Origin of the sequence: Rhodococcus wratislaviensis (assembly GCF_041228765.1) — a bacterium.
Lineage (GTDB): Bacteria > Actinomycetota > Actinomycetes > Mycobacteriales > Mycobacteriaceae > Rhodococcus_F > Rhodococcus_F wratislaviensis.
In genome coordinates this window covers 2,882,643-3,342,321 of the sequence record NZ_CP150488.1, presented here as the reverse complement: position 1 = coordinate 3,342,321, position 459,679 = coordinate 2,882,643, and the positions used below count along the sequence as shown (strand labels likewise).

The 459,679-nt window shown below is 68.0% G+C and carries 425 protein-coding genes, 7 pseudogenes and 1 riboswitch (2 of these 433 only partly in view); of the genes and pseudogenes, 203 read left to right on the top strand and 229 right to left on the bottom strand.

The genetic code is table 11. From position 1 onward, the window contains the following. A protein-coding gene (locus tag WKC72_RS15275; RefSeq protein ID WP_370183194.1) for a multidrug effflux MFS transporter crosses the window boundary here: on the top strand, positions 1-664 show its 3' portion. Its footprint begins 587 nt before the window's first position; only the last 664 of its 1,251 coding nucleotides appear in the window; its start codon lies off the left edge, out of view; it ends in the stop codon at positions 662-664. A gap of 54 nt (positions 665-718) precedes the next feature. After that, positions 719-1,252: a MarR family winged helix-turn-helix transcriptional regulator gene (locus tag WKC72_RS15270; protein ID WP_005252880.1), complete on the top strand. Its 534-nt coding sequence runs from the start codon at positions 719-721 to the stop codon at positions 1,250-1,252. A 57-nt stretch (positions 1,253-1,309) separates the two neighbouring features. Here the strand turns inward: WKC72_RS15270 and WKC72_RS15265 are convergent, their stop codons facing one another. The 5 genes from WKC72_RS15265 to WKC72_RS15245 are packed head-to-tail and all read right to left on the bottom strand — an operon-like array spanning position 1,310 to position 6,758. Further along, positions 1,310-2,086 (bottom strand): enoyl-CoA hydratase, encoded by a 777-nt coding sequence (locus WKC72_RS15265; RefSeq protein ID WP_005252879.1) that lies wholly within the window; start codon positions 2,084-2,086, stop codon positions 1,310-1,312. Beyond that, entirely contained in the window at positions 2,083-3,018 is a 936-nt protein-coding gene (gene mmsB, locus WKC72_RS15260) for a 3-hydroxyisobutyrate dehydrogenase (protein WP_128970134.1), read from the bottom strand. Before mmsB ends, WKC72_RS15265 begins: the two co-directional genes overlap by 4 nt. After that, on the bottom strand, positions 3,015-4,085 hold the full coding sequence (locus WKC72_RS15255; RefSeq protein WP_370183193.1) for an enoyl-CoA hydratase/isomerase family protein: 1,071 nt from the start codon (positions 4,083-4,085) through the stop codon (positions 3,015-3,017). The genes mmsB and WKC72_RS15255 overlap by 4 nt, the downstream gene beginning before the upstream one ends. Beyond that, positions 4,082-5,245, bottom strand: a complete 1,164-nt coding sequence (locus WKC72_RS15250; protein ID WP_370179939.1) for an isobutyryl-CoA dehydrogenase — start codon at positions 5,243-5,245, stop codon at positions 4,082-4,084. Before WKC72_RS15250 ends, WKC72_RS15255 begins: the two co-directional genes overlap by 4 nt. Before the next feature lie 10 nt (positions 5,246-5,255). Beyond that, complete coding sequence (locus tag WKC72_RS15245) at positions 5,256-6,758, bottom strand: CoA-acylating methylmalonate-semialdehyde dehydrogenase (protein WP_128641799.1); 1,503 nt, start codon at positions 6,756-6,758, stop codon at positions 5,256-5,258. Positions 6,759-6,883: 125 nt separating this feature from the next. On the opposite strand from WKC72_RS15245, the gene WKC72_RS15240 reads away from it, so the two are divergent. Then, positions 6,884-7,471, top strand: coding sequence for a nucleotidyltransferase family protein (locus tag WKC72_RS15240; RefSeq protein ID WP_037240028.1), 588 nt, complete (start codon positions 6,884-6,886; stop codon positions 7,469-7,471). A gap of 4 nt (positions 7,472-7,475) precedes the next feature. Here the strand turns inward: WKC72_RS15240 and WKC72_RS15235 are convergent, their stop codons facing one another. From WKC72_RS15235 to WKC72_RS15200, 8 genes and pseudogenes are all read right to left on the bottom strand, one after another. Further along, on the bottom strand, positions 7,476-7,967 hold the full coding sequence (locus WKC72_RS15235) for a pyridoxamine 5'-phosphate oxidase family protein (protein ID WP_037240032.1): 492 nt from the start codon (positions 7,965-7,967) through the stop codon (positions 7,476-7,478). Positions 7,968-8,003: 36 nt separating this feature from the next. After that, positions 8,004-9,321: pseudogene (locus WKC72_RS15230) on the bottom strand (DUF222 domain-containing protein). A 79-nt stretch (positions 9,322-9,400) separates the two neighbouring features. Next, on the bottom strand, positions 9,401-10,114 hold the full coding sequence (locus WKC72_RS15225) for a copper homeostasis protein CutC (protein ID WP_268789959.1): 714 nt from the start codon (positions 10,112-10,114) through the stop codon (positions 9,401-9,403). Beyond that, the gene (gene nagB / locus WKC72_RS15220) at positions 10,115-10,894 is read right to left on the bottom strand and encodes a glucosamine-6-phosphate deaminase (RefSeq protein WP_268789958.1); all 780 of its coding nucleotides are present in this window, start codon (positions 10,892-10,894) and stop codon (positions 10,115-10,117) included. Continuing rightward, positions 10,882-12,063, bottom strand: a complete 1,182-nt coding sequence (locus WKC72_RS15215; protein WP_370183189.1) for an N-acetylglucosamine-6-phosphate deacetylase — start codon at positions 12,061-12,063, stop codon at positions 10,882-10,884. Before WKC72_RS15215 ends, nagB begins: the two co-directional genes overlap by 13 nt. After that, entirely contained in the window at positions 12,060-13,739 is a 1,680-nt protein-coding gene (ptsP, locus tag WKC72_RS15210) for a phosphoenolpyruvate--protein phosphotransferase (protein WP_370183188.1), read from the bottom strand. Before ptsP ends, WKC72_RS15215 begins: the two co-directional genes overlap by 4 nt. Next, positions 13,739-14,014 carry an HPr family phosphocarrier protein gene (locus WKC72_RS15205; protein WP_005563035.1) on the bottom strand — a complete coding sequence of 92 codons (276 nt, stop codon included), beginning with the start codon at positions 14,012-14,014 and terminating at the stop codon, positions 13,739-13,741. The genes ptsP and WKC72_RS15205 overlap by 1 nt, the downstream gene beginning before the upstream one ends. After that, positions 14,011-15,252 carry a PTS transporter subunit EIIC gene (locus WKC72_RS15200; protein ID WP_370183186.1) on the bottom strand — a complete coding sequence of 414 codons (1,242 nt, stop codon included), beginning with the start codon at positions 15,250-15,252 and terminating at the stop codon, positions 14,011-14,013. Before WKC72_RS15200 ends, WKC72_RS15205 begins: the two co-directional genes overlap by 4 nt. A 247-nt stretch (positions 15,253-15,499) precedes the next feature. On the opposite strand from WKC72_RS15200, the gene WKC72_RS15195 reads away from it, so the two are divergent. Next, positions 15,500-15,730, top strand: coding sequence for a glucose PTS transporter subunit EIIB (locus WKC72_RS15195; RefSeq protein WP_005563039.1), 231 nt, complete (start codon positions 15,500-15,502; stop codon positions 15,728-15,730). Continuing rightward, complete coding sequence (locus WKC72_RS15190; RefSeq protein WP_268789955.1) at positions 15,727-16,191, top strand: PTS glucose transporter subunit IIA; 465 nt, start codon at positions 15,727-15,729, stop codon at positions 16,189-16,191. The genes WKC72_RS15195 and WKC72_RS15190 overlap by 4 nt, the downstream gene beginning before the upstream one ends. On the opposite strand, the pseudogene WKC72_RS15185 reads toward WKC72_RS15190, so the two are convergent. The 8 genes and pseudogenes from WKC72_RS15185 to WKC72_RS15150 form a co-directional block, all read right to left on the bottom strand. After that, positions 16,100-16,501: pseudogene (locus WKC72_RS15185) on the bottom strand (DUF3224 domain-containing protein); the annotation flags it as partial. The gene WKC72_RS15190 and the pseudogene WKC72_RS15185 sit on opposite strands and share 92 nt — an antisense overlap. An 83-nt stretch (positions 16,502-16,584) precedes the next feature. Then, positions 16,585-17,328, bottom strand: coding sequence for a GntR family transcriptional regulator (locus tag WKC72_RS15180; RefSeq protein ID WP_370183185.1), 744 nt, complete (start codon positions 17,326-17,328; stop codon positions 16,585-16,587). 113 nt (positions 17,329-17,441) lie between these two features. Continuing rightward, complete coding sequence (locus WKC72_RS15175) at positions 17,442-17,921, bottom strand: DUF1990 family protein (RefSeq protein ID WP_037240059.1); 480 nt, start codon at positions 17,919-17,921, stop codon at positions 17,442-17,444. Between the two features lie 69 nt (positions 17,922-17,990). Then, positions 17,991-18,422, bottom strand: coding sequence for a YkvA family protein (locus WKC72_RS15170; protein WP_370183182.1), 432 nt, complete (start codon positions 18,420-18,422; stop codon positions 17,991-17,993). 10 nt (positions 18,423-18,432) lie between these two features. Next, positions 18,433-19,866 carry an FAD-binding oxidoreductase gene (locus WKC72_RS15165; RefSeq protein WP_370183181.1) on the bottom strand — a complete coding sequence of 478 codons (1,434 nt, stop codon included), beginning with the start codon at positions 19,864-19,866 and terminating at the stop codon, positions 18,433-18,435. A 48-nt stretch (positions 19,867-19,914) separates the two neighbouring features. Beyond that, on the bottom strand, positions 19,915-22,929 hold the full coding sequence (locus WKC72_RS15160) for an AAA family ATPase (protein WP_370183180.1): 3,015 nt from the start codon (positions 22,927-22,929) through the stop codon (positions 19,915-19,917). Positions 22,930-22,988: 59 nt separating this feature from the next. Next, positions 22,989-23,762, bottom strand: coding sequence for an SWIM zinc finger family protein (locus WKC72_RS15155; RefSeq protein ID WP_037240066.1), 774 nt, complete (start codon positions 23,760-23,762; stop codon positions 22,989-22,991). Then, positions 23,759-26,590 (bottom strand): DEAD/DEAH box helicase, encoded by a 2,832-nt coding sequence (locus tag WKC72_RS15150; protein WP_370183178.1) that lies wholly within the window; start codon positions 26,588-26,590, stop codon positions 23,759-23,761. Before WKC72_RS15150 ends, WKC72_RS15155 begins: the two co-directional genes overlap by 4 nt. Positions 26,591-26,963: 373 nt before the next feature. Here WKC72_RS15150 and WKC72_RS15145 point away from each other — a divergent pair, with 373 nt between their 5' ends. The 3 genes from WKC72_RS15145 to WKC72_RS15135 all read left to right on the top strand — a co-directional run bounded on the left by WKC72_RS15145 (position 26,964) and on the right by WKC72_RS15135 (position 29,022). Beyond that, positions 26,964-27,866 (top strand): NADP-dependent oxidoreductase, encoded by a 903-nt coding sequence (locus tag WKC72_RS15145; protein WP_112298689.1) that lies wholly within the window; start codon positions 26,964-26,966, stop codon positions 27,864-27,866. A gap of 71 nt (positions 27,867-27,937) precedes the next feature. Next, positions 27,938-28,255: a hypothetical protein gene (locus WKC72_RS15140; RefSeq protein ID WP_037240073.1), complete on the top strand. Its 318-nt coding sequence runs from the start codon at positions 27,938-27,940 to the stop codon at positions 28,253-28,255. Between the two features lie 65 nt (positions 28,256-28,320). Then, positions 28,321-29,022, top strand: coding sequence for an HNH endonuclease family protein (locus WKC72_RS15135; RefSeq protein WP_112298690.1), 702 nt, complete (start codon positions 28,321-28,323; stop codon positions 29,020-29,022). Between the two features lie 5 nt (positions 29,023-29,027). Here the strand turns inward: WKC72_RS15135 and WKC72_RS15130 are convergent, their stop codons facing one another. After that, complete coding sequence (locus tag WKC72_RS15130) at positions 29,028-30,602, bottom strand: molybdopterin-dependent oxidoreductase (protein ID WP_370183176.1); 1,575 nt, start codon at positions 30,600-30,602, stop codon at positions 29,028-29,030. Between the two features lie 85 nt (positions 30,603-30,687). Between WKC72_RS15130 and WKC72_RS15125 the strand changes: the two genes are divergently transcribed. The 5 genes from WKC72_RS15125 to WKC72_RS15105 all read left to right on the top strand — a co-directional run bounded on the left by WKC72_RS15125 (position 30,688) and on the right by WKC72_RS15105 (position 34,914). Continuing rightward, entirely contained in the window at positions 30,688-31,503 is an 816-nt protein-coding gene (locus WKC72_RS15125) for a shikimate 5-dehydrogenase (protein WP_268789945.1), read from the top strand. Positions 31,504-31,723: 220 nt separating this feature from the next. Continuing rightward, positions 31,724-32,233 carry a 2-oxo-4-hydroxy-4-carboxy-5-ureidoimidazoline decarboxylase gene (gene uraD / locus WKC72_RS15120; protein WP_128641784.1) on the top strand — a complete coding sequence of 170 codons (510 nt, stop codon included), beginning with the start codon at positions 31,724-31,726 and terminating at the stop codon, positions 32,231-32,233. Continuing rightward, positions 32,230-32,574 (top strand): hydroxyisourate hydrolase, encoded by a 345-nt coding sequence (gene uraH / locus WKC72_RS15115; RefSeq protein ID WP_037240118.1) that lies wholly within the window; start codon positions 32,230-32,232, stop codon positions 32,572-32,574. The genes uraD and uraH overlap by 4 nt, the downstream gene beginning before the upstream one ends. A gap of 2 nt (positions 32,575-32,576) precedes the next feature. Continuing rightward, on the top strand, positions 32,577-33,470 hold the full coding sequence (gene pucL / locus WKC72_RS15110) for a factor-independent urate hydroxylase (RefSeq protein ID WP_370183174.1): 894 nt from the start codon (positions 32,577-32,579) through the stop codon (positions 33,468-33,470). A gap of 10 nt (positions 33,471-33,480) precedes the next feature. Further along, the gene (locus WKC72_RS15105; RefSeq protein WP_037240089.1) at positions 33,481-34,914 is read left to right on the top strand and encodes a nucleobase:cation symporter-2 family protein; all 1,434 of its coding nucleotides are present in this window, start codon (positions 33,481-33,483) and stop codon (positions 34,912-34,914) included. Positions 34,915-34,970: 56 nt separating this feature from the next. On the opposite strand, the gene WKC72_RS15100 is transcribed toward WKC72_RS15105, so the two are convergent. From WKC72_RS15100 to WKC72_RS15090, 3 genes are read right to left on the bottom strand one after another with little or no spacing between them, the layout of a single operon-like run. Beyond that, positions 34,971-36,239 (bottom strand): cation:proton antiporter, encoded by a 1,269-nt coding sequence (locus WKC72_RS15100; RefSeq protein WP_370184373.1) that lies wholly within the window; start codon positions 36,237-36,239, stop codon positions 34,971-34,973. Further along, complete coding sequence (locus WKC72_RS15095) at positions 36,236-36,754, bottom strand: O-acetyl-ADP-ribose deacetylase (RefSeq protein ID WP_112298696.1); 519 nt, start codon at positions 36,752-36,754, stop codon at positions 36,236-36,238. Before WKC72_RS15095 ends, WKC72_RS15100 begins: the two co-directional genes overlap by 4 nt. Positions 36,755-36,761: 7 nt before the next feature. Continuing rightward, a complete protein-coding gene (locus WKC72_RS15090) occupies positions 36,762-37,952 on the bottom strand; it encodes a benzoate/H(+) symporter BenE family transporter (RefSeq protein ID WP_370183172.1) in 1,191 nt (396 codons plus the stop codon). Between the two features lie 58 nt (positions 37,953-38,010). On the opposite strand from WKC72_RS15090, the gene WKC72_RS15085 reads away from it, so the two are divergent. Further along, positions 38,011-38,472 carry an acyl-CoA thioesterase gene (locus tag WKC72_RS15085; protein WP_370183170.1) on the top strand — a complete coding sequence of 154 codons (462 nt, stop codon included), beginning with the start codon at positions 38,011-38,013 and terminating at the stop codon, positions 38,470-38,472. A 22-nt stretch (positions 38,473-38,494) separates the two neighbouring features. Here the strand turns inward: WKC72_RS15085 and WKC72_RS15080 are convergent, their stop codons facing one another. After that, on the bottom strand, positions 38,495-39,523 hold the full coding sequence (locus WKC72_RS15080) for a phosphotransferase family protein (protein WP_037240101.1): 1,029 nt from the start codon (positions 39,521-39,523) through the stop codon (positions 38,495-38,497). A gap of 115 nt (positions 39,524-39,638) precedes the next feature. Here WKC72_RS15080 and WKC72_RS15075 point away from each other — a divergent pair, with 115 nt between their 5' ends. From WKC72_RS15075 to WKC72_RS15050, 6 genes are all read left to right on the top strand, one after another. Then, on the top strand, positions 39,639-40,007 hold the full coding sequence (locus WKC72_RS15075; protein ID WP_370183169.1) for a DoxX family protein: 369 nt from the start codon (positions 39,639-39,641) through the stop codon (positions 40,005-40,007). Between the two features lie 243 nt (positions 40,008-40,250). Further along, entirely contained in the window at positions 40,251-41,348 is a 1,098-nt protein-coding gene (pdhA, locus tag WKC72_RS15070; RefSeq protein ID WP_037240127.1) for a pyruvate dehydrogenase (acetyl-transferring) E1 component subunit alpha, read from the top strand. After that, positions 41,345-42,328, top strand: a complete 984-nt coding sequence (locus WKC72_RS15065; RefSeq protein ID WP_370183167.1) for an alpha-ketoacid dehydrogenase subunit beta — start codon at positions 41,345-41,347, stop codon at positions 42,326-42,328. The genes pdhA and WKC72_RS15065 overlap by 4 nt, the downstream gene beginning before the upstream one ends. Positions 42,329-42,358: 30 nt before the next feature. Continuing rightward, complete coding sequence (locus WKC72_RS15060; protein ID WP_370183165.1) at positions 42,359-43,600, top strand: dihydrolipoamide acetyltransferase family protein; 1,242 nt, start codon at positions 42,359-42,361, stop codon at positions 43,598-43,600. Positions 43,601-43,661: 61 nt separating this feature from the next. Beyond that, positions 43,662-44,810, top strand: coding sequence for an MFS transporter (locus WKC72_RS15055; RefSeq protein WP_112298701.1), 1,149 nt, complete (start codon positions 43,662-43,664; stop codon positions 44,808-44,810). 114 nt (positions 44,811-44,924) lie between these two features. Continuing rightward, positions 44,925-45,557, top strand: coding sequence for a hypothetical protein (locus WKC72_RS15050; protein ID WP_112298702.1), 633 nt, complete (start codon positions 44,925-44,927; stop codon positions 45,555-45,557). A 69-nt stretch (positions 45,558-45,626) separates the two neighbouring features. Here the strand turns inward: WKC72_RS15050 and WKC72_RS15045 are convergent, their stop codons facing one another. The 3 genes from WKC72_RS15045 to WKC72_RS15035 are packed head-to-tail and all read right to left on the bottom strand — an operon-like array spanning position 45,627 to position 48,496. Further along, positions 45,627-47,051: an NAD(P)(+) transhydrogenase (Re/Si-specific) subunit beta gene (locus tag WKC72_RS15045; protein ID WP_037228604.1), complete on the bottom strand. Its 1,425-nt coding sequence runs from the start codon at positions 47,049-47,051 to the stop codon at positions 45,627-45,629. Beyond that, positions 47,051-47,383, bottom strand: a complete 333-nt coding sequence (locus tag WKC72_RS15040; protein WP_370183164.1) for an NAD(P) transhydrogenase subunit alpha — start codon at positions 47,381-47,383, stop codon at positions 47,051-47,053. The genes WKC72_RS15045 and WKC72_RS15040 overlap by 1 nt, the downstream gene beginning before the upstream one ends. Further along, positions 47,384-48,496, bottom strand: a complete 1,113-nt coding sequence (locus WKC72_RS15035) for a Re/Si-specific NAD(P)(+) transhydrogenase subunit alpha (RefSeq protein ID WP_370183162.1) — start codon at positions 48,494-48,496, stop codon at positions 47,384-47,386. It lies immediately after the preceding gene. Positions 48,497-48,765: 269 nt separating this feature from the next. On the opposite strand from WKC72_RS15035, the gene WKC72_RS15030 reads away from it, so the two are divergent. Continuing rightward, positions 48,766-49,167, top strand: a complete 402-nt coding sequence (locus WKC72_RS15030) for a DUF488 domain-containing protein (protein WP_370183161.1) — start codon at positions 48,766-48,768, stop codon at positions 49,165-49,167. Next, positions 49,164-49,328: a hypothetical protein gene (locus WKC72_RS15025; RefSeq protein WP_174233740.1), complete on the top strand. Its 165-nt coding sequence runs from the start codon at positions 49,164-49,166 to the stop codon at positions 49,326-49,328. Before WKC72_RS15030 ends, WKC72_RS15025 begins: the two co-directional genes overlap by 4 nt. 11 nt (positions 49,329-49,339) lie before the next feature. On the opposite strand, the gene WKC72_RS15020 is transcribed toward WKC72_RS15025, so the two are convergent. Then, positions 49,340-50,881: an AMP-binding protein gene (locus WKC72_RS15020; protein WP_370183160.1), complete on the bottom strand. Its 1,542-nt coding sequence runs from the start codon at positions 50,879-50,881 to the stop codon at positions 49,340-49,342. 167 nt (positions 50,882-51,048) lie between these two features. Between WKC72_RS15020 and WKC72_RS15015 the strand changes: the two genes are divergently transcribed. Both WKC72_RS15015 and WKC72_RS15010 read left to right on the top strand, forming a co-directional pair. Beyond that, entirely contained in the window at positions 51,049-51,867 is an 819-nt protein-coding gene (locus WKC72_RS15015; protein WP_037227029.1) for a maleylpyruvate isomerase family mycothiol-dependent enzyme, read from the top strand. 5 nt (positions 51,868-51,872) lie between these two features. After that, on the top strand, positions 51,873-52,556 hold the full coding sequence (locus WKC72_RS15010) for a Type 1 glutamine amidotransferase-like domain-containing protein (RefSeq protein WP_370183158.1): 684 nt from the start codon (positions 51,873-51,875) through the stop codon (positions 52,554-52,556). A gap of 29 nt (positions 52,557-52,585) precedes the next feature. Here the strand turns inward: WKC72_RS15010 and WKC72_RS15005 are convergent, their stop codons facing one another. Then, entirely contained in the window at positions 52,586-52,915 is a 330-nt protein-coding gene (locus WKC72_RS15005) for a hypothetical protein (RefSeq protein ID WP_005254150.1), read from the bottom strand. Positions 52,916-53,428: 513 nt separating this feature from the next. On the opposite strand from WKC72_RS15005, the gene WKC72_RS15000 reads away from it, so the two are divergent. The 6 genes from WKC72_RS15000 to WKC72_RS14975 all read left to right on the top strand — a co-directional run bounded on the left by WKC72_RS15000 (position 53,429) and on the right by WKC72_RS14975 (position 58,814). Beyond that, positions 53,429-54,802: an FAD-binding oxidoreductase gene (locus WKC72_RS15000; RefSeq protein WP_370183156.1), complete on the top strand. Its 1,374-nt coding sequence runs from the start codon at positions 53,429-53,431 to the stop codon at positions 54,800-54,802. Positions 54,803-54,912: 110 nt separating this feature from the next. Further along, complete coding sequence (locus tag WKC72_RS14995; protein ID WP_112298711.1) at positions 54,913-56,100, top strand: DUF4185 domain-containing protein; 1,188 nt, start codon at positions 54,913-54,915, stop codon at positions 56,098-56,100. A 63-nt stretch (positions 56,101-56,163) separates the two neighbouring features. Beyond that, positions 56,164-56,439 carry a GNAT family N-acetyltransferase gene (locus WKC72_RS14990; RefSeq protein ID WP_112298712.1) on the top strand — a complete coding sequence of 92 codons (276 nt, stop codon included), beginning with the start codon at positions 56,164-56,166 and terminating at the stop codon, positions 56,437-56,439. Further along, a complete protein-coding gene (locus tag WKC72_RS14985; RefSeq protein WP_037227020.1) occupies positions 56,423-56,962 on the top strand; it encodes a DUF3558 domain-containing protein in 540 nt (179 codons plus the stop codon). The genes WKC72_RS14990 and WKC72_RS14985 overlap by 17 nt, the downstream gene beginning before the upstream one ends. Next, complete coding sequence (locus WKC72_RS14980; protein WP_370183154.1) at positions 56,959-57,489, top strand: DUF3558 domain-containing protein; 531 nt, start codon at positions 56,959-56,961, stop codon at positions 57,487-57,489. Before WKC72_RS14985 ends, WKC72_RS14980 begins: the two co-directional genes overlap by 4 nt. Positions 57,490-57,572: 83 nt before the next feature. Further along, on the top strand, positions 57,573-58,814 hold the full coding sequence (locus WKC72_RS14975) for an MFS transporter (RefSeq protein WP_112298715.1): 1,242 nt from the start codon (positions 57,573-57,575) through the stop codon (positions 58,812-58,814). On the opposite strand, the gene WKC72_RS14970 is transcribed toward WKC72_RS14975, so the two are convergent. Beyond that, a complete protein-coding gene (locus WKC72_RS14970; RefSeq protein WP_370183152.1) occupies positions 58,807-60,360 on the bottom strand; it encodes a carboxylesterase/lipase family protein in 1,554 nt (517 codons plus the stop codon). The genes WKC72_RS14975 and WKC72_RS14970 overlap by 8 nt on opposite strands. Before the next feature lie 111 nt (positions 60,361-60,471). Here WKC72_RS14970 and WKC72_RS14965 point away from each other — a divergent pair, with 111 nt between their 5' ends. From WKC72_RS14965 to WKC72_RS14945, 5 genes are all read left to right on the top strand, one after another. Continuing rightward, entirely contained in the window at positions 60,472-61,149 is a 678-nt protein-coding gene (locus WKC72_RS14965; RefSeq protein ID WP_370183150.1) for an NUDIX domain-containing protein, read from the top strand. Between the two features lie 58 nt (positions 61,150-61,207). Beyond that, positions 61,208-61,303, top strand: a riboswitch (TPP riboswitch). Then, a complete protein-coding gene (locus tag WKC72_RS14960) occupies positions 61,297-62,019 on the top strand; it encodes a TenA family protein (RefSeq protein WP_037227009.1) in 723 nt (240 codons plus the stop codon). It overlaps the preceding riboswitch by 7 nt. Beyond that, complete coding sequence (locus WKC72_RS14955) at positions 62,004-63,044, top strand: ABC transporter substrate-binding protein (RefSeq protein WP_268789927.1); 1,041 nt, start codon at positions 62,004-62,006, stop codon at positions 63,042-63,044. Before WKC72_RS14960 ends, WKC72_RS14955 begins: the two co-directional genes overlap by 16 nt. Beyond that, positions 63,022-63,843 (top strand): ABC transporter permease, encoded by an 822-nt coding sequence (locus WKC72_RS14950; RefSeq protein WP_061044482.1) that lies wholly within the window; start codon positions 63,022-63,024, stop codon positions 63,841-63,843. Before WKC72_RS14955 ends, WKC72_RS14950 begins: the two co-directional genes overlap by 23 nt. Further along, the gene (locus WKC72_RS14945) at positions 63,836-64,648 is read left to right on the top strand and encodes an ABC transporter ATP-binding protein (RefSeq protein WP_370183149.1); all 813 of its coding nucleotides are present in this window, start codon (positions 63,836-63,838) and stop codon (positions 64,646-64,648) included. The genes WKC72_RS14950 and WKC72_RS14945 overlap by 8 nt, the downstream gene beginning before the upstream one ends. Before the next feature lie 13 nt (positions 64,649-64,661). Here the strand turns inward: WKC72_RS14945 and WKC72_RS14940 are convergent, their stop codons facing one another. Then, positions 64,662-66,023 (bottom strand): wax ester/triacylglycerol synthase family O-acyltransferase, encoded by a 1,362-nt coding sequence (locus WKC72_RS14940; RefSeq protein ID WP_037227103.1) that lies wholly within the window; start codon positions 66,021-66,023, stop codon positions 64,662-64,664. Between the two features lie 178 nt (positions 66,024-66,201). Between WKC72_RS14940 and WKC72_RS14935 the strand changes: the two genes are divergently transcribed. Continuing rightward, a complete protein-coding gene (locus tag WKC72_RS14935; RefSeq protein ID WP_037227005.1) occupies positions 66,202-67,191 on the top strand; it encodes an alpha/beta hydrolase in 990 nt (329 codons plus the stop codon). 21 nt (positions 67,192-67,212) lie between these two features. On the opposite strand, the gene WKC72_RS14930 is transcribed toward WKC72_RS14935, so the two are convergent. Beyond that, on the bottom strand, positions 67,213-67,545 hold the full coding sequence (locus WKC72_RS14930; protein WP_370183148.1) for a ferredoxin family protein: 333 nt from the start codon (positions 67,543-67,545) through the stop codon (positions 67,213-67,215). Continuing rightward, the gene (locus WKC72_RS14925; RefSeq protein ID WP_370183147.1) at positions 67,542-69,119 is read right to left on the bottom strand and encodes an FAD-binding protein; all 1,578 of its coding nucleotides are present in this window, start codon (positions 69,117-69,119) and stop codon (positions 67,542-67,544) included. Before WKC72_RS14925 ends, WKC72_RS14930 begins: the two co-directional genes overlap by 4 nt. A gap of 289 nt (positions 69,120-69,408) precedes the next feature. Here WKC72_RS14925 and WKC72_RS14920 point away from each other — a divergent pair, with 289 nt between their 5' ends. The 5 genes from WKC72_RS14920 (at position 69,409) to WKC72_RS14900 (ending at position 73,335) form a co-directional block, all read left to right on the top strand. Continuing rightward, the gene (locus WKC72_RS14920) at positions 69,409-69,963 is read left to right on the top strand and encodes a hypothetical protein (protein ID WP_370183145.1); all 555 of its coding nucleotides are present in this window, start codon (positions 69,409-69,411) and stop codon (positions 69,961-69,963) included. 106 nt (positions 69,964-70,069) lie between these two features. Next, the gene (locus tag WKC72_RS14915) at positions 70,070-70,987 is read left to right on the top strand and encodes a hypothetical protein (RefSeq protein WP_370183144.1); all 918 of its coding nucleotides are present in this window, start codon (positions 70,070-70,072) and stop codon (positions 70,985-70,987) included. A gap of 14 nt (positions 70,988-71,001) precedes the next feature. Further along, entirely contained in the window at positions 71,002-71,670 is a 669-nt protein-coding gene (locus tag WKC72_RS14910) for an ESX secretion-associated protein EspG (RefSeq protein WP_370184370.1), read from the top strand. Positions 71,671-71,740: 70 nt separating this feature from the next. Beyond that, the gene (locus WKC72_RS14905; protein ID WP_052032846.1) at positions 71,741-73,105 is read left to right on the top strand and encodes a hypothetical protein; all 1,365 of its coding nucleotides are present in this window, start codon (positions 71,741-71,743) and stop codon (positions 73,103-73,105) included. 95 nt (positions 73,106-73,200) lie between these two features. Then, the gene (locus WKC72_RS14900; RefSeq protein WP_255221341.1) at positions 73,201-73,335 is read left to right on the top strand and encodes a hypothetical protein; all 135 of its coding nucleotides are present in this window, start codon (positions 73,201-73,203) and stop codon (positions 73,333-73,335) included. 51 nt (positions 73,336-73,386) lie between these two features. Here WKC72_RS14900 and WKC72_RS14895 read toward each other — a convergent pair whose 3' ends face one another. Genes WKC72_RS14895 through prpD form a run of 3 tightly spaced genes read right to left on the bottom strand, consistent with a single transcriptional unit; the run spans position 73,387 to position 76,924 of the window. Continuing rightward, the gene (locus WKC72_RS14895) at positions 73,387-74,508 is read right to left on the bottom strand and encodes a bifunctional 2-methylcitrate synthase/citrate synthase (protein WP_128641768.1); all 1,122 of its coding nucleotides are present in this window, start codon (positions 74,506-74,508) and stop codon (positions 73,387-73,389) included. Beyond that, the gene (prpB, locus tag WKC72_RS14890) at positions 74,505-75,422 is read right to left on the bottom strand and encodes a methylisocitrate lyase (protein ID WP_370183141.1); all 918 of its coding nucleotides are present in this window, start codon (positions 75,420-75,422) and stop codon (positions 74,505-74,507) included. Before prpB ends, WKC72_RS14895 begins: the two co-directional genes overlap by 4 nt. Further along, positions 75,422-76,924, bottom strand: coding sequence for a 2-methylcitrate dehydratase PrpD (gene prpD / locus WKC72_RS14885; protein ID WP_370183140.1), 1,503 nt, complete (start codon positions 76,922-76,924; stop codon positions 75,422-75,424). Before prpD ends, prpB begins: the two co-directional genes overlap by 1 nt. A gap of 169 nt (positions 76,925-77,093) precedes the next feature. Between prpD and WKC72_RS14880 the strand changes: the two genes are divergently transcribed. From WKC72_RS14880 to WKC72_RS14870, 3 genes are all read left to right on the top strand, one after another. Then, positions 77,094-78,518: a short-chain fatty acyl-CoA regulator family protein gene (locus WKC72_RS14880; RefSeq protein WP_370183139.1), complete on the top strand. Its 1,425-nt coding sequence runs from the start codon at positions 77,094-77,096 to the stop codon at positions 78,516-78,518. A gap of 141 nt (positions 78,519-78,659) precedes the next feature. Continuing rightward, positions 78,660-80,000 (top strand): hypothetical protein, encoded by a 1,341-nt coding sequence (locus WKC72_RS14875; RefSeq protein ID WP_370183138.1) that lies wholly within the window; start codon positions 78,660-78,662, stop codon positions 79,998-80,000. 5 nt (positions 80,001-80,005) lie between these two features. After that, the gene (locus WKC72_RS14870) at positions 80,006-81,454 is read left to right on the top strand and encodes a PQQ-binding-like beta-propeller repeat protein (RefSeq protein WP_370183137.1); all 1,449 of its coding nucleotides are present in this window, start codon (positions 80,006-80,008) and stop codon (positions 81,452-81,454) included. A 119-nt stretch (positions 81,455-81,573) separates the two neighbouring features. Here the strand turns inward: WKC72_RS14870 and WKC72_RS14865 are convergent, their stop codons facing one another. The 5 genes from WKC72_RS14865 to WKC72_RS14845 form a co-directional block, all read right to left on the bottom strand. Further along, a complete protein-coding gene (locus WKC72_RS14865; protein WP_370183136.1) occupies positions 81,574-82,263 on the bottom strand; it encodes a glycosyltransferase family 39 protein in 690 nt (229 codons plus the stop codon). A 66-nt stretch (positions 82,264-82,329) separates the two neighbouring features. Then, positions 82,330-83,466, bottom strand: coding sequence for a methyltransferase (locus WKC72_RS14860; RefSeq protein WP_370183135.1), 1,137 nt, complete (start codon positions 83,464-83,466; stop codon positions 82,330-82,332). An 81-nt stretch (positions 83,467-83,547) separates the two neighbouring features. Continuing rightward, complete coding sequence (locus WKC72_RS14855) at positions 83,548-84,522, bottom strand: NADPH:quinone oxidoreductase family protein (RefSeq protein ID WP_370183133.1); 975 nt, start codon at positions 84,520-84,522, stop codon at positions 83,548-83,550. Next, complete coding sequence (locus WKC72_RS14850; protein ID WP_370183131.1) at positions 84,510-86,177, bottom strand: AMP-binding protein; 1,668 nt, start codon at positions 86,175-86,177, stop codon at positions 84,510-84,512. Before WKC72_RS14850 ends, WKC72_RS14855 begins: the two co-directional genes overlap by 13 nt. After that, the gene (locus tag WKC72_RS14845) at positions 86,177-87,466 is read right to left on the bottom strand and encodes an MFS transporter (protein WP_037226973.1); all 1,290 of its coding nucleotides are present in this window, start codon (positions 87,464-87,466) and stop codon (positions 86,177-86,179) included. The genes WKC72_RS14850 and WKC72_RS14845 overlap by 1 nt, the downstream gene beginning before the upstream one ends. Positions 87,467-87,768: 302 nt before the next feature. On the opposite strand from WKC72_RS14845, the gene WKC72_RS14840 reads away from it, so the two are divergent. From WKC72_RS14840 to WKC72_RS14810, 7 genes are all read left to right on the top strand, one after another. Beyond that, positions 87,769-88,512 carry an SDR family NAD(P)-dependent oxidoreductase gene (locus tag WKC72_RS14840; protein ID WP_037226970.1) on the top strand — a complete coding sequence of 248 codons (744 nt, stop codon included), beginning with the start codon at positions 87,769-87,771 and terminating at the stop codon, positions 88,510-88,512. A 43-nt stretch (positions 88,513-88,555) separates the two neighbouring features. Beyond that, a complete protein-coding gene (locus WKC72_RS14835) occupies positions 88,556-89,743 on the top strand; it encodes an acyl-CoA dehydrogenase family protein (protein WP_128641758.1) in 1,188 nt (395 codons plus the stop codon). Between the two features lie 64 nt (positions 89,744-89,807). Next, on the top strand, positions 89,808-91,001 hold the full coding sequence (locus WKC72_RS14830; RefSeq protein ID WP_370183130.1) for an acetyl-CoA C-acetyltransferase: 1,194 nt from the start codon (positions 89,808-89,810) through the stop codon (positions 90,999-91,001). Between the two features lie 4 nt (positions 91,002-91,005). After that, positions 91,006-91,590 carry a TetR/AcrR family transcriptional regulator gene (locus WKC72_RS14825; protein WP_128641756.1) on the top strand — a complete coding sequence of 195 codons (585 nt, stop codon included), beginning with the start codon at positions 91,006-91,008 and terminating at the stop codon, positions 91,588-91,590. 54 nt (positions 91,591-91,644) lie between these two features. Continuing rightward, complete coding sequence (locus WKC72_RS14820; RefSeq protein ID WP_037226962.1) at positions 91,645-92,220, top strand: TetR/AcrR family transcriptional regulator; 576 nt, start codon at positions 91,645-91,647, stop codon at positions 92,218-92,220. Positions 92,221-92,330: 110 nt separating this feature from the next. Then, entirely contained in the window at positions 92,331-92,798 is a 468-nt protein-coding gene (locus tag WKC72_RS14815; RefSeq protein ID WP_037226959.1) for a helix-turn-helix domain-containing protein, read from the top strand. 96 nt (positions 92,799-92,894) lie between these two features. Then, complete coding sequence (locus WKC72_RS14810) at positions 92,895-93,308, top strand: ester cyclase (RefSeq protein ID WP_037226956.1); 414 nt, start codon at positions 92,895-92,897, stop codon at positions 93,306-93,308. A gap of 68 nt (positions 93,309-93,376) precedes the next feature. On the opposite strand, the gene WKC72_RS14805 is transcribed toward WKC72_RS14810, so the two are convergent. Beyond that, on the bottom strand, positions 93,377-94,471 hold the full coding sequence (locus tag WKC72_RS14805; RefSeq protein WP_370183128.1) for a Glu/Leu/Phe/Val dehydrogenase: 1,095 nt from the start codon (positions 94,469-94,471) through the stop codon (positions 93,377-93,379). A gap of 6 nt (positions 94,472-94,477) precedes the next feature. Next, the gene (locus WKC72_RS14800; protein ID WP_370183126.1) at positions 94,478-97,990 is read right to left on the bottom strand and encodes an indolepyruvate ferredoxin oxidoreductase family protein; all 3,513 of its coding nucleotides are present in this window, start codon (positions 97,988-97,990) and stop codon (positions 94,478-94,480) included. 138 nt (positions 97,991-98,128) lie between these two features. Here WKC72_RS14800 and WKC72_RS14795 point away from each other — a divergent pair, with 138 nt between their 5' ends. Both WKC72_RS14795 and WKC72_RS14790 read left to right on the top strand, forming a co-directional pair. Beyond that, positions 98,129-98,641, top strand: coding sequence for an Lrp/AsnC family transcriptional regulator (locus WKC72_RS14795; RefSeq protein WP_005252722.1), 513 nt, complete (start codon positions 98,129-98,131; stop codon positions 98,639-98,641). A 23-nt stretch (positions 98,642-98,664) separates the two neighbouring features. Next, positions 98,665-99,126 carry a 6,7-dimethyl-8-ribityllumazine synthase gene (locus WKC72_RS14790; protein WP_005252720.1) on the top strand — a complete coding sequence of 154 codons (462 nt, stop codon included), beginning with the start codon at positions 98,665-98,667 and terminating at the stop codon, positions 99,124-99,126. Positions 99,127-99,209: 83 nt separating this feature from the next. Here WKC72_RS14790 and WKC72_RS14785 read toward each other — a convergent pair whose 3' ends face one another. Next, positions 99,210-99,620, bottom strand: coding sequence for a PH domain-containing protein (locus WKC72_RS14785; RefSeq protein ID WP_370184367.1), 411 nt, complete (start codon positions 99,618-99,620; stop codon positions 99,210-99,212). Between the two features lie 46 nt (positions 99,621-99,666). Beyond that, positions 99,667-100,308, bottom strand: a complete 642-nt coding sequence (locus WKC72_RS14780) for a restriction endonuclease (RefSeq protein WP_037226948.1) — start codon at positions 100,306-100,308, stop codon at positions 99,667-99,669. 191 nt (positions 100,309-100,499) lie between these two features. Between WKC72_RS14780 and WKC72_RS14775 the strand changes: the two genes are divergently transcribed. Beyond that, positions 100,500-101,555, top strand: coding sequence for a 2,3-butanediol dehydrogenase (locus WKC72_RS14775; protein WP_268789910.1), 1,056 nt, complete (start codon positions 100,500-100,502; stop codon positions 101,553-101,555). A 3-nt stretch (positions 101,556-101,558) separates the two neighbouring features. Here WKC72_RS14775 and WKC72_RS14770 read toward each other — a convergent pair whose 3' ends face one another. Further along, positions 101,559-103,070: a PucR family transcriptional regulator gene (locus WKC72_RS14770; protein WP_037226944.1), complete on the bottom strand. Its 1,512-nt coding sequence runs from the start codon at positions 103,068-103,070 to the stop codon at positions 101,559-101,561. Positions 103,071-103,191: 121 nt separating this feature from the next. On the opposite strand from WKC72_RS14770, the gene WKC72_RS14765 reads away from it, so the two are divergent. The 3 genes from WKC72_RS14765 (at position 103,192) to WKC72_RS14755 (ending at position 105,324) form a co-directional block, all read left to right on the top strand. Further along, positions 103,192-104,646 (top strand): cytosine permease, encoded by a 1,455-nt coding sequence (locus WKC72_RS14765; protein ID WP_370183122.1) that lies wholly within the window; start codon positions 103,192-103,194, stop codon positions 104,644-104,646. Next, complete coding sequence (locus WKC72_RS14760) at positions 104,639-105,046, top strand: nuclear transport factor 2 family protein (RefSeq protein WP_370183121.1); 408 nt, start codon at positions 104,639-104,641, stop codon at positions 105,044-105,046. Before WKC72_RS14765 ends, WKC72_RS14760 begins: the two co-directional genes overlap by 8 nt. Before the next feature lie 125 nt (positions 105,047-105,171). Further along, positions 105,172-105,324: a hypothetical protein gene (locus WKC72_RS14755; protein ID WP_167344011.1), complete on the top strand. Its 153-nt coding sequence runs from the start codon at positions 105,172-105,174 to the stop codon at positions 105,322-105,324. Positions 105,325-105,331: 7 nt separating this feature from the next. Here WKC72_RS14755 and WKC72_RS14750 read toward each other — a convergent pair whose 3' ends face one another. From WKC72_RS14750 to WKC72_RS14730, 5 genes are all read right to left on the bottom strand, one after another. Next, the gene (locus WKC72_RS14750) at positions 105,332-106,693 is read right to left on the bottom strand and encodes a bifunctional lysylphosphatidylglycerol flippase/synthetase MprF (RefSeq protein WP_370183118.1); all 1,362 of its coding nucleotides are present in this window, start codon (positions 106,691-106,693) and stop codon (positions 105,332-105,334) included. A 97-nt stretch (positions 106,694-106,790) separates the two neighbouring features. Continuing rightward, positions 106,791-107,129, bottom strand: coding sequence for a 4Fe-4S dicluster domain-containing protein (locus WKC72_RS14745; RefSeq protein WP_370183117.1), 339 nt, complete (start codon positions 107,127-107,129; stop codon positions 106,791-106,793). Then, the gene (locus WKC72_RS14740) at positions 107,126-108,721 is read right to left on the bottom strand and encodes an FAD-dependent oxidoreductase (RefSeq protein ID WP_370183116.1); all 1,596 of its coding nucleotides are present in this window, start codon (positions 108,719-108,721) and stop codon (positions 107,126-107,128) included. The genes WKC72_RS14745 and WKC72_RS14740 overlap by 4 nt, the downstream gene beginning before the upstream one ends. 142 nt (positions 108,722-108,863) lie before the next feature. Continuing rightward, positions 108,864-109,292: a pyridoxamine 5'-phosphate oxidase family protein gene (locus WKC72_RS14735; RefSeq protein ID WP_370183115.1), complete on the bottom strand. Its 429-nt coding sequence runs from the start codon at positions 109,290-109,292 to the stop codon at positions 108,864-108,866. A gap of 1 nt (position 109,293) precedes the next feature. Then, positions 109,294-112,203: an FAD-binding and (Fe-S)-binding domain-containing protein gene (locus tag WKC72_RS14730; RefSeq protein ID WP_370183114.1), complete on the bottom strand. Its 2,910-nt coding sequence runs from the start codon at positions 112,201-112,203 to the stop codon at positions 109,294-109,296. Between the two features lie 57 nt (positions 112,204-112,260). Here WKC72_RS14730 and WKC72_RS14725 point away from each other — a divergent pair, with 57 nt between their 5' ends. Both WKC72_RS14725 and WKC72_RS14720 read left to right on the top strand, forming a co-directional pair. Next, positions 112,261-113,010, top strand: coding sequence for a DUF998 domain-containing protein (locus WKC72_RS14725; protein ID WP_370183112.1), 750 nt, complete (start codon positions 112,261-112,263; stop codon positions 113,008-113,010). Between the two features lie 35 nt (positions 113,011-113,045). Beyond that, entirely contained in the window at positions 113,046-113,828 is a 783-nt protein-coding gene (locus tag WKC72_RS14720) for a DUF427 domain-containing protein (RefSeq protein WP_370183110.1), read from the top strand. A gap of 2 nt (positions 113,829-113,830) precedes the next feature. On the opposite strand, the gene WKC72_RS14715 is transcribed toward WKC72_RS14720, so the two are convergent. After that, a complete protein-coding gene (locus WKC72_RS14715; protein ID WP_370183109.1) occupies positions 113,831-115,129 on the bottom strand; it encodes an NtaA/DmoA family FMN-dependent monooxygenase in 1,299 nt (432 codons plus the stop codon). A 91-nt stretch (positions 115,130-115,220) separates the two neighbouring features. Between WKC72_RS14715 and WKC72_RS14710 the strand changes: the two genes are divergently transcribed. Together WKC72_RS14710 and WKC72_RS14705 are read left to right on the top strand one after the other, a co-directional pair. After that, the gene (locus WKC72_RS14710; RefSeq protein ID WP_128642393.1) at positions 115,221-116,732 is read left to right on the top strand and encodes an ATP-dependent DNA ligase; all 1,512 of its coding nucleotides are present in this window, start codon (positions 115,221-115,223) and stop codon (positions 116,730-116,732) included. An 86-nt stretch (positions 116,733-116,818) separates the two neighbouring features. Further along, complete coding sequence (locus WKC72_RS14705; RefSeq protein WP_370183108.1) at positions 116,819-117,313, top strand: hypothetical protein; 495 nt, start codon at positions 116,819-116,821, stop codon at positions 117,311-117,313. A gap of 6 nt (positions 117,314-117,319) precedes the next feature. On the opposite strand, the gene WKC72_RS14700 is transcribed toward WKC72_RS14705, so the two are convergent. Further along, the gene (locus WKC72_RS14700; RefSeq protein WP_370183107.1) at positions 117,320-117,802 is read right to left on the bottom strand and encodes a VOC family protein; all 483 of its coding nucleotides are present in this window, start codon (positions 117,800-117,802) and stop codon (positions 117,320-117,322) included. 95 nt (positions 117,803-117,897) lie between these two features. Here WKC72_RS14700 and WKC72_RS14695 point away from each other — a divergent pair, with 95 nt between their 5' ends. Next, on the top strand, positions 117,898-118,617 hold the full coding sequence (locus tag WKC72_RS14695; protein ID WP_370183105.1) for an SDR family NAD(P)-dependent oxidoreductase: 720 nt from the start codon (positions 117,898-117,900) through the stop codon (positions 118,615-118,617). Here the strand turns inward: WKC72_RS14695 and mddA are convergent, their stop codons facing one another. Then, positions 118,618-119,400 carry a methanethiol S-methyltransferase gene (gene mddA, locus WKC72_RS14690; protein ID WP_370183103.1) on the bottom strand — a complete coding sequence of 261 codons (783 nt, stop codon included), beginning with the start codon at positions 119,398-119,400 and terminating at the stop codon, positions 118,618-118,620. It lies immediately after the preceding gene. A gap of 134 nt (positions 119,401-119,534) precedes the next feature. Here mddA and WKC72_RS14685 point away from each other — a divergent pair, with 134 nt between their 5' ends. From WKC72_RS14685 to WKC72_RS14670, 4 genes are all read left to right on the top strand, one after another. Then, positions 119,535-122,747 carry an SNF2-related protein gene (locus tag WKC72_RS14685; RefSeq protein ID WP_370183102.1) on the top strand — a complete coding sequence of 1,071 codons (3,213 nt, stop codon included), beginning with the start codon at positions 119,535-119,537 and terminating at the stop codon, positions 122,745-122,747. Positions 122,748-122,793: 46 nt separating this feature from the next. Further along, a complete protein-coding gene (locus WKC72_RS14680; RefSeq protein ID WP_370183100.1) occupies positions 122,794-123,210 on the top strand; it encodes an acyl-CoA thioesterase in 417 nt (138 codons plus the stop codon). 44 nt (positions 123,211-123,254) lie between these two features. Further along, positions 123,255-123,686 carry a hypothetical protein gene (locus WKC72_RS14675; RefSeq protein WP_037226914.1) on the top strand — a complete coding sequence of 144 codons (432 nt, stop codon included), beginning with the start codon at positions 123,255-123,257 and terminating at the stop codon, positions 123,684-123,686. Positions 123,687-123,852: 166 nt separating this feature from the next. Further along, the gene (locus tag WKC72_RS14670; protein ID WP_174484652.1) at positions 123,853-125,349 is read left to right on the top strand and encodes a stealth family protein; all 1,497 of its coding nucleotides are present in this window, start codon (positions 123,853-123,855) and stop codon (positions 125,347-125,349) included. Here WKC72_RS14670 and ppk2 read toward each other — a convergent pair whose 3' ends face one another. After that, a complete protein-coding gene (gene ppk2, locus WKC72_RS14665) occupies positions 125,350-126,294 on the bottom strand; it encodes a polyphosphate kinase 2 (RefSeq protein ID WP_009474342.1) in 945 nt (314 codons plus the stop codon). A 56-nt stretch (positions 126,295-126,350) separates the two neighbouring features. On the opposite strand from ppk2, the gene WKC72_RS14660 reads away from it, so the two are divergent. Continuing rightward, on the top strand, positions 126,351-126,704 hold the full coding sequence (locus WKC72_RS14660; RefSeq protein ID WP_370183098.1) for a helix-turn-helix domain-containing protein: 354 nt from the start codon (positions 126,351-126,353) through the stop codon (positions 126,702-126,704). On the opposite strand, the gene WKC72_RS14655 is transcribed toward WKC72_RS14660, so the two are convergent. The 3 genes from WKC72_RS14655 to WKC72_RS14645 all read right to left on the bottom strand — a co-directional run bounded on the left by WKC72_RS14655 (position 126,705) and on the right by WKC72_RS14645 (position 129,107). Next, positions 126,705-127,634 (bottom strand): phosphodiesterase, encoded by a 930-nt coding sequence (locus WKC72_RS14655; RefSeq protein WP_037226911.1) that lies wholly within the window; start codon positions 127,632-127,634, stop codon positions 126,705-126,707. A gap of 136 nt (positions 127,635-127,770) precedes the next feature. Next, a complete protein-coding gene (locus tag WKC72_RS14650; protein WP_065491879.1) occupies positions 127,771-128,643 on the bottom strand; it encodes a slipin family protein in 873 nt (290 codons plus the stop codon). Continuing rightward, entirely contained in the window at positions 128,640-129,107 is a 468-nt protein-coding gene (locus WKC72_RS14645; RefSeq protein WP_242322779.1) for an NfeD family protein, read from the bottom strand. Before WKC72_RS14645 ends, WKC72_RS14650 begins: the two co-directional genes overlap by 4 nt. 139 nt (positions 129,108-129,246) lie before the next feature. Here WKC72_RS14645 and WKC72_RS14640 point away from each other — a divergent pair, with 139 nt between their 5' ends. After that, on the top strand, positions 129,247-130,056 hold the full coding sequence (locus tag WKC72_RS14640) for a HugZ family protein (protein ID WP_370183096.1): 810 nt from the start codon (positions 129,247-129,249) through the stop codon (positions 130,054-130,056). 675 nt (positions 130,057-130,731) lie between these two features. Here WKC72_RS14640 and WKC72_RS14635 read toward each other — a convergent pair. Further along, a complete protein-coding gene (locus WKC72_RS14635) occupies positions 130,732-131,133 on the bottom strand; it encodes a TM2 domain-containing protein (RefSeq protein ID WP_370183094.1) in 402 nt (133 codons plus the stop codon). A 336-nt stretch (positions 131,134-131,469) separates the two neighbouring features. Here WKC72_RS14635 and WKC72_RS14630 point away from each other — a divergent pair, with 336 nt between their 5' ends. The 5 genes from WKC72_RS14630 to WKC72_RS14610 all read left to right on the top strand — a co-directional run bounded on the left by WKC72_RS14630 (position 131,470) and on the right by WKC72_RS14610 (position 136,067). Continuing rightward, on the top strand, positions 131,470-132,333 hold the full coding sequence (locus WKC72_RS14630) for a GIY-YIG nuclease family protein (protein ID WP_370183093.1): 864 nt from the start codon (positions 131,470-131,472) through the stop codon (positions 132,331-132,333). Beyond that, the gene (locus WKC72_RS14625) at positions 132,297-133,073 is read left to right on the top strand and encodes a hypothetical protein (RefSeq protein WP_370183092.1); all 777 of its coding nucleotides are present in this window, start codon (positions 132,297-132,299) and stop codon (positions 133,071-133,073) included. The genes WKC72_RS14630 and WKC72_RS14625 overlap by 37 nt, the downstream gene beginning before the upstream one ends. A gap of 83 nt (positions 133,074-133,156) precedes the next feature. Beyond that, on the top strand, positions 133,157-133,795 hold the full coding sequence (locus WKC72_RS14620) for a hypothetical protein (protein WP_370183091.1): 639 nt from the start codon (positions 133,157-133,159) through the stop codon (positions 133,793-133,795). 204 nt (positions 133,796-133,999) lie between these two features. Further along, complete coding sequence (locus tag WKC72_RS14615; RefSeq protein ID WP_370183090.1) at positions 134,000-135,196, top strand: acyl-CoA dehydrogenase family protein; 1,197 nt, start codon at positions 134,000-134,002, stop codon at positions 135,194-135,196. Positions 135,197-135,230: 34 nt separating this feature from the next. Next, positions 135,231-136,067 (top strand): mycofactocin-coupled SDR family oxidoreductase, encoded by an 837-nt coding sequence (locus tag WKC72_RS14610; protein ID WP_370183089.1) that lies wholly within the window; start codon positions 135,231-135,233, stop codon positions 136,065-136,067. Between the two features lie 34 nt (positions 136,068-136,101). Here WKC72_RS14610 and WKC72_RS14605 read toward each other — a convergent pair whose 3' ends face one another. Further along, positions 136,102-138,771, bottom strand: a complete 2,670-nt coding sequence (locus tag WKC72_RS14605) for a LuxR C-terminal-related transcriptional regulator (protein ID WP_370183088.1) — start codon at positions 138,769-138,771, stop codon at positions 136,102-136,104. Between the two features lie 324 nt (positions 138,772-139,095). Here WKC72_RS14605 and WKC72_RS14600 point away from each other — a divergent pair, with 324 nt between their 5' ends. The 4 genes and pseudogenes from WKC72_RS14600 to WKC72_RS14585 all read left to right on the top strand — a co-directional run. Next, positions 139,096-139,491, top strand: coding sequence for a nuclear transport factor 2 family protein (locus tag WKC72_RS14600; RefSeq protein WP_370183087.1), 396 nt, complete (start codon positions 139,096-139,098; stop codon positions 139,489-139,491). Between the two features lie 108 nt (positions 139,492-139,599). Continuing rightward, positions 139,600-140,130: a flavin reductase family protein gene (locus WKC72_RS14595; RefSeq protein WP_370183085.1), complete on the top strand. Its 531-nt coding sequence runs from the start codon at positions 139,600-139,602 to the stop codon at positions 140,128-140,130. Then, a pseudogene (gene ribB, locus WKC72_RS14590) lies at positions 140,127-140,705 on the top strand (3,4-dihydroxy-2-butanone-4-phosphate synthase); the annotation flags it as partial. The gene WKC72_RS14595 and the pseudogene ribB, both read left to right, overlap by 4 nt. A gap of 3 nt (positions 140,706-140,708) precedes the next feature. Further along, positions 140,709-141,284: pseudogene (locus tag WKC72_RS14585) on the top strand (3'-5' exonuclease); the annotation flags it as partial. A 66-nt stretch (positions 141,285-141,350) separates the two neighbouring features. On the opposite strand, the gene WKC72_RS14580 reads toward WKC72_RS14585, so the two are convergent. Next, complete coding sequence (locus WKC72_RS14580; RefSeq protein ID WP_370183084.1) at positions 141,351-142,319, bottom strand: hypothetical protein; 969 nt, start codon at positions 142,317-142,319, stop codon at positions 141,351-141,353. A 279-nt stretch (positions 142,320-142,598) separates the two neighbouring features. On the opposite strand from WKC72_RS14580, the gene WKC72_RS14575 reads away from it, so the two are divergent. From WKC72_RS14575 to WKC72_RS14565, 3 genes are all read left to right on the top strand, one after another. Continuing rightward, entirely contained in the window at positions 142,599-143,018 is a 420-nt protein-coding gene (locus WKC72_RS14575; protein ID WP_370183083.1) for a CoA-binding protein, read from the top strand. Positions 143,019-143,130: 112 nt separating this feature from the next. Then, positions 143,131-143,820: a tellurium resistance protein gene (locus WKC72_RS14570; RefSeq protein WP_370183082.1), complete on the top strand. Its 690-nt coding sequence runs from the start codon at positions 143,131-143,133 to the stop codon at positions 143,818-143,820. A gap of 392 nt (positions 143,821-144,212) precedes the next feature. Further along, a complete protein-coding gene (locus WKC72_RS14565) occupies positions 144,213-144,623 on the top strand; it encodes a secondary thiamine-phosphate synthase enzyme YjbQ (RefSeq protein ID WP_009474393.1) in 411 nt (136 codons plus the stop codon). 25 nt (positions 144,624-144,648) lie between these two features. On the opposite strand, the gene WKC72_RS14560 is transcribed toward WKC72_RS14565, so the two are convergent. Then, a complete protein-coding gene (locus WKC72_RS14560; RefSeq protein WP_370183081.1) occupies positions 144,649-145,284 on the bottom strand; it encodes a TetR family transcriptional regulator in 636 nt (211 codons plus the stop codon). Between the two features lie 109 nt (positions 145,285-145,393). On the opposite strand from WKC72_RS14560, the gene WKC72_RS14555 reads away from it, so the two are divergent. Then, entirely contained in the window at positions 145,394-145,909 is a 516-nt protein-coding gene (locus WKC72_RS14555) for a CarD family transcriptional regulator (RefSeq protein ID WP_112298761.1), read from the top strand. A 69-nt stretch (positions 145,910-145,978) separates the two neighbouring features. Here WKC72_RS14555 and WKC72_RS14550 read toward each other — a convergent pair whose 3' ends face one another. Beyond that, positions 145,979-146,860 (bottom strand): glycine-rich protein, encoded by an 882-nt coding sequence (locus WKC72_RS14550; RefSeq protein WP_370183080.1) that lies wholly within the window; start codon positions 146,858-146,860, stop codon positions 145,979-145,981. Between the two features lie 232 nt (positions 146,861-147,092). Here WKC72_RS14550 and WKC72_RS14545 point away from each other — a divergent pair, with 232 nt between their 5' ends. Further along, positions 147,093-148,091 (top strand): MBL fold metallo-hydrolase, encoded by a 999-nt coding sequence (locus tag WKC72_RS14545; RefSeq protein ID WP_370183079.1) that lies wholly within the window; start codon positions 147,093-147,095, stop codon positions 148,089-148,091. Positions 148,092-148,130: 39 nt separating this feature from the next. Here the strand turns inward: WKC72_RS14545 and WKC72_RS14540 are convergent, their stop codons facing one another. From WKC72_RS14540 to WKC72_RS14525, 4 genes are all read right to left on the bottom strand, one after another. Then, positions 148,131-149,174: a DNA polymerase IV gene (locus WKC72_RS14540; protein WP_370183078.1), complete on the bottom strand. Its 1,044-nt coding sequence runs from the start codon at positions 149,172-149,174 to the stop codon at positions 148,131-148,133. 65 nt (positions 149,175-149,239) lie between these two features. After that, a complete protein-coding gene (locus WKC72_RS14535) occupies positions 149,240-149,692 on the bottom strand; it encodes a hypothetical protein (protein WP_370183076.1) in 453 nt (150 codons plus the stop codon). A gap of 152 nt (positions 149,693-149,844) precedes the next feature. Beyond that, the gene (locus WKC72_RS14530) at positions 149,845-150,219 is read right to left on the bottom strand and encodes a hypothetical protein (RefSeq protein ID WP_052032843.1); all 375 of its coding nucleotides are present in this window, start codon (positions 150,217-150,219) and stop codon (positions 149,845-149,847) included. Between the two features lie 67 nt (positions 150,220-150,286). Then, positions 150,287-151,684, bottom strand: a complete 1,398-nt coding sequence (locus WKC72_RS14525) for a plasmid pRiA4b ORF-3 family protein (RefSeq protein WP_370183075.1) — start codon at positions 151,682-151,684, stop codon at positions 150,287-150,289. Positions 151,685-151,745: 61 nt separating this feature from the next. Between WKC72_RS14525 and WKC72_RS14520 the strand changes: the two genes are divergently transcribed. Further along, complete coding sequence (locus WKC72_RS14520; RefSeq protein WP_370183073.1) at positions 151,746-152,924, top strand: serine/threonine-protein kinase; 1,179 nt, start codon at positions 151,746-151,748, stop codon at positions 152,922-152,924. 1 nt (position 152,925) lies between these two features. Here WKC72_RS14520 and WKC72_RS14515 read toward each other — a convergent pair whose 3' ends face one another. Together WKC72_RS14515 and WKC72_RS14510 are read right to left on the bottom strand one after the other, a co-directional pair. Continuing rightward, complete coding sequence (locus WKC72_RS14515; protein WP_128641725.1) at positions 152,926-153,279, bottom strand: hypothetical protein; 354 nt, start codon at positions 153,277-153,279, stop codon at positions 152,926-152,928. Then, entirely contained in the window at positions 153,276-154,184 is a 909-nt protein-coding gene (locus tag WKC72_RS14510) for an LLM class flavin-dependent oxidoreductase (RefSeq protein WP_370183072.1), read from the bottom strand. The genes WKC72_RS14515 and WKC72_RS14510 overlap by 4 nt, the downstream gene beginning before the upstream one ends. Before the next feature lie 110 nt (positions 154,185-154,294). Between WKC72_RS14510 and WKC72_RS14505 the strand changes: the two genes are divergently transcribed. After that, positions 154,295-154,642, top strand: a complete 348-nt coding sequence (locus tag WKC72_RS14505; protein WP_370183071.1) for a GNAT family N-acetyltransferase — start codon at positions 154,295-154,297, stop codon at positions 154,640-154,642. On the opposite strand, the gene nhaA is transcribed toward WKC72_RS14505, so the two are convergent. From nhaA to WKC72_RS14480, 5 genes are all read right to left on the bottom strand, one after another. Next, positions 154,643-156,511 (bottom strand): Na+/H+ antiporter NhaA, encoded by a 1,869-nt coding sequence (gene nhaA, locus WKC72_RS14500; RefSeq protein ID WP_370183069.1) that lies wholly within the window; start codon positions 156,509-156,511, stop codon positions 154,643-154,645. 10 nt (positions 156,512-156,521) lie between these two features. Continuing rightward, positions 156,522-156,962, bottom strand: coding sequence for an SRPBCC family protein (locus WKC72_RS14495; RefSeq protein ID WP_009474406.1), 441 nt, complete (start codon positions 156,960-156,962; stop codon positions 156,522-156,524). A gap of 33 nt (positions 156,963-156,995) precedes the next feature. Next, positions 156,996-157,697 carry an alpha/beta fold hydrolase gene (locus WKC72_RS14490; protein ID WP_128641722.1) on the bottom strand — a complete coding sequence of 234 codons (702 nt, stop codon included), beginning with the start codon at positions 157,695-157,697 and terminating at the stop codon, positions 156,996-156,998. Positions 157,698-157,869: 172 nt separating this feature from the next. Further along, on the bottom strand, positions 157,870-158,028 hold the full coding sequence (locus WKC72_RS14485; protein ID WP_245973459.1) for a hypothetical protein: 159 nt from the start codon (positions 158,026-158,028) through the stop codon (positions 157,870-157,872). A 23-nt stretch (positions 158,029-158,051) separates the two neighbouring features. Then, the gene (locus WKC72_RS14480) at positions 158,052-159,008 is read right to left on the bottom strand and encodes an ADP-ribosylglycohydrolase family protein (protein WP_268789874.1); all 957 of its coding nucleotides are present in this window, start codon (positions 159,006-159,008) and stop codon (positions 158,052-158,054) included. Between the two features lie 120 nt (positions 159,009-159,128). Here WKC72_RS14480 and WKC72_RS14475 point away from each other — a divergent pair, with 120 nt between their 5' ends. Then, positions 159,129-159,491 carry a VOC family protein gene (locus WKC72_RS14475; RefSeq protein ID WP_112298897.1) on the top strand — a complete coding sequence of 121 codons (363 nt, stop codon included), beginning with the start codon at positions 159,129-159,131 and terminating at the stop codon, positions 159,489-159,491. 54 nt (positions 159,492-159,545) lie between these two features. On the opposite strand, the gene WKC72_RS14470 is transcribed toward WKC72_RS14475, so the two are convergent. The 6 genes from WKC72_RS14470 to WKC72_RS14445 form a co-directional block, all read right to left on the bottom strand. After that, positions 159,546-159,878, bottom strand: coding sequence for a hypothetical protein (locus tag WKC72_RS14470; RefSeq protein WP_037226877.1), 333 nt, complete (start codon positions 159,876-159,878; stop codon positions 159,546-159,548). A 167-nt stretch (positions 159,879-160,045) separates the two neighbouring features. After that, positions 160,046-160,366: a hypothetical protein gene (locus tag WKC72_RS14465; protein WP_370183066.1), complete on the bottom strand. Its 321-nt coding sequence runs from the start codon at positions 160,364-160,366 to the stop codon at positions 160,046-160,048. 95 nt (positions 160,367-160,461) lie between these two features. Continuing rightward, on the bottom strand, positions 160,462-160,941 hold the full coding sequence (locus WKC72_RS14460) for a MaoC/PaaZ C-terminal domain-containing protein (RefSeq protein ID WP_370183065.1): 480 nt from the start codon (positions 160,939-160,941) through the stop codon (positions 160,462-160,464). A 100-nt stretch (positions 160,942-161,041) separates the two neighbouring features. Continuing rightward, positions 161,042-161,797, bottom strand: coding sequence for a hypothetical protein (locus WKC72_RS14455; RefSeq protein WP_370183064.1), 756 nt, complete (start codon positions 161,795-161,797; stop codon positions 161,042-161,044). After that, positions 161,794-164,145, bottom strand: a complete 2,352-nt coding sequence (locus tag WKC72_RS14450) for a WXG100 family type VII secretion target (RefSeq protein WP_370183063.1) — start codon at positions 164,143-164,145, stop codon at positions 161,794-161,796. The genes WKC72_RS14455 and WKC72_RS14450 overlap by 4 nt, the downstream gene beginning before the upstream one ends. Further along, on the bottom strand, positions 164,142-164,567 hold the full coding sequence (locus WKC72_RS14445; RefSeq protein ID WP_327205301.1) for a hypothetical protein: 426 nt from the start codon (positions 164,565-164,567) through the stop codon (positions 164,142-164,144). The genes WKC72_RS14450 and WKC72_RS14445 overlap by 4 nt, the downstream gene beginning before the upstream one ends. A 173-nt stretch (positions 164,568-164,740) precedes the next feature. Between WKC72_RS14445 and WKC72_RS14440 the strand changes: the two genes are divergently transcribed. Beyond that, positions 164,741-165,961 (top strand): fatty acid desaturase, encoded by a 1,221-nt coding sequence (locus WKC72_RS14440; RefSeq protein WP_037226872.1) that lies wholly within the window; start codon positions 164,741-164,743, stop codon positions 165,959-165,961. On the opposite strand, the gene WKC72_RS14435 is transcribed toward WKC72_RS14440, so the two are convergent. The 3 genes from WKC72_RS14435 to WKC72_RS14425 form a co-directional block, all read right to left on the bottom strand. Then, positions 165,962-167,263, bottom strand: coding sequence for a glutamine synthetase (locus WKC72_RS14435; protein ID WP_370183061.1), 1,302 nt, complete (start codon positions 167,261-167,263; stop codon positions 165,962-165,964). Then, positions 167,263-169,206: an acyl-CoA thioesterase/bile acid-CoA:amino acid N-acyltransferase family protein gene (locus tag WKC72_RS14430; RefSeq protein WP_370183059.1), complete on the bottom strand. Its 1,944-nt coding sequence runs from the start codon at positions 169,204-169,206 to the stop codon at positions 167,263-167,265. The genes WKC72_RS14435 and WKC72_RS14430 overlap by 1 nt, the downstream gene beginning before the upstream one ends. Positions 169,207-169,321: 115 nt before the next feature. Next, complete coding sequence (locus tag WKC72_RS14425; protein WP_112298777.1) at positions 169,322-170,503, bottom strand: CdaR family transcriptional regulator; 1,182 nt, start codon at positions 170,501-170,503, stop codon at positions 169,322-169,324. 198 nt (positions 170,504-170,701) lie between these two features. On the opposite strand from WKC72_RS14425, the gene WKC72_RS14420 reads away from it, so the two are divergent. Together WKC72_RS14420 and WKC72_RS14415 are read left to right on the top strand one after the other, a co-directional pair. Then, positions 170,702-172,447 carry an aldehyde dehydrogenase family protein gene (locus WKC72_RS14420; RefSeq protein WP_370183058.1) on the top strand — a complete coding sequence of 582 codons (1,746 nt, stop codon included), beginning with the start codon at positions 170,702-170,704 and terminating at the stop codon, positions 172,445-172,447. Positions 172,448-172,495: 48 nt separating this feature from the next. Beyond that, the gene (locus WKC72_RS14415) at positions 172,496-174,085 is read left to right on the top strand and encodes a GMC family oxidoreductase (protein WP_037226866.1); all 1,590 of its coding nucleotides are present in this window, start codon (positions 172,496-172,498) and stop codon (positions 174,083-174,085) included. Between the two features lie 70 nt (positions 174,086-174,155). Here WKC72_RS14415 and WKC72_RS14410 read toward each other — a convergent pair whose 3' ends face one another. Next, on the bottom strand, positions 174,156-174,746 hold the full coding sequence (locus tag WKC72_RS14410; protein WP_370183057.1) for a C40 family peptidase: 591 nt from the start codon (positions 174,744-174,746) through the stop codon (positions 174,156-174,158). 245 nt (positions 174,747-174,991) lie between these two features. Here WKC72_RS14410 and WKC72_RS14405 point away from each other — a divergent pair, with 245 nt between their 5' ends. Next, positions 174,992-175,819 (top strand): alpha/beta fold hydrolase, encoded by an 828-nt coding sequence (locus WKC72_RS14405; protein WP_370183055.1) that lies wholly within the window; start codon positions 174,992-174,994, stop codon positions 175,817-175,819. A 63-nt stretch (positions 175,820-175,882) separates the two neighbouring features. Here the strand turns inward: WKC72_RS14405 and WKC72_RS14400 are convergent, their stop codons facing one another. The 10 genes from WKC72_RS14400 to WKC72_RS14355 form a co-directional block, all read right to left on the bottom strand. After that, on the bottom strand, positions 175,883-176,101 hold the full coding sequence (locus tag WKC72_RS14400; protein WP_370183054.1) for a TauD/TfdA dioxygenase family protein: 219 nt from the start codon (positions 176,099-176,101) through the stop codon (positions 175,883-175,885). A 74-nt stretch (positions 176,102-176,175) separates the two neighbouring features. After that, positions 176,176-177,132, bottom strand: coding sequence for a TauD/TfdA family dioxygenase (locus WKC72_RS14395; RefSeq protein ID WP_112298783.1), 957 nt, complete (start codon positions 177,130-177,132; stop codon positions 176,176-176,178). A gap of 113 nt (positions 177,133-177,245) precedes the next feature. Continuing rightward, positions 177,246-177,974 (bottom strand): IclR family transcriptional regulator, encoded by a 729-nt coding sequence (locus WKC72_RS14390; RefSeq protein WP_370183053.1) that lies wholly within the window; start codon positions 177,972-177,974, stop codon positions 177,246-177,248. A 27-nt stretch (positions 177,975-178,001) separates the two neighbouring features. Beyond that, positions 178,002-179,297 (bottom strand): LLM class flavin-dependent oxidoreductase, encoded by a 1,296-nt coding sequence (locus WKC72_RS14385; protein WP_370183051.1) that lies wholly within the window; start codon positions 179,295-179,297, stop codon positions 178,002-178,004. Between the two features lie 16 nt (positions 179,298-179,313). After that, positions 179,314-180,543: an acyl-CoA dehydrogenase family protein gene (locus tag WKC72_RS14380; RefSeq protein WP_370183050.1), complete on the bottom strand. Its 1,230-nt coding sequence runs from the start codon at positions 180,541-180,543 to the stop codon at positions 179,314-179,316. A gap of 28 nt (positions 180,544-180,571) precedes the next feature. Beyond that, positions 180,572-181,471 (bottom strand): LLM class flavin-dependent oxidoreductase, encoded by a 900-nt coding sequence (locus tag WKC72_RS14375; RefSeq protein WP_370183049.1) that lies wholly within the window; start codon positions 181,469-181,471, stop codon positions 180,572-180,574. Positions 181,472-181,576: 105 nt separating this feature from the next. Next, positions 181,577-183,202: an ABC transporter substrate-binding protein gene (locus WKC72_RS14370; RefSeq protein ID WP_268789864.1), complete on the bottom strand. Its 1,626-nt coding sequence runs from the start codon at positions 183,200-183,202 to the stop codon at positions 181,577-181,579. A gap of 56 nt (positions 183,203-183,258) precedes the next feature. Next, positions 183,259-184,941 (bottom strand): ABC transporter ATP-binding protein, encoded by a 1,683-nt coding sequence (locus WKC72_RS14365; RefSeq protein ID WP_245973454.1) that lies wholly within the window; start codon positions 184,939-184,941, stop codon positions 183,259-183,261. Next, the gene (locus WKC72_RS14360; RefSeq protein ID WP_174233744.1) at positions 184,941-185,804 is read right to left on the bottom strand and encodes an ABC transporter permease; all 864 of its coding nucleotides are present in this window, start codon (positions 185,802-185,804) and stop codon (positions 184,941-184,943) included. Before WKC72_RS14360 ends, WKC72_RS14365 begins: the two co-directional genes overlap by 1 nt. Continuing rightward, on the bottom strand, positions 185,801-186,766 hold the full coding sequence (locus tag WKC72_RS14355; RefSeq protein ID WP_370183047.1) for an ABC transporter permease: 966 nt from the start codon (positions 186,764-186,766) through the stop codon (positions 185,801-185,803). The genes WKC72_RS14360 and WKC72_RS14355 overlap by 4 nt, the downstream gene beginning before the upstream one ends. A gap of 248 nt (positions 186,767-187,014) precedes the next feature. Here WKC72_RS14355 and WKC72_RS14350 point away from each other — a divergent pair, with 248 nt between their 5' ends. The 6 genes from WKC72_RS14350 to WKC72_RS14325 all read left to right on the top strand — a co-directional run bounded on the left by WKC72_RS14350 (position 187,015) and on the right by WKC72_RS14325 (position 192,469). Beyond that, positions 187,015-187,407 carry a DUF3592 domain-containing protein gene (locus WKC72_RS14350; protein ID WP_112298789.1) on the top strand — a complete coding sequence of 131 codons (393 nt, stop codon included), beginning with the start codon at positions 187,015-187,017 and terminating at the stop codon, positions 187,405-187,407. 43 nt (positions 187,408-187,450) lie between these two features. Continuing rightward, on the top strand, positions 187,451-188,377 hold the full coding sequence (locus WKC72_RS14345; RefSeq protein ID WP_370183046.1) for an LLM class flavin-dependent oxidoreductase: 927 nt from the start codon (positions 187,451-187,453) through the stop codon (positions 188,375-188,377). A 146-nt stretch (positions 188,378-188,523) separates the two neighbouring features. Then, entirely contained in the window at positions 188,524-189,540 is a 1,017-nt protein-coding gene (locus tag WKC72_RS14340; RefSeq protein ID WP_128641702.1) for a methionine ABC transporter ATP-binding protein, read from the top strand. Then, positions 189,537-190,229: a methionine ABC transporter permease gene (locus WKC72_RS14335; RefSeq protein ID WP_037226844.1), complete on the top strand. Its 693-nt coding sequence runs from the start codon at positions 189,537-189,539 to the stop codon at positions 190,227-190,229. The genes WKC72_RS14340 and WKC72_RS14335 overlap by 4 nt, the downstream gene beginning before the upstream one ends. 39 nt (positions 190,230-190,268) lie before the next feature. After that, complete coding sequence (locus WKC72_RS14330) at positions 190,269-191,195, top strand: MetQ/NlpA family ABC transporter substrate-binding protein (protein WP_370183044.1); 927 nt, start codon at positions 190,269-190,271, stop codon at positions 191,193-191,195. After that, positions 191,195-192,469, top strand: coding sequence for an NtaA/DmoA family FMN-dependent monooxygenase (locus WKC72_RS14325; RefSeq protein WP_370183042.1), 1,275 nt, complete (start codon positions 191,195-191,197; stop codon positions 192,467-192,469). The genes WKC72_RS14330 and WKC72_RS14325 overlap by 1 nt, the downstream gene beginning before the upstream one ends. 445 nt (positions 192,470-192,914) lie before the next feature. Here WKC72_RS14325 and WKC72_RS14320 read toward each other — a convergent pair whose 3' ends face one another. Together WKC72_RS14320 and WKC72_RS14315 are read right to left on the bottom strand one after the other, a co-directional pair. Beyond that, entirely contained in the window at positions 192,915-193,415 is a 501-nt protein-coding gene (locus WKC72_RS14320; RefSeq protein WP_128641699.1) for a flavin reductase family protein, read from the bottom strand. Beyond that, positions 193,412-193,921, bottom strand: a complete 510-nt coding sequence (locus WKC72_RS14315) for an NADPH-dependent FMN reductase (RefSeq protein WP_370183040.1) — start codon at positions 193,919-193,921, stop codon at positions 193,412-193,414. The genes WKC72_RS14320 and WKC72_RS14315 overlap by 4 nt, the downstream gene beginning before the upstream one ends. Positions 193,922-194,120: 199 nt before the next feature. Here WKC72_RS14315 and WKC72_RS14310 point away from each other — a divergent pair, with 199 nt between their 5' ends. From WKC72_RS14310 to WKC72_RS14300, 3 genes are read left to right on the top strand one after another with little or no spacing between them, the layout of a single operon-like run. Further along, positions 194,121-194,993 carry a MetQ/NlpA family ABC transporter substrate-binding protein gene (locus WKC72_RS14310; RefSeq protein ID WP_112298795.1) on the top strand — a complete coding sequence of 291 codons (873 nt, stop codon included), beginning with the start codon at positions 194,121-194,123 and terminating at the stop codon, positions 194,991-194,993. Continuing rightward, on the top strand, positions 194,994-196,016 hold the full coding sequence (locus WKC72_RS14305) for a methionine ABC transporter ATP-binding protein (protein ID WP_128641698.1): 1,023 nt from the start codon (positions 194,994-194,996) through the stop codon (positions 196,014-196,016). Then, positions 196,013-196,675: a methionine ABC transporter permease gene (locus WKC72_RS14300; RefSeq protein WP_005252476.1), complete on the top strand. Its 663-nt coding sequence runs from the start codon at positions 196,013-196,015 to the stop codon at positions 196,673-196,675. Before WKC72_RS14305 ends, WKC72_RS14300 begins: the two co-directional genes overlap by 4 nt. Positions 196,676-196,714: 39 nt before the next feature. On the opposite strand, the gene WKC72_RS14295 is transcribed toward WKC72_RS14300, so the two are convergent. The 8 genes from WKC72_RS14295 to WKC72_RS14260 all read right to left on the bottom strand — a co-directional run bounded on the left by WKC72_RS14295 (position 196,715) and on the right by WKC72_RS14260 (position 205,495). Continuing rightward, on the bottom strand, positions 196,715-197,542 hold the full coding sequence (locus WKC72_RS14295; protein ID WP_370183038.1) for an ABC transporter ATP-binding protein: 828 nt from the start codon (positions 197,540-197,542) through the stop codon (positions 196,715-196,717). Beyond that, positions 197,535-198,401 carry an ABC transporter ATP-binding protein gene (locus WKC72_RS14290; RefSeq protein WP_128641696.1) on the bottom strand — a complete coding sequence of 289 codons (867 nt, stop codon included), beginning with the start codon at positions 198,399-198,401 and terminating at the stop codon, positions 197,535-197,537. Before WKC72_RS14290 ends, WKC72_RS14295 begins: the two co-directional genes overlap by 8 nt. Next, positions 198,391-199,248 (bottom strand): ABC transporter permease, encoded by an 858-nt coding sequence (locus WKC72_RS14285; RefSeq protein WP_370183037.1) that lies wholly within the window; start codon positions 199,246-199,248, stop codon positions 198,391-198,393. The genes WKC72_RS14290 and WKC72_RS14285 overlap by 11 nt, the downstream gene beginning before the upstream one ends. 7 nt (positions 199,249-199,255) lie before the next feature. Next, a complete protein-coding gene (locus WKC72_RS14280; RefSeq protein WP_370183036.1) occupies positions 199,256-200,281 on the bottom strand; it encodes an ABC transporter permease in 1,026 nt (341 codons plus the stop codon). Then, positions 200,278-201,801 carry an ABC transporter substrate-binding protein gene (locus WKC72_RS14275; protein ID WP_037226827.1) on the bottom strand — a complete coding sequence of 508 codons (1,524 nt, stop codon included), beginning with the start codon at positions 201,799-201,801 and terminating at the stop codon, positions 200,278-200,280. Before WKC72_RS14275 ends, WKC72_RS14280 begins: the two co-directional genes overlap by 4 nt. Before the next feature lie 35 nt (positions 201,802-201,836). Next, complete coding sequence (locus WKC72_RS14270) at positions 201,837-203,228, bottom strand: LLM class flavin-dependent oxidoreductase (RefSeq protein WP_370183035.1); 1,392 nt, start codon at positions 203,226-203,228, stop codon at positions 201,837-201,839. Between the two features lie 150 nt (positions 203,229-203,378). Further along, a complete protein-coding gene (locus WKC72_RS14265; protein WP_370183033.1) occupies positions 203,379-204,743 on the bottom strand; it encodes an aminotransferase class I/II-fold pyridoxal phosphate-dependent enzyme in 1,365 nt (454 codons plus the stop codon). A gap of 53 nt (positions 204,744-204,796) precedes the next feature. Continuing rightward, positions 204,797-205,495, bottom strand: a complete 699-nt coding sequence (locus tag WKC72_RS14260) for an alpha/beta hydrolase (protein ID WP_112298802.1) — start codon at positions 205,493-205,495, stop codon at positions 204,797-204,799. A gap of 219 nt (positions 205,496-205,714) precedes the next feature. On the opposite strand from WKC72_RS14260, the gene WKC72_RS14255 reads away from it, so the two are divergent. The 3 genes from WKC72_RS14255 to WKC72_RS14245 all read left to right on the top strand — a co-directional run bounded on the left by WKC72_RS14255 (position 205,715) and on the right by WKC72_RS14245 (position 209,615). Further along, entirely contained in the window at positions 205,715-207,013 is a 1,299-nt protein-coding gene (locus WKC72_RS14255; RefSeq protein WP_370183032.1) for an O-acetylhomoserine aminocarboxypropyltransferase/cysteine synthase family protein, read from the top strand. 1 nt (position 207,014) lies between these two features. Next, the gene (locus WKC72_RS14250) at positions 207,015-208,085 is read left to right on the top strand and encodes an LLM class flavin-dependent oxidoreductase (RefSeq protein ID WP_370183030.1); all 1,071 of its coding nucleotides are present in this window, start codon (positions 207,015-207,017) and stop codon (positions 208,083-208,085) included. A gap of 177 nt (positions 208,086-208,262) precedes the next feature. Continuing rightward, the gene (locus tag WKC72_RS14245) at positions 208,263-209,615 is read left to right on the top strand and encodes a flavin monoamine oxidase family protein (protein WP_370183029.1); all 1,353 of its coding nucleotides are present in this window, start codon (positions 208,263-208,265) and stop codon (positions 209,613-209,615) included. Here the strand turns inward: WKC72_RS14245 and WKC72_RS14240 are convergent. Together WKC72_RS14240 and WKC72_RS14235 are read right to left on the bottom strand one after the other, a co-directional pair. Next, the gene (locus WKC72_RS14240) at positions 209,609-210,406 is read right to left on the bottom strand and encodes an SDR family NAD(P)-dependent oxidoreductase (RefSeq protein WP_037227066.1); all 798 of its coding nucleotides are present in this window, start codon (positions 210,404-210,406) and stop codon (positions 209,609-209,611) included. The genes WKC72_RS14245 and WKC72_RS14240 overlap by 7 nt on opposite strands. A 105-nt stretch (positions 210,407-210,511) precedes the next feature. After that, a complete protein-coding gene (locus WKC72_RS14235) occupies positions 210,512-211,936 on the bottom strand; it encodes an aldehyde dehydrogenase family protein (protein ID WP_370183027.1) in 1,425 nt (474 codons plus the stop codon). Between the two features lie 164 nt (positions 211,937-212,100). Between WKC72_RS14235 and WKC72_RS14230 the strand changes: the two genes are divergently transcribed. Both WKC72_RS14230 and WKC72_RS14225 read left to right on the top strand, forming a co-directional pair. Then, positions 212,101-212,679, top strand: coding sequence for a DUF4232 domain-containing protein (locus WKC72_RS14230; protein WP_037226813.1), 579 nt, complete (start codon positions 212,101-212,103; stop codon positions 212,677-212,679). Between the two features lie 321 nt (positions 212,680-213,000). Next, positions 213,001-216,282 (top strand): arabinosyltransferase domain-containing protein, encoded by a 3,282-nt coding sequence (locus tag WKC72_RS14225; protein WP_370184365.1) that lies wholly within the window; start codon positions 213,001-213,003, stop codon positions 216,280-216,282. 42 nt (positions 216,283-216,324) lie between these two features. On the opposite strand, the gene WKC72_RS14220 is transcribed toward WKC72_RS14225, so the two are convergent. Both WKC72_RS14220 and WKC72_RS14215 read right to left on the bottom strand, forming a co-directional pair. Then, positions 216,325-216,780 (bottom strand): tellurite resistance TerB family protein, encoded by a 456-nt coding sequence (locus tag WKC72_RS14220; RefSeq protein ID WP_037226807.1) that lies wholly within the window; start codon positions 216,778-216,780, stop codon positions 216,325-216,327. Between the two features lie 112 nt (positions 216,781-216,892). Further along, on the bottom strand, positions 216,893-217,636 hold the full coding sequence (locus WKC72_RS14215; protein WP_112298808.1) for a DUF429 domain-containing protein: 744 nt from the start codon (positions 217,634-217,636) through the stop codon (positions 216,893-216,895). Between the two features lie 146 nt (positions 217,637-217,782). On the opposite strand from WKC72_RS14215, the gene WKC72_RS14210 reads away from it, so the two are divergent. Then, positions 217,783-219,195, top strand: a complete 1,413-nt coding sequence (locus tag WKC72_RS14210; RefSeq protein WP_370183025.1) for a cytosine permease — start codon at positions 217,783-217,785, stop codon at positions 219,193-219,195. Positions 219,196-219,367: 172 nt separating this feature from the next. Then, positions 219,368-219,775: a VOC family protein gene (locus WKC72_RS14205; protein WP_370183024.1), complete on the top strand. Its 408-nt coding sequence runs from the start codon at positions 219,368-219,370 to the stop codon at positions 219,773-219,775. Here WKC72_RS14205 and WKC72_RS14200 read toward each other — a convergent pair. From WKC72_RS14200 to WKC72_RS14180, 5 genes are read right to left on the bottom strand one after another with little or no spacing between them, the layout of a single operon-like run. Next, the gene (locus tag WKC72_RS14200; protein WP_370183022.1) at positions 219,772-220,926 is read right to left on the bottom strand and encodes a M20 family metallopeptidase; all 1,155 of its coding nucleotides are present in this window, start codon (positions 220,924-220,926) and stop codon (positions 219,772-219,774) included. The genes WKC72_RS14205 and WKC72_RS14200 overlap by 4 nt on opposite strands. Then, complete coding sequence (locus tag WKC72_RS14195) at positions 220,923-221,594, bottom strand: DUF1028 domain-containing protein (protein WP_370183020.1); 672 nt, start codon at positions 221,592-221,594, stop codon at positions 220,923-220,925. The genes WKC72_RS14200 and WKC72_RS14195 overlap by 4 nt, the downstream gene beginning before the upstream one ends. Beyond that, positions 221,591-222,004: a RidA family protein gene (locus WKC72_RS14190; RefSeq protein ID WP_112298812.1), complete on the bottom strand. Its 414-nt coding sequence runs from the start codon at positions 222,002-222,004 to the stop codon at positions 221,591-221,593. Before WKC72_RS14190 ends, WKC72_RS14195 begins: the two co-directional genes overlap by 4 nt. Next, positions 222,001-223,461: a 4-hydroxyphenylacetate 3-hydroxylase family protein gene (locus WKC72_RS14185; protein WP_037226795.1), complete on the bottom strand. Its 1,461-nt coding sequence runs from the start codon at positions 223,459-223,461 to the stop codon at positions 222,001-222,003. The genes WKC72_RS14190 and WKC72_RS14185 overlap by 4 nt, the downstream gene beginning before the upstream one ends. After that, positions 223,458-224,078 carry a flavin reductase family protein gene (locus tag WKC72_RS14180; RefSeq protein WP_370183019.1) on the bottom strand — a complete coding sequence of 207 codons (621 nt, stop codon included), beginning with the start codon at positions 224,076-224,078 and terminating at the stop codon, positions 223,458-223,460. The genes WKC72_RS14185 and WKC72_RS14180 overlap by 4 nt, the downstream gene beginning before the upstream one ends. A 193-nt stretch (positions 224,079-224,271) precedes the next feature. On the opposite strand from WKC72_RS14180, the gene WKC72_RS14175 reads away from it, so the two are divergent. After that, positions 224,272-225,177 (top strand): dienelactone hydrolase family protein, encoded by a 906-nt coding sequence (locus WKC72_RS14175; RefSeq protein WP_128641681.1) that lies wholly within the window; start codon positions 224,272-224,274, stop codon positions 225,175-225,177. Here the strand turns inward: WKC72_RS14175 and WKC72_RS14170 are convergent. Then, positions 225,135-225,812, bottom strand: a complete 678-nt coding sequence (locus WKC72_RS14170; RefSeq protein ID WP_370183018.1) for a hypothetical protein — start codon at positions 225,810-225,812, stop codon at positions 225,135-225,137. The genes WKC72_RS14175 and WKC72_RS14170 overlap by 43 nt on opposite strands. Before the next feature lie 119 nt (positions 225,813-225,931). On the opposite strand from WKC72_RS14170, the gene WKC72_RS14165 reads away from it, so the two are divergent. Continuing rightward, complete coding sequence (locus WKC72_RS14165; protein ID WP_128641679.1) at positions 225,932-227,140, top strand: enhanced intracellular survival protein Eis; 1,209 nt, start codon at positions 225,932-225,934, stop codon at positions 227,138-227,140. On the opposite strand, the gene WKC72_RS14160 is transcribed toward WKC72_RS14165, so the two are convergent. Together WKC72_RS14160 and WKC72_RS14155 are read right to left on the bottom strand one after the other, a co-directional pair. Then, on the bottom strand, positions 227,137-228,063 hold the full coding sequence (locus tag WKC72_RS14160) for a LysR family transcriptional regulator (protein WP_370183016.1): 927 nt from the start codon (positions 228,061-228,063) through the stop codon (positions 227,137-227,139). The two genes, WKC72_RS14165 and WKC72_RS14160, sit on opposite strands and share 4 nt — an antisense overlap. An 86-nt stretch (positions 228,064-228,149) precedes the next feature. Beyond that, on the bottom strand, positions 228,150-229,691 hold the full coding sequence (locus WKC72_RS14155; protein WP_370183014.1) for an APC family permease: 1,542 nt from the start codon (positions 229,689-229,691) through the stop codon (positions 228,150-228,152). Positions 229,692-229,920: 229 nt separating this feature from the next. Between WKC72_RS14155 and WKC72_RS14150 the strand changes: the two genes are divergently transcribed. The 10 genes from WKC72_RS14150 to WKC72_RS14105 all read left to right on the top strand — a co-directional run bounded on the left by WKC72_RS14150 (position 229,921) and on the right by WKC72_RS14105 (position 245,791). Beyond that, a complete protein-coding gene (locus WKC72_RS14150) occupies positions 229,921-232,038 on the top strand; it encodes an FAD-dependent oxidoreductase (RefSeq protein ID WP_370183012.1) in 2,118 nt (705 codons plus the stop codon). A gap of 8 nt (positions 232,039-232,046) precedes the next feature. After that, the gene (locus WKC72_RS14145) at positions 232,047-232,412 is read left to right on the top strand and encodes a cupin domain-containing protein (RefSeq protein ID WP_037226788.1); all 366 of its coding nucleotides are present in this window, start codon (positions 232,047-232,049) and stop codon (positions 232,410-232,412) included. A gap of 35 nt (positions 232,413-232,447) precedes the next feature. Further along, on the top strand, positions 232,448-233,944 hold the full coding sequence (locus WKC72_RS14140) for an aldehyde dehydrogenase (RefSeq protein WP_370183011.1): 1,497 nt from the start codon (positions 232,448-232,450) through the stop codon (positions 233,942-233,944). A gap of 209 nt (positions 233,945-234,153) precedes the next feature. Then, a complete protein-coding gene (locus WKC72_RS14135; RefSeq protein ID WP_370183009.1) occupies positions 234,154-234,642 on the top strand; it encodes an N-acetyltransferase family protein in 489 nt (162 codons plus the stop codon). A gap of 31 nt (positions 234,643-234,673) precedes the next feature. Next, the gene (locus WKC72_RS14130; protein WP_370183008.1) at positions 234,674-235,660 is read left to right on the top strand and encodes an isopenicillin N synthase family dioxygenase; all 987 of its coding nucleotides are present in this window, start codon (positions 234,674-234,676) and stop codon (positions 235,658-235,660) included. 190 nt (positions 235,661-235,850) lie between these two features. Further along, positions 235,851-237,230 carry a dicarboxylate/amino acid:cation symporter gene (locus WKC72_RS14125; RefSeq protein ID WP_370183007.1) on the top strand — a complete coding sequence of 460 codons (1,380 nt, stop codon included), beginning with the start codon at positions 235,851-235,853 and terminating at the stop codon, positions 237,228-237,230. A 44-nt stretch (positions 237,231-237,274) separates the two neighbouring features. Continuing rightward, positions 237,275-237,670, top strand: coding sequence for a nitroreductase/quinone reductase family protein (locus WKC72_RS14120; RefSeq protein ID WP_037226781.1), 396 nt, complete (start codon positions 237,275-237,277; stop codon positions 237,668-237,670). A gap of 378 nt (positions 237,671-238,048) precedes the next feature. After that, positions 238,049-243,541 carry a glutamate synthase-related protein gene (locus tag WKC72_RS14115; protein WP_370183004.1) on the top strand — a complete coding sequence of 1,831 codons (5,493 nt, stop codon included), beginning with the start codon at positions 238,049-238,051 and terminating at the stop codon, positions 243,539-243,541. Further along, positions 243,538-245,307: a sulfite reductase subunit alpha gene (locus WKC72_RS14110; protein WP_370183002.1), complete on the top strand. Its 1,770-nt coding sequence runs from the start codon at positions 243,538-243,540 to the stop codon at positions 245,305-245,307. The genes WKC72_RS14115 and WKC72_RS14110 overlap by 4 nt, the downstream gene beginning before the upstream one ends. Positions 245,308-245,341: 34 nt before the next feature. Next, positions 245,342-245,791, top strand: coding sequence for a flavodoxin domain-containing protein (locus tag WKC72_RS14105; RefSeq protein ID WP_005253993.1), 450 nt, complete (start codon positions 245,342-245,344; stop codon positions 245,789-245,791). Between the two features lie 4 nt (positions 245,792-245,795). On the opposite strand, the gene WKC72_RS14100 is transcribed toward WKC72_RS14105, so the two are convergent. From WKC72_RS14100 to WKC72_RS14055, 10 genes and pseudogenes are all read right to left on the bottom strand, one after another. Beyond that, positions 245,796-246,659 (bottom strand): PaaX family transcriptional regulator C-terminal domain-containing protein, encoded by an 864-nt coding sequence (locus WKC72_RS14100; RefSeq protein ID WP_370183000.1) that lies wholly within the window; start codon positions 246,657-246,659, stop codon positions 245,796-245,798. Then, positions 246,643-247,878: a kynureninase gene (locus WKC72_RS14095; protein WP_370182999.1), complete on the bottom strand. Its 1,236-nt coding sequence runs from the start codon at positions 247,876-247,878 to the stop codon at positions 246,643-246,645. Before WKC72_RS14095 ends, WKC72_RS14100 begins: the two co-directional genes overlap by 17 nt. Next, complete coding sequence (locus tag WKC72_RS14090) at positions 247,875-248,729, bottom strand: tryptophan 2,3-dioxygenase (RefSeq protein WP_037226776.1); 855 nt, start codon at positions 248,727-248,729, stop codon at positions 247,875-247,877. The genes WKC72_RS14095 and WKC72_RS14090 overlap by 4 nt, the downstream gene beginning before the upstream one ends. A 118-nt stretch (positions 248,730-248,847) precedes the next feature. Then, entirely contained in the window at positions 248,848-250,356 is a 1,509-nt protein-coding gene (locus WKC72_RS14085) for a cation:dicarboxylate symporter family transporter (protein ID WP_370182997.1), read from the bottom strand. 503 nt (positions 250,357-250,859) lie between these two features. Then, entirely contained in the window at positions 250,860-251,216 is a 357-nt protein-coding gene (trxA, locus tag WKC72_RS14080; RefSeq protein WP_037226774.1) for a thioredoxin, read from the bottom strand. Between the two features lie 2 nt (positions 251,217-251,218). Next, positions 251,219-252,226, bottom strand: coding sequence for a thioredoxin-disulfide reductase (gene trxB, locus WKC72_RS14075; RefSeq protein ID WP_128641668.1), 1,008 nt, complete (start codon positions 252,224-252,226; stop codon positions 251,219-251,221). 19 nt (positions 252,227-252,245) lie between these two features. Continuing rightward, a pseudogene (locus WKC72_RS14070) lies at positions 252,246-252,398 on the bottom strand (acyl-CoA dehydrogenase family protein); the annotation flags it as partial. 248 nt (positions 252,399-252,646) lie between these two features. After that, positions 252,647-252,901, bottom strand: coding sequence for a NifU family protein (locus WKC72_RS14065; protein WP_128641666.1), 255 nt, complete (start codon positions 252,899-252,901; stop codon positions 252,647-252,649). Continuing rightward, complete coding sequence (locus WKC72_RS14060; RefSeq protein WP_370182994.1) at positions 252,898-253,518, bottom strand: hypothetical protein; 621 nt, start codon at positions 253,516-253,518, stop codon at positions 252,898-252,900. The genes WKC72_RS14065 and WKC72_RS14060 overlap by 4 nt, the downstream gene beginning before the upstream one ends. After that, positions 253,515-254,582 carry a hypothetical protein gene (locus WKC72_RS14055; RefSeq protein ID WP_370182993.1) on the bottom strand — a complete coding sequence of 356 codons (1,068 nt, stop codon included), beginning with the start codon at positions 254,580-254,582 and terminating at the stop codon, positions 253,515-253,517. Before WKC72_RS14055 ends, WKC72_RS14060 begins: the two co-directional genes overlap by 4 nt. Before the next feature lie 227 nt (positions 254,583-254,809). On the opposite strand from WKC72_RS14055, the gene WKC72_RS14050 reads away from it, so the two are divergent. The 4 genes from WKC72_RS14050 to WKC72_RS14035 all read left to right on the top strand — a co-directional run bounded on the left by WKC72_RS14050 (position 254,810) and on the right by WKC72_RS14035 (position 258,501). Then, positions 254,810-255,796, top strand: a complete 987-nt coding sequence (locus WKC72_RS14050; protein WP_370182991.1) for a LysR family transcriptional regulator — start codon at positions 254,810-254,812, stop codon at positions 255,794-255,796. Next, complete coding sequence (locus WKC72_RS14045) at positions 255,789-256,577, top strand: CoA transferase subunit A (protein ID WP_037226769.1); 789 nt, start codon at positions 255,789-255,791, stop codon at positions 256,575-256,577. The genes WKC72_RS14050 and WKC72_RS14045 overlap by 8 nt, the downstream gene beginning before the upstream one ends. After that, a complete protein-coding gene (locus WKC72_RS14040; RefSeq protein ID WP_128641664.1) occupies positions 256,574-257,197 on the top strand; it encodes a 3-oxoacid CoA-transferase subunit B in 624 nt (207 codons plus the stop codon). Before WKC72_RS14045 ends, WKC72_RS14040 begins: the two co-directional genes overlap by 4 nt. Before the next feature lie 128 nt (positions 257,198-257,325). Continuing rightward, positions 257,326-258,501 (top strand): alpha/beta hydrolase family protein, encoded by a 1,176-nt coding sequence (locus WKC72_RS14035; protein ID WP_370182989.1) that lies wholly within the window; start codon positions 257,326-257,328, stop codon positions 258,499-258,501. On the opposite strand, the gene WKC72_RS14030 is transcribed toward WKC72_RS14035, so the two are convergent. From WKC72_RS14030 to WKC72_RS14005, 6 genes are all read right to left on the bottom strand, one after another. After that, the gene (locus tag WKC72_RS14030; RefSeq protein WP_370182988.1) at positions 258,410-260,032 is read right to left on the bottom strand and encodes a GMC family oxidoreductase; all 1,623 of its coding nucleotides are present in this window, start codon (positions 260,030-260,032) and stop codon (positions 258,410-258,412) included. The two genes, WKC72_RS14035 and WKC72_RS14030, sit on opposite strands and share 92 nt — an antisense overlap. Next, the gene (locus WKC72_RS14025) at positions 260,029-261,597 is read right to left on the bottom strand and encodes an APC family permease (RefSeq protein ID WP_370182986.1); all 1,569 of its coding nucleotides are present in this window, start codon (positions 261,595-261,597) and stop codon (positions 260,029-260,031) included. Before WKC72_RS14025 ends, WKC72_RS14030 begins: the two co-directional genes overlap by 4 nt. 33 nt (positions 261,598-261,630) lie before the next feature. Then, positions 261,631-263,151, bottom strand: coding sequence for an aldehyde dehydrogenase family protein (locus WKC72_RS14020; protein WP_128641662.1), 1,521 nt, complete (start codon positions 263,149-263,151; stop codon positions 261,631-261,633). Further along, entirely contained in the window at positions 263,148-264,800 is a 1,653-nt protein-coding gene (locus tag WKC72_RS14015) for a BCCT family transporter (protein ID WP_112301896.1), read from the bottom strand. Before WKC72_RS14015 ends, WKC72_RS14020 begins: the two co-directional genes overlap by 4 nt. Further along, complete coding sequence (locus WKC72_RS14010; protein ID WP_112301895.1) at positions 264,797-265,969, bottom strand: aromatic ring-hydroxylating dioxygenase subunit alpha; 1,173 nt, start codon at positions 265,967-265,969, stop codon at positions 264,797-264,799. The genes WKC72_RS14015 and WKC72_RS14010 overlap by 4 nt, the downstream gene beginning before the upstream one ends. 382 nt (positions 265,970-266,351) lie before the next feature. Next, positions 266,352-267,164, bottom strand: a complete 813-nt coding sequence (locus tag WKC72_RS14005) for an IclR family transcriptional regulator (protein ID WP_037226762.1) — start codon at positions 267,162-267,164, stop codon at positions 266,352-266,354. Between the two features lie 198 nt (positions 267,165-267,362). On the opposite strand from WKC72_RS14005, the gene WKC72_RS14000 reads away from it, so the two are divergent. Both WKC72_RS14000 and WKC72_RS13995 read left to right on the top strand, forming a co-directional pair. After that, a complete protein-coding gene (locus WKC72_RS14000; protein ID WP_112301893.1) occupies positions 267,363-267,707 on the top strand; it encodes a bifunctional 3-phenylpropionate/cinnamic acid dioxygenase ferredoxin subunit in 345 nt (114 codons plus the stop codon). Continuing rightward, complete coding sequence (locus WKC72_RS13995) at positions 267,704-268,882, top strand: NAD(P)/FAD-dependent oxidoreductase (protein ID WP_370182983.1); 1,179 nt, start codon at positions 267,704-267,706, stop codon at positions 268,880-268,882. The genes WKC72_RS14000 and WKC72_RS13995 overlap by 4 nt, the downstream gene beginning before the upstream one ends. Before the next feature lie 8 nt (positions 268,883-268,890). Here the strand turns inward: WKC72_RS13995 and WKC72_RS13990 are convergent, their stop codons facing one another. Next, positions 268,891-269,691 carry an IclR family transcriptional regulator gene (locus WKC72_RS13990; protein ID WP_037226757.1) on the bottom strand — a complete coding sequence of 267 codons (801 nt, stop codon included), beginning with the start codon at positions 269,689-269,691 and terminating at the stop codon, positions 268,891-268,893. A 339-nt stretch (positions 269,692-270,030) separates the two neighbouring features. Here WKC72_RS13990 and WKC72_RS13985 point away from each other — a divergent pair, with 339 nt between their 5' ends. From WKC72_RS13985 to purU, 4 genes are all read left to right on the top strand, one after another. Next, positions 270,031-272,493: an FAD-dependent oxidoreductase gene (locus tag WKC72_RS13985; protein WP_370182981.1), complete on the top strand. Its 2,463-nt coding sequence runs from the start codon at positions 270,031-270,033 to the stop codon at positions 272,491-272,493. After that, positions 272,490-273,116, top strand: a complete 627-nt coding sequence (locus tag WKC72_RS13980; protein ID WP_370182980.1) for a cyclodeaminase/cyclohydrolase family protein — start codon at positions 272,490-272,492, stop codon at positions 273,114-273,116. Before WKC72_RS13985 ends, WKC72_RS13980 begins: the two co-directional genes overlap by 4 nt. Continuing rightward, entirely contained in the window at positions 273,113-274,006 is an 894-nt protein-coding gene (locus WKC72_RS13975) for a bifunctional 5,10-methylenetetrahydrofolate dehydrogenase/5,10-methenyltetrahydrofolate cyclohydrolase (protein ID WP_370182979.1), read from the top strand. Before WKC72_RS13980 ends, WKC72_RS13975 begins: the two co-directional genes overlap by 4 nt. A gap of 113 nt (positions 274,007-274,119) precedes the next feature. Continuing rightward, positions 274,120-274,968 (top strand): formyltetrahydrofolate deformylase, encoded by an 849-nt coding sequence (gene purU / locus WKC72_RS13970; protein ID WP_037226750.1) that lies wholly within the window; start codon positions 274,120-274,122, stop codon positions 274,966-274,968. Positions 274,969-275,037: 69 nt separating this feature from the next. On the opposite strand, the gene WKC72_RS13965 is transcribed toward purU, so the two are convergent. After that, positions 275,038-275,709 (bottom strand): GntR family transcriptional regulator, encoded by a 672-nt coding sequence (locus WKC72_RS13965; protein ID WP_370182977.1) that lies wholly within the window; start codon positions 275,707-275,709, stop codon positions 275,038-275,040. Positions 275,710-275,822: 113 nt separating this feature from the next. Here WKC72_RS13965 and glyA point away from each other — a divergent pair, with 113 nt between their 5' ends. The 10 genes from glyA (at position 275,823) to WKC72_RS13915 (ending at position 286,481) form a co-directional block, all read left to right on the top strand. Then, complete coding sequence (gene glyA, locus WKC72_RS13960; protein WP_052032837.1) at positions 275,823-277,148, top strand: serine hydroxymethyltransferase; 1,326 nt, start codon at positions 275,823-275,825, stop codon at positions 277,146-277,148. After that, positions 277,148-278,383 (top strand): sarcosine oxidase subunit beta family protein, encoded by a 1,236-nt coding sequence (locus WKC72_RS13955; RefSeq protein WP_370182976.1) that lies wholly within the window; start codon positions 277,148-277,150, stop codon positions 278,381-278,383. The genes glyA and WKC72_RS13955 overlap by 1 nt, the downstream gene beginning before the upstream one ends. A gap of 15 nt (positions 278,384-278,398) precedes the next feature. Then, positions 278,399-278,677: a sarcosine oxidase subunit delta gene (locus WKC72_RS13950; RefSeq protein ID WP_005252386.1), complete on the top strand. Its 279-nt coding sequence runs from the start codon at positions 278,399-278,401 to the stop codon at positions 278,675-278,677. After that, the gene (locus tag WKC72_RS13945) at positions 278,674-281,538 is read left to right on the top strand and encodes a 2Fe-2S iron-sulfur cluster-binding protein (protein ID WP_370182974.1); all 2,865 of its coding nucleotides are present in this window, start codon (positions 278,674-278,676) and stop codon (positions 281,536-281,538) included. The genes WKC72_RS13950 and WKC72_RS13945 overlap by 4 nt, the downstream gene beginning before the upstream one ends. Beyond that, positions 281,531-282,124, top strand: a complete 594-nt coding sequence (locus WKC72_RS13940; RefSeq protein ID WP_370182973.1) for a sarcosine oxidase subunit gamma — start codon at positions 281,531-281,533, stop codon at positions 282,122-282,124. The genes WKC72_RS13945 and WKC72_RS13940 overlap by 8 nt, the downstream gene beginning before the upstream one ends. A 77-nt stretch (positions 282,125-282,201) precedes the next feature. Then, positions 282,202-283,101, top strand: coding sequence for a dihydropteroate synthase (folP, locus tag WKC72_RS13935; protein WP_370182972.1), 900 nt, complete (start codon positions 282,202-282,204; stop codon positions 283,099-283,101). Then, the gene (locus tag WKC72_RS13930; RefSeq protein ID WP_370182971.1) at positions 283,098-283,799 is read left to right on the top strand and encodes an aminotransferase class IV; all 702 of its coding nucleotides are present in this window, start codon (positions 283,098-283,100) and stop codon (positions 283,797-283,799) included. Before folP ends, WKC72_RS13930 begins: the two co-directional genes overlap by 4 nt. Before the next feature lie 151 nt (positions 283,800-283,950). Beyond that, positions 283,951-284,364 carry a glycine cleavage system protein H gene (locus tag WKC72_RS13925; protein ID WP_037226738.1) on the top strand — a complete coding sequence of 138 codons (414 nt, stop codon included), beginning with the start codon at positions 283,951-283,953 and terminating at the stop codon, positions 284,362-284,364. A gap of 4 nt (positions 284,365-284,368) precedes the next feature. Next, the gene (locus tag WKC72_RS13920) at positions 284,369-285,751 is read left to right on the top strand and encodes an L-serine ammonia-lyase (protein ID WP_370182970.1); all 1,383 of its coding nucleotides are present in this window, start codon (positions 284,369-284,371) and stop codon (positions 285,749-285,751) included. 1 nt (position 285,752) lies between these two features. Continuing rightward, positions 285,753-286,481 (top strand): hypothetical protein, encoded by a 729-nt coding sequence (locus WKC72_RS13915; protein WP_037226736.1) that lies wholly within the window; start codon positions 285,753-285,755, stop codon positions 286,479-286,481. Here the strand turns inward: WKC72_RS13915 and WKC72_RS13910 are convergent. The 5 genes from WKC72_RS13910 to WKC72_RS13890 all read right to left on the bottom strand — a co-directional run bounded on the left by WKC72_RS13910 (position 286,427) and on the right by WKC72_RS13890 (position 295,261). Next, positions 286,427-289,855, bottom strand: a complete 3,429-nt coding sequence (locus WKC72_RS13910) for a serine/threonine-protein kinase (RefSeq protein WP_268789818.1) — start codon at positions 289,853-289,855, stop codon at positions 286,427-286,429. The genes WKC72_RS13915 and WKC72_RS13910 overlap by 55 nt on opposite strands. Before the next feature lie 74 nt (positions 289,856-289,929). Then, the gene (locus WKC72_RS13905) at positions 289,930-290,757 is read right to left on the bottom strand and encodes an IclR family transcriptional regulator (protein ID WP_037226733.1); all 828 of its coding nucleotides are present in this window, start codon (positions 290,755-290,757) and stop codon (positions 289,930-289,932) included. Positions 290,758-290,832: 75 nt separating this feature from the next. Beyond that, entirely contained in the window at positions 290,833-292,053 is a 1,221-nt protein-coding gene (locus tag WKC72_RS13900; RefSeq protein WP_052032836.1) for a M24 family metallopeptidase, read from the bottom strand. 64 nt (positions 292,054-292,117) lie between these two features. Continuing rightward, a complete protein-coding gene (locus tag WKC72_RS13895) occupies positions 292,118-293,452 on the bottom strand; it encodes an MFS transporter (RefSeq protein WP_037226730.1) in 1,335 nt (444 codons plus the stop codon). A gap of 297 nt (positions 293,453-293,749) precedes the next feature. Continuing rightward, positions 293,750-295,261: a PucR family transcriptional regulator gene (locus WKC72_RS13890; protein WP_370182967.1), complete on the bottom strand. Its 1,512-nt coding sequence runs from the start codon at positions 295,259-295,261 to the stop codon at positions 293,750-293,752. 91 nt (positions 295,262-295,352) lie between these two features. Between WKC72_RS13890 and WKC72_RS13885 the strand changes: the two genes are divergently transcribed. Both WKC72_RS13885 and WKC72_RS13880 read left to right on the top strand, forming a co-directional pair. Beyond that, positions 295,353-296,867 (top strand): cytosine permease, encoded by a 1,515-nt coding sequence (locus tag WKC72_RS13885; protein WP_268789816.1) that lies wholly within the window; start codon positions 295,353-295,355, stop codon positions 296,865-296,867. Between the two features lie 28 nt (positions 296,868-296,895). Beyond that, complete coding sequence (locus WKC72_RS13880; protein ID WP_370182965.1) at positions 296,896-297,822, top strand: polysaccharide deacetylase; 927 nt, start codon at positions 296,896-296,898, stop codon at positions 297,820-297,822. Positions 297,823-297,829: 7 nt separating this feature from the next. On the opposite strand, the gene WKC72_RS13875 is transcribed toward WKC72_RS13880, so the two are convergent. After that, positions 297,830-299,605 carry a TerD family protein gene (locus WKC72_RS13875; protein WP_370184364.1) on the bottom strand — a complete coding sequence of 592 codons (1,776 nt, stop codon included), beginning with the start codon at positions 299,603-299,605 and terminating at the stop codon, positions 297,830-297,832. Positions 299,606-299,895: 290 nt separating this feature from the next. Between WKC72_RS13875 and WKC72_RS13870 the strand changes: the two genes are divergently transcribed. From WKC72_RS13870 to WKC72_RS13855, 4 genes are all read left to right on the top strand, one after another. Then, positions 299,896-300,285: an excalibur calcium-binding domain-containing protein gene (locus WKC72_RS13870; RefSeq protein WP_370182964.1), complete on the top strand. Its 390-nt coding sequence runs from the start codon at positions 299,896-299,898 to the stop codon at positions 300,283-300,285. A 322-nt stretch (positions 300,286-300,607) separates the two neighbouring features. Next, positions 300,608-301,114, top strand: coding sequence for a pentapeptide repeat-containing protein (locus WKC72_RS13865; protein WP_268789814.1), 507 nt, complete (start codon positions 300,608-300,610; stop codon positions 301,112-301,114). Positions 301,115-301,245: 131 nt separating this feature from the next. Beyond that, positions 301,246-301,737, top strand: a complete 492-nt coding sequence (locus WKC72_RS13860) for a DUF4188 domain-containing protein (RefSeq protein ID WP_370182962.1) — start codon at positions 301,246-301,248, stop codon at positions 301,735-301,737. A gap of 19 nt (positions 301,738-301,756) precedes the next feature. Next, positions 301,757-302,287, top strand: coding sequence for a DoxX family membrane protein (locus WKC72_RS13855; protein ID WP_370182959.1), 531 nt, complete (start codon positions 301,757-301,759; stop codon positions 302,285-302,287). On the opposite strand, the gene recD is transcribed toward WKC72_RS13855, so the two are convergent. From recD to WKC72_RS13835, 4 genes are all read right to left on the bottom strand, one after another. Then, entirely contained in the window at positions 302,205-304,073 is a 1,869-nt protein-coding gene (recD, locus tag WKC72_RS13850; protein WP_370182957.1) for an exodeoxyribonuclease V subunit alpha, read from the bottom strand. The two genes, WKC72_RS13855 and recD, sit on opposite strands and share 83 nt — an antisense overlap. Beyond that, positions 304,070-307,420: a UvrD-helicase domain-containing protein gene (locus WKC72_RS13845; protein ID WP_370182956.1), complete on the bottom strand. Its 3,351-nt coding sequence runs from the start codon at positions 307,418-307,420 to the stop codon at positions 304,070-304,072. Before WKC72_RS13845 ends, recD begins: the two co-directional genes overlap by 4 nt. Continuing rightward, positions 307,378-310,638, bottom strand: a complete 3,261-nt coding sequence (gene recC / locus WKC72_RS13840) for an exodeoxyribonuclease V subunit gamma (protein WP_370182954.1) — start codon at positions 310,636-310,638, stop codon at positions 307,378-307,380. Before recC ends, WKC72_RS13845 begins: the two co-directional genes overlap by 43 nt. A 118-nt stretch (positions 310,639-310,756) precedes the next feature. Further along, the gene (locus tag WKC72_RS13835) at positions 310,757-311,854 is read right to left on the bottom strand and encodes a GIY-YIG nuclease family protein (RefSeq protein ID WP_370182952.1); all 1,098 of its coding nucleotides are present in this window, start codon (positions 311,852-311,854) and stop codon (positions 310,757-310,759) included. Between the two features lie 135 nt (positions 311,855-311,989). Between WKC72_RS13835 and WKC72_RS13830 the strand changes: the two genes are divergently transcribed. After that, positions 311,990-312,259 carry an ANTAR domain-containing protein gene (locus WKC72_RS13830; RefSeq protein ID WP_037226714.1) on the top strand — a complete coding sequence of 90 codons (270 nt, stop codon included), beginning with the start codon at positions 311,990-311,992 and terminating at the stop codon, positions 312,257-312,259. A 113-nt stretch (positions 312,260-312,372) separates the two neighbouring features. Next, on the top strand, positions 312,373-312,879 hold the full coding sequence (locus WKC72_RS13825; protein WP_112301867.1) for a hypothetical protein: 507 nt from the start codon (positions 312,373-312,375) through the stop codon (positions 312,877-312,879). A 14-nt stretch (positions 312,880-312,893) separates the two neighbouring features. Here the strand turns inward: WKC72_RS13825 and WKC72_RS13820 are convergent, their stop codons facing one another. Then, complete coding sequence (locus WKC72_RS13820; RefSeq protein WP_037226710.1) at positions 312,894-313,166, bottom strand: hypothetical protein; 273 nt, start codon at positions 313,164-313,166, stop codon at positions 312,894-312,896. Positions 313,167-313,220: 54 nt separating this feature from the next. Between WKC72_RS13820 and WKC72_RS13815 the strand changes: the two genes are divergently transcribed. Further along, the gene (locus WKC72_RS13815; protein ID WP_370184361.1) at positions 313,221-313,379 is read left to right on the top strand and encodes an Rv1535 domain-containing protein; all 159 of its coding nucleotides are present in this window, start codon (positions 313,221-313,223) and stop codon (positions 313,377-313,379) included. Between the two features lie 101 nt (positions 313,380-313,480). Here the strand turns inward: WKC72_RS13815 and WKC72_RS13810 are convergent. From WKC72_RS13810 to WKC72_RS13740, 15 genes and pseudogenes are all read right to left on the bottom strand, one after another. Further along, positions 313,481-315,712: pseudogene (locus tag WKC72_RS13810) on the bottom strand (cation-translocating P-type ATPase); the annotation flags it as partial. Positions 315,713-317,712: 2,000 nt separating this feature from the next. Continuing rightward, positions 317,713-318,000 (bottom strand): hypothetical protein, encoded by a 288-nt coding sequence (locus WKC72_RS13805; protein WP_037238719.1) that lies wholly within the window; start codon positions 317,998-318,000, stop codon positions 317,713-317,715. A 119-nt stretch (positions 318,001-318,119) separates the two neighbouring features. Then, positions 318,120-318,917, bottom strand: coding sequence for a hypothetical protein (locus tag WKC72_RS13800; RefSeq protein WP_370182950.1), 798 nt, complete (start codon positions 318,915-318,917; stop codon positions 318,120-318,122). Positions 318,918-319,042: 125 nt separating this feature from the next. Then, positions 319,043-320,776 carry a dihydroxyacetone kinase family protein gene (locus WKC72_RS13795; RefSeq protein ID WP_128641640.1) on the bottom strand — a complete coding sequence of 578 codons (1,734 nt, stop codon included), beginning with the start codon at positions 320,774-320,776 and terminating at the stop codon, positions 319,043-319,045. A 9-nt stretch (positions 320,777-320,785) separates the two neighbouring features. Further along, the gene (locus WKC72_RS13790; RefSeq protein ID WP_370182949.1) at positions 320,786-322,732 is read right to left on the bottom strand and encodes an FAD-dependent monooxygenase; all 1,947 of its coding nucleotides are present in this window, start codon (positions 322,730-322,732) and stop codon (positions 320,786-320,788) included. A 1-nt stretch (position 322,733) separates the two neighbouring features. Next, complete coding sequence (locus WKC72_RS13785) at positions 322,734-324,047, bottom strand: MFS transporter (protein WP_037238702.1); 1,314 nt, start codon at positions 324,045-324,047, stop codon at positions 322,734-322,736. Between the two features lie 136 nt (positions 324,048-324,183). Beyond that, entirely contained in the window at positions 324,184-325,095 is a 912-nt protein-coding gene (locus WKC72_RS13780; RefSeq protein WP_268789806.1) for a LysR substrate-binding domain-containing protein, read from the bottom strand. Positions 325,096-325,118: 23 nt separating this feature from the next. Further along, positions 325,119-325,946 carry a sugar phosphate isomerase/epimerase family protein gene (locus tag WKC72_RS13775; protein WP_370182948.1) on the bottom strand — a complete coding sequence of 276 codons (828 nt, stop codon included), beginning with the start codon at positions 325,944-325,946 and terminating at the stop codon, positions 325,119-325,121. Next, entirely contained in the window at positions 325,943-327,667 is a 1,725-nt protein-coding gene (locus WKC72_RS13770) for an FAD-dependent oxidoreductase (RefSeq protein ID WP_370182946.1), read from the bottom strand. The genes WKC72_RS13775 and WKC72_RS13770 overlap by 4 nt, the downstream gene beginning before the upstream one ends. Next, a complete protein-coding gene (locus tag WKC72_RS13765) occupies positions 327,664-328,761 on the bottom strand; it encodes a Gfo/Idh/MocA family protein (protein WP_370182945.1) in 1,098 nt (365 codons plus the stop codon). Before WKC72_RS13765 ends, WKC72_RS13770 begins: the two co-directional genes overlap by 4 nt. Continuing rightward, positions 328,761-329,558, bottom strand: a complete 798-nt coding sequence (locus WKC72_RS13760; RefSeq protein ID WP_370182944.1) for an aldo/keto reductase — start codon at positions 329,556-329,558, stop codon at positions 328,761-328,763. The genes WKC72_RS13765 and WKC72_RS13760 overlap by 1 nt, the downstream gene beginning before the upstream one ends. Continuing rightward, on the bottom strand, positions 329,555-331,504 hold the full coding sequence (locus WKC72_RS13755; RefSeq protein ID WP_370182943.1) for an FAD-dependent oxidoreductase: 1,950 nt from the start codon (positions 331,502-331,504) through the stop codon (positions 329,555-329,557). The genes WKC72_RS13760 and WKC72_RS13755 overlap by 4 nt, the downstream gene beginning before the upstream one ends. After that, the gene (locus WKC72_RS13750; protein ID WP_037238682.1) at positions 331,501-332,403 is read right to left on the bottom strand and encodes a shikimate dehydrogenase; all 903 of its coding nucleotides are present in this window, start codon (positions 332,401-332,403) and stop codon (positions 331,501-331,503) included. The genes WKC72_RS13755 and WKC72_RS13750 overlap by 4 nt, the downstream gene beginning before the upstream one ends. Positions 332,404-332,437: 34 nt before the next feature. After that, complete coding sequence (locus WKC72_RS13745) at positions 332,438-333,802, bottom strand: MFS transporter (protein ID WP_037238679.1); 1,365 nt, start codon at positions 333,800-333,802, stop codon at positions 332,438-332,440. 151 nt (positions 333,803-333,953) lie between these two features. After that, positions 333,954-334,847 (bottom strand): LysR family transcriptional regulator, encoded by an 894-nt coding sequence (locus WKC72_RS13740; protein WP_005252314.1) that lies wholly within the window; start codon positions 334,845-334,847, stop codon positions 333,954-333,956. Between the two features lie 134 nt (positions 334,848-334,981). On the opposite strand from WKC72_RS13740, the gene WKC72_RS13735 reads away from it, so the two are divergent. The 8 genes and pseudogenes from WKC72_RS13735 to WKC72_RS13700 all read left to right on the top strand — a co-directional run bounded on the left by WKC72_RS13735 (position 334,982) and on the right by WKC72_RS13700 (position 341,340). Beyond that, positions 334,982-335,674: an SDR family NAD(P)-dependent oxidoreductase gene (locus WKC72_RS13735; RefSeq protein ID WP_112301856.1), complete on the top strand. Its 693-nt coding sequence runs from the start codon at positions 334,982-334,984 to the stop codon at positions 335,672-335,674. Positions 335,675-335,706: 32 nt separating this feature from the next. After that, positions 335,707-335,925: pseudogene (locus WKC72_RS13730) on the top strand (aldehyde dehydrogenase family protein); the annotation flags it as partial. After that, on the top strand, positions 335,913-336,215 hold the full coding sequence (locus WKC72_RS13725) for a tautomerase family protein (RefSeq protein WP_370184359.1): 303 nt from the start codon (positions 335,913-335,915) through the stop codon (positions 336,213-336,215). The pseudogene WKC72_RS13730 and the gene WKC72_RS13725, both read left to right, overlap by 13 nt. Before the next feature lie 321 nt (positions 336,216-336,536). Beyond that, positions 336,537-337,898 carry an NAD(P)-binding domain-containing protein gene (locus tag WKC72_RS13720; RefSeq protein WP_370182941.1) on the top strand — a complete coding sequence of 454 codons (1,362 nt, stop codon included), beginning with the start codon at positions 336,537-336,539 and terminating at the stop codon, positions 337,896-337,898. Next, a complete protein-coding gene (locus WKC72_RS13715; RefSeq protein WP_005250744.1) occupies positions 337,895-339,232 on the top strand; it encodes a TRAP transporter large permease subunit in 1,338 nt (445 codons plus the stop codon). Before WKC72_RS13720 ends, WKC72_RS13715 begins: the two co-directional genes overlap by 4 nt. 19 nt (positions 339,233-339,251) lie before the next feature. Continuing rightward, complete coding sequence (locus WKC72_RS13710) at positions 339,252-339,527, top strand: hypothetical protein (protein WP_005560578.1); 276 nt, start codon at positions 339,252-339,254, stop codon at positions 339,525-339,527. An 8-nt stretch (positions 339,528-339,535) separates the two neighbouring features. After that, positions 339,536-340,519 (top strand): cyclase family protein, encoded by a 984-nt coding sequence (locus WKC72_RS13705; RefSeq protein ID WP_370182939.1) that lies wholly within the window; start codon positions 339,536-339,538, stop codon positions 340,517-340,519. A gap of 56 nt (positions 340,520-340,575) precedes the next feature. Continuing rightward, positions 340,576-341,340, top strand: a complete 765-nt coding sequence (locus tag WKC72_RS13700; RefSeq protein ID WP_370182938.1) for an IclR family transcriptional regulator — start codon at positions 340,576-340,578, stop codon at positions 341,338-341,340. A 93-nt stretch (positions 341,341-341,433) separates the two neighbouring features. Here the strand turns inward: WKC72_RS13700 and WKC72_RS13695 are convergent, their stop codons facing one another. Both WKC72_RS13695 and WKC72_RS13690 read right to left on the bottom strand, forming a co-directional pair. Then, on the bottom strand, positions 341,434-341,856 hold the full coding sequence (locus WKC72_RS13695; RefSeq protein WP_370182936.1) for a WhiB family transcriptional regulator: 423 nt from the start codon (positions 341,854-341,856) through the stop codon (positions 341,434-341,436). 29 nt (positions 341,857-341,885) lie between these two features. Then, entirely contained in the window at positions 341,886-342,533 is a 648-nt protein-coding gene (locus WKC72_RS13690; protein WP_370182935.1) for a 4-carboxy-4-hydroxy-2-oxoadipate aldolase/oxaloacetate decarboxylase, read from the bottom strand. Positions 342,534-342,885: 352 nt separating this feature from the next. Here WKC72_RS13690 and WKC72_RS13685 point away from each other — a divergent pair, with 352 nt between their 5' ends. From WKC72_RS13685 to WKC72_RS13675, 3 genes are all read left to right on the top strand, one after another. Then, positions 342,886-343,767 (top strand): DUF1932 domain-containing protein, encoded by an 882-nt coding sequence (locus WKC72_RS13685; protein WP_370182933.1) that lies wholly within the window; start codon positions 342,886-342,888, stop codon positions 343,765-343,767. A 285-nt stretch (positions 343,768-344,052) separates the two neighbouring features. Further along, positions 344,053-345,435 carry an MFS transporter gene (locus WKC72_RS13680; protein WP_370182932.1) on the top strand — a complete coding sequence of 461 codons (1,383 nt, stop codon included), beginning with the start codon at positions 344,053-344,055 and terminating at the stop codon, positions 345,433-345,435. A 192-nt stretch (positions 345,436-345,627) separates the two neighbouring features. Then, positions 345,628-346,290 carry a GntR family transcriptional regulator gene (locus WKC72_RS13675; protein WP_370182931.1) on the top strand — a complete coding sequence of 221 codons (663 nt, stop codon included), beginning with the start codon at positions 345,628-345,630 and terminating at the stop codon, positions 346,288-346,290. Between the two features lie 14 nt (positions 346,291-346,304). Here WKC72_RS13675 and WKC72_RS13670 read toward each other — a convergent pair whose 3' ends face one another. The 4 genes from WKC72_RS13670 to WKC72_RS13655 all read right to left on the bottom strand — a co-directional run bounded on the left by WKC72_RS13670 (position 346,305) and on the right by WKC72_RS13655 (position 349,820). Continuing rightward, positions 346,305-347,024 (bottom strand): maleylpyruvate isomerase family mycothiol-dependent enzyme, encoded by a 720-nt coding sequence (locus tag WKC72_RS13670; protein WP_370182930.1) that lies wholly within the window; start codon positions 347,022-347,024, stop codon positions 346,305-346,307. Between the two features lie 11 nt (positions 347,025-347,035). Beyond that, a complete protein-coding gene (locus WKC72_RS13665) occupies positions 347,036-347,863 on the bottom strand; it encodes a fumarylacetoacetate hydrolase family protein (protein ID WP_370182929.1) in 828 nt (275 codons plus the stop codon). A 7-nt stretch (positions 347,864-347,870) separates the two neighbouring features. After that, positions 347,871-348,950 carry a cupin domain-containing protein gene (locus WKC72_RS13660; protein ID WP_370182927.1) on the bottom strand — a complete coding sequence of 360 codons (1,080 nt, stop codon included), beginning with the start codon at positions 348,948-348,950 and terminating at the stop codon, positions 347,871-347,873. Between the two features lie 63 nt (positions 348,951-349,013). After that, positions 349,014-349,820: an IclR family transcriptional regulator gene (locus WKC72_RS13655; RefSeq protein ID WP_037238653.1), complete on the bottom strand. Its 807-nt coding sequence runs from the start codon at positions 349,818-349,820 to the stop codon at positions 349,014-349,016. Between the two features lie 48 nt (positions 349,821-349,868). On the opposite strand from WKC72_RS13655, the gene WKC72_RS13650 reads away from it, so the two are divergent. From WKC72_RS13650 to WKC72_RS13640, 3 genes are all read left to right on the top strand, one after another. Next, positions 349,869-351,098 carry an MFS transporter gene (locus WKC72_RS13650; RefSeq protein WP_370182926.1) on the top strand — a complete coding sequence of 410 codons (1,230 nt, stop codon included), beginning with the start codon at positions 349,869-349,871 and terminating at the stop codon, positions 351,096-351,098. Positions 351,099-351,166: 68 nt separating this feature from the next. Beyond that, positions 351,167-352,366 carry an FAD-dependent monooxygenase gene (locus WKC72_RS13645; RefSeq protein ID WP_128641626.1) on the top strand — a complete coding sequence of 400 codons (1,200 nt, stop codon included), beginning with the start codon at positions 351,167-351,169 and terminating at the stop codon, positions 352,364-352,366. Positions 352,367-352,403: 37 nt separating this feature from the next. Then, positions 352,404-353,426, top strand: coding sequence for a magnesium transporter CorA family protein (locus WKC72_RS13640; RefSeq protein WP_112301848.1), 1,023 nt, complete (start codon positions 352,404-352,406; stop codon positions 353,424-353,426). Positions 353,427-353,431: 5 nt separating this feature from the next. Here WKC72_RS13640 and WKC72_RS13635 read toward each other — a convergent pair whose 3' ends face one another. Beyond that, positions 353,432-354,037 carry a TetR/AcrR family transcriptional regulator gene (locus WKC72_RS13635; protein ID WP_370182925.1) on the bottom strand — a complete coding sequence of 202 codons (606 nt, stop codon included), beginning with the start codon at positions 354,035-354,037 and terminating at the stop codon, positions 353,432-353,434. 82 nt (positions 354,038-354,119) lie between these two features. Between WKC72_RS13635 and WKC72_RS13630 the strand changes: the two genes are divergently transcribed. Beyond that, the gene (locus tag WKC72_RS13630; protein ID WP_370182924.1) at positions 354,120-355,055 is read left to right on the top strand and encodes a patatin-like phospholipase family protein; all 936 of its coding nucleotides are present in this window, start codon (positions 354,120-354,122) and stop codon (positions 355,053-355,055) included. Then, positions 355,052-356,533 carry a flavin-containing monooxygenase gene (locus WKC72_RS13625; RefSeq protein WP_370182922.1) on the top strand — a complete coding sequence of 494 codons (1,482 nt, stop codon included), beginning with the start codon at positions 355,052-355,054 and terminating at the stop codon, positions 356,531-356,533. Before WKC72_RS13630 ends, WKC72_RS13625 begins: the two co-directional genes overlap by 4 nt. Here WKC72_RS13625 and WKC72_RS13620 read toward each other — a convergent pair. From WKC72_RS13620 to WKC72_RS13595, 6 genes are all read right to left on the bottom strand, one after another. Then, a complete protein-coding gene (locus WKC72_RS13620) occupies positions 356,514-357,659 on the bottom strand; it encodes an acyl-CoA dehydrogenase family protein (RefSeq protein ID WP_037238631.1) in 1,146 nt (381 codons plus the stop codon). The genes WKC72_RS13625 and WKC72_RS13620 overlap by 20 nt on opposite strands. A 14-nt stretch (positions 357,660-357,673) precedes the next feature. Continuing rightward, a complete protein-coding gene (locus WKC72_RS13615) occupies positions 357,674-358,855 on the bottom strand; it encodes a thiolase family protein (protein ID WP_037238628.1) in 1,182 nt (393 codons plus the stop codon). A gap of 63 nt (positions 358,856-358,918) precedes the next feature. Next, positions 358,919-359,275, bottom strand: a complete 357-nt coding sequence (locus tag WKC72_RS13610) for a WhiB family transcriptional regulator (protein WP_370184357.1) — start codon at positions 359,273-359,275, stop codon at positions 358,919-358,921. Positions 359,276-359,584: 309 nt separating this feature from the next. After that, entirely contained in the window at positions 359,585-361,141 is a 1,557-nt protein-coding gene (locus WKC72_RS13605) for a GMC family oxidoreductase (RefSeq protein ID WP_370182921.1), read from the bottom strand. Further along, a complete protein-coding gene (locus WKC72_RS13600; protein ID WP_128641623.1) occupies positions 361,138-362,697 on the bottom strand; it encodes an APC family permease in 1,560 nt (519 codons plus the stop codon). The genes WKC72_RS13605 and WKC72_RS13600 overlap by 4 nt, the downstream gene beginning before the upstream one ends. Before the next feature lie 27 nt (positions 362,698-362,724). Continuing rightward, on the bottom strand, positions 362,725-364,227 hold the full coding sequence (locus tag WKC72_RS13595; RefSeq protein ID WP_370182919.1) for an aldehyde dehydrogenase family protein: 1,503 nt from the start codon (positions 364,225-364,227) through the stop codon (positions 362,725-362,727). 225 nt (positions 364,228-364,452) lie between these two features. Between WKC72_RS13595 and WKC72_RS13590 the strand changes: the two genes are divergently transcribed. Next, entirely contained in the window at positions 364,453-365,400 is a 948-nt protein-coding gene (locus tag WKC72_RS13590; RefSeq protein WP_370182917.1) for an aldo/keto reductase, read from the top strand. A gap of 2 nt (positions 365,401-365,402) precedes the next feature. On the opposite strand, the gene WKC72_RS13585 is transcribed toward WKC72_RS13590, so the two are convergent. Further along, on the bottom strand, positions 365,403-366,320 hold the full coding sequence (locus tag WKC72_RS13585; RefSeq protein WP_370182915.1) for a tyrosine-protein phosphatase: 918 nt from the start codon (positions 366,318-366,320) through the stop codon (positions 365,403-365,405). A 226-nt stretch (positions 366,321-366,546) separates the two neighbouring features. Between WKC72_RS13585 and WKC72_RS13580 the strand changes: the two genes are divergently transcribed. From WKC72_RS13580 to WKC72_RS13565, 4 genes are read left to right on the top strand one after another with little or no spacing between them, the layout of a single operon-like run. Next, positions 366,547-367,323, top strand: a complete 777-nt coding sequence (locus WKC72_RS13580) for an SDR family oxidoreductase (RefSeq protein WP_370182914.1) — start codon at positions 366,547-366,549, stop codon at positions 367,321-367,323. 34 nt (positions 367,324-367,357) lie between these two features. Further along, entirely contained in the window at positions 367,358-368,149 is a 792-nt protein-coding gene (locus WKC72_RS13575) for an SDR family NAD(P)-dependent oxidoreductase (RefSeq protein WP_268789785.1), read from the top strand. A 44-nt stretch (positions 368,150-368,193) separates the two neighbouring features. Beyond that, a complete protein-coding gene (locus tag WKC72_RS13570; RefSeq protein ID WP_370182912.1) occupies positions 368,194-369,006 on the top strand; it encodes an SDR family NAD(P)-dependent oxidoreductase in 813 nt (270 codons plus the stop codon). 34 nt (positions 369,007-369,040) lie between these two features. Next, positions 369,041-369,451: a hypothetical protein gene (locus tag WKC72_RS13565; RefSeq protein WP_268789783.1), complete on the top strand. Its 411-nt coding sequence runs from the start codon at positions 369,041-369,043 to the stop codon at positions 369,449-369,451. A 6-nt stretch (positions 369,452-369,457) separates the two neighbouring features. On the opposite strand, the gene WKC72_RS13560 is transcribed toward WKC72_RS13565, so the two are convergent. Then, positions 369,458-370,069 carry a maleylpyruvate isomerase family mycothiol-dependent enzyme gene (locus tag WKC72_RS13560; RefSeq protein ID WP_268789782.1) on the bottom strand — a complete coding sequence of 204 codons (612 nt, stop codon included), beginning with the start codon at positions 370,067-370,069 and terminating at the stop codon, positions 369,458-369,460. Between the two features lie 112 nt (positions 370,070-370,181). Here WKC72_RS13560 and WKC72_RS13555 point away from each other — a divergent pair, with 112 nt between their 5' ends. Further along, positions 370,182-371,492: a DUF222 domain-containing protein gene (locus tag WKC72_RS13555; protein ID WP_370182911.1), complete on the top strand. Its 1,311-nt coding sequence runs from the start codon at positions 370,182-370,184 to the stop codon at positions 371,490-371,492. On the opposite strand, the gene WKC72_RS13550 is transcribed toward WKC72_RS13555, so the two are convergent. Continuing rightward, complete coding sequence (locus WKC72_RS13550; protein ID WP_112301836.1) at positions 371,487-371,900, bottom strand: PPOX class F420-dependent oxidoreductase; 414 nt, start codon at positions 371,898-371,900, stop codon at positions 371,487-371,489. The genes WKC72_RS13555 and WKC72_RS13550 overlap by 6 nt on opposite strands. Continuing rightward, on the bottom strand, positions 371,897-373,072 hold the full coding sequence (locus tag WKC72_RS13545; RefSeq protein ID WP_268789780.1) for a hypothetical protein: 1,176 nt from the start codon (positions 373,070-373,072) through the stop codon (positions 371,897-371,899). The genes WKC72_RS13550 and WKC72_RS13545 overlap by 4 nt, the downstream gene beginning before the upstream one ends. A gap of 96 nt (positions 373,073-373,168) precedes the next feature. On the opposite strand from WKC72_RS13545, the gene WKC72_RS13540 reads away from it, so the two are divergent. Beyond that, entirely contained in the window at positions 373,169-373,804 is a 636-nt protein-coding gene (locus tag WKC72_RS13540; protein ID WP_268789779.1) for a hypothetical protein, read from the top strand. 6 nt (positions 373,805-373,810) lie between these two features. On the opposite strand, the gene WKC72_RS13535 is transcribed toward WKC72_RS13540, so the two are convergent. Both WKC72_RS13535 and WKC72_RS13530 read right to left on the bottom strand, forming a co-directional pair. Beyond that, complete coding sequence (locus tag WKC72_RS13535; protein WP_037238591.1) at positions 373,811-375,046, bottom strand: type II toxin-antitoxin system HipA family toxin; 1,236 nt, start codon at positions 375,044-375,046, stop codon at positions 373,811-373,813. Next, positions 375,046-375,294 carry a helix-turn-helix transcriptional regulator gene (locus tag WKC72_RS13530; RefSeq protein ID WP_037238588.1) on the bottom strand — a complete coding sequence of 83 codons (249 nt, stop codon included), beginning with the start codon at positions 375,292-375,294 and terminating at the stop codon, positions 375,046-375,048. Before WKC72_RS13530 ends, WKC72_RS13535 begins: the two co-directional genes overlap by 1 nt. Before the next feature lie 200 nt (positions 375,295-375,494). On the opposite strand from WKC72_RS13530, the gene WKC72_RS13525 reads away from it, so the two are divergent. Continuing rightward, positions 375,495-376,265 carry a deoxyribonuclease IV gene (locus WKC72_RS13525; RefSeq protein ID WP_037238585.1) on the top strand — a complete coding sequence of 257 codons (771 nt, stop codon included), beginning with the start codon at positions 375,495-375,497 and terminating at the stop codon, positions 376,263-376,265. On the opposite strand, the gene WKC72_RS13520 is transcribed toward WKC72_RS13525, so the two are convergent. Further along, positions 376,262-377,725 (bottom strand): SulP family inorganic anion transporter, encoded by a 1,464-nt coding sequence (locus WKC72_RS13520; protein ID WP_037204221.1) that lies wholly within the window; start codon positions 377,723-377,725, stop codon positions 376,262-376,264. The genes WKC72_RS13525 and WKC72_RS13520 overlap by 4 nt on opposite strands. A gap of 98 nt (positions 377,726-377,823) precedes the next feature. Here WKC72_RS13520 and WKC72_RS13515 point away from each other — a divergent pair, with 98 nt between their 5' ends. Genes WKC72_RS13515 through WKC72_RS13505 form a run of 3 tightly spaced genes read left to right on the top strand, consistent with a single transcriptional unit; the run spans position 377,824 to position 380,049 of the window. Then, positions 377,824-378,612, top strand: coding sequence for an amino acid ABC transporter substrate-binding protein (locus tag WKC72_RS13515; RefSeq protein WP_011594807.1), 789 nt, complete (start codon positions 377,824-377,826; stop codon positions 378,610-378,612). A 10-nt stretch (positions 378,613-378,622) separates the two neighbouring features. Next, the gene (locus tag WKC72_RS13510) at positions 378,623-379,291 is read left to right on the top strand and encodes an amino acid ABC transporter permease (RefSeq protein WP_370182909.1); all 669 of its coding nucleotides are present in this window, start codon (positions 378,623-378,625) and stop codon (positions 379,289-379,291) included. After that, positions 379,288-380,049 carry an amino acid ABC transporter ATP-binding protein gene (locus WKC72_RS13505; protein ID WP_370182907.1) on the top strand — a complete coding sequence of 254 codons (762 nt, stop codon included), beginning with the start codon at positions 379,288-379,290 and terminating at the stop codon, positions 380,047-380,049. The genes WKC72_RS13510 and WKC72_RS13505 overlap by 4 nt, the downstream gene beginning before the upstream one ends. Before the next feature lie 4 nt (positions 380,050-380,053). Here the strand turns inward: WKC72_RS13505 and WKC72_RS13500 are convergent, their stop codons facing one another. Continuing rightward, positions 380,054-380,548: an N-acetyltransferase gene (locus WKC72_RS13500; protein ID WP_037238573.1), complete on the bottom strand. Its 495-nt coding sequence runs from the start codon at positions 380,546-380,548 to the stop codon at positions 380,054-380,056. A gap of 119 nt (positions 380,549-380,667) precedes the next feature. On the opposite strand from WKC72_RS13500, the gene WKC72_RS13495 reads away from it, so the two are divergent. Then, a complete protein-coding gene (locus WKC72_RS13495; protein ID WP_370182905.1) occupies positions 380,668-381,915 on the top strand; it encodes a lipase family protein in 1,248 nt (415 codons plus the stop codon). A gap of 3 nt (positions 381,916-381,918) precedes the next feature. Here the strand turns inward: WKC72_RS13495 and WKC72_RS13490 are convergent, their stop codons facing one another. From WKC72_RS13490 to WKC72_RS13480, 3 genes are read right to left on the bottom strand one after another with little or no spacing between them, the layout of a single operon-like run. Then, positions 381,919-382,770 carry a patatin-like phospholipase family protein gene (locus WKC72_RS13490; RefSeq protein ID WP_112301834.1) on the bottom strand — a complete coding sequence of 284 codons (852 nt, stop codon included), beginning with the start codon at positions 382,768-382,770 and terminating at the stop codon, positions 381,919-381,921. A gap of 17 nt (positions 382,771-382,787) precedes the next feature. Next, a complete protein-coding gene (locus WKC72_RS13485; protein WP_370182903.1) occupies positions 382,788-384,587 on the bottom strand; it encodes a long-chain fatty acid--CoA ligase in 1,800 nt (599 codons plus the stop codon). Beyond that, positions 384,580-385,104 carry a MarR family winged helix-turn-helix transcriptional regulator gene (locus WKC72_RS13480; protein WP_268789773.1) on the bottom strand — a complete coding sequence of 175 codons (525 nt, stop codon included), beginning with the start codon at positions 385,102-385,104 and terminating at the stop codon, positions 384,580-384,582. Before WKC72_RS13480 ends, WKC72_RS13485 begins: the two co-directional genes overlap by 8 nt. Before the next feature lie 190 nt (positions 385,105-385,294). Between WKC72_RS13480 and WKC72_RS13475 the strand changes: the two genes are divergently transcribed. Both WKC72_RS13475 and WKC72_RS13470 read left to right on the top strand, forming a co-directional pair. Then, complete coding sequence (locus WKC72_RS13475; RefSeq protein ID WP_268789772.1) at positions 385,295-385,798, top strand: GNAT family N-acetyltransferase; 504 nt, start codon at positions 385,295-385,297, stop codon at positions 385,796-385,798. Between the two features lie 67 nt (positions 385,799-385,865). Continuing rightward, entirely contained in the window at positions 385,866-386,294 is a 429-nt protein-coding gene (locus WKC72_RS13470; protein WP_005252244.1) for an antibiotic biosynthesis monooxygenase, read from the top strand. Here the strand turns inward: WKC72_RS13470 and WKC72_RS13465 are convergent. Next, positions 386,240-386,755 (bottom strand): SRPBCC family protein, encoded by a 516-nt coding sequence (locus tag WKC72_RS13465; RefSeq protein ID WP_370182902.1) that lies wholly within the window; start codon positions 386,753-386,755, stop codon positions 386,240-386,242. The two genes, WKC72_RS13470 and WKC72_RS13465, sit on opposite strands and share 55 nt — an antisense overlap. Before the next feature lie 128 nt (positions 386,756-386,883). Between WKC72_RS13465 and WKC72_RS13460 the strand changes: the two genes are divergently transcribed. From WKC72_RS13460 to WKC72_RS13440, 5 genes are read left to right on the top strand one after another with little or no spacing between them, the layout of a single operon-like run. Further along, positions 386,884-388,212: an SWIM zinc finger family protein gene (locus WKC72_RS13460; RefSeq protein WP_370182900.1), complete on the top strand. Its 1,329-nt coding sequence runs from the start codon at positions 386,884-386,886 to the stop codon at positions 388,210-388,212. Continuing rightward, on the top strand, positions 388,209-389,684 hold the full coding sequence (locus tag WKC72_RS13455) for a DUF5691 domain-containing protein (RefSeq protein ID WP_128641608.1): 1,476 nt from the start codon (positions 388,209-388,211) through the stop codon (positions 389,682-389,684). Before WKC72_RS13460 ends, WKC72_RS13455 begins: the two co-directional genes overlap by 4 nt. Further along, complete coding sequence (locus tag WKC72_RS13450) at positions 389,681-390,784, top strand: AAA family ATPase (protein WP_037238549.1); 1,104 nt, start codon at positions 389,681-389,683, stop codon at positions 390,782-390,784. Before WKC72_RS13455 ends, WKC72_RS13450 begins: the two co-directional genes overlap by 4 nt. Beyond that, on the top strand, positions 390,781-392,949 hold the full coding sequence (locus tag WKC72_RS13445) for a DUF5682 family protein (RefSeq protein WP_174484710.1): 2,169 nt from the start codon (positions 390,781-390,783) through the stop codon (positions 392,947-392,949). Before WKC72_RS13450 ends, WKC72_RS13445 begins: the two co-directional genes overlap by 4 nt. Then, positions 392,946-394,106, top strand: a complete 1,161-nt coding sequence (locus tag WKC72_RS13440; RefSeq protein WP_370182898.1) for a VWA domain-containing protein — start codon at positions 392,946-392,948, stop codon at positions 394,104-394,106. The genes WKC72_RS13445 and WKC72_RS13440 overlap by 4 nt, the downstream gene beginning before the upstream one ends. A gap of 7 nt (positions 394,107-394,113) precedes the next feature. On the opposite strand, the gene WKC72_RS13435 is transcribed toward WKC72_RS13440, so the two are convergent. The 3 genes from WKC72_RS13435 to WKC72_RS13425 form a co-directional block, all read right to left on the bottom strand. Then, entirely contained in the window at positions 394,114-394,317 is a 204-nt protein-coding gene (locus tag WKC72_RS13435) for a hypothetical protein (RefSeq protein ID WP_005252231.1), read from the bottom strand. Positions 394,318-394,503: 186 nt separating this feature from the next. Next, positions 394,504-395,631 carry an acyl-CoA dehydrogenase family protein gene (locus WKC72_RS13430; protein WP_370182896.1) on the bottom strand — a complete coding sequence of 376 codons (1,128 nt, stop codon included), beginning with the start codon at positions 395,629-395,631 and terminating at the stop codon, positions 394,504-394,506. Between the two features lie 9 nt (positions 395,632-395,640). Further along, positions 395,641-396,816, bottom strand: coding sequence for an acyl-CoA dehydrogenase family protein (locus tag WKC72_RS13425; protein ID WP_370182895.1), 1,176 nt, complete (start codon positions 396,814-396,816; stop codon positions 395,641-395,643). Between the two features lie 203 nt (positions 396,817-397,019). Between WKC72_RS13425 and WKC72_RS13420 the strand changes: the two genes are divergently transcribed. Together WKC72_RS13420 and WKC72_RS13415 are read left to right on the top strand one after the other, a co-directional pair. Continuing rightward, positions 397,020-397,271 carry a hypothetical protein gene (locus WKC72_RS13420; RefSeq protein ID WP_370180731.1) on the top strand — a complete coding sequence of 84 codons (252 nt, stop codon included), beginning with the start codon at positions 397,020-397,022 and terminating at the stop codon, positions 397,269-397,271. Then, on the top strand, positions 397,187-398,218 hold the full coding sequence (locus tag WKC72_RS13415; RefSeq protein ID WP_370180730.1) for a DDE-type integrase/transposase/recombinase: 1,032 nt from the start codon (positions 397,187-397,189) through the stop codon (positions 398,216-398,218). Before WKC72_RS13420 ends, WKC72_RS13415 begins: the two co-directional genes overlap by 85 nt. An 85-nt stretch (positions 398,219-398,303) precedes the next feature. Here WKC72_RS13415 and WKC72_RS13410 read toward each other — a convergent pair whose 3' ends face one another. From WKC72_RS13410 to WKC72_RS13400, 3 genes are read right to left on the bottom strand one after another with little or no spacing between them, the layout of a single operon-like run. After that, positions 398,304-398,747 (bottom strand): hypothetical protein, encoded by a 444-nt coding sequence (locus WKC72_RS13410; RefSeq protein WP_200887788.1) that lies wholly within the window; start codon positions 398,745-398,747, stop codon positions 398,304-398,306. An 11-nt stretch (positions 398,748-398,758) separates the two neighbouring features. Beyond that, the gene (locus WKC72_RS13405) at positions 398,759-399,274 is read right to left on the bottom strand and encodes a twin-arginine translocation pathway signal (protein ID WP_112301825.1); all 516 of its coding nucleotides are present in this window, start codon (positions 399,272-399,274) and stop codon (positions 398,759-398,761) included. Continuing rightward, entirely contained in the window at positions 399,271-399,798 is a 528-nt protein-coding gene (locus WKC72_RS13400; RefSeq protein WP_370182894.1) for a hypothetical protein, read from the bottom strand. The genes WKC72_RS13405 and WKC72_RS13400 overlap by 4 nt, the downstream gene beginning before the upstream one ends. A 189-nt stretch (positions 399,799-399,987) precedes the next feature. On the opposite strand from WKC72_RS13400, the gene WKC72_RS13395 reads away from it, so the two are divergent. The 6 genes from WKC72_RS13395 to WKC72_RS13370 are packed head-to-tail and all read left to right on the top strand — an operon-like array spanning position 399,988 to position 402,789. Beyond that, positions 399,988-400,449, top strand: a complete 462-nt coding sequence (locus tag WKC72_RS13395) for an Asp23/Gls24 family envelope stress response protein (protein ID WP_005252221.1) — start codon at positions 399,988-399,990, stop codon at positions 400,447-400,449. Beyond that, on the top strand, positions 400,446-400,760 hold the full coding sequence (locus WKC72_RS13390; RefSeq protein WP_005252220.1) for an Asp23/Gls24 family envelope stress response protein: 315 nt from the start codon (positions 400,446-400,448) through the stop codon (positions 400,758-400,760). The genes WKC72_RS13395 and WKC72_RS13390 overlap by 4 nt, the downstream gene beginning before the upstream one ends. After that, the gene (locus WKC72_RS13385; protein ID WP_005252219.1) at positions 400,757-400,936 is read left to right on the top strand and encodes a hypothetical protein; all 180 of its coding nucleotides are present in this window, start codon (positions 400,757-400,759) and stop codon (positions 400,934-400,936) included. Before WKC72_RS13390 ends, WKC72_RS13385 begins: the two co-directional genes overlap by 4 nt. Then, positions 400,929-401,909, top strand: coding sequence for a DUF6286 domain-containing Asp23/Gls24 family envelope stress response protein (locus WKC72_RS13380; protein ID WP_112301823.1), 981 nt, complete (start codon positions 400,929-400,931; stop codon positions 401,907-401,909). Before WKC72_RS13385 ends, WKC72_RS13380 begins: the two co-directional genes overlap by 8 nt. Then, positions 401,906-402,481, top strand: a complete 576-nt coding sequence (locus tag WKC72_RS13375) for a hypothetical protein (RefSeq protein ID WP_370182892.1) — start codon at positions 401,906-401,908, stop codon at positions 402,479-402,481. The genes WKC72_RS13380 and WKC72_RS13375 overlap by 4 nt, the downstream gene beginning before the upstream one ends. Before the next feature lie 35 nt (positions 402,482-402,516). Further along, the gene (locus WKC72_RS13370) at positions 402,517-402,789 is read left to right on the top strand and encodes a YciI family protein (protein ID WP_009474622.1); all 273 of its coding nucleotides are present in this window, start codon (positions 402,517-402,519) and stop codon (positions 402,787-402,789) included. A gap of 69 nt (positions 402,790-402,858) precedes the next feature. Here the strand turns inward: WKC72_RS13370 and tuf are convergent, their stop codons facing one another. The 14 genes from tuf to WKC72_RS13300 all read right to left on the bottom strand — a co-directional run bounded on the left by tuf (position 402,859) and on the right by WKC72_RS13300 (position 418,634). Next, the gene (gene tuf / locus WKC72_RS13365; protein WP_005252203.1) at positions 402,859-404,049 is read right to left on the bottom strand and encodes an elongation factor Tu; all 1,191 of its coding nucleotides are present in this window, start codon (positions 404,047-404,049) and stop codon (positions 402,859-402,861) included. 89 nt (positions 404,050-404,138) lie between these two features. Beyond that, a complete protein-coding gene (fusA, locus tag WKC72_RS13360; protein ID WP_005258137.1) occupies positions 404,139-406,241 on the bottom strand; it encodes an elongation factor G in 2,103 nt (700 codons plus the stop codon). 161 nt (positions 406,242-406,402) lie between these two features. Beyond that, a complete protein-coding gene (gene rpsG, locus WKC72_RS13355) occupies positions 406,403-406,873 on the bottom strand; it encodes a 30S ribosomal protein S7 (protein WP_005252199.1) in 471 nt (156 codons plus the stop codon). Beyond that, positions 406,873-407,247: a 30S ribosomal protein S12 gene (gene rpsL / locus WKC72_RS13350; protein ID WP_005252198.1), complete on the bottom strand. Its 375-nt coding sequence runs from the start codon at positions 407,245-407,247 to the stop codon at positions 406,873-406,875. Before rpsL ends, rpsG begins: the two co-directional genes overlap by 1 nt. Before the next feature lie 362 nt (positions 407,248-407,609). After that, positions 407,610-408,149 carry a DUF3558 domain-containing protein gene (locus tag WKC72_RS13345; protein WP_128641600.1) on the bottom strand — a complete coding sequence of 180 codons (540 nt, stop codon included), beginning with the start codon at positions 408,147-408,149 and terminating at the stop codon, positions 407,610-407,612. Positions 408,150-408,160: 11 nt separating this feature from the next. Further along, positions 408,161-408,685, bottom strand: a complete 525-nt coding sequence (locus WKC72_RS13340) for a DUF3558 domain-containing protein (protein ID WP_037233592.1) — start codon at positions 408,683-408,685, stop codon at positions 408,161-408,163. 38 nt (positions 408,686-408,723) lie between these two features. Then, positions 408,724-409,365 carry a TetR/AcrR family transcriptional regulator gene (locus WKC72_RS13335; RefSeq protein ID WP_128641599.1) on the bottom strand — a complete coding sequence of 214 codons (642 nt, stop codon included), beginning with the start codon at positions 409,363-409,365 and terminating at the stop codon, positions 408,724-408,726. A gap of 59 nt (positions 409,366-409,424) precedes the next feature. Next, positions 409,425-410,225 carry an enoyl-CoA hydratase family protein gene (locus tag WKC72_RS13330; protein ID WP_268789765.1) on the bottom strand — a complete coding sequence of 267 codons (801 nt, stop codon included), beginning with the start codon at positions 410,223-410,225 and terminating at the stop codon, positions 409,425-409,427. Next, complete coding sequence (locus WKC72_RS13325) at positions 410,225-411,385, bottom strand: acyl-CoA dehydrogenase family protein (protein WP_037233587.1); 1,161 nt, start codon at positions 411,383-411,385, stop codon at positions 410,225-410,227. Before WKC72_RS13325 ends, WKC72_RS13330 begins: the two co-directional genes overlap by 1 nt. Continuing rightward, on the bottom strand, positions 411,382-413,391 hold the full coding sequence (locus tag WKC72_RS13320) for a biotin carboxylase N-terminal domain-containing protein (protein ID WP_370182888.1): 2,010 nt from the start codon (positions 413,389-413,391) through the stop codon (positions 411,382-411,384). Before WKC72_RS13320 ends, WKC72_RS13325 begins: the two co-directional genes overlap by 4 nt. 8 nt (positions 413,392-413,399) lie before the next feature. Then, a complete protein-coding gene (locus tag WKC72_RS13315) occupies positions 413,400-414,998 on the bottom strand; it encodes an acyl-CoA carboxylase subunit beta (protein WP_370182886.1) in 1,599 nt (532 codons plus the stop codon). Further along, positions 414,995-416,143, bottom strand: a complete 1,149-nt coding sequence (locus tag WKC72_RS13310; protein ID WP_370182885.1) for an acyl-CoA dehydrogenase family protein — start codon at positions 416,141-416,143, stop codon at positions 414,995-414,997. The genes WKC72_RS13315 and WKC72_RS13310 overlap by 4 nt, the downstream gene beginning before the upstream one ends. Further along, positions 416,140-417,846 (bottom strand): acyclic terpene utilization AtuA family protein, encoded by a 1,707-nt coding sequence (locus tag WKC72_RS13305; RefSeq protein ID WP_370182884.1) that lies wholly within the window; start codon positions 417,844-417,846, stop codon positions 416,140-416,142. Before WKC72_RS13305 ends, WKC72_RS13310 begins: the two co-directional genes overlap by 4 nt. Further along, the gene (locus WKC72_RS13300; protein WP_370182883.1) at positions 417,843-418,634 is read right to left on the bottom strand and encodes a TIGR03084 family metal-binding protein; all 792 of its coding nucleotides are present in this window, start codon (positions 418,632-418,634) and stop codon (positions 417,843-417,845) included. The genes WKC72_RS13305 and WKC72_RS13300 overlap by 4 nt, the downstream gene beginning before the upstream one ends. Between WKC72_RS13300 and WKC72_RS13295 the strand changes: the two genes are divergently transcribed. The 4 genes from WKC72_RS13295 to pepN are packed head-to-tail and all read left to right on the top strand — an operon-like array spanning position 418,612 to position 423,860. Then, a complete protein-coding gene (locus WKC72_RS13295) occupies positions 418,612-419,580 on the top strand; it encodes an SDR family oxidoreductase (protein ID WP_370182881.1) in 969 nt (322 codons plus the stop codon). The two genes, WKC72_RS13300 and WKC72_RS13295, sit on opposite strands and share 23 nt — an antisense overlap. Before the next feature lie 57 nt (positions 419,581-419,637). Further along, positions 419,638-420,438, top strand: coding sequence for a crotonase/enoyl-CoA hydratase family protein (locus WKC72_RS13290; protein WP_037233572.1), 801 nt, complete (start codon positions 419,638-419,640; stop codon positions 420,436-420,438). A 19-nt stretch (positions 420,439-420,457) separates the two neighbouring features. Next, positions 420,458-421,312 (top strand): DMT family transporter, encoded by an 855-nt coding sequence (locus WKC72_RS13285; protein ID WP_370182879.1) that lies wholly within the window; start codon positions 420,458-420,460, stop codon positions 421,310-421,312. A 37-nt stretch (positions 421,313-421,349) separates the two neighbouring features. Continuing rightward, positions 421,350-423,860 (top strand): aminopeptidase N, encoded by a 2,511-nt coding sequence (pepN, locus tag WKC72_RS13280; protein WP_370182877.1) that lies wholly within the window; start codon positions 421,350-421,352, stop codon positions 423,858-423,860. Here the strand turns inward: pepN and WKC72_RS13275 are convergent. Further along, on the bottom strand, positions 423,850-425,292 hold the full coding sequence (locus tag WKC72_RS13275) for an FAD-dependent oxidoreductase (RefSeq protein ID WP_370182876.1): 1,443 nt from the start codon (positions 425,290-425,292) through the stop codon (positions 423,850-423,852). The two genes, pepN and WKC72_RS13275, sit on opposite strands and share 11 nt — an antisense overlap. Before the next feature lie 106 nt (positions 425,293-425,398). Here WKC72_RS13275 and WKC72_RS13270 point away from each other — a divergent pair, with 106 nt between their 5' ends. After that, a complete protein-coding gene (locus WKC72_RS13270) occupies positions 425,399-425,959 on the top strand; it encodes a TetR family transcriptional regulator (protein WP_370182875.1) in 561 nt (186 codons plus the stop codon). A gap of 2 nt (positions 425,960-425,961) precedes the next feature. Here the strand turns inward: WKC72_RS13270 and WKC72_RS13265 are convergent, their stop codons facing one another. Together WKC72_RS13265 and WKC72_RS13260 are read right to left on the bottom strand one after the other, a co-directional pair. Continuing rightward, entirely contained in the window at positions 425,962-426,267 is a 306-nt protein-coding gene (locus WKC72_RS13265; protein WP_005258203.1) for a hypothetical protein, read from the bottom strand. A gap of 82 nt (positions 426,268-426,349) precedes the next feature. Further along, a complete protein-coding gene (locus tag WKC72_RS13260) occupies positions 426,350-427,552 on the bottom strand; it encodes an adenylate/guanylate cyclase domain-containing protein (RefSeq protein WP_128641594.1) in 1,203 nt (400 codons plus the stop codon). Between the two features lie 90 nt (positions 427,553-427,642). Between WKC72_RS13260 and WKC72_RS13255 the strand changes: the two genes are divergently transcribed. Genes WKC72_RS13255 through WKC72_RS13245 form a run of 3 tightly spaced genes read left to right on the top strand, consistent with a single transcriptional unit; the run spans position 427,643 to position 429,614 of the window. Beyond that, positions 427,643-428,206, top strand: coding sequence for a TetR/AcrR family transcriptional regulator (locus WKC72_RS13255; protein WP_037233560.1), 564 nt, complete (start codon positions 427,643-427,645; stop codon positions 428,204-428,206). Between the two features lie 3 nt (positions 428,207-428,209). Beyond that, a complete protein-coding gene (locus WKC72_RS13250) occupies positions 428,210-428,638 on the top strand; it encodes a PaaI family thioesterase (RefSeq protein ID WP_037233558.1) in 429 nt (142 codons plus the stop codon). A gap of 31 nt (positions 428,639-428,669) precedes the next feature. Beyond that, positions 428,670-429,614: a serine/threonine dehydratase gene (locus tag WKC72_RS13245; protein WP_370182872.1), complete on the top strand. Its 945-nt coding sequence runs from the start codon at positions 428,670-428,672 to the stop codon at positions 429,612-429,614. 9 nt (positions 429,615-429,623) lie between these two features. Here the strand turns inward: WKC72_RS13245 and WKC72_RS13240 are convergent, their stop codons facing one another. The 7 genes from WKC72_RS13240 to WKC72_RS13210 all read right to left on the bottom strand — a co-directional run bounded on the left by WKC72_RS13240 (position 429,624) and on the right by WKC72_RS13210 (position 437,057). Further along, entirely contained in the window at positions 429,624-430,601 is a 978-nt protein-coding gene (locus tag WKC72_RS13240) for a pirin family protein (RefSeq protein WP_037233554.1), read from the bottom strand. A gap of 19 nt (positions 430,602-430,620) precedes the next feature. After that, positions 430,621-431,067 carry a MarR family winged helix-turn-helix transcriptional regulator gene (locus tag WKC72_RS13235; protein ID WP_370182871.1) on the bottom strand — a complete coding sequence of 149 codons (447 nt, stop codon included), beginning with the start codon at positions 431,065-431,067 and terminating at the stop codon, positions 430,621-430,623. Then, positions 431,051-432,148, bottom strand: a complete 1,098-nt coding sequence (locus WKC72_RS13230) for an LLM class flavin-dependent oxidoreductase (protein WP_007298060.1) — start codon at positions 432,146-432,148, stop codon at positions 431,051-431,053. Before WKC72_RS13230 ends, WKC72_RS13235 begins: the two co-directional genes overlap by 17 nt. Positions 432,149-432,288: 140 nt before the next feature. Further along, complete coding sequence (locus tag WKC72_RS13225; protein WP_037233551.1) at positions 432,289-433,818, bottom strand: DHA2 family efflux MFS transporter permease subunit; 1,530 nt, start codon at positions 433,816-433,818, stop codon at positions 432,289-432,291. After that, complete coding sequence (locus tag WKC72_RS13220; RefSeq protein WP_037233548.1) at positions 433,815-434,285, bottom strand: MarR family winged helix-turn-helix transcriptional regulator; 471 nt, start codon at positions 434,283-434,285, stop codon at positions 433,815-433,817. The genes WKC72_RS13225 and WKC72_RS13220 overlap by 4 nt, the downstream gene beginning before the upstream one ends. 107 nt (positions 434,286-434,392) lie before the next feature. Further along, entirely contained in the window at positions 434,393-435,358 is a 966-nt protein-coding gene (locus WKC72_RS13215; RefSeq protein WP_370182868.1) for an NADPH:quinone oxidoreductase family protein, read from the bottom strand. Between the two features lie 37 nt (positions 435,359-435,395). Then, positions 435,396-437,057 carry an FAD-dependent oxidoreductase gene (locus tag WKC72_RS13210; RefSeq protein ID WP_370182866.1) on the bottom strand — a complete coding sequence of 554 codons (1,662 nt, stop codon included), beginning with the start codon at positions 437,055-437,057 and terminating at the stop codon, positions 435,396-435,398. A 152-nt stretch (positions 437,058-437,209) separates the two neighbouring features. Here WKC72_RS13210 and WKC72_RS13205 point away from each other — a divergent pair, with 152 nt between their 5' ends. Continuing rightward, positions 437,210-437,989, top strand: a complete 780-nt coding sequence (locus WKC72_RS13205) for an acyl-[acyl-carrier-protein] thioesterase (protein ID WP_037233540.1) — start codon at positions 437,210-437,212, stop codon at positions 437,987-437,989. Here WKC72_RS13205 and WKC72_RS13200 read toward each other — a convergent pair whose 3' ends face one another. Next, on the bottom strand, positions 437,990-438,826 hold the full coding sequence (locus tag WKC72_RS13200) for a helix-turn-helix transcriptional regulator (RefSeq protein WP_037233537.1): 837 nt from the start codon (positions 438,824-438,826) through the stop codon (positions 437,990-437,992). It abuts the gene before it with no gap. 134 nt (positions 438,827-438,960) lie between these two features. Here WKC72_RS13200 and WKC72_RS13195 point away from each other — a divergent pair, with 134 nt between their 5' ends. Both WKC72_RS13195 and WKC72_RS13190 read left to right on the top strand, forming a co-directional pair. Continuing rightward, positions 438,961-439,974 (top strand): aldo/keto reductase, encoded by a 1,014-nt coding sequence (locus tag WKC72_RS13195; RefSeq protein ID WP_370182862.1) that lies wholly within the window; start codon positions 438,961-438,963, stop codon positions 439,972-439,974. A gap of 9 nt (positions 439,975-439,983) precedes the next feature. Continuing rightward, entirely contained in the window at positions 439,984-440,496 is a 513-nt protein-coding gene (locus tag WKC72_RS13190; RefSeq protein WP_370182861.1) for a histidine phosphatase family protein, read from the top strand. A 5-nt stretch (positions 440,497-440,501) separates the two neighbouring features. Here the strand turns inward: WKC72_RS13190 and WKC72_RS13185 are convergent, their stop codons facing one another. Next, positions 440,502-440,702 carry a hypothetical protein gene (locus WKC72_RS13185; protein ID WP_005258232.1) on the bottom strand — a complete coding sequence of 67 codons (201 nt, stop codon included), beginning with the start codon at positions 440,700-440,702 and terminating at the stop codon, positions 440,502-440,504. 117 nt (positions 440,703-440,819) lie between these two features. On the opposite strand from WKC72_RS13185, the gene WKC72_RS13180 reads away from it, so the two are divergent. Then, a complete protein-coding gene (locus WKC72_RS13180; protein ID WP_370182859.1) occupies positions 440,820-441,380 on the top strand; it encodes a TetR/AcrR family transcriptional regulator in 561 nt (186 codons plus the stop codon). Here WKC72_RS13180 and WKC72_RS13175 read toward each other — a convergent pair. From WKC72_RS13175 to WKC72_RS13165, 3 genes are all read right to left on the bottom strand, one after another. Then, entirely contained in the window at positions 441,377-442,609 is a 1,233-nt protein-coding gene (locus WKC72_RS13175; RefSeq protein WP_370182857.1) for a M23 family metallopeptidase, read from the bottom strand. The genes WKC72_RS13180 and WKC72_RS13175 overlap by 4 nt on opposite strands. A gap of 163 nt (positions 442,610-442,772) precedes the next feature. After that, positions 442,773-446,729, bottom strand: a complete 3,957-nt coding sequence (locus WKC72_RS13170; RefSeq protein ID WP_005252128.1) for a DNA-directed RNA polymerase subunit beta' — start codon at positions 446,727-446,729, stop codon at positions 442,773-442,775. A gap of 118 nt (positions 446,730-446,847) precedes the next feature. Continuing rightward, positions 446,848-450,354 (bottom strand): DNA-directed RNA polymerase subunit beta, encoded by a 3,507-nt coding sequence (locus WKC72_RS13165; protein WP_037233631.1) that lies wholly within the window; start codon positions 450,352-450,354, stop codon positions 446,848-446,850. Between the two features lie 410 nt (positions 450,355-450,764). On the opposite strand from WKC72_RS13165, the gene WKC72_RS13160 reads away from it, so the two are divergent. Further along, positions 450,765-452,927 carry an MMPL family transporter gene (locus WKC72_RS13160; protein WP_370182856.1) on the top strand — a complete coding sequence of 721 codons (2,163 nt, stop codon included), beginning with the start codon at positions 450,765-450,767 and terminating at the stop codon, positions 452,925-452,927. A 108-nt stretch (positions 452,928-453,035) separates the two neighbouring features. On the opposite strand, the gene WKC72_RS13155 is transcribed toward WKC72_RS13160, so the two are convergent. Further along, a complete protein-coding gene (locus WKC72_RS13155; protein WP_370182854.1) occupies positions 453,036-453,668 on the bottom strand; it encodes a hypothetical protein in 633 nt (210 codons plus the stop codon). 10 nt (positions 453,669-453,678) lie between these two features. On the opposite strand from WKC72_RS13155, the gene WKC72_RS13150 reads away from it, so the two are divergent. Continuing rightward, positions 453,679-453,852 carry a hypothetical protein gene (locus tag WKC72_RS13150; RefSeq protein ID WP_245973449.1) on the top strand — a complete coding sequence of 58 codons (174 nt, stop codon included), beginning with the start codon at positions 453,679-453,681 and terminating at the stop codon, positions 453,850-453,852. Between the two features lie 153 nt (positions 453,853-454,005). Here the strand turns inward: WKC72_RS13150 and WKC72_RS13145 are convergent, their stop codons facing one another. The 6 genes from WKC72_RS13145 to WKC72_RS13120 all read right to left on the bottom strand — a co-directional run. Further along, the gene (locus WKC72_RS13145) at positions 454,006-454,602 is read right to left on the bottom strand and encodes a hypothetical protein (protein WP_037233525.1); all 597 of its coding nucleotides are present in this window, start codon (positions 454,600-454,602) and stop codon (positions 454,006-454,008) included. A gap of 134 nt (positions 454,603-454,736) precedes the next feature. Next, a complete protein-coding gene (locus tag WKC72_RS13140) occupies positions 454,737-455,984 on the bottom strand; it encodes an MCE family protein (RefSeq protein WP_037233524.1) in 1,248 nt (415 codons plus the stop codon). Beyond that, entirely contained in the window at positions 455,981-457,282 is a 1,302-nt protein-coding gene (locus tag WKC72_RS13135) for an MCE family protein (RefSeq protein ID WP_037233520.1), read from the bottom strand. Before WKC72_RS13135 ends, WKC72_RS13140 begins: the two co-directional genes overlap by 4 nt. Further along, positions 457,279-458,535, bottom strand: coding sequence for an MCE family protein (locus WKC72_RS13130; protein ID WP_112301799.1), 1,257 nt, complete (start codon positions 458,533-458,535; stop codon positions 457,279-457,281). Before WKC72_RS13130 ends, WKC72_RS13135 begins: the two co-directional genes overlap by 4 nt. Beyond that, the gene (locus tag WKC72_RS13125; RefSeq protein WP_005564073.1) at positions 458,535-459,530 is read right to left on the bottom strand and encodes an MCE family protein; all 996 of its coding nucleotides are present in this window, start codon (positions 459,528-459,530) and stop codon (positions 458,535-458,537) included. Before WKC72_RS13125 ends, WKC72_RS13130 begins: the two co-directional genes overlap by 1 nt. Then, on the bottom strand, positions 459,527-459,679 hold the 3' portion of the coding sequence (locus WKC72_RS13120) for an MCE family protein (protein ID WP_037233517.1). 927 nt of this gene lie beyond the right edge of the window; 153 of the gene's 1,080 nt are visible here — the last part of the coding sequence; its start codon lies beyond the right edge, outside the window; its stop codon occupies positions 459,527-459,529. The genes WKC72_RS13125 and WKC72_RS13120 overlap by 4 nt, the downstream gene beginning before the upstream one ends.

Below are 459,679 nucleotides of genomic sequence, written 5' to 3'. Positions count from 1 at the left end.
GACGGCGTTGATCGGCGTGTGGGGTCTGACGGAGACGCTGCCGCCGGAGCGGCGGCGCAAGAGCAATCTGCGCGCCGTGCTGGGCACCTACAAGAGCCTGCTGGGCGACCGCGCGTTCATGGTGCTCGCCCTCGTGTCGAGTGTGGCGATGGGATCGTTGTTCTCGTACGTCTCCGGAGCGTCGTTCGTGTTCCAGGACCAGTACGGCCTGGACGAGCAGCAGTTCGCGCTGCTGTTCAGCTCCGGCGCGATCGCGCTGATCGGCGCCTCGCAACTCAACGTCCGCGCCCTCGCACGCTGGTCACCGCTGCAGATCACGGTGTCGGCCCTCGCCTTCGCGACGGTGGCCGGCCTGGCACTGATCACCACCGCCCACTTCGAGTTCGGCGGGCTCGTCGGGTTCGTCGTTCCGCTGTGGTTCCTCCTCGCCGGCGTGGGCTTCGTCCTGCCCAACGCCCCGGCGCTGGCGCTCGGACGGCACGGGGAGGCGGCAGGCACGGCTGCCGCGCTGCTCGGCGCTCTGCAGTTCGGTGTCGGCGCACTGATCGCTCCCCTGGTCGGCGTGCTCGGCAACACCGCCGTCGCACTCGCGGTCACGATGACGGCATGCGCGGGACTCGGGTTGGTGGCGTTGGCGGCCGCCGCGAAGGCGGAAGCGCACTGACGACACGCTCGGCAGACTTTCGCGGCCCATCACCCGTCATGGGATGATCGACGCATGCCACCACCGTCACCACTTCATCTCGACCCCATCGAAGAGGCCCACCGGCAGTGGACGAAGCACGGCTGGGGTGATGTCGCCGACGGCATGGCCGCGGTGACCTCGGTGATGCGGGCACAGCAGATCATGATGGCCCGGGTGGAAGAGGTGCTCAAGCCGTCAGGTCTCACGTTCGCCCGATACGAATTGCTGACGTTGCTGACGTTCACGCGCACGGGCGCGCTCCCGATGGCGAAGGCCAGCGCGCGCCTTCAGGTTCACCCGACGAGCGTCACCAACGCCGTCGACCGGCTCGAGACGGCGAATCTCGTGCGGCGCGTACCGCATCCGAGCGATCGCCGCGCGACACTGATCGAAATCACCGATGCGGGAAGGAAACTGGCTGTCGAGTCCACCGAGCGACTCAACGCCCAGGTGTTCTCGAGCCCCGGGGTGTCCGGCGACAAGCTGGAACAACTGGTCACGATCCTCGCCGAACTGCGCCGCGAGGCAGGCGATTTCGACACCGGAGACGCCCCCACCAAGTGGTGAGACGGCTGTCGCCCCGCACCGGATCCCGGTGCGGGGCGACAGCCGTTTTCAGTATCTCTAGCGGTGCTTGAAGACGGGCGCACGCTTCTCGACGAACGCCGCCATCCCTTCCTTCTGATCCTCGGTGGCGAACGTCGAATGGAAGACCCGACGCTCGAACCGGACACCCTCGGTGAGCGTGGTCTCGAACGAACGGTTCACGGCTTCCTTCGCCATCATCGCGACGGGAAGGGACATCTCGGCGATGGTGGTCGCCGTCTGCAGCGCCTCGTCCAGGAGATCCGCGGCAGGCACGATCCGCGACACCAGCCCGGCACGCTCGGCCTCCTCGGCGTCCATGTTCCGGCCGGTCAGGCACAGTTCCATGGCCTTGGCCTTGCCCACTGCGCGCGTCAGCCGCTGCGAACCGCCGATGCCGGGGATGACACCGAGCTTGATCTCCGGCTGCCCGAACTTCGCGGTGTCGGCGGCGATGAGGATGTCGCAGAGCATCGCCAGCTCGCATCCGCCGCCGAGTGCGTACCCGGCGACGGCAGCGATTGTCGGCTTGCGGGCCGCGGCGAGCCGGTCCCATGCGGCGAAGAAGTCGTCGAGGTAGACGTCCATGTACGACTTGGGCTGCATCTCCTTGATGTCGGCGCCCGCCGCGAATGCCCGGTCGGAACCGGTGATCAGAATGGCGCCGATCTCCGAATCCTTCTCCAACTCCTCCACCGCCGACACGACCTCGCGCATCAGTTCGGAGTTCAGTGCGTTGAGCGCTTTCGGACGGTTGAGGGTGATGATCCCCACCCGGCCCTTGCGCTCGAGCAGGATGGTCTCGAAGTCGGTCACTGGTCTCCCTCGGTAGAACGTTCGCGGATGTCGTTGATGATGGCCGAGAAGTCCTGGCCACCACCACCGGCGGCGTGGAACCGGCTGTACAGTTCGGCAGCGCGCAAACCGAGGTCCGCCTCGACGCCGTTTGTCTTCAGCGCGTTCGCGGCGAGACCGAGATCCTTGTCCATCAGCGCGGCCGCGAAGCCCGGCTGGTAGTCGTTGTTGGCCGGGCTCGTCGGAACCGGTCCGGGCACAGGACAGTTGGTGGTGAGCGCCCAGCACTGACCCGACGCGTTGGACGCGACGTCGAACAGTGCCTGGTTGCTCAGGCCCAGCTTCTCGCCGAGGACGAACGCCTCGCTGATGGCGATCATCGACACGCCCAGAATCATGTTGTTGCAGATCTTCGCGGCCTGACCGTTGCCCGGGTCGCCGCAGTGGACGACCTTCTTGCCCATCACGTCGAGCAGCGGCTTCGCCGACTCGAAGTCGTCCGCCGTGCCGCCGACCATGAACGCGAGCGTTCCCGCGGTCGCGCCGACGACGCCCCCGGAAACGGGTGCGTCCACCGAACGGTGACCCGCCTCGACGGCCTCGTCGTGCGCCGCCCGGGCGTCCGCGACGTCGATGGTGGATGAATCGATGAACAGGGTTCCCGGCTTCGCGGCGGGCAGGATCTCCGCGTAGAGCCCGAGAACGTGCTTGCCGCTCGGCAGCATCGTGATCACGACGTCCACCTCGCGCACGGCCTCGACGGCCGAATCAGCGACGGTGACACCGTCTTTCACTGCCTGTTCGAGTGCGGCGGGCGCGAGGTCGAAGCCGACCACCGTGTGCCCCGCTTTGACGAGGTTGGCCGCCATGGGGCCACCCATGTGGCCGAGTCCCAGAAATCCGACGGTAGTGCTCATAGCAGTCCCTCCTGGACGCTTGTGGCTGGTGGTCAGTGCTGCTTCTGCGGGGCGGTGAGGCCGAGTTCGAGGTCTCCGAGTGGTGCGAAGAATGCGTCGACCTGCGCGTCGTCGACCTCCTCGATCGTGGCGGGCGACCACTGCGGGTTGCGGTCCTTGTCGACGACCTGCGCCCGAATGCCTTCGACGAGGTCGGGCGAGCTCAGGCAGGCGACGGACACCCGGAACTCGTCGCCCAGGACTTCTTCGAGGCTGCCGGCGTGCCGGGCGCGGCGCAGCGATTTCAGGGTGACCGCGCACGCGGTCGGCGACTTCGAGCGCACCTGCTCGGCCGCCTTCTCCGCCTCGGGGATCCCGCTGCCGCGCAGGTGGGCGACGATGTCGGTGACACGGTCGGCCGAGTACGCGGCGTCGATCCACCCCTGCTGCGCCAGCAACTCCGATGCCGGTGCCGGTTCGGTGAACTGTGCGAGCGCATCCTGAACGGTCGTGGTCGACAGCGTCTCGAGGAACTGCCCGATCCTCTCCGACGGGATGAAGTGGTCGGCGAACCCGCAGGCGATCGCGTCGCCGGCGCTCAGCCGTGCCGTCGTCAGGGCGATGTGGGTGCCCAGCTCGCCCGGGGTGCGGGCGAGCAGGTAGGTGCCCCCGACGTCGGGGACGAACCCGATCCCGGTCTCGGGCATCCCGATCATCGACCGTTCGGTGACGATCCGCACGCTGCCGTGCGCCGACACCCCGACCCCGCCGCCCATCACGATGCCGTCCATGATCGCCACGTACGGCTTGCCGTAGTTCGCGATGGCCGCGTTGAGGATGTACTCCTCGCGCCAGAACTCCCGCGACCCGGTGCCGCCGTCCTTGGCGTCGTGGTAGATCGACACGATGTCGCCGCCGGCGCACAGGCCCCGCTCCCCGGCCCCGGTGATCACCACCGCCCGGACCTCGTCGTCGCCGGACCACACCGCCAGGGCCGCCGCGATCTGCCGGACCATCGCATGGTTGAGGGCGTTGATCGCCTTGGGCCGATTGAGCACGATGCGGCCCAGACCGCCGCTCTTGTCGATCAGAACTTCCGGTTCGGTGGATACCGCGTCAGTCATGCCGCTCCTTGCTTTCCCTGCCGGGCTCCCCCGACGACGCTGCGGGCGATGACCAGGCGCATGATCTCGTTGCTGCCTTCGAGGATCTGGTGCACCCGCAGGTCCCGGACGATCTTCTCTATTCCGTACTCGGCAAGATAGCCGTAACCCCCGTGCAGTTGCAGCGCCCGGTTGGCAACCTCGAAACCGGTGTCGGTGGCGAACCGCTTCGCCATCGCACACAGCTCGACGACGTCGGGGGCGCCCTCCTCCAGCGCGGCCGCCGCCCGCCACAGCAACGTGCGTGCCGCTTCCAGTTCGGTGCGCATGTCGGCGAGCTGGAACTGCAGCGCCTGCGATTCGATCAGCGGCGACCCGAACGCCGTGCGGTCGGCCAGGTACGCGACGGCCTTGTCCAGCGCGGTCTGCGCGCCGCCCACCGAGCACGCCGCGATGTTGAGCCGGCCACCGTTCAGCCCGGCCATCGCGATCCGGAAGCCACCACCCTCGGAGCCGAGCAGGTTCGCCGCCGGCACCCGCACGTCCTCGAAGATCACCTGACGGGTGGGCTGGGCGTTCCACCCCATCTTCACCTCGTTCGGCCCGAACGACAGACCCGGCGAACCCTTCGGGACGATGAACGCCGAGATCCCCCGCGGACCGCTCTCCCCGGTGCGGGCCATCACCACATACACATCGGACGTGCCGGCACCGGAGATGAACTGCTTGACCCCGCTCAGGACGTAGTCGTCGCCGTCGCGGACCGCCCTGGTGCTCAGCGCCGCCGCATCCGAACCGGCGCCCGGCTCGGTGAGGCAGTAGCTGCCGAGCTGATCCATCGAGCACAGCCCCGGCACCCACGCGTGACGCTGCTCGTCGTCGCCGAACCGGTCGATCATCCACGTGACCATGTTGTGGATGGAGATGTAGGCGGCGATCGACGGGCAGCCCTTGGCGAGCTGCTCGAAGATGCGGGCGGCGTCGACGCGAGTCAGCTCGGATCCACCCACGTCCTCGCGGATGTAGATCCCGCCCATCCCCAGCGACGCCGCCTTGCGGAGGACGTCCACGGGGAAATGCTTGGTCTGATCCCATTCCACGGCGTGCGGTGCGAGATGCTCGGCCGCGAAGTCGCGGGCAGTGTCGCTGATCGCCCGCTCGTCATCGGTCAAGGTGAACATGGAGGTCCGTTCAGTTCATGGTGGGGATGACGAAGTGGTTGGTCTCTTCCTTCTTGCCCGAGGGCCAACGCTGCGTCACGGTCTTGGTCTTGGTGTAGAAGCGGAAGGAGTCGGGACCGTGCTGGTTCAGGTCGCCGAAGCCGGAGCGCTTCCAGCCGCCGAACGTGTGATACGCGATCGGCACGGGGATCGGCACGTTGACGCCGACCATGCCGACGTTCACGCGGTTCGTGAAGTCGCGGGCGGTGTCGCCGTCGCGGGTGAAGATCGCGACGCCGTTGCCGTACTCGTGCTCGGTCGGCAGGCGGAGCGCCTCCTCGTAGTCCGCGGCGCGGGCGACCAGCAGGACGGGTCCGAAGATCTCTTCCTTGTAGACGCGCATGTCGGTGGTGACCTTGTCGAACAGGGTCGCGCCGGCGAAGAAGCCGTTCTCGTGGCCTTCGAGGGTGAAGCCGCGGCCGTCGATCACGGCCTCCGCACCCTCGTCGATGCCGATCTGGATGTAGTTGTTCACCCGTTCGAGGGCATCCTTGCTGACCAGCGGACCGAAGTCGGCGGACTCGTCGTCGCTGCGGCCGATGGTGAGCTTGCCGACCCGTTCGGTCAGCTTGGCGATGAGCGCATCCGCCGTCTCCGCGCCCACCGGGACCGCGACGGAGATCGCCATGCAGCGCTCACCCGCGGAGCCGTAACCTGCGCCGATGAGGGCGTCGGCCACCTCGTCGAGGTCGGCGTCGGGCATGATGATCGCGTGGTTCTTCGCGCCACCGAAGCACTGCGCACGCTTGCCGTGGGCCGCGGCGGTCTCGTAGATGTACTGCGCGATGGGCGTGGAACCGACGAACCCGACAGCCTTGACGCGGTCGTCGGTGAGCAGGACGTCCACCACTTCCTTGTCACCGTTGACCACGTTGAACACGCCTGCAGGCAGACCGGCCTCGAGGAACAGCTCGGCCAGCCGCAGCGGCACGGACGGGTCGCGCTCGGACGGCTTGAGGATGAACGCGTTTCCGGCGGCCAGCGCGGGACCGGCCTTCCACAGCGGGATCATGGCCGGGAAGTTGAAGGGCGTGATGCCGGCGACGACGCCGAGCGGCTGACGCATCGAGTACACGTCGATGCCGGTTCCGGCGGATTCCGTGTACTCGCCCTTGAGCAGGTGCGGGGCGCCGAGGGCGAACTCGATGACCTCGAGGCCGCGCTGGATGTCACCCTTCGCGTCGGGGATCGTCTTGCCGTGCTCGGACGACAGGAGGCGTGCCAGCGAATCCATCTCCTCCTGCACGAGCTGGAGGAACTTCATCAGGACGCGGGCCCGCTTCTGCGGGTTGAACAGCGCCCATTCCCGCTGAGCATCCACCGCGTTCGCGATGATCGCCTCGGTCTCGGCCTTGTCGGCGAGAGGCACACGCGCCTGCACCTCACCGGTGTTGGGGTCGTAGACGTCGCCGAACTTGTTGGAGGCACCGGGGACGCGCTTGCCGCCGACGAAGTGGGATAGCTCTTGAACCATTGTGCGAACCCGTTTCTTGCTCGATGATGAGGGAGTTCCGAATATGTAGCCCATCCTATAGTTGGATGTCCATGTATGTCCAGACGCAGACGATCCGGTCATGCTCACGAACCTACGATCGGGTCATGCAGATCCACTCTCCCGAGGAGCTGAACTTCCTCCGCATCCTCCGGACCAACCCATGCATCACCACGATCCTGGACCGTGCACCCCAGCTCGGCCTCTCGGACTGGTACCTCACCGCAGGAGCCGTGTTCCAGACCGTCTGGAACCACCTCGACGGCCGCGACCCGCAGTCGGGAATCAACGACTACGACCTCTTCTACTTCGACGACAGCGACATCGGTTACGAGGCCGAAGACGCCGTCATCCGGAAAGCCGGCACCCTGTTCGACGACCTCGACGTGCGCGTCGAGGTCAGAAACGAAGCACGTGTGCATCTTTGGTACGAAGACCACTTCGGCGTGCCCGCGACACCCTTCACCGACTGCAAGGACGCGATCGACCACTTCGCCTCCACCACCTGCTGCTACGGCATCCGCAGACACACCACCGGAGACGACGAGATCTACGCTCCCCACGGATTCACCGATCTCTTCGACATGATCCTGCGCCCCAACCCCGTCCTCGCCCCGCGCGAAGTGTACGAATCCAAAGCCGCCCGGTGGCAGAAGGAATGGCCCCGATTGACCGTGGTGCCGTGGCCGGAGTGAGCGTTCAGTGCTTCCGCACGACGTGCTCCGGCTCCCCCGGCTTCCAGATCGTGATGTCCATGTGGCCATCGCCGACCTCCACTGCCGAGCCGCCGGTAAGGTCGGCTCGGTAGCAGTGATCGAACTCCTGCCCCCGGATGTCGAACCCGGTCTCGTCGAACAGCGCCTGCGCGAAACGCTGATGCAGGGCCTTGTCCTGGACGTCGTCGACGACACCCCACAGCTTCGCGTCGCCCTCCTTCACATCGGTGTCGACGGTCGCCGTGTGCAGGCAGAAACGCGGATCGCGCGCCAGGTCCCGGAACTTCGTGGTGTTCGGCATTCCGGCGATCCACAACTGATCCTCGAAGAATCTCGGCTCGACCGGGCTGATCCGCGGAAATCCGTCGGAGCGAAGCGTGCCGAGCATGCACAGGTTTCCGGTCGCCGCGTGCCTGCGGGAGAAGATAGCGGCAATCCGCGGAGCAGCTTCGGCGAACTCATTCCAGCTGGCCATGCACACGACCCTACGACGATTCCCATGGCCACCGGGTCAAGACGCACGCAATTGTGCGATCAGTACCGCCTCGACTTCCGACTGTCGTGCGGCCGCCGGGAGCGGCGGCGCCGCCGATCGGTAGTGGTGCCCGGTCGGAGTGCCGACGTCGAGCAGATGGGTGCGGCCGGGTCTGCTCACCGGGCGGGCGGTCCACCCGTCGCCTTCCTTCGCGTAATTGCAGGCCTCACACAGCCCGGACCCGTTGTGCACGCTTGTGGAACCACGCTTTCGGCGAGAGCGGATGTGGTCGTGATGGCGGATCGGCGCATCACACCACGGCGTGCGGCACGTCTGATCGCGGACGTCGATCAGCTTCCGCAGACTCTTCGGAAACGTGCGCGACTGCGATTCCATCGCAGTCAAGGCCCCCGACTGCGGGCACGAATACACCCGCTGCAACGACGTCTCGGTTTCTGAACCGACCGCATCCGCCACCAGGCGCCGGGCGATCCCCGCCGGCACCGGCCCGAACCCCTGCAGCTGCGCGGCCTCGTGCCCGCCGGCAAGCAAGGTCTCGTCGGAGAGCACGAGGTTCACCGCCACCGGAACACCCGATGCCACTGATACTCCGGTGCCGCGCTCGAACAACAGGTCCACCATCAACTGATTGCGGGTGCGGCCGCCGCTGTTGCCGGTCGCAATCAGGCTGTCCGCATCCCGGCCGAGCGTGGCCTGCAAACACACCGCCTGCTCGACCGGCATCAGCACGCTCAGGTAGGCCATGGAATCCGGCGCCGAACGCGTCGTCACCCGACGCTCGGACACTGCCTTCCGATGCCGACGCATCACGGACGCGGCGTCGAGCTCGACCGCCAACGCTTTCGCCTGCGCGATCAGCCCGCGGTCCCCGACGCCGTCGAGAGTGGCCGGGTCCGAGCACAACCGGCGGTCCACGATTGCCCGATCCGCGGCCGACAGGCACGCCGTTTCCCGCACCAACAGGGTGGCGCGCCATTCGTTCAGCCGACCGCAACAGGGCCAGGGTGTGGGGCATCTCGTGCACCAGGGCCTGCGCGAAACCGAGGTGTCGGCCGCCGCGGTTCGGGGATTCTCTGCGCGCCAATGCAATCTGCGAGGCAATCCCGCGGCCCCACTCGGATCGCGGAAGTCTCCGGGCCTCACGATCCTTTCGGATACTGGTCGCGACGTCGTCGGTGATCACCGCCTGCGCCGCGCACCCGACCGACTTCAACGACTCGATCGCATCGAGCCACTCGATCCCCAACCCCGCATCCCCGTCGGCGGACACCACACGCAGCCGTGCCGTGAACGCACGCAACTCGGCCAGATCCGGTGCCATCACTTCCCCCACAACCAACCTCCCCCAAGGCAGTTCGAATGCATGTTCGACTCTAGCAGCCTATCTGCACCACCGGCAATAGCCGATGAAATCAGACCCCCAGCGCCGCCGCCGCGGCCCGGGCGAGGGATTCATCGACGGCGTCGTAGCCGCCGGACCCACCGCCGGGACCACCGCTGTCGGTGACGGTGCGGCGAGCGGAGAGGTGCACGGCGTCGACACCGGTGCCCGCGACCGCGGCGATGTCCTCGACGCGGATCCCGCCACCTGCCATCACTTGGATCCGCCCGTGCGCGTGGGCGACCATGCCGGACAGGGCGTCGAGGCCGTCGATGCACCGCGGCGCTCCTCCCGAGGTGAGGACCCGGATGATCCCCGACCGCGCGAGCGTGTCGATGGCGGTCGCCCTGTCGGCGACGACGTCCATCGCACGATGGAACGTCACCTCGACCGCGTACGGGTCGATGCCGTCGAGTAGGCGACCCAGAGCGTCCCGGTCGACGGACATGTCGGGCGTGAGTGCACCGAGCACGACCCCGGCCGCTCCGGCGCTCGCCGCAGCCCGGACGTCGCGGGCCATGACCGCGATCTCGTCGGCGTCGTAGACGAATCCGCCGGGTCGGCAACGGATCAGCGGGTGCACCGCGATCCCCTGGGCCGCGACCGCTTCGATCATGCCGAGGCTCGGCGTCAACCCGCCGGTCGCGCCGAGCGCGGTGCACAATTCGACGCGCACCGCGCCGGCACGCCGCGCGATCCGGGCACCCGCGACGTCCTGGACCGCCAATTCGAGTACGGGTGTCATCTAGAACGACTGCCAGGAAGGCTTGTGTTCCAGCGCATACCGGTAGTAGTCGGCGAGCTGCAACTTGCTCGCCGCGGCTTCGTCGATCACGACGGTCACGTGCCGGTGCAGCTGCATCACCGACGCCGGGCAGAACGCGGCGAGCGGTCCCTCCGCGGCGGCGGCGATCGCCTCGGCCTTGCCCTTGCCGAACGCGATCATCACCAGGTGCCGGGCTTCGCTGATGGTGCCCAGCCCCTGGGTGAGGACGTGGTGCGGGACGTCGTCGACGCTGTCGAAGAACCGCGCGTTGTCGAGGCGGGTCTGCTCGGTGAGGGTCTTGACGCGGGTGCGGGAGGTCAGCGCGGAGCCCGGCTCGTTGAATCCGATGTGGCCGTCGGTCCCGATGCCGAGAAGCTGCACGTCGACGCCACCCGCCTCGGCGATGGCCGCGTCGTACCGCGCACCTTCCTCGGCGACGTCGGGCGATTCGCCGTTCGGGCTGAGCACACGATCCGGGTCGAGGTTCACGTGGTCGACGAACTCCGAGCGGATCACCGAGAAGTACGACTGATCATGGCTTTTCGGAATTCCGACGTACTCGTCCAGCAGAAATGCCCGAGCTTCCGAGAAGTCCAGTCCGGACTCACGGTGCCTGCGGGCGAGTTCCCGGTAGCTCCCGAGCGGGGACGAGCCGGTCGCGAGGCCCAGCGTCGTCGGACCGCGGCGCACGTACCCCTCGACGATGTCCGCGACGGTCGAGCCGACCTCCGACGGCGTCTGCCGGATTACGATTTCCATGCGAGTCCTTCCGTTTCGGCGGGTATTCCGCCGACGAACACGCCGCGAGGGCGCAGTTGGTGATCGGTCACGACGATATCGGCGCGGCGGCCCGGGGCGAGGCTGCCGCGTTCGGACTCCAGGCCGAGCAGCCGGGCGGGAGTCCTGGTGGCGGAAGCGACGGCGTCGGCGAGTCCGACGCCGCTGTCGACGGCGGTGCGGACCACGTCCAGCAGTCGTGCGGTGCCGCCCGCGATGGCCCCCTCGGACCCGTCGGTGGTCGCGAGCCGGGCCACACCGCGCGAGACGCGCACGTCCAGGGGCCCGAGCTGGTAGTCGCCGTCCGTGACGCCGGCGGCGGCCATGGCGTCACTGACGAGGACGATCTGGTCGGGTCCGACGGTGTCGAACACCATCGACACGGTCTCGGGCGCGAGATGCACTCCGTCCGCGATCAATTCGACGACGATGTCTCCTCGACCGGCCGCGGCCAGGAATGCGGCCACCGGCCCCGGCGCGCGGTGGTGCAGTGGTGGCATCGCGTTGAACAGGTGTGTGGCGGTCAGCGGGCCGCCGGAGGCGTCGGCGATCCTCGCGGACGTGGTCGCCGCGTCGGTGTCGGTATGGCCGAGGCTCGGTAGCACGTCACGCCGGCGCATCGCGGCGAGAAGTTCGCCGAAGTGCGCGGTCTCCGGCGCCAGGGTCATCGACCGGACGGTGCCGCGCGCCGCGTCGCAGATCCGCTCGAACAGGCCGGGATCGCCGGGGATCACGGACGCGGGATCCTGCGCACCGCACCGGGCACCGGAAATGAACGGGCCCTCCAGGTGGATCCCGAGGAGCTCACCGCGTTCCACCAGATCGGCGAGAACCCCGGCCTGCCGGAGCAGGTCCTGCTCCCCCGCCGAGACCAGGCTGCCGAGCAGTCCGGTGGTGCCGTGCTCGCGGTGATGATCCGCGGCCCGTCTGGCGCCGTCGGCGTCGGTATTGGGGAACCCCGCGCCGGCGCCGCCGTGGCAGTGCAGGTCGATCAGGCCCGGCAACAGTATCGACGAACTCGGTTCCGGCAGCGGCACCTGTCCGCGGTACTGCACCGCGGAGCCGACCCAGGAGATGCGGTCGTCGTCGGTGACCACCACACCGTCAGCGATCACGCCGTCCTCCACGACGACCTTGCCACGCAGGATCATCGAAGCGCTCCGGGCGCGAGAGCTGCCACAGCCGATCGTCCGGCCTGCGGGGACCGTGCGCCGCGTGCGGCGGCGGCCATCTCCCGGCACAGGCCGAGGTCGGTGGCGGCCAGACGGGCACGCACAGCGCCCAGCGACGGGGCCACCATGGACAGGCTGGTGACGCCCAACCCGACCAGCACCGGCGCCAGCGCGGGATCGGACGCGGCTTCCCCGCAGACACCGACGGGTGCGCCTGCCTCTGTCCCTGCCGCGCCGACCAGGCCGATCAGGTCCAGGACGGCGGGCTGCCACGGGTCGAGCAGTGGGGCGAGGCTGCCTGCCATCCGGTCCACGGCGCACGTGTACTGGCTCAGGTCGTTGGTCCCGATACTGACGAAATCGAGGTGTTCGAGCAGATCGCGGGCACGCAGCGCCGCCGAGGGGATCTCGATCATCGCCCCGACCTTGGCGATACCCCGCGCGCGGGCGAGCGCGGCGAACCCCTCCGCCTCCTCGGCCGTCGCGACCATCGGCGCCATCACCCACACGTCCGCGCCGGTAGCGGCCGCGGCAGCGCCGAGCGCCTCCAACTGGGTGGCCAGGACGTCCGGGTAGACGGTGCCGACCCGCAGCCCCCGCACGCCGAGAGCCGGGTTCTCCTCCGCGCCGAGGTCCAGGAACGGCAGTGGTTTGTCGGAACCGCTGTCGAGTGTCCGGACCACCACCTTGCGTCCCGCGAACTGCTCGAGCACCGAGGTGTAGGTGGCGATCTGCTCGTCGAGGGCGGGCGCGATCTGCCTACCGAGGTACAGGAATTCGGTCCGGAACAGCCCGACACCCTCCGAATCCGCGGTAGCGGCACGCGCGGCGTCGTCGACCGTCCCGATGTTGACGAGCAACCCGACGGGTGCCCCGTCCCGGGTGCGCCCCGGTCCCCGCGAACCCTCCACCCGCGCTCGCGCCTCCGTGATCTGTTCCGCCACCTCGGCCTGCCGGAGGTCGCTGGGGTCGACGACGATCTCGCCGGTCGTCCCGTCGAGCACCACAGGCCTTCCCTCGACCAACCGGTCGAGTTCGGCGCAGTTCACGATCGCGGGCAGGCCGAGCGATTTCGCCAGGATCGCAGTGTGAGAAGTCGGTCCGCCCTCTGCGGTGAGCAGCCCGACCACGTCGCTGCCGCCGAGCATCGCGGTGTCCGCGGGCGAGAGATCCCGAGCGACGAGAACGAACGGATGCCCGGGATCGGGGATGCCGGGCATCGGCACCCCCAGCAGTACCGCGACCGCACGGTTCCCGAGGTCACGCAGGTCCGCGACACGCTCGGCCAGATACCCACCGAGGGCCTCGAGCTTGGCGCAGTAGCCGGCGAACGCGACGCTCACGGCGTGTGCCGTCGGCATGCCTGCGCGGAGGTTCTCCTCGGCGGCGGACACGATTCCCGGGTCGCGGGCCATGGAAGCCGACACGAGCAGGATCTCGGACGCGACGCCGTCCACCTGCGCGGCGCGGGCTTCGAGATCGCCGGACACGGTCGCGAGGGCGTCCCGCACACGGGCGAGTTCGGCCGTGACCGATTCGCCGACAGGGTCTTCGGCCGACGTCGCGACCGGTGTCCCGAACGCGAGCCAGGGTGCGCTGACCAGCCCCGGACTCACCCCGAGGCCGTGCACGAGAACTTCGGTAGCCGTCGACATCAGGCGGCGTCGAGGTCGGAGGCGAGCAGGTCGGCGAGGCGGTCGAGGGCCTCCTCGCTGCCCTCCCCTTCCGCGGTGATCGTCACCTCGGTGCCGAACTCGGCGCCGAGAGTCATCACCGCGAGCATGCTGCCTGCGTCCACCGGCGCGGACTCGCCGACCGCGATCTGCACTGCGACCGGTACCGCCGCGGCGGCCTGGGTGAACTTCGCAGCGGGACGGGCGTGCAGTCCGACCTTCGAACCGATGAGGACCGTTCGTGTAGCCATGCTCACTGACCTGCCTTTTCCGTGTCGGCGCTCGTTTCCGCGTCGTCCTCCCGACCGGGAGTGCGCAGGTTCCATTTCTTGATGACGAAGCTGAACAGGACGTAATAGATCACCGCGTACCCGAGCCCGATGGGGATCAGCATCCACGCGTTGGTGGCCTTGCCGAAGTTGAGCACGTAGTCGAAGAAGCCCGCGGAGAACGTGAAACCGTCGTGAATGCCGAGCGCGTTGACGAGCGCCATCGACGTGCCGGTGAGGAACGCGTGGATCAGGTACAGCGGCCAGGCGACGAACATGAACGCGAATTCGAGGGGCTCGGTGATCCCGGTGAGGAACGCCGTCAGCGCGGTGGAGAGCATGATGCCACCCACGACCTTCTTCTGCGACGGCCGCGCGTTGCGCCAGATCGCCAGTGCGGCAGCGGGAAGGGCGAACATCATGATCGTGAAGAAGCCGGTCATGAAGATGCCTGCACTGGGGTCGCCGGCGAAGAACCGGTTGAGGTCGCCGCGGACGAGTTCGCCGCTCGCGTTCTGGTAGTCGCCGACGAGGAACCACACGGTGGAGTTCAGGATGTGATGCAGTCCGGTCGGGATGAGCAGGCGGTTGGCCATGCCGTAGACGCCGCCACCGACGACGGAGTTCTCGGCGACGGTCTCGCCCACCCACGTCAGTGCGGAGTTGAACGCCGGGTACAGGAACGCCATGAGGACGCCGACGACGAGACCGGTGAGGGCGGTGAGGATGGGAACGAGCCTGCGCCCGTTGAAGAATCCGAGGTAGTCGGGCAGTTTGGTGCGGTAGAACCGCTGCCACAGAATTGCGGACAGCAGTCCCATCACGATGCCCGCGAGCACACCGTAGTTGATCAGCGCCTGGTCCCCGTTCGGATCGGTCTTGCCTTCGAGGACGACCGGCGACATGGCCTCGAACACACCGTTGATGACCATGTATCCGACCACTGCGGCCAGGGCGGTGGACCCGTCGGCCTTCTTGGCCCATCCGATGGCGATGCCCACCGCGAAGATGAGGGGCAGCCAGGTGAACACTGCCTGGCCGGCTGCGGAGATGACGGACGCGGCGGTGTGCATCGAGTCGAATCGGCCGAGGAGGTCGTCCTGGCCGAGCCGCAGCAAGATGCCGGCCGCGGGAAGTACCGCGATCGGCAGCATGAGGCTGCGCCCGAGGCGCTGTAACCCGGCAAACACCGCTGATTCCTTTTTCGGGCTGTCTACGACAGTCATATCGGCCTTCTCTGTGCGCTTCGGTCGCCGAATCGGCGTCTGGTGAGTCCCGAAACCGCCGGCGGCGAGCGCGTCGTACGGCTTCGGGAAAACTATTGTGGACCAGCACCCCCAACGGGTACTGTCCGGTCATAACCAGTTGCTAGTTTGACCAGGTGAGCACAGGATGTCAACAGGCAAATGTGATCCAGCTAACCCATCCAGCACCATCACCTGCAGCTCGAACGCGAACTACGAGGGAGAACCGATGTCCAAAGCGGACGCAATCATCAGCGGCCTCGGCGGTGCCGACAACATCGTCGAGATCGAGGCCTGCATCACCCGCCTGCGCACCGAGGTCAAGGACGGCGCCAAGGTCGACGAGGCCGCGCTCAAGGCCGCAGGCGCCCACGGCGTGTTGAAGGCGGGCAGCGTCGTCCAGGTCATCGTCGGCCCCGAGGCGGACACGCTGGCCGAGGACATCGAGGACATCCTGTGAGCCTGTCCGTTCAGGCTCCGCTGCCCGGCCGAGTGCTCGCCCTCGCCGACGTGCCCGACCCCGTGTTCGCCGGACAGATGGTGGGTGCCGGAGTCGCGATCGAACCAGCGCGCGACCGTGGCGCTCTCGACGTGCTCGCACCGATCTCGGGCAAGATCCTCAAACTGCACCCGCACGCGTTCGTCATCCTGGGCTCGGCGGGCGGCGGTGTGCTGGTGCACCTGGGAATCGACACCGTGAAGCTGAAGGGCGAGGGGTTCACCCTGCTGGCGGCGGAAGGTGACGAGGTCGACGCGGGTGATCCCGTGGTGCGGTTCGATCCGACCGAGATCGACGGCACGGGATACTCCGCCATCTGCCCGATCGTCGTCATGGATTCCACGCCGGATTCGGTGTCCACCGACACCGTGGGATCCGACGTGAGCACGGGCGACGCCCTGTTCGACTGGACGGCGCCGTAGGGACAGAGGGAACCTGCGTTCGGACACATCGACGTGGTGCGGGTCGGCGAGGGTACGCCGGTCCGCACCATTGTCCGGGTGCCGGCGCAACGCCATGTTGAATGACGAACGTTCCGTGCCGGCCGTCCAGCGTCGCTTGGATGCGTTCCGAAGCTACGTAACCGGCACCTTCGGGACCCTGCGCGGTCGGAACCTCCGCGACCCCGGTTCCCGCCAGAGCGCCTCGGTAGGTCTTGCGGATCACGACCCTGGTCAATTTCAGGCCTTCGGCTGGCTCGTCGTAGGGAACCTCATCCCAGCTGTCGATGTCGAACTCGGCCTTGACTGTTCGTTGCGTTGTGTGTCAGCCATGAGCAGAGAATGCCCGACCGGCCGACAACTTGTAAGCCTGGCTCAGACGCTGCGCTGAGCCCGCTCCCCCTGAACTTCCATCTGCAGTTGATAGCGATCGGACCGGTACCAGCTGCGGGTGTGCTCGACCGGTGTGGGGCCGCTGAAGGACACCCGGTCGAAGTACATCACCGGGGCGCCCTTCTTGATGCCGAGCAGGGTCGCGATCTCCTGGCTCGCCCCGTCGGCGCTCACGGTCTGCTCCGCCCGGTCGATCGGCATGCCGTACTTGTCGGCGGTGGCCCGGTAGATCGAGCCCGTGAGGTCGAGGTCCAGCAGGCCGGGAAGCAGCGCGGCGTTGAACCACCCGTCGTCCACGCTGACCGGTTCGCCGTCCGCCAGCCGCAGCCGTTTGACGTGATAGGCGCGGGTGTCCGGCGCGATGCGCAGCGCCTTCGCGGTGGCCTCCGGCGCCGCGTCCTCCTCGCTCTCGAGCACCACCGTCGTCGGCTTGTGCCCCTGCGCCCGCATCTCCTCCGTGAACGAGGCCAGGTGGAGTTTCGACTGCACCGGACGATGCGCCACGAACGTGCCCTTGCCACGCACCCGCACCAGGTGGCCCTCGTTGACGAGCTGCCCGATCGCCTCACGAACCGTGATCCGACTGACGCCGTAGTCCTGCATCAGTTTTCGTTCACTCGTCATCAGGTCGCCGGGCTGAAGTTCCTTGGTGCACTTGTGCAGCAGGATGGCACGGAGTTGCTCGTGCTTCGGAATCACGCTGTCGCGTAGATGTACGGGCATCATTCCGGCGGCTCCAGCTCTGTCAGGGGTCGGACACATCGGATCAGACAGTGGGACTGCAAAGGTCCCGTCCGGTCCGGTCCAACCACGAGAATACGTGATCCGGACGCTCCGGCCTACCGTGCGGCCTCGGCCAACACCTCCAGATACTTGCGTGTCATCACCCGCTGCACGACCCGGCCCGCGGGTCCGCCGAGCCGGGTGAACCACCGACCCGGTTTCGAGAACGCCGAGATGGTCGCGAGCACGGTGCCGTCCGGCCGCTGTTCGACGACGAAGCTCTCCTCTCCGCTCTCGGGGTGACCCGGCAGCGTCCCGTAGGCGAATCCCCTGCGATGCGGTTCGTCGACCACGTAGACGACCCGGCAGGAGAACGTCAGCCGAAGCGGACCGATGCCCCATCGCAGTTCCACCGATGTGCCGGGTGCGGCCGTCGGAGCGTCGGCCCGCACGTCCAGCCCGGCGCCGCGGTGCATACCCCAGGCACAGAGGTGGGTGGCGGCCGCGTCGAATGCGTCTGCCCCGTAACCGATCACCTTCTGCTCGGTCAGATGGTGATATCCCGCGGGGAAGGGAACGTCGCGGCTCGCACCCACCTCCGGGTACGTGAACGCGGGCAGATCGTCTCGGGAGCTACTGATGGCGGGATCCTCTCGGTCCGGACGTCACGAGCAGGTGGAAAGGCACGTTACCCGGCGCACGGCCTCGAGGCCTTCCGGGGTGCCCGGCCAGTGCCGGGCCACGACCTGCGGGCCTGCGCGGCGAACCACCGAACGAAGCGTGAGACCGATGATGATCACGTCGTCGGCGTATCCGATGACGGGGACGAAATCGGGTATCAGATCGATCGGAACCGCGAGGTAGACCAGCAGCAGGACGAGCCGGACGCGCACACCGCGGGGCAGGTCCGGATCGGCTGCGAGTCGGCGCAGGAGACGGAGCAGATCCGGCAGCAGCCGGATCGCCTCCCCGATCCCGGTGCTGTCGGGTCTCGATCGCCACAGCACCAGCGCCAACACCACCCAGACGACCAGCAGGCCCACTGCCGCGCCGATCAGGACGGGCCATGCCGCCGCCCACACCTGCCCCGGATCCATACGGCTGCGCCTATTGCTCCGACCGGACCGCGGGACGGATGTTCTGGTTCACATGGAAGAGGTTGTCCGGATCGCACTTCGCCTTCACCTGCGCGAGCCGATCGTAGTTGCCGAGATAGGAGGCACGCACGCGGTCCTCGCCCTCGGACATCATGAAATTGACGTACGCCCCGCCCGCCGTCGTCGGGTGGAGGGCCTCCCAGTACCGCTTGGCCCAGTCCGTGATGACCTCGGCGTTGGCCGGATCCGGGTCGACACCGACGATCACCCCGGCCCAGCCGCCGTCCCGGTACGCGAACGCGGTGGCATCCTCGGCGACCCGCGTCGCCGCGCCGTCGATGGGATACATGTGCATGGTCGAATGACCGGTGGGCAGCTGACGGCCGAAGTCCAGATGGATGTCGATGGCGTCGTCGGAGATCTCCCGGACGAAGTCCGCGCGCCAGTACCACTGCAACCCCGCCGGGTACAGTCCGTCGAAGGCGGATTGCAATGCGGTGAAGGGCATTTCGTGGAGTCCGACCAGCAGCGGGTTTCCGAAGGCGCGGATCGGTTCGAGTACCGCGTCGGCCTTGTCCGGGTCGCCGGTGTAGCACCAGACGATGCCGCACGCCTTGCGTCCCCACAGTTCCTCGGGGAACGGGGGCGCCGGCGGAATGGTCAGCAGGCCGATCCAGCCGTTGAGTTCCTCGGGCAGCGACGGCAGGAGTTCGCGGTACCACCGCATCACGTCGGGGGTGTCTTCCAGGTCGTACAGCACCGGCCCGCCGACGACGGTGCCGTGGTCGCCGATGTCGTGACACGCGAACTGGAACGACGTGACCACACCGAAGTTTCCGCCGCCTCCCTTCAGCGCCCAGAACAGGTCCGGGTGGGACCGTTCGCTCGCCGTCACCAGAGTGCCGTCGGCGAGGACGACATCGGCGCTGAGCAGGTTGTCCACGGTGAGACCGAAACGGCGCGTCAGGTAGCCGATTCCGCCGCCGAGCGTCAGCCCGCCGACACCGGTGGAGGCGATGAACCCGGACGGGGTGGCCATGCCGAACGGCACGGTGGCATGGTCGACGTCGCTCCAGGTGCACCCGCCGTCCACCCGGACGGTCCGGTCGGCCGGCGACACCGTGGTTGCGCGCATCCCCGACAGATCGATCACGAGGGCGTCGTCCCACACGCCGAGACCTCCCGCGTTGTGGCCCCCGCCGCGAACCGCGAGTTCGACGTGATGCTCCCGCGCGAACCGCACGCACGCGACGACATCCGCGGCGTTGGCGCACCGTGCGATGGCCGCGGGTCGACGGTCGATCATCGCGTTGTACACCGCACGCGCGTCGTCGTAGCCGTCGTCGTCGGGGGTGATCAACTCTCCGCGCAACGATGCGGCCAGTTCTGCGTAGGGGGGCGGCGTCGTCGTCGACGGTGTCGAATTCGTGGTGGTGGTGCTCATGACCTTCTCCTCGGATCGGCGGGCCCCGGAAGGGCCTTACCTGGTAATTCACACCGTAGGAATCCGGCGTTCGCGCACCGTTCGCGCCGACGTCCCGCCCGCGAACGGCCCGGCGCCCGCACGCAGACGCAGCACCTGCGGCAACCACCAGCGGTCGTCGTACTGCTCGGCGGCGATCAGGGCGGCATCGAGCGTGGCGCGGGCCGCGCGGGTGTGACCGACGTCGATCTGGACCTCCGCCAGCAGCGAGAGCCAGTAGGCCATGCGCGCGAACGCCCGCTGCCGCCGCAACTCGGCGAGCCCCTGGCGGATCTTCGCGATACCGGGTTCGCCGCCGACGAGCCTGCCTTCGAGGATCTGCGACCACTGGCTGTAGTAGGCGAAGTGGTAGCGCTCGCACAGCTCCCGCAACTCGGTGAGTGAGGCGAGGAGCGCGGTGTCGTCGCCTCGCATCTGATTCAGCACCGACGCGTATCCCAACGCCACCGCAAGACTGTAGGGGTGGCCGCAGGTCCTGCCCAATGCGAGGGCATTCGCGCACGACCGCGCCGCCTTCTGCTCGTCACCGATCATCCAGTACGCGTGCGACTCCCAGGCGTGGGCATGCACTTCGAGCCTGGTCCCGAGGATGAAGGAATAGTCGTCGGAGAACGATCCCAGCGCGACGTCGAAATGTTCGATCGCATCCCTCGGCCGGCCGAGAGCCAGGGCAGCCCCCGCCACGGAGAACTGCGCCTGACCCTCGAATTCGGGATCGGCCGCGGACAGTTCGAGGGCACGCGCGCCGATGCCGTGGGCCTGCGCGGTGTGCCCCTGCACGAAATGTGCCGCGAACAATCCGATCAGGGCGCCGAGCACGATTTTCGGCCGCCGGAGACGCTGCCCCAGCTCCACGGTGCGGTCCAGCGTCTGCTCGAGCTCGGCAGAGGAGTACCCGTACAGGGTGGTCAGCGGCGCCGACATGCCCTGCCGCACGTCCACCTCGTGAGCGTCCCGGTTGCGGCCCACCGGCATCGCCTCGAGAAGGTCGAGGCAGTCCCGGAAGTGCCGCAGAGCCTCCGCGTTCGCGAACATGCTGGCTGCCACCTCGGCGGCGCGCTGCAGGTAGTGGAGGGCGCGGTCGGGGCGGCCGCCGCGCCGATACTGCTCGGCGAGCTGCGCTGCCACGTCGTCGGTGCTGCCCGCGTGGAGAAGTTCGAGTCCCTGCGCGAGGCGCCGATGCAGGAGCCAGCGGCGCGGCGGGCTGACCGAGCGGTACGCGGCCTCCCGGACCAGGTCGTGCACGAAATCGTAGCCGGTGCCCGCCGGCCGGACGATCCTCCGCCGCCACAGTTCGTCCACCGCCTGGACGAGAGAATCCGTGTCCAGGTCGCTCGCCTCGCTGAGCAGGTCCAGATCGAAATCCGTGCCGAGCGCAGCGGCAAGGCCGGCGACGTCCCGCGCGGGTTCCGAGCACTGTTCGAGCCGCCGCTGCAGCACCTCCCCCAGGTCGTCGGCGCCCCCGGTCGCATCCGTGCCGGGCACCATCCTGGCGGCCTCGACGACGTACAGCGGGTAGCCCCCGGTCGCGGCGTACAGGACCGCCTCCTCCGCGGGGTCCAGCGCCCGGCCGCCGAGGGACCGCGCCAGTTCCGCGGTCCCCTCCGAGGTCAACGGGTCCACCTCGACGTCCGTGACCAGCCGTGCCGACCGGAGGGCTCGCAGCGCTTCCCGCACATCGTGGCGGGACCGCGCCTCGTCCGTGCGGGCGGTCGCCGCCACCAGGACGCACATGTGGGTGTCGAGTGAGAGCAGGAACGCCAGCCAGGCCGCCGTCTCCGCGTCGCACCACTGCAGATCGTCGAGGACGAGCAGGACCGGCCGGCCGGACGACAGCACCGCCCGCGTCGTGCCCTCGAAGAACCGGTGACGCTGCCATGCGTCCACCATCGCCCGGGACGTCGACGGTCGCGGCCCGGCCTCGGCGCTCGGGACCAGCCGTTCGACCTCGGCCCGCCACATCGGGTTCAGCGACCCGATCGCGGACCGAAATCCCGGGCTGCGCAGCCACTCGGCGACGGGCGCCAGCGCGACGCGGCCCGGCAGTCCGAAACACCGCGTCGTCGCCACCACCGCCCCGTCGGCGCGGGCGATCTCCGCGAGTTCGGTGGTCAACCGGGTCTTGCCGACACCCGCGTCCCCCGAGACGAGCAGCAGTCCCTGCCTGCCGTCGAGCGACTGCCGCCAGCGCCGTTGTAGCTCCCCGCGTTCACGCTCCCGTCCGATCAGAGCGGGCACCGCGGCCCGGACGCGTTCGGGCCTGCGAGATGCGGCGGCACCGGCCCTCGGGTACTCCCCCAGCAGGTTGTCGAACAGTCTGCTGGTCGCCGCGCTCGGTGCGACCGCGAGTTCGGTTTCCAGAACGGCCGCGCACCGGTGGTAGGTGGTCATCGCCGCCGCCCGGTCGCCCGACGCGGCCTGCAGTTCCATGAGCGTCCGGTACCCGACCTCCTCCAGTGGGTCGAGCTGGATACGCCGGCGTGCGCACGCCGTGGCCGTCTCCACGTCACCCGACTCCCGCAACACCCGCACCGTCGCCTCACAGAGTTCGACGCACTGCCTGCGCAGCACCTCGCGGTGCTCGAGGACCCAGTCTTCGTACGTGCCGGGCATGAGCTCGCCGCGATAGGTGTCGATCGCGCGGTCCGCGTGATCGAGAAATGCCCGCGCGTCGGAATCGGCGAGGGCGGCGACGGCGGACGACCGCTCGTTGCGGAAAGTGTCGACGTCCACCCGGCACGACGGCGAGTCCGTCCAGGTGAGCGTCGGCCCGTCCGCCGCGAGCGCACCGTCCGATCCGAGGAGACCGCGAAGGTTGTGCAGTTCCCGCCGGAGGTTGGTGCGGGCCTGCTGCTCGCTCGACTCCGGCCAGAACAGCCCTGCGAGACGGTTCCTCGACTGGGCGAGACCGGCGTGCAGCACCAGATAGGCCAGCAGCGCGATCGCCCGTGACGAGATGGGGCCGACCCGGGCATCCTCCGGGTTCGATACACGCTGTTCGCCGAGCAGGTAGACCGTCAACATGACTGACCAGCTCCCGGTCGCGGAACGAGGCGAGCTTCCGCGTCCTCATCATCGCACGGTCAGCGGAAGTGCTGGTACAGCGCTTTCAGCTCCCGGATCGCGGCGTCCACCGCACGCTCGTCCTCACTGACCGATCGGACCGCTTTCCGCAGCAGCAGGGGGTCGAGGTCGTCGATCGCCGCCCGGAAGTCGGCGTCGGGCAGGGCGGGCAGCGAGGAGTCGTCGCCGAACCAGTCGTCGACGTCCGCGTCGGAGGAGTCGCCGCCGACACCGTCGATCAGCATGTCCAGATCGACGCCGCGCAGCGTCAGGATCTCGAGCGGGTTCTCGTCGATGCGTTCGGTGGTGAGGTACGCGACCGCGGCCGCATGCTTGCACGGCCAGCCGTCGTCCGGGCAGGTGCAGTCGTAGTTCAGCGCCGACGCCCCGGCGGGCAGCAGCAGGGGCCCCAGAACCTCCGGAACTCCGCCGCCCGCCAGCATCGCGAGACTGCCGGGTTGCCGACGCACCAGCGCGACGAGTTCCGCGACTTCCGCCTCGTCGAGGCGGTCGATCGAGACGGTCGCGACGAACGGCTGGAGCTGACTGCCCTGGACCTCCCCCGTGACCATCCCACCGGCGATCTCGAGCGAGATCACCTGACCGCTGCGCGCGTAGTTCCGTCCGCGGCTCATCCGGCCCTTGTCGGCGACGAACTCGATGATGTCCACGAACTCGCGGCCCCACCACGTGCGCCCGAACGATCCCCGCCGGGACCGTGCCTCCAGCCCGCCCGTCACCGGTCGTCGCTTGCCGTACTGGCCGAAGTACGGCCCGGGTCGCCGGTTCGTCATTCGCCCACCGCCTCGTCACCGAGTCGCAGCAGTTCACCCAGTTGCTCGGTGCTCATCTCCGTCACCCAGTTCTCACCCGTCCCGACGGCGAGATCGGCCAGCTCCTGCTTGGTGGCGATCATCGCATCGATCCGTTCCTCCAGGGTTCCGACGCACACGAGCTTGCGCACCTGCACGTCCCGCCGCTGGCCGATCCGGAACGCCCGGTCGGTGGCCTGGTTCTCGACCGCCGGGTTCCACCACCGGTCGAGGTGGACGACGTGATTGGCCGCGGTGAGGTTCAGGCCCGTCCCGCCCGCCTTCAGCGAGAGCATCATGATCGGCGGCCCGTCGTCGCCCTGGAACGAGGCCACCATGTCGTCGCGCTTCTGCTTGGAGACACCCCCGTGCAAAAAAGGCACGGTAGTACCGAAACGCTCCGCGAGGTACGGGGTGACGAGGTCACCGAATTCCCGGAACTGGGTGAACAGCAACGCCTTCTCGCCGTCCGCGACCACGGAGTCCAGAATGTCCTCGACGAGCCCCAGCTTGCCGGAGCGGTGCTGTCCGCGCCGCATCACCGCCGACCCGTCGCGCAGGAAATGCGCCGGGTGGTTGCACACCTGCTTGAGTTTCGTCAGGGCAGCGAGGACGGCGCCCTTGCGCTTCATCCCCTTCTTGTCCTTGATCTGCGCCATCATGTCGTCGACCACCGCCCGGTACAGCGCGGCCTGCTCCGCGGTGAGGTTGGCGCGGACCGTCATCTCGAACTTGTCGGGGAGGTCGGCGATGACCGCGGGATCGGTCTTGACGCGGCGCAGCACGAACGGGGACGTGACCGCGCGGAGCCGGGCGACGGCCGTCTCGTCCTGCTCCCGCTCGATCGGCACCACGAACCGCTTGCGGAACATCGCCTCCGAACCCAGAATGCCCGAATTCGCGAAGTCCAGGATCGAGCGCAATTCGTCCAGTCGGTTCTCGACCGGAGTGCCCGTCAGCGCGACGCGGTGCGCCGCCGGAATGCTCCGCGCCGCCCGCGCCTGCGACGTCTTCGCATTCTTGATGTGCTGCGCCTCGTCCAGCACGACGCGCCGCCAGTCCTGCTCCTTCAGCTCTGCGACGTCGCGGGCCAGCAGCGCATACGTGGTGATCACCAGATCGCTCTGCGTCACGGCGGCCGTGAAGTCGTCACCGCTCAGCCGCTGCGGACCGTGGTGGACGAGCACCCGCAGCGAGGGAACGAAGCGTGCCGCCTCGCGCTGCCAGTTGCCGACCACCGACATCGGGCACACCAGCAGGGTGGGGGTGGGCGCGTTTTCATGGGCCAGGAGCGCGAGCAACTGCAGCGTCTTGCCGAGACCCATGTCGTCGGCGAGGACGGCGCCGAGACCGAGGCGGCTCATGAACACCAGCCAGTCGAGCCCCCGCTTCTGGTACGGGCGCAGCGTGGCGTCCAACCCGTCCGGCGTCGGCACGTCCTGCGGCTTCGTGTCGCCGTCCAGCAACGCGGCCGCCCAGCCGGTGGCCGTGACCTCCTCGACGGGAAGGTCGGAGAGATCGTCCGCGATCAGGTCTTTCAGCAGGTCCACGATGGCCCGGTCGCCGCTGGCGTGCCGCTCCGCCACGTAACGCGCGGCGCGGGAGAGCACCTCCTGGTCCGCCCGGACCCACTCGCCGCGCAGTCGCACGAGATCACTCTTCGAGTTGACCAGTCGATTCATTTCCGCGGCGGTGAGAACCGTGTCGCCGAGTGCCAGTTCCCAGTTGTACTGCACCAGCTGGTCTTTGCCGACCGCCCGGTTCTCCGCGCTCGCCGGGGCGCTCGGCGAGCTCACCCTCAGCCGCATCGACGGCGACGCCACACTCCACGCCCGCGGCAGCAGCAGGCTGATGCCCTTCTCCTTCAACGCCACCGCCCCGTGCCCGACGAGGTCGATGACCACGGCGGTGGGCAACATCAGGTCCAGGCTGTCGGGGTCACTGGGGACGTCCTGCAGTCGCGGGTAGGCGGAGACGGCCTCCGTCAGTTTGCGCACCCCGATCTGCAGGCGACTCGCCTCCGTGCGGTGCAGCGGGATCGGCACCGGCGCTTCGCCTTCCGGACGAAGACAGACCTCCAGTCGCCACAACACCGTGTCCGGATCCCAGTCCCCCTCCACGTCCACGTCTTCCGGCTCGAGGAGCCGCAGCACCAGTTCGGGCTCGTCCACCTTGAGGCTGTCGCGCCACCCGTCCAGCGAACCCGACAGCTGGGCGGTGCCCTCGGCGAACTGGTCGCCGCGCACGAGCGCCGCGATCAGCGGGTGATCCGCATCGGTGCCGGAATCGTCCGGGTGCCGTCGTTCGAGGACCCGGCGGGCGACGGGATCGGTCAGCTCGGTGACCATGTCGTCGAGCACGGCTCGGGGGGTCGTGCCGTGACGCTGGACCGGCGGCATCGCGACGGCCAGCTCCGTGAGCCACGCACGCTGGCGCTCACCGCCGAGCAGCCGCCAGCGCGGCCACCAGCCGCCCTCCGCCCGGTGTGCCTCGGGCACCACCCGGCCGGCCCGTGCCCACCGCTCGACACCGCGGGCGACGTGGGCGAGGTAGCGCAGATCCCCGGAGATCCGGGGGTCGCGGGCAGACACCGACAGCAGGAACTCCGTCGCATCCGGCGGTGCCAGCGCGACCGCGGCCCACTCGAGCATCTCCGGCCCCGACGGCGTCGGCATCGGCACCTTCACGTGGTGCCGGAACTTCCGTGCCAGCACCCGTCCGACCGCATCCGTCGGCTCCTCGGCGGCCGGATTCCGGTCCTCGACCCACAGCATGAGGCCCGAACCGGGTGTCCAGAGGCCGTGCAGCATGCACCCATCCAATCAGGCGCGACCGACAGCGGGAGAAGTCCCTGCTCGAGACATGTAACCCTCGACGATATTCCACCGATGAACGAGTTGGCGGCTGTCCACGCCGGTAACTCACCGGGATCGCTGCCGAACGTGATCGCAGTGATCGGAGGAAGACAAAATGGACATGGAACAGATCTTGGAAGTTCTCGTTCAACTCATCCAGGTCCTCGGACCCTTGATGGGTGGCGGTGGCGGAGGCGGAGGCACAGGCTCCCTAGGCAGCCTGTTCGGCTCCTGAGTTCTCATGAGAAGGCTCGCCGACTCCAATTCGGCGGGCCTTCTTCGTGCCCGAATTCTGGCCCCGGTTCGTGATAGGACTGTGGGCGTGAGCATGGCATACGGCTTCAGCGAGTACGGCGGCCCCGAGACACAGCAGTTCTTCGACGTCCCCGTTCCCTCCCCCGGTCCCGGACAGCTGCTGGTCGCCGTCCATGCGGCCGGCGTGAATCCCGCCGATTGGAAGGTGCGGGCGGGAACGCGCAAGGACACCGTCCCCGTCACTCTTCCCGCCGTTCTCGGCCGGGAGGTCGCCGGTGTGGTCGCCGAGACCGGTCCCCGGGTGACCGGCTTCGCGGTCGGCGATCCCGTGTTCGGCGCGACCGCCACCGGGTTCGGCGGATACACCGAGTACACGCTGGTCAACACGGCCTCGGCAGCACACAAGCCCGACTCGGTCTCGTTCACCGACGCGGCCACGCTTCCCGTCGCAGCGGGAACCGCGTACGACGCGCTGGCCACCCTGGACCTGGCGCCCGGCAGTCGGTTGCTCGTCGTCGGCGCGGGCGGTGGCGTGGGGGTGGCGGCGCTGCAGTTGGCCGCGGCGCGGGACGTCAGCGTGATCGGAGTCGCGAGCGAGAGCAAGCGGGAGGTCGTCGAATCGCTCGGCGCCAGCTGGGTGGCGTCCGGAGAGAGACTGGCCGCACGCGTGCCCGGCCCGGTGGACGCCATCTTCGACCTCGTCGGCGGTGACGCGCTCGCCGAGGCGGCGCGGGTGGTCGCGGATCCGGCGGCGATCATCAGCACCGGCGACCCGCTCGCCGCGCGGGACCTCGGCGGCTCGGGAGTGGAACGGCGCCGAACGTCCGCGGTGTTCGCGGAGCTGGCCGCGCTGGTGGCCGACGGAACCCTCGACCCGCGGGTCGCGCACCGATTCCCGTTCGCACACGCCGGTGACGCTCTCGCGATGGTGGAGTCCGGTCACACGAGCGGCAAGGTCGTGATCGAGTTCGGTTAGCAGGTCTGGATTTCACCCGTTCCGAGGTAGATGCTGGAGAGACGTAACTGCCGGACACTCGGGAGTCGGTCATGAGCATCCTGATCCAGGTTCTCGAACAGGGGTACGCGCTCACCACTCCGTGGGAGCAACGGAAGTACGCCTTCGTCGATGCCACGCACATCGTCACGATTCGACTGGACGGGCAGTCGGGCGTGTGGCTCGACGGGATGAAACACGGTGAAGCACACAGGCTTGCGGTCACCCCCACCCCCAGCGAAGCGATCTTCTTCCTCCTCCGCACCCTCGATCTGCTCGCGGAATGCCGGCAGAGCGGCGGTTCCTGGGTGATCGGCCACGACGGCATGCACCTGTCGTCGATCGCCGCGGTACGCCTCCCCTTCACTTGACCTGTCGGGGGCCCGGTGCATACTCCGGGCGGTAGGGGGAAAGTCGTCGAGCGCCGGGGGGACGCATGAGACTTCTGTGGGCGGCCGCGTGGATGGCCACGATCCTGTCGGTCTCCGGTTGCGGGGTGTCGCTTCTCGACCTGGGCGACGAGCCCGCGCCGGGCAGTCCGCCCCGCGCGCACATCGAGGAGTTGCTCGGCCGGGTCGCGACGGTCGTATCCCGTCCGCACCCCGGCGGATACCAGCGCGGGTGTTCGGGCAAGGAGTTGTGCGTCTTCGGCCCGGCCTGGACCGACGACCAGGACGCCGCCGGCGGCCACGACGGGTGCGACACCCGCAACAACGTTCTCGCGATCGACCTCCGCTCGGTGGCGTTCCGCGACGGCACCCGCGACTGTGTGGTGCTGAGCGGGGTCCTGGCCGATCCGTACTCCGGCGACGTGCTTCCGTTCGACCGAGCCGACGCGAAAGCCGTTCAGATCGACCACGTCTACCCGCTGGCGGCGGCGTGGGACATGGGCGCGTCGACGTGGTCGCCCGAGCGTCGGCTCCGGTTCGCCAACGACGTCATGTTCAATCTGCTGGCCGTCAACGGAGCGGACAATCAGGACAAGGGCGACCAGACCCCGCAGGATTGGCTACCGCCGAACCCGGCGTACCACTGCTTCTACGCGGGCAAGTACCTCTCCGTGGCGGTGGAGTACGGGCTTCCCGTGACGCTGGCGGACCGCGACGCGCTCGCCGAGGTGGCGCAGCGGTGCCCGTGAGCGCCTCAACTCACCGTGAAGGAACGCGTGTGCCAGCCGGTGGCGCCACCCGGGATCGGCGGGGTCCGCTCCTCCACCTGAACGTTGCCGTCCAGATCGGTGGCACGCACCTGGAGGGTGTGCAGCCCGGACGTGGCCTGCCACTCCCAGGTCCACTGCCGCCAGGTGTCGATGGTGTACTGCGGGGCGAGAGTCGCGGTCTGCCACTCGCCGTTGTCGACCCGCACCTCCACTTTCTCGATGCCGCGGTGCTGCGCCCAAGCGGTTCCGGCGACGAGCACCGGCCCGGGCGCGGTGGGCGCGAACGGGGCGGGCACGTCGATCCGGGACGCGGTCTTGATCGGACCTTCCGCGGACCAGCCGCGCTTCGTCCAGTAGGCCTCCGCCTTGTCGAATCGCGTGAGTTCCCAGTCCACCACCCATTTGGTGGCCGACACGTAGCCGTAGAGACCGGGGACCACCTGCCGCACCGGGTAACCGTGTTCGAACGGCAACGGCTGGCCGTTCATCGCCACCGCGAGGATCGCGTCGCGTCCGTCCCGCAGGGCCTCGACCGGGGTGCCCACCGTGAAGTCGTCGCTACTCGTGGACAACAGCATGTCGGCGTCGGGGTGCACACCGGCGTCGTCGAGGATGTCCTTGATCGGGTAGCCGATCCACGTGGCATTGCCCGCGAGATTTCCGCCGACCTCGTTGGACACGCACGTCAACGTGACCACCCGTTCCACGGGCGTCCTCGAGACCAGGTCGTCCCACGTCAGCGTGAGCTCGCGGTCGACCATGCCGTGGATGCGCAGTTGCCAGTCGTCCGTCGTCAACCGCGGGACCCGCAGTGCGGTGTCGATCCGGTAGAACTCGTCGTTCGACGTGACGAACGGGGTGGCGCCCGGCACGTCGATGTCGGTGCCCGGAGCGATCGGGGCGGCCCGGTCCGTCACCTCGGGAACGGCGAAGGCACGGCGGTTGTCCACGGCGCCCGCGACCTGCTGCCCGAGGTACCGGCCGGCGGCTCCCGCGGCCGCGGCAGTCGCTGCGGCGGCCGCGGCCAACAGAAGAAATGTCCGGCGCGGCAACCACGAATCCTCGACGTCGGAGTCCTCGGGCGCCCGCGCGGCGGTCGTCAGCACCCGCAGAACCGCGATGCCGGCAACGACCCCCACCAAGGTAGGCAGCGCAAACATCCACGTGGCGCTGGAGCGCTGGGTCGAGGCATAGATTCCCACCAGCCCGAGAACCGCCAGGATCGCGCTGCCGAACGGGGCCCGAGGGCGCTCGACGATGCCCGCGGTCGCGGCGAGGAGCACGATGAGGATCGTCATGCCGACGAAGAGTGCGGGTTTGTCGTTGGTGCCGAACGTGTCGATCGCGAACTCGCGAGCCCAGGCGGGACTGCGGTCCACCGTCGTCGACCCGACCGCATAGAACGGTGACGAGTTCGGGTCGATCAGCGCCGACAGCAGTTCGCCCACCCCGAGCACCATGCCGGCGGCGATCACTCCGGCGAGCGCGCGGGAGACCAGGTGCCGCCGCCTCCGGGGCGTCCGCGCCGCCTCGTGCCGGTCACCGATCGTCGTTGTCATCGCAGCCCTGCTCCTTTGCCGTCGTCACCGTGTATTCGGAGCTGAGAACGCGCACGGATGGGAGCCCACTACTAGTATTTACCGGATGAACCAGCTCGACAAAGACACTCTTCTCTGCATCTCGCTCTCCGGCCGACCGAGCAACATCGGCACCCGGTTTCACAATTATCTGTACGGCGAGCTGGGCCTCAATTTCGTCTACAAAGCGTTCACCACCAACGACCTCCAGGCCGCGGTCGGCGGCATCCGCGCGCTGGGCATTCGCGGCGCCGGCGTCTCCATGCCGTTCAAGGAGCAGATCATCGAGTACGTCGACGTGATGCACGAATCGGCGTCGGTCATCGAGTCCGTCAACACGGTGGTCAACGAGGACGGGGTGTTGCACGCCCACAACACCGACTATCAGGCCATCGCGAACCTGTTGCGCGACAACGCGTTGCCCCACTCGCTGTCCGTGGCGGTGGCCGGCAGCGGCGGAATGGCCAAAGCTGTGGTCGCCGCCGTGCGCGACTACGGCTTCACGGACGTGACCGTGGTCGCCCGCAACGAGACGACGGGCGGCGCCGTCGCGAAGCTGTACGGATTCGAGTGGCGACCCGAACTCGGCGCGGCACGGCCAGGGCTCCTGATCAATGCCACCCCCGTCGGCATGGCGGGCGGTCCCGAAGCCGACGATCTGGCGTTCGAACTCGACGCGATCGACGCGGCGGAGGCCGTGTTCGACGTGGTCGCCATGCCTGCCGCGACACCGCTGATCCGGGCCGCCGCCGAACGCCACAAGACCGTCATCACCGGCGCCGAGGTGATCGCGCTGCAGGCGGCGGAGCAGTTCGTCCTCTACACCGGTGTGCGTCCGTCCCCCGAAGAGATCCGCAGGGCATCCGAGTATTCACGGTCGTGAGGTGAGCACAGCGCCGCCCGACCAGGGCCCCGCGATTCAGCGCACCCTTTTGTGAACTGTTGTTCCACAACAGCTTTCATTCTTCGTGATTCCAGCACGCCACGGATCGCACTCGCGTCCGAATCTGGATCAATTCAATTTTGGGTCTTGACATGAATTGTGACCCCTGTCACGCTTCTCTATACGGAATCATTATTTCGCATTGTGGAAGAAGGGTCGCATGGATCTCGATGCAGGACTCCAACGATTCAACGAGGCTTCACAGTCCGAGGCAACGGAACTGGTGCGGATCTGCCTGGATATTCCCCGGTGGGCAGACGAACTCGTGTCCGCCCGGCCGTACCCCGATCGCGCCTCACTTCTCACCGCGGCCAGAACGGGCGCCGGCCCACTCTCCGCGGACGAGATCGAACAAGCCCTCGCGCACCATCCCCGAATCGGTGAACCCCCGGGAGGCGACGACGCCGAGGCGCACCTGGCACGCTCGGAGCAGTCGAACGTCGATTCGTCCGACGCGGCAGCGCACAAACGGCTCACCGACGGCAACCGTGCCTACGAGGACAAGTTCGGACGGGTCTTCCTCGTCCGCGCCGCCGGCCGCAGCACGTCCGACATCCTCACCGCACTCGACCGCCGGCTGCTCAACGACGAGGCCAGCGAATTAGCCGTTGTCGCAGAGGAACTACGCGACATCGCCGCACGTCGACTCGCCGGAATGCTGGACGCATGAGCGACGTCAGCCAGGTCACCACCCATGTGCTGGATGCGGCCGAAGGCATACCCGCGCGGGAGGTGCCTGTCACGCTGACGGTCCAGCGGCAGTCCGACTGGATCACCGTGGCCGACGCCGTCACCGACGACGACGGACGCGTCACAACCCTGGGCCCCGCCCGACTCGAGCCGGGCATCTACCGGATCGTCTTCGACACCGGACGCTACTTCGCAGCGAAGGGTCGTCCGGCGTTCTACCCCGACGTCACCATCACGTTCACCCTGACCGACAGCGAACAGCACTACCACGTACCTGTCCTTCTCAGCCCGTTCGCATACTCGACCTACCGAGGGAGCTAATCATGAGCAAGATCGTGCTCGGCCAGAACCAGTACGGCAAGGCAGAAGTCCGGTTGGTCAAGATCACCCGGGACACGAAGCGACACGAGATCGAAGACGTCACCGTGACTTCGCAATTGCGCGGCGACCTCGACGCGGTGCACACCGAAGGCGACAACGCGCACGTCGTGGCCACGGACACCCAGAAGAACACGGTGTACGCGTTCGCCCGCGACGGCGTCGGCTCGATCGAGACGTTCGCCATGCGACTCGGACGGCACTTCACGTCGGGATTCGAGTGGATCACCGGCGGCCGATGGGAGATCGAGCAGTACTCGTGGGCGCGGATCCCGGTCGACGGCGAAGGCCACGACCATTCCTTCGTCCGATCGAGCGACGAACGGCGGAACACCGTGGTCACCATCGACGGCGACCGGACGTGGATCGTGTCCGGCCTGAGCAACATGGTGGTGCTGAAGTCGACGGGCTCGGAGTTCCGGGGCTACCCGAAGGACAAGTACACCACCCTGCAGGAGACGTCCGACCGGATCCTCGCGACGTCGGTGAGCGCCCGGTGGCGGTACCTCACCACCGACGTCGACTTCGACAAGACCTTCGAGAACGTGCGGGCAGTCATGCTGGAGGCGTTCGCCACGACGCATTCGCTCGCGCTGCAGCAGTCCCTGTTCCAGATGGGTTCGGCGGTACTCGAGGCGCATCCCGAGATCGCGGAGGTGAAGTTCTCGATGCCGAACAAACACCACTTCCTCGTCGACCTGGAACCGTTCGGACTCGACAACCCCGGCGAGGTGTTCTTCGCGGCCGACCGCCCCTACGGGCTGATCGAGGCGACCGTCGAGCGCGAGGACGCTCCCGACGCCGGCCGCGCCTGGGATTCCGTTCCCGGATTCTGCTAGGAACGCGGCGATGAAGCGGATCGGACACCGGGTTGCCGGAACAACCGGACCCGAGGACGAGCGTTTGCCGCTCGGAAAGTCGTACGTCTACGGGTTGCAGCACATCCTGACGATGTACGGCGGCGTGATCGCGCCTCCCCTGATCGTCGGCGGCGCCGCCGGCTTGACCGGCGTCGAGATCGGACTGCTCGTGTCGGCGGCATTGTTCGTCAGCGGTGCGGCCACACTGCTGCAGACCCTCGGCGTTCCCTACTTCGGGGCAAAACTTCCCCTGGTGCAGGGCATTTCCTTTGCCTCGGTGTCCACCATGGTGGCGGTGGCCAGTGGTCCGGGCGGACTGCGATCGGTCTTCGGGGCCATCATGGTCGCCGGCGCGATCGGACTGTTGATCAGCCCGTTCTTCTGCAGGATCGTGCGCTACTTCCCGCCCGTCGTCACCGGGTCGATCATCACGGTCATCGGCATCTCCCTCCTGCCGGTCGCGGTGCGCTGGGCGATGGGTGGCAACGCCAAGGCCCCGGACTGGGGGTCGATGTCCAACATCGGGCTCGCCGGGTTCAGCCTGTTCATCGTGTTGCTGGTGAGCAGGCTGGTCCAGGGAACCCTGTCGCGGTTGTCGATCCTGATCGGCATCGTCGTGGGAACCCTGTTCGCCGCGCTGATTGGCAAGGCCGACTTCGGCGCCGTCGGGAAGGGCGCGATCTTCGAACTGCCGCAGGTGTTCTCGTTCGGAACTCCCCTGTTCCAGATCGGTGCGATCATCTCGATGACCGTGGTGATCCTCGTGATCATGACCGAGACGACGGCGGACATCCTCGCGGTCGGCGAGATCGTGGGAACGAAGGTCGATGCTCGCCGGGTAGGCGACGGTCTCCGCGCCGACATGCTCGCCACCACCGTGGCACCGGTGTTCGGCACGTTCCCGGCCAGCGCGTTCGCTCAGAACGTCGGGCTCGTCGCGATCACGGGGATCAAGAGCAGGTACGTCGTCGCGGCCGGAGGTTCGGTCCTGTTCGCTCTCGGGCTGTTCCCCATCCTGGGGCGGCTGGTCGCCTCCGTGCCGCTGCCCGTCCTCGGCGGTGCGGGGATCGTCCTCTTCGGTTCCGTGGCGGCGAGCGGAATCCGGACCCTGTCCAAGGTGTCGTACGACGGCAATCTCAACCTGGTGATCGTCGCGGTGGCACTCGGTTTCGGTGTCATACCGATCGCGGTGCCCGAGTTCTACGCAGCCTTCCCGGAATGGGTGCACATCGTCTTCGACTCGGGAATCAGCGCGGCGAGCATCGTCGCGGTGCTGCTGAACATCCTGTTCAACGAGATCAAGGCCGGCAACCGGCCCACTCCCTCGGTGGTCTCGGCGGCGCCGCCCGTCCTCGTCCACCGAGCCGAGGACTCGGAGCACCCGGCAGGCACGGCGCGCACCTCCGCCGTGCGCAAGGAGTGAAGACCCGCTCCACGCCACCCCGCGCAACTCGCTGGTCGAGCGGTGCAGTCGCGACATTATCGGTCCGTGACTGCACCGCCTTCCCGACGAAGATCGAGCAGGCGCATCACCCGCGTCGCACTCACCCCGTGAACGAGGACGGAGAGGACGACGGTGAAGGCCACCGTCGACCACAACCATTTCTCGTCGTCCACGCCGGCTTCCGCAGCGGCGTACGCGAGATAGTAGATCGACCCGATTCCGCGAACCCCGAAGAACGCGGTGACCCGGCGCTCGGGGCCGGACATCTCCTGGCAGCCCAGCAGCGAAACCCATCCGACCAGCGGCCGGATGACGAACACGAGGGCTGCCGCGACGAGAACCCCACCCCACGTCAGTCCGGTCAGCAGACCGGAGGTGAGTGCCACCCCCAGCAGGAGCAGGACGGCGAGGGTGAGCACGTGTTCGAGTTGCTCGATCAGGCTGTGCATCTCGGCGTGGTAGTCGTGGGCCCGCTCCGTCCGGCGGATGGCGACCGCGCAGGCGAAGACGGCAAGGAAGCCGTATCCCCCGGCGAGTTCGGTGAGTCCGTAGACGGCGAACGTGGCGGCGAGCGCGAAGATGGGTTCGCTGCGTTCGGCGAGGCGCATGTGTGTGATCGGGAAGCGGAAGACCGCGCGGCCGAACAGATCACCGGCAATCCATCCCAAGGCCGCGCCGATGACCACCTTGCCGATCAGCTCCCAGGCCACCCACTGCACGATCCACTGCTCGATCGGCCCCTTGCCGATCATGAACAGCGCCAGATACACGAACGGGAAGGCGAGAGCGTCGTTGAGCCCGGCCTCCGAGGTGAGCGCGAACCGTACCTCGTCGTCCTCCCGATGGGACTCGCCGCCCGACGTGGGACCTTCCACCTGTACGTCGGACGCCAGCACCGGGTCGGTGGGTGCGAGGACGGCCCCGAGCAGGATCGCGACGGCGGGGGTCAGTGCCGCCACCCACCAGCCGAGTAACGCGACCGCGGCGATACCGAACGGCATCGCGATCAGCAGCAGACGCCACGTCGAATTCCACGTCCGCCAGCCCAGAGGCCGGTCGATCGCCAGTCCCACACCCATCAGGGCGACGATGACGCACGTTTCACTCAGGTGTTCCGTCACGGCCGGATGCAGCGCCGGCGACAGGGTGTCGGTGCCCGACTCGCCGAGAAACAGGCCGCCCCCCGCCCCGACCGCCAGGACGATCAGCGGCGCCGAGACGGCACGGTCCTGGAACAGGCGCGGAACGGTGGCGGCGAGCAGAAGTGCCAGTCCTGCGGTCAGGAAGGCGAGATCGGTGTTCAGTGCGATTCACCCACCTCGCCACGCAGCAGGGTCGCCATCCGTGCGTCGAACGCCACGAACAGAACCCGGGGAATTCCCGCGTCCGACTCACGGACGGCACCGACCGCCTGCCGGACGGCGTCGTCCGCCGGCCAGCCGTACACCCCGGACGAGATCAGCGGGAACGCAACGGACTGCGCGCCGAGATCCGAGGCCACCGCCAGGCTGCTGGTGTAGGCGCTGCGCAGGGTGGCCGACCGATCGTCCGAAGCGGAATACACGGGGCCGACCGTATGGATCACCCATCGAGCCGGCAACCGGCCCGCCGTCGTCGCGACCGCCTGTCCCGCCGGGAGCCCGTCCGGCAGCGTGGTGGCCCGCAATTGCCTGCATTCGGCGAGGATCTCCGGACCACCGGCCCGGTGGATGGCGCCGTCCACGCCCCCACCCCCGAGCAGTCCGGAGTTGGCGGCGTTGACGATCGCATCGACCTCGACCGTCGTGATGTCACCCTGAACTACCTCGATGGTGGTCATCACCCCATTATCGTCGCGAGGTCACCGCGACCCGCACGATCAGCCCGGCGACCAGCGCCCAGAACGCGGACCCGATGCCGAGGATGCTCACGCCGGACGCGGCGATCAGGAAGGTGACGACGGCGCCCTCCCGTTCGCGGACGTCGTCGAGGGCGGAGGCCAGTGCCCCGCCGAGAGTCCCGAGGAGCGCGAGACCGGCCACCGCCTCCACGACGCCCTCGGGGGCTGCGGCGATGAGGGTGGCCACGGCAGCCGAGCACGCCGCGAGGACCAGGTACGCCCAGCCTGCCGTGAAGGCCGCGACCCACCGCCTCCTGGGGTCGGGATGCGCGGACGGCGCGGCGGCGAGGGCGGCGCTGATGGCGGCGAGGTTGATGGCGTGTCCACCCGCGGGCGCGCCCACCAGGGTCCCGACACCGGTCACGAGCATGGCCGGCCGCCACGGCACCCGGTAGCCGAAGGAGTTCATCACGGCGGTTCCGGGGATGTTCTGGGACGCCATCGTCACGATGTACAGCGGGATCGCGATCCCGATCATCGCCTGCCACGTCCACGCCGGCGCGGTGACATCGAGTCTCGGCAGGAGCGCGCTGGTGTCCAGTCCGTCGCTGCCGGAGGCGAGACCGACCGCGATCACCACTGCGGCGGCCGCGAACGCGGCCGGCACCGCCCACCGGGGCGAGTACCGCTGCAGAACCAGCCACACGAGAACGACGGGCGCGACGGCCAGCGGAGCGTCACGCAGCGCCAGCACCGGCGCCAGGCACAGCGGCAGCAGCACCCCTGCGAGCATCGCCTGCGCCAACGCCGGGGGGATGGCCGCGATGAGCCGTCCCAGCCGCGGCCACAGTCCCGTGAGGGTCACCGCCGCCCCCACGACGACGAATGCCCCGACCGCGGCGGGCCAGCCCCCGCTGACCGTCCCCGCACCGGCGAGGAGAGCGGCGCCCGGCGTCGACCACGCCAGCGTGATCGGCATGCGATAGTGCCGCGACATCCACAGCATGCCCAGCGCCTGAGTGACACACAGCGCCAGCAGTCCCGACGCGGCCTGGGCGGAATTCGCGCCCACCGCGGTCAATCCGGTGAGTACGACCGCGAACGAACTGGTGAAGCCCACCAGGGCGGTGACGATTCCGGCGCTGATCGGCTGGGCGGCGGAATCGGGTGTACGCACATCACTGTCGGGCACAGACATAGGACGCGATTCTGCCCGACGCGTGGTCCGGGTGATCCGTGGCATTAGGGTCGGCACGGTGAAACACGACGACGCCCCCGCCCTGCCGACCGCCGCCGACTTCCCCGCCCTGTGGCCGGTGCCGACCCGCTGGGCGGACAACGACCACTACGGGCACGTCAACAACGTCACGTACTACTCGTACTTCGACACGGCCGTCAACGGCTGGCTGATCGCGACGACGGGCACCGACATCCGTGATCTGCCCGCCATCGGCGTGGTCGCCGAGACGTCCTGCAAGTACGTCAGCGAATTGACGTTCCCGGACCGCCTGCAGGTGGGGTTGTCCGTCGAGAAGCTGGGCACCCGGAGCATCGTGTATGCGCTCGCGATCTTCCGCGAGAACGACGACACGCTCGAACTCGCGGCTCTCGGCCGGTTCGTTCACGTGTACGTGGACGCGAAGACCCGGAAGCCGGTGCCGATCCCGTCCGAAATCCGGAGCGCTGCAACCCTTCTGGTGGTGCCGGACGCCGTCTGAACATCCGGCGCCACCAGGGGGTTCAGCGCAGGCCCTCGGCCTCCGCCGTTGCCACCGCCCGGGCGACGATGCCGTCGATCAGCGCGACCGTGGGCGCACCGGTCTCGGCCTTGTTGCGGGGGTCGTCGATCACCCGGCGCAGGACGCCTTCGGCGATGATCGCCAGCTTCCACAACGCCAGAACGTGCCAGTACCCCACATGCGTGACATCGCGTTTCGTGTGGTGGACGTAGGCCTCCACGAGTTCGGCCCGGGTGGGGAACCCCTCGAGCGTGGAGGCGGGGAACGGTCCCGCGTCCTCGTCGCCCGCCTCGGGCCAGTAGGCCAGCAACGCGCCGACGTCGGCGAGGGGGTCGCCCAGCGTGCACAGTTCCCAGTCGACCACCGCGACCACCTCACCCTCCTCGGGCGAGGTGATGACGTTGCTCAGGTGAAAATCACCGTGCACCAACGACAGTTCGGCCTGCTCCGGCATGTTGCGCTCGAGGATGCCCGCCAGGTCCTCGATCGCCGGTACGTCGCGGGTACGGGACTTCTCCCACTGATCCGTCCACCGCTTCAACTGCCTTGCCGCGTAAGGCTTGTGACTGGCCAGGTCCTCCAGCCCGGCGTCCCCGAGATCGACCGCATGGATCTTCGCGAGAGCCTTCGGCATCGCCAGACCGACGGCATTCCTCTGTTCGGGTGTCAGCTTCTTCGCCACGCCGATGCTGTCGATCACCACCCCCGCGACGTAACTCATCAGCACGAGCGGCGCGTCCGTGACCTCCGGATCATCGGTGAGCCCGAGGATCTTCGGCACCGGAACGTCGGATCCCTGCAGCGAGGACAGAATCCGATGTTCGCGGACCACGTCGTGCGCCGACGCGAGCAGATGTCCGAGCGGTGGCCGCCGCAGCACCCACCGTCCACCACCCGCGTCGCTGACCGCGTACGTGAGATTCGACTGACCGTTCCCGATCCTCTCGAAGCTCAGCGGCGCGATCGCTCCCACACCGAGTCCGGCAATCCACGCAGAAACGGCATCTTCGTTCAGCCCCACAGCATTCACGCGCTCGATGCTAACCGCTCCGAAGCCCGATGCGGAGGGAACCGGTCCGCACCGCAGGTCGCGGCCCTAGGGTGGCAACAGTGAGGCCGATTCGGCCGGAACTGGAGGGACCGACGTGGAAGTTTTCCTCATCGTGTGCGGCGTGCTCCTCGCCGTGAGTGCCGTCGCCGTGAGCATTCCCAAGCTGAGACTGAAGGGAACCGCGTGGACGGGGTTGCAATCCCGGGGCCTGAGCAGGCAACAGGTCCGGCTGATCGGCGTGGCGGAACTCGCCGGCGGTGTCGGCGTTCTCGTCGGCCTCTACTGGACTCCGCTGGGAGTGATCGCGACGGTGGCGCTGCTGATTCTCCTCTTGTGCGCAATCGCCTTCCATGTCCGGCGCGGCGACTACGGCAATCCCGACACCAGGGCCGTCGCGATGCCCGCGGTCTACCTCGCGTTGCTGGCCGTCCTCGCCTCGATCGGGTTCGTGTTCGCGGGGTGATCCGGGGTTCTCCGGCAATTGCAGCAACAACCTGGTGTCGGTTGTGTCCGAATTGGTCATTAGACGCAGCATGACACCCTTGCAACCCCCAAAACTGGGCATTCTGCTCGAAGCCGGCGGTGCCACTTGCGCACTTCGCGTTCTCGTGGATGCTGTGAAGTAGGACACACACCTGCCCTACCGCAGTACCCGTCTCCAACGAACCCACAAGGTTCACGGACTCGACAACGCGAGGTGACCCCGATGGTCGACAAGATTGCCTATCCGGTCCAGCTCATCCAGCCGGACGGCCGACGGGTCTTCAGACCCGACTACACCAGCCTGGTCCGCGACATCGGACCCGACCAACTGCGCGGCCTCTACGAGGACCTCGTGGTCGCGCGTCGGATGGATGTCGAAGCGGTCGCGCTGCAACGCCAGGGCGAACTCGGACTCTGGGCTCCGATGCTCGGGCAGGAAGCCGCACAGGTCGGCTCCGCCCGCGCCCTCCGTCCCGACGACTACGCGTTCATCAGCTACCGCGAACACGCCGTCGCCTACTGCCGGGGCGTGGACCCGGGGGTGATGACCCGCATGTGGCGCGGATGCGCCCATTGCGCGTGGGATCCGAGTTCCGTGAACGTGACGAATCCCGCGATCGTCGTCGGCTCCCAGGGATTGCACGCCACCGGATACGCCATGGGCGCCCATCTGGACGGTGCTGAGATCGCGACGATCGCCTACTTCGGCGACGGCGCCACCAGTCAGGGCGACCTCGCCGAGGCCCTCGGCTTCTCGATGAGCTTCAACGCGCCGGTCGTATTCTTCTGCCAGAACAACCAGTTCGCGATCAGCGAACCGGTCCGCCTGCAGAGTCCCGTCCCCATCGCCCAGCGTGCCGCCGGGTACGGCATGCCCGCCCTCCGGGTGGACGGCAACGACGTTCTCGCGGTCCTCGCGGTCACCCGTCAGGCCACCCAACGGGCCCGCGAAGGCAGTGGGCCGACATTCATCGAGGCCATCACGTACCGGATGGGCCCCCACACCACGTCGGACGATCCCACCCGGTATCGGGCGGCAGCCGAGACCGAGATCTGGAAAGCCCGCGACCCGATCGACCGGATGAGGCGCCTCCTCGACCGGGAGGGCCTGCTCGACGACACGTTCCTCGCCGGAGTGCAGGCCACCGCCGACGACGTCGCGGCGCGACTGCGGTCCGGGACCATCGGTGCGCCCGATCCCGAGCCGCTCGACCTGTTCGAGCACGTGTATTCCACCGACCACCCACTCATCGACGAGGAACGCGAACAGTACGCCGCGTACCTCGCGGGCTTCGCAGGCATCGAGGAGGCACTGTCATGACCACCACCACGCTGTCGCTCGGCGCCGCACTCAACGCAGGCCTCCGGCGCGCTCTCGAACACGACCGCAAGGTCGTGATCATGGGTGAGGACGTCGGACGCCTCGGCGGGGTCTTCCGCGTCACCGACACCCTGCAGAAGGATTTCGGCGACAACCGGGTCATCGACACTCCGCTCGCCGAGTCCGGAATCATCGGCGCCGCGTTCGGCATGGCCCTGCGCGGTTACCGGCCGGTCTGCGAGATCCAGTTCGACGGGTTCGTCTATCCCGCGTTCGACCAGATCGTGTCGCAGGTGGCCAAGATTCACTACCGCACCCAGGGCAGGGTCACCGCGCCCCTCACGATCCGGATCCCGTACGGCGGCGGCATCGGTGCGGTCGAGCACCATTCGGAGTCGCCGGAGGCGTACTTCGCGCACACCGCCGGACTGCGCGTCGTCACACCCAGCAACCCGGCGGACGCGTTTCACATGATCCAGCAGTCCGTCGCGGCGGACGACCCGGTCGTGTTCTTCGAACCGAAGCGGCGGTACTGGGACAGGGCCGAGTTCGACGTGGACGCCGAACCGGACCTGCCGCTGCATCGCGCCCGGGTGGCCCGGGCGGGCACGGACGCCACCATCGTCGCGTACGGCTCCGTCGTGCCGACGGCACTGTCGGCCGCGGCCATCGCCGCCGACGAGGGGCACTCCCTCGAGGTGATCGACCTGCGCTCCCTGTCGCCGATCGACTTCGACACCATCGAGGAGTCGGTTCGCAAGACCGGAAGGCTCGTCGTCGCACACGAGGCGTCGACGTTCCTCGGCCTCGGTGCGGAGATCGCCGCCCGCATCTCCGAGCGGTGCTTCTACCAGCTGGACGCGCCCGTCCTGAGGGTCGGCGGATTCGACGTCCCGTATCCCCCGGCGAAGCTGGAACTGCACCACCTGCCGGACGCCGACCGCCTGCTCGACGCGGTCGATCGCAGCCTCGCGGCCTGATCGCACTCGTCGGAGGAGAGGAGCCGTCCGTTGGCGCAGGAATTCCGCCTACCCGATCTCGGTGAGGGGCTGACGGAGGCCGAGCTGGTCTCCTGGGCCGTCGAGGTGGGCCAGACGATCGAACTCAATCAGGTGATCGGAGAAGTCGAGACAGCGAAGGCGCTCGTCGAGTTGCCTTCGCCGTACGCGGGTGTCGTGGAGGAATTGCTGGTTCCGGCGGGCGCGACGGTGCCGGTCGGGACGCCGATCATCCGGATCGCGACGGATGCGGCCACCGAGGAACCACCCGCGCGCACGCCCGTTCTGGTGGGGTACGGGCCGGAGGCCGCCGCCGAGAGCAAACGCGCTCGGCGGAAGCTGGTGACCGCTCCGGAGACCGGCACGTCCGGCCCGGACCGTCGGTGCCCCGACGCGTCGCCTGCAGCCCGGGCGGCTGCACGGGAACTCGGGGTGGACCTCGCGGTCATCGCGGGGACGGGGCCGTCCGGTGCCGTCACCCGGAGCGACGTGGAATCCCATGCGGATTCGGCCCGGCAGGCCCTGCCGTCGGCATCCGGCCCGGCGCCGTCGGAGCGCGAGACCCGCACCCCGATCCGCAGCGTCCGGAAGCAGACTGCGGCGGCGATGGTCCGCAGCGCGTTCACCGCCCCGCACGTCACCGAATTCCTGACCGTCGACGTCACCCGGTCGGTCGAACTGCTCGAACGCCTGCGGGAGAACCCCGCCTTCGAGGGACTGTCGGTGACACCGCTGAGCCTGGTGGCGAAGGCGATGATCGTCGCGCTGCGCGAGAACCCGAGCCTCAACGCCTCATGGGACGAGGAGAACCAGGAGATCGTCACCAAGCACTACGTCAATCTCGGCATCGCCGCCGCCACGCCCCGCGGTCTGGTCGTCCCCAACATCAAGGAGGCGCAGTCGCTGAGCCTGCTCGAACTGTGCCGCGCGATCACCGAGCTGACCGCGACTGCGCGCACCGGCAGAGCCGAGCCCGCGCAGCTGACCGGCGGCACGGTGTCGATCACCAACGTCGGGGTGTTCGGTGTCGACGCGGGCACACCCATCCTCAACCCCGGCGAATCGGCCATCCTGTGCCTGGGCAGCGTCACCAGGAGACCGTGGGTCCACGAGGATGAACTCGCGGTGCGGTGGGTCACCACCCTGAGCGTGTCGTTCGATCACCGGGTGGTCGACGGCGAGCAGGGGTCGAGGTTCGTGTCGTCCGTCGCGGCGATGCTGCACGATCCCGCCTCACTGCTCGCGCACCTCTGATCCTCGGTACGTTTGGTCGGTGAGCACTTCCCGAGCGTCCGCGGTCGACACGCGGACACGAGTGGCCGAGCCGCTCCGCCGGGCCCGTGCGGGAACGTTCGGGATCTTCGGGATCAACGGGTTCCTCCTCGGCATGTGGGTCGTGCACATTCCGGCGATCGAGGACCGGACCGGCATCAGCCACTCCACACTGGGTTCGCTGCTGCTCCTGCTGGCGGTCGGCGCGATCGGCGGCATGCAGGTCAGCGGTCCGCTGGCCGACCGATTCGGCAGCAGGCGGATGGTGATCATCGCCGGACTCGTGTTGTCGGCCGCCACCGTGGGTCCGGGGCTGGCCTCCGCGGCCTGGCAGCTCGGTCTCGCCCTGCTCGTGTTCGGCTTCGCGAACGGCGCACTGGACGTGTCGATGAACTCGCAGGCCGTCGAAGTCGAGCAGCGGTACGGACGGCCGATAATGTCGGCGTTCCACGCCCTGTTCTCTGTGGGCGGGGTGGCGGGATCGCTGCTCGGAGCGGCGACGCTCGCCGCCGGATGGGCACCGCTGACCGCGCTACTGACCGCAGCCGTCGTCGGGGTCGTCGCCGTCGCCGCGGGCTCGCGGTGGCTGATGGCGGACCGTCCCCGCTCTCGGCACGAGATCGCTCCCGCCGAGAAGGCACAGGGCAGGCTGTCCACGCGGGTCCTCGCACTCGGTGGCATCGCCTTCATGCTCATGCTGTCGGAGGGTGTCGCGAACGACTGGAGCACCCTGCAGGTCAAGGAACACCTCGGAACGTCGGATTCCGTCGCCGCCCTCGCGTTCGGAGCGTTCTCGGTGATGATGACGGTGGGCCGGTTCACCGCGGACCGAGTGAGCGGCGCGCTCGGTCCCGTCGCCGTCGTCCGCTACGGCACCCTGATCGCCGCCCTCGGAATGCTGCTCGTCGTCGTCTCGGGGCTTCTCCCGCTCACCGTCCTGGGCTGGGCGCTGTTCGGCCTCGGGTTGTCGGGCTGTGTCCCGCAGATCTTCACCGCCGCGGGCAACCTCGGCGCCGGTTCCGCGGGCACCAACATGTCCCGGGTGGTCGGGCTGGGATACGTGGGATTCCTCGCCGGCCCGGCCACCATCGGCTGGATCACCCAGGTGGTTCCGCTCACCGTCGCGATGGTGGTGCCCCTGGTCTGCGTGCTGGTGGCCGCCACGTTCGCGGGGGCCGTCCGGCGCACCTGACACTCGGCACCCGACCGATATCGGGACACACGCTCGCCGCACGAACAGGACCGTTCACCGACCTCACAGCGGCCTCTCATCGATCGTTCAGCGTCGGTTGGCACACTGTGTGTCGTGACCGAATCGACTAGCAGGCTGCGTCGCAGTGTTCGTCGCCTCGCCTTCGCCGCGGCGGGTGTGGTGGCACTGTGCGCGCTGTACCTCATCCGCCCACAATCGTCGGGTCTCGTCCTCCCGGAGGCACTCCGACCCGTCGCCGATCCCGTGATCCAGGCGATCGACGTCACCACGGTGCTCGCAGCGACCGTGGTCCTCGCCATCGTCGCGGCGATGCGAAAACTTTCGTACGGCATGGGTGCGGTACTGCTGCTGTGTATCGGCGCGAATCTCACCAGCGCCGCTGTCCGGGCGTGGGAATCGGATGCACCGTCGGTGCTCCTGCCGAGCGGGCACGTCGTCGCCGTCACCGCGCTGTACGGTTCGGCTCTGCTGGTGTCGGCGCCGCGGTTCCGGCCCGTCATCGCGGGCCTCGGTTTCGCCGTCGTCCTCGGTGTCGCAGGGGCCGCTGCGCTGGTCGAGCCAATCGGCATCTTCGGCCTCGCGGCCAGCGTCGTCATCTTGGCGATCTGGTGGGCGCTGGCGTCCACCCTGATGCTGTACTCCCCCGTCGCCGCCGAGCGTGAAGAGCGCAGGCCCGACACCGCGGCCATCGCCTTCTCCCGGCACCGCGGCAGTCTGCGCCTCTGAGGCGCTTCGCGCCCGTGCGTGGTTGACGAGTCTCTGGACTCGTCAACCACGCACGGGCGGCGGAGCCGCCTACAGGGCCTTGAGTTCCTCGGTGACCTCGGCGACCGACTTCTTCGCGTCCCCGAACAGCATGGAGGTGGTGTCGGCGAAGAACAGCGGGTTGTCGATGCCGGCGAACCCGGAGTTCATCGACCGCTTGAGCACGATCACCGACTTCGACTGATCCACGTTCAGGATCGGCATCCCGTGGATCGGCGACGACGGGTCGTTGCGGGCGGCGGGGTTGGTGACATCGTTCGCACCGATCACCAGGGTGACGTCGGTGCGGGCGAACTCGTCGTTGATGTCGTCCATTTCCTTCATCGCGTCGTACTCGACGTCGGCCTCGGCCAGCAGCACGTTCATGTGCCCGGGCATCCGGCCGGCGACCGGGTGGATGGCGTACTTGACCTCCACCCCCTTCGACTCGAGCAGCTTGGCCATGTCCTTGACCGCGTGCTGGGCCTGCGCGACGGCCAACCCGTACCCGGGGACCACGATCACCTGGTTGGCGTACGCCATCTGGATCGCCGCGTCCGCCGCCGAGGTGGACTTCGCCGTCTTGGCGGCGCCGTCCCCGACCGCCGCCGCGACGCCGCCGCCACCGAACCCGCCGGCCACGATCGCCGGGATGGACCGGTTCATCGCCTTCGCCATCAGGTTGGTCAGGATCGAACCCGACGCACCGACGATCATGCCGGCCACGATCATCGCCTGATTGTTCAAAGCCAGACCGGCGGCCGCCGCGGACAGACCGGTGAGCGCGTTGAGCAGGGAGATCACCACGGGCATGTCGGCGCCGCCGATCGGCAGCACCACCATCAACCCGAGCACCGCCGCCAGCACCAGCACCCCCACGATCCACCACTGGCTGGTGGGTCCGGTCGGGTCGATCGCCTTGATCCCGATGATCACCGCGAGCGCGACGGCCCCGATCAGCAGCACCGCATTGAGCGGCTGCTGCAACCGGCCGATGCCGATCGGCCGGCCGGGCAGGGTTTCCTGCAGCTTCAAGAACGCGATCACCGAACCCCAGAACGAGATCGACCCGATGATCGCCGCGAACAGCGACGCGATGACGATGTGCACCGTCGGCGACTCACCGTGCGCGAAGGCGGTGAACCCGTCCGAGTCGAGGAACTCGGCGTACGCGATCAGGGCGACGGTGCCGCCACCGACCCCGTTGAACAGGGCCACCAGCTGCGGCATCGCGGTCATCTTCGTCCGCAACGCCGGCGGCACCCCCAGCACCACACCGATCACCAGACCGGCGACGATCAGCACCCAGTTGGAGGTGTCCCGGATCGCGATCAAAGTCGCGACCACCGCGACACCCATCCCGACCGCGGCGATCTGGTTGCCGCGGACCGCGGTCTTCGGGCCGGTCAGGCCCATCAGACCGTAGATGAACATCGCGAACGCCACGATGTACAAAACGTTGACCAAATACTCCATTACTTGTCCCCACCCTTCTCAACAGCAACAGCGGCGGGGGCGGCGGGCTTGGACTTGAACATCGCCAGCATCCGGTCGGTGACCACGAAACCACCGACCACGTTGATCGTTCCGAACACCAGGGCCACGAACAGGATCACCTGCAGACCCCACGGCGGGTTCTCGACCTTGCCGAGCACCACCAGCGCGCCGAGCACGACGATGCCGTGGATGGCGTTCGTGCCCGACATCAGCGGGGTGTGCAACGTGTTCGGGACCTTGGAGATCACCGCGAACCCCACGAACCCGGACAACACCAGGATCGCGATGTTCGCCAACAATTCGGTATACATCTAGGACACACCCTCCTCACGGGTGACGCAGGACGCGGCGAGGACCTCGTCCGAGAAATCGGGGGCCAGCGCCCCGTCGACGAGCATCAGCTCGAGCAGCGCGGAGATGTTCTTCGAGTACAGCTCCGAGGCGTGCTCGGGCATGCTCGCGGGCAGGTTCAGCGGCGAGCAGATCGTCACCCCGTGCTTGACCACGGTCCGGCCGGGCTCGGTGAGCTCACAGTTACCGCCGGTCTCCCCGGCCAGGTCGACCACCACCGATCCCGGCTTCATACCCTCCACCGCGGCCGCGGTCACCAACCGCGGTGCCGGACGGCCCGGCACCAGGGCGGTGGTAATGACCACGTCGAAGCCCTTGATCGCATCCTCGAGCGCCTGCTGCTGCTGCGCGCGTTCGGCCTCGGTCAGTTCGCGGGCGTAGCCGCCCTCACCGGCGGCGTCGATCCCCAGATCGAGCCACTGCGCACCGACCGAGCGGACCTGGTCGGCGACCTCCGGGCGCACGTCGTAGCCGGTGGCCCGGCCGCCGAGACGCTTCGCCGTCGCCAGGGCCTGCAGGCCGGCGACACCGACCCCGAGCACCAGCACCGTCGCCGGCTTGACGGTGCCCGCGGCGGTAGTGAGCATCGGGAAGAACCGGGTCGACTCCGACGCCGCCAATAGCACCGACTTGTACCCGGACACGTTCGCCTGCGACGACAACGCGTCCATCACCTGGGCGCGGGAGATCCGCGGGATCGCCTCCACCGCGAACGCCGCCACGCCGGCCGCCTTCAGCGCGGCGACCTGATTGTCCTGATTGCGGGGGGCGAGGAACCCGATCAGGGTCTGCCCGGCATGCAACCGGCCCACTTCCTCGTCCGACGGCGGCGCGACCTTGACGATCACGTCCGCCGACCACGGGTCGGCGATCTTCGCCCCCGCCTCGGTGTACAACTCGTCCGGGATCAGCGCGCCCAACCCGGCACCCGACTCGACCACCACGTCGACGCCCTTGGCGATCAACAACGCCACGATCTTCGGCACCAACGCCACCCGACGCTCACCGTCGTTCGACTCCCGAACGACGCCGACCGTCGGGCGCGCAGTGGACGCGCTCTGCGATGTATCCATGTATCGACTTCCTGCGGTAGATGGTGTGTGTGCCGCGACGAGCGGCGATCAACCGATGATGAGCGGAAATATTTCCCCCGACTCGACTGAGTTAGCTGATAGTAGCCAGAGAACGCGTGACGTAGGGAACAGAGAAGTCCGTGGGTAGGCGTCTGAATCGAGTCCGAACAGTCGTTCTCACAGATGTTTCTGCTCGTTTGTGAACCCGGTCACAGGGTGTTTGGTCGTAGTCTGACGGTAGACAGCCGCAAGGAAGCGGAGGTTCGGCCATGAGCACACCGAAGGAACGGAGCGCGGAGGACGTCACCGCGGATCCGCCGGTCGTCGTCGAGCGGGTCTACGACCATCCGACCGAGGGCGACGGGCTGCGCCTGTTCGTGGACCGGCTCTGGCCGCGGGGGCTCCGCAAGGACGCGTTCCATTTCGACGACTGGGCCAAGGACCTCGCTCCGTCGACGGAGTTGCGTCACTGGTACTCGCACGACGTCGCCGCGTTCAGCGAGTTCCGCGAGCGGTACGTTCACGAGCTCGATTCGCCGACCGGCCGCAAGGCGGTCGCGCGGGTGCAGGAACTCGCGCGGGGGCGGCCGATCGTTCTCCTCACCGCGACGAAGGATGTCAGTCACAGTCACGCCGAGGTGCTTGCCGAGTACATGCTGGATCGGTTGTGACCACCCACCGCGACGACGCCGCGCCCCTCACCGGACCGGGCGACGACCTCGGCGGCGACCCCGTGTGCTGGCTCGACCGCGTGTGCCCCGACTGCGGGTCGTTCCTCACCGACCGCACCGCGGGCACCTGCCCGCGCTGCGGGGCGGCGCGGGACAGGTGACGTGCGGGAATTCAGCCGGCGTTCAGGTACCGGGCACGGAGTTTGTGCTTGACGAGTTTGCCCGTGGGTGTGCGCGGCAGGTCGTCGGAGAAGTCGATGCTGCGCGGCGCCTTGAAGTGACTGACCCGGTCGCGCACGTAGTCGAGTAGTTCGCGGGCGACGGCATCGGACGGCTCCACGCCGTCGACGAGTTGCACGACGGCTTTGACCTGTTCACCCATCTCCTCGTCGGGCACGCCGATCACCGCGACGTCGAACACCTTGGGATGCATGGTGAGAACGTTCTCCGACTCCTGCGGGTAGATGTTCACCCCACCCGAGATGATCATGAACGCGGCGCGGTCGGTGAGGTAGAGGAAGCGGTCGGCGTCGATGTATCCGATGTCGCCGCTCGTGGTCCACGTCGGATGGTCGGGGTGCGTCGCGGATTCGGTCTTGGCCGGGTCGTTGTGATATTCGAACGGCCGTTCCTCCCTCTCCCAGTAGACGGTTCCGATGTCACCGGTGGGTACGTCCACACCGTCGTCGTCGCAGATGTGCACGATGCCCATGACCCCGTCGTGACCGACCGATCCCGGCTTCGCGAGCGCCTGGGCGCTGTCGATGAACGTGGCGCCGGCGCCCTCCGTGGACGCGTAGTACTCGTGGATCACCGGGCCCCACCATTCGATCATCGAACGCTTCACGTCGGGCGGGCACGGCGCCGCCGCGTGGATGGCCACCTTCAGACTCGACACGTCGAACTTGTCGCGAACGTCCTTCGGCAGCTTGAGCATCCGGACGAACATCGTCGGAACCCACTGGCTGTGGGTCACCCGGTACTCCTCGATGAGCCGCAGCGATTCCTCGGCGTCGAAGCGGTCCATCAGGACGATCGTGCCGCCGACGGAGGTGATGGTGCCGCAGAAGCGCAGCGGCGCTGCGTGATACAGGGGTGCGGGGCACAGATAGACGGTGTCGGAATCGAATCCGTACATCGGGGCGAACACGGCGGTGTACGGATCCATCGTGGTGTCCACCTCGCCCTCGGGAAGCGAGGGTTTGATCCCCTTGGGTCTGCCGGTGGTGCCCGACGAGTACAGCATGTCCTGCCCGCGGGGCTGCGAATCGAGCGGTTCGGCGGACTGCGCCGCCACGGCGTCCTCGTAGCTGTCGAATCCGTCGAGTTCGCCGCCGTACACCAGACGGTGGCGGACGTGGGGAAGCTGATTCGGGTCGCGCGGCACGGCGCCGCCGGCGTCGGCGGACACGATCAGCACCTCGGCCCCGCAGTCGTCCACGACGTAGCCGGCTTCCTCCGGGGTGAGGTGCCAGTTCACCACGGTGATGTACAGCCCGGATCGCAGGGCCGCCCAGTACACCTCGAGGACCCGGAGGTCGTTGCTCGACACGAGCGCCAGGTGGTCGCCGACGGTCAGGCCGAGCGAGCGCAGGTGCCGTGCGAGGCGGGTGGACCGCTCGTCCAGCTCCCGGTAGGTCAGCCGCTCCCCCGTCGCGGGACGAATGACAGCGGGCTTGTCCGGGGTGGTCGCCACGAAGTTTCCAGGGAACATCCGCACTCCTTTTGTTAATGGAGATTCTCACCATCGGTCTACCACACCGAACCCGGGACGGGGAGGCCTTCGACGCCGTCACCGGCGCATTCGTCCGCCCGCGGCGAAAACGCTCGGACGCCCCGGCGGGAGGTCCTAGAGTTGAGGCAAAAGGAGGCGTACGACCGGTGAATGCCCTGCAGAAGGAACCGATCCTCGACGCACTGTTCGAGGAATGGGACGTACTCGACGAGGTGCTGTCCTCGTTGTCCGGCGACACATGGTTCACACCCACCGCACTGCCCGGGTGGACCGTCCACGACGTGACCGCGCATCTCATCGGCACCGAGTCACTCCTTGCCGGAATCTCCGCACCACACACCAGCATCGACGTCCGCGGCCTCGCACACGTGCGCAACGAGATCGGTGCATTCAACGAGGAGTGGGTCGAGGGACTGCGCGGGTGCTCCGGCCCCGAGATGCTCGAACGTTTCCGGGCGATCGTCGCCCGGAGGCGGTCGGAGCTGACCGAGATGACCGACGAGGCATTCGAGGCCGAGACCACCACGCCGGTCGGGCCGGCGCCCTATCTTCGGTTCATGCGCATCCGCGTGTTCGACTGCTGGATGCACGAGCTCGACCTGCGCGACGCACTCGCATTGCCCGGCGACGAGGGCGGCCTGCGTGGGGAGACGGCGTTCGAGGAGATCGCGGGCGCTGTCGCGTTCCTCGTCGGCAAGCGCGGCAAGGCCCCGGACGGGTCCAGGATCACCCTGGCGCTGACGGGTCCGCTCGCGCGGAACATTCACATCGCCGTCGACGGCAGGGCCGCGGTGGTCGACGAACTGCCGTCCGAGGCCACCACGACCGTGACTCTCGACTCCCGGCTGTTCACCCGGTTGGCGGGCGGCCGGACGACGGCGGCGGATCACCGCGACGAGATCTCGCTGAGCGGGGACGCCGCCGTGGGCAAGAGGATCGTCGACAACCTCGCGTTCACGATCTGACCGCGGTGCGCCTGTTCCTGTCCTCGTATCGGTTCGGTGCGGATCCCGCGCGGCTGCTGTCACTCGTCGGCAGGCCGGGGCGCGTCGGGGTGATCGCCGCGGCCGCGGACGCGTGGCCGCGGACGGCGCGGACATCCGCGGTCGTGAGTGACGTGATGCCGCTGACGCGGCTGGGCTTCACCCCGGAGGAGGTGGATCTGCGCGACTACATCGGCAGCGACGGGCACGCGCGGTCCGCCGCGCTGAAGGAGCGGCTGGACGGCTTCGGCATGCTGTGGGTGCGCGGCGGGAACACGTTCGTGTTGCGCGCGCAGATGGCCCGGAGTGGGGCGGACCGGGTGATCCCGGAACTACTGCGGAGCGATTCGCTGGTGTACGCCGGTTACAGCGCGGGCGCGTGTGTGATGACTCCGACGCTGCACGGTCTCGACTCCTCCGATGACCCGGCGGAGGTGGTCGCAACCTGCGGCATGGAGCCGCTCTGGGACGGCCTGGGCGTGGTGGGCTTCGCGATCGTGCCGCATCACCCGCCTGCGGAGCTTCCAGGGGCCGAAGACGCCGCGCCCTTGGAGGACGCGGCCGCCGTTCGGCGCACTGTCAACGCTTTGAGGCTCGCCGGCGTCGAGTACCGCACCTTGACGGACGATCAGGCGATCGTCGTGAACGGAGATCGAACCGAACTCGTGTGACGACGGCGAGCCCTGCGGCGGGAAGGCCTTCAGCCGAAGACGGCGACCGGCACGGACGGAGCGAACGGGGCGACGCGGTCGAGTGCGGCCCAGGTGACCTCGCAGCGCTTGGCGGTGACTTCGTCCGCGTCGGCGAGGAGCGTGTTCAGGAGGGTCTTCGGGTTCAGGCGCCATTCCTGCACCATGGACCGAACTTCCTCGTTGGTGAACAACCCCGAACCGGCCAGTGCGAAGATCCATTCGTCGAACTCGCCACGGTGGATCTGTTCGATGGAATCGTAGTCGATGCCACCGTCGAGGAACTCGTACGAGAACATCGCGGAGATGTAGCTGCTGGGATCTCGGTGGAGTGCATTCATCGGTGCGGGTCCTTCCAGGGTCGGTGCGGCAAAACCCGGCCCCAACCGTGTTCTAGCTCACTTTTCGTGAGAATCTCCGTTTGGGTGTAACGCCTCGCCGGTGTTTGACGATGCAAGACGCTAACCCGTAGAAGTGAGTTTTTGCATTGCCTGGTCGATACGATCCGGTAACGGAGTGACGAATGTGACCTGTGTTACACCCGATTCGTCCGGTTCCATGCGGTCAACGGGACGCCCCTACCTGCATTTTCTCCTCCGGACCCGGTTGCATACCCCATCGCCGGGACCCCGGAAAAAATTCACCCCCCTGATCCCACATCGTGAGACTCCTACGCGTAAGTAACTAACAGATGGACTATTGGGGTGTCACTTCCAGGCCGAACGTCCAGGTTGGAGCGATATCCGAGCAATCGGGTCGGAATCGGTTCAGTTGGACGTATGACCAATTCGAGGACACCCGCGGCCCGCTGGGTTACCGTCGGGGCCTCCGACACCCGCATTTCAGGAGTCACGATGACGGTCACCGACGACGCACTCGCGACGCTCGCCGCCGCGCTCCCCCAGGGATGCCTCGTCACCGATCCGGACATCCTGGCCTCCTACCGCCAGGACTGGGCGCGCGATCCCGACGCCGTCCTCCCCCTCGCCGTCGCCCGCCCCACGACCACCGAGGAAGTCCAGGTGGTGATGCGCTGGGCGACCGAGCACCGCGTCCCGGTGATCCCGCGCGGTGCGGGATCCGGGCTCAGCGGCGGCGCCACCGCCGTGGCGGGCTGCGTGGTGGTCAGCACCGAGCGAATGCGCCGGATCGAGGTGGACCCGGTGACGCGGATCGCCGTCGTCGAACCTGGACTGCTCAACGCCGAGGTCAAGGCCGCGGCCGCCGAGCACGGGCTCTGGTATCCACCGGATCCGTCGTCGTTCGAGATGTGCTCGATCGGCGGCAACGTCGCGACCAACGCCGGTGGCCTGTGCTGCGTCAAGTACGGCGTCACCACCGACTACGTCCTCGCACTGCGCGTCGTCCTCGCGGACGGGACGGACGTCCGCCTGGGCGGGCCGCGCCTGAAGGACGTGGCAGGCCTGTCGCTGACCAAGTTGTTCGTCGGGAGCGAGGGAACCCTCGGCATCGTCACCGAGGCGACGCTGAGACTGATCCCGGCCCAGCCGCCGTCGAGCACCCTCGTCGCGTCGTTCGCCTCCGTCCAGGCCGCCGCCGACACCGTCCTGGCCATCACCCGCACGCTGCGGCCGTCGATGCTCGAATTCATGGACCGCGCCTCGATCGGCGCCGTCGAGGACGCGCTGAAGATGGGCCTGGACCGGACGGCGGAGGCGATGCTCATCGCCCGCTCGGACGCGCCCGGTGCGATTGCGGCCGAAGAGATTTCCGTGATGGCGGACGCCTGCACGGCGAACGGCGCGTCCGACGTCTTCACCACCGACGACCCCGAGGAGGGCGAAGCCTTCGCCGCGGCAAGACGATTCGCGATCCCCGCCGTCGAGCGGCTCGGGAGCCTGCTCCTCGAGGACGTCGGGGTCCCGCTCCCGAAACTGCCTGCGCTGGTGGAGGGAATCGCGGCCATCTCCCGCGAGCGTGACGTGATGGTCGCGGTGATCGCGCACGCCGGCGACGGAAACACGCACCCGCTCATCGTGTTCGACCCCGAGGACGCCGCGATGGCCGAGCGCGCCCACGTTGCCTTCGGCGAGATCATGGACCTCGCAATCTCTCTCGGCGGCACGATCACCGGCGAGCACGGCGTGGGCCGGCTGAAGAAGGCCTGGCTGCCCGACCAGTTGGGCGAGGACGTCATGGAATTGACGCAGCGGATCAAGAACGCCCTGGACCCGCTGGGGATCCTCAACCCCGGAGCGATTCTGTAGCTACGCGGTTCGGGTGCGAGACCCAATGGTTACCCTAGGGGCTGGTGTGACAGGTGAGGTATTGCTAGCGTGACCGGACCCGACTCGATTCGTCGCAGAGAGGTGCGCTCGTGACCAGACTCCGCCGTGTCGCCTCCCTGGCGATGCCCGCCTTACTCGCTTCTACCTGCACGTTGTTCACGATGACGCCACCTGTTGCGACGGCGGCGCCGTGCCTCGGGACCGGCAGCCTCGGGTCGAGCGGATCGAATCAGGGCATCAACCCCATTCCCTGGCTGAACGGAAGCGACGGTCGCCTTCCCGAGCTCCGTGGCAAAACTCAGGCTATCGCGCACATCACCGGGCCGCGCAGCTCCAACGACACGATCGGCAGGTTCCGGGTGCTCGGCACCGACCTCGGCATCATGTGGGACAACGGCGGAGGTGAGATCCTCACCGCGTTCGGTGACACCGTCGGACTGAGCGACAACCCGCTGTGTGGTCTGGTCGGCGACTGGCGCAGCAACATCCTGTTGCGCAGCTCCGACAAGGACCTCACCGACGGGATGGGCATCGACAATTCCCCGATCGATGCCCCGAACCATTCCAAGGAGATCATCCAGAGCCAGAAGGTCCCGGGTGTGGAGCAGACCGTCATCCCCACCACCGGCATCTCGGTCGGCGAGGGTCCCGGCGCGACGCAGTACATCAACTACATGTCCGTGCGGAGCTGGGGCGCCCCCGGCGAGTGGGACACCAATGCGTCCGGCATCGCGTACTCCGTGGACAACGGCGAGAACTGGGTCACCGACCCCCTGACGCTGCGGCCCAACGTGCCGGGCACGGGCGCCGAGAACTTCCAGATGGGCTCGTACGTCAAGCACGACGGATTCGTCTACGCGTTCGGCACGCCGTCGGGTCGCTCCGGCGACGCCCGGTTGTCGCGGGTGAAGGAAGCGGACATCCGGAACCTCACTCTGTACGAGTACTGGGACGGCAAGGCGTGGGTGAAGGCCAACGCGACCGTCGCCGCACCGGTCATCCCCGGACCGGTCAGCGAGTTGTCGGTGCAGTTCAACCAGTACCTCGGTCAGTTCGTGGCGATGTACACCGATGCCGGCAATTCGGTGGTCATGCGCCGGTCCGACCACCTCGAATCCGGCTGGAGCGAACCCGAGGTGCTGGTGAGCAGCCGGGACGTGCCCGAGCTGTACGGCGCGTACATGCACCCGTGGTCGCAGGGATCCGATCTGTATTTCCTGGCCACCACCTGGTCGGACTACAACGTCATGCTGCTGCGCACCGACCTCGCGGACTGACGGTAATCTGCGAGTGACAGCGTGCGCGGGTCAGCGCACGCCACACGAGCAGAGGAGCGGTCTGTGGCGGCCACGGTGGAGCACGACGTGTCGGAATCCCGGTTCGAGATCTACCTCGACGGCCAGCTGGCCGGATACGCCGACTACTTCGAGCGGAACGGTGCCCGCGACTTCCACCACACCGTGACGTACCCGCAGTTCCGCGGGCAGGGTCTGGCCGCGGAGGTGGTGAAGGCCGCCCTCGACGACACGAAGTCCCGCGGGCTCACCGTGATTCCGTCGTGCTCGTACGTCGAGAAGTACATCGCCGAGAATCCGAGCTATGCGGAGCTCGTCTGATCCGGTCCGCCTGACCGTTCGCGCGACGTGCCTGGTCGCCGCGGCGGTCGTGCTGGCCGGCTGCGGTTCCGGCGACGGTTCCGAGACCGGTCCGGCGTCCGCGCCGACCACGTCGGTGTCCGCTCAGCCCGGCGCGTTCGTGGGTGAATGCGGCTCGCTGACCGACGCCGAGGTGTACGAGCGGGCCGGGATCACCGGGCTCACCCCGGTGTCGCGCAACGGGATCAAGTGCCGGTGGGAAGCGGACGGCGGCGAACGGTACGTGATGTTCACCTGGTACCGGGGCAGCCCCATCGACCGGGAACGGTCGGTGGCCAAGGGCATCGGTCACGAGGTCCACGACCTCGAGATCGCCGGGCATCGCGGATTCTCCTCGCAGAACGTCGGGTTCTGCGAGGTCGCGCTCGGCACGGGTGCCGACTTCGTGCACTGGCTGGTCCGCTACGGCACGGGCACCGCACCCTCCGACCCGTGCGCGGCCCCGACCGCGCTCGGCCGGCTGACGTTGGAGAAGGTCAAATGAGCGGCGGCCGCCGGCTCGCCGCGGCGGTGGCGGCGGCGGCGATGATGCTGGCCGGGTGCGGCACCTCCGTCACCGGCCACCCCCTACCCGAAGGCGCGGCCGCCGCCGAAGAAGGCGGCTCGCCGCAGTTCGACAAGCTCCTCCGCGAGTGCGACGCGGTCCCGAACGACAAGATCGCGGAGACCCTCCACGGCGCCGGCATCGACCAGTACTTCTTCGGCGCGGTGTGCATGTGGACGGTGTCGTCCGCCGCCGGATCGATCGACGTGACGTTCGGCTGGTTCGAGAACAACTCGCTGCAACGGGAGCGGAGTGTGGCGGACCAGCTGGGCTACCAGGTGGAAACCACGTCGATCGCGGGCACGTCGGCGTTCAGCGCCCGGCGCCCGGGTGATTCGGCGACGTGCGGGATCACCGCCGCCTATTCCGGCGTCATCACCTGGTGGGTGCAGCAGCGCTCGGGCACCGGCGACCCGTGCGACGGAGCGCGCACTCTCGCCGAACTGACCCTGCAACGCAACCAGTAGCGGCCGAAATTCGGTCGCGGTTGCCTCGACCTCGCTGTTAGCGTCGAAGGACCACCGATCGAGCCGACCAGAGGACCCTTGCCGTGACCGCCACCGAGACGGCTGTGACTCGCCGGTTCGGGCCCCTGATCCTCCTGAACCTCGCGACGCTGTTCTCGTCCACGGGCAACGGCATCGCGATCGTCGTGCTGCCCTGGCTCGTGCTCGAGAGGACCGGTCGCGCGTCCGACGCCGCGATCGTCGCGGGCGCGGCCACGCTGCCGCTGCTGTTGTCGAGCCTGTTCGCGGGCACGTTCGTCGACCTGTTCGGGCGTCGCCGTACGTCGATGATCTCCGACTGCCTGTCCGCCCTGTCGGTGGCGGCCATCCCGGTGATCGCGAACACCACCGGCCTCACCGTCACGGTGATCGCCGTCCTCGCCGCGATCGGCGCGGCGTTCGATCCGGCCGGGATCGCGGCGCGGGAGTCGATGCTGCCCGCCGCCACCAAGTCCGCCGGATGGTCCCTCGACCGGATGAACAGCCTCTACGAGGCCAACTACAACGTGGCGTATCTCGTCGGACCGGGCATCGGCGGCGTCCTCATCGCCACAGTGGGTGCGGTGAACACGTTGTGGGTCACCGCCGTCGGCTTCGTGCTGTCCGTGGTGACCATCGCGTTCCTGCGACTCGAGAACGCAGGCAGACCCGACACGGCCACGCGCCCGACGTCCATCTGGCACGGCACGCTCGAGGGCCTGAAGTTCGTGTGGCACAACCGGCTCCTGCGGACGATCGCTCTCGTGGACATGGCGGTGGTCGCGCTGTACATGCCCGTCGAATCGGTGGTGTTCCCGGTGTACTTCACCGAACTCGACAAGCCCGCGCAACTGGGTTCGGTCCTGATGGCGCTCAGCATCGGCGGCGTGGTGGGCGCCCTCGCGTACGGACCGCTCGCGCCGTTCGTGTCGCGCAGGATGCTGATGGTGGTGGCGGTGACGGTGCTGGGCGCGGCCATGGTCGCGATGGCGTTCCTGCCGCCGCTGTGGGCGATTCTGGCGCTGGCCCTCCTGCAGGGTCTCGTGTTCGGTCCGGTCGGCCCGATCGCCAACTACGCCATGCAGACTCGTAGTCCGGAGCACATGCGCGGACGGGTCACCGGAGTCATGACGTCCACCGCGTACGCCGCGGGCCCGTTGGGCTACCTGCTGGCCGGCCCCCTCCTCGACAAGTGGGGCATCCAGCCGACGTTCTTCGTGCTCGCGATCCCGGTCCTGATCATCGGGCTGGCGTGCTTCGCGCTGCCCGTGCTGAAGGAACTGGACGACAAGGTGCCCGTCAGTTGAAGCCCATGACGTCGTTTCCCCAGGCGATCCGCATCTCGTGGTCGGGATCCTTCACGAGACTGTCCGCGCCGTCGATCAGTAGCGTCGAGCGGTTCTCCTCGTCGTAGGGCGCCCAGTGCTTGGACCCGTCCAGCGCGGCGGGGACACCGTGCCGCGCGAACGCGAGCCACCGGCGCTGGATCCGGCCCGACACCTCGAGCGCCGTCTTCCGGCCGCCGAGCCAGAACGTCGGGTCGATGTTGAGGGTGTCGAAATTGCCGAAGACGTACGGGAGTTCGGTGGCATGCCCCGCTCCGATGCGCGCGGCCTTGAGCATCGGCGTTGCCTGATCGAACCGGTACATCCACGTCGGTGAGTGCCTGCTGTGGGCGTCGGCCACCCACAGCGCGGGCATCCGGAACGCGGCGTCCCGCGACATCGCGAGCGCGCCCTTCGGCTTGCCGCGGTCCGGGTACGCCGACAGGATGTCCGCGAGGCGGGCGGCGGGCAGTTCGGGGTGATCGGCCGCGATCGCCCTCAGCATCTCCTGCACCGAATCCGACGTAACCGGTAGCAGAGGCGATTTCATGAACTTGAAGATCGACGACTCGTCCTTGTTGGAACCGATGATGAGGGGGATGCGGTGCGAGTAGCCCTTCTGGAACGCGGCCACCGGGTAGCGGGGCAGGAAGTCGCGGTCCACTACGGGCGCCATCGCGAGGGTGCCCGGAATCCTGGTCGGCACCTCGTTGACGAGGGTGTCGCTGGCCTCGATGACCGTGCGATACGGAAGGTGCAGCAGCGTGTCGATCTGCGCGGGTTCCACCTCGAGGATGTCGAGGAACTGCTTCGCGACGGTGGCCGCCCGCTCGCTCCCGTAGACCGACGTGGCGGGTGGGCTCTGGGCGATCGCGCGGTGGAACAGTCCCTCCGCGCTCGGACACGTCATCAGCGTGGTGATCGACCCGGCGCCGGACGACTCCCCGAACACCGTCACCTCGTCCGGGTCACCGCCGAACGACGCGATGTTGTCGCGCACCCATTCGAGGGCCGCGACCTGGTCACGCAGCCCGCAGTTGGTCTCGAACACCCGCCCGGCCGTCGAGAACGACGACAGGTCGAGGAAGCCGAGCGCCCCCACCCGGTAGTTGAACGAGACCAGCACGACGTCGCCGAGGGTGGACAGGATGCGCCCGTTGTAGATGCCCTGAGCTGCGGTTCCCAGGCAGTACGCACCGCCGTGGATCCACACCATCACCGGCCGGGGGTTGCCGTCGGGTCTCGGGGCCCAGACGTTGACGGACAGGCAGTCCTCGTCCATCTCGAGTCCCGCGTCGATCGGGACGGCGGTGCCGTGTCCCTGCGGCGCCATCGGGCCGAAGTCGACGCAGTCGCGCACACCGTCCCACGGCGCGGGCGGGACCGGCGCGCGAAACCGCAGATCGCCGATGGGGGCCGCGGCGAACGGGATGCCCTTCCACGCGTAGACGTCACCCTCGGGGTAGCCACGCACCTCGCCGTCCCGGGCACGGACGACGAGCGTGTCGCCGGACTTGTCGACCTCCACGGACGGACCTCCTCACGCAGCTCGTGCCGGGAATCTCTCGTCAAACTACCAACGATGAGCAGGCAGGACCGATCGAACAGATATAGATCAACCGTGCGCTAACATTCCTGCGTGGCCGCATGGACCGATTCCGAGGGCAAGAGCCTCCTCGACTATCCGCGCCCGTCGGTGGCGGTCGACGTCGCCGTCCTCACCGTCGACGGCACGGAATTGAAAGTCCTTGTGGTTCCGCGCCGTACGGGCGAGCTCGCACTCCCCGGCACCTTCCTCCACGAGGGTGAACGACTGCAGGACGCCGCCGAGCGGTGCCTGCGCATCAAGGCCGGCCTGAGTGGCACCGAATTCCATCAGCTGGCGATGCTCGACGATCCCGGCCGCGACGACCGCGGGTGGGTGCTGTCGATGACGCACGGGGCCGCGCTGCCCCGCACGGCGCTCCCCCGCGACACCCTGTTGATCACCGTCGACGACGACCGGGTGACGCAGGAGCTGGCGTTCGACCACGCGGACGTCGTCGCCCTCGCCGTCGCCGACCTGCGAGAGCGGTACGCGCGGTCCGTCGACCCGTCCGGCCTGGCCGGCGACACGTTCACGGTGCTCGAACTCCGCCGGGTCTACGAGGTGGTGTTCGGACGTCCCCTGCCGAAGGACTCGTTCCGGCGGCACATGATGCCTGCCCTCGACAACACCGGCGACATGGCCGTCGTCGGGACCGGCCGGCCCGCGGAGATCTACACGCGCGGCCCTGCACCTCTCCCGCCGAGCGCGGCCGCTTTTCTCGCCGGCTGAGCCCGTCCACCGACCCGGGGCCTTTCCGCCCGCGGCACGGCCGGTGCTAGGGTCGGCTTGTTCTGACACGGGGTGCTCCGCACGGGCGGGGCTGAGAACACACCCGGGAACCTGCTCAGGTAATGCTGACGAAGGGATGTCAACGTTGTGAATAGCTCTGTCCAAGACGCTGCCGGCGCAGGCCAGCACGCCCGATTCACGGACCACTTGTGGGACCGGACCAAGGTGCTGCGCGAGGCGATCGACGAACTCGAGTTCCTGCGCCGCCTCGGCGACGGAACCCTGCCGCTGGACGTGTTCCGCACGTACATCGAGCAGGATTTCCTGTACCTGACCGGGTACGCGAAGGCGCTCTCCCTGGTGGCCGCGCACGCGCCGGGCCCCGTGGAGGCCGGCTTCTGGGCGGGCTCGGCGGCCGAGGCCGCCACGGTCGAGGCGACGCTGCACCAGAATCTGCTGACGAGCGGGCGACTTCCCGCGTCGGACGTGGAGCCGCTGCATTCGCCTGCCTGCCTCGGGTACATCTCCTACCTGACGGCCGTCGCCGCCACCGAGCCGTACGCGGTGGCCGCGGCCGCGGTGCTGCCCTGCTTCTGGATCTACGCCGACGTCGGGCACCGGCTCGCGGCGAGCGCCCGTGAGGTGCTCTCCGCCGACCCGTCGCACCCCTACGCGCAGTGGGTGACCACCTACGACGCGGAGGAATTCCACGCTGCCGTCGCGACGGCCCGCGAACTCGTGGACGCCGCGGCCGAGGCCTCGACCGACGCCCAGCGCGAGGCGATGGCGGAGGCGTTCGTGATCGCCAGCCGCTACGAACTCATGTTCTGGGACACCGCCCTCAACAAGCAGGAATGGCCGGCGTCGTGACACTCTTCTCTCGTACCAAACGCGCCGCCACCGCAGCCGTCGTCCTGGTCTCCGCTCTCTCGCTGCTCACCGGTTGCGCCGGTGACTCGCAGTCCGGCGACACCATCCGGTTCGCACTCGACTGGACACCGAACACCAACCACACCGGTCTGTTCGTCGCCCAGCAGGAAGGGTGGTTCGCGGACGCCGGACTCGACGTGCAGGTGCTGCCCTACAACGACACCTCGCCCGACACCCTGGTCGACGCCGGTAACGCGGAGTTCGGGGTGAGCTTCCAGAGTTCCGCGACGTTCTCGAAGGCCGCGGGCGCACAGACCACGTCGGTGATGGCTCCGCTGCAGCACTGGGCGACGGGCATCGCGGTGAAGGCCGATCGCGCCGACATCACCCGCCCCCGGGATCTGGACGGCAAGATCTACGCAGGCTTCGCGGACCCGGACGGCGAGGAGACGCTGAAGCAGATCATCCGGAACGACGGCGGCAAGGGCGAATTCACCACGGTCACGCTCGGCACCTCGGCCTACGAGGCCGTGTACTCCGGCACCGCCGACTTCACCGTGTCGTTCTTCGGCTGGGAGGGCATCGAGGCCGAGCACCAGGGCACCCCGATGCGCTACTTCCACTACACCGACTACGGCTTCCCGGATGCGTACGCGCTCGTCATCGAGGGCAACGAGCAGTGGATGGCCGACCATCCCGAGCAGGCCCGCAAGTTCGTCCAGGCGCTGCAGCGTGGATACCAGTTCGCCGCCGACCGGCCGGACGAGGCCGCGCAGATACTGATCGACGCCAACCCCGGCGCCTTCACGGACGAGTCCCTCGTGCGGGAGAGCCAGCAGATGCTGTCCTCCGAGTACATGAAGGACGGTTCCGGCAAGGTCGGGACACAGACGGCCGAGCAGTGGGCGGGGTACTCCGGTTTCCTGTTCAAGCACGGCCTGCTCACCGGCCCCGACGGGGCACCGCTGACCACGGAACCCGACTGGTCGACGTATTTCACCAATGAGTACCTCGCTCAGCCCTGACCCCAGTCTCCGTACCACGGCCCCGGGCACGTCCCCGCTGCTGCGGCGGGTGCTGCCCGCGGTCGTGGTCGTGGCACTGCTGGTCGTCGCATGGCAGGTGTACGTGACGGTCAGCGGTATCCGGCCGCAGGTGCTGCCGTCGCCGCTGCGGGTGGTCCAGCAGGGCTGGCGGGCGCGGGACGCCATCTCCGGTCACGCCTCCGCGACACTGCAGGTGACGCTGATCGGGTTCGCTGTGTCCCTGCTCTTCGCGTGGGCCCTCGCGGTGCTCGTGGACTTCTCGCCGTGGCTGCGCCGCGCGTTCGTTCCGCTGTTCGTCGTGTCGCAGACACTGCCGATCATCGCGATCGCGCCGCTGATGATCATCTGGTTCGGATTCGGTCTGCTGCCGAAGATTCTCGTGATCGCCCTCGCCACGTTCTTCCCGATGACGATCGGTCTGATCGAGGGTTTCGCCGCGGCCGACCGGGAGGCGGGCGCGTTGTTGCGCAGCATGGGCGCCTCACGGTGGCAGGAATTCCGCTACGTGCGGCTTCCGTCGGCGATCCCCCGGTTCTTCACCGCCCTGCGCATCGGCATCACGTACGCCGTGGTGGGTGCCGTGTTCGCCGAATACGTCGGGGCCACGTCCGGTCTCGGCATCTACATGGCGACGCAGAAGAACTCCTTCCGCACCGACCTCGTGCTGGCGGCGGTGCTCGTGACCGCCGTGATCAGCGTCAGCCTCTACCTGCTCACCTTCGCGGTCGAGCGCGTCGTCGCCCCGTGGATCAAGAACGAAAGGGCTCGGCATGAGTGACACCGCGCGCGTCGCACTGTCCGGTCTGAGCAAGGGATTCCCGGTCCGCGGCGGCATCCGGCCGGTCCTCGACGACGTCTCGTTCACCGTCGAACCGGGTGAGTTCGTGTCGGTGATCGGCCCCAGCGGGTGTGGGAAGAGCACCGCGTTCTCCATGCTCGCCGGTCTCGACCGACCCGACTCCGGCACCGTCACGATCGGCGGCGAACCGGTGCGTCCCGCGGGGAGTGGCGCGGCGAAGTGCGCGTACATGCCGCAGAAGGACCTGCTGTTCCCGTGGCGCACCGTCCTCGACAACACCACCCTCGGACTCGAGGTGCAGGGTGTGCCCCGGAAGCAGGCGCGGGACAAGGCCCGGGAATTGTTCTCCGTGTTCGGTCTCGGCGGGTTCGAGGACGCCCGCCCGAGCCAGCTGTCCGGCGGGATGCGACAGCGTGCGGCGATGCTGCGGACCGTCGTCCAGGACCGTCCGGTGCTGCTGCTCGACGAGCCGTTCGGCGCCCTGGATTCGTTGACCCGCACCGAGATGCAGACCTGGTTGCAGGACGTGTGGCAGCGCTACCGCTGGACCGTCCTGATGATCACCCACGACATCCGGGAGGCCGTCTACCTGTCGGATCGGGTGGTCGTGCTGTCTGCGCGGCCCGCCACCGTGCGGCGCGAGGTGACGGTGGGCCTGCCGCGTCCCCGCGAATTGTCGATGATGACGTCGCCCGAGTTCGCGGACGTCGAACACGAATTGCTCGGGGTGCTCCACGAGGAGTCGCGGCGGGCACTCGTCGAGCAGGAGTCGGCCCGGCGCTGAAACAGGCGGCGTCTCAGAGCAGTGCCGCCTCGAGTTCACCCAGAGCCGTCTCGAGATAGAAGAGGATGCGCTGCAGGCTCGGCACCGAGCGGCGGCACCCGATGACTCCGAAATCGAGGTTGCCGCCGTTGGTGGTGAGTGTGATGTTGAGCGCCTGCCCGTCCAGCACCACGGACGTCGGGTAGATGCCGTCCAGCCGGGACCCGTTCCAGTACATGGTCTTCCGCGGTCCCGGGACGTTGGAGATGATCACGTTGAACGGTGGCGGTGTGAAGCGGACGAACCCCGGCACCGGTGTCAGCGCGATCGGCGACATGTTGACCGCCGACCACGCCAGCGCCTGCATCGAGGTGAGGCTGCCGAACAGTTCCTTCCCCTGGGACATGGAGGCGGAGATCGCCGTCAGGCGTTCGGCCGGGTCGTCGACGTCCGTCGCCAGGTTGCACAGCGTGACCCCCACCGCGTTGCCGCCGGCGTCGGCCTTCTGCTCGTCGCGCAGCGACACCGGAACCATCGCGATCAGCGGCTCGTCCGGCAGCGCGTTCTGTTCCTCGAGGTACCCCCGCAACGCCCCGGCGCACATGGCCATCACGACGTCGTTGACACTGACCCCGGCCGCCTTCCGCACGGCGTGGACGCGTTCGAGCGGCCACGACTGCGCGGCGAACCGGCGCGCGCCACCGATCGGGACGTTCAGCATGGTGCGGGGCGCCTCGTACGGAAACCTCATGTCGTGCTGCCCCATCGCGGTCCGGGCGATGCGCAGCGACGCAGGCGCGAGACCGGCCACCTCACCGACCGTGCGACGGACCCCGTTCACCACCGACCAGAGGTCGGGGGCGGGGGCGGCACCGTTGGCCGACGCCCTGCGCGGCAGGTTCCACGGTGGCGGCGCGTCGCGCACGTCCGGGTCGGTCGACAGCGTCCGCATCAGCAGCCGCAGCCCGGAGACCCCGTCCATCAGCGAGTGGTGCAGCTTGGTGTAGATCGCGAACCGGCCGTCGCTGAGACCCTCGATCAGATACATCTCCCACAGAGGGCGATGACGGTCCAGGAGCGTGCCGTGCAACCGGGACGTGAGCGTCAGCAGTTCCCGGACCCGGTACGGGGCAGGCAGGGCCGAATGACGCACGTGGTATTCGAGATCGACGTCCGCCTCGTCGGCCCACCACAGGTTCCCGAGACTGCCGACGGGGCCCGCCGGTTTCTTCCGGAAGGTGGGGTCGACGTCCGTGTGTTTCAGCAGCGTCTCGTGCATCGACTTCACGTAGTCGGGGCCGGCATCCTCCGGCGGTGTGAACAATTCGAGCGATCCCACATGCATCGGATGCTCTCGCGATTCGCCGAGAAGGAATATCGAATCGGTAACCGGCATGATCCCCACCTGGACGTTCACCCCCGCTCGGTCACTATCCCATTACGACTTCCGCCTGGATGCTACGTCGGGCGTAGCGTCCGTGCGACCAACTTCGATGTAGACCGTACGGCGCAAAGAGGTGGAAAACCTAAAGGCAGCAAGTCGACGGGCACCGAGGCCGGAACGGAGGCAGGCAATGAGCACTGCGACTTACGAATTCTGCCCGTCACCCCTCCCGGTGACGCGGCGGGAGTTCGCCGGAACCAGCCTCCAGTCGACGGCCCTCGCCCACACACTCCGTCGCACGGTCCGGCCGTTCCTCGACGGGTGGGCGCGCTACCCCGAACTGCCGTGGCCCACGGGAGTCGTCGACCTGTTCGGGTACTCGCTCGGCCCCATCCGCGGAACCGTGCGCCGGCCCATCCGGCTGCCGCACTGCCGCGCCGAATGGATCAGGCCTCCGGGTGCGCTCGGCGACCGGGCCATCCTCTACCTCCACGGCGGGGCGTTTCTGTGCTGCGGGATCAACTCCCACCGCCAGATGGTGTCCCGGATCTCGGCGGAGTCGCAGGCGTCGACGCTGAACGTCGCGTACCGGATGATCCCGCGGAACCCCATCCGGGCGGCCGTCGAGGACGGTGTCGACGGGTACCGGTGGCTGCTCTCGCACGGGTACACCGCCGACCGCATCGTCATCGCCGGCGACTCGGCAGGCGGATTCCTGACGTTCATGGTGACGCTCGAAGCCCTGCGCCAGGGGCTGCCGCGGCCCGCCGCCGACGTCGCGCTGTCGCCGCTGACCGACCTCGACCCGGTGAACAAGCTGGCCCATCCCAACGCCGACCTCTGCGCTGTCTTCCCCAAACGCGCAGTCGGCGCCCTGTCCAGGCTGATCGAAAGACTGGACACCAGGGGCGGGCACGAGCCGTCCACGTCACCCGTGGACGGCTCCCTCGCCTCCATGCCGCCGGCGCTGATCCAGACCGGCTCGCAGGAAATGGTGTACGTCGACGCGGAACTGATGTCCGAGCGACTGTCCCAGGCGGGTGTGCCGTGCGAACTGCAGGTGTGGGAACGGCAGGTGCACGTCTTCCAGGCCGCGGCCGGACTGCTCCCCGAGGGCACCCGCGCCATCCGCGAGATCGGCCGGTTCATCCGCAAGGCCACACCCGTGAGTACTTCTTGACCGCCCGCGGTTGACAAGTACTCACGGGGTGAAGAGGTGATTCCGGTCGAGCGTGGACCCCGGTGTGCGACGGCCACCCCAGCCGATCGCGGCCCGGTAGGCGCCGAGGGCCCCCGACTCCGCCAAACCCTCGGCGTCGGTGTGCGTCGAGTCCTCGGGAACCGGGGTGTCGAACGGCGCGACGTACAGCGCGTCGGTGGGACAGTTCGCCTCACACATGAAGCACGTCTGACAGTCCTCCTGATGCGCGACGACGGGAACCCCGTCCGTGCCGCGGCGGAAGACGTCCGTCGGGCAGACCTTGATGCAGATGTCGCACTGCACGCAGCGGTCGGCGACGACGACCTCGATCACGACGCGACCGTCCGGGCCTCGGCGGTGCCGTGTTCCGGTCGCACCCACACCTCGCCGAGTCCGCCCGACAGCAGCCGGCGGGTCTGCGCCGGGTCGGTGTCGGGCAGGTCGGTGCGCACGTGCATCCCCCGGGTCTCGGTCCGCGCCAGCGCGGAGTGCGTCGCCCACCGCGCGACGGCGAGCATCGCGGCGGCCGAACGTGCCTGCAGCAGTTCCCGTTCGGTGCCGCCGAGCAGATCGGCGGCACCCGACCAGGCCTCGTCGAGGGCGGTCACGCTGTCCTGCAGGCTCGTCGCGCTGCGCCGGTAGCTGCGTCGCAGCGGCAGGGTGTGCTCCTGCACCAGTCCCACGATCGAGCGCGACGCCTGCCTGCGGGCGGACGGTCCGCGCAGTCCCGCCGCGCCCGCGCCGCGCACACCATCGGGGACGGGACGCCCCCGTGCGAACCGGGCCGCACCCGCGCCGGCCCACGTCCCGGAGGAGATGGCCCACGCCCCGTTGTGGCTGCCGCCGCCGCTGCGACCGCCGGTGATGAGTTCCCGGGTGGCCGCATCACCCGCCACGAACAGGCCGGGAACGTCACTGGCGCAGTCGGTGCCGTCGACCCGGATGCCACCGGTTCCGCGCACCGTTCCCTCCAGCACTGCCCGCACGGGATACTTCTGCGTGAACGGGTCGATGCCCGCCTTGTCCAGCGGCAGAAAATAATTCGGTTGCGACGTGCGCATGGCCGCGCGGATGTCGGGTCTGGCCCGGTCCAGTCGCGCGTACACGGGGCGGCCGGCGGCGAGGTGCGCCATCGCGGCCCCGCGTGCGGAGAACCCGCCGTCCCCGAGAGTCCGGCCGTCCGCGTCGTAGTAGGTGGCGAACTGCATCATCAAACCCTTGGTGTGGCCACTCCACGCCGGTGCCAGCGCGTAGGCCGTCGAGAATTCCATGCCCGAGAACGACGCCCCGACCTCGGCGGCCATCAGCAGTCCGTCGCCGGTGTCGACGTTCGTTCCGAAGCTTCCGGACAGGAATGCGCAGCCGCCGGTCGCCACGACCACTGCCCCGGCGCGCACCGACCACGGCGAGTATCCGTTCTGCCGTTGCAGACCCGCGGCACCGGACACGATGCCGTCCCCGGTGGTGAGCAGTTCCAGGGCGGGGCTGTGGTCGAGGATGGTGACCCCGGCGCGGTGCACGCGCCTGCGCATCCGGCGCATGTACTCCGGCCCCTGCAGGCTGGTGCGCACCTCCCGGCCGTCGTCGCCGGACGGAAACCGGTAGCCGGCGCCCGCCAGTTCGTCCACCCGGCGGTGGGTCTCCTCGAGCACCCGGTACATCCAGGCCGGCTCGGACAGCCTGCCGCCGTCCTCGAAGCGGGCCTGGACCGACCCTTCGCGTGCAGGACCGGGCGGGACGTTCCACAGGTTGTTGCCGCCCGACGCGGTGGGGCCGCTGGTGCCGCAGTACCCCTTGTCGGCGAGGACGACCCGCGCGCCCTCCCGGGCCGCCGCCAGTGCCGCCCACGTTCCGGCGGGTCCGCCGCCGAGGACGAGGACGTCGGCGGCGATCTCGAGGTGGCTCACGAAGCGAGCAGCATCGCCGACGCAGCGACGGCCGCCCGGGTTCGTTCGGACAGCGGGCGGCGGAACAACCAGTCGAGCAGAGACATCGTTACCCCCGGTCGGAGCGGTATGGACACCGCTCGATCGTCGACGGACCGGCTCGCCCGAACAAGGGTTCTCGTCAGCGTGCGCCGAACCCGGGCAACCATCGAGCGAACCAGCCCGGACGACTCACCTTCCGGACACATGCGGCAGCAGGCGGCAGCGCCCTCTATGGTGGACGCATTTGCACGCCGACGACGGGTAGCGCATGGACGACAGGACTGTAGCGATCGGGGCACTCGCGATTGCCACCGTGTCGGCGGTCTCCGGCCTGATGATCGGTGCCGCGGGCGGCGCGTTCGGCAACCGCGGGCCGGCAGTGGTGCCGCCACCACTGACGTCGGAGGGCCTGCAGGCCGCCGGACCCTACAGCGCCGCGCCGGCCACCTTCCAGGTGTTCGTCCCGCCGACCCCGACCTGGCAGATGGCCGACCTCACCACCCCGCGGGCCGTCACGCTCACCACCGAACCGGCGCCGGTGACCACGGCGCCGCCGCCCGCGCCCTCGACGACCCCCGCCCCGCCTCCGCCGCCACCGGTCCGGACCACGGTCGCGCCGCCGCCCCCGACGATCAGCCTCGCCCCGGTCACCACACCCGTCACCCGGCCTCCCGTCGTCACGACGCCCGAGCAGACCGTGCCCCGGATCGCGGCCCCGCCGACGGCGGCACCCGCGGAGCCGACGCTACCGCCGGTCACCACCACCACGACGACGCGTCCGGTGATCACCATCCCGCCCCTCACCACCAGACCGCGGGGCTGACGCTCGGGAGCGCCGACAAGCCCCGTGCAGGAGTCGGTAAGGTGGCTTCCCGCCGGATTGGGGGGTCCACTCCGGGACCGTGAGTGTCCAGCATCGGAGGTCGGGGATGAATGGCGGGGAGAATTTTCGGTCGGGCGAGTGGGATCACCGCGCCATTCGGAGCGCGGTCGACGCGCTGAGGCCCGCCGAGTCCGGTGCGGTCGCCGCGGCCTGGGACGACCTCGGACGGCGATTCCAGGAGTCGGTCACGGCATTCCACGACACGACCCGCGCCGCCGTCGACACCGGCTGGCGTGGGCCGACCGCGACCGCGGTGGCGTCGGCGCTCGACGACTACGCCGCCTGCGCCGGGCAGGTCGGGAGCCGGTTCACCGATGTGGGTGATGCGTTGCGGCACGCGACCGCCGGCGCCGAAGCGGTGCGCGGCGCGGTGGCCCTTCCCGGCGACCACCCGACCGACTGGACCCGGGTGCTGCCGGGCAACTGGACCGCGGAAGCCGACGCCGATGCCGCGGAACAGGACGCGAAGGCCGCCATGGACACCCTTTACGCGTCGGCGTATCGCGATCCGGACGAACACCTCCCCACTGCCGGCCTCGCCGCGACCCACGCCGCGGCAACGGCCCACGGTCAGCCGGTGGGCTTCGACATCGGACCGAACGGAGTGCACGGCATACCCAGCGATCAGCAGGTGGCCGAGCCCGAGTCCGAATCCGTCCCGCGCAATGAGCACCGCAGGAGCGGCCAGGTGCTGCTCGAGGACCCGCCGGCGACCGCACCGGTTGCGCCGGGTTCGATCGCGGGTGCGGCGCTGGCCGGGGCCGTCGGCGGCGAGGTGGCGCAGTACGCGCGCAGCATCGTGTCCTCTCACCGGACGCCCGGCCCCGGGCGGTCCAGCGGTCCGGCCGTGCCCGCCGCGCGGAAAGTCGAGGAGGAACCCCCGACGTACCTCGAGAGCATCGACGAGGGAAGCGAACTCGTCGGGAAACTGCCCCTCGTCACACCCGCGGTGATCGGCGAATAGTCGTGGCGCACTGGGTGTTGCGCGGTCCGCAGTTCTCGGCGCTGTGGGCGCGGACCGGCCAGGACCGCATTCCGTATCCGTTCGAGGTCACGAGCACGCTGGCCACCGCCGACGAGTACGAGGCGGAGCAGCGCCGGATCCGCGCCGACTTCTCCGGACCCGAACACGACCCGCTCGATTCGGCGCTGCTGGTGCTCGCCGAACCCGACCTCCGGATCGAGATCTCGGGTTCGGCGGATGCGGACGACGGTAGTACCCCGATCCGCATGACGGGAGCACTCGCTCGGGGACACGGGGTCGCGGCGGTGCAGCATCCGGGCGCCGACGTGGTGATCCGGAACTGCGAACCATACGACGTCGGCAGGCAGCTGATCGCTCAGCTCCCCGACGCCGACGCGGGCACGGCGGCGGGCGTCGTGATCCCGTCGACACCGGCCGGGAGCGCCCGGGCGGCCCGGATCCTCGACCGGCCGTCGACGAGCCAGGGGGTCGTCACCGTCATCCGCGGCCCGCGGCACTCACCACGCCCCGTCGGCGGTCTGGCGTGGCGGGACATCGAGGGCGACGGCCGGTACCTCGTGTGGGGCGACAGCTCCGTGGCGGTGGAACCCGGGACGTCGTGGGACCTTCTCGACGCCGTCACCCGGCTGACCGGACGGATCGCGGCCGGTCACCCCGTCTGAGCCCACCGCACCCTCCCGCGCTGCGGTGTCGGCGATCGCCGCTACCGTATAGAGCGGAAGTAGGTGATTCGTGGCCGACCCGGACGGAGCAGACATGCAGGACTTCGATCTGGATTCGAGCGTGAACCGCGACTGGGCCGAGTTCCAGCGGCGCCTCGCGGACTATCTGGCAGCGATGCAGGACGAGGACCTTCTGGTCCTCGAATCGGGATTCGAGGAGCTCGACGAATCCCAGGGGCTGATGCCGTGCATCCAGTTCGTCGTGTGGGACGGTGACACGGTGCGCTGCGAGGTGCCGTCGAACCATTACCTGCACCCCGACCGCGCGCTGACCGAGGCCGAGCAGACGTACCTCACCGAGCTGGGCTGGAACCGGCCGACCCGCGGTCCGGACGACGAACCCGACGACGGCTCTCCCGCGTTCTACGTCGACAAGAAACTGTCGTGGTCGGATCAGCTGGCCGCGATGGCCGTGGCCGCGTTCCGCGACGTCTGGGGAATCACGCATCCCGCGTTCCTGAGCACCGAGACGTCGAGCACGGATCCCGAGGCCACGTTCGACCCGGTTGCGGTGCGGCCGCCGCTGGTCGCGCAGCTCGACCCCGCGGCCGCCGTGGTCCCGCGCGACGTCGAGCATCTGCACGAACTGATCACGCTCGCGCTGGTACCGATGCTCGGGTTGCTGCCCGAACGCGACCCGGACGGGGACGTCCCGATCCGGATGGGCAACACCATCCTGTTCGTCGGCCCGCTCGCCGACACCGTCGACGTGCAACTGTTCGCGCCGCTGGTGCACGACATCAGCGACCGCACCCGGGCCGCCGAGGTCACCGCCGACCTCAACCGCACGTGGTCGCGGATCAAGTTCGTACTGGTCGACGACCGGTTGTCGGCATTCCTGGAAGTGTCGGGCAACCCGTTCGTCCCGCAGCACCTCACGGACAGCTGCAAGGCGTTCTCCGATTTCCTGCGCACAGTCGACAACGAGTTCGCGTCCCGGTTCGGTGGCGAACTGTTCTTCAACCGGGACTCCGGCCCCGACGAGGAACCCGAACCGGAAGTGGACGCGGCACCCCGCGCCGAGAGCCGGATGTCGTCGACCGACCTGCCGAAGGAACTCCAGACACTGTTCCATCTCGATTCCGGGCCCGGGGAGGACGCCGATCCGGCTGTCGTCGCCGACGTCTGCGGTCACGACCGCGACCGGATCCTCGTGCTCCTGGACACCGGCACCGCCTGGGTATCCCGGTTGCGTGAGACCGACGACGCGTCGGCGGACCACTGGGAGCGCATCGTCGGCGCCCTGCGCCACGCCCTCCGGACCGTCGTGCTGCCACCGACGACGAGTGCTCCCGACAGCAAGCCGCGGCCCGAGCAGATGGGACTGTTCACCAACCCCGAGGAGCAGACCCTGTTCGACGATCCGTCGTCCTAGGAGCCGCCCTTTCGACGATCGGTCCGGGTTTCCCGGGATGTGGCGTACTGTCAGCACTATCGGAGCCGTCCAGGTTCCGCATTCAGGGATGGTCCATGGCTGACAAATCGCCCCGCAATTCCATGTCGAAGAAATCCGGTAAGTCGCTGAAGGAGAAGCGCGCCGAGAAGAAGATGAAGACGACCGGACAGAGCGATCCGGAAATCGTCTCGCACGTCAAGAAGCGCTAGCGCCCGTGCGCCTTTCTGGTAGCAGCAGCAACCACAAAGGCGCACAAGCCGTCAGGCGACGACGGACCGCTGGGGGACGCCCGAATACTCGCTGAGCGGGCGGATCAGACTGTTCGACGCGCCCTGCTCGATGATGTGGGCGGTCCACCCGGTGATCCGGCTCATCACGAACATCGGCGTGAACATTTCCACGTCGAATCCCATCAGGTAGTACGCCGGACCGGTCGGGAAGTCGAGATTCGGCGCGATCCCGGTGGCGCCGGCCATCGTCTTCTCCAGGATGTCGTACATCCGCACCCACTTCTCGCCGCCGGTGGCGGCGGCGACGTCGTGCAGCGCCGCCTTCATGGTCGGCACCCGCGAGTCACCGTTCTTGTAGACCCGGTGACCGAAACCCATCACCTTGTCCTTGGCGGCGAGTTTGCCCAGCAGCCACTCCTCGGCGCGGTCCGGATCGCCGATCTCGAGCATGTCGTGCATGACGGCCTCGTTGGCGCCGCCGTGCAGCGGACCCTTCAACGCCCCGATCGCCGCGGTGACCGCACTGTAGATGTCGGACAGTGTCGACGTCACCACGCGGGCCGCGAACGTGGACGCGTTGAAACTGTGCTCCGCATACAGGATCAGCGACACCTCGAATGCCGTGACGACGGCCGGATCGGGCACTTCCCCGAAGCACATGTTCAGGAAGTTCTCCGCGAACCCCAGGTGCGAGTGCGGTGCGATCGGGTCCTGTCCGCGCCTGCGCCGGAAGTCGGCGGCCACGATCGTGGGCAGCACCGCCGTCATGCGCAGCGCCTTCGCGAGGTTCTCGGACGGTGAATTGTCGTCCTCCGCCGGGTCTTCCGCACCGAGGTAACTGATCGCCGTGCGCACCACGTCCATGGGGTGGCAGTTGTCGGGCATCTTCGCCAGCAGCGACAGCAGGGAGCGGTCCGCGCGGCGTGCCGCCCGCTCACGCTGGCAGAGCAGTTCCAGTTGCGCGGGGGTCGGGAGTTCGCCGTACCAGAGCAGATACGCCACCTCCTCGAAGCTGCAGTGCGCCGCCAGGTCCTGCACCGCGTAACCGCGGTAGGTCAGCGAATTGGTCTCCGGCACCACCTTGGAGATGGCGGTGGTGTCGACGACGACACCGGCCAGCCCCTTGTAGATGGTGGGAATTGCTTCGGTCATGACCCACTCCCCTCGATCCGGAAATTGAAGATGCCGCAGTCGAATTCGTTGTAACGCTCGTAGTCGAGCAGTTCGTAGAGCCGGCTGCGGTGCTGCATCCGATCGAGCAGACCGGCCTGCGTTCCCTCCTCGGCGATCTGCCACAGTCCGGCCTCGGCCGCGTACATCGCGAGCCGCAGCGTGGTCACCGGGTAGATCACCGCGTTGTACCCGATGTCCTGCAGCGTCGTCGCCGAAATCAGCTCGGATTTACCGAATTCCGTCATGTTCGCGAGCAACGGGACGGCGATGCCCGCGCGGAACTTCTCGAACTCCGACTCTTCGGCGAGGGCCTCGGTGAACACGAGGTCCGCGCCGGCGTCGACGTACGCCTTGGCCCGGTCGATCGCCGCGTCGAGCCCCTCGATTCCGCGGGCGTCGGTGCGGGCGCAGATCACGAAGTTCGGATCGCGGCGCGCCGAGGCCGCCGCCCGAATCCGCCGCACCATCTCGTCCGTCGGCACCACCGCCTTGCCGTCGAGATGGCCGCAGCGTTTCGGGTTCACCTGGTCCTCGAGGTGGCAGCCGGCGATCCCGGCGTCCTCGAGGACCGTGACAGTGCGCGCCGCGCTCATCGGTTCCCCGAACCCGGTGTCGGCGTCGATCAGGACCGGCAGGTCGGTGACGCGGGCGATCTGCTGCCCCCGTCCCGCGACCTCGGTCAGGGTGGTCAGTCCGATGTCGGGCAGGGCGAGGTCCGCGGAGACGACGGCGCCCGAGACGTAGACGCCCTCGAAGCCGATCTCCTGGATCAGCTTGGCCACCAACGGGTTGAAGGCTCCGGGCAGGCGCTGCAGCGTGCCCGAGCCGAGCCCGGCCCGGAACGCCTTCCGCTTGTCGGCCGCCGACGTGGCCGCGGCGATCAGCCCGGTCATCAGAACAGTCCCTTCGGCAGCTTCGGTGCGCGGGCGAGCACGTCCTCCGTCACGGTGAACGTCAACTGGTCCAGCTCACCGGGCAACAGGTCGGCAGCGCGGTACGCGGCGTCGAGGAAGCGGTCCTGCTCGGCAGGCGCGACCACACCGTCGGCGAGGGTGCGGAACTTGGCGACGTACTGGTCGCGGGCGAACGGCCGGGCACCGAGCGGATGCGCGTCCGCGACGGCGAGTTCGTCGACGAGAACCTCCCCGCTCTTCAGCGTGATCTCGGCACGGGCGCCGAACGCCTTCTCGTCCGGGTCGGTCGAGTGGTAGCGGCGCGTCCACTCCGGGTCCTCTGCGGTGGAGATCTTGCGCCACAACTCCACCGTGTCGGGGCGCTGCGCCCGCTCGGGGGCGTAGGAGCGCTCGTGGTGCCACGTTCCGTCCTGCAACGCGACGGCGAAGATGTACATCACCGAGTGGTCGAGCGTCTCGCGGGAGGCGGTGGGGTCGAACTTCTGCGGGTCGTTCGAACCGGTGCCGATCACGACGTGCGTGTGGTGGCTGGTGTGCAGCACGATCGACGCGATCTGCGACAGATCCCCGATCCGCTCCCGCATCCGGCGCGCGAGGTCGATGGGCGCCTGACTCTGGTACTCGGCCGAGTGTTCCTTGGTGTAGCTGTCGAGGATCGCACGCTTGTCCTCACCCGGGCCGGGCAACGCAACGTGGTACTCCTTGTCCGGTCCGCCGAGCAGCCACGCGATGACACCGTCCTCCCCCTCCCAGATCGGCGACGGAGACCCCTCGCCCCGCATCGCCCGATCCACGGACTCGACGGCCACCTTGCCGGCGAGCGCCGGGGCGTACGCCTTCCAACTGGAGATCTCGCCCTTGCGCGACTGCCGCGTCGCCGTCGTCAGGTGCAGGGCCTGACCGATCGCCTGGTACACCGTGTCCGTGTCGAGGCCAAGTGCGGTGCCGATCCCGGCCGCCGCCGACGGGCCGAGATGCGCGACGTGGTCGATCTTGTGCTCGTGCAGGGAGATTGCTCGCACCAGGTCGATCTGAACCTCGTAGCCGGTGGCGAGGCCGCGGATCAGGTCGCGTCCGCCGAGGCCGGCGTGCTGGGCGACCGCGAGGATCGGCGGAATGTTGTCACCGGGGTGCGAGTACTCGGCGGCGAGGAACGTGTCGTGGAAGTCCAACTCCCGCACCGCCACACCGTTGGCCCAGGCCGCCCATTCGGGCGAGTAGGTTCCGCCGACACCGAACACAGTCGACCCTGGGCTGTAGGGATGCGACTGCGCCTGCGCCCGGGCATTCGACACGGGGCGGCGGGTCAGTGAGGCCGCGGCGACGGCGGCGTTGTCGATGATCCGGTTGACGATCATCTCCGCCGTCGCTCCGGACACCTCGACGGGGTCGGTGACCACTTCCGCGATCTTCCAGGCCAGGTGTTCGTTTCTGGGGAACTCCTCCGCCGAGCGTCGCGTGCGTACGAGATGTGTCTTCATCGTTTCCTCCCGTGGTCCTCGTCCTTCCTTTCGCACGCTACGCAGAGGTCTCGGGGGCAAGAAAGACCTCGCAAAGGCCTATTCGTGCGTATCGAACCCGGCAAACTTGCGAATGCTGCGAATTCTCGTTGGGTACTGTCTGTGGCGCGGGGAGCAAGGAGTGGGACGCATGAAGAAGATGTACGCCGGACCCCGGCTGCGGCGGCTCCGGGAGGAACGCCGGCTGTCGCAACTGGCTCTCGCGAAGAGCCTCGGGCTGTCGCCGAGCTACGTCAATCAGCTCGAGAACGACCAGCGGCCGCTCACGGTGCCGGTACTGCTCAAGCTGAACGAGGTGTTCGATCTCGACGTCCAGTTCTTCGCCTCCGACACCGATGCCCGGCTGGTCGCGGACGTGCACGAGGCGCTGGTGGACACGTCCGAGTCCGGCGAGGTGTCGCTGGCGGAGATCGACGAACTCGTCGCCCGGATGCCCGCCGTGGGGCGAACACTCGTGATGCTGCACCGCCGGTTGCGGGCGACCACCGACCAACTCGACCAGTTCTCCGCCCAGATATCCGGGGACGCGGCGCCGGATCCGGCGCACGTGCCGATGCCCTACGAGGAGGTGCGGGACTTCTTCTACGATCGGCGCAACCACATCGGTCGCCTCGACGACGCCGCCGAGGAGATGTTCAGGGGCAACGGACTGACGATCGGCGCGCTCGACCTCCAGTTGGCCCGCATCCTCCGCGACCGGCACGGGGTGACCGTGCGCATCCGCACCGACGAACCGGATCAGCTGGGCCCCAAGCGACTGTACGACGCCGAGGCAGGCACGCTGACGCTGGCCCGACGGCTCACCGCCGGTCAGCGCGCGTTCCAGATCGCGATGCAGGTGGCGTTCTTCACGCAGTCGGAGACGATCGACGCGATCGTCGCGGAGGACGAGTCGTTGACCGCCGAATCCGCGGCGCTCGCGCGAATCGGGCTGGCTCACTACTTCGCCGGGGCACTGATCCTTCCGTACACGCTGTTCCTGGGCGCCGCCGAGTCGCTCCGCTACGACATCGACCTGCTGAGCCTGAAGTTCGAGGTGGGGTTCGAGACGATCTGTCACCGGCTGTCCACGCTGCAACGACCGGGTCAGCGCGGCGTGCCGTTCTTCTTCGTCCGCACCGACCGCGCCGGGAACATCTCGAAGCGTCAGTCCGCCACCGCGTTTCACTTCTCCCGGGTGGGCGGCAGCTGCCCGCTGTGGGTGGTCCACGAGGCGTTCGCGAATCCGGGGAGGATCCTCACGCAGGTGTCGAAGATGCCGGACGGGCGCGCCTACCTGTGGATCGCGCGGACCACCCACAGCGGCGGTCTCGGTTACCTCGCTCCGGAACGGAATTTCGCGATCGGTCTCGGCTGCGACCTCGGGTACGCCGATCGGCTGGTCTATTCGCGTGGAATCCAGACGGACGACCCGAGCACGGTCGTCCCGATCGGCGCGGGCTGCAAGGTGTGCGACCGGCCCGCGTGCGCGCAACGCGCCTTCCCGCAACTGGGCCGGGCCGTACTCGTCAACGAGGACAGCAGCGCCCATCTCCCCTATCCGCAGGGGCGGTAGGCGCTCCGCGCCCGTGCGTGGTTAAGGAGTCCGGAGTCTCGTCAACCGCTCACGGGCGGTAACGCTGTTCGCAATCGTGACGAATAGGACTTCGGATGCTCCTTCGTTCGGGGTGAGCGCCTGCGACACGGGTGGGGGCACATGAGCGACGGGGCGGACAGGCGCAAAGACCGCTGGACGACGGCACTCGTCGTAGTGTCGATCATGGCGTGCGGGGTGATCGTCGCGGGATTGCTCGATTCCGGATCCGGCACGGCCACTGTCGAGGACGCAGCTGGGCTTCCGTCGTACGTCACCCCGACGGTCGAGTATCCCGTCGACATCCCCGGTTGCGCGACGGTGGAACCGCCGTCGGAAGGGGAAGCCTTCGCCATGTGGGTCGGAGGCGAGCAGAGTTACGACAACCCGCGTTACCCGTGGTTCTCGGCACTCAAGGCCTCGGCCATGACTGCCGCCGTCCAGGGCGCCCTGCCGGAGGCGGTGGAGATCCCCCTCGTCAGCCCCACGGAGTCGTTGCTGTTCGAGCCGATTCCGGAGTACGAGCAGCCACCGGACGTCGAGGACGACTTCGGCGGCGTCACCAGCGCTCGGGGACCACTGCTCCGGGACTCTTCCCCCGGGTCGCTGTGGTTGTCGGTCAGCAAGGCGGACAGGCCGATTCCGCCGTGTGTGGCCGGGGAACTCGACCGTCGCACGACGCTGCCCGACGGCACGGTGCTGGATGCGGACGACACGTGGTCCGAGTACGAGGGCCACCGCACACTGTCCCGGAGTGTCGCCGGCTACTTCCCGGACGGCACCTGGATCCACGCCAACGCCACCGACGAGAACTTCGCCGAGGCCGACCCGGGCAACAAGTACAGCGGCACCATCCCACTGACCCTCGACGAACTCACCGCCATCGTGCTGCGCCCCGAACTGCGGGTGAGCACACCCGTTCCATCGGGTACTCCACCTCCCCCGACATCATGCGGGTCCGGGATCGGCTCCGAGGACGACGGGCCGGCGCTGACCCACGCCGATCTGGACAGGCTGAATGCCGTGCTCGACGACGCCTGGCGCGACCGGAATATCGCGCTGTCGAAACCGCTCGGATCGCTGCAATTGGCCGAGTACAGCGACAACGCGGTGTGTGAGAGTGTCGACGTCACCACACCCGGATCCGAGGGGACCCTGCGGATCTCGATCGAGGGCGGCTACACCGTTCCGCCCGAGCCGGACAGGTACGACCCGTCCTACGACCCGCAGGCCGCGAAGGCCACCCGACTGCCGGACGGCTCCGTACTGGAGCGACGGGAGGGGTACACCTCCGCGGCGTCCGACCCCGGTGGACCCGCCGTCGACGAGGCCGGCCGTTACGTGACGCTGACACGGCCGTCGGGCATCCGGGTGTCGGTCAGCTCGACCTCCACGCTGCCGGCCAGCCCGCTCCCCTACGAGCTTCTCGAATCCCTGGCCACGACCCCCGGACTGGAGTTGTAGCCGACATGGGCCTCGACACGAGTACCCGAAATCTTTGGGCCGCAGCGCTCGTGGCGGCCGTGACCGTCGCCGGCGCCGTCGCCACCGTGATCGTGCACGAACCGGAATATCAGGAGGTGCACATCCCCGTGGTCACCGGCTTTGTGGGTCCCGACGCCCCGGAGGCGTCGCCCGGGGCACCGGGCCCCGAGTGGTCGCTGGATGCGGCAGCCACCTTCGATCGACAGTTCGCCGTCTTCCGCAACCCTGTGTACGGCAGCGGATTCGACTCGGGCGAGCCGGGATTCGTCGACGCCGGACAGGTGCTGGTCACCATGATCGGGTTGGTGAACCAGCAGACGTCCGGGCTGGACGAGACGCGGTTGGCCGGGGTGGACGCCGACACCGGATCGGTGCGCTGGGAGACGCCGGTCGAGTCGCTGGGCGGGTGCGCCGACACCCTCGCTGCCGGGCGGATGGTCTGTTACACGACTCCCTTCGAGGACGCACCCGTCATCCTGGCGGTCGACACCGAGAACGGCTCCGTGACCCGCACTCCCACCGATTGGACGATCCTCGCGATGACGGCTGCCGACGACTGGCTGTACGTGATGGAAGGCGACCCGGAATCCGACGATATCCGGGTCCACAGCGGTGTGCCCACCGACCCCGATGCCCGCTGGTCGCAGCGGTTCGACCTCGGCTCGGCGTGGGAGGACGCGTTCGGCAACCTCATGAGCACCGAGCACGGTCAGGGTGTGCTCGAACTCGGCGGGGAGGTGGCGGGGTTCGACCTCGCGACCGGGACACCGACGTTCACCCGCACTCTGCCCGACTGCACGCAGTCCGCCCGGGCCACCGAGGGCGGGGTGGTTGTCCGCGTCCACAGCGACTGCACCCTGAGCACGGTGCTGGGCTCCGAGGCCGTCGATCGCACCGGTCGCGTCCTCGCGGCATCGGACGTGGAGGCGGTGCACACCCTCGCAGCCGATCGCCCCGCCGACACCACGATTCCGGTGCTGCTCGGTGACGGCGCCTACGACCGGGCGACGGGCGAACTGCTGTGGACGAGCTCGGATCTCGTGTCGACGCCGCGAGTCAACACTCCGGAGTCGTACGGCCCGAACACCACGCAGGGCACCGCCGTCGCCGTCCTGGGGGATGTCGCGTTGCTGCGCGACTACGAGGGCAAGACGGAAGCCGCACTCGACCTGAGGTCCGGGAAACGGCTGTGGCAACGAAACTCCGACTCGTACGGCACCGTCGTCGCCGCAGAGGGCGACACCGCAGTGTTGCTCGAATCCGATGTCCTGCGGGCCGAGAACGTCCGGTCCGGCGAGGAACTGTGGGTACTCCCCCTGCGGACCGTGATCGACGACGACTCGTGGGGCAGCACACCCGTCGTCGCGGCGTCGGACACCCGCCTGGTCTACCTGACGTCGGGGACGATGGTCGGGTTGGGCGCGGCGAAGTGAGTCGCTACGCGGCGGGCCGGACGAAGTGGACGACCTGGCTGACGTTGAGCTGCCACCGCTCCTGAACGGCGAAACCGTAGGACCGCACGACGCGGAAGTTGGCGCCGAGCGCCACCGGATCACGGGAATCGACGGCGGACCCGGTGTGGCTGTCGACACCCGCGGAGCGGTCGGTCAGCAGCCAGATCGCCGGACAGCTCCTGATCTGGTCCGCGATGCGATCGGGCGCCAGCGTCTCGTCCCACAATCCGCCCAGTTCCGCGGCCGTCGATCCCCGCGAGATGTCGCGGAGGGCCGCGACGCACGGCCACGCCGAACACGACGGTCACCCACACCGCCAGCGCCGCGGACAGCGCATACGAGCGCGCCTCGATGCCGGCGGACGTCACCCGCGGCAGGATCGCGAACACGAGCGCCGCGACCAGCGCCACCCGTCGCGTCGACACCAGCTTTCCGAGCACGACGAGCCCGGCGGCGCCGATCCCCACGGCCACCACGCTGGGCAGTCGCACCCAGAACTCGGTCAGGGGGACGAGGCGCAGCCACGCATGCATTCCCAGGTAGTACGCGCCGTGGACGGCGTCGACGTCGAACAGCAACCGCACCATGTCGGGGATGTCGCGCCCCGCGACCGAGACGGTGGCCGCCTCGTCGTGCCAGAACGACGGCGACCAGGACCGGAAGCCCGAGATCGCGACCGCCACGAGTCCGAGGAGGAGCGGGTCGCACCATCTCGTGAACGCCCGAGTTCCCCGCTCCGCACCGGTGGGCCGCGACTCACTGGCCAGCACGGGCGGGGGCGACGTCATCTCGCGGTTCCTCGAGGTAGGTGAAATCAATGACCTACATGGAGACCGTTCCGGAGTGCGTCCCCGTTACCACCCGGCGGGCGAGTCCTGCGCACCGAGCCGCCACAGCGACGTCACTTCCCGCCTGCGCGCGGCGTGCAGCGCATCCGAACGGTCGGCGACCTTGCCATGCCGGGGCGCCACGTCGCGGCGCCCGAGGACGGTCAGTCCGGCGTCGGCGATCAGGGTCAGCAATTCCTCGCGGGTCCGCAGTCCGAGGTGCTCGGCGATGTCGGACAGGATGAGCCAGCCCTCTCCCCCGGGCTCGAGGTGCTCGGCCAAGCCGCCCAGGAAACCGCGGAGCATCCGGCTGTCCGGGTCGTAGATCGCGTACTCGATCGGCGACGTGGGGCGGGCGGGAATCCACGGCGGGTTGCACACGACCAGCGGTGCCCGGCCCGCGGGGAACAGATCCGTTTCCACCACCTGCACCTGACCGGCGTAGCCGAGCCGGTCCAGATTCGCCCGGGCGCAGGCGAGCGCGTTCGCGTCGAGTTCGGTCGCGATCACCTTCTCGACGCCGCGGTGCGCGAGGACGGCGGCCAGCACACCGGTGCCGGTGCCGATGTCGAACGCCGTTACGAGGGACGGGAGCGGGGTGTCGGCGACGAGGTCGACGTATTCGCCGCGAATCGGTGAGAACACGCCGTAACCGGGGTGGATGCGAGCCCCGAGGGCGGGGATCTCGACGCCCTTCTTCTGCCACTCGTGAGCGCCGATCGCCCCGAGCAGGTCGCGCAGTGTGGTGACCGTCGGCTGGTCTGTGGGTCCGTACGCCTCGAGCACCGCCTGCCGGACGTCGGGGGCGCGTCGCAGCGGGACGGTCTGGTCGGCGTCGAACGGCACCAGCAGCATCCCCAGGATCCCCGCCCGCCGCGACTGCGTCTGCCGGTGCAGATGGAACGCGGTAGCGGGGTCGGTGGACGTTTTGCGGGTCTTGCGGTCGGTGCGGGCGGCGACGGCGGTGCCGAGTTGGCGGGCGTTGTGGAAGTCGCCGCGCCACAGCAGCGCCGTCCCCTCACACGCCAGGCGGTAGGCCTCGTCGGCGGTCATCGAGTCGTCGGCCACCCGGATCTTCTTCGGGGGCGTCGCCCCGCTGGTGGACCGCCACACCGCCGAATGCTCGGTGCCGTCCTCGGTCCAGCGGACGAACTCGGTTTCCATGAGGGAGAGCCTAGGCCTACGGCCCGTGAGTGGTTAACGAGTGCAGGCACTCGTTAACCACTCACGGGCGGCGGAGCCGCCTCACCGGAGGGTGAGAACACTTTTCCCGACGGTTCGGCGGTGTTCGAGATCGAGCAGGGCCTCGGCTGCCGCATCGAACGGGTACCGCGTCGGCTCCGGAATCATCAACGCGCCCGACGACAGAAGTGGGAACAATTCGCTCCACTGCGCGGACAATCGTCCGGGGTCCTCGGCCCACCACGAGCCCCACGCGACTCCCACTGCGGACGCGTTCTTCAGGAGCAGTCGGTTCACCTTCACCGTGGGGATGCCCCGGCCGGTGAAACCCATCACGAGAATCCTCCCGCTCGTCGCCAGGGATCGGACGCTGTCGGTGAAGCGATCGCCCCCGACCGGGTCGACCACGACATCCACACCGCGGCCGTCGGTGATCGCGAGGACCTCGTCCCGCCAATTCCCGGTGGCCACGACATCGGAGGCGCCGAGACCCCGCACGTATTCCGCCTTCTCCTCACTACTGACGACCGCGATGGTCCGCGACGCACCGAGGTGAGGTGCCAGTGTGATCGCGGCGGTGCCGATGCCTCCCGCCGCGCCCTGGACGAGTACCGACTCACCCTCCTCGAGGCGTCCACGACGAACCAGCGCGAAATGCACGGTGAGGTAGTTGAACAGCAGTGCGGCGCCCGCGGACATCGAAATCAAGTCGGGAAGTGGAAAAGTCGTCTCCGGCGGCAGTGCGACGACGTCGGCCATCGCGCCCCCCACACCGGTCAATCCGACGACCCGGTCCCCGGGGGAATATCCGCTGCCGTCCGGCGCTGACCGCACGATCCCGGCGACCTCGCCGCCGGGGACGAAGGGAAGTTCCGGCTTGTACTGGTACAGGCCCTGGGTGAGGAGAAGATCCGGGAACGACACCCCTACCGCGTGAACCTCGACCAGGATCGCGAATTCGTCCGCGACGGGCTCGTCGACCTCGACCGGGGCGAGCGCCCGGGGACCGTCGAGCGCGGTGACCCTCATTGCGCGCATGCGGTTGCCCCTGTTGATGTGGTCGGGAGTTCGCGGACGGCCGCCCGGCGCAACTTGCCGACTTCGGTACGCGGGAGTTCGGGACGGAAGTCGACGACTTTGGGTGCCGCATAGGGTCCGACCCGCTGCGCGACAAGGTGTTTCAGTTGCGTGACGAGGTCGCTGTCGTCGGCCCGGGTGTCCGCGCGGACGACGACAACCCGGACCACTCCGCCGCGGATCGGATCGTCGTACGCGACTGCCGCGGCGTCGGCGACCGCCGGGTGCTGCAACAGCGCGTTCTCGACCTCGACCGGACTGATGTTGTGGCCCGACGCGATGATCATGTCGTCGTCCCGGCCGAGTATCTGCCACCGTCCGTCAGGGTCCGTGACAGCCCGGTCCTCGGTGAGGAACACGTCGCCGCGCCAGCGGTCGGCCCACAGATCGGGGGCGTTCTCGTACCCGCTGGACATCTGGTGCCGGGGCCGCCGTACCGCGATCAGGCCCGGTTGGCCCTCGGCCACCGGTTGACCGTCTCGGTCCGCGAGGAAGGTGTCGAAACCCGGAATCGTGGCGGACATCCAGCCCGGACCGGACCGCGTTTCGGTGCCCTGGGTGTCGCCCAGCAGCATGCCGACCTCGGACAGTCCGTACCCGTTGCGCACGGCGGGCGCACCGGTGCCGGCCCAGGCCGCCGCGACCGCGGCGGTCAGTGGTTCGCCGGCAGCGGCAACGGTCCGGAGCGTCGGCGGCACCCCGTCCTGCGCGAAGGTCGCCGTGAGTCGCCGCAACGCGGCCGGCGCGGTGGTGAGGATCGTGGCCTTCTCTTCCCGGATGACGCGATGCCAGGCCTCGGGGACGAACTTCCCGGAGTACATGACGCGCGGCACGCCCAGTGCCATGACGGCGGCACCGGTGCTGTACAGCCCGAATGCCCACGCCGGATCCGACGTCGAGAAGACGACGCTGTCGCGGGTCGCCCCGAGAACACTCTTCGCGTAGGGCAGGACGGAGACGAAAGTGGCGTGGGTCATGGTGCACGCCTTCGGTGTTCCGGATGTTCCGCTGGTGAACAGCAGGGTGGCGGTGTCCCCGAGTGCCGTGGTCGCGAGCGGGCCGTCGGCGTCGGCCCGCTCGACCTCCGTCCAGAAGGACCGGTCGCCCGTGCCGGCCGCGACGTCGCCGACGACGAACACGGCCGGATCGAGTCCGTGGGTCGCCTGCGCCTCCGCGAGCGACGGTCGGTACCGCTGATCGACCACGATCGCGCGGACTCCCGCCGCGTCGAGGCGCAGGCCGATCGCGTCCGGGGCGAACCCGCCGAACAAGGGCACGTACACCAGCCCGGAGCGCCACACCGCCAGTGCGGTGATCCAACTCTCGACCTGCCGCGAGAGCAGTCCGCCGACGCGATCTCCCCGCTTCAGCCCCGCGCAGGCGAACACCCGTGCCGCCTTGGCCGCGAGCCTGTCGAGTTCGCGGTACGTCCAGCGGTCGGCCGAGCCGTCCTCGTGCCGGACGGTGAGCGCCACCCGGTTCGGGTCGGTCGCATAGCGGGTGCAGATTTCGTGGGCGGTGTTGAAGTCGCCACCGAACGGGTCTCGGTCCAGCAGGGATTCGATGTCCTGCCAGGCGCCGGCGAGTGCGGACGTGGCGAGTCTGTCGAGAGGCATCAGTGATTCACCTTTGCAGTTTTCGTCAGGGTCAGGACCAGCACGGTGATGGCGCACGCCGCGGCGATGTACGCGGCCAGGGCCCACGACCCGTCCGTCTCGGCAGCGATCGCCACCGCGATGAACGGTGCGGGAGCGCTGAAGACGACACCACCGAACTGATAGGCGACGGACGCGCCGGTGTACCGGACTTCGGCCGGGAACAGACCGGTGACGTATCCGGCCACCGCGGAATAGGTGACGGCGTGACCGATGGTGATGATCAGAATCATCGCCAGCAGGACGGCGACACCCGCGCCGGTCGACAGCAACCAGAAGAACGGGTACGCGATCGCCGCCATGTAGAGGGACCCGTAGATCAACATCTTCCGTGCTCCGATCCGGTCCGCGATCATCGACGCGTAGGGCACGGACAGGATGTCGAGGACACACGCGACGAGGATGCTCAACAGAATCGTCTGCCGCGAGATTCCGAGTTCCTTCGGACCGTACGACAGGACGAAGACGGTGACAAGGTAGAACGGCACGAGGGAGGCGGCCTGGGTGAGAATCCCGACGCCCAGCGCGCGCTTCTCGCCCCGCAGGACCGCGAGGATCGGGAAGTCGGCAATCTTCTTGTTGCGCTTGACGTTCTCGAACTCCGGCGATTCGACGACCTTCAGTCGCACGTACATTCCGACCGCGACCAGCCCGGCGCTGGCCAGGAACGGCAGCCGCCATCCCCATGCCTGCACCTGATCCTCCGGAAGCTGCTCGACCAGGAGGAACGCGAGCGTCGCGAGTACGAGTCCGGCAGGAACGCCGGCCTGCGGCCAGCTGCCGTAGAACGCCCGCTTCTCGCGCGGTGCGTGTTCGACGGCCATCAGTACCGCGCCGCCCCATTCTCCGCCGACCGCGAAGCCCTGTGCCAGGCGCGCGAGGACGAGCAGCACGGGCGCCGCGAGACCGATCGCTCCGTAGGTGGGGATGAGTCCGATCGCGACCGTCGACGAACCCATCAGCACCAGGGAGAACACCAGCATCTTCTTGCGGCCGATCCGGTCTCCGAAGTGCCCGAAGACGATCGCGCCTGCGGGACGCGACACGAACGCGACACCGAATGTCGCGAACGCTGCCAGCGTTCCCGACAGCGGACTCAACGACGGGAAGAACGCCTTGCCGAATACCAGGGCGGCCGCGGTCCCGAAGATGAAGAAGTCGTACCACTCGATCGCCGTTCCGACGAAGGACGCGAAGGCAACCTTCCGGGGTTTGACCCGCGTGACCTCCAGGTCGTCGATGACTCTCATATCGAATCTCCCATCGCTGCTGATGTGGGGCGGTGCGGTTGCCGTGTGTCGATCCGGTGCCACCGCGGTTGTGAGCGGGCCGTCGGGCCTCGTCCGGGATTCGCCGATCGGACATCGTCCGCGCCGTCACCCCGTGTGGCCACGGTCACAGGTCTAGCACATCCCGGACGTCGAACGCAAGACGTCTTGTACCGATCGATCCATGTTCGGACCTCGCTTAATAAACGAGCATATTCACAGTTCAACGAGATATTCGCGAAGATCCTGGACTATTATTGGATCGATCAGTACATTTTCCGTTCATGAACGAGAACGATCACGACGACACCCGCGTCGCGCTGGTCTCCGGCGGCTCCCGCGGCATCGGGGCCGCCGTCACCACAGCCCTGACGCAGCGCGGCTGCCGAGTGGGATGCACGTACCGAACCGGACGTGACGACGCCGAGAAACTCGCCGCAGACGCCCCCGAACAGGTGCTCCCGATCCGCTTCGACCTGCACGACGACACCACGGCGCCCACCGCGGTGGAACGCGTCGTCACCCACTGGGGACACCTCGATTCGCTCGTCCTGAACGCGGGCCAGTGGTCGGGCGGGCGGCTCGTCGAGACGGATCCGGACGCCTGGTGGAGCGTGATAGAGACGAACCTCCGAGGCACCGTCGCCCTCGCCCGGGCCGCCCTGCCCCACCTCGCGCACGGCAGGTCACCCAGCATCGTGCTGGTGTCGTCGGTCGTCGGCCTGATCGGTCACCCCGGCGACACCGCGTACGCGGGTGCGAAGTCCGCGATGATCGGCTTCGGTCGGTCGCTCGCCAAGGAGGTCGCGCGTGACGGCATCCGGGTCAACGTGCTGGCCCCCGGCTTCGTCACCACCGACATGACCGACGCGGTGCCCGACTCCGCACGCAGGCGCATCGAACGAGAAACCGTCCTCGGCCGATTCGGCACCGTCGACGAAATCGCGAAGGCCGCAGTCTTTCTCAGCGAAGACGCCACATTCTGCACAGGCTCCGTCCTCACTGTCGACGGTGGCTGGGCGCTGTGACACACCACGACCGCAACGACCAACAACGAAGGGAATCAACACCATGACCGCGACACTCACGCATTCGGTCGGACTTCCGGAGTCGGAGTACCTGACGCTCCGGGACCGCATTTTCGAGGCGATCTGGTCCGAACTCGATCCGCTCGAACAACGGATCGAGGACGACGAGCAGGTTCCACACGACATCGTCATGCCCATCCTCGAGCGGATCGGCGCACTCGGTCTGCTCGTCCCCCGCGAGTACGGCGGCAGCGGCCTCTCGATCGCCCAGTACCTACCGATCATCGCCGAGTTCGCGAAGGTCCAGGGCGGGCTCCGGGTCATCGTCCACGTGCACAACTCCTTCGCCCACGCGCTCTCCGAGATCGGCAGCGACCGGCAGAAGGCGGACGTGCTGCCGGGCACGGCCACGGGCCGGAACTCGGTCGCGTTCGCGTTGACGGAGCCGGGTTTCGGGACGGGCGCGGACCTCGGGTCGACCGCCGTGCGCGACGGCGACGACTACGTTCTGAACGGCGAGAAGTGGTTGATCACCAACTCGGACATCGCCTCTCACTTCATCGTCTTCGCGAAGACGACCGCCACGGACGTCTCCGCGTTCCTCGTCCCCCGCGAGACCGCGGGTCTCTCGATCGCAGCGCTTCCCGAGACGATGGGGTGCAAGGGCACCGAGCACGGACGCGTCACCCTCGATTCCGTCCGCGTTCCCGCCACCGCCCTCGTCGGCGCCGAAGGACAGGGAAACGAGCACCTCGAACGCGCACTGGAGATCAGCCGCGTGTTCATCGCCGCGAGTTCGCTCGGCACGTCCGAGCGCGCCCTCGAACTGTCGATCGCCCACGCGAAGAGCCGTGTCACGTTCGGCAAGCCGATCGGCACACGGCAGGCCATCCAGCGCTACCTGGCAGAGATGGCTACCGACGTCTATGCCCTGCGCGGGATCCTGGCCGACGCTGCACAGAAGTGGGATGCGGGCGAACGGATTCCAGCCGAGGCCAGCATGTGCAAGCTGTTCGGTCTCGAGGCCGTCGGCCGGGTGACCGACCGGGCACTGCTCATTCACGGCGGAATCGGATACACGCGCGCGCACCCGATCGAGCGCCTCTACCGCGACGCCCGCCTCAATTGGCTCGAGGAGGGGACACCGACGATCCAGTACCTGGTCACCGCGGGACGTCTGCTCGACGGGTACGCGTTCTCCGACGCCTTCGAGACGTCGCGCAACAACTGACATCAGCCGCCCTGCGGCCGGGAACGGGCGCAGGGCGGCACCACGCTCTCGAAGGAGACGAACAATGACGGACCACGACCCCACCGTCCTCGTCGCGGGGGCACGAACCCCGTTCGGACGCTTCATGGGATCGCTGTCGAGCCTGAGCGCCCAGGAACTGGGTAGCCACGCGATCGGTGGTGCGCTGCAATCCGCCGGCGTCGACGCACACGCCGTCGACCACGTCGTCATGGGCCAGGTGCTCACGGCAGGCAGCGGCCAACTGCCGGCGCGTGTCGCGGCGGCGGCCGCCGGAATCCCCATGACGACACCGGCACTGAACATCAACCGGATGTGCCTCTCCGGAATCGACGCGATAACGCTGGCGCACCAGATGATCGTCGCCGGCGACGCCGACATCGTGGTCGCCGGCGGTCAGGAATCGATGAGCGCTGCGCCGCACCTCCTGAGGAACAGTCGTCGCGGGCACAAGTACGGCGACACGGTTCTGATCGACCACCTCGCGTTCGACGGGCTCCAGGACGCGTTCACCGGGTCGTCGATGGGGGCGCTGACCGAGTCGAGGAATCCCGAGTACGGGATCACCCGGCAGGCCCAGGACGAGTGGGCCGCACGCTCGCACCGTGCGGCCGCACGCGCGCGCAAGGACGGTGTCTTCGCGGCCGAGATCGTTCCCGTTCCGGTCACGTCCGGTCGGGGTGAGTCGACCGACGTGAGCCACGACGAGGGCATCCGGGCCGACACCTCGGCAGTGGACCTCGCCGGTCTGCCTCCGGCTTTCGCCGCCGGCGGCTCGCTGACGGCGGGCAACTCGTCACCGATCTCCGACGGGGCCTGTGCCGTCGTGGTCACGCGGAAGTCGACGGCCGTCCGGCTCGGACTGTCGTGGCTGGCCGAGATCGGATCGCCCGCCGTGGTCGCGGGGCCCGATTCGGGTCTGCACGAGCAGCCGTCGAACGCCATCCAGGCCGCGTGCCGACGCGAGGGGATCGCGCCGCGCGACCTCGATCTCGTCGAGATCAACGAGGCGTTCGCCGCGGTCACACTCGTCTCGTCCGAACGCCTCGGTCTCGACGCTGACCGGGTGAACGTCAACGGCGGCGCGATCGCGCTCGGCCACCCGATCGGCGTCTCGGGGGCACGGATCGTCCTGCACCTCGCGCTCGAACTGCGACGCCGCGGCGGTGGCGTCGGCGCAGCGGCGCTGTGCGGTGGCGGCGGCCAGGGGCAGGCCCTGATCGTGCACGTCGAACGGTGATTCGATGAGCACCAAATACGAGCTCAACCGCGCCGAAATTCTGCGCGTGTCCGCCGAGCTGTTCGCGCGGTCGGGCTACCACGGCACCGGGATCGCCGACCTGGGCACGGCGGTGGGGCTCGGCCGCGGGGCGCTCTACCACTACATCGGCAGCAAGGAGGAGGTCCTGTTCGCGATCAGCAGCCGGCAACTCGCGCAGATGAACGACGTGGCCGACGAGCTCGCCCTCACCGAACCGGATCCGGAGCGCCGCCTCCGCGGTCTCGCTCGGGCCCTGCTCCGCAACGTCGCCGAACACCGCGCGGAGTGGACGGTGTTCTTCCGCGAGTACCACGCCCTGACCGGCGATCGGCGTGCGAGGGTCGTCGCGGCACGCGAACGGTACGAATCGCATTGGCGGCACGCGTTCGACCAGGGTGTCCGGGAGGGGGTGTTCACACTGTTGCCGCCGTTGATGATCAAGGGTGTGCTGGGCATGTTCAACTACAGCTACCTCTGGCTCACCGCCGACGGGTCCCGCACCCCCGAGGAGATCGCCGACGGGTTTCTCGACGCCCTGATCACCGGGCTGGCCGCGCCGAACCCGTGATCCCGGCCGTCTAGACTCACATCTTCGACCGCCGGGAGACAAAGGGGCCCTTCGATGAGCGACAAGTACGACGCCAACCGGGACCGAGTCCTGCAGGTGGCCGCCGAATTGTTCGCGAAGTCGGGCTACCACGGCACCGGGGTCGCCGAGATCGGTGAGGCCACCGGGCTGGGCCGGGGCGCGCTGTACCACTACATCGGCAGCAAGGAGGCGATTCTCTACGAGATCAGCAGCCGGCAACTCGCGCAGATGAACACGGTCGCCGACGAACTCGCGCTGTCCGAGGCGGATCCGGAGAAGCGGCTGCGCGGCCTCGCACGGGCGCTCATGCGGAACATCGCCGAACACCGTGCGGAGTGGACGGTCTTCTTCCGCGAGTACCACGCCCTGACGGACGAGCGTCGGGATCGCATCATCGCCGAACGTGAACGCTACGAGTCCCATTGGCGGAACGCGCTGGAGCAGGGCATCCGCGACGGACAGTTCCGTACCCTCCCGCGGCTGATGGTCAAGGGCCTGCTGGGCATGTTCAACTACAGCTACCTTTGGATCACCCCCGCGGGCGCCGAGACACCCGAGGAGATCGCGGACGAGTTCCTCGACGCGGTCGTCACGGGGATGCGGGCGTGAGGCGCTTCGCGCCCGTGCGCGGTTAGCGAGTCTCTGCACTCGTTCGCCGCGCACGGGCGGCGGAGCCGCTGGCTTGGACGCACCAAGCCAGTGAGGACTATCCTCGTCGCATGAGCCCGTTGCCGGCAACCCCTGCCCGTTGCTCCATCGCGCGCACCCTCGAACTCCTGGGCGACAAGTGGACGCTGCTCATCATCCGCGACGCCTTCTGGGGCCACAGCCGATTCTCCGAGTTCACCCGCAGTCTCGGGGTGGCGTCCGACGTGCTCACCGCACGGTTGGCGATGCTCGTCGACGAAGGAATCCTCGAACGCCGCGCCTACCGCCAGGAAGGGTCGCGGGAACGTCTGGAGTATGTGCTGACCGAGAAGGGCAAGCAGCTGCATGTCGTGATCGGTGCACTGGGCCAGTTCGGTCGCGACCATCTGCCGCGTCCAGGTAGCACCTCCCCCGAGTACACCGACGAGACCACCGGCGAGGCCGTGTCCCTCGCTTTCGTCACCGACGACGGTCGACGTGTTCCGGCATCGGCCGTGCATGTGCAACGGGGAACGCCGGCGGGCGAGTCGCAGGGTTAGCCGCACCGCCCACCGCACACTCATGAAAACGAGCGCGCGACCTCGCCATATCCGTGCTAACTTGGAAATACCAAGTTAGCGAGAGGCAAGGAAACCATGTCTGTACAACACGGAGTTCACGCAGTCGAGAATTTCTGGGCCCGGGTGTGGCAGTCACCCCAGGAGCCTCACGCGATCGACGAACTCGTCGTCGACGATTTCGTCATCGTCACCGGTGGAGAGGCGATCCGCGGCCGTGACGCCTTCAGGGAATGGGTGCTGAAGTTTCAGTCGACCGTAGAGGATCTGGAGTTCATCCCCGTCGAAACGTTCCAGAACGAGGACGGTTCCCGCGTCGCGTCGCTGTGGGAAATGACCGGCCGCAATCGCGGATTCATGGGCACCGAACCCGACGGGCAACCCATTCATCTGACGGGCACCGCGGTGTGGAACGTCCGGGCCGACGGGATGCTCGAATCCAACCGCGTCGAGCGCAACGCCTGGGAGCTGCACCGGCGGCTGACGGCCTAGGCGCTTCGCGCCCGTGAGTGGTTAACGAGTGCAGAGACTCGTCAACCACTCACGGGCGGCGGAGCCGCCTACCTGGCTGCTGCGATGCGGGCCTCGGCGACAGCGTCGGCCGCGGCGCCGGCGAGGATGCCGTCCCGCTTCGCGACGTCGAGGATCTGCACGACGGTGGCGAAGATCTTCTCGACCTGCGCGCGGACGTCGTCGGCGGACGTGCCGAGCCGCTCACCGGCGACCTGGATGAGTCCGCCGCCGTTGGCGACGTAGTCGGGAACCCAGGTGATGCCGCGTTCGCCGAGGTCGTGCTCGACCGCGGGGTGGGCGAGCTGGTTGTTCGCGGCCCCGCAGATCACCTGGGCGGTGATCGCGGCGACGGACTCGTCGGTGAGCGTGGCGCCCATCGCGCAGGGTGCGTAGACGTCGAGTTCCTGGTCGATGACGCTGGACGCGATCTTGACCTCGGGGAAGTCGCGGGCCACCCGGTCGAGTGCGGCGGCGTTGACGTCGGTGGCGACCACCGATGCGCCGTCGGCGAGCAGCAGCTTGATCAGCTGGTACCCGACCTTGCCTGTGCCCTCGACGCCGACGGTGCGGCCGGCGAGGCTCGCGGTGCCCCAGTTGGCCTGGGCGGCGGCGCGCATGCCCTGGAATACGCCGAGCGCGGTCATCGGGGCGCTGTCGCCGGACCCGCCGGCGGACGTGTTGCGTCCGACGACGAAGTCGGTGGCGCGGCCCATCACGTCGAGGTCGTCGGAGTTGGTGCCCACGTCACCGGCGGTGATGTACCGGCCGCCGAGCGTCTGGACGAACCGGGCGTACGCCTCGAGCAGCGCCTCCGACTTTCCGGTGGCCGGGTCGCCGATGATGACGGCCTTGCCGCCGCCGAGGTCGACTCCGGCGATCGCCGACTTGTAGGTCATGCCCCGCGACAGGCGCAGCACGTCCTTGAGGGCGGCGGCCTCGTCGGCGTACGGGTAGAAGCGGGTGCCGCCGAGGGCCGGTCCGAGGGTCGTGTCGTGGATCGCGACGATCGCCTTGAGTCCGGTGGCGGGGTCCTGGAAGAACGTCACCTGCTCGTGGGCGGTGTCGGTGGGGAAATCGGTGCGCTCGAACACTCCAGCGTTGTCGGGCAGTGCGGTGTCGTGACGTTCCGCGGTGAGAGTCATGTCTTCTCAGGACCTTTCCGGAGTGGTGGCAATCGTGATGGTGGAGGTGTCGACGCCGAGTTCGGCGAGACGCTGGAGGTAGACGGTGACGTTGCGCAGCTTCACGTCCTCGTAGCCCCGGACGAGGTCGGGAGTCGCGGCGATCAGCGTTGCGGTGTCGTAGGTGTCGGCGGAGAGGTCCGCGAGGAGCCCGGCCACCGTGGTCTCGTAGTGCGCGAGCAGCTGACGCTCGAGACGCCGGACCTTGGCGTAGCCGAACGGGTCGAACGCGGTGCCGCGCAGGAACTTCGCCTTGGCGAGAGTCTTGAGCGCCACGTGCGAGCGGGGTCCGAATCCGATCTTGGTCTTGCGGCCCATGGCCTTGAGGACGGGCGGGTGCAGCTTGTAGGTGAGCTTGCCCGCGCCGGGGACCTCGCCGGCGGCGGCGTCGAGGAACGCCTGGTCGGTGAGCATCCGGGCCACTTCGTACTCGTCCTTGTAGGCGGTGAGCTTGTGCAGGCCGGCGGCGACGGCCTCGCTGAACTCGGTCCGGCTGCCCAGCTCACGCTCCGCGTCCCATGCCTGCTGCACCAGGGCGATGTAGCGGGCGGCGACGCGGTCGCCCTGGAAGGCAACGAGGTTCGCGGCGCGGCGTTCGGTGAGCTCGAGCGTCGTACCGTCCAGGGTGGATCCGGCGAACAGGTGCGCCGGGACGACGGTGTCGCTGCGCTGCGGCACGGCGGCCGAGCTGGTGGCGGCGAGGAAGGCCGCCCGGTCGGCGACGGCGACGCGTCCCCAGTGGAACGCGGCCTTGTTGGACTCGACGGCCACGCCGTTGATCTCGAGGGCTTCCTCGATGAACCGGGCGGGGACGGGCAGTCCACCGGCCTGGTAGGCGGCGCCGACCAGCAGGAAGTTGGCGGCGGCGGTGCTGCCGAACAGTGCGGTGGCGGCGGCGAGCCCGTCGATCGCGGTCAGTTCGCGGGCCGAGACGTCGAGACGCTCGAGCAGCTTGTCCTCGTCCGGGTAGCGGACGGCGGGGTCGTAGACCATGTCGCCCGTCGGGGTCTGGCTGGTCGACGCGACGGTGATGGTGCGCTCGGAGCTGCCGAAGCCGGCGTACTTGGCGTCGGCCGCCGTCAGCAGGTCGAATGCGAGGACGCAGTCGGCGGTCGCGGGGCTGATCCGGTTGGACGGCGCCGAGCTCCCCGAACGCGTCTTCTGATCGCTGAGCCGCAGGTGCGACGTGACGGGTCCGGCCTTCTGACTGAGACCGGTCTGGTCGAGTCCCTCGACGTGCAGCCCGGCGCGCAGGGCGGCCATGCCGAGCACCTGGTTGACGGTGACGATGCCGGTACCACCGACACCGGCCATGAACAGGTTGTGCGTTCCCGTCCACACGGCCGGATCGGGGTCGCCGACCTCCGGCGGAGCCGGGATCTCGCGCAACGTCTTCGGTGCGCCTTCCTCGGGCAGCTCGACCGTCACGAACGACGGGCAGTCGCCCTCGAGGCAGGAGTAGTCGGTGTTGCAGCTGGTCTGGTCGATCTTGGTCTTGCGGCCGAATTCGGTGTCGACGGGCTGCACGGACAGGCAGTTGGACTTGACGCCGCAGTCGCCGCAGCCTTCGCAGACGGCCTCGTTGATGACGACGCGGGTGCGGCGAGCGGGCAGCTTGCCGCGCTTGCGCTTGCGGCGGGCCTCGGCGGCGCACTGCTGGTCGAAGATCAGCACGGTGACGCCCTCGATGTCGCGGAGGACGCGCTGCGCCTCGTCGAGCCGGGTCCGGTCCCACAGCAGCGTGTTGGCGGCGAAGTGGGCGCCCTTGTGCCGCTTGGGGTCCTCGGCGCAGACGATGATCTGCTTGACGCCCTCGGACGCCAGCTTGTGGGTCAGCTGCGGCACGGTCAGCCCGGCCTCGGCGTCCTGCGCGCCGGTCATCGCGACGGCGGAGTTGTAGAGCACCTTGTACGTGATGTTGACGCCGGCGGCGACGCACGCCTGGACGGCGAGCTGGCCGGAGTGGAAGTAGGTGCCGTCTCCGACGTTCTGGAACATGTGCTTGACGTCGCTGAACGGGGCCTGCCCGATCCACTGCGCGCCCTCGCCGCCCATCTGGGTGAGCATGGTGACGGCGCTGTCGGTGCGGCCGGACATCGTGACCAGGGTGTGGCAGCCGATGCCGCCGCCCGCGATCGATCCCTCGGGCACCGCAGTGGAGCGGTTGTGCGGGCAGCCGGAGCAGAAGTACGGGGTGCGCGACGTCGGGAGGACGGTCAGCTCGAGGCGCGGCGGCGGGGCCGGCGTCAGCGCGACCCGGTCCTTGAGGACGCGGCGCAGCGGTCCGGTGAGCCGGGCGGCGGTCAGTTCACCGTCGACGGGGATCAGGTTCTTGCCCTGCGCGTTCTTCTTCCCCAGCACGGCGGGTGCGCTGGCGCCGCCGTAGAGGATGTCCTTGAGCTGCGACTCGACGAACGGCATCTTCTCCTCGACGACGAGGACCTGTTCGACGCCGTCGGCGAGTTCGCGAACCTTGTCGGCGCCCAGCGGGTAGGGCATACCGACGCGGAGGATGCGGATGCCGGCGTCCTCGAGCTGGGAGTCGCCGAGCCCGAGGTCGAGCAGGGCCTGGCGCAGCGAGTCGTAGGCGGTGCCGACGGCGGCGATGCCCAGCCACGCGCTGCGCGGGTTCACCTCGATCTTGTCGATCTCGTTGGCGGCGTTGAACGCCTCGACCATCGCCCAGCGCGGCCCGTACAGGTCGGCCTCGGCGTAGACGCTGTCGGGCGGGGACGCGAGCACACGCTGCCGGTACGACCACGGCTTGCCGTTCCACTCGATCTCGGGGAGCACGATGTCGAGGTCCGCGAAGTCGCGGTCGAGGGTCCAGAGGCCGTCGGCCACGTCGGCGACGATCTTCATGCCCGACCAGCATCCGGAGATCCGCGACAGCGCCACACCGTAGAGGCCGAACGTGATGACCTCCTCGGCGTTGCGCGGGAAGAACACGGGCATGCCCATCGCGGCCATGGACCGCTCACTGGCGCAGGGGATGGTGGAGGACTTGGCGTTGGGGTCGTCGCCCACGAGGACGAGGACGCCGCCGCGGGCATTGGCGCCGTACATGGCGGCGTGCCGGATGGAGTCGCTGGCGCGGTCGAGACCGGGGCCCTTGCCGTACCAGACGCCGACGACGCCGTCGTGGGTGCGCTCGCCCTGCGGGAGGTCGACCTGGCTGCCCCAGACGGACGTCGCGGCGAGTTCCTCGTTCATGCCGGGCACGAACTTCACGTCGTGGTCGGTGCTCAACGTGGGGATGGCGGCGATGGTGCGGTCGAGGCCGGCGAGGGGGCTGCCCTGGTAGCCGGAGACGAACGTCGCGACGTTCAGCCCCGCGCGGCGGTCGCGTTCGTGCTGCTCCACCAGCTGGCGGGCGATGGCCTGGACACCGGTCATCAACACCGGGCCCGAGTCGGCCCGGTATCGGTCGGCGAGATCAAAGGATGCTGCACTGGTGCGAGCGTCGTCTAGCTGAGTCATCTGCGATTCCCGATCCGTCGCGTTGAGCATTTCGTGAGCTTGATCCTGTATCTGGTCTAAGATTTGGTCAACGCAAATCGCATCAACTGATCAGTTCACGCAACAGGTGACGGTCGTCACTTCCCGGAGGTACCCAAAGTGCTCAGCATCGACAAGCTCGACGTGCAGTTGCTCGGACTGCTCGGCAAGGACTCACGCATGAGCGTGGCCGAACTCGCCAACTCGCTGGGCGTCGCCCGCAACACCGTCCAGTCCCGGATGAAGCGCATGGAGACCAGCGGACTGCTCACCGGTTTCCGCCCCAACCTCGACCTCGCCGAGGTCGGGATTCCCATCCAGGCGTTCGTCGGGCTCGAACTCGAACAGGGCAAGCTCACCGCCGTCGGCAATCGCCTCGTCGACCTGCCGGAGGTCATCGAGATCCACGCGACCACCGGCCGCGAAGATCTGCTGGTGCGGGTGGCCACGTCCACGCACGCGGAGCTGCAGAAGTTGCTCGAGAAGATCGCGAACCTGCCCGGAATCACGCACTCGACCACCACCATCGCGCTGACCAGCCCGCTGCCGTACCGGATTCAGCCGCTGCTCGAGCACCTCACCGACGACTCCGGGTGGGGCCGGTCCACGGCACTGCCCCGTTCACAGCGGTAGCACCGGTGCAGTAGTTTCAGACCATGAGTGAGAGTCAGGGACGGATCGCGTTCATCCAGGCCACGTGGCACCGCAACATCGTCGACCGCGCACGCGAGGGTTTCACCGACGAGGTGAACACGCTGGGGTATTCGAAGGACGAACTGGACTTCTTCGAGGTGCCGGGCGCGTTCGAGATCCCGCTGCACGCACGCCGCCTCGCCCTCACCGGGCGTTACGACGCCGTCGTCGCCGCCGCACTCGTCGTGGACGGTGGCATCTACCGGCACGAGTTCGTCGCGACCGCGGTGATCGACGGCCTCATGCGCGTGCAACTCGACACGGACGTGCCGGTGTTCTCGGTTGTGCTGACGCCGCACCACTTCCACGAGCACGACGAGCACCTGAACTACTTCCACGACCACTTCGTGAAGAAGGGCGCCGAGGCCGCTCGCGCCTGCGTCGCCACCGTCACGTCGCTGAAGTCGCTGCCGACTGCGAACTGAGATTCGCCCACTCCGAACCGCAACGAGGAAACCACCGTCAGTACGTACCGACGGTGGTTTCTCGTATCGGAGGCTTGCTGCCGCTACACGGCGACGAAATGCGACAAGATCGCCTGCACCTCATAAATGTCCACGGACTTCGAGAACTGCTTCTGCAGCGGCACCGGATTGCTGGAGATCCAGATCTTCAATTCGGCGTCGAGATCGAAGTTTCCGGCGGTCTCCACCGCGAAATGGGTGATCGATTTGTAGAGCACGCTGTGGTATTCGATCTTCTTGCCGGTGAATCCCTGCTTGTCGACGAGGATGAGTCGTCGGTTGGTGAACAGGAAAGCGTCGCGAACCAGCAGATACGCAGCGTGGATCTGCTCACCGTTTCCGAGGAGTCGCGAGTACTCCGCGTGCGCAGCCGCCGGGTCGATCTTTCCCGCATTCCCATGAGGCCGTTCATCAAGCCCATTTTCATCTCCGCGATTCCACTCGAATGTCGACAGTCACGCTGGCTGTCGTCGGGACGAGCGAGATCGTTACGGGGCCGAACTATCGGTCCTTCGCGTGCCGGTGCTGGACGTAGAGGAGCCAGAACACCGGCGCGCCGACGACGGCGAGGATCGTCGCGAACACGCGCAGCCCGACGTTCCCTTCGCCGAAGGGGGCGATCATGAGGACAATCGTGCAGACGACGGCGCCGAGGAGTCGCCAGTGGGCGCCGAAGAAGCCTGCGACCATCGCCCATGCGTTGCGGGCGACGATGCGCGCCGGCGATTCGGGCTCGGGTGGCGGCGGCGGGGACGGGGCCACCGCAACCGTCGAGTTACGCGCGGCGGCCACCAGTTTCGGGGCATGGGCGCCGACCGGCGGGGTTTCGCCGTCGGGCTCGCACCGGAACAGGGCGATACCCACCGCGTCCGCGTAGTCGACGGCCTCGTCGGTGTATCCGGGGCCGGAGAAATACAGGAGTTTCCGGGCGTGGCTGGTTCCGCGGGTGCCGTATAGGTTCGCGAGGTCCGACTTGCCTGCACTGCCGCCACGCCACTTCACCTGCGCGTACGCGCGTGACGAGTAGACGTCGATGCCGCCGTCCGCGCCCCCGAGCAGCGCTGTGGCGTCGCCGTAACCGAGCTTCTGCATCTGCTCGGCGGCATTGATTTCAGCTTCAGCCGCCGTGCGTATGCGTGCCATGCCTCACTCCCCCAGATCGAACCAGTCTTTCCCTTCGAAGGTACCCGCAGATCCGGCCAAACCAGCTATCCGCCGGTGAACGTCACACCGGCGCCATCGAATTGCAACACACTGCAACTCTTCCCGCCCCCGGCCGCGCGACCGTACCGTTCCCCGAATCAGCACGTTCACAACGTAGTGAGGGCGGATTCATGAGGGCAGCACGCTTCCACGGCCGACGCGACATCCGGATCGACGACATCCCGGAGCCGGAATTGCGGCCGGGCGCGGTGAAACTCCGGGTCGCGTGGTGCGGCATCTGCGGCACCGATCTGCACGAGTACCTGGAAGGCCCGATTTTCATCTCCCCGCCGGGACATCCGCATCCGCTGTCGCACGAGAACGCGCCGGTGACGATGGGCCACGAGTTCTCCGGCACGGTGGAGGAGGTCGGCGAGGGCGTCACCGATGTCGCCGTCGGCGACAACGTGGTGGTGGAGCCGTACTTCGTGTGCAACGAGTGCGCGTCCTGCAAGGCAGGCAACTATCACCTGTGTACGAAGATGGGTTTCATCGGATTGGCCGGTGGCGGAGGCGGACTCAGCGAGAAGGTGGTGGTCGACCGCCGCTGGGTGCACAAGATCGGCGACATCCCGCTCGACGAGGCGGCCCTGATCGAACCGCTCAGCGTCGCGCATCATGCGGTCGTCCGCAGCGGGGCGAAGGCCGGCGACGTCGCGCTGGTCGGCGGTGCGGGGCCGATCGGACTCCTGGTGGCCGCGGTCCTGAAGGGTCTGGGTGTCACCACGATCGTCACGGAACTCAGTGACGCCCGCAAGCAGAAGGCGCTGTCCAGTGGGGTCGCGCATCACGTCATCGACCCGTCGTCGGAAGACGTGAAGGCCCGGGTGCTCGAGCTGACCGGCGGTGTCGGCGCCGATCTCGGGTTCGAGTGCGCCGGGGTCGACGCCGTCCTGGACACGATCCTCGACGCCGTCCGTCCCGCAGCCGTGGTGGTGAACGTGTCGATCTGGGGCAAGCCCGCGACGGTGGACATGCAGAAGCTCGTCCTCAAGGAGATCGACCTGCGCGGCACCATCGCTTACGTCCGTGATCACGAGGCGGTGATCGAGATGGTGCGCACCGGCGTGATCGACCTGGCCCCGTTCATCACCGGCCGGATCGAACTCGACAACCTGGTGTCCGAGGGCCTCACGACATTGATCGAGCACAACGACACGGCGGTGAAGATCCTGGTCCGGGCGTGACCGTCAGTCGGGTTCGTCCGTCGACGGTGTCACTGCCCTGGCCTTGAGCGCCAGCCACAACTCCATGCGGTCGTCGGCCTGGTCGAGGTTCCGCCCGGTCAGTGCCGCGATCTTGTCGATCCGGTTCCGGACGGTGTTGCGGTGCACGGAGAGGGCGGCCGCCGCGGGGTCCCATGCCCCGTTGGCTCGCAGCCATTCCTCGAGCGTTCGCTGGAGTTCGACGCGTTCGCGCGGCTCGAGCTGATCGAGGGGTGCGAGGACGGCGGTCGAGAAGCCGCTGAGCACGTCGGCCGAGCCGAGGCGCAGCAGCAACTGGACCGTCTCCCCTTCCTTGGCGTCGACGGCGCGGCCGAGTCGGGCACTGACGGCGACGAGGGATCGCGCCTGCATCGCCGACACGGCCAGCGCGTCCACGGGAACCAGCGCGCCGATCCCGATCGCGCATCCCTCCGCGACACCCGACAGCAGGTCGGCGAGCCCGGCGGATTCGGGGTGCGCGATCTCGATGTCCGAGTTGCGCTGTCTCAGGACGGAATCCGGAAGGGCCGACCCGATCCGGGCGGTCAGGTCGGCCACCGAATCGGGGGTGGAGCGCACCACGGCGATCTGCAGGGGGTCGCGGGGCAGCCCGATGCCGGCGGCGATCTGATGGGCGCGCTCCCTCCGAAGTCCGGGCCTGAGCAGCTGTGCCAGCGCCGCCGCCCGCCGCTGCCGCTCGGGTTCGCCTGCCACGTGACGGCGTTCGAGTTCGAGCGACAGCAGCGAGACGAGCACATTGGACGCATGCCGCAGCGCGCTGTCCGCCGACCGCTCGAGCACGACGAACGCGAGCGGGTTCTCGATTCGGACGGGGTGCAGTTCGAGTTCCCGCCGACCGGCGCCGCCGAACGCCGTCCAGCCCTTCGCGCGGGTGGTGTAGCGACCCACCTGGTCCTGGGCGTCCTGCAGGAACGCTTCATCGACGCCGTCGGAGAGCTGGACGACCCCACCCGACGCGTCCAGCACCGCGCACAGTGAGCCGCTGACGGAACGCCACGTGTCGAGCAGTCCGCTCAGCGGCGACGGTCCGGCCGCGACCGCGGTGAGCTGATAGCTGAGCTCGATCGCGTCCTCGAGGGCACGCTTCTCCTCCTCGGCTATCCGGGAGAAGATCCACTTGGTGATGGCGATGAACGGCACCGAGTCGGGGGCGATGAGCAGCGGGACGCCGAATTCACGCGCGGCCGCGACGAGCGGCTCCGGGGGTGCCTGGTAGGGCAGCCCGTGCCCCAGACCGAGGCACAGTGCGGCGACCCCGCCCGCGACACAGTCCCGCACGTAGTCGCGGCACCCGGCTTCGGTGGTGGGAAGCATGAGGCCGACGGTCATCAGCAACTCCCCGCCCTGGAGCCAGTCCCGCGGACGCGTCAGTTCGGACACGTGCGCTGCGGTGATGGGGTTGTCCACCCCCGCCGTCCCGCTCATCGATGTGAGCCGCAGCGTGGGGGCGGACAGGACGTCCTGAACGGTGATCACCGGTGACCTCTTGTACTAATTGCCCAACCGTAATAGACGAACTGTACATCTCGCCTCTGGTGCCGGAGCGGCGCAGTGCGCAGAGTAGTGATCAGAGCCACAGCACCTTCTAGGAGTTTCAGTGACAGATCACTCCGGCGACACCGCCGCGACCCTCGGTGGCACCATCGAGACCCGGTCGATCGACTACGTCCCCGAGGACGAACGTCACGGGAAGGTCCGCGACCAGGGCCCCTTCTGGTTCGTCGGAAACTTCCAGCCCTTCACGGTGGCCATCGGTTTCGTCGGCCCCGCCCTCGGCCTGTCGTTGGGCTGGACAGTCGTGGCGGGCATTCTCGGCATCTTCTTCGGAACGTTGTTCATGGCGTTCCACGCGTCGCAGGGACCGGTGCTCGGACTCCCGCAGATGGTGCAGTCCCGTGCGCAGTTCGGCTATCGCGGTGTCGTCCTCGCACTCATCGGGACGTTGTTCACGTACGTCGGGTTCAACGTCGTGGACGTCGTCATCATCAAGGCGGGTCTGCACAGCATCTTCGGGTGGAACGCGGCAATCATCGCCGTCGTCATCACCGCGGTCGCGACGCTGCTCGCGATCTACGGCCACGATCTGCTGCACCTGTCGTTCCGTGTGCTGTTCTGGCTGTCGCTGCCGCTGTGGGCGATCCTCACGTGGGGTGTCGTGTTCGGGCACGCCGGCGGCAGCGACGCGGGCGCCGCGACGGGCGGGTTCACCCTGCTGGCGTTCATCGCCCAGTTCAGTGTCGCGGCCTCCTACAACATCACCTACGCGCCGTACGTGTCGGACTACTCGCGGTACCTGCCGCGCAACACGCGGACGTCGGCCATCGTGTCGGCCGTGTTCCTCGGCGCCTCCGCGTCGCCGGTGTGGCTGATCCCGGTGGGCGCGTGGATGGCCACCCGGCTGGGAGCCACGGATGCGCTCGCCGGCATCCACGACGCCGGGAACTCGGTGGTCCCGTTCCTCGGCAGCGTGCTCGCACTCGTCGCGACGCTCGTGCTGGTGGCGACCATGGGCCTGAACGCGTACAGCGGCATGCTGACCGTGATCACCGGCATCGACTCCTTCCGGAAGGTCACCCCGTCCCGCCGGATCCGGGTGGTGACCGTGCTCGCGCTGGCCGCGGTCTGGCTGGTGCTGAGTCTGCTGTTCACCGATTCGACGACCGTCCTGAACACGACACTGCTGATCATGCTGTACCTCCTCGTGCCCTGGACCGCCGTCAATCTCACCGACTTCTACTTCGTGCGGCGCGGGCACTACGCCATCACCGACCTGTTCACACCGGACGGGCTGTACGGAATGTGGTCGTGGCGGGGTATGACGGCCTTCTTCGCCGGCATCGTCGCGTCCGTGCCGTTCATGGTGCTGCCGTTCTACGTCGGACCGATCGCCGCGGCCCTCGGTGAGGTCGACGTCGCGTTCGCGGTCGGACTCGCCGTGTCCGGGATCGTGTACTGGGTGCTGTCCCGGTCGCTGGACCTGGACACCGAGGAACGGTTCATCGAGGACAGCGAAGCCGCCCTGGCAGGCGAGGAGACCCCCGCTCATGGCTGACGCGACGACGGCTGACGTCCAGCACGCGATCGACGCGCTGATCCGGGCATTCGGCGAGCACGACACGGCCGCCTACTTCGAGGCGTTCAGCCCGGACGCGACGTTCGTCTTCTACACCCACCCGGTGCCGCTGCCGAGCCGCGAGGCCTACCGCGACCTGTGGACCGAGTGGGAGTCGGACGGGTTCCGCGTCCTGGCGTGCCGTTCCAGCGAGCAGTGCGTCACGTTCCCGGCCCCGGATGTCGCGGTGCTGACGCACCGGGTCGGCACCACTGTGCGGGATTCGACGGGGACCGTCGAGCTCGACGAGCGGGAGACGATCCTGTTCCGGCGTCGCGACGATTCGGGCTGGATCGCCGTCCACGAGCACCTGTCGCCGCAGTCCGGTCCAGCGGTGTAACTGACAGATAGCTGGCTCGACGTGGACCGCGTCACATCAGGACCCCGTCGAGTTGCGGAGGCAGACGCCCGACGGTGTACTGGTCAGTAAACCTGCCCGGCTCGGCATATCGCGAAGGTGCACAGATGACGGACGAACGGCCCGGCAAGAAGCAGACCCCACCGGAGAAGGCGACGCGACCGACGCCGAAGGAGGCGACCCCGGACGTCTCCAAGACCGATCTCGCGGCCGTCGTCGACGCGCTCACCGCGACGAACGAGAAGAATTTCGACTTCTGACCTCGCCTCAGCCCCGCTCCCGGTGCGGCACGAACTCGAACGTCAGGCACGCGAACGCGGCGGGCAGCAGGTAGCGGAAACGCAGGAGCACGAATCGCCGGTTCCCCGTGGAATGGAACTTACCGAGGTAGCGGTACAGCGACTCGAGCGAGATCAGGACGTCGCCGAGGTGGAGGACACGGCGGAAGAGCCGGGCGCCCGCACCGGGTGCGCCGGGGTCGAGGAGTTCGGGGAACGCCGCGAACGACAGCGAGACGTATCGCGCACCGGTCTGCTCGGCGTGGCGGATGACGTCGACGGTCATGCGTTCGTCGGTGCCGTTCGGTGCATCCTCGGCGCGCCACGGAACGTCGAGGCTCAGTTCGCGGGCGGCATCGGCGGTGCCGTAACGCTGAAAGGCCACGGCGCGTCCGGCGGAGTCGCGGGCGACGACGAGGAGAACACCGGGGAGCGTGCCGTCCAGCAGGTGGTCGAGGATCATCGCGAATCCGCGGCGCTGATGCCCCGCGCGGGCGTCGTCGACGATGTCCGTCAGTTCCCGCCGCGTCGGTTCGTCGAGCGCGGCTTCGGGGACGATCTCGGTAATGATCCCGGCATTGTGGGTGCGCTGCACGGCCTGTCGGAGGTTGCGGAATTTCCTGCCGTGCAGGGTGAAGTGTCCGACGTCGATCACCACGTCGCGGCCGATGGGGACCGCCTTCAACGGCTTTCGGGTGTCGCCGCCGATCTCCCACAGCCGGGCGACGCGTTCCCCTGCGCCGAGCACGGCGACGCGCCAACCGCGTTCGGCCGCGAACTCGGAGAACTCGTCGAGGAGCGCGCCGAATTCGAATGAGTTGCCGATGGGATCGCCGGAGACGACCGCTATTCCGGACCGCGCCCGGTAGGCGATCGCCGCGGTGCCCGACGCGGTGAAGTAGTACGACTTCGCCGAATTGAGGGCGAACGGCGACAACGGGTCGTCCGTGGTCTGCTGGATCAGGGCGGACACGCGGGCACGGTCCTCGGGCTGCGGCGCACTGCGCACCGGCAGCATCAGGACGGGTCCGGTGGCCACCAGCAGGAGGAACCCCGGAGTCGAATGTGCGCTCGTGTACGCGACATCCGCGGCCGCCACGATCAGTACCGCCGCCACCGAATGCGTCACGGTGACGGGCCGCCGCAGGTGCAGTCCACGGGCCACCAGCAGGACGGCGATTCCGATCGCCACCATCCACGTGCGGACGGGACCCGACCGCCCGGCCATCCATATGAGCACGAGACCGACCACGACAGTCGCGCCGACGAGCGCCATCCGCGCGGCGGGCGATTCGGGCCGGTACACCCGCAGCCCGGGCACGGTCATCGGTGTCGACTTCGAGTTCTGCATCCGCACCCCTGCACCAGGTGACGACTGTTCCGGTACCTCCAATCTAGCGGCTCCGCCGCCCGTGAGTGCTTGACGAGTCCCTGGACTCGCTACGCACTCACGGGCGGAGCCTGGGCGGCGGCGCACCGTGCGGCAGGGACGGCCCGACAGCCGTGAGTGAGCCTGCGGCACGCCCCTTCCCCCAGCCGAGCTTCTCGCGGTACCGGCCGATGTGGTCCGCCGGGATGTCCTGCCCGTCGGCGAGCGGCGTGGACTGCGGGTCCACGTAGAGCGCGTCGACCGGGCAGTACGCCTCGCACATAAAGCACGTCTGGCAGTCCGATTGCCGGGCGATCACGGGGATCCCGGTGTCGGTGCGGTCGAAGACGTTGGTGGGGCACGCGTCGACGCACTTGTCGCAGCCGATGCACGCCTCGGCCAGCAGCACCTCGATCACGAGGCCACCCGCAACAGCCCGCTGTGCGTCGCAGCGGTCGCAGTCCACACGTCGTCCAGCCCACCGGTGAGCACATGGTGGTGCTGCGCGGGGTCGAGGTCGGGGTAGTCGGCGCGCTTGCTCATTCCGCGGGTTTCCGTCCGCGCTAGCGTCGAGTGGTACATCCACCGGCCCACCGCGGTGATCGCCGCGGCCTGACGGGCACGGACCCGCTCGTCGCCGGAGTCGCCGCCGAGGCCCAGCGACAACGCCGTCCACAACGACTCCAACTCGTCGAGCGCACCCTGCACCCGCACACCGTCGCGCAGGTAGTTCTTCTCGTACGGGATGAGTTCCGCCTGCGCGGCCGCGACGACAGCGGACGCCTCCAGCCCCGACCGTTGCGCCGGACGCAGCCCGGCCCGCCCGGCGGGACGCAGTTCGCCCGCCCGCACCCGACGTTCGGCTCGCGCGAACCGCGCGGCCCCGGTGCCGGCCCAGGTGCCGGACGACATCGCCCACGCCGAGTTGTGGCTGCCGCCGCCGGTGAAGCCGCCGCAGATGCGTTCGCGGGTGGCGGCGTCGCCGGCGGCGAACAGGCCGGGGACGGACGTGGCGCAGGTGTCGTCGACCACCTCGATGCCGCCGGTCCCGCGCACCGTCCCCTCGGCGAGCATGCTGACCTCGAAGCGGTCGGTGAACGGGTTGATGCCGCGACGGTCGAACTGCAGGAAGAAGTTGGGCTGACCGAGCCGCATCTGGCGCTGCACGTCGTCGTCGGCGCGATCCAGTTGGGCGAACACCGGCTCGGACAGCAACGTTTTCGCGATCACCGAACGCCCCTTGGTGGAGCCGGCGCCCTCGAGGACGCGTCCGTCGGCGTGGAAGAACGTGGCGTAGCCGTAGTAGGCGGTCTTGGTGATGGTGGAGTTGGCGGGGACGATCGCGTACGCGTTGGAGAATTCCATGCCGGAGAACGTGGCGCCCACCTCGGCGGCCATCAGCGCGCCGTCGCCGGTGTCGACGTTGGTGCCCAGTGCGCGGGACAGGAACGCGCAACCGCCGCTCGCGATCACGACGGCGCCCGCGGTGATCCGGTAGTCGCGGTCGTCCTGGCGCTGGTAGCCCGCCGCACCGCGCACCTGGCCGTCGGTGTCGACGAGCAGTTCGAGGGCCGGCGAGTGGTCGAGAATCCGGACACCCGCCTTCTTGACCCACGCCCGCATCCGTCGCATGTATTCGGGCCCTTGGAGTCCGGAGCGGATCTGCCTGCCGGTGTCGGGGTCGACGGGGAACGGGTACCGGCCCTCCTCGGCGAGGAGATCCATGTTCGCGTACGTCTGGTCGAGGACGCGGTCCATCCAGTGGTGGTCGGCGAGATGGCCGCCGAGCGTTTCGCGGCTGGCCTTGGCCTTCGCCCGCGCGGACGGGTCGGGGTCGACGTACCAGACGCCGGTGCCCGAAGGCGCGGTGGCGCCGCTGGTTCCGCAGTACCCCTTGTCGACGAGGACGACGTCCGCCCCGGATTGCCGTGCGCGCAGCGCGGCCCACGTTCCGGCGGGGCCGCCGCCGATGACGAGGACGTCGGTGCTCAGGTCGAGAAGTTCGGTCATGAAGGGCGCTCCTGTCGAGGCGGAACAACTGCCCTTCAACGCTTCCGCACATCGGCCCACGCCGCCATCGTCAGAATCAGCGTGAACCGAATCGCCCGTGCGCGGTTAACGAGTCCAGGGACTCGCTAACCGCGCACGGGCGCTACGCGCCTTTGCCGTAGTCGACGCTCAGCCAGTGCTCCGGCCGCATGCGGATGACGATCGCGCTCTCGTCGTACGCCTCCTCCACGAAACTGTCGACCTCCTCGGCGGGGAGGTAGCGGGCGGCGAGTCCGCGGACGACGTCGGCGGTGGGTGATTCGTCGAACTCCGCCGGACCTTCGACGCTGACATACCGGTACGGCGGCTTCTCGTCCTGGGCGACGAGGCTGAAGCGGCCGGCGGCGCGGATCAGCCGCTCTTTCATCGACCCGCGACCGGTCCAGACGTACACGTGGCCGCCGGGTTCGTAGCCGTACCAGATGGGCACGGCGAGCGGTGCCCGCCCGTCGCGGTCGACGGCGATCACCCCCACGTGCACGTCGGCGAGGAACTTCTCGCGCTGTTCACTGGTCATCGACAACTGCGACATGTCAGTCTCCGCTCTGGTGTTCGGGTTTCGACGGTGGTGCGGGGTCGAGCAGCTGGGCGAGGTGTTGCGACGATCGGGACGGGTCGAGCTGCCGCACCTGCATGTGGCAGCTGAATCCGTCGGTCAGCACGACTGCGTCTTCGGGACTGTCGCGCAGTGCGGGGGCGAGTGCCTGTTCCGCCACCTGCATGCTGAGGTCGTAGTGGTCGGCCTCGAACCCGAAGTTTCCTGCGACGCCGCAGCATCCGGTGGCCTCGCGGACGCGTTCGACGCCGACCGCCTGCAGGGCCTTCCGCTGACCGGCCGCGCCGAACACGGCGTATTCGTGGCAGTGGGTTTGCACGGTGACGTCCTCGGGCAGCGCCACGCTCGGGGTCCAGCCTGCCTGGGTCCGTTCGAGGACGGCGCCCGCGAAGCTCTGGACGCGGGCGGCGACGCGTCGTGCGGCGTCGGTGTGGACGAGTTCGGGCAGGTCCTTGCGGAACGCAGCGGCGCAGCTCGGTTCGAGGACGACGATGGGGCGGTCGGTGCCGTCGTCGAGGAGTTCGGCCGCCCTGGCGAGGGTCTTCTTGGCCTGCTTCAGCTGTCCGGTGGAGATCCAGGTGAGCCCGCAGCAGACGTCGCTGCGGCACTGGGAGCTCAGGCCCGCCTCGGCGAGTACCCGCGACGCGGCGCCGACCACCTCGGGGCGGAACCCGCGGGTGAACGTGTCGGCGAGCATCACGACATCCGCCGTGCCGTTCTGCGACGTCTCCCCGACCTCGCGGCGGATCTGCTTGCGGGACGCGAACTCCGGCATCGACCGGTGCGGGGTGAGACCACCCAGTTTGGCCGCGACCTTCGCCAGCCGGCCTGCGGTCAGCCGATTCACCACGGGGGCGGACCGTTCGGCGATCTTCAGCCACACCGGCAGCCAGCCGAGGGAGTAGTGCGACAGCGGACGCACCCGGCCGCGGTAGTGGTGGTCGAGGAATTCGGACTTGTACGTGGCCATGTCGACGCCCACCGGGCAGTCGGTGGAGCACGCCTTGCAGGACAGGCAGAGGTCGAGGGATTCCTTGACGTCCTCGGAGCGCCATCCGTCGGCGACGGTCGGCGAATTCCGGACCATCTCCTGCAGGGCGCGGGCCCGGCCGCGGGTGGAGTCCTTCTCGTCGCCGGTCGCGCGGAAGCTGGGGCACATCACCCCTCCCGTCGACGCGCGGCAGCGGCCCACCCCGATGCACCCCTGGACGGCGTGGACGAACGGCGCGACGGGGACGTCGCTGGTGGGGGTGAGATCGAATGTGGTCTGCCACGCCCGCGGGTTCACGCCGTCGAGGGCGAGGCTGCCCAGCAGCGGTTCGGGGGCGACGATGCTGCCCGGGTTCAGCACGGCCGCCGGATCCCAGAGTCGTTTGAACGTCGCGAATGCCGCCATCATGGTGGGGGTGTACATGATCGGCAGCAGCGCCGACCGCGCGCGACCGTCGCCGTGCTCCCCCGACATCGATCCCCCGAATCGCACGCACAGTTCGGCGGCGCGGTGGATGAACCGCGACATCACGTCCCGGCCCGCCTCGGTGCGCTGGTCGAAGTTGATGCGGATGTGCATGCAGCCGGCGCCGAAGTGTCCGTACATGACGCCGGTGAGGCCGAATTCGGCGAGCAGGGCCTTGATGTCGACGAGGTAGTCGGCGAGCTGGTCGGGTGCGACGGCGGAATCCTCCCAGCCCGTCCAGGATTCGCCGCCCTCGACGAGTCGGGCGGACAGTCCGGCGCCGTCCTCGCGGACCCGCCACAGCGACGCGCGTTCCGCCGGGTCCCCGACCACCCGCGAGTCGACGAGCCGTCCGGCGGCCCGCAGTTTCGAGACCAGTTCTGCCCCGCGCAGTTTCACTTCGGCGAGATCCTCGCCGTCGAGGTCGACGTACAGCCAGGCCTCGCCGTCGGGCAGGCCGACCACGGAGTCGGCGCCGCGCAGGTGCCGCATGGTGTCGACGATCGCCGAGTCGATGCCCTCGATCGCGGCGGGCGAGTACTCGAGGATCAGTGCGTTGTCGCGGGCCGCGTCCACCAGGTCGCGGTATCCGAGGCACAGCAGCATCGCGGCGGGCGGCACCGGCACCAGCGCGACGGTCGCGGCCACGATCACCGCGCACGTCCCCTCACTTCCCACCAGGGCGCGGGCAACGTCGAAGCCGTTCTCGGGCAACAGGTTCGCCAGGTGGAAGCCGGACACCTGCCGCGGGATCCGGCCGAGCTCGAGACGGAAGTCGCCGAGATGGTCCTGCGTCAGCGCGTCGAGTCCGGCGGCGATCCGCTCGGCCTCGCTCACCGCAGAGGAGTCTTCCGGATCGGTGGCCCGCAGCGCGTCGCGGGTCGCGGTCAGCCGGTGCCCGTCCGCCGTCACCAGATCGAGCGCGACGACGTGATCGGACGTGCGGCCGTACCGGACGGAGTGGTTGCCGCAGGCGTCGTTGCCGATCGCACCGCCGACGGTCGCGCGGGACTTGCTGGACGGGTCGGGCGCGAACGTGAACGCGCCGTCCGTCGCCAGTTGCACGTCTTTCTGCAGGTCCGTGAGGACGATCCCGGGTTCGACGACGGCGGTTCGAGCGGACGCGTCCACGGCCCGCACCTGATTCATGTGCCGGGAGAAGTCGAGTACCACTCCCCTGCCGATCGCGTTGCCGGCGAGTGACGTGCCGCCGCCGCGGCTGGTGATGGGGATGCCGCGGTCGGTGCAGGCCCGGACGATCGCCACCACGTCGCCGGCGCTGCGGGGAAACGCGACGGCCAGCGGCGGCACCCGATAATTGGAGGCGTCGAAGGAGTATTCGGCGCGCCGTCGCGATCCGGTGTCGAGGTCGATGCCCAGCTCGGCGAGCTCGGCGTGCAGGTCGGCCGCGGGGTGTGTCAGCTCAGCCACGCGTCGATCTGTCCCGTCTCGTCGGAGTCAGCTACCGGAATTCTCGTCAGCGGGGCCATGGCTACATGGTCGAGCCGCTCCCGAAGATTGTCAACAATCCTCTCGGTGAGCCGGGTACGGTTCGGAGGGGTGAGCGTCGTGCGAACGCCGTCACCCGCGCAGCGACTGTTGGCTGTGCGGGTCGGAGCCACGGCCTGGGTGCTCATCGCCCTGTATTTCCTCGCGGAGGTCGTGACCGCGCGCGCCTGGCCGCGGCCGTACGAGGTGCGGACCAATTCGGTCAGCAATCTGGGTGTCACGGGCTGCGGCGGCTCCGCTGCCCAGATCGCGGCCGCCCGGCTCTGCTCACCGCTGCATGCGGTGATCAACAGCGCATTCGTGATGACCGGGGTGCTCATTCTCGCCGGAGCGGTGGGCCTGCGCGAGTTCCTGCCACCGGGCCGCCTGCGCCGGGCCGCGTTGACGCTGCTCTGTCTGGCGGCCGTGAGTGCGGCGCTGACAGGCGTCGTTCCGATCAACGTGGACGCACACCTGCACCAGCTGGTCGCGGCCCCGACGTTCGTCGCCCGCAACGCCGCCATGATCGTCATCGCGATCGGGCTTTACGAACGATGGCGCATCTTCGCGCTCTGGACCGGTCTGTGCTGCCTCGTCGGGGTCGTCGGAATGGCGGCGATCCTCCTCCCCGGCGAACCGTTCGGCGTCACCGAACGCCTGGCCCTGTACCCGTTCACGGTGTGGGTCGTGGCCGCCGGTGTCGCGGCGCTCCGCACCCGTGCGTGGTTAACGAGTCCAGAGCCTCCTTAACCCCGCACGGGCCGCCGAAGGCGCACCATGGAGTGATGTCCACAGCTCTCACGCATGCCGCCGCTTCCCAGCAGTTCGCGGAGAACGGCCGCATCTCGATCGAACCCAACCACAAGCGCATCCGGGTGGTCTTCGGCGGTCAGGTGGTCGCCGACACCACCCGTTCGGTGTACCTGTTCGAAAAGGGGCACCTGCCCGTCTACTACCTTCCCCGCGACGACGTGAACTTCGACCTCCTCGAGCCCGTCGACGCCACCACGACGTGCCCGTGGAAGGGCAAGGCGCGGTACTGGGATCTCGTCGTCGGCGACCGTCGCGCCGAGCAGTCCGTGTGGGGCTACGACGCCAGGCTGGAGGACTCCCTCGACCTCAGCCCGTACGTCGCGTTCTACTGGCACAGAATGGACGCCTGGTACGAGGAGGACCAGCAGGTGTTCGTCCACGCCCGCGACCCGTATGTGCGCGTCGACGTGCTGCCGTCGTCCCGGCACGTCGAGGTGTTCATCGGTGACACGCTCGTCGCCGACACCGTCCGCCCGCGACTGCTGTTCGAGACGTCACTGCCGGTGCGCTACTACGTTCCCCGCATCGACGTGCGGTCCGAGTTCTTCACCGCCTCCGACACACGGACGTCCTGCCCGTACAAGGGGACGGCGTCGTATCTGTCGTTCACCGGGGCGGACGGATCCGAGCCCGTCGACGACGCCGCCTGGTTCTACCCGTTCACCACCGCGGAGGCGTCGGGCATCGACGACCACGTGTCGTTCTACCCCGACCGCGTGCGGATCGTGGTGGACGGCACGACGGTGGAGAACTGAGGTCAGTCCCGAGGGGGCAGCGGGGGTAGTTCCAGATTGTCGCGGAACGTGCCGCCCACGTAGTCGTCGCCGACGATCCCGCGACGCCGCAGTTCGGGGAGCAACCCGTTGACGACGAAGTCCCGGGTCCGCGCCTCGGCGAGCCCGCCGAGGGAGATGACGTCGAGGACACCCGCGTCGTAGCGTTCCTGGACGGCGTCGGCGAGTTGTTCGGGTGTTCCCGCGACCGCCCAGTGGCCGGTGTCCTTGGACGCGATGATCAGCTCCCGCAGGGTCCGCCCGGACGCGGCGAGCCGGCTGAAGATTTCGACCCGGCCGCGACGGCGGTTCACCGACCGGACGTCGGGCAGGACGTCGGCCGGGATCGGCTTGTCGAGCGTCAGCCCGGACAGGTCGATGCCGCCACCGAGCATGTCTTCCAACCTGATCCGGCCGGCGTCGAGGTCCGTCGCCTCCTCCTGTTCCCGCACCAGCCGTCGCACTTCGTCCTCGGACGCACCGTAGGTGGCGTGGAACGAACTCATGATCAGCGGCAGCCCGTCGGCGCGGCCCAGTTCGGCGGCCCGCGCCCGGATGCTCTTGGTGTAGGTGACGGCGTCTTCGAGGGTGGGCAGTGATGTGAACACGACCTCCGCGAAGCGGGCGCCGAGTTCGACGCCGGCCGCGGATTGGCCGGCCTGGAACTGCACGGGACGACGCTGAGGCAGCGGCGGGATGTTCAACGGTCCCTTCACCGTGAAGTAGGTGCCCGCGTGGTCGATCGGCCGCACTCGATCGGCGTCGAGCGTGGTCCCTCCGGCCCCGTCGGACGTCAGTGCGCCGGGCTGCCAGCTGTCGAACAGCGCATTGATCACTTCGAGCGATTCGGTGGCGCGGGCGTAGCGTTCCTCGGGGCTCGGCAGGTCCCGGTCACTGTAGTTCTCCTCGCCGAGTGACGACGTGACGGCGTTCCAGGCGGCGCGACCGTTGCTGACGTGGTCGAGGGTGCCGAACAGCCGCGCGAGGTTGTACGGATGGTGGAATGTGGTGGTCACCGTCGCGATCAGCCCGACATGCGAGGTCACGGCGCTGAGTGCCGACAGGAAGATCAGCGGTTCCTGCGCGCCGATCGCGCCCTGCGCCCCGAAACTGAGCAGGTCGGCGGCGAACAGCGCGTCGAACTTGTTCGCCTCGGCGATCTTCGCGATCTCGATCGACGATTCGACGGTCGACTGCTGCGGATCGATGGCGGCGGCATAGGTGCTCACGGCGCCGCTGACTCCCGTGACCGTCTTCAGCGGCCGGCGACGTGGGGTGCTCATCGTCGAAGCCTAGGAACGACGGCGCGGTCGGCCCACGGTTTCGATCAGGCGGATTCTGACCGCCCACGGGATGTTCCGGTTACCGTCGGGTGTGCTGTTCTCGCAGATCGTCGCGACGTCCCGGGACGTGGGGGCCACGCGGTCGCGCAAGGTGAAGGTCGGGGCGCTGCGTGAGGTGCTCACCCAGCTGGAGCCGGCCGAGGTGGAACCGGTGGTGGCGTGGCTGTCCGGGGAGCTTCGGCAGGGCCGGATCGGGATCGGCTGGCGGACGATCGCCGACATCCCTGCCACCCCGGCCGATGTCCCGTCCGTGACGGTGTCGGAACTCGACGGGACCGTCACCGCCGTCGCCGGGATCTCCGGCTCCGGATCCGCCGCCCGCCGCCGTGAACTGCTCGCCGACCTCTTCGCCCGCACCACCGCCGACGAGCGGGACTTCCTGCTGCGACTGCTCACCGGCGACCTGCGCCAGGGTGCGCTCGAGGGGGTGATGACGGACGCGATCGCGGCGGCCGCCGACCTTCCCGTCGAACCGGTGCGCCGGGCGTTCATGCTGTCGGGACGCCTGCCCGCGACCGCGGTCGCCGCGTTCGACGGCGGGGTCGATGCCCTCACCGCGTTCCGGCTGGAGGTGGGTCGTCCGGTCCGGCCCATGCTGGCCTCTCCCGCCGAATCACTCACCGACGCGTGGACCGAACTGGGCGGCGACGTCAGCGTCGAATACAAACTCGACGGCGCGCGGATCCAGGTGCACCGCAACGGCGACGAGGTGCGCATCTTCACCCGCACCCTGCGTGAGATCACCGGCAGCGTGCCGGAACTCGTCGAACTCGTCGCCGGCCTGCCCTGCACGTCGGCGGTGTTCGACGGGGAGACGCTGGCGCTCACCGACAGCGGCCGGCCCCGGCCCTTCCAGGAGACGATGAGCCGCTTCGGCGCCGAGTCCGCCCGCGACCTGCTGCTGCACCCCTACTTCTTCGACTGCCTGCACCTCGACGGCGTCGACCTTCTCGACGCGCCGCTGGAGCAGCGGCTGGAGGCTCTGGAACGCGTTGCCCCGCAACACCGCATCCCCGGACTCATCCGACCCGACAGCGACGGTGCCGCAACCCATTTCGACGACGCCCTAGCCGCCGGCCACGAAGGGGTGATGGTCAAGTCGCTCACCGCGCCGTATGCGGCGGGACGACGCGGCCGCGCCTGGCAGAAGGTGAAACCGGAGCACACCCTCGACCTGGTGGTGCTCGGCGCCGAATGGGGTTACGGGCGGCGCACCGGCTACCTGTCCAACCTGCACCTCGGCGCGCGCGACCCGGACGGCGGCGAACCGATCATGGTGGGCAAGACGTTCAAGGGCCTCACCGACGCGCTACTGCAGTGGCAGACGGACGAATTCCCGCGCCACGAACGCAGCCGCGACGATCACACCGTGTACCTGCACCCCGACCTGGTCGTGGAGATCGAACTCGACGGCGTCCAGGTCAGCACGCGTTACCCCGGCGGCCTCGCGCTGCGGTTCGCGCGGGTCCTGCGCTACCGCCCCGACAAGACGGCCGCCGACGCCGACACCATCGACGCCGTGCGGGCGCTGCTGCCGGGCTGACGACGCCTGCTCGACCTGCGGGGCGAACGTGTGCACGGTAACCTCCCCGGCACAAGTAGGACGCCGCGCTGTGAGGGGGTCGGCTGATGACGTTCGTTTCCCGCTTCGTGCCCTCGTGCGCCGCCCCGGCGGTGACGTTCGTCGAGGGCACGTTCAGCACGGTTGCCTCGGCCGTCGAGGGACCGGTCCGCGTCGCGGTGTGCGCCGTGACCGTGCCGATCGAGGTCGCGAAGACGTCGTTCCACATCCTGCGGCTCACCGAGGAACTGCTCGAGGAGGTCGTCTTCCTGCTGCGGACGATGCACCCGGTGGTCGAGGCGGTGAGCACCACCCAGCAGTCGGATAATTTCGACACGGTCTTCCGGACCCTCGAACAGATCCAGCAGTCGGCCGACGCGATTGCCCGCACCCCGATCGGTGTCGTCCGGAGCGTGTTCGCGCCGGCCCGTCCGTCGCCCGAGCAGGTCGACCATCACCCCACCATCATCGACGCCGAGCCGCCGCCCTCGGGTCTGGTGGTCCGGATCGCGTCCGTCACGGTGACGGCGCCGAGCATCACGTTCGGCAGGCCGAATCGCTGACAGCGCTCAACGTCCGGGGAAGAAGTCCGCGCTCTGCACGTAGTCCATTGCGGCGGTGAAGGCCGGGTCGCTCAGGCGCCTGGTCATCTCGGCCTCGTCGACGTCCTCGATGTGGGTCTGGACCCACCAGAGATTGCCGAAGGGGTCGCGGACGCGGCCCACGACGTCGCCCCAGAACAGGTGCGTCGCCTGTGTGACCAGGGTGCCGCCGGCGGCGACGGCCTGCGCGAGCACGGCCTCCGCGTCCTCGACGTACAGGCGGAGGAACCCGGGCGTCGGCGGCCAGTCGCGTCGCGCGTCGAACATCATCACCACGGCGTTCCCGATCCTCACCTCCGCGTGCCCGATGGTGCCGTCCTCGCCCACCATCCGGCCGAGTTCCTCGCCGTCGAACGCCGCCTTCACGTAGTCGATCAGCGCGGCGGTGTCGCGGGAGATGATCCACGGCGTGACGGTGGTGTAGCCCTCGGGAATCGGATCGACGGTCATGCGGTCCTCCTGCATCGGCGAATCGGATGCACTCACCGTAAAACCGATAGCGGTCAGCTTTGGTCCGCATTTGATTACCCGGATACGCTCGTATCGTGTCCGAACACATCCTCGTCACCGGCGGATCCCGCGGCATCGGCGCCGCGGTGGTGCGACTCGCCGTCCATCGCGGCTATGAGGTGACGTTCACCTTCCAGAACGGCGACGAGGCCGCCGAGCAACTCGTCCACCACTGCGGCGTCCGCGCCACCGCGGTGCGGGCAGACGTGCGCGACGCGGATGAGGCCGTCGCCGTCGTCGATGCGGCCGACCAACGCGGTCAGCTGGTCGCCTTGGTCAACAACGCGGGGACCACCGGCCCGCTCGGCACGTTCCTCACCACCCCGGACGCCACGGTGCGGGAGGTGTTCGACGTCAACGTCTTCGGGGCGATGGCCTACGCCCGCGCGGCGGCCGAGCACTGGATCCGGCAGGGACGCCCCGGCGTCATCGTCAATCTCAGCTCGATCGCGGCCCGCACCGGCGCCCCGGGCGAATACGTCGGGTACGCGGCCTCCAAGGCGGCCGTGGACAGTTTCACGACGGGACTCGGACGGGAACTGGCGGGCTCGCACATCCGCGTCGTCGGCGTCGCGCCCGGTACGACGGACACCGACATCCACGCCGCTGCCGGCGATCCCGGACGAGTGGCCGGGAAGGTGCCACTCGGCCGGGTCGCGGAACCCGAGGAGATCGCCGAAGCGGTGCTGTGGGCCCTGTCGCACCAGGCGTCCTACGTCACCGCCACGACCATCGACGTCGCCGGGGGTCTGTGACTACCGCGGCTTTACGCCGCACCTCGGGACGAGCATCGGCACCCGCCTGCGGTAGCTGCGGTAGTCGTCGCCGAACGTGTCGATCAGGTCGTGCTCCTCGAAACGCACCGCGACCAGGATGAACCCGGTGGTCCCGACGGCGAACAACAGTCGACCCCAGGTCATCGTCGGCGCCACCCAGAACGCGATGATGAAACCGGCGTACAGCGGGTGACGGATCACCCGGTACAGCACAGGGGTCCGAAAGTGACTGGGCAGAGCCGACTTCCCACTCTGATTGCGCAGCACCTGGCGCACCCCGAACAGATCGAAGTGGTCGATGGCGAACGTCGCTGCCAGCACGAGGGCCCATCCGCCGAGCGACACGGCGTAGATCACGACGCGGACCCAGTCGGTCTCCACGTCCCAGATCTGCTCGGGTAACGGACGCCATTGCCACATCAGCAGCGCCAGCGCGGCCGTCGCGAACAAGACGTACGTCGAGCGCTCCATCGGCTGGGGGACGATCCTGGTCCAGCGTTTCTTGAACCAGGGCCTGGCCATCACGGAGTGCTGCATGGCGAAGACCGTCAGCAGCGCCACGTCGATGATCACGGCGACCGCCACGGGGGCGTCGGGTCCGTCGTTGATCGTGTGGGGCACCACGAGGCCCTCGACCCATCCGATCGCGTACAGGAACACGATCAGGAACGTGACGTACACGAGCGTTCCGTACACGGTGATCAGTGTTCGGGCGACACCACCTGTGCGGTGCGCCTGCGGTGATTCGACCATCTCGGCCATGCTGTTCTCTCCGATCGCTGGGATTCCCCCGCTGCACCGAAGTCTCCGATCGGGTGGGCAGCGCAACAAGGAACCCTGGGGTGGGACTCGCGGCACCCCGCGACTGTGTCGGATCGGTTGACTAACCTGTGGGCATGCTGCCTGGGGAGTTCCGCCATCTCGACGTGACGTCGATCAAGGCGGTCCTCGGCACCACCACGTACAGCCGCGGCGAGCAGTACGCCCGCGACAACGCGGTCATCCAGATGTCGTGGGATCCGGCGGCCAAGGAGCTGTGGGGCGAGGTGGCGGGAACGGCGAGGGAGCCGTACTCCGCGTCTGCGTTCGTCGTCTCCAGCATTGGCCGCACCGTGTACCGGTACGGGATCTGCACGTGTCCGGTCGGCATGAACTGCAAGCACGTCGCCGCCCTGCTGATCACCGCGATGAAACAGGCGCGGACCGAGGCCCAGGCGCCGGTCGCGCCCACCTGGGAGCGCTCGCTCGGTTCCTTGCTCACCGCCGAACCCTTCGGCGACTCCGGCGGGCGTTCGCCGCTCGCCATCCAGTTCCGGGTCCAGGCGTCGGCCGCCGACGCGGCACCTCAACTGCTGGTGCGGCCCGTCCAGCCGGGCAGCAAGGGCTGGATCGTCGGCGGGCTGGCGTGGAACAAGCTGGGCAGCCAGTTCCAGCATCCCGCCGAGCAGATCCGGGTACTGCACGAGATCCACCTGCTGTCCGTCGGGGGTCTGACCTACCGCCGCCAGAACCACACCGATCTCGACCTCGGCGTCTTTCCCAGCCGCCAGCTGTGGTCGCTACTCGACGAGGCGGCCCGGGTGGGTGTGGAGCTCATCCACTCCTCCAAGCGTCTGGGCGCACTCGCCCCCTACCGCTCGGCCGAGGTCTGCCTCGACGCCACCCGCGACGACACCACCGGCGCACTCGTCATGCGGCCGGTGGTCCGCGTCGACGGCGAGCCCGTGGACGCAGTGACCGTCGGTTTCATCGGCGTCCGCGCTCACGGCCTGTTCTACGTCGACGCGGACGAGCGCATTCACCTCGCGCGCCTCGACTCCGTCGTGCCCGGCCCGTTGCAGGATCTGGTGCGCCGCCGCACGCCCATCGAGGTTCCCGCCGCCGAGGAGTCCCGTTTCCTGACGGACTTCCTGCCGAAGCTGCGCAACCTGGCCACGGTGATCTCCTCGGACGGCTCGTTCGTCCCACCCGAGATCTCGGCTCCGACCCTGGTGATGCGGGCGTCGTATCTCCCCGATCACGAGGTCACCGTCGACTGGGAATGGTTGTACACCGTCGGCGACGACGAGCACCGTGCGCCGCTGACGGCCCGGACCCGCGGCGACGAGTACCGGGACGACGCCCGCGAACGCGCACTGCTCTACGAACTCGACATCGCCTGGGACAGATATGGGTTGGGGTCGGCCGGTCCGGAGGCGTCGGCGTTGCGCGGACTCGACACGATGCGGTTCACCACCGAGGTCCTGCCGCTGCTCCACGGCAAGTCGGACGTGTCGGTCGACGTCCTGGGCGAGCCGGCCGACTATCGGGAGGCCGGCGATTCCCTGGCCATCGGGGTGTCGGTCACCGCATCCGAGGGCGGCACCGACTGGTTCGATCTCGGTGTCACCCTCACCGTGGAGGGCCGGGACGTTCCGTTCGACCAGGTCTTTTCGGCGCTGGCCGCGGGGAAGACCGAGTTGCTGCTGCCCGACGGCGCCTACTTCTCCCTCGACAAACCCGAACTCCACACGCTGCGCAAGCTCATCGACGAGGCGCGGGCCCTCCGCGACCGCGCCGACGGGACGTTGCGCCTGAGCCGTTTCCAGGCGAGCCTGTGGGAGGAGTTCGCCGCGCTCGGCACCGTCGAACGTCAGGCGACGCAGTGGCGGCAGCAGGTGGACGGCCTGATGTCGCCGACCACCGTCGGGCCCGTGGACGTCCCCAGCACGCTCGACGCCCGGCTGCGCCCGTACCAGCTGGAGGGGTTCCGCTGGCTGGCCTTCCTGTGGGAGCACGGGCTCGGCGGCATCCTCGCCGACGACATGGGGCTCGGCAAGACGCTGCAGGCGCTGGCACTGATCTGTCATGCGCGGCAGTCGAATCCGGACGCGCCGCCGTTCCTCATCATCGCCCCCACCAGTGTCGTATCGAACTGGGAGTCCGAATCTGCCCGCTTCGCCCCGGGCGCGAACGTCGTCGCGATCTCCGACACCCGCTCGCGCAGGCGCGTCCCCCTGGGCGAACTGGTCGAGGGCGCCGACATCGTCGTCACGTCGTACACCCTGTTCCGCCTGGAGTTCGAGGCCTATGCGGAGGCCGCGTGGTCGGGGTTGATCCTCGACGAGGCGCAGTTCACCAAGAATCATCAGTCCAAGATCTACCAGTGCGTCCGCCGGCTCGAGACGCCGTTCAAGCTGGCGATCACCGGCACGCCGATGGAGAACAACCTGATGGAGCTGTGGTCGCTGCTGTCGATCACCGCCCCCGGACTGTTCCCGAACCCGGCCCGGTTCACCGACTACTACCGCAAGCCGATCGAGAAGCAGGGCGACACCGAGCTTCTGGCGCAGCTGCGCCGCCGGGTGAAACCGCTGATGCTGCGGCGCACCAAAGAACAAGTGGTGAAGGATCTTCCGGCCAAGCAGGAGCAGGTACTCGACGTCGAACTGCACCCGCGGCACCGCAAGGTCTACGACACCCATCTGCAGCGTGAGCGGCAGAAGATCCTCGGCCTGCTCGCCGACGTCGACAAGAACCGCTTCACGATCCTGCAGTCGCTGACCCTGCTGCGGCAGCTGAGCCTCGACGCCGGTCTGGTGGACGCCGAGTACCACGACGTCCCGTCCGCGAAGGTGGATGCCCTGCTCGAGCAGCTCGCCGACGTCGTCGCGGGCGGTCACCGGGCGCTGGTGTTCAGCCAGTTCACCGGGTTCCTCGGCAAGATCCGCGACCGGCTCGCGGACGCCGGCATCGCGCACAGCTATCTCGACGGCAGCACCCGTCGTCGCGGCGACGTGCTCCGCGAGTTCAAGGAGGGCGCCGCCCCGGTGTTCCTGATCAGCCTCAAGGCGGGCGGCTTCGGGCTGAACCTCACGGAGGCCGACTACTGTTTCATCCTCGACCCGTGGTGGAACCCGGCGACGGAGGCTCAGGCCGTGGACCGGGCGCATCGCATCGGGCAGACGCGGAACGTGATGGTGTATCGGCTGATCGCAAAGGACACGATCGAAGACAAGGTGATGGCGCTGAAGGTGAAGAAGTCGGCGCTGTTCGCGAGCGTGATGGACGCCGACTCCCTGCTCAGCTCCAGCCTCGACGCCGACGACCTCCGCGGGTTGTTCGAGTAGTCCCCTGAGAATGCCGGCCCACCGGCGTCTGGGTAATGTCCGAGCCATGCCTCGTTACACGATTGCCCTGCGGAACAACGCCACGCCGGACGCGCCGGCGTCCGTGAGCCGCCATGTGCCGTTCTACTGCGCGCACGAGGCGGCGGGTGCGGCGTGGAAGCGGGCGCTCGACGAGGCGTGCGGCGACCTGCTCGACCCGGTCACGCAGACCGCCGTGGTGAATGTCGTCAGCAACTTCGGACGCGAACTGTTCACCGGCGACGCGGACGTCGTCGTTACCCTGGACCGGATCGGCAGCACCTCGCTGACCTTCCTGATCACCCTCCACCAGGACGGTGTGCAGGCCGCGGAGCTGACCGTCGTACTCGTGCATCTCGATTCGAGCCGGGTGAACTCGGCGCCGTGGTCGCCGGGGCAGATCGCGGCGCTCGAGGCGTTGCGGAGCGCTCCGGCCGTCGCCTGACCTCGATCGATCGAAGTTTCAACGACGCCTGATCTGGGCATTTGATGGACATGAGTATCGAAGACGGGCCCGGTGACACGCTGAGCCCCAGCGAGAGCCTGGACTCCGACGACGTGCGCAACAACGACGGCGACGACGTCGTCGATCCGCCCGACGGGTGGAGTGAGGCCGACAAGTTCGGCACCACGGCGCGCGAGGAGCGGGAGGGTGAATCCCTGGACGAGAAGTTGTCCGAGGAAGAGCCCGACGTGATGCTCGAGGAGCAGAGCGAGGTGTCGTTGGCGGACCTCCCCGACGACCAGCTGACCGAGGACGTCGACCGTGTCATCGACGACGAGGACATCGACATTCCGGTGTTCGGGAACAAGCACGCCGACGTGGTCGAGGGCGTCATCGTGCAGGACTCGCGCACCGACCGGGGGCAGATCGACGGGTCCGCGGAGGACGGCGACTCGTTCTTCACCGTCCTGGACTGACAGGGCCCCCGAAACGGGGCCTACACTGGCACTGATCGCACTCGCGACAGCCACCGAAAGGCCCGACATTACGCAATCCTCCGCTCCGCATGACGTCTACTTCGTACCCCCGGAGCAGGAGACCGCGGACGCCGTCGCCCACGCCTCCGCCGCCGCGGCGTCGAGACTGCGCGACCGCGCCGACGTGGTCCGGTTCAAGGGCCGCTTCGCGCTGCCCATCACGCACACCACCCCGCACGAGGCGATGGTCGAGGACCTGCTGTTCGTCCGCGACGTCCTCGACGGCGCCGGGATCGAGTACCTGCTGGTGCGGGGCAACGACGAACGCCCGGTCATCGCGGTCAACTGGGCGCAGCGGAAGGCGTTGCGGGCGGCCCTGGTCGCCGCGTGTGAGGACCGTCCGTTCTACTCCAAGACCGTCGACGCCAAGGGTCCCGCGGTCCTGGTCTCCGACGGCAGCCTGTCCGCGACGTCGAAGGCCCGCATCTTCCGGCTGTTCCGTCCGCGCGTGCACCTGGCGAGCGGCCTGAATTACGGGGCGTCGACGGGGGTGCAGATCGAGTTGTGGTCGATCAGCGACGACGAGATCGTGCTGCCGATGGAGAACTCCCTGACCCGGCGCGTGGTGCGCTCGGAGGAGGCTGTCCGCGGCACCGTCGAGCGGTTCGGGCGGGTGTGGCCGACCATCGAGAACATGTTCGCAGACCATGCGTCGGACATCAATTTCGACGTCGACCTGGTGTTCTCCTGGGTGGACGGCTCGTCGGCGGAGTTCCAGGCGCAGCGCGCCAAGCGGATGCAGAACTACGTGGTCGGTGAGGGCGACGATTCCGCCGCCCGGTTCCGGCAGATCGACGAGCTCAAGTACGCGCTGCGCTCGGTCCACATGTACGCCCCGTGGATTCGCCGCATCTTCGTCGCCACCGACTCCGACCGTCCCGCGTGGCTCGCCGACGACCCGCGCGTCACGTTCATGCCGAGCGAGGAGTTCTTCGCCGACCCGTCGGTGCTGCCCACCCACAACTCGCAGGCCGTCGAGAGCCAGCTGCACCACATCCCCGGCCTCGCCGAGCATTTCCTGTACTCCAACGACGACATGTTCTTCGGCCGCTCGGTGGGTCCGCAGATGTTCTTCTCCCCCGGCGGCATCACGATGTTCATCGAGGCGACCACCCGAATCGGGCTGGGCCACAACGACGACGAGCGCAGCGGCTTCGAGAACGCGGCCCGCGTGAATCGCCGGCTGCTGCAGGACCGCTTCGGTCTGATGACCACCCGGCACCTCGAACATGCCGCCACCCCGCTCCGCAAGAGCGTGATGGAGGAGATGGAGAAGGAGTTCCCCGACGAGTTCGCCGCTACGGCCGCAAGCACTTTCCGCGCCAGCACCAACATTTCGGTGACGAACTCGCTGTATCACTACTACGCGTTGATGAGTGGTCGCGCGGTGGTGCAGACGGCGGCTCGGGTGAAGTACGTCGACACCACGATGAAGTCGGGGCTCCGCGACATGGACTCGCTGCTCGCGAAGCGGTCGATGGACTTCTTCTGTCTCAACGACGGCAGCGCACCCGAGATCGACCTGGAGTTGCGCACCAAAAAGGTGACGCAGTTCCTGGAGAACTACTTCCCCATCCCGGCACCGTGGGAGACCGGGATCTGATCAGACGGCGGGAAACGCGTCTTCCGGGCGCTCGCCCTCGTCGTAGACCGTTGCGGGAGAACCGATGAGGAGCGGGTCGGGGGTGCCGACCACCCGCGGGTCCTTGCCGGTGTAGTCGAATTTGTGGAGCACCCAGCGGATCGCCTCGATCCGGGCCCGCTTCTTGTCGTTCGATTTCACGACCGTCCACGGCGCCTGCGGGGTGTCGGTGTAGAAGAGCATCGCCTCTTTGGCCTCGGTGTAGGCGTCCCACTTGTCGAGGCTCGCGAGGTCGGTGGGCGACAGCTTCCACTGCTTGACGGGGTCGGTGCTGCGGGACACGAACCGGGCGTGCTGTTCCTCCCGGCCCACCGAGAACCAGAACTTGATGATGTGGATGCCCGACTGCACGAGCATCCGCTCGAACTCCGGCGCAGACCGGGTGAACTCCAGGTACTCGTTGGGGGTGCAGTAGCCCATGACGCGTTCGACGCCGGCCCGGTTGTACCAGGAGCGGTCCATCATCACGATCTCCCCGCCCGCGGGCAGGTGCTGCACGTACCGCTGGAAGTACCACTGGGTGCGTTCGCGTTCGGTGGGCTTCTCCAGCGCCACCACCCGCGCACCACGAGGGTTGAGGTGTTCGGTGAACCGCTTGATCGCGCCACCCTTGCCGGCCGCGTCCCGGCCCTCGAAGATGATGACGACCTTCTCGCCGTTCTCCTTCACCCACGCCTGGAACTTCAGCAACTCGATCTGCAGTTTGCGCTTGCGGTTCTCGTACTGCCGTCGCGTCATCTTCTCGTCGTACGGGTACCCGTGCCGCCACGGCTCGTCCGTGTCGTCGATGGCGTGTTTGCGGCCCGACTTGCGCAGCAACTCCCCGATCTCGTCTATCTCCGGTGTCACGTCGATCTGACCGGCACGTGCGAGTTCGAAGGCGTCGGGATCGTGCAATTCGTCCACACAGCAAGACTACCGCCGCGGGGCCTCGCCGTCCGGGCTCATGAGATCGTAAACCCATGAGCATCGACCACATCGTTTCCGCGCTCGACCCGACCGTCGCGGCCGAGCTCCGGACCGCCCTCGACGCGTCGCCGATCGTCACCCTCGACGGAATGGTGCTGCCCGACCCCGCGCGCGACGCGGTCCTCGAACTGCTCACCCTGCTCGCCGACGGGCAGAGTGTGGCACTCGGCGCGGTCGCGGACCTGCTCACCACGTCCCAGGCCGCGGAGATCCTCGGCGTCTCCGACACCTACGTGCGCCGGCTCGCCGACTCCGGCGCCCTGCCCATCGAGATGCGCGGCACCCACCGCCGGTTCCGGCTCTCCGACGTCATGGCGTACCGGGAGAAGTTCCCGCGCAGGGGCTGACTACACCCGCACCCGCGTGACGGCCTGCTCCCCGATGTCCGGGATCCGCACGCCCTCGGCCGCGAGCCGCTGCTCGGTTTCCTCGGCGGTGACGTATTCGCCGACGGTGTCGTAGCTGCCCATCGGGACCACCGAATGCACGATCGTCTCCGGGTACACGTGTACGAGGTTGTAGCCCTGGGCGCCGTCGCGTCCGCGCAGCGCCCCGGCCGGGACGTTGAGGTCCTGGGTGTAGCAGGTGGCCGACGCGACGGAGACGGGGATGCCCGCGAACGTCGCCGTCGTCGAGTAGTGCAGATGTCCCGCGAGGATCGACCGGACGTCGCTGCCGCGCAGCACGTCGGCGAGGCGGGGCTGGTCTCGCAGTTCCACCAGCACCGCCAGGTCGAGCACGCACGGCACCGGCGGGTGGTGCAACGCCAGGATGGTCCCGTGCGGCGCCGGAACCGCGAGCTGCTGTGCCAGCCAGAGCAATTGGCTCTCGGAGATCTCCCCGTGGTGATGTCCGGGCACCGTCGTGTCGAGGGTGACGATGCGCAGTCCGTCGACGTCGTAGACGTGGTCGATCGGCTCGTACGACGGTTCCTGCCCGAGCAGTTCCGTCCGGAAGTGGCCGCGGTCGTCGTGGTTGCCCATCGCCCAGATCACCTGCGCACCGAGCGACGCCGCGACCGGTTCGACGATCGCCCGCAGCTTCTCGTAGGCGCCCGGCTGGCCGCGGTCGGTGAGGTCGCCGGTGAACACCAGGGCGTCCGGGCGGGCGTGCGACGACTCGATCTCGGTGAAGATCTGCCGCAGGGTGGCCTCGCTGTCGACGGCCCCGTACAGCAGGTCGTCGTCGACGAGATGGGTGTCGCTGAGGTGCAGCACGAAATGTGACGGTCGCGGATACTCGGCCGTCCGTATGTCGGCTGCCTCGGTGCCGCTCATCGGTCTCTCGCTTCCGCTCGCCCCGACGGGGCAGGTGCCCGGGTGGACGCCACTGTGTGTCCACCCTAGCCAAGCGCACTCCGGTCACCTCCCGGGGCACGCGCGGTGGCCGGAGGGTGAACGGTAGGGCACGACGTCAGTTTCGTGCGTGGTGCGGTGCGCGCGCCTCCGGGCCGGCGGGCGGGATCATCGCGGCGAGGTTGGCCTGGGCCTCGAACCGGGCGCGCTCGTCGCCGTCGTCCGCCGCTGCCGCGTCCTTGGCCGCGGTGAGGAACGGTCGGACCAGGTCGAGGGGCATCGGGAAGACGACGGTCGAGTTGTTCTCGCCGCCCATCGCGCTCAGGGTCTGCAGGTAGCGCAGTTGCAGGGTGGTCGGGTTGCGGCTGATGACGTCGGCGGCCTCGACGAGTTTCGCGGAGGCTTGGAACTCGGCTTCGGCGTTGATGATCTTGGCGCGGCGTTCGCGTTCCGCCTCGGCCTGCCGGGCGATGGCCCGTTGCATGTTGGCGGGGATCTCGACGTCCTTGATCTCGACGGTGGTGACCTTCACACCCCACGGCTCGGTCTGCTGATCGATGACCTTCTGCAGGTCTTCGTTGAGGCGCTCCCGCTCGCCCAGCAGCGCGTCGAGGTCGGCCTTGCCGAGGATCGAGCGCAGGGTGGTCTGGGCGATCTGCAGGGTGGCGGCCAGGAAGTCCTCGACCTCGACGATCGCGCGGTCGGCGTCGACCACCCGGAAGTAGGCGACGGCGGTGACCTTGGCAGGCACGTTGTCGTGGGTGATCACTTCCTGGACGGGGATCTTCAGGGTCACGGTCCGCAGGCTGACCCGTTCCATCCGGTCGATCGCCGGGATCAGCAGCACGAGGCCCGGGCCCTTCAGGTCGACCAGCCGGCCCAGCCGGAACACGACTGCCCGCTCGTACTCGCGGAGCACCCGGATCGAGCTGCTCGCGAGGACCGCGAGGAGGGTGATGACGACGCACAGGATGACGATGATGGTGGTCATAGCGGCAGCTCCCAAGGTTCGCGGCGGCGCACGGTGAGGGTGAGTCCGCGGATCTGCTCGACGATGACGGAGTCGCCGGCGGTCGGTGTCTCGTCGTCCCCGAACAGTGTTTGCGCCTTCCACAGGCTTCCGGCGGCCTCGACCTGACCTTGCCGTCCCTTCCAGTTGCGGACGGTGGCGTCGGATCCGATGAGGGATTGCATTCCGGTGCGCACGGGCGCGTGTCCGGCGGCGAGCGCCTTCCGGCCGCCGACCACGGCGAGCCCCACACCGACCACCGCGACTCCGGCGGCCGCCGGGATGGCGATCATCTGCGCGGTGTCGCTGGACGTGAACAGCAGCCACACCCCGGCGCCGACGAACAGTGCCCCGAGCCCGCCGAGCACACCCGCGGTCGGTGCGTGTGCCTCGACGACGATCAACAGCACACCCAGCACCAGCGCCAGCACGCCCAACGCGGTCATCTCGCATCACCCACGATCACGCTTCACGAGGACCCGGTCGCACTCGCATAGCCACTCGGCGATCGAGCCCTCAGTTCAACGGTAAGCGCAGGTCGACGGCAATGCCACCGGCAATTTGCGGCGGGGTACCGTTCAACGAATGACCAACCTTGATCACGGAGATCCCGGCGACGCCCCGACCGTGCCACCGCCGTTGGAGGAGGTCGCCAACCCGGCCCGCCCGTCCGCTGCCGAGGAGGCCCGGACGGTCGCGGCCACGACGAACGTGGGCACCCTCGCGAGCCTGACCAGGGACGGCGACCCATGGGCGTCGTTCGTCACCTACGGTCTGCTCGACGGCTCGCCCGTGCTGTGTGTGTCGCAGATGGCCGAGCACGGACGCAACCTCGCGCACGATCCCCGCGCCAGCATCGCGATCGTCGCGCCGAACCCGCCCGCCGATCCGCTGGCCAGCACCCGCATCACCCTCGCCGGGTACGTCTATCGCCCGGAAGGCGACGAGCTCGCCGCCGCCCGGGAGGCGCACCTGGCGGCTGTCCCGGCAGCGCACGTCTACATCGACTTCAGCGACTTCTCGCTCTGGGTGCTGCGCGTTCAGCGTGTGCGGTGGGTCGGCGGCTACGGGCGGATGGATTCGGCGACCGAAGAGTCCTACGCCGCCGCGACAGCAGACCCCGTCACCCCGCATTCCGGCCGGGCGATCGAGCACCTCAACGCCGACCACGCGGACGCCCTGCGCGCGATGGCCCAGGCGCTCGGCGGCTTCCCCGATGCGAAGTCGGCCATCTGTGAGGGCGCCGACCGCTACGGACTGGACCTGCGCGTCACCACCCCCCGCGGCGTGGCCGTGACCCGCGTCGGATACGCGGAACCACTCGACTCCGCCGACCAGTTGCGCGCGGCGACAGTCGCTTTGACAGAACAGGCCCGGGCGCTCACCGGTCGGTAAGCTCGTGACGCCTGGGGTAACTCCCTCCCCGACCGACCAGCCCGAGTGAGAGCGGCGAGCTTCGTGCTCGCCGCTCTCGCGGACCGAAAATGTGCGTGGTCGGTCCCTAGAATCCCCAATAGGCGCAACCATCTCCACTGACCAGACCGTCGCGGCACGCGCGATATGCCTCGAGGCAGCCTCCGGTCGCACAGCCACTCGCCTCGGCATCCGCTCGGCTTCGCTCTTCCACGTCCGAGGCAATTGCTGCCGGGTCAGGGTATGAACCGCCGGTGTACGGATTGCGGCAAGTGACGCCGTCACATTCGAACGCGTTCGCCTGGCGTTCACTTTCGAGGTAACGCTCGCCGCCGAGTTGATCGAAACACCACTGCGAGTAGGACGTCGTCCCGTCGCTCCACAGAGCCGGCCCAGGCGTGCCCTCGTAGCACTCGACGACGAAGGGCTCCGCCTCCACCGGTTCCGGGGTCGCAACTACCTCGCTCGCTTCTGTGACGACGGGGGCCCGCCGCACGACATCCGTCGTGCTTGGCGGAAGCACTGCTGCAGTCGTCGTTGCCACAGGGGCCGCTGACGTTGCCGTAACCGCGGGCGGTGGCTCGGACGCGCCGTCACCGCAGGCGGTCAGTACGACCGCGAGCGCGGCGATTGCGAGGCAGTGTCTCAGCATGATTGCTACCTCAGTGGGAGTCCGTTCTTGTCCTTCGGTTCGCCCGCGAGAAGCACGATGCCGTCGATGAGGGGCCAGATCCACGCGACGAAGAGCCACATTCCGAGGGACACGACGGTAAGCACAATGTTCACGATCAGCATCGCGAATCCGAGTCCGGTGTGGCCGGCGTAGAAGCGTCCCGCGCCGAAGTACCCGAAGAAGAGACTGAGCAGGCCGGCGGCGAGCTTCGTCTTGTGCGAGTAGGGCAATCCCGTCACCGGGTGGTAGCCGTACGCCGCGGGCTGTTGCATTCCCGATCCCTGGCCGGAGTTCTGGGCTGGATGCGCGAAGTGCTGCTGCCCGTATGGCTGCACTCCAGACAGCTGTTGCGGTTGTTCACCGTAGGGAGGCTGGGGATGGGTCATCGGCAAAGTCCTTCGGAAGACGTGTGGAGAAGCATGAACATGACTACGGACGGCGTCGACCAGGCCGATCCGCGCCGCTGGCGTATACATCACTACTACTGCGGCGCTTTGCAATCCACTCAACGCTCACTTCATAACACGGACCCGACGTCGTCCGGTATCAGTCGCATGACTGTATCTGTCGCACACAGACACGCACACGGATCCCGCGCTCCTCGCGGGCGGTCAATTGTCATCGCGAAACACAGTGCCGGCGCGGCCAACCCCTGGCGCTTACCGGGAAATTGGATCGGGCGACCGACAGAAGACGTCCGCCGTTGGCTCTAATGTGTTCGCATGAGCAACACGGATGCGGCAGCGGCCTGGGCAGACAAGCGCGGGTTCCTTCCCGAGGTTCCCTTCGGCGATGTCCGGTCGACGGCATTACCTGCGAACGGTCCCCGTCAGAGCGGCTACTACCTCCTCCGATTCGACAACGACACGTACTACGTCGGCGAGTCCGTCGACCTTCGCTCACGCATGGGAGGCCATGCAGCAAAGTGGGGGTCGGAGATCACCTCGGTACGCATCCTTCCGGAGACGGCGTCCAAGCAGGAGCTCAAGAAGTACGAGCGATTCCTCACGCACGAACTCGAGAGCAAGGAGGTCCGGCTGCGCAACGTTCTCAACGCCAGCATCACAGCGGGACGCGATGCGCTCGATGAGTTGCTGTCCGACGAGGAACAAGCCCGCTGGATTCTGAACCCCCGTGAGTACAACGGTGGGGATCAGACGCCGTTGAAGGCAATCCCCGATCAAGAGGTTTGTTACTCGACTGCTGCTCGGCGCTACACGGACGCACCACATTCGACGGCGGTTACCAAGGTATTGCGAACCTACCTGGAGTCGTGCGTGCCGGTGCCTCGCGCAACCGAATTCCAGTATTGGGGTGTCAGCGCGGGAACGTTCTCGGGCACGCACTCGCCTCGTCGGTTCTGCGTCAATGTCGGGAAAATGGAAACCTTCGTCGTCCATGAAGACAGGCGGGTTCCCGGCGAACTCTTCGGGTTCGTCAATGTTCGTGAAAGCGTGCTGTTCCCGAACACGCGAGCCAAGTGGGGGCTCCGGCGGCGTCACCCCAAAGTACGCATCAGAACGGTCCACTTGACGATGCGGGAAGCGACATGGTGCGACTGCAGGTCCGCGGACTCACGGAACTAGAACGACTCCTCGCGGATCCACAGGTCACTGCCGCCGCGGCGAGGTTGGTGTTGGACGTGATGCGCAAGCACTTCTGCGTGTATACCAGGTATCACTGCCCGCAGGTCGTACAACTCGTCTATCCCGAGTACCCCCGCCCTGCCACTCCCGCAGCGTCCGCCGCGGCGTCAGCTGACAACTCACCCAAACCGTCCACCAATGACGAGGCCGAAATCAACGGAAAGATCATGCCGCACACGGAATCCGACGACGTTGCCCAGCTCGACGAAGACGAGTGCTACTGGATCGTCGGATGCGGCACCAAGCGATCAGGCCGCAACCAGGTGGAGGACTTCCAGGCGTCCGGCGAGTGGCGAATGGATCCCGATCCCAGTTACGAGCCCAAGGTACTCGACATGCGGGTGGGCGAGCAGATCGTCGTACGAACACGGAAGAACGTGACGGACGACGTGCCGTTCGACCGGCGAGACAACTCGGTGTCCGTGATGGAGTTCCATCTTCGCGGTGCCATCACCGACAACCCCGGCGATGGTTGCTCGGTCAAGGTGGAGTGGGAGAAGGCCGCCCCCACGCCGAGACGGTACTACCTGTACACCAGCCAGGACACGGTGTGGCCGGTCGGCCGCAACATGCGCCCTGAGTGGGACGACCTCATCGCTTTCGCGTTCGACGATCAAGACCAGGACATCGACTACTTCCGCAACCTGCGATTCTGGGCGCCGCGCTTCGGGGACAGGTGACGCCCTCGCGTCCGTTGTGGGGACAGGTGATGCGGTACAAGATCGCATACTCCCCGGGCGAATGCTGCGAGACCGACGGATGGATGCAGGTCGGGGCGACACACATCGAACGGCACCGGGAACGGCGGCTGGTGTGTGAGCTGTACCCGGGCGTCCTCGTCGTCGAAGGGGGCCGCGTCCAGACGATGCTGTCATTCGGCGACGAGGTCGAGACGCTACCGGATGACCTGCGTGAGGCATTCACCATTCCCGGCAGACAGGCTCAGACTGCCGCCGACCGATTCGGCGACCTGGTCGATTTCGCTGCCCTCAGCCGCTACTTCGACGGGCCGCACAGGATCCGAACCGCACTGCCTCCCGGTGCCTGGGCACGGCCGGCCTGGACCGCACGTGCTGTCGCGGGACTGCCCATGCTCGAGGTGAGGGTCACACACTTCACCACCATTCCCGGTTCGCGGACCTTGGTCTGCGAACCGGGAATTCTGGTCGTCGCAAAGTACGGTCTGTACGGTACTGACCTACGGAAATGCGGTCGAGCTGCTACCGCCACGCAGCGACGAGCGCCTGGCAATGACCATTGGACAAGCCGTTTTCGCCGCCGTGCAGCTCGGCAGGCAGATGTCGAGTCAAACGAGGAAGTGGCCACCACCGCAGTGGGTGCGCGGGCGAGACCTGAGAAACAGATGACCCGTCGTCCACAGGGCGCTTCTCACGCGGAGTGACCGCGGCAATTAACGACAGTTGAGCGGGCGAGCTTCACACTCACCGCATTACCCGACTGGGTGACCACGTAGTGGACCACGTGGTCACCCGCCTGTGTGCAACGCGCGAACCGACCATTGTGATTCAGGTCATACCGCGATCTCGTCCCCGCCGACACGTGCGGTGGACGACGAGCCGAGTTGCATACCAGGAAGGTCATTTCCATGACGCAAACCGTTGATCGATCAGTGTCCGCCCTCGCCGATCGGGAGCCTGTCGACTATCTCGCCCGGGCGAAGGCGGTCGCTCGCATCGTCGAGCAGGAGGCGGATGCGATCGAGCGTGACGCGACGATCACCAGGCCGGTGTACGAGGCCCTCGCCGAGGCGGAGCTGTTCTGGACCCTCGTCCCGACGGAGTTCGGTGGCGGCGGGCTGGGCATCGTGCAGGCACTCGAAGTGATCGAGGAGATTTCGCGGGCCGACGCGTCGACGGGTTGGGCGCTGATGGCCAACTCCTTCAGCACCGGCATCGCCGCCGGATTCATGAACGACGAGGGCGCCCGCGAGATGTTCGGCGGTCCGGACCGCGGCATCACTGCGGGCATGATCATGCCGACCGGCAAGGCCGTCCGCGTCGACGGCGGTTACCGCGTCACCGGCCGTTACCAGTTCGCGAGCGGATCGGCGCACGCCACGTGGATCGGCGCGGGATTCGTCGTCCACGACGACAACGGGAACCCCATCGTGGACGAGGCCGGCACCCCCGACTGCCGCGTCGGTTTCCTCCCGCGGGCCGACGTCGAGTTCCTCGGCAACTGGAACGTGATGGGTCTGGTCGGCACGGGCAGCTACGACTACGCCGTCCACGACCGCTTCATTCCCGACAAGTTCACGATGGAGACGTTCTCGACCACCCCCGTCCGCTCCGAGCCCGTATACCAACTGGGACTGCTCGGCATCGGCGTCGGCGGGCACGCCCCCGTGGCACTCGGACTGGCGAAGAGGGCGCTCGAGGAGATCGTCCGGATCGTCGCGAACAAGGCACGTCCCGGCTACGCCACGGTGGTCGGCGAGTCGGAACTGTTCCGCCGCGAGTTCAGCAAGTACGAGGCTCTCTACCAGGCGACTCGCCTGTACGTGTACGCCGCCCACGAGGACGCCGAGGCCAGTGCGCGCGCCGGTGTGGAGATCACCGAGGAGCAGCGCGCCCGGTTGCGTCAGGTCATCACCTGGTCGCAGGAAGTGGCCGGTGAGATCGTCGGCTTCGCGCACCGCTGGGCCGGCAGCCAGTCGATCCGCAACCCCAGTGCCCTCGGCCGGTGCGTGCGCGACGCCGCCGTCGCGACGCAGCACATGCTGGTCGATCAGATCACCCTCGTCGACGCCGCAACACCGATCATGCGCGCATACGCCGTCTGAAGACCCCAGTTCATTCACAACGGAAGGACCCCTGATGGGAAAGCTTGAAGGCAAGGTCGCGCTGGTAACGGGAGCTGCACGCGGGCAGGGGCGCTCGCATGCGATCCGGCTCGCGGAAGAAGGTGCCGACGTCATCATCGTCGACATCTGCGCCAAGCCGGCAACGACGAAGTACCGCGGCGCGACGGAGGACGAACTCCAGGAAACAGCCCGGCACATCGAGAAGTTCGGGCAGCGGGCCCACGTCGCAGTCGCCGACGTACGGTCGCTGAGTCAGCTCCAGGACGTGGTCGCAGAGGGTGTCGCGAAGCTCGGACGGCTCGACACCGTGGTGGCGAACGCCGGCATCTTCTCGTCCGCCCCGCTGCACGAGCTCACAGAAGAGCAGTGGGACGAAATGGTGGACATCAACCTGTCGGGCGTATGGAAGACGATGCGGGCCACCGTCCCCCACCTGATCGAGCAGGGCGAGGGCGGGTCGATCGTCCTGATCAGCTCCACCGGCGGTTTGCAGGGTTTCCCCAACTTCGCGCACTACGTCGCCGCGAAGCACGGGGTCACCGGACTCGCCCGCACCGCCGCCAATGAGCTGGGCGCCCATCGGATTCGGTGCAACTCCGTCCATCCCACGTCGGTGCTGACGGACATGATCGACAACGAGGACATGTACCGCTTGTTCCGTCCCGATCTGGAGACGCCCACACACGAGGATTTCCGTGAGGCGTGCGAAACGGCGATGAACGTGCTGCCGACTCCGTGGATCGAGCCGGTGGATGTCAGCAACGCCGTGGTGTGGCTGGCGTCGGATGCGGCACGCTATGTCACCGGCATCGCGATGCCCGTCGACGCGGGTGCCCTCAACAAGGTCTGACCAGCACCTCCCTGCGGGTGCGGGGCACGCGGAACTACCTCGGCGTGCCCCGCTCCGCGTGCGCGAACGCTGCGGCGATCTCGTGACGTCTGCTCACTCCCAGCTTTTCCAGAATGTGTTCGACGTGCCCTTCCACCGTGCGCGGCGACAGAACGAGCTTGACGGCGATCTCCTTGTTGGTCATGCCGACGGCGACATGCGTCGCCACCTCCTGCTCCCTCGGGGAGAGAACGTCTTCCGGGCGCGTGCCACCCGCGGGAGCCGGATCCCCGGACGGCACCGACTCCCCCAGGACGAATCCGGTGATCTCGGAGACCGACATCGCGGCTCCGCTGGCGTGACACTTCTCGAACTGATCTTCCCCCAGTGCCTTTCGTGCCTGCTTCTCGAAGCGTGCGCGCTGCTCGACCCAGTGACTCGAGCCGTACAGCTGCATGCCGAACGACTCCCACATCGAGGACGCGGCGCCGAGGAGCACGGCCGACCGTTCCGCCGAACCCGCCTCGGCTTCGGCCCATCCCAGAAGGTCGGTGACCAGGGTGGTTCCGACGACGTCGTCGAAGTCGCGCCTCAGGCGCAGGCTTTCGGAGCCGAGTCGGAGTGCGTCCTCGAATTCCTCGTTCATCAACGCCACCAGCCCGAGCCCGTAGACGGCGTAGGAACGCAGCCACGACTCCCCGACCGCGAGGGCACGCTCGTTCACCGTCTCGAAGAGTTCCGTGGCACGAGCCGTCTCGTCGGTGAAGCAGTAGAGCATCCCGAGGTGGACGCGGAGCGTGTGGGCGAGATCCTCCCGGTCCGGGATCTCCTCGTACATCTTCAGCGCGGCCGTGAGCCGACGTTCCGCCTCGTCGAAATCGCCGGCGAAGAAGGCCTTCAACCCCATGACGTCCGCCGTGAACGCGCCGGTGGTGGCGTCATCCGCCGTCAGGTTGACGGCGCCGGCCTCGGTCAGTGCCGAGTCGGCGGACTCGCGGTCACCCTGCAGGGTCTGGACGAGGCCCAGATTGACGAGCATCCGCCCCCTGGTGGCCGTCGGCGCCGTCGCCCGTTGGAGGATGCGGTTCAGCCACATCCGGTGCTCGCGCACCGAGAACCCGCACGACCAGAGGAACCAGGCGCGCGAGACCATGTCCGCGGCCATCCGCACTTCGTCGTCGTCGGACGAATCCAGCAGTGCCGCGTGCAGCGCCGAACGAATATTGGCATGGTTGCGACGCAGCTTCTCGCTTCCGGCGCGTTGATCGGCACTGAACCAGTTGTCCGCCGTCGTGGTCACCAGCCGCGCACACCACCGCAGGTGCCGCAGCGTCAGGGTGTCCATCTCCGAGGCGGTCAGCCTGCTGTTCCCGTACTCGCGGATCGACTCGAGCATCCTGAAGCGCACGTGAGTGCCTCCCTCTTCGCGGTGCAGGATCGATTTGCCGACCAGAGCCGAGATGCCGTCGAGCACGGTGTCCGCCGGGACGTCGTCGTCGCTGCACACCTCTTCGGCCATGCCGAGGTCGAATCCGCCCGCGAACACCGAGGCGCGCGACCAGAGGAGTTGCTGTTCGCGAGTGCAGAGTTCGTAGCTCCAGTCCATCGTCGCCTGGAGGCTGCGATGCCGCTGCGGTCCGGTGCGGTTGCCGGTGGTGAGGAGATTGAGCCGGTGATCGAGCCGATCCGCCAGTTCATACACCGACAGCACCGGCAATCGCGCGCAGGCCAATTCGATGGCGAGAGGGAGGCCGTCGAGGCGATCGCAAACGCGCATCACCGCGTCGCGGTTGTCCTCTGTCAGCTCGAATTTCGACAGCACGGCGGCGGCCCGGTTCACGAACAGCTCCACCGCGCTTCCCGTTCCACGACTTGGGGAGGCCGACTCCGTTCCGTTGACCGTGGGCAGCGGGGAGAGCGGGAAGACGAATTCGTCCGGAACCGAGAGTATCTCGCGACTGGTGGTGATGATGCGCAGTTCCGTCGTGGAGCGCAGCAGCACCGACACCAGTTGCGCGCATTCGTCGAGGAGGTGCTCGCAATTGTCGAGGATCAGGAGCATCCGCCGAGTCCGGAGATACTCGATGATGGTGTTCTCCGTCGGGCTGGCATGCATGTCGCGGTTGGCGAGGGCGAGCCCGTCCGCAATGGTCTGGGTCAGGAGGTCGGGGCTGCGCAGCGCGGCGAGTTCGATCACGCGCACACCGTCCGGAAACGCGCGGCGGTACTCGCCGGCTGCATGGATCGCGAAGCGTGTCTTGCCCATTCCGCCCGGGCCGGTGATCGTCACGAGCCGGTGGTCACCGAGCAGTCTCCGCAGTTCGAGCAGTTCGGTTCGACGGCCCACGAAACTCGATCCGTAGACCGGAACCGACGGAGCCGCGGACACCGTGTCGGCGGGGCTGTCGTGGGGTTCGCCGGTCGACCGTTCTTCACGGATGCTCGTAACCCTGCGGGCCAGCGTGGTCCGCGACTTGGTCCATTGGATCCTGCGCGCGATCTCCGCGATCGCGATGTCGGGGTCGTCGGCGATCAGCTCTCGGATCGCCGAATCGACGGGGTCGGCGACGGAGCCGCGTCGGCTTCGGTGGTCGGTGGGAGGCTGGTCGAGAGTGAGCGCCCGGCGCACCGTGTTGCGCGACATTCCGAGCTGCACCGCGATGTGCTTGATGGGAGATCCTTGCCGGTGGAGTCGGCGAATCTCATCCCACTCGTCAGCGTTCACAAGGCCCCTTCTGGACTCGAGACCGGTCGGTCGACCTCCCGGTAATTGAGATCTGGATCACTTTGGTCGCCGGTCGCACCTCCTGTCAACTTGCGGGGGTCAAGATGTGTCATCGCAACCGTGCGCCTCAAGCACTCGCACCCGGACCCGGGCCGAGAAAGTGGCGTTTACCTGCGCAGATTCTGAGCACCGGGTTCGGATTGGTGTGACCGTAGCGAACCACGTAGCTGGACGGTTCCGCCGCGCTCCCCACACGGGCAGGGTGATGCACACCACAGGAACGACTCGTGGTGCCGACATATCCGAAGCGACGATGGAGTCCGCATGACCAACAGCAATGCCGCCGCCCTGAAGGCAGCTTTCGCCGCCGCCGACGAGGGGAACCCGGTTCCGCTCGTGGAGCTGTACTCGGACGAGATGACGTGGGCCGGTTTCACCCTCGAGGGGACCCTGCGCCTCTACAGCAAGGCCGAGTTCCTCGAGGCGTTCGGCGTCCTGGCGAAGCTCGACGAGTCCCGCAACGAGGTGGTCTCCGTCGACGTGGTCGGTAACGACCTGGTGACCGCCAACGTCCGGGCGTACCGCCGACTCGGGGAGCTCGAACTCGACACCACGATCGTGATGACGCACCGCTTCGAGGACGGCAAGGTCACCCGCGGCACCGACATGTGCTCGGCGACTTTCGAGGAGTTCTGGGCCAAGACGGGGCTGTCTGTGTAGCTCTTGCGTTCCAGCCGCCGCGGCAGCGCGGCGGCTGGCAGCTCGGCCCGCCGCCCCATTCAGCACGACCGCCCGCCGGGCGTATCTCCACCCTCAAAGAAGGTACCGATGCGAACCACCACCGAACCGCACATCACCGCCACCACCCCCGAAGACATCGCGGACGCCTATCGCACCGTCCTCGGAAAGTTCTGCACCGGCGTCGTCGCCGTCACCGCACTCGACGACACCGGAAACCCCATCGGACTGACCGTCGGCTCCTTCAGCTCCGTCTCCCTCGACCCCGCCCTCGTCGCCTTCTTCGTCGCCCACACCTCCACCACCTTCCCCAAGGTCTCCGCCTCCGGCCGCTTCTGCGCCAACATCCTCGCCGCCGACCAACACGAACTCGGCCGCACCTTCGCCCGCAGCGGCAGCGACAAGTTCCACGGAATCGACTGGACCCCCGCCACCACCGGATCACCCCGCCTCAGCGGCGCCCACGCCTGGATCGACTGCCACATCGACCTCGTCCAACCCGTCGGCGACCACGACCTCGTCGTCGGCCGCGTCGTCGAACTCGGCGCCACCGACACCCCCGACCCGCTGCTGTTCTACACCTCCACGTTCCACCAGCTCACCCCCGCGAGCCCGGCATGAACGCCGTCGACCAGTGCCTCGAACAGCTGCGCGCCGGGAAACCGATCCTCGTCCTCGACGACGAAAACCGGCAGAACGAAGCCGATCTCGTGATGGCCGCACAATTCGTCACAACCCAGGACGCCGCCTACTTCCTCCGGCACACCTCCGGCTTCTTCGGCGTCGCGATGCCCGCCGAACGAACGCGCGCTCTCGGTCTCCCTCTGATGGTCGGGGATCCCACGAACCCGCTGGGCACCGCGTTCACCATCAGCGTCGACGCCGCCACCGGCACCTCCACTGGCATCAGCGCCGCCGACCGGGCCCGTACCATCCGCCTCCTCGCCGGCCGCGAGACCGTCGACACCGACCTCACCAGGCCCGGGCACGTCCTACCGCTTCGAGCCCGCGACGGCGGAGTCCTCACTCGGCCCGGCCACACCGAAGCAGCCGTCGACCTGTGCACCCTCGCCGGCCTGTCCCCCGTCGGGCTGATCTGCGCGGTCACCACCGCAGACAAACGCGACATGCTCCGCGGCGACAACGTACGGGCCTTCGCCGCACAGCAGAACCTGCCCGTCGTCACCATCGAAGAACTGGTGAACTATCGGCGCCGCACCACGGCGCAGAACCTGCATTTCGCGGTGAGCATTCTGTCCGGGGCCGAGTATAAGGACCTCGAGCAAGGCGAGGAATCGACCTCCGAGGACCGATCCGCACGGTTGGGTCCCAATCCGACACTGCTCGAATGCGATGACGCTGCAGATGAACTCGACAAGGTGGCCGACAAGGTCCGAGAATGGCTCAGCGCGAAGGTTGACCCCGCCACGATTGCCGTGCTGACCCGCGGACAAACCGACCGCACGCAGTTCGTCCGTGCACTCGGCGAACGCGGGGTCGATGCACGCGCTCTCGACAACAATCCGGCTACCGCCGGACACGTCCAGGTGCTCACCATGCACCGATCCAAGGGAATGGAATTCTCACGCGTCATCCTCGCCGGCATCGACGACACGCACGTACCACCCGCAGCGACGTTGCGGGCCGTGCCCGAAGAGGAACGGGCAGAGGCGCTTCTGCGCGAACGGTCGCTGCTCTACGTCGCAGCGAGCCGTGCGCGAGATGAACTGGTCGTAACGTGGAGCGGGAAGCGGTCGGGATTGTTGGGGGCCTGAGCCGCGATTTTGAGCCGCCTCGCTTCAGATCCGCACGATCCGGCTCGACAGCTCAGCGATATCGGACTATACGGTGCCGGGTCGCGACGTCGGGGTGCTCGGGCGACTAATCTCTACCCAAGTCATCATGCCGCACGGAAACTTAGAATCTTCAGGAACTTCGGGCGTCATCGAATCGGCGATATCCGCATACTTCTTCGATAACCCTTCAAAACGCGCCGCGGATCGCTCGAAGAACCACCCCAATAGCGCCAACCCAAGCAGGGCGACCGGGAGCATCACGACAAACGGCGGTCGATCTTCACGAACCACCCAGATGAATGCTGTCAATGAAATCGGGCCGAACAGCCACGCGAGTACCCGCCCTGTGAAGTACAAGGTTTGCGACCGCGAGAGTGCCGCCTTCGCGAACTTGCGGGCGGCGTCGGGATCGACGAGAAGCGGCGGGTACACCCACTCACTCCCGAAGTCAGCCCGAAATCTGATCGCCTCCTCGCTCTCTACGTATCCTCCCGGCTGCAGAAAGAGGGGCGTCGTTGCATTAAGACGTGCGACACGTCGAACCTCGCGGTCAGCCGAGCGCGCGAACCGGGACGCGACTATTAGGGCGACAGCCAGTGCAACAAGCACGACGCCCTGGCCGAGAAGACCACCGTCGAGGTATCTCGCGCAGAGGATCGCAACGAATGCACTCCCGTAGTACACGGTTGTCGAGGTTGTCCAGCGGGCCCGAATAAGGAGCTTCCACGTCGCGCTAACCGAGCAGTCCTCCATGTCGATGATGTGCGGAAAGAAGGCAATAATTATGCCGATCGTCGTCCAAGACAACGTTAGGAACACAACGGCGAGGAGATAGGACCATCCGAGGACATGGCCGGCGATCGATGCCCCCAAGCCCGCGAACTCTGCGATTGCAAATACAAGGAAGACACCCACACCAACAACGGTGAGCCAATTCAAAATTGAAGCCACCACTAGCCACCCGAAAAAAGCCCGTGGAGCGGCGAGAGTTAGACCCGTCCGAGTCTTGTACATGCAATCCCCCTCTGTCGAGTACGAGTCAGACGCAGATCCTGACCGTCCATACTGTGACACCACCCACTGACAACCCCATTTTCGAGCGTGTCCTTGACCACAACGGCACCCCTTTGTCGAGGCGGCCTCGGACTGAACCTAGTTCTTGAATCCACAAGGTCCGACGAAGGCTAATGCCGGCCTACTACTCACGCGCGCCTGAATTGCGCCATAGCGACCACTTCGATAGACGCCCGTCTTGCACTCCCCTTGGAACACCGAAGGCGGTACTTTGCGATTGTGGACACTTCTTGGCAGGACCCCCAAGCCGTGTCGTCGATGCTCGACGACTGGGAGACGTGGGCGATCGTCGGGCTCTCCGGCAATCCCGACCGAACGGCGTTTCGGATCGCGGAGCTGTTGCAGCGCCGAGGAAAGCGCATCGTCCCGATTCATCCTGACGCCCCGACGGTGCTCGGCGAGCAGGGTTACCCCACTCTCGCGGATGTGCCGTTCCCGATCGACGTCGTCGACGTCTTCCGCCAGTCGGAGGCTGCCGGAGAGTTCGCGGACCAGGCCCTCGAGGTGGGGGCGAAAGGCGTCTGGTTCCAACTGGGAGTCATCGACGAGGCCGCCTTCCAGCGAACGACCGCGAAGGGCGTCGCCATGGTGATGGACACGTGCCCGGCGATCGAGTGGAGTGCACGGGATTCAGCGTGAGCATGGTCGGGCCGACTGCGTCCCGGACGACTACCGCTACCCTGGACCGAAATCGTGCAAATCGGACAACGGTCTGACGCGCGCCGCTCAGTCAATCGGAAGGTTCCCACCTGTGGCCATCGACTACACCCGACGCCCCTCCACTCCTGCCGCACCGCAGGGCGGAGTCAATCTGAGCAAAGTGACCTTGTCGAAGGCCGCGCCTTCCGTCAGCCTCACGAAGTCGGGTGAGCGGCAGGGCGCGATGCGGGTCAACCTCAACTGGTCGACGGGTGCGACGCCGCAGCAGAAGAAGACCGGCTTCTTCGCGAAGCTCGCGGCCGCCGCGGGCGGCAACAACGGCATCGACCTGGACCTCGGCTGCCTCTACGAACTGGCCGACGGGTCGAAGGGTGTGGTCCAGGCACTTGGCAACAGTTTCGGATCGCTGCAGGCCCCGCCGTTCATCAAACTCGACGCCGACGACCGCACCGGCACCGTGACCGGTGGCGAGAACATGCATATCAATCTCGACCGACCGGAGATGTTCAAGCGGATCCTCATCTTCGCGATGATCTACGACGGCGCACCTAACTGGGCGGCCGTGGACGGTGTCGTCACCCTCTACCCCACCAGCGGACCCGAGGTGGAGGTGCGACTGGACTCGTCGAACAGCTCCGCTCGCATCTGCGCCATCGCGATGCTGCAGAACACCGGACAGGGCATCACCGTCACCCGCGAGGTGAAGTACGTCGAGGGCAGCCAGGCCGATCTCGACAAGACCTACAGCTGGGGCATGAAGTGGGCGGCCGGCCGCAAGTAGTAGAGACGGCGGTCGCGGAACCACATCCGCGACAGTGACGGCGGCGGAGCGGTCTCCGGTATACCCGGTCCCCCTCCGCCAAGGGAATACTGGGACCGGGCATTGCACCGAAAGGAACCTCCATGCGCACACAGAATAACCTGTTGCCCCACGCATGATTTCCATCCCGAGGGCGCAAGCGCTGCGCGGTAGGGTCCGCCGCTCGAGCCGCCCGCAAATCCGTCAACTGATTCGAGTACCTGAGCATGGTCGCTTAACTAGTTGGGCTCGTCATCAAGATTGCATCCTTGGTTGTCGACGCCGCTCGATGCGTTGTTGACGATTCCGATCGTGGCAGGGCTTGGTCACATAGCGCGTGCGCTGTCACGCACCCGCGGGCTAACGTCAGAACTATGTTCAGTACCGAGATCGAGGTCCGCACCGGCGCCGAGCCGGTGGTGCACGACCTGACCCGTGAGATCGAGAAGTTCCTCGCCTCAGCCGGCGCCGGTGACGGTCTGTTGCATGTGTGGGTGCCGCACGCCACTGCGGGACTCGTCGTCATCGAGACCGGTGCGGGAAGCGACGACGACCTTCTGCGGGCGATCGACGAAGTGCTTCCGCGCGACGACCGGTGGATCCATCGCCACGGCAGCCATGGGCACGGCCGCGACCACGTGCTGCCGGCGTTCCTGCCGCCCTACGCGTCCGTGCCCGTCTTCGACGGCGCACTCGCGACGGGTACTTGGCAATCCGTGTGCCTCGTCGACACCAATGTCGACAACCCGGTGCGGCACGTCCGGTTCAGCTTCCTGGAGGGCTGAGCCGACGCCTGCGGACCGTCTCCGATCACGCCTGCGCGAGTCCCCTTGCCAAGGAATAGATTTCGGGCAGGCTCGCCGTCTCGTCGGTGGACGATTGGTCCACCCACGTTTCCAACGCCGCACGGAGCACGGCAATCGACACATCGACTGCCAGTCGAACCTGCAAGTCGGCGCAGTCGAACCTCGTCGACACCACATCGACAAGCGCCGCGGTTCGCCGCACACTCTCGCGCGCCAGCTCCGCCCGCAGGGCCGGCTCCTTCTTGATGAGTCGGTTCACCCGCAGCAATCGTCGGCAGGCGATCGACGAACTGTCCGAGTACATCGTCAGAGCAGCAGCGAAGGCCGTTTCCAGCGCGAGCCTCGGTGAAACTTCCGAGTCGAGCTGGTCGAGCCCTCCGGCCAAGACCGCCTCGAAGGCCCAGTGATCGCGGAGCGCGGCCTCTTCCTTGGTAGCGAAATATCGGAAGAAGGTTCGCTGCGACACTCCCGCAGTCTGCGCGATCTCGCCGACGGTCGTGCCCTCGACACCCTTGTGCTCGAACAGTGTGAGTGCGGTCTCACTGATCTCGACATTCGTCTGCTCGCGTCGCCGCTCCCGCAGCCCCAGCGGGCCTGCGGGCAGGTCAGGCGACACGGAGAACGCTTCGAGTCTGGTCATCAACGGCCTTCGCAATCGGTAGGAGCACCCACCAGAGATCGTTCATATCTGGTCAGCAGTTGTCAAGATGGCAGCGTGTGCCATAATGTATGTGAAGGGTAGGTAATCTATGAATCTCAATATCGGTGATATCTTTCTGTACCCGCACCATGGGTCCGTGACAGTCACAAAGCTCACGACCCGGATGTTCAACGATTTGCCCACCGAATACGTACAGTTCGAAGTCGCCCAGAACGGGCTGTCCATCGAGATCCCGGTAGCGAAAGCCGAATCCATCGGCGTCCGGAATGCGATCAACAACGACGAAGTCGGTCGCGTCTTCGACATCCTGCGTGGTCCGACGGTCGACGACCCGTCGAACTGGTCCAGGCGGTTCAAGGCCAACCAGGAAAAGCTGACCGTGGGCGGAATCTTCACGGTGAGTGAGGTCATCCGCGATCTGATGACGCGTGCGCAGGTCAAGCCGCTGTCGGCCGGCGAGAAGCGGCAGCTCGAGCACGCAATGCAGCTCGTCATTTCCGAACTCGTCCTCGCGATGAAGTCCGACCCTGACGAGACTCGGCGCCGCATCGAGGCGATCTACGAACCCGCGTCCGCCTCTACGGCGGCGGTTGTCGCAGTCTGAAAACACAATCGGCAGCGGCCCCGAACCAAAGTTCGGGGCCGCTGCCGATTTCGTGCGCGGGAGTCGAGATCAGCTGCTGCCGAAGAGGTTTCCGAGTGACCCTGTTCCGGATCCGGCACCGTACGTGATGACTACCGACGAAACAGCATCCGCCCCAGCTGCGCTGAAGGTTCCGCCGGGCGCGTAGGACGATCCCCCACCGCCTCCGCCACCACCGTAGTTCTCGGCGCCACCTCCGCCGCCGAACCAGCCTCCGCCGCCACCGCCGCCCGTGCCTGCACCGGCACCACCGACACCGGCCTCACCCGGCGAACCATGCGGGTCGGTGCCACCGTTGCCTCCGAGGCCACCAGCGACGTCCGTGGCGCCGCCTCCGCCGCCTCCCCCGCCGCCGGCTTGGCCGGCGGGTCCGGTCGGGGCCAGATTGCCTGCGCCGCCGATGTAGGTGTCACCGGCACCGCCTCCGCCCGCGGCGACGATCTGACGATCCGCCAGCTCACCCGTCCCGGTGCGAACGTCGGAGGCACCGCCACCGCCACTTGCGCCGGTGCCGCCGGCCCCGCCGCCGTTGTATCCGGCTTGGCCGTCGCCGTCGCCACCGTTGCCGCCGACCTGGATGTACAGCGCGTCACCCGCGGCGACCGTCAGCTGTCCGGTTGCGACGGCCGCGGCGCCGCCGAGGACAGTTTCACTGTTTCCACCACGTCCGCCCGTTGCCGTCACGGCCAAGCTGGTGATGCCCTCGGGAACCGTGAACGACTGCGCACTGCCGGTGAACGTGAACGTGCAGGCCACCTGGGTGCCGACGCCTTGCACACAGCCGGCAGGCAACGCCGCCGGCGCTGCAACCGCCACGCTGGGGGCAAGCAGTCCCGAGGCACCCACTACGGCGAGGCCACACATTCCGGTCGTGTACCACCGGCGGCGTGATCGAACGAGGTTCGTGGTCAAAGCAGTCTCCTGTCGCAACGCGAGCATGTTGAAAGCTGGTCCGAGTGGAGCATTCCATAGCGCCGGGCATCCAGTAGGTCTTCCGGTCTCCCGGTCGGATTTCGCACGAAAGCACCTGGTCACGGGCCATGTCGTTCCGCTAATCGGGACCCGCGGTATCGCAAACCGCGGCGAAAGGTCAGTATGAAGGTAAGTAGAACTAATTTGTTCATCTAGGCAACGAGGTAGGCACATGAGCGACGCAGCGCCCATCGGTGACGGGATCTTCCAGATTCCGGTCCCGATCACCGACAATCCCCTCGGTCACACGCTGGTGTACGCGATGGAATCCCCCGGCGGTCTGATCCTCGTCGACGCCGGCTGGGACGACGACAACGCCTGGAACGGCCTCACCTCCGGTCTCGAGGCCATCGGGCACTCGGTCAAGGATGTGGAAGGCGTCGTACTCACCCACTTCCATCCCGACCACACCGGTCTGTGCGGTCGCGTCCGGGAGGCCTCCGGAGCGTGGATCGCGATGCACGAATCCGATCACGGAATGTTCGAGCACATGTCGACCGGTCACGGCCCCGAGTGGTTGGACTTCCAGAAGGAGAACATGACGCGGGCCGGCGCCGCACCGGCAGACCTGGAGGCATTCGAGAAGTCCGCGTCCGGGAAGCCGCCTGCGGGTCCCGACTCGGCCCCCGACCGCGTACTCGTCGACGACGAGCTCATTGCGCTCGCCGGTCGCAACCTGCGCGCCGTCTACACCCCGGGCCACACCCCCGGCCACGTCTGCTTCTACCTGGAAGACGCCGACGTGATGTTCACCGGCGACCACGTCCTGCAGAAGACGACGCCGCACGTCGGCAACTTCGTCTACCCGCTCGAGGAACGCGACGCCCTGGCGGAGTTCATGGACTCGCTGCGCCGCGTCCAGACCATGAACATCACCCGGGGCCTCGGTGCCCACGGCATCCCCATCGACGACGTCGCGGGCCGCGCCGGCGAACTCATCGAGCACCACGAAGAGCGACTCGACCACCTCTACAAGGCTTTCGGCGACGACCAGATCACCGTATGGCAGGTGGCCGAGCGCATGAAGTGGTACAAGCCGTGGGCCGACATCTCCCCCATGGGCAAGGGCATGGCCCTGTCCGAGGCGGCGGCTCACCTTCGACACCTCGTCGCCCGCGACCTCGTCGCCCAGGTCCCCGACAGCGAACCCGCCGTCTTCGCCCGCCGCTGACACGTGAGTGGCAAAGCGTGCCCGAGCACACTTTGCCGCTCACGTGGGCGGGGTCATCTCCAACCGCACGCCGAGGAGTCGCACTTCCCGCGCGTGGTCGAGCCTGTCGACCAATGCTGCTGCCGCATCGGAGATCACGTCCGGATCGAACGTCGGTTCCGGGAGCGGCTTGCTCGTCGTGTGGGTGTCGAACGGGGCGTAGCGCACTTTCAACGCCACTCGCACCGCCATGCGGTTCTCCGCGAGGATGTCCTCCCTGACCCGGTCGGCGAGACGTCGGATCTCCTCGGTGACGGCCTCCTTGCCGGCGAGGTTCTGCTGGAAGGTCGTCTCCCGGCTGTGCGAGCGCGCCACCCAGGGTTCGGCGGAGACCGGAGAAAGATCGATGCCGCGGCCGATCCGCGCGTACCACGGACCCATGTTCGGACCGAGGGTCGCGGCCAACTCCTGATCCGACGCGTCGGCCAACTCTCGCACGGTGCTGATGCCCAGTGCGGCAAGCTTCTTCGCTGTCTTCTTGCCGATCCCCCACAGCGCGTCGGTAGGACGCTCTCCCATTACGGCGAACCAGTTCTCCTCCGTCAGCCGGTAGATGCCCTGCGGTTTGCCGAAGTCCGTCGCGATCTTCGCTCGTAACTTGTTGTCGCCGATGCCGACTGAGCAGTGCAGCCCGGTCGCGTCGAGGACGGCATCGTGGATGGTTCGCGCGAAGGCCTCCGGGTCGTCGGTCTCGACACCGAGAAACGCCTCGTCCCAGCCCATCACCTCGACCACGACGTCCAATTTGCGCAAGGTGTCCATCACGACCGCCGACACCTCGGTGTAGGCCTCGGCGTCGACGGGCAGGAACACCGCGTCGGGAATCTTCCGTGCGGCGATCCGCATCGGCATCCCGGAGCCGACACCGAACTCCCGCGCCTCGTACGACGCCGTCGACACCACCGCACGCTCGGTGGGATCGCCGCGACCGCCCACGACGACGGGACGTCCCCGCAGCTCAGGGTGCCGCAGCACCTCGACGGCGGCGATGAACTGGTCGAGATCGACATGCAGCACCCACCGGCGACGCGAAGGAGTGCTCATGCAACCAGTGTGCCGGAATCGTCGTACCGGGACCGTCGAATCCTCGAGTTCCGCCGCGGGACAAATCAGAACATATCGTCGGCGTTTTCAGTCGGTATCAACTCGTCGGGGAACCGATACGAGCATCCGAGTTCACTGGTGGACCGCGTGCCCCAATTGTCCCGGAACCAGGCCACGCAGGTGTTCGCGATGAGGTTCACATCTCGGCTGAAGAGATAGCCGTCCGTGCAGTCTTCGAAATGGCCGTCGAAATGCCACCTGTCGAGGGTCAGGTGCTCGGCGGAATAGTCGGCGAGCAGCAGGTGCCCGAGCTCGACGCGTGATCGACGGAGCATCAACACACCGTCGGCCAGTACCTGAATCTGCGCGCAGACGACTTCCTCGTCGTCGTCCTCGCTGACATAGTTGTTCGGACCGATCTCGACGATGAGCGCGACCGGTTGCTCGACCAGCGAACCCGTCAACCACTCGACCATTCCCGCCCACGAAACCTCGGGCAACTCGGTGGAATCGACCATCATCATCACCTTCCCTTGCTCGCGACCGACCATGCCTGGGGAGCGGCGGGCAACTCCCCGTGAGTCGTATCAAAGCAGAAGGATCCGACCTATGTGGGCCGAAATCGTTCTACGCCGATAGGTGTCGTTCACACGAATGACGTCAATGAAGCCTATTGCGTTGCCTTCTCCCACCACCACGTGACATAGACCGGATACGTCTGCAGCGGATAGAGGAACGGCACGGCGTCGGCGAGGCTCCCGACCGGGTGGACTACGCCGTCCGGCCCCGCCTGGAGGCATCCGAAGGTGTGCCCGTGAAACGAACTGCACGTGATCGGCTCGGCGGTCCCCCACGGGCTCAGGAGCAGCGCGTGATTGTCGTTCGGGTCGAATGCGCCTGCGTCCGTGGGAGTTCGGAAGTAGTCGGTGACATCCCCCGTCGTTACGGGGCTCGGCGACGGCTCGGCCGACGCTCCCGGTGCGACGATGACCATCCCCGCCACAGCCACCGCCGCCGCACCCAATGCTGTCTTCCACCAACTCATACGCCCCTCCTCGCCACACGTTCGATGTGTGGTGAGCATCGGGCGCCGGGTCGGCGACGTTACCGGCCTACATCGACAGCACCATCTGCGCGAAGAGTCGACCCCATTCGGGATCCATGGGCTGGTCGCGCTGCACCCAGCCCTCGACCATTGCGCCGATCAGTTCGAGGAACGTGATCGTGGGACGGCCCATCCAGAAGACTTCTTCCCGGCCGACGATCGTCCCGTCGCTGGTCTGCCAGCCGAGGGCGGCGAGTCCCTCGGCGATCACGTCCCTGCGTTCGTCCGACGACGTGCCTGCGGCGAGCGTGAGAAGCACGAGGTATCCGGCCTCCCGCTCGATCTGCTCGGTGCCCAGCGGCAGGCGATCGAGCAGATGACGCCACATCTGTGTCGCGTTGTCCGCCATCGCCGTTCCGAGATTGGTTCGGACGAGTTTTCCCTTGTACTTGCGCACCAGTCCGAGTGTCTTGGCGTATTCCCGGAGCAGGTGGACCGGCCGTTGGTCCGTCTCGCGGTTGCTGGTGGCGGGCCAGTCGTCGAAGCCCGGTAGCTCCTGCCGCATCTCCGCCACCACCGCCGGGGGCAGGTAGCCCGCCTGGGTCAGCGTGATGCCGTCGGATCCGATGCGCTGCAGAAACCATCGCAGATGCAGCGTCGCCAGTTCCTGGGCCGCGGGTATGTCACCCCTCCGCTCGGTGAGCCGGGCGTGCTCGAGCAGCGAAAAGACGTGCGGGGCAGCCTGATGGGGGATCCGGCGCAGCAGTTCGGCGAGCTTCGAATCCGTCACCGGCCCGTGGTCACGGATCACGATCTCGATCCGCAGGTTACGGTTCACGGCGTCGACGCCGAACGATTCGGGCGCGAACCCCGGCCCGACCCACGCCCCGGCGTCGTGATGACCGGGGTGCGACGGCGTGGCCAGGACCGTCAGCAGGTCGGCGTATCCGCCCGGTCCGCCGCAATCCTCGGGTGGGCAGGCGCGAGCGCCGGCGAGGCAGGACACCGTCGGTGCCGGCTCGTCGGAGTCGATCCGTTCGAGGACGATCGTATGGTCCCAGCCGTCGCCGAAGTCGTATTGATACGACAGCAGCTCGCCGGGTTCGGCCAGAACCTGATCGAGCCGGACCGCGTCCTCGCACAGCTCGTCGTCCTCGTCGGCGAAGCCCTCGTCGATGCTCTCGCGCATCTCGTACCGCTCCGAGGCGGGCGGCTCGCCGCCGACCCACGAATGCAGGTGGCTGTCCTGCCAGCCCATGACCGTCTGCACGATCGGGTGCAGCTCGTGCAGCCGAAGGTTCGACGGCACGACGAACTGCCGCCAGATGGCCGGCGACACGTCGTCGAGCTCGATCCGCAGGTGGTAGCTCGCGACGTCACGGCGACGCGGCCGTTCCGACGGCCGGACGATCACCGGCACGTCGGGGACGACGGACAGATGTCGGCGTTTACCCGAAGCGGTCATGGCGTCATGGTAGGTGGGAGGCAGCGGTGTCCGGCACAAGTGCTGACGATAGCGTGAGCGCATGTCGGTGTCCGCAGTTCTCGCAGGTCGGTACGAGTTGCGGGGAGTGCTGGGGCGCGGCGGAATGGCCGATGTGCACGACGGATGGGACCTGCGCCTGCAGCGACCGGTCGCGATCAAGGTGCTGCGCCCGGAACTGGCGTCCGTCCCCGACACGCGCCGGCGGTTCGAGGCGGAGGCCCGGCTGGCCGCCACGTTGAATCACCCGAACGTGGTCGCGGTGCACGACTGCGGCGAGGACGCCGGAGTGGCGTTCATCGTGATGGAGCGCCTGCCCGGGCGCACCCTCGCCGACGAGATCGCCACCGGTCCGCTACCCGACGCGCGGGTGCGGTCGGTCCTCGCCGACGTGCTCGCCGCTGTCGCCGCAGCTCACGGGGCCGGGATCCTGCACCGCGACATCAAACCGGGAAACGTGTTGTTCACCGCCGAGGGCACGGTGAAGGTCACCGACTTCGGCATTGCGAAGAGCGCCGCCTCCGACCACACCGCGACCGGACAGGTGCTGGGCACCGTCGCCTACCTCAGTCCGGATCGCATCCTGGGTACCCCCGCCACGACCGCTGACGACCTCTACGCCGTCGGCATCGTCGGCTACGAAGCCGTCGCCGGGCACCGGCCGTTCACCGGCGACAACATCCTGTCGCTCGCCCGGGCCATCACCGACGGGGCGCCCCGGCCGCTGCGCGAAACGCGTCCGGACGCCGATCCGCACCTCGTGTACACGATCGAGCGGGCGATGGCTCGCGACCCGCAGCAGCGGTACGCCGACGCCCGGGTCATGCGGGACGCCGTCCTCGGAGCACCCGGCGCGCATCCGCCGCCGACGAGAACATTCACACCGACGACGGTCCATGAGCTGCCGCCCGAGTCCCCGCAACCACGGCGGATCGGCCTGATCGTTGCTCTCGTCGCCGCGGTGCTGGTGGCGCTGGTCGTGGCAGCGCTGGCCATCGTTTCGCAGGACCAGGACGGCACGGTCGGTCCCGGTGCGAGCACCACCGCCGTCGTTCCCGCCCCGGCGCCCGTCTCCGCCCCGAGCAGTGCCGTCGAGGTCAACCCGGTTGCGCCTCCCCCACCGACCGGCGCCCCGGCACCGAAGACCGGACCTGGAAACAACAACGGCAACAACGGCAACGGAAACAACAAGCCCAAGGACAAGGAGAAGGACGGCAACTGACCTAGTCGGACTGCGCGTCTTCGTCGCCTGCCGCTGCGTGAACCTTGAACAGCACGATCTGTTCGTTGGCGAACGGGATGACCGACGCCGGGCTCGCTCCGGCCGTGCGGGGCAGCAGGTGCACGGGGACGTCCGGCTGGACGCCGAGCACGAAGTCCCGCATGGCATCCCGGGCGGGATCGTCGAGGCCGCCGCCGATCACGACGAGGTCGACGTTTCCGTCCAGGAGTGCCCGCCGGATCAGTTCGCGGTCGTTGGATGCCACGACGTCCCGCCCGAACCGGGTCAGTTCTTCCTTCAACACGTCCAGCGTGGACTGGCGCCTGCCGATGAGGAGGAGCCGGGGTTCGCTCATGCCCGCGCACCCGTTCCGCGGTGCTGATCCACGGCGGCCCGAACGGCGGGCGCGACGTCGGCCGCGAACCTGCGGATCTGGGTGAGGTCGTCGCCGTCGGTGCCGAACACGAACGTGTCCATGCCCGTCTCCACCGCGAGTTCCGTCAGCTGGCTCACCCACTGCTCGGTGGTTCCGTTAAACAATTTGTCCGACGGTGTGTCGCTCACCTGACCGAACACGTTGTAGGCGCGGACGATCGAGCTCGGGTCCCGGCCCGCATCCGCCGCACCCGCGTCGATCCTCGCGTGCATGCCGGGCAGGACCTCGGGCGGAAAGTACGAGCTCGACGGGACCCACCCGTCCGCAGACCGTCCCAGCGCACGCAGCAACCGGGGGCCGCCGACGCCCAGCCAGATCCCGATCCGGTGCGCCGGGACCGGTCCGGGATGCACGCCCGCGAGGCGATAGTGCTCACCCTCGGAATACACGGCACGCTCACCGGACCACATCAGGCGGAGCACCTCGACCGCCTCCTCCAATGCCGTCGCGGCCTGCCCGGGCGTGCGCACGTCACCGCCCATCGCCCCGATCGCCTCCCAGAACGCACCCGCACCCAACGCCAGTTCGAATCGCCCTCCCGACATCACATCGAGGCTGGCCGCAGCCTTCGCCATCACGGCCGGCGGGCGAAGCGGCAGGCACGCGACGTCGGGAAACACGCGCACCCGCTCGGTCCTGGCCAGCAACGTACCCATCAGCGACCAGCAGTCGAGGAATTTCGCCTGGTAGGGGTGGTCTTGGACGCCGATCAGGTCGAGGCCCGTCTCGTCGGCGAGCGCGGCGACTTCGAACGTGTTGGCCAGCAACTCCACCGACGGAGTGACGAACACCCCGAACTGCAGGACCCTGCCGTAGTCGGTCATGGCGGTCGCGTCCCCTCTCGGATCGCGGAACTCCTTCGATCATCCACCACCTCGACGTCCGGGAACACCCGGCGCGCACTCGGAACGGAGCCGGGCGGCATAGTGGGTTCATGACAGACGACACGAAGAACGGTCCCGCACCCGAGGTCCGGAACGCCCCCGAACTCCACCGATTCGAGGTCCACGTCGACGGTGAACTGGCCGGGTTCACCGAGTACCTCGACGACGAGAATCAACGGATCTTCTTCCACACCGAGATCGGCGAGCAGTTCGGGGGGCGTGGCCTCGCCACCACCCTGATCCGGAGCGCGCTCACCGAGACCGTCGGGGGCGGCAAGCGGATCGTGCCGATCTGCCCGTTCGTCGCCGGTTACCTGAAGAAGCACGACGACTTCGCCGACGACACCGACCCGGTCACCCCGGCCGCGATCCAGGCGGTGCAGCGCTCGCAGGGCTGATCAGGGCGCGCCGTCGACGCCGCGCGCCTCCTCGAGCTGCCGGATGAGGGTGGCGGCGTCGTAGGGGCCGCTGTGCCGGGCGAGGTCCGTGCCCGTCGCGCCGAGGTAGAACGTGGGGGTCACCCGGAAATCGCTCGACTCGGCGTCGAGTTCGTCGTCGTCGATGCGGTGAACGTAGGTGCCCCGGCGGATGTCTTCCTCGAACCGGTCCATGTCGAGCCCCAACTCGGCGGCGTAACCGAAGATCTCGTCCTCGGCGAGGGCGTCGCTGTTGGCGAACAGGTGGTCGTGCATCTCCCAGAACCGGCCCTGCGCGGCGGCCGCTTCGCTCGCCTGGGCGGCGAAACGCGCGTGCGGATGCACGGCGTCGAGTGGGAGATGCCGGAAGACGTAGCGGAGCTCGTCCCCGAAATGCGCCCGCACGTCCCGGATGCTGCCGGTGGCCTTGCTGCAGAACGGGCACTCGAAGTCGCCGTACTCGACGAGGGTGAGCGGCGCATCCACCGGTCCGCGCAGGTGATCGCGGCCGAGGTGGACGGGCCGGAGCAGGGTGAGTCCGGCGACCTCGGTCGGAGGGTGCACCCAGTCCGACAGCCGGAACAGTGCCCACCCGAGGACGGTGGCGATGACGGCCGCTGTCAGGACGCCCACCCGAGCGTCGTTGGCCAGCTCGGGTGAGTCGATGGCCAGGTCCACGATGAACAGCGAGATCGTGAAGCCGATGCCGGCCAGCGCGCTGCCACCGGCGATCTGCGACAGTGTCAGCCCGGGTGGCAGGCTACCGGGCCGCAGTTTCGAGAACAGGGCCGTGGCCGCGGTGATGCCGACGAGCTTGCCGACTACCAGGCCGAGCACGATGCCCCACGCCAGCGGAGACCGTGCCGCGTCCGCGAGCGTCTGCCCGGTGATGACGACGCCGGCGTTGGCGAGCGCGAAGATCGGGACGACGAGGAACGCCGTGTACGGCTGGTAGAAGCGCAGGAGCCGCTCGTTGACGGACACCGCGCGCAGCACACCGAGCTGGGCGGCGCGGGCGTAGTCGGAGTTCGGTGACTGCCGGAATGCGCGCGTGAGTTCACCGGCCCGCTCCACCTCGCTGCGCCGCGGCGGATACACGGGCAGGATCAGCGCAATCAGCACGCCGACGAGGGTGGGGTGGACGCCGGACTCGTAGAACGCGACCCACGTGCCCGCCGCGACGATGAAGTACGCGACGCCACGCCACACCTCGAGCTTGCGCAACTGGATGATCAGAAGCAGTCCGACACACCCGAGGAGCAGCGGTCCGAGCCGGAGGTTGTCGGTGTAGAAGAAGGCGATGATGGCCAGGGCGCCGATGTCGTCGGCGACGGCCAGGGTCAGGATGAACACGCGCAACCGGGCGGGGCATCGGGGTCCGACGAGCGCGAGTGCGCCCAGCACGAACGCCGTGTCCGTGGAGACGACGACGCCCCACGCAGTGGCCTCGTCCCCGGTGGGATTGAGGATCAGGAACAGCACGGCGGGCAGGGCCAGACCCGCGATCGCGGCGAGGAGGGGGACGGCGGCGCGGGCGCGGTCGGTGAGTTCGCCGATCGTCAGCTCACGCTTCACCTCGAGCCCCACGACGAAGAAGAACAGCGTCATCAACCCGTCGTTGACCCAGTGCTTCAGGTCGAGGCTGATGCTGTAGTCGCTGATCTGGATCGTCACCGGGGTGTGCCAGAACGACTCGTACGAATCACCGATGTTGGCCCACACCAACGCCAGGATCGTGGCGACGAGGAGGAAACCGGCCGACAGCTTGTCGTCGTCGGTGTCGTCGCGGATCAGGGCCAACCGCGCCGACAGTCGCCGAAGTGTGGTGGGGCTGCTCTGCTCGACCGTCATCTGGTCCTCGTCAGACGTAGTTCTCGAGTACGAACTTGGTGAATCCCTTGCGGATCAGGCGCACGGCCTGCTTCTGCCCCTGACGCAGCACGGACTTCGGCACCCACACCTTCGGCTCGACCGACATCGTGAGGTGCACCGACGTCCCGCGCGCAGTGGGGGTCAGCCGGTACTCCCCCTCCTGGCACTTCTGTTTCTCGCTCTCGAGGAGCGTCCACGACATCTGCTCGTCCCCGAGCCACTTGTGCTCGGCCAGCTGCGTGTCCGCGACGCCGAGGACGGCGAGCGTCATCCGCACGGTGCGGGGGCGTCCGTCGTCGAATCGGGACTCGACGACCACCTTCTTGTGCACCGCCGACCACTCCGGGATCCGTTCGACGTCCGCCAGCGCCGCCATCACCTGGTCCTGGGGCGCCTCGATCTCGAACTCGCCCGATACCGACAACGCCATCGATTGCTCTCCTTCTCGTCGGATCTACATGCCCTACAGTTCGGACGCGTAGCGCTCCAGCATGGCAGCAAGTTCGCCGGGGCGCGCGAGTGCCGCCAGATGGCCCGTGTCGATGACCTCCGGTGCGATGCCCAGCCGCTCCCGGACGATCCGCTGCATGAAGTCGAGCGGGAAGAGCCGATCGCGCCTCCCGGCGACGACCCGCGTCTTCACGTGCGGCCACGCGTCCGCCTGCCACACCGTCTCGAACGGGGTGTTCGACACGACGGGCTCCTCCTGGCTGAACGCCTCTTCGGTGACGTCGTCGGGCACGTCGTGGAAGAACAACGCCCGCAGGTCGTCGGGCGCGTCGGGGTCGCGGCCCTCCAGCACGGCGAACGCCCGTTTCGCCTCCGGCTGTCCGGTGGTCTCCCACCACTGCCCGGGCGTCTCCCCCGGCGCGGGCAGCATGGGTGCCAGGAGAACCAGCAGGTCGACGTCGACCTCGCCGCGCTGACAGACGATCGCCGCGGTGAACGCGGACATGGACTGCGCGACCAGCACGATCGACCCCTCGACGTCCTCGACCGCGTCCACGACGACGTCGGCGAACTCGTACTGCCCCGCCGCGTCGTCGCCGTACGGAAGGTCGACGGCGATCACCGAGTGCCCGCTGCCCTCCAGGATCGGTGCGACGCGGTGCCAGTACCACGAGTCCGAGCCGGCGCCGGGCAGCAGAACGAAGGTTGCGGGCATCTCGACTCATCTCCTGTTTCCGGGACACGAACGGTCGAGTCGAGCCTAAGCGCTACGTGTGCGGCAATGCGCGCCCGAACACTTTGCCACTCACCTGCGGGTCCTGAAACGGAACAGCTCCGGCCGCCGATACACCCAGTAGATCGGACAAGAAAGTCCGACCGTGCCGGGATCAATCACAATTTTCGAGAACTGAGCTGACATGTTCACCAACCATCTCTTCGGCGGAATGACCGAACAGGAAATCGACATCGAGATCGCCGACGAGTTGGCGGCCTGACGCAGCTCCCCGCACGTGAGTGGCGATGTGCACCCCGGCACGCTGCGCCACTCACGTACGAATGACCTTCATGCTCAGCACCGGTCGGCCGGTGCACCCTTCCGGACAGCGCCCACCGCCAGCCGCTCCAGGTCCTCGGCGGAATATCCGGGCCAGCCGTGCAACATCCGCCGCCACCGGTCCGGGACCGCCGAGGCACCCCATCGGGCACCGAGCAGTCCACCCGCGATCGCCGCAGTGGTGTCGGTGTCATTGCCCGCGCGGACGGCTCGTTCGAGGGCGAACCGAAGCTGCTGCGGTCCCGAATCGTCGGCACCCGTGATCGCCCACCACGCCGTCTGCAGGGCGTGGACCACCCAGCCGTTCTTCGGGAACTCGGCGGGTGTGCCGCGCTCCGCCTGGTCGAGCAAGGGTCCCCAGTATTCGCCGACACCGGCCGGCGCGACCTGCAGGTATTCCCGCACCCCGTCGAACGTCCCGAACAGCACCGCGTGCCGGATCGCGTAGGACCACAGCTGACACGCCTCGCCGGCGCGCCGGTCGTCGTGGGTGAGGGCGCCGATCTGGTACGCGGCCTCGACGCACGCCTCGGCGTCGTCGAGATATGCCAGCGCGACGGGTGCCGTGCGCATCAGCGAACCGTTGCCACCCTTTCTCCCCGTGATACTTCGTGCCCGCCCCTGCATGGCCGCCGCCGAGCCGTCGCGGACCGACAGCACGGCGCGCGTCTGGTTGCCGACATCCGGCGGATTCGAATCGATCCACCGAACGAACTGTGCAGCAACGGCATCCAGTCCGGCGCCCTGACCGATGTCGACACCGGTCGCGGCCACCTCCGCGATGGCGACGGCCATCGACGTGTCGTCGGTCCACTCCCCCGGCGCCCAGTCGAACATCCCACCCCCGACCATGTCGATCACCGTTTCGGCAGCCGGGGTGGTGAATTCGTACCCTGCCCCGAGAGCATCGCCCGCAGCGGCGGCGATCAATACTCCTGCGGCCCGGTCGGTCTGGCGTTCGGTCAATTCCACAAAGCCCCCTTGGATCGAATTTGCTCAAAGGTTAGAGCATGATTGATCTAACGCGCAAGCCTTATGTGTGACAGCATCTCGGCGTAGCGTCACGGGGACACTGTCGACGGAGGAGTGCTCATGTCGGGCGAACTGTCGTTCTTCGAATTGGGTGTGGCCAACACGGAGCAGGGCCGAAAGTTCTACTCGGCGTTGTTCGGCTGGGAATTCGAGTCCGGACCCGGCGGCTCGGGTTACTCGATCACCACGCCGAACGTCCCGGGCGGGATCCATGGCGGCGACGAGGGCGCCGGCCCCTACATCTTCTTCCGGGTACCGGACCTCGACACCGCCGTCGAGCACGTACTGGCACTGGGGGGCACCGTCGACGCCGTCGACCTTGGCGACGACACGGAGTCGGTGGCGAAATTCGGGCGATTCAAGCTGTGCCACGACGACCAGGGTTCCGCCTTCGGACTGCACGAACCGCCCGCCGGCAACTGAATCAGCGCGCCCCGGAACGGAGACTCCCGGGGCGCGCTGATTCGGATCGGTCGGTTACGGCTCGTTCGGCGAGTCGCCTCCGCCCTCGTCACCGCTGTACGTGGCCGGTTGCGGCAGACCGTCCTCGGGTCCGTCGCACCAATTGTCGTACTGGTTGTACGGTTCAGCGCCCCACGCCGGGACGTTGTTCTCGTACGGTTCCGCCCAGTCGTCGCAGCCGGCCGGACCGGTCGGCGGAACACCAGGAGGCAGTGGTGCAACCGTGTCCGGTGCGCGCACCGGTACGACTGCCGAGTCGAGCGCGTCACCCCAGGCGACACCGGATGTTCCCAAACCGATCGAGGCCGCGAACACAGCGACCGCAGCCAATCTCAAGCCGACCTTCATCGTTGCCTCCCATAGGTGAATAACGCTGCCTAAGGGCAATACCCAAAGACAACGTAAACAATCCTCGACGGACGAATTTCGTGAATGAAATTTGACGGGCGGTCGGTTTCAGCTCACGACCGGGCTACACGACGGCCCCGTGCCTCGTGCAGACACTCACCGTCGAATCAGGGATTGACCGTCCGGCCCTGCTGGTCATTGACCGGCGGCTGCGTTTGAATGCCGTCCTCGGGACCGTCGCACCAGTTGTCGAACTGGTTGTACGGATCGGTGCCCCACTGCGGCACATTGTTCTCGTAGGGTTCCGCCCAGTCGTCGCATCCGATCGGACCGTTCTGCGGGAACCCGGGTGGCATCGGTTGAATGACGTCCGGCCGACGCACCGGCACCGCCGAGTCGAGACTGCCGCCCCAGGCGACACCGGATGCTCCCAAACCGATCGAAGCCGCGAATACTGGCACCGCGGCCACTCTCCTGCCCATTCTCATGACTGCCTCCGTTGGTTACATGGCCTCTCGGGGCGGTACCCGGAAACCCGGAAAACAATCCTCGAAGAGAGTTTTTCGTCCAAGAATTTCGACGATCAGTCGGTTTCCGGGCGGCAGCGCATGTACATCTCCGTCACCGAGGTGAGGACCTGCCGACCCGACCCGTTGCGAATCTCCGCCGCGACGGTCACCAAAGCCCGGCCACGATCGTCCGGCACCACATCCTCGACAACCAGCTTTCCGGTGAGCACGTCACCCGGCTTCACCGGCCGGAGGAAGTTGACGTCGCGCATCCGAGCCCCGGCAATGACGCTCCACCCTGCATAAAGAGTCGTCGCCGACAGCCGCTGACATATCGCGATCGTGTGCACACCACTCGCGATGAGCCCACCGAAATAGCCACTATCTGCAGATTCACGGTCGATGTGGAACGACTGCGGATCCCACTGCCCCGCGAACTCGACCAGCTCCTCCTCGGTCACCGTGTACGAGCCCAGCTCGAACTTCTCGCCCACCCGGAGGTCGTCCGCATAAACGACGTCACATTTGCTGTCCATACCAAACCGTCCGATCATTCGCTCGAGCCTCCACCGAACACGGAGGCTGCAGTCGAGGATATGACCGCGCGAGGGCGGCGGTGACAGCGCCCTTCCGCCGACGGTGGGAAGGTGCTCCTCAGTTCTCGTCGTAGCGCGGCCAGCCCGGATACGGAGCAAGCGTCGGGTAGGGGGTCTCGTGTGGGAGGTCGCGTTTCCTCGGGCGATTCTCCGGAGGATCGGGCACCCGCGAACGACACTGAAGGAACGCATCCTGACTGCGAGCCGACTTCACGTGGTCGATGAGTTTCCAACCCCTGAACACATCTACCTCTGGAGCCCGCTCGGGCCCCTCCGCGGGAAGTGAGGCGTCCGCACTCGAACCTGTGAAGTCGGGAGCCATCATCTCGACCGTTTCTGCATGCACGTTGGTCGAGCCAACGTTGTAATACTTTCCGTCCTCATCGATTCTCATTACGGAGTAGTCGCCCGTACATACCGTCGCAAGCCAACCACGCTCCGTTGGACTCATCCACAACAAATGCTGAAATTGCGTCCCAACGAACTCGCTCTTCTTCAGCTGATCGGGATAGCCATAGTCCACTCGAAGACGCTCGTCGACGGCTTCCGTGAATCCTGGATAGCCCGCCGACGTCGCGAGTGCCCTGACTGTCAAGTAATACGACTCCACATAGGCCCTGACAGCTGTTGCCTCTGGCGTGAGCAAGTTGATGCCTGGATCCGCCGACCAACGGTAGTTGTAATCGGTGTTGCCGGGGACCGCGTACTGCATGCCGACCGTTGTCGACGGCCCCGGCGGTTCGCTTGGATGCTCCGGTCCGCAGGCCGATACAGCCAGCACAACGGCGACCCACAGCCCGAGCAGCCCCTTCACTGCCCGTACCTCATGTCCTTCACCTGATCGCGCCCGGCATTCAATGCATCGATGAAATTGCCGAGGCCGCGCACACCGGTGTCGGTCATGTAACCCGCCAATCCTGATTGCAGCTGGGGGAGGCTTTGATGCGGGTTATCGTCTGCGAGCTGTTCGTATGAAAGCAGTGGTCCGTCCGATCCGTCGCGGAAGTCATCAAGTGCTGAGTACGGATCCAGTGCTCCGCCATTTGCGGCCTGAAGGCCTAATCCAATCTGGTAATACTGATTCGCCAACAACGCACTGTCTGCGAGATCATCGTTCGCCTGCAGTGTGCTGTCAGGTATGGATCCCATGACCGCGCTCTTGAACGACGGGTCGGCGAGATCGATACCACTCGAAATCAGAGGGCCGGCTACGGGAATGAACTCGACGCCTTTGCTGATCACTGTTCTGATGGTGTCGTATGCAACGCCCTTGCTCTCGAAACCAGCAGCGTTCTGGGATGTTTCGTCGCCGAGCCGGTCGGCGAACTCGAGGTCGAGCCCCTTGTCCACTACGCCTTGAAGATTGCCCGCCCACGTCCCGTACTGGTAGTGGGGATCCTGCGGCGTCTGGCCGTCGACCGCCCAAGCCTGCTCCAACTGGGCTGACAACCCCAAGGCTTGCGCATTGAAATACGAGGCGCCTTCGGCATTGGAGTCGATCACCGAGAATATCCTCGGCGCATCCTCCAGTCGGAGGTACTCATGGCCTGTTTGGCCGGTGAACGCATTGGTTCCGGTGAACTCGCCGGGCACCCCCACCATGTTGCCGATGTAGGGTGCGAGCGTTGTGCCCAACGCCTGCGTGATTTCGGGGTTCACCTCACCAATTGCCTGGCCGTTCATCCCGGGGATGTCGAGTAGCTCGGCGTCTTTCGCGGCGAGGATTTGTGCGAGTCCGAATGCGGATTCGCCGGCTTGTGTCGACCGGAATACTTCTCCGGGATCGGACGGGTCGGAGGGCTTGGCGTCGTCGGCGATCCAGTCGAACATCCCGGCGACGTTCTGTTCGCCGCCGTCGGCCCAATCACGTTGGAGCAGGGGCATGATGACGTCGTCGCGGTTGTAGTCGGCCGGCATGCCCTCACCGGACAGGATGTTGTGGACGGCGACGTGGTCGCGGCCACCGACCCCGACCATGTCCTGCAGGAGGGTGTCGACACCGTCGCGGCCCAGAGCGTTGTGGTCGAACGAGTCCCCGATCAGGAGACTCTTGTCGTTGGTGGCCGAGGCGATCTCGCCGGCACGGGTGAGGAGGCTCTCGCTCAGCTCACTGCCCTGCTGGACGCCCGGGTCCGCGAGACCGAACGCCTTGGTGAAGCGTGCCAGGTCGTCGCCGTTGTTGACGACCAATGACGGTTGCGGGGCGTCGTGTGCGCCCTTCGTGAGGTTGCCGGTGGACGTCACCGGTCCCTCGAACAGTCCCCGAATGCTTTCCGGGATGTGGCTCTGGCCGCCGACGTCACCGCTGGCACTGCCGACGTTGTAGTTCGACACCGCGGCGAGGCCGTTGGACAGTGCGCTCGCAGCCTCGGTGCGTCCGTTCTCGCTGTACTGCTCGGACAGTGCGAGGAAGCCGTCCTTGCCGGCCGCCGTATAGAACTGCTGCAGGAAGTCGATCGTTCCCTGTGGCAGATCGGTGACCTTGCCGCCGTCGGCCAGTGTCTTCACCTGTTCGGGGGTGAGGCCCGCGGCCGCGATCTCCCGGGCAACACGGTCACGCACGTCCTGCGGAATGTCGGAACCGCCGCGCGCGACCTGCTCGCCCAGCGCGGTGCCCTCGTGTCCGGACAGGCCCGCGGAGGCCGGGGCACTCGCCGCCACGGCCCCGAGCGCGTCCCGAATCGTCGTCGCCATGTCCCGATCGGCATTGTCGAGTTCCGTCAGCGCTCCACCGAGTTGGCTGCGCCAGTACTCCATCAGCTCGGCATGCTCAGCGGCTTCGGCCTCGCTCATCGTCGTGGGCGGGCTGACGATCTGCCAGTCGTCGGACACGGTGAATCCGTCGGTTGCCGCCTTGTCGATCACGGTGGCGACGTAGTCCCGCGCATGGCCGAGGCGATCGGCCCCACTCACGAGCGCGTTCGACAGATCCTCCAGATCATCTGCGAGCCGGCGGATTTCCGCCCTCTCACTGTTCGCTCGGTGCTCGGCGGCGGCCTGCGCCGGACCGCGCCAGTCGTCGTGCCGACCCAGATCCGCGACAGCACGCTGGACGTCGTCCGCCCGGGTCCGCGTGTCCTCTGCGGTCCGTCCGATTTCCTCGCCCGCCAGTGTCAGGTCCCGCGGGTTCCAGACATGCAGTTGCGACCTCCGCGGAATCACAGCTCCCCCATCGCCGACAGCTGAGACGCGAACGACGTGTCGGTGACCTCGTAGTTCTCGGCCCCGTCACCCGCGATGAACGCCATCTCGTCGATGCGACTGGCAACGACGCCGAGCGCGGACGCGAGGATGTCGCCGGCGTCCTGGCAGGCCGCCGCGGTGTCGGACCCCTCGACGGCCCGGACCGCATGCTCGAAGCTTCGCCGGCCACCCAACGCCTCGACCTCACGCGCGATGGCGCCGAGCGCGCTGGACATTGCACGCAGCATGTCGGGGTTCACCTTGACGACCGCGACGTCCGTTCCACCGAGCACCGGCGGCAGCCCGGGGACGGCAGCCAGCTGCGGCTGCGTCGCAGCGGTCCCGTCCAGCGACGCAATGGCACTTTCCGGCCACGTCATATTGCCCTCTGACATCGACATCTCCCCCTGATATCCGCATCGAGATCCACCCCCGGACCCGGGTCACCGACACGCTCGGCGGCCGTGGAGAGAATAGCGGACGCCCTCACACGGACGTGTGACCACAACACGGTTGCGCAACGGTTGGGTGGATTCGCAGATTGAGAATCGGGTGAACCGGGTATCGAGACCAGATGGCCATCACCGATATCAAGGAATACAGCCACCTCACCGAGGCGGATGTGGAGGCGCTGGGCGCGGAACTCGATGCGATCCGGGCCGACATCGAGGAGTCCCGCGGCGCCCGCGACGCCCGGTACATCGACCGGACGATCAAACTGCAGCGGTCGCTGGCGATCGCGGGCAGGGTCGTCCTGTTCGGCAGCCGGAAGAGACCGGCGTGGATCCTGGGTACCGCCTTGATGGGTGCGGCGAAGATCATCGAGAACATGGAACTCGGCCACAATGTCATTCACGGCCAATGGGATTGGATGAATGATCCCGAGATCCACTCGTCGAACTGGGAGTGGGACAACACGTGCCCGTCCTCGGGGTGGAAGCACTCGCACAACTACGTCCACCACAAGTTCACCAACATCGTGGGTCTCGACAGCGACGTCGGGTACGGGATCCTGCGCATGACCCGCGACCAGAAGTGGTCGCCGGTGTACCTGGCGCAGCCGTTCTACAACGTGCTGCTGGCGTTGCTGTTCGAATGGGGTGTCGCGCTGCACCACCTGGACGTGGAGAGCATCCGGCGCGGCGATTACGACCGCGCGGAAACCCTCCGCAACGCGAAGGAGGTGGGACGCAAGATCGCACGGCAGGTCGGCAAGGACTACGTGGTGTTCCCGGCACTGACAGGTCCCGCATGGAAGAGCACGCTGACGGCGAACATCACCGCCAACGTGATCCGCAACCTGTGGGCCTACGGCGTGATCTTCTGCGGCCACTTCCCGGACGGCGCGGAGAAGTTCACGAAGGAGGAGTTCGAGAAGGAGACCAAGGCCGAGTGGTATCTGCGGCAGATGCTGGGCTCTGCCAACTTCAACGCCGGCCCGGTGCTGGCGTTCATGAGCGGCAACCTCTGCTACCAGATCGAGCACCATGCGTTCCCGGACCTGCCCAGTAACCGTTACGCCGAGATCGGTGTGAAGATGCGGGAACTGTGCGACAAGTACGACCTCCCGTATACGACGGGTTCGCTCCCCCACCAGTACGGACTCACCCTGCGCACCATCTTCAAGCTCGCGCTGCCCAACCGCTTCCTGTCGGCGTCCGCGGACGACGCACCGGAGACGGCGTCGGAACTGCGATTCCGCATCCGCGGCGGGATGAAGGAAGTGTTCGGGGTCGACCCCGCGACCGGGAAGCGGCGCGGGCTGCGCACGGCGCTGGCGATGATCCGTAACTGACTAGGACGTCCACGCGTACCGGAAGCGTTGCGCGACCTCGTCGACGGGTTTGTCCCGGTATTCGGCGTGCTCGTACCCTTTGACCGCCGCCAGGGCTTCCATGATCAGCGGACCGAACAGGTCCCGCGCGAGCGCCGACGATCGGAACGCTCCGAGCACGTCGGACGGCAGGGTCGGGAGGAGATCGACGGCGTGGCCTTCGGTCAGTTCGGCGGGGTCGACCGACACCTCGTCCGGGAGGGGAAGCGCGGCGGCGATGCCGTCGTGGGCGGCGCCGAGAATGGCGGCGCTGCTCAGATACGGGTTCGCGGACGGGTCGATGGGTTTGATCTCGAGGTTCGCGCCGTGCGGGTTCCCGGCGGTGGCCGCGCAGAGGCGGACGGCTGCCTCGCGGTTTTCCAGGCCCCAGCAGCGGAACACCCCCGCCCACATTCCCGGGCGCAACCGCAGGTGCGACAGCGCCGACCCGGCGAGTACGGCGGTGAACTCGGGCAGGGCCCGCAGAATCCCGGCGACCGCGGCGCCACCGGCGGGAGTCAGCCCGTGCGGGCCCGGGCCTCCCGACAGCATCGGCAGGTCACCCTCGAACATCGACACGTGCTGATGGGCACCGTTTCCCGCTCCGCCCGCGACGGGCATGGGTGAGAACGACGCCCGCAGCCCCTGGGCGCGCGCGACCCGGCTGATCAGGGCGCGGGCCAGCACCGAGTTGTCGGCCGCCGTGACGGGATCCGCGGGGGCGAGCGACACCTCGAACTGGTCGAGCCCGGCCTCGGCGTGGACCTGTTCGATAGGCAGTTCCGCCGTCGACGCCGCCGCGAGCAGTCGCTCGAGGAATTCTTCTTGTGTGAGAACGGCATTCAGGCCGTACGCGGACCATTCTTCGACTGTCGCCGCATCGAAGAGGGTGAACTCGATCTCGTGGCCGATTCGTGCGGTCAGCCCGGATTCCGCCAACCGCGTCGCCGCCCGCCGCAGCGCACCCCGGGCGCAGGCGAGCGACGGCGTCCCGTCCTGCTCGGTCAGGCACGCCGGCGCCCAGTACGTGCCGTTGCCCAGGTCTCGCACGTCGTCGCCGTCGATACGCAGGCGGAGGTCGCCCACGACGGAGAAGGACGGTGTGAACGCGAGGTGGCCGTCGACGCAGAACACAGTCCAGCTCGGCGATGCGCCGGCACCGGAGTCGACGAAGGTGGACAGTCTCGAGATCGGCAGCACCTTCGCCCGCGAGACTCCGGCCATGTCGACGATCGAGCCGACGATGCGGTCCGAGTGGCCGAAGCCGTCCTCTGCGCCGCGCATCAGGCCCTCGCCACTGCGGCGGTCCGCGCGAGGAAGCCGAGCACGCTGTGCACCGCTTCGCGCTGGGCCCGGCCCTGACCTGCGCCCCCGCCACCGAATGCAATGCCGCCGGTCCACTGCGCGTCGGCGGGGAACATTCCGAGACGAAGGAGGTGGCCGGCGCCGTCGAACGTCCGGTGTTCGTCGCGCTCGTCGGACCGGAGACCGAGAAGTGCCGTGGCCATCTCGCCCGACGGCCACAATTGGTCGTCGGCGCCGGTCAGACACAGCACCGACGCGGTCGCCTGTTCGGACCGCAGCGTCGCGTCGACCGGTGCCGCCGCGAGCCCGGACCGGTAGGCGGCGGCAAGACGCAGCAGGCTCGGCCGGTGCGCGGCGAGGTCGTGGTGCGCCCGCCACGCGTTGCGGATCAGCTGCGGCATCAGCACCCCACCCGGCAGCGGCGCCCACGGCACGGGCCCGCCGTTGCACGTCCACGACGCGGTGCCGGCGATCTCGCCGTCGGGGCCGATCGCCTGCCACGACACCGAACTCGGACTGATCAGGATCAGCCCGGCAACGGGAAGTTCGCCGACGCAGGCGGACGCCAGCAGGCCCTCCGCACCGCGCGAGATGGCCATCCCGGTCAGGCGGTTCGCGTCCACCGTCGGCTGCGCACCCAGCGCCCCGACCGCGGACGCGAACCGCTCGAGCGGAACGTTGACCAGCGTCGCGTCGGTGTCCGATTCGTCCACCCACGAATAGGCCAGTGCGGCATACCCGTTGGCGGCGAGCATCCCGATGGTGGGACGTTGGGAGTCGACGCCGCCCTCGGAGCCGCCGAAGCAGGCGACGCCCGGCCACCCGCCGCTGGGGGCGTCGCCGGCGGGCAGTGCGAGCAGGGCGGGCCGACCGCCGACATCCAATGGGCGAACGGACACTCCAGGGGCGCTCACGTGACGCGTCACCGTCCGCCGCGACGTTCCGTCCGGAGTGCTCGCCTCGACGGTGACCAGCCAGGCGTCGGGTGGCGGTACGAAGAGGTCGGGGACCCGGTCTTCGGACACGAAACGCATGGCCCACAGCGGGGCGTCGGCGTCCACGACATTCCAGTCACCGTGGTCCGGAACCTGTTCGGCGACGTCGACGATCCCGTCGGCGGGAACGGTGAACGTGGCCTCCGATAGCCACTGCCCACCGAACAGGTCGGTCCCGGTGGTGCGGACGGTCACGGACGATCCGGGCCGGACGCCGCGGACGATCAGGGAGAATGCCTCGTCGTGACGCGACGACGCCGGAACGTCGAGTTCGAGGGACCCCGCCGACACGTCCGCGGCCGGCGCGGGCTGCTCGGTGACCGCGGGCTCCGCCGAAGATTGCGTCTCCAGAAGCTGCGACCGCTTCTCGAACCATCCGGGGAACACCGCGGACACCAGGCCCGCGACGCCCATGAGGGTGAACGGCAGCACCCAGTAACAGACGGCGGACAGGGTGTCGCCGGCGTCGCGCATGGTGGCGTCGCCGTCGACGATCGGCGGGATCAGCGAGAACACGGTCATCAGCCCGAACGCGGCCACCCACATCCACGTCATCGCCGTGGTGATGTACCGGAATCCGCCGCTCGCCGCCGTCCGGGCGTCCACGGTGGCCGCCGCGTACTCGCGCACGAACGGCCTCCCGATCAGGACGCCCACCGCGGCGATCGCGAACAACCCGAAGTTGCCGACCGGCTGCAGCCAGCGTTCGAGGACGGCGTCGTCCAGGGTGAGTGCCGCGATCAGCAGTAGCGCGAAGACGGCGACAGTGCCGACCTCGAGGGTCCGCCAGGGCTCGCCCCGTAACCGTTGCAGCACCTGACCCGCCGCCGCGATGCCGAATGCGATCGCGACGGCAGCGACGAATCCGGTGTTGCCCACCAGAATCCAGTAGACGATCCACGGTGCGAATCCGATGATGAATCCCATTGCACTGCCCCACTGCTCGGCACACCCGAGCGGACGACGGCCGACCCACACATATTGTCGGCCCTCGGGCGGGCGCGGGGGCCGGATTCACCGAGCCGAGGGTGCGCCGCTCAGGTCACGCACCGAGCAGCTGATGCGCCCGCAGACCGACGTACAGTTCGGCGGCGTCGATGGGGTCGGAGAAATCGCGTCCCGTGAGGGTGTGGATTCTGCGCAACCGGTACAGGACGGTGTTGCGGTGGTAGTGCAGTTGGGTAGCCGCCGCGGTGGTGGAGCCACGACAGGAGAACCAGGCGTCGAGCGTGGCCAGCAGGCTCTCCTGCTCCTCCGCGGGCAGGGCCAGCACCGGTCCGAGGATCTGGCTCGACGCGAGCTTGCCGGCGTCGGGAACGCTGACGAGTAGCAGCGACACCGGCACCGACTCGTAGCGGGTGAGGGTGCATCCACCGTGTCCCGCGCAGCGACGGGCGATCCGCGCCTGCTCGACGGCCCGGCTCGTCCCACCGGGACGCCCGAACACCGAGCTGACCCCGATCCGTCCGTGACCGGTGCGGCCGAGGAGGTCCAGTGCGGAATCGAGTACCTCGGCGGTGGCGGCCCACAGCAGTCCGATCCGGCCGTCGACCTCCGTGTCCCACACCGAGTCGACACCCACACCGCGAAGGTCCGACTGCACGACGTCCGCGGCGGACGGGGAGGCCGCCGCTTCGACGGACACGACGAGGAAGGTGCTGTTCTCCGGAATCCGGAACGTGCGGAGCGCGTCGGCGGCGCCGGCCGGGTTGGCGGCGTGGTCACCGAACAGGGTTCTGATCAGCCGGCCCCGCGACTCGGCGTCCTCGCGGGCCCGCAGGTCGGCGGTTTCCCGGTATGCCTCCGCGGCGCTGTCCGAGTAGACGTCCACGAGCGCCCAGACCTGGGCGGCCATGTCGAGCAGGGCGTTGGTGGCCCGGCCCTCCGAGCGGTCCATCAGTTCGTCCCAGATCAGGCGGCCGCCGAGCCGGAACGCGTGGAGCAGCGCCGCGAGCGGCACACCCTGTTCGGCCTTCAACTGTCCGGCTGCCCGCGCCGCCTCGAGCCGGATCGGCGCACTGCCCGCGAGGTTGCCCAGCATCGCCGTCAGGTTGTCGACGCATGCCGCGTACAACTGTTCGGGAGTGAGGAGGGTCGCCTCCACGTAGCCGTGCTCGGCCGACAGGATGCGCGAGACGAGTTGCTCGGACAACTGATCCACGGACTCCAGCATCGATCCCAGAACTTCGGTGGGCGACGGCGCGACATCCGAGCTGACAGTCATCCGGCAAGACTATCCACCGGACGTGGTCCGCGCCATCCCCTTTTTGTGCGACGGCATAGCCCGTATGTTCACATTGACAGCCGCTGCCTATGGCGCGGCGCCCGGAACTGGGACGAGAATCAGTGTTCTACGCCACAGTAGTGTTTCGTTTCTGCGGCGCGGTCCTTCATGTACTCGACCCGAGCGGAGCTGTCCACAGTGAGCACTTCAGAACCCGAGGCCACCTCCAACACCCCCGACGCGGCCTCCCCGCATCCGGAGGTCGATGCCGCCCTCGCCGACCTCGCCGAGGGCGAGAAGACCTGGGCCGACCTCACCCTCGCCGATCGCCGGACACTCCTCGACAAGGTGCACGACCTCACCGTGCAGTACGCCGCCGACTGGGTGGACGCCGCGGTCGCGATCAAGGGGCTCGACCCGAAGTCGCCGCTGGTCGGCGAGGAATGGATGTCCGGGCCGTACCCGCTGGCCACCGGCACCGCGGCGCTGTCCGCGAGCCTGGCGAAACTCGAAGCCGGGACCAGCCCGCTCGATGGCGCCACGTTCGGCACCGCCCCCGGCGGCCGCACCACCGTCAAGGTGCTGCCCCTGAACATCTTCGACAAGCTGCTGCTCAGCGGATTCAGCGCCGACGTGTGGCTGCAGCCGGGAATCGATCGTGCGACGGCACAGCGCGACGCCGGCCTCGCCCAGCGCGACCCGTCGCGGACGCAGGGCATCGGCGTGGTCCTGGGCGCCGGCAACATCACCTCGATCGCCCCGCTCGACACCCTGTACGAACTGATCGCACACAATCGCGTCGTCGCACTCAAGCTCAACCCCATCACCGACCGCCTGCTGCCCGTGCTGACGCGTGTCCTGGAACCGCTCATCTCCATCGGCGCGGTCCGATTGCTGACCGGCGGCGCGGAGGTCGGGACGTATCTGGTGCACCACGACCTCGTCGACCACGTGCACATGACGGGCAGCGCGCTCACCCACGACGCGATCGTGTTCGGGACCGGCGAGGAGGGCGCGCGGCGCAAGGCTGCGAACGAGCCCATGCTCGGCAAGGCCATCTCCAGTGAGCTCGGCGGCGTGTCGCCCACCATCGTGCTGCCCGGCGAGTGGAGCCGCGCCGACATCAAGTTCCAGGCCGAACACATTGCGACGCAACGACTCCACAACGGCGGCTACAACTGCGTCGCGGCGCAGGCGGTGGTCGTGTCGTCCGAGTGGAAGCAGCGCGACGAGTTCGTGGCAGCCCTCAAGGATGCCCTCGACACGGCACCGGACCGCCCCGCGTACTACCCCGGCAGCGACTCCCGGGTCGCCGGCGCCACCGCGTCGTTCCCCACCGCCGCGCGTCTGGGCGAGAACGGCGGACGCGTCCTGGTCACCGATCTCGAGCCCGGCGCCTACGCCCCGCTCCTGCAGACCGAGTACTTCGCTCCGGTACTCGGCGTGATCGACCTCCCCCACGCGGGCGCCGCGTTCGCGCAACGGGCCGCCGACCTCGTGAACGAGGACTTCATCGGAACGCTGGGGGTCAACATCGTCGCTGCCCCGCAGACCATCCGCGAGATGGGCGCGGAGTTCGACTCGCTGCTCGAGAGCCTGCAGTACGGGACCATCGCCGTGAACGCGTGGACCGGCGTCGGGTACCTCACCGCCACCGCGACCTGGGGGGCCTTCCCCGGCCACACGTTGAACGACGTTCAGAGCGGCATCGGCGTGGTGCACAACGCCCTCCTCATCGACCGTCCGGAGCGCACCGTCGTCCGGGGCCCGTTCCGTCCGTCGCCGCGGTCGATCCTGAACCGTGAGATGTCCATCTCGCCCAAGCCCCCGTGGTTCGTCACCAACCGAACCGCCGCCACGACGGGCCGATTGCTGACAGGATTTGCCGGTGCACCCTCATGGACCCGGCTGCCGGCGATCTTCGCGTCCGCGCTGCGTGGATGAGGGTTGCGTGTCCTCGATCCCGCACCCCCGTCGAACTGGAGATGAACGATGAATCAGGAACTGTCTGTGGCCGACTACGTGATCGTGGGGTCGGGTTCGGCAGGTGCCGTGCTGGCCGACCGGCTCAGCGCCGACTCCGGCAGCGCGGTCGTGGTCCTCGAGGCCGGTGGTGAGGACAAGGACAAGTTCGCGCACATCCCCGCCGCGTTCTCGAAACTGTTTCGCAGTGAGATGGATTGGGACTACCTGACCGAGCCGCAACCCGGGCTCGGCGGGAGGACGATCTACTGGCCGCGTGGCAAGATGCTCGGCGGCTCGTCCTCGATGAACGCGATGATGTGGGTGCGTGGATTCGCCGCCGACTACGACGAGTGGGCCGAACTCACCGACGACTCCTGGTCGTTCAAGGAAGTGGTCAAGTACTTCCGCCGCATCGAGGACGTGCAGGACGCGTCGGACGCCGACAGCGGAACCGGCGGACCGATCGTCGTCGCGCACCAGCGGAGCCCCCGCGCGCTCACCGGGTCGTTCCTCGCGGCGGCCGAGGAGACCGGCTACCCCGTCGAGCGGGCGAACACCACTCGCCCCGAGGGCTTCTCACAGACCATGGTCACCCAGAAGCGGGGCGCGCGGTGGAGCACCGCCGACGCCTACCTCCGGCCGGCGCTGAAACGGAAGAATCTGACCGTCCTCACCGGCGCCCACGCCACCCGGGTTCTGTTCGAGGGTTCCGCGGCCGTCGGCGTCGAGTACGAGAAGGACGGGGTGCGACGCACCATCCGCGCCGCGAAGGAAGTGATCCTCGCCGGCGGGGCGATCAACTCCCCGCAACTCCTCATGCTGTCGGGGATCGGCGACGAGACACAACTGCGTGAGCACGGAATCGCAGTGCAGCAGCACCTGCCGGAGGTCGGGAAGAATCTGCTCGATCACCTGGTGTCGTTCCTCGGCTACAGCGTCGACTCGGATTCGCTGTTCGCCGCGGAGAAGGTCCCCGAGCTGCTCAACTACCTGACCCGTCGCCGGGGCATGCTCACGTCGAATGTCGCCGAGGCGTACGGTTTCACGCGCAGTCGCGACGATCTGGCACTGCCCGACCTCGAGATGATCTTCGGGCCGGCGCCGTTCTTCGACGAGGGCCTCATCCCGGCGACCGGTCACGCCGCGGTCATCGGCACCATCCTCCTGAAACCCGAGAGTCGAGGCGAGATCTCACTGCAGTCGGCGGACCCCCTCGCCAAGCCGATCATCGATCCCCGCTACCTCAGCGACAGCGGCGGAGTCGACCGGCGGGCGATGCTCGAAGGACTGCGCCTGTGCGACGCCCTCGCATCGGCGCCGGCGCTGAAGTCGCGGCTCGGCAACATGATTCGCCCGGCGGTCACGCCGAGCACGCCACTCGACGAGATCCTCGACCGGGCGCTGCAGGAGAACGCCCACACGCTCTACCACCCGGTCGGGACGTGCCGGATGGGCAACGACGACGCGAGTGTCGTCACGCCCGACCTGCGGGTCCGAGGGGTCGACAAACTGCGCGTCGCCGACGCGTCGATCATGCCCGCCATCATCCGCGGGCACACCCACGCACCCTCCGTCCTCATCGGTGAGCGGGCGTCGGATCTGATCCGCAACTCGTAGGGCGCTTCGCGCCCCGTGCGTGGTTTGCGAGTGCAGAGACTCGTTAACCACGCACGGGCGGCGGAGCCGCCTAGTACCGGCGCGCCGCGTAGAACGGCATCGAATCGAGGGGCGCCTGCTTCACGGGCTGCCCGGAGGTGGGCGCGTGGACGACCGTGCCGTTCCCGGCGTAGAGCCCGACGTGCTGCGCCCCGTTGAACAGGACGAGGTCACCCGGCTGCAGGCTGCCCTTGTCGACGGGTGTTCCCCCGTTCACCTGGTCGTAGGTGGTGCGGGGCACCGAGATGCCCGCCTGCTTGTACGCCCACTGGACCAGACCCGAGCAATCGAAGGCGTTCGGCCCGGTGGCACCCCAGACGTACGGCGATCCGATCTTCGATTCGGCGGCCGCGAGAGCCTGCGTGCCGTGCGTGGACGGCAACGCCGGCGGGGCAGGCAGGGGTCCCGGGAGGGGCCCTGGGTTCGGAGCCGGAGCCGGAGCCGGAGGCACTGGTGGTATGCCTGGTACCTCGAACGTCCCAATACCTGGGATCGTGATCGGCTCCGCTGCAGCGGGAGCAACGGGAAGCAGAAACGCTCCCACTCCCACACCGGCGGCGATCAGAAGACCGCCGGTCGAAAACTGCAGACGATTGCCCCGACGCAATCTATGCTTGGCCATTGAGCTGAGTCCTTCGATTCATGAGAATCCGGCGACATCGGTGCCGCTCGGACGAGACGTTAGATAACATCCCGGTCACGGACTCAGCGGACAACGGCCGAATGGCCCATACACATACCTGTTTTCGCAATCCAGGTATATAACAATCCGATCTCGAACCGACCGGTCCGTCACGAAACGTCAAAAACAGGTATGCCTTCAGGCAATTCGGCCCGTTACCGGAGGCATGCGCGTCGTCCACGCTGTTGTGCGTGTCACTGACCCAGAACTCAGAACCCGAGATCTTCGGGGAACCCGCAGGTGCGGACGCCGCGACCCTCACAGTCGTGCGGCGTGGCTCGCCCGTCGTCTTCCTGCACGGCTGGGGGCTCACCCCGCGGGTGTACGGCCGCAGCCTGTCGATGCTCGCCCAGCAGGGGCATCGCGTCGTCACTCCGACGCTGCCCGGATTCGGCGGAACTCCTGACCATCCGCCCGAGGCCCGGACCTTCGCCGGTTACGCGGCCTGGCTGGGACGGTTCCTCGACGACGCGGGAATCAGCGAGCCGGTGACACTGGTCGGCCACTCCTTCGGTGGGGGCGTCGCCATTCAGACCGCCCACGACCTCCCGGAGCGGGTCGCGCGCCTGGTGCTCGTCAACTCGGTCGGCGGTGGCGCCTGGTCGTCCGACGGCTGGGGAATCCGGCCCATCGGCGAGCGGCCACTGTGGGACTGGGGCGCGTCGGCGCTGGGTGAGGCGCTGTCGATCCGGACCATCGCGCACACGACGGCGTCGCTCGTCAACGGTTTCCTGCCCAACACGCTGCGGGATCCGGGGGCGGTGTGGCGTACGGCACACCTGGCGAGACGGGCGGACCTGCGCCACGAACTGGGCGTCCTCGCCGACCGGGGCCTACCGGTGTCCCTCGTCTGGGGTCGCGGGGACCGGACGATTCCTCTCGCCAGTTTCGAGTCGATGCGGAAGGCACTCCGCAATCCGCCCGTCCTCACCGTGACGGGCGGTCACGGCTGGCTGATCCACGACCCGACGTCCTTCGCCGACGCCGTCCGCCGGTCACTCCGCAGCCCGTGAGTGGTTGACGAGTCCAGAGACTCACAAACCACGCACGGGCGGCGGAGCCGCCTCCCACCGCTTCTAGTGACGGGAGAACCGGATCTGGGCCGCATGGTCGAGAGGCTGGTCGCGGAGGAACAGCACCTTGTGGTCGAGCAACGCCTGCCGCAGTCGTGCGGCGGTGGCCTCGTCCAGGTCACCCGCGAGATCCACACCGCTGACCTCCGCGCCGATGTAGCCGGCGATGGGGGCGATGCGGAGCTCGGTGGCGACACCGGGACGGTCGTCGATAACTGTCATTTCTGTTGTCTCCTTGGTTCTGTGCGCGGCCGACGAGTCCAGAGACTCGCCAACCGCGCACGGGCGCGTAGCGCCTACTTCTCGCCGCGGAAGGCCGCACCGGCGATGGAGGTGGACTCCTTGCCGTCGGGGCCGACGGGAACGTCGCCCTCGAGGGTGGTGCGGTAGAGGACGCGGGTGACGTCGAGGTGGTCGAGGTCGGTGGGCGCGAGGTGGGCGGTGGCACGGTTGTCCCAGAACGCGAGGCTGCCCGGCGCCCAGCGGAACCGCACCGTGTACGCGGGATTCGTCACCTCGGCGAACAGCAGGTCCAGCAGGCGGTCGCTCTGCGACGGCGAGACCCCGACAATGCGGCTGGTGAAACCGGGCGTCACGAACAGTGCCCGCTCCCCCGTCACCGGGTGCACGCGGACCACCGGGTGTTCGGTGACGAGCGGGTTCTCCCGCGTCTTCTGGGCGTAGCTGCTGTCCTCGGCCCACTGCGGGTGCCGTCCACCGAACCGGTGCTCGGCACGGAGCCCGTCGACGAGGCCCTTCAGCGAGTCCGGCAGACCCTCGTATGCGGCGACGAGGTTCGTCCACTGGGTGTCGCCGCCCTGTTCCGGGACGATGTGTGCGCGCAGGATCGTGCCGGCAGGCGGGTTGATCAGCGCGGTGACATCGGTGTGCCACTTGTTGTCGTAGCTGTACTTCTTGCGCCCGAAGCGCTTCTCGTACTTGCGGCTGTCGACGGCGAGGATCTGCGGGAAACCTTCGGGGGCTTCGTCGTCGTACGGATGCGACGGCGTCACGTCACCGAACTTCCGCGAGAACGCGATCTGTTCGGCGTGCCCGATCTCCTGGTCGCGGAAGAACACGACCTTGTAGCGGTGCAGGGCGTCGCGTACCTGCGCTACCTCGTTGTCGGCCAGTTCTTTCCGGAGGTCGATTCCGGAGATCTCGGCGCCGATGTGCCCGGCGACGGGACGGACCTCGAGCGCGGTGTCGGCGGTCTGATCCGAGTTCGCGGGCGCGGCGGTGGTGAGTGTCATGAGTACTCCTGGTTTCGGGCTGAATCGATACGTCGCGATCATCATCGAATCCCGAACCACGGTGCTACAACGGTATTTTCACAATGCGAAAAAGGTTCACCCTGAGTTTTTCCCTACCGGAACGCGGGAAACGCAGATCCGGCGCCCGCACCGATCCGCGCCGCGACGCCGCGCATCGGCGGCACGATCTCCCGCACCAGATCGTCGGTGAGTCGCCGGCGCAGCGCCTGCACCCCCAACGCGCCACGGGGCCGACCCTCGGCGTCGAGAACGGGAACCGCGACGGCGAGCACGTCCCGGTTCTCCGAGGAGAAGGCCGCGGCGTAACCCAGCCGCCGGACCCGTTCGAGATCCGAGGACGCCGCCACCGAACTGCTTCGCCGTGCCGACGGCGTTCCGAACGCCAGAATCGCCATCCCCATCGCGCTGCTCTGCAGCGGTTGACGTGCCCCGGGCAGCTGATGCGTGCAGAACCGTTCGGGTGGGCGCGCCGAGAAGACGGTGACCGCGACATCGTCCTTCGCGACCCCGAGGCTGGCCGTCAGCTTCACATGCGCGGCGAGCGAATACAGGTGCGGGGCGAACGATTCGGCGTCGAGACGCCCCAGCGACGGTACGGCGAGGGAGATCAGGCTGGGCCCCACCCGGTAGCAGTCGGTCCGCTCGTCGCGCTCGAGCAGTCCGCCGCGGACGAGGGCCTGCACGATGCGATACGCGGTGCTGACGGCCAACCCGGTGCGGGCGGCGAGAGCACTGACGGTCAGGTCGGTGGCCCCCTCGAAGCAGGCGAGTACCGCGATCGCCCGTTCCACCGCCTGCGAGCCCGAACGCGGTGACGTCACGAGCCCCTCCTTACCGTCTGAACGAACTCAGGCCGACCGCGCGGTGCCGTACTCGGGAAGCGGCACCGCGAAGCGCTCACGCAGGGTCTTCTCCGCGTATTCGTGGCGGAAGAGCCCCCGCTTGCGGAGCAGGGGCACCACTTCGTCGACGAAGGTGTCGAGTCCGGACGGGAACGCGTCGGGCATCAGGTTGAATCCGTCGGCAGCCTCGGCGCGGAACCACGCCTCGATGGTGTCGGCCACCTGTCCCGGTGTGCCGATCACGGCGCGGTGCCCGCCACCGCCGTCCAACTCGCGGAGAAGCTGGGCCACGGTCAGATTCCGCTCACGCGCCAGCCCGACCACTGATTCGCGGAACCCGAGGGAACCCGCGAACGTCGCCGGGTCGGGTGGCCCGGCCAGCAGCGACGCCGGGATCGGCTTGTGGAGGTCGAGTTCCGCGAGCGGGACGCCGAGGGTCAGGCTCAGCCGGTCCCAGCCGAACTGCGCGGGGACGTGGGCACGGAGTTGCTCGTGTCGAGCGACAGCCTCCGCTTCGGTCGAGCCGATCACCGTGATCAGCCCGGGCAGGATCTTCACGTCGTCGGGATTGCGGCCGGCCGCACGCGCCACGTCCTTGACGTGCTTGTAGTGCCTGCGCCCGGCGTCGAGCGTCAGCTCCGCGGAGAAGACGCCGTGTGCGGTACGTCCGGCGAGGTCACGCCCGGCCGGTGACCCGCCCGCCTGGATGAGGGGCGGCTGCCCCTGCCCCGACGGCGGCACCCGCAGCACTCCGTCGACGTCGAAGAACTCGCTGTGGTGCGACACCGGGACACCGCTCCGGGCGCTCTCCCACAGCGCGGTCACCACGCCGACGAACGCCTCGGCACGGCGATAGCGGTAGTCGCGGTCCGGGATCTGGTCGAATCCGAAATTGGCTGCCGCCGTCGGCGAATACGTGGTGACCACGTTCCACGCCACCCGGCCGCCGCTGAGGTAGTCGAGGGAGAGGAAGCGTTCGGCGAGATCACGCGGGTCGTTGAACGTGGTGGAGGCGGTCCCGATCAGGCCCAGGTTCTCGGTGGCCGTCGCCACGGCCGCCAGGATCACCGACGGTTCCAGCGCCCGGGTCGGCTTCACCCGGGGGTTCTCCCAGAACCCGGGACCGTCGGCGAGGAAGAACGCGTCGAGGGTGCCACGCTCGGCGGTCTGGGCGACCCTGGTGAAGTGGTCGAGATCGACGAAGGAGTGCGCGTGCACGTCGTCGAGCGTCCACGCTCCGGGGGCGATCCCCACGTCGAGCACGTTCACATTGAGCACCAGTTGGCGTCGGGAGCTACTCACGGCAGTGCCTTCCGAATCAGAAGTAACCGGTGTCGGGCAGCGGTGTCTCGTTGACCACGAGGTCGCCGATCACCCGCGCCTTGTACACCGTCGGGTTGTGGGAGAACAGGGTTCGCAGGTTGCGCCAGTGCCGGTCCAGGTGCGCCGACTCCCGGGTGGCGGAGGCGCCGCCGACCTCGAACAACCGGGTGGCTGCCCGGAGCGCGATGTCCTCGATGGACACCTTCACCTTGGCAGCCAGTACCGCGGCGTCCTGCTCGAGCCTCGTGTCGACGCCGGACGTGCGCGCGACGTCCGCGGCCACATCCTGTGCTGCCGCGGCGGCCCGGACAACGGACTCCGCCGCGAAGGCCGCCGCGGAGAGCGTGCCGACGATCTCGAGCAACTGTGGGTCGTGCCGTGGTTCCTCGGCGACAGCGAACACGAAGCTGCGCCGCCGGCCGCGGATCAGCTCGGCGGACTCGGTCGTGACGGTGCGGAGGATGCCCGCGGCGATCGCGTGCAGGTACAACTGGGGAAGGGCCTGCCGCGGCCGGGCCTCCTCGTCGCCGCCTCGGAACGGCAGCGTCTCGGACTTGTCGACGGCGACGTTCTCGAACACCGTCGTCCCGCTGCCGGTGTGGCGCTGGCCGATCCCGTCCCAGTCGTCCTTGTGGGCGATCCCCGCCCGGTCGGCGGGAACGATGGCGCTGAGCGCCTTGCCGTCCGGGAGGTTGGCGGAGACCCGGATGAAATCGGAGTACAGCGAACCCGTGCTGTAGAACTTGACCCCGTCGAGGCGATACCCGCCGGGATGCGGTGTCAGTGTGGATTCGAAGCTGTAGGAGCCGACGGCGCGGGTGCTCAGCTCCGAGGATGCGCCACCGAACAGTTTGCCCGACAGGATCTCCGGCAACCATGCGTCCTTGCGTTCGGTGCGCGGGACCCGCAGCACTTCCTCGACGAAGGCATAGTGGACCCGGATGACGTGTGGCACATCGGGATCGGCCTCGGCGAGGTCGATCACCAGATCGAAGAGATCCTGCAACGTATAGCCACCGCCGCCGTGTTCCCGTGGCACACGCACGGCCCCGAGCCGGTGTTCGCGGATCAACTCGACGGCCCGCCGCGGTCCTTCGGTCCCGCCACGGGCCCGCCGCCGCGCGGCGTCCTCGGCAATCTCGGCGATCACGGCCGCCAGTTCGGCGGAGCCGCGGGCAGGTGGACGCACCGCCTCCGGTGCGGGGGCCTCGGATACCGCTGTCATGGTGAATCTCCTGTCTTCGGTGGAATGCTCAGCTGACCGGGAACGCGCTGCGGCCGCCGGACAGTACGGTCTCCGCCGTCTGCAGGCCCAGACGGTCACGCAGGGTGCGCCGCGGGTCCCGGAGGATCGGCTCCCGCCGTACCGCGTCGAGCAGGGCGGGCACGGTGGTCGTGGTGGCTCCCCGGAAGACCACCCCGTCGGCTTCCGTCGCCAGAGAGGAAACGCCGCCGGGCGTCCATTGCCGGTCGACCAGCAACACCTGGTCACGGGCGGCATCGGGGTCGAAGTGCGCCCGATAGCGTCGCGCCGCATCCTCGTCCGCGAGGATCACGGCGTCGGCCGTGCGCCGCGCCGCCACCAATTCGGCCGCGGTCGAGGGGCGCCAGAAGACGGGCGGCTTGCGTTGCGGTGGTTCGGGGACGTTGAGCGGGCCCGACACGGAGAACGTACCCGCGTGATCGATGTAGACGATCCGGTCGGATTCCGCGAAGATGCCGCGCTCGGCATCGTCGACGATGCTGTCGGCCGGCCAGCTCTCCCACAACTTCCGGACGACCGACACGGCGTCGACCGCGGCGTCCACCGGGCCTGACCCGATGAGCCATCCGACCCTGCCGTGGGATCCGTGGTCGAGCGACCCGAGCCGTCGCGCGAGATTGAAGGGATGATCGCGGACGGGAGCACCGGCGACCACCAGTCCGACCGACGTCGTGTGACGAGCCAGGACGGTGGCGGCCACGGTCGCATCGATCGTCGCGTCACTCGATTCCCCCGCGTCCAGGCGGTCACCGCCGAGAACGACGAAGTCGATTCCCGACTCGTCGATGCTGCGCCCGAACTCCTCTCGTCGCGCCGGCCACCTCGGGTCGAGAAGTTCGGTGACGACGGCGGCGTCGACGTGCAGTCCGACGACGGAATGACGGCTCATGACGGTTCCCCTTTCCGCGATAGTCGTAACCCTCCCAGAGCATCGCTCACGGGACGAGCGTTGCGCTCACTCTGATTCTGGACGCATGTTGTCCCACAACAGCACTCACTTGAGTTCCGTCCACGTGTCGTAGAACCAGGGCACGGAGTTGGCCGCATTGCGGAAGTCGTGGATGTGCGGGGCGACGGCGAAGATCTGGGTATCCAGCAGCAGGGGGATCGTGTAGGCGTTGTCGATCACGTGATCCTGGATCTGTTCGATCAACGCGATCCGCTTGGTCCGGTCGGTCTCGGTGACCTGCGAACGGAGCAGGCCGTCGAGATACGGGTCGTTGCCTTCGAGCTGGAACAGATCACCCTGGTCGCTGTCGTAGTTCTGGGTCAGCCGGAAGGTGTCGGCCGTGGGCCACCCGTTCCGGCGCAGGCTCAGTTTCGGATCCGCGGTCGCTTTCGGATAGTTCGCGAAGTCGGTCTGCCTCAGCTGCAGCGAGATTCCGACCGCACGGAGCTGACGCTGCACGAGTTCGTACAACGGTTTCGACGTGTGGTCGTAGACGTCGATGTACAGGCTGAGTTCGAGTTGCCTTCCGTCCTTCTCCCGGATCCCGTCCGCGTTCCGCGTGGTCCACCCCGACGCGTCGAGCCGGCGATTCGCCTCGTCCGGGTCGAATCGCACCTCGTCGGAACGGTCCTTCCACCCCAGCGCGCCCTCGGTGATGATGCTGTTCGCGGGCTTCCAGTTGTCCGAGTACAGCGTGGACACGATCTGGTCCCGGTCGATCCCGTACATCACGGCCTTGCGAACGTTGACGTCGTCGACGAAATCGGCGGTCTGACGCACGTCCAGGACGTTGGCCAGACCCGGAGTGCGCAGGCCTAGAACGGTGAAACCCTCCTTCTGCAACAGGGCTTCGTCCGGCGGCTGGGTGTAGCGGAGGGCGTCGCCCTCCCCGGAGCGCAACGCGCCCACGCGGATGCTGTCCTCCTCGATGGGCACCACCGTGACCGAATCGAGGTACGCCTCACCCTGGTGATTCGCGGTGGCGGGCGCCCAGTCGTATCCGCGGCGTTTGACGAGTCGGATCTCCTTGTTCGGAATCTCCGACTCCGCGACGAAGGGGCCGCTGCCGATCAGATTGGTCACCACCGATTGATCTTCCTTGCTCGCGTCGATCGTTGCGTCCGCGACGAGGCCTGCCGTGTTCATCGACAACGCTGCCAGGAACGGGGCGTTCGGTTCCGCGAGGTGCACGGTGACGGTGCGGGCGGCCGCATCGGTGTCGACCGCCGTCACCTTCGGGAACCAGGCGTTGCGGGGAATCCCCTTCGGCTTGTCGCCCTCGGCCAGCCATTCGATGTTGCGTTTCACGCTGGCCGCGTCGAGCGGAGTGCCGTCGCTGTAGGTGACGCCGTCCCGGATGACGAACTGGTAGGTGGTTCCGGGTTCGTCGACGGTCCAGCTCCGCGCGATCCACGGCACGAACTCGAAGGTCTCCGGATCCTGGTACACCAGCCTGTCGAGAAGCTGATCCTTGACCAGGCTGTTCTGCCAGTACGACACCTGGATCTGCATCGACGCCGTCACCTCGGCGTCGAGATACACCAGGTCTCCCCCCTGCTTGACCTGCGATCCCGTTTCGGTGGCGCCGTGCGCCTGACTGCAGGACGCCACCACCACCGCCGTCGCCGCGATGCACGCCGCGAGGCGGAAGCGTCCGAACCTGCGTGCCATGAGCCGTGAACCTCCGGGTTGTGTGAAGTGGCATCGAATTCTCTGGGCGGCAGCAGTCACACCGTGAGCGGAATCCTGCCGGGGACCGCGTCGATCAGTCGCGCCGTGTACGGGTCGGCCGGGTTGCCGAAAACCTCGGTGATCGAACCGGACTCGACGAGGCGGCCGTGTTCGAGCACGGTCACCGTGTCGGAGATCTGGCGGACCAGGCTGAGGTCGTGCGAGATGAACAGGTACGTCAAACCGAGTTGCGTCTGCAGGTCCACCAGAAGGTCGACGATCTGCGCCTGTACCGTGACGTCCAGCGCGGACGTCGGCTCGTCGAGCACCAGGATCTGCGGTGCCAGGACGAGTGCGCGCGCCAGCACCACCCGTTGACGTTGACCTCCCGAGATCTCCAGCGGCCTCCGCCCGAGCACGTCGGACGGCAGCGCGACCCGATCGAGGACGTCACGCACCGCGGAGTGCCGGCTCGCCCGATCACCCGATCCGACGATGCGCAGGGGCTCCTCGATCACGTCGGCAATGGTGTAGCGGGGGTCCATCGCGGCCAGAGGATTCTGTTGCACCGTCTGCAGCAGTCGGGCGTTCTGGCGGTACGACCGCGGGTCGGTCTTCAGGGGCCGCCCGTCGACGAACACCTCACCGGAGTCGAACGTGCTGAGTCCTGCGATGATTCGCGCGGTCGTGGTCTTCCCGGAGCCCGACTCACCGACCAGCGCGTGCGTGCTGCCGCGGGCGACGGAGAACGACACCGAGTCGAGTGCGGCCACCGTGGACGCCTGCCCCTTGCCCCGTCTGCCTGTCGCGAACGTCTTCGTCAGATTCCGCACTTCGAGCAACGGTGTCGCGGACAGGTCCGCAACGGCGCGCCGGTGGGCGTACTTGCCGGGTGAGAGCGCGGGCGCATCACTCATCAGTGTGACGGTGTAGGGGTCCGTCGGGTGGTCGAGGACCTCACTCGCGGGTCCGGCCTCACGGACGCGGCCCTCGTTGAGGACCAGAACCGAATCACTGTGCTCACGCACCAGCGCCAGGTCGTGGGTGATGAACAGGATGCCGAGGCCCAGTTCGTCCTGCAGGTCGGCCAGGAGATCGAGAATGCGTTTCTGCACGGTGACGTCGAGCGCCGACGTCGGTTCGTCCGCGACCAGGACCGCGGGCTCGACGGCGATCGCGATCGCGATGAGGACGCGTTGCAGCTGGCCGCCGGACAGTTGGTGGGGGTAGGACCGCGCGCGTTCGGCGGGATTGCGGATACCCACGCGGTCGAGCAGGCGGGTCACCTTCGACCGCACGTCCCGGCGGGTGGCCCGCCCGTGCACGAGGAGCGTCTCCGCCACCTGGTCGCCGACGCGTTGCAGTGGGTCGAGCGAACCGAGCGGATCCTGCGGCACGTATCCGATGGTGCCGCCGCGCAGGTCGCGCCACTGCTTCTGTTCGTACCGGGTCACGTCCCGTCCGAGGATGTGCACGCTCCCGGACGAGATCCGGCCGTGTGACGGGAGGAGTCCGATGGCCGCCCGCGCGATGGTGGTCTTCCCCGAACCCGACTGGCCGACGACGGCGAGCGTCTGCCCGCGCTCGAGTTGGAAGCTCACGTCGTCCACCACCTGTACGGCGGGGAGGTGCGACGCTTCGGACGCGTATTCGATGTGCAGCGACCTCGCAACGATCAAGGGACCGTTGCCGCGCCGCCCGGCAGAACTCGTGGCCGCTGCTTCCGCGACCGCTGTCATCAACCCACCTGCTTCCGGACGATGTGACTCAATTTGCCGACACTGAGCACGGTCAGAATGATGACCACGCTCGGGAACGCCACCAACCACGGCGCGGTGGCGATGTAATTGCGGCCTTCCGCGATGAGAAGGCCCCATTCCGGATTCGGCGGCTGCGCGCCGTATCCGAGGAAACTCAGTGCCGCGATGGAGAGGATCGCGGAGCCGAACTGCAGCGCCGCCAGGGACAGCACCGAGGAGTAGGCGTTGGGGAGAATGTGGCGTCCCAGCAGCCAGATCTTGTTGGCGCCGAGATGCTCACTTGCCTCGACGAATGGCTGGTGTTTGATCGTGAGGACCTCCGAGCGCATCAATCGGCAGAAGATCGCGACGGAGGAGACGCCGACGGCGATGGCGGCGTTGACCGTTCCGAAGCCCAGCGCGACGATGATGGTGATCGCCAGCAGCAGAGCCGGAATGGACAGCAGGACGTCGACGACACGGCTGACGGCTGTGTCGTAGGCACGGCCGAAGTACGCCGAGGTCAGGCCGAGCACACTCCCGACGACCAGTCCGAGGATCACCGCGATGACGGAACCGCTGATCGTGGTGGCCGACCCGTGGATGACCCGGCTGAGCACGTCGCGGCCGATGTAGTCGGTTCCGAACGGATGTCCGAGACTCGGCGCCTCCAGCGGATGCTCCGGGGACTCCGCCAGCGGATCGAAGGGTGCCAGCACTCCCGGCAGGAGAATGCATGCCAGCACCAGGAGCAGGAACGCCACGGACAGGACGTCGCCGACGGTCAATCCGTGCCGACGTACCCACGCCGGCCGCGGCGCAGGAACGACCGGTGCGCTCGGGACCGTCGCCTGAACACTCATGCTGTGACCACCTTCTTGTCCGGTGTGAGGGAGATCCGGGGGTCGATCAGCGGGTACGCGAGATCAGCGAGCAGGTTCGCGACCACGAAGATGACCGACACCAGGATCACCACCGCCTGAATGACAGGGGTGTCCTGATTGCGGACCGCCTGCTCGGTGAGGTACCCGATTCCGATGCGGGAGAACACCGTTTCGGTGATGACCGACCCTGCGAGGAGTTCCCCGACCGTGATGGCGACGATCGTGATCGTCGGGATCGAGCCGTTCCCGAGGACGTGCCGGAAGATGATCCGGTTCTCCGTCAGCCCCTTCGACCGCAGTACGTCGACATACGGTTGACCGGACGCATTCTGCAGTCCCTGGATGAGCACCTGCGCGATGGGCGCGGACACGGGGATGGCCAGCGCGATTGCCGGCAGAATCACCGAGCGCACGCCCTCGTCCCTGATGGCGGAGACCAGGCCGAGCTCGAACGCGAAGAACTGGAGCAGCAGCAGCCCGACGATGAACGACGGTGTCGACAGAAACGCCGCCGGTATGGCGCGGGCGGCCTCACGGATGCGCGCCGCCTTGGCGAACACCGCGGTCAGTGCGATGCCGAACGCGAACACGATGGCGAGCAGCAACGCCGTGGACGCCAGCTTCAGAGTCGAGGGAAGGGCGGAGAACAGCAGGTGTTCCACAGATTTGCCGGAGGTCAGCGAGTAACCGAGGTCACCGTGCACGACCAGGCGCTGCACGGACAGCGCGAACTGTTCGAACGCCGATTTGTCGAGGTTGTAATAGGCGATGAGCACTTCGGCGTCCTCCGCCGAGATCGGGTTCTCGGGACTGTTGATCTGCGATTCGATCGGATTGCCCGGAAGAACGTTGAGTACGAAGAACACGAGCGTGTAGGCCAGCGCGATCACGACGAACGCCTGCCCCACCCGTCGCGCCAGGTACCAGTAATTCGGTCTCATTGCGCGCACCTTCGGAAAATGCTGCCGGATGTGGAGGTTCTGCGAAGTTTTCCTGCCCGGCAACCGTAGGCCGTCGACCCTCCGTTATCCGAGTCTTCCGCTCGTCCTGATTTCAACGAACTTCCTAACCGGCTGCCGGCCAATGCCATTCGAGCCCCTGCGGCCTGCCAGGAACACGCAGGTTCGCGTTCCGCTCACGCTGCGGAGAAGGCTGTACGACACACCGACCGGGCCGTAACGTCGCCCGTGTGATCACCGTCTGGGTCATCGCGGGTGCGTTCCTCCTGTTCCGTGGGGTTCCGGGCGTCCTCGCGCTGTGGAGGTCCCGGTCGTGGACCGGATCCGAGTGCTCGATCGTCGGCATACGGCCGTCGATCACCTACTCGTATCGGGTCGGAAGCGACGAGTTCGTCGGTCAGCGCAGGACATTCGATCCCGGTCCGGCACTCGGCGCCTCGCTGTCCGACGCGGGTAGGGGCGAATTCGTTGTCGGACAGTCCCTCTGGCTGTGGTACGACCCGCGGAATCCGCAGTCCAGTGTCCTCCGGCGCAGTGCGTTCGTATCGATGTTGCTGGTCGTCCTGGGGCTGACTTCCCTCGCCCTCGCGACATCCACCCTCTTCTCAGGAGATGCCCCTTGACATCACGACAGCAGACCCTCGAACCGACAACGGGAGACCTCCGATGAGTGTGATCCAGCGCAGCAGGACCTTCTACGGGCTCGCACTCGGTGAGCATCTGCTCGTCGACGCCATTCGCCGCGGCCGGGTCGACGAACTCGCCGCATTCATCACCCGCACCGGCGCGGACTTCGTCCTGCTCGGCGTCGAGCGGGTGTCGCGGACCGCTCCCCGGCCCACCGCCGCCCTGTCCCCCAGCGTGTCCGCCGCAGCCCTGATCGCTGCCACCGACGACGTCGGTGTGTTCGTCACTGCGGTCCCCCACCTCGACCATCCGTACAACCTGGCTCGCCGGCTCGCATCGCTCGATCACACCAGCCGCGGCCGGGTCGGCTGGCTCACCGGTGGGGAAGACCGATCGGCGCCGGGCAACCTGGCTTCGGCGGGGGTCTGGATCGATGCCGGGCCGAGTCCCGCAGCCACGACCGATGCGATCCGCGCCTCCCGGACTCTGTGGGAGAGCTGGCCTGCCGACACGATCCGTGGACGTCCGGACGACGTGCGTTTCGCGGACTCCGACCGGATCGTCTACGCCGACCACCGCGGGGTCTTCGACATCGCCGGCCCCCTCAACGTCCCCACCCCGCCGCAGCAGAAGATTCCCGTCGCGTGGTGGGCGCAGGAGGGTGACGACATCGTTTCTGCTGCCGAGGTTTCCGACATCGTCGTGCTGGAAGGCAGTCAGGTCGACCGTCACGGGCCGGCGGTGCGTGAGCGCGCATTGCTGTTCGTCGTCGACGATCCCGACGCCACCGGGGTGGATGGTCACATCGCCACCGTCACCGACCTCGACGCCGGCTTCGCCGCGTGGACGAGGCCGAGTCGGCCCCGCGGGTACCGGCAGCGATCGCTCCGGGCGACGCTGCGGCTGCCCGATCCGGCGCCGGCACCGGCGCACCGCCGTCCGGTCTATCCGGGCGCGCAGAACTAGCAGTCCTTCTGATCAAGTCGATTCTTAGGCATGACTTTCCGTTTACTCACGCCTAACGTTTCGGGAATCCACCGGCCCTTCCGCGGGCCGGCATTCCGCCCCGACGGCCGACCCGAGGCGCCGTCATCCGACACAGGTGGTACAGCATGATCGAAGTCCGTTCCGTCACGAAGCGATTCGGGAAGAGGTCCCGTTCCGTAGAAGTTCTCCACGACATCGACTTCTCCGTCGGCACCGGCCAGATCGCGGCCGTGATCGGCCAGAGCGGTGCGGGCAAGACCACGCTGTCGCGCATCATCAGCCTGCTGGAGCGCCCGTCCGAGGGTCGCATACTGCTCGACGGCACGGACGTCTCGGGGCTGTCCGAACGCCGGCTCCGGGATCAGCGTCGCGCGATCGGCACGATCTTCCAGGCGTCGAGCCTCCTCGCCCGTCGCACGGCGGCCGAGAATGTGTCGCTGCCGCTCGAATTCGCCGGTGTGGGCCGCTCCGAGCGGCGGGCACGGGTGGAGGAACTGCTCGAGCGGGTGGGCCTGTCCGACAAGGCCGACCTCTACCCCCGGCAACTGTCCGGCGGGCAGCGGCAACGGGTGGGGATTGCCCGCTCGCTGGCACTCGCTCCGAAGGTCCTGGTGTCGGACGAGGCAACGTCGGGGCTCGATCCCAATACCACGCGCTCCATCCTCGCGTTGCTGCGCGAACTGCGCGACGACCTGGGGCTGACGATCGTGCTGATCACCCACGAAATGGATGTCGTCCGGCAGGTCGCGGACGTGGTCACCGTCCTCGACGCGGGGCGGGTGGTGGAATCGGGCCCGGTGATCGAACTCCTCCGGGATCCGCACTCCGAACTCGGCGTCGGCCTCCTCCCCGACCGTTCGCACATCACTGCGGAGAACCGGGACGTGCTCTGGCACGTCACCTACGGCTCCGACACCGTTCCCACCAACTGGATCGAGCTTCTCGGCAAGGCCACCGGCCGGTCGATCGGTGTGCTGTCCGGGACCGTGGAGTCGGTCGGCGGACGCCCGGCGGGGCGGGTCACCATCTCGGTGGCCGGTGAGCATCCATCCGTCGGCGAGCTGCTGTCGTCGTGGGGTCTGCACGGAACCCGGGTCGACGACGCCGCATCCGCCCGGGCCACGGAGGAGGCCGCGGCATGAGCGCCCCGGGCAGTGTCGTCCTGGCCATCTCGACTCCGGTCGAGGAACTTCCCGAGCTGTTCCTCCCCGCCCTGCAGCAGACCGTGCAGATGGTCGGGATCACGGTGATCCTGGCCATCCTGCTGGGCACCCCGCTGGCGGTCGTCCTGCACAACACCGCTCCCCGCGGGCTGTTCCCCAACCCGGCGGTCAACGCGGTGGCGGGCTGGGTGGTCAACCTCGGTCGATCACTCCCCTTCCTGGTGCTGATGGCCGCCATCATTCCGTTCACCCGGTTCGTCGTCGGCACCTCGCTCGGGGTGCAGGCCGCGGCGGTTCCGATGACCCTGGCCGCGACACCGTACGTCGCGCGGTTGATCGAGAATTCGCTGCGGGACGTTCCCCCCGAAGTGGTCGAAGTGGGCCGGGCCTCGGCCGGGTCGAACTTTCAGATCATCCGCAAAGTGCAACTCCACGAAGCGGTCCCGACGATCATCGGCGCCCTGACCATCGCACTGATCGGCATCCTCGACATGTCGGCGATCGCGGGAGCGGTGGGCGCAGGCGGCATCGGCAACCTCGCCATCGCCTACGGCTACAACCGTTTCGACAACACCGTGATGATCACGACGGTCATCGCGCTCGTGGTACTGGTCCAGGTCATCCAACTCGTCGGTGATCTGGCCGCCCGCCTCACCAACCGGCGCTGAGCCTTCCTTCACATTCACCCAGATCAGAGGACAACACCCATGACGACTCGACCCCGCTCGGTGACGCGCGCCCGTACTGTGGCGGCAGGCGGACTGACGGCCACACTGCTTCTCCTCCTCACCGCATGCGGCGCGGGCGGGGGCAACGACCGAACCGAGGGCGACGGCCCGCAGACCACGTTCAAGATCGGCTACACCGCCGGATCGATCCTGGACGAGAAGCTCGCCAAGGAAGTCGCGAAACTCGCCCCCGACCACGGCATCACCGTCGAACCGGTCCAGATCGAGGATTCGAAGCTCAAGAACCTGGCGGTTTCCCAGGGCGACATCGATGCCAACCACAGCCAGCATCAGGAATGGATGCGCGTGCAGAACGAGGACGGCAACCTCGGACTGTATGCGGCCGGAGACTGGTACGTCCTCAAGTTCTCGGGCTATTCCGAGAAGTACGGCAAGCTCGAGGACCTCCCGAAGGGCGCGAAGGTCGCCATCCCCGACGATCCGTCGAATCAGGCGCAGGCACTGCAGACCCTGCAGGACCTCGGCCAGCTGACCCTGAAGGACGGTGTCGACCCGTCGCGGGTGACCATCCGCGACGTGAAGGACAACCCGAAGTCGTTCGAGTTCACCGAGGCCGCGCTGGCGCAGTTGCCGCGCACGCTCCCCGACGTCGACCTGGCGCTGGGCTGGCGGTCCAACTTCGACCTCGCCGACGTCCCCGACGACAAGATCGTCTTCAACGCCCCCGCCTACGAGTTGTACTGGATCGAGGTCGTCATCAACGAGAAGAACAAGGACAACCCCGACTTCGCGCCGCTGCTCGACACCTACCACGACCCGCGGATCGGCCAGCTCATCGACAGCGACCCGTTCTTCTCCCGGGTGGCGCAGAGCATCGAATCGGCGCGGGCCACCGACCGCAGCCAGACCAACGTCGACGGCGCGGCCGCGAAGCCTGCCGGCTGATGCCCGCGCAACGAGAGGTCATCCTCAACGTCAACGTGCTGGACGTGGGATTTCACCCGTCCGCGTGGCGGGCGCCCGACCTGCACCCGACGTCGTTCATCGACCCGGACTACTACTCCGAGGTCGCGAAGATCGCCGAGCGCGGCACCCTCGACGCGCTGTTCCTCGCGGACGGACCTGCGCTCCGCGAGGATCCCGCCGTCAAGCCGACGCGGGCCCTCGAACCCACCACCGTGCTCGGTGTGGTCGCGAGCGCGACGGACCATCTCGGGCTGATCGGCACGGCGTCGACGACGTTCAACGACCCGTTCGACCTGGCGGAGCGGTTCCTCTCCCTCGACGTCGTGTCCGGCGGACGCGTGGCGTGGAATGTGGTGACCACGTTCCACGCCGGGACCGCCCACAACTTCGGGCTCTCCCGGATTCCCGACCGTGAGTCGCGGTATCGCCGGGCGACGGAGTTCGTGGACGTCGTCACGGCGCTGTGGGAATCGGCGACCACCAGGGTCCCGATTCAGCACGACGGGGAGTACTTCCACGTTCACGGCGTACTGCCCGTGCCGCCGTCACCGCAGGGCCATCCGCTGCTCGTGCAGGCCGGCGGTTCCCCGCAGGGACGCGCACTGGCCGGACGCAGCGCCGACGCGGTGTTCTCGGCGGAGCTCACGCTCGACGCCGGGCGGCAGCACTACCGGGAAGTGAAGGACGTCGCCCGCGCAGCCGGTCGCGATCCCCGGGCGGTGAAGATCCTTCCCGGTCTCGTCACGGTGGTGGGCAGCACGGAGGCCGAGGCGATCGCCCGGTACGAAGACTGGGAATCCAAAGCTGCCGACGGCTTCTCGGCCGAACGGCTCGGCGGCATGCTCGGCGTCGACCTGAGCTCGCTCGACCCGGACCGGCCGATCCCGGAGGAGTTGCTCCTCGCTCCCGTCGATCCGTCGTTCTCCGGTTCACTGGGGTTCCGGGAAGCCGTCGTGCGACTGGCACTCGAAAGCCGGTACTCGGTGTCCGAACTGCTCCGCAAGGCCGGCGGCTTCGGCCACCGGCTCGTCGTCGGCTCACCCGAACAGATCGCCGACACCATCGAGGAATGGTTCCTAGCGGATGCGGCGGACGGCTTCAACCTGATGCCGGACGGATTCCCCTCCGGGCTCACCGATTTCGTCGATCACGTCGTGCCGCTGCTGCGCAAGAAGGGGATCTTCCGGTACGAGTACGCCGAATCCACCCTCCGCGAACGCTTCGAGGGCGCCCCGCTCCCCGTGAGTGGTTGACGAGTGCAGATACTCGTCAACCACTCACGGGCGGCGGAGCCGCCTCCAGTTCGCCGTCGACCCGAAACCCGAGATACGTCCCCATCTCGATGGTGCGCGGAAGATACCTCGGCATCCGGGTCCGGTGCGACGTCCAGCGCGGTGCCGTCCATCTGCATCAGACCGAAGCAGTCCACGACCTCCCAGCCCGGCGGCGGGGTGTGGCCGAATCCGCGCAGCGCTGCCGTCGCCGGCGGCCCGAGCAGCGTCGCGAGATCCGCCCAATCCCCGTCCCCCAGCGTCGCCGGGTGGCCCACGTGCGGCGCGACGTCCGGGTGGTACCGCGCAACCCGGCCCGACCACCTGGCGAAATGCGCGTGCGCACCGCGCAGGGATTCCCGGATGGCGTCGTCCAGAGGATGAACACCCGTCCTCGACGGCGTCGTCAGTTCAGTCGCCACCGGGTTTACGACGCGACGGTGCGCAACCAGCGGAACCGGCTGCGGTGGAACACGATCGGCTCGATCTCGGACTGCACCCTGAGCTCGTTGATCCGCAGGACCACGATCGCGTGATCCCCCGCGGGCACCTGCTGGGTGACGGTGGTGTCCAACCACACCGACGCCCCGTCGATGAACAATGCGCCGCCGTCGGTGGTTTCGGTGTCCAGGCCCGCGAACCGGTCGCCGGTCTTCGCGGCCAGCACACGGGCGGCGGCGTCGTGCGCCTCCCCGAGCACGCTGATCCCGACGTGGGCGAGGTCCTCGAGTTTCGGCCACGTCGTGGATGTGTTCTGCACGCAGAACGCGACCAGCGGCGGCTCCAGCGACACGGGCACGAACGTGCTCGCCGCCATCCCGACGCGCTCACCGTCGACTTCGGCGCAGACGGCGACGACGCCGCTCGGGAAATGTCCGAACGCCTCCCGGAGCGAAGTCGTGTCCAGTGTGCCGTCTGCCTGCGTCATGAGAGTTCCGTCCGGGTCCGGGCCGCCGCGGTGAGGATCGGACCCCACCGCTCGGCGTAGTCGGCGATGCGTGCGTCGGTCGTGTACGTGGTGTCGATGAGGTAGAGGCCGGGAGCGGGGGACGTCGCGCCGAGTTCGACGAGCACCGGCTTGAGCAGCAGGTCCGGCGCCATGGCGTGTGCGGGCCCGGCCCCGAGCATCAGCGGCACCACCACGACGTCCTTCAGGCCGTCTCCGGTCGCGAACTGGTCGAGGAACAGCTTCAGCACGCCCGTATACGACGCCTTGAACGTCGGGCTGGCGAACACGACGAGGTCCGACGACGCCACCGTCTCCACGGCCGCCGCGACCTTCTCGTCACCCCACCCGAGCAGTCCCGCACCGAGCTCGATCACATCGACCGTCGAATCCGCGGCGGCACCCGTCACCGCGGCGGCCACCAGACCGGCCGCGTCCAGCGTCCGTGAACCGGGCTTGGGATTGCCCGCAACTACCGTTACCTTCATTGCTTCATCACCTCTCGCATGCCTACCCCGCCACCCTAGAGCACTCGCGGGTTCCGGTCGAATAGTCCAGTGCAGGAAGGGAAGTCGCGACACATTCCTTCGAATCACGGCGATCCAAACCATTCCGCGCGGCGCCCGGACGCGCTACCGTGCCAGCGGCCACACTCCGTGGTCATCCGATCGATCGTGGGGATTTTCCGTGAAGTTCAGCCGTTCTCTCGCCCTTGCCGCCGTTCCACTCCTGGCGGCACTGACAGCGTGCTCCGGTGGATCCGGCGGCGCCGACGGCGACACGGTCCGGATCGGAACCACCGAGGCCAGTGACCGCTCGTGGGAGATCTTCGAGGACAAGGCGAAGGACGCGGGCATCACGCTCGACGTCGTGAACTTCTCCGACTACTCGCAGCCGAACATCGCCCTGTCGCAGGGGCAGATCGACGCCAATCTCTTCCAGCACCTGCAGTTCCTCGGTGAGTACAACACCGGCGCGGACGACGATCTCACCCCGATCGGTGCCACCCAGATCGTGCCGCTCGGCCTGTACTCGCAGAAGCACCAGAGCCTGGCCGCCATTCCGCAGGGCGGCGAGATCGCGATCCCCAACGACCCCAGCAACCAGGCTCGTGCCCTGTTCGTGCTGAAGGGCGCCGGCCTGCTCACGCTGACCGGTGACAACCCGTCCCCGACACCCGCCGACATCGACACGGCTGCGTCCAAGGTGAAGGTGACCCCGGTCGACGCCGCCCAGACGGCGCTGTCGCTCGCATCCGTCGACGGTGCGATCGTCAACAACACGTTCCTGGAGCGTTCGGGCATAGACCCCCAATCGGCTCTCTACAAGGACGACCCGTCCAGCCCTGCCGCCGAGCCGTACATCAACACGTTCGTCACCCGCGCGGAGGACAAGGACAACGCCACCTACCTCGAACTCGTGAAGATCTGGCACGACCCCGAGATCCAGGCCGCCGTGCGCGAGGAGTCGAAGGGAACGTCGGTCGAGGTCGAACGCGACGGTGCCCAACTGCAGCAGATCCTGTCGCGGGTCGAAGAGGGAATTCGTTCGGCCAAGTAGATGACACCGATCGTCCGATTCGAATCCGTCACGAAAACCTTCCAGTCGGGAAGGAAGACTCTCACCGCCGTCGACGCCGTCGATCTCACCATCGAGAGGGGTGAGATCTTCGGGGTCATCGGGTACTCCGGGGCCGGGAAGAGCACGCTGGTTCGGCTGATCAACGGTCTGGAACGCCCGACCAGTGGGCGCGTCGTCGTCGACGACGTCGACATCACCGCGCTGTCGGAATCGAGACTCCGGCACGTGCGCGCGAAGATCGGGATGATCTTCCAGCAGTTCAACCTGTTCCGCTCCCGGACCGTCGCCGGGAACGTGGCCTACCCCCTCGTCGTGGCGGGGTGGCCGCGGCAGAAGCGCCGCGAACGCGTCGCCGAACTCCTCGAGTTCGTGGGTCTCTCCGACAAGGCGCGGGCTTACCCCGACCAGCTGTCCGGCGGGCAGAAGCAGCGCGTCGGGATCGCCCGCGCGCTGGCGACGTCGCCGGACCTGCTGCTCGCCGACGAGTCCACCAGTGCCCTGGACCCGGAGACCACGCAGGACGTACTCCGCCTGCTCCGCAAGGTGAACCGGGAGCTCGGGGTCACGATCGTGGTGATCACGCACGAGATGGACGTCGTCCGGGCCGTCGCGGATCGTGTCGCCGTGCTGGCGGAGGGTCGTGTCGTGGAACTCGGCACGGTGTTCGACGTCTTCTCCGAACCCCAGGCGCCGGCGTCGAAGAGCTTCGTGAGCACGATCCTGCGCAACCGCCCGGAGCCCGCCGACCTGGAACGGCTGCGGTCGCGATTCGGTGGCCGGATCGTCACCGCCGACGTGCGGGACGGCAGCCGGATCGGCGACGTCCTCTCCGACGCGGGCGGGCACGGCGTCCGGTTCGAGATCGTCTACGGCGGCATCACCACCCTGCAGGACCGCTCGTTCGGCAGTCTCACGCTCGAACTCGTCGGTCCCGACGACGGCGTCGACGACGTGATCCGCCGGTTGCGGACCGTCACCGACGTCGAGGAAGTACAGGCATGACCACGAACTGGGACAAGCTGCGCCCCGTACTGTTCGAATCCATCGGCACCACCATCTACATGGTGGTGATCACCCTGGTGGTCGGTGGACTGATCGGGCTCGTTGTGGGCACGCTGTTGTACGCCACGAGGAAGGGCGGGATTCTCCAGAACACGGCCGCCTACACGGTGCTGAACATTCTGGTGAACATCGTCCGGCCGATTCCGTTCATCATTCTGCTCGCCGCGCTGGGGCCCGTGACCCTTGCCGTGGTGGGCCGAACCATCGGAACCGAGGCCGCGATCTTCGTGATGATCATCGCGTCGTCGTTCGCCATCGCACGCATCGTGGAACAGAATCTGGTGACCGTCGACCCCGGCGTGATCGAGGCTGCCCGCGCGATGGGTGCGGGACCCCTGCGGATCATCGTCACCCTGCTCATCCCGGAAGCCCTGGGCCCGTTGATCCTCGGCTACACGTTCGTCCTCATCGGCATCGTCGACATGTCCGCGATGGCGGGGACGATCGGCGGCGGCGGGCTCGGCGACTTCGCCATCGTCTACGGCTACCAGCGATTCAACTGGCAGGTGACCCTCGTCGCCACCCTCGTCATCATCCTGCTCGTCCAGGCCTCCCAGTTCTTCGGCAACTGGCTGGCACGAAAGGCACTGCGCCGCTGACCCGTGAGTACTTGTTAACCGCCCGCGGTTAACAAGTACTCACGGGAGGCGGAGCCTCAGTTCGCGGCGACGTTCCCGCGTCACCGCGCCGCCGCTCAACGTGGGAGCCGAACCGACAAGGAGCGCGGTGTACGGGTGCTGGGGATCGGAGATCACCTGACGGGTCGGTCCGTCCTCGACGATGTTGCCGCGGTACAGCACGACGATCCGGTCGACGAGCGCCGCGACCGCCCCCAGGTCGTGTGAGATGAACAGCTGAGCGAGTTGCCGCGAGTGCCCGAGTTCGGTGAGCAGTTTCAGGATCTGGATGCGGTTGACCGAGTCGAGGGCGCTGACCGGTTCGTCGAGCAGCAGCAGCGCCGGGTCGAGGACGAGGGCCCTCGCGATCGCGATCCGCTGACGCTGCCCACCCGACAGGTCGGCGGGAATCCGCGCCGCGATGCCGGCGTCGAGTCCGACACTGCTCAGTACCGCTGCCACCCGCGACCGCACGACGCCGCGGTCGAGTCCGCCCCGCACGAGCAGTCCCTCGGCGATCGACTCGCCCACCGGAATGTCCGGATCGAGGCTCAGCAGCGGATCCTGGAACACGTATTGGACGGTCCCCGTGCGGCGGTGCGCCCTGCGGTGCGCCGTGGACAGGTCGTCGACGCGCTGCCCGCGGATCTCGATCGACCCGGACGTCGGAGTGATCAGACCGAGAATCGTGCGGGCCAGTGTCGTTTTCCCGGAGCCGCTTTCACCGATGAGTCCCACCTTCTCACCGGCATCGATGGTCAGGTCGACGCCGTGCAGGATCTGCTTGCGGGCCCCCCGGGGCCCACGCTCCACCCGGACGCCGGTCATGCGCAGCAACGACTCAGACACGAGCCGCCTCCTTCCCGGTGAACGACTCGAGCCCGTACTCCCGATGGTTCTCGACGAGTTGGCGGGTGTACTCGTGTCGGGGCGCGGTGAGCAGGTCCTCCGCACGCCCCGACTCGACGACGGCGCCGTCCCGCATCACGATCACGCTGTCGCAGACCTGAGCGACCACGGCGAGGTCGTGCGAGACGAGGACGAGGGCGAGGCCCAGTTCGTCGCGCAGGTCCTCGAGGAGGTCGAGCACCTCGGCCTGAACGGTGACGTCCAGGGCTGTGGTCGCCTCGTCCGCGATCAGGAGTTCCGGTTCCGCGGACACCGCGATCGCGATGAGCACGCGCTGAAGCATTCCCCCGGACAGTTCGTGCGGGTACTGGCGGTACACGGTGTCGGCGTCGTTCAGCCCCATCTTCCGGAACAGTTCGACGCCGCGCCGCCGGGCGTCCGCGCGGGACAGGCCGAGGGTCGACCGGAGCGCCTCGGCCAGTTGTTCACCGACCCGGATGGACGGGTTCAGATAGGACGCCGGGTCCTGGAACACCGCGGAGATGCGGGTTCCGCGCAGTGGCCGCCAGTCTTTGCGACCGAGGTCGGTGAGTTCGATGCCGTCGAAGTCGATCGAGCCTGCGGTGACGTCGATTCCGCCGGGCAGGATTCCGAGGATGGCGCGGCAGGTCAGCGACTTGCCGCTGCCCGATTCGCCGACGATCCCGAGGGCTTCGCCGCGCGCGAGGGAGAAGTCGACGCCGTGGACCAGTTCGGTTCCGTCGTCGAGTGCGATGCGCAGATCGCTCACGGTGAGCACCCGCCTGTCGGGGCGCGTAATTGCGGGTGCCGACGTGGCATCCAATGTGTCAGTGGACATCCGAGGTGACCTCCTGTTTCCCGCGGGCGCGGCGTTGGGGTTGCCCCGTTACATCCCGCAGCGCGTCGGCGATGGCGTTGAGCGCCCACACGGTCGCCACGATCAACAGGGCGGGGACGACGGGGCCGAACGGAACCTGGTAGAGGTACTGCAATCCGCTGGCGAGGAGTCCGCCCCACGTCGGGTCCGGCGGAACGACGCCGATCCCGAGGAACGTCAGCGAAGACACGATGACGAGGCTGGCTCCGGTCATCGCCGCGAACGTCACCCCCACCGCAGGCAGCACCTTGCGCACCGCGTGACGACGGATGATCCAGGACGTGTCGGCGCCCATCAGTTCGGCGGCCTCGACGTACTGGGAGTTGGCCACGGTCAGTGCCGCGGCACGCGTGACCCGGTAGAACGCGGGTGCGATGAGGATGCCGACCGCGAACATCGCCTGCGCGAGCCCGTTTCCGAGCAGCGCGGTCATCGCGACGGCGAACACGAGGAACGGCAGCGTGATGAGCGCATCCATCAACCGGAGGGTGAACCATTCCACGCCGCGCCCGAGGTACACCGACAGGAAGCCCGGGATCACGCCGAGGAGGAATCCGACCACGACGCATTGCAGTGCGGACAGCACCGACACGGTCGAACCCGCCAGAAGCCGGCTGGACACGTCCCGTCCGACGTTGTCCGTCCCGAGCCAGTGAGTTCCACTCGGGCCCTGCAGGATCGCCGACGTGTCCTGCTCGAGCGGGTCGAACGGCGCGAGGGCGGGCCCGAACACCGCGAGGACCACGATCAGCCCGAGGACGACCACCGCGGCGCGAGCGGAGTGGTAGCGCAGGATTGCTGTGAGCATGGGATTTTCAGTCTCTCCGCTTGGTTGCCGGCTGCAAGACGCTCTGGGCGACGTTGACGACGATGTTGCAGAACAGCACGAACACGATCGCCACGACGAGCGTTCCCTGGACGATGGGAACGTCTCCGCGCAGCGCGGAGTCGGCGGCGAGGCGACCGAAGCCAGGCATGGAGAACATGGTCTCCATCACGACGGCGCCGCCGATGAGCGTGGGGATCTTCATACCCAGGATGGACAGCGCGGGACCGCTGCCGTTGCGCAGTGTGTGCACGAACAGGATCCGGGACGGACCGATACCCCGGACCACCGCGCCGGTGACGTAGTTCTGGTCCAGCTCCGCGACCAATCCGGTGCGGAGTTGTCGCGCGATGTCGGCGACGACGTCCATGCTCAACGCGATCGCGGGCATGATGATCAGCGACAGCCAGCGGCCGAAGTCCTCGTCCGGCGGGACGTACCCGGCCGACGGCAGCCAGTGCAACCCGACGCTGAGGACGAGGATCAGTCCGATCGAGATGACGAACGGCGGCAGCGTCGAGGCCACCGACGTGTAGGCGGTGATCAGCCGGTCGATCAGGCTGCCCTTGTAGACGGCGGCGAGCACACCGAGTCCGACACCGAGGACGAGTCCGATGACCAGAGCCACACCCGCAATCGAGGCGCTGACGGCCAGCCGCTCGCCGATCAACTCGCTGACCGGGATCTTGCTGAACCACGAGACCCCGAGGTCGCCGCTCAGCATGCTCGACATCCAGTCGACGTACTGCTGCCAGACCAGCTTGTCCAGCCCGAATTCGGCGTTGATGCGGGCGATCGTCTCCGGCGTCGCGGCGTCGCCGGCGATCCCGGCGGCCGGATTCAGCCCGCTGGCCGCGCCGAGCAGGAAGGTGATCAGGGTGGAGAACAGGAAGACCGGGACCACGATCAGCACGGTACTCAGCACGACCCGCAGCGCCGTGCCGAGCGCGCCCGCAGGCACCGGGAGAGCGAATGTCCTCCCGGTGCCTGCGGCCTGGACGTCGGCGGTGGTCACGAGACCGTGACGCCTTCCCACCGCACCTGGGACGGCAGGATGTTCAGGTTCTTCAGGTCCGGGTTGGACACGATGATCCACGGATTGCTGAAGATGTAATTCGTCGGCGACTGCTCGACACCGACCTTGACGGCCTGCCACAGCCGCGGCTTGTACTCCGGGTCCTCGAGGGGCGTGCGACGCACGGCGTCGAGCGCGGCAGTGAACTCCGGCGACGCGTGCGGGCCGCTGAGGTTCATGATGCCTTCCGGACCGTAGACGGCGAGCAGATTCTGCACCGGGGATTCACGCCCGATGGTGCCGTCCGTCGCCAGCTGCGGGTTCTTCGCGATGTAGACCTCGCTCTGCCACGTCGACGATCCCGGCGGCACCACCTTGATGGTGGACTCGACGCCGATCTTCTTCAGCTGCGACTGCACCAGCTCCGCCCGGTTGGTGGCCGCCGACTGCGCGGTGATCTCGATCGACAACTGTCCGGGACCGAAGCCCGCCTCGGTGAGGAGACGAGATGCCTTGTCGGGATCGTAGTTCCAGAGCTTCTCGATCTCCGGGTTGAACGCGAGGTATCCCTCCGGGAACGGCTGGCTCGTCGTGCTGCCCAACCCGTTCGTGATGACGTCGACGAACGCCTGGCGGTCGAATGCGTAACGGAACGCCTCGACGACCTTCGGATTGTCGAACGGGGCCTTGTTCAGGTTGATGGACACGTCGTTCGCGGCCAGCGACGGCTTCACGGTGACATCGAGACCCGCGGCCTCGGCTTCCTTGGACTGCAGGGCCGGCAGCGTCGCGAAATCGATGGAGCCGGACTGGACCCCGGCGACGAGTGTGGCCGGGTCCGGGGCGACGCTGAGTTCGAAGTGGTCGATGTGGATGTTCTCGGCGTCCCAGTAGTTCGGGTTCTTCTCGAAGTACGCGTGATCCTCGGCGACGAAATCGGTGATCCGGAAGGGACCGGCGCCGACCGGCCACACACTGAGCTTCTGCGGGTCGGCGGCCGCGGTCGGGCTGGCGATCGCACCGGTGCGCCCGGCGACCAGGTACGGGATCTGGTAGTCGGCGTCGGCCAGGTGCAGTGTGACGTCGGTGGCGCTGTCGGCCGTGGTCTCGGTGACACCGGCGAGTTGATCGCGCAGGAACGAGTCGTCCTGGGTCTTGCCGCGGTCGAAGAACGCCTTGACCGCCGGGGCGTCGAGGGTGGTCCCGTCGGAGAAGGTGAGACCGTCACGCAGGGTGAACGTCACGGCGGTGCCGTCGGCGTTGTACTTCCAGCTCTCGGCGAGTGACGGTTCGACGTTGCCCTCGGCGTCGAGCCGGGTCAGCGACGCGTACGCGAGGCTGATCGTGTTGATGTCGTTTCCTGTCCGGCTCGTCACCGGATCCCAGGAGGTGGGGAGGTTGAACGCCCACTTGACCTCGGCGCCGTCCGAGCTGCTGCCGCCACCGCACGCGGTGGCAACGAGCCCGACGATCACTCCGAGTACTACGGCGCCGACGATCCGCCGGCTCTTCTTGCTCACTGGGTGCTCCTGACCATGCAGAGGGGGGTGGTGATTCAGACGCTCGCGGGCAGCGATGCGGCGGTGCCGGGCAGCGGGGCGGGGTCGATTCCCGCACGCCGCGCCCGGGTGTAGCGGTTCTCCGCGAACGGCAGGCCGAGGTTGCCGCGCAACGTGTTCTGCTCGTAGTCCTCCCGGACGACCCCGCGCTCACGCAGGATCGGCAGCACCTCGTCGACGAAGCGCTGAAACTGTGCCGGGTGGCCGATGTGGATGTTGATGCCGTCGAGGGCGTGGCCGTCCAGCCAGCGCTGCAGTTCGTTCGCGACGGTCTCGGCGCTGCCCGTGAACGGTGACGTCTTCGGCGCGCTGAGCGCCTCGACCGTCTGCCGCAGCGTCAGCCCGCGGTCGGCGGCGAGGTCGGCGATCTTCTTCGCCTGCGTGTAGAAGCTGCGCTCGGCGTGCTGCAGTGCCTCGGCGGGGAACGGCGCGTCGAGGTCGTACTGCCGGAAGTCGTGCCAGCCGAAGGGCCGGCCGAGTTCCCGGAGGGACTTTCCGAAGTCGTTGTCCGCCAGCTGGGTTGCGCGTTCGATCTCGCGTGCGTCGGTGTCGGTGTCGCCCACGGTGACGCTGACTCCCGGCAGGATCACGATGTCCTCGGGAGCGCGCCCGTAGGCCGCGGCGCGGGTCTTGATGTCGGCGTAGAACGCGGCGCCCGCCTCGAAACTCGGCGCGTGCGTGAAGATCCCGTCGGCGATGCGCGCTCCGAGGTCGCGGCCCTGGTCGGAGTCGCCGGCCTGGAAGATCACCGGCTGCCCCTGCCGCGAGCGTTCGATGTTGAGCGGGCCCACCACCGAGAAGTGCTCACCCCGGTGATCGAGGGTGTGCAGCTTGTCCGGGTCGAGGAAGCGGCGGGCCTCCCGGTCGCGCGGAAACGCGTCGTCCTCGTAGGAGTCCCACAGAGCCTTGACGACCTCGACGTGTTCGAGGGCCCGGCCGTAGCGGGTGGCGTAGTCGTAATGCTCCTCGAGGCCGTAGTTTCCGGCGGTACCCGAGTCGCCACTGGTGACCACGTTCCAGCCGGCACGGCCGCGGCTGATCAGGTCGAGGGACGCGAACCGTCGCGCGAGGTTGAACGGTTGGTTGAACGACGTGGTCAGTGTTCCGACGAGCCCGATGTGTTCGGTGGCCACCGCGAGCGCGGACAGCAGCGTCAGCGGCTCGAGCCGGTTCAGGTAGTGCGGGGGCGAGTCCGGGGTGATGAACTGGCTGTCGACGATGAACACGAGGTCGAACCGCGCCTGCTCGGCCAGCCGCGCGTACCGGATGTACCAGTCGATGTCGACGCTCGCGTCGGCGGGAATCTCCGGGTCCAGCCAGGTGTACGGGTGCCCGGGCCCACCCGTGGGGGTGAGGACAGCGCCCAATTTCAGTTGCCGTCTCGTCATGTTCTCGCTCCTTCGTCGTCCGCCGTCAGGCACCTGCCTCGGCACGCCGCGTTGAAGTGTATGGAGCAAACAGACGCGTGCAGAGTATTAAATTCTCGATGTTTCAAAACATACTTCGTATGTCCCGCAGGGCTGTCGAACAAAGTCCGATCAGTCGAAGAACTCGCGTGACGACTCCGCGACGGCCACCGCGACGACGTCGGCGAGTTGCCCGATCAGGTCCGGGTCGTCGGGCAGTTGGGTGGCCGACAGGCGCAGGAGTTGACGCGCGGGCGCCTGCACGAACGAGCGGGAGCCGCCCCCCACGGAGATGCCCTGCCGCGCCAACGCGACGAGGGCGGCGGTCTCGTCCGACACCGTGACCCACACGACCAGACTGTGCGGGCCCGCGAAAGCCTCGATACCACGGTCGATCAGCGCCTCCAGCAGCGACGTGCGTCTGGACGCGTAGCGCTCGTGCGCCGCCGTGACCGCGTGCTCGGCGTCGGCGCTGCCGATCAGATGGGCGAGGGTGTTCTGCAGGATCCGGCTGTTCGAGCCGACTCCGTGACTGCGCACCTTCATCGCCTTCTCGATCAGTTCGCGGGACCCGCCGAGAACGGAGGTCCGCACATCGATCCCATATGCCTTGCAGTAGCTGCGGATCCGGACGACACGCTGCGGCAGTACCGATCCCAGAGAGGGAGGTTGCTGCGGTTCGAGCGGTCCGATCGAGTCGTCCTCCACGACCCACACCGCCGGATGCCGCCGCAGCACCTCGGCGAGTTCACTCGTGCGCCTCGCACTGACCGCATGATCGACGGCGAACGGCGCACCGGGTTGGAACACGAACGCCACCGCGCCGGCGGTCAGGGCCGCGTCGAGAGCGTCCGGCCGGGGGCCGTCGCGGTCCGCGCCGACACCGACCGCATCCAGGCCCAGGTCGCGGAGGGTGTCGAGAACACCCGGGCCCAGGGGCTCGTCGACGGCCACCATCGAACCGGGTGGCGCTGCCGCCTCCACGGCCAGCAACAGGGCCTCGGTGCCACCGCCCGCCGTGGCCCAGGCCTCGGGTTCGAACGGCCAACCCGGGGCGACGGCATTCCTCAACCGCTCGGTCATCAGTTCGCGGCCGAAAACATTCAGCGTCTCGGCGTCCAGACTGGACAACAAAGCGTCGGACAGGGACGGCTGCAGAGCCAGGTCGGGCGCATTCTGCGCCAGGTCGACGCCACGCCAGTCGGGTATGCCGCGCTCGGGCACGCTGTCGAGCGGCGGAAGAACGACGGTGCCGCCGCGGCGGCGGGTCTGCACGAACCCCTGTTCCTGCAGCCGGCCCCAGGCGCTGATAATCGCGCCGACACTGAGATCGGTCGACTTCGCGAGTGCGCGGACGGTCGGCAGGCGATCGCCGGGGCTGAGCTCACCCGACCTGATGAGGTCGGCGACGGCATCGGCCAGTTCCGTGGTGCGGCCGTCGATCCGCTCGAGCAACCACTCCGGAGCAATCGTCTCCGACTCCAGCACCGCTGACATCCACACCCCTTCGATCGACAACCACTACCGGCCCCGCGCCCCGCGAGTCCGGGTCACTGCGCGAGTGCCCCGGCCGGTTCGCGGAGGATGATGTCGGGAATGCCGGGCAGGCGCAGGCGCTCGAGGAACTGCACGATCTCCGCGGCGACCGACCGGTGGGACACGTCGTTGAGGATGTCGTGCCGCCCCTCGTGGACGACGACGACCCGGGCGTCGGGCAACGCGGACGTGACGGCGAGAACATCCGCCGACGGGCTCAGGGCGTCGGCGCCTCCGTGCACGACGAGGACGGGAACCTGCACGTGGTTCAGCGAATCCGCCGTGGCCACCGGCGCCTCCGCACCGAGCGTTCCCCGCTCGAGAGCGTCGGCCGAGGACAGGACCCCCCGATGCACGGGACACGCGGAACGGATCTCGAGTTCGCCGTCCCACTCTCCGGTGAAGGCGTCGGCGCTCGCCACGAGAAGACCGGCTGCCACCACCCCGGACACGGCCGGATGCGTCGCGGCGAGGTCGAGGGCGGTCAGGGCGCCACTGTCCGACCCGACGACGGTGAGCGGGAGATCGGTGGCGGCATCGTCGATCACCCGGGCAGTCGCAGCGGGATCGTTCTCCACTACCGCGACACGGTAACCATCGAAGGCGATCCGGCGGGCGAACCGGCGGTACACGTGAGCATGCTCACCGCGGCCGGCGACGACGATCACCGAGCCACGCACAGTCGCTTCGGGTTCCAGCCAGTCGATGTCCACTGATTACCTCATTCGGGGGGTTGTTCGCAGGATTGACTGCGTCACCCTGACCCACACGCGCGAGGTCGAACAAGACTAAAGCTCGAGCAGAACAAAACGCGTGCCTTCTCGCCGCGCTTCGTGTTTTGTTCCGAACATATTCGTTTTGCTCTGCCACTCCCCCGCTTTCTCATTCACTCAGACCCCATCAGACGTATCGACGAAGGGACAGGCACACCGATGCCCGAGACCACAGGGTTCGCGACCCGGCAGGTCCGCACCGGCTATCAACCCGGAACGCCGCAGAACACCGCGATCCCCCCGATCTACCAATCGGTTGCCTACGACTTCGGCAGCTTCGAACAGGCCCGGGACATCTTCTCTCTCCGCCGGAGAGGGAACCTGTACAGCCGCACCGGGAATCCCACCCAGGCCGTGTTCGAGCAGCGCCTCGCCGATCTCGACGGTGGCGTCGCCGCCCTGGCCACGGGATCCGGGCAGTCCGCCGTCGCGGTCGCACTTCTCACGCTCGCCAAGTCCGGGCAGCACATCGTCGCGGCTCGGCAGTTGTACGGGGGAACCGTCGATCTCCTCACCGACACGTTCGCGGACTTCGGGATCGAGGTCACGCTCGTCGATCAGGACGACCTCGACGCCTGGCGTGCGGCCGCGCGTCCCGAGACCAGGGCCTTCTTCGCCGAGACGATCGGCAACCCCGTCGCCTCCGTGCTCGACGTCCGGGCCGTGGCCGACATCGCGCACCAGGCGGGGGTCCCGCTGATCGTCGACAACACGATCGCCACCCCGTACCTGCTGCGCCCGAAGGATTTCGGAGCCGACATCACCGTCTACTCGGCCACCAAGTTCATCGGTGGGCACGGCAGTTCGCTGGGCGGTGTGATCGTGGACCTCGGCACGTTCGACTTCGGCGCGGAACCGCAGCGGTGGACCCAGTTCACCGAGCCCTACCCCCGCATCGGCGACCTCGTGCTGTGGGAGGAGTTCGGCCGCGAGCGAAGCGCCTACCTGGTCTACGCGAAGACGAAGATCGTCCACGATCTCGGTCCCGCACTGTCCCCGTTCAATTCGTTCCAGCTGCTGCAGGGGCTGGAGACGCTGGACCTGCGGCTGGAACGGCAGGTCGGTTCGGCGCTGGCGATCGCCCACTTTCTCGACGGTCATCCCGCGGTCGCGAAGGTGAACTACCCCGGACTGCCGGACAACCGGTGGCACGACGCCGCCCAGCGGTACCTGCCGCGCGGCGCCGGCTCGGTCTTCTCCTTCGATCTCGCCGTCGACGACTCGAAGGTGGCGAAGTTCATCGACTCGCTGCAACTGTTCGCCATCGTCGCCAACATCGGCGACGCCCGTTCGCTGGTAGTGCACCCCGCCACCACCACGCACAGCCACCTCGGCGACACACAACTCCGGGACGCCGGATTCGGCTACCGCACCGTCCGATTGTCGATCGGACTGGAAAACCTGGAAGACCTCGTCGACGATCTGCGTGCTTCGCTCGACGCCATCACGGAGGAATGACATGCACTTCGGCTACTGGACGCCCATCTACGGCGGCTTCCTGCGCAACCTCGGCGACGAAGGGATGCCCGCCACCTGGGACTACGTCAAGAAGCTCTCCCAGCTCGCCGACCGGCTCGGATACCACACCACCCTCGTGCCCGAGCTCTATCTCAACGACCGCAAGGGCGTCGACGCGCCCAGCCTCGAGGCGTGGTCGCTGTCGTCGGCGATCCTCGCGGTCACCGAACAGCTCCGGGTGATGACCGCAGTGCGACCCGGATTCCACCTGCCTGCGGTCACCGCGAAGGAATCGGCGACGATCACCGACATCGCCGGAACAACCGAGGCCGGTGCGGCACGGTTCGCGCTCAACGTCGTCGCCGCCTGGTGGGAGGAGGAAGCCCGGCAATACGGCGGCGCCTTCACCCGGCACGACGACCGATACCGGCAAGCCACCGAATTCGTCGACGTTCTCCGTGGGCTCTGGGAGCACACCCCGTTCACCTACCAGGGCGAGCATTTCAGCGTGCGCGACGCGATCCTGTCTCCGAAACCCGGCATCCATCCCCCGGTCTTCGCCGGCGGGGAGAGCGAGAGCGGCCGCGAATCGATCGCGACGTTCGCCGACTCGTACGTGCTGCACGGCGGCACCGTCGACGAGGTGCGGACGAAGATCGCGGACATGAACGCCCGGTCGCAGCGAATCCACCAGCGGGACATGGCCGAATTCGGCATGTCCACGTACATCATCGTGCGCGACACCGAAGCCGAAGCCCGCGCCGAACTCGAACGCATCACCACCGTCGACCCGCACTCGCCCGGATACGCCTCGTTCGAAGAGTTCGTGAAGAACTCCGAACTCGACGTCGAGTTGTCGAAGCGCGAGTACTCCGTCGGCACGCGCGGACTGCGCCCCGATCTCGTCGGCACACCGGAACAGGTCGCCGAGAAGATCCGCGCCTACCAGGGCGCCGGTCTCACCCTGCTGCTCATCCAGTGCTCCCCCGCACACGAGGAACTCGAGCGCATCGCCGAGCAGGTGTTCCCGCTCGTCCCCGCCCGTGAGTACTTGTTAACCACGGGCGGTTAACAAGTACTCACGAGCGCAGCACTTGACCGCACGACTCGCCGCGAGTAAGGATGAAGATGTTCTGTGCGCGGCGATTTCATTCCCGGAGAGAGGAATTCACACCCCCAGGACCAATGGCGGCGCACCCATTACATACGGCCGCACGAGGGCCGCGCGCGGAGCGCGAGGGGATTTGCCATGGCAGACATCGAGGTCGACTATTGCGTCGTCGGCGCCGGATTCGCCGGATTGACGGCGGCACTGCGCCTGAAACAGGCCGGACGATCGGTCGCGCTCCTGGAGGCGCGTGACCGGATCGGCGGGCGAACCTTCACCGAAGTCCGCGAGGACGGTTCGTGGATCGATCGGGGCGGTGCGTGGATCGGGCCGGGACAGGACCGGATCTACGCCCTGATGGACGAATTCGGCGTCAAGAGTTACAAGCAGTACACCGACGGCGAGGCGATGATGGTCGTCGACGGCAAGCAGTACCGGTACAAGGGCACGATTCCCCTGACGATGAGCCCCTGGGCCGCCGCCAATCTCGGCGCCGTGTTCGTCGAACTCGGTGAGATGTGCAAGTCGATCCCGCTGGACGCGCCGTGGGAGGCGAAGAAGGCGGCCAAGTGGGACGCGATCAGCCTCGCCAAGTGGCTCGGCGACAACACGCTGTCCAGGCCCGCCCACGACCTTCTCGAGACCGCCATCGCCGGTTGCTACACGTCCGCGGCGTCCGAGGTGTCGATGCTGTTCGTCCTGTACCAGATGGCGTCCGGCGGCGGTCCGAGTTTCGTTCTCGGTGTGAAGGACGCTGCCGAGGATGCGCGGCCGGTCGGCGGGATGGGTGCCGTCTACCGTCCGATGGCAGCGGAGATCGGTGACGCCCTCCATCTGTCGCAACCCGTGCGGGACATCGCGCAGGACGGCGACGGCGTGACCGTCCGATCCGCGGACATGGCCGTGCGGGCACAGCGGGCGATCGTCGCGGTGCCCCTCGCGATCGCGAGCCAGATCCTCTACGAGCCGCTGCTTCCGATGGATCGGGCCTTCCTCCATCAGAGAATGCCGAGTGGCGCGGTCATGAAGATCGCCGTCCTCTACGACGAACCCTTCTGGCGCGCCGACGGTTTGTCCGGGCAGTCGGCGGCACCCGACTCCCCCGCGACGATCACCATCGACGCCAGCACGGACACGGGACGTCCCGGTGTTCTGTGCGTCATCGTCGAGGGACCGATCGCCCGCAAGCTGGGGACGCTGCCGCAATCGGAACGCAAGAACCAGGTGCTCGGCGAGTTGACCTCGAGGTTCGGAAAAAAGGCAGCCTCCCCCGTCGACTACATCGAGCAGAACTGGAGCGTCGAGCGCTACTCCGGCGGCGGCATGCTCAGTCATGCGCCGACGGGTGTGCTCACCCAATTCGGGCACGCCCTCCGCAAGCCCTGCGGTCGCATTCACTGGGCAGGCACGGAGAGTTCGTCCGTGATGTGCGGCTGGGTCGACGGGGCCGTCCGATCCGGGGAGCGCGCCGCCCGGGAGGTCACCGCTCAGTAATAGACAGCGCCCGGAGCGCCCCCGCCGACGGCCACCGCGTCGCCGGTGATCCCGACACTGCGCGGTGACGCCAGGAACGTGACGACGTCCGCGACCTCGCTCGCGTCGATCAGCCGGTGGATCGAGTTGGTGGCCAGCCGCGACTCCAACTCGGCGACCGGCACCCCTTCTTCCTCGGACTGTGCCGCGAGCCGGTCGACGAGGCGTTCCGTCCGCGTCAGTCCCGGATGGACCACGGTGACGTTGACGCCGTGGGGCCCGAGTTCGTCGGCGAGATTCTTCGTCAGCGCCGACACACCGACGTTCCGCACGGTCTGCGCGATGGAGTTGGCCTGGCGGGCACCGAGCCCGCTGATATTGATGATCCGTCCCCACCCCTGCTCCACGAGGTGCGGTGCCACGGCACGGGCGGTCCGCAGGTAGCCGAGCACCTTGATCTCGAGTTCGGCGCGCACCACGTCGTCGGTGGTGGAGGCGAAATCGCTCGGCTTGCCGGCGCTCCACGGTGTGGCCGCGGCGTTCACCAGAATGTCGACGCCGCCGAGTTCGTCCACCGTCCGCTGCACGAGGGCGCGCACCGAATTCTCGTCGCCGGTGTCGGTGGGTACCCCGATCACCCGCCGCCCGGTCTCCTGCGACAGCGTCTTCGCCGCCAATTCCAGCGCCTCGACACCCCTGGCCGCGAGCACGACGTCGACCCCCTCCGACGCGAGGCTGCGGGCGATCGCGAGACCGATTCCGCGGCTGCCGCCGGTGACGACGGCCCGCTTGCCGCCCAGACCGAGATCCATGTAGTTCTCCTCTATTCCGCTGTCCACCCCTCGGTTCGAGGGTAGGGCGGCGACGGTCGGGAGTCACGGATTCGGTTCAGCGTGAGGCCAATTGCGCTCCGCCGCCTACCGTTGAATCGACTTGATCTCGAGGAACTCCTCGAAGCCGAGGACGCCGGCCTCGCGGCCGATGCCCGACTGCTTGTACCCGCCGAACGGGGCGTTGGTGTTGAACGCCCCGCCGTTCACCTCGACCTGACCGGCACGTAGCTGACGTGCGACGCGGTCGGCACGATCCTGGTCATCGGACCAGACGCCGGCGGCGAGTCCGTACTCCGTCGCGTTGGCGATACGCACCGCGTCGTCCTCGTCCCGGTACCCGATGATCGACAGGACGGGGCCGAAGATCTCCTCCTTGGCGATGGTCATGTCCTCGGTGACACCGGCGAACACGGTGGGTCCGACGAAGTAGCCGGATTCCTGGCCGGTCTCCCGGCCGTCGACGACGGCGCGGGCGCCTTCCGCGATGCCCTGTTCGATGTAGCCGCGCACCCGCTTCAGCTGGTTCGAGTTCACCAGCGGCCCCAGCACCGACGTGGCGGCCGTGGGATCGCCGACGGAGTAGTTCTGCGCGACCTGCGCCGCGATGGCGGCGGCCTCGTCCACCTTGTCCGCGGGGACCAGCATCCGAGTCAGTGCCGAGCAGGTCTGACCGGAGTTGAGGAAACACTTGGCGACGCCGTCGGTGACTGCCTTCGTCAGGTCGGCGTCGTCGAGGATGACGTTGGCCGACTTACCGCCCAGCTCGAGTGCCACCTTCTTCACCGTCTCGGCCGCAACCACCGCGACCCTCTTGCCCGCGCGGGTGGAGCCGGTGAACGAGACCATGTCCACCTCGGGGTGGCCGGCAATCGCCTCGCCCACGACCGGCCCGAATCCGCTGACGAGGTTGAACACGCCTGCCGGCAGACCGATTTCGTCGAAGACGTCTGCGAGCGCGTAGGTGGCGAGCGGCGCCACCTCGGTCGGCTTGAGCACCACGGTGCATCCCGCGGCCAGAGCACCGCCGACCTTGAGCACCACCTGGTGGAGCGGGAAGTTCCACGGGGTGATCGCACCGACGACACCGATCGGCTCGCGCACGATCAGGGAGTTGCCCACCTCATGAGCGTCGAAGTCGTAGGTGGCGGCGAGTTCGGCGAAGGCGGCGAGGTTCGCGAGCGGCATTCCGATCTGGATGGGCTTCGCGAATCCCAGCGGCATGCCCATGTCCTCGGATACGAGGGCGGTGAAGTCGTCGAGGCGCTCCTGGATCAGGGCAGCAGCCTTCCGGAGGTACTCGCCACGTTCCTTGCCGCTGAGCGCGGACCATGCGGGAAAGGCCGCTCGCGCAGCTGTCGCGGCGCGATCGACGTCGTCGGCAGTGCCCTCGGCGACCACCGCGATGACCTCCTCGGTAGCCGGATTCACCACGTCGATCCGGCCCGTTCCCTGCGAATCGACCCAGGACCCGTCGATGTAGATCTTGGTCCGATCCAGAACTTCGCTCATCGGTCAACCTCCAGTGAAAGTGTCGCGGATCCCCTGCGCCCCGCAGCCTACGACCGGAACCCTCCGGCAAGGGGCGAATGCGATCTCCCCGAACCACCCACCGGGACGGCACCGATCGCGGACCATCGACGTACCGCAGCACATCAGCGAAGAGGAGCGATCGGATGCGCACGCAGTCACCGGCACGCACCCTTCTCGGCGTGGTCGGAATCGCCGCCGTGCTCACCGCCTCGGCGTGCGGCTCGACGGACGAGACCGGGACCGCCGAACCCTCACGTGACATCACCTCCACGAGATCCGCGCCCACCGAGACGACCGCACCGCACCCCGACCGCTGCCTGATCGGCGAACTGCAGGTGACGCTCGGACAGGCGAGTGGGGCCGCCGGATCTCAGGAGATCCCGCTCGTCTTCACCAACACCGGCACCCGCGACTGCGTCCTCCACGGTTACCCGGGGGTGTCCTACGTCGCGGCCCCGGACGGTCCGCAGGTGGGTGCCGCAGCCGATCGAGACGGGGGAGCCGAGACTCCGGTGACGGTTGCTCCGGGCGCACGGGCCACCGCAGCGGTGCGTGCCACGGTGGTGCAGAACTATCCGGCCGAGACGTGTGGACCCACCCCCGTGGCCGGGTTCAGGGTGTACCCACCGAACGACACGGGGTCGGTGTTCCTTCCCTACCCCACCACCGGATGTGCGCAGACCGGGGTGAAACAGCTGTCGGTGCAGCCCGTGACCGGGTGACCTGGTTCACCCGCGTCGGGTGAATCGGCTCACCCCGGCCCCGACCTACCGTCGGGCTACCGACTCGCGTAGCAGGAAGGCGGAGGCATGTTCGAGATCATCCGCGAAGTGCATTCCGAAGTTCAGCACCGCCGTGGTCCGCGGCACCACCACCATCTCCTCACTCGAGCGGAGCGCCGATCGCGGATCCTGAAACACTTTCACATGTGATCGGCCGGGACCGCGGGCCGCCGACCAGGTCCGTTCCTTGCCTTCGCTAACCATTGGCGCGGATGGGTACTATCCGACGTCGTGACTGACAGCAGGCTGGAATCGGCGAATGTGTCCAGAGACGACTCGGACGAGTCGCCGATCGGGACCCCGCCCCAGTCCTCTCCCCTCGGTCAGTCGGTCCGCTCCGCCCGCCTTCTCGCGATCATCGCCTCCGTCTTCGGAGTGCTGCTCACGCTGTCGCTCCCGTTCCTTCCGGTCGAGCAGGACAGCGCGACCCTCACCTGGCCGCAGAACGGCAGCACCGGAAGCGTCGAGGCGCCGCTCGTCTCCTACGCGCCGCTGAGCCTCGACGTGCAGATCCCCTGTTCGGCGGTCGGTGCACTCGCCGACCGCGGCGGGGTCCTGACGTCCACCGCGCCCGCGGGCGCCGCCGACGCCGGGAAGTACGGACTCGTCGCCAGAGTGAATCCCGCGACCCCGGACGGTCCCGCCGGCGTCGAGGTGCAGTTGCGGAACAAGGTGCTGCTGTCGTCGCCGCTGGACCAGCTGCCCGCCGACTGCGCGCTCGTGGTGTCGTCGGATTCCACACGGACCACCGCCGGTTTCGTCGGGGTGGGCGAGGACGCGCCGACCGTCGTCGACGGCGACCTCCGACCGCAGATGGTGGGCATCTTCAGCGACCTCGACGGTGCGGTGCCCGACGGCTTGCGGGTGACGGCCCAGATCGACAGCCGATTCTCGTCGACGCCGTCGACGATCAAGTTCGTGGCCATGGTGGTGGGTGCGCTCGCGACGATTCTGGCGCTGGTGGCGCTGCACCGTCTCGACAACGTGGACGGGCGCCGGGCACGACGATTCCTGCCCACCCGCTGGTGGTCGTTCGGGGCGGTCGACGCCGTCGTCCTCGGCACGCTGGTGCTGTGGCATTTCATCGGCGCCTCCACCTCCGACGACGGCTATCAGTTCAACATGGCCCGCACCTCCGAGGCCGCGGGCTATATGGCCAACTACTTCCGCTGGTACGGCGTCCCGGAGGCGCCGTTCGGTTCTCCGTACTACGACGTCCTCGCGGTGCTGGCGAACATCACCCCGGCGAGCCCGTTCGTGCGACTGCCCGCGCTGCTCGCCGGCATCGTCGCGTGGCTGGTGATCAGCCGTGAAGTCGCACCGCGACTCGGCGCCGCGGTCCGGGGCAACCGGCTCGCGCTGTGGACCGGCGGCCTGGTGTTCCTCGCGTTCTGGCTCCCGTACAACAACGGTCTGCGGCCCGAGCCGATCGTCGCGGTGGGCGTGCTGCTCACGTGGTGCTCGGTGGAACGTGCCGTCGCGACCCGGCGACTGCTGCCCGCCGCGGTGGCGATCCTGGTCGGTGCGGCGACCCTGACCGCGGGCCCGTCCGGGTTGATCTGCTTCGGCGCCCTGGTCGCGGGCGCCCGGCCGATCTTGCAGATCGTGATCGCGCGGGCCAAGACCGTGGGATACGTCGCATTACTCGCGCCGCTCGTCGCGTCGGGGACCGTGATCCTGGTGGCAGTGTTCGCCGATCAGACCCTCGCCGCCGTCATGGAGATGCAGCACGTTCATGCGATCGGTCCCAACGTTCCCTGGTTCGACGAGTACCTCCGCTACCAGTACCTGCTGAACATCTCCGTCGACGGTTCCCTGTCCCGCCGGTTCGGCGTGTTCGCGATGGTGCTGAGCATCGCCGTGACGGTCCTCGTGATGTTGCGCAAGGGCGGCCGGATTCCCGGGACCGCGGCCGGCCCGTCGCGACGGCTCATCGGTATCACGCTCGCCGCGATGGGGCTGATGATGTTCACGCCCACCAAGTGGACGCACCACTTCGGCATCTACGCGGGCCTCGCGGGGTCGCTCGCCGTCCTGGCGTCCGTGGCGGTGAGCACCGCCGTGGTGCGCTCGCCGCGCAACCGCGCCCTGTTCGCGGCCGCCGTGCTGTTCCTGCTCGCGATGTGTTTCACCAGCACCAACGGGTGGTGGTACGTGTCCAGCTACAGCGTCCCGTGGTGGGACAAGCCGGTGTCGATCGCCGGCCTGGGCGCCGGCACGATTCTGCTCGGCGCCACGCTGGTGATGCTGCTGATCGCGGCGTGGTGCTACTTCCGCGAGCCCTACACCCGGGCCGACTCCGTGCGGCGACGCCGGTTGTGGGCGATCCCGCCGTTGACGGTGGCGGCCGCCGCGATGGTGCTGTTCGAGGTGCTGTCGATGGCGAAGGGCGCGGTCGCGCAATACCCCGCCTTCTCCCTCGCCCGTTCCAACGTCGACGCCGTCACCGGTGCACCGTGCGGTCTCGCCAACGACGTCCTGCTCGAAACCGATCCGAACGCGTCGCTGCTGCAACCACTGTCCGGTGACGCCGCCACCGCCCTCGCGGGCACCGGCACCGTGGGCTTCACACCGAACGGCGTCGCCGGCGACCTCAGTGCCGACGAGGAATCGTCGGATGCGGGCGTCGCCAACTCCGTCAAGACCGACAACACCGATCAGACGGCGTCGAGCAACGCCGCGGGCACCGGCGGCGGCGCAGGCGCGGTGGGTGTCAACGGCAGCGCGGTGGCCCTGCCGTTCGGCCTCGACCCCGACCGCACGCCCGTCCTCGGCAGCGACGGCAGCGACGGCAGCGACGGCGACGCGTCACTGACCACCGGCTGGTACCGGTTGCCGAACCCCGACGCGGACGCCGGGGCGGGCGACATCGTCTCCATCGCCGCGGCGGGCCGCATCCACTCCGTCGACGCGGACGGCGTCGTCACCTACGGCCAGAACCTCGAGGTGGAGTACGGCACCACGCAACCGGACGGCGCGGTCGGGGTGTCGGGACGCGTGACGCCGATCGACATCGGCCCGGCACCGTCGTGGCGCAATCTGCGCGTTCCGCTGGACTCCCTGCCGGACGATACGGATGTCATCCGTCTGGTGGCGTCGGATTCGGACAGCGACCCGCAGCAGTGGCTGGCGGTGACGCCGCCGCGTGTTCCGCGGACGCAGACACTGAACGATGTGATCGGATCCGATGCGCCCGTCATGATCGACTGGGCTGTGGGACTTGCCTTTCCGTGCCAGCGACCGTTCGACCACCGCGCGGGTGTCGCGGAGGCGCCCGAATACCGGATCCTCCCCGACCGTCCCGGCGCGATCATGACCAGCCTGTGGCAGGACCGGTACGGCGGAGGACCGCTGGGCTGGATCGAGATGACCCGGGCCAGCCGCACCATACCGTCGTATCTGCGCGACGACTGGGACCGCGACTGGGGCGGAGTGGAGCAGTACTCGCCGCTCGACCCCGGCGCGAAGACCGCGGAGATCGACACCACCCGGATTCAGCGTTCGGGCTTGTGGAACCCGGCGCCGATCATCACGGCCTACTGAGCGTCGGTGACGCGCCCGCCGCCGGGCGCGTCACCGATCACGTCAGAGTTCGAATTCCGCCGGGGCGATGCCGACGGCGAAACACGCGTCGCGCACCACGTTTCGCTCGTGCTGGTCGAAGTTTCCGTCGGCGCCACCGATGACGATGCCGATCTGGATGACGGCACGTGCCTGATCCTGCTTGGACTTCAGCTTCGCGACGGTGGCGGTGGCCTCGATCTTGCCGAACTCGAAATCCGACTGCAGCTTGCTGCAGTACCAGTCGAACTTCTGACTCAGCTCGTCCGACGGGAACACACTCAGCGCCTCGTTGCTGGTGATCAGCGCCGCGGTCTTCTGCCGCTCGGACGGGTCGATGGTCCCGTCCGCCGCGGCGATGAGGGCGCACATGGCCATGCTGGCGTTGGCGAACTCCTTGTTCTGGAACTGTGCCGTCTTGGTCTTGAGCTGGCCGTTCATCTCGAACGCCTTTGCCTTCAGCTGATCCCAGAAAGCCATTGGACTCCTTCTTCGTGTGCCCACGCACGGTGCGTGTGGTGTCCAATTTGCCAGGTTTCACCCGAGGGCGTCACCGCGGTCGGTCTACCAGCACAGTCGCAGAAATCCGCCGCTACGGCCGCAACGACTGCAGGTCTCCCGTCGGCACGTGAATCCAGCCTTCCCGTTCGGCGACGGCGCGGTCGTCGCCCTCGGGTAGTGCCGTGCAGCCGACGGCCGCGGCCCGCGCGATGACGGCGGCCAGCACGGCGTCGAGGGCGTCGTCCGACTCGCGGCAGATCGTCTGAAATGCACCGAGATCCAACCAGTCCGCGGCCGCCAGGAGCGCGTCGACCAACTCCCCCAGCGTCACCCGGTTCTGGGCGCTCTTGTATCCGCGCGACACCAGGCCCCAGGTGCGCAGCGCGGCCGCCGGATACGCCTCCACCACGCGGCCGTCGACGCGGCCGACGTCGACGCCGAGCCGGCCCAGGTCGGCGAGGATTCCGGCGCAACGCAACGCGACGTGCGCGATGAGATCCGCCGACACACTGAGCGGGGATATCCCCGTCGCCGCCTGCACCACGAGGTCGGTGCGCCGCTTGGTCAGCGGACGACGCCCCTCTCGGTTCGCGAGACCGCTGGTCGCGGACAGTCGGCCGGCGTGGTGCTCGGACACCATGCGGACGAACGCGTCGGGCCAGCCGAAAGGTGCATCGATACCGGCCCTGTCGCACGCGAGCACGGCCTCGGTGACGGCGTCGTTCCCGGCTCCCAGCCGGACGGACTCGACGCGGGCCACACCGCCGGACCAGTCGACGATCGCCAGGGCCGTCTTCTTCGGTTCGGCCGCCAGGTCGACTCCCACGGTGCGCATCGACCCAGGCTAGCCCGACCTGCTGAATCAGGAGAAGTGATGCAACGCATCAGTTAGTTGTTCTGTACAGATTCACTGCCTCCGACCATTGTGGTCTGCACTACTCGACCTAGAAGTGGCGCACTTGCGCGCCGTTCGGAGGATTGATGCCCGACACCCACGTCGCCCCGATGCTGGAGAAGCACACGATCGGGTTCGTCCCGGAATCCGATCGCCACGGCAAGGTTCGCGATCTGTTCACGCTGTGGTTCGGCGGCAACCTCGCCCCGCTACCGATCGTGACCGGCGCCCTCGGCCCCAGCCTGTTCGGACTCTCGCTGTGGTGGAGCCTCGTCGCGTTCGTCGTCGGACATCTCGCCGGCGGAGCTCTGATGGCGTTGCATTCGGCGCAGGGACCGCAGATGGGGATCCCCCAGATGATCCAGAGCCGCGGACAGTTCGGCACGTTCGGGGCGCTCATCATCGTGGTGATCGCCGCCGTCATGTATCTCGGGTTCTTCTCGTCGAACATCGTCCTGGCCGGTCAGTCGATGCACGGGATCGTGAACGGCATACCCGTGGACGTGGGGATCGTGGTCGGTGCCCTCGGCTCCGCCGTCATCTGCATCATCGGCTACCGGTTGATCCACATCCTCAACCGCATCGGAACCTGGGTTCTCGGAATCGGAATCCTCGTGGGCTTCTTCGCCATCCTCACCGGCGACCTGCCGTTGGACTTCCTCACCCGGGGCGACTTCAACTTCGCCGGCTGGCTGGCCACCGTGTCACTCGGCGCACTCTGGCAGATCGCGTTCGCGCCCTACGTCTCCGACTACTCGCGGTACCTCCCCAAGGACGTGGGTGTGCCGTCGACGTTCTGGGCGACCTACCTCGGCTGCACCCTCGGCTCGTTCCTCGCCTTCGCGTTCGGCGCGGTCGTCACGCTCGCCGCACCGGTCGGCATGGGCACCATGGACGGCGTCAAGGCGACGACGGGAAGCCTCGGCAGCATCATGCTGGTGCTGTTCCTGCTCAGCGTCATCAGCCACAATGCGCTGAACCTCTACGGCGCCGTCCTCGCAATCATCACGTCGGTCCAGACCTTCCGTGCCCGCTGGATTCCGACCGCCCGCGCCCGGGTGATCCTCTCGACGATCATCCTCGTCGCGGCGTCCGTCGTCGCCATCGCGCTGTCGGCCGACTTCGTCTCGCACTTCGTCGATCTGGTAGTCGTGCTGCTCGTGGTCCTGGTGCCGTGGACGGCGATCAACCTGATCGACTTCTACATCATCCACAAGGGCGTGTACGACCTCGACTCGATCTTCCGCTTCGACGGCGGCATCTACGGCCGCTTCAACTGGACGGCCATCACCGCCTACCTGTTCGGCATCGTCGTCCAGATTCCGTTCATGGCCACGTCGCTCTACACGGGCCCGGTGTCCGCGTTCCTCGGCGGCGCCGACCTGTCCTGGGTGGCCGGACTGGTGGTGACCGGACCCATCTACCTGCTCCTGGCGCGGCGCGGCTCGACCGGGGCGAAGACCACCTCCGGTGCCACGCGTGAGCCCGCGCGGCTCTAGACCCCGAACAGCGCACCGCCCGAGCCTGTTACAGGTTCGGGCGGTGCGCTCTGTGCGTAATGCCCCACCCCTGTCCGCTCGGGCAGGGTTTCGCCGTTGCCACCACGCGGCGGGGTCTGCTCGCTAGGGTCGAAAGAAGAGACCGATTCACCGGAGAAGAGAGTTGTCGCAGATGTCCAGTTTCCCGGGCCTCACCCACGTCGCGATCACCGTGTCGGACCTACCGGCCAGCACCGCCTGGTACACCGCATTGTTCGGATCAGCCCCCGTGCTCGACGAGGACGAGGAATCGGGAACCTTCCATCACACGGTGTTTGCGCTCGACGGCGGCATGCTCTTCGGCCTGCACACGCACCCCGGCAGCGGCGCTCCCGCACGGTTCGACGAACGGCGGGTCGGACTCGACCACATCGCGTTCCAGTGTTCTCCCGACGCACTGCCCGGGTGGGTGGAGCGGCTCGATGCCCTCGGCATCGAGCACGGGGGCATCAAGAATGCGCACTACGGATCCGGCATCTCGTTCCGCGACCCGGACAACATCGCGCTCGAATTCTTTGCTCCGCCCGTGAGTACTTCCTAACGTCGGGCGGTTAACAAGTACTCACGGGTGGCGGAGCCGCAGGCGTCGAGCAGGGTGAGGGCGAGGGCCAGCGCGCCGTCGACGGCCGCCCGGTCTGCAGCGGGCGCGGCGCTGGCCGCGGCGAACTCGGCCTGATGGTTGACGGCGGGCGCGGAGTCGATTCCGATGTAGGGGTGGATCGCGGGAATCACCTGCGAGACGTTGCCCATGTCGGTGGACGCCCGGTTCATCAGCGAGTCCGCGCCGGTGCGGAACACGCGGCCCAGCCCCTCGGCGTGCCGGACGTACGACGCGAGCAGCACTTCGTCGGTGCGGAACTCCGAGTACGGTTCGCTTTCCGGGGCGATGGTCAGTTCACAGCCGGTTGCGACGGCGCCGGCCTCGAAGCAACGGGCCACCCGGGGCTCGATGCGGGCCAGTTCCTCCAGCGTCTCCGCGCGTACGTACCAGCGACCTTCGGTGCGCTGGGGAATGGCGTTGGGCGCCTCTCCCCCACGGGTCATCATCCCGTGTACTCGCGTGCTCGACGGAAGCTGTTGGCGGAGCAGCCCGATGGCGACCTGCGCCACGGTGAACGCGTCAGCCGCGTTGACGCCACGTTCCGGGTACGCGGCGGCGTGTGCCGCCTTGCCGTCGTACCGGATGTGGCTGTGAGACACCGCGTACGGTTCGGCCCGGGCGACGTCGACCGGGCCGGGGTGGGTCATGACGGCGGCGTGGACGCCCTCGAACGCTCCACGTTTCAGCATGTCGATCTTGCCGCCCCCGCCTTCCTCGGCGGGGGTGCCGAGCACCGACAGCGTGATGCCGAGTTCGTCCACGAGTGGGGCGAGGGCCAGCGCCGTCCCCACCGAGATGGCGGAGATGACGTTGTGCCCGCACGCGTGCCCGAGGCCGGGGAGCGCGTCGTATTCCGCGCAGACCGCGAGGTGCAGCGGTCCGGAGCCGACGTGCGCGCGGAATGCGGTGGGCAGTCCCACGTACTGCTGCTCCACCGTGAAACCGGCGTCCGACAGCACCCCGGCCACCCGGACGCACGAGCGTTCCTCCTCCCACGCGACCTCGGGGTGGGCGTGAAGGTCGTGCGACAGAGCCAGGATCCGGCCTTCCGCCCTCCTGGCTCCGTCGCGAACCGCGGCGTCGGCGCTCACAGGTCCCCCGGCACGCCGTAGGACGGGGCGGCCGTCGGGTCGACACCCCGCACCCGGTAGTCCCGTTTCTGCGGTTCCCACACCGTCCACAGCCGGCGCAGTTCGCCGACCGGGTCGTCGTGCCAGTCGATGCGCAGATCGGTGACGGGCCAGGGCACGTCCTCGACCACCTGGATTCCCGCCGAGTGCACGGGCCCCGCCTCGCCGCCGGCGGTGACGGCCGCGGTGAGTCCGTCGAGCAGTCTGCCCTCGAACGTCGGGGCCGTGCTGGACACGTAGCCGAACAGCAGCGACCGGATGACGCCTTCGTCGCGGAGCATGTTGCCGGCGACGGCGGCGCCGCTGCCCTGCGCACTGCTGTGGACGCCCAGCGTCTGCGCGCCCGAGTGCACCGCGGTGCCGCCGTCCGCATCGACGACGACGACCTGGCGGTACTCCGGGAACTTCTCGTGCGCGAGTGCGGTTTTCAGTGCGGTCTCGGCATTCGCACCCGACGCGAGCGCGTCGAGTCCGATTGGGCCCAGCTGCGGATTGGTCACGTTCTGGGAGGCGACGACACCGACCCCGGACCGCACGTGCAGGCAGCGTGCGGCCACGGCGGGGCTGGAGGAGCAGACGACCATCCCGAACGCGCCCCCGGAATCACGGGCGACGAGTGAGAACGTCATGAGCTGATCACTGCCGTCGCGTCGATCTCGACGAGCCATTCGGGCCGGGCGAGGGCGTCGACGACGATGCCGGTGGACACCGGGTGCACACCCTTCAGCCAGCGTCCGACCACCCGGTAGACGGTCTCCCGGTATCGGACGTCCACCAGGTAGACGGTGACCTTGACGACGTCCTCGAGGCGACTGCCCGATTCCTTCAGCAGCATCGCGATGTTCGCCATCGCCTTCTCGGCCTGGGCCTCGACGTCGCCGATTCCCACCGACTCCCGGGTGTCGAGGTCCTGCCCGATCTGTCCGCGGAGATACACGACTCCGCCGGCGACGACGGCCTGCGCGAGGTCGTTGTCGAGGTTCTGTTCCGGGTACGTGTCGCGGGTGTTGAACGGGCGGATGCGGGTGTGGGTGGTCATGCCGCACCTCCGTCGACGTTGTCCGACAGCCCCGCTGCGGCCTTGACCAGCCCGAGCGGACCGTCGAAGTCGAAGTTGCGGTACACGGCGGCGAGCTGCGCGAAGGGCGGCGACTGGGCGAAGAGCTGAAACGTCAGGCGATGTCCCGCGTAGTCGCTGTTGAGGAGGTCGCGGGCGAACGCGAGGAGCTTGCGACGGTCGTCGGCCACCCAGTTGTCGTTGATGGAGTAGAACTTCTCCAGCCACGGTGCGACGTCGGGGTCGGCGAACGTGGCGGCGTCCGGGGTGATGCAGATCTGGCCGCCGCACAGCTCGCGGGCGATGTGCATCATCGCGGGCAGCTGGCTGAGCGCCATCACCCGGCCGGTGTAGAGCAGGGACTGGTTGGGCATGAGCAGGCCGCCGGGGCTGGGTTCGGCGAGCGAGATGGCCGCGGTGAGGTGGGCGTTGATCGTCTCCCGGTAGCAGGCGAGCTGGGCGAGCTTCTCCTGCACCGCCTGCTGCTTCTCGAGGCCGCTCTGCTTGACGTTCCACAGTGCGGATCCGATCATCAGATCGGCGAGGTGCAGCGTGCGCTGCACGAACGGGAACGCGCTGTAGCGGTGCAGGGTGGAGCGGATGAACGTGGCGGCCCGGGTGTGCCGGTAGAACAGGACGTCTTCCCAGGGAATCTCGACGTTGTCGAACACGACGAGGGACTCGACCTCGTCGACGCGGTTGGCGAGCGGGTAGTCGGCGGACGGCGCGCGGCCGGCGAACCCGTTGCGGGAGATGTACTTCAGGCCCGGCGCACCCATGTCGAGCACGAATCCGACGGCGTAGTCGGACAGTTCACTGTTGCCCCAGTTGGCGATGGTGGGTTTGGTGAACGCCTGGTTGGAGTAGGCGGCGGCGGTCTCGTATTTCGCGCCGCGCACGACGATGCCGTTGTCGGTCTCCTTCACGACGTGCAGGAGCATGTCGGGGTCCTGATCCTGCGGCGCCTTGGACCGGTCGCCCTTGGGGTCGGTGTTCGCCGACACGTGGAACGGGTCCTCCCGGACAGAACGCTCCAGGTGGCGGCGGATGTTCTCCGAGAAGCGCGGGTCCACCTCGTTGAGGACGTCCTGACCGTCGAACAGCGACCACATCTCGCCGATGGTCTCGTCACCGACACGGGTGACCACTCCGCGGGTGTCCTCGAGCACCAGGTCGACGGCGGCACGCTTGTCGAGCCAGTCCTGCTGCGTGCGGGGAAGCTTGTTGGCGATGGCGTTGCGTTCGCCGGATTCGGGATCTACGTAGGTCATCGCGTCCTGGGTGGCCTCGTCGTGCGCGAGGTCGTAGATGCGGGCCCGCACGTCGACGATCGGCTTGAACATGGGGTGGTCGGCCACGTCCTTGACGCGTTCCCCGTCGACCCAGACCTCACGGCCGTCCCTGATGGACTCCCTGTATTCGTCTCCGGTGCGGATCATTTCGTGCTCCTGGTCCTCGGCGCGGGGTGTGCGTCCGGGTAGTCGGGAAAGGTGGAAGGTTCGAATGCTGCGGGCTTGCTGTAGGTGTGGGAGGCGTACACGAGCGGTTCGCCGGGGTGTGCCTCCACGGCGGCGACGCGCCCGATGTAGACGCGGTGGGTGCCGGCCTCGATGACGTCGTGGACGGTGCAGTCGAACGACGCGATCGCGTCGTGGACGCGGGGCGAGCCGGATTCGCCCACGGTCCAGTGCCCGCAGGTGAAGTCCCACCGCTGCTTGCCGGGCCAAGGGCGGCCGGCGAAGGTGTCTGCGACGTGATCATGCTGGGTGGCAAGCACACTGACGCAGAAGACGCCGTTCTCGGAGATCGCGTCGTTGACCGGGCTTCGTCCGTGCAGGCAGACCAGCACCAGCGCCGGGTCGGCCGAGACGGAGCACATCGCGCTCACGGTCTGTGCGGCGCGCCCGCCGGGGCCGTCGGTCGCGACGACGGTGACTCCGGTTGCGACGGTGCCCATGGCCGCGATGAAGTTCACGGTCGAGCTGTCCGGAATCGGTGGGGCCACCGATGTTCGGGCCGTCGTTTCGACGGCTGCGTGACGGTCAGCGATCGGCATGACGGGCTCCTTTCTATGTGCGGTGAGCGAGGAGTTCGTGCCGTTGCACCAATCTTGAGGTCCCCGGCGAAATCTGTACAACACAGATAAGTGGCGCACTGCATAAGGAAAAGTGATGAATCGGGAACCGATGCCGACCACGGCTTCGACCAGGGATAATTCCCTACATCAGCCGATGCGGACGGGGACGATCATGACGCCACTGCAACGCTATATCGCCGAAGAGATCGCGATCGACCATGCTGACGGGCTGCTGTCCCGCCGCGAGGCGTTGCGAAGACTCGGCCTCATCGGTCTCGGCGTGGCGGCGGCGTCCTCGTTGCTCGCCGCATGTTCCACCGACAGCGACGAGTCGCCGACCTCGGCGCCGGTGACACCCGGCGGAGCGACGCCCCCGCCACCGGGAGCGGCCGACGCCGTCGGGACCGAAGCCGTGACGTTCCCCGGCCCGGACGGCCGGGTCCTGCAGGGTGCGTGGGCCGCCGCGGCCTCGCCCCGCGGATCGGTCCTCGTCATCCACGAGAACAAGGGCCTGACCGACCACATCCGTTCGGTGGCGGGCCGATTCGCGGGTGCCGGCTACTCCGCGCTCGCCCTCGACCTCCTCTCGGAAGAGGGCGGGACCGCGACGTTCACCGATCAGGCGCAGGCGACCGCCGCGCTGGCCACCGTGCCGCCTGCGCGCTTCGTCGCCGACATGAAGGCCGGTATCGACGAACTCGGGCGTCGGGTGCCGGACGAGAAGATCGCGGCGGTCGGGTTCTGTTTCGGCGGCGGGATGGTGTGGCAACTCCTCGCGTCCGGCGAGCCGCGGCTGGCGGCGGCGGTCCCCTTCTACGGTCCCCTCCCCGAGGGCGCCGACTTCTCCGGGTCGAAGGCCGCGGTCCTCGCCATCTACGCGGAATTGGACGCCCGGGTGAACGCGTCCCGCGACGCCGCGGCCGCCGCACTCGCGAAGGCGGGGCTACCGCACGAGATCGTGACGGTTCCGGGTGCCGATCACGCGTTCTTCAACGACACCGGGCCCCGCTACAACGCGACCGCGGCAGCCGAGGCCTACGAACGTGTCCTCGCCTGGTTCGGCGAATACCTGGGGTGAGGCGGGCGCATCAGCAGTGCGGCTACGAGGAAGCAGACCGCGCCCACGAACGTGCCCAGATCGGCGATCGTCGGGTTCTTCAGCGCGTCGGTGCCGGGCACGATGTACGCGCCGACCGCGGACACCCCGAACGCCACCGACCCGATCATGTTCAGCCAGGTGCTGCGCCAGTTGCGGGCATGCGGATCCCACAGCTTGTCGGTTTCGGTGGTGGCCACCACCGCCAGGCCACTGGCGACGAGGAACGCCGTCGACCCGAAGAGGTCGGGACGCCACCCCCACACCCGGTCCTGTTCGACGGTAAGGCTCTGGATCAGCACGACCCCGGTACTCACGTTGAACAGCAGGGTGCCGACGAACTGGATCAGCGCCGCCCACCAGTCGTAGCGTTCGACCGTCGCGGATTCCTCCCCGGGCACCGGCCTCCCACTGAGCCGCAATTGGATGAATCCGGCGGTGGTGAAGAACAGCGACCCGACGAAGTAGGTGATGTTGTCGACCTCGGGGCCCACCGCCTGCCCGTACACCCGCGTGGCCGCCAGCCCGAACAGGAAGGAGCCGATCACGAATCCCCAGGACTCGCGGCGCAGCCGGAGCGTTCGGCGCGGCGCGGACGAGGTGTGGTCGCTCGACACCGTGACGTCACCCCCTCACGGGTCGGCAAGGTTTCAGACTCTCCGAAAGCGCGCACCGGGTCAAGGTCGGACGCCGAAATTCGGCTGCGAGTCGACGTGGGGTGTGCCAGTGTCGGGGAATGACGACGACCACCGCCGGCATCACGATCAGAACGGCGACCGAACAGGACTGGCCGAAGATCACCCTGCTCAACGAGATCTGCTTCGTGACACCGCAGAACGAGGAGTTCACCGCCCACTGGCGGCAGCTCGTCAGCGGCGCGCCGCCGATCATCGCGGTCGACGAGGACGCGGTGGTCGGCGCCACCATGGACATCCCCATGACCGTCACCGTTCCCGGTGGCGAGGGCGTTCCCGCGGCGGGCGTCACCGCGGTGACGGTCGCCCCCACCCATCGACGCCGTGGCCTCCTGCGCGCGCTCTACACCGAACATCACGCCCGCATCCGGACGTCGGGTGTCCCGCTGTCGCTGCTCACGGCCAGTGAGGGCGGGATCTACGGGCGCTTCGGGTACGGACCCGCGACCGTCGAGACCACGTCGAGCATCGACCGCCGGTTCGCCGTGCCGCACCCGAGGGCACCGGACCCGGGTGGTGTGCGGATGGTCCATCCCGCGGAGGCCCGGGTCGCGTTCACCGACGTCTACGACCGCTGGCAGCGGGTGACCCCGGGGGCGCAGGTCCGGCCCGGGATCGTGTGGAATCGGATCTTCGCCGACCGTGAGAGCGAACGTGGCGGCGGCACAAGCCTGTTCGGGCTGGTGCACGACGACGGCTACGTGCTCTACCGTCGCGTGTCCGGCGACAACGGAACCGTCGCCCGGGTGGAGGAGATCCGCACGGTCACGCGCGACGCGCATGCCGCGCTGTGGCGGGCGCTGCTCGGCCTGGACCTCGTGCGCCGCATCGAAGCGCACCTCACCCCCGAGGACCCACTGCCGTATCTGCTGACCGACGGCCGGCTGGTGCGGACCACCTCGCGCCACGACGAGCTGTGGGTCCGGATCATGGACGTGCCCGCCGCACTCGAGGCCCGCAGGTACCGAACAGACCTCGACGTCGTGATCCAGGTCGACGACGGGTTCCTGGACGCCGGCGGGCGGTTCGCGCTGACCGTGCGGGACGGCACCGCGATGTGCATCCCGACCGACTCGACCCCTCAGGTGGTGCTCGACCTGGACGTGCTGGGCAGCCTGTACCTCGGCGCCCACCGGGCACGCACGTTCGCGGCCGCGAACCGGCTGCAGGCTGCGGACCCCGACGTCCTCGACCGTGTCGACCACGCCTTCGGCGCCGACCGCGACGCCCAGATGGGGTGGCCGTTCTAGCGGCCCGAACCCGCCTGTTTCGCGAACACGGCGCGCGCCCGTTCGGCGACGGCCCGGGCCCGCGCCGTGCTCCGCACACCCTTCAGCCGGGCGAGCACCACGGGCAGGCCGGGAACGTCGTCGGCGATGGGCAGCGTCGCGACCCGTCCGCCGTCATACGTCCGGCCCTCGGCGGGCCGCTGATTGAGGATCGAGAAGCCGTGGCCCCGGGCGACGAGTCCGCGCACCGTTTCGTAGCTCGCCGACCGGTACCGGACCACCGGCGTGACCCCCGCCGCCGTCAGCATCGCCAGGAAGTAGTCGCGGCTGCTCGGCAGGTCCAGCAACACCATGGGTTCGCCCTCGAGGTCGGCGAGGGTGATCGCAACGTGGCCGGCCAGCCGGTGGTCCGGCGGAAGGATGACGTGCGGTCGGGCCACCCCGAGCGTCTCCGTCTCCATGTCTTCGCCCAGCGCGAGGTCGTAGGTGAGGGCCAGTTCCGCGGTGCCGTTCCGCAGCGCCGCCCGCACCGCCTCCGCCTGCGTCTCGACGACCTCGACCTCCAGATCGGGATGCTGATCGCGCAGGTCCGATATCAGTGTCGGGAGGATGAACGGGGTGAGGGTGACGAAGCAGGCCAGGCGCACCGTTCCCCGGACGTTGTCCTCGTGGCCGCGCGCCGCGTCGAGAACCTCACCGAGGTGGGCGAGGACGCTGCGGGTGTCGCGGAGCATTTCCTCCCCCGCCGCGGTGAGGACCAGCCCGCGGGATCGTTGCCGGATGAACAGCTGGGTGCCGATCTGGTGCTCGAGCTGGGAGATCGCGGACGAGACCGCCGACTGCGCGACCATCAGTTCGTCGGCGGCCTTCGTCATGCTGGAGAAGTTCGCGGCCTCGACGAAGTACCTGAGTTGGGTGAACGTCACGTCGGGTCGTCGTTGCATGCGCTCTCCTCGGGATCTGAGGCCACCAGGATTGCAGGTCTCCGACCGGGGAGCCACCCACGACACACGCGGTGGCCGCGGCACCATCAGCGGGCGTCGGCCTTCATGAGGCCGGGGTCCGGCTCCGAGCCGGGGCCGTCCTCCCGCGCGATGCTGGGGCCACTCGCGGACCGCACGGACCTGCCGCGCACGTATCCGACGGCGCCGAGGAGCGCGAGCACGGCCAGCGTCCCGAGGGTGAACAGTTCGAACGTCCCCTGGCTCACTCCCCAGATCTCGTCGAAGTCGTACTCCAGGCCGAACACCGACTCCAGAGTTCCGGGGAAGACCGCCACCCAGGAACCGAGCAGCACCCACGCGAAGCAGAGGATGCCGAGGACGCGGAAGCCCGCGTTTCCGGTGGGAACCCGGAAGGGCCGCACGACGTCCGGGAAACGCGTGCGCAGGCGAATCGCCGACGGGATGACGATCAGGTAGCTGAGCAGGAACGTCGAGATCGAGATGGTGAGCACGACCGCGAAGATGGAACCGCCGGAGCCGGTGATCTGCATGGCCGCGATCATGAAGACGGTGGCGACGAGCCCCGACAGGAAGTTGACGCGCACCGGCGTGCCGAGGCGGGGATGGAATCGGCCGAAGAATCCGCCGAAGAACGCGCCGTCGGCGGCCGCCATCGCCTGCATGCGGTCGCTGATGATCATCCACGCCGCACCCTGGGTCATGAGGATGACCGCGAAGATCACGCCGGTCACCGTCAGCATGGCGGGTGCGGCGGGACCGTAGACGCTGTAGACGGTCGCGACCGCCTCGAGAAGTCCGCCGACACCGGTGATGTCGTCCGCGGGCACGACGAGCAGGATGGCGAAGATCGGCAGCAGGTAGGACGCGGCGGCGATGGCGCAGGCGCGGGCGATCGAGATCGGGACGTCGCGGGCCGGGTTCTTCATCTCCCCGGCGGCGCTGTTTCCGGATTCGAACCCGAGGTAGGAGAACAGCAGCAGCGGCGTCACGCCGAGTAGCCCGGTCAGGGTGGGGCTGAAGTCGCCCGCCGAGATGCCGGCAAAACCGTTCTTCGCGGCGTAGATGCCGGTGGTGACGAGGAAGAACAGCAGGAAGACGATCTTGAGGAACGCGCCGACCGTCGGAATCCATTTGCCGCGAGCCAGACTCACGACGGCCGCGAGCACCGTGAGCCAGATGAAGACCAGTTTGAACAGGTAGTCCGTCACCGACCCCTCCTCGAATGCAGAGACGTAGTGGTTCCAGGTCTCCGCGGCGATGAACGCCATGGACCCACCGACCCACACGGGCTGCGTCACCCACGTCAGCAGCGACGCGAGGGCGGCGAGGGGCCGGCCGAACGCTCTCCGGACCCACACGTACACACCGCCTTCGCCGGTGAACGTGCTGCCGATCTCGGCGAAGATCAGGCCGTACGGCAGCAGGAAGAACACCGCGAGAACCAGTGCCCAGGTGAACGTCTCCGCGCCGAAGGTGGAGACCTGACCGAGAACCTCGACCGACACCACCGCCGCGACGATGAGGAAGACGATGTCGAAACGGCCGAGTGACTTCTTCAGGTGTTGTGTCTGTTCGTCCGCCAGGGCGGTGGGGGTGTTGTCGCTCATCGATCATGCCTCTCACGTCGCAGTGATGCCGGTCACTACTCTCGTCCGCACTCGGCAAATCTGTACAGCACAAAGATCAGGGGTACTGCATCAGTTCTCCAGATGGGAAGGCCGCCGAATTGGCATCTGAATAACTGATGCAGTGGCACGAAAAGATCCTGTTGACTGTTGTGGCCGCGCGGACCGACGATTCTGGCACTGCACGAACCGACAGCGTGAGGAACCCACCGTGCGTGATCCGCGATACGACATCCTTTTCGAACCGGTCAAGATCGGACCGGTCACCGCCCGCAACAGATTCTTCCAAGTCCCGCACTGCAACGGCATGGGCTACCGCGACCCGTCCGGGGAGGCCTACATGCGACGCGTCAAGGCCGAGGGCGGCTGGGCCGTCGTCTGCACCGAGCAGGTCGAGATCCACCCCACCTCCGACATCGGCCCGTTCATCGAACTGCGCCTGTGGGACGACCAGGACCTGCCCGCCCTGACCAGGATCTCCGAGAAGATTCACGAGGGCGGCTCCCTCGCCGGCATCGAACTCGCCCACAACGGCCTGAACAGTCCCAACCTGATCAGCCGCGAGACCCCGCTCGGCCCGCAGAATCTGCCCGTCGTCTCCTGGAACTACGACCCCGTCCAGGCCAGGGCGATGACCAAGTCGGACATCACCGACCTCCGGCACTGGCACAAGGAGGCGGTGCGCCGGTCGCTGAAGGCCGAATACGACATCGTCTACGTGTACGCCGGGCACGCGATCGGCGGCCTGCACCACTTCCTGTCCCGCCGCTACAACAACCGGACGGACGAGTACGGCGGCAGCCTGACCAACCGGGTTCGTCTGCTCCGCGAGATCCTCGAGGATTCGCGTGAGGTCGCCGACGGGAAGGCCGCTGTCGCGTGCCGCATCTCGGTCGACGAACTCCTCGGCGACGAGGGGATCACCCGCAGCGAGATCGAGGACGTGATCGGCCTGCTCGGCGAGACGCCCGATCTGTGGGACTTCGTGCTCGGCAGCTGGGAGGACGACTCCGTCACCTCACGGTTCGGCCCGGAGGCGGAGCAGGAACCGTACGTCCGCGGACTGAAGCAGCTCACCACGAAACCCGTCGTCGGTGTCGGCCGCTTCACCTCACCCGACACGATGCTGCATCAGGTCAAGAGCGGCATCCTCGACTTCATCGGGGCCGCCCGCCCCTCGATCGCCGACCCGTACCTTCCGCGCAAGATCGAGGAGGGGAACCTCGAGGACATCCGGGAGTGCATCGGCTGCAACATCTGCGTGTCCGGTGACTTCACGATGTCCCCGATCCGCTGCACCCAGAACCCGACGATGGGCGAGGAGTTCCGGCGCGGGTGGCACCCGGAGCGAATCAAGGTCCGCTCGACCGATTCGAATGTCCTCGTGGTCGGTGCCGGCCCCGCCGGACTCGAGGCGGCGCGTGCGCTCGGGCAACGCGGCTACAACGTCAGCCTCGCCGAGGCGAGCAGGCAACTCGGTGGTCGCGTGACCCGCGAGTCCAGACTGCCCGGCCTGTCCGCGTGGATCCGCGTGGTCGACTACCGCGAACAGCAACTTCGCAAGCTCGCCAACGTGGACGTGTTCATGGAGAGCGAGATGACCGCCGACGACGTCATCGAGAACGACTTCCACCACGTGGTCGTCGCCACGGGCTCGCACTGGCGCCGCGACGGCGTCGGCCGCTGGCACACCCACGCCGTCCCCGTCGACGAGCACGCCGACGTCCTGACCCCCGACGACGTGATGGCCGGGCTCCGCCCCCAGGGAAACAAGGTCGTGCTCTTCGACGACGACCACTACTACCTCGGTGCGGTCGTCGCCGAACTCCTCGCCGAGGAGGGATTCGACGTCACCCTGATCACGCCGGCCGCGCACGTGTCGCAGTGGACGACGAACACCATGGAAGTGGTCCGCATCCGCAAGCGAATCATCAAGGCCGGTGTGCACGTTCAGGTGAACCGTGCCGTCACCGCGGTCACCCCGCAGGGCGTGCGCACCGTGTGCGCGTTCACCGGCGACGAGCAGTTCGTCGACGCGGACAGCGTCGTCCTCGTCACCGCGCGGCTTCCGAAGGACGGGCTGTTCCACGAACTGCGGTCGCGCGAATCCGAATGGGCCGACGCCGACCTGCGCAGTGTCCGCGGCATCGGTGACGCCTGGGCCCCGTCCACGATCGCGGCAGCGGTCTGGTCCGGCCACCGGTACGCCGAGGAACTGGACGAACCACCCGCCCCGGGCCCGGTCGCCTTCCGACGAGAAGTCACCGGACTGTCCATCGAACCCGTCGAAACATCCTCCGTCCCCCCACTCGCCAACGCACAGAACTGAGGAACACCATGACCGCAGTGCACCCGATCCCGACCGACGCCCGGAACATCGCGGCGATGACACCCAGTGCGTACGTCACCGCGGACACGCTCCAGGCGGGCGATCCGAAGGAACACGAGATGGTCCACCTGAGCAGCGGGGACGAGAAGTTCACCATCGGCTCGTGGCGCGCGGAGCCGTATCGCGAGTACATCGAGTGCTACCCGGGCGACGAATACACCCGGGTGCTGGAGGGTTCGGTGACGTTGACAGCGGACGACGGCACCTCACACACCTTCGGTCCCGGCGACGCGTTCACCCTGACCAAGGGGTGGCGCGGCGAGTACCGCGTCGACGAGCCCCTGCTCAAACAGTTCGCCATCTATGTTCCCTGATCGCACACCACCACTTTCGAGCCCGAGGGATGACGATGCCTGACCCGACCACACTCGACGACTGGACCCGGCTCGCCGCGGCGATCACGCCGCGCCGGGAGCTCTTCATCGACGGCGCGTTCCGTCCCGCCAAGTCGGACGAGACGTTCGACTCGATCAACCCGGCCACCGGTGAGCTGCTGGCACGGGTCGCGGCCGCGGACGCCCCGGACGTCGACGCCGCGGTGCGGTCTGCGCGGGAGGCGTTCGACTCGGGCGTCTGGTCGCGGAGCCCGGCGTCCCACCGCAAGCGGGTCCTGCTCCGGCTCGCCGAGCTGATCCTCGAGCACCGTCACGAGCTCGCCCTGCTCGACTCCCTCGACATGGGCAAGCTCGTGGTGGAGGCGCTGACCGTCGACGTCCCCTCGGCCGCTGAGCTTTTCAGGTTCTACGGCGAGGCCCTCGACAAGATCGGCGGGGAGATCGCGCCCACCGAACCCGGGAGTCTCGCCCTCGTCTCCCGCGAACCTCTCGGGGTCGTCGGGGTGGTGGTCCCGTGGAACTTCCCACTCGACCTCGCCGTGTGGAAGCTGGCGCCTGCCCTCGCAGCGGGCAACAGCGTCGTCCTCAAACCCGCCGAGCAGGCCCCGCTGTCGGTGCTGCGACTGGCCGAACTCGCCACCGAGGCGGGGCTGCCCGACGGCGTACTGAGCGTCGTCCCGGGGCTCGGCGCCACCGCCGGGGCGGCGCTGGGCCTGCATCCGGACGTCGACGTCGTCGCCTTCACCGGCTCGACCGCGACCGGGAAGCGGTTCCTCCGGTACGCGGCGGACTCGAATCTGAAGCAGGTCTGGCTCGAATGCGGAGGCAAGAGCCCCAACCTGGTCTTCGCGGACGCCGATCTCGGCGAAGCGGTGGAGAAGGCGGTCTTCGGCGCGTTCTACAACCAGGGCGCGGTGTGCTCGGCCAACTCCCGGTTGCTGGTCGAGGCGTCGGTGGCCGAACAGGTGACCGAGGCCCTCGTCCGCAGGGCGTCGTCGATCCGCCCCGGCAATCCGCTCGATCCCGCGTCGACGCTGGGCGCGATCGTCGACGAGAACCACGCTCGCACCGTCGCGGGGTTCATCGACCGGGCCCGGCCCGACGGCCGTGTGCTGCTGGGCGGCAACAGGACCACCGTCGACGGCCGGGGATCCTTCGTCGAACCGACGATCTTCGCGGACGTCGCACCGACGGCCGAGGTGGTGACCCAGGAGGTGTTCGGACCGGTCCTCACCGTCCAGACGTTCACCGACGAGGCCGAGGCCGTCCGGGTGGGCAACGACAGCATCTACGGTCTGGCCGCCTCGGTGTGGACCGAGAACCTGAACCGGGCCCACCGCGTCTCGTCGGCGCTGCGAGCGGGAACCGTCTCCGTCAACACCGTCGACGCCATCAGCGCGCAGACCCCGTTCGGCGGATTCAAACAGTCCGGGTTCGGCCGCGACCTCTCCCTGCACGCGATGGACAAGTACACCGGGCTCAAGACAACCTGGATCCGGCTGCGGCAGTGAGGGTCACGACACCGAGCTCAGCCCCCGACCTCGGTGGGCGAATGTACCCCTCGGCGCTGCCGAGGCGCCCGCGGGTACATTCGCCCCGAAACGTGGCACCCCACGTCAGCCCGTCGAGACGTTAAGCTGGCGCCATGTTTGCCCTCGTCCCCTCGGAACCCGATCCTCGATTGCGTTGTCTCCCAGCACTTCACGGCCACACGTCCACGATGCCCTCGATCACCGTACGCAGGCTCGACACGAGTGACTGGGGGTCGGTGCTCCGGATCTATGCGGAGGGCATCGCGACACGACGGGCGACGTTCGACACGCAGACCCCGACGCGGCCGGAACTGGACGCACGCTGGCTGGACGAACACCGGTGGGTGGCCGAGGTGGACGGGACGATCGCCGGATGGGCGGCCCTGTCCCCCGTGTCCTCCCGGCGCTGCTTCCGCGGGGTGGCCGAGAACTCCGTGTACACGGCCAGAGAGTTCCGCGGGGCGGGCGTCGGGACCGCGCTGATGCAGCGGCTCATCGACGAGGCCGACTTCTCGGGCATCTGGACACTCCAGGCGTCGGTGCTGGCGGTGAACACCGGGTCCATCGCCCTGCACCACGCAGTCGGCTACCGGACCGTCGGGGTGCGGGAGCGGCTCGCACAGATCGACGGCGTCTGGCACGACAGCGTCCTGCTCGAGCGGCGCCGGGAGACCTGACACCGCGACCACCCGGGGATACCGTGGAGGAATGCTCCCCGTGATCGATCTCGCCGAACTGGACACCCCGGCCGGTCGGGAACGACTGCGGGAGATCACCCATCACGTCGGGTTCTTCTACCTCGACGGTCACGGCGTGGACCGGGAGCTGCTCGATCGGGTGTTCACCGTCGCGCGGGAGTTCTTCGCCCTGTCCGACGACGCCAAACAGTCGATCGCGATGCTGAACAGCCCCCATTTCCGTGGCTACAACCGGGTGGGCGGCGAACTGACCAACGGCGAGACCGACTGGCGGGAACAGATCGACATCGGCCCCGAACGGCAGCCGATCCCCGGCGCCGCCGACTACCTGCGACTGCAGGGTCCCAATCAATGGCCCGCCGATCTCCCCGACCTCGAGAAGACGATCGAGGCCCTCGACGCCGCACTCGCCGACGTCGGGATGCGACTGCTGCGGCACTGGGCCGCGTCACTCGACGCCGATCCGGCGATCTTCGACGACGCATTCGCGCACGCCCCCGCCACGCTGATCAAGGTCGTCCGCTATCCGGAACGGCCGAGCGCCGACCACACCGGAGAGCAGGGCGTCGGCGCCCACAAGGATTCCGGCGTGCTGACGATGCTGCTCCTCGAACCCGGGTCGTCGGGACTCCAGGTGGAAACCGAGACCGGCGACTGGATCGACGCGCCCGCCCGCGCCGGCTCGTTCGTCGTCAACATCGGCGAACTGCTCGAGGTCGCGACCGGCGGGTACCTGAGGGCCACCCGGCACCGCGTGCTCACCCCGGCCGGTGCGCCCGAGCGACTGTCCGTGCCGTACTTCCTCAATCCTGCCCTCGACGCCACCGTCCCGACCATCGGGCTGCCGCCGCACCTGGCCGAACGTGCCCGCGGCATCGAACTCGATCCGGCGAATCCGCTCTATCGCACGTACGGCGAGAACGCGTGGAAGAGCCGCACCCGCGCGCACCCCGACGTCTACGCCCGCTGGTATCCGGGCGAGGCCGAACCGGAGTAAACGCGCGCCGCCACCGGGAGTATTGTTCCCGCAGTGTTGTTCCTGACCTCTCGGCGCTACGTCGACCTCCGCCTGCAGGCGAGCGCAATCTGTCCGCGCTCGCGCTGACGCACCTCTCCACTCAGGACTCTCTCTCGCCGTATCCGCCCCACCGGGCGACGTTCCACGGCCCCATGCGAAAGGCACACCCATGCCCAGTCCCGCGCTGTCCACGCGCGCCGAGACCACCTCTCGACGCCGTCTACCCCAGTGGGCCACATCCTTCGGCCCCCAGATCGTCACCGGGCTCGTCGTCGGCGTCATCCTCGGACTCGTCGCCCGCGCCATGCCCGTCGCCGCCGACGGCAACGAGAACTGGCTCGTCGGAACCGTCCACACCATCGGCTCCAGTTACGTGAAACTCCTTACCGTCGCGGTGATCCCGCTGGTGTTCACGGCCATCGTCAGTTCGATCGCCAACCTGCGCGAGGTGGCGAACGCCGCGCGCCTCGCGGTCCAGACACTGCTGTGGTTCGCGATCACCGCGTTCATCGCCGTCGTCATCGGGATCGTCATCGGACTCGTCACCCAGCCCGGATCCCACACGACCGTCACCGGCGCCGGCAAGGAACCGGCCACCACCGGCTCGTGGTGGGCGTTCGTCACGGGCCTCGTGCCCAGCAACTTCCTCGGCCTGAACGCGAAGACCACCCTCACCGAGGGCGCCGCCAGCACGTCGCTGAGTTTCAACGTGCTGCAGTTGCTCGTCGTCGCGGCCGCGATCGGCATCGCCGCACTGAAGGTCGGCGCCAAGGCCGAACCGTTCCTGCAGTTCAACGCGTCACTCCTCGCGATCGTGCAGAAGGTGCTGTGGTGGATCATCCGCCTCGCACCGATCGGGACCGCCGCGCTGATCGCGAACGCCGTCGCCACCTACGGCTGGGACGCCATCGGCTCGCTCGGCTGGTTCACCGCCGCCGTCTACATCGGCCTGGCCATCGTGTTCCTCGTCGTCTACCCCGTCCTGATCCGCGCGCACGGACTGTCGGTGCGCGCCTTCTACTCCGGCGTCTGGCCTGCCACGCAGCTCGGCTTCGTCTCCCGTTCGTCGATCGGCACCCTGCCCCTCACCGAGCGGGTCACCGAACGCAATCTCGGTGTCCCCCGCGAGTACGCGTCGTTCGCGGTGCCGCTCGGGTCGACCACCAAGATGGACGGCTGCGCTGCCATCTATCCCGCGATCGCCGCGATCTTCGTCGCCGAGTTCTACGGTGTGCCTTTGTCGTTCACCGACTACCTGCTGATCATCGTGGTCTCCGTGATCGGATCCGCGGCCACCGCGGGCACCACCGGCGCCACCGTCATGCTGACGCTCACGTTGTCGACGCTGGGACTGCCCCTCGCCGGTGTGGGCCTGCTACTCGCCGTCGAACCGATCGTCGACATGGGCCGCACCGCGGTCAACGTCACCGGCCAGGCCCTCGTCCCGACGATCGTCGCGAAGCGGGAAGGCATCCTCGACGAGTCCCGCTACAACGCCGAGCGGACCGGCGACCCGTTCGAGGACGACGAGGCGGTCGCAGCGGCGTAGCGAAATGCTCGACGAGAGCCTTCCCCGCGTGGAAGGCTCTCGTCATGGCCGACATCGACGCGATCAAACGACGGATCGTCATGCAATTCCAGCGGCACGTCGCCAACCCGCTCTCCCGGCGACTGTCGAGCCAGACGCTCCTCGAGACCACCGGCCGCGTGAGCGGACAGCCCCGCGTCACACCCATCGGGGGCCGGCGAACGGGCACCGAGTTCTGGCTGGTGTCCGAGTTCGGTGAGCGGTCGAACTACATCCGCAACATCCGTGCGAACAACGCCGTTCGCCTGCGGATCCACGGCAGGTGGCACGCGGGAACCGCCACGCTGCTCCCCGACGACGACGCCCGCGCCCGGCTGGCGGAGCTTCCCCGGATGAACAGCCTCGCCGTCCGGGCCGTCGGCACCGACCTGCTGACCGTCCGCATCGATCTCACCGACTGAGATCCGCCCCGCAGACGCCCACCGAAAAGTCGTCCGCACCCCGCATCAGCGTCGGCATCTGACCAATGCCCGTGCATCTGCATACCCGCACCAGCGGCCTGGCCAGGTGTGATGTTCGCAACTCGGCGTTCGCCTGCACGCCCGGCGCGGATTTGCTACCGCTCGTCGGCTGCGAATCGAGCAGCTTGCAGTAAAGACTTAGCCTCGGCTAATCTGCGATTTCGCGCGGACCTGCGAAGGTTCCGCACCTCAGACAACGACGTCTGCCTCACCGGCGTATCGGTTCGGGGCCGGTTCTCTGCCGTGATCCTCTCGCCGACGCCACCCGTGCGCCCAGCACGGCCCCACATTCGGCGAGTATCGCGAGGAGACAGTCGGTTGAACACGAGTGCCACCGAGTCCGGCCTGTACGACAGGACGCTCGACAAGAGCAGCTGCGGCGTGGGCTTCATCACCCGCAAGGACGGCATTCAGACCCATGACGTCCTCACCCGGGGCCATGAGGCCCTGTGTGCTGTTCCTCACCGCGGTGGCATGTCGGCCGAGGGTGTCGGCGACGGCGCCGGTGTCTGCGTCGACCTGTCGGTGCCGTTCTTCCGTGCCCTGACCGGTCAGGACGATCTCGAGGCCGGCCGCTTCGGTGTCGGCAACTTCTTCCTCCCCACCGACGTGGCGTTCCACGGCGACGCGGAGGCCGTCATCGAGCGGGCTCTCGCCGACCAGGGTTTCCGGGTGCTGCTCGAACGTGACGTGCCCGTCGACGCGACCGTGCTCCGGCCCGCCGCCATCCGGCACCAGCTGCCGATCCGGCAGTGGGTGTTCACCGCGCCCGACGCGTGCGCCGACGCGACCGAGTTCGACCGTCGCATCCACGAGGCCCTGCTCGCGATCGAGGCCGTCGCGTACACCCGGCCCGATCTGGCCGGGCTGTACCCGCTGTCGCTCAGCGCCCGCACCCAGGTGCTCAAGGGCCGCCTCAACTCGAACGAGGTGATGCCCTACTTCCGCGACCTGGTGGACCCGGCCCACGCCGTCCACACCCTGTATTTCCACACCCGGTTCTCGACGAACACCGATCCGCATCCGACGATGGCGCAGCCGTTCCGTCTGATGGCGCACAACGGTGAGCTCAACACGGACAAGAAGAACCGCCTGTCCGAGACGGCGCTCGCCCGTGCCCGTAACCGGGAGATCGTCCGCCCGCACGGCCAGTCCGACAGTTGCCGCCTCGACCAGACGCTGCAGAGCCGGGTCGTGGAGGACGGTCTCGACCTGGTGACCGCGGTGGTGTCGATGATGCCGCCGGCGTGGGAGAACGACTCCGCCCTGTCGCCCGAGGTCCGGGCGATGCTCGAGTACTTCTCGCTGTACGAGGAGAAGAACGACGGCCCGGCCGCGCTGATCTTCGGCGACGGCACCGTCGTCGGCGCCCGCCTCGACCGGCTCGGACTGCGTCCGCTGCGCTCGGTGGAGACGGACGAGTACCTGTGCGTCACGTCGGAGGCCGGGCAGATCGACTTCGACCCCGCGACCGTCCTGCACCGCGGACGCATCGAGGCCGGCGGCATGCTGTACTTCGACCACCGCGAGGGCCGCTCGTACTCCACCGACGAGGCACTCGAGCTGCTCGCCTCCCGGAACGACTACCCGACGCTCGTCGCGGAGGCCCGGCGGACCATCGAGGCGCTACCCGAGGTCGAGGCCGAGCCGGGACCGTTGCGGTACAACGGCGACCTCGAGCGCACCCAGCGCTACGTCGCGTACTCGCACAACCAGGAAAGCTTCAAGTTCATGATGGACCCGATGCTCGCGTCGGGTCAGGAGAAGATCTCCGCGATGGGCTACGGCAACGCCATCAACGCGCTCTCCGATCAGGAAGGCGGGGTGGCCAAGTACTTCTCGCAGCGTTTCGCCCAGGTCACCAACCCGTCGCTCGACAGCATCCGTGAGGCCGACGGCATGACGCTGCGCGTCGCGCTGGGCGCCAAGCCGAACAGTGGGGCGCAGTCGGCGCCGCAGATCGTGGTGCCGTCGCCGATCCTCACCCACATGGACATGCTGCGGATCCGCAAGCAGTCCGAGACGCCGGTGCAGCGTTTCCCGATGCTGTACACCCCCGTCCACGGTGACTCCGCCGCCAACGCGGCCGCGCTCGAGGCAGCGGTGGACGGGCTGTGCGACGAGGTGGAGGCGTTCGCCCGCGAACAGGGCGGCATCGCGATCCTCACCGACCGTCACGTGGCCACCGACCGCGCCGCGCTGCCGATGATCGTGGCGATCTCCGCTGTCAACCAGCGGCTGATCGAGGAGGGCCTGCGCCTGCGGGTGTCCGTCGTCGCCGAGAGCGGTCAGATCTCGTCGTCGCACCACGTGGCTGCCGCCCTCGGTTTCGGCGCCGCCGCGATCTACCCGCTCGCCGTCCGTCTGCGCGCCGAGGAGAAGTTCGCCGACGAGGCGGATGTGGCGTTCAAGCGGTTCGCGAAGGCCGCCGAGAAGTCGCTGATGAAGACGATGGGCCGGGTCGGCCTGTGTACCGCCGAGAGCTACATCGGCGGCGAGTTCTTCGAACCCAACTACCTCGACACCGACGACCGGGTTCTGCGCCGCTACTTCGCGAACGTGAAGACGCCGGTGGGTGGTGTCGGGTTCGCCGTCATCGCGCAGGCCGTCGCCGACTGGCATCAGCGCGCCCTGACCGTCACCGGGGAGAAGGACGTTCCGCTGCTCGGCCTGTTCAAGGAGCGCGCGGAGGGCGCCGGTCACTCGTACGGCACGGCGGCCGTGCGCGGCTTCGTCGACCTCACCGAGGAGCCCATCTCGTTCGACACTGCGGGCACGCAGGACCACACGGAGTCGCTGCGACTGCTGCCGCTGAACCGGCTCGAGGACGCGTTCGGTCTCGACGACGACGCCTACCGCAACGCCGGCTTCCAGAAGCTGACACCCGAGGCGATCGACCGCTTCGAGATCACCCCCGGCTACCGCGCGTTCGCGCGGACGATGGCCGAGGAGCGCACCCGTCGCCCCGCAGCGCTGCGCGACGTGCTGGATCTGCCTGCCGACGTCACGTTCCTCACCACGGCAGCCGAGTTCCGCAAGCAGATGGGCCGCTTCTCCCGCAAGGGCAACAACAGCTTCGCCGTGCGCGGACTCGAATCCGAGGCCATCGGCGAGGACCGGTTCCGGCTCCGGCTCACCGGTCCCCACGCGGGCGAGGCCCGGGTGCTGGCAGCGCTCGGCGAATCGCTGGCGATGCGGTTCGGCGACGACCTCCGCGAGCACGGCGTGGACGGCGACGCTCTTGTCGTGCGCACGTCCGGTGAGGCACTGCGATGTCTGTCGCTGCTGCGCACCGCTCCGGCGAGCCTGCCGATCGAGCAGGTGCAGAAGGCCAGCGACATCACCCCGTTCCTCACGTCCGGGGCGATGAGCCACGGTGCGTTGAACTCCAACGCGCACGAGGCCGTCGCGCACGGCACCAACATGGCCGGCGGCATGTCGAACAGCGGTGAGGGCGGCGAGCACATCTCCCGCTACGGCACCATCCGCGGTTCCAAGATCAAGCAGTTCGCGTCCGGCCGCTTCGGTGTGTGGGCCGGCTACCTCGCCGACCCGATGCTCGAGGAACTCGAGATCAAGATCGCGCAGGGCGCCAAGCCCGGCGAGGGCGGGCAGCTGCCCGCACCCAAGGTGACCGTCGAGATCGCGGCCGCTCGCGGCGGCACCCCCGGCGTCGAACTCGTCTCTCCCCCACCGCATCACGACACGTATTCCATCGAGGACCTCGCGCAGCTGATCCACGACTGCAAGGCGGCGCGGGTCCGCGTCATCGTCAAGCTCGTGTCCTCGGAGGGCATCGGCACCATCGCGGTCGGTGTCGCGAAGGCCGGCGCCGACGTCATCAACGTCGCGGGCAACACCGGCGGCACCGGTGCCGCCGCGGTGACGAGCCTCAAGTACGCCGGACGTTCGGCGGAGATCGGCGTCGCCGAGGTCCATCAGGCGTTGTGCGCCAACGGGTTGCGGCAGAAGGTGCTGCTCCGGTGTTCCGGCGCGCACCAGACGGCGAGCGACGTGGTGAAGTCGGCGCTGCTCGGCGCCGACAGTTTCGAGTTCGGCACCACCGCGCTGATGATGCTCAAGTGCGTCATGGCCAAGAACTGCAACATCAAGTGCCCCGCCGGTCTGACCACCAATCCCGAACTGTTCGACGGTGATCCGCGGGCGATGGCGCAGTACCTGCTGAACATCGCGCACGAGACCCGCGAGGTGCTGGCCGAGCTGGGGATGTCCTCGCTGCGCGAGGCCCGGGGCCGGTCGGATCTGCTGCAGCTCCTCGACCACCCGTCGAGCGTCGGCCAGCTCGACCTGCGCGCGATGCTCGCCGTGGTCGAGGAAGTGACCATCGGCGATCCGGTGTACCTGGAGAAGGACTACACCCTCGACGACGGCTGGCTCGTGCAGCTGCGTGCCGCGCTGGTCGAGCAGGGCGAGACCACGGTCCAGCTCGGCGACGGGGTACACCTGAGCAACCGCAACAAGAGCGTCGGCGCCCAGCTGGCGGTCGACATCGAGCGGATGCTGAACCACGAGCTCACCGATGTCGAGCTGCCCGCCGTGCTCCGCGACGAGCGCGGCCGCGGCTACCTGCGCGAGGGCAGCGTCCGGATCGCCACGTCCGGGTCCGCGGGCCTGTCGTACGGTGCGTTCTGCAACGACGGCATGACCCTCGTCCACACCGGCACCGCGAACGACGGCGTCGGCAAGGGCGCCAACGGCGGCAGCATCGTCGTGCGCTCGCCCGGTGGCGGCTCCGACCTTCACGGCGGCAACGTGCTGATCGGCAACTTCGCGCTGTTCGGCGCCACCGGTGGGCGCACGTTCGTCGAAGGCCAGGCCGGTGACCGCTTCGCCGTGCGCAATTCGGGTGCCACCGCGGTGGTCGAGGGTGTCGGCGACTTCGCCTGCGAGTACATGACCAACGGTGCCGTCCTCAACCTCGGCGGCTTCGGCAAGGGCGTCGGCAACGGCATGAGCGGCGGCTTCGTCTACCAGTACGACCCCGAGGGCAAGCTGCCCGGCAAGGCCAGCGCCGACTCGATCCTGCTCGGCGCCATCACCGGCGACGACGAGCACGCGGCTCTGCACCGTCAGGCCGTGCACGTGCTGCTCGGGTGGCACCTCGAGGCCACCGGCTCCGCCAAGGCGGCATGGTTGCTCGAGAACTGGGAGACCGAACAGCACCACTTCGTGTACGGCATGCCGCGTGCGCTGCTGCAGTACCAGGACAGCGACGAGATCCTGAAGGCCAAGCCCCGCAAGGACCTGGCCGACGAACTCGCCGCCGCGCTGGTCGCGCACCAGGTGCGCAAGTTCAAGCTGGACTACCGGGACGGGAACGCGGTGCTCGACGGCGCCGTGCCCGGCTACGGCGAGGCCGACACCGAGGCCATGTTCGCCCTGCTGAACAACTACACCGTGCTCAACGCGGCGCAGGAGATGGCGCTGTCCAAGCTGCCGGGTGTCGCGGATCCGTCCGATCCGGCGGTCGACAAGGCCGTCCGCAACCTGCTGCTCACCGAGGACTTCTTCCTCATGCAGCGGTTGCAGCGGTACGCGCGGGAAGCGTTGAAGGACTACAGCGACGAGGACCTGGCCGTGATGGTGGCGGCCAAGCGTCTCGCCGACTACAAGGATGCGCTGCGCCGCCGCAACGTGCGGTCCATCGACGCCCCCGGCACGTACGGCTGGATCCTGCACCAGGACGCCAAGAACGTCGACAAGATCGGCCGGCTGCCCGGTTTCGAGGAGCTGTTCGCGCAGCACGCTCTCCCCGATCTGATCCCCACGAGAGACGTGGTCCCCTCATGAAACTGCCCTACATCCCCCAGGACGCCCCGTTCAGCGAGGACCAGCGCGTGTGGCTCACCGGCTTCCTCGCCGGTATGAGCTCGCGTCTGGTCGTCGGTGGCGCCGACGCGCCCACCGCGGCGGGCGGTGGGCAGTTGCCCGCCATGCACGTGCTGTACGGAAGCCAGACCGGGAACGCCGAGGGTGTCGCGGAAGACGCTGCGGCCGCGGCACGTTCGCAGGGCTTCGCGCCGGTGGTGAGCGCCCTCGACGACGTCGACACGGACGCCCTCGCCGCCATGCAACGCGTCCTCGTCGTCACCTCCACCTACGGTGAGGGTGAGATGCCGGACAACGCCGAACTGTTCTGGCAGGCGCTGTCCGCGGAGACCGCGCCACGGCTGGAGAACACCGACTTCGCCGTGCTCGCGCTCGGCGACACCGGGTACGACGGGTACTGCCAGGCCGGCAAGATGATCGACACCAGGCTCGAACAGCTCGGTGCCCGCCGCGTCACTCCGCGCGTCGACTGCGACGTCGACTACGAGGACACCGCGGCCGCGTGGGTCGCCGACACCCTCCCGCTGTTCGCGGCCGTCGAGGGCATTCGCGGCGAGTCCCCCGTCGCCGATGTCGCCGAGCCCGAGACGAAGCCGGCCCGCAAGCGGTCGCAGTGGAACCGCAAGAACCCCTACGGGTCCACGCTGTCCGTGAACCGGCGGCTGTCGAGCGACACGTCCGCGAAGGAGATCCGGCACTACGAGTTCGCGCTCGCCGACAGTGGTCTCGAGTACGAGGCCGGTGACGCGCTCGGGGTGATGCCGATCAACGATCCCGCCCTCGTCGACGCCCTGGTGTCCCGGCTGGGCATCCCGGCGGATGCCGCCGTCACCGGACAGGAGCGGCCGTTCAGCGACCTCCTCCTGCACGCGTACGAGATCTCCACGCCGAGCCACGAATTCATCGACGAGATCGAGAAGCGGGCGGGCGACGAGGAACTGAGTCACGTGCTGCGGCACGGCGACAAGGAAGCCCTCGACGCCTGGCTGTGGGGCAAGGACGTGCTCGACCTGCTGCTCCTCGAGCCGTCGGTGACCCTGACCGCGGACGAGTTCGTCGGGCTGCTGAAGCCGTTGCAGCACAGGGCGTATTCCATCTCGTCCAGCCCGCTCGCCAACCCCGGCAGCGTGCACCTGACCGTCGCCAGCGTCCGGCACAGCTCGGCCGGACGCGACCGCGGCGGCGTGTGCTCCACGTTCCTCGCCGATCGGATCGCCGACGGCGGCAGCGGCGGGATCTTCGTGTCGAAGAACAAGTCGTTCCGCGTCCCCGCGAACGACGACGCACCGATGATCATGGTCGGCCCCGGCACCGGCATCGCACCGTTCCGCGCGTTCCTGCAGGAACGGCAGGCGCGGGGCGCGTCCGGACGCAACTGGCTGTTCTTCGGCGACCAGCACCGCGCGTCGGACTACATCTACGAGGACGAGATCGGCGCGATGAGCGACAGCGGTCTCCTCACCCGCCTCGACCTCGCCTTCTCCCGCGACCAGGCGGAGAAGATCTACGTACAGAACCGGATGGTCGAGAACGGCGCGGAGTTGTTCGCCTGGCTCGAGGACGGCGGCCACTTCTACGTCTGCGGTGACGCCACCCGCATGGCGAAGGACGTCGACCGGGCCCTGCACCAAGTCATCGCCACTCATGGCACCCTTTCCACCGAGCAGGCCGCCGACTACGTGACCAAGCTCAAGAAGGAAAAGCGCTACCTGCGCGACGTGTACTGATCACGTCGGCAGCAACTCACGAGGAGCAAGAACAATGGCAGTGGTGATTCTGTACGGCAGCGAGGGCGGAACCTCCGAACTGGTGGCCGACAACATCGCCGACGTGCTCGGCGACTACGGCGACACGTCCCTGTACGACATGATGGAATTCGACGCGGGCGATCTCGACCCCGAGAACTTCCACGTCATCGTGTGCTCCACCTACGGTGAGGGCGAGCTGCCCACCGGCGCGGAACCCTTCTTCGAGGGCCTCGAGGAGGACGAACCCGACCTCACCGGGATGCAGTTCGCGCTGTTCGGCCTCGGCGACAAGGTGTACGAGGAAACCTACAACCGCGGCGGCGAGATCATCGCCGAGAAGCTCGTCTCCCTCGGCGCGGTCCAGGTCGGCGAACACGGCAGGCACGACGGGTCCAGCTCGATCCGCCCCAAGGATCAGGCCGAGGAGTGGGCCAAGAACATCGGCGAGGAATTCCTCGGATAGCACCTCACACCGGGAGCCGCGACTGCACGCTCCGCACCCAGTCGCGGCTCCCGGTCAGGTAGCGGTCCCGCGCCGACGCGAACAGCCGGACGCTGTCGGCGCCCGGCCACTCCGCCGGCAGCATGCCTTCCGGCAGGCCTGGGTCGATGTACGGGATGATCCGCCATTCGTCGAGCAGCGGGACGAAACGGACGAACGCTTCTCGTGGCGAGACCTCCTCTGCAGCAGACAGAGCGACCCGGTGGCGGTCGAGGAAGTCGCGGTGCCGCGCGGCGATGCCATCGAGGTCCCACCACCGCGTCGCCGCGTCCCCCATCGAATCGGGCACGAACACCGCCGTGGACACAAAGGTCGTCACGTACTCGGACAGCCCCAGCGCGTCGACGATGTCGTCGACCTCGCGGGCGAGATACTCGGGGGCGATCCACAAGCCGGGCGACACGGTTCCACAGCCGATCCAGCCGAGCCGTCGGCGCAACTGGTGCCGCACCGCCCGTTGCGATTCGGGGATGGTGAACGAGATCAACCGCCAGGGATCGGTGTCCGCCATCTGACGGAAGCCGAAGATCCGCGGATCGCCGCGCGTGAACATCGCCTCGGCCTGCTCGGTCACCTCGTACCCGCTCCGACCGTCGCGGGTCAGCGGCCGCAGCACCCCCTTCTTCTTGAGGCGGGCCACGGCGATGCGCGTCGATTCTGGCGGGATGCCGACGGCGTGCATCAATTCCACGAAGTCGGCGATCGCCACCCACCCGCCGACGTCGCGCACGTACGCACCGAGGACGGTCCGGATCAGCGACGTCGCGCTGCCGGGCCTCGAATCGAAGTCGTCGAGGATCGCGCTCGCCGGCTCAGTCGGTGAGTTCATCACGGATCGCGAGTATCCCGGCGCACACCTCACCGAAGCTCGTACTCAGCGGGCTCAGGCCGAGCCGCAGTCCCTGCGGCGCCCGGAAGTCGGGGATGACGCCCTTCGTCCACAGTCGCTCGACGACGGTCTCGAACCGCGGGTGGTCGATGATGACGTGACCACCCCGCTCGGCCGAATCCTCCGGCGATCCGATCTCCACACCTAAGGGAATCAGCACCTCGCGCACGAGGTCGAGCGCGTACTCGGTGAGCGCGATCGACTTGGCCCGCACCGCATCCATGCCGACCTCGTCGAGGAGTTCGAGGGTGTCCTGCAGCGCGATCATGCCGAGGACCGACGGCGTTCCGCTGATCACGCGCCGGATGCCGGGCGCCGGTTGGTAGCCCTGTGCCATCGCGAACGGGTTGTCGCGGCCCATCCAGCCCCAGATCGGCTGCACGAAATGCTGCTGATGATCGGCCCGAACGTAGGCGAACGCCGGTGAGCCCGGACCGCCGTTCAGATACTTGTACGTGCACCCGACCGCCAGATCGACACCCCACGCGTCGAGTTCGAGGGGAACCGAGCCGACGGAGTGACACAGGTCGAGCAGCAGGAGCGCACCGGCGTCGTGCGTCACGCGGGCGGCGCCGGCGGCGTCCACCAGGTAGCCCGAGCGGTAGGCGACGTGGCTGAGCACGACGAGCGCGGTGTGTTCGGAGACCACGGACTTCAGGTCGTCGACGGTGACCCCGCCCCGGGTGTCCGAATCGATCCATCGAAGCGTGAGCCCGAGTTCCCCGGCGATACCCTCGAGCACGTACCGGTCCGTCGGAAAGTTGTCGCGATCCACCACGATCTCGGTACGGTTCGGGCGCAATGCGAGCGCACCGCGTGCCAGCTTGTACAGCAGGACCGTCGTCGAGTCACCGATGGTGGCCTGCCCGGCGGCCGCGCCGAGCACGACCCTCGCGAGGGTGTCGCCGATCGTGATCGGCAGGTCGTACCACTCCTCGTCCCACCCGCGGATGAGCCGCCCGCCCCACGACTCGGTGACGAACGCGCTGATCCGCTCGGCGCTCGCTTTGGTGGGCCGTCCGAGTGAGTTTCCGTCGAGGTAGGCGGGCACCGACGGGTCGTCGGAGCCGATGAACAGGTCGCGATACGCGCGCAGCGGGTCCGCGGCGTCGAGTTGGGCGGCGCGGGCGGCCGGCACATCGGTCGACGTGGTCATCATCGTCCGATCTCGGTGCGCACGGCCAGCAGTTCCGGGAAGAACGTCAGGTCAAGCGCCTTCTGCAGGAATCCGACCCCACTGGATCCGCCCGTACCGGACTTCATGCCGATGGTCCGCAGCACCGTGCGCATGTGGCGGAAGCGCCACAGCTGAAAGTTCTCCTCGAGGTCGACGAACTCCTCGAAGGCTTCGTAGACCGCCCAGTGCTCGTCGTGGTTCTCGTAGACGAACTTGATCAGGGGCAGCAGGTCCTCGTTCAGCGTGTAGGCGGTGGTCACGTCGCGGTCGAGCGCGGAGGCAGGCACGTCGTACCCGAGCCGCGACAGGCACCGCCAGAACGCGTCGTACAGACTCGGCTCGGCGAGGAGCCGCTCGAGCAGATCATGGGCGGCGGGATCGGATTCGAACACCGTCAGCATTCCGGCGTTCTTGTTGCCGAGCACGAACTCGACGGCGCGGTACTGGTAGGACTGGAACCCGGACGAATTACCGAGGAACTGGCGGAACTCCGAGTACTCGGTGGGGGTCAGGGTGGCCAGGACCGACCACTGTTCGGTCAGCGTCTTCTGGATGTGCTTCACGCGCGCCACGCACTTGAGCGCCCGGCCGATCTCGTCCTCGTCGAAAGCGGCCCGGGCCGCGAGTGTTTCGTGCAGGACGAGCTTCAGCCAGAGTTCGGTGGTCTGGTGCTGGATGATGAACAGCAGTTCGTCGTGATGCTCCGGCCGGCTCACCGGTTTCTGCGCACTCAGCAGCGTGTCGAGGTCCAGGTACGAGCCATAGCTCATCCGCTCGCTGAAGTCGGTGACGATGTCCTTCTCGATGGCTCTGGTGTTGGCATGCACGCCCATGACCGTCCTCACTGCTGGTGTTCGAGTACCGGGCTCCGAACTCCATATTACATAATCGTGGCGGCCGCTAGAGTTTTCGAATACGCGCCGGCATCGTGAGTCCTCTCATGACCGGACGTCAAGCCCGCGGCTCCATCGTGGACGTGCTCGCCGGCGCATACTCACACGTCGGCGACTCGTCGTCACCTCGGGCTGCCATCCGACCGTGGGGCCGGACCGCCTCGGGCATTTCGTATGTACTGGCCGGGAGTGGGACCGTATCCGGCTCCTGCTCGATCTGGTCTCGCACGAGTTCGGGGTCTTTGAGCGCCGCACGGAAGCGTGTCTCGTCACGCTCGCCCAGCCAGCGCGCAATGACCATCACCGCGACCGCATTGCCTATCGCATTGGTCAACGAGCGCCCCTCACTCATGATCCGATCGATGCCGACGAGCAGAGCGAGGCCGATGGTGAGTACTGACGGAGGAAAGAAGTCCGGACCGAATGCCTGGAGGGACGCGGCGAGCGTGACAAGGCCTGCGCCGGTCACCCCGGCCGCGCCCTTCGACGTGAGGATCATCAGCGCCACAAGGGCGAGTTGCGCTCCGATGGGAAGATCCACACCGCCGGCCTGCGCGATGAAGAGCGCTCCCATCGTCAAGTAGATGCAGCTGCCGTCCAGATTGAACGCGTAACCTGTCGGCAGAACCATGCTGACAACCGACCGACTTGCACCCGCCGCCTCGAGCTTCCCCAAGAGGCGCGGCAGGACAGTCTCGGATGTCGATGTTCCGACGATAATGAGCAGCTCATCCTTGATCATGCGAAGAAACTTGAAGATGCTGAATCCACTCCACGCGCAGACCGCACCAAGTACGACAAAGACGAAAAAGAAGCATGTCAGCCAGAAGGCGACCATCAGCAGACCTAGGTTGGCCAGCGTCTTACCCCCGAATTGAGACACGGTATAGGCCATCCCGCCGAATGCCGCAATCGGCGCCAGCAGCATCAGTATTCGGATAACTCCGAAAACAACCTTCGACATCAGTTCGACTGCGGCTACGACCCGCATGCGTAGCGGAGTAGCAAGCATCGATGCGGCGAGGGCGAACAAGATTGCCAACACGATCACACGAAGCATGTCATTTTCTACGAATGGACCGAAAAGACTCTTCGGCAGTAGCTCGTCCTGAATGAAGCCGAGAATTCCGGTCTTCCCGGTCGCTTCGGTGACATCCATGTGGGCAGTCTGGAGTGCGCTGGGATCAGCTACCTGCGTGGGGAAGTCGGCGCCGGGACGAATGACGTTGACCACGACAAGCCCCAGCGAGAGCGCGACGATCGTCATGGCCAGGAAGTAGCCGAGAGCGGTTGCAGCGAGCCTTCCAGCCTTGAGCATGTTGCCGATCGAGGCCACTCCAATCACGATGGTGCAAAATACGATAGGCGGCGCGACCACCTTGATGAGCTGGATGAAGCTGTCCGCCAGAAAGCGGAGATTCTCCCCGAATCCCGGAGCGACGAGTCCGACGATGATACCGGCGACCAAGGCGACCAGAACCCAGAACCACAGCTGGGCGTAGTACCGACGTCGACGGACAGTAGTGGGCGGCGCCAAGGCCGCCGGTGGAGGCGTGGAGGTGGACATCGATGCCCTTTCTTTCGTTGCTCTGCAAGAACTCGCAGGCAAAGCTGGACTCGGGTTCAGCTGCGACGCGCGGGTCCACATGGGAATTCGCGTTGAAGGAAAACCAGGTATTGTGGGCGTCCTGCCAATTGCGACTTCGGAAATAGACCCGGCGGTTCACAATTGGGTGGTAACTTCCGGAACGGGAGCACCACCTGCTGCAGTGACAGGGACCACATTACCTCTGGCGGGCTTCGAAAATAACCCTTGAACAGGTATTCGAAATTGAATGTCGGCATTCATGAATAAATGGCTCGAGCGTGCGGAGAAGCAACCGTCCGATACATCGGGCAGAATTGATCCACCAGCGGCATCGCGCGTCAGAGTGTTGATGCGAAGGGGCGGAACAGGGCTGCGGTCCCTTTTCGGGAACACTCTGTGCGGGAATGCTATTCACCACTCGGACGCAGGTACTCCTGGGACCGGGCGGTTCGGGGAGACACGGCGAGGTCGAGAAGGCACCCTCACATCGAGTTGGCGGTGTCTTCGTTCACGGAAAGGGCGGCGCCGATGTCTTTCAGCAATGTGGCCTTGTCCTTGGCGCCCGTAATTCTGCCGACGACTTCGCCGTCGCGGAAGACGACCATGGTCGGAAGGGACATGACGCGGTAGCTTTTGGCGGAGTTCGGGTTTGCGTCGACGTCCAGCTTCGCGATTGCGATTGTGCCGCTGCTCTCTGCCGCGATTTCGTCGAGGATCGGCGACAGTTTCTTGCACGGCCCGCACCATGGTGCCCAGAAGTCGACGAGGATCGGCCGGGCGCTCTTCAGAACGAGTTCGTCGAAGGAATCATCGGTGACAGTGAGTGCGTGATCGGACATGTTCAGTTCCCTTGCCTGTGTGGTCGGACCGGAATCGGTTGATTCGGGTTTGGTGGGCGCTGCTGGTCAGCGACGGCGCCACCTGCGGCAGTGTCGGCGAGGTAGCGTTCGACGTCGAGTGCGGCGGTACAGCCGCTGCCGGCGGCGGTGATGGCTTGCCGGTATGTGTGGTCGACGAGGTCGCCGCATGCGAACACTCCGCTCACCGTGGTGCGTGAGGAGCGGCCTTCGGTCAAGACGTAGCCTTCGTCGTCGAGTGGGATCTGACCGTGCACGAGTTCGTGTCGTGGGTCGTGACCGATCGCGATGAACACACCCGTGACCGGTACCGTCGACTGTTCGCCGGTACCGGTGTCGCGCACGAGCAGGCCGGTCACTTCTTGATCGCCGACAACGTCTTCGGGGACGCTGTTCCAGAGGAACCGGATCTTGGGGTTCGCGAACGCGCGTTCCTGCATGATCTTCGATGCCCTCAGTGTGTCGCGCCGGTGCACCACGGTGACACTGGAAGCGAAGCGGGTCAGGAACATCGCTTCCTCGAGGGCGGAGTCGCCGCCGCCGACAATCGCGATGTGCTGGTCGCGGAAGAAGAACCCGTCACAGGTCGCACACCAGGAGACGCCGTGTCCGGACAGGCGTTGTTCGTTGGGCAGGCCTAGGTTGCGGTAGGCCGACCCCATTGCCAGGATCACCGTCCGTGCTTCGAAGGTGTTGTCGCCGATGGTGACTGTCTTGATGTCACCGGTCAGGTCGACAGCGGAGACGTCGGTGGTGAGTAGGTCCGCTCCGTAGCGTGCGGCCTGTTTGCGCAGGGTGTCCATGAGTTCGGGGCCCTGGATTCCTTCGACGAATCCGGGAAAGTTCTCGACCTCGGTGGTCTGCATGAGTGCGCCGCCGTACTGGGTGCCCTCGACGACCAGGGGGTTCAGGTCGGCGCGGCCGGTGTAGATGGCGGCGGTGTACCCGGCCGGGCCGCCGCCGATGATGATGACGTTGCGTGGGGAATCCATGGATGCTCCGATGTCGGTGAAACGCGGGCAGACCGGTAATGGCCTGACCGACGATGAGGGTGTGGATCTCGCCGGTGCCTTCGTAGGTGAGGACGGATTCGAGAGTGGTCATGTGCCGCATCACCGGACACTCGAGGGTGATGCCATTGGCGCCGAGGATGGTGCGGGCGCTGGAATCCGCGAACCCGTCAGTGGACTTCGCCCACCCCACGGCGACGGCCGCCATGCTCGAGGACCCATCGGCCGTCTGCGACATCGCCAACGAGCGGTCGGTGTCATCGGTTTCCCGGTCGGGTCGTTTCGATGCAGGGGTGAGGGTCAGGGCGTCGGTGGCCGGGTGAGATGCCTGCGCGACGGGTCGCGGGGGGCGGACCCGTGCTTGCTCGGACAGGCTCTCGCGGAATCCCGGCCACCGATCGCTCATTGGTCGCTGCGTGGGTCGATCACCTCGACCGAGGGTTGCGAGCCGATGCTGTCGTGCAGCACCGAACCCACCACGTCACGCAGCTGGGCGGGGGCCACGATGCATTCCCAGCAGGTCTCGTCGCTGCCCACCAGCCGCAGCGTCACCTGGGACTCCGTCGCCTCTTCGACGGTCAGGTCCGCACCGTCGGCCTGGAAACCCTGCCGCAGCCCACCGAGGGCATTTTCAACGTCTTCGCGAATGCTGCTCATGCCTTGCGCCCAATCAGAATCGTCGCGACATCGTCCACCAGCGCGATGGCGCGCCGCTCGAGCTCGGCGTCGCTGACCGCGGCGATGGGGTGCTCAACCGGCACGAACTGCAGGTCGGGACGACCGAACGCACCACGGTGGGCGATCGCAGAATTCATGAAGACCGTCGTGTGGATCGCGACGGTCGGAATGCCGCGGGCCTCGAGGTCGACAGCGTCGCGCACACAGCCGGAGGTGCACGAGCCGCACGCACCGACACCGGTCACGACGAACTCGTAGTCACGGGCGAGCTCGTCGAGCTGTGCTGGGTCGGCCGGGCGGGAATAGACGATCTTGCGCTCCATCGTCAGCGGCCGGACACCGTACTTCGTTTCGAGCAGATCGCCCACGTGGCGCAGTAGCGGTCCGGCGTTGCCCTTGGTGTTGTCCAACAGCACGCCGCGAGCGCCGGTCAGCGCGGCCAGGCGCGGTGCGGCAGCACCGTTGGGCTTGGACCTGGCAGCGTCGGCGGCGTTCACCGTCGGATCGACCAGGCCGAGCTTCTCGACCAAATACTTTGTTGCCCAGTCTTTTTTGTTGTCATCGATCGTAATAGACATGTGCTGCTGACCTTTCATGCTTCGATCTTGCGGGTAACCGACCGGGTGCCCCAGCCGGGCAGGTATGCCGAGTGTCGGCCGGGGCCGCCGGTGACGATGATGGTGATGTCATCGACGCGGCGGGTGACCGGAACGCGGGCGTCGAGATCGTCGGCATCGACGAAGCGCGGCCAGGTCGGGTAGTTGCGCACCTTGCGGCCGTGGATACCGCCGGCGCCGATCTCGCGAACGCTGCGTGTGGCGTTCTGGAATAGGAAGTGCTTGATGTCGGCCTTCGTCCAACCGGCGTCGGCAATGATCTGGGCGTGCTCGGGGCACAGCACCACGAAGCTCTCACCCTGGATGAAGAGGTGATTCGACCCGAGGTTCGTCATCATGCCCGCGACAGTGGTGAGGATGTCGAATGGGTTGTCGGCGGCCTGGTTGTTGATGTTCTGCGGGCCCTCGGCACCGTAGAGAGTGACCGCGCTGTCGGTCTTGGACAACCCCCGGTCGACGTGCAGCGCCGGCCAGGGCGAGTCCTCCTCGTTCTCGCCGATGCAGAACGTGAACTTGCCGGGCTGGCCCAGGGTGGCCTTGTCCGCCTCGCCGGGGTGCGATCCGCCGATATTGACCAGCGCGAGTTTCAGGGCGCGCCCCAGGGTCGCGTTGGCCCGCACACCCTGCCCGAAGCTGTTGGCACCGGAGTTGATACCCAGCTCGTCGCGAATCGGCCCGTGCACGATCAGCAACGGCGATGCCATGTGCGTCGAGCACTGCATGCCGCCGATGTTCATCGCCGGATCGGTGGCGGCCTGCAGGGCGGCAATCAACACCGGCATGTGGTCCGGCGCGCACCCTGCCATGATGGCGTTGGCAGCAATCTTTTCGGTCGTCGCCGCGCCGCCGAGAGGAGCGACCTCGGCGACGACCTCATCGGCGCCGCGCCCGGCGCGTTCGACGAATTCCGCGACCCGGCGTGCGGTCGGCGGAATGACGGGCAGACCGTCGGTCCACCCCGCGCTGACAAATGTCTCGAACATATCCAGCGCGTCGGCGGCTATTTCTTCGGTTATCATCCCTTTTCCCTTCGCATGAACCATCAATTCTTGGAATTGAATGGCCTCCGGCAAGCCGCATTCGGCTGCCTCTGTTGATTATTCGAAATCGGAGCCCGTCGGATGCGGGTCGGCAGTAATTGCTCGGCGAGGAGGTATTGCCCTGTCGCACGTCGGTGCTCTAAATTCGACGTTAGCAGGTGTTCGAAACAGGGGTCAACGATGATTCGACACTTGGAGAAAAGTCAATTTTGAATTGAGGATATACGGAAATGAATGAGCCGAATAAATCATTTTCGCATGACGTTCTGAATACGTTGTGTCCGATGTTGGTGCAATTTGCCGCGGTCGCCCAGGAAGGGCAGATAACCAAGGCCGCTACGGCACTGGGTGTGCCGCAGCCAACGCTTACCCGGCACCTGGCCCGGTTCGAAAATGTCCTCGAGACCCGGTTGTGCGCCCGCGTGCCCAGCGGCATCACACTCACGACGGAGGGCGAGAAGCTGGTGGAACCCGTGCGGCAGGCACTGGCGATCTTGGTGGCCGCCATCGACGAGTTGCAGGTCGGCGCGGCTCGTCGACAGGTCACACTGGGCTTTCTGCACACTCTGGGAGAGCAAGCCGTACCTTCATTGTTGCGCCGGTTCAACGAGCAATCGCCAGACATCAATTTCTCGCTGATGCAAGACAGTGCCGATCAACTGTTGCGCCTGTTGCAGGAAGGCCAGGTCGAGCTGTGCGTGACATCGCCGCTGCCGACACGGCCCGATATCGGGGTCGCCCGGCTCGGCGTGCAGCGACTGGTGCTGGCGGTCCCGGGGCAGCACTACCTCGCCAGTGAAGCCGACACGCCGTTGGCCGCGGCGGCCAGCGACGACTTCGTGACCCTGAAGTCGGGCAACTACATGCGTCACATGGCCGACGAACTTTGCCACGCAGCCGGATTCGAACCGCGAGTCGCGTTCGAGGCAGCCGGCGTCAGCACCCTGCGGGGATTGGTCGCAGCCGGACTCGGGGTCGCCATCGTTCCCGCCGCCCCGGCACCGGTTGCAGGCCTGATCGAGGTGCCGCTCACCGACACCGGCGCCTACCGAGAGATCGGGTTGGCCTGGCGCGCGGGTGTCGATCTGGCCGAGCCTGCACAGACATTCCGGCAGTTCGCCATCGACCAGTTCAGCACCGTCGTCGAGGACGAGGACCACGGCACCAACCCCGGCATATGGAACATCATCACCACCAGAGGAGATCAGGATGAATAAGGTTCTCGACACACCCGAAACCGCGGTGGCCGCGGTCACCGACGGGCAAACCATCGCTGTCGGCGGGTTCGGATTGTGCGGCATGCCTGCAGCACTGCTCGAGGCGCTGCTCGACTCGGGGGCTACCGATCTGCACATCATCACCAACAACTGCGGTCCTGCCAATTCCGCCGTCACCGCGTTGCTGCGCGCCAGGCGTGTCGCCCGAGTGACCGCATCGTATATCGGGGACAACCCGGTGTTCCTGACGCAGTACCTGCAGGGATCGTTGCGCGTGGACCTTGTCCCCCAGGGCACCCTCGCCGAGAAGCTACGTGCCGGCGGGGCGGGGATTCCCGCGTTCTACACCCCAACCGGGGTCGGCACCGCGGTAGCCAACGGTGGGATTCCGGTGCGATACACCCGCGAGGGGGACGTGGCCGAGTATTCGGCTGCACGTCAGGTCGCCACCGTCGACGGGCGCCCGTGCCTGCTCGAGCACAGTCTCACCGCCGACATCGCGCTGATCCGCGCCGAGATCGCGGACACGTTGGGCAATCTCCGGTTTCACGCCTCGGCGCGCAACTTCAACCCGCTGTGCGCCATGGCAGCTCGCGTCGCCGTCGCCGAGGTCGTGCACGTCGTGGACGCGGGCCTGATCGCCGCCGACGATATTCACTTGCCGGGGGTGTTCGTCTCCGGTGTCGTGGAACTGAAAGGCGAGATGCACAAGCCGATCGAACGTCTGCGCACAGTGTGCCCACCGGTTTCCCGGGCGGTCGTGAAGAGCGGTGTGGCGTGAGTTGGTCGCGAGAGCAGATCGCCGCCCGAGCAGCTGCAGAACTGCGTGACGGGGAGCATGTCAATCTGGGCATTGGCATCCCCACTCTGATTGCCAATCATCTGCGTGATCGACCGATCATGCTGCATTCGGAGAACGGGATCATGGGATTGGGCGGCTACCCGGCCCCCGGACAGGTGGATCCCGACCTCATCAATGCGGGTAAGGAGACAGTGACGACCATCGCCGGCTCGTCGTTCTTCGACTCCGCGGACTCCTTCGGGATGATCCGCGGCGGCCATATCGATGTCGCCGTGCTGGGCGCGATGCAGGTCTCGGTCACCGGCGATCTGGCCAACTGGTCCGACGGCGGATCGGTTGTCAAAGGCATTGGGGGGGCGATGGATTTGGCCAACGGTGCCAGGAAGGTCATCGTAGTAATGACCCACCGCGCCCGCGACGGCAGCCTGAAACTGGTCCGCCGCTGCAGTCTCCCCCTCACCGCAGAAGGCTGCATCAGCACCGTCATCACCGACATCGGCGTGCTGGACGTCCGCGGCGACCACTTCAGCGTGCGCGAGTGGGCGCCGGGCGTGTCGATCGACCACGGACAACTGGCAAGCCTGCTGCATCCAGCCTGACGTTCTGCCGCTCGGGGGGATCGGAAACGGCGCGCGTCTTACCTCAGACAATCGCTACCCGTCGGCGGTCCTCGCACAGATCTCGCGTGCCCTCGCCAGATGTCATCACGGGTACGTACGGTGACCCGGTGAGCGAACCAACGTGCAGAGTCGACATCGTCTTCGCCCCCGGCGTGGTGGCACACCGCGGAACCGCGGAGGAACTCGTGGGCCGGGCACTGGATGCGCGCGGTCTGACCGGTGATGTGAGGTTCGCCGCGGACACCGCCGGGCTCGAGCGGGCCGTGCAGTCGGCGGCCGGGCGAGGCGAGGTCATCGTCGTGCCCGGCACCGGGGCCTCCTTCACCGCCCCGGCCGGCGGGGCGATTCGCGTCGATTTCGGGGAGTGCGAGGCCGACCGCTCGCCGGGCACCCGGGTCCACATCCGGGGGCGCGGGCTCGACGGGCTGCGCTACGCCGTCGACAGTTGGTTCCACCACCGCTTCCACCCCGGACGGATCGTCCGCTACGGCGACCACCCCGATCAGCGAGTGGAAGTGCGGATCCCGGGCGGTGACGGCCCCTTCCCCGTCGCCGTGTTGGTCCACGGCGGGTTCTGGCGTCCGCGTTGGGAGTCCGACTTGATGGACGCGACGGCGGTCGACCTGACGGCCCGCGGGTACGTCACCTGGAATGTCGAGTACCGGCGGGGCACGGAGAACCGATGGGCAGCAATGGCGTCCGATGTCGCCGACGCCGTGCAGGCTGTCGCGACGGTGCCGGAGGCGGACCCGGAGCGGGTCGTGATTCTCGGCCACTCGGCCGGTGCTCAGCTCGCGCTCCGCGCCGCCGCCGACGCCGCGACCGAGGACGCAGCGGTTCATCCGGCACTGGCCGTCAGCCTCGCTGGGGTGCTGAATCTGCGACTCGCCGGCGAACGCCACCTCGGCGAGGGCGCGGTGGCGGACGCCGTCGGCGGCGACCGGGCCGGCGACCGTGCGACGTACGAACGGTCGTCGCCGATCGAGCGACTGCCGCTGGGCACCGCTCAGCTGGTGGTGTGCGCCGTCGACGACGAGCCGGACATGCTCGAGATGAGCAGGCAGTACCACGACGCCGCCGCGGCGACCCCCGACGACGTCGTCCGGATCGAGGGCCCCGGCGATCACTTCACCGTCATCGATCCGGGGAGCGAGATCTGGCGAAGGATCGCCGAGGCGATCGACGCCCGGATCAGACCTCGGACAACGTCGACTCCGCCGCCCGCAACCCGGCCCCTGCCCGGCCCCGGAGCAGATCCGCGCACCTCTCGGCCATCGTCATGACCGTGATGTTCGGGTTGACGTGCGGCAGCTTCGGCATCGCCGACGCGTCGACCACCCTCAGTCCTCGTACCCCCTTGACCCGCAGTTCCGGGTCGAGCACGGCCATCGGATCGTCGACACCGCCCATGCGGGCCGTGCCCGCGGGGTGATACACCGTGTTGTGGGTCTTGTGGATGTAGTCGAGGATCTCGGCGTCCGTCACCGCATCGGGTCCCGGCGCCAGTTCGCGGGCGATCCACCCGCGGAGCGCCTTCTGCTCGGCGATCTTGCGGGCCAGCTTCACCCCGGACAGCATCACCCGGTCGTCGTGGCCCTCGCTGTCGGTGAAATAGCGAGGGTCGACCTTCGCGCGGTCACGGAAGTCCCGCGACCGCAACCGGACCGTTCCGCGGGAGCGGCCCTGAGTGACGTTGGGTGTCAAGCAGAATCCGTTGTCGGTGGTCGGGTAACCCCACCGCAGTGTGTTCATGTCGAACGGGACGCTGCCGTAGTGCATCATCAGGTCGGGATGGTTCAGGCCGTCACGGGTGGTCGCGAAGAGGCCGATCTCCCACCACTGCGTCGATTCGGTGACCATCGGCTGGGACGCCTCCCAGAACACGAGTCCCTCGACGTGATCGTCGAGGTTCGATCCGACACCGGGCGAGTCGACGCGGACGGGGATCCCGAACTCCGCGAGATGCTCCGCCGGGCCGATACCCGACAGCATCAGCAACTTCGGGGTGTCGATGGCCCCGGCCGTCACCACCACCTCGCGTCGCGCCGACACCGTGTCGTAGCCGGTGAGGTCGGGGCGCTGGTACCGGACGCCCGTCGCCGTCTGCTGTTCGTCGAACAGGATTTCGCTCACCCAGCAGCCGGTCCGGACCTCCAGGTTGGGCCGGGTCCCGAGGATCGGGTGCAGGTAGGCGTGCGACGACGACATGCGGGTGCCGTCCTCGGACGCGTTGATCTGGAACCATCCGGCGCCGTTGAGCACCGTTCCGCCGCGGTTGAATGCGACGGTCGGCAGCCCCACCGCGGCGGCGGCGTCGAGAACCGCGTGGCCGCACGGGTCGTTCGGCGGGACGTCCCGCAACCGCACGGGCCCGCTGCGGCCGTGGCCGTCGCCGGGGGCGTCGTTGCTCTCCAGCCGGCTGACGTACGGGAGGATGTCCCGCGCACCCCATCCCGACGCCCCCATCGCCTCCCAGTCGTCGAGTGCCTCGGCCGGCGGCCAGAAGGCGATACACGAGTTGTGGGACGAGCAGCCGCCGAGGACCTTGGCCCGGGCGTGCCGCATGAAGCTGTTGCCCTTCTCCTGCGGCTCCACCGGGTAGTCCCAGTCGTACCCGGAGTCCAGCAGATGCATCCACTGGGACAGTTCGAGGATCGCCCGGTCCCCGACGTCGGACGGGCCCGCCTCGAGCAGGCACACCGTCACCGACGGGTCTTCGCTCAGGCGCGCCGCGAGTGCGCATCCCGCGCTTCCACCGCCCGCGATCACGTAGTCGAATTCCCCTGCAGTGCTCTGCGATTCGCCATCGGTCATCGGGCGAGCTCCTTGTCGTTCGGTTCGGATTCCGGCGCGGGCGTTACCACCGCCGCGCAGTGTGACGTCAACGTTCCGATGTGGTGCCGGCCGGTGGTGAGGTACCACAACAGTCCGAACCCGAGGATGACGCCGATGTAGACGAAGGCGCCCCAGGTGTTGTACCACGGTTCGCCGTACACGGCCTCCCGTGGCCAGGCGAGGTTGAGGGCCATGCCGATTCCCCACACGAGTGCGACGATGTTGACGGGCAGTCCCCACTTGCCCATCGTGAAGTAGCCGCCCTCCTTCAGGTCCCGCGGCGGCCACTCACCGCGCAACCTCTTCTTCAGCATCGGGCCGGTGACCATCAGGTAGGCCAGGTAGATCATGATGATCGCGATCGACGTCAGCACGGTGAAGATGTGCGGTTGGCCGATGTTGACCACCAGGATCAGCGCGGCCACCACTCCGATCGTCACGGCGGGCACGACGGGTGTCCGCGTTCTCGGGTGGACGCGGGCCAGCCGCTCACCGAACGGGAGTGCGTTGTCGCGGGCCATGGCGAAGGTCAGCCGGATGGCGGCGGTGTGCACCGCCAGCGAGCAGACGGTCACCGCGATCACGATGCACACCAGGAAGATCGTGCCCAGCGGGCCCCACATCACCTGCTCCACGATGTACTGCAGGCTGCCGTCCGACGCGCCGATCTTCGGATCGTCGAGGTCGGGTGCCGCCATCACGGCGAACACGAGGATCGCGCCGCCGATCACGAACGAAGCGAGGATCGCACGGAAGATCGCCTTGGGCGCGGTCCGACGGGGTTCCACCGTCTCCTCGCCCAGCGAACTCGCGGTGTCGAAGCCGTACATCACGTAGCCCGACGCGAGCGTGGCCACCAGGAACGCGCCGAGGTATCCACCGCTTTCGCCTGCGCCGTACCCGTGGGTGGAGAAGAACACCTGCGGGCCGCGGGTCATGTTGGCGGCGAGGATGATCGCGATCAGCACCGCCGCGATGATCTCGATGAACACCCCGGCGCTGTTGATCATCGCCATGAGACGGACACCGAGCGCGTTGACGACGGTGGTGAAGCCGATCATCACCGTCCCGAGAATGACGGCGTTGGTGGCGAAGTCGTGTTCTCCGGTGCCGTCACCGACGAGCTGGAAGCCGCTCCACAGCCGCGGCAGGTTGAGCTGCAGCGCCAGCACAACGGCCGACAGGGTGACGATCGACGCGGTGAGCATCAGCCAGCCCGCGGACCACCCCACTATTCTGCTGCCGAGCGTCTTCGCCCAGTTGTACACGGAGCCGGCGATCGGATACTTGGCGGCCAGCTCCATGAAGCACAGTGCCACGGCGAGCTGGCCGACGAACACCAGCGGCCACGACCACAGGTAGGCGGGGCCTGCGGTGCCGAATCCGAAGTAGAACAACTGGAAAGTGCCGGTTAGAATGGAAATGTAGCTGACGCCCGCGGCGAAGCTCGCGAACTTGCCGATACTGCGATCGAGGGACTCCTTGTAGCCGAAATCCTCGAGTCCACTGTCGTGATCGCCGGTCGTATTGTCGGTACTGGTCATTCGATCACTTCCTGAGAAGTTGAGGTAGGCCTGTCAGGTGGCGGTGAACCAACCCGCGAGAGGCGAGGTCGTGTTGTTCCAGATGTGTTTGACTTCCTGGTATTCCGAGAGTCCCGCGGGTCCGAGTTCGCGCCCGTTGCCGGACTTCTTGAATCCGCCCCATTCCGCCGCCGCGGTGTAGTAGCCGAAGTCGTTGAGCCACACGGTCCCGTGGCGCAGGCGGCGTACCACCCGTTCACCGCGGGCGGCATCCGACGTCCGGACGCCGGCGGCGAGGCCGTACTCGGTGTCGTTGCCGAGCCGGACCGCGTCTTCCTCGGTGGTGAATCTCTCGACCGTGAGGATGGGCCCGAACGTCTCCTCCTGCACGATCCGCATGGAGCGGTCGCAGTGGTCGAAGATGGTGGGCAGGTAGTAGCTGCCGCCGTCGAGTGCGGGATCGGCGGGCCGGGAGCCACCCGTCCGGAGCGTCGCTCCTTCGGAGACACCCAGTGTCACATAGGCTTCGATCTTGTCGCGCTGCGCCGCCGACACGAGCGGCCCGGTCTCGCTGCCGGGATCGAGCCCCGGGCCGACGCGGATGGCCTCGGCGCGCGAGACGAGGGCGGCAACGAAGTCGTCGGCGATCGACTCCTCGACGATCAGCCGCGTCCCGGCCGAGCACACCTGCCCCGAATGCAGGAAAACACCGGTGAGTACCTGGTCGACCGACGACTCCCAGTCGGCGTCGGCGAACACGAGGTGCGGGTTCTTCCCGCCCAGTTCCACGGCGACCTTCGTGACGTGTTTCGCGGCCGTCGCCAGGATGGTGGTGCCGGTCGCGAATCCACCGGTGAACGAGATGAAGTCGACGTCGCCGGTGTCGGTCAGCGCAGGGCCGAGGTCGGCGCCGCTGCCCTGCACCAGGTTGACGACTCCGGCGGGCACACCCGCCTCCTCGATCAGCCGGGCGAACGCGATCGTGCTCAGCGGCGTGACCTCACTGGGCTTGAGCACCATCGTGCAACCGGCGGCCAGCGCGGGTGCCACCTTCCAGGAGATCTGGAGCAGCGGGTAGTTCCAGGGTGCGATGAGGACGCACACCCCGATCGGTTCGCGAACGACCCGGGAGACGACCGCGGGGTCACCCACGTCGACCACTCGGTCGCTGGAGACGAGGGCGAGCCGGGCGTAGTACCGGAATACCGACACGACGTCGTCGATGTCGATTCGACTCTCCACCAGAGTTTTACCGGTGTCCAGCGTCTCGATACGCGCCAGTTCCTCCTTGTCGCGCTCGAGGAGATCCGCGATGCGCGACAGGAGCGACGATCGCACGGCGACCGCCGTCTCCGGCCAGTCCCCGGCATCGAAAGTCGCCCGGGCCGCCAGCACGGCTCGTCTCGCGTCTTCGGGCGACGCCTCGTCGACCGTGGCGATCACGTTCCCGGTTGCCGGGTCGATGCAGTCGCGGGTGCGCCCCGACGTCGCCGCGACCCACTCCCCCGCGATGAAATTCACCTTCCCGAACAACCTCTGGACGTCGAGATCCGCGGATAGTGCCGACATCTTCATACTGTGTCCGAAACCCTCTCGTGTGCAGACTTTTTCGATGAACCGACGATGAGCGGATCGCGGGAGACGTCCCGATACAGCGAGAAGCACAACCCGATCATCACCAGAAGGAACGGCGCGGCCGCGATGATCGTCATCGTCTGCAGCCCCTGAAGGGCGTCCGAGCCGCCGGTCCAGAGGATGAGTGCCGCGGTGCCACCGGTGAGGGTTCCCCAGAAGATGACGACCCACGTGCTCGGTTCTCGTGCACCCCGCTGCGACAGCGTGCCCATCACCAGCGACGCGGCGTCCGCGCCGGACACGAAGAAGATCGCGACCAGCACCATGACCAGCACGGTGGCGAATCCGGTCAACGGCAGATGGTCGAGCATCCCGAACAACTGGCCTTCGGTCGACGAGCGGGCCGCCAGGTCGACTCCGTCCTGCTGCTGTCCGATGCCGGCGCCGCCGAACACCGCGAACCACACCAGGCTGACCGAGGTGGGAATGACGATCACGCCGACCACGAACTGCCGGATCGTGCGGCCGCGGCTGATCCGGGCGAGGAACATTCCGACGAACGGAGTCCACGACACCCACCATGCCCAGTAGAAGATCGTCCACGACGACAGCCAGGACGCCGTGCCGTCGCCGGAACTCGCGGCCGTCCGTCCCGACATGGTGGCGAGCTGCGCCGCATAGTCCGCGATCGCGGTGGGGAGCAGATTGAGGATGAGGACGGTCGGACCGAGCACGAACACGAACAGCGCGAGAATCACCGCCAGCACCATGTTGATGTTGGACAGCCAGTGGATGCCCCGGGCGACTCCCGACACCGCCGAACCGACGAACGCGAACGTCAGCAGCCCGACGAGGGCAACGAGCGCGAACGTGCCGACGTTGTCCATCCAGCCGATGATCTCGAGCCCGGAACCGATCTGCAGTGCACCGAGCCCGAGCGACGCGGCGGTGCCGAACATCGTCGCGATGATCGCGAGGATGTCGATGACCTTCCCCACGGCGCCTTCCGAGCGGCGGCCGAGGAGAGGGAAGAAGGCGGCGCTGATGAGCTGCTTGCGGCCGCGCCGGTAGGAGCCGTATGCGATCGACAGCCCGACGACCGCGTAGATCGCCCACGGATGCAGCCCCCAGTGGAACATAGTCGTGGCCATCGCCGACCCGACGGAGCCGTCCGTTCCCGGCGGCGGGCTCACCAGATGGGCGAGCGGTTCGGCGACGCCGTAGAACATCAATCCGATTCCCATGCCGGCGCTGAACATCATCGCGATCCAGCTCACCGTGCGGAACTCCGGTTTCTCGCCGTCGCGGCCGAGCGGAATCCGGCCGTACCGGGAGAACGCGAGGAAGAGCGAGAAGACGACGAACGCCGACGACGCCGCGATGAACAGCCAACCGAGGTCGGCCACCAGCCAGTCCAGCGCCGCGGTCGACACGACCGACAGGTTTTCCGGCGCCAGCAGTCCCCACAGGATGAGTCCCACACCGAGCGCCGCGGCCGTGCCGAACACCACCTTGTCGACGCTCCGCCGACCCTCGCCGCCGGACGGCGCGGCCGGCTCCTGCTCCTGCGCCTGGTGTCGAGGTTGCGGATCGACACCGTTCACCCTGGGAGGGTCGGTCACCCTCGGTTGTTCGCCGGCGTAGGTCATCGGGGATCCCCGCTCAGCCTTTCCAGTAGCCATTCGTGGAATTCGCCGATGTGGTGTTCCGCGGGCACCAGCACACCCCCGTTCCGGTACGCCTTCGACGCCATCGTGGGCTGGGTCCGCTCACAGGCGTCGAAATCCTGCTGGTTGACTCGGTGGAACAGCTCCACCGAACGGGAGACGTCGCGACCCGATGCGGTGACCTCCGGGGAGTACAGCCAGTCGCATTCGACGATGGTGCGATCCGCGGACACGGGGAACATGCGGTGGAAGATGACGTGGTCGGGCACGAGGTTGACGAAGACCTGCGGCCGGATCGTGATGGCGTAGTACTTGCGGTCCTGGTCGGGACTGATGCCGGACAGCGACTCGAATCCGCCGCTTCCGTCGATGGTGAATCCCTCGACCTCGTCACCGAAAGCGGCACCGTGCCCCACGAAGTACTGTGCGGCAAGACCGTCCGCGAACTCGGGAAGTACCTCGGTGAGCTCGGGGTGGATGGTCGCGCAGTGGTAGCACTCCATGAAGTTCTCGATGATCAGCTTCCAGTTGGCCGCGACGTCGTAGACGATCCGGCGGCCGAGTTCCAGGGTCCCGATCTGGTACCGATCGATGGCGGCCGGATCACCGAGTCGTTCGGTGACGGCGCCGACGACCTCGTCCTCGAACGACGGCGGCTCGTCGGCCAGGCACACCCATGCGTAGCCGAGCCATTCACGAAGCGCGACCGGCACCAGTCCGTACCGCACCCGGTCGATGTCGGCTCCGGTCTCGTCCCGCAGGGCGGCCATGTTGGGGGCGGCCACCAGTTTGCCGTCGAGTCCGTACGTCCACGCGTGGTAGGGGCACTGAAGGTTTCTGCGGATCTGTCCTTCGTCCTCGGTACACAGCATGGCGCCGCGGTGACGGCAGATGTTGAGGAAGGCGCGCAGTTCCCCGTCGCGGCCGCGGACGAGGAGCACGCTCTCCCTGCCCACCGTGATCTTCCGGAAGGCTCCGGGGTCGGCGAGATCGGCGGCGCGGACGGCGCAGAACCACATCGCCTCGAACAGGTTCTCCTGTTCGTCCGTGAAGATGTCGGCGTCGGTGTAGTACCGGCCACCCAGGGTGGGGATCAGTGCCGGTGCGGGCGCGGAGGCGGGGGCGGGGGCTTGGACGTCCGGAGCGGACATAGATGTCACCGTTTCTTTCGTTGCCGGGAAAGATGCGTGTCGGTCGAGCTGTGACCTGATGTCTGTGTGTGTAGGGAGCGCAGATCGCAAGGGGCGTCGTTGCCGAGAGTGACGACATGCGTGCCCGATCCGCGGCGACCGTTCGAACAGCGGACAGCTGTTCCCGCCGAGTCATCGCGGCGTCAGCATTGTTGCGTCATCGGCAACGCTATGCGATTTACACAACTTAGACTGCGGCCGCCGGACGTGTCAAACATCACATTCGACACTTCTTTCGCGGACGCGACACGACCGAAACACCGCGTTAACCGCGGACGGCCGAAACCCGGGCAAACGGGACTATCCGTTCGTCCCGCCTTGAGGGAGAAGCACTTCCGGGCGTTCAGTCACCCGCGCCGACGGATTGCTGCGCTTCGATCCGCACAACCGCGTCGGCGAGTTCGAGCGCCACCGCCTCGAACCGTTCGGGCGCCAGCCGGTACTCCGGACCGGACACACAGATCGACGCGACGATCCGGTTGGTGACCTTGCTTCGCACCGGCACGGCGATGGAATTGAGCCCCGCTTCGAGCTCCTCGGCCGTGGACGCCCACCCGCGCGACCGCACGTGCTCGAGTTCGACGTCGAACGCCCGGAAGTCGGTAATCGTGTTGGGCGTGAGCGCGCTCAACTGCGGCCCCAACCGGCTTCGGAGCTGGCCGGACGTCAGTTCCGAGACCAGAACCTTGCCGGTCGCGGTCGCGTGCGCAGGCGTCACCTGACCCACCCACGTACGCAGCGCGACGTGGCGATCGCTGCGGGCTTCCAGCACGTTGAGGGTCGCCGCTCCGTCCAGCACGGCGAGATTGACCGTCTCCCCGAAGGCATCGGCCAGGCGATCGCACTCCGGCTGCGCAACCTCGACGAGCCCGCTCTGCGCGACCGTGGCCTCGGCCAAGCGCACGACCGCGAATCCGAGCTGATACTTGCCGCGGACGCCCGCTTCCTCTACGAATCCGCGTTGCTGCAGCGATGCGATCAGGCGTGACACGGTCGATTTGTGCACGCCGAGACGCACGGCGATCTCCGAGGCGCCGACACGGCCTTCTGCCGCGACTATCTCGAGCACGTCGATGGCACGTTCCACCGCGTGCACTGTCTTCGCCTTTCCTTCTGCGCCCTGGGCCGCGGGCGCCGTCGCCTCGGATTCACTCATGCCCCGAGGTTATGCCCACCGACTTGCGGAACGCAGTTTTTACACGCGAATACTTGACACCGCGGGGCAGCACCGGAGAGCATTGTGTTGCACAGCTTGCAAGTCGTCGCGCATAGCGCAACAAATGCTCCACAACTTGTCCCTCCACCCCGACGCTTTCGGAGGTATCGAGTGATTCTCGATAACGATTCCCCAGTTGTGACCCACCCCGGCGCCACGGCCTTCCCCGTGTGCGAACTCGCGACACTGCCCGTCGGCGAGGTCGTCACGGTGACCCCGCCGGGCATGGCTCCCGTCTCCGTCTTCCACACCTCCGACGGTCTGTATGCCATCGACGACACCTGCACCCACCAGGACGCCTCCCTCGCCGACGGCTGGGTCGAAGGCTGCACCGTCGAGTGCCCGCTCCACGAGGCGTGCTTCGACCTCCGCACCGGAGTTCCTTCGGGCCCGCCGGCCAAGATCGCTGTCCGCACACACGACGTGTCGATCGTCGACGGCACCGTGCTGCTTCATCTCGACCAGAAGGGCGACGCCCGATGAACACTGTCCCGAATTCCATTGTGGTACTGGGCGCTTCCCTCGCCGGACTGTCGGCGGTCCGCGCACTGCGGGAGAAGGGATACACCGGCCGCCTCGTCGTGGCCGGCAGCGAGCAGTCCCTGCCCTACGACCGGCCGCCCCTGTCCAAGGAATTCCTCACCGGCCACCTGACCGACGAGGATCTGCTGTTGATGAACAGCGACGACGACACACTCGACGTCGAATGGCACATGAACAGAACGGCCACCGGCCTGGTTCGCTCCCCGGACGGGCTCCACCGCGTCACGTTCGACGACGGGTCCCACTTCGACGCCGATGCCGTCGTCGTCGCGACGGGCGCGCGCGCCCGGACCCTCCCCGGACACTCCGGTCTCGCCGGAGTTCACACACTCAGGTCGGTCGACGACGCACGCGCACTGCGTGATTCGCTGTCACGGGCGCAGAACCTCGTGATCGTGGGAGCCGGTTTCATCGGCGCGGAGGTGGCGTCCAGCGCGGCCGGCATGAGCCTGCACGTCACCGTCGTCGAGGCGTCACCGACACCCCTGGCAGGCCCGCTCGGCATCGAACTCGGGGCGATCTGTGCAGGACAGCACGCCGCGCACGGTGTCCGGCTGCTCACCGGGGCAGTCGTCGCCGCACTACTCGGCGACGACGCGGTCGAAGCTGTCCAGCTCAGCGACGGAACGATCCTCCCCGCGGACGCCGTGGTGGTCGGAATCGGGGCCGTCCCCAATGTCGAATGGGCAAGCGATTCGGAACTGATGGTCGAAGACGGTTTCCTCACCGACTCGTCGTGCCGCACGAATGTGCCCGGCGTGTACGCGATCGGCGACTGCGCACGGACTTTCGACGACACCCACCAGGTGCACCACAGAAGCGAGCACTGGAGCAACGCCGTCGCCCAGGCCGCCACCGTCGCCGACACGATCATGGCCACACCGTCCGGACCCGTCGCGATCCCGTACTTCTGGTCCCACCAGTACGGCAAGATGCTGCAGTTCGCCGGGACGAGACACAGCACCGACGAGGTCCGGTTCGTCGACGGCGATCCCGGAACCGGCACGTTCGTGGCCACCTACGACCGGGACGGCGACACCGTGGGCGTCTTCGCGATGAACAGTCCCCGGCTGTTCACCCGGTACAAGAAGCAACTCGCCAGGTCGCGGGCCTGATGCCGGCGCTACGTGACGGCATAGCCCAATCGGCTGCTGATCTGCTGGGACGTGTCGAGTGCGGCGCGGGCGACGTCCTCGAACCGTTCCGGCAGCAGCCGGTAGGCGGGGCCGGACACGCTCAGAGCGGCAATCATTTTCGACGTGTAGTCGCGGATCGGGACGGACACCGCGTTCAACCCGAGTTCGAGTTCCTCCTCGGACTCCGCCCAGCCGCGCTCGCGAATGGTCTTCAGCGATTCCACGAGCGCAGGCACATCGGTGATTGTTTTCTCCGTGAGAGCAATCGGAGTTTCTCCCACGCGCTCCGCGAGTTCGCTGTCGGACAATTCCGTCAGCAACAATTTTCCACTCGCCGTCGCATGCGCCGGGCTGCTTTGACCCACCCAGGTATTGGTACCGACGCCGGACGGACCGTCCGCTTTGACGATGCTCACCGATCGATTGCCGTCGAGTATCGACACATTGACGCTCTCACCGACAGTTTCCGCCAGTTCGGCGCACAATTCCTGACTCTGCCGCACCAGATCGCCGTCCGGCGACGCGGTGCGGGCCAGCCGGACGATGGAATTGCCGAGCTGGAATTTTCCCCGGTTCTTCAATTGCGCGACGTAGCCTCGCGAATCCAGAACGGCAACGAGGCGCGACGCGGTCGACTTGTGGACACCCAACTCCTCGGCGATTTCCGTGACGCCGGCGGTACCGAGCCTCGCCAGGATTTCGAGTACCGCCAGAGCGCGGTCCACTGACTGCACAGCGCCGGACGGCCGGCTCCGATCTCCATTCGAATTATCGTCCAATTCAGTCATCGCGACTTCAGGATAGGCGACATCACCGTGCGACGGTTACCTCCATCCACACCCGGTTCCGCGTCATCACCGTCGCGCACGGTGCACATTTCCACGGTCGATCGCGGAATTGGTGCTTTTTCCGGAGCCAATCGTCATGGAATTACGCGCAATTCGGGGTTGACCCCCTCACTCTTCCGGACCTAATGTGTTGATATATCAGTTGTCGACATTGGTTCGGATCAGTCCGATCCGTTTCGCAATTCACAGTCTTTTCCGGCGCCGTTCGAGCCCACACCGAACACCGAATCTCCCGCAACTTCGCCACACACAGGCACCCACCCAACCAGGAGGACCATCATGGGGTCACCGCGCGTAGTGATCATCGGAGCCGGCATCGTCGGCGCGAATCTGGCCGACGAGCTCACCGCTCGCGGCTGGGATCGGATCACGGTGCTCGACCAGGGACCGTTGCCGCTCACCGGAGGCTCCACGTCACACGCACCGGGCCTGGTGTTCCAGACCAACGCGTCCAAGACGATGACCGAGTTCGCCCGGTACACGGTCGAGAAGTTCGTCGGACTCGACGTGGACGGCGAATGGTGCTTCAACCAGCTCGGCGGGCTCGAGGTGGCCACCACCCCCGAGCGACTCGCCGATCTGCACCGCAAGCAGGGCTGGGCCACGTCCTGGGGCATCGAGGGCGCAGTCCTCGACCCGGCCGAGTGCGCGAAGCTGCACCCGTTGCTGGACGAGAAGCGGGTTCTCGGCGGGCTGTACGTGGAGACGGACGGCCTCGCGAAGGCGTCCCGCGTCGTCGTCGCGCTGGCCCGGCGCGCCGAAGCCCGCGGTGCCGTGTTCCAGGGTTCGACGAAGGTGATCGGGATCGAGCAGAGCGGCGGCAAGGTGACCGGCGTCGCCACCCCGGACGGTGTGATCCCCGCCGACATCGTGGTGTCCTGCGCAGGCTTCTGGGGTCCCGACATCGGCGCGATGGTGGGCATGGACGTTCCGCTGCTCCCCCTGGCGCACCAGTACGCGAAGACCGAGCAGATTCCCGAACTCGTCGGGCGGAACACCGAACTCGCCGAGGCCGGCTTCCCGATCCTGCGCCACCAGGACCAGGATCTGTACTTCCGTGAGCACGTCGACCGTCTCGGCATCGGCACGTACGCCCACCGCCCGATGCCGGTGAACCTCCGCGACCTGGACGAGAGCGACGACGTCTCCGCCTCCGACATGCCGTCGATGCTGCCGTTCACGGAAGAGGACTTCGCGCCGTCGTGGGAGCAGAGCAAGTTGCTGCTGCCGTGCCTCGAATCCGCCAAACTGGACGCCGGTTTCAACGGGGTCTTCTCGTTCACCCCGGACGGTGGACCGCTCATCGGCGAGTCCCCGGACGTCGCCGGGTTCTGGATCGCCGAGGCAGTGTGGGTGACGCACTCCGCCGGTGTCGGCCGGGCCGTCGCGCAACTGCTCGTCGACGGCCGCTCCGAGGTCGAACTGCACGGCTGCGACGTGCACCGCTTCGAGGAGATCCAGCTCGCACCCGACTACGTCAGCGAGACGTCGCAGCAGAACTTCGTCGAAATCTACGACGTGCTGCACCCGCTGCAGCCCAAGGAGTCTCCCCGCGACCTGCGGGTCAGCCCCTTCCACGCTCGCCAGAAGGAACTCGGCGCCGTGTTCCTGGAGAGCTCCGGCTGGGAACGCCCGCACTGGTTCGAGTCCAACGCCCATCTGGTGCAGGACCTTCCGGCCGAATGGCAGCCGCCGGCCCGGGAACCGTGGGCGGCGATGTTCCACTCCCCCATCGCCGCGGCGGAGGCCTGGCGCACCCGCACGTCCGTGGCGATGTACGACATGACACCGCTGAAGCGCCTCGAGATCAGCGGCCCCGGCGCGCTGGCCCTGCTCGACCGGCTGACGACCGGCAAGATGGACAAGTCCGTCGGGTCGGTCACCTACACGCTCGCGCTCGACGACGCCGGTGGCGTCCGCAGCGACCTCACCGTCACGCGACTGTCCGACACCGTCTTCCAAGTCGGTGCCAACGGCAACCTCGACCTCGACTACTTCCGCCGGCAGTCCCCCGACGACGGCAGTGTGCAGATCCGGGACATCACCGGCGGCACGTGCGGGATCGGGCTGTGGGGTCCGCGCGCCCGGGATCTGGTGCAGGCACTGAGCTCCGACGACTTCACGAACGAGAACTTCAAGTACTTCCGTGCGAAGCAGGTCCGCATCGGCAGGGTGCCCGTCACGGCGATGCGCCTGTCGTACGTCGGCGAACTCGGCTGGGAGCTGTACACGTCCGCCGACAACGGTCTGCGCCTGTGGGATCTGCTGTGGGCGGAGGGGCAGAAGTACGACGTCATCGCCGCCGGCCGCGCCGCGTTCAACAGCCTGCGGATGGAGAAGGGCTACCGCTCGTGGGGCAGCGACATGACCACCGAGCACAACCCCTACGAGGCCGGTCTCGGGTTCGCGGTGCGACTGCAGAAGGGCGACTTCCGTGGGCGCGACGCGCTCGACGGCGTCTCCGACGAGACGGTGGAGCGGCGCCTGGCGTGCCTCATGATCGACGACCGCACGTCGGTGGTCCTCGGCCACGAGCCGGTGTTCGTCGACGGACAGCCCGCCGGATACGTCACGAGCGCCGCGTTCGGTCACACGGTCGGGGCGCCCATCGCCTACGCCTGGCTTCCCGCGAACGCAACCGTCGACACCCCGGTGGAGATCGAGTACTTCGGACGCCGCATCCCGGCCACCGTCGTGGCCGAGCCGCTCGTCGACCCCGAGATGAAGAAGATCCGGTCATGACCCTCCGAGACGACACGATCGCCGGATTCCTGGATTCGCTCGCCGATCGGACTCCCGCACCCGGCGGCGGCGCGACCGGCGCGCTCCACCTCGGCCAGGCCGCCGCGCTGGTCTCGATGGTCGCCCGCTACACCACCGGCAAGAGGTACGCCGACCACGGGATGCTCGTCGAACGCATCTGCGCGGCCGCGGATGCGTTCCGCGAGAAGGCACTGCAGTTCGCCGAGGACGACATGGCAGCATTCACGGCCGTCATCGACGCCTACCGGCTCCCCCAGGACACGGACGACGAATCCGGAACGCGCACGTCGGCGATCGCGACCGCCCTCGCCGGCGCGGCCGCGGTCCCCGCCGAGGTGGTGGTCGCGGCAGGCGACGTCGTCGCGCTCGCCGACGTCCTGCTGCCGGTGGCGAACCGCACCGTCGTCAGCGACGTCGCGGCCGCCGCCGAGGCCGCCCGCGCAGCCGCCACCACCGCCCGGGTCAACATCGAGGTGAACCTGCCGGGTATCACCGATGCGGACACCCGCCGGGCCCTCACCGAGTGCCTGTCCGGCGTCGACGCGATCGTCGAGCGTGCCGACGCCGTCACGACACGAGTACGAAAGCAGCTGACTTCATGACCAGAAGCCTCGGTGGCGCCGAACTCGCCACCTCCATCCGCAACGACGCATCCGTCGCCGCCGCGGCCCTCGCCGAAATCGGTGTCCGGCCCAAGCTGGCGGTCGTGCAGGCCACCGACGACGAATCGACCGCCTGGTACGTGCGTTCCATCGCGTCGGCCGCCAAGCGCACCGGAATCCTCTGCGACATCGTCGATCTCGGCGCCGTGGCGTCGACCGAGCAGATCCGCAGCACGCTCGTCGAACTCGGCCACGACCCGGACGTCCACGGAATCATCCTGCAGACACCCCTGCCGGACGGCACCGACCTCGACGCACTGCGGGAGGCGATCAACCCCGCGAAGGACGTCGACGGCGCGAATCCGGTCAGCCTCGGCCGTCTCGTCGCGCGTCTGCCCGCGTTCGCGCCCGCCACCGCACAGGCCGTCATCGCGCTCCTCGATCACCACGGAATCTCCCCGCACGGCAGGACGGCCGCGGTGGTCGGCAGATCGACTGTCGTCGGAAGTCCCGTCGCGCATCTGCTCGTGCAACGCAACGCGACGGTGACCGTCTGCCACCGGCACACCACCGACCTGGCCGCGGGCACCCGTGACGCCGACATCCTTGTCGTCGCGGTCGGCATTCCCGGACTGATCACGGCCGACCACGTCGCCGACGGCGCCGTCGTCATCGATGTCGGGACCACGGCGACCGCGGACGGGCAACTGCTCGGTGACGTCGACGCCGCAGCCGTCGACGGTCGGGCCGGCGCGCTGACCCCGGTCCCCGGAGGGGTGGGACCGGTGACCACGGCGTTGCTGCTCAACCACACGGTCGACGCCGCCGCGACCCAGTACGCCCAGACTCGATCGGACTCCCTGCTCGCCGGAGCCCGAAGCGGCGCCTGACTCCGTCTCCACCCCTTGACCCGCTCGTCCCGCCTGAAATAGCATGGGCCCATTCTGATATATCAGTTCGCTCGGACTGACACCTCAATTGGTCCGGCATCGAGGAGACCCACATGACCCAGACCTTCACCCTGACGCTCAGCTGCGCTCAGCGTCCCGGGATCGTTCACGCAGTCAGCTCCTTTCTCTTCGAGCAGAACTGCGATATCGCCGAGCACCAGCAGTTCGACGACACCCGGAGCGACGCGTTCTTCCTCCGCACGTCGTTCGTGTCGGCAGAAGACGTCGACATCGAGCGCCTCACAGCCGAATTCGGGAGCGTCGCCGCGAAATTCGGCATGACGTTCAACTTCAACGGCAGCGACCTGCCCCGGGTGATCGTCATGGTCTCCAAGATGGGCCACTGCCTCAACGACCTCATCTTCCGCTGGCGCGCAGGCAACCTCGGCGCCGAACTCGTCGCCGTCGTCTCCAATCACGAGGTGCTGCGCCCGATGGCCGAAGCCGCCGGGCTGCCGTTCGTCCACGTCCCGGTCACGCCGGCCACCAAGCCGCAGGCGGAGGCCAGGCTCCTCGAACTCGTCGACGAGTTCGATGCGGATCTCGTGGTCCTCGCCCGGTACATGCAGGTCCTGTCGGACGACGCGTGCCGGGCACTGCGCGGACGGGCCATCAACATCCACCACTCGTTCCTGCCCGGTTTCAAGGGCGCCAAGCCCTACCACCAGGCATTCGATCGCGGCGTCAAGCAGGTCGGGGCAACCGCCCACTACGTGACACCCGATCTGGACGAGGGTCCCATCATCGAGCAGGAAGTCATCCGCATCGACCACTCCTTCGACCCGGCGCGACTCGCCACGGTCGGGCAGGACGCCGAGGCCCTCGCGCTGTCGCGGGCCGTGCGCTGGCACTGCGAGAACCGCGTCCTGCTGCACGGTCATCGGACGGTGGTGTTCAGCTGAGGCGGCTCCGCCGCCCGTGAGTGGTTAACGAGTCCCTGGACTCGTTAACCACTCACGGGCGCGAAGCGCCTACAGCAGGTCGCGGATGGCCTTCTCGAAGCCGGCGACGTGGGCGAGGGTCAGCGACGAGGCGGTGTCCTCGTCGCCGTCGACGATGGCCCGCAGCAGGGCCACGTGCTCGCGGACGTGGCTCGCGACGTCGGGCAGCCGGTCGAGGAAGAGGCACCAGATGCGGGTGGCGTGCGCGTCGAGGCTGACGAGGATGTCCTCGAGGTGAGGGTTCCCGGACGCGCGGTAGATCTCGCGGTGCACGCGCACGTCCTTGCGCAGGACGTCGCGCGGGTCTTCACTGTCGGCGATCTCGGCGATCTCGTCGGCCAGCGCGGTCAGCCGGGCCCGCGCGTCCTGGGACGCCGTCCGCGCCGCCCTGGCCGCCGCGGTCGGTTCGAGTTGCTTGCGGATCTCGGAGATGTCGGCGAGGTCGGTCATGTCGACGGCTGTGGCGAACGTGCCGCGACGTGGGTAGGCGACGACGAGACGTTCCCGCTCGAGGCGCTTGAGCGCTTCCCGCACGGGTGTCCGGCCGAATCCGAGTTCCTCGGCGAGACGGTCGTCGTTGATCGGCTCGCCGGGCCGGATGTCCAGCATGACCAGGCGTTCGCGCACGATCTCGTACGCGCGGTCGGCGTTGGTGCCGCCGTTCGATGCCGTGTCCGCGACCGAAGAATGCGCCAGGCTCATGTTCCGTCTCCCTGATTTGCCGGAGCTATTGACCTTTGTCCGGTGCTGACCTTACTCTACTTTCCAGTTGATATATCAGTTCCAAGTCAACTGACCTTCCAGAAAGGCGAACCATGACCGTGGACACCGCACACCTCACCGAGGTGGCAGCAGCGAACCCGACGCTGACTCATTCGCTCGCCGATCTCGACCCCGCCGTGCACCGGGCGATCGCGGCCGAGCTCGAGCGACAGCAGGGCACCCTGGAAATGATTGCCAGCGAGAACTTCGCCCCGCTCGCGGTGATGCAGGCGCAGGGGTCGGTGCTGACGAACAAGTACGCCGAGGGCTACCCCGGACGCCGCTACTACGGCGGGTGCGAGCACGTCGACGTCATCGAGCAGCTCGCCATCGACCGCCTCACCGAGCTGTTCGGCGCGAAGTTCGCCAACGTGCAACCGCACTCCGGGGCGCAGGCCAACGCCGCCGCGATGTCGGCACTGCTGAAGCCCGGCGACGGCATCCTCGGCCTGGACCTCGCGCACGGCGGTCACCTCACCCACGGGATGAAGCTGAACTTCTCCGGCAAGCTCTACGACGTCGCCGCGTACCACGTCCGCGAGGACGATCATCTCGTGGACATGGACGAGGTGGAGCGTCTCGCGCGTGAGCACCGCCCGAAGCTGATCCTGGCCGGCTGGTCCGCCTATCCCCGGCAGCTCGACTTCGCCGCGTTCCGGCGCATCGCCGACGAGGTCGGCGCGTACCTCATGGTCGACATGGCGCATTTCGCCGGACTCGTCGCCGCCGGACTGCACCCCTCCCCCGTCCCGCACGCCCACGTGGTCACGTCGACGACGCACAAGACGCTCGGCGGTCCGCGCGGCGGCGTCATCCTCACCAACGACGAGGCACTGGCCAAGAAGTTCAACTCCTCGGTGTTCCCCGGACAGCAGGGCGGCCCGCTCGAGCACGTCATCGCCGGCAAGGCCGTGTCATTCAAGCTCGCCGCCGAGCCCGAGTTCCGGGAGCGCCAGGAACGCACGCTCGCCGGCGCGAAGATTCTCGCCGACCGGCTGCTGCAGCCCGACTCCCGCGCGGCGGGGATCAGCGTCGTGTCCGGCGGCACCGACGTGCACCTGGTGCTGGTGGATCTGCGCGAATCCGAGCTCGACGGCAAGCAGGCCGAGGACCGGTTGCACCGCGTGGGTATCACGGTGAACCGCAACGCCGTACCGTTCGACCCGCGTCCGCCGATGGTCAGCTCCGGGGTGCGGATCGGCACCCCCGCGCTCGCCACCCGCGGTTTCGACCTGGACGCGTTCACCGAGGTCGCCGACATCATCAGCTACGCGCTGCGACCGGCCACCGACGAGGCCGGACTCGACGAACTCCGCGGCCGCGTCGACGCCCTCGCGCTGCGCTTCCCGCTGTACCCCGACCTCACGGAGGCAAACTGATGAGTGCCACCCAGCCACCCGGCGCCCACCTGCCCGACCACCCCGACTTCCTGTGGCGCAAACCGGAACCGAAGAAGTCGTACGACGTCGTGATCGTCGGCGGCGGCGGGCACGGCCTCGCCACCGCGCACTATCTCGCCAAGAACCACGGCATCACCAACGTCGCGGTTCTGGAGAAGGGCTGGCTCGCGGGGGGCAACATGGCCCGCAACACCACGCTGATCCGGTCGAACTACCTGTGGGACGAGAGCGCCAAGATCTACGAGCACGCCCTGAAGCTGTGGGAGGGTCTCGAGGACGACCTCGACTACCCGATCCTGTTCAGCCAGCGCGGCGTCCTCAACCTCGCGCACAGCCTGCAGGACGTCCGCGACAGCGTCCGCCGTGTCGAGGCCAACAAGCTCAACGGCATCGACGCCGAGTGGGTCGGACCCGACGAGGTCAAGAAGCTGTGCCCGCTGGTGAACATCTCGAGCGACATCCGCTACCCGGTGATGGGCGCGACGTATCAGCCGCGCGCCGGCATCGCCAAGCACGACTACGTGGCCTGGGGATTCGCGCGCCGCGCCGACGAGGCGGGCATCGACATCATCCAGAACTGTGAGGTCACCGGGTTCGTCACCGACGGCAACAAGGTCACCGGGGTGCGCACCACCCGCGGCGACATCGCGACCGGTCAGGTCGCGCTGTGCGCGGCCGGGCACACCTCGACGCTCACCGACATGCTCGGCATCCGCACCCCCGTGCAGAGCCACCCGCTGCAGGCGCTGGTCTCGGAACTGCTCGAGCCCGTGCACCCGACCATCGTGATGTCCAACGCCATCCACGTGTACGTCTCGCAGGCGCACAAGGGTGAACTGGTGATGGGCGCCGGTGTCGACTCCTACAACGGGTACGGCCAGCGCGGCGCGTTCCACATCATCGAGCGCCAGATGGCGGCCGCGGTGGAGTTGTTCCCCGTCTTCGCCCGCGCGCATCTGCTGCGCACCTGGGGCGGCATCGTCGACGTGTGCCCCGACGCCTCCCCGATCGTCGGACGCACCCCCTACGACAACGTGTACCTCAACTGTGGTTGGGGCACCGGCGGATTCAAGGCCACCCCCGGGTTGGGCTGGTGTCTGGCGGACACCATCGCGAACGACGAACCGCACGAGTTCATCGCGCCGTTCAGCCTCGACCGGTTCGTCACCGGCGCCCTCGTCGACGAGCACGGCGCCGCCGCCGTCGCGCACTGAAGGTCAGGAGCCACAATGCAACTCATCGAATGCCCGTGGTGCGGATCCCGTGAGGAAACCGAGTTCCACTACGGCGGCGAAGCCCACGTCGTCTATCCGGAAGACCCCGAATCGCTGACCGACGAGCAGTGGGCGCACTTCGTGTTCTTCCGCGCGAACCCGAAAGGTCTCTTCGCGGAACGGTGGAACCACAGCGCCGGCTGCCGGCGCTGGTTCAACGCCGTACGCGACACCGCCACCTACCGATTCCACAGCGTCTACCGCTTGGACGAGCAGAAGCCGACGATATCGTGAACGCACCCTTCCGCACCCGCCAGGGCGGTCGCCTCGACCGCGACACCTCCTACACCTTCACGTTCGACGGCCGGGAACTGACCGGTCACCCCGGTGACACGCTGGGCTCGGCCCTGCTCGCGAACGGCGTCCACCAGATCACCACCAGCATCAAACTCGGCCGGGCCCGCGGCATCACCGCGGCGTGGGCGGAGGACACCGGCGGTCTCGTGCAGATCGAGGAGCCGTTCCCCGAGCCGATGCTGCTCGCCACCACCATCGAGTTGTTCGACGGCCTCGTCGCCCGCGGCATCCCCGGTCAGGGACGGCTCGCCGAGATCCCCGATTCGGCGAAGTACGACGCCAAGCACGTCCACACCGACCTCCTCGTCGCCGGCGCCGGACCGGCCGGTCTCGCCGCCGCGCTCACGGCGGCCCGGGCGGGTGCGCGGGTGGTGCTCGTCGACGAGCAGAGCGAAGCCGGCGGCGACCTCCTCGGCAGCACCGACCTCATCGACGGCGCACCCGCCCTCGAGTGGGTCGCGGCCGCGGTCGCCGAACTGGACACGTACCCGGACGTGCTGCATCTGCAGCGCACCACCGCATTCGGCAACTACGACGACGGCTTCGTCCTCGCCCTGCAGCGCCGCACCGACCATCTCGGTGTCGAGGCCCCCGCGGCGCTGAGCCGCCAGCGCGTCTGGCGTATCCGCGCCCGGCACATCCTCGTCGCCGCCGGAGCGCACGAGCGGCCCGTCGTCTTCACCGACAACGACCGACCAGGCATCATGCTCGCGCACGGCGCCCGCACCTTCCTGCACCGCTACGGCGTCAAGGTGGGTGAGCAGGCCGTCGTGTTCACCACCAACGACAGTGCCTACGAAGCCGCGATCGACCTGCACGACGCCGGCGTCCGCATCAACGCGATCGTCGAGGCCCGCGACGAGGCACCCGCCCGCTGGCAGCGTGAATGCGACACGCGCGGCATCACCATCCGTACCGGCTCGGTGGTATCCGGCACCCGCGGCAACGGCCGGATCAGCCACGCCGTCGTGTCGCACCGCACGGACACCGATCACCGGTTCCGCGTCCCCCTCGCCTGCGACGTCCTGCTCGTCAGCGGCGGCTGGAATCCGGCCGTGCACCTGTTCTCCCAGGCCCGCGGCAAGCTCCGCTACGACGAGAACCTCGGTGCCTTCGTGCCCGGCGAGGACCTCGACGGAGTCTCCGTCGCCGGGTCCGCGAACGGTGTGTTCGACCTGGACGGGTGCCTGCGCGACGGCCAGACCGCCGGTCAGTCGATCATGCGCGACCTCGGCTTCACCGTTCCCGAGCGCACGATCGACCCCGAACCTGCACCCGCGATCGAACAGTCCACTCCGCTGGTCCTCTGGCGGGTGCGGGACGTCGCCGGCGAGGACACCCAGTTCGTCGACGTGCAGCGCGACGCGACGGTCGCCGACCTCGCCCGCGCCGTCGGTGCCGGGATGACGTCGATGGAGCACATCAAGCGTTACACCACCATCGGCACCGCACACGACCAGGGCAAGACGTCCGGGGTGATCTCCTCCGGCATCACGGCCGAACTGCTGGGCAGGCCGATCGAGACGCTGGGCACCACCACGTTCCGGCCGCCCTACACCCCGGTCGCGTTCGCCGCCCTCGCCGGCCGCAGCCGCGGCGCCCTCTTCGACCCCGAACGGGTGACGGCGCTGCACGATTGGCACGTCGGCCGCGGCGCGGTGTTCGAGGACGTCGGCCAGTGGAAGCGTCCCCGCTACTACCCCCTGCCCGGGGAGGACATGGACGCCGCGGTGCTGCGCGAATGCGCTGCCGTGCGCCGCAGCATCGGCATCCTCGACGGCTCCACTCTCGGCAAGATCGACGTCCAGGGTCCCGACGCCGGTGTGCTGCTCGACATGATCTACACGAACATGATGAGCACCCTGAAGGTCGGCATGGTCCGCTACGGCGTCATGTGCGGCGTCGACGGCATGGTCATCGACGACGGCACCGTGATGCGCCTGGCCGACGACCGCTTCCAGGTCTTCACGACCACCGGTGGCGCCGCGAAGATCCTCGACTGGATGGAGGAGTGGCTGCAGACCGAATGGCCGCACCTGTCGGTACGGCTCACCTCGGTCACCGAACAGTGGGCCACGTTCCCCGTCGTCGGACCGCGCTCGCGCGACGTCATCGGTGAGGTCTTCCCCGACCTCGACGTCACCAACGACGCGTTCCCGTTCATGGCGTGGCGCGATACCACCCTCGGCGGCGTCCACGTCCGGGTCGCCCGGATCAGCTTCTCCGGCGAACTCGCGTTCGAGGTCAACGTCGACGGCTGGCACGCACCCGCGGTCTGGGCGCGCCTGATCGCCGCGGGCGAGAAGTTCGACATCACCCCGTACGGCACCGAGACCATGCACGTCCTGCGCGCCGAGAAGGGTTACCCGATCATCGGTCAGGACACCGACGGCACGGTCACCCCGCAGGACCTCGGGATGAGCTGGGCCGTGTCGAAGAAGAAGCGCGACTTCATCGGGAAACGCTCCTTCACCCGGGAGGAGAACCAGAACCCGCTGCGCAAGCAGTTCGTCGGACTGCTCCCGCTCGACAAGCAGACCGTGCTGCCCGAGGGCGCGCAGATCATCGAAGAGATCGCCGACGGGATCCTGCCGCCTCCGCCGGTGCCGATGCTCGGGCACGTCACCTCGAGCTACCTCAGCGCCGAACTGGGCCGCCCGTTCGGGCTCGCCCTCGTCAAGGGCGGCCGCGCCCGGCTCGGCGACACCCTGCACGTCCCGGTGGACGGAAACCTGGTCGCCGTCGAGGTCACCAGTTCCGTCCTCGTCGATCCCGAAGGAGCACGTCGCGATGGCTGACACCCTCGTCCCCCTCAGCCCCCTGCACGGCTGGGACCAGAAATTCTCTGCACTCCCCGAGTCGGTGAGCGTCGCCGAGGAACCGTTCGTCGCGATGGTCGACCTGTGGGTCGACCCGGCCGGACCGGGAGCCGGCGCCGCCGCGACGGTCCTCGGGTTCGATCTCCCCACCGCGGCGTCGACGTCGGCGGGCACCGACGCGATGACCGCCGTCTGGCTCGGTCCCGAGGAGTGGCTGATCACCACTAGGGCACAGTCGGCGCCCGCTCTCGAGTCGGACCTGCGGGCGGCGGTGACACCCCACGGCGGAGCCGCGATCGACGTCTCCGGACAGCGAACCACCCTGCGGCTGCGCGGCACTCACGCCCGCGACGTCCTCGAGAAGGGTTGCTCACTGGATCTGCATCCGAGGGTGTTCGTCCGCGGCACTGCGGTGCAGACCATGCTCGGCCTCGCGGGCGTGATCCTGATCGCGCTCGACGACGAGGGAACCGATTACCGGATCCTCGTGCGGTCGTCGTTCGCCCGGTACCTCGCGGAGTGGCTGATCGACGCCGCCGAGGAGTTCGGCGTCGACCCCGTGTAAAGCGACAGCGTCGGTCCGGGTGGACGGCATGGTGCCGTCCTCCGGACCGACTCCCCTTCCGAAAGGAGGTGCGCCGGATGGTTCCCTTCCCGACGCTCATCGCGACCGGCCACGGCCGACTGCTCGACGCTCTGTCACGCGACGTTCCCCTAATCTGCGGAATCGTCAACGTGACCCCGGATTCGTTCTCCGACGGTGGTCGATACCTCGACACCGCCGCCGCGGTCGAGCACGCCCTGTCCCTGGTCGCGGAGGGCGCCGACCTCCTCGATGTCGGAGGCGAATCGACCCGTCCCGGATCCCGACCGCCCTCCGTAACGGACGAGATCGCGCGCGTGATTCCTGTCGTCCAGCAACTCGCCGAGCTCACCTCGGTCCCGATCTCGGTCGACACCTCGAGACCGGACGTCATGCGCGCGGCGGTCGCCGCCGGCGCGTCGATGATCAACGACGTTCGTGCCCTCCGGCTTCCGGGTGCGCTGCGCGCCGCCGCCGACCTGAACGTGCCCGTGTGCCTGATGCACATGCGCGGCGAGCCCGAGACGATGCAGAAATCGCCGGAGTACGGCGACGTCGTGTCCGAGGTGCGCGGGTTCCTCGTCGACCGTGTCGGTGCCTGCCGGGGCGCGGGAATTCCCCTCGAGCACATCATGGTCGACCCGGGCTTCGGATTCGGCAAGACCCTCGCCCACAACCTCACCCTGTTGTCCGAGCTCCGGCAGATCACGGATCTCGGTGTTCCCGTGATGGCCGGACTGTCCCGGAAGGGCATGCTCGGCACGATCACCGGCCGCGGCGTCGACCACCGTCAGGCCGCCTCGGTGGCCGCAGCCCTGATTGCCGCGCAGAACGGGGCCGCCCTCCTCCGGGTGCACGACGTGTCCGCGACCGTGGACGCGGTGTCCGTGCTCCGTTCACTCGTATATCGTGGTGCCGCCAGCCCCAGCCACGCGTCGAATCGAGCCTCCGCCCCGTGAACGCCTCCGTGTCCGCCGCCGGTGTCGCGACGATCGATGCCGCTGGGGTCCAGCCGATCGATACAGCTGAGGCGCAGCTGCTCGGTACGGTTGCTCAGCTGATGGAGACGATGTATCACGATCCGCGGACCGGTCTGCGGCACGCGGAGCGTCATCTCCGACGCCTGGCCCGTTCCGCAGCCGTGCTCGGGTACGAGTTCCGGGAACGGGACCTCCGGCGCCACCTCGCGCAGCGGCTGGCGGGTGTCGGCGAGGCCCGGGTCCGCGTGCGCCTGCACCGTGCCGGCGGTGTGGACGTCGATGTCTTCGGGCCGCCGGTCGCGCCGGCCTCGGTGTCTCTCGTGCTCGACGACGAGCCCGTCGACTCCCGGGACGTCCTCCTCGGACACAAGACGACGTTGCGCGAGCGGTACGACCGCAGGCGACACCGCCATCCCGGGGCCGACGACGTCGTGCTGGTCAACGAACTCGGGCACGTCACCGAGACCACGATCGCGAATCTCGCCGCCCGGATCGACGGCGTCTGGTGGACGCCACCGTTGTCGTCGGGGTGCCTGCCGGGTGTCGAGCGGTCCTGGCAGCTCGACCGTGGGCTGATGCGCGAACGCATTCTCACGCCGGCCGATCTCCTGGCCGCCGAGGCGCTCGCCGTGACGAGCTCACTCAAAGGTGTGCTGCCCGCGACCCTCCGGCCGTAGCCCCCTAGTTTCCGGACGTTTCCAGACCACCTCTTGACCCACCCCCGCACCTGACCTACTGTTATGACTCATACTGATATATCAATGTCAGACCTGTTGGATCACACGCGCGACTCCGCGACCACAACGCCCGACTGTCAAAGGACAAGGCATGAGAGCTGGAAAGATTCCCTCGGATCGACGGTTCACGGCCACGCACAGCTGGCTGGCCCTCGCACCGGGACAGAGCTTCTCCGACTACCCGCTCCGGGCCGGGGTCACGGACTCGGCACTCGACGAAATCGAGGTGGTCGGGCTGGAACTTCCGGCAGTGCGCAGCACGATCGAGGCCGGCGCCCCCTGCGCGCTCGTGTGGACTTCCGCGCGGACCGTCGTCACCGTGTACGCGCCGATCAGCGGACTCGTCACGATGACGAATACCGACGCCCTCGCGGATCCGCGACTCGTCGCCGACGACCCGTTCCACCGCGGCTGGCTGTTCGCCGTCCTCCCGTCGCCGACGTCGTCCGCCTACGGACTCCTCACCCCCGCGCAATACGCCAACGAACTCAGTGAGGCGGTGTAATCCCATGACCATCAGCGTGTTCGACCTGTTCTCCGTCGGCGTCGGCCCCTCGAGTTCGCACACCGTCGGACCGATGCGCGCCGCCGCGCGGTTCGTCTCCGACCTCCGCGCCCTCGACGCCCTGCCCGAGGTAGCGGACATCCGTGTCGACCTGTACGGCTCGCTCGCCGCCACGGGGGCGGGCCACGGAACGATGTCCGCGGTGCTGCTCGGACTCGAGGGGTACTTTCCCGAGAAGATCGAGACCGAGGAGATGGAACGACGCCTCGAGGAGATGCGCAGTACCCGGCACATCAGGGTCGGCGGATCGCACGAGGTCGCGCTCGCCGAAGACGAGTTCGTCCTCCATCCGCTGACCATCCTGCCGCTGCACCCGAACGGGATGAGGATCACCGCATCCACGGCCGCCGGCGTCGAGATCCACAGCGAAACCTACTTTTCCATCGGCGGCGGCTTCGTCGTCACCGAAGCGGAGAGTGCACAGCCGCCGCGCACCGCCACCGGCGGACTGTCGTTCGGGTCCGCCAAGGAACTCCTCGACGTCGCGGCCCGCCACGGCTACACCATCAGTGACGTGATGCTCCAGTTCGAACGCGAAACGCGGTCGACCGTGGAAATCTACGAACGGCTCCTCCATATCCGCGACGTCATGGTGGAATGCGAGAAGCGCGGGATCGCGCGCGACGGGATCCTTCCCGGCGCTCTGCGCGTGCGCCGCCGCGCACGGGACTGGTACCTCCGCCTGGATCAGGAAGACCCGCACCGTGATCCCGCATTCGCCGAGGACTGGGTCAACCTCGTCGCGCTGGCCGTCAACGAAGAGAACGCATCCGGCGGCCGGATCGTCACCGCCCCGACCAACGGGGCCGCGGGCATCATCCCCGCGGTGCTGCACTACGCCGTTCACTACACCCCGGCCGGGAAGTCGGATCCCGACGACACCGCGATCCGCTTCCTCCTCGCCGCCGGCGCCGTCGGCTCGCTGTACAAGGAACGCGCGTCGATCTCCGGAGCCGAGGTCGGCTGCCAAGGTGAGGTGGGTTCCGCGGCGTCCATGGCCGCTGCCGGGCTCGCCGAGATCCTCGGCGGCACAACGGAACAGGTGGAGAATGCCGGGGAGATCGCGATGGAGCACAGCCTCGGCCTCACGTGCGATCCCATCGAAGGGCTGGTGCAGATTCCGTGCATCGAACGGAACGCGATCTCGGCGGGCAAGGCCATCAACGCTGCTCGCATGGCCCTGCGCGGCGACGGCACCCACCGCGTCAGCCTCGACCAGGTGATCGAGACGATGCGCTCGACCGGCGCCGACATGCTGTCGAAGTACAAGGAAACGTCGACCGGCGGTCTGGCCGTCAACGTCCCGGTCAACTACGTCGAGTGCTGACATGATCACCGACGAACTCCGCCTTCTCCCCGCCCGCGCCGCGCACTTCATCCGCCGGCACCCGGTGCGGAAGCGCGACGACTACGCGCCCGAGACCCGGCTGTCGGTGCTCGACGTGCTCGTGCACTGTGCACCGGTCCGCGGCGACGCGTTCGTGGCCTTCCAGTTGCTGAGCCGACGCGAGCTGCCGGGCTCGTACCTTCTCCACGCCGACGTCGTGGACGACGCGCTGTCCGTCCTCGACAGGTTCGCCGTCACGGAGTACGAATGCGAGCAGAGCTTCGGCCCGAACTGGCAGGACGTGGTGCGACACGCCGTGGAAGCGGCGGCCCTCCTGCACGGGCACTTCGGAGCACTGACGCGGACGACAAGCGTCGTCGACAGCCGCCGGCGGCTCGGCGCCTGGGCCTGCGCACGTGATGCGGCCTGGGAAGCGGGCCGGATCAAATCCTGGTACCGCGCCCAGGACGCCGCGTGGGAACGGCACTTCATGGACGAGGCGACAGTGCGCGAGGACGAGCAACTGTGCGCGGACATCGCGACCGCGGTGCGCGACGCGGCGGCAGCGCACGCCGTGTCGGATCTCGTCGGGCGGCACGATTTCACCAGCGCGCACTTCGAGACCCTGCTCGCCCCGTGGCGGACGGCCGCCGCGCACCTGCTCCCGCGAGGCGATTACTGCGCGGCATCGAGCACGGTGTCGACGAACGTCCGCGGCAGGTCGGGGTGACCGTTCTCCCGCAGCGCCGACAGCGCCGCGACGACGTTCGAGCCGCCGTCGGGTAGGAACCGGATCAGCCCGTGCCGGGCGCACTCCACCGCCGCCGGCAGCAGCATCGCCTGCGCCTCGTCGCGACGTCCGGCAGCCCACAGGCACGACACGAGCAACCGGCCCGCCTGCAGGCGGGCCCGGTGCCGCCCGGTCCCGTCGAGTTGCCGAACCCAGTCGTTCGCCCATTCGCACGCGAGATCCGCGGCCGCCGGATCGCCCTGCGCCGCGAGCAACGTGATGGCCGCCTCTTCCTCGAGTTGCGCCGTCGCCTGGTCGAGCCCGTTCGCCGGGGTGCGCCGGGTCTCGCGTGTGACGGCCACGAACCCGGGTGCCGGGGGCAGCCCGATCCGCACCCGCTCGTTGTCGACGGCGGCCCGCAGCCGGGGCAGCGAGAACGTCTCGGCGGTCCGCACCCCCTCGTCGAGTTGTCGTGCCGCGGCGTCGCGATCGCCGCGCACCGCCATGATCCGCGCCCTGAGGCAGTAGTGCCGGATCATGAAATCCGGTGCGCCACCGAGCGCGGCGGCGTCGAACGTCTCGTTGAGCAGCTCGTCCGCTTCGTCGACCCGGCCCTGCTCGTAGTGGACCTCGGCGAGAAGCGTACGGGTGAGCCGCGCATGCTGCGACTGCGTGTTCTCCGCCTCCCGGACCAGCTGGAACGCCTTGCGGTACAGCTCCATCGCACCGCCGACGTCGAGCTGCTCGAACTTCGCGAGTCCGGCGAAACAGTACCCGTACGCGACGGAGTACGGTCCGGTGTTCTGCCGGTGATACGGGGCCGCCCAGCTCTGCCTGCGGTAGGCGTCCTCGAACCGGAATTCGCACGTGTCCACGAACGTTTCGATGAGAGCGGCCATCGACACCACGAAGGGGTGGTACTCCGTGGGATGGTCGAGGCATTCGGTGACGAGCTCCCGCACACCCTCGATGCGGTCGGCGGTCGCCTCGATGTCGCCCTGCAGGACATCCGCTTCCACCCGGAGCTGGGCGGCGCGACGCTCGGGCATCTCGCCGCTGTCGATCTGCTCGAGCGCGCGGGTTCGGGCGGCTTGCGCGAGTTCGAGTCGCTGGAGTTCGCAGTTCGCCCATCCGATGGTGAGCTGCAGCCGTGGGCTGGCGGCCACCAGGTCGGCGGGCAGTTTCCCGATCAGGCAGAGCAGCGTCGACATCTGCGACCGATCGAGGAGGTAGAGGTCGTCCTCCTCGAGCAGTTCCACCGCTTTCTGCGGTTCACCGGCAGCGAGGATGTGGTCGACGGCCTCGCCCAGCAGGTGCCGCTCCCGGAACCAGTCGTACGCCCGGCGGTGCAGGTCGGTGATGCGCCCGGGGTGGTCCCGTTCGAGACGCTGATGGAGGATCTGCGCGAACAGGTGGTGATAGCGATACCACTGTCGGTCGTCCCCCGTCCTCCCGAGGAACAGGTCGCGGGCGGCGACCTGTTCGAGTTTCGCTTGCCCGTCCTGCACGCCGCCCAGCGCCGACGCCAGGTCGCCGCACACCTTGTCGGGCACCGACGTGGCGAGCATGAAGTCGAGCATGTCGGGTTCGAGGGCGTCGAGCACGTTCTCGGCGAGGTACTCGCCGATCGCGTCGGTCCCCGTCCGGAGCTGTTCGATCAGGTTCTCCGGACTTCCCGCTTCGCGCAACGACAACGAGGCCAGCTGCAGTGCAGCGATCCACCCGTCGGTCGATTCCCGGAGTTGTTCGATCTCGGTGTCCTTCAACGGAACCTGCACCCGGTCCGACAGGAAGTTCTGCGATTCGCCGAAATCGAAACACAGGTCTTCGGACGCTATTTCGTTGAGTTCGTCGAGCACCCGCATCCGGCTCAGCGGCAACCCGGACCGGCTCCTGCTCGCCACGACGATCTTCAGGTGGTGGCAGCCGTTGTCCAGCAGGAACTTCATGGCGTCGATCGGCCCGGAGCCGGTGATGCGATGCCAGTCGTCGATCACGACGACGAGGGCGTCCTCGCTGTCGTGAAGCCGGTTGATCAGCGACGTCAGGACGAACCGTTCGACCGCGTCCCCGTGCTCCTCCAGGGACTGCCCCAGATCGGTGACGACCTCCGGGCGTACCCGCCTGATCGCCTCGACGAGGTGGGCGAGGAACCACACCACGTTGTTGTCGTCGCGGTCCACGGTCAACCACGCGACCGCGGTCCCGGCGTCGACCAGGTCGTCGCGCCACTGGGCGACCAGACTGCTCTTGCCGAACCCGGCCGGCGCGTGGACGAGCGTCAGCCTGCGGTCCCGGCCCGCGCGCAGTACGGCGAGGAGCCGGCGTCGCGGCACGAGCTGCCGGGTGGTGGTGGGTGGGCGGAACTTCGTCACCGGCGCGGGCGGGGTCGGCGGCGTCCGCACGTTGTACGGGAGCCCGGGGCCGCGGGACCGGGGGGACTCGCCGGCATGATCGTGCGGCTGCTCGGGTGCCCGCTGAATCGGGATGTACATGTCGTCGACGGCCACACCGTTGCGTCGCTCGACCGCCCGGAGCTCGTTGCCGAAGTCGGCGGCGCCGCCCGGCCTGTCCTCGACCGCGCGGGCCATGGCATGTTCGACGGCACTGCACACGTCGTCGGGGATTCCGGCGTCCCGCAGGTCGGGGACCGCCTGTGTGGAGATCCGCAGGAACTGACCGACCACCTGTTCACCGCTCCGGCGCTCGTACGCGGCATGACCGGTCAACGCGCAGAACAGGGTGGACCCGAGACTGTAGACGTCCGACTCGACCGTCGGTGGCCGGCCTTCGAGCACCTCGGGCGCGGTGAACGCCGGGGAGCCGGTGATCGAGCCGGCCGTCGTCTCGAATCCGCCGGAGACGCGGGCGATGCCGAAGTCGGTCAATTGCGGTTCGTCGTATTCGGTGAGCAGGATGTTCGCGGGTTTGACGTCACGGTGGAGCATCCCACCGCGATGCGCGGTCTCGAGGGCCCCGGAGATCTTGATCCCGAGCCGCAACACCTCCTGCCACCCGAGAGGACCCGACCGACGGATCTGCGCCTCGAGGGAACCGAACGAGTGGTACGGCATGACGAGGAACGGCCGCCTGCTCCGGGTGACACCGACCTGGTAGACGGCCACGATGTTCGGGTGCCCGGACGTCCGGCCCATCGCCCGTTGCTCCCGCACGAACCTCGTCACGTTGTCGGGATCGAGGTTCGACGTCAGGACTTTGACGGCCACCGTGCGGTCGAGGTCTTCCTGCAGGCAGCGGTACACGACCCCGAACCCGCCGCGGCCGATCTCCACGGCATCGTCGAACCCCGCCGCGGCCAGCTCGGTCGTGATCTCCGGCTGGCGCTGGGTTGCCCACGGATCGTCGTTCGCCATCGGCCTGCACCACCTCTGACACGCTCAACCCAGAATAGTCCGCGGGGTCCACCCGACGAGCGGATGCGCTGCGGTCAGTCGCGGGTCGCGGCGGGTGCCCCCAGCCGTGCCGACACCCGCCTGCCGGATTCGGCGACCGTCCGCCCGAGCGACTCGAGCATGGACTCCGGGACCCGGAACCGTGGCGCGGACAGCATCACGGCCGCGACGAGGACGCCGCGGTGATCGCGGACCGGCGCCGAGATGCCGACCTCCTCGATCGACGTCCGGCCGTCGTTGACGGCGTATCCGCGGTCGTGGGTGTCGCTCAACTCGTCGAAGTACTCACCCCGCGAGTCCTGCTCCTCGGGTCCGACGAGCAGGCGGCGGTCGAAGAGCCGCTCGATCTCCGCCCGCGGCATCTCGGACAGGAACACCTGGACGGACGAACTCGCATACGTGTCGTAGCGGGTGCCCACAGCGGCGGTGTGCTTGACCTGTTTGGGACTGGGAATCTGTTCGACGACGACGGATTCGTGTCCGTTCCACACCATGAGCGCGCTGGTCTCGCCGGTGCGGCGGGTGAGTTCCTCCAGTTCCGGCTGCGCGACGCGGCGCACGTCGAGGTTGGCCAGCAGCGGCCCGGCGAGCGCGATGAGACCGAGACCGAGCCGGTAGCGTCCGGTGCCCTCGTCACGCTCGACGTAGCCGGCCTTCTCGAGGGTGGCGAGCATCCGGGAAACGCTGCTCTTGTGCAGGTCGACCTTGCGCGCGATCTCGGTGACACCGAGCACCGGTTCGGCGATCGAGAAGGATTCGAGCACCCGCAGTCCGTTGAGGAGGACCGACGGGGACGGCTTCGCGTCACCGTCGTGCTCGCCCGGTCCGTTGTCCGCGAGTCGATCGACGTCGTCCACACTCATGATCGTTGCGCTCCTTCGGTTTCTGCCTACACCACCGCCGACCCTGCCACACCCGAGGCAGGGTCGGCGTACCGGTCAGACGCCGAGGATGTTGTGCTCGGGTCCGAACGGGAACCGGGTGATGTTCTCCGCGCTGTCGTCGCCGACGACCAGGATGTCGTGTTCGCGGTAGCCACCGGCGCCCGGCATTCCCTCGGGAACCATGATCATCGGCTCCATCGACACCACCATGCCGGGTTCGAGGACCGTGTCGATGTCTTCGCGCAGTTCGAGGCCCGCCTCGCGTCCGTAGTAGTGCGAGAGCACGCCGAAGGAATGTCCGTACCCGAATGTGCGGTTCGGCAGCAGCCCCTCGGCCTCGTAGATCTCGTTCAGCTCGGCCGCGATGTCCTTGCAGACCGCGCCCGGCTTGATCAGCTCGAGCCCGCGGCGATGCACCGTGACGTTGATCTCCCACAGCCGCAGGTGCTCGGCCGACGGCTCGCCGTAGAACAGGGTGCGTTCGAGGGCCGTGTAGTAGCCGGCGATCATCGGGAAACAGTTCAGCGACAGGATGTCTCCGCGTTCGACGCGGCGGCTGGTGGCCCAGTTGTGGGCACCGTCGGTGTTGATGCCCGATTGGAACCACACCCACGTGTCGCGCAGTTCGGCGTGCGGGAAGGTGGCCGCGATCTCCCGGATCATCGCGTTCGAGCCGGCGATCGCCACCTCGAATTCGGGGACGCCCTCGGTGATCGCCGCACGGATGGCCTCGCCGCCGAGGTCACCGATCCGCGCGCCGTGCTTGATCAGTTCGATCTCCTCGGGAGACTTGATCATGCGCTGGCGCATCGTGGCCTTCGCGACGTCGGTGAACGTCATCCCGGGCAGGACCGCGGCGATCCGGGCCCGCACGTCGGGGGTCAGGTGGTCGTCCTCGACACCGAGGGTGCCGCGTGAGATGCCCTGCTTCGCCAGGACCTGCTGCACGGCGAACTCGAAGTTGTCGCGGCGCCAGTCCGTGTAGACGACGTTCTCGCCGAACGACCGCCGCCAGGGCATCCCGGCATCGATGTTGGCGGACACGGTGGTCGAGCCGTCCTGGGTGACGACCAGTGCGTACGGCCGCCCGAACGCCGTGTACAGGAAGTCGGAGTAGTAGTTGATGTTGTGGTAGCTGGTGAAGAGCACGGCATCGAACCCGTTGTCCGCCATGTGCTTACGCAGGGCGACGAGCCTGCGGTCCATTTCCACCGGGGAGAACGTGGGAACGACCTTCTCGCCGTTCGGGATGCTCTTGATGCGCTCCAAGTTCATGATGTTCCTTTCGAGTTGCCGGCGGCATCGTGTGATGCCGCATTTCTGTGGGAGGTACGGGTGGTCAGGTATCGGCCAGCGGGCGACGGGAGGTTTCCCGGGCCATGAGCATCGCGCCCATTGCGACGAGGGCCGCGGCGACGAGATACCAGGCGGGCGCGAGCTTGCTGCCGGTGAGCTCGATCAAGAGCGTGGCGACGAACGGTGCGGTGCCGCCGAACAGTGCATTGGCGGTGTTGAAGCTGAACGCGAAGCCGCTGTAGCGGACCTGGGTCGGGAAGATCTCGGCCAGGAAGGTCGGGAGCGTGCCGTCGTTCATGGTGAGGAACGCGCACAGCACGATCTGGATGAGGACGATACCGACGATTCCGACGGCGCCGAGCACGCTGAACAGCGGGACGGTGAACACCGCGAAGCAGATGGACGCGGCGATGAGAACTCGTTTGCGGCCGAAGCGGTCCGAGAGCGCACCCATCCCGAAGATGAACACGATGTAGCAGGCGAGAGCGATCGACGCGGCGATGAACGAGGCCGTGTGGCCGACGTTCAACACCTCCGACAGGTACGTCGGCATGTAGCTGAGGATCAGGTAGAAGCCGACCGCGTTGAGGCAGGTGACCCCGAACGCGATGACGATCGCACGCCGATGGTGGGTGAACAGGATGGACAGCGGCGCGTTGGACTCCACCTTCCGTTCCATTTCCTGGAACTTCGGGGTGTCCTCGAGCTTCAGCCGAATGTAGCGGCCGATCAAACCCATCGGCGCCGCGAGCAGGAACGGCAACCGCCATCCCCAGCCCTCGAGCTGGTCCGTCGACAGCACCGCGGTCAGCAGTGCCGCGATCAACGATCCGAACAGCAGTCCGGCGGCCGTGGATGCGGGCACGACGCTCGTGAACAGTCCGCGCCTGCGGTCCGGGGCGTACTCGGCGAGGAACGCCGAGGCGCCCGCGTACTCGCCGGCGGCGGAGAATCCCTGCACCATGCGGACGAGCAGCAGCAGGACCGGTGCGAGGTATCCGATCTGATCGAAGCCGGGGATCAGTCCGATGCAGAACGTCGACGCCGACATGATGAGGATCGACAGTGACAACGCCGTGCGACGTCCGATCTTGTCGCCGAAGTGCCCCCAGACGAGTCCGCCGATCGGGCGGATGACGAACGAGATGGCGAAGACGGCGAACGTGGCCAGCAGGCCCGTCGTCGGCTCGGTCTCGGGGAAGAAGACCACCGCGATAACCGTTGCGAGATAACCGTATACGGCGTAGTCGAACCATTCGACGAAGTTGCCGACGAAGCTCGCCGTGATGACCCGCCGGAGAACTCGGGGCGAGGGGTTCACCGCGCCGTCCTCGTCCGATTGCGGCGGGGCTGAGGGGGAATTGAGGTTTTGGGCCATGCCCACTCCTTCTCGGGGCGTCGACTCTTGCCGACTGCGACGAATAGCGTGCGTTGCGTTCATTGCAACTGCGATTCGTTCAACGACCATATTGTGCCCGGCGTCACATGTCAACGGTCGTCGGGGTCTTGCGCGTGAACCGCGGTTGCAACGAATGAACCAGAACTGAGACCGCAGTAAACACGGACAGCCGCAGGTCGCGCTACCCCGATCTACCATTCCCGACGATGTTCACGGGAATGCAACACCGTTGCAACAGTCGAGGCCCGAAGTGGATTGCGTTATCACCCGCGCACGTCAGAGCGCGGTCGTGTCGACCACACCGCCGAGGTAGAGGCGGGTCGCGAGGTGCACGGCAGCGAGCCGCGGCGAACCCGTCGGATCCTCGCCGAGCAGCGCGAAGATCTGATCGAGCCGCTGATACAGCGTCTGGCGCTGCACGTGCAGTCGGGCCGCCGCCTCGGTCTTGCTGCACCCGCACTGCAGGTAGACGTCCAGCGTGTCGATCAGACGGCGAGCACGTTCCGGACCGACCGCGAGAAGCGGTCCGAGAAGTTCCCGGACGAACGACGTCAGCAGGGCCGGATCGCCGATCCGCCGGCCGAGACGCTCGAGAGCCAGTTCCGCCGCGTCCACCACGGTGCCGGCGATGCCCAGATCGGCCGCGAGATCGAGCGCGAACCGCGCCTCCGCCAGCGTGCCGGGGAGTCCGAGCAGACCGATGACAACCGGCCCCACCGCCACCCGGGCCAACTCCGCCCGAGCGGTCGCGCGCAGCGACTCGACCAGGGCCGCGCAGGAACCGACCCGGTCGTCGGACCGGAGCACGACGATCGCGTGCAACTCGTCGCCGGCGACAGACGACACCGTTCCGGCCGCGTACCGGTGCAGTGCCGCATCGATGGCGGCGAGCGAAACGGGACCGTCGACCGCACGCCCGACGACCCCGACGTACGACGCCCCGCCGACCATCCCCGCCGCACGCGCAGCCGCCACGAGACGCTCCGGGGCAGGATTCGGCTGGCAGACGATCCGCAGCAAGGCCTGCGCCGCCCGGACCGCGGCCGAGGGAGGAAAGGATCGCAGAAGCGAGATCGCGAGCGCTGCCGGCGCCCGCTCGACGATCGCCTCCGCGGTGACGTGATCCGCCGGGTCGTCCGGAGACACCAGGAGCGTCGCCACACCGACACCCTGGACGGACACCGGCACGGCGAACACGCCCGAACCGGCGGCAGGGGCGGTCATCTCGTCCCCGAGGGCCGCGATCACGTCGCCGGTCGCGTCGAGCAGGGTCACGTCGCCGGGCAGGAGTCGCGCGAGCACCTCGAGCAACTCGTCGGGACCGCCACCGCGGGCCAACTCCTCGGACAACGCGTGAGCGACCGCGTCACCACGACGCAGTCGCTGCACCGATTCGTTGACCAGCAGGCCGTTGATCGCCTCGGCGACCTCGACGAACGGAACGACACCACGCAGTTCGACGACCGGCAGACCTACCTCCGTCGCCTCCTCGACCAGTTCCGCCGGAATCTGCGGCAATTGCGGACCGGTCTCGACGGCCACTCCGGCGACACGGCGGGCCGACAATTCCCGCACGTACCGTCGCAGTCCGGCCGGGTCGGCAGGCGCGAGCGCGAAACCTCCGGTCAGCAGCAACTCGCCGCCGCGAAGGAGATGCGCGATGTCGATGACCTCACTCGAATGCACCCAGCGCACCGGCTGGGTCAGCAGGTCGGCTCCGGCTCGAACGACCGGGCGTCCGGCGGCGAAGCTCGGGTGGGCGAGAACGTCGGCTAACGACAGCGACATGACATTCCGTTCGTTGACGGCCCGAATTTATTGGCAAAGTGTAAATGGTGTGATGCGGGTCACGCACCGCATGATGGGAACTCCACCTGACATGGCCTCACAAAGGAGTCCGATGGTCACCGACACTCCCACAGACAGTCCCCACGTCCACGACTTCGAAGAAGTACTGCAACCCATCCCCGAGGAAGCACGCACGACGCGCGTGTCCGGCCAGTTCTGGATCTGGGCGGGCGCCAATATCGCTCCCATCAACTGGGTTCTCGGCGCCCTCGGCATCGGCCTCGGGCTCGGCCTCCGCGACACCCTCATCGTTCTGGTCGCCGGAAACGTCGTCGGCATGGCACTTTTCGGCGTATTCGTTCTCATCGGCCAGCGCACCGGGGTCACCGGCATGGTGTTGTCGCGGGCCGCGTTCGGCCGGCGCGGCGCCTACCTCCCGGCCGCGATCCAGGCCTGCCTCGCGGTCGGGTGGTGCGCGGTGAACACCTGGATCGTCCTGGACCTGGTCATGGCGCTGCTCGGCAAACTCGACCTCGTCGACCCGCACGAACGGAACCTGGCAGCGAAGATTCTCGTCGGAGCAGTCATCATGACGATCCAGGTCACCATTGCATGGTTCGGCTACCGCGTCATCGCCGCGTTCGAGCGCTGGACGGTTCCGCCGACGCTGGCGGTGCTCGTGCTGATGTCCGTCGTCGCCTGGTTCCACCTCGACATCGACTGGTCCTACGCCGGGCCCCCCGGTGAAGTCCTGCACGGCGGCGCCCGGATCGCGGCGATGTCCACGGTGATGACCGTGATCGGAATCGGCTGGGGAATCACGTGGTTCACCTACGCCTGCGACTACTCACGGTTCGTGAGCACAACCGTGCCCCGGCGCAAACTGTACCTGGCGAGCACTCTCGGTCAATTCGTCCCGGTGGTGTGGCTCGGCGTGCTCGGCGCCAGCCTCGCCACGACCAACGGTGCCGTGGACCCTGGCGAGTTGATCGTGTCGAACTTCGGCGCACTGGCCCTGCCGGTGCTCTTCCTGGTGATTCACGGGCCGATCGCCACCAACATCCTCAACATCTACACGTTCTCGGTCGCCGCACAGGCCCTCGACATCAAGGTGCACCGTCGGAGGCTCAACCTGCTGGTCGGCATGTTCGCCCTGGTCGTGGTCATCTTCTTCATCTTCCAATCGAGTCTGGCCACCGTGCTCGAGACCTGGCTGGCGGCAATCGTGGCCTGGATCGCGAGCTGGGCAGGCATCATGCTCGTCCACTACTTCCGGGTCGAGAAACGACACATCGACGCTCGACGACTGTTCGAGCCGATCGGATCTCGCCGACTGCCCGACGTCAACTGGACCACGATGGGATGCTTCGTCGCCGGAATCGCGGCGACGTGGCTGTTCATGTACGGCGCCACCAGCCTCACTCAGGGTTTCGCGGCACGAGCGCTCGGCGGGCTCGACCTGTCCTGGCTGGCCGGCGGCGGAGTTGCCGCCGCCCTCTACGCAGTCCTCGGACCCCGCGCGCACCGCCCGTACCGGATCACCGGCCAACCGCCGACACCATCTGCCGCGACCACCGACTCCCCCGACGTCCTCACCGGCAACTGATCCCTCCCGACACCCCCAGGAGCACACCGTGAACAACGACTTCACCTGGCCGCAGGGCCGCACCGCAGCCGCCGCCTTCACCTTCGATGTCGACGCCGAATCCTGCGTCCTCGCCCACGATCCCACGTCGGTGAACCGTATGTCGCTGATGAGCCACCAGTCGTACGGGCCCCGGGTCGGCGTCCCCCGCATTCTGCGACTACTCGAACGCCAGGGCGTCCGCGCGACATTCTTCGTGCCCGGATTCACTGCCGAGTGCTACCCCGACACCGTCCGCGCCATCATCGACGGCGGGCACGAGGTGGGGCACCACGGCTATCTGCACGAACCCATGAAAGGCCTCGACGCAGCGACCGAGGCCCGCTACCTCGACCGGGGGCTCGACGCGCTCGAGGAGGTCGCGGGAATCCGCCCCGTCGGATATCGCGCACCCTGGTGGGAAATGAACTGGCACACACCCGAGCTGCTCGCCGAACGCGGGTTCGTCTACGACTCGAGCCTGCTCGACGGCGACAAGCCCTACCTGATGGCGACGAGCCCGGAGGCGGAACGCACGCTGATCGAGATCCCCGTCGACTGGGCACTCGACGACTGGGAGCAATACGCGTTCTACCCCGGTGTCACCGGCAGCGGCGTCATCGAAAGCCCCGCCAAGGTGCTGGAGATGTGGACCCTCGAAGCGGAGGCCCACCACGCCGAAGGCGGGTGCTTCGTCCTCACCAACCACCCTTTCATCTCCGGAAGACCCTCCAAGGCAGCCGCATTGGAACGACTCATCGAAAACGTCAAGGCAATGGACGGGATGTGGGTGACCACCCTCGGCGACATCGCGGCACACGCCCAGCGCGTCTGCACCGAGCCCTTCGTGCACACCCGATTCGAGATCCCCACCTTCCCCGACGTGCAGATCCGGCGGACTGCGCCCGCCCCTGCCACGGTCGGTTCCGAACGGTGAGGGATCCTCAGTCGTCGACCGTCACCCCGTACTCGGTGGCGAGCGTCGCGAGATCGTATTCGTACCCCTGACCCACCGCCCGGAGACGCCACCGCCCGGCGCGTCGATAGATCTCGGCGAAATGCATCGTCCGTTCCGTCGTGCCGGCGTCCAGTACGAACGATGCGATTGTGTGGTCCGGAGCGTCCACGGTCACCGAGATCGGACCGAGTTCACCGAAGGTCCGATCGCCGCCGATCGCCGCCGATACGGACACGCACTGGTAGTCGGAGTGCAGGGCAGCCAATTCGATCCGCACTCCCTGCTCGCTGCTGCCGTCGCAGGACAATTCCACGGTGCCGTCCGAACTCGTCGGCGAGTTGTAGAAGAGAAAGTCCTCGTCGCAGCCGACCCGGCCGTCTTCGCCGAGAAGAAGAGCAACCACATCCACGTCGAACGCATCGTCCGCGGTGTGGGCGCGCCAAGACGCGTTGACCGTCAGCGATGCCGTCTGTGGTGGCAGGTCGATCACCTCTCCGCGAGCGAGCAACGGCGCAACCCATTGGGACGGCGGCCGGATCGGCTCGAGGGGCGCCCCCCGCTCGGGTGGTGCCGCCGGTTCGAGTGCGGAGTTCACATCGGCGGCGGTGAGCAGCGGCAGCTGTCGAGCCGACACTCGGTCCATGCGGGGATCGAGTTCGCCACCGTCGAGAACGAGGACATCGGTGACTCCCGCGGAGAGGTTGACCGACGGCTTGGCGCCCAGTTGCACGATGCGGGAGCGCATCAGAACGGAGTCCGAATGCGAGCCACCGACGATCAGCACTCTTCTGCCGTGCCAAGGCTTCGTGGGAGCGATCGTTGTCGCAGGTCGAGGCTGCTGAACTTCGGAGGGTGCCGCGGCCGCCTTCGGCTCACCCGGTGTCACGTGCAGCAACAACTTGCCGAGCTGCCGCTCGGTCAGGACAGGAATTCCGTCAGCCACCGCGCGGCGCACCTTCGCACTCGACGAGTGCGGGTCGTTGCAGACGACGACACTCGTCTGACGGCTGACCGAATTCATGACGTCCAGGCCGGCGTCGGTCAGACGTTCGGCGAGTGCAAGACGGGGAACATCCGTGCTGCCGCTGATGACCAGTTTCATGCCCTGGACCAGTCCTACCCCCGGATCCAGCCGCCCCGGATTCCGCCACGGAGACTCCACGCGCGGAACCCGATCGGGGTACACCGCTCGCCGATCGGCGCAGCCGACGACCGGCAGAGGAAGTCTGAGTGACTCGGCCAGCGAGGCGCTGTGCGCGAAGACCTCCGTCAGCACGAGGGCGTCGTCGTAGGCGTCGTGAGCCCGGTTCTGACGAACCTTCCAGTGAGCGGCCAGAGTGGACAACTTGTGGTTGGGGACGTCGATCTCGAGGCGGCGGGACAGGGCAAGGGTGCAGAGCCTCTGCCGTGTCGGCATCGTCATCCCTGCCCGTCGCACCTCGGCGTCGAGGAAGCCGTAATCGAATGACGCGTTGTGCGCGACCAGGGTCCGACCGTCGAGAAGCTCGAGCAGATCTTTCGCAACCTCTTCGAAACGAGGAGCCCCCGCCAGACGCTGCGCCGTGAGATTGTGGATATGGACCGGTCCCGGGTCGCAGCCCGGGTTGAGTAGCGTCACCAATTCGCGCTCCACCGAACCGTCTTCACGCAACGCCAACGCCGCGACGCTGAGCACTCTGTGCGTGGACGAACGCAGACCGGAGGTCTCGACGTCCACGACTACCCAGCGGTGTCCCGTCGGCAATCGCACCGGCCGGGTCATGGTCGAGGAGGCAGATGACAGCACAGAGCGACTATAGAGCCCGTTTCTCGTCGTTCTGATCGACGACACGGAAATCTTCGGCACATATCGTGCCCGATCTGAATTCCTCGGTAGTTTTTTGTTCAAGTACAGGTCGAGGGTTGTGTCATTCGAGTGAATGACACAGAGGATCATTGCGCCTCAACAGCTTTCGAATTGGCTACTATTCTCGTCACACCGAATGGATCACCCGTCGTGGCATTTCCCGACCATTCCGTGGAAGCCCTACCCCACCCCTGAACGAGGTAAGCATGAACGCTCGACGGTTAATTCTCGGCGTCCTCGGATGTGCCGCCATTTCTATGGCGGCCGCGCCCTCCGCGCAGGCGGCGACGATCTTCGATTTCCTTCCCCCGGAGATTGCGTCCCTGATTCCCAGCGGTTCGGCCGACGCCGTGAACCCCCTCCTGCCGCCCGCGCCCGCCGCCCCGGCAGCACCGGCACCCGCACCGCAGGCGGCTCCGGCACCCCAGGCAGCCCCCGCACCGCAGGCGGCTCCGGCACCCCCGGCACCCGCACCGCGGGCGGGGTACAAGAACTGCACCGAGGCCCGCAATGCCGGCGTGACGCCGATCTACCGCGGCCAGGACGGTTACGCCCCGCACCTCGACCGCGACAACGACGGCATCGCCTGCGAGTAATCGGTCACCGGCGCGCCGCGCCCGCACACGCACCCCTTCTGCGCCCACGCACCCCGTTTCGGGCCCGAGAACGGGTGCGTCCGCGGAGAAGGGGTGCGACCGTGTTTCTGCCCGCGCCCGCCGCGCCCGCACACGCACCCCTTCTGCGCCCACGCACCCCATTTCGGGCCCGAGAACGGGTGCGCCTGCCGAGAAGGGGTGCGTGTGCGTCCCGCGACGCCTCACCTGACGTGCAGGTGTCGCCATTTCCCGCGCGGCGCAGGGCGCTCGGCACTAAGTTCGGCGATGACGGTTGAGGTTCTACGCGAGGGGGCAGTCCCGCATGAGCAGGACACATTTCAGGGCTCTGACACTGGGCGCGGTCGCGCTGGCCGGGGGTGCCGCGCTCACCGCGGGCGCCGGAACAGCCGCGGCGGACGTCCTCACCGAGATCAACGGCTGCAGAATTGTGGCGAATCCGAATCCCGACGATCGCACGACCTGCCCCGGCGCCGATCTGAGTGCCGCGAATCTGGCCGGCCTGAACCTGAGCTTCGCCGACCTGTCGGGGGCGAACATGAAACGGGCGAATCTCACCGGCACCAACTTCGCTGCCGCGAATCTGTCGTACGCCGATCTGAGCGACGCGAACATCACCGGCACGAACTTCACGGATTCGCAGCGCAACGCGGTGATCTTGTACAGCACGGACATCGACATCTTCGGCACGATCGTCGGGGACATGAACATCACGACCGAGCCCGAATGGTCCACCGAGGCCCACGAGCGCGCACTCGCGTCGGTCGTCCCGGTGACACCGACACCGGCACCGCCCGCTCCGGCGCCGTAGCCCACTCCTGACCCATTCACCCGGGCCGCGCACTGCGCGGCCCGGGTTTTTCATGCCCACACCCCTTGACATTGGATACCGATACTATCCATTATTAGATAGTATCGGTATCCAACATTGGGAGGCATCCGATGACGACGATCGAACCCGCCCGTTCGACGCACCACTACGACGGAGAACTGGTGGTCTTCCTGATCGGGATGACCATCAACCGACCCTGGCGACCGGACCTCTGGCTGCCCACCTTCCTCGACGTGCCGAGGATGCTGCGCGAACTGTCCGAGGACCCGGATTCAGGTCTGATGGGCTACCGCCTGACGTTCGAGGGGCGCGGCCCGACAGTGATCCAGTACTGGAACTCCGTCGACAAGCTGTACGCCTACGCCAGTGACAGCCGAGCGACGCATCGTCCGGCCTGGGCCGCATTCAACCGGCGGGCCCGCAAGGCACCCGGCGCGGTCGGCGTCTGGCACGAGACCTATCCGGTGGACCGCGCCGAGTCGATCTACGTCGGCACGCCGGCGATGGGCCTGGCTCGTGCCACCGCACGTGTGCCCGTCGCGCAAAAGTTCAACCGCGCCCGAGACCGGCTGTCCCGCAGCACCACCACCCACGATCAGTGATCGATTCAGGAGAAGGACCATGGAACCCTTGATCGCCCTCGTTGCCGTCACTCTGGCACTCCTCGTCGCGGGCGCGGCGGGTGTGCGCCGGCTGCGGCCGTGGCCCGTCGCCCTGCGGGGCGGCCTCGCGGCCATGTTCACCCTGACCGGCATGGCCCACTTCGTCGGGATGCGTGCGGAACTCGTCGACATGGTCCCGCCGTCGCTGCCGAATCCCGAGCTGCTGGTGACCGTGACCGGTCTACTCGAACTGGCCGGCGCCGCGGGGCTGCTGATACGGCGCACTGCGCCGTGGGCGGCGGGCTGCCTCACCGCCCTGCTCATCGTGATGTTCCCGGCGAACGTGTACGCCGCCGTGGAGGGACTCTCGACGGGACCGTTCGAAGCCCTGATCCCCCGGACACTCCTGCAGGTCGTCTTCGTGTCGGCAACGCTGGCGGTCGTGATCGCTTACCGGCGGAGCCGGGCTACGGAATCGCCCTCCGGAGCCCACTCGCCCGCAACACCCGGCGTTGCACTCCCGCCCGCACTGCATCCTCGGACCCGATGATCCGCACGTGCTGCCGTGCCCGGGTGATCGCGGTGTACAGCAATTCGCGAGTCAGCAGCGACGACGCCTCGCCGGGAAGTACCACGGACACCGTGTCGTACTGGCTGCCCTGACTGCGGTGAATCGTCATCGCGTACACCGTCTGCACCGCGGACAGATGCGTCGGGTGCAACAGGAACGGTTCGCTGCCGCGCACGAAGGCGGCGACGAGTTCGTCGTCGTCGCGGCGCACGATCACCCCGGTGTCGCCGTTGTAGATCTTCGTTTCGTGATCATTGGCAGTCACCATCAGCGGCTGGCCCGGATACCAGCGATCCGGGTTCAGCCGCTGCCCCGTCGCCTCCCCTATCCACTCCATCGCCTGCCGCGCCCACCGCTGCACGCCGTACGGACCTTCCCGGTGCGCGCACAACAGCCGGTGCTCCTCCGAATGCCGAAGGGCAGCAAAGGCATCGCCGGATTCCGCGGACCCGGTGACCGCGGCAGCCGTCCCCACCACGTCCGCCCGCAGTGCGTCCAGGTCTTCCGGACCGTGGAACGACACCTCGGGGGCACCGCTCGACAGGATCTTCAGGACCTCGTCCGGCTCGCCGTTCCGCACCGCGACGGCCAGCTGAGCGATGCCGCCGCCGAACCGACGCCCGCGGCTGAGCCGGACCACACCGCCACGCACTCTGTCCCGTTCTCCCGCACTCAAGGCGGCCTCGAGCGGGTCGTCGGCGGCCTCGAGGTCGTCGCCGACGATCCTGGTGAGCACCGGATTCTCGGTTCCCGTCACCGGCCGGGCCACGAGATCGGCCAGGACCGCGCCCGCGTCGACGGACGTCAGCTGATCGGGGTCGCCGACGAGCACCAGCCGAGTGTCCGGGCGGACCGCTTCGAGGAGCCGGCACATCATCGTCAGCGACACCATCGACGTCTCGTCGACCACGATCGCGTCGTAGGGCAGGTGATTGTTCGCGTTGTAGCGGAACCGGCTGCCGCGTCCGCGCTGCCAGCCCAGCAGCCGATGCAGCGTCATCGCAGTCAGGTCGGACGGCAACCCGAGTGCGTCGGACTGCTCGCGCACCGACTCCTGCAACCGCGCCGCGGCCTTCCCGGTGGGTGCGGCGAGCGCGATACGCAGCCCCGGCCCGGGCTGTCTGATCAGCAGCGCCAGCACCCGGGCGACGGTGTGCGTCTTACCTGTTCCGGGTCCGCCGACCACCACCGACGTCCACTGTGTGGCGGCGACCGCGGCGGCGATCCGCTGCCGATCCGGCGACGGAGAGGGTGCCCCGTGGTCGTGCTGGTCGCGGAACAACACGTCCAGCCCCTCCCGCAGCGACTGCTCGTCGACGAGGGGATACCCGACGGCGCGCTGGTCGAGTACCCGCCGGATCGTCGCTTCCTGCCGGAAGTACCGGTCGAGGTAGAGCAGCCCGCCCTCGGCGGTGTCGACGAGCCGCAGCGGTCGCAGCGGTCCGGCCGAACCGCCCGTGACCAGCGGACTCCGCCGCAGTGCCTCGACGACGGTGCCGTCGTCCGGCCAGGGCAGCGCGTCGAGATCGACTTCGGACTCCTCGTCGACGGTCACTTCGCGGATCCGCGTGAGGTCGAGGCACACCGAACCGGACCGCACCGCGCGCACCGCCAGCGCGGTCGCCAGGACGACGTCTTCCGAGGATTCGCCGCCGAGCGCCGACAACCGCAACGCGACGTGCACGTCCGCGGCGGCCAACACACCGGCCTCGTTGAAGACCCGCAGCATCCCCTTGCCGCGCTGCGCCACCTGCACCTCGGTCATCGGGTCCCCCCGTGCTCGGAGGCCGACCCGGACAGCAGATCGGACAGCTCGGCGATCAATGCGGCGGGCGGGGCCCAGTCGAAGATTCCACAGCCCGGTGGGGTGTCGGGGCCGACCATTCCGCGAACGAACAGATACTGGACACCACCGAGGTGCACCGCGGGATCGTAGTCCGACTGCCGCCAGCGCAGGTAGCGGTGCAACGCAACGGAATACAGCAACGCCTGCAGCGGATAGTGCGCCCGCAGCATTTCGGCGGCCATCCTCTCGCGGGTGTAGTGCGCGGTGGTCAGGTCGCCCTGCGCGAGGCGATTGGTCTTGTAGTCGACCACGACGTACCGCGGTCCGGGCAGTCGCAGCACGGCGTCGATGCTGCCGGTGAGGTATCCGCGCAGCGGGGTCGGTTCGAGTGTCTGCACGGCATCGGCGTACGACCGCAACGAATCGTCGACGGGAAGGTGAGTGCGCAGCAGCCTGCCGATTCCGTCGAGCATCACGGTGAGCGACGGTGTGTCGCCGCCGGCGAGCGGCAGTTCGAAGTCGAGTTCCGCCAGCAGGTCTGCGGGTGCGATGTCGGCGAGCGTCGTTTCGGCTCCCGCGCCGAGGGGAGTCCGCAGCACGGGCAGCAGCGCCGTCGCCAGCTGGGCGGAGTCGATGTCCGACAGGGTCGACGCGATCACGTCGCGGCAGCACCGCAGGACTTCTGCGTCCAGGTCGGGTGCCGCGGTGTCGACGATTTCGAAGACGGCGTGCACGAGCGTGCCGAACGTCGCGCCGCCAGGCAGCTCGTTCATCGTCGACGGCACCCCCGCAGTGAGGTCGGCCGGCGCCTGCAATGGAGGTTCGGCCGGTTCGTCCGTCTTCTCCTCGACCTCGGCCTCGCTGCCCACCGCGGGCGCGTCGTGCGCGGACGCGGTCAACGCCGAATACGACGTGCGACGCCAGCGCGTGTCGAGCAGCCGCCGGAAGCGAGCGGCTTCGAGGTCTCCGCTGGGCTCACGCTGCGGTGTCCATCCGACCCGAACGATCGGGTCGGAACCCACCGCCTCGACGGTCACCGTCTCGGGCGCCGCCGTACCCCACGCGGACAACCGTTCCGCGACAACCGGATCCTCGGGAACGGTGACCTTCTGCGGGACCTCCCGCTGCCCGGGCTGCCGCCCCAGGATCATCCGGTGCAGCGGTGCGCCCGCCGTCGTGAACGCCGGCGCCCACCACACCACGAGCCCGCACATCGCCCGGGTCAGCGCGACGTACAGCAGCCGCAACTCCTCCCCCGCCTCTTCGGCGTCGTGCCGGTTCCGGCGGTCCGCGTAGCCGGGGCTGCCGGGACCACCGACGTCGAGGATGCGTCGCCCGTCGTCGTCGTGCAGCAGCAGTTTGCTCGGTTTCGAGATCTTGGCGGCGTCCCAGGCGTACGGCAGGTAGACGAGCGGGAATTCGAGGCCCTTGCTGGCGTGAACGGTCGCGATCTGCACCGCCGCGGCGTCACTGTCGAGGCGTCGACTGCGATCCACCCCACCCGAGGACGGATCCTTCATCCGCTCTGTGAGCCAGCGGGTGACGGCCGTCAGACCGAGCGACTGCTCGACGGCGGCACTGTTGAGCAACTGCGCCACGTGCCGGAGATCGGTCAGCGCCCGCTCGCCCGCCGCCACCCGAAGCAGTCGCGCCTCCAGCGCGCCGACCGCGGACAGTCGTTCGAACAGCGCCGCGAAACCGGACTGCGCGAACACCGCGCCGAGTTCCCGGAGTTGCCCGCCCACCTCGGCGACGATGTCGTCACCTCGGGCGTCGAGTTCCTCGGCCGTATGTCCGAGCAGCGGGGTGAGCGCGGCCAGCCGCACCCGGTCGGAACGGTGCGGTTGCTCGATGGCCTGCAGGATCCACAGCCAGTGCTGCGCCGCCGGAGTCGTGAAGACGCTGGCGCCGCCGGCGAGCACGGACGGCACACCCGTCCGGTCGAGGGCGTCGTGGACCAGCGTGATCTGCGCGTTGGTGCGGACCAGGACGGCGATGTCGCCGGGTTCGACGAGTCGGACGCTTCCCCCGACGTCGAGTGTCGCGCCGCCGTCGAGGAGGGCGACGATGTCGGCGGCGAGATCTGCCGCGATCCGCTTCCGGAGCGGCCCCACCGCGGGGTATCCCGACTTGTTGATCGGCCCGGCGCCGGTCCTCGGCAGATACCGCAGCCGCAGCGGCGCGGCCCCCGTCAGACGCGACTTCGGTCTCGCACCGTCGACGCGGTGCACCACGATCTCGGGATGCCCGAGCGCCGCGCCGCCGTGCAGATATTCGAGGCCGTCGAGGAGTTCCTGATCGCTGCGCCAGTTGGTGGTCAACTCCTGGTGACGGTCGGCGGACCGCACCGCGTCCAGATAGCTGAGCACCTCCGCGCCGCGGAACGCGTAGATGGCCTGCTTCGGATCGCCGACGAGCACCAGCGTTCCGCTGCCGTGGAACGTTCGGCGCAGAATGTCCCATTGCAGCGGGTCGGTGTCCTGGAACTCGTCGACGAGCACGACGCCGTAGCGGTCGCGGACCCGCCGGCAGGCCGCCGCACCGTGCGCGGGATCGCTGAGGACACGATGGAGGAGCATCGGGAGATCGTCGAAGTCACGCAGACCCACCGCGCGTTTGCGCCGCTCGACTTCGGCGCGCACCGCCTCGGCGAACGCCACCCGATCCCCGGCAGGGGTGCCCCGCGCATCTTCCGGGGCGAGCACGGCCTGCGGGTCGAAGATGGCGGCCCGGGCGGCCGCGGTGGCCTCCGCCGGAGTGAACGGCGCGACCTCGACGCGACTGTAGGCCCGCAGGTACAGGTCGGCGATCACCTCCGTCGTGAGGTCGTCGGCGGCCTCGACCAGCACCGCGTCGGGGTCGCGCTCGCCCGCGATGCCGAGCCCGTCGAGCATGCGCTGACAGAAGCTGTGGGTGGTCACGATGGTGGCGGCGTCGAAGTCCGACAGGGCTTGCAGCAGGCGCCGGCGCCGCAACGTCACCTCCTCGGGGTCGGCCTCCGCGAGATGCCGGATCACGTGATCCGCGCTCAGTCGCGCCGCCGCGGGGTCGGCCAATGCGGCTGCGGCGGAACCGAATCGCTCACGGGTGCGCTCACGCAGCTCCTGCGTCGCCGCCCGGCTGAACGTCACCAGCAACAGCTGCGACAGGTCCACGCCCCCCTCGGCGACGAATCGGGCGGCAAGGCCGACGATCGCGTACGTCTTGCCGGTACCGGCGCTCGCCTCGAGCACCGTCGTACCCTCCGGCAGCGGACCGAGGAGGTCGAAGCCGCGTGCGCCGGTCACGGCTGCGCCAACGTCTCGGCGGCGAGCAGCGGCGCCCACAGTTGCCGGGCGTAATTCTCGATGGTCACCGTGTCGCCGAGTACGTCGATGCCCGGTGAGGACCCGTACACGTACGTGATGTGCCGGTCGCGTGAGTCACCGAAATCACTGCTCCATTCCTTCCGGGCCGCCTCGATCGCGTCCTCCATGCTGCTGCCGCCGTGGCGTCGTTCGGCATACGCCGCCGACGCGCCCGTGGCGATCGGCAACGGCGCGTGCAACCCCAGATCGCGCAGTTCGACGAGCCGCACCAACTCCTCCGCTGCGTTCTCGGGTGCGGTGAGGGTCGAGCGCCACGCCGGACGGCTGTACGCGCCGCGGCCGGTCGTGACGGCAGTCCACTCGGTCTCGTTGTCGGACGCCGCGACGGCCAGCAACTGCACCCAGGCGGTGAGGCGGTGTTTCGGCCCCAACTTCGAATACGTGGTGCTCGCGATCACCGATCCGTGCACACCGCCGACGGTCCCGGTGAGGCGCCGTCCGGAGCCGAGATCGACATCGACGTCCACGGTCTCCGCCCGGCCGACGTGCACGGACCCGCTGACGGCGACGAGCGACTCGACCGCGTGCTCGATTCCACCGAGCACCGACTCCCCCAACTTGAACGGCGGCAACGTCCCTCGGCGCCACTCCGCGGCGCGGAAGTCGGCCAGTTCGACTCCCGCCAGCCTCGCGACGAGCATCCTCTGGCCGAGATCCCACCGGGCCAGCGGATCGGGCGACACCTCCAGTGCGTCGGCGAGGTCCTCGTCCACGTCGGGGACCCGCAACCCGAGCCGTTGCCGCAGAAACGCCTGCGTCGGGTGCACCAGGAACGCGATGAGGTCGGCGAGATCGACGTCCTCGCGCTTCGGCGGCACCAACGGCGCCGGCAGGAATGCGGGCTCGGGTTCGGGCGGGTGCTGCGCCGCGCGGGCACCGGCCAGCGCCGCCCGGTCGAAACTGAACGGGTGCTCGGGCCGGAAGTTGCGTGCATCGAACGGCTGCAACGGATGCCGGGTCACGATGCCGGGGAGGGCATCGCTCCCGACGGTGGCCGCCACCGCGTCGAGCAGCTCGGACAGCGGGATCGCCGGCGGTCGCGCCATACCGGTGACGGGGTCGGCGCCCGTGTAGAACAGCAGGAGTTTCTCACTCGCCGACATCACGGCGTCGAGCAGCAACTGCCGATCCTCGCTGCGCGGATCACGTTCACCGAGAAGGGGATTACGGGCCAGAACATCGTCGCCGTCCACGCTCACCCCGCGTGGGAACACCTCGTCGTCGAGACCGAGGAGAACGACAACGCGGTGCGGCACCGACCGCATCGGCACCATGGTGCACACCGTCAGCTCGCCCGTGCGGAAGTTCGCGCGGGTGGGACGGCCCGCGAGCCGGGTGGCCAGCATGGCGCGCACGTCCGACAGTCGCAGGAGCGCGTCGCCGCCGTGTTCCATCGCCGCCCCGAGTTCTCTTCGCGCCTGCGCGAGTTGCCACGTGTCGGCGGCGCTGACGTCGACGAGGAGGTCGAGCGCCCGGGTCAGCGCGCTCGACCACTCTGCGACCGACTGCGGCCCGCCGAGCCCGCGCAGCGCGACGTCGAGCCGGTCGACGAATTCGGCCAGCCGCCCGGTGAGGTCGATGTCGTTGCTGTCGACGTCGTCGAGCGGAAGCGCCAAGGCGAGCCATTCGCCCTCCGACTCGTCGGCCGCGGCGCCGAGCAGGATGCGGTCGAGCGCGGTGGTGAACGTGTTCTGCGGGAAGTCGCCGAGACCGAACGACGCGCGCTGCCGCGGCCCGATTCCCCAGCGGGCGCCCGTCGCGGTCGCCCACTCCCGGATCCGTTCGAGGTCGTCGTCGCCGAACCGGAACCGCCTGCGCACCGGCGCGGCCGCCGACAGGTCCAGGACCTGACTCGCCGTCACCCTCGCGTCGGCGAGTTCGAGGAGAGTCGACACCACGGCGAGAACCGGATTGGTCTGGTGCAGGGCACGATCGGCGAGCCGGACCCGCAGACGATGGCCGGGATGCCCGAGCACGTCCTGCCCGAACGCGGCCCGGATCAGCGGGGCGTACGACTCGACGTCGGGGCACATGACGAGCACGTCGCGCGGCTCGAGAGTCGGATCGTCCTCGAAGAGATGCAGGAGGCATTCGCGCAGCACCTCCACCTGGCGGGCCGGTCCGTGGCACGCGTGGACCTGGACGGACGCGTCGGCAGTGCACTCGGCGAGCGCGGGCGCCCGGTCGTCCCGGACATCCGCCTGCAGGCACCCCAGCAGCGAGTCGCGGGGTGCGGGTCCCTCGTGGTGGATGTCGTCGACGTCGAGACGGGTCAGCCTCGACTCGAGTTCGCGAACGTCCCGCGCCAGGCTCGACAGCAGCGGGTGCGCGACGGACAGTGCGGTGTGGTCGTCCGCCCGTGCGAGGACGCCCTCCGTCGTCGACAGCGACGACCACATGGCGGGACTCGGATGCGGAAGCCACAGGTGCACATCACGATTGACGGCGAGGGCGGCGAGGACGGCGATCTGATCGGTCGCGAGGCGCGTCGGGCCGAACAGCGACAGTCGGGCGGGGAGTTCGACGAGGTGAGGTTCTGCGCGCAGCCGGGCGCAGGCGGAGTCGAGGCGCTCGGCGGGAGCGGGACTGCCGACCCGCTCCCGCAGCCGTCGCCACAGTTCGGCCTGCCAGAGAAGGTCGTCGTCGAGGGGACCGCCCGCACCGTCGGTGTCGCGACCGCCGGCCCAGTCGACCAGCATCGCCGGCCGCTGTGCGGCGTAACTCCGGAACAGATCGGTGAGGTGTGACGCGGTGGCGTAGCGCCGGCCCGGCCGGTGATCGTCCGGGTCGCGGTCCGGGAGGCCGTGCCCGAGATGTTTCGCGAGGACGGCACACCAGGGCTCACCGAGGCAGTCGTCGACGACGCCGAGCAACGCCCACAGCACCCGGGACGGATTCCACGGGTCGTCGTCGGCGGACACTCCGGTGGCGGCGGCGAGGCACTCGTCGACGAGCCGGGCCGGTGACGGGAAGTCGATGTTCGCGGCGACGCCGTCGCCGACGCCGGGCCGGGAACCGAGCGCGGTCGAGAGTCGCTGCGTGAGCCAGCGCTCCACCCCCTTCGCCGGGACAGCCACGACCTCCCGGCCGAACGGATCGGACAGCGGGGTCGCGAGCACGTCGCCGAGAGCCGACGCGAGAGTGGTGGAACGCTCGGCGCGATGCAGTACGAGCACGTGGCCTCCCTTCGCTCCCCAACTCCGGTCGGCTCAGACTTACCACAACCCACCGACTCGGGACGCCCACTCCGCAGGTGAGTGGCAAAGTGTGCCGGGGCACGCTTTGCCACTCACGTCAGCGGCCGGGGCGCGCCTGGGTGAGATGCGGGACCCAGCCGTGGGTGGGCCACTTCTTCAGACCGACCTTGGCGGGGACGATCCGCTTGTTCACGAACCGGCTCTCCAGTTCGGTGTCGGGCTCGCCCGTGAACCGCCACAGCGCCGCGTCGCCCGGTCGTGCGACCGACGACCAGGACTTGGCACGGTAGGCGGCACGAACGATGTTGTCCGCGAACACGATCACCGGGATGTCGTCGGTATTGCGGACGGCCGCGCCTGCCGCCCACGCGCCACGGGACAGTTCGTACACCTCATCCGGCGTCACGCCGCGCCGGGACGCGGCGGGCACCTCGAGGACGACGCAGGGGGTCGGCAGGTTCGGGACGGGTTCTGCTGCGTACTGCAACACGAGGTCGTCGACGGGCACCGCACGATGCTCGCTCGCGCCGCCGGCGAGATTGCTGAGCACCGCACCCTCGTTCAGCCCCAGTGCTCCCACGACTCCACTGCGCACCGCGTCGGCGACGCCGCCGCTGTCGGCGATCCGATGCGCGACGACGTAGTGCTCGACCTCGTGCCCGGAGTCGTAGATCTCGCGGATGCGCGCAATCGTCGCGGCCTTCACCTCCGCGCTGTCGGTCTCCGGATCCTCGAGCGTCTTCCGGTGCTCGTTTTCCGCCAACGCCTCCCACACGTAGCCGTACACCCGGGTGCCGCGTCCGGCTCCGACGTAGAACACCGACCGGTTGCGGGGGTCGAGAAGGGCATAGACGTAGGTGCCGAGTTCCTCGCCCACCCGCTTCGGGAACGGCTGCGGCGCGTGGCGGGTCTGATACACCTCTTTCAGAATCAGGCGCAGCGCCGCCAATTTCAGCGCGACGGGGACACCGCCGTCGATGCCGTCGAAGAGTGCGGTGGCCGCGCCCTGCACCGAGGAGAAGGTATGCCCGATGTGCCGTTCCAGCGACTTCGTGACGTCCGCGAACTGCGCGAACCGCACCCGGGGGTCGGGTGCGGCGTTGTCCAGGTCGTTGGACGCGAGGAAAGTCTGGACCTCGGAATTGTCGAGCCAGCGAGAAGTGATGTCGATCGGGATCGTCCAGACGGTAGCCATGCCCCTACCGTAAGGGAAAACCTCGGTGAAGAACTCGCACGACGAAGGCTCGAGGAGATTCGAACCCTTTCGACGTCCTACCGAGTGCGGGAGGATGGAGTGGTACCCATTCCGACGCAGGTTGGGAGAACATTCATGACAGCGCCCAGCTACTCCACCCGCACGGCCGTCGACATCGCTGTCGGCATCCTCATCGCCTACCGCGGATGCTCCGAGAACGACGCGTTCACCGAACTCGCGGAGACGTCCCGGCGACACAAGGTCGCCCTCGCGCGCACCGCCCGCGCACTGATCGCGTTCATCCAGACCCATCACCACGACCTTCCCGCGTCCGACGTCACCGCTGCCGCACTGGAGTGGAGCCATGCCACTCCGTACCGTGGCGCGTTCGGTACGGCGGCCTGAATTCGGTCGAAGTCTGAGAATTCTCTGGCTTCGACGGCGCGACGCTGCCCAAACCTTCAGACTCGATGTGAGACCGAACGACCAGCGCACCGAGATACGAAGAGGTAACTGAGTTGACGATCCGCAAAATCACGGTTGCTGCGGTAGCGATCGCCGCAGCCCTCACGATGTCCGCTTGTGGTTCCGACGAGCCGTCCGGGCCGAGCGCGACCACCACGTCCACGACCACCGCGGCGGCCGAGACCACCGCCGAACTCGAATTGCCGACCGCGGCCGACCTCAACGCCCTGCTGGCGAAGGGCCTCGACCCGGCCACTCCTCTCGAGGAGAAGATCGCCATGGTGGAGGGTTCGGAGCAGGATCCGAACCTGTTCAATCAGGTCGCTGCCGCCGCCCAGCAGGCGGGTGCGCAGGTTCAGGTGCTGGACCCGGTGATCGACAACGGCGACGGCAGCGCCAGCGCGCAGCTGCAGCTGACGATCAACGGCCAGGTGCAGCAGAACACCCTGCCCGCCATCTTCGTGCCCGGCGAGAACGGGACATGGAAATTGTCGAAGGCCACGGCGTGTTCCATCGTGGCGATCGCGCAGCTGACGTCACCGGCCTGCCCGCCCGCCTGATCCGGGCTTCCGCGTCACGCGCCTTCCAGGGCCTCCCCGATCTCCTGGACGGCGCGGTTGTGCTGATCGGTGATAAGGATGTGTCCTGCCGCAATGGTCAGGGCGACCGGCCATTCGATGATCTCGACGGCGGCGAGCAAGCCGATCGCCGCGAAGAAAGCCAGTTGCTCGGGACGCGGCAGCGGCACCCTGCCGAGGACAGGTAGCTGCACCGCGAAGCTGCGGGCCTCCCGCACCCGCTGGACGGCGTCGCTCTGCGACTCCGCCTCCGACGTTCGTTGGGCCATCGTTCGTCTCCCTTGTCCGTGCCGTTTCCCGGTCAGCCACCTTGACCGGGGACCGTGTCAGGCGTGCTGAGTTCCGTCGCCCAGACCGCTGCCGGTGTCTTCTCCGCCGCCGGGGACCCGGTGACCGGGGTGGTCACCCGCGTACTCACCCCACCGCTGCGGGAGGTGTACGCGGTGCTGCTGAGGGCGGGCGTCATCGAGATCGTCGACTGATCGCCCGCAATCTTTTCGAGCAGCCCCGGTGCGAATGCCGCCGCCGCGGTCGCCGCACCCGCGCAGCCCAGCGCCTGGGCCCACCCGACCGGTCCGAGCGGGGTGCAGCCGAGGAGCTGACTGACACCGGGAGTACTGACCATCACGGTGAGTGCGGCCAGTGAACCGCCCGCGGTGAGCACCACGAGCGGGCTCCGCGAATCGATCAGTGTCTGACCCAGCTGGGTGCCGACCAGCGCCACCAGCCCCACCGTCGACGCCCGGCGTTGCCGACCCGTCACGCTGGCCAGCGCCCACGCCGTCGTCGCGCCTGCCGCGGTGGCGGCGCCGCGGATCGCGACGGTCCGCCACAGCGCAGCACTGTCCGGGCCGCGGCCCTCTCCCCGGGCCTGTTCGTTGGGCGGACTCACCGCGAGCGCGGCCGCGGGCAGGGCGTCGGTGAGCACGTTCACCAGCAGCAGCTGACGCGCCGTGAGCGGCGACCGTCCGGCGATCGCGCTGCCGATCAGGGCGAACGCCACCTCCCCGGCGTTCCCGCCGAGCAGCACCGACACTCCCGCCTGTACCCGCCGCCACAACTGACGGCCCTCGTCGAGGGCGTCGAGCAACGCGTCGACGCGGCCGTCGAGGAGCACCACGTCCGCGGCGCTGCGGGCGGGGTCGCTGCCACGCGAGCTGACACCGATCCCCACGCTGGCCGCCCGGATCGCGGCGGCATCGTTGGCGCCGTCGCCGACCATCGCGCAGACGTGACCGACCCGTTCGAGGGTCTGCACGATCTGCACCTTGTTCTCGGGCGACATCCGGGCGAAGACGACGCACTTCTCGACGGCGTTCTCCTGCCCCCGATGCGAGAGGGTGTCCCAGTCGGTCCCGCTGATCACCTGCTCGGACGACACGGCCAGTCCCAGCTCGCGCGTGATGGCGGTGGCCGTGACGGGATGGTCGCCGGTGATCAGCCGGACCCCGACCTGTCGCCGTTCCAGCTCCGGCAGCAGCCCGGCCGCTTCGGGGCGCGGGGTGTCGGCCAGCCCGAGGAGTCCGACGAGGTGCAGCCCGCTGCCGCACAGATCGTCGAGTACCGCGGTGTCGTCGGCTGCGCGCCGCGCCTGGAATGACGTGACGGTCCGGCGGGCGACGGCGATGACGCGCAACCCGTCGGCAGCCATACCGAGAACGGTGTCGTGCACGGCGTTCGCGTCGATTCCGGTGCACGCCGAAACCACGACTTCCGGTGCACCCTTCAACGACAGGTGCGTCCCCGACAGCGCGGCCGAGTAGGGCCGGCCGGAGCGGAACGGAAGAAAGCTGCTCCGGTCGTCCTCCTGCGGAAGCAGGTCCACTGCCGCGTCGGCGATCGCGACGTCGGTGGCGTGCGCGGCCGGGCTGCCGTCGGGGGTCACGGCACTCCGGCCGGCGCACGCGAGGACGTCCTCGCGTGCGAACCCCGGTTCGGGGACGGTGGTGACGACCCGCAGGCGGTTCTCGCTCAGGGTGCCCGTCTTGTCGAAGCACACCACGTCGACGCGGCCGAGCGCCTCGACGGAGCGGGGCGCTCGCACCAGCGCATCGGACCTCGTCAGTCTGCGTGCGGCGGCCTGCTGCGCGAGTGTCGCGACGAGCGGCAGACCCTCGGGAACGGCCGCCACCGCGACCGCGACACCGCTCGTGACCGCCTGCCGCAGTCCGGTGCCGCGCAGGAACCCCACGGCAGTGACCAGGGCGCCACCACCCACGCTGACGGGCAGCACCCGGTCGGTGAGGCTTCTGAGCTGCGCCTGCAGACCCACGTGCGACGCAGTCGCGGGAGTGAGCGCGCCCGCGCGTCCCGCTTCCGTTGCGTCGCCCACCGCGGTGACGATCGCCGCGGCCGTGCCGGTGAGGATCGTGGTCCCCGCGAACACCATGCAGGCGCGTTCGCCGAGCGGTGCGCCCGGCGTCGGCGACGTCTGCTTGCTCACCGGCAGCGATTCCCCGGTGAGCGAGGACTCGTCGACCTCGACGCCCGATGCGTCGACCAGCCGACCGTCGGCGGGCACCACCTCGCCGGGGCCGATCTCGATCACGTCGCCCGGCCGCAACCGCGACGCCTCCACCCGTTCGGTCACCCGGCGCTCCGGGGGCCCGGCGACGCGGTGCGCGGGCGGGTCGCCCGCCGCCAGCAACCGGTTCAGCAGACGTTCCGCGTGCAGGCGCTGCACGGCCGACAGCGCGGCGTTGCCCGCCAGCACCGACCCCACGAGCACCGCGTCGATCGGCGACCCCAGCAGGGCGCTCGCCGCCGATCCGGTGGCGAGGACGGGGGTCAGCGGATCCGACAGTTCCGTGCGCATCGCCCGGCCGAAATCCCAGGCCAGCCCGACCGGCCACGCGGTGAGCCGCCCGATCGCCTCGACCGGGGTCAGCACCAGATTCACCGCGCGACGACGGGACACCGCGGCATCGTCGTCGCGCGCGGGCAGCAGACGGCGCACGTCCGTCACCGGCATCTCGTGCCAGGCGTGAACCGGGGCGGCGGGTGGAACCTCGGCCCGCAGCACACCGCGGGCGAGGGAATGCCCCGCCCACAATCCTGCCGCCGCGCCGACCGTGACGGGTCCGGGTCCGCGGCCACGCACTCCCGGCAGCATGACGAGCGCACCCAGCATCGACGCCGCCGTCGCGATCTCGACGCCGCGCCGGCTCGCCGTCCGCGCGTCCGGTAAGGACCGCAGCACCCGCCAGACTCCGACGAGGTCGTCGACCAGCAGGTCCGCACACCACGGCGGCGGGGCGTCGTCGACGAGGACACCGATACCGACGTCGGCGGACGACAGGGCGTGCGGCGCGCGGCCGGCGATCACCGCGACCGTCGCGCCGTTCGCCTGCAACTGCGCGACGGCGTCGCGAAGGTCCGCATCCAGCGATCCGCTCGAGGGGAGCAGATCGTCGAAAGCCGAGCGGAGTCCGCCGAGCGTGTCCACGTTCACCGACACCACCGGGACGCCCGACGCGCGCGCCTGCGCGAGCACGGCCACCGCGCTCGGATGGTGGGCAGGCGTCACGAGGACGGCGGAATCTTCGTCCACGGTCGCCGCGGCGACATCGCCGGGAAGGTCGGCGAGCTCGTGCCAGCCCACCCCGAGAGCGCCGGCCTCCACGGCAGATCGAGCGGCCTCCCACACTCTCGTCCGGTCGGTGTCCCGCACCGCACGGATACCGCTCACCCGGAGCTCGGTCGTGTGCAGCACCGACGGGTCCACGACTACCGCGTCGACCCGGTCCAGGTAGCGGAGGGCGCCGGGACGCAGGGCCAGCACGGCGTGCCGATCGGCCAGTCCACGGCCGAGCGTCGCGGCGAAGGCCTCGCGTGCGGTGCGCGCCGCCTTCGGCGCGGCGACCAGGGCCGCGTCCGCGGCGCCTGCCACGCTCCGGGTCGCCGCCCCCACCGCGGTCGCCCCCACCCACTGCGCGATCGCCGCCCGGTCGACGTCCCGCTCCACCGGTCCCGCTGCGCCGCGCTCGCGGGCGGGGCGGCCGGTGTCGTCCGCGGGGTCCCGGGCCAGTTCGGGTTCGCGGCGGTGCCACACCCGCCGACCCGACCACGCCTCCGCCGTGATCGCCGACCGCAGTGCCACGTCCACGGCGAGTGACGCAGGCGCCCGCCGCAGCACGTCACCGACGGCCTGAGCGGTGGCGAGCAGCAGTTCCGCGGCGTCCGGCCCGAGCCGCTCCTCGACCATGCTGCGCAGTCGCGGTTGATAGTTGACGAAGGTGACTGCCGCGGCAGGCACCGCCGCCGGCAGGGTGGGCATCGGAAGCAGGCGAACGCCGGCGGCCGCGACCAGGCCCGTCGTGACGGCGGCCAGTGCGAGGGCACGTTCGGCAAGTGCGACGTCGTCGCCGGGAAGTTCTGCGGGCCGGTCACGGACGGCACCGCGAGAAACCGGTCGCGCGACATCCTCCGCGCCCGCGACCACCGTGCACAGCTCGGCCACCGACGGTCCGTGCTCGTCGACCGTCACGACCAGCCGGGACAGCGCGCGGTTGAGTTCCGCTCCCTCCACACCGGTGGTCTCCCGGACCGCGCGGAGAACGGTCGCGGCCACGTCGTCCCCGCGAGGTCCGGCAAGTCCGCGGACCTCGATCCAGGCACGGCCGTGTCCTGAACTGGCACGGCGGGCCGGGGTTCCCCCGAGCACCTCGGTGACGATCTGTGTCGCGGTCCGTGCGGTGGTCGCCATCAGATCGGCGGCGACCGTGCCCCCGTAGGAGGCCACCCCGAGTCCGACACCGGCGCCGCGCACCGGCAGGGACGCAGCGGCGAAGAGGTATCGACCGAGCCCCACAGCAGCTACTGCCTGGAACCCGCGCCGAACTGCCGCAGCACGAGTGCCGCCCCGCCCACGGTGACCAGCACCGGCCACTCGACCAGTCCCGCTGCCCCGACAGCCGCCAATGTCAGCGCGGCGGCCGGTGTCGAATGACTTCCGCTCGCCATGCCTGACCGGACCCCGCCCGCCGCCCCGCGCACTCCGCCGACCACACCGCCGATCGCGGCGCCGCCGACCGCACCGGCCGCACTGGTCGTCGCGTTCGCAGCACCTGACACGGCGTGCACTGCGCCGTCGACGATTCGCATGATGAGCTCCCATCGGCCGTGGCCACTACCGCCGTGCACGGCGGATCATGTCTGCGGTACCCACCTCAGGGTATTCTCAACCGTCGCGCGCCGGAACAGTTTCAGGGAACTCTCAGCGATTAGCGGATACTGTTCTGCCCCATGGGAATTCGATCACCCTGTTCGGTTCGCCAGAATTCCCAGCCGTCGTGGGATTCGATGTCTCCGCTGATATGACTGGCCACGGCGGTCGCCGCTGTCGTGGGGTCGGGAAACCGGCGGCCCTGCATCGGACCGCGCATGATCTCCAGCGTCTGCGTGTCGGGGTCGAACCGTCCGACCAGCCGATAACCCTCGAAGTCGGCCACGACCTCGAGGCGGGTATCGATCAGTTCCTCCAACGCCGCGGCCGCTTTGGCCGGCTTCTTCCGGGCGGATGCGCGGGCTGCGGCGTCTGCACGCAACGTTGCCGCCGTCGTGGCGCGTTGCGCATCGCTGTAACGGCTGGGGTCCTTCTCCCCCGCCAGCCCGAGCAGGTCCCAGCGGCCGCGACCGTGCGCGACCCGGCTCAGCGGAATCGCGTGATGTCCGGTCCGCGTGCGGCCGGGGGTGTCCATCATCCACAGATCCACCTCGGCGCGGATGTCGTCCGCGACCTCGGACGAGGGCACGACGAAGAACTCCTCCGGGGAACTCGCGAGATCCACGAACACCCAGAACTGCGAGCCGGTGTCGTCGTCATCGAGCGATTCGTCCTGTTTGCGGGCCTGCCAGTCACCGCTGAGCTTGGAGCGCACCCGCACGATGCAGCTCGTGCCGTCGTCGCCCCAGACCTGGACGGGGTTGCGTCGCGAGTGGGTGAGCCGGACCGCCTTGCCACCCCGTTCCACGACATCGGCGATGAAAGCCTGGATTCCCCGGCTGGCGGTGTCTTCCACTGTCTACGTGTCCGTCCCTGATTCTGCGTCCCGTACGCAGGTGGAGAGAGGTGTGGCGACGGGTTTGCGCAGCACGACTCGGCGTTCTTCCCCTCACCTTACGTGCCGAGCACGGCGCACGGTGACTACCCGACCGCGCGGGCCGCTTCCGCTGCCTCGGCGAAGAACCACGACAGCACCAGGGCACCGGGGTCCACGACACCGCGCGCCGCCTCACCGATATAGCTGGCCCGGCCGCGCCGCGCGGTGATGTCCGCGGTCGCCTCGGCACCGCGGGCGGCGGCGTCCGCGGCGTCGGCCAGACCGTCGGCCGGACCCTTCCCGGCCGAGGCGGCCGATTCGAGGGCGGCGACGGCGGGGGCGATGGCGTCGATCATCGTCTTGTCGCCGGGTTGCGCGCCGCCGAGTTCCTGGATCGTGTCGAGGCCGGCCCGCGCCGCGGCGGTGATCGCCTTCAGGTCCAGACCGTGCGGTGCGTCGGCGGCCACGCGGTAGAACTGGCGGAACCAGACGCCGAACAGCGCACCCGACGTGCCACCCGCATGACCGAGGTAGGCGTCGGACAGTGACTCGAACACCGTCGCCGGGGAGTAGCCGTCCCGGATCCGGGGAACATCGACGTGGTCGAGTGCGGCCACCATGTTGGTGCCGAAGTCCCCGTCGCCTGAACGGCGGTCGAGGTCGGTGAGGTTCGGCTCCTCGGCGAGCACCTTCTCGACGAACGCGCCGATCCACGCGCCCACAGCCACCCGGCCCAGCGCGTCGGCGGTGCCGGGCACCTCCGGCTCGTCCTCGCGGGAAGCGACGTTCGACCGGAACCCCACCTCGGATTCGTCTGCGATGCCGCGGAATTCCCCGGCCGGCGCATTGGGCCATCCCGGTGCGGCCGTCGGTGCGTCCCACAGGTCGAGGAGCTGGTCGTCGCAGCGCACCAGTGTGATGGACGCACCGTCCATGTCGAGGGCGGTGACGAAGCTGCCGACCAGCGAGCGCCGGATCACCACACCCCGCTCCACGAGGTGGTCGGCGAGCTCACCGAACAGCAGCTGCAGCTCCAGCGGATGAGCCGCGCCGAGCCCGTTGACGATGGCGATCACCGGATCCCCCCGCTCCACGCCGAGCGAGGCGAGCACGGGGTCGGTGAGCCGGCGGACCAGTTCGGCCGCCGCCATCGCGTCGACCCGTTCGGTTCCGCGTTCGCCGTGGATGCCGATCCCGAGTTCGATCTGACCCTCCGGGAGGTCGAACGAGGGCGAGTCCGCCCCCGGAACGGTGCACGCTCTCAACGCGACCGCCATGCTGCGGGAATTCCGGGCCGTGCGTCGCCCGAACTCCGCGACGGTGGCGAGGTCGTCGCCGCGTTCGGCCGAAGCGCCGCAGATCTTCTCGACCGCGATCGTGGCCGCGGTGCCGCGACGTCCGGGCCCGTCCTCCCGTTCGGAGGCGACGTCGTCGTCGACGAGCACGTGCTCGACCGCGATGCCGTCCTCTGCCGCCAGTTCGCCGGCGATGCGGAAGTTGAGGACGTCGCCGGTGTAGTTCTTCACGATGTGCACGACGCCGCCGCCCGCGTCCACGGCCTCGGTAGCGGCCCGCACCTGCAGCGCGTTGGGCGAGGTGAAGATCAGGCCGGGGCAGGCTCCGGTGAGCATGCCCCGGCCGACGAACCCGGCGTGCAGCGGTTCGTGCCCGGACCCGCCGCCCGACAGCAACGCGACCTGCCCGGCCGGCAACGGTTCCCGCCGTGTGAGATATCCCGGTTCCGGATGCCATTCGAGGTCGTCGGTGGTGGCGACGGCCCCGCGGAGCGCGTCGACGACGAAAGACTTGGGCGAGTTCAGGAACTGTGGGTGCGCCATGCTCCCAGGCTAAGCGTCCACATGTGAGTGCCGCGGAGTGCCGGAGCACACTTTGCCACTCACGTGGGCGGCGGCGGCCAGCGCTTCCTCGAACTCCCGCAGGCCCGACCGCGATCCGAGCAGCAGCGCGAGCCGGGTCAGGAATCCCTCGCGGTCCGACTCGTCCGCCTGGTCGAGCGCCTCCGACAGTCCCATCCACACGTTCTCGCGCAGCAGGTCGTCCGGCGTCGCCGTCGTCTCCGTGTGCGCGGGGACGACGCCCAGTGTGGGGGCGGTGGCCGTTTTCAGGTGGTCGTGGACGTCGCCGAGCAGCGACAGGTCGCGGACCCGGCACAGGACGAGTCCGTCCGGGCGGATCACGAAGCACTCACCCGCGGACGCGCCGAGAGCCGTCGGCAGCACACCGTCGGGGTCGTCGAGGACCGTCAGGTCGGCCGCCGCGTCCACCACCGCACCCGGCGCCGGGACGACGACCGCCCGCACCGATTCGGGCGACAGCGCCATCGCGAGCGCCGACGCGTGCGCGGCGATCATCCGAGCACCGGCCGCGTCGACTCCGACACCGAGCACCGCGAAACCCGTTCCCCGGACACGGTTCAGCGAAGACTCCACCGATCCGTCGGCGGTGACGACGCGAACGCGCCTGTCCTCTACCGGATCCCCAGGGAGCAGCCCGGTCGTCCCCTCGGCTACCGGCCATGTGAGCGGCGACAGGTGCGCGTGCGTCGCACTCGACTGCCGCGGATTGACGAGGTGACCGAACTCCGGACGGGTCGTGGCCAGCGCGAGGACGGCGTCGCGGGTGGTGCGGTAGCCGTGGCTGCCGGGCGACATGATGAGCGTCGACTTGCCCGCGTTGTCGACGTTCTGTTGCCAGGCGGCGCGCCGTTCGGCCGAATATGCCTGCAGGAGGCTCTCGTCCGCGGTCCCGTGGACGACGGCCGCCAGTGTCCAGGCGAGGGTCTCGGCGTCCTCCATGCCGGAGTTCAGCCCGCGGACACCGAAGATCGGCACCAGGTGGGCGGCGTCCCCGGCGAACAGGATGCGATCGTGCGTGAAGTCGTCCAGCGCGAGCGCGTGCGCGCGGTAGAAGCCGTGCCATTCGAGGGTCCACGGCACGTCGTTCTCGAGCCAGTCGAGGTGCCGGGTGATCCGGTCGCGGATGCGGTCTTCCTGCGTCTCGAGTTCGGCGTCGTCGGAACGGTCGAGTTGGTAGTCGATGCGCCAGATGTCGCGGGGCTGCTGATGCATGATGATCGTCGAGCCGGGGTTGCTCGGCGGGTCGAACCACACCATCCGCTCGGCGGGCAGCGTCGATTCCCAGTGGATGTCGGCGATGACGTAATTGCCCTGATAGCTGTTTCCCTGCAACCGGATTCCCGCGAGTTCACGCATCCGGCTGCGGCCGCCGTCGGCGGCCACCACCCAGCGTGCGCGGAGCCGGCGCGCACCGAACGCGGTGTCGACGTCGAGTGTCACGTCCTCGTCCGACCGCAGGATCCCGGCGACGCTCGACGACCAGTGGAACGTGATCAGCGGGTGCGCGAGCAGCGTGTCCGTCATGATCTGCTCGATCTCGGACTGCGACACGTTGACCATGGGCCCGCGGACGTCGTGTTCGCCGTGTGCCATCTCGAAGTGCAGCACCTGCTCGTCGCGGTAGAAGCTGCGCCCACCCACCCAGGGGAGCACGATCTTCTCGAGTTCGGGGCCGAAACCGAGCCGGGCGGCCACCTCCAGGCTATGCCGGGAGATACAAATGGCGCGGCTGCCGAACGACACCTGGTCGGCGGCCTCGAGCACGGTGACGGGGATGCCGCGCTGTGCGAGGCCGAGCGCGACGCCCATGCCGACCGGGCCCGCGCCCACGACGACGACGGGCAGGACCTCGCCGGTTGCACCGGTCGACGCGAATTCCGCCGCCGGGTACTTCTGTGGCTGAAAGTAAGTGGACATGTCAGACGGCCTCCGCTTCCCGGCGCGTGGTGTTGGTTTCCGGCAACAGCAGGATGGAGACGAGACTGACCACGGCGATCACCACGAAATAGGCGGTGATTGCCGTCGAACTGCCGAAGGCCCCGAACAGCCACGTCGCCATGAACGGTGCGAGTCCGCCGCCGAGGATGGCGCCGATCTGGTAGCCGAGAGACGCACCGCTGTACCGGATGTGGGCGGGGAAGAGTTCCGCGAACAGTGCCGACTGCGGCCCCGCGGTGGTGCCGAGCACCGCCGCCATCACGATCATTGCGAGCAGCATGACGGGGATCGACGCCGTGTCGATCAGGGGGAAGAACACCGCGGCCACGATCACGAGCGCGATCGAACTCCACGTGTAGACGCGGCGCCTGCCGAGCACGTCCGACTTCCAGGCCGACACAGCCATGCCCGCCATCCAGACCGGGCACGCGACGATCAGCAGTGTGAGCATGGTGGCGCGGCTGTAGCCGAGTTCCTTGGTGCCGTACGTCAGGACGTACACCATGAACACGTAGGCGATGCCGTTGGTGGCGATGAACGTGCCGGCCGCGAGCAGCACGGTCCGCCAGTTGCGGGTCAGCACCTCGACGATCGGCATTTTCACGATCGTGTCGCTCTCCTTGGCCTCCGCGAAGGCCGGGGACTCGAAGACGCCGAGGCGAATCCACATCGCGACGCCGACGAGCACGGCGCTCATCAGGAACGGCACCCGCCAGCCCCACGTCTGGAACGCGTCGTCCGACAGCAGTTGGGTGACGGCGAGGAACACGACGTTCGCCATGATCACTCCGGCCGGGACGCCCATCTGCGGCGCCGCGCCGTACAGTCCGCGCTTGCCTTCCGGGGCGTGTTCGGTGGCCATGAGCACCGCACCGCCCCATTCGCCGCCGACGCCGATGCCCTGGACGAACCGCAACGCCACCAGCAGGATGGGTGCGGCCACCCCGATGGCCTCGAAGTTCGGGAGCAGGCCGATGCCGACGGTCGCGACGCCCATCATGGTCAGCGACAGCACCAGCATCGACTTGCGCCCGATGCGGTCACCGAAGTGGCCCATGACGACACCGCCGATCGGGCGGGCGATGAAGCCGACCGCGAACGTGGCGAATGCGGCCAGGGTTCCGGCGAACGTCGACGCGCCGGGGAAGAACTGCGGTCCGATCACCAGGGCTGCGGCGGTGCCGTAGATGAAGAAGTCGTACCACTCGATCGCGGTACCGACGAAGCTCGACAGGACTGCCCTGCGCGCTTCCTTGTGAGACACCGGCGGTGTCGCCTCGGTGATTGCCGTCATCGTCTGCCTTCCCGGTTCTGCTGCGCGCACACTCATCGCGCTACCGGAAAACAATGACCCGACTCACACACATCTGAAAAGCGGGACTATCCCCACATAAATTGCGGAAAAACTGTGGAAGGCACGAATACGCAGTTCAGGCCGTGACGAACCGGATGAATGCTCGCGCGACCCGGCTCAGCGTCGCCTCCTGATGCCACGCCACCACCACGGCCACCGACGCCGGTTTCGGGTCGGCGATCGGTTTCACGACGACGGGCAGACCCTCGTACGTGACGTCCACCCGGGGTCGTTGCAGCAGCAGCGTCCACCCCAGACCGCGCCCGACGAAGGCCCGCGCCGTCTCGAAGTTCGCGGTCCGATACGCCACCCGGGGCGCGAAACCGGCCTCGCGGCAGACGTCCATCGCGTGGGTGGTGCTGGGCGGCGCGTCCAGCAGCACCATCGGGTGCTCGGCCAGATCCACGAGGCGCACCGGCCCGTCGATTCCCGCCAGCGGATGCTCCGCCCCGAGGACGATCATCGGCTCGCGGGTCATCAGCGGGACGGTCTGCCAGTCCGGGGGCAGGTCGAGGTCGTAGACGATGGCGACGTCCAGTTCGCCGCCCTCGAGCTGTGTCCGCAACCGGTTCTGGGTGTCCTCCCGGAACTCCACGGACGCCCGCGGGTACTCGGCGGTGAACGCGTACAACATCGACGGCAGGATCGTCGGGCCGAGCGCCGGGTAGCAGCCGACGGCGATCGGCCCCGCGACGACACCGCCCTCCCCGGACGCGTCGGACTGCAACTCCCCCGCCTGCTGCAGCAGGGCCCGCGCCCGCGACAGCACCGCCTCCCCGGTCGGGGTCAGCTGCACACCGCGGGCGCGCCGGCGCACACACAGCTGCGCCTTCAGTGCCTTCTCCAGATCCGTCACCGCCGCGGACAACGCCGACTGCGACAGGTGCATCCGCTCGGCCGCACCGCTGATCGTCCCGGTCTCCGCCACCGCCACGAACGCCGCCAGCTGGCGCATCGTGTATACGGGGACGTTGTCGGGGCGGGGCATGCAAGAACGGTAGCGCGGACAAGTCAGTGTCCGGTGGCCGCCGGAACCTGCGCGAGCACCTCCCGGGTGGCGGCGACCAGCTGCGCGAGCCACGCGTCCGTGCCGACGGCACGCCGGAGCGGCTCGTTGGGGAGTTCGATGCTCACCGGGAGACCCGCCGGCAACGTGGACCAGATGTCGGCGAGCGGGATGCCGCCCGACCCCGGAACGAGGCGCTCCTCGCGGGCCTGGCGGATCAGTTCGGCGTCGTCCGCAGGCGCAGGCACCGAGCCGTCGCACATCTGGGCGTAGTGCAGCCAGTCCCGCGGGATCGCCGCCAGGTCGTCGAGCGTGGTGCTCGACCGTCCGACGTGCAGCCCGTCGACCAGCACGCTGCGGGCAGGCCCGTCGGCCTGCGACACGATCTCGACCGCGGTGGCCGCGTCGGGCACGGCCGTCCACGGCATGAACTCGAGGCCGGCGACGATGCCGTACTGCGCGCACAGTTCCGCGAGACGGGCATAGGAGTCGGTGAGCCGGGAGCGGTCGCGGTCGTCGCCGCCGACGAGCACGGCCTTCGCGCCGAGCCGTGCGCCCGCCTCGAGCAGCGGAACGTACGATTTCGGATCGAAATCGGCTCCCAGCCGGATGATTTCGAGGTCGAACACCTCGATCGGCGAATCGTCGAGACGACGGATCAGCGCGTCGAGGGCGCCCTCGTCCTCGTGCAGCGGGTAGGCGGTGGTGCCGGGCGCGGCGGGCAGCAGCCGGATCCCGATGGTGTCGAAGCCGTGCTTCTCGGCGAGGTCCACCTGCTGCAGCGGCGCGGTGTCGAGCACGGTGAGCGCGGCGAGGCCGAGGGGGGCGGTCATCGCAGATCTCCTGTCGTCGAGGCGAGGCGGCGACCGGTGAGGTAGCCGAAGGTCATGGCCGGGCCGAGGTTGATGCCGCCGGACGGGTAGTGGCCGCCCATGACGCTGGACTGGTCGACCCCGACGGCGAACAGCCCGTCGATCGGCTGGTCGTCGTCGTTCAGCACCTGCGACGCCGAGTCGGTGACCAGACCGGCGAACGTGCCGAAGCTGCCGGGCACGACCTTGACCGCGTAGAACGGGCCCTCCTCGAGCGGTGCGAGGGAGGCATTGGGCCACGGGTTGTCGGCGTCCCCCGACCCGATGGTGAACGGTGTGGTGCCACGACCGAATTCGGGGTCGACGCCGTCGCGGGCGCCCTCGTTGAACGCTGCGACCGTCTTCTCCAGGCCGTCCGGGTCGACGCCGATCTTCTCGGCCAGCTCGCGCACCGTGCGGCCGCGGGTGAGGTACCCCGACGTCAGGTACGGCCACGTGGGGATCGGCAGCGGCTTGGCCATGCCCAGCGGGAAATACCGCAGGTACCGCTGGTCGGCGATCAGCCAGGAGCAGACCTCTTCGCCGTCGGGGACCTGGTCGACCATCGCGAGGGTGTAGTCGTGGTAGCCGAGGGCCTCGTTGACGAAGCGGCGGCCGTCGGCGAGTACGCCGATGGCGCCGGGCTTTCCGCGGTCGAGGATGTGCGGGAACACGCCCTCCTTGCCGTTGCGGTACCGGATGATCGACACCGGGCAGTACGCCACGGGCGACGCGACCGAGCGGTCGAGGCGCCCGCCGACCGATTCGCCGAGGGTGATGCCGTCGCCGGTGGTCGTGGACGGGGTGAGGGTCCAGTGTTCACGGCCCGTGGGTGTGCGGGGAAAGAGTTCGCGGCGCCGGTCGACGTCGCGACTGAAGCCGCCCGTGGCGAGGACGACTCCGCGGCGGGCGGACACGGAGTAGGCCCCGTCCGGGCCCTCGAGCCGGACACCGGTGACGGCGCCCGCGGAGTCGGTGGTCAGCGTGGTGGCCGCCGTGCTCACGCGGATCTCGACGCCGGCGTCGAGCGCCGACCGCAGCAGCCGGCCGACGAGCGCGGTGCCGTTGACGAGTTGCTGGCCGCGCCGCTTGGTGGCGAGGTCGAGCAGGTGCGTGGACACCCTGCGTGCGCAGTGCACGAACGCCTTCGCCGAACGCGTCGAGTGCAGGAAGGCCTGCAGGTCCGGGCCGGCCATGATGCCCATCCCGAGGAACGACGTCTCGTAGAGCTGCCGCCGGAGCAGCGCCGCGACGTCGGGGCCGAGCTTGCGGAGGCTCACCGGCTTCGGCCCGACGGAGCGGTGCCCCGTGCCCGCACCCGGTGTGTCGCCGTGGATGTCGGCGATCTTCGCGCCCGGAACGAACTGCAGGGCCGTCTTCTTTTCGAAGAACTCGACCATCTCGGGTGCGCCGTCGAGCAGGGCGTCGACCTTGGCGGCGTCGAAGTTCTCCCCGAGTCGGTGCTCGAGGTAGGTGCGCGGCAGCGAGCGGTCCTCGTTCACGCCGTCCGCCTGCGCGAACAGGTTCCGCGGCGCCCACATCCAGCCGCCGGACCATGCCGTCGCGCCGCCGCAGGTGTCCGCCTTCTCGACGACGAGGACGGAGGCGCCCCCGTCGGCTGCGGCGACGGCGGCGGACAGGCCGCCCGCTCCGGAGCCGATGACGACGACGTCATAGGTGGCGGTGGTGTGTGCGGGGGTCATGGCGTCTCCTGAGCGGATGTTGTTGCGAAAGTCTGTGCGGGCGTGAGGTCGACGACCCGGCCGGTGCGCGAGGACTCGTAGATCGCCGCGACGATCGCCAGCGAGGCGCGCGCGTCGCGTCCGGTGACGGCGGGGTCGCGACAGGTCAGGACGGCGTCCGCGAAGTCCTGTACCTGGAGTGTGTGGAAGTCGGCGAGTCCGGCGTTGACTTCGGTGACGTCGAGATTGGCGCGGACGTCGGGTGTGAACGGGGCACGGAACTCCACTTCGCCGGGGACTGTCCAGATCTCGTTGACGCCCTCCCTGCCCTCCTGGAATTCGAGGACGCTCGCGATCGCACCGGTCTGCCCGATGACGGTGACCCGGTTGCCGAGGTTGTGGTTGGCGCCGGTGGTCGCGGTGACGGTGGCAGTGCCGCCCGACGCGAACGAGACGACGGCCGACGCACTGTCTTCGGTCTCGATGTGCTCGCCGTGCGTGTGGGTGCGGATGAAGCCGCTCACCGAGACGGCCTCACCCATGAACCACTGGAGCATGTCGATCTGGTGCACGGCCTGTGTCATGAGGACACCGCCGCCGTCGGTGTCCCACCGTCCACGCCACTCGTCGGCGGAGTAGTAGGACGACGGGCGGTGCAGAAGGACCGACGCCTCACCGAGCACCGGAACGCCGATCCGGCCGTCGTCGATGGCCGCCCTGATGCGCTGCGCGGCCGGCCAGAATCGACGCTGGAACAGCACACCGAACGTGATGCCGGCGCGGTCGGCGGCCGCGATCATCCGGTCGGCTGCGGCGACGTCGACGGCGATCGGCTTCTCGCACAGCACGTGGATCCCGGCCTCCGCCGCCGCGACGACCACCTGCTCGTGCACCGGATGCGGGGTGCAGACGGTGCACGCATCGAGGCCGAGGGCGATCAACTCCTCCACCGAACCGACGGCGCGGGCGATGCCGTGTGCGGCGGCGAACTCGCGGGCGCGGTCGACGTCGGGGTCGCAGCAGCCGACCACCTCGACGCCGGGCACCTGCTGCAGGGCCCGGGCGTGGTTGCCGGCGATCTTTCCGCAACCGACGATGCCGATACGTAGTGCCATCAGTAGTGCTCCTCCGTTTCGACGTCCCGGGCCGCGGACTCGCCGCGGTCGAGACGGTTCAGGGCGTCGATGTCCGCGGCGGTGAGACGCACGTCGAGGGCGGCCAGGTTCTCGGCCTGGCGGGCGGGATTCGCGGATCTCGCGACCGGCACGACACTGTGCGCGAAGTGCCAGGCCAGGACCACCTGTGCGGGGGTGTGGTCGAGGCGCCGGGCGATGTCGGTGACCACGGAGGCACCGAGCACGTCGCCGCGGCCCAGCGGGCTCCACGACTGCGTGAGCACGCCGAGTTCGTCGTTCGCGCGCCGGACGGGCAGCCGGGCGAGCGACGGGTCCATCTGGATCTGGTTGACCGCGGGCGCTTCTCCGGTTTCGGTGACGACGCGACGCAGGTGCGTCTCCAGGAAATTGGAGACGCCGACGTAGCGGACGAGGCCGGCGTCGCGGCACGCGAGCATCGCCTCGAACGCCGCCACGTACCTGTCGTGGCGTGGCAGCGGCCAGTGGATGAGGAACAGGTCGAGCCGATCGAGTCCCAGATTCTTCAGGCTGCGCTCGACCGCGCCGCGGATGTCACCCGACACGTGATCGCTCCCACGCAGTTTCGTGGTGACGAACAGCTCCTCGCGGGGCAATCCGCACTCCGCGAGCGCCACACCCACGGCGTCCTCGTTGTCGTAGATCGTGGCGGTGTCCACGAGTCGGTAGCCGGCTTCGATGCCGGACAGCACGGCCCGGGTGGCGTCCGGGCCGGTCAGTGGCCAGGTCCCGAGACCGAGGGGCGGGATGTCCATCATGCGTTGACCTCCTCGCGAGCATCGGCGGCCGCGGTGATCGTCGCGGCGACGTCGGCTGCGGTGACGAGAGCGGCGTGGATGGAGCCGCCGTCACCGCTCGCGTCACCGACCGTGTGGACGCCGAGTCGCGGTGCCGGCGACCGCAGTGCGGCGAGCAGGTCGGTGCGCGGTTCGACGCCGTGCGAGACCAGCAGCTCGCCGGGGGCGTCGACGATCCGTTCTGCACCTCCCGTGGAGATCACTACCCGGTCTTCCTCGACCCGTGTCACGATCGACGACAGGTGGGTGGTGAGGTTCGCACTCGCCGCGAGCCGCGGCAGCAGCACGATCTTGCCGCGTCGGCCGACGTCGTGGGCAATCGTCTCCTGCGGGCCGATCATGACCACCTTCGTGCCGTGCTGGAGCAGGTCGTCGGCGACCGCGGCCGCTTCCCGGTCGGCGCCGAAGATCGTGATCGCCTCGGGTGCCGGGTCCCCGGATTCCAGGAACTCGCGAACGTCGCGAACCCTCCGGGTGTCGGCCCCGGGGAGGTCGACCGCGGGTCCGCGGCCGCCCGTCGCGAGCACGACGGCGTCGAAATCCAGGCCGGCCAGTGCGGCGGCGTCGACCCGGGTGCCGGTGTGGCAGGTGATGTCGAGGTCGGCGATCTCGGCGAGGTACCAGTCGACGATCCTCGCGTACTCGGGATATTCGTGCAGCCGGGAGGCCAATGCGAAATCACCACCGAGGCTGTCACGTTCGTCGTACAGGTCGACGCGGTGCCCGGCGAGCGCGAGGTCGCGGGCGGCCGCCATGCCCGACGGCCCGCCGCCGACGACAGCGACGCGCACCGCCACGTCCGCCGGCTTCGACGGCTGCTCGAGTTCGCGGCCCACCCACGGATTGACCGAGCACGGAACGGGTCCGGCGGCGAGGCTGTCGATGCAGTAGTTGCAGGCGATGCACGGCCGGTACCGGCCGCCTTCCAGCGCGCGGTTCGGGAAGTCCGGGTCCGCGTGCAGGGTGCGGGCCATGCTCACGAAGTCGGCCTGCCCGGATTCGATGATCTGCGCCGCGACCTCGGGTGAGCTGATCCGGCCTGCGACTCCGACGGGGAGGTCGAAGTCCCTCGTGTACTGCTCGGAGAACGGGGCGAGGAGTCCGCGCGGCCACTCGCCGGGCTGGATGATCCACTGCCCGGATTCGTAGTTGCCGGCGGAGACGTCGAGGAAGTCGAGCCGGTCGGTGTCGATCGCGTCGATGCGGGCGCGGGTCGTCTCGGCGTCGAGACCGCCGTCGACGGCTTCGAACGCCGAGAACCGCAGTCCGAGAGCGATACCCGGTGCCATTGTGCGCACGGCGTCGATCACCGAGTTGACGAACAGCGCCGGATCGGCCCACTCGTCGTCGCGGTGGTTGTACGCCGGCGAGAGGAACTGGTGGATGAGATAGCCGTGACCGCCGTGCAGCGAGATCACGTCGACCCCGGCCTGCTGACAGCGCGCGGCGGCCTCGCCGAAGCATTCGATGATGTGCTCGATGTCGTCGCCGTCGAGTTGCTCGGGCATTTCGCCGCCGACCACCGCGCACGGGATCGGTGACGGTGCGACGGGGACGAATCCGCTGACGGAACCCTGCGCGGTGCGGCCGCCGTGATTGAGTTCGACGCCGACGAGCGCACCGTGCGCGTGGATCGCCTCGGCCATCTTCGCGATGCCCGGGATGCGTTCGTCGACGTCCACACCCATCTGCCGGATACGGCCCTTGCCGTCGGCCCGCACGTAGCTGGCCTCGGTGAAGACGAGTGCTGCGCCGCCCGCCGCACGGCGCTCGAGGTACGCGATGTACTCGTCGGTCATCGTGCCGTCGACCTCGCAGTAGTTGCGCTCCATCGGCGCCGACACGAAGCGGTTGCGCAGTCGCACGTTACCCAGGTCGAGTGGTGCGGCGAACGGACGCGCGGTCATCGGGACTCCTCGAGTACGGTCGGGGCGCACTGATCGGCGAGCAGTTCGCCGAGGTGACGTCGCATGCGGTCGGGGTCGGGCGTGACCCCGGTGAGGAGGGCGAACGTGTCGGCCGCCTGAGCGACGAGCATCTGACCGCCGTCGAGCACGTCGCAGCCGAGAGCGGTTGCTGCCGCGACGAGTTCGGTCCGCAGGGGGCGGTAGACGATGTCGGCGACCCACAGGCCGGGATGGAGCGCGTCGGTGTCGAACGGCGTTCCAGGATGTCCGACCATGCCGATCGGAGAGGCGTTGACGACACCGTCGCAGTGCTCCAGGTTCGCTTCGATCGTGTCGAGGGGGATGGCCGTGACCCGCGTCTGCGGGAAGGCCGCCGCGAGGCGCGTGCAGACGTCCGCTGCTCGGGCCGGGTCGAGGTCGGCGACCCGCAGGTCCGTCACTCCTGCGGCGGCGAGCGCGTAGGCGACGGCCGAACCGGCACCGCCCGCACCGGCGAGGACGACGCGGCCGAGCGCGGCATCGGGCAGTCCCCGGCGCAGCGCCGCGAGGAATCCGCTGTGGTCGGTGTTGTGACCGATCAGCCGTCCGTCACGGACGACGACGGTGTTGACGGCGCCGAGAAGTCGTGCGTTGTCGGATAATTCGTCGAGGGAGTCGACGACCACCTGCTTGCACGGGTGGGTGACGTTGAGTCCGGTGCAGCCCGCTGCGACGGCCTGCCGCAGCGTGTCGCCGGAACTGTCGACGGGGATGCCCTCCGCCGCGACGTCGATCAGGTCGTAGCGGTAGTCGGTCAGGCCGAGGGCGGCGGCCTCGTGTTCGTGCAGCGCCGGCGACAGGGACGTGGCGATCCCTGCCCCGACGAGGCGGATCCGGTGCCGGGTGGATACGGGGTGCATGAAAATCTCCTGCAGTGGTGAAGGTCCGGTCCGGTCAGGCGTCGTTGCGGACGAGCGCCTGGTGCCGGGTGCCGACCGTCGTCGCGCCGGGTTCGCCGAGCTGTTCGGTGGGGGTGCGGTACGTCTCGGGACCGGTGAGCGCGGCGACCGACGACAGCAGCGCAAAGCCCAGGCACATCCAGGCGACCGGGGTCCAGTTCGCGGTGTCGCCCGCCGACAGCCACTGCGCGATGGCCGGGGTGAAACCGGCCACCAACAGTCCCAGCATGAGACTCACGGCCATTCCGGTGTACCGGACCTTGGCGGGGAACTGCTCGGGGAAGTACGCCGGGTACACGCCGTTGGGCATCGCGTAGAACAGGCCGATCAGGACGATGCCGGCCGCGAACACCATCGGCGCGCTACCCGTTCCGATGGCGTGGAAGAACACGAACACCATGCCCGCGGAACCGACGGCGCCCGTCACGAACACCGGTTTGCGGCCGATCCGGTCGGCGAGCATTCCGAACAGCGGCTGGGTGAGAACGGCGACGAAGTTCGCGGTGGCGATCGCCCACAGCATCGTGGAGCGTTCGAGCCCGGCGACCTGCACGGCGTACGCCAGCGCGAAGACGTTGACGATCGTGTTGATCATCGCGAATGTCGCGCTGAGGCTGATGCGGATCACGGTGCGCCAGTGTGAGCGGAACATCTCCACGACGGGGATGCCCGCCGTGTCGTCGTGTTCCTTCAGCTCTTCGAAGACCTCCGGCTCGTCGAGCTTGCGACGCAGCCAGACCGCAACACCCGTCACGACGATGCTGAGCAGGAAGGGCACACGCCAGCCCCACGAGTAGAGCGCGTCGTCCGGCAGCGCGGCCACGGGAATGAACACCAGGCTCGAGATGACGATGCCGAACATGATGCCGCTCATGGTGAACGAGGTGTAGAACGAGCGACGGTTGTCCGGTGCGTGTTCGAGCGTCAGCGCGGACGATCCTGGTGATTCGCCGCCGGCGGACAGGCCCTGCAGCAATCGCAGGAGCACCAGGATGATGGGCGCGGCGATACCGATCTGGTCGTACGTGGGCAGGCAGCCGACGACCACCGTCGCGATACCCATGAGCAGGAGACACGCCAGCAGCGAATTCTTGCGCCCGTACCGATCCCCGAGATGTCCCCACAGCACTGCGCCGAGTGGACGCGCGATGTACGCCACGCCGAGCGTGCCGATCGACAGCAGGGTCGCCGTGGCTCCTCCGCCGGGGAAGAAGATCCGCGGGAAGACCAGCGCTGCCGCGGACCCGTAGATGAAGAAGTCGTAGTACTCGAGCGTGCTGCCGAGGAATCCCGAGACGGCGGCCCGGCGGGCGTTCTCGTTCGGTTGTCCCCCGGTGTCGCGAGTAGACGTGCTTGCCATGGTGTTCCTTTCGTCCCAGGGATCCGGTGCGCCGCGAGGCTTCTTCGGAGGTGATCCACCTCACACGAAGTTCCGGACCGTGACGAGCGTGTCATGGCGGACTATGCGCAGTCCAGCGCAAAAAAAGTCTTAGATATAGATCGAAAACATCCTAATCTGGAGTCGGGAGAATGTCCTCCGACACCGCGAGGGCCACCCGGAGCGCGTCGGAGACCCGGCGCGGCGACCAGGCGAGTCCGTGGTTCATGTAGATCGGCTCGCCGGTGAGCGGCACGAACACCGTGCCCGGGGGCGTGAGCGCGGCAATGCCCGACGTCATGAGCGCCACGCCGACACCCGTCGCCACCAGCATCAGGATCATGTACGGGTCGGTGATCTCCTGCACCACGCGGGGACGGAAGCCCGCATCGACGCACGCCCGCATCGCGACCTCCTGCAATGCCGAGCCGGCCGACAGCGGTGTCGTGACGAACCCGTCCTCGGCCAGGTCGCGCAGGTCGATCTCCGGCTCCGACGCGAGCGGGTGGTCCGCCGGGAGCACGGCCCCGAACGGCTCGCGGCGGATCAACCGGGTGGACACCGAGGCCGTCTCGACGGGAAGACCGACGAACGCGAGATCGAGTGCGCCACTGTCCAGTTGAGTGATGGCGTCACGGGTCATGATGCGGCCGACGAGGGTGAGTTCGATGTCGGGGTAGCGCTGCCGGAGCGCGCGGGTGAGCGGGGGCAGGGACAGATGATTGAGCACGCCCGTGAAGCCGATCTTGATGCGGCCGTACACGCCCCCGGCGGACGCACGGGTGGCCTGCCGCGCGATGTCGACGCTCTCGAGAATCCGGTAGGCGTGCGGCAGGAACGTGTGGCCGGCCGACGTCAGGGCGACACTGCGGGTGCTCCGCTCGAACAGCGGCACGCCGATGTCCTTCTCGAGTTTGCGCACCGTCTGGCTCAGCGGCGACTGGGCCATCTGAAGTCGCGCGGCGGCCCTGCCGAAATGCAGTTCTTCGGCGACGGCGACGAACGCTTGCAGCCAGCGAATCTCCATCGGATTCCCTTCGGCGAGTTTGACGAGTGTGGCTCAGCCCATATATTCCAATTCGTACACAGTGCGAAACCAATCATTCTGATTTCGCACATAGACCAAGACTAATACGCACACAGTCGCGAGGAGAAACCACCATGGCTACGTATCCCGAGGGCGCCACCGCGCTCGTCACCGGCGGAGCGAGCGGAATCGGTGCGGCGTGCGCGAAGCGCCTCGCCGACGCCGGGGTCCGCGTCGTCACCGCCGACGTCGCCACCGGGGCCGACGAGCACCTCGACGTCACCGACGCCGACGCCGTCGAGAACCTCGCCGCCAGGCTCGGCCGCGTCGACATCCTCGTCAACAGCGCCGGCGTCGTGGGACCGTCCGCTCCTCTGGTCGACGTCGACCTCGAAGACTGGCGCCGCACGTTCCGGATCAACGTCGACGGGACGTTCCTCCTCTGCCGCGCGTTCGTGCCGGCCATGGCCGACGCCGGCTGGGGGCGGGTGGTGAATCTGGCGAGCATCGCGGCGAAGGACGGGAATCCCAACCAGAGCGCGTACTCGGCGTCGAAGGCGGCCGTCATCGCGCTGACGAAATCGCTCGGCAAAGAGGTCGCGAAGACCGGTGTCCTGGCCAACGTGGTGGCACCCGCCGCCGTGGAGAGCCCGATGAATGCCGGCACCGACCCGGCGATCCTCGCGCGGTCGCAGAGCCTGACCCCGATGGCCCGGATGGGACGGCCCGAAGAAATCGCGGAACTCGTCGCATGGCTGTGCTCGGAGGCGCTCAGCTTCTCGACCGGCGCCGTCTACGACGCGAGCGGTGGCCGGGCGTCGTACTAGCGGGGCACTCGCTCCGGCCAGTTCGGCAATAAACCGCCATGTTCACCAACGACGGCGGCGCCGCCCGACAGTTCCAGAACGAAGTCGAGCTCGGCATGGTCGGCATCAACGTCCCCATCCCCGTCCACACCGCGTACTCCCCCTTCGGTGGCGGGAAGAACTCCCTCTTCGGCGACACCCACGCCCACGGCACCGAAGGCGTCCACTTCTTCACCCGCGGCAAGGTCGTCACCAGCCGCTGGCCCGACCCCGAGACCGCTACCAGATCATCTCCGAGCGCAAGCCGGGTCAGATCATCGCCGAGGACACCGGGCTCGACATCACGGTCGGGCAGGTGGCAGCCCGACAGGGCCGCAGCGCGGCGCAGCAGAAGGCCATGTATCGGGTACTCGCTGATCGCTTGCACACCGAGACCGATTTGGCGCCAACCGATGTGATCGGGGCAGCCCCGTTCACCGCACCGCTGAACGTATCCGCGTCCCCGCCGCCGATGCTCACGACGACGAACTCCTCAGTGGCGCCCGCATCCACCTCGGCGTGATGACCCACTATTCACAGGCGCGCGGGTTCCCGGATTTTCCGGTCCTCCCCTGCCACTCCGCGCGCGAATTCCCGGTCAGCCTCGATTCCCGTGCGCCGGCTGCAAATCCTCGTTGCTCTACGAATCGCGAACCCACTCGACGGTAGATACGAACCTGCACGTCAGCACGCCGAATAGCGCGGGGTCCTGCGCTGTCCCCGCGTGCGGTGGTCACTTTCGCGCTCAATCCCTCTCAACTCTCGATGCCTTGACAACGGCGATGCAGTGTGACCACCATTACCGCATCATGTGATAGAGGTTATCACAGTATGAGAGGAAATTATGAAGGTTGCGATCCTCGGCTTGGGCGAAGCCGGAAGTCTCTACTCGTCGGGATTCCTCGCGAAGGGCTGGGAGGTGACCGGGTTCGACCCGGCCGACACCGCCACCCCCGCGGGAGTGCTGCGCTTCGACGACGTCGCCGAGACCGTGCGGGGTGCGGATCTGGTGCTGAGCCTGACCAGCGCGAAGGTGGCGGTGCGGGCGGCGACCGACGCCGCACCGCATCTGTCGGACGGCATTTGCTACGCGGACATGAATGCCGCGCCGGCCGAGATCAAGGCGCAGGTCGCCGACGTGGTCGGCGCGGCCGGCGCTGCGTTCGCCGATGTCGCGGTGGTCGGGTCCGTCCCCGCCCACGGGGCGCGTACCGCCCTGGTGGTCAGCGGCGACGGATCGACCGCGGCGGCCACGTATTTCGAGGCGCTCGGCGCCGCGGTCGAGGACATCTCCGGTGCGCCCGGGGACGCGTCGAACCGCAAGCTGCTGCGCAGCACGTTCATGAAGGGCCTCGGCGCGTTGATCGTCGAATCGGTCGATGCCGGGATCGCTGCCGACGCCGAGCAGTGGGTGCGTGCGCAGATTGCCGGTGAGCTGTCCGGCAGCTTCTCGGCCCTGGACCGGCTGCGGGACGGCACCCGCAAGCACGCCGCCCGACGCTCGGTGGAGGCGGCCGCCTCGGTCGAGCTCCTCGACACCCTGGGGGTCCGTCCGGTCCTCGCGTCCGCCACGGCCGAGGCGCACCGCACCCTGGCCGATGCGAATGGACGCGCCACCGACGAGTTGCTCGAGGCCTACGCCGGGCTCCCGGTCGCCAACATCGGCGACGCCCGCCAGCGCATGGGCATGGTCGATTCGGGTATCCATGCCATGTGGAAGGGTGCACGGATCGTCGGCCGTGCCCGCACGGTGTGGACCCGGGCCGGCGACAACAAGGCGCTGCACGAGGCGCTGGCGAAGGTGCAGCCTGGTGAGGTGATTGTCATCAACGGACAGGGCGACCAGAATCGGGCCTTGATGGGTGAGTTGATCGCCGAACGCGCCCGCTCCCGCGGCTGCGTCGGCATGATCATCGACGGCGCCGCCCGCGACATCGATGTCCTGCAGGAGATTGGTTTCGGTGTGTGGGCTCGCGCGGTGAACCCGTCCGGCCCCTACAAGGACGGTCCCGGCAAGATCGACGTCCCGGTCGCGGTCGGCGGTGTCGTCTGCGCCCCCGGCGATCTGGTCGTCGCGGACGACGACGGCGTCATCATCATCCCGGCGGCCGAAGCGTTCACCAGCCTGGCGGGTGGCCGGGCGGTCGAAGCCGACGAGGCGCAGCGTCGCGCCGCGATCATCGCCGCCCGGAAGGTCGCGGCATGATTGCCATCTGGGCGTTGCTGGCGTTCATCGCGTCCATCGTCTTCTGGAATGCGGTGCTCAAACGCAACATCGGTGAGGCGATGATCGTCGGGTTCGTCGTCGTCGGGGCCTTCGCGGGCCGTGACGCCCCCAAGTACATGTGGGAGGGCTTCGTCAATTCGATGCAGGAGGAAGTGACGTTCGCCGGGCTGGCGTTCATCTTCATGAGCTTCATCCTCGCGAAGACCCCGGTGCTGGACCGGCTCATCGACATCCTCAACTCGTTCCTCGGCCGCCTGCGCGGCGGCCCGATCTACACGTCCACCGTCGCCGGCGGCATGTTCGGTGCCATCGCGCACGTCGGTGCCTCGGTCACCGCCGCGGTCGGCTCGGTCACCGTGCCGTGGATGAAACGCTCCGGCGTGAGCGGCGAACTGTCCGCGACGGTGGTGGCCGGCTGCGCGGGCATGGGCGTGACGTTCCCGTTCAGTGCGACCATGTTCATCCTGGTCGGGTCGAGCACCGTCACCGGGATGATGGCCGCCGACGACATCATCGTTCCGCTCGCCATCGCCGGCCTCTGGTGCCTCGGCTACCGGCTGGTGCTGAGCTACTACCTGGTCCGCAAGAACGGCCTGCAGCCGATCGCCCCGGAGGACCGGATCCCGGTCAAGCGGAGCCTGCGGGTCGGGTGGACCTCGCTGTTGCTGTTCGTCCCGATCCTGATCCCGTTGCTGCTCACCCGCGGTCCGATCGCCGCACCCATCGCGCACTACACCGACCTGGTGATGTCGAGCGCTCTGAGCCTGATCACCTGGATTCCCGTCCTGATGATCCTGCTGGTGCTCTTCCTCGGGCGCCGGCATCTGCCCAAAACCAGCACGGGCTGGTGGAAAGTCCTCGGCGACGCCGCCCCCCAGTTCGGCGTCATCGGTATCACCATCGTGGCCGCGTTCTCCGCCTCGGCGGTGCTCGCCAAGCTGAAACTGCCTCAGCAGCTGACCGCGATGCTCGAAAGCCTCAGCGCACCGTCCTGGCTGATGGCGATCCTCGTCGGGATCATCATCGTCATCATCGCGATCCCGCTGACCGCCTCTGCCACCATGGCCTCGGTCGGCCCCGTCGCCGTCGCCGCCCTGGTCGGCACGGGTATCGCCGCCCCCGTCGCCGCGGCCGCCGTCTTGGTCTTCGCGTCCACCGAGGGCGCCTCCCCGCCCTCGGGCGCTCCCATCTACGTCGCCTCCGGTATCGCCCGGATCGACCCGTCGAAGATCTTCATGCCGCTCCTGAAGTACTACTGCATTCCCATCCTCGGCATCGGGGTATTGATCGCCCTCGGCCTCCTCCCCGTCTAATCCCGCGACAGGACACGTCATGTTCCAGAAAAGCTTCTCTACCCTCTTCCGCATCAGCGTCGTCGCGTTCCTGCTCGGCGGACTGGCGATCGTGCTCGGCCAATCCGTCGGACTGATCCTCGGCGACGGCGTCGTCGTCACCCACGTCGAGGAATTGCTCGCCCCTTACGCCTACGGTGCCGCAGGCATCGCCGGACTGCTCGCCTTCGTCTTGTCGTACTTCCACCACGGCGGAGAGGAGGACGCCCTCGGAAACGAGGACTCTCCCGCCCGCACCGCCGAACACGTCGGATGACCGGGCCGATGAGCACGATCGGTGCCGACTCCACCTACGCCGACCTGTGCGCCCGCACCGACGGCGCCCCGGCCGGGTCGAGCTGGGGAGTCTTCGACAACGGGGACCGGGGGACGGCGAACTTCGCCGGCCCCGAGCAGGTCCGCGACGCCGCCACCCTGGTCACCCGGGGTGCGGTGTTCGCCCTCGACTATCCGCTCGGGGCGTTCGACCCACCGATGGCCCGGACGCGCACGGCGCCGAAGCACACCATCGTCTCCGCGCACGCCGAATCCCGCGACGACCTACTCGACGGTTTCTACCTGCAAGCCAGCAGTCACCTCGACGGATTGCGCCACCGACGGGTGTCCGGGCACGGCTTCTATGGCGGTATTCCCGACGACCAGGTCACAGAAGGATCCCCGGCGCTCGGGATCCAGGCCTGGTCGCAGGATCCGATCGTCGGCCGCGGCTTGCTCCTCGACCTCGAAGCGCTTCACGCCGAACGCGGGCATCCCCTCGACCACACCCAGGGTCCGGCGCTCGACCCTGCCGACCTGGACGCCGCCGCGCAGCGCCAAGGCTGCGAGATCCGCGGCGGTGACCTGATTCTCGTCCACACCGGCTGGGCGCACTGGTACCTCACCGCCACCGACGACCAACGAAACGAGGTCCGCTCCGGTCGCCGCTCCACCGGCTTCGCACAGAGCCACTACCTCGCACAGTGGTTGTGGAACAACAAGATCGCGCTCTTCGGCACCGACACCTTCGCCGTCGAAGTTCTCCCCGTCCTCCCCGACAGCCCGTTCATGGAGTCAGCCCCCGAGGATGCCGGCATGATGCACCAGGAACTGATCGGCAAACTCGGCGTCCCCCTCGGCGAGCTGTGGAACCTCACTGCACTCGCCGAGGACAGCCGCCGCACCGACACCTGGGACGCCCTGGTCACCGTCAAACCGCTCAACTTCCTCGGCGGGGTCGGTTCGCCCTGCAACGCGACCGCCATCCGCTGACAGGTTTATCGCACAATGATAAGTTTCATCGAAAGTAGGTGAATCGAGGAGGAAAAATGGCGGCGCCGACCAACAACATGCGATCACTGGACCGCGCGTTCGACGTGCTCGGGGTCCTCCAGGAGGCCAAGCAGCCCCTCCGGCTCAGCGAAGTCGCCCGCCACGCCTCACTGCACGTCGCCACCGTGCAACGGATCCTCGGCGTGCTCCTCGAACGCGGGTACGCCGCCCGCATCGGCGACACCTACACCGCCGGCCCCGCTGCGCTCGCGGTCGCGCACGCGTTCATGGTCACCAACCCGCTCAGCGTCCTTGCCCAGCCCACGCTGCAGCAGCTCGCCGCGAGTACGGGGTTCACCGCGTCGATGTACGTGAAGGTCGAGTCCTCCCGAGTGCTCATCGCCCGAGTGGAAAGCGACAACCCGCTCAACTACATCCTCCCCGTCGGTGAGCGCCTGCCGCTCTACCTGGGCGGCGCCGGGAAGACGATCCTCGCTCATCTCGACACCGCGGAGGTCGACGAGATCCTCGGCGGTGTCGGCGACATGGCATTGGCCAGCGGTGCGACCATGTCGAAAGCGGAACTGTTCGCCCAACTCGACAAGATCCGCAGCGACGGCTTCGCCGTGTCCGTCAGCGAACGCCTCTACGGCATCGCCTCCGTCACCGCCCCCGTCCGGGCCTCCGACGGCACCCTCGTCGCCGTCCTCGGCGTCACCGGACCCACCGACACACTCACCGACACCCAGATCGACCACCTGATCCCCGAAGTCCGTCGCGCCGCCACCACTCTCGGCACACGGGTACCCGTCGCCGGCTAGCAGGACAGTTCGCTTCCGGCCGACGATTCCTGTTCCGAGCGCTTCCCCAACAGGCAAACCAGCAATCGGGGCAATGGCCAAACCTGCACGTAGTCAAGACATCATCGCCTTCGCCCAAACCTGGGCACCGTTCGGCGGTGTTCGCCGCACCGGGTTATGCCCGGGCGCCGAGTGTTTCGAGGAAATCCGCAATGGTCGCTTCTGACCGTTCCGTGCGGTTGCGTCGCGTGGTGGCGAGTCGGGATCGTGCCATCGCCGGTCTGCTTCGGAGGTGCCACCCCAGACGCCGTAGGGTTCGCCCACGGTGATCGCGTGGGTGTGGCACTCGCGTTGCACGGGACAGGCGGCGCAGACGGCTTTCGCCTGCCGTTCGCGGCGGATGCGCGCGCCCCGGCCTTCGCCGTCGTGGGCGAAGAACAGCTCCTCGCCGGTGTCCCGGCACCGAGCCTCCCTCTGCCAGTCCCAGACCTCGGTGCGGGGTGACGGTAGGCGCGGGGTCAGGCTGAGTGAAGACATCGTCTCGCCTCCAGTTCGGTCAGTCGGCGTCAGTTCGGGAAGTAACTGCTCAGGGTCCCGGTCAGACCGAGGAGTTCGACGGTGGAGGCGCCCTCGGCGATCCGTTCGCGGAACCTGGTTTCCTTGTCCTCGCGGGCCTGGGCGCGTTCGAGGGCGGATTCGACCTCATCAGCGCGGACGACGACCAGGCCGTCACGGTCCCCGACGATGATGTCGCCGTTGTGAACAGTGGTGCCCGCGATATCGACGGGCTGGCCGATGCTGCCCTTGTAGGCCTTGGTCGTGCCCCGGATCGACAGGCCCTGGGCGAAGAGCGGGAACTTCATGTCGATGATCTCCTCCGCGTCGCGGACCGCGCCGTGGATGACCAGGCCGGCGATCCCGACCTTCTGCGCTGCCGCGGTGAGCACGTCACCCCAGGCTCCGGCGTCGGGGAATCCACGCGCATCGGCGACGAGGATGTCGCCGGGGCGGGCGTGCTGCAGGGCGGCGTGCAGCATCAGGTTGTCGGCGGGACCGGCATCGACCGTGAGCGCGGGTCCGGCGAGCTTCATCGACGGATCGATCGGCTTGATCACGGCATCGATGGAACCGCGCTGCCCCTGCGCCTCGTAGATGGTGGCGGCGCCGAGCTCGCGGAGCCGGGCAAGTTGTCCGTCGGTGGGTCGAGTGCTCATGATGTTCTCCATTTTTCTGCGCGGTTGTGTCGCCGCGCCCTGCGGTTGCTCTGCCGAATCGGTTGCGGCTCAGCAGATATGAGGCGTGACCGGCAGGCTGCTGCCGGGCGGTCAGGGGTGGAGCGTCGGATTCATGGAGGCGGTCCGGTGCTGCGCGGTCGGCGCGGGTCACCGGCGCCGGAGCGCGAGGGCTTCCACCGTTGCCGGGTGCGGTGGCACCTGGTAACCGATCCGACAAAAAAGTACATTATCAGAACAATCTCTGTCATCATAGGGATTCGATCAGGTAGTTGACGGGCCGTTGCCGGACTATCGCTCATATTTTGTACTCACTCTGAGGTAGGAGAAGACCATGAAGTTGGCGATCATCGGATGTGGTGAAGTGGGCCGCCTGTATGCCCGGGCCGCGGCGGAGTCTTTTGAGGTGGTGCTCTGCGATGCGTATCCGTCCCCGGCGGCGCGTGAGCTGGCGGTCGAGATGGGCATGTCGTTGCACGAGCGCGCCGGCGACTGGCTCGCCGGTGTGGACCGGGTCTGGTCGTGCGTGACCGGCGACGTCGCCGCGGCGGTGGCCGAGCAAGCCGGGAGCTTCCTGGCACCGCGTGCGTTGTTCGTCGACCTGAGTACCGCCACCCCCGCCGACAAGCGCTTCTCGGCGGACTTCCTGCGCGGCAGAGGGATCGAGTATGCGGATGCGGTGATCATGGGCGCCATCGGCATGACGGGCCTGCGCACGTCCCTGCTGGTCTCCGGGGACGCCGCCGAGGCGGCGGTCGCCGACTTCACCACGATCGGGGCACCGTCACGGGCGCTGGAGAACGCCCGCCCCGGGGATGCGGCGGCATTGAAGTTGTTGCGCACCGTGCTGACTAAGGGAGTCGAGGCGCTGGCGGTCGAGTGCCTGGTGTCGGCGGAGAAGCAGGGCGTGCGCGAGGAGCTCTACCGAGTGCTCGGTGACATCGACACCCAGGGATTCACCGCCTTTCTCGATGCGGTGGTGCGCAGTCACCTCCTGCACGCCGAGCGCCGCTCGCACGAGGTCGAACGTGCCGTCGCCCAGCTCGACCAGGCTCATCTGCCCTCATCGGTGCTTGCGGGCACGCGCACGCTCTATGAGCGCACGGTGCATTCACTGGCCGCCCACCCGCCCGGACCGGATGCCGCGGCGTCCATCGATTCCGCGCTCGCGTGGCTGCTCAGCGTGTCCGAGGCCGACGCCTCCGCCGTCGCCTGACCCTCGTCTCTTCCCTCTGGCCGACCCGCAACAGCTCAGGGTCGGCCAGAGGTCGTGCCGCGTCCGGAGGCAGCTCTGGACTCAACAATATGGGGGACAAAATTGGAATTGTGGCACCAGTCACGTGGGGGTATTGCCAAGATTGTTCTCAGATTGTATGTTCTTAACAGATCGAGTGTGGCGCGCAACACAGCCTGATGCGGTCCGCCACGATGGCGGAGTCCAATCCCACGGGATGAACGCACGCTCTCGACTTCCCAGCAGCTTGTACGAAGGAGTCCACCGATGTCCCGTGACCTGGACGCGCCCGAGGTCGGCGCCTACCGCAGTGCGGTGATCCGCAAGATCAAGATGCGGGTCCTGCCATTCCTGGTGGTGCTCTACATCATGGCGTTCATCGACCGCGCCAACGTCGGATACGCCGCGCTGGAGATGAACGCCGACCTCGGGATCACCAAGGCGCAGTTCGGGCTCGCCGCGGGATTGTACTCCATCGGGTACTTCCTGTTCGAGGTGCCGAGCAACATGCTGATGCGCAGGGTCGGCGCCCGCAAGTGGATCGCCCGCATCCTCTTCAGCTGGGGCGCCGTAGCCGTCCTGACCGGGTTCGTGCACGACTTCACCCAATTAGCAATCGCACGAACGGTTCTCGGTATCGCGGAGGCCGGCTTCTTCCCCTGCGTGCTGCTGTACCTGACGTTGTGGTTCCCCGAACGTGAACGCGCCCGCGTCGTCGCCCAGTTCATGATCGCCCTGCCGGTGGCCACCCTCATCGCGGGCCCACTGTCCGGGATGATCCTCGATCACGTGCACTGGTTCGGCGTCGAGAGCTGGCGCTGGGTGTTCATCCTCGAGGGCATCCCCGCTGTCATGCTCGGCTTCGTCACCCTGTTCGTCCTGGTCGACGGCCCGCACAAGGCCAAGTGGCTCACCCGCGACGAAGCGGACTGGCTGACCGAGACCATCGACGCCGAGAACCGGGCCAAGGCCGCCGCCCACGGCCAGGTGTCGTTCCTACGCAGCCTCGCCGGGATCCGCACCCTGTCCCTGTCGTTCATCTACTACAGCAAGTCCGTCGCGATCTACGTCCTCGCCTTCTTCACCCCCAGCATCGTCGCCGGCCTCGGTGACAAGCTCAGCAACACCTCCGTCGGGTTCATCACCGCACTCCCGTACGCCGCCGCCGCGATCTTCATGGTCTGGTGGGCCCGGCACTCGGACCGAGGCGGTGAACGCCGCTGGCACGTCGGAATTCCGCTGCTCGTCGCCGCCGCCGGCCTGGTATCGATGGTCTTCGTCCAGGACAGCCTGTGGTTCTCTGTGATCCTGCTCGTCGTCATCACCGTCGCCGTCTACGCCACCTACGGACCGTTCTGGGCGCTGCCCTCGTTGTTCCTGACAGGACCCGCCGCCGCCGTCGGCCTGGCCTCGATCAACTCGCTCGCCAACCTCGGCGGCTTCGTCGGACCCTTCGGCTTCGGTGCCCTCGAAACCGCCACCGGCGGCATCTACTGGGGCCTGTCCATCGTCGCAGCCATGCTCATCATCGCTTCGGGCCTGGTCACCCGCCTCCGGTTCGTCCGCGAGGCCGAGGCCAAGGCCCGCGAACTCGCGGCCACCGACGCCGCCCGGGAGTTATCCGACAAGGACGACGTCCGCGTCTCCTGACCCACCCTCACCCATCCGCACTGGGCGGGCTCGCCTCGGCGAGCCCGCCCAGACCCATCAGAAAACAGTACGATCGAAGTACAATCTGACTAATCGCAGCGGTCTACAAGCCCCGCCACCGTCTGCGCTCCGGCCAACCCCGGTACGGACGCCCGCCGCACCGGGGGATAACGCAGACAGAGGAGACACCCGATGGCTCAATCGAGTTCGATGGTCTACGAACTGGTCCGGAGCCGAATCATGGCCGGACACTACGCGCCGGGCGCGCACCTCACCGAGGGGCAACTCTGCGACGAATTCGATGTCAGCCGCACCCCGGTCAGGGCCGCACTCCGCCGCCTCACCGAGGAAGGACTGATCCAGACCGAACCACATCGCGGTGCCTTCGTCGCGCAATGGACCCGCTCCGACGTCGACGAAGTCTTCGAACTGCGCTGCATCCTCGAATCGCGAGGCGCGGGCCTGGCCGCGGCACGCCGATCCGCGGACGAGTGCGCGGAGCTGCGCAAGTCCGTCGACGAAATGACGAAGATCGCCGAAGCGAAGAAGTCCACCTACAAAGACGATCTGCACCACAACAACCGAGAGTTCCACCTGCTCGTCCTCTCGGCCGCACGCTCACCTCGCCTGTACAAGATCGCCGAACAACTCGCCTACACCTCGGTCACCCTCGGAACCTACTTCTACTACTCCGACACCGACATCGCCCGCAGCATCCAATTCCACCGCGACATCACCGACGCCATCGCCGCACAGAATCGCACCGTCGCAGAATCCCTCATGTCCGCCCACATCGGCGTCGGACACGTCGCCTTCGACGCCGGACGTTTCGGACAATCACAGCCGGACGACTGAGACACAGTTGTAAATCAGAGCCAACGGGGCGGTTCCCCGACTCCGCCGTCGATGCTCACGCCGACGGTGCCGCGTCCGGCGGCCCACCGCACGACCGCGGCGAGGGGACCGGACACCTTGCCGGCCGGTGGTGTATCCGGCTGCACCGCAACCGGTTCACCCCCGTCGACCGCGAGTATCAGGCCGGCGCCGAGGTCCTTGCGCCGCCACATTCCGACGATGTCGGTGAGCAACGACTCGAGGACGATGTCGGGGAAGTCGCCGAACCGGCCGCCGTTGCCGAGGTCGACCGCATGAATCCAGACCTCCCGGGTGCGCATCCACGCCGTCTCCGACACCGGCACCGTCCGGCCCTGCGCGGTCCGCACCTGCGCATCCCACGCCGAGGCGGGCAGGGTGCGCCACTTCTCGTCGAGCCGGGCGACGGTGTGATCGAACAGGTTCCGCAACGCCGCCGCCGACAGGGTGGCACCCTCGGCGATCTCCCGGCCCCGCTGCTCCGCCGACGCATACATCGGGGTCTGCACCCCCGACGCCGCCCAGTCCAGCAACCGGCACAACGCGGCCGCGTTGTACCCGACGTGCGCCACCAGATGTCGCCGCGACCACCCCGCCAACCCGGTCGGCTCGGACAGTTGCTCGTCGGACAGTTCGGCGAGGCGTTGCGCGAAGTAGGCGGTGCCGCGGCGCGCGATCAGCAGCCGCTCGGACACATCGAGATCGTGAAAGCCCACCGGGTGCACCCCTATTTGACGATCGTCGTGTTGCGGACGGTGCCCAGGCCCTCGATGGTGACCTCGACGGTCTGCCCGTCCTGAATGTAGAGCCCGGGCTTGCGGGCGTGCCCGACCCCGCCCGGGGTGCCGGTGATCACCACGTCCCCGGGCTGCAACGTCACGATGTGCGAGATGTACTCCACCAGCCTGGCCGGGGTGAACACCAGATCGTCGGTGGTGGTGGACTGCACCACCTGCCCCTCCAGTGTCGTCTCCAGTGTCCCGCCGAACGTGTAGGAGTCGGTGGTCGTCAGGAACGGCCCGAAGCCGCTGGTCTTCTCGAACGTCTTGCCCTGATCCCACTGCAGCGTCCGGTACTGGTAGTCGCGCATCGTGTAATCGTTCATCACCGAATACCCGGCAATGTAGGACTCGGCGTCGGCCTCGGACACCTGGTACGCCTGCCGGCCGACGACGAACGCCAACTCCCCCTCCCAGTCCAGCTGGGCGGCGGCATACGCCGGGACGATCACGTCGTCGTACGGGCCGGTCAACGCTTCCTTGAACTTCGCGAACAGGGTCGGATACTGCGGCAGATCGCGGCCCATCTCCTGGATGTGGTTGGCGTAGTTGAGGCCGACGCAGATGATCTTCCCCGGGTGCGGGACCACCGGGGCGTAGTCGGCGCCGTCGAGGTCGACGGTGGCACCGGACGCGTTGTCCGCGATCGACCTCCAGTCCGGGTCGGTCAGCAGGGCGGACAGGTCCGGATACCCGTCGATGATCGTGCCGGTGGTGTCGGAATCGACGCGGACGGCGACAGTACTACCGCCGCGGCGCAGGGTGGCAAGCTTCATGGGATTGTCAGGCTCCTTCGGAAATGAATGTGCGGTCAAAGTGCAGGCGCTCGACGATCGGGGCGTCGGAGAACGCGAACAGGTCGAACTCGGTGTCGGCCTCGATCGACCACTCCGTCCAGGACGGGACGACGATCATGTCCCCCTTGGACACGGTGCGGGCCTCGCCGCCGAGGACGAACCGCCCCGTCCCGTCGAACACCTGGTAGACGGTCGACCCCACGTCGCGGCGGGGCCGGGTGCGGGCGCCCGCGCGGAGGCGGTGGAACTCGGCGCGGATGGTGGGCATCACGTCGCCGCCGGTGGTCGGGTTGGTGTAGCGGACCGCGGCGTGACCGGGTTCGGTGGTCGCCGCAAACCCCTCGTCCTCCAATGCCAACTGCTCGCGCAGTGCGGCGTCGGTGTGCTCCCACCGGTACGCCGCGATCGGCGAGGACGTTTTCGCGTCCAACCCGACCAACGGTCGCAGCCCCGGATGCGCCCACAACCGCTCCGACCGGGACACGTCCGGGGTGGAATCGTCGGTGACGTTCTCCGACCCGAATTCGAAGAACCCGGTGTCGGTGTAGTGCACGAACGGGATGTCGAGGCCGTCGATCCAGGCCATCGGCTGATCGGTTTCGTTGTGGTGGCCGTGGAAATGCCAGCCCGGGGTCAGCAGGAAGTCGCCGCGCCGCATCGCGACCGGGTCCCCGTTGACGACCGTCCACACCCCCTGCCCCTCGACGACGAACCGGAACGCGTTCTGCGCGTGCCGGTGCTCGGGCGCCACCTCCTTCGGGCCCAGATACTGGATCGCCGCCCACAACGTCGGCGTCACATACGGCACCCCACCCAACCCGGGGTTCGCCAGGGCGATCGCCCGCCGTTCCCCACCCCGGCCGACCGGCACCAGATCCCCGGCCCGCTGCGCCAACGGATACAACGTCGACCACTTCCACACGAACGGCACCGCCCGCGACGTCGGCGTCATCGGCATCAGATCACCGAGCTGCGTCCACAACGGATTCAGGTGCTCGGCCTCGAAATCGGTATAGAGCTGTTTCAGCTCCGGAGCGTCGTCGACGTGCGGTTCGGTAGCGGTCATGGCGTCGACGCTAGGAGGGTCGGCGTCCCGGCGGATAGAGAATTCTTCTGTGCAGAAACTCGGTCAGGGTTCGAGGTCGGCGATGTCCACCTCGAGTTCGCGGATCGCGTTCTTGATCTGCGACACCAGCGGCCCCTGCGAGTGCTGGCGGAAACGGGTGATCGGCACGGCCACCGTCAGCGCCCCGACCGCCGTGCGAGCCCGGTTCCGGATCGCGACACCGAACGCCGCGACCCCTTCCTCGGTCTGCTGCACGTTGAGGGCGAATCCGACGGCGCGGGCGGCGGACAGTTCTCGCCGGAACCGCTCGAAGTCGTCGGGCGACAGGCGGCGGTCACCCCACTCACGGTCGTCGTCGGCCAGATCCGCGGGCCGCAGGTACAGCTGCTCGAGGGTCTCCCTCGGCAACTCCGCCAGCAGAATGCGCCCTCCCGCAGTCAATTCCGCGTCGAGCACCTGCCCCTGACGGTCGCCGACGCGCAACATTCCCGTCGACTCGGCGGACGACAGGAAGCGCGCCTGAGTGCCGACGCGGATCACGAGGTTGACGGTCTCGCCGCACAGGATCGCGAGGGCTTCCATGTGAGGCCGGCACAGGTCGTTGAACTCGCGCGTCCACCCGCGCTGGGCCGGGCCGGCGCCCATCGCCGACCCGGGGTGGTACATGCGTTTCTCGTCCTGAACGGCGAACCCTCGGTACACCAGCATCGCCAGCAACCGGTGCGCGGTGGACGGCGCGATGCCGAGTTCCTCGGCAGCGTCCTTGAGTCGCAGCCCGCCGACGTCGCGCAGCATCTGCAGCAGGCGCAACGCGTTGTCGACGGACTCCAGCATGTACGTCGGCTTTTCGATCGTTCGCTTCTTCTGCACAGCAGAACTTTATTGCACGGGAGCTGTGCGCCGCATCACCCTCGATTCATGCCCCTCACTGCCACCTCCGCGGCGCCATCGGCGAACCGCGTCGGATTGGACCGCAACGCCGCCATCGCCGTCGTCGTCTGCTGGCTCTTCGTGGTCTTCGACGGCTACGACCTCATCGTCTACGGCAACGTCATCCCGAGCCTGCAGAAGGAGTGGGGCATCAGCGCCGCGACCGCGGGCACGCTCGGCAGCCTCGCATTCCTCGGGATGATGATCGGCGCGGTGCTCGCGGGACGCCTCTCCGACGTGGTGGGACGCAAGCGCGCGGTGATCGGATGCGCGATCATCCTGTCCGTGTTCACCGCGCTGTGTGCGCTGGCGACCGGACCCGTCATGTTCGGCGCATTGCGTCTGATCGCCGGACTCGGCCTGGGCGGCCTCGTTCCCACCTCCAATGCACTTGCCGCAGAACTGATTCCTGCGAAGTGGCGCGCCGCGGTAGCCACGATGATGATGTCCGGTGTTCCCATCGGCGGTTCGATCGCGGCACTGATCGGCATCCCCGTCATCCCGAACTGGGGTTGGCAGCCGATGTTCGCCTTCGCCCTCGTCCCGCTGATCCTGCTGGTGCCGATCGCGTGGAAGACGCTGCCCGACCACACTGCCGCGGTGACCTCGACGGAGGTGCGGCCGGCAACCGGCTTCAGCGCACTGCTCGGTACCCGGTTCCGGTCCGTCAGCATCATGTTCGCGCTCGCCACGGTGGTCACCCTGCTCGCCTGGTACGGCCTTGGCACGTGGCTGCCCAAACTCATGCAGGGCGAGGGCACCGATCTCGGCAGCGCGCTCACGTTCGCCCTCGCACTCAACCTCGGCGCCGTGGCGGGCTCGTTCGTCACCGCGTGGGGCGGTGTCCGGTTCGGCACGATCCCGACGAGCATCGTCGCCGCACTCCTCGCGGGTATCGCGTTGCTGACGTTGCTCACCGCCCCACCGGTCGCGCTGGTTTACGTCATTTTCGTGCTCGCCGGCGTCGGGACACACGGAACTCAGTGCCTCATCATCGCGGCGGTCGCGTCCTACTACCCCGACTACCTCCGGGGCACGGCCCTCGGCTGGGCGCTCGGCGTCGGCCGCGTCGGAGCCGTCGCCGCACCGCAGATCGGTGGCTGGCTCCTGGCCGCCGGACTCGGCGCGGATTCCAACTTCATCCTCTTCGGCGTCAGCGCCCTCGTCGCCGCGCTGCTGCTCACCGTGATCTGGCGCCGCTTCCCCTCCCCCACGTGAGTGCCACCGTGTGCCCCGGCACGCATTGCCACTCACCTGCCCCGAACGCTCGAAACGAAGGAACTGTCATGTCGAACCTGCAGGACGCGCACATCATCATCGCCGGGGGCGGGATCGGCGGCGCGGCCAACGCCCTCGCCCTCGCCCGGAAGGGCGCGAACGTCACGTTGTTCGAACGGGCCACCGAATTCGGCGAGGTCGGCGCCGGACTGCAGGTCGGACCGCACGGCGCCCGCATCCTCGACTCATGGGGCGTGCTCGACGACGTTCTCTCCCGGGCCTTCCTGCCGAAGAACATCGTGTTCCGCGATGCGATCACCGCCGAGGTACTCACCAAGATCGACCTCGGCGCCGAGTTCCGCGCCCGCTACGGCGGACCGTATTTCGTGACCCATCGCAGCGACCTGCACGCGACACTCGTCGACGCCGCGCGGGCTGCGGGCGCCGAACTGCACACGGGCGTCACCGTCACCGACGTGATCACCGACGGCGACAAGGTGATCGTCAGCACCGACGACGGCCGCACCCACGAGGCGGACATCGCGCTCGGCATGGACGGCCTCAAATCCCGTTTGCGGGCGAAGATCTCGGACGACGAGCCCGTGTCCTCCGGCTACGCCGCCTACCGGGGCACCACCCCGTACCAGGACGTGGAACTCGACGAGGACATCGAGGACGTGGTCGGCTACATCGGACCGCAGTGCCATTTCATCCAGTACCCGTTGCGCGGCGGTGAGATGCTCAACCAGGTCGCGGTGTTCGAATCGCCCGGTTTCAAGGATGGAATCGAGAACTGGGGTGGCCCCGAGGAACTCGAACAGGCCTACGCGCACTGCCACGAGAACGTCCGCCGCGGCATCGACTACCTGTGGAAGGACCGCTGGTGGCCGATGTACGACCGCGAGCCCATCGAGAACTGGGTGGACGGGCGGATGATCCTGCTCGGCGACGCCGCGCACCCGCCGCTGCAGTACCTGGCCTCGGGAGCCGTGATGGCGATCGAGGACGCGAAGTGCCTCGCCGACTATGCCGCCGAAGACTTCTCCGCAGGCGGGAATTCCGCGTGGCCGCAGATCCTGAAGGAGGTCAACACCGAACGCGCACCGCGCTGCAACCGCATCCTCACCACCGGACGCATGTGGGGCGAGCTGTGGCACCTCGACGGCACTGCCCGCATCGCCCGCAACGAATTGTTCCGGACCCGCGACACGTCGAGTTACCAGTACACCGACTGGCTGTGGGGCTATTCGTCCGAGCGCGCGTCATAACCGCTTCCCTGCCGGGCTGGTTCGGCAGACTGGACGCGTGACCCTCAACCTGGTGCAGACCCGTGTGTGGCGCGGTGGCGAGTGCGTGGGCAAGGATTTTCCGCTTGCCGACGTGTCCGAACAAGTGAAGGACGAGAACGCGCTCGTCTGGGTCGATCTGTGCGATCCCGACCACGAGTGCCTGACCGAGCTTGCGGCCGAGTGGTCGCTCGATCCGAATGCCATCGAGGATGCCGTCGCCCGAGGTGAGCGGCCGAAGGCGACACGCTATGCGGGCCATGCGTTCGTGACCGCGTATGCCACCTGGTTCGATACCGGCGACGTCAGCACACTCGGCGTCCTCGATTCTCGGCTTCGGCTCAGCCGTATCTCCGCGTTCGTGGTGTCGAACGGGATCATCACGGTGCGGCGGGACGATCGATTCGACATGTCGCAGGTGGTGGAGCGCTGGGAGGAGGACCCCGCACTGCTCACACCGGGTTCCGGCGCACTCGCGCTCCTGCACGGTCTGCTCGACGCCATCGTGGACGGGCAGTTCGAGACGATCGAGACGATCGACGACGCGATCGAAGCGCTCGAGGAGGGTTTGTTCGACGAGTCCGCGCGGACCCGGGAGATTCAGCAGCGTACGTACCGGCTGCGGAAGGAACTGGTGCAACTGCGTCGCGTCGTGCTGCCGATGCGGGAGGTGGTGGGCGCCGTCATGCGCGGGCGGGCCGAGTCCGACCGCGACAAGTCGCCGGTTCTCGACGGCTTGTACACCGATCTCTACGACCACGTGACGCGCGCCGCGGAGTGGACGGAGTCGTTGCGCGACATGGTGGTGACCGTCTTCGAGACGAATCTGTCGCTCCAGGATGCCCGGCTCAACACCGTCATGAAGAAGCTCACCGGTTGGGCGGCCATCATCGCGGTTCCCACCGCGGTGACCGGGTGGTTCGGTCAGAACGTCTTGTTCCCCGGAGTCGGGCAGCTGTCGGGAATGATCGCCAGCACCATCGTGATCGTGACGTCGGCCAGCCTGCTCTACATTCTGTTCCGCCGACGCGACTGGCTCTGACGGATCTAGAGTTCACTCGGCTGCGATACCGCAAGCAGCACCCGCAGATTGTCGGTGACCACCCGAGCGGAGATGGTGGGGTCGATGGCGCGCTGAATACCCAGTCCGACACCGAGACTGAGGATGCTGCCGGCCGCGTCCTCCGCGGGCACCGGCAGGACGACCCTGAGTGAGTCGGTGAACGACTTCAGCAGCGTCACCGTGATCTCCCGCGCGACCCCGAGAGTGGCGGTCAGTGCGTCGCGGAGTTCGGGATCGTGGCGGGACAACACGATGAGCTCGAACTCCAACATGGTCCACCCGACGTCGCCGAGCGTCTTCTCGGCCCAGGCCTGGAACGCCTCGAGCCGCTCCTCCATCGTGTCGCCGCCGCCGAGCGCTTCCGCGATCTCCTGCCCCTTGGTGGCGTGGATGAGCCCGAGCACCTCGAGGCACAGTTCCTTCTTGTTCTTGAAGTTGGAGTACACCGCGCCCTTCGAATAGCCGGCCTCGTCGGCCACTTTTTCGAGCGACGTTGCCGCGTACCCGTCGGCCAGGAAGAGGTCGCGCGCGGTCGCGACGAGATGCGCCCGCGTGCGCGCCTGACTCTCCGACCTGGTCAATCGCGCCATGCTCACCCTTTCTTCGAAGCCCCTGCGAGAATATTCCATTTTTCATATACCGCCGGTATCTGGTTTCTGCTAGCTTCTAGATATGACTTCGAGTGACATACAACTCAGCCGCGGACTGGTGATCGGTTGCGGCGGCACGCTCGGCGCAGCCTGGACCGTGGCGGCGCTGGTCGCCGTGAGCGACGCGCTGGGCTGGGACCCACGCGACGCCGACGTACTCGTGGGAACGTCCGCGGGCGCCGAACTCGTCACCATGCTGGGCGGCGGGGCCGGCGTCGACGAACTGCTCGCCATGCAACTCGGTGGGCCCACCCATCCGGCGCTCGACGGGCACCTCGCCGCCACACCGGGACGGTTCCCGCCGCTCCCCAGGCCGGGCCTCGGTTCGCCCGGCTTGTTGCGCCGCGGACTCCCACCCGTGACCGCCGCGAGCGGACTCCTCCCCCGCGGCCGCGGCGATGCCGCCTGGCTCGACCGGCTCGCACAGCGGTTCGCCTGCGACTCCGGCTGGGTGCGCCACCCGGCGACGTGGCTGGTGAGCATGGACTACGACACGGGAGAGCGCGTCGCGTTCGGCTCACCCGGCGCACCGACCGCCACCCTGCCCGAAGCCCTGCGGGCGTCGTGGGCGATTCCCGGCTGGTATCCCCCGGTCCCCATCGGCGGCCGCCGGTTCGTCGACGGCGGCGCGGTGTCCACGGCATCCGCCGACCTGGTGCTACCCCTCGCACTCGACGAGGTGGTCGTGCTGGCACCGATGGCGTCGACGGGCCGCATCACCGGCCGTGGGGCGGCGCGCATCGAACGCCTGATGTTGCGGAACTGGATGAGTTCCGGACTGGACGCCGAGATCGCGACGCTGGAGGCGGCAGGCACCCGGGTGATACGGCTCGACGCGACCGCCGAGGACCTCGCCGTCATGGGCCCGAACTTCATGGACGGCCGGCGCCGACTCGCCACACTCGAACATTCCCTCGTCACCACCCGCGCTCAGCTTGCGAACGGAGTACGCGCATGAAGCATTACGACATCCTCATCGTCGGTGCCGGGATCTCCGGCATCGGAGCCGCAATTCGTCTGAAACAGAGCGGAATCGACAACTTCGCCGTCCTCGAGAAGGGGGACGCGCTGGGCGGGACCTGGCGTGACAACACCTACCCGGGCTGCGCGTGCGACGTCCCCTCGGCTCTGTACTCCTACTCGTTCGCACCCAACCGGGAGTGGTCGCGGTTGTTCGCCGGACAGGAGGAGATCCGCCAATACATCGAGCGCACCGCCGCCGAACACGGGGTGCCCGCACACGTGAAGTTCGGCACCGAGATGCAGCGCGCCCAGTGGAGCGAGCAGAGCAGGCGGTGGACGGTGGACACGTCCGCGGGCACGTTCACCGCGAACGCCGTCATCGCCGCGGCCGGACCGTGGAACGAACCGCTCGTTCCCGCCATCCCCGGACTGGACACCTTCACCGGCGAGGTGTTCCATTCCTCCCGCTGGAATCACACCTACGACCTCCCCGGCAAACGCGTCGCCGTCGTCGGAACCGGTGCATCCGCTGTGCAATTCGTCCCCGCGATTCAGCCGACGGTCGAGTCGCTGCATCTCTACCAGCGCACCGCGCAGTGGGTGCTACCGAAACCCGATCACACTCTGCCCGGTGTCGAACGCGCGATCCTGCGCCGTGTGCCGGGTGCCATCCGTGCGCTGCGACGCATCGAGTACGCGATCATGGAATCGCTCGGACTCGGTTTCCGGCATCCGTGGATCCTCCGGGTGATCCAGCAGGTCGGCAAGGCGCAACTCCGGGCACAGGTACGGGATCCGAAGCTCCGCAAGGCTTTGACCCCCGACTACACGCTCGGCTGCAAGCGACTGCTTCTGTCCAACACCTACTACCCCGCGCTCACCCGCCCCAACGTCGAGGTGCACGCCAACGCCGTGCAGTCGGTGCGCGGAAACGTCGTCGTCGGCAGTGACGGCGCCGAACGGGAAGTGGACGCCATCATCTTCGGCACCGGCTTCCACATCCTCGACATGCCGATCGGTTCCAGGGTGTTCGACGGCGAGGGCCGCAGCCTCGACGATCACTGGAAGGGCAGCCCGCAGGCCTATCTCGGCACCACCGTCGCGGGATTCCCCAACGCGTTCGTCCTCCTCGGACCGGCGCTGGGCACCGGCCACACGTCGGCGTTCATGATCCTCGAGGCGCAGCTCGAATACCTGATTCAGGCCGTCACCCAGGCCCGGAGCAACGGGTGGACCAGAATGGAACCGCGCCGGGAAGTGCAGGAAGCGTTCAACGCTCGAGTCCAGGAGGCCCTGGCCACCACCGTCTACAACGCCGGTGGCTGCCAGAGTTACTTCCTCGACGTCAACGGCCGCAACAGCTTCAACTGGCCGTGGTCGACCGACCGCATGCGGCAGCGACTCGGCCGGTTCGACGAATCGGCGTACGACGTGTCGCGTGAGCCGGCGTCGGCTACAGCGACTTCGCGATGATTCCCTTCATCACCTCGTTGGCGCCCGCGTAGATCTTCTGGACGCGGGCGTCCTCGTACATCCGGGCGATCAGGTACTCGCGCATGTACCCGTACCCGCCGTGCAACTGCACGCACCGGTCGATCACCGCGCACTGCTGCTCGGTGAGCCAGTACTTGACCATCGCCGCCTCGGACGGGTCCAGTTCCCCGCGCAGGTGCGCCTCGATGCAATGGTCCAGGAAGACCGCACACGTGCGGGCGATGGTCTGGCACTCGGCGAGCTCGAACGCTGTGTTCTGGAACTCGAACAGACTGTGCCCGAACGCCTGCCGCGACTTCGTGTACGCGACGGTGTCCTCGACCGCACGAGTCATCGCCCCGGACGCCTGCGCCCCGATGATCAACCGTTCCTGCACCAATTGCGCCATCAACTGCCCGAAACCCTGCCCCTCCTCGCCGAGCAGGTTCGCCACCGGCACCCGCACGTCGGTGAACGACAACTCCGACGTGTCGGCGCCGTGCTGACCGACCTTGTCCAGCACGCGCCCGACGGCGAACCCGGGACAGTCCCGCAGATCGACGATCAGCAGCGCCACCCCCTTGGCGCCGGCCTTCGGGTCGGTCTTGACCGCCAGCACGATCAGATCGGCGGACGCGCCGTTGGTGATGAACGTCTTCGACCCGTTGACGATGTAGTCGTCGCCGTCCCGGATGGCGGTGGTCTTGATCGCCTTGAGGTCCGAGCCGGCGCCGGGCTCGGTCATGCCGATGGCGCCGAGGATCTCCCCGGTCGCCATCCCCGGCAGCCAGGTCTTCTTCTGTTCCTCGGTGCCGTACTCGTTGAGGTAGTGGGCGACGATGCCCGAATGCACGGAGATGCCGAGCGCGAGGTCACCGGCGTAGCCCTGGGCCTCGAAGACGGCGAGGTCGTGGGCGAACGTGCCCCCGCCGCCGCCGTACTCCTCCGGGATCGAGCAGCACAGCAACCCGAGCTTGCCTGCCTCGAGCCACACCTGACGGTCGATGCGGTGCTGGGCGTCCCACTTCTCGTTGTGCGCGACCACCTCGCGTTCGAAGAACCCGACCGCGAGCTCGGACAGGGCCTTCACCTCGTCGTCGTGCCAGGACGGTGTGTGCTTCTTCATCGTCTGCCCTGTTTCTAGATGCGCCGGAAGAGCGCGGCGAGGGCCTGTCCGCCGCCGATGCACATGGTGACGATGCCGAGTTCGAGGTCGCGGCGCACGAGGTCCTTCGCCACGCGCAGGCTCAGGATCGCGCCGGTCGCCCCGACCGGGTGACCCAGAGCGATGGCACCGCCGTACGGGTTGGTCTTCTCCGGGTTCAGCTTCGCGTCCCGGATCACCGCGACCGCCTGCGATGCGAACGCCTCGTTCAGCTCGATCACGTCGATGTCGCCGGGGGTGGTGCCGGTCTGCTCGAACAGGTTCGCCAGCGCCAGCACGGGGGCGTACCCCATCAGGGCCGGGTCCATCGCCGCGGTCGCGACGGCCTCGAGCGTCACCAGCCCGGTCAGACCCTTCTCCTGCGCCGCGGACGCCGTGGCCAGCACCAGCGCCGCGGCGCCGTCGTTGATACCGGACGCGTTGCCCGCGGTCACCGAGCCGCCCTCCTCGAACGCCGGCCGCAGCTTCGCGAGGGTCTCGAGGGTGGTGTCGGGCTTGGGGTGCTCGTCGACCTCGATCGTCTTCGGGCGGCGGCCCCCGATCTCGACCGGGGTGATCTCCTCGGCGAACGCGGCCCGCGCCGCCTCGGAGGCGGCGCGGCGCTGGGATTCGACGGCGAACTCGTCCTGCTGCTGCCGGCTCACGTCGTACTTGCGGGCGACGGCCTCGGCGGTGCGGCCCATGTGCACGCCACCGAACGGGTCGGTCAGGATCGCGACCGTGCCGTCCACGAGTGTGCGGTCACCGAGCTTGTAGCCCGAGCGGGCGGAGAAGTCGTAGAACGGCATCCGCGACATGCTCTCGTCGCCGCCGGCGAGGGCGAAGTCCACCCCACCCCAGCGCATCTGCTGCGCCGCCGACCAGACCGCCTGCAGCCCGGACCCGCACAGCCGGTTGACGGTGTACGCCGGCGTCTTCTCCGGAAGTCCCGCGGCCAGGGCCACGCGGCGGGCGTTGTAGGCGTCCGGCCCGACCTGACCGATGCAGCCCATCACCACCTCGTCGATGTCCTCACCCGGCACCCCGGCACGGTCGAGCGCGGCCTTCGCGGCGGTGGCACCCAGTTCGTGGGCGGGCACGTCCTTGAACGCGCCACCGAAGCTGCCGATCGGGGTCCTCGCGCCGTCGACTACCACGATCGGTTCAGGAGAATTCATGACGTGCCCTTCCGTCTCTCTACCAGTATTGGGAGATAGTAGGACTTCAAAGTACCCAGCGGTTCACGCAGGGCATAGATGCGGACCGTCCGTCACATCCGCGGTGCGGCCGGCCACAGGTCGCAGATGCAGGGACCCGAGCGATCGACGCTCACCGCGGCGGAGTCGCTGGGTGTGCTTTCGTCGGTCCGCTTCCGTCATGCCACCCCAGACTCCGTAGGGTTCACCCGCGCCGAGCGCGTGATCGCGACATTGCACGAGCACGGGGCAGGATTGGCAAATCTGCCGGGCCTGCGCTTCGCGCCGGTCACGGGCGTGGCCGCGCTCATTGTCAGGCGAGAAGAACACCGCCAGGTCGGTACCCCGGCACGCGGCACTCGCCTGCCAGCCAGTGGAATCACCGTCGGCATGTAGCTGTATTCCCGCTGACTCCGAAGGGCCTCGTCCGGATACTGCAGTGGTGTCGGTCGGCACGAGAGTCCCTTTCACTACGTCGGCGGCAGACGAAATAGTCAGCACGCGGACGTTGTTCCGCGCTTTACCGCCGACGCCGCCCGGTCGTCACTTCAGCCTTCTCGACGAGCTGGTAAGAGAACACAGACATTCGCCTAGTCACACCTAGTCACGAGCTAGCCGTTCGTGGCGAAATGATTCGCGACGCGACCCGTAGGACCGATCACCCCGTGCGTACCGTCCTCGAACCACGCGGCCTCACGAGGGGCTGCAATTTCAGGTCCCGCGGATCAGATCGGCGCACTTCTCGGCCATCGTCATAACCGTGATGTTGGGATTGACGTAGGGCAATTTCGGCATGGCGGACGCATCCACCACCCGCAGATTGTGGACGCCCTTCACCCGCAGTTCCGGATCGAGGACGGCCATCGGGTCGGTGGCCGCACCCATCCTGGCGGTCCCGGCGGGGTGGTACACCGTGTTGTGCGTCCGGTGCGCGTAGTCGATCAGTTCGTCGTCGGTGACCGCCTCCGGCCCGGGGGCCAGTTCCCTCGTGATCCAGCCGCGGAGAGGCTCCTGCTCGGCGATGCGGCGCGCCAGCCGGATCCCGGCGACCATCACGGCCTCGTCGTGACCGTCCGGGTCGGTGAAATACCGGGGATCCACTCTGGGACGATCCCGGAAGTCGCGGGAGCGGAGTCGCACCGTTCCGCGGGAGAGTCCCTGCGTGACGTTCGGGGTGAGGCAGAAACCGTTGTCCGTGGTGGGGTATCCCCACCGGAGGGTGTTCATGTCGAACGGCACGCTGCCGTAGTGCATCATCAGGTCCGGGTGGTTCAGCCCCTCCTCGGTGGTGGCGAACAGTCCGATCTCCCACCACTGCGTGGACGTCTCGACCATCGGCCGGGACGCATCCCAGAACACCAGCCCCTCGACGTGATCGTCGAGGTTCTGCCCGACGCCGGGAGCGTCGACCCGAACCTGCACACCCATCTCGCGCAGGTGCACCGTCGGCCCGATACCCGAGAGCATCAACAGCTTCGGCGTGTCGATGGCCCCGGCCGTGACGATCACCTCGCGGCGCGCGGAGACGGTGTCGTACCCGGTGAGATCGGGGCGCTGGTACCGCACGCCGGTGGCCGTCAGCGCATCGTCGATGACGATCTCGCTGACCCAGCAGTCGGTGCGCACGTCGAGATTGGGGCGGGACCCGAGAATCGGATGCAGATAGGCGTGCGACGTCGACATGCGCGTGCCGTCCTCGGACGCGTTGATCTGGAACCACCCCGCCCCGTCGAGCACTGTCGTGCCCCGGTTGAACTGCACGGTGGGCAACCCGACCTTCGCCGCGGCCTCGAGCAGGGCGACGCCGCAGGGGTCGTGCGGCGGGACGTCGCGCAACCGCACCGGACCGCTGCGGCCGTGCTGCTCGCCGGGGGCGTCGTTGTTCTCGACCCGCGCCACGAGCGGCAAGACGTCCTTCGCGGCCCAGCCGGTGGCGCCGGCCGCCGCCCAGTCGTCGAGTGTCTCGACAGGTGGCCAGAACGCGATGCACGAGTTGTGGGAGGAGCATCCGCCGAGCACCTTGGCGCGGGCGTGACGCATGAAGCTGTTGCCCTTCTCCTGCGGCTCCACCGGGTAGTCCCAGTCGTATCCGGAGTCCAGCAAGTGCATCCACTGCGACAGCTCGAGGACGTTGCGGTCATCGACGTCGGACGGCCCGGCTTCCACGAGGCAGACGGTCACCGAAGGGTCCTCGCTGAGCCGCGCGGCGAGCACACATCCGGCCGTTCCGCCGCCGGCGATCACATAGTCGAACACGGTGTCCGTCACGGCAGTTCACTCTCCGCCTCGTCCTTCGACGACGCCGCGTGCGAGGCGAGGCATCCGATGTGGTTGCGGCCCTTCACCGCATACCAGAGGAGGCCGAGCCCGAGAATGATGCCGATGTAGACGAACGCACCCCACGTGTTGTACCAGGGAGTGCCGTACACCTCGGGGCGCGGCCACGCCAGATTGAGCGCCATCCCCACTCCCCACAGCACGGCGAAGATGTTCACCGGAAGCCCCCACCGGCCCATCGTGAAATAGCCGCTCTCCGCGAGTTCCTTCGGCGGCCAGTGCCCCTGCAGTCGCTTCTTCAGCAGCGGACCGGTGACCATGAGGTACGCCAGGTAGATCATGATGATCGCGATCGACGTCAGCACCGTGAAGATCTGGGGCTGGCCGATGTTGATCACGAGGATGAACGCCGCGAGCACACCGATCACGATGGCGGGGACCACGGGCGTCTGATGCTTCGGGTTGACGTGGGCCAGACGTTCCCCGAAGGGCAGCGCGTTGTCGCGGGCCATCGCGAACGTGAGCCGGATGGCCGCGGCGTGCACGGCGAGCGAGCACACCGTGACCGCGACGACGATGCAGACCAGGAAGATCTTCCCGAGCGGTCCCCACATCACCTGCTCGACGATGTACTGCAGGCCGCCCTCACTGCTGCCGATCAGCGGATCCTCGAGGTCGGGGGCCGACATGACGGCGAACACCAGGATCGCCCCGCCGATCACGAACGAGGCGAGGATCGCCCGCAGGATCGCCTTGGGCGCCGTCCGTCGTGGGTCGACGGTCTCCTCGCCGAGCGAACTCGCGGTGTCGAATCCGTACATCACATACCCGGACGCGAGTGACGCCACGAGGAAGACGGTCAGATAGCCGCCGCTCTCCCCGGCGCCGTAACCGTGGGTGGAGAAGAACACGTCCGGACCGCGAGTGATGTTGGCAGCGAGGATGATGGCGATGAGGACGGCCGCGATCAGTTCGACGAACACACCCGAACTGTTGATGAGAGCCATCAGTTTGACGCCGAACGCGTTGACCGCAGTGGTGAACGCGATCATGACGGTGCCGAGAATGACGGCGTTCGTGGCGAAGTCGTACTCACCGCTGCCGTCACCGACGATCTGGAACCCGCTCCACAGCCTCGGCAGGTTGAGTTGCAGCGCGAGCACGACGGCGGAGAGGGTCACGATCGACGCGGTGAGCATCAGCCAGCCCGACGACCAACCCACGATCCTGCTGCCGAGCAGCTTGGCCCAGTTGTAGACCGAGCCGGCCACGGGGTACTTGGCGGCGAGTTCCATGAAACACAGGGCGACCGCCATCTGCCCGACGAACACCATCGGCCAGGACCACAGATACGCCGGCCCCGCGGTGCCGAACCCGAAGTAGAACAACTGGAACGTGCCGGTGAGAATCGAGATGTAGCTGACTCCCGCCGCGAAACTGGCGAATTTGCCGAGGCTGCGGTCCAATTCCTGTTTGTACCCCAGTTCGCCGAGTCCACTGTCCCCCGGCGCACCTCCGTCACCCACTGCTCCGTGCCGAGTAGCCATGGTTCTCTCGCCTCTCCGTGCGCCGACCTAGCCGTTGTCGAACCACCCCGCCGCCGTGGGCGAGGTGTTGTGCCAGATATGTTTGGTCTCCTGGTATTCCGCCAGACCGGTGGGGCCGAGTTCGCGCCCGTTCCCCGACATCTTGAAGCCGCCCCACTCGGCGGCCGCGGTGTAGTAGCCGAAGTCGTTGAGCCACACCGTGCCGTGACGCAGACCCCGCACCATCCGCTCACCCCGCGCGCTGTCGGCGGTCCGGACGCCCGCGGCGAGGCCGTACTCGGTGTCGTTGCCCAGTCGCAGCGCCTCCTCCTCCGTGGTGAAACGCTCGACGGTGAGGATCGGTCCGAACGTCTCCTCCTGCACGAGCCGCATGGTGCGGTCGCAGTGGTCGAAGATGGTGGGGAGGTAGTAGCTCCCGTCCGCCAACGCGGGATCGGAGGGGCGGGCTCCCCCGGTCACCAACCGGGCACCCTCGGAGAGGCCGAGCGCCACGTACCTTTCGACCTTCTCCCGGTGGGCCTCCGATACCAGCGGGCCGGTTCGGCTCGCCGGATCGAGACCGTTGCCCATCCGGATCTTCTCCGCCCGTGCGGCGAGCGCGGCGACGAACCGGTCGGCGATGGACTCCTCGATGATCAGGCGGGTTCCCGCCGAACACACCTGACCGGAATGCAGGAACACTCCCGTGAGCACCTGGTCCACCGAGTCGTCTCCGTCCGCGTCCGCGAAGACGATGTGCGGATTCTTGCCACCGAGTTCCACCGCCACCTTGGTGACGTTCTTCGCCGCGGTCTCGAGGATGACGCGTCCGGTGGCCAGCCCGCCGGTGAACGAGATGAAGTCGACGTCGGGGGTGCCTGTGAGTGCGGCACCCAGGACCGCGCCGCTGCCCTGCACGAGGTTCACCACCCCTGCGGGGACACCTGCCTCGGCGATCAGCGCGGTGAACGCGATGGTGCTGAGCGGGGTCACCTCGCTCGGTTTGAGAACCATGGTGCATCCGGCGGCCAGCGCGGGCGCCACCTTCCACGAGATCTGCAGCAGCGGGTAGTTCCACGGCGCGATGAGCACGCACACGCCGATCGGCTCGCGCACCACCCGGCTGATCACCTCGGGGCGACCGACATCGACCAGATTGTCGGCTTCGACCGCGGCGAGTTGCGCGTAGTACCGGAACACCGACACCACGTCGTCGATGTCGATCCTGCTCTCCTCCAGAGTCTTTCCGGTGTCGAGCGTCTCGATCCGTGCGAGGGCCTCCTTGTCGCGCTCGAGGAGATCGGCGATCCTCGCGACCAACGCCGTGCGCTCGGCGACGGGTGTGCGGGGCCAGGTTCCCTCGTCGAAGGCCGTGCGGGCCGCGGCGACTGCGCGGGCCGCGTCCTCCGGGGAGGCCTCGTCGACGGTGGCGACCACCGAACCGTCGGCCGGATTGATGCAGTCCCGGGTCTCCCCGGAGCTGGAGCGGATCCACTGCCCGTCGACGAACAGGCCCGTGTTCAAGAGGTCATCGATCGACTGGTCCTGCATCACTCAACTCCGTGTCTCGCCGGAACGAACGCACCCCCTTTACGGTATGCCGTCGGAGTCGCGGTGGGCGGAGATCGCGCACACATGTCCGATTCGCGGCGGTATCCGTCGCCGAGGAGACTGTGTCCGGTAGCCGGACGCGCGTGCGCCTAGCGGCTGCGATAGCGTCGTCAGGCGAACTCTTCGCACATTCCCGGACAGGACACACCTAGAAACGGAGCACCCGTGGTCGCGATCGGCAACTCGGATCTGGACATCTTTCCCCTGGCCCTCGGTGGTAACACCTTCGGCTGGACCAGTGACGAACCGACGTCGTTCGAGATCCTCGACGCCTTCGCCGCAGGCGGCGGCAACTTCGTCGACACGGCGGACTCGTACTCCGCGTTCGCCGAGGGCAACTCCGGCGGCGAGTCCGAGACCGTCCTCGGCAACTGGATGGCGTCCCGCGGCAACCGCGACCACATGGTGATCGCCACCAAGGTCAGCCAGCACCCGGAGTTCAAGGGCCTGGCGCCCGCCAACGTCCGCGCGGCGGCGGAGGCATCCCTGAAGCGGCTGCAGACCGACCACATCGACGTCTACTACGCCCACTTCGACGACGCCGACACACCCCTCGTCGACACACTCGGCGCGTTCGACGAACTGGTCCGCGACGGGCTCGTCCGCCACGTCGCCATCTCCAACTACTCACCCGAGCGCATCCGCGAGTGGCTGTCCCTGACGGCCGAGAACGGCTTCGCGGCCCCGATCGCGCTGCAGCCCCACTACAACGTGGTGCACCGCCACGACTACGAGCCCGAGGTGGCCGCGATCGCCACCGAGAACGGCCTGGGCGTCTTCCCTTACTACTCGCTCGCCGCCGGCTTCCTGGCGGGCAAGTACCGCACCCAGGCAGACCTGGACGGTCAGCCCCGCCAGCGGATGGCAACCCGCTACTTCTCCGAGACCGGCCTCGCCGTCGTCGACGCCCTGGCCGAGATCGCCGAGACACACTCGGCGGAGATCTCCACCATCGCGCTGGCGTGGCTCCTCACCCGGCCCGGCATCACCGCGCCGATCGCGAGCGCGAGCCGCCTCGAACAACTTCCCGCCCTGCTCGACGCCCCCACCGTGACCCTGACCGCATCCGAGATCAGCCGGCTCACGACTCTCTCGGACGCGATCGGCGCCTGACCTCAGCTCAGCAGCTTGCCCCGGAGCCGGTCGACGGTCGCCGCGCTCAGACCGAGCCCCTCGGTGAGATAGCGGTCGACCGTGCCGTACTGCTCGGTGAGCCGGCCGAGCCCGGCCTCGAGGTAGCTCCGGTCGACGCCGAGCAGCGGCTGGTAGATCTGCGCCACCGCCTCGCCGCGGCTGGCGGCGATCTGGTCGTACGTGACCTTCATCGACGCGGCGGTGTACTCGTTGGTGAGCAGATAGTCGTCGAAGATGGTGTCCTGCGGGACGCCCGCGATGGAGAGCAGCAGCGCGGACGCCCAGCCGGTGCGGTCCTTGCCCGCCGTGCAGTGGAAGACCTGCGGTCCGTCGGTGTCGGCCAATGACGTCAAGAGCTGCGCGAACCCGGCCCGGGTCGCCGCGTCGTCGACGAAGCTGCGGTTCATCTGCTGCATGAACGCGACTGCGTCGGCGGGCGACTTCAATTGCGCGACTGCGGCACCCAGGTCTCCCGACAGGATGGGGATGCCGAGGTACCGCGGCCCCGCCGGGAGCCGGTCGGGCTTCGCCGCCACCTCTTCGACGGTCCGCACGTCGTACACCGCGGTCAGTCCGAGCCCGGTCAGGACGGCGAGATCCTGATCGTTCGGAACCAGCGCGTTCGAACGGTAGAACAGCCCCCTCGTGACGTGTCCGCCGCGGGCCGTGGCGTACCCCCGGCCCGATCCCCCGACGTCGCGGAAGTTGTCGACCGACGCCAGTCGCGGTGTCTCGACGACCAGGCCCGCGCTCCCGAAGTCGGACGAACCGAATCCCGGAAGACTGATTCCGGGCAGCGACAGTGGGTCCGCCGAAGCGAGCGCAGGCGTGCCGAAACCCGCGAACAGGACGCTGCCGGTGATCAGCACCGCGGCGGTGGAGGTGACGCGTCGAGACATTGGGGAAGCCTTTCGATGGGCTGTCGGGGAGATCCGCTCGTCCGGCATGTCCGGAACGTCAGCGGGTAATCCACATCACAGTGGCCGGACGTTTCCCGTGGCTACGAGTTGTTCCGATCACCGGGAGAACCCGTTTCCCGCCGGCGGCGCCCACAGCAGACTCGGGCCGTCGGCAGCCGACGTGCCCGACGAACGTGACTCTTTGACGACGAGGATGTGAGCTGAGATGACCGAGACCGCACAGCAACTGGCGGGGAAGGTTGTGATCGTGACCGGGGCGGCGCGGGGGCTCGGCGCAGCCTTCGCCCAGCGCATCGTCGACGAGGGCGGCCGCGTCGTGGTCGGCGACGTTCTCGACGACGACGGCCGCGCGACCGTCGACAAGCTCGGCGACCGGGCGCGGTACAGCCACCTCGACGTCACCGACCCGCAGCAGTGGCAGGCCGCGGTCGACATGGCGACGAGCGAATTCGGACGCGTCGACGGCCTCGTCAACAACGCCGGCATCTCCACCGGCCAATACATCGAGCACGAACCGCTCGAGCACTTCCGGACGGTCCTCGACATCAACCTGACCGGCGTCTTCAACGGCCTGCAGGCCGTGATCGGCCCGATGCGCGCCGCCGGCGGCGGATCGATCGTCAACATCTCCTCGGCCGCCGGGCTGATGGGACTCGCGCTCACCGCCGGCTACGGCGCGTCCAAGTGGGGCGTACGCGGGCTCACGAAGATCGCCGCCGTGGAACTGGGCACCGACCGGATCCGCGTCAATTCCGTCCACCCCGGGATGACGTACACCCCGATGACCGCGGGCCTCGGGATCCAGCAGGGCGAGGGCAACTACCCGAACACCCCCATGGCCCGGGTCGGGGTGCCCGAGGAGATCGCCGGTGCCGTCGGGTTCCTGCTGTCGGATGCGTCCACGTACGTCACCGGAGCGGAACTGGCCGTCGACGGCGGATGGACCGCCGGGCCGACCGTCAAATACGTCATGGGCCAATGAGATCGAATTCGGAAACACACGAGGAGCACACACGATGAATCGATTCGACAACCGGCGGATCCTGGTGACCGGAGCCGCGTCGGGTATCGGACAGGCCACCGCCCTCCGACTGCTGGAGGAAGGCGGCACCGTCGTGGCCGCCGACGTGTCCGAGGACGGCCTCGCGCGGACGGCGGAACTGGCCGAAGCGGCAGGCACGGCGGGACGCCTCAGCGTCGCCGCAATCGACATCGGCGACGAGAAGTCCGTCATCGACGGTGTGAGCCGCAGCGTCGAGAAACTCGGCGGACTGGACGTACTCGTGAACGCCGCGGGCATCCTCCGCGCCTCGCACACCCACGAGACGCCGCTGGACCTGTGGAATCAGGTGATCGGAATCAACCTCACCGGCACGTTCCTCATGGTCCGCGAATGCCTGCCCGCGCTGCTACGCAACGAACGCAGCGTGGTTGTGAACTTCAGTTCCACGTCCGCCGCATTCGCCCACCCCTACATGGCCGCGTACGCCGCGAGCAAGGGCGGCATCCAGTCGTTCACCCACGCGCTGGCTCTCGAATACGGCAAGCAGGGTCTGCGCGCCGTCGGTGTCGCCCCCGGCAGCATCAAGACCGGCATCACCGACGCCACATCCGGATACGTTCCGTCCGATGCCGATTGGAGCCTGTTCGCCAAACTCTCACCCATCCTGCCCACCACCCTGGAATCCGGTGGCGCGGCCATGGGCGGACCCGAGCAGGTCGCCGGAGTCGTCGCCATGCTCGCCTCCGACGACGGCGCGTTCGTCACCGGAACCGAGATCCGCATCGACGGCGGAACCCACGCCTGACCGGTGAACCTTGCGCCTGCGACGGCGGCACGTAGGTTGGACACATGAGTCTGCCCACCCCTGCCGCCGATCGCACCGCGCTCGTCACCGGAGCGTCGTCCGGGATCGGCGCGGCCCTCAGCCGTGAACTCAGCCGCCGCGGTCACCAGGTGGTGCTCGTCGCCCGCCGGGCCGAGAAGTTGGAGGAACTGGCCACCGAACTGCGGGCCGCAGGTGGTCGGGCGCATGTGCTGGGTGCCGATCTCTCCGACCGCTCGGCCCGCGCGACACTGCTCGACCGGGTGGGCGCACTCGGACTCACCCTCGACATCCTCGTCAACAACGCCGGCCTGTCCACGCTCGGCCCGGTGGCCGCGTCCGATCCGGACGCCGAGATGAACATGATCGAGGTCGACGTGACGGCCGTCGCCGACCTCTGCAGCCGCGCCCTGCCCGGCATGGTGCAACGGCGCCGGGGAGCCGTCCTCAACGTCGCGTCCACGGCCGCGTTCCAGCCGCTGCCCGGGCAAGCCGCCTACGCCGCAGGCAAGGCCTTCGTCCTCTCCTACACCGAGAGCCTCACCGGCGAGCTGAAGGGCACCGGCGTCACGGCGACCGCCCTCTGCCCCGGGCCCGTCGACACCGGATTCGGTGAGACAGCCGGCTTCGCGAAGGAAGACGCCGAAGCCGCACTGCCCAGCTTCATGTGGGAAAGCCCCGAATCCGTGGCCAAGACCGGAATCGACGGCCTCGACAAGGGGCACATGATCGCCATCCCCGGCCTCGCGAATCGCGCCGCTTCCGTGTTCGCCCACCTCGCGCCGAACAAACTCCTCGTCCCCGTCCTGGCCAGCCGCCATCCCGGTTTGCGGACGTAAGTATCGGCCACCGGTTTACTGTGGCCTGGTGGAGATGACTACCGCTACTCGCCGATTCGCACAGATCACCGCGACCGTGGCCGTCGCCGCCGCCGCCCTTCTCGGGAGCGCCGGTGTGGCCGCCGCCGACGAATGGCCGCCGGTACCCACCGAGCCCAGCCCGGTCGCGCCGTTCGACAACCAGAACTTCCTCACCCCCGCCGACCTCGACTATTGGAATCCGCTCGTCAGCGCAAATCGGCTCACCTCGCCGTTCGGAACCGCCAACCGCATCGTCTGCACCGGATTCCACGGCGTGCTGCTCGACTGCTGGCAAGCCGATCAGAACGGTCAACCACACAAACTCGTCAAGCTGTCCATGGACTTCCCCGGATCGCTCGGCGCCACCCTCCCCGGCGGAGGTCCCGGACACTTCGTCTACCCGGGCTTCATTCCGGGTATCTGAACCGGACTACAAAGGTTCGCCCTCGACCCGTCCTGCGGGCAGCGTGCGGCCGCAGATCATCAGTGCGAGATCCTCGCCCGTTCCCCGTAATTCGGCGCCCGACCCGTACGACCACTCGAGGTCCGTCGCCCGCAGGCCGCGTCCCTCGATGTCGATGCCGAAATTCGAGTGCCCACCGCCCGCCGTGAGATCGTTGAGGACGACGCGCATCGTCTCCTCCGGCACTCGTCCCGACACGCCGAGCGGCACGGTGGCGTCGAGACCGTGGATCACCACATGGTTGAGCGCGCCGTGATAGCCGCCGCCCGGCGGAGTCCACCGGCGCATGATGTCCGAGCGCAGGTTGGCGACGAGTTCCGCCGGCGCCAATTCGGCGTCGCTACGGGCGATCTCGTTGGAGAGCCGGGTGAAATCGAACTCGCACTCACGCAGGCGCACCATGAACTGCTCCTCGGAGTATCGCGCCGCCATGGTGAGATGCGCGACCACTTCTCGAATCCGCCAGCCCTCGCACAGCGACGGCGTGTTCCATTCCGCATCCGAGATTCCGTCGAGCAGATCGGCCAGTGCCGAGAACTCGTTCGCAACCGCCCACTGCAGATCGCCGTCACCGGTCATCGCACCCAGCCCCCACATCTTTCTCGACGAGAGTTCCCACGCCCACCGTAGACCGAATCCCCCGAGTATTGCCTTGGTCGAACAAGATTGATATGGTCGAACATACATTCGAATGGCCTTGGGGGAGGTTGTTGTGGGGGAAGTGATGGCGGCGGATCTGGACGAGTTGCGTGCGTTCACGGCGCGGCTGCGATGCGTCGAGGCGGGCGGGGACGCCGGGTTGGGGATCGAGTGGCTCGATGCGATCGAGTCGTTGAAGTCGGTCGGGTGTGCGGTGCAGGCGGTGATCACCGACGGCGTCGCGACGAATATTCGTGCCGATCGGAGGGCTCGAGGGCTGCCGCGGGCGGACTGGGGCCGCGGGATTGCGTCGCAGATTGCGTTGGCGCGCAGAGAATCCCCGAATCGTGGCGGTCGGCATCTCGATTTCGCGCAGGCCCTGGTGCACGAGATGCCCCACACCCTGGCCCTGTTGCGGTCGGGCCGGTTGAACGAATGGCGCGCCACGTTGCTGGTGCGGGAGACGGCGTGCCTGTCGGCGCAGGATCGGGGAAACGTGGACCGCCGGTTGTGCTCGGACCCGGCCACTCTCGACGGGGTCGGCGACCGCGGGCTGATCGCGCAGGCGAAAGCGTTGGCGGTCGAACTCGACGCCGCGGCGGTCGTGCGCCGGCACCGTAAGGCGGTGTCCGAGCGTCGGGTCACGACCCGCCCGGCGCCGGATTCGATGGCGTATCTGAGCGTGCTGATGCCGGTCGAGCAAGCGGTGTGCCTGCAGGACACGCTCGGCCGGGATGCGGACAGCCTGATCGCCACCGGCAACAGCGGCGGCCGCACCCGCAATCAGCTGATGGTGGACCTGTTGTTCGAACGCGGCACCGGAGCATCAGTGGCGTCGGGTGTGCCGGTGGCGGTGAACCTCGTGCTCTCGGACGAGACACTCCTGGCCGGCGGGCACGAGGCCGCGCAGCTGCAGGGGTTCGGACCGGTACCGGCCGGGATCGCCCGGCAACTCGTGGCGGACGCCGTTGATGGTGACGTGGAGACGTCGTTGCGGCGGGTGTATTCGTGCCCGCAGTCGGGGGCGTTGACGGCGATGGAATCGCCGTCGCGCACGTTCCCGAAGAGCCTGAGACAGCTGATCGACCTGCGGGACCGCACGTGCCGCACCCCGTGGTGTGATGCGCCGATCCGGCACCACGACCACATTCGCTCCCGCCGAGAATCCGGTGCCACGACGGTGGACAACGGGTCCGGGCTGTGCGAGGCGTGCAACTACGCGAAGGAAGGCGACGGATGGACCGCCCGCCCAGTGCACAACCCCGGCGGCACCCACCTCATCGACGTGGGCACCCCGACCGGGCACCACTACCGCTCGGCCGCGCCGCCGCTCCCGGACCCGGCGCATCTGCGCGCGTCATGAGGTGGTGGGGGTTACCCTCTCGGTCACCGGGGTGATCCGCAACAGCACACGTGGCTTCTGCCGACGCGCGAGGACGCGTTCGACGAACATGACGATCCGGTATTCCAGTCCGTACGCGTCCCGGATCGTGTCGGCCATCCTTCGGCTGATGGACTCGTCGGTGACGATCTCGGCCACTGCGGCAACCGGATCGACCCCAGCGTCCACCCTTCCTCGCCGAGAGCACGGGCGAAGTTCGACGCTCCCGTTGTTGCGTAGCCGCTTCACCTTTCCACTTTCCTCCGGAGTGGTGACGATGAGAGCGTCGCCGTCACGCGCGATCCAGACCGGCGTCGACACGGGCTCCCCGGACCGGCGGAACGTGGTGAGGGAGACGAACGATTCGTCTCCCAGCGCGGTGAATGTCACTTGTTCCCACCCGACCAGGCTGTGAGTTCGGCGATGTCTCCGTACAGCGCCGACTGGTAGGTGAGCATCAGCTCCTCCACCCCGCCGAACTGATCGCCGACGTGATGGGTGTTCTCCGCCGACAGCTCGCGGTCGCCGGAACGTGAGATGAGTTCGTCGATGCGGCTGTCGAGGCTCATCGCCCGGTTGACCGCCAGCACGGACCGCAGCTGCACCTCGGCTCGGGACAGCAGGTCGCCGATTCGTGCGAGTGCGGCGACGCGGTCGACCAGTTGATCCCACACCGGCTTCAGCGCGTTCTGCCGGGCCTCGATCTGTTGACGGGCCGTGTCGGAATGGGTGGCGTGCAGCGCTTCGTCGAGTTCGGTCCGGATTCCGCGCAGCGCCACGGTGTCGACGGCGATCTGTGTCAGTTCTTCGGCGAGGTCGAGTTGGTACCGCTGGATCGCGAAGTGCTCCGAATGCCAGACCGCGGAACCGTCGATCCTGTCGAAGAGCATCCCCGCCAGGTAGAGCAGGGTGTCGTACGAGTCGGCGAATCTGTCGTTGTCGAGATCGACGCCCCTGCCGATGGCGTCGGCGACGCGTCGGCCCACCGCGGCCATCGGGGTGTTTTCGGCCGCCTGCCCGAGGCGTTCCGCCGCGGTGCCGCGGGCATAGTTGCCTGCACGTTCGAGCGCGGTGCCGGCGATCGGCGCCGGTGTGCGTTGCAGCGCCCGGAACAGCGCCTCACGCTGGTCGAGGTCGAGATGGACACCCTCACGCCGATCCCGGCGCATCGCCCGGACACCGTTGCCGTAGTGCGCCGGCGACATCACGACCGCGGACCGAGACGACTGCAGCTTGCGGCCCAGTTCGGTGGCACGGTATTTGAACAGTAGTTGCGTAGGTCCGGGACGCAGGCTGTCGGCGCGGCGCGCCACCTGGTGGTACTCGTCCGTCAGCAGACGCAGTGCCCCGAAGCCGCCGATCGACGGGACTGTGCGGCCCGCGCGACGCCGGTGGGTGAGTACCTGCCGGGTGGGCGAATCGAGGTGTCCGGCGGCGATCAGCACGGCAGCGGCGTCCGACAACGGGGCGTGCGTGCCCGTGATCGCGGATCGTTCACACCATTGGCGGACCTGCAGGGAGATGCGTGCACGCCGCTCCTCGTACTGGGTGCTTTCCGACATCGGACCTCCTGGCCGTTCACTGGTCACCACTGTCCCAGAATTTCGTCCGACGCGCCGCGACCGCTCGAGGCGGGGTCCGGTTCTAGGCTCACCCTCATGACCTTCACGGTGCGTGCGGTGCTTCTGTTCGCGACGGCGTTGGTGGTGGCTGGTTGCGGTCGCTCGGTCGACGGATCCCCCGAGACCGGTGCCGTCGCGGGGCCCGCGACCACCTCGGCGGTGACGACCGCACCGAAGACGACCACCACAACGACGCGCACTACAACCACCACGACCACGAGCCCCACCACCACGACGACCACGACCACCACGACCACCCCGGCCCAGGCAAACCCGCAGACGTTTGCGGGCACCGCGGCGGGGAGCTACTACTTCACGACACCGAGCACCAAGTTCCATTGCGCGATCCTCACCGGCGGCGACGTCCCGACCGCCGGCTGTCACGGGCCGATGCCGGCGTCGGCGCCGAAGGTGCCGGGCGCGGGCGCGTCCGGCACCCCGGTGACGCCCAACGCGATCGAGGTCGCCGGTAGCCGCCCCGGTCAGTTCGCCAGCGCCGGCGACCCCCGGTACTACCCGCTCGATCGATCTGCCGCCCCCGCACTGTCGTACGGCACCGCGTTGGAGGTGAACGACTTGACATGCCTCGTCGACGAGACGTCCGGGGTCACGTGCCGCAGCGATGCGGGCCACGGATTCACGCTCTCGGACAGCGCGTTTCGGGTGTGGTGAGCCGGCTCAGCCCAGTTCGTCCGAGCGCCGCTCCATCAGCGTGCGCAGCTGGGCATTCTCCTTGGCGGTGAAGCCGATCGTCTCGATCTCCTCGATGCCACGGCGGATGCCCTTGCGGACGCCGTCGAGCATTCTGGTGACCGCGCGTTCGGGGACACCGAGCCGGCCACCGGATTCGACGAAGTGCCTGCGGTTCAGCTTGTTCGCCTTGCCGTAGAAGTCGAGCGCCATCGGGTCGCGCCACCCGAGGTATGGCTGGGTGCACAGCAGGTCGTAGGCGGGTGTGACACTCCACAACCCCGATTCGGCGAGCTGCACCGAGAAGTTCTTGCCGTGCAGGTCACCGTTGCCGATCGCGTACGAGTAGGCCACCAGCCGAAGTAGTTCCAGGGTGGCCACCCGCGCCGAGCCGCCGCCGCGCTCACACACGCCGGCGAGTGCGGTGATCACGTTCTCGGTCTTCAGCCGGTACTTGGCGGCGGGGAACATCCCCATCACCTGGCACGCATCCTCCTGGGGTGTGCGGATGACGCGGCCGGACGAATCGACTCGCCGGTCGAAACGGGCGACGAGGAGACCGGCATTGCCTTTCCCGTCGCGCACCAGCTGGTGGTCGGCGACGGGCAGCCCGCACTGCGCGGCGAGTCCCATGAAGAAATGCTCGTTCTCGACCAGCTGCGGATACCCCTGCGGTGGCGAGAGTTTGAGGATGGCGGGACCCTTCTCGGTCGCGATCGGCGTCGAGTACATCTGAGCCGACACCTTTGCCTGCACCCCGGGCAGCGAGGTGGGGTCCAGCTTCACCGCCTCGTGCCCCGACATGTGCTCGAACAGCGCGCGCAGGTCCTGGCGTTCGACCGCGTCGGGGTCGAACACCGGTGCGGTCTCGGGCGGCGGTACCCCCGCGGGCAGCACGCGCACGTCGCCGATCGTGTCGGCCCCGACCGCCATCAGGATCGTGAGGTGATCGTCCTCGGACGTCTTGGTGGCTGCCACCGCGCCCCGCAGCCGGATTCCTTCGGGAAGGAGACCCGCGAAGAACGGCGGGACGCTGCCCCCGCTCGCGCGCACGTCGGTCGACGATGTGGGAATCGTCCACGCGACTTGCGGGGCGCCGGGGTCCTGCAGGTACGCGGCGTCGTAGCGGAAAACGACGTCACCGCCCTCCCGCACGAGACTGCCCGCAAGGCGCTCACCCTTGTAGACGTCGGCCCGGTCGACGTTGCTGAGGTTCTCGACCATCAGGACGCCACCTCGACACCCGAGCGGGTGACGAGCGCCAGACGGCACCCCATTGCGTCCGCGACGGCGTCGACGAGATCCAGTTGAACGGTCCCCCGACCCGATTCGATCGACTGCACGCTCGACCTCGACACCCCGGCCAGGTCGGCCAGCTCTGCCTGCGTCAGCCCGAGCTGGTGTCGCCGCGCCACGAAACCGTCGGCGATCCCGCCGGTCTCCGTTCGCTCGCGGCGGCGTGGGGTAGCCATGGAAGCCTCCTTGATCGGTGACAATGCTTGTCGACGGATGCTTAACGCCAGTGTGCGCCGATTCTGTCCCGAAGTCCATGCCTATGACTGCCGAAGCAAGCTTAACGTGCGAGAAAGGCAGAAAGAGGATCATCTCCAGCTTTAAGCCTGCGATGACAAGCACAAGCTGCGTCGACGCACCCACCCCCTACCCTGAGTACATGCGCATAGGAGCACACGTCCGCCAGGACGAAGATCCGATCGGATACGGCGAACGGCTCGGCGCCGACGTCATTCAGATGTTCCTCACGGACCCGCAGAAGTGGGAGAAACCGCCGACGCATCCGCGGACCGACGAGATCCGGAACAGCCCGATCGACGTCGTCGTGCACTCGTCGTACGTGATCAACGTGGCCAGCCTCAACAACAGGCTCCGGATGCCCTCCCGTAACGCCGTCGCGCAGCAGGCCCAGGCCGCCGCCGACATCGGCGCGGTCGGGCTGGTGGTCCACGGCGGGCACGTGCGCGACGGTGAGGACGTGAACGCGGGGATCGTCAACTGGCGCAAACTCTTCGAACGCCAGGCCGACAAGGGTGGATTCCCGGTCCCCATCCTCATCGAGAACACGGCAGGCGGCGACTTCGCGATGGCACGGCACTTCGACGCCATCGACCGGCTGTGGCAGGAGGTCGGCGATTTCGGTGCCGGATTCTGCCTCGACACCTGTCACGCATGGGCGGGCGGTGAGGAGCTGGTGGGTGTCGTCGAACGCATCAAGGCCATCACCGGACGCATCGACCTGGTGCACCTCAACAACTCCCGTGACGAGTTCAACTCGGCCCGCGACCGGCACGCCAACCTCGCCGACGGAACCATCGACCCCGAACTGCTCGCCGAGGTCGTGCGTACCGCCGATGCGCCGGTCGTCCTCGAGACGCCGGCGGAGGGACTCGCCGAGGACCTCGCGTACCTGCGGGAAACCGCAGGTTAGTCGCCCAGGCGGCCGGTCAGCCTGCGGTACCGCTCCTCGCTGACCGGATTCAGGCCCTCCACCGTGACGTCGGTGCCGCGACTCGCGTACTTGGTGGTGATGCCGTCGAGGGCGGCCACGGTGGACGCGTCCCAGATGGTGGCGCCCGACAGATCGATCACGACGCGGCCGGGGTCGTCGGCGTAGTCGAACGAGAACACGAGGTCGTTGGACGAGGCGAAGAAGAGCTGACCGCTCACCCGGTACGTCTTGACGTCGCCGTCGAGTTCGCCGCGCACATCCACCATGTGGGCCACCCGGCGCGCGAACAGAACCATCGCCACCAGCACGCCGACTCCCACACCGACCGCGAGATTGTCGGTGGCCAGGGTGCCCGCCACAGTGCTGAGCATCACCATCGTCTCGCTCAGCGGCATCCGCCGGAGCGTGCGGACGCTGTGCCAGTCGAAGGTCGTGGCGGCCACCAGCACCATCACGGCGACGAGCGCGGCCATCGGAATGGTCCCCACCACGTCGCCGAGCCCGACCACGAGAATCAGCAGAAACGCACCCGACAGGAACGTCGACAAGCGGGTTCGCGCCCCACCGGTCTTGACGTTGATGATGGTCTGCCCGATCAGTGCGCACCCGCCCATGCCGCCGAAGAGTCCGGTCACGATGTTCGCGACGCCCTGGCCCCACGACTCCCGCGTCTTGTCCGAATGTGTGTCGGTGACGGAGTCCACGAGTTTGGCGCTCATCAAGGATTCGAGCAGTCCGACGACGGCCATCGCCAGCGCGAACGGGGCGATGATCTTCAGGGTGTCGACCGTGAGCGGAACGTCCGGCAGCCCGATCAGGGTCGGCAGTCCGTCGGGCAGTTCACCCTGGTCCCCGACGGTGGGCACCGCGACACCGGCGAGGACGGTGAACGCGGTGAGACCGACGATCACCAGCAGCGGGGCGGGCACCGCCGTGGTCAGCTTCGGGATCCACACGAGCAGCGCCAGACCGGCGGCGAGGAGCGCGTACACCGCCCATGGAACGTTCGTCAGATACGGGAACTGGTGAACGAAGATGAGGATTCCCAGCGCGTTGCAGAACCCGACCATCACGCTGCGAGGCAGGAACCGCATGAGCCGCGCGACCCCGAGGACGGCGAGGAGGATCTGCATCGCACCGCCGAGGAAGACGGCAGCAATGAGGTACTGCAATCCGTGTGATGCCATGAGCGGGGCCAGCACCAGCGACACCGAACCGGTGGCCGCGGAGATCATCGCGGGACGGCCACCGGTGAACGCGATGGTCATCGCCATGATCGCGGCGGTGAACAGTCCCACCCGCGGATCGACACCCACGATGATGGAGAACGACAACGCCTCCGGGATGAGCGCCATCGCCACGACGAGCGCGGACAACGACTCGATACGAAACACCGTCGGATGCAGCCACACCGGCCGTCGGAGAGCGAGAGAGGGCACGGTGCGACAAACCTACTTCCTGAGGGGACCCGGAAGATCCTATCCGGGTAGCGTTCGACCAGTACGGTTAGCTGATCCGCCGACAGAGGAGGAACCCCGTGCGACGCACACTTCCGGCCGTCCTGATCACCGTCCTGACCGCGCTGTCGCTGGCGGGGTGTGGGAACTCCGACTCGGGGCCGGTCATCGACCAGGTTCGCGAGGCCGGGGTCCTGAAGGTCGGCACCGAGGGCACGTACACACCGTTCAGCTACCAGGGTCCCGACGGTCAGCTCACCGGGTACGACGTGGATGTCATCCGCGCGGTCGGTGACAAGCTCGGTGTCTCCGTCGAGTTCACGCAGACACCGTGGGACTCGATCTTCGCGGGCCTCGAAGCGAAACGCTACGACCTCGTCGCCAACCAGGTGACCGTCAACGACGAACGCACCCAGAAGTACGACCTGTCGACGCCGTACACCTACTCCGAGGGTGTGATCGTCACCCGCGCCGACGACAACTCGATCACCTCGCTCGCCGACCTGAACGGCAAGACGACGGCGCAGTCGGCGACCAGTAACTGGGCGCAGGTCGCCAGGGACGCGGGTGCGAACGTCGAATCCGTCGAGGGCTTCGTGCAGGCCATCACGCTGCTCAAGGACGGCCGCGTCGATGCCACCGTCAACGACAATCTGGCCGTCGCCGAATACCAGAAGCAGACGAGCGACACCGGTGTGAAGGTAGCCGCCGAGACCGGTGATACGAGCGAGCAGGCGTTCGCCGCCCGCAAGGACAGCGGTCTGATGCCCGACATCGACAAGGCCCTGGACGAACTGCGCGCCGACGGAACCCTCGCCCAGATCTCGCAGAAGTACTTCGGCACCGACGTCTCGGCACCGACCAACTGAGAGCCTGCCTGTGGACGACGCAACAGTCCAGCTGATTCTGGACAACCTGTGGCCGATGCTGAAGGCCACCGTCACCATGACGATTCCGTTGACGATCATCAGCTTCAGCATCGGGCTCGTCATCGCGTTGCTGGTGGCGCTCGCGCGGATCTCGTCGATCAGACCGCTGTCGGTGATCGCCCGGTTCTACGTCTCCATCATCCGCGGCACGCCGCTCCTGGTGCAGTTGTTCATCGTGTTCTACGCGCTGCCTCAGTTCGGCGTGGTTCTCGACCCCTTCCCGGCGGCCGTGATCGCGTTCAGCCTCAATGTCGGCGGGTACGCCGCCGAGGTGATCCGGTCGGCGATCCTGTCGATCCCCAAGGGGCAGTGGGAAGCAGCGCAGACCATCGGGATGGGGTACACCACCACACTGCAGCGGATCGTCCTGCCGCAGGCCGCACGGGTCGCGGTGCCGCCGCTGTCGAACACACTGATCTCGCTGGTGAAGGACACCTCGCTGGCATCGACGATCCTGGTGACCGAACTGCTGCGCGTCGCCCAGCTCGCCGCCGCACCGACGTTCGACTTCTTCGCGCTCTACAGCGTCGCCGCGTTGTACTACTGGGTGATCTGCATCTTCCTGTCGGCCGTCCAGGGCCGGCTCGAAACCCGACTCGACAGGTATGTGGCCAAATGACCGACACCCCTCCCCTGCTTCAGGTATCCGGCGTCGAGAAGTCGTTCGGCGACCATCACGTCCTGCACGACATCAGCTTCGACGTCGGGGCAGGAACGGTGACCGTCATCATCGGGCCGTCGGGCTCCGGCAAGACGACGGTGTTGCGCACCCTCAACGCCCTGGACGTGGCGGACCGCGGGACGATCTCCATCGGTGACGTGTCCGTGGACTTCGGCGCCAAGGTGGACCGGTCGACGCTGGCCACGTTCCGCGGGCAGAGCGGCATGGTGTTTCAGGCCCACAACCTGTTTCCGCACAAGACGGTGATCCAGAACGTCACCGAGGGCCCGATCGTGGTGCAGAAACGCCCCAAGGCTGAGGCGCACGCGGACGCGATGCGGTTGCTCACCCAGGTCGGCCTGGCGGAGAAGGCCGACCAGTACCCGTACCAGTTGTCGGGCGGTCAGCAGCAGAGGGTCGGTATCGCCCGGGCGCTCGCCCTGAAGCCGAAACTGATGTTGTTCGACGAGCCCACGTCCGCACTCGACCCCGAACTGGTCGGCGAGGTGTTGCGGGTGATCCGGGATCTCGCGACCGAGGGCTGGACGATGGTGATCGTCACCCATGAGATCCGGTTCGCGCACCAGGTGGCGGACCAGGTGCTGTTCGTCGACAACGGTGTCGTTCTCGAGCGCGGCACACCGAAAGACGTGCTCGCCAATCCGACCGGGCCGAGGCTGCGCCAGTTCCTGCACCGGATCCTCGACCCGCTGTGAACGGTCAGTGCAGGGATTTCTCCATGAGCACGACGCTCGGCCATTCCACCTCGAAGTCCCTGCGACCCACCAGGAAGAAACCCTGCTCCTCGTAGTAGTCGCGTAGCCGGGCGTTGGTTTCGACGCACTCGAGCCGGACGACGGACGCGTCCTCGGAGCGGGCGTGCTCGTCGACCCACCGGAGCAATTGGGCACCGAGTCCCGCGCTGGCGTGCCGGCGATCGGTCATGACCCGGGCCACGTACGCGGCCGGGATGTCGTCCTCGATCCACACGTCCGGATCGGATCGCAGCACCCGCAGCGCCCCCACCACGATCCCCGCGAACAACGCGACACGCCATTCCCCGAACTCGATCTGTTCACGAACGTCGGCGAGCGACACCTCACCCCGGGCGGGTGCGTCGAGTTCCCTGGCCAGGATCCAATCCTCAGCGTCCCAGTGCATCTGAACGATGTCTTCAGCCTGCTCGAGTACTGCCCGCTCCACGGTGACCGCCATGCACACACAGTAACCACCCCGCAGCGAAAACAAACCACCGCTGTACCCGTGTCGATCTGCGATGATGTGACTGGAGTTACAGTTACATTCTGGGACAGTTACCTCAGGCGGTGGTAGCGATGAAGCTGTTTCGTGCAGTGGTCCTGATGACACTCTCCACCTGCGCAGCCGCGTTCGTCTGCGCCCACCCTCCGCGTGCCTCCGCCCAGCCCCTGGGGACCGAATCCATTCTCCCGTCCCCCATTCTGGACGACGACTTCTTCGCGTGGCCACCGAACGTCGCGGAGTTCGGTGCCGGCGAGATCATCCGCTCACGGCAAGTGACGCTCCGTGCATTCCCGAACACGCTGGTGCCGCACCGGGCCCACCAGATCATGGTGCGTTCCAACGACTCCAAGGACCGTCCCGTGCCGGTGACCGCGACGGTCCTGGTGCCGACCGCGGCGTGGACGGCACCGGGACCGCGACCGGTGGTCGACTACAACATGCCCATCGACTCCCTCGGCGCCCGGTGCACCCCGTCCTACAAGATGGTGCACGACTGGCAGACCCTCGACCTGGACATCCCACCGGTGCTGTCGCTGTTCCTCGCGAAGAACTACGCGGTGCTCGTGCCCGACCACCAGGGACCGCGGATGGCGTACAGCGCGGGACGAATGGCCGGTCATGCCGTGCTCGACAGCATCCGCGGCATGAAGCGTCTACCCGGCCTCGGGCTCTCGGACAGTCCGGTCGTCGCGACGGGATACAGCGGTGGTGCGATCGCCACCGGCTGGGCAGCGCAACTGCAACCGTCGTACGCGCCGGACGTCGAGCTCGCCGGCGCCGCTGCAGGCGGGATACCCGCCGATTTCGGTTTGCTGCGCAGGACGATGAACGCCCAGCTCGGTTCGGGTCTGTACCTGTCCGCCGTCCTCGGGCTCGCCCGCGAGTACCCGGAAATGCTGACACTGGCGAATCCGCTCGGTGTGCTGCTGGCGACGTCCCCGTTGAAGGACCAGTGCATCCTGGCGCTCGCACCGGCGGGGATCGCCTCGCTGCCCGCCGAACTGTTCGCGGCCGCGCCCGATCCGTTCGGCAGTCCCACGGCCCGAACGGTGGTCGCAGAGAACAGGATGGGCGCGCTCACCCCGGCCACACCGGTGCTGCTGTATCACGGGTCGTCGCGAGTGTTCCTCGGCGACGAGTGGATTCCGGAGGACGGGGTGATCGCGCTGCAGCAGGAGTGGTGCCGCGGCGGCGGCGACGTCACCTACGCCCCGCAGTTCGGCGAGCACCTCACCGCGGCCGTGTTCGCGCTACCCGAGGTGGTGCGCTGGATCGACGAGCGACTTGCCGGGGTGCCTGCGGCCGCGGGGTGCCGCTGACGGTTATCCGTGCACGTGCGGCAGCAGCAGATCGGCCTGACCGACCTCGACGACCCGCGCCTCGTCGAGCCACTTCGCGGTCTGCTCCCGAGCCCGCGTGATCAGCTCGTCGGCGTCGCCGAAGTCGGCGGGACTCGTGTCCAGCGGGCACAGCGGGGGCACCACCCGGATGTCGGCGGCGCTCTCGTACCGCTCGATGTCGAGGGCGAGCCGCTGATTGATCGCGAGGGTCACACCGAGTAACCCCATGCCCAGGGCACTTCCGGGGACCTTCGACAGGGTGCAGGCATATCCGGTGGGGAGCACCCACACGGTTGTGGCCCCCAGCTCGATCGCATGGGAGATGGGGGTGTTGTTGACGACCCCACCGTCCATCAGCGCCCGGCCGTCGATCACCACGGGTGGGAGGATGCCGGGCAGCGCCGCGCTGGCGGTGACGGCGTCGACGGCCGGCCCCGTCGACAGCCGGACGTCCTTGCCGGTCAGGACGTCGGCGGCGATGACGTGCAGCGGGATGGGCGCGTCCTCCATCCGTTCGAACCGGAGATTCTGCTCCAGCAGCCTCCGGATGGCGCGGTTGGACACCAGATGGTTCCGGAGGCCGACGAAACCGGTGAATCCGGTGAGCAATCCGGTGGGGAACACCGCACTGCGGGTGAGACCGCGCCACAGATCTGCGAGTTCACGCAGGTCCGAGTCGGAGGAGCCGCCGGCGAGCCAGGCGCCGTTGAGCGCGCCGACGGACGTGCCGACGATGAGGTCCGGCCGAATTCCCCTGCCGATCAGGGTCTGCAACATGCCGACCTCGATGGCACCGAGGCTCGCCCCACCCGACAGAACGAAAGCTGTTGTCATGCCGCCACCGTAACGGGTCAGCCCCGCCGGTACAGGCTCGCGATGTCGTCGGCGAAGCGCTCGGTCACCACGGGACGCTTGATCTTCAGCGTGGCGGTCAGCTCCCCGTCGGCCTCCGTGAGGTCGCGGCCGAGGACGACGAACCGTTTGATCGACTCCGTGTGCGAGACGGTGGTGTTCGCGTCGTCCACCGCGTCCTGCAGATCCCCGCGCAGCTCCTCGTCGTCGCGCAGGTCCGCCACGGTGGCGTCGGACGGCTTGCCGTGCGCGGACTTCCACTTGTCGAACTCCTGAGGATCGACGGTCAGCAGGGCACCGATGAACGGGCGGCCGTCCCCCACCACCACGGCCTGCGAGACGAGGGTGTGCGAGCGCAGCCGGTCCTCGAGGGGGCCCGGCGACACATTCTTGCCGCCTGCGGTGACCAGCAGATCCTTCTTGCGGCCGGTGATGGTCAGGTAACCCTCGTCGTCCAGGTCGCCGAGATCGCCGGTGCGGAACCAGCCGTCGTCGAGCACTTCCCGGGTGGCGTGTTCGTTGCGCCAGTAACCGCCGAATACGACGCCGCCGCGCAGTTCGATCTCACCGTCTTCGGCGATGCGCACACTGCTACCACCCAGGGGCCGACCGACCGTCCCGATCTTCTGCGCACCGGGGACGTTGACACACTGCGCGGCAGTCGATTCGGTGAGGCCGTAGCCCTCGTAGACCGGAACTCCCATGCCCCGGAAGAAGTGACCGAGGCTCGGCATCAGGGCTCCGCCACCCGAGATCGCCCACCAGCAGTCGCCACCCAGGGCGGCACGGAGTTTCGCGTAGACGAGCTTGTCGGCGAGGGCACGCTCGAGCCGGAGCCGCAGCGACGGGCCACCCGTGTCCTGGGCCTCGCTGTACGCCACCGCCGTGGCCTCGGCGAAGTCGAAGATCCGCTTCTGCAGCCCGCCCGCCGACGCCGCCTTGCGCGCCGCACCGTCCCGCACCTTCTCGAAGACGCGGGGAACACCGAGAATGGTGTTGGGCCGGAAACGTTCGAATTCCCCGGTGACCGTGCCGAAGTCGGACCAGTGCGCCTGGGTCGCGCCGGCCTCGAACATCGCCAGGGACACCGCGCGCGCCAGCACGTGTGCCAGCGGAAGGAACGTCAGGACGCGGTTGCCCGGCCGGGCGACGTCGCCGATCGGTGCCGCGAGCAACGCCCGCACCTCCGACAGGAAGTTCCGGTGGGTGAGGATGCAGCCCTTGGGGCGACCGGTGGTCCCGGACGTGTACACGAGCGAGGCGAGATCGTTGGCGGTCAGTGCCACCACCCGTTTGAACACCTCGGAATCGTCGATCGACAATCCGTCCTTGATGAGCGTGCCCACCGCGTCCTCGTCGATGGTGAGGATGCGCTTCAGCGTGTAGGGGATGCCGTCGCCCTCGAAACTCGACGCGTGGGCGGGAGTCTCCACGAGCGCCGCGACGGCCCCCGAATCCTCGATGATCCACCGGATCTGGTCGTGCGAGGACGAGTCGTAGATCGGAACGGACGCGGCGCCCGCCGCCCAGATCGCGTAGTCGAGCAGCGACCATTCGAATCTCGTCGACGACAGCAGTGCCACGCGGTCGCCGGGCCGGACACCGTTGGCGATCAACCCCTTCGCGACCCCGATGACGAGCGCGCCGAAGTCCTTGGCCGTCACGTCGACCCACCCGCCGGCCTCCGGACGCGTGTACATCACCCGATCCGGGTGGCTCTCGGCGTGCGCGAATACCCTCAGCACGGCGTTCTCGTGGTCGGAGACGGTGAACGTCGGGCCGCTGGTGTACTCACGCACGGGTGTCGTCTCCGATGCTGTCGTCGTCGGTGTCGCCGCCCTGGCGGAACTTCCGGAGGTGCCGGGCGAACGCGGCGATTTCGCTGTCCGACCACGAGGCCACCCGGTCGCGGACTTCCTCCACCCGGCGTGCGTCGGCGCCGGCCAGCACCGCGACGCCGCCGTCGGTGAGGCTCAACGGGTGTCCGCTGCGGAGCGGTCCCGGCTCGGCGTGCACCCAACCCTCGTCGATGCAGCCCCGGAGTTGACGCGACACCGTGGAGCGGTGCACACCGAATGCGTCCGAGATCTGGGTGGCCCGGCATCCCGGATTGCGGGCGACGAAGGAGAGCAGCGAATGTTGAGCGAACGTCGGGGATCCGACGGGAGGGCGGTCTCCGGCGACCAGTTGACGGACGAGGCGGACGAGTTCGTCATGGACGGCCACCACGCCCGATGCGGGCGTTTCCTCCGGCTCGACCTCGTTGTGTTGCACACCGCAACTATATCCGACCACTCTGGCCTCGACCACCCGCACCCCGATTCCCGTTGTCCTTTGCTCGACTCACGTTCTGCCCATATTGCTATTGATGCCTCGGAAATTCAGTCGGCCGGAAATGTCACACGGTCACAATTGGAGAACGCTTTCAGCGCACCGCTACCGGCCGGACAACGGGCGCCGTGAGAAATCCGTTGCGACCGCGTGCCCGTCGATGCACTCTGTGCGCATGCTGATCAGACGCGAGAATCCGGGTGACATCGATGCGGTGGCGGAGGTGCACCGGCAGGCCTTCGACGGCGACGCTCCCCTCGAGGTCGGCCTCGTGGCCCGGTTGAGGTCGAGCGACGCGTGGATTCCACAACTGTCCCTCGTCGCCGAACTGGCGGGGTCGGTCGCCGGCCACGTGTGCCTGACCCGCGCGACCGTCGACTCCACGGACGTACTCGCGCTCGGTCCGATCGGTGTACTCCCCGGCCTCCAGCGCGACGGGGTGGGTTCGGCACTGATGCACGCCGCGCTCGGCGGCGCCGACGCCAGGGACGAACCCCTGGTGGCACTGCTCGGTCACCTCGACTACTACCCGCGGTTCGGCTTCGTCTCGGGAACGTCGGTCGGGATCGAACCGGACCAGCCCTCGTGGTCGTCCCACTTCCAGGTCCGCCGGCTCGCACGCTGGGATCCGAGCATCACCGGCACGTTCAGGTACGCCGCGCCCTTCTACGACCTGTGACGTCGTATCCGCTGGTAGTTTGAGGTGGCACGTGTCGCGGGGGTGAGCAGAACCGAGGTAGGAAACGATGGAGCACGCGGCCGAGGGCGCCGGAACAGCCGGGCCCGTGGATGCGTCCGTCACGACGACCATCGTCCGCCGGGTCCTCCCCGGCTGCGACGAGGAGTTCGCGGACTGGATCCAGACCGGACTCGGGCTCGCCCGGCTGTTCCCCGGATTCCTCGGCGGAGGATGGCTCAAGGAGAGCAGCACCTCCGATGTCTGCGTGATCGTACTGAAGTTCGAAACCCAAGCCGCGCTGGACAACTGGTTGACGTCCTCGCTGCGGAACGGATGGCTGAGGACCGGCGGGAACATCGCGGTCGAGGAGCCGGACGAGCCGGCGTCGGACGTGGAGAGCCTGTTCGAACGCCCTCGCCGCCGGACCGCCGCCGGCCACGGTCAGGCGGACTCCCCGGGGATCTGCGCACCGGACGGCATCCCCTCCCCCAAATAGGTCTGATAGAACGGGCGCCAATCCGCCGACGCATCTCCACGGTGACCGGGCGCGTCGGAGCCGTCGAGGTGCCGGTCGAGGTCGGCGAGGCAGACAGTCCACCCGGCGGCGTTCCTGGCCGCCGTGTTGCGGACCTCGAGGACGTTCACGAGCGTCAGGGCGCACCCATCCGCGGTCGGTTCGACCTCGAAGTGGATCTCGTCCCCGCCCCACGTGAACGCGAGCGTGTACGGGGCGCCGTAGACGAGGACCGTCCCCGTCTCGGGGTCGCTGTGCGGTTCGGGGAAGAACTCGATGTCACCACCGGCGTAGGTGTCGATGCGGACCCGCGACGGAAACCAGTGCGCGAGCTCGGCCGGCTCGGACACCGCCTCCCACAGCCTCTGGACGGAGAACGGGTACGTGCACCGGAACCGCACGGCGGGACGACCCTTGAACTCGAAATACCTTCCGTGGATCACCGGCCCACTCCCTCGCTGTCGTACCTGACGACAGCTTGACACGGGAGGCCGACGTCCACACCGAAGTTGGCCGACAATTCCGCGCACCCTCCTCCCTTCCTGTCGGACAACTCCCCTACGGTGGCGGAGTGACGTCGCCTTGGTCGGAGGGACAGGTCGCATCGGTCGCCCCCGATGCCGGCTCGCTCGCTGCCGCCGGAAAGCTGTCGGCCGCGTGGTCGCAGACGGGCAGCAACGGCAACGCACTGTGGGGACTGTGCCAGGGCAGCGGCAAGAGCCCCTATCGATCGGTCGTCGACCTCTCCGGCCCTGCGTACAACTGCTCGTGCCCGAGCCGGAAGTTTCCCTGCAAACACACGCTCGGCCTGCTGCTGATCTGGTCGCAGGGCCGGGTCCCGGAGCAGTCCGAACCGCCCCCGTTCGCGGCGGACTGGCTGAGCCGCAGGGCCGGGCGGGCAGCCGTGCCTGCGGCTGCGGCCACCAAAACGGCCGGTGTGAAGGCCACCGAACGCCGGGCCGAGCGGGTGACGGCGGGCCTCGACGAACTCGACCTGTGGCTCACCGACCAGATCCGCGGCGGGCTCGGCGCCGCCGACATCTCGCCAGCCGCGTTCGACGCCATCGCGGCCCGCATGGTCGACGCGCAGGCGCCCGGCGTCGCGTCCGCCTTGCGTCGCCTGCCGATCGTCGTGGCCACCCAGGCCGACTGGCCGGACCGGCTACTCCGCGAGTACGCCAGACTGCACCTTCTCGTCGTCGCCCACCGCCGTCTGAGCGAACTACCGGAACCCCTGCAGGCGTCGGTGCGCTCGCACGTGGGATACCCGGTGGCCACCGACAGCGTGCGCAGCGAGCCGGGAGTCCGCGACCGGTGGATGGTCCTGGGGATGCAGACCACCGAAGAGAAACGCCTCTTCACCCGCAAGGTGTGGTTGATCGGCCGCGACCACGGTCGCCGCGCGATCCTCCTGGACTTCGCGCACGGCTCCGCGAACTTCTCGACAGAGGTCCCGCCGCTCGGATCGCTCGTCGACGCCACCCTGCACTTCTACCCCGGCGCCGCGCCGCTGCGCGCCCGGTTCGGCGACGCCCACGACACCGCCGAACCGTTCACCACCGTCGCTCCGAGCGACATCGACACCGCTCTCGACCACTTCGCCGCCGCGGTCGGAGCGGACCCGTGGGTCCGGTCGTGGCCGGCGCTGCTCACCGGCGTCACCCCGGCAATCGACGACGGGCACTGGTTTCTCGTCGACGCGCAGGGGCGCGCATTGCCGCTGTCCGGCGACGACCCGGTCCTGTGGCGGCTCCTCGGAATGTCCGGCGGCCGTCCCGTCACCGTGTTCGGGGAGTGGACCAGCGAGTCACTTGTTCCCGTGTCGGTGTTCGATCGCGGCGACGTGTACCCGCTCGGGGCAGGCACGCCCTCGGCCGTGGCGGCGGGGAGCCGGCGATGAGCGAACTCCTCTCCGCCGCCCTTCTCGGCACGGCACGGTCCGCCCCGACGTTCCAGGATCTGGCCACCGGCGAACTGGCACAGTCGGTCATCGGTGATCCGGCCGAGACTCTGCTGGGCGCCGCCGCGCTCGAGAACGCGTACCGCGACGGCGGAGTCGCCGCCTCCGCGCACGTGCTGCCCGCACCCGCCGAGGACGATCCGAGGCTGCAGTTGCCGCCCGCGTCCGCGTCGCATCTGATGAAGTTGCTCGCCGCCAAGTCGTGGACGCTCACCGAGTGGTTCGCGGTCGTGGCCGAGCGGAACTACCGCGCGCCGGATCATCTCGTCGCCGACTTGATGGCCGTGGCCCGCAGCAACGACACCCACCGCGAAAGCATCCTCCGGCTGGTGGGCCCCCGCGGCCAGTGGCTCGCCGCGCAGAACCCGGACTGGTCGACGCTGGTCCGCCGGCCCGACCGCACCGACGTGTGGACGCACGGCGCACACCAGGAACGACTGCAATGGCTCACGACGATGCGGGCAGTGGACCCGGCGATCGCGATGGCCGAACTGAGCCGCACCTGGGATTCCGAACGGGGCGAGCACCGGGCGGCGTTCATCGCCGTCCTCGGCACGGGGCTCGGCGACGCCGACTCCGCATTGCTCGAGCACGCGCTCGACGACCGGCGGAAAGAGGTGCGCCAGCAAGCGGTCCAGTTGCTGCGGCAGCTGCCGAACTCCGCATACGCCGAGCGGATGGCCGCTCGCGCCCGGGCATGGGTGCGGGTGGAGAAGAAGCCGCTGCGCACCCGCCTCGTGGTGAACATGCCCGGCTCCCTGGACGATTCGGCCCGGCGCGACGGCATCGAGGACGTCCACTTCAAGAACAAGGGAATCCGCAGCTGGTGGTTGCGGATGGTGGTGACCGCCGCCCCCTTGTCGGTGTGGGAAGGCATGATCGGCTCCGCCTCCACCGCGTTGGAGATCCGGATCGAAGACCAGTGGCGGGAGGTGATGATGGAGGCGTGGACCACGGCCACCGTGCTGCAGCGCAATCCGCGCTGGGCGTCGGCTCTGCTACACCGCGAAGGTCGGAAAACCGAACGTCGCGTCGTACCGATCGTTCCCGCCCGCGAACGCCTCGCATACATCCTGTCGGGTCGCGCCGACTCCTACCTGCTGGGCGTCGACGGCGCCGCCCTGTTCGACGGTCTGCCCCACCCCTGGCCGCTCGACCTGGCCGAGCGGGTGATCGCTCGCCTCGAGGACGTCGCCGGGCGGCACGCCGAGACCGGCAAGGACCTCGGGCAGTTCTCCCGGCACAGCCACTACTCGACCCTCCGCAGCGCCGAGACGCACTTCCCGTTCGCGGCGGCGCCGCTGCTCCGAGCGGCCGCCGAACGCACCCGTGACCCCGGCTGGCACCAGGCGTTCGCCGCTGTCGCCACCAACATCGACCATCGCAGAACAGTCCTGAAGGAGCTCGAGTGACCGAGATCGCGGCCGCCCAGGCCCACCTGCTACGACCCCACGCCGAGCAGGCCTACGCCGACGAACTCGCCGCCCTCGCCGCGCACGACACCCGGCCCCGGCCACCGTCGTGGAAATTGTCTCCGTGGGCGGTCGTCACGTACCTGCTCGGCGGCGAACTCGACGACGGCACCGTCATCTCCCCCAAGTACGTCGGTCCGCGCCGGCTCATCGAAGTGGCAGTCGCGACGCTCGCGACCGATCGCGCGTTGCTTCTGCTCGGCGTCCCCGGGACCGCCAAGACGTGGGTGTCCGAACACCTGTCGGCGGCGGTCTCCGGCGAGTCGACCCTGCTCGTCCAGGGAACGTCGGGGACACCGGAGGAGGCCATCCGGTACGGCTGGAACTATGCGAGGCTTCTCGCCGAAGGCCCGACAGCGGGCGCACTCGTTCCGTCCCCCGTCATGACGGCAATGCAGGGCGGGCGGATCGCACGGGTCGAGGAACTCACCCGCATTCCCGCCGATGTGCAGGACGCACTCATCACCGTGCTGTCGGAGAAGACGCTCCCCATCCCCGAACTGGGCACCGAGGTGCAGGCCGCCAAGGGTTTCAACCTGATCGCCACCGCGAACGACCGCGACCGCGGCGTCAACGAACTGTCCTCCGCGCTGCGCAGGCGCTTCAACACGGTGGTCCTGCCCCTGCCCGCCAACGAGGAGGACGAAGTCGCCATCGTCGCGCGGCGCGTCGAGCAACTGGGGTCCTCGCTGGAACTGCCGGAGGTCCCGGCGACCGTCGACGAGATCCGGCGCGTGGTCACCGTCTTCCGCGAACTCCGATCGGGCGTCACCAGCGACGGTCGCACCACACTGAAGTCGCCGTCCGGAACGCTGTCGACGGCGGAGGCGATCTCCGTCGTCACCAACGGACTCGCCCTCGCCGCGCACTTCGGTGACGGGGTGCTCCGTCCGTCCGACGTCGCCGCCGGCATCCTCGGGTCCGTGCTGAAGGACCCGGTGGCCGACAAAGTGGTGTGGACGGAATACCTCGAGGCCGTGGTCCGCGAACGGGAGGACTGGGCCGACTTCTACCGGGCGTGCCGCGAGGTCACGGGGTGAACTCCGACGTCCGTGTCTTCGGCATCCGCCACCACGGGCCCGGTTCGGCACGATCGGTGCGTCGCGCGCTCGACGAGTTCGTCCCCGACGCCGTCCTGATCGAAGGGCCCGCGGACGCCGATCCGCTGGTCGCGCTGACCGCCTCCGACACGATGGAGCCTCCGGTGGCCCTGCTCGCGTATGCCACCGGCGAACCCAGGACCGCGGCGTTCTGGCCGTTCGCCGTGTTCTCCCCGGAGTGGCAGGCGCTGTCGTGGGCGGCTGGGCGCGGTGTCGACGTCCGCTTCTGCGACCTTCCTGCCGCCAACACCCTCGCCGCCGACGACTCCGAGCCCCGTTCCGAGGATCCGCTGACCCAGTTGGCCGCCGCGGCGGGCTACGACGACACCGAACGCTGGTGGGACGCCGTCGTCGAATCGGGTTCGGGGCCCGACTCGTTCGACGCGATCACCGACGCCATGACCGCCCTGCGGGACACCGTCGAACTCGACGAACCCACCAGCAGGCGCGAGGCGTACATGCGCCAGACGCTGCGGAAGGTGATCAAGGGCGGCGCGCAGCGGATCGCGGTGGTGTGCGGCGCGTGGCACGCCCCGGCACTCACCGGACCTCTCGGACCGGCCACCGCCGACGCGCGAATCCTCAAGGGAATCCCCAAGATCAAGACCTCGCTCACGTGGGTGCCGTGGACCCACTCGCGGCTGTCCGCGGCATCGGGATACGGCGCCGGGATCACCTCTCCCGGCTGGTATCACCACCTGTTCACCGCCCCGGACCGGACGATCACCCGATGGCTCACGAAGGTCGCGCGCGTGCTGCGGGACGAGGACCTTCCGGTGTCGAGTGCACACGTCATCGAATCCGTCCGTCTCGCAGAGACGTTGGCTGCGATGCGCGCGCGGCCGCTGGCCGGTCTCTCCGAGGTCACCGAGGCCACCCGCGCCGTGATGTGCGACGGCGACGACGTCCTGCTCGACCTGATCACGCGGCGACTCGTCGTCGGTGAGGCACTCGGCGCCGTCCCGGCCGACACCCCGACGGTCCCCCTCGACGCCGACCTGCGGGCGCGGGCGAAGACTCTGCGGCTCAAGCAGCAGGCCACCGAGAAGACCATCGACCTCGACCTGCGCAGAGACAACGACGTCGCACGATCCCGGCTCCTGCACCGGTTGCAGATCCTCGGTGTCGGCTGGGGCACGCCTGCCGACAGCGACGTCCGTGGCACCGGCACGTTCCGTGAGACGTGGTCCCTCACCTGGAAACCCGAACTGGCGGTGTCGATCATCGAGGCGTCGCTGTGGGGCACCACCGTCGAGGCCGCGGCGACAGCGAAGGTGCGCGAGGAGGCGTCGTCCCGTGACGTCTCCCTCGCCCGGCTCACCGGGCTGCTCGAGCAGGCACTGCTGTCGGATCTCGGGGATGCGCTGGCCGAGTTGTTGCGTGCGCTGGAGACGGCGGCCACGCTCGACCACGATGTGATGCACCTGATGGAGGCCCTGCCCGCGCTCACCCGCACACTGCGTTACGGCGACGTCCGCGGCACCGACGTCTCGTCCCTCACCCGCGTCACCGACAGCCTGCTCGTCCGCGTCTGCGCGGGACTGCCCTCGGCGCTGTCGGGTCTGGACGACGACAGCGCACTCGACCTGCGCCGCGCCGTCGACGACGTCCACGCGGCGGTGATGCTGCGCGACGACGATCGCGCGTCGGCGCGGTGGCTCGGCACACTCGCCGGCCTCGTCGACCGCAGCGACGTGAACGGCCTCGTGATCGGACGCATGGTCCGATTGCTCCGCGACGCAGGTGCCGTCAGCGAAACCGAGTCCACCACCCGACTGTCGCGGGCGCTGTCCGTCGGCGCCGATCCGTCCGCCAAGGCGGGGTGGGTCGACGGCTTCCTCGGCGGCGGGGGGCTGCTGCTGGTCCACGACCGGCAACTGCTGCGACTCCTCGACGGATGGGTGTCGGGACTGCGCGAGCAGGACTTCGTCGACGTGCTGCCACTGCTGCGGCGCACGTTCGGCGGGTTCGAAACCGGGGAACGCCGGGCGATCGGGCAGTCCGTGGAGGGCGGGTCCACGGCAGATGCCCGCGCCGAGGTCGACGCTCGGCGGGGCACGATCGCGATCCGGACCGTCGCGGACATTCTGGGGGTGACGTCGTGACCGACGACGCGGAGAGGCTACGGCGGTGGCGACTGCTGCTCGGCAACGCCGCCGAGGAATCCACCGGCGGTCTCGCGTCCAAGACGGACGCGGCGATGGACGGCGCTCTGGCAGCCCTGTACGACACCAGCAGCGAAGGGTCGAAGAGCCGCCGTCGCGGCGCGGGTCTCGGCGGATCGGCGCCGAAGGTCGCGCGCTGGCTCGGCGACATCCGCACCTATTTCCCGAGCAGCGTCGTGCAGGTGATGCAGAAGGACGCCATCGACCGGCTCGGCCTCACCCAGCTGCTCCTCGAACCCGAGCTGCTCGACGCCGTCGAACCGGACGTCCACCTCGTCGGCACGCTGCTGAGCCTGAACCGGGTGATGCCCGAGACCAGCAAGGCCACCGCCCGGATGGTCGTCGAGAAAGTCGTCCGGGAGGTGGAGGAACGGATCGCGCAGAAGACCAGGACCGCCGTCACCGGTGCCCTGAACCGGTCGGCCCGCATCACCAACCCCAAGTACCGCGACATCGACTGGAATCGCACCATCCGCGCCAACCTCGCGCACTACCTCCCCGAGTACAAGACGGTGGTACCGCAGCGACTGCTCGGGTACGGCCGCCGATCGCAGGCCGTGCACCGCGACGTCGTCCTCGCCATCGACCAGTCCGGGTCGATGGCGTCGAGCGTCGTGTATGCGTCCGTGTTCGGCGCGGTGCTCGCCTCGATGCGCGCACTGAAGACGTCGCTGGTCGTGTTCGACACGGCAGTCGTCGACCTCACCGACAAGCTGTCCGATCCCGTCGACGTGCTGTTCGGCACGCAACTCGGAGGCGGCACCGACATCAACCGGGCCATCGCCTACAGCCAGTCACTGATCGACAGGCCGACCGAATCGCTGTTCGTGCTGATCTCGGACCTGTACGAGGGCGGGATCCGCGCGGAGATGCTGCGGCGGATGGCGGCGATGAAGAACGCGGGCGTCCAGGTGGTGGTTCTGCTGGCGCTGTCCGACGACGGCGCCCCGTCGTTCGACCACGACAACGCGGCGGCCCTGGGTGGGCTCGGCATTCCGGCGTTCGCGTGCACCCCGGACAGGTTCCCGGCACTGCTGGCGCTCGCACTGGAACGCGGCGACATCGGCAGGTGGGCGGACAGTCTCCAGACGGAATGACCGGTGGTCAGCCGGCAGCCATCCGGCGGTCGCTGTGCAGTTCGGGGTGCGCGTCGGCGCGGATCCTGAGCAGGACCAGGCCGGAGACCGACGCGACGATCAGCGATGCGACCGTCCACGGGACGTGCAGTTCGGAGATCCCGACTCCCGCACCGACGAGTCCCACGAAAAGCAGGCTCCACATGATCGCTTTGACTGGACCGGACCCCATGGCAATGCTCCTTCACCGAGATTACGTACATCCCCCGTGAGTTCTGGTGTGCGCGCAGAACGTTAGCCGCGTCACACTGGGGTCCCTGTGCGACACGTCGAAAACGCGTGTTCCGATACCAATCCGAGACCTGGACCCGTGAGTACTTCTCAACCGCGGGCGGTTGAGAAGTACTCACGGGCGCGGCTAGATGATGCTGATGGTGCCCTGGGTTGTCGCCGACGCGAGCACCCGCAGGTGGTCGTCGGACCCGCCGAGGGTGTGCTCGATGGCGGTCAGCCGGCTCAAATAGTGCCCGACCGGATACTCGGCCGTCATGCCGATGCCGCCGTGCATCTGAATCGCTTCCTGCCCGATCGTGCGGGCGGAGCGGCCGATCTGCAGCTTGGCACGGGACGCGACCACCGGATCGACGGTTCCGTCGGCCAGCGACATCGTCGCGTAGAGACTCATGCTGCGAGCCAGTTCCAGCAGCACATACATGTCGGCCGCACGGTGCGTGAGCGTCTGGAACTTCGCGATCGGAACACCGAACTGCTTGCGGGTCTTCAGGTACTCGGTGGTCAGTCGCAGAGCTTCCTCCATCGCGCCGACGGCCTCCGCACACAGTGCCGCCTGCGCCCGGATCTGCGCGCCCTCGATCGCCGACGACGCGTCACCGCCCTCACCGAGAGGCTCAGCCGGGGTGTCCGACAATTCGACCTGCGCGGCCCGCAGACCGTCGTGGGTCGCGTAGGCGGTGCGGGTCAGTCCGCTGGCGTCGGCGTCGACGAGGAACAGTCCGACCCCACCGTCCGGGACTGCCGCCGTCACGACCAGGGTGTTCGCGCTGCCGCCGTGCGGAACGGGGTTCTTGGTACCGGTGAGGGTCCACGCGTCGCCGTCCTTCTTCGCGGTCGTCGACACCTGGGTGGACGGCCAGCGCACACCCGGTTCCCGATCGGCGAAGGCCAGCAGGACGTTGCCCTCCGACACGTCCGGCAGAATCCGGCGCCGCTGCTCCGCGCTGCCGGCCGCGGCGATCAGGCCGCCGGGAACGAGCACGGCGTCGAGGACGGGTTCGGGCGCGAGACGGCGGCCGATCTCCGTCATCACCGACGCGACCTCGACAGGTCCGGCGCCCATTCCGCCGTCTTCCTCGTCGAAGCTCAGACCCAGCAGTCCGACCTCGGCGAGTTGCTTCCACACCTGCGGGCTCCACCCCTGCTCGGTGTCGGTGACGGCGTTACGCTTCTCCGCGTCGTAGCTGCGGCCGAGCAGTTCGCGGGTGGTGTCGCGCAGCAGTTTCTGTTCGTCGGTCAGTTCGAAGTCCATGTCACGCCCTCACAATCCGAGGATCGAGGAGGCGATGATGCTGCGCTGCACTTCGCTCGATCCGCTGTAGATGGAAACCTTGCGGCAGTTCAGGTAGGTCGGAGCCGTCCGCTGCGCCCAGAGCGGCGAGGAGATGCCGTCACCGGCGGCGAAGGGCAGGGAGTCGGGTCCCGCGACGTCGGTCAGCAGTTCGAGTGTGGCCTGCTGCAGTTCGGACCCGCGGAGCTTCAGCAGCGACGACGCCGGGTTGGGCTTGCCGTCTGCCGAGCTCGCGACCACCCGCAATTGGGTGAGTTCGAGCGCGATGATCTCGTTCTCCAGTTCCGCGATCCGGGCGGCGAACAGCGGGTCGTCGAGCAGCGTCCCCTCGCCGACCGAGATGTCGGCGGCGCGTTCCTTCGCCTGCGCGAGGCGGACTTTGGAGAATCCCAGCCGGGTCACGCCGGTGCGCTCGTTGCCGAGCAGGAACTTGGCGTAGCTCCAGCCCTGGTTCTCCTCGCCCACGAGGTTCTCGGCCGGCACGCGCACGTCCTCGAAGAAGATCTCGTTGACCTCGTAGCCTCCGTCGATCAGCTTGATCGGACGCACCGTGACGCCGGGCGTCTTCATGTCGACGAGGATGAACGAGATGCCGGCCTGCTTCTTGGGGGCGTCCGGGTTGGTGCGGGCGAGGACGAAGATCCAGTCGGCGTGCTGCGCGAGGGTGGTCCACGTCTTCTGGCCGTTGATCACGTAGTCGTCGCCGTCACGGATGGCGCGGGTCTTCAGCGACGCAAGGTCGGAGCCGGCCTCGGGTTCGGAGAATCCCTGGCACCACCAGATGTCGAGGTTGGCGGTCGCGGGAAGGAACTTCTCCTTCTGCTCCTGCGAACCGAATGCCGCGATGACGGGGCCGACCATGCTGGTGTTGAACGCGAGCGGCTCGGGCACGGACGCGAGTTGCAACTCGTCGAGCCAGATGTGCTTCTGCACCGGCGTCCAGTCGCGGCCGCCCCACTCGACCGGCCAGTGCGGCGTCGCGAGCCCGTTGGCGTTCAGAATCCGCTGGGACTCGATGAACCCTTCCTTCCCCACTTCTTCACCACGCGCATACCGCTCGCGGATCTCCGCCGGAATCTGCGTGGTGAAGAACGTTCGCATCTCGTCGCGGAACGCCAGCTCCTCGTCGGTCAAGGCCAGATTCATCGGAATTCCTTCGCACTTGAGGTCGGATTCATGTTCTGGTCCCGACGGTACTCCACAGTGCGGCTCCGCCGCCCGTGAGTACTTGTTAACCGCCCGCGGTTTGTTGAGTCTGGGGACATGTGAGACAGATGATGTCTACCCAGATGTGAGACACGCTGCCGTCGACGAGGTGTGAGGCACCTGACTGGTCGTGAACTTGGTTCATGACCGGAACGGATGCCGTCATGGACCTGCTACACGCCCTGCTGGTGCTCGCCCACGCCACCGGCGCCGACATGTTCGACGGGAACTTCGCCCGCTGGTGCGCCGACCACGGGATCTCCCGCGCCACCGCCTACCGACACAAGAAACGGATCGAGGAGGAGGGCCGGTGGACCACCCGGTCCCGCCGCCCACCTCCTGCCCACACGCCACCCCACTACCGGTCGAGATCGAAATCGTCCGGCTTCGCCTGAACCTGCCCCACCACGAGCGCGGCGCCGACACCATCGCCTACCACCTGCAGGCCGTCGCCGACAAACACCACTGGGCCGCCGAGGGCTGGACCATCCCGTCCCGGGCCACGATCAACACGATCCTCTCCCGCTACGACCTGGTGATCCCGGAACCGAAGAAACGCCCGAAATCGTCGTACCGCCGGTTCTGCTACCGCAACCCCCGCGACTGCTACCAGATCGACGCCACCCAGGTCCGGTTGGCCACCGGCGAGAAGGTCGTCGTCTTCGAGGTCCTCGACGACTGCACCCGCACCCTGGTCGCCACCCGGGTCGCGGACGCCGAAACCGCCGCCGGGGCGATCGCGGCGATCACCGCCGCGTTCACCGGCTTCGGGATCCCGGCGTTGGTGCTCGCCGACAACGGCAGCGCGTTCACCTCCCGCCGCACCAAGGGCGGCATCTCCGGCTTCACCCGGGTCGTGGAGCAGGCCGGGGCCCGGCTGATCCACTCCACCCCGTATCACCCGCAGACCTGCGGGAAGGTCGAACGCCACCACCGCACCTTCAAGCAATGGTTGGCCGCACGGCCCACCACCGCGGCCACCACCACCGAACTGCAGCAACTGTGCGAGACCTACCAGCGGTTCTACAACACCGAACGCCCGCACAGCGCCGTCAAGATGCCACCGCTGCAGGCCTGGCGGAATGCGGCGATCCACGGTGGGCCACAGCACCTTCCGATCCAACACGACGCCACCGTGCACGCCCTCGTCGTCTCCTCCACCGGCACCGTGTGCGTCGACTCCCGCGCCCGCCTGAGCGTCGGCCGAAAGATGGCCGGACAGACCGTCACCCTGCTGCGCGACGACGACCACGTCACCGCCTACACCACCGACGGCGACGTGATCGGCCACCTACACCTCGACCACACCAAGCGCTACCAAGGCAAACTCCGCCCCGCCTAAAATCTGTCTCACATCTACGTAGACACCCGTGTCTCACATCTACGTAGACAGCACAAACCGCCCGCGGTTAACAAGTACTCACGGGTCAGGCGGTGCGAAGGACGAGCAGATACGCACCACCGGCGGCGTCGATCTGCGTCTCGACGTTCAGTTCCGGTGCGAGGCGGGACAACCTGTCGAGCAACCACTCCGCCGCGTCCTCGGCGTCCGATTTGCCCGGGCACCGTGCCACCGCCACCCGTCCGCCCTTGCGGCCGAGTTGTTCGACCACACCGATGATCGGGGCGGGGTCGACGACGAACAATCGGTCGGGCCACGGCACGACCGGCTTGACGGCACCCTTCTTGGTGTTGCACGCGCGGTGAGCGAGCCGTTCGACGCCACCCTTCGCCTTGGCCTTCTTCGCGGTGACGATGCTGTCGATACTGGGGCCGCGCGGATCGTTGACCGACATGTCGGGGTCCACCGGTTCGTCACACAGCCAGCAACGCCACGACTCGCGGTCGCCGACCTCTCGAAGAGTACTCATGGGCGACAACGCTACCCGCGCGCCTGCACCGGATCGAAGCCGGAAATCAGCCAGTTGTCGCCGGACTTGGTGAGCTCGACGGTGATGCTCGTCGCCGTCACCGCCGGTTCCGGTTTCGCGGCGCTGGTGGTGGTCTGGTTGACGAACAGCAGCACCGTCGCCGTGTCGGCCGCGACCTCGACCGGACCGGACGCGGCCACCGTCGCCTGGGTGGCCACCTGGCTCTCCTTGGCCGCCGGGACGACGACGTCCGTCGTGAACTGTGTGTAGTAGTCGAGGAACTCACCCGTCAGGCGTTCCTTCGCGGCGCCGACGTCGCTCTCGACCGTGTCCGGCGTGTACGACAGCAGGGCGATCGCGCCCTGCGAGGCGGTGTCGGTCACGGTGGCGCGGACGGTGTCGTCGACGCGCTGGTCGGGCCGGTAGAGCGTGACGTACAGAACCCCCGCCAGCACGGCCGCGACCACGGTGAGCGCGCCCAGGATGAGGAGGAGTCTGCGCGATTTCGGCGATGCGTCGGTACTCACTGCACGAACCCTGCCTTCACGATCTTGTACGTGCCGTCCTCGAGTTGCATCGTCACCCGCATCCGCTGCCCGCGCGGTTCCTCGGCGGCGCCGCCCGCGTTGGACACCTTCTGCGCGACCGCGACGAGCACGTCCGCGGAATCGCCGTTCTGCGCCTCGATCGCGGCCTGGCGCACCTCCCCCTGGGACTTGACCTTGGCCTCCTGCATGACCGCGATGAGGTCGTGGGACCGGGCTTCGAATTCGTCGCGGAATTCTCCGGCCGAGCCGTCGAGCACCTTCTGCACGTCTTCGTCGGCCCGCTCGAAGTCCATCGTCGTCAGATTCACGACGCCCTGGCGCGCCGCATCGAGGATCTCGGATCTCTCCTGCGCCTCCTGCTCCGCCTGCCGGTGCGTGTAGCCGAAATAGCCGGCGACCGCGAGGAACGCGAGCGCGAGGACGGCGAGAACCACCACACCCGCGGTGACGGCCGGCGTCCGGGCCTGGGGGACGGCATCCTCACCGGTGGGCTCTTCCGCCATGGGGTTCCTTCCGTCGTGCCGTACCTGTGTTACCTGCATCACGTCAGATGCTACCGGGCAGTCATATCAAATATTTTTCGGTGCCTCCCGTCGCCAGATCCGCGGGCGGAAAGGCGCGTGGGAGACCCCGCGTACGGTCGGTGATCATTACTGTTGGAGAGAAGGCAGGCGACTCGAAGGGGATCCACGATGACCAGCGATTCAGGCGCACGCAGCCGCGTGCAGTTCGGTGCCGGGGCGACGCCCGAACTCGTCAGTTCCGAGGGACGGACCATCATCGCGGACGCCGTGGTCGCCAAGATCGCCGGTATCGCCACCCGTGAGATCAACGGCGTCTACGACGTGGGCGGCGGCACCGCACGCGCTGTCGGCGCTCTCCGCGATCGAATCCCCGGCGCCCGCGTCAACCACGCCCAGGGCGTCGCCGTCGAAGTCGGCGAGAAGCAGGCCGCCATCGACATCGGCATCGTCGCGGAATACGGCGTCGCACTGCACGAACTCGCGGTCGGTATCCGGCGCAACGTCATCGCGGCCGTCGAGCGCATGACCGGGCTCGAAGTGACCGAAGTGAACATCACCGTCTTCGACGTCATGTTGTTCGACGAATCCGAGGCAGCGTCCGAGCTCGACGGCAAACCGAGGGTGCAGTGACCGGACCACTTCCACCGGACACCCACGCCGAGGACATCTCCGAACGCATCGTCGCCGCCGTCCTCGCGACCCCCGGAGTGGCAGCGATGCACGGCGGCGCGTTCGGTGAAGTCGCGACCTACCTGCCCGGACGCCGGGTGACCGGGGTGACCGTCGGCCCCACGTCCTGTGCCGTCCACCTCGCGGCTCGCTACCCCGCCAATGTCGTCGACACCGCCGAAAGAGTGCGGGCCGCAGTGGAATCGCTGGTGGACGTCCCCGTCGACGTGACCATCGAAGATCTCCTGACAGAGACAGGACAAGCTCAATGAACAGCACAATCACAGGCCTGATCGTCGGGTTACTTCTCGCCATCGCCGGCATCCTCGGTGGTTTCAGCGGGTTCGTCTTCGCCGTCCTCCTCGGAGCGCTGGGCATGGCCGTCGGCGCGCACCGCGACGGCCACCTCGATCTCGGCGCCATCCTCCGAAGCCGCGGCCGTGGCTGAACCCTTCACCGCACCCCCCGCCGGTCCTCACGACGACGCGGCGCTCGACGACACCGCCCTGCGCGGCGAACTGGTCATCAAGGAGCGCGCTGTCGTCAAGATCGCCGTCGCCGCAGCGCTCCAGGTACCCGGCGTCGTCAAGCAGTCCGGCGGGCTGTCCCGCCTGACGGGCCGGGAACTCCCCCGCGCCGACGTCTCCACGGGAGCGGGTGCCGTCGCGATCAACCTGTACATCGCGGTGCAGTGGCCGTGCCACCTCGACCTCGTCAACCGCCGGCTCCGCGCGCAGGTGCACCGTCAGGTCGAGCAGATGACGGGCATGCCGGTCATCGAACTCAACATCGTGGTCGTCGGAACGGAATCGGCAGCACCCGAAGACAGTTCGACCGAAAGCCGCTATTCCGAACAAGGCGACCCGGCCGCACCGCCCGCCCCGGTGGCGCCCATCCGGCCACGCACGCCGCGCGCGACCCCGGCCGCTGTGCCCGCCGCAATCATCGTCGCAGTCGGAGCCCTCGGTCTCGCGGTCGTCGCGGCGCGTGAGCTGCTCATCATGCGCGGCACCTTCGCGAACGCACCCTGGATCCGCAACACCGTGCAATGGCTGGGCCGGCTGCACTGGTCCGAGTGGATCGTCCCCGTCGCGGCAGGCGCGATCGTCCTGGGGGTCGTGTTCATCGTCGCGGCTCTCAAACCGCGGCCGCGCACCCACCTGCCGCTCGCGGTGGGTGACACCCCGATCGTCTGGTTGCGCCCCACCGACCTCGCCCGCAACTCCAGCAGCCACGCCAAGACCGTCCCCGGGGTGCTGTCGGCGCACACGACGGTCGACCGCAAACACGTCACCGTCCGCGTGGTGCGCACCGAGTCGACACCCGCCGGGGACGTGGCCATCTCCGTCCGCGAGGCGGTGGAACCGACGCTGTCGCTGCTCGGCACGTCACCCGAACTCCGAGTACAGGTGAAGCCGTGAGACATCGGACCGCCGCCGTCAACCGGGTGATCGTCCTGCTCGTCGGGCTCGCGCTTCTCGGATTCGGCACCTATGCCATGGCCTGGGACCTGCAGGTCCCGATCGTCCGCGAATGGGTGTCGCGGTACGACCGCGCGCGCGTCACCGCACTCCCCGACCAGGACTGGTGGGGCTGGGCACTCGCCGCGACGGTCGTCGTCGGTCTGGTCTTCGGGATCGTGCTCCTCGCCCTGGACCTCACCCGGCGCCGGACGTCCCCCGTCGCCGTACCGGATCGCGAATCGGGCACCTACGTCACCGTCGACCTCGGCTCCCTCGCCAACGGGGTCGCCAGCGAACTCGCCCAGTACCCCGGGGTCCGGCAGACACGCGCTCGCGCCGTCATCGAACGTGGACTCCCCACCCTGTCGATCGTCGTGACCGCCGACCCCACCCTCGACATCTACGACTTCACCCGAAAATCCGAGGACGTCGCATCCTGGGTCGCATCGACCCTCGGCGGTGAAGAGGTCGCCACCCAGGTCCTGCTCCACCTCGACCGCGCCGACCACCCGGTGCACGTCGAAAACTGACACGGGGCGCTCCGGGTCTCGGTAGGTTCGTGGCCATGGAGTACGTGGTGTTCTACGCGACCGACCCGACCACCGCCGCCCGGATTCCGGAGATCTATCCACGGCATCGGGAGTACCTGGACGCGTTCGCCGCGGAAGGTGGGCTCCTCGGTATCGGACCGTTCGACGACCCGGCGAGCAACGGTTCCATGGCGGTCTTCAGCAGCCGCGAGCGGGCGGAGCAATTCATCGCCCGCGACCCGTTCGTCCTCGAAGGCATCGCGCATCCCAGCGACATCCGAGAATGGGATGCGTTGAACTACCGCTGAGTGACACCCCGAAGACGCCAATGGCGCCCACCCCGCAGGGTGAGCGCCATTGACGTTGGTGGAGTTAGATCACTTGTTGATCTTCGTGACCTTGCCGGCGCCGACGGTACGGCCGCCTTCGCGGATCGCGAAGCGCAGGCCCTCGTCCATGGCGACGGGCTGGATCAGCTTGACGGACATCTCGGTGTTGTCACCGGGCATGACCATCTCGGTGCCCTCGGGCAGCGTCACAACGCCCGTCACGTCCGTGGTACGGAAGTAGAACTGCGGACGGTAGTTGTTGAAGAACGGCGTGTGGCGGCCGCCCTCGTCCTTGGACAGGATGTACGCCTGGCCCTCGAACTCGGTGTGCGGGGTGGTGGTGCCGGGCTTGACGACAACCTGTCCACGCTCGACATCTTCGCGCTTGATACCACGAACCAGCAGACCGACGTTGTCACCGGCCTGGCCCGAGTCGAGGAGCTTGCGGAACATCTCGATACCCGTGACCGTGGTCTTGGTCTTGGTTTCCTTGATGCCGACGATCTCGACGTCCTCGTTGACGTTGATCACGCCACGCTCGATACGACCGGTGACGACGGTGCCACGACCGGTGATCGTGAAGACGTCCTCGACGGGCATGAGGAAGGGCTTCTCGGTCTCGCGGACCGGGTCCGGGATGGACTCGTCGACCGCAGCCATGAGCTCGAGGATGTTCTTGGTCCACTCCGGGTCGCCCTCGAGCGCCTTGAGTGCGGAGACCTTGACAACCGGAGCGTCCTCGTCGAACTCCTGCGCAGCGAGGAGCTCACGGACCTCCATCTCGACGAGCTCGATGATCTCGTCGTCGTCCACCATGTCGGCCTTGTTCAGGGCGACGAGGATGTACGGCACGCCGACCTGGCGGGCGAGCAGCACGTGCTCACGCGTCTGGGGCATCGGGCCGTCGGTGGCCGCGACCACGAGGATGGCGCCGTCCATCTGCGCCGCACCGGTGATCATGTTCTTGATGTAGTCGGCGTGACCGGGAGCATCGACGTGCGCGTAGTGGCGCTTCTCGGTCTGGTACTCAACATGCGAGATGTTGATCGTGATACCGCGAGCCTTCTCCTCAGGAGCCTTGTCGATCTCGTCGAAGGCCGAGGCCTCGTTGAGATCCGGGTACGCGTCGTGCAGAACCTTGGTGATGGCCGCGGTCAGCGTGGTCTTGCCGTGGTCGACGTGACCGATGGTGCCGATGTTCACGTGCGGCTTCGTCCGCTCGAACTTCGCCTTCGCCACTGTGTGTCCTCCTGGACTGATTGATGCTTGCGGTATGCAGCAGTGCGGTTGTTATTACTGGGTCGTGCTTCGGCCGGCTGGAACCGAGGTTACTCGCCGGTCGCCTTGGCGATGATTTCCTTCGAGACGTTCGCGGGAACCTCTGCGTAGGAATCGAACACCATGGAGAAGTTCGCCCGGCCCTGGGTCTTCGACCGCAGATCACCGATGTAACCAAACATCTCCGAGAGCGGAACCAGCGCCTTCACGACACGGGCACCACTGCGTTCCTCCATGGCCTGGATCTGGCCACGGCGGGAGTTCAGGTCGCCGATCACATCACCCATGTACTCCTCGGGTGTGGTGACCTCGACAGCCATGAGCGGCTCGAGAATGACCGGGCCGGCCTTGCGGGCGGCTTCCTTCAGCGCCTGCGAACCGGCAACCTTGAAGGCCATTTCCGACGAGTCGACGTCGTGGTATGCACCGTCGAGCAGCGACAGCTTCAGGTTCACCAGCGGGTAGCCGGCGAGAACGCCGTACTGCATCGCGTCCTGCGCGCCTGCATCCACGGACGGGATGTACTCGCGCGGGATGCGACCGCCGGAGACCTTGTTCTCGAACTCGTAGGTGGCACCGTCTTCGCCGACGAACGGCTCCAGCGCGATGATCACCTTGGCGAACTGGCCCGATCCACCCGTCTGCTTCTTGTGGGTGTAGTCGTGCTTCTCGACCTTCTTGGTGATGGTCTCGCGGTAGGCAACCTGCGGCTTGCCGACGTTGGCCTCGACCTTGAACTCGCGACGCATACGGTCGACGAGGATGTCGAGGTGGAGCTCGCCCATGCCGCCGATGACGGTCTGGCCGGTCTCCTCGTCGAGCTCGACGGAGAACGTCGGGTCCTCTTCGGCGAGCTTCTGGATCGCGGTGCCCAGCTTCTCCTGGTCGGACTTGGTCTTGGGCTCGATCGAGACCTGGATGACCGGGTCCGGGAAGCTCATGGACTCGAGCACGATCGGCGCGTCCTGTGCACACAGGGTGTCACCGGTCGTGGTGTCCTTCAGACCGATCATCGCGTAGATGTGGCCGGCCACGGCCTCGTCGACCGGGTTCTCCTTGTTGGCGTGCATCTGGAAGAGCTTTCCGATGCGCTCCTTCTTGCCCTTGGTCGCGTTCATGACCTGGGCGCCCGGATCGATCCGGCCGGAGTACACGCGGACGAACGTCAGCTTGCCGAAGAACGGGTGCGAAGCGATCTTGAAGGCCAGAGCCGAGAACGGCTCTTCCTTGCTCGGCTTACGCGTGAGGATCTCTTCTTCGTTGCCCAGGGCGTGACCCTGGACCTCGCCGATGTCCAGCGGGTTCGGCAGGTAGTCGATGACCGCGTCGAGCATGGGCTGAACGCCCTTGTTCTTGAACGCGGAACCACACAGCACCGGGTACAGCTCGGAGTTGACCGTCATCTTGCGGATGGCGCCCTTGATCTCCTCGACGGAGAGCTCCTCGCCGGCGAAGTACTTCTCCATGAGCTTCTCGTCGGACTCGGCGACCGTCTCGAGCAGCTTCTCGCGGTACTCGGCAGCCTTGTCGGCGAGATCGGCCGGGATCTCCTCGATGGTGGGCTCGGCGCCGATGGCGACCGTGCCACGCCAGGTGACAGCCTTCATCTCGACCAGGTCGACGACGCCGTCGAAGTCGTCCTCGGCGCCGATCGGCAGCTGGAGAACGAGCGGCTTCGCGCCGAGGCGGTCGATGATGGTCTGGACCGTGAAGTAGAAGTCCGCGCCCATCTTGTCCATCTTGTTGACGAAACAGATGCGCGGAACGTCGTACTTGGCGGCCTGACGCCACACCTGCTCCGACTGGGGCTCGACGCCCTCTTTGCCGTCGAACACTGCGACGGCGCCGTCGAGCACGCGGAGCGAACGCTCCACCTCGACGGTGAAGTCGACGTGGCCCGGCGTGTCGATGATGTTGATCTGGTTGTTGTTCCAGAAGCAGGTCACCGCGGCAGAGGTGATCGTGATGCCGCGTTCCTTCTCCTGTTCCATCCAGTCCGTGGTCGAGGCACCGTCGTGCGTCTCACCGATCTTGTAGTTGACACCGGTGTAGAACAGGATGCGCTCGGTGGTCGTGGTCTTGCCGGCATCGATGTGCGCCATGATGCCGATGTTGCGGACCTTGTTCAGGTCGGTCAGCACTTCCTGTGCCACAGGATTCTTCCCCGCTCGTAGCTCGTGTATCGGGTGTCGGCCTCCCCGGTGTTCCACCAGCGGGGCCATTGTCTCGAGTTGTAGATCAGCCGGTCCCCGGTAGGGGCCCGACGTGCGACGACGCCGGAGCAGTCACGGTGGGTGACTGCTCCGACGTGACGTCACCAGCGGTAGTGGGCGAATGCCTTGTTGGCTTCGGCCATCTTGTGAGTGTCCTCACGGCGCTTCACAGCGGCACCCAAGCCGTTGCTGGCATCGAGGAGCTCGTTGGCGAGACGCTCGACCATGGTCTTTTCGCGGCGCTGCCGGGAGAAGGTCACGAGCCAGCGGAGCGCGAGGGTGGTGGAGCGGCCCGGACGGACCTCGACCGGCACCTGGTAGGTGGCGCCACCGACACGGCGGCTGCGGACCTCGAGGGCGGGCTTGACGTTGTCCAGTGCGCGCTTGAGGGTGACGACCGGATCGGTGCCGGTCTTCTCGCGCGCCTGCTCGAGTGCTTCGTAGACGATGCGCTCGGCGGTGGACTTCTTGCCGTCCAGGAGAATCTTGTTGACGAGCTGCGTCACCAGGGGCGAACCGTAGACCGGGTCGTTGATGAGCGGACGCTTCGGAGCGGGGCCCTTACGTGGCATTAGCTCTTCTCCTTCTTGGCGCCGTAGCGGCTGCGGGCCTGCTTGCGGCCCTTGACACCCTGGGTGTCGAGCGAGCCGCGGATGATCTTGTAGCGCACACCGGGGAGGTCCTTCACACGACCACCGCGGACGAGCACCATCGAGTGCTCCTGCAGGTTGTGACCCTCGCCCGGGATGTAAGCGGTGACCTCGACGGAGCTGGTCAAGCGCACACGCGCGACCTTACGGAGCGCCGAGTTCGGCTTCTTCGGGGTGGTGGTGTACACGCGGGTGCACACGCCACGACGCTGCGGGCTGCCCTTGAGGGCTGCCGTCTTGACCTTCGCGGTCTTGTCGCGGCGGCCCTTGCGGACCAGCTGGTTGATGGTTGGCATTTACCGGCTTTCTTCGTGTTGAACAGACTGCTCTGGACAAGCAACCTTGGCTGTTCTGAAATTAGGGATCTAGCAGTTGGGGCAAGAGAGCTGCTGCCCCTCACCCGCACCTCGAGCTGCACCCGAGGTCGGGTGTGTCGCATACCCCCACACAGGCAGCCGGATGCTCGTTCCATGCAGAAATCTGCACGAACGCGCGCACGGCAATACCTCGCTAGGCACACAGATCGGCCCGGGCATGCCGGACACGACCCACAACGATACCCGGCGGCGCGCCGGAAGGTCAAAGTGGGCTGGCAATGGTAAGGGCTGACCTGCGATGTGGGGTACTGCTCGGACCTGTCGGTACGGGCACGGGCACATCAACTACTCAGATTGAGCGTCAGATCCGCAAGCGTCGATGCCGCCTCGCACGGGTCTGCCGCCCCCGTCTGGAACTGTACCCACCAGCCGACGACGCCCGCGGAGGGCGATCCGACCGTCACTCCGCACGCCCCCGGATCACCGGGGGGACGCATCACGACGGCCTTGCGACCCTGGATCGTGGAGGACTCGACGGTGTATCCGAGTTTCTCGCCGGTCGACCTCTCCGTGTCGAGCGAACCCGTCTCGAACCAGTTGAACGTCACCTTCACGGGACCGTTGGCGCCGACCGCGTCCCAGCGGCAGATCGCGCCGAAGAAGCCCCGTTCGATGGCGTCGGCGCCGACGGTCTGGGCGATCTGTTCGTCGGCGACGGCGTTGCACTCCTCGAGCAGGGCCGTGAACTGTTCGGTGTCACCGGACGAGGACGCCCCTTCGGCGCGGGGCGAGCCCTCGATCGCCGACCCGCACCCCGCGATCAGCCCGACCGCGGTGGCCGCGGCCAGCACCCGCACTGCACGCCACGTCCCGCCGCTCATCACTCCCCCGCTCACTTGGCCCTCGACACGCTGAGTTCGGCGAGATCACGCGCCACCTTGCACGGGTCCGCCGCGGGTTGCGCGTCCGCGTACATCACCGACCAGTGGACGAAGTCGCCGCCGAACTCCACACCGAGTTCGCACAGAATTCCTTCGGACGATGCAATGAATCCAGGATGCCCCTGGATGTCGATGTCGGTGGCCGGCCTGCCGATCAGCTCGGAACCCGCCCGCTCGCGGCCGATGGGACTGCCGCGGTACCAGGAGAACGTCACGCTGGGACCGCCTATTCCCGCGGTTTCCCATTCGCAGCCGACGGAATTACGCGTCACCCCGGTGAAGGGTGGCATCCCGAACGCCTTCGCCACCTCGTCGTCGGTGACCGAACCGCACTGACCGAAGAACGGGCCCGGATCGGTCACCTGCGGGAGTTGCTGCGCGGCGGGTTCGGTACCGGAATCGTCTCCGTCTCCCCCACAGCCGGCCAGACCGGCCGCGACGGTGATCAGGACGAGCGCTCCCCATTTCCGGCCCATGGTCGGTGACTCTACCGATCCCCGCGCTCTTTGCCCGGTCAGTCGAGAACGGCCACGTCGAGGCTCCGCGGCTCCGCCAACTCACCGTTCCGCGGTAGTGCCGCATCCAGCTGCGCCGCCCACTGCCGCACGATCTCCGCCCGTCGTTTGGAGTCGTCCGTGAGCACGTCGGCCAGGCCTAGTCCGCGGGCGAGATCGAGGGTGGCCTGGACGAGCCGGTGCGCCACCGGATCGGCGTCGTCGAACCCGAAGTGTTCGACGGCGGTGCGATGCGCGATCCGCCCGAACCGTTCCTCGAGCGGCACGATCCGGGCCCGGAGTTCGGGGTCGGCGGCGGCGGCCGTCCACACCTGCAGCGCCGCCTTGAACAGGGTGCCCGTGTAGTAGTCGACGAGCCGCGACACCACGGCCTCGGTGCGTCCCTCCCCGGTCGGCAGGTCGGTGGCCTCACGGCGGGCCTGCTCCATCCGGGCGTCGAACATGACCTCGAGCGCCGCGGTGATGAGGTCCTCGCGGGTGGGGAAATGGTGCTGGGTCGCGCCGCGGGACACGCCGGCCCGCTGGGCGACGAGGCTCACCGTGGTGGCACCCCAGCCCAGCTCGGCGAGGCAGTCGATGGTGACCTCGAGGAGGTGCCCGCGCGTGACCCGGCTACGGTCCTGCTTCGGTTCGCGGGTCATGTGTCACTTCCTCTCGTCGCGCTGCGCACCCGTGAGCGGGTGACGAGTCCTGGGACTCGTCAACCACGCACGGGGCCGGAGGCCCATCTGGGCGGCCGCTTCTGCAGAAACGCCATCATGCCTTCCCGCGCCTCCTCGGATTCGAACAGCCTCGCCGACTGGGCGGTCAGCTCGTCGGTGTAGCGGTCGAAATCGGCGAGCACGCTCCGGGTCGTGAGGGTCTTCGACTCGGCCAGACCCTGCGGCGACGCCTGCCGCAACTGGTCGAGCAATTCCTCGACGGTGTCCTCGGGATCCTCGGCGGACTCACTGATCAGCCCGATGGCCTCCGCCTCGTGGGCGCCGAACTTCTCACCCGTGAGGAGGTAGCGGCTCGCGGCGCGCGAATCGATCCGGGGCAGCACCGTCAACGAGATGATCGACGCGGCGAGTCCGAGCCGGACCTCGGTGAGCGCGAACGTGCTGCGCGGGCCGGCGACGGCGATGTCGCAGGCGCCGACCAATCCCATGCCCCCGGCCCTGACGTGACCGTCGATCCGGGCGATCACCGGCTTGGGCAGTTCGACGATGGCCCGCAGCAGTGCGGCCATCTGCCGGGTACGCGACCCCACGTCGCCGGACGTCTCACTCAGATCCGCCCCGGCGCAGAACGTGCTGCCGGTGTGGGTGAGGACGACGCCGCGGACGTCGTTGTCCGCGGCGGCGTCCCGCAATCCCTGCAGCAGTTCGTGCACGAGCCTGCCGGAGATCGCGTTCCTGTTGTGAGGCGAATCGAGGGTGAGGGTGGCGAACCCCCGATTCGCGTCGTACCGGACGTACCGGTCGGCTTCCACGTCGGTCATGTGCTGTCCGTTCGACATCAGTACGATTTCGGCAGCCCGAGCGAGTGCTGGGAGACGAAGTTGAGGATCATTTCGCGGCTCACCGGCGCCACGCGGGCGATGCGTGCCGCACCGAGCATCGCCGCGAGACCGTATTCCTTGGTCAGGCCTGCGCCGCCGTGCGTCTGGACGGCCTGGTCGAGTGCCTTGATGCTGGCCTCGGCGGCGGCGTACTTGGCCATGTTGGCTGCCTCGGCGGCGCCGAAGTCGTCGCCGCTGTCGTAGAGGACGGCCGCCTTCTGCATCATCAGCTTGGCGAGTTCGAGTTCGATCTTGATCTGCGCCAGCGGATGCGAGATGCCCTGGTGCGCGCCGATCGGTTCCTTCCACACCGTGCGTTCCTTCGCAAACCGCACCGCGGCGTCCAGCGCGTAGCGGCCCATGCCGATCGCCATGGCGGCGCCGAGGATGCGTTCGGGGTTGAGACCCGCGAACAGCTGCATCAACGCCGCGTCGGCCTCGCCGACGAGCGCGTCGGCGGGCAACCGGACGTCGTCGAGGAACAGCATGAACTGGTGGTCGGGCTCGACGATGTCCATCTCCATCGGCGTCTTCACGAAGTTCTCGGCGTCGGTGGGGACGATGAACAGCGCAGGCTTCAGCTTGCCGGTCTTCGAGTCCTCGGTCCGCGCGACGATGAGGACGGCATCGGCCTGGTCCACCCCGGAGATGTAGATCTTGTTCCCCGTCAGCAGCCACTCCTCGCCGTCTCGACGAGCGGTGGTCGTGATCTGGTGCGAGTTCGAACCCGCGTCGGCCTCGGTGATGCCGAACGCCATGATCTTCGAACCGTCGGCGAGGCCGGGGAGCCAGGTCTGCTTCTGCTCCTCGGTGCCGTACTTGCCGATGATCGTGCCGCAGATGGCCGGTGACACGACCACCAGCAGGAGGCCGGCGCCGTGGGCCGCGAGTTCTTCCTGCACGAGGGCGAGTTCGTAGATGCCCGCGCCGCCGCCCCCGTATTCCTCGGGGAGATTGACTCCGAGGAAGCCGAGTTTGCCCGCCTCGTTCCACAATTCGGTCAGCGGTTCGCTGCGCCGAGCCCGGGGCAGCACGTAGTCGACGTAGTTGAACCGCTCGCCGAGCCTCGACACGGAGGCACGGAGTTCCTTCTGTTCTTCGGTCTCGATGAAGCTCATGATTCTCCTTCGGGCTGCGCTGCTTCGACTACTGCCAGGACCGTTCCCACGTCGACCTGCTGACCGGCGGTCACGGACAGTTCGGTGAGGACACCGGAGGCCGGTGCCTTGATCGTGTGTTCCATCTTCATCGCCTCGAGCCACACGATCGGCTGACCGGCGGTCACGGTGTCGCCGACCTCGGCGCCGAGGCGGATGACAGCACCCGGCATCGGCGCGAGCAGCGACCCCTCGGCGACGACGGCGCTCGGATCGGTGAATCGCGGTGCGGCGTGCAGACCCACCGGGCCCAGGGCAGAGTCGACGAACACGTCGTCCCCGTACCGGGACACCTCGAACGAGCGACGCAGCCCCGCGACGTCGAGTACGACGTGGCGCGCCCTGGCCGACACGAGCGCGACGTCGTCGAAGCCGTCGGCCTTCAGCCCGTACCGGGTGAGCAGGTACCGGATCTCGATGTCACCGCCTCCGCCCGTGAACGTCTTGCTCTGCGGCGCGGACGCCAGGTTCCGCCATCCGCTGGGGAGCGTCGAGTCGACCGTCGCGACGTCACGGTTGTGCGCGGCGTCCGCGAGTGCGGCGGCCAGCGCCGACAGTCGCTCGGTGTCGGCCGAGGCCAGCGGCCGCGCCAGCACGTCCAGCCCGTGGGTGTCGAAGAAGGCGGTGTCCGTGTCGCCGGCGAGGAATGCCGGGTGGCGGAGCACGTTGACCAGGAGGTCGCGGTTGGTGCGCAGTCCGTGGACCTGCGCGCGGCTCAGGGCCGCGGCCAGCCGGGTGGCCGCCTGCGTGCGGGTGGGCGCGAACGAGATGACCTTCGCGAGCATCGGGTCGTAGTGCACGCCGACGGTGGATCCGTCGACCACGCCGGAGTCCAGGCGAATCCCCGGGGAGCGCAGGACGTCGAATTCGACCGCGTTCCCGGGCAGGTCCAGACGGTGGACCGGTCCGCTCTGCGGCTGCCAGTTCTGCGCCGGATCCTCCGCGTACAGCCGGACCTCGATGGAATGACCGGACACGGCGGGCGATTCGGCATCGAGCGCCTGCCCGGACGCCACCTGCAGTTGCAGGTCCACGAGGTCGAGGCCGGTGGTGCATTCGGTGACCGGGTGTTCCACCTGCAGCCGGGTGTTCATCTCGAGGAAGAAGAAGTTCCCGTCGTCCAGGTCGTCTCCCCCTCGCTCCGCTCGACCGGAAGCCAGGAACTCGACCGTCCCCGCGCCCTCGTAGTCGATGGCCTTCGCCGCGAGCCGGGCGGCCTCGAACAGTCGCTCGCGCATCCCGGGGACGGCCTCGACCAACGGTGACGGCGCCTCTTCCACCACCTTCTGGTGCCGCCGCTGGATGGAGCATTCACGCTCCCCCACCGCCCAGACGGTTCCGTGCCGGTCGGCCATCACCTGGACCTCGATGTGCCTGCCCGTTTCCAGGTAGCGCTCGCAGAACACGGTCGGGTCGCCGAAGGCCGATTGCGCTTCGCGGCGGGCGCCTTCCAGCTGTTCCGGGAGGTCCGCGAGCTCACGCACGACGCGCATGCCGCGTCCGCCGCCGCCTGCGGACGCCTTGACGAGCACCGGCAGGTCCGCTTCGGTGACGGCGCCCGGGTCGAGTTCGGCCAGCACCGGAACTCCGGCGGCGGCCATCAACTTCTTGGACTCCACCTTCGAACCCATCATCTCGATGGCGGGCGCGGGCGGCCCGATCCACGTGAGCCCCGCGTCGTGGACGGCGCGCGCGAAGTCCGCGTTCTCGGAGAGGAACCCGTAGCCGGGGTGGATGGCATCGGCGCCGGCGAGCAGTGCCGCCTCGATGACGAGGTCACCGCGCAGGTAGGTGTCGGCGGGACTGTTGCCCGGCAACCGGACCGCGGTGTCGGCCTCGGTGACGTGCGGGCTGAGAGCGTCGGCGTCCGAGTACACGGCGACGGTCCCGATGCCTGCGCGGCGGCAGGTGGCGAAGACGCGGCAGGCGATCTCACCGCGATTGGCAACCAGTACGGACTGGATCATGTCGGGCCTCACATCCGGAAGACGCCGAAGTTCTCGGCGCCTTCGATCGGGGCGTTGGCAATGGCCGACAGGCACATTCCCACCACGGTTCGGGTGTCGCGCGGGTCGATCACGCCGTCGTCGTAGAGGCGACCGGACAGGAACATCGGCACGGATTCCGCCTCGATCTGGTTCTCGATCATGGCGCGCATGCCCGCGTCGGCCTCTTCGTCGAACGCCTGCCCGCGGGCCTCGGCAGAGGCGCGGCTGACGATGGAGATGACACCGGCCAGCTGTGCTCCGCCCATGACGGCGGATTTGGAGCTGGGCCAGGCGAACAGGAAACGCGGGTCGAACGCGCGTCCGCACATGCCGTAGTGGCCGGCGCCGTAGGACGCGCCGAGCAGGATCGAGATGTGCGGGACGGTGGAGTTGGAGACGGCGTTGATCATCATCGACCCGTGCTTGATCATCCCGCCCTCCTCGTACTCCTTGCCCACCATGTAGCCGGTCGTGTTGTGCAGGAACAACAGTGGCGTGTTCGAGCGGTTCGCCAGCTGGATGAACTGGGTGGCCTTCTGCGATTCCTCGCTGAACAGCACACCGCGCGCGTTGGCGAGGATGCCCACCGGATATCCGTGTAGCTCGGCCCAGCCCGTGACGAGTGACGACCCGTACATCGGCTTGAACTCGTCGAAATCGGAGCCGTCGACGATGCGGGCGATCACCTCGCGCGGATCGAACGGGATCTTGAGGTCGGCGGGGACGATGCCGAGCAGTTCCTCGGGGTCCTCGAGCGGTTCGATGACCTCGGCCCGCGGCGCGGGACCCTGCTTCTTCCAGTTCAGGCGCTTGACGATGCTGCGGCCGATCCGGATGGCGTCCTGCTCGTCGACCGCGAAGTAGTCGGCGAGACCGGACTTCCGGGCATGCATCTCGGCGCCGCCCAGGGTTTCGTCGTCGGATTCCTCACCGGTGGCCATCTTGACGAGCGGCGGTCCGGCGAGGAACACCTTGGACCGTTCCTTGATCATGACGACGTGATCGGACATGCCGGGGATGTACGCGCCGCCCGCCGTCGAGTTGCCGAAGACGAGGGCGATGGTCGGGATACCCGCCGCGGAGAGCTGGGTGAGGTCGCGGAACATGCGGCCACCGGGAATGAACACTTCCTTCTGCGTGGGAAGGTCCGCGCCGCCGGATTCCACGAGGGAGATGACGGGCAGCCGGTTCTGCCGGGCGATGTCGTTGGCGCGGAATCCCTTCCGCAACGTCCACGGATTGCTGGTGCCGCCGCGGACCGTCGGGTCGTTGGCGACGATCAGGCACTCGACGCCTTCCACCACACCGATGCCCACGACGGTGCTGGCACCGACCGGGAAGTCGCTGCCCCACGCCGCGAGCGGGCACAGTTCGAGGAACGGCGAGTCGGGGTCGAGGAGCAGTTCGATGCGCTCCCGGGCGAGGAGCTTGCCGCGCTTCTTGTGCCGCTCGGTGTACTTCTCGCCGCCGCCCGCGAGCGCCTTGGCGTGCTCGGTGTCGATCTCGGCGAGCTTCTCCGTCATGGCCGTCGCCGCCGCGGCGTACTCTTCGGAACCCGTGTCCAGGGTGGACTTCAACGTGGTCATGACTGATACCCCAATCGCTTGGCCGCGAGCCCCGTCAGGATCTCGGTGGTACCGCCACCGATTCCGAGGATGCGCATGTCGCGGTACTGCCGTTCCACTTCGCTCTCCCGCATGTAGCCCAGGCCACCGAACAGCTGGACGGCCTGGTTGGCCACCCACTCGCCCGACTCGACGGCGGTGTTCTTCGCGAAGCAGACCTCCGCGATGAAGTCCTCGTCCGACACGAGCGAACGCTCCACCAGCGCTCTGGTGTAGACGCGGGCCACGTCGGTCTTGCGCGCCATCTCGGTGACCGTGTTCTGCACCGACTGCCTGCTGATCAGCGGACGGCCGAACGTCTCGCGGTCCCGCACCCACTGCAGCGTGAGGTCGAGGCACCGTTGCGCGCTCGAATATGCCTGCGCGGCGAGGGCGATGCGCTCGGTGAGGAACGCCTGAGCGATCTGCGCGAACCCGCTGTTCTCCTCGCCGACGAGGTTGGCGGCGGGCACCCGTGCGTCCACGAACGACAACTCGGCCGTGTCCGAAGCACGCCAGCCCATCTTGTCGAGTTTGCGTGCCACCTCGAAACCCGGTGTGCCCTTCTCGATCACGAGCAGCGAGACCCCGGATGCGCCGGGACCGCCGGTGCGGACGGCGGTGACCACGAAGTCGGCCCGGACGGCGGACGTGATGAACGTCTTGGACCCGTTGACGACGAAGTGGTCGCCGTCGCGGACCGCGGTGGTCCGCAGATGCCCGACGTCGGAACCGCCGCCGGGTTCGGTGATGGCGAGCGAGCCGACGAGCTCGCCACGCAGGGTGGGGCGGACCCACTTCTCGATCTGCTCCGGGTCACCGGCCGCGGCGAGGTGCGGTAGCGCGATTCCCGACGTGAACAGGGAAGCGAACGCGCCACCCGATGCCCCCGCCTGGTGGAACTCCTCGCAGATCAGCACGGCGTCGACGAGGTCTCCGCCCTCGCCCCCGACGGATTCGGGGAAACCGGCGCCGAGCAGTCCCAGCTCGGCGGCCTCCCGGTGCAGCGCGCGGGGCAGTTCGCCGTCGCGCTCCCACTGGTCCAGGTGCGGCAGTATCTGTCGTTCGACGAAGCTGCGCACCGTCTTGCGCAGTTCCTGCCGCTCGGGTGTATCCCACACGCTCACAACGTTGTCCCTTCGGGGAGGAGTGCTTCCGGTATGTCGAGGTGCCGGGATCTCAGCCATTCGCCGAGACCCTTGGCCTGCGGGTCGAACCGGGCCTGGGACGCGACGCCCTGTCCGAGGATTCCCTCGATCACGAAGTTGACGGCGCGCAGCTTCGGCAGCACATACCTCGTGACGGTGAGGTCGGCGGCCTCCGGGAGAAGGCGCTTCACTTCGTCGACGGTCAGCGCGTGGGCCAGCCACCGCCACTGCTCGTCGGTGCGCACCCACACACCGACATTCGCGTTCCCGCCCTTGTCACCGCTGCGCGCTCCGGCGACGGTCCCGAGCGCCACCCGCACCGTGGGTTCGCCGCCCCGAGGCTCCGGGAGCGCGGGCTCGTCGACGTCCTCGAGTTCCCGGACGTCGGTGACGGGTTCGATGTCGACGCGCGTTCCGTCCGGCAGCACCGCGACGTGCGGCACCTCCTTGGCGTACACGTATCCCGGGGTGAACACGCCGTAGGGCTGCCCCTGCCCGGGCGGCGCCGTCAGCGTGAAGCCGGGGTAGCTCGCGAGTGCCATTTCGACTGCGACGGAGGAGAATCCACGTCCGACGGCATTGGCGTCGGAATCCCGGACCACGCAGCGCAACAGCGCGCTCGCGGCCTCCTCGGTGTCGGCGTCCGGATGATCGGTGCGGGCGAGCGACCAGTCGAGTTCGGTCGGCCGGGTGGAAAGCCACCCTTCGAGCTGCCGCTTCACCAGGGCCGCCTTGGCCTCGATGTCGAGGCCGGTGAGGACGAATACAGCCTCGTTGCGGAATCCCGCGAGCGTGTTCAGCGACACCTTGAGCTGCGGCGGCGGCGGCTCCCCGATGACGCCACTGATGCGCACGCGGTCGGGGCCGTCCTGCGACAGTGCGGCGGAGTCGATTCGCGCGGTCACGTCGGGACCGGCGTAGCGGCCACCCGTGATCTCGTACAGCAACTGCGCGGTGACGGTGCCGACGTTCACGGCGCCGCCCGTCCCGGGGTGCTTGGTGATGACGGACGATCCGTCCGAGTCGATCTCGGCGATCGGAAATCCGGGACGATCGAGGTCGTCGATCTCGGTGAAGAACGCGTAGTTGCCACCCGTCGCCTGGGTGCCGCACTCGATGACGTGCCCCGCCACCACAGCACCGGCGAGCTGGTCGAAAGCGTCTCGCTGCCAGCCGAAGTGCGCGGCGGCCGGGCCCACGATCACCGACGCGTCGGTGACCCGCCCGGTCACGACCACGTCGGCGCCGGCGTTCAGGCAGTCGACGATGCCCCACGCGCCGAGGTAGGCATTGGCGGTCAGCGGGCTGCCCAGCCCCAGTTCGGCGGCCCGGCCGATCAGGTCGTCGCCTTCGACGTGGGCGATCGTCGCCTGCAACCCCAGCTTGTCGTTGACCTCCCGCAACGCGCCCGCGAGACCGGCCGGGTTGAGCCCGCCGGCGTTGGCGACGATGCGGACCCCCTTGTCCAGGGCCAGCCCGAGGCAGTCTTCCGCCTGACGGAGGAACGTCTTCGCGTAGCCGCGGTTCGGGTCCTTCATGCGGTCGCGGCCGAGGATCAGCATGGTGAGTTCGGCGAGGTAGTCGCCGGTCAGATAGTCGAGCTCGCCGCCTTCGAGCATCTCGCGCATCGCCGACAGGCGGTCGCCGTAGAAGCCGGAGCAGTTGCCGATCCGCACGGTCATCGGGTTCCCGCCTCACGGCCGCCGCCCGCGGGGCCCGCGAAGGCCTGAGCGATGTTCAGCCACGCGTCCGCGTCGGCGCCGGTGGCCTCGAGGGCGAGATCCGCCCGGTTCGCGCGCTGGGTGACGAGCAGGCAGAAGTCCTCGGCGGGGCCGGTGACCTTCTGCGCGGCGTCCTCGGGGCCCCACGTCCAGACGGACACTCCGTCGGGGGCGGTGAGCTCGACGCGGAACTCCTCGGCGGGTGGGGCGAGTTCGTTGACGGCGTAGGCGAAGTCGCGGGTGCGGACACCGAGGTGGGCGATGCTCTTCAACCGCTCGGTGGGTGCGCGCGCCGCCGAGAGCGCGTCGGCGACATCCTGGCCGTGCGCCCACGTCTCCATCAACCGGGCGGTGGCCATCGACGCCGCCTTCATCGGCGGGCCGTACCAGAGGATCTTCTGTCCCGGCGGCACCGCCAGGAGAGCCTCCGCGAGCCGAGCCCGGGCCGAGCGCCAAGCGGCGAGCAGTTCCGCGGGTTCCCGCCGGGCGTGCTCGGCGGCGCCGGCATCGACGAAGCCGCCCGGGTTCGAGGCGGCCACCGCCAGTTGCTCGGTGAAGCCGTCGGGGTCGGTGATCGCCAGGAGGGCGGCCTCGTCGGTCCACAGCAGATGCCCGATCTGGTGGGCGATGGTCCAGCCCTCGGCCGGTGTCGGATCGGCCCAGCGGGAGTCGGGGAGGTCGGCGACCAGGGCGTCCAGTGAATCGCTCTCGGCGCACAAGTCGTCGATGAACCTCTGCAGTTCAGCCATGCGACCAGCATCACACCGACCCAATAAAAAAGCAAGCACGATTGATTGTTATTTGGCTGCGGATCGTCCGGAGAGCTGCCACGCTGGTCACGTGATACGACAGTTGCTCACCCATGCCGCGCTCAACCCCCTTCCCTCCCCGCGCGCACTGGCCGCCCGAGTCGCACCGGGAACCGGCCACCGCATCGCCGGGAAGCGGATCCTCGTCACCGGCGGATCCTCGGGGGTCGGAGAAGCGGCCGCCCGCCGGCTCGCCGCCCTCGGCGCGGAGGTCGTCCTCGTGGCCCGCGGCTCCGACGCCCTCGAGTCCGTGCGCGACGACATCCTGCGGTCCGGCTGCGACGCACACGCCGTCCCCTGCGACCTCACGGACCCGGAGTCCGTCGACGCCCTCGTCGCTCACGTGCTCGGCGAGATCGGCCCCGTCGACGTACTCGTCAACAACGCCGGGCGGTCGATCCGGCGGACGGTCGAGGACTCGCTGGATCGCTTCCACGACTTCGAACGCACCATGGCCGTCAACTACTTCGGCTCGACGCGGCTCACCCTCGCCTTGCTCCCCTCCATGATCGAGCGCCGCAAGGGCCACATCATCAACGTCGCGACGTGGGGCGTGCCTGCCGGCGTGATGCCCAAGTTCTCCGCCTACCACGCGTCCAAGGCGGCCGTCGGCGCGTTCGGCCGGAGCCTCGGCGCCGAACTGCGCGACCGCGGAATCTCCGTGACCACCCTCGACTTTCCCTTGGTCCGGACGCCGATGATCGCGCCCACCACGGACTACGACGCGATGGCCGCCCTGACTCCCGAGCAGGCGGCGGAATGGTTCGTCACCGCCGTGCGCACCCGGCCGATCGAACTTCTCCCCAGTTACGCCGAACTGTTCCGGCTGCTCGGCACGTTCGCACCGTCCGCCACCGACGCACTGGTACGGCGCACCGGCATCTGAGCGCAATGACAGACTGGGACGGTCTCGAATCCGCGCTCACACCCGAGGGAGTCGTCCATGACCGACGCCGTGCTCACCACCCGCGATGGCGACATCGTCACCTGGACGCTCAACCGCCCGGAGGCGCGCAACCCGATCTCCGAGCCGGACGTGATCGAGGCGCTCGAGGATGCGGTGGCCGACGTCAACGGTGATCCCAGCGTGCGCGTCGCGATCGTCACGGGTGCGGGTTCGGCCTTCTCCTCCGGCGGCAACGTCAAGCACATGCGCGACCGCGCCGGAATGTTCGGCGGCTCCCCCGCCGACCTGCGGCAGGGCTACCGGCACGGCATCCAGCGCATCCCACTCGCCCTCTACCACTGCGAGGTGCCGACCATCGCGGCCGTCAACGGACCCGCCATCGGTGCCGGATGCGACCTGTCGCTGATGTGCGACATGCGGATCGCCTCCACGGCCGCCGTGTTCGCGGAGAGCTTCGTCAAGGTCGGGCTCGTCCCCGGCGACGGCGGCGCCTGGTTCCTGCCGCAGGCCGTCGGGATGGCGCGGGCCAGCGAGATGGCGTTCACCGGCGACGCGATCGACGCCGCGAAGGCCCTGGAGTGGGGGCTCGTCTCGCAGGTCACCGAACCCGGGGAACTCCTCGGCGCGGCGCGTGCGCTCGCCGACCGCGTGGCGGTCAACCCGCCGCAGGTGCTGCGGATGACCAAGAAACTGCTGCGCGAGGGCCGTCACCAGAGCCTCGAGAGCCTCCTCGAACTGTCGGCGGCCATGCAGTCGCTCGCCCATCACACCGCGGACCATCACGAGGCGGTCGGCGCGATGCTCGATCGCCGCAGCCCGAACTTCACCGGCCGGTGAACCCGGGCATCGCACGCCGGTGACAGCCGAGCCGCGCAGTCAGCTTCTTCCCGTCGTCTCGGTCCTCGGATCGGTGCTGTCCGTCCAGTTCGGCGCCGCCTTCGCGAGCACCCTGTTCGAGGCGGTGGGCGCCAGTGGCGCGGTGTCGCTGCGGCTGACGATCGCGGCGATCATCCTCGGGGTGATCGTGCGGCCGCGCTGGCGACGGTGGACGCGAACGCAACGGGAGGGCATCCTCGCCCTCGGAGTGGCGCTGGCCGTGATGAATTCGGCGTTCTACGAGGCCCTCGCGCGGCTACCGCTCGGCACCGCCGTCACCATCGAGTTCCTGGGTCCGCTCACCCTCGCCGCCGTGCTGTCGCGAAGACTGCGGGACGGCGTGTGGGTGCTGGCGGCACTGACCGGGGTGGTCATGCTCGGCCTGCGCGAGAACTCGGGCGCCGAGTCCCTCGACCTGGTGGGGGTGTGTTTCGCGCTCACCGCCGGGGCGGCGTGGGCCGGTTACATCGTCGCCGGCTCGAACCTCGCGGCGACGGTTCCCAGTGCGGACGGCCTGGCCGGCGCAAGCATCGTCGCGGCGGCCCTGACGCTTCCGCTCGGCGCGGTGTCCGGCGGCACCGCACTGTTCGACCCCCGGATCCTGGCCGTGGGCGCGGCGGTGGCCCTGCTGTCGTCGGTAATTCCGTATTCGCTCGAGCTACGGGCGCTGCAGGTGATGAGCAAGAAGGTGTTCGCCGTGCTCATTGCGCTCGAGCCTGCCGCCGCGACCCTCGCCGGGGTGATCGTGCTCGGGCAGGTACTCGGACTGCAGTCGCTGGCCGCGATCTCGCTCGTCGTCGCGGCCGGCGTCGGCTCCGTCCTGAGCAACCGGTAGCGCCGCGGCCTGCGGGCGGGGCTGGCAGGATCGACGCGTGAGCACAGCGAACCTGACCCGAGCCGAAACCGCCGAACGTTCCCGCGCGATCGACGTTCTCGGCTATCGGGTGGAACTGGACGTACTCGGCGCCGTCGACCGGGAGGTCGGGACGTTCGCGACCACCACGACCGTCGAGTTCACCGCCCGCACGTCCACGACCTGGCTCGACTACCTCGGCGCCGGAGTGGAGTCGGTGACGGTCAACGGCTCCGACGTCCCCGTCGACTACGACGGCGCCCGTATCGCGTTGACCGGGCTGCGGGAATCCAACGTCGTGACCATCGCCGCCCGTGGCGAGTACAGCCGTTCCGGTGAGGGTCTGCACCGGTTCCTCGACCCGGCCGACGGGCAGACGTACCTCTACACGCAGTACGAGCCGGCGGACGCGCGGCGGGTATTCGCGTGTTTCGAACAGCCGGACCTGAAGGCGCCGTTCACGTTCGTCGTCACCGCGCCGCGGGAGTGGGAGGTGGTCTCTAACCAACAGGTCGTCGAGCGGGAAGACACCACCGGCGGGCAGGTGGTCACGTTCGCGCCGACACTGCCGATCTCCACCTACATCACCGCGGTCGTGGCCGGGCCCTACCATCGGGTCGACTCGGAATGGAGTGGCGGCGACGTCACGATCCCGCTGGGCGTCCTCTGCCGCGCCTCACTTGCGCAGTACCTCGACGCCGACACGATCTTCGAGATCACCCGGCAGGGGCTGGGGTTCTTCACGGAGAATTTCGACTACCCCTATCCGTTCGGCAAGTACGACCAGGTGTTCGTCCCCGAGTACAACCTCGGCGCCATGGAGAACCCCGGCTGTGTGACGTTCACCGAGGCGTACGTGTTCCGCGGCGCCGCCACCGACTCCCAGTACGAGGGCCGGGCGAACACGATCCTGCACGAGATGGCCCACATGTGGTTCGGCGACCTCGTCACGATGGTGTGGTGGGACGACCTGTGGCTCAAGGAATCGTTCGCCGACTACATGGGCGCACTGGCCAACGCAGAGGCCACCCGGTGGACCGACGCGTGGGTGGCCTTCGCCAACCGCCGCAAGGCGTGGGCGTACCTGCAGGACCAGTTGCCGACGACGCATCCGATCGTCGCGGACATCGTCGACCTCGAAGCCGCGAAACTGAACTTCGACGGGATCACGTACGCGAAGGGCGCCAGCGTCCTCAAGCAACTCGTCGCGTACGCCGGGCGTGACGCGTTCTTCGAGGGGGCGCGCCGCTACTTCCGCGCCCACGCGTTCGGGAACACCACCCTCACGGATCTGCTGACCGAACTGTCGGCCACGTCGGGCCGGGATCTGACGAGCTGGGCGCGCGCCTGGTTGCAGACAACCGGAGTGTCCGCTCTGAGCCTGCAGCGCGGCGCCGACGAACGCGCCTCGATCGTGCAGACCGATCCGCGTCCACACCGCCTCGGTGTCGGGCGCTACGACTTCGACGACACCGGCGACCTCGTGTGCGTGCAGCGGATCGAGGTCGACCTCGCCGACGCCCACACCCCGATCGATCTCGCCGACGCGCCGCTCGTGTTGCTCAACGACGCCGACCTGACGTACGCGAAGGTGCGGCTGGACGACCGATCGCTGACCACCGTCGAAACCTCCCTCGACCGGGTGCGCGACCCGCTGGCGCGCGGCCTGATCTGGTCGTCGCTGTGGAACGCGACCCGCGACAGCGAACTGGGCGCCACGCGGTATCTGTCGATGGCCCAGAGGTTCTCACCGGCGGAGTCGCACCTCACGCTCCTCACCTCTGTGCTGGCCAACGCCCCGTACGCGATCGAGCACTTCTTCCCCGAGCCCTCGCGCGACGCCGCCCGTCTCGACTGGCTCGAGCTCACCTGGCGCGCGTTGTGGGACGCCCCGCCGGCTTCGGGAAGCCAACTCGCCTGGGCACGGGCGGTGGCGTCCGCTGCGGCGATGGACGGCAGTCGCGCGGCCGACATCCGGTCGATTCTCGAGGCCGGCGGGCCGGCGCCGAGCGGACTGGCCCTCGACCCGGATCTGCGCTGGGGGTTCTGGGGCGCGCTCGCCGCAACCGGGCACGCCGACGACGCGGACCTCGACGGCGAACTGCGCCGCGACGACACCGGTTCCGGCCGCACCGCGTACCTGCGGGCGAAGTTCTCGCGGCCGGACCCGGACGTGAAAGCGAAGGCCTGGGAATCGATCCTCCACGACCGCACACTGTCCAACGAACATCTCGGCGCGATCATCGCCGGGTTCCGCGCAGGCGCCCGGCACGATCTCGTCGAGGGATACGGCGCCGGCTACTTCGCCTCGATCGGCTCGGTGTGGGAGGAGCGCAGTATCGAAATCGCGCGGCGGATCGTGGTCGGGTTGTTCCCGTCCGAGACGACACTCGACGCGGCGGACGGATGGCTCGCCACCCATGCCGATGCGCCCGCCGCGCTACGGCGGCTGGTGCTCGAGCAACGGGATCATCTCGCCCGGGACCTGCGAGCGCAGGCGTTCAACAGCCTGCCGGACGTCACCGGCTGACCGGCCGGGCACCGTTCGACGTGCGGGCCGTCCACCGTTCCAGTGCGTCCCGCCACCGGCCGGACGCACTGTCGCCCGCCCAGGCGATGTAGCCGTCGGGACGCACGAGCAGTCCGGGGCCCTCGTCCGTCCGGGCCACCGCGTGGACATCGCCCGGAGCAGGAGTCCCGGGCTCGGTGACCAGGACGAAACCGCCCGAACGCATCACCTCGTACAGCCGTCCGGCGTCGGTGGGCAGATCCTCGGCACGTCGGCCGACCACGGTGCTCTCGCCGGCGTGGTGGCCGTACCCGATTCCGATACCCGAGAACATCCTGGCGATCGCATCGCCGATCGGCGGGAAGCCGAGAAGCGCCGCCACTACCCCGTTCCGGATTTTCCGCAGGATCCACGGCCGGACGATCATCATGCGCATGGTGGCACCGCTCGACCGCAGAACCAGCCGGCCCACCGGGTGCCGCTCGGAGTGGTACGTGTCGAGCACCGCGTCGTCCGCGCCGTCCAGGACGGCCGCGAGTTTCCAGCCGAGATTGACGGCGTCCTGAATACCCGTGTTCATGCCCTGCCCACCTGCAGGCGAATGCACGTGGGCTGCGTCGCCGGCGAGAAACACCCGGCCGGTCCGGTAGTGCGGGACCTGCCGTTCGTCGCTGTGGAAACGCGACTGCCAGCGCACGTCGCCGAGTCCGTAGTCGGTGCCCATCGCGACCTCGATGGTGCTGCGCAGTTCCTCCCGGTCCACCGGGGCGGTGTCGTCCACCTGATGCCGGCGGTTCCAGGCGATCACCCGAAACAGGTTGTCGCCGTATGGCGCGATGAACGCGAATCCGTCGCGGACGGCGTTGACGGTCACGAGATTGTCCGGTGGATTCTCGAGTTCGACGTCGGCGAGCATGATCGACCGCAGCACAGCCTTGCCGGGGAACGGTTGCCCGATCATCGTCCGCACCGCGCTGTGCGCGCCGTCCGCACCGACCGCATATGTCGCGTGGAAGGTGCGGCCGCGTCCCGAACTGTCGTGGCCGTGAACGCGGACGCCGTCCCCGTCCTGCTCAACTCCGGTCACGGTGAAACCACGGATGATGTCGGCGCCGCGGTCCCGGGCGTGCTCCTCCAGCAGGGCGTCGACGTTCCGTTGCGGGGTGACGAGGACGAACGGGAACCGGGTCCGCAGGCGTCCGAGGTTCAGCGCTGCACCGCGCCACAGCTTCAGACCGGGTGCGGCGGCGCCGGTAGCCACGAGCCGGTCGGCGAGTCCGCGGGCATCGAGCAGTTCGAGGGTGCGGGCATGGACGCCGAATGCCCGGCTGAGGGTGGACGGCGCGGCGCGCTTGTCCAGCACCGTCACCGATCGGCCCGCCGTCGCCAACTCGCCCGCGAGCATGCATCCGGTGGGTCCCGCGCCGATCACCACCACGTCGATGTGCTTCATGACGTTGCCTCCGATCGAAAGGTGTCCCACTAAGTCAACAACTGTTGACTTCGACGGTAGGCGCATCGCCGCGTCAGGTCAACAGCTGTTGACTTAGACTGCGGAAATGTCCGAACGCCGCGCCCGCTCCGCCGTCACCACCCGCGCCGCGATACTCGACGCCGCCCGCGCCCGGTTCGGCACCGACGGCTACGAACGCACGACGATGCGGGCCGTCGCGTCGGATGTGGGCGTCGACGCCGCACTGGTCGTCCGGTACTTCACCAACAAGGAATCGCTGTTCGCCGAGGCCGCCGAATTCGATCTGCACCTGCCCGACCTCCACGACGTTCCCGCGGCGGACCTCGCGAGCGTGCTGATGCCGCGCTTCTTCGCGGTGTGGGAGAACGACGGCGCGTTCCTCCCCCTCCTCCGCGCGGCGGCGAGCAGCCCCCGAGCCGCCGAGGCGATGCTGCAGGTCTTCGCCCGCCAGGTGGCGCCCGCCCTCGCCGTGGTCACCGCGGACCGCGCGGACGAACGCGCGGCCCTCGTCGGGTCGCAAATCCTCGGACTCGCCTTCTCCCGCTACGTACTCCGGGTACCGCCCGTAGCCGACATGACGCACGAACAGTTGATGCGCTGGGTCGGGCCCGTGCTCGAGTACTACCTCACCACCGAACCGCGGTAGCCCTACCGGTGGTGCCTGCCGCCGTTCAGCATCCAGCGGGCGTCGAGTTCGCTCGTGCTGCGGCGGTGCCGCCTGATGGTGAACGACGTGATCGGCAACCGCTCGACGACGCTCGCCTCGGCACGCGGATCTCCCGCGATCCCCTGTTCGAGAACCGAATACGCGGTGTGGTTGACCGAATGCACGGCCAGCCGGAGCGCGTCGAGCGCCGTCGGTCGCGGCCCGAACGCGGCCAGCGTGTGACCACCGTCCACCGCAGTTTCGACCACCGCGTAGAAATGCCAGTCTGCGCCCGAATCGCCAGTCATGATGCGCCTCACTCGATGTGCTTCTGTGAGCTGTGCCATGACCGTATCGCGAGGGTACGACACGTTTTCGGAGCCGCGCCGGTCAGGCGACGGACCGGCGGCCGATCCCGAAGAGGTCCTGAGGGGCGTCGATTCCCTTGAGCCGGTGACTGCCCGCCGGCTCGCCCCAGAACGCGTCCGTGTCGAGTTCGTCGTAGAACTCGCCGGTCACGACGACCTCGTGGGACGGCGCGACAGCGACGACGCGACTGGCCATGTTGACGGGCCTGCCGAACCAGTCGCCCGCGCTCGGCACCGCCGTGCCCCAGGCGATCCCGGCCCGCAACGGCGGAAGCCCCTCGGCGCGCGCGGCCTGCACGAGGTCGAGCGCGGTGTAGGCCAGCGCGTTGGGATCGGGCGAGACAATCATGACGGCGTCCCCGATCGTCTTCACCAGACGCACCGGCGGCAGCGCCAGATCGGTGGCCAGCCCGTCGAGGCGCTCGGCCACCCGCCCCAGATCGGCGGGCGCCACCTGCTCACCGAGCAGCGTGAATCCGACGAGGTCGGCGAAACAGACGCCGATCTCCTGCGCCCCCCGAACCTGGAGGTTCGAGTCCCTGGCGATACCCACCGCATCGGAGCGCAGTTGGTGGCGCAGGGTGGTGGCGATGAGATGAGCCAGGATCTGCGCCTCGAAATCCGCGATGCGCCGCACCTCCACCGCGTACCGCAGGGCCACCTCGGGGTGTTCGCGTGTCGCCTCGAGTCGCTCCTGCAGCAGCGCGTCCGCGGCGTCGGCGACCGTCCAGAGGTTGCGGCCGAGGACCCGGGCGGCCGCGAAGATTCCGCTCTCGTCGAGCCCCAGGTCCCGGTACTGCTTGAGTCCGCGCGCGAGGTCGAGGTCGCCGTCGTCGTAGAACGTCCCGTCCTCCGACGCACCCCGGCCGATTGCCCGGAACCACCGCCGGGCGTCCTCCACGGTGACACCGGTCTTCTGAGAGATCTCGTCGATGCCGTACCGGCCCTTCGGCGACAGCGCGTGCTCGAGCAGCAGGTGCGCGAGTCGATTGTCCCGGGAGGCGACGCGGAGCTCGTCGATCGACACCCCGTCCTCGATCAGGGTGTTCAGGACTCCCATGCGCGCGGAGCGATCCGCCCCGCTGAGTCCGTCGAGGAGGCCTGCGGCCTCGAACTCGTGGAGTTGCGTGGGTGGCGGACCGGGGCGTCGGAGCGGGCGAGGCGGCGGGGACACCAGACGTCCCGTTCGGGGCGTGATCCGTCGGGGCTGTCGCGGGATGCGCACGTCCTCATCGTCCCAGGAACGACGTCGCCCTTCGCCGTAATCCTGCGAACTCGCCTTCCCCCGCGACTGTGACCGAACTATATTCGGTGTGTGCCGATTCAAAGTCTGTTGCTGGACGCCGCGGAGGACCATTTCGCCCGCCGGGGCGTCCTCGCGACCCGGCTCGCCGACATCCGGCAGGAGGCCGGCGTCAGTGTGGGAGCCGTCTACCACCACTTCCCCAACAAGGAAGAGCTGTACCTCCAGGTCTGGCTGCGGGCGCTCGCCGACTACCAGGACGGATTCCGGGCCGCACTCGCGGAATGCGCCGACGCGCGGTCCGGGGTGGAAGGCGCCGTCGTCCGCCACCTGCAGTGGGTGTCCGGCAACCCGCAGCGGGCCACCATCCTCGCCGCGCCCCGGCCCCCGGGCGTGGACGAGCGGGCCGATTCCACCAATGCGGTGTTCTTCCGCGACGTCACCCAGTGGTGGCGGGTCCACGAACACTACGGAACGGTCCGCCGGTTCGACTTCGACGTGCTCTACGCGTTGTGGCTCGGTCCGGCTCAGGAGTACTCCCGCCAATGGCTGGCGGGCGCCATGACCACCGACCCCACCGCGGTGGCGCCCGAATTGGCGCGCGCCGCGTGGAACTCGCTACGGAACCAGGAGTAGAGGATGACGGTCGACGTCGCACTCACCGCCGACACCGCGCAGGCCGTGCTGGAGGCCCAGCCGTTCAGCGTGCTCGTCGGCGCACGCATGACGCAGTTCGGGGAGGGCGGCGCGACCCTCGAGATCCCCGTCCGCGACGAACTGCGGCAACAGAACGGCTTCGTGCACGGCGGTGTCCTGTCATACGCCGCCGACAACGCCCTGACATTCGCCGCGGGAACCGTGCTCGGCGCGAACATCATGACCGCGGGCTTCACGATCACCTACCTCCGCCCCGCCCAGGGCGTGCTGCTCCGGGCGGACGCCCGCGCCGACGCGTCGACGCGGCGGCAGGCGTTGTGCCGGTGCGACATCTACGCGGTGCAGGACGACGGCTCGGAGGTGCTGTGCGCCGCAGCCCAGGGTACGGCGACGGTCAAGGAGCCGCGGTAGTCGCGGCTGCACGGGATGGAACGATGGGACCATGGCTCACTCCGTCGATCACGCATCCGTGGACAGGGCGCGTGAGCGCATCACCGGCCTGATCCGCAGGACACCCACGTTCCGTGCCACCGTCCCCACCGTGCGCGGTGCCGTGCCGGTGATCTTCAAACTCGAGTTCCTGCAGTACGGCGGCTCGTTCAAGGTGCGGGGCAGCCTCAACGCATTGCTCCACGCCGAGGAGGAGGGGCGGCTCGACGACGCGGGCGTCGTCATCGCGTCCGGTGGGAACGCCGCCATCGGGGCGGCCTGGGCATCGCGGCTCAGGGGTGTGAAGTGCACGGTGGTCGTCCCCGTCACGGCACCCGACGTCAAGGTCGACACGCTGATCGCGCTCGGCGCGGACGTGCGCAAGGTGGGTGCTCGATACGCCGAGGCGGCCGAGTATGCCCAGGAACTCGCGGCGTCCTCGAACACCCTCGCCCTGCACGCCTACGATCTCCCCGACATCGTCGCCGGGGCGGGGACCATCGCTCTCGAGGTCCAGGACGACGTCGCCGAGCCGTTGTCCTACGTGATCGCCGTGGGCGGCGGCGGATTGCTCTCCGGCGTCGTCGTCGGCAGCCGCGACGACGACAGCATCTACGGCGTGGAACCGAGCGGTGCGGCGACGCTGCACTCCGCGGTCGCCGCCCGGCAACCCGTGGACATCGACATCGACAGCATCGCCGGCGATTCCCTCGGCGCCACCAAGATCGGTTCCATCGCCTGGGACACCATCCGGTCGCGGCCCGTGTCCAGCCTGATCGTCGACGACGACGCCCTCATCGACGCGCGGACGCTGCTGTGGGAGGAGTTCCGGATCGTCGTCGAGCACGGCACCGCCGCGGCGCTCGCCGCGATCGTCACCGGACAGCTCGCACCCGACGACGACAAGCCGCTCTGCGTGGTGCTCTGCGGCGCCAACACGTCGCTCACCAGCTACTGATCCGCGGTCTCAGCCGCGGGGTTTCAGCCTGCTGTTCGGCAGTTCGGGTGCGGGCAGTGGATCGCCGTCGTAGCCCTCGACCGTGCCGAATCGGGGGTCGGCGGGCGCCGCGCCCCGGAGCTCGGACTGCCACTCACGGCGGTACCCCACGATGTCCTCGTGGGTGCGGCCGAGGAAGTTCCACCACATGATCACCTGCTCACCCAGCGGTGCGCCGCCGAGCAGCAGCAGCCGGGCCCGGGTTCCGCCCGTGTTGCGCAGCACCACCAGCGACTCCCCCGGCGGCTGATAGCCGAGTTCCGCCCACCGCAGTGTGGTTCCGCGCAGTTGCACCTCGCCCTCGTCGACGAGCACCCCGACCTCGAAGCCGCGTTCGATGTCGAGGGTGACGTCCGCACCCGGCTCCAGGAGGATCTCGGCGCCGAGTAACGGCGTGAACGTGCGGACCGGCGAGGTGGAGCCCACCGTGTTCCCGAGGAACACCCGCACGGTCGCGCCGTCCAGTTCGACCGGGTCGGGTGCGTACGTCTCGAACGCCGGCTCCGCGTCCTGCGCCGACGCCGGCAACGCCACCCACAGCTGCGCCCCGTGCAGGATGCGTGTCTGCGGTGTCGAGACCTCCGAGTGCGCGATCCCCCGCCCGGCGGTCATCAGGTTGAGCTCACCGGGACGCACCATCGCGTGCGAACCGATGCTGTCGCGGTGCTCGATCTCGCCGGTGAACAGCCAGCTCACCGTCTGCAGTCCCGTGTGCGGATGCGGCGGCACGTTCATCCCGCCCGTCTTCCCGACATCGTCCGGACCGTAGTGGTCGGCGAAGCACCAGGCGCCGATCAGCGACCGGTCCCGCTGCGGGAGGGTGCGCCGGACCGGCATCGCGCGGGGACCGCCGAGCGGGACCTCGCGCGCGCCGAGCACCTGGATGCCCCCGCCGTCGGGGTGCGACTCGCACCGCTCTTCCACCGAATTCGTCTCCAGATTGCTCACTGCTCCATCGTGCCTTCCGTCAGTCGTGTGCGCCGCGCAGTTTCGCGCAGAGTTCGGTGAGCGTGTCGAGTTCGTCGTCGGACAGTGCCGGGCCGACGTGCCGCCGGATGCTCGCCGCGTGCCTGCGTCCGACCGACGTCTGCACACGAGCACCCTCGTCCGTCAGGGCGACGACGGTCCCCCGGCGGTCGCCGGGATCGCATTCCCGCGTGACGAATCCGGAGCCGGACAGCCGCTCGACCAGCCGGCTCAGCGACGGTTGGCTGAGCAGGATCTCCCGGTTGAGATCATGCAGGCGCAGTCTGTGTCCGGGTGCCCGGGCGAGAGTGAACAGCACGTCGTATTCGCGCATGCTCAGCTCGTCCCACACGTCGTCGGCGGCGAGGTTGCGCATCACCGCGACCTGGGCGCGGAAGAGAGCCTCCCACGCCTCGGCCGCTCGTTCGGTCCTACTGACGGGCGGCATCGACCGGCTCGCGATCGGCCTTCATCGACGCGTGCGTCGGCGGATTGTCCGGCACGCCCGCAGGTCGCCGGGCGGCGAACTCCTTGCGCAGCACGGGCACGACCTCGCCGCCGAGCAGATCCAGCTGCTCGAGCACCGTCTTCAGGGGAAGCCCCGCATGGTCGACGAGGAACAACTGCCGCTGGTAGTCGCCGAAGAAGTCGGCGAACGTCAAGGTCTTCTCGATCACCTGCTCCGGTGTGCCGACGGTCAGCGGGGTCTGATCGGTGAAGTCCTCGAGACTCGGCCCGTGGCCGTAGACCGGGGCGTTGTCGAAATAGGGCCGGAACTCGTCGACGGCGTCCTTGGCGTTCCTGCGCATGAACACCTGCCCGCCCAGTCCGACGATCGCCTGGTCCGCGCGGCCGTGACCGTAGTGCTCGTATCGCTCGCGGTAGAGGTTGATCAGGGCGATGTAGTGCTCCTTCGGCCAGAAGATGTTGTTGGCGAAGAAGCCGTCACCGTGGAACGCGGCGATCTCGGCGATCTCCGGGCTGCGGATCGATCCGTGCCACACGAACGGCGGGATGCCGTCGAGCGGACGCGGCGTCGAGGTGAACCCCTGCAGCGGGGTGCGGAACTGGCCCTGCCAGTCCACGACGTCCTCGTCCCACAGGCGGCGCAGCAGCCGGTAGTGCTCCAGCGCCAGCGGAATCCCCTGGCGGATGTCCTGACCGAACCACGGGTAGACGGGGGCCGTGTTTCCGCGACCCATCATGAGATCCACCCGGCCGTCCGCGAGATGCTGCAGCATCGCGTAGTCCTCGGCGATCTTCACCGGGTCGTTGGTGGTGATCAGCGTGGTGGACGTCGACAGGACGATCTTCTCGGTCTGCGCTGCGAGGTAGCCGAGCATGGTGGTCGGGGACGACGGCACGAACGGCGGGTTGTGGTGCTCGCCGGTGGCGAACACGTCGAGTCCGACGTCCTCGGCATGCTTGGCGATGGTCGTCATCGCCTTGATGCGCTCGTGCTCGGTGGGAGTGCGGCCGGTGGTGGGATCGGGGGTCACGTCGCCGACGGTGAAGATTCCGAACTGCATAGCTGTTCCTCTCGCGCCAGAACTCCATGCGTTTGCATGAACCTATTGCAACATTCAACCACTTCGACCTATTCCGGAAACAGCTGCGGGCGGCAAGCGCAGTGCGCTTGCCGCCCTCGGCGACGTTCGAACGAACCCGATCAGTGCATCATGACCGTCGGGGCATCTTCGGCCTCGAGACGCGGGTTGACCGACTTCTTCCGCGGCAGCATGAACGCCGGGATGAGCGTCAATGCGATCAGCACGGTGGCGACCAGGAACGTGTTGCCGAACGCATCGGCGGCCTGGCTCAGGACCTGGTCCACCATCCCGGGAGGCTCCTGCGCGGCGACCTCGGGCACGTGCTGCATCGCGACGGTCTGGCTGTCGAGACCGCGATCGAGCAGCTGGTTGGTGAGGACCACCGACATGACGGCGGTACCGATCGAACCGGCGGTCTGCTGGACGATGTTCATCAGCGTGGAACCGCGCGCAACCTGCTCGTTGGACAGCGTGACGATCGCTGCGGTCATCAGCGGCATCATCGTGCAGCCCATGCCCATGCCCATCACGAACAGCGCACCCATCAGCAGCCAGGTCGGCGAGTCCGACGCCACCTGGGTGAAGACACCGAGACCGATCAGGATCAGCGGCAGACCCGTCAGCACGATCTTGCCGGGGCCGATCTTGTCGACGAGACGTCCGGCCACCGGCATGGTCAGCATCGCGCCGATACCCTGCGGAGCCATCAGCAGACCGGCTGCGAGCGTGGTGTGCCCGCCGACCTGGATGAAGTAGCTGGGGAACAGCAGACCGGCACCCATGAACGCGACGATGAACAGCGAGGTCGTGATGACCGCGACCGACAGCTGCCGGTTCTTGAACAGGTGCAGATCGATCAGCGGGTGATCCTTGCGGAGTGCGTGGAACACGAACGCGACGATCAGCGCCAGGCCGATCGCACCGGACACGAGCACACGAGCCGAAGCGACCGTGCCCACCTCCGGGATGGACGACACACCGAACAGGAACAGTGCCAGACCCGGCGAGAGCAGCAGCATGCCGAGGAAGTCGAACGACTCCGAGGGCGACGCGTTGTCGGACGGCAGGATGATGAACGCAGCAGCCAGAGCGATGATGCCGATGGGCAGGTTGATCAGGAAGATCCAGTGCCAGCTCGCCGCCTCGATCAGCCAGCCGCCGAGGATCGGACCACCGATCGGGCCGAGCAGCATGGGGATTCCGAGAACCGCCATGACCCGGCCGACGCGGTCGGGGCCGGCCGCCTTCGTCATGATCGTCATACCCAGCGGCATCAACATGCCGCCGCCGAGGCCCTGCAGGACGCGGAAGCCGATGAGCGACGTGATGTCCCACGCGAAGCTACAGAGCACCGAGCCGAGGACGAACAGCACGAGCGCCGTCATGTAGAGACGCTTGGTGCCGAATCGGTCGGCCGCCCACCCGGTGACGGGAATGACGGTGGCCAGGGCGAGCGTGTACGCGGTCATCGTCCATGCGACGGTGGCGTACGTGGTGTCGAATTCCGTGGCGAACGTCGGCAACGCGACGCTGACGACGGTCACGTCGAGGATCGACATGATGGCACCGAGCACCACCACGGACGCGATCTTGAGGACCGTGCCGTCGAGCTTGTCGGGCGCCGCGTTCGCGGCGGTCGGCGATGTCATCCGAGTATCTCCTGGTTGAGTTCTCGCAGGGACTCCCCCGCGAGGATCGGTTGTAGTGCCTCGATCAGCCGGGTCCGCTCGATCTCCGGAACCCGCCATGCGAACCGTCGCAACTGATCACGCTTGCATTCGATGTGCTGGGTAGCGACCTTATGTCCGGCCTCCGACAAGGAGACCCGCTTGACCCGCCGATCGCGTTCGTCCTCCCGGCGAACGACCAGACCCAGTTTCACGAGTTGATCGACATTCCGGCCCGCCGCGGCCACCGAGAGCCGCAACCGTTCGGCCACCTCGTTGATCGGAAGTGGTTCACCGTGCTGAACCAGCGCGAAGAGCATGCGCACCTGCGAAAACGTGAGGTCCAGCTCGATGAGGTTGTCCATCGACTCCGACTCCCCCGCACTCAACACCTGGGTGAAGAAATCGTTGAGTAGTTCGAAGAGAAGATCAGGAGATTTGTCGGGCACCCTCGAATGCTAGCGCTCATGCAACTATTGCCCAAGGACAACTATGGCGCAACCGAATAAATGGTGTCAGGTATCACATTCCCCGGCGGCACGCTCGACCTGCGGGTTCAGTCCTGGACGAGCACTGCTTTGCCCAGCACGAGGCCGGCCTCGAGATCGCGCAGCGCATCCGCAGCCTGCTCGAGCGGATACCGGGACGTGACCACGGGACGCAATCCGCGCTCCACGTGCCGGACCAACGCGGCATGCACCTCTTCCAGCGCATTCGGTTCGGTCCGGATGAACTCACCCCACGCCGCACCCACGATGCTGATGTTGCGGAACAGCACCCGGTTCACCTTGACCTCGGAGATCGCCCCTCCCGCGAAACCGATCACGACGAGCCGGCCTTCCGGGGCCAGTACCCGGACGGCCTCGTCGAATGCGTCGCCGCCGACCGGGTCGACCACGATCTGCGCGCCCCGGCCGCCGGTCAGTTCACGGACCCGGGCGCCCCAGCCGTCTTCGAGGCGGACGACGTCGTCGGCCCCCAGTTCGCGCAGGAAGTCGTCGGCCCCGTCCCGGCGCACCACCGCGATCACGCGGGCGCCGTGCGCCTTCGCCAGCTGGATGGTGGACGTCCCCACCCCACCCGCCGCGCCGAGGACGACGACGGTTTCGCCTGCCCGCAGCCGAGCCCGGCGCTCCAGCGCGAATTCCATCGTCTGGTAGTTGACGATCAGCGACGCCGCTTCGTCGAAATCCAGGATCGACGGAATGGGCAGCACCTGCGCCGGCAGCACCGCGACCCGTTCGGCGTAACCGCCGACCTGCGACGCCGCGAGCACCCGGTGACCGGGCTCGAATCCGCTGTCGGCCGGTGCCGACACCACCACACCCGCGACTTCGGCGCCGGGAACGAAAGGCAGCTCGGGGCCGAGCTGATATTTGCCGTAGCTGATCAGCAGGTCGGGGAAGCACACGCCGCTGGCCTTGACGTCGATCAGGACCAGCCCCTCGGCCGCCGGTTCGGGTATGTCCTGCAGCGTCATGCCGCCCGGCCCCGACAGCTCCGTCACCACCACTGCGCGCATGCTCGAAACACTAGACGCGCAGGGGTGGCGGGAGGCGTCAACGAGCGAAGAGCCGCTTCCGCCTACGGGCGACGGACACCAGCTCGACCTTGTCGGTCATCTTCACGCGGGGCCGGCCGGACCCCTCGGCGCGGCCGGTCTCCGCCTTGTCGATCGCCCGCCACCCGGGGAAGCCGATCTGTTCCGGCTGGCGCCGCTCGATCAGCTTCTTCACGTCCTTGCGGGTGCCGACCGTGCCGAGGAGTTCTCCTGCCTCGAAATCCGCGAGCAGCGACGACACCGTCTCCTTGGCGCACGCCTTGTTGGTGCCGATCACACCGCTGGGACCGCGCTTGATCCATCCGGTCACGTACACCCGGTCGGTGACCCGGCCGTGCTCGTTGGGGATCACGCCGCGCTTCTCGTCGAACGCGACACCGCCGACGGGATTGCCGCGGTATCCGATGGATCGCAGGACGAGCGAGGTGTCCAGCGAGCCTTCCTCGCCCCGAGCCCGGGCGGACAACGTGCCGGACTCGTCGACCACCAGTTCGTTACGTCCGTAGCGCAGGGCCTCGGCCTTGCCGGATCCGGCGACCTCGAGCGGCGACGTCAGGTAGCGGAACACGATGCGCTTGCGACCGGGCCGCGGGGCACGCTGCGCGAACTCCCGCGCCAGCCGGACCTTCATCGCGGTGGCGGGATCGTCGAGCAACGCCTCGCTGGCCGGGTCGAGGTCGAGGTCGGCGTCGTCGATGACGACGTCCACGTTCTCGAGGTCGCCCAGCGCCAGGAACTCGGGGTTGCTGTAGGCGGCCTGCGCGGGCCCGCGGCGGCCGAGGAGCACGACCTCCTCGATGTTGCTGCGCCGCAGCGCGGCCAGGGCGTGATCGGCGATGTCCGTCCGTTCCAGCTCCTCGACGTTCATCGTGAGGATGCGGGCCACGTCGAGCGCGACGTTGCCGTTGCCGACGATCACCGCGCGCTTCGCGGACAGGTCGAACGTGCGCTCCGCGTAGTCCGGGTGGCCGTTGTACCAGGCCACGAACTCGGTGGCGGCGTGCACGCCGGGAAGATCCTCGCCCGCGATTCCCAGACGCCGGTCGCTCGACGCCCCGACGGCGTAGATCACGGCGTGGTGGTTCTCCAGCAGCTCGTCGTGGGTGACGTGTTTGCCGACCTCGACGTTGAGGTGGAACTCGAAGTTCGGCCGGTCGAGGCTCCACTCGAACATCCGGGTCACCTCCTTGGTGCCCGGGTGGTCGGGCGCGACACCGGCGCGGACGAGTCCCCACGGCGTCGGGAGCTTCTCGAACATCTCGACCTCGACGTCCGAACGTTCGAGCAGTTCACCGGCGGCGTAGCAGGCCGCGGGCCCGGCGCCGACGACGGCGACCCGGAGCTTCCCGAGGTCGCGGCGCGGCGGAGTCGCGGGCGTGAGAGGGATCCACCCGGTCGGCATGGGGTTGGTCGTGTAGTACTCGGCGTTGATGTCCTTGTAGCGGGCGAGCGAGCCGACGAGCTTGTCTTCCGGGAAGATCGCGTCGACCGGACAGGCATCGACGCAGGCCCCGCAGTCGATGCAGGTTTCCGGGTCGATGTGCAGCATCTCGGTCTGCGCGAATTCCCGCTCCTCCGGTGTCGGATGGATGCAGTTCACGGGGCATGCGGAGACGCAGCTCGCGTCGTTGCAGCACGCCTGGGTGATGACATATGCCATTGCGGTTTCCTCACACCTGTCCGGACCATCGAACTCGTTTGTGTTACACGTAGTAACAGTTATATGAACTGTACTGAGAATCGCGTCCGCAAACAAGCACCGGTGCCGGATGGAAGAATCAGGGCTCCGTCCACAAGCGAAGGAACCGCATCTTGGCACTCGACCGACCCCTCGCCGCTCGACCCTCACGTGGCCGCGTCTTCGAGACGTCCTGGCCGGTCCGCACCGGCGACATCGATGCGGCCAAGCGTCTGCGCCTCGACGGGATCGCGCGTTATCTGCAGGACGCGGGTCTGGACAACCTCGACGCGGTCGACGCCGCCGACAGCCACCCGCTGTGGATCGTCCGGCGCACCGTCATCGACGTCGTCCGGCCCGCGGTGTGGCCCGAGCGGGTGCACCTCCGGCGCTGGTGCTCGGCGCTGTCGACCCGCTGGACGAACATGCGGGTCCAGATCGAGGGTGAGGCGGGCGCCCTCATCGAGACCGAAGGTTTCTGGATCCACATCAGCGGCGAAACGGGAATGCCCACCCGCATCGACGACGGGTTCATCGAACGCCTCGGGGAGTCGGCGGAGGAACACCGGCTCAAGTGGAAGCGGTGGCTCGTCGAGAATGCTCCGGCCGCCGACGAGGACGGCATCGTGGATACCGAGTTCGTCCTGCGCCGCACCGACATCGACCCATTCGACCACGTCAACAACGCCGTCTACTGGCAAGCCGTCGAAGAACTGATCGCCGACCACGAGCATCCGGGCGGCGGCCGCCTCGTCGACAACCCCCATCGCGCCGTGCTCGAGTACCTCTCGCCCATCGTGTCGACCGACGAGATCGTCCTGCGTTCGCGGCGGGACGAGACGTCGCTGACCGTATGGTTCCTGGTCGACGACGCCCTGCGCGCCGTGGCCCGGGTCGGGCCCCTCGCCACCTGATCAGACCATTTGCTGGGTGCCGATCACCCGCAGCAGGTCGAGCCTGGCCCGCGCGTCGGAGCCCGGCTGCGGCATGTACACGAGCAGATGCTGGTAGGCGCTCGGGGTCAGCAGCGTCTCGCAGACGAGGTCGATGCGTCCGACCTCGGCGTGGAGGACGGTCTTGGTGTCGGACCGCCGGACGGCCACATCGTGTCGGTCCCAGAGCGCCGCGAACTCCGCGCTGCTCTCGTAGAGGCGGTCCACCAGTTCCGACACGTCGGCGTCACCGGCCCGCCGGGCGGCCGTCGCCCGCAGATCCGCGACGTGGTTTCCGGCGAGCCGCTCGTGATCGTCCTCGGGAAACATCCCGCGCTCGCCGGGATGCGCGAACCACCGCCACGGCACGTACCGATCGAGACCTGAATACCGGGACGCGTCGCCGAACAGGATCACGTGCATGCGGTTCTGGACCAGAACTTCCCCGAGATCCGAGATGACGCAGCCCGGGGTGTCGTCGAGCTTGTCGAGCAGGTGCAGCAGTCCCGGTCCGACGTGCTTGTTTCCCGCGGCCCGCATCGGCGGCACCTGTCCCGACAACAGGTAGAGGTGGTCTCGCTGATCGTCGGTCAGCCGCAGCGCCCGCGCGATCGACGCCAGGACCTGCGTCGACGGATGCGGGCCGCGTGCCTGCTCGAGTCGCGTGTAGTAATCCGTCGACATACCCGCGAGCATCGCCACCTCGTCGCGCCGGAGCCCCGGCGTCCGCCGACGCAGTCCCGGTGGCAATCCGACGTCGGCCGGGACGAGCTGTTCCCTGCGACGGCGGAGGAAATCGGCCAACTCGGAGCGGTTCATGCATCAACTGTGCCGGACCCGCCGGAGCGCTGCCAGGGATCGCCGGTCCCCCGATGAACGGTCTCTGGTTGCCGCTCCCGGCGACGGCGACGCTGGTGTCAGTCCGGAACAGACACCGACCATCGGAGCAGAACATGATCAGCACCACCGCACTCGGAACCACCGGTCCCACCGTCAGCCGGCTCGGCCTCGGCGCCATGGGCATGTCCGGGATGTACGGCAGGACGGACGACGTGGAGTCCGTCGCCACCATCCACGCGGCGCTCGACGCCGGGATCGACCTCGTCGACACCGGGGACTTCTATGGATCGGGCCACAACGAGTCCCTGATCGGCAAGGCCCTCGCCGGCCGCCGACGCGAGGACGTGACCCTCAGCGTCAAGTTCGGCGGTCTGCGCGGACCCGGCGGCTCGTGGGCCGGAGTCGACACGCGACCCGAGTCGATCCGCAACTTCCTCGCATACTCGCTGCAGCGTCTCGGCGTCGACTACATCGACGTCTACCGCCCCGCCCGTCTCGACCCCGCCGTGCCGATCGAGGACACCGTGGGAACGATCGGTGAACTCGTCGAGGCCGGCTACGTGCGCCACATCGGCCTGTCCGAGGTGGGTCCCGAGACCCTTCGCCGAGCGGCGGCGGTGCACCCGATCGTGGATCTGCAGATCGAGTACTCGCTCATCTCCCGGGGGATCGAGACCGAGATCCTGCCGCTCTGCCGGGAACTCGGGATCGGCGTGACAGCCTACGGCGTGCTCTCCCGAGGCCTGCTCAGCGACTCGCTGCGCACCGACCAGACTCTCGCGGCCGACGACTTCCGCGCGCACAGCCCCCGGTTCCAGGGCGAGAACCTCCGGCAGAACCTCACCCTCGTCGACTCGCTCGCCGCAGTGGCCGCGCAGCACGGGGTGAGCGTCGCGCAGCTGGCGATCGCGTGGGTTCTCGCCCAGGGCGACGACATCGTGCCCGTCGTCGGAGCGCGTACCGTCGCCCGGCTCGCGGAGACGCTCGGCGCACTCGACGTCCACCTCGGTGCCGGTGACCTCGCGGCCATCGCCGCAGCGGTTCCCGACACCGCAGTCGCCGGGGAACGCTACGCGCCCGCGCAGATGGCCCAGCTCGACAGTGAACGTGCCGGCGTGGGGAGCTAGCGTCTAGCCATGGCCTCGCACAGCTCGTCGCGGAATCGCACCCTGATCCTGATGCGCCACGGCAAGTCGGCGTACCCGGAGGGGGTCGCGGATCACGAGCGGCCGTTGGCGCCGCGCGGACGCAAGCAGGCAGGACTGGCCGGTGAGTGGCTGCGGTCGACTCAGCCGCCGATCGACGCCGTGCTGTGTTCGACCGCTCGCCGCACCCGGGAAACGCTGGAGGCGACCCGGGTCGGCGCTCCGGCCCGGTTCGCCGAGGAGTTGTACGGCGCGTACCCGTCCGAGGTGCTTATGGAGATCGTGCGGGTCGAACCGTCGGTACGCACGCTGCTCGTGGTCGGGCATGTTCCCGGCATGCCGTCGACGGCACTGGATCTGGCGGGCAACCCCGATACCGGGGATGCCGACCTGATGCGGGAGAAGTTCCCGACGTCTGCGCTCGCCGTCCTCACGGTGCCGTGCGAATGGGACGAACTGACGTCGAGCGCGGCGTCACTCGCCGCGTTCCACGTTCCGCGGTAGCGGCGTCAGAACAGCTTCCGGCCGACGACGGCGACGACACCCAGAATCAGGACCAGCACGAGGGCCGACCAGAATCCGAACAGCCACCACACCACCCCGAAGACGACCAGCGCCGGTGCCACGGTGATGAGTGCGATCGTGGGGCTTTCCCGCAGCACTTCGAGTGCCGACTCGGTCTTGACGCGGTCGATCTTCTTCTCGGACATCTCGTCTCCGTTCAGCGAACCACGCATATCGGACAGGTGTGGTCGAGGATAGTCTTCACGGGACGAGAACCGGCTCGAGCGAGGGCACGCGAGCGGCGAGGAGATGGGGAAAGCGCAGTGACCACCCGACAGGAGAAGGCCGCTCAGACACGCCAGGACCTGCTCGACGCAGCCAGAGTGGTCTTCGAACGCAAGGGTTACCTGAACGCCACCATCACCGACATCACCACCGAGGCCGGCAAGGCCGCGGGTTCGTTCTACAACCATTTCGACGGCAAGGAAGCGTTGCTCCTCGCGCTCGCGGACGACATCGGCGACGACGCGGACGCACTCATCACCACGTCCCCCGGCGATCTGCGGGACCTCGGCCCTCATCTCGCCGTGTTCTGGCAACTACAGGCGCGGCATCGCACCGTGATGGCCGCGCTCCGCGACGCAGCCCTCGTCGATCCCGACTTCGCGCAGCGGATGCACGACTTCGGGATCGAGCAGATGAAGCCGTGGGCCGAACTCCTCAGGACCCTCGCCGCGGACGGGGCGCACCTCCCCGGCGGCCCCGAGGTCAGTGCCCGGCTGATCGCCGCGGTGGCGACCGCCTTCGTGGGCCTGTGGGACGGCGGCGACGACGAGGGCATCGCCGCGCTCACCCGGTTCGTCGAGCGCGGGCTCCTCGGCTAGCTGCCCGGGAACGTCACGACGTCGAGGTACAGCGGCATCTCGTCGGTGCGCGATCCGGTCTGCGTCCCCGCCTCGTCGACCACCGCGGCGCCGGCGGTCGCGGCGGCCTCGAGACTCTCCCCCGTCACCCGTCCGTCGAGGTCGAAGTTCTCGAATTCGAACGGAATGCCGTTCGCCGCCAGAAAGTCCGGCCCGTCCATCAGATGGAAGTGCAGATGCGGCGCGTCGGTGTTTCCGCTGTTGCCCAGCAGCCCGATCTGGTCTCCCGCCCGCAGGTCCTGGCCGACGCTGATGTCGTCGACGCTGCCGGGCTGCAGGTGCGCGTAGAACGCGTACCGTCCGTTCCCGATGTCCTGGACGACGTGGTTTCCGCCGTACTGGTCGAGGGGCAGTCCCTGCGGAGTGGCACCCGGAACCTGTTCGGACAGATCGCCCACGACGGCGATCACCTTGCCGTCCGACACCGCGCGGACCGGTGCGCCGTAGTACTCGTAGCTGGACAGCTGGGTCTGGTCACCGACGTAGATGCGTCCCTGTTCGTCGAGCTGGACGAAATCGATCGCGAAGCGCTCGGCGGCGAGCATCCGGCCGTTGATGGGCAGGACGGCCGCGCGGTGGGACGTGACCGTGCAGCAGCCGGTGCCGTCGAGCCAGCGTGGACCGTCGAGGGGCGCGCGGATACGGACGGCGTCGCGGGTGTCGACTTCGGTGTCCGCTACGTTCTCGGCGAGCTGCGACGGCACGAGTGACGTCGCCTGCGGGAAGTCGACGTTCACGACGTGGCCGAGACTGCCGGGCACGTCGTCGGGACTGTTCAGCGTCGCATCGATCCACACCAGCCCCTGCTGTCCGGGGGCGAGGACGGTGCCGGTCTTCGGGCCTCCGCCGAGGGCCTGGAACCACGGCGTCAGCGCCTCGCCACTCAGGTCCACCAGCGTGCGGCCGTCACCCTTCACCTGCAGCGACGTAATCGTCGCCGGCTGCGACCCGGTGTTCGTCAACCGCAGTTCGTAGGCCAGGTGCACGCGACCGTCGCTGCCCGTCACCGGGATCGGTGGGGCCACCACATCCGCGACCACCGGAGTGAGCACCGCGGGACCGGCGGACGTGGCAGGCGCCGCCGACGACGTCGCCTCGCTCTGCTGGTCGTCCGACGCCGTGCAGGAGGTCGCGGCCCCCACGACGACGGCGATCAGGAGTGCGATGGCGAACCTCGACCGGGCCATCATCCGACGCTAGCAACGGCGAACATCCGGCGACAAGGCATGGAGGGCGACAAGGCATGGAAACAGATGAAGGCCCCACCCCCGAAGAGAGAGGGGTGGGGCCTTCGTCCTTGGTGAGTGCTCGGCGAGTCCGAGGACTCGTCAACCGCTCACGGGCGCGGAGCGCCTACCGGTAATCGTTGCTGAAACCGTAATCGTCCAGCGGCACCGCGGCACCGGTGTTCTGGCCGAAGCCGTCCGGGCTGTAGTACTGGTCGTCGTAGGACGGAACCGCGTACGCAGCAGCGCGGGCCTCTTCGGTCGGCTGAACCTGAATGTTGCGGTAACGGTTGATACCGGTACCGGCAGGGATCAGCTTTCCGATGATCACGTTTTCCTTCAGACCGATCAGCTTGTCCGAGCGGCAGTTGATCGCCGCATCGGTCAAGACGCGAGTGGTCTCCTGGAACGACGCCGCGGACAGCCACGAGTCGGTCGCCAGCGATGCCTTGGTGATACCCATCAGCACCGGACGTCCGGCTGCCGGCTCGCCCCCCTCGGCGACGACACGGCGGTTGGCCGCTTCGAAGTCCGCACGCTCGGTCAGCGAACCGGGCAGGAACTCCGTGGCGCCCGAGTCGATGATCGTCACGCGACGCAGCATCTGGCGCACGATGACCTCGATGTGCTTGTCGTGGATCGACACACCCTGGCTCCGGTACACCTCCTGGACCTCGTTGACGAGGTGGATCTGCACCTGACGGGGGCCCATGACACGCAGCACCTCGTGCGGATCGGCAGCACCTTCCATGAGCTGCTGACCGACCTCGACGTGGTCACCGTCGGCCAGAAGGCGTTCGGTGCCGTCGTCGTGCTTGAAGACACGCAGACGCTGGCGCTTCGAGAGCTTGTCGTAGACAACCTCTTCGCCACCGTCGTCCGGGACGATGGTGATCTTGTAGAAGCGGTCGCCGTCCTCGAGCTGCACGCGGCCACTGACGTCGGCGATCGGGGCCTTGCCCTTGGGGACGCGGGCCTCGAACAGCTCCTGAACACGCGGCAGACCACCGGTGATGTCGTCTCCGGCGACACCACCCTGGTGGAACGTACGCATGGTCAGCTGGGTACCGGGCTCACCGATGGACTGCGCGGCGACGATACCGACGGCCTCACCGATGTCGACGAGCTTGCCGGTGGCCATGGAGCGGCCGTAGCAGGTGGCGCAGACGCCGGTGCCGGTGGTGCAGGTGAGCACCGAACGGACCTTGACCTGCGTGATGCCTGCCTCGAGCAGCGCGTCGATAGCCGGGTCACCCAGGTCGTGTCCACGCTCGACGATGACGTTGCCGTTCTCGTCGACCGCGTCGGCGGCCAGGGTGCGGGCGTACGTGCTCGTCTCCACGTGAGCGTCGCGGATCAGCGTGCCGTCGGCCTGCTTCTCGGCGATCGTGGTGACGATGCCGCGCTCGGTTCCACAGTCGACCTCGCGGACGATGACGTCCTGCGAGACGTCCACCAGACGACGGGTCAGGTAACCCGAGTCGGCGGTGCGGAGCGCGGTATCGGCCAGACCCTTACGGGCACCGTGCGTGTTGATGAAGTACTCGAGAACGGTCAGGCCTTCCTTGAAGGAAGACTTGATCGGACGCGGGATGAACTCACCCTTCGGGTTGGTCACCAGACCCTTCATACCGGCGAGCGAACGAACCTGAGTCATGTTGCCGGCGGCGCCGGACTTCACGATCATCGGGATCGGGTTGTCGTCGGGGAAGTGGGCCTCCATGGCCTTACCGACCTCGTCGGTGGCCTCGGACCAGATCTTGACCAGGGCGCTGTTGCGCTCGGTCTTGTTCAGGGCACCACGCTGGTACTTCTTCTCGATCTGATCGGCCTGAGCCTCGAAGGACTCCATGATCTGAGCCTTCTCCGGCGGCACGAGGACGTCGGAGATCGAGACCGTGACACCCGAACGCGTGGCCCAGTAGAAACCGGCGTCCTTCAGCTTGTCGACGGTCTGCGCGACCACGATCATGGGGTAACGCTCGGCGAGATCGTTGATGATCGTCGCCTGACGCTTCTTCGGCATCTGCTCGTTGACGAACGGGTAGTCCGCGGGCAGCAGCTCGTTGAAGAGCACGCGACCCAGCGTCGTCTCCGCGGTCCAGCCGTCACCGTAGTTCCAGCCCTCGGGGAACAGCTCCGACTCGATGTCGCGGGGCGGGCGCTGCTGCGTGAGCCGCACCTTGATCTTCGCCTGCACGACGAGCGCGCCACGATCGACGGCCATCTGAGCCTCGGCAGGCGAGGAGTACACGCCCTGCTCCGCCTCGTCACTGGTCGACGCTGCGAGCTCGCCGATCGCACCCTCGTCCAACCGGGTCAGGTGGTACAGACCGGTGACCATGTCCAGACGGGGCATGGCGAGCGGTCGACCCGACGCGGGCGACAGGATGTTGTTCGACGACAGCATCAGGATGCGAGCCTCGGCCTGCGCCTCCGCGGACAGCGGAAGGTGCACGGCCATCTGGTCACCGTCGAAGTCGGCGTTGAAGGCCTCACACACCAGCGGGTGGAGCTGAATGGCCTTACCCTCGACCAGCTGCGGCTCGAATGCCTGGATGCCCAGGCGGTGCAGCGTCGGTGCACGGTTCAGCAGCACGGGGTGCTCGGCGATGACCTCTTCGAGGACGTCCCACACCTGTGCGCGCTGACGTTCCACCATGCGCTTGGCGGACTTGATGTTCTGCGCGTGGTTCAGGTCGACCAGGCGCTTCATCACGAAGGGCTTGAACAGCTCGAGAGCCATCAGCTTCGGCAGACCGCACTGGTGCAGCTTGAGCTGCGGGCCGACGACGATGACGGAACGACCCGAGTAGTCGACGCGCTTACCGAGCAGGTTCTGGCGGAAACGACCCTGCTTGCCCTTGAGCAGGTCGCTCAGGGACTTCAGCGGACGGTTACCGGGACCGGTGACGGGACGGCCACGACGGCCGTTGTCGAACAGCGCGTCCACGGACTCCTGCAGCATCCGCTTCTCGTTGTTGACGATGATCTCGGGGGCACCGAGGTCGATCAGTCGCTTGAGGCGGTTGTTGCGGTTGATCACGCGGCGGTACAGGTCGTTCAGGTCGGAGGTGGCGAAGCGGCCACCGTCGAGCTGAACCATCGGACGCAGCTCCGGTGGGATCACCGGGACGGCGTTCAGAACCATGCCCATGGGCGAGTTCTGGTTGACCTGGAAGGCTGCGACGACCTTGAGACGCTTCAGTGCGCGGAGCTTCTTCTGCCCCTTGCCGCTGCGGATGGTCTCGCGGAGGTTCTCGGCCTCGGCGTCGATGTCGAAGCTCTCCATGAGCTTCTGGATCGACTCGGCACCCATGGCGCCCGTGAAGTACTCGCCGTAGCGGTCGACGAGTTCGCGGTACAGCAGTTCGTCGACGATGAGCTGCTTGACGCTGAGCTTGGTGAACGTGGTCCAGATCTCGTCGAGACGGTCCAGCTCACGCTGCGCGCGGTCGCGGAGCTGACGCATCTCGCGCTCGCCGCCGTCCTTGACCTTGCGGCGGACGTCGGACTTGGCGCCCTCCGCCTCCAGCTCGGCGATGTCGGCTTCGAGCTTCTGAGCGCGGGCCTCGAGGTCGGCGTCACGCTGATCCGCGACGGACTTCTTCTCGACCTGCATCTCGGCTTCGAGAGTGGACAGCTCGTTGTGACGCAGTTCCTCGTCGACACCGACGATGACGTACGCGGCGAAGTAGATGATCTTTTCGAGATCCTTCGGCGCCAGGTCGAGCAGGTAGCCGAGACGGCTGGGCACGCCCTTGAAGTACCAGATGTGCGTGACCGGGGCAGCCAGTTCGATGTGTCCCATGCGCTCACGCCGAACCTTGGCGCGGGTCACCTCGACACCGCAGCGCTCACAGATGATGCCCTTGAAGCGGACACGCTTGTACTTACCGCAGTAGCACTCCCAGTCCCGGGTGGGGCCGAAGATCTTCTCGCAGAAGAGGCCGTCCTTCTCGGGCTTGAGCGTGCGGTAGTTGATGGTCTCCGGCTTCTTGACCTCGCCGTAGGACCAATTGCGGATGTCCTCTGCACTGGCGAGGCCAATGCGGAGTTCATCGAAGAAGTTGACGTCGAGCACGTAACTTCCTTTCCCCAGAGGGATTGTGGATCAGCGGTGGCCGCCGATACCTGACTGCCAATTCAAATGTGAACTACGCCCCCGGACCCTGATTTCTCAGGACCCGGGGACCGAAAACCTAGTTCGCGAGGTCGTCGACCGTCGCCGCTTCGTTCCGGGACAAGTTGATGCCCAGGTTCGCTGCGGCCCGCTCCAGGTCCTCGTCGTCACCGTCGGCCATCGCGATGGCCGCGCCGTCCGAGGACAGCACCTCCACGTTGAGGCAGAGCGACTGGAGCTCCTTCAGGAGCACCTTGAACGACTCGGGGATGCCCGGCTCGGGGATGTTCTCGCCCTTGACGATGGCCTCGTACACCTTGACTCGACCCACCACGTCGTCCGACTTGATGGTGAGCAGCTCCTGCAGCGTGTATGCCGCGCCGTAGGCCTGCATCGCCCAGCACTCCATCTCACCGAAGCGCTGGCCACCGAACTGGGCCTTACCGCCGAGCGGCTGCTGGGTGATCATCGAGTACGGACCGGTCGAACGAGCGTGAATCTTGTCGTCGACCAGGTGGTGCAGCTTGATGATGTACATGTAGCCGACCGAGACCGGGTACGGGAACGGCTCGCCGGAACGGCCGTCGAACAACGTGGCCTTTCCGTCGGACGCGACCATGACCTCGCCGTCGCGGTTCGGCAGCGTCGAACCGAGGAGTCCGGTGAGCTCGTCTTCCTTGGCGCCGTCGAACACCGGGGTGGCGATGTTGGAGTCGGCAGGTGCGGACAGCATCTCCTCCGGCAGCTGCTCCGCCCAATCGGGACGGGAGCCGTCGCCGGCGATCTGAACGTTCCAGCCGGTCTTGCCGATCCACCCGAGGTGGGTCTCCAAGATCTGACCGATGTTCATACGACGCGGAACACCGTGGGTGTTCAGAATGATGTCGACCGGAGTGCCGTCGGGCAGGAACGGCATGTCCTCCTGAGGGAGGATCTTGCCGATGACGCCCTTGTTGCCGTGGCGGCCGGCGAGCTTGTCGCCGTCCTGGATCTTGCGCTTCTGTGCCACGTAGACGCGGACCAGCTCGTTGACACCGGGGGGCAGATCGTCGTCGTCGTCGCGCGAGAACACGCGGATGCCGATGACCTTGCCGGTCTCACCGTGGGGGACCTTCAGCGACGTGTCGCGAACCTCGCGAGCCTTCTCACCGAAGATGGCGCGCAGCAGGCGCTCCTCGGGGGTCAGCTCGGTCTCGCCCTTCGGCGTGACCTTTCCGACCAGCACGTCGCCGTCACGAACCTCGGCACCGATACGGATGATGCCGCGCTCGTCGAGGTCGGCGAGGACCTCGTCGGAGACGTTCGGGATGTCGCGAGTGATCTCCTCGGCACCGAGCTTGGTGTCGCGGGCATCGATCTCGTGCTCCTCGATGTGGATCGAGGTCAGGACGTCCTCTTCCACGAGGCGCTGCGACAGGATGATCGCGTCCTCGTAGTTGTGGCCTTCCCACGGCATGATCGCGACGAGCAGGTTCTTGCCGAGCGCCATCTCACCGTTCTCGGTGCAGGGGCCGTCGGCGAGGACCTGTCCGGTCTCGACACGCTGTCCCTCGTCCACGATGGGACGCTGGTTGGCGCAGGTGCCCTGGTTCGAACGCGCGAACTTGCGCATCCGGTACGTCTTGCGGCTTCCGTCGTCGGCCATGACCGTGACGTAGTCGGCGGAGACCTCTTCGACGACACCGGTCTTCTCGGTGACGATGACGTCGCCCGCGTCGACGGCGGCACGCAGTTCCATGCCGGTACCGACCAGCGGAGCCTCGCTGCGAACGAGGGGCACCGCCTGACGCTGCATGTTCGCGCCCATCAGGGCACGGTTGGCGTCGTCGTGCTCGAGGAACGGAATCATCGCGGTCGCGACGGACACCATCTGTCGCGGCGAGACGTCCATGTAGTCGATCTCGGCGGACGAGACGAACTCGACCTCGCCACCCTTACGACGGACCAGAATGCGATCGTCCGTGAAGTGACCGTTGGCGTCGAGGGCCGAGTTGGCCTGTGCGACGACGTGGCGGTCCTCTTCGTCCGCGGTCAGGTAGTCGACCTGGTCGGTGACCTGGCCGTTCTCGACCTTGCGGTACGGCGTCTCGATGAAGCCGAACGGGTTGACCCGTGCGTACACCGACAGCGAACCGATCAGACCGATGTTCGGACCCTCAGGGGTCTCGATCGGGCACATGCGGCCGTAGTGCGACGGGTGAACGTCTCGCACCTCCAGGCCGGCGCGCTCACGGGACAGACCACCCGGGCCGAGGGCGGACAGACGACGCTTGTGCGTCAGCCCCGACAGCGGGTTGTTCTGGTCCATGAACTGCGACAGCTGGGAGGTTCCGAAGAACTCCTTGATCGCAGCCACGACGGGCCGGATGTTGATCAGCGTCTGCGGCGTGATCGCCTCGACGTCCTGGGTCGTCATGCGCTCACGAACCACGCGCTCCATGCGGGACAGGCCCACGCGGATCTGGTTCTGGATGAGCTCACCGACCGTGCGCAGACGACGGTTACCGAAGTGGTCGATGTCGTCGACCTCGACGGGCACCGCACTGCCGCCGGGGGCGGTCATCTCGGTGTCACCGGCGTGCAGGCGAACCAGGTACTCGATGGTGGCGACGATGTCTTCCTCGGTGAGGGTCGACGCGACGATCGGCTGTCCGAGGTTCAGGCCCAGCTTCTTGTTGATCTTGTAGCGACCCACGCGAGCCAGGTCGTAGCGCTTGTCCTTGAAGAACAGGTTCTCCAGGAGCGTCTGCGCACTCTCCTTGGTCGGCGGCTCGCCCGGACGCAGCTTGCGGTAGATGTCGAGCAGCGCCTCGTCGGTGCCTGCGGTGTTGTCCTTCTCGAGCGTCGCCATGAGGATCTCCGAGAAGCCGAAGCGCTCGGTGATCTGCTCGGTGGTCCAGCCGAGGGCCTTCAGCAGCACGGTGACGGGCTGGCGGCGCTTGCGGTCGATACGGACGCCGACCGTGTCGCGCTTGTCCACGTCGAACTCGAGCCATGCACCACGGCCCGGGATGACCTTGACGCTGTGCAGGTCCTTCTCGGTGCCCTTGTCGACGGAGTGGTCGAAGTAGACGCCGGGGGAACGCACCAGCTGCGAGACCACGACACGCTCGGTGCCGTTGATGATGAACGTGCCCTTATCGGTCATCATCGGGAAGTCGCCCATGAAGACCGTCTGGCTCTTGATCTCACCGGTGTTGTTGTTGATGAACTCCGCGGTGACGAACAACGGCGCCGCGTAGGTCATGTCTTTGTCTTTGCACTCGTCCGTCGAGGCCTTCACCTCGTCGAAGCGCGGGTCCGAGAAGGACAGAGACATCGAGCCCGAGAAATCCTCGATCGGGGAAAGCTCCGCGAGAATGTCCTCGAGACCGCCGGAGATTGCGCTGTCGCCACGAGCGGCGGCGCGTTCGCGCCAGCTCTGCGCACCGATCAACCACTCGAACGAATCGGTTTGTACATCAAGAAGCCCGGGAACTTCGAGGGGTTCGCGAATCTTTGCGAACGAAACCCTCTTCGGGGCTCCGGGGATTCCGGAAACTGCCTTGGTCTGGCTAGAGACTGCCAAGATGCGTCCTTCCAGCACCTCACGCGGGCCGCTCTTGCTGTTGCGACCGCCGCTGTATCTGCTTCGAATTTCGCTGGTCACAACCCGAACGAAACTCGTCACAGTTGCTGAAGAGTGAATCACTTCGCAGCGGTGCGGACGAGGGGTGGACAGGAGGCAGCCAGCGCAACGTCCAAAAGTACACCCAAACTCAGTAGATGTCGAGTCGGGCACCCGAAACAGCACCCAGCCGGGCGCTTGGCCACGCGTCACTGCGCATGTTCACGCATCAGAGTGACGCGTGATCATCGCGGCGTCAAGAGTTAGGGGGCGTGTCGCGTCGTTTCGCGAGGCCCAGGGCTGTTCCCGCCGCCCCTTCCCAGCCGCCGACGGGCGGTGAACAATATGCGCACGCGATCGGAAGTCGATTTCTCGAGGGAAGCAGAGCCGTGACGCGCTGGAGTTCGTTCGTCGTCGCCCGTCCGAAGCTGGTTCTCGCCGCCACGGTGCTGCTGGTGCTGCTCGGCGGGGCGTGGGGATCGGGCGTGTTCGACCGGCTGAGCCTCGGCGGGTACACCGATCCGGGCAGCGAGTCCGCGGGCGTCGAGCGCCTGATCGAGGGGACGTTCGGACGGCAGACCCCCGACCTGGCGGTCACCTACCACGCACGTCCGGGTGCGACCATCGACGATCTCGGTCCCGAGGTGACCGCCCACCTCGCGCAGATCGACCCCGGAATGCTCGCCAACACCCCCCTGTCGTACTGGTCGGCGCCGCCGCAGGCGAAGGAGTTCCTGCGGTCCACCGACGGCACCGAGGGACTGGTGGTGCTGTCGCTGAGCGGCGACGAGAACACTCGCATCGCGGCGTACCACGATCTCGAACCCCTGCTGGTCATCGACGGCACGGACGCGGAGTTCAGCGGCTTCAGCGCGGCAGCCAACGCCTTCAACGAGGCGTCCGAGAGGGATCTGCTGCGAGCGGAGGCGGTGTCGTTCCCGCTTCTGCTGCTCCTTCTGCTCGTCATCTTCGGCGGTCTCGTCGGCGCGGCCGTCCCGCTGTGCGTCGGCGGTCTCGCGATCCTCGGCGCCCTCGGCGCTCTGCGCGTGATCTCGTACTTCACCGAGGTCAGCGCATTCTCGGTGAACATCGCGAGCCTCGTCGGGCTCGGCATGTCCATCGACTACGGATTGTTCGTCGTGACCCGGTTCCGTGAGGAGCTGCGGTCCGGCTCCCGCTCGGACGACGCCGTCCGCCGAACGCTCGCCACGGCCGGCCGCACCGTGGGGTTCTCGGCCCTCCTCCTCGTGTGCGGCTTCGTGGGCATGCTCGTGTTTCCCCAGGCCATCGTCCGGTCGTTCGCCTACGGCGGGATGGCAGCCATCGGGATCGCCGCCGTGCTGTCGCTGTCGGCGCTACCCGCTGCACTCGCGCTGCTCGGGCCGCGCATCAACTCGCTGACATGGCGACCGGGTGTGGTCGAACGCGGCGAAGACCGGGCGCACCGGTTCTGGGGCGGCGTCGCCGCCCGCGTCATGCGGCGGCCCGTCCCGATCGCGACGGCCATCGTCGCGGGGTTGCTCGTGCTCGCCGCACCCCTCACCGGCGCGTCACTGGGTGATCTGGACCACACCGGGCTGCCTGCGGCTCACCCGCTCCGGCTCGCCGTCGAGGATCTCGCCACCGACTTTCCGCTCGCCAACAACGGGGCGACGCTGGTCCTGCAGGGCAGCGACGGCAGGGCACCGCCGCCGGCCGCCACTGCGGAGCTCTTCCGGACGACGGCCGCGGTCGACGGCGTCCAGCGGGTGGTCCCGGTCGGTGCCACCGACACGTTCGTCGCCATCCGGGCCGTCTTCGACGACGCCGACCGCACCACGGGGGCCATGGCGACGGCCGCCGCACTGCGCGACCTCCCGCCCCCGGAAGGCACCGAGAAGATGCTGGGCGGGTTAAATGCCCTGACCGCCGACGGACTCGACGCGATGGCCGCGGGACTGCCGTGGATGATCGGGATCATGGTGGGCGTCACCTTCGTGCTGATGTTGCCGGCGTTCCGGTCCGTGGTGCTACCCCTGAAGGCGATCGCGATGGCCACCCTGAGCCTCGCCGCCTCGTTCGGCGTGCTCACGTGGATCTTCGAGGACGGCCACGGTGCTGATCTCCTCGGTGTGACGCCGGGGCCGCTGCCCGCGACGATGGTCGTCCTCATCATCGCGGTGGTGTTCGGGCTCTCCACCGACTACGAGATCTTCCTGATGTCACGAATGGTCGAGGCCCACGACAAGGGCGCGTCGACCGAGGAGGCCGTACGGATCGGTACGGCACATACGGGGCGCATCGTGACTGCGGCCGCGGCGCTGCTGATCGTGGTCACCGGCGCGTTCACGCTGTCGGAATTGACGATGATGCGTTTCATCGGGCTCGGCATGATCGTCGCGCTGCTCATCGACGCCACCGTCATCCGCATGATGCTGGTGCCCGCCCTGGTGAAGCTGATGGGTGAGGCCAATTGGTGGGCGCCGGGATTCCTGGCGCGGAAGTCACCGACTCCCGGTTCCCCCGAGGATCCGAAACCGACACCGCAGCAACAGATTCCCATCCAATCGTGACGAAGACCGGATGGGAATCGGTTCACGTTGCCGGGGAGGGCAATTCAGCGCTCACCCGTCCAGGTATCACGGATCCCGTTCCTGCCCAATTCTTTCCCGGCAGGAGGATCAGCCCTCACTGTCGGAGATGTCGGTCAGCACCCACTTGCCGTCGATCTTCTCCATCTTGATCGACAACGGCGTCGCGGCACTGCCCTGAGCGACGGCATCACCGGTGGCGCTGACGTTCATGTGCGCGAGCAGTTCGGCGCGGTCGCCGTCGAGCATCGTGACCCCGATGTCGGTCACGGAGGCCTGGGTGGCCGTCTTGGTCTGGATGGCGGCCTGCTTGGTGGTGTCGGCGGTCGAGTCGAATTCGTCACGCTTGGCGTCGTCGAGGTAGCCGCGCGCCTTGTCGAAGTCCTGATCGATGGTTTCGTAGCTGTAGGTGTACAGCGTCTCGATCGCCTCGGTTCCCGCCTTGGTCACCTCCGCGGTGGCACCTTCGTCGACCCAGGCGGTGTTCGTGATGTCTGCGCCAGGCTTGAATGCCGCGACGACCGCGAACACCCCGAGTACCACCGCCACGGCTCCGAGGATCCCGACGAGCTTCCAGGTGATCCTGCTGGACCCGCTGTCGGCGGCGGCGGTCTCGGCGGCGGCAGGGGCCTGCTGCGTGCTGATGCGCGGTTGAAGGTTGGGGACCTTCGTCTTTCCCGCGGACGCGGCCTTCGCCGTCGACACCGGCTTGGCCAACGACACAGTCGCGTCCGTGTCGGAGGTCTTCGCCGTCTCGGCGGACGTGGTCGAGGAGGCGACTGCTGCTGCGGTCGTAGCGGCCTCGGGCTTCGCCACCGGTTCCGGCTTCTTCGCCGGTTCCGGCTTCGCCACCGGTTCCGTCTGGGTGACCGGGGTTTCCGATCGGGGCGGCTTCGGCGTCGCCTGACGGGTCCCCGCCACGCGCGGACGCCTGCCCTTTGCAGCGCTGTCCGGCACGTTGTTTCGGCGCTTGGGGGGCATAGTTCACCACTTTCTCATTGCACGACGAGCTGTCGTCGACGTGGACACCGCAGCGACACCCCGCCGCGGCACATCAGGACTACTGACCGCCGCTGTCGCCTTCAGGCGCCTGTTCGGCCGGCGCCTGCTCGGCGGGAGCCGGTTCGGTCGGGGCAGGGGCCGGGGCCGCGCCGTCGGCGGGCACCGGACCGCTCTCGAGCGGAATACGACCGCCCACCGGTTCGACCGACGAGGCCTTCCAGACCCCGTCCACGTCCTGGACGTCCATCCGCATCGTCACCTTGGCCTTGTCGAAGCGGTCGGGCCACGTCGTGGTGACTGCCACGACGACCAGCGCTTTCGCGGTGCCGTCGTCGGTGTTCAGTTCCGTGAGTGTGCCCTGGATCAGCTCGGCCTTGCTCGCCGCACCTGATTGACGCATCTGGTCGGTGAACCCATCCATCGTCGCCTGGAGGTCCTGGTTCATCTTGTCGCCCGTGATCGACGACTTCATGTTCTCGAAGGATCCGTCGAGGTCCTGTGAATCGACCGAGTTGAGGTTGATCGCGGCCTGCTGGGCGCCTGTCAACGCGGAATCGCGTGCGTCGGCGATCGGCTTGTCCACGAAGAGAGCGCGCGCCCACCCGAAGCCAAACCATCCGGCTGCGACAACCGCGATCACCACCAGTGCGGTCACCGCAGCAAACGAGGCCTTCAGAGTTCTGTCCTTCCCCGGAGCCGGTTGTCCCGACTCCGGGGGCGTGGTAATTCGCGTCACACCAATACCCTACTGATTGTTTTCTTCTACTCGCCCTCGGCCGGGACCGAATGCTACTTGGGAGTAACCCCGAGGAGCGGCGCGAGCTGCGTTGCGATGGGATTCAAGTTGAGAGTGTCAGGCATGACCTTCGGCTTGAAATCCCACGGCTGGATCGTGTCCGGATCGGCGAACACGATGCGGTCTGCACTTCGCACACCCGTCACGCTTCCCTGAGGAGCGTCGCAGTTGGCCTTCGTGTTGTACGGGAAGTCCTGCTGGGTGTCGTCGAAGTTCGGGTCCTGCCGCTTCATCTCGGCCAGGATCTCCTGCGTCCCTTCGTAACCGAGTGTGCACGACGGCGGATTGTTGGTCTCCAGGACGATGCCCTGGTGCACCGTGCCGTCGCCGGGGGCCACGGTCGACGCGGACGCCGCGATGGCAGGCAGGAACATCAGGATCGGCCGCAGCGCGATCGCCTGCGGAGCCAGCTTGTCGCCGACCGCGGCGAGGTTCGTCAGGTCGGTGGTGAGACTCGGACCGATCTGGTTCACCAGCAGACCGACCTCGTCGCTCGCCGGAATTCCCTTGTCGATGATCGCGCGGAGATCGGGGTCGCTGGTCCGCAGTTGCGCCGCAACCGCGTCGAGATCCGAACTGAACTGGACGATCGCGGAGGACTGATCGGACTGCGTCGCCAGCACCGTCTGGCTGTCCCGGATGAGGGCCAGCGTCTGCGGGAGGACGTCGAGTCCGTCCTTCGTCAGCGTCGACAGAGAATCCGCGAGTGTCTGCAGATCCTCGCCCTTGCCGTTGAATGCCGTTCCCAGCTGGGTGACGACCGTGCGCAACGAGTCGACCGGAACCGACCGGACCAGACCGTCGGTGGCCATCAGCACCTGCTCGACCGGAACGGGTGTCGACGTGTCGGCCTCGGTGATCACCGAGCCCTGTTCGAGGAACGGCCCCTGGTCGCTGTCGGGCTGAAGGTCCACGTACTGCTCACCGATCGCCGATCGGTTGGCGACGACCGCCTTGGCCGACGCAGGGATGTCGGGCCCACCCGAGGAGATCTTCAACTCGACGTTGATTCCGTCCGCGGTCAGTGACAGGTCGCCGACGCGGCCGACGGGGACACCGCGGTACGTGACCTCGGCGTTGGTGAAGATGCCGCCGGAGTCCTTGAACTGCGCGTTCACGTCGTACTCACCGAACCCGAGCAGGTTGTCGAGGCGGACGTACTTGGCGCCGACGTAGACCAGCCCGAGCATCGCCACGATGGCGAACGCGACGAGCTGGATCCTGACCAGTCGTGACCTCACTGTCCACCCCCGATTCCGAACTGCTCCAGCAGTCCCCCGAGTGGGTTCTGTGGCGACGGCGCTGCGCCGTCCGTCGTGCCGTTCTCTGCGCCACCGTTGCCGGCCGCTGGCGCGGTTCCGGGGAGCCCCGGGATCCGCAGACCCGTCGGGGCGGGGATGATCGGCGGAATCGGCAGCAGCGACACCGTCGGCCACCCCGGCTTCGGTCCGTTGCCGTTGTAGTACGGGTTCGAGGGATCGACGATCGGCTTGGGCTCACCGAACTTCGGCGGCACGTACACCGGGTCGCCCTGACCGACGCCGAGTGCGCTGAGCGCATCGCCGATCTGCAGGTCGACCGTGAGGAACAGGTTGACCGATCCGCCGAGCGCGATCTTCTCGACGCCGTCCGGGAACGGAACGGTCGGGATGAACGCGAGCGAATTGGGCAGGTCGTCGCCCGACTCGGCGAGCGCCTTCAGGGTCGGCCGCAGCGCGAGGAGATCCGCGATCAGATCGTTCTTCGACCTGTTGATCACGTCCGTGCCGACGGTACCGAGCCGGTCCAGTTGCGTGAGCATCTGGGTGAGCTGCGGACGCTGCTCGTTGAGCACTTCGGCGGCGATCGGGAGCTGGTCGAGGATCAGCCCGATCTTCTCGTTCTGTTCGTTCACTCGCGTGGTCAAGGCGTCGAGACCGTCCAGGGCGCGGGTGATGTCGTCGCGCTGCTGATTGAGACCGTCGATGAGCGTGTTCGCCTGCTCGAGAAGTCCCCGGACCCGATCCTCACGCCCGTCGAGTGCGGTGGTCAATTCGTGGACGATCGGCTGCAACTGGCCGACGCCGCCACCGTTGAGCAGCAGCGACAAGGCGCCGAGAACCTGCTCGATCTCCGTGGCGTGCCGGGTGCGATCGAGAGAGATCGTGTCGCCGTCCTCGAGCCGCGCGGGATCCTTGTCCTCCGGCGGTTCGGACAGCTGGACGAACTTCTCGCCGAGCAGGTTGGTCTGCTCGATCGCGGCGACCGCGTTGGCCGCGAGATCGACGGACGAGTCGAGGACGACCTCCACATCCGCCGTCCAGCCGTCCGGCGCCACCTTGATCGATTCGACCCGGCCCACCGGAACACCGTCGACCTTGACCGCGGACTGCGGGACGAGATCGAGGACGTCGTCGAACTGGATCGTCAGGTGCATCGGGTGGTCACCGACATCCGGACCGCCCGGCAGCGGAACTCCGTAAATCCCCTCCGACGAGCAGGATGTCACTGCGATGGCGACGGCGCACGCACCGGCGCCGAGGATTACCGACCGCTTCATTCGCCCTCACCACCCGTTGCACCTTCGAATCGCGGCGACACGACACCCGGCACCGTGCCGGGCGTGACCGTCCGCTGAATGTTGTCGGCACTCATGATCCCGAAGGGAAGCACGAGCGACGGCGTCTTCGCCGATTGCGTGATCTGCGACGTGATGTTGGCGCAGTTGTCGATCAGCGGCTGCATCTGACGTCCGAGTTGCTCGAAGCGCGGATCGCCGGGAACCAGCTTGCCGAGGTCGATCAACTTGCACGCGACACCGGCCGGATCCTGCAGATCCGGGAACGCCAGGCGCGAGGCCAGGTTGCCGGACTCCGCATCGTAGGAGTTGGCCAGGTTGCTGATCGCCAGCGGAAGCAGGGTCAGCGAGTTGACCAGCGACTCGCGGTTGTCCGCGAGGGTCTGCGTCACCGGAACCAGATCGTCCACGTTCTCGGCGAGGATCTCCCGGTTGTCGGCCACGAACTTCGAGACGTCGCCGAGGGCGATCGCCAGCTGGTTCAGGGCGGCACCGAGGTTCTCCCGCTCCCCCGCAAGGAATCCGGACAGGTCGGAGAGCTGCGAGTTGAAGTCGCGGACCTGCTGATCGTTGGCCGCCAGCGCACCCACGAACACCTGGAGGTTCTTCACGGTGTCGAACAGGTCGCCGCGACTCTCGTTGAGTGTGCGGGCGGCGTCGGACAGCTGATTGATGCTCTGCCCCAGCGCCTCTCCGTTTCCGTCGAGGTTGGCCGCGCCGGTCTCGACGAACTGTGACAGCGCGCCTTCCTTGTTCGCCCCGTCCGGGCCGAGAGCGGTGGAGAGCTTCTCGATGCTCGCGTACAGCTCATCCACCTCGACGGGGGTGGCCGTGCGGTCACGCGAAATCACGGCGCCACTCTGCATCTTGTCGCCGCCCGTGTAGGCAGGCGCGAGCTGGATGTAGCGGTCGGACACCACGGACGGCGTGACCTGGGCGGCCTTCGCGTCGGCGGGAATGTCGACGCCACGATCGACGCGCATGTCGACCTTCACCTGGTCGCCCTGCGGTTCGACACCGTCCACGGATCCGACCTTCACACCGAGGATCCGCACGTCGGAACCCTCGTAGATGCCCACCGACTTGTCGAAGTACGCGGTGATCTGCGTGGTGCCTGCGCGGGTGAACACCCACCACAGGGCGCCGGCGATCACCAGCGCGACGATGACGATGCCCGCGATGAGGGCGACCCCGCCGCGACCGCCGCGCTCGGCTCCGTTCTCGACGTCTGCCATCAGTTACCCCCCAACGTGCGGACGGGATCGCGCGGACCGGGAATGTCGGGCAGACCCGGCGGCAGGAGGTTCACCACGACCTGGTCGAACCAGCGACCGTTACCGACCACGTTCGTGTACAGGCGGACGAACGGCTCGTACAGTTTCATCGCCTTGTCCAGGTTCTCGTTGTTGGCCTTGAGGATCTCGACGACACCGTCGAGTTGTTCGAGCGCGGGACCGATGGCGGCCTCGTTGTCGCGCACGAGTCCGGTCAACTGCTGCGACAGCCGCTGAGTTCCGGTGAGCAGCTGGGAAATCGACTGCTGACGGCTGTTGAGCTCACCGAGCAGCAGACCGGCGTCGCTGATCAACCGGTTGAATTCGGCGTTGCGGTCGGCGAGGACCTTGGTGGTCTTGCCGGTCGCGTCGAACAATTTCTGCAGTTCCTGATCGCGGCTGGCGATGGTCTGCGACAGCCTGCTGACACCGTCCAGAGAGGCGCGGATTTCCGTGGGAGTTCCCTCGAACGCCTGCGACAGCGTCACCATGCTCTGCGCGAGCTGATCGGAGTCGATGTCACCCACCGTCTGTGCGGCGGCCGAGAACGCCTCGATCACGTCGTACGGAGACGTGGTGCGATCCAACGGGATCACGTCGCTCGGATTCAGCGTGTCCGAGCCACGGGGGTCGAGGGCGAGATACTTCTGGCCCAGGATCGTCTTGATCTGGATGGACGCCGACGTCTCGTTGCCGACCCACGCATCCGACACCTTGAAGGCGACGTCCACGTGGTCGCCGTCGAGTTCGACGGACGTGACCTTGCCGACCTTGACGCCTGCGATCCGGACCTCGTTGGAGGGCTTGAGCCCCGCCGCCTCGGTGAATTCGGCGTGATAGGTCGATCCGGCGCCGATGAACGGAAGCGAATCGAGGAAGAAAGCCGACAGGGTGGCCAACAGCACCACGAGAATGCCGAGGGCACCCGCCACTGCCGGGCTGCGACGTCTGCTCATCGTGTCTGCAACTCCTGTAGGCCGTCCTGCGTGCACCGTTTCGCCGAGTTCGTATAGAGCGGCTGGTTGACGGTGGGCAGGCCCGTGGGCAGGTTCAGTTGGGGCGCGGTACCTGGTCCTGCGACGATGTCGACTCCACAGAGGTAGAA

Excerpts from the sequence above, each read along its gene's own strand:
- WKC72_RS13990 (WP_037226757.1), bottom strand. The coding sequence starts at position 269,691 with ATGACTGAATTGGACGATAATTCGAATGGAGATCGGAGCCGGCCGTCC.
- WKC72_RS13735 (WP_112301856.1), top strand. The coding sequence starts at position 334,982 with ATGGCTACGTATCCCGAGGGCGCCACCGCGCTCGTCACCGGCGGAGCG.
- WKC72_RS14845 (WP_037226973.1), bottom strand. The coding sequence starts at position 87,466 with ATGAGAGTCATCGACGACCTGGAGGTCACGCGGGTCAAACCCCGGAAG.
- WKC72_RS13560 (WP_268789782.1), bottom strand. The coding sequence starts at position 370,069 with ATGACCGGTGACGGCGATCTGCAGTGGGCGGTTGCGAACGAGTTCTCG.
- WKC72_RS13660 (WP_370182927.1), bottom strand. The coding sequence starts at position 348,950 with ATGACCGCTACCGAACCGCACGTCGACGACGCTCCGGAGCTGAAACAG.
- WKC72_RS14760 (WP_370183121.1), top strand. The coding sequence starts at position 104,639 with ATGGCTGACGCGACGACGGCTGACGTCCAGCACGCGATCGACGCGCTG.
- WKC72_RS14205 (WP_370183024.1), top strand. The coding sequence starts at position 219,368 with ATGTCCAGTTTCCCGGGCCTCACCCACGTCGCGATCACCGTGTCGGAC.
- WKC72_RS13720 (WP_370182941.1), top strand. The coding sequence starts at position 336,537 with ATGAAGGTTGCGATCCTCGGCTTGGGCGAAGCCGGAAGTCTCTACTCG.
- WKC72_RS13860 (WP_370182962.1), top strand. The coding sequence starts at position 301,246 with ATGACGACGATCGAACCCGCCCGTTCGACGCACCACTACGACGGAGAA.
- WKC72_RS13125 (WP_005564073.1), bottom strand. The coding sequence starts at position 459,530 with ATGAGCAGACGTCGCAGCCCGGCAGTGGCGGGTGCCCTCGGCATTCTC.
- prpD (WP_370183140.1), bottom strand. The coding sequence starts at position 76,924 with ATGAAGACACATCTCGTACGCACGCGACGCTCGGCGGAGGAGTTCCCC.
- uraH (WP_037240118.1), top strand. The coding sequence starts at position 32,230 with ATGAGCGACGTCAGCCAGGTCACCACCCATGTGCTGGATGCGGCCGAA.
- WKC72_RS14135 (WP_370183009.1), top strand. The coding sequence starts at position 234,154 with ATGCCCTCGATCACCGTACGCAGGCTCGACACGAGTGACTGGGGGTCG.
- WKC72_RS14545 (WP_370183079.1), top strand. The coding sequence starts at position 147,093 with ATGAGCGACGCAGCGCCCATCGGTGACGGGATCTTCCAGATTCCGGTC.
- WKC72_RS14005 (WP_037226762.1), bottom strand. The coding sequence starts at position 267,164 with ATGAGTGAATCCGAGGCGACGGCGCCCGCGGCCCAGGGCGCAGAAGGA.
- WKC72_RS13245 (WP_370182872.1), top strand. The coding sequence starts at position 428,670 with ATGGCTCACTCCGTCGATCACGCATCCGTGGACAGGGCGCGTGAGCGC.
- WKC72_RS13175 (WP_370182857.1), bottom strand. The coding sequence starts at position 442,609 with ATGATGGCCCGGTCGAGGTTCGCCATCGCACTCCTGATCGCCGTCGTC.
- WKC72_RS14320 (WP_128641699.1), bottom strand. The coding sequence starts at position 193,415 with ATGACGCAGGCAGACGGCACACTGGACACGACTTCGCTCCGGGAGGCG.
- WKC72_RS14340 (WP_128641702.1), top strand. The coding sequence starts at position 188,524 with ATGATCGAAGTCCGTTCCGTCACGAAGCGATTCGGGAAGAGGTCCCGT.
- WKC72_RS14865 (WP_370183136.1), bottom strand. The coding sequence starts at position 82,263 with ATGACGTCGCCCCCGCCCGTGCTGGCCAGTGAGTCGCGGCCCACCGGT.
- WKC72_RS14145 (WP_037226788.1), top strand. The coding sequence starts at position 232,047 with ATGACCGCAGTGCACCCGATCCCGACCGACGCCCGGAACATCGCGGCG.
- WKC72_RS14595 (WP_370183085.1), top strand. The coding sequence starts at position 139,600 with ATGCGAACCACCACCGAACCGCACATCACCGCCACCACCCCCGAAGAC.
- WKC72_RS14305 (WP_128641698.1), top strand. The coding sequence starts at position 194,994 with ATGACACCGATCGTCCGATTCGAATCCGTCACGAAAACCTTCCAGTCG.
- WKC72_RS13370 (WP_009474622.1), top strand. The coding sequence starts at position 402,517 with ATGGAGTACGTGGTGTTCTACGCGACCGACCCGACCACCGCCGCCCGG.
- WKC72_RS14615 (WP_370183090.1), top strand. The coding sequence starts at position 134,000 with ATGACGCAAACCGTTGATCGATCAGTGTCCGCCCTCGCCGATCGGGAG.
- WKC72_RS13385 (WP_005252219.1), top strand. The coding sequence starts at position 400,757 with ATGAACAGCACAATCACAGGCCTGATCGTCGGGTTACTTCTCGCCATC.
- WKC72_RS15155 (WP_037240066.1), bottom strand. The coding sequence starts at position 23,762 with ATGACGAACCGGCGACCCGGGCCGTACTTCGGCCAGTACGGCAAGCGA.
- WKC72_RS13710 (WP_005560578.1), top strand. The coding sequence starts at position 339,252 with ATGTTCCAGAAAAGCTTCTCTACCCTCTTCCGCATCAGCGTCGTCGCG.
- WKC72_RS13705 (WP_370182939.1), top strand. The coding sequence starts at position 339,536 with ATGAGCACGATCGGTGCCGACTCCACCTACGCCGACCTGTGCGCCCGC.
- WKC72_RS13665 (WP_370182929.1), bottom strand. The coding sequence starts at position 347,863 with ATGAAGCTTGCCACCCTGCGCCGCGGCGGTAGTACTGTCGCCGTCCGC.
- WKC72_RS15035 (WP_370183162.1), bottom strand. The coding sequence starts at position 48,496 with ATGGATACATCGCAGAGCGCGTCCACTGCGCGCCCGACGGTCGGCGTC.
- WKC72_RS13795 (WP_128641640.1), bottom strand. The coding sequence starts at position 320,776 with ATGGCGCACCCACAGTTCCTGAACTCGCCCAAGTCTTTCGTCGTCGAC.
- WKC72_RS14020 (WP_128641662.1), bottom strand. The coding sequence starts at position 263,151 with ATGAAGATGTCGGCACTATCCGCGGATCTCGACGTCCAGAGGTTGTTC.
- WKC72_RS14140 (WP_370183011.1), top strand. The coding sequence starts at position 232,448 with ATGCCTGACCCGACCACACTCGACGACTGGACCCGGCTCGCCGCGGCG.
- WKC72_RS14360 (WP_174233744.1), bottom strand. The coding sequence starts at position 185,804 with ATGAGTGTTCAGGCGACGGTCCCGAGCGCACCGGTCGTTCCTGCGCCG.
- recD (WP_370182957.1), bottom strand. The coding sequence starts at position 304,073 with ATGACCGAGGTGCAGGTGGCGCAGCGCGGCAAGGGGATGCTGCGGGTC.
- WKC72_RS14220 (WP_037226807.1), bottom strand. The coding sequence starts at position 216,780 with ATGGCTTTCTGGGATCAGCTGAAGGCAAAGGCGTTCGAGATGAACGGC.
- purU (WP_037226750.1), top strand. The coding sequence starts at position 274,120 with ATGACCCAGACCTTCACCCTGACGCTCAGCTGCGCTCAGCGTCCCGGG.
- WKC72_RS13400 (WP_370182894.1), bottom strand. The coding sequence starts at position 399,798 with ATGGCGGAAGAGCCCACCGGTGAGGATGCCGTCCCCCAGGCCCGGACG.
- mddA (WP_370183103.1), bottom strand. The coding sequence starts at position 119,400 with ATGGCCGAGATGGTCGAATCACCGCAGGCGCACCGCACAGGTGGTGTC.
- WKC72_RS14230 (WP_037226813.1), top strand. The coding sequence starts at position 212,101 with ATGCGCACGCAGTCACCGGCACGCACCCTTCTCGGCGTGGTCGGAATC.
- ptsP (WP_370183188.1), bottom strand. The coding sequence starts at position 13,739 with ATGTCGACGGCTACCGAAGTTCTCGTGCACGGCCTCGGGGTGAGTCCG.
- WKC72_RS15130 (WP_370183176.1), bottom strand. The coding sequence starts at position 30,602 with ATGACAACGACGATCGGTGACCGGCACGAGGCGGCGCGGACGCCCCGG.
- WKC72_RS14855 (WP_370183133.1), bottom strand. The coding sequence starts at position 84,522 with ATGCGCGCAATGAGGGTCACCGCGCTCGACGGTCCCCGGGCGCTCGCC.
- WKC72_RS13915 (WP_037226736.1), top strand. The coding sequence starts at position 285,753 with ATGATCACCGACGAACTCCGCCTTCTCCCCGCCCGCGCCGCGCACTTC.
- WKC72_RS13210 (WP_370182866.1), bottom strand. The coding sequence starts at position 437,057 with ATGGCATATGTCATCACCCAGGCGTGCTGCAACGACGCGAGCTGCGTC.
- WKC72_RS13490 (WP_112301834.1), bottom strand. The coding sequence starts at position 382,770 with ATGACAACAGCTTTCGTTCTGTCGGGTGGGGCGAGCCTCGGTGCCATC.
- WKC72_RS13185 (WP_005258232.1), bottom strand. The coding sequence starts at position 440,702 with ATGTCCGAGAAGAAGATCGACCGCGTCAAGACCGAGTCGGCACTCGAA.
- WKC72_RS13420 (WP_370180731.1), top strand. The coding sequence starts at position 397,020 with ATGACCGGAACGGATGCCGTCATGGACCTGCTACACGCCCTGCTGGTG.
- WKC72_RS14945 (WP_370183149.1), top strand. The coding sequence starts at position 63,836 with ATGAGTGACACCGCGCGCGTCGCACTGTCCGGTCTGAGCAAGGGATTC.
- WKC72_RS15170 (WP_370183182.1), bottom strand. The coding sequence starts at position 18,422 with ATGGATCCGGGGCAGGTGTGGGCGGCGGCATGGCCCGTCCTGATCGGC.
- WKC72_RS14805 (WP_370183128.1), bottom strand. The coding sequence starts at position 94,471 with ATGACTCTCACCGCGGAACGTCACGACACCGCACTGCCCGACAACGCT.
- WKC72_RS14285 (WP_370183037.1), bottom strand. The coding sequence starts at position 199,248 with ATGCTCACAGCAATCCTGCGCTACCACTCCGCTCGCGCCGCGGTGGTC.
- WKC72_RS13675 (WP_370182931.1), top strand. The coding sequence starts at position 345,628 with ATGGCTCAATCGAGTTCGATGGTCTACGAACTGGTCCGGAGCCGAATC.
- WKC72_RS15090 (WP_370183172.1), bottom strand. The coding sequence starts at position 37,952 with ATGTCTGTGCCCGACAGTGATGTGCGTACACCCGATTCCGCCGCCCAG.
- WKC72_RS14160 (WP_370183016.1), bottom strand. The coding sequence starts at position 228,063 with ATGCAACGACGACCCGACGTGACGTTCACCCAACTCAGGTACTTCGTC.
- WKC72_RS14620 (WP_370183091.1), top strand. The coding sequence starts at position 133,157 with ATGCAGGTCGGGGCGACACACATCGAACGGCACCGGGAACGGCGGCTG.
- WKC72_RS14430 (WP_370183059.1), bottom strand. The coding sequence starts at position 169,206 with ATGGGATTCATCATCGGATTCGCACCGTGGATCGTCTACTGGATTCTG.
- WKC72_RS14100 (WP_370183000.1), bottom strand. The coding sequence starts at position 246,659 with ATGAACTCACCGACTGAGCCGGCGAGCGCGATCCTCGACGACTTCGAT.
- WKC72_RS13235 (WP_370182871.1), bottom strand. The coding sequence starts at position 431,067 with ATGCCGCCCGTCAGTAGGACCGAACGAGCGGCCGAGGCGTGGGAGGCT.
- glyA (WP_052032837.1), top strand. The coding sequence starts at position 275,823 with ATGACCGTGGACACCGCACACCTCACCGAGGTGGCAGCAGCGAACCCG.
- WKC72_RS13320 (WP_370182888.1), bottom strand. The coding sequence starts at position 413,391 with ATGATCCAGTCCGTACTGGTTGCCAATCGCGGTGAGATCGCCTGCCGC.
- WKC72_RS14060 (WP_370182994.1), bottom strand. The coding sequence starts at position 253,518 with ATGAAAGGTCAGCAGCACATGTCTATTACGATCGATGACAACAAAAAA.
- WKC72_RS13700 (WP_370182938.1), top strand. The coding sequence starts at position 340,576 with ATGGCGGCGCCGACCAACAACATGCGATCACTGGACCGCGCGTTCGAC.
- WKC72_RS13615 (WP_037238628.1), bottom strand. The coding sequence starts at position 358,855 with ATGAATTCTCCTGAACCGATCGTGGTAGTCGACGGCGCGAGGACCCCG.
- WKC72_RS14460 (WP_370183065.1), bottom strand. The coding sequence starts at position 160,941 with ATGATCGGACGGTTTGGTATGGACAGCAAATGTGACGTCGTTTATGCG.
- WKC72_RS14750 (WP_370183118.1), bottom strand. The coding sequence starts at position 106,693 with ATGCAGAACTCGAAGTCGACACCGATGACCGTGCCCGGGCTGCGGGTG.
- WKC72_RS14155 (WP_370183014.1), bottom strand. The coding sequence starts at position 229,691 with ATGAGCGACAACACCCCCACCGCCCTGGCGGACGAACAGACACAACAC.
- WKC72_RS13130 (WP_112301799.1), bottom strand. The coding sequence starts at position 458,535 with ATGGCAGACGTCGAGAACGGAGCCGAGCGCGGCGGTCGCGGCGGGGTC.
- WKC72_RS15140 (WP_037240073.1), top strand. The coding sequence starts at position 27,938 with ATGAGCATCCTGATCCAGGTTCTCGAACAGGGGTACGCGCTCACCACT.
- WKC72_RS13980 (WP_370182980.1), top strand. The coding sequence starts at position 272,490 with ATGACCCTCCGAGACGACACGATCGCCGGATTCCTGGATTCGCTCGCC.
- WKC72_RS14815 (WP_037226959.1), top strand. The coding sequence starts at position 92,331 with ATGAGCCCGTTGCCGGCAACCCCTGCCCGTTGCTCCATCGCGCGCACC.
- WKC72_RS14300 (WP_005252476.1), top strand. The coding sequence starts at position 196,013 with ATGACCACGAACTGGGACAAGCTGCGCCCCGTACTGTTCGAATCCATC.
- WKC72_RS15160 (WP_370183180.1), bottom strand. The coding sequence starts at position 22,929 with ATGTTGACGGTCTACCTGCTCGGCGAACAGCGTGTATCGAACCCGGAG.
- WKC72_RS13885 (WP_268789816.1), top strand. The coding sequence starts at position 295,353 with ATGGCCTCACAAAGGAGTCCGATGGTCACCGACACTCCCACAGACAGT.
- WKC72_RS14250 (WP_370183030.1), top strand. The coding sequence starts at position 207,015 with ATGCACTTCGGCTACTGGACGCCCATCTACGGCGGCTTCCTGCGCAAC.
- WKC72_RS14800 (WP_370183126.1), bottom strand. The coding sequence starts at position 97,990 with ATGACTCAGCTAGACGACGCTCGCACCAGTGCAGCATCCTTTGATCTC.
- WKC72_RS14400 (WP_370183054.1), bottom strand. The coding sequence starts at position 176,101 with ATGACAGTTATCGACGACCGTCCCGGTGTCGCCACCGAGCTCCGCATC.
- WKC72_RS13650 (WP_370182926.1), top strand. The coding sequence starts at position 349,869 with ATGCCCCTCACTGCCACCTCCGCGGCGCCATCGGCGAACCGCGTCGGA.
- WKC72_RS13755 (WP_370182943.1), bottom strand. The coding sequence starts at position 331,504 with ATGACCGCGCGTCCGTTCGCCGCACCACTCGACCTGGGTAACGTGCGA.
- WKC72_RS14375 (WP_370183049.1), bottom strand. The coding sequence starts at position 181,471 with ATGAGCCGTCATTCCGTCGTCGGACTGCACGTCGACGCCGCCGTCGTC.
- WKC72_RS13250 (WP_037233558.1), top strand. The coding sequence starts at position 428,210 with ATGACGGTCGACGTCGCACTCACCGCCGACACCGCGCAGGCCGTGCTG.
- WKC72_RS14535 (WP_370183076.1), bottom strand. The coding sequence starts at position 149,692 with ATGGTCGATTCCACCGAGTTGCCCGAGGTTTCGTGGGCGGGAATGGTC.
- WKC72_RS14010 (WP_112301895.1), bottom strand. The coding sequence starts at position 265,969 with ATGTCCGCTCCGGACGTCCAAGCCCCCGCCCCCGCCTCCGCGCCCGCA.
- WKC72_RS14015 (WP_112301896.1), bottom strand. The coding sequence starts at position 264,800 with ATGACCTACGCCGGCGAACAACCGAGGGTGACCGACCCTCCCAGGGTG.
- WKC72_RS14290 (WP_128641696.1), bottom strand. The coding sequence starts at position 198,401 with ATGTCCACTGACACATTGGATGCCACGTCGGCACCCGCAATTACGCGC.
- WKC72_RS13135 (WP_037233520.1), bottom strand. The coding sequence starts at position 457,282 with ATGAAGCGGTCGGTAATCCTCGGCGCCGGTGCGTGCGCCGTCGCCATC.
- WKC72_RS13455 (WP_128641608.1), top strand. The coding sequence starts at position 388,209 with ATGAGCGAACTCCTCTCCGCCGCCCTTCTCGGCACGGCACGGTCCGCC.
- WKC72_RS14085 (WP_370182997.1), bottom strand. The coding sequence starts at position 250,356 with ATGTCCACCTCCACGCCTCCACCGGCGGCCTTGGCGCCGCCCACTACT.
- WKC72_RS13740 (WP_005252314.1), bottom strand. The coding sequence starts at position 334,847 with ATGGAGATTCGCTGGCTGCAAGCGTTCGTCGCCGTCGCCGAAGAACTG.
- WKC72_RS15270 (WP_005252880.1), top strand. The coding sequence starts at position 719 with ATGCCACCACCGTCACCACTTCATCTCGACCCCATCGAAGAGGCCCAC.
- WKC72_RS14325 (WP_370183042.1), top strand. The coding sequence starts at position 191,195 with ATGCCCGCGCAACGAGAGGTCATCCTCAACGTCAACGTGCTGGACGTG.
- WKC72_RS14505 (WP_370183071.1), top strand. The coding sequence starts at position 154,295 with ATGACAGACGACACGAAGAACGGTCCCGCACCCGAGGTCCGGAACGCC.
- WKC72_RS13215 (WP_370182868.1), bottom strand. The coding sequence starts at position 435,358 with ATGCGCGCAGTGGTGGTGACGGAGCTGTCGGGGCCGGGCGGCATGACG.
- WKC72_RS15225 (WP_268789959.1), bottom strand. The coding sequence starts at position 10,114 with ATGACACCCGTACTCGAATTGGCGGTCCAGGACGTCGCGGGTGCCCGG.
- WKC72_RS13585 (WP_370182915.1), bottom strand. The coding sequence starts at position 366,320 with ATGTCTCGACGCGTCACCTCCACCGCCGCGGTGCTGATCACCGGCAGC.
- WKC72_RS14410 (WP_370183057.1), bottom strand. The coding sequence starts at position 174,746 with ATGGCCAAGCATAGATTGCGTCGGGGCAATCGTCTGCAGTTTTCGACC.
- WKC72_RS13315 (WP_370182886.1), bottom strand. The coding sequence starts at position 414,998 with ATGACCACGTTGAAGTCCACCCTGGACACGGGTTCCGAAGAGTACGCC.
- WKC72_RS14380 (WP_370183050.1), bottom strand. The coding sequence starts at position 180,543 with ATGACAGCGGTATCCGAGGCCCCCGCACCGGAGGCGGTGCGTCCACCT.
- WKC72_RS13620 (WP_037238631.1), bottom strand. The coding sequence starts at position 357,659 with ATGAAGAAGCACACACCGTCCTGGCACGACGACGAGGTGAAGGCCCTG.
- WKC72_RS13630 (WP_370182924.1), top strand. The coding sequence starts at position 354,120 with ATGACTTCGAGTGACATACAACTCAGCCGCGGACTGGTGATCGGTTGC.
- WKC72_RS13340 (WP_037233592.1), bottom strand. The coding sequence starts at position 408,685 with ATGGGCCGGAAATGGGGAGCGCTCGTCCTGATCACCGTCGCGGCCGGT.
- WKC72_RS14105 (WP_005253993.1), top strand. The coding sequence starts at position 245,342 with ATGGCAGTGGTGATTCTGTACGGCAGCGAGGGCGGAACCTCCGAACTG.
- WKC72_RS13995 (WP_370182983.1), top strand. The coding sequence starts at position 267,704 with ATGAACACTGTCCCGAATTCCATTGTGGTACTGGGCGCTTCCCTCGCC.
- WKC72_RS13695 (WP_370182936.1), bottom strand. The coding sequence starts at position 341,856 with ATGTCTTCACTCAGCCTGACCCCGCGCCTACCGTCACCCCGCACCGAG.
- WKC72_RS14860 (WP_370183135.1), bottom strand. The coding sequence starts at position 83,466 with ATGGAAACCGAGTTCGTCCGCTGGACCGAGGACGGCACCGAGCATTCG.
- WKC72_RS15030 (WP_370183161.1), top strand. The coding sequence starts at position 48,766 with ATGAGCACACCGAAGGAACGGAGCGCGGAGGACGTCACCGCGGATCCG.
- WKC72_RS13270 (WP_370182875.1), top strand. The coding sequence starts at position 425,399 with ATGTCCGAACGCCGCGCCCGCTCCGCCGTCACCACCCGCGCCGCGATA.
- WKC72_RS13895 (WP_037226730.1), bottom strand. The coding sequence starts at position 293,452 with ATGGCCCAAAACCTCAATTCCCCCTCAGCCCCGCCGCAATCGGACGAG.
- WKC72_RS14705 (WP_370183108.1), top strand. The coding sequence starts at position 116,819 with ATGACGTTCGTTTCCCGCTTCGTGCCCTCGTGCGCCGCCCCGGCGGTG.
- WKC72_RS14555 (WP_112298761.1), top strand. The coding sequence starts at position 145,394 with ATGAATCTCAATATCGGTGATATCTTTCTGTACCCGCACCATGGGTCC.
- WKC72_RS13525 (WP_037238585.1), top strand. The coding sequence starts at position 375,495 with ATGCGCATAGGAGCACACGTCCGCCAGGACGAAGATCCGATCGGATAC.
- WKC72_RS14660 (WP_370183098.1), top strand. The coding sequence starts at position 126,351 with ATGAGCATCGACCACATCGTTTCCGCGCTCGACCCGACCGTCGCGGCC.
- WKC72_RS15250 (WP_370179939.1), bottom strand. The coding sequence starts at position 5,245 with ATGTTCACCTTGACCGATGACGAGCGGGCGATCAGCGACACTGCCCGC.
- WKC72_RS14475 (WP_112298897.1), top strand. The coding sequence starts at position 159,129 with ATGTCGGGCGAACTGTCGTTCTTCGAATTGGGTGTGGCCAACACGGAG.
- WKC72_RS13265 (WP_005258203.1), bottom strand. The coding sequence starts at position 426,267 with ATGACTGGCGATTCGGGCGCAGACTGGCATTTCTACGCGGTGGTCGAA.
- WKC72_RS14195 (WP_370183020.1), bottom strand. The coding sequence starts at position 221,594 with ATGACGTTCTCACTCGTCGCCCGTGATTCCGGGGGCGCGTTCGGGATG.
- WKC72_RS13395 (WP_005252221.1), top strand. The coding sequence starts at position 399,988 with ATGACCAGCGATTCAGGCGCACGCAGCCGCGTGCAGTTCGGTGCCGGG.
- WKC72_RS14440 (WP_037226872.1), top strand. The coding sequence starts at position 164,741 with ATGGCCATCACCGATATCAAGGAATACAGCCACCTCACCGAGGCGGAT.
- WKC72_RS14580 (WP_370183084.1), bottom strand. The coding sequence starts at position 142,319 with ATGTACAAGACTCGGACGGGTCTAACTCTCGCCGCTCCACGGGCTTTT.
- WKC72_RS13940 (WP_370182973.1), top strand. The coding sequence starts at position 281,531 with ATGGCTGACACCCTCGTCCCCCTCAGCCCCCTGCACGGCTGGGACCAG.
- WKC72_RS14935 (WP_037227005.1), top strand. The coding sequence starts at position 66,202 with ATGAGCACTGCGACTTACGAATTCTGCCCGTCACCCCTCCCGGTGACG.
- WKC72_RS13765 (WP_370182945.1), bottom strand. The coding sequence starts at position 328,761 with ATGGCACTACGTATCGGCATCGTCGGTTGCGGAAAGATCGCCGGCAAC.
- WKC72_RS13565 (WP_268789783.1), top strand. The coding sequence starts at position 369,041 with ATGACTACCGCTACTCGCCGATTCGCACAGATCACCGCGACCGTGGCC.
- WKC72_RS14540 (WP_370183078.1), bottom strand. The coding sequence starts at position 149,174 with ATGAGCACTCCTTCGCGTCGCCGGTGGGTGCTGCATGTCGATCTCGAC.
- WKC72_RS14165 (WP_128641679.1), top strand. The coding sequence starts at position 225,932 with ATGACGACGACCACCGCCGGCATCACGATCAGAACGGCGACCGAACAG.
- pdhA (WP_037240127.1), top strand. The coding sequence starts at position 40,251 with ATGGTCGACAAGATTGCCTATCCGGTCCAGCTCATCCAGCCGGACGGC.
- WKC72_RS15095 (WP_112298696.1), bottom strand. The coding sequence starts at position 36,754 with ATGACCACCATCGAGGTAGTTCAGGGTGACATCACGACGGTCGAGGTC.
- WKC72_RS14090 (WP_037226776.1), bottom strand. The coding sequence starts at position 248,729 with ATGGGCGTGCATGCCAACACCAGAGCCATCGAGAAGGACATCGTCACC.
- WKC72_RS13790 (WP_370182949.1), bottom strand. The coding sequence starts at position 322,732 with ATGTCCACTTACTTTCAGCCACAGAAGTACCCGGCGGCGGAATTCGCG.
- pucL (WP_370183174.1), top strand. The coding sequence starts at position 32,577 with ATGAGCAAGATCGTGCTCGGCCAGAACCAGTACGGCAAGGCAGAAGTC.
- WKC72_RS15215 (WP_370183189.1), bottom strand. The coding sequence starts at position 12,063 with ATGATCCTGCGTGGCAAGGTCGTCGTGGAGGACGGCGTGATCGCTGAC.
- WKC72_RS14920 (WP_370183145.1), top strand. The coding sequence starts at position 69,409 with ATGGACGACAGGACTGTAGCGATCGGGGCACTCGCGATTGCCACCGTG.
- WKC72_RS14625 (WP_370183092.1), top strand. The coding sequence starts at position 132,297 with ATGGTGCGACTGCAGGTCCGCGGACTCACGGAACTAGAACGACTCCTC.
- WKC72_RS13770 (WP_370182946.1), bottom strand. The coding sequence starts at position 327,667 with ATGACCCCCGCACACACCACCGCCACCTATGACGTCGTCGTCATCGGC.
- WKC72_RS14530 (WP_052032843.1), bottom strand. The coding sequence starts at position 150,219 with ATGAGTTGGTGGAAGACAGCATTGGGTGCGGCGGCGGTGGCTGTGGCG.
- nagB (WP_268789958.1), bottom strand. The coding sequence starts at position 10,894 with ATGGAAATCGTAATCCGGCAGACGCCGTCGGAGGTCGGCTCGACCGTC.
- WKC72_RS13540 (WP_268789779.1), top strand. The coding sequence starts at position 373,169 with ATGACCTTCACGGTGCGTGCGGTGCTTCTGTTCGCGACGGCGTTGGTG.
- WKC72_RS14330 (WP_370183044.1), top strand. The coding sequence starts at position 190,269 with ATGACGACTCGACCCCGCTCGGTGACGCGCGCCCGTACTGTGGCGGCA.
- WKC72_RS14315 (WP_370183040.1), bottom strand. The coding sequence starts at position 193,921 with ATGAAGGTAACGGTAGTTGCGGGCAATCCCAAGCCCGGTTCACGGACG.
- WKC72_RS15000 (WP_370183156.1), top strand. The coding sequence starts at position 53,429 with ATGACGGTCACCGACGACGCACTCGCGACGCTCGCCGCCGCGCTCCCC.
- WKC72_RS14955 (WP_268789927.1), top strand. The coding sequence starts at position 62,004 with ATGGCCGGCGTCGTGACACTCTTCTCTCGTACCAAACGCGCCGCCACC.
- WKC72_RS14265 (WP_370183033.1), bottom strand. The coding sequence starts at position 204,743 with ATGTCAGCGGTGCTGGAGTCGGAGACGATTGCTCCGGAGTGGTTGCTC.
- WKC72_RS14255 (WP_370183032.1), top strand. The coding sequence starts at position 205,715 with ATGCCCGAGACCACAGGGTTCGCGACCCGGCAGGTCCGCACCGGCTAT.
- WKC72_RS13975 (WP_370182979.1), top strand. The coding sequence starts at position 273,113 with ATGACCAGAAGCCTCGGTGGCGCCGAACTCGCCACCTCCATCCGCAAC.
- WKC72_RS14685 (WP_370183102.1), top strand. The coding sequence starts at position 119,535 with ATGCTGCCTGGGGAGTTCCGCCATCTCGACGTGACGTCGATCAAGGCG.
- WKC72_RS13820 (WP_037226710.1), bottom strand. The coding sequence starts at position 313,166 with ATGGCCCAACGAACGTCGGAGGCGGAGTCGCAGAGCGACGCCGTCCAG.
- WKC72_RS13830 (WP_037226714.1), top strand. The coding sequence starts at position 311,990 with ATGACAGCGCCCAGCTACTCCACCCGCACGGCCGTCGACATCGCTGTC.
- WKC72_RS14345 (WP_370183046.1), top strand. The coding sequence starts at position 187,451 with ATGAGTGTGATCCAGCGCAGCAGGACCTTCTACGGGCTCGCACTCGGT.
- WKC72_RS14190 (WP_112298812.1), bottom strand. The coding sequence starts at position 222,004 with ATGACCACCCACACCCGCATCCGCCCGTTCAACACCCGCGACACGTAC.
- WKC72_RS15245 (WP_128641799.1), bottom strand. The coding sequence starts at position 6,758 with ATGGTTCAAGAGCTATCCCACTTCGTCGGCGGCAAGCGCGTCCCCGGT.
- WKC72_RS15065 (WP_370183167.1), top strand. The coding sequence starts at position 41,345 with ATGACCACCACCACGCTGTCGCTCGGCGCCGCACTCAACGCAGGCCTC.
- WKC72_RS13865 (WP_268789814.1), top strand. The coding sequence starts at position 300,608 with ATGAGCAGGACACATTTCAGGGCTCTGACACTGGGCGCGGTCGCGCTG.
- WKC72_RS14130 (WP_370183008.1), top strand. The coding sequence starts at position 234,674 with ATGCTCCCCGTGATCGATCTCGCCGAACTGGACACCCCGGCCGGTCGG.
- WKC72_RS14880 (WP_370183139.1), top strand. The coding sequence starts at position 77,094 with ATGAAGAAGATGTACGCCGGACCCCGGCTGCGGCGGCTCCGGGAGGAA.
- WKC72_RS15045 (WP_037228604.1), bottom strand. The coding sequence starts at position 47,051 with ATGGAGTATTTGGTCAACGTTTTGTACATCGTGGCGTTCGCGATGTTC.
- WKC72_RS13430 (WP_370182896.1), bottom strand. The coding sequence starts at position 395,631 with ATGGACTTCGAACTGACCGACGAACAGAAACTGCTGCGCGACACCACC.
- WKC72_RS14240 (WP_037227066.1), bottom strand. The coding sequence starts at position 210,406 with ATGGATCTCGGTCTGGGCGGCAAGCGGGCCGTCGTCACCGGCGGCAGC.
- WKC72_RS14435 (WP_370183061.1), bottom strand. The coding sequence starts at position 167,263 with ATGCGCGGCGCAGAGGACGGCTTCGGCCACTCGGACCGCATCGTCGGC.
- WKC72_RS14270 (WP_370183035.1), bottom strand. The coding sequence starts at position 203,228 with ATGACGAGACGGCAACTGAAATTGGGCGCTGTCCTCACCCCCACGGGT.
- WKC72_RS13855 (WP_370182959.1), top strand. The coding sequence starts at position 301,757 with ATGGAACCCTTGATCGCCCTCGTTGCCGTCACTCTGGCACTCCTCGTC.
- WKC72_RS15255 (WP_370183193.1), bottom strand. The coding sequence starts at position 4,085 with ATGACTGACGCGGTATCCACCGAACCGGAAGTTCTGATCGACAAGAGC.
- folP (WP_370182972.1), top strand. The coding sequence starts at position 282,202 with ATGGTTCCCTTCCCGACGCTCATCGCGACCGGCCACGGCCGACTGCTC.
- WKC72_RS14810 (WP_037226956.1), top strand. The coding sequence starts at position 92,895 with ATGTCTGTACAACACGGAGTTCACGCAGTCGAGAATTTCTGGGCCCGG.
- WKC72_RS13965 (WP_370182977.1), bottom strand. The coding sequence starts at position 275,709 with ATGAGCCTGGCGCATTCTTCGGTCGCGGACACGGCATCGAACGGCGGC.
- WKC72_RS14715 (WP_370183109.1), bottom strand. The coding sequence starts at position 115,129 with ATGAGCACCCCACGTCGCCGGCCGCTGAAGACGGTCACGGGAGTCAGC.
- rpsG (WP_005252199.1), bottom strand. The coding sequence starts at position 406,873 with ATGCCACGTAAGGGCCCCGCTCCGAAGCGTCCGCTCATCAACGACCCG.
- WKC72_RS13905 (WP_037226733.1), bottom strand. The coding sequence starts at position 290,757 with ATGAGTGTGGACGACGTCGATCGACTCGCGGACAACGGACCGGGCGAG.
- WKC72_RS14525 (WP_370183075.1), bottom strand. The coding sequence starts at position 151,684 with ATGACCGCTTCGGGTAAACGCCGACATCTGTCCGTCGTCCCCGACGTG.
- WKC72_RS13470 (WP_005252244.1), top strand. The coding sequence starts at position 385,866 with ATGGAGCACGCGGCCGAGGGCGCCGGAACAGCCGGGCCCGTGGATGCG.
- WKC72_RS13225 (WP_037233551.1), bottom strand. The coding sequence starts at position 433,818 with ATGACATCGCCGACCGCCGCGAACGCGGCGCCCGACAAGCTCGACGGC.
- uraD (WP_128641784.1), top strand. The coding sequence starts at position 31,724 with ATGGATCTCGATGCAGGACTCCAACGATTCAACGAGGCTTCACAGTCC.
- WKC72_RS14215 (WP_112298808.1), bottom strand. The coding sequence starts at position 217,636 with ATGCGCACCGTGGGAGTCGACCTGGCGGCCGAACCGAAGAAGACGGCC.
- WKC72_RS14560 (WP_370183081.1), bottom strand. The coding sequence starts at position 145,284 with ATGACCAGACTCGAAGCGTTCTCCGTGTCGCCTGACCTGCCCGCAGGC.
- WKC72_RS15150 (WP_370183178.1), bottom strand. The coding sequence starts at position 26,590 with ATGCTGCACGGCCTCTGGACACCCGGTTCGGGCCTCATGCTGTGGGTC.
- WKC72_RS14425 (WP_112298777.1), bottom strand. The coding sequence starts at position 170,503 with ATGACTGTCAGCTCGGATGTCGCGCCGTCGCCCACCGAAGTTCTGGGA.
- WKC72_RS14640 (WP_370183096.1), top strand. The coding sequence starts at position 129,247 with ATGACCAACCTTGATCACGGAGATCCCGGCGACGCCCCGACCGTGCCA.
- WKC72_RS14120 (WP_037226781.1), top strand. The coding sequence starts at position 237,275 with ATGGCCGACATCGACGCGATCAAACGACGGATCGTCATGCAATTCCAG.
- WKC72_RS14870 (WP_370183137.1), top strand. The coding sequence starts at position 80,006 with ATGGGCCTCGACACGAGTACCCGAAATCTTTGGGCCGCAGCGCTCGTG.
- WKC72_RS14600 (WP_370183087.1), top strand. The coding sequence starts at position 139,096 with ATGACCAACAGCAATGCCGCCGCCCTGAAGGCAGCTTTCGCCGCCGCC.
- nhaA (WP_370183069.1), bottom strand. The coding sequence starts at position 156,511 with ATGACGGTCGAGCAGAGCAGCCCCACCACACTTCGGCGACTGTCGGCG.
- WKC72_RS13435 (WP_005252231.1), bottom strand. The coding sequence starts at position 394,317 with ATGGGGTCCGGTCCAGTCAAAGCGATCATGTGGAGCCTGCTTTTCGTG.
- WKC72_RS13900 (WP_052032836.1), bottom strand. The coding sequence starts at position 292,053 with ATGAACTTGGAGCGCATCAAGAGCATCCCGAACGGCGAGAAGGTCGTT.
- WKC72_RS13835 (WP_370182952.1), bottom strand. The coding sequence starts at position 311,854 with ATGGCTACCGTCTGGACGATCCCGATCGACATCACTTCTCGCTGGCTC.
- WKC72_RS13290 (WP_037233572.1), top strand. The coding sequence starts at position 419,638 with ATGACCGACGCCGTGCTCACCACCCGCGATGGCGACATCGTCACCTGG.
- WKC72_RS14720 (WP_370183110.1), top strand. The coding sequence starts at position 113,046 with ATGTCCACAGCTCTCACGCATGCCGCCGCTTCCCAGCAGTTCGCGGAG.
- WKC72_RS13555 (WP_370182911.1), top strand. The coding sequence starts at position 370,182 with ATGGCCTTGGGGGAGGTTGTTGTGGGGGAAGTGATGGCGGCGGATCTG.
- WKC72_RS13910 (WP_268789818.1), bottom strand. The coding sequence starts at position 289,855 with ATGGCGAACGACGATCCGTGGGCAACCCAGCGCCAGCCGGAGATCACG.
- WKC72_RS14045 (WP_037226769.1), top strand. The coding sequence starts at position 255,789 with ATGAATAAGGTTCTCGACACACCCGAAACCGCGGTGGCCGCGGTCACC.
- WKC72_RS15040 (WP_370183164.1), bottom strand. The coding sequence starts at position 47,383 with ATGTATACCGAATTGTTGGCGAACATCGCGATCCTGGTGTTGTCCGGG.
- WKC72_RS14940 (WP_037227103.1), bottom strand. The coding sequence starts at position 66,023 with ATGCCGGTTACCGATTCGATATTCCTTCTCGGCGAATCGCGAGAGCAT.
- WKC72_RS13785 (WP_037238702.1), bottom strand. The coding sequence starts at position 324,047 with ATGACGGCAATCACCGAGGCGACACCGCCGGTGTCTCACAAGGAAGCG.
- WKC72_RS14365 (WP_245973454.1), bottom strand. The coding sequence starts at position 184,941 with ATGACAGCGGTCGCGGAAGCAGCGGCCACGAGTTCTGCCGGGCGGCGC.
- WKC72_RS13805 (WP_037238719.1), bottom strand. The coding sequence starts at position 318,000 with ATGCGAATCGTCGACGGCGCAGTGCACGCCGTGTCAGGTGCTGCGAAC.
- WKC72_RS14780 (WP_037226948.1), bottom strand. The coding sequence starts at position 100,308 with ATGGCACGCATACGCACGGCGGCTGAAGCTGAAATCAATGCCGCCGAG.
- WKC72_RS15020 (WP_370183160.1), bottom strand. The coding sequence starts at position 50,881 with ATGTTCCCTGGAAACTTCGTGGCGACCACCCCGGACAAGCCCGCTGTC.
- WKC72_RS14950 (WP_061044482.1), top strand. The coding sequence starts at position 63,022 with ATGAGTACCTCGCTCAGCCCTGACCCCAGTCTCCGTACCACGGCCCCG.
- WKC72_RS14245 (WP_370183029.1), top strand. The coding sequence starts at position 208,263 with ATGGCAGACATCGAGGTCGACTATTGCGTCGTCGGCGCCGGATTCGCC.
- WKC72_RS15145 (WP_112298689.1), top strand. The coding sequence starts at position 26,964 with ATGGCATACGGCTTCAGCGAGTACGGCGGCCCCGAGACACAGCAGTTC.
- WKC72_RS14095 (WP_370182999.1), bottom strand. The coding sequence starts at position 247,878 with ATGATGACCACGTCGACCGATGTGCCGGCCGCCCGCGCCGCCCAACTC.
- WKC72_RS14515 (WP_128641725.1), bottom strand. The coding sequence starts at position 153,279 with ATGAGCGAACCCCGGCTCCTCCTCATCGGCAGGCGCCAGTCCACGCTG.
- WKC72_RS13230 (WP_007298060.1), bottom strand. The coding sequence starts at position 432,148 with ATGCAGTTCGGAATCTTCACCGTCGGCGACGTGACCCCCGATCCCACC.
- WKC72_RS14825 (WP_128641756.1), top strand. The coding sequence starts at position 91,006 with ATGAGCACCAAATACGAGCTCAACCGCGCCGAAATTCTGCGCGTGTCC.
- WKC72_RS13190 (WP_370182861.1), top strand. The coding sequence starts at position 439,984 with ATGGCCTCGCACAGCTCGTCGCGGAATCGCACCCTGATCCTGATGCGC.
- WKC72_RS14755 (WP_167344011.1), top strand. The coding sequence starts at position 105,172 with ATGACGGACGAACGGCCCGGCAAGAAGCAGACCCCACCGGAGAAGGCG.
- trxA (WP_037226774.1), bottom strand. The coding sequence starts at position 251,216 with ATGTCCGATCACGCACTCACTGTCACCGATGATTCCTTCGACGAACTC.
- WKC72_RS13330 (WP_268789765.1), bottom strand. The coding sequence starts at position 410,225 with ATGTCGAACGGACAGCACATGACCGACGTGGAAGCCGACCGGTACGTC.
- WKC72_RS15005 (WP_005254150.1), bottom strand. The coding sequence starts at position 52,915 with ATGAATGCACTCCACCGAGATCCCAGCAGCTACATCTCCGCGATGTTC.
- WKC72_RS14725 (WP_370183112.1), top strand. The coding sequence starts at position 112,261 with ATGGCTACATGGTCGAGCCGCTCCCGAAGATTGTCAACAATCCTCTCG.
- WKC72_RS14680 (WP_370183100.1), top strand. The coding sequence starts at position 122,794 with ATGCCTCGTTACACGATTGCCCTGCGGAACAACGCCACGCCGGACGCG.
- WKC72_RS14025 (WP_370182986.1), bottom strand. The coding sequence starts at position 261,597 with ATGACCAGTACCGACAATACGACCGGCGATCACGACAGTGGACTCGAG.
- WKC72_RS14235 (WP_370183027.1), bottom strand. The coding sequence starts at position 211,936 with ATGAGCGAAGTTCTGGATCGGACCAAGATCTACATCGACGGGTCCTGG.
- WKC72_RS13875 (WP_370184364.1), bottom strand. The coding sequence starts at position 299,605 with ATGACCCGGCCGGTGCGATTGCCGACGGGACACCGCTGGGTAGTCGTG.
- WKC72_RS14180 (WP_370183019.1), bottom strand. The coding sequence starts at position 224,078 with ATGCCGATCGCTGACCGTCACGCAGCCGTCGAAACGACGGCCCGAACA.
- WKC72_RS13425 (WP_370182895.1), bottom strand. The coding sequence starts at position 396,816 with ATGAATCTGGCCTTGACCGACGAGGAGCTGGCGTTCCGCGACGAGATG.
- WKC72_RS14470 (WP_037226877.1), bottom strand. The coding sequence starts at position 159,878 with ATGAAGGTCGGCTTGAGATTGGCTGCGGTCGCTGTGTTCGCGGCCTCG.
- WKC72_RS13780 (WP_268789806.1), bottom strand. The coding sequence starts at position 325,095 with ATGCCCCGCCCCGACAACGTCCCCGTATACACGATGCGCCAGCTGGCG.
- WKC72_RS14915 (WP_370183144.1), top strand. The coding sequence starts at position 70,070 with ATGAATGGCGGGGAGAATTTTCGGTCGGGCGAGTGGGATCACCGCGCC.
- WKC72_RS14370 (WP_268789864.1), bottom strand. The coding sequence starts at position 183,202 with ATGGCACGCAGGTTCGGACGCTTCCGCCTCGCGGCGTGCATCGCGGCG.
- WKC72_RS14655 (WP_037226911.1), bottom strand. The coding sequence starts at position 127,634 with ATGAGCGGCACCGAGGCAGCCGACATACGGACGGCCGAGTATCCGCGA.
- WKC72_RS13690 (WP_370182935.1), bottom strand. The coding sequence starts at position 342,533 with ATGAGCACTCGACCCACCGACGGACAACTTGCCCGGCTCCGCGAGCTC.
- WKC72_RS14495 (WP_009474406.1), bottom strand. The coding sequence starts at position 156,962 with ATGGCGTTGTCGGTATCGGGCGAGTTCGAGATCGAGGCGCCCCAGGAC.
- WKC72_RS15180 (WP_370183185.1), bottom strand. The coding sequence starts at position 17,328 with ATGATGCCCGTACATCTACGCGACAGCGTGATTCCGAAGCACGAGCAA.
- WKC72_RS14355 (WP_370183047.1), bottom strand. The coding sequence starts at position 186,766 with ATGAGACCGAATTACTGGTACCTGGCGCGACGGGTGGGGCAGGCGTTC.
- WKC72_RS14490 (WP_128641722.1), bottom strand. The coding sequence starts at position 157,697 with ATGCCCGCAACCTTCGTTCTGCTGCCCGGCGCCGGCTCGGACTCGTGG.
- WKC72_RS14030 (WP_370182988.1), bottom strand. The coding sequence starts at position 260,032 with ATGACCGATGGCGAATCGCAGAGCACTGCAGGGGAATTCGACTACGTG.
- WKC72_RS13625 (WP_370182922.1), top strand. The coding sequence starts at position 355,052 with ATGAAGCATTACGACATCCTCATCGTCGGTGCCGGGATCTCCGGCATC.
- WKC72_RS15165 (WP_370183181.1), bottom strand. The coding sequence starts at position 19,866 with ATGAGCACCACCACCACGAATTCGACACCGTCGACGACGACGCCGCCC.
- WKC72_RS13925 (WP_037226738.1), top strand. The coding sequence starts at position 283,951 with ATGAGAGCTGGAAAGATTCCCTCGGATCGACGGTTCACGGCCACGCAC.
- WKC72_RS14820 (WP_037226962.1), top strand. The coding sequence starts at position 91,645 with ATGAGCGACAAGTACGACGCCAACCGGGACCGAGTCCTGCAGGTGGCC.
- WKC72_RS14055 (WP_370182993.1), bottom strand. The coding sequence starts at position 254,582 with ATGGTTCATGCGAAGGGAAAAGGGATGATAACCGAAGAAATAGCCGCC.
- WKC72_RS14985 (WP_037227020.1), top strand. The coding sequence starts at position 56,423 with ATGCGGAGCTCGTCTGATCCGGTCCGCCTGACCGTTCGCGCGACGTGC.
- WKC72_RS13685 (WP_370182933.1), top strand. The coding sequence starts at position 342,886 with ATGAAGTTGGCGATCATCGGATGTGGTGAAGTGGGCCGCCTGTATGCC.
- WKC72_RS14675 (WP_037226914.1), top strand. The coding sequence starts at position 123,255 with ATGGACATGAGTATCGAAGACGGGCCCGGTGACACGCTGAGCCCCAGC.
- WKC72_RS13750 (WP_037238682.1), bottom strand. The coding sequence starts at position 332,403 with ATGCACCCCGTATCCACCCGGCACCGGATCCGCCTCGTCGGGGCAGGG.
- WKC72_RS14790 (WP_005252720.1), top strand. The coding sequence starts at position 98,665 with ATGAGTGAGAGTCAGGGACGGATCGCGTTCATCCAGGCCACGTGGCAC.
- WKC72_RS14065 (WP_128641666.1), bottom strand. The coding sequence starts at position 252,901 with ATGAGCAGCATTCGCGAAGACGTTGAAAATGCCCTCGGTGGGCTGCGG.
- trxB (WP_128641668.1), bottom strand. The coding sequence starts at position 252,226 with ATGGATTCCCCACGCAACGTCATCATCATCGGCGGCGGCCCGGCCGGG.
- WKC72_RS14735 (WP_370183115.1), bottom strand. The coding sequence starts at position 109,292 with ATGTCGCAGTTGTCGATGACCAGTGAACAGCGCGAGAAGTTCCTCGCC.
- WKC72_RS13600 (WP_128641623.1), bottom strand. The coding sequence starts at position 362,697 with ATGGCTACTCGGCACGGAGCAGTGGGTGACGGAGGTGCGCCGGGGGAC.
- WKC72_RS13570 (WP_370182912.1), top strand. The coding sequence starts at position 368,194 with ATGAGTCTGCCCACCCCTGCCGCCGATCGCACCGCGCTCGTCACCGGA.
- WKC72_RS14510 (WP_370183072.1), bottom strand. The coding sequence starts at position 154,184 with ATGACCGACTACGGCAGGGTCCTGCAGTTCGGGGTGTTCGTCACTCCG.
- WKC72_RS14125 (WP_370183007.1), top strand. The coding sequence starts at position 235,851 with ATGCCCAGTCCCGCGCTGTCCACGCGCGCCGAGACCACCTCTCGACGC.
- WKC72_RS14835 (WP_128641758.1), top strand. The coding sequence starts at position 88,556 with ATGACCGCGACACTCACGCATTCGGTCGGACTTCCGGAGTCGGAGTAC.
- WKC72_RS14850 (WP_370183131.1), bottom strand. The coding sequence starts at position 86,177 with ATGCCTCTCGACAGACTCGCCACGTCCGCACTCGCCGGCGCCTGGCAG.
- WKC72_RS15235 (WP_037240032.1), bottom strand. The coding sequence starts at position 7,967 with ATGGCCAGCTGGAATGAGTTCGCCGAAGCTGCTCCGCGGATTGCCGCT.
- WKC72_RS14775 (WP_268789910.1), top strand. The coding sequence starts at position 100,500 with ATGAGGGCAGCACGCTTCCACGGCCGACGCGACATCCGGATCGACGAC.
- WKC72_RS13275 (WP_370182876.1), bottom strand. The coding sequence starts at position 425,292 with ATGAAGCACATCGACGTGGTGGTGATCGGCGCGGGACCCACCGGATGC.
- WKC72_RS14565 (WP_009474393.1), top strand. The coding sequence starts at position 144,213 with ATGTTCAGTACCGAGATCGAGGTCCGCACCGGCGCCGAGCCGGTGGTG.
- WKC72_RS13575 (WP_268789785.1), top strand. The coding sequence starts at position 367,358 with ATGAATCGATTCGACAACCGGCGGATCCTGGTGACCGGAGCCGCGTCG.
- WKC72_RS14700 (WP_370183107.1), bottom strand. The coding sequence starts at position 117,802 with ATGACCGTCGATCCGATTCCCGAGGGCTACACCACCGTCACGCCGTGG.
- WKC72_RS13645 (WP_128641626.1), top strand. The coding sequence starts at position 351,167 with ATGTCGAACCTGCAGGACGCGCACATCATCATCGCCGGGGGCGGGATC.
- WKC72_RS14980 (WP_370183154.1), top strand. The coding sequence starts at position 56,959 with ATGAGCGGCGGCCGCCGGCTCGCCGCGGCGGTGGCGGCGGCGGCGATG.
- WKC72_RS14645 (WP_242322779.1), bottom strand. The coding sequence starts at position 129,107 with ATGACCGCGTTGGGCGTGCTGGCGCTGGTGCTGGGTGTGCTGTTGATC.
- WKC72_RS14630 (WP_370183093.1), top strand. The coding sequence starts at position 131,470 with ATGAGCAACACGGATGCGGCAGCGGCCTGGGCAGACAAGCGCGGGTTC.
- WKC72_RS13950 (WP_005252386.1), top strand. The coding sequence starts at position 278,399 with ATGCAACTCATCGAATGCCCGTGGTGCGGATCCCGTGAGGAAACCGAG.
- WKC72_RS14395 (WP_112298783.1), bottom strand. The coding sequence starts at position 177,132 with ATGACACTCACCACCGCCGCGCCCGCGAACTCGGATCAGACCGCCGAC.
- WKC72_RS13635 (WP_370182925.1), bottom strand. The coding sequence starts at position 354,037 with ATGGCGCGATTGACCAGGTCGGAGAGTCAGGCGCGCACGCGGGCGCAT.
- WKC72_RS15125 (WP_268789945.1), top strand. The coding sequence starts at position 30,688 with ATGAACCAGCTCGACAAAGACACTCTTCTCTGCATCTCGCTCTCCGGC.
- WKC72_RS13760 (WP_370182944.1), bottom strand. The coding sequence starts at position 329,558 with ATGATGGACATCCCGCCCCTCGGTCTCGGGACCTGGCCACTGACCGGC.
- WKC72_RS13985 (WP_370182981.1), top strand. The coding sequence starts at position 270,031 with ATGGGGTCACCGCGCGTAGTGATCATCGGAGCCGGCATCGTCGGCGCG.
- WKC72_RS13505 (WP_370182907.1), top strand. The coding sequence starts at position 379,288 with ATGACCGACACCCCTCCCCTGCTTCAGGTATCCGGCGTCGAGAAGTCG.
- WKC72_RS13530 (WP_037238588.1), bottom strand. The coding sequence starts at position 375,294 with ATGGCTACCCCACGCCGCCGCGAGCGAACGGAGACCGGCGGGATCGCC.
- WKC72_RS14415 (WP_037226866.1), top strand. The coding sequence starts at position 172,496 with ATGAATCAGGAACTGTCTGTGGCCGACTACGTGATCGTGGGGTCGGGT.
- WKC72_RS13745 (WP_037238679.1), bottom strand. The coding sequence starts at position 333,802 with ATGGCAAGCACGTCTACTCGCGACACCGGGGGACAACCGAACGAGAAC.
- WKC72_RS13580 (WP_370182914.1), top strand. The coding sequence starts at position 366,547 with ATGACCGAGACCGCACAGCAACTGGCGGGGAAGGTTGTGATCGTGACC.
- WKC72_RS15105 (WP_037240089.1), top strand. The coding sequence starts at position 33,481 with ATGAAGCGGATCGGACACCGGGTTGCCGGAACAACCGGACCCGAGGAC.
- prpB (WP_370183141.1), bottom strand. The coding sequence starts at position 75,422 with ATGACCGGGCTGATCGCCGCGGCCACGTCGGCGGCCGACAAGCGGAAG.
- WKC72_RS14445 (WP_327205301.1), bottom strand. The coding sequence starts at position 164,567 with ATGTCGATGTCAGAGGGCAATATGACGTGGCCGGAAAGTGCCATTGCG.
- WKC72_RS13545 (WP_268789780.1), bottom strand. The coding sequence starts at position 373,072 with ATGTCGGAAAGCACCCAGTACGAGGAGCGGCGTGCACGCATCTCCCTG.
- WKC72_RS13680 (WP_370182932.1), top strand. The coding sequence starts at position 344,053 with ATGTCCCGTGACCTGGACGCGCCCGAGGTCGGCGCCTACCGCAGTGCG.
- WKC72_RS13305 (WP_370182884.1), bottom strand. The coding sequence starts at position 417,846 with ATGACCGTGCGGATCGGCAACTGCTCCGGCTTCTACGGCGACCGCCTG.
- WKC72_RS13295 (WP_370182881.1), top strand. The coding sequence starts at position 418,612 with ATGAACCTCTGCAGTTCAGCCATGCGACCAGCATCACACCGACCCAAT.
- WKC72_RS13920 (WP_370182970.1), top strand. The coding sequence starts at position 284,369 with ATGACCATCAGCGTGTTCGACCTGTTCTCCGTCGGCGTCGGCCCCTCG.
- WKC72_RS14050 (WP_370182991.1), top strand. The coding sequence starts at position 254,810 with ATGAATGAGCCGAATAAATCATTTTCGCATGACGTTCTGAATACGTTG.
- WKC72_RS13345 (WP_128641600.1), bottom strand. The coding sequence starts at position 408,149 with ATGAGCGGCGGGACGTGGCGTGCAGTGCGGGTGCTGGCCGCGGCCACC.
- WKC72_RS14840 (WP_037226970.1), top strand. The coding sequence starts at position 87,769 with ATGAACGAGAACGATCACGACGACACCCGCGTCGCGCTGGTCTCCGGC.
- WKC72_RS13475 (WP_268789772.1), top strand. The coding sequence starts at position 385,295 with ATGCTGATCAGACGCGAGAATCCGGGTGACATCGATGCGGTGGCGGAG.
- WKC72_RS14900 (WP_255221341.1), top strand. The coding sequence starts at position 73,201 with ATGGCTGACAAATCGCCCCGCAATTCCATGTCGAAGAAATCCGGTAAG.
- WKC72_RS13715 (WP_005250744.1), top strand. The coding sequence starts at position 337,895 with ATGATTGCCATCTGGGCGTTGCTGGCGTTCATCGCGTCCATCGTCTTC.
- WKC72_RS13410 (WP_200887788.1), bottom strand. The coding sequence starts at position 398,747 with ATGAGTACTCTTCGAGAGGTCGGCGACCGCGAGTCGTGGCGTTGCTGG.
- WKC72_RS13495 (WP_370182905.1), top strand. The coding sequence starts at position 380,668 with ATGAAGCTGTTTCGTGCAGTGGTCCTGATGACACTCTCCACCTGCGCA.
- WKC72_RS14175 (WP_128641681.1), top strand. The coding sequence starts at position 224,272 with ATGACGCCACTGCAACGCTATATCGCCGAAGAGATCGCGATCGACCAT.
- WKC72_RS14875 (WP_370183138.1), top strand. The coding sequence starts at position 78,660 with ATGAGCGACGGGGCGGACAGGCGCAAAGACCGCTGGACGACGGCACTC.
- WKC72_RS13325 (WP_037233587.1), bottom strand. The coding sequence starts at position 411,385 with ATGAGCTTCATCGAGACCGAAGAACAGAAGGAACTCCGTGCCTCCGTG.
- WKC72_RS14610 (WP_370183089.1), top strand. The coding sequence starts at position 135,231 with ATGGGAAAGCTTGAAGGCAAGGTCGCGCTGGTAACGGGAGCTGCACGC.
- WKC72_RS14185 (WP_037226795.1), bottom strand. The coding sequence starts at position 223,461 with ATGATCCGCACCGGAGACGAATACAGGGAGTCCATCAGGGACGGCCGT.
- WKC72_RS14210 (WP_370183025.1), top strand. The coding sequence starts at position 217,783 with ATGCCCGACACCCACGTCGCCCCGATGCTGGAGAAGCACACGATCGGG.
- WKC72_RS15200 (WP_370183186.1), bottom strand. The coding sequence starts at position 15,252 with ATGACTGTCGTAGACAGCCCGAAAAAGGAATCAGCGGTGTTTGCCGGG.
- WKC72_RS14635 (WP_370183094.1), bottom strand. The coding sequence starts at position 131,133 with ATGACCCATCCCCAGCCTCCCTACGGTGAACAACCGCAACAGCTGTCT.
- WKC72_RS13870 (WP_370182964.1), top strand. The coding sequence starts at position 299,896 with ATGAACGCTCGACGGTTAATTCTCGGCGTCCTCGGATGTGCCGCCATT.
- WKC72_RS13195 (WP_370182862.1), top strand. The coding sequence starts at position 438,961 with ATGATCAGCACCACCGCACTCGGAACCACCGGTCCCACCGTCAGCCGG.
- rpsL (WP_005252198.1), bottom strand. The coding sequence starts at position 407,247 with ATGCCAACCATCAACCAGCTGGTCCGCAAGGGCCGCCGCGACAAGACC.
- WKC72_RS13300 (WP_370182883.1), bottom strand. The coding sequence starts at position 418,634 with ATGGCTGAACTGCAGAGGTTCATCGACGACTTGTGCGCCGAGAGCGAT.
- WKC72_RS13890 (WP_370182967.1), bottom strand. The coding sequence starts at position 295,261 with ATGTCGCTGTCGTTAGCCGACGTTCTCGCCCACCCGAGCTTCGCCGCC.
- WKC72_RS15240 (WP_037240028.1), top strand. The coding sequence starts at position 6,884 with ATGCAGATCCACTCTCCCGAGGAGCTGAACTTCCTCCGCATCCTCCGG.
- WKC72_RS14895 (WP_128641768.1), bottom strand. The coding sequence starts at position 74,508 with ATGACCGAAGCAATTCCCACCATCTACAAGGGGCTGGCCGGTGTCGTC.
- WKC72_RS13595 (WP_370182919.1), bottom strand. The coding sequence starts at position 364,227 with ATGCAGGACCAGTCGATCGATGACCTCTTGAACACGGGCCTGTTCGTC.
- WKC72_RS14830 (WP_370183130.1), top strand. The coding sequence starts at position 89,808 with ATGACGGACCACGACCCCACCGTCCTCGTCGCGGGGGCACGAACCCCG.
- WKC72_RS15135 (WP_112298690.1), top strand. The coding sequence starts at position 28,321 with ATGAGACTTCTGTGGGCGGCCGCGTGGATGGCCACGATCCTGTCGGTC.
- WKC72_RS14465 (WP_370183066.1), bottom strand. The coding sequence starts at position 160,366 with ATGAGAATGGGCAGGAGAGTGGCCGCGGTGCCAGTATTCGCGGCTTCG.
- WKC72_RS13535 (WP_037238591.1), bottom strand. The coding sequence starts at position 375,046 with ATGGTCGAGAACCTCAGCAACGTCGACCGGGCCGACGTCTACAAGGGT.
- WKC72_RS13335 (WP_128641599.1), bottom strand. The coding sequence starts at position 409,365 with ATGACCCGCGAACCGAAGCAGGACCGTAGCCGGGTCACGCGCGGGCAC.
- WKC72_RS14650 (WP_065491879.1), bottom strand. The coding sequence starts at position 128,643 with ATGACCACCATCATCGTCATCCTGTGCGTCGTCATCACCCTCCTCGCG.
- WKC72_RS14520 (WP_370183073.1), top strand. The coding sequence starts at position 151,746 with ATGTCGGTGTCCGCAGTTCTCGCAGGTCGGTACGAGTTGCGGGGAGTG.
- WKC72_RS15195 (WP_005563039.1), top strand. The coding sequence starts at position 15,500 with ATGTCCAAAGCGGACGCAATCATCAGCGGCCTCGGCGGTGCCGACAAC.
- WKC72_RS13955 (WP_370182976.1), top strand. The coding sequence starts at position 277,148 with ATGAGTGCCACCCAGCCACCCGGCGCCCACCTGCCCGACCACCCCGAC.
- WKC72_RS13500 (WP_037238573.1), bottom strand. The coding sequence starts at position 380,548 with ATGGCGGTCACCGTGGAGCGGGCAGTACTCGAGCAGGCTGAAGACATC.
- WKC72_RS13200 (WP_037233537.1), bottom strand. The coding sequence starts at position 438,826 with ATGAACCGCTCCGAGTTGGCCGATTTCCTCCGCCGTCGCAGGGAACAG.
- WKC72_RS14110 (WP_370183002.1), top strand. The coding sequence starts at position 243,538 with ATGAAACTGCCCTACATCCCCCAGGACGCCCCGTTCAGCGAGGACCAG.
- WKC72_RS13775 (WP_370182948.1), bottom strand. The coding sequence starts at position 325,946 with ATGACCGCCCCCCTCGGCCTCGCCGCGCTCACCGTGCTCGACACCGCG.
- WKC72_RS14740 (WP_370183116.1), bottom strand. The coding sequence starts at position 108,721 with ATGACCGAACTTCTCGACCTGAGCACCGACGTCCTCGTCATCGGCGGC.
- WKC72_RS14335 (WP_037226844.1), top strand. The coding sequence starts at position 189,537 with ATGAGCGCCCCGGGCAGTGTCGTCCTGGCCATCTCGACTCCGGTCGAG.